At 69.4% G+C, this 353,968-nt stretch carries 324 protein-coding genes, 2 tRNA genes and 1 pseudogene (1 of these 327 cut by a window edge); 154 read left to right on the top strand and 173 right to left on the bottom strand.

Annotated features, from left to right (window positions below; genetic code table 11):
• Window positions 1–390 precede the first annotated feature (390 nt).
• The 8 genes from KBC94_RS02410 to KBC94_RS02375 all read right to left on the bottom strand — a co-directional run bounded on the left by KBC94_RS02410 (window position 391) and on the right by KBC94_RS02375 (window position 10,524).
• Window positions 391–2,463: an ATP-binding cassette domain-containing protein gene (locus KBC94_RS02410; RefSeq protein WP_294365919.1), complete on the bottom strand. Its 2,073-nt coding sequence runs from the start codon at window positions 2,461–2,463 to the stop codon at window positions 391–393.
• On the bottom strand, window positions 2,460–3,347 hold the full coding sequence (gene prmB / locus KBC94_RS02405) for a 50S ribosomal protein L3 N(5)-glutamine methyltransferase (protein WP_294365917.1): 888 nt from the start codon (window positions 3,345–3,347) through the stop codon (window positions 2,460–2,462). Before prmB ends, KBC94_RS02410 begins: the two co-directional genes overlap by 4 nt.
• Window positions 3,340–4,509: a succinyl-diaminopimelate desuccinylase gene (gene dapE / locus KBC94_RS02400; protein ID WP_294365915.1), complete on the bottom strand. Its 1,170-nt coding sequence runs from the start codon at window positions 4,507–4,509 to the stop codon at window positions 3,340–3,342. Before dapE ends, prmB begins: the two co-directional genes overlap by 8 nt.
• 337 nt (window positions 4,510–4,846) lie before the next feature.
• Entirely contained in the window at window positions 4,847–6,001 is a 1,155-nt protein-coding gene (locus tag KBC94_RS02395) for a PilT/PilU family type 4a pilus ATPase (RefSeq protein WP_294365913.1), read from the bottom strand.
• Window positions 6,002–6,081: 80 nt separating this feature from the next.
• Window positions 6,082–6,915: a 2,3,4,5-tetrahydropyridine-2,6-dicarboxylate N-succinyltransferase gene (gene dapD, locus KBC94_RS02390; protein ID WP_017760573.1), complete on the bottom strand. Its 834-nt coding sequence runs from the start codon at window positions 6,913–6,915 to the stop codon at window positions 6,082–6,084.
• 45 nt (window positions 6,916–6,960) lie between these two features.
• The gene (dapC, locus tag KBC94_RS02385; protein ID WP_294365910.1) at window positions 6,961–8,169 is read right to left on the bottom strand and encodes a succinyldiaminopimelate transaminase; all 1,209 of its coding nucleotides are present in this window, start codon (window positions 8,167–8,169) and stop codon (window positions 6,961–6,963) included.
• Window positions 8,170–8,216: 47 nt separating this feature from the next.
• Window positions 8,217–9,533 carry an FAD-dependent oxidoreductase gene (locus tag KBC94_RS02380; RefSeq protein WP_294365909.1) on the bottom strand — a complete coding sequence of 439 codons (1,317 nt, stop codon included), beginning with the start codon at window positions 9,531–9,533 and terminating at the stop codon, window positions 8,217–8,219.
• 4 nt (window positions 9,534–9,537) lie between these two features.
• Window positions 9,538–10,524, bottom strand: coding sequence for a tripartite tricarboxylate transporter substrate binding protein (locus tag KBC94_RS02375; RefSeq protein WP_294365907.1), 987 nt, complete (start codon window positions 10,522–10,524; stop codon window positions 9,538–9,540).
• A gap of 124 nt (window positions 10,525–10,648) precedes the next feature.
• Here KBC94_RS02375 and KBC94_RS02370 point away from each other — a divergent pair, with 124 nt between their 5' ends.
• Window positions 10,649–11,536: a LysR substrate-binding domain-containing protein gene (locus tag KBC94_RS02370; RefSeq protein WP_294365906.1), complete on the top strand. Its 888-nt coding sequence runs from the start codon at window positions 10,649–10,651 to the stop codon at window positions 11,534–11,536.
• 199 nt (window positions 11,537–11,735) lie between these two features.
• Window positions 11,736–12,365 carry a type B chloramphenicol O-acetyltransferase gene (gene catB, locus KBC94_RS02365; protein WP_294365905.1) on the top strand — a complete coding sequence of 210 codons (630 nt, stop codon included), beginning with the start codon at window positions 11,736–11,738 and terminating at the stop codon, window positions 12,363–12,365.
• Window positions 12,366–12,399: 34 nt separating this feature from the next.
• Here the strand turns inward: catB and KBC94_RS02360 are convergent, their stop codons facing one another.
• From KBC94_RS02360 to KBC94_RS02325, 8 genes are read right to left on the bottom strand one after another with little or no spacing between them, the layout of a single operon-like run.
• On the bottom strand, window positions 12,400–13,311 hold the full coding sequence (locus KBC94_RS02360; RefSeq protein ID WP_294365903.1) for a polysaccharide deacetylase family protein: 912 nt from the start codon (window positions 13,309–13,311) through the stop codon (window positions 12,400–12,402).
• Window positions 13,308–14,357, bottom strand: a complete 1,050-nt coding sequence (locus KBC94_RS02355) for a ring-opening amidohydrolase (RefSeq protein ID WP_294365902.1) — start codon at window positions 14,355–14,357, stop codon at window positions 13,308–13,310. Before KBC94_RS02355 ends, KBC94_RS02360 begins: the two co-directional genes overlap by 4 nt.
• A gap of 8 nt (window positions 14,358–14,365) precedes the next feature.
• Window positions 14,366–15,850, bottom strand: a complete 1,485-nt coding sequence (locus KBC94_RS02350) for an FAD/NAD(P)-binding protein (protein ID WP_294365897.1) — start codon at window positions 15,848–15,850, stop codon at window positions 14,366–14,368.
• On the bottom strand, window positions 15,840–16,742 hold the full coding sequence (locus tag KBC94_RS02345; RefSeq protein WP_294365894.1) for a LysR family transcriptional regulator: 903 nt from the start codon (window positions 16,740–16,742) through the stop codon (window positions 15,840–15,842). Before KBC94_RS02345 ends, KBC94_RS02350 begins: the two co-directional genes overlap by 11 nt.
• Window positions 16,714–17,634 (bottom strand): NAD(P)-binding domain-containing protein, encoded by a 921-nt coding sequence (locus KBC94_RS02340; RefSeq protein ID WP_294365891.1) that lies wholly within the window; start codon window positions 17,632–17,634, stop codon window positions 16,714–16,716. Before KBC94_RS02340 ends, KBC94_RS02345 begins: the two co-directional genes overlap by 29 nt.
• Window positions 17,631–18,644: a carbon-nitrogen hydrolase family protein gene (locus KBC94_RS02335; protein WP_294365889.1), complete on the bottom strand. Its 1,014-nt coding sequence runs from the start codon at window positions 18,642–18,644 to the stop codon at window positions 17,631–17,633. The genes KBC94_RS02340 and KBC94_RS02335 overlap by 4 nt, the downstream gene beginning before the upstream one ends.
• Entirely contained in the window at window positions 18,614–19,300 is a 687-nt protein-coding gene (locus tag KBC94_RS02330) for an isochorismatase family protein (protein WP_294365887.1), read from the bottom strand. The genes KBC94_RS02335 and KBC94_RS02330 overlap by 31 nt, the downstream gene beginning before the upstream one ends.
• Window positions 19,300–20,487: an aromatic ring-hydroxylating dioxygenase subunit alpha gene (locus KBC94_RS02325; protein WP_294365884.1), complete on the bottom strand. Its 1,188-nt coding sequence runs from the start codon at window positions 20,485–20,487 to the stop codon at window positions 19,300–19,302. Before KBC94_RS02325 ends, KBC94_RS02330 begins: the two co-directional genes overlap by 1 nt.
• A 231-nt stretch (window positions 20,488–20,718) precedes the next feature.
• On the opposite strand from KBC94_RS02325, the gene KBC94_RS02320 reads away from it, so the two are divergent.
• From KBC94_RS02320 to KBC94_RS02285, 8 genes are read left to right on the top strand one after another with little or no spacing between them, the layout of a single operon-like run.
• Window positions 20,719–21,651 carry an alpha/beta hydrolase gene (locus tag KBC94_RS02320; protein WP_294365882.1) on the top strand — a complete coding sequence of 311 codons (933 nt, stop codon included), beginning with the start codon at window positions 20,719–20,721 and terminating at the stop codon, window positions 21,649–21,651.
• Complete coding sequence (locus KBC94_RS02315) at window positions 21,648–23,144, top strand: amidohydrolase family protein (protein WP_294365879.1); 1,497 nt, start codon at window positions 21,648–21,650, stop codon at window positions 23,142–23,144. Before KBC94_RS02320 ends, KBC94_RS02315 begins: the two co-directional genes overlap by 4 nt.
• Window positions 23,145–23,158: 14 nt before the next feature.
• Entirely contained in the window at window positions 23,159–23,917 is a 759-nt protein-coding gene (locus tag KBC94_RS02310; protein WP_294365875.1) for an ABC transporter substrate-binding protein, read from the top strand.
• Complete coding sequence (locus tag KBC94_RS02305; protein WP_294365874.1) at window positions 23,914–25,155, top strand: amidase; 1,242 nt, start codon at window positions 23,914–23,916, stop codon at window positions 25,153–25,155. Before KBC94_RS02310 ends, KBC94_RS02305 begins: the two co-directional genes overlap by 4 nt.
• A 12-nt stretch (window positions 25,156–25,167) precedes the next feature.
• On the top strand, window positions 25,168–25,821 hold the full coding sequence (locus KBC94_RS02300) for an amino acid ABC transporter permease (RefSeq protein ID WP_294365872.1): 654 nt from the start codon (window positions 25,168–25,170) through the stop codon (window positions 25,819–25,821).
• A 9-nt stretch (window positions 25,822–25,830) separates the two neighbouring features.
• Window positions 25,831–26,613, top strand: a complete 783-nt coding sequence (locus tag KBC94_RS02295) for an amino acid ABC transporter ATP-binding protein (protein WP_294365870.1) — start codon at window positions 25,831–25,833, stop codon at window positions 26,611–26,613.
• 34 nt (window positions 26,614–26,647) lie between these two features.
• Window positions 26,648–28,120, top strand: a complete 1,473-nt coding sequence (locus KBC94_RS02290) for an NAD(P)-binding domain-containing protein (RefSeq protein WP_294365867.1) — start codon at window positions 26,648–26,650, stop codon at window positions 28,118–28,120.
• The gene (locus KBC94_RS02285; protein ID WP_294365865.1) at window positions 28,117–29,094 is read left to right on the top strand and encodes an NAD(P)-binding domain-containing protein; all 978 of its coding nucleotides are present in this window, start codon (window positions 28,117–28,119) and stop codon (window positions 29,092–29,094) included. Before KBC94_RS02290 ends, KBC94_RS02285 begins: the two co-directional genes overlap by 4 nt.
• Here KBC94_RS02285 and KBC94_RS02280 read toward each other — a convergent pair.
• The 4 genes from KBC94_RS02280 to KBC94_RS02265 all read right to left on the bottom strand — a co-directional run bounded on the left by KBC94_RS02280 (window position 29,073) and on the right by KBC94_RS02265 (window position 34,139).
• Window positions 29,073–29,600 (bottom strand): ureidoglycolate lyase, encoded by a 528-nt coding sequence (locus tag KBC94_RS02280; RefSeq protein WP_294365864.1) that lies wholly within the window; start codon window positions 29,598–29,600, stop codon window positions 29,073–29,075. The two genes, KBC94_RS02285 and KBC94_RS02280, sit on opposite strands and share 22 nt — an antisense overlap.
• Window positions 29,601–29,628: 28 nt before the next feature.
• Complete coding sequence (locus KBC94_RS02275; RefSeq protein WP_294365861.1) at window positions 29,629–30,669, bottom strand: ABC transporter substrate-binding protein; 1,041 nt, start codon at window positions 30,667–30,669, stop codon at window positions 29,629–29,631.
• 676 nt (window positions 30,670–31,345) lie between these two features.
• The gene (locus tag KBC94_RS02270) at window positions 31,346–31,927 is read right to left on the bottom strand and encodes a hypothetical protein (protein WP_294365859.1); all 582 of its coding nucleotides are present in this window, start codon (window positions 31,925–31,927) and stop codon (window positions 31,346–31,348) included.
• A gap of 793 nt (window positions 31,928–32,720) precedes the next feature.
• Window positions 32,721–34,139 carry a PLP-dependent aminotransferase family protein gene (locus KBC94_RS02265; protein ID WP_294365857.1) on the bottom strand — a complete coding sequence of 473 codons (1,419 nt, stop codon included), beginning with the start codon at window positions 34,137–34,139 and terminating at the stop codon, window positions 32,721–32,723.
• Window positions 34,140–34,341: 202 nt separating this feature from the next.
• Here KBC94_RS02265 and KBC94_RS02260 point away from each other — a divergent pair, with 202 nt between their 5' ends.
• The 8 genes from KBC94_RS02260 to KBC94_RS02225 all read left to right on the top strand — a co-directional run bounded on the left by KBC94_RS02260 (window position 34,342) and on the right by KBC94_RS02225 (window position 43,089).
• Window positions 34,342–35,961 (top strand): ABC transporter substrate-binding protein, encoded by a 1,620-nt coding sequence (locus tag KBC94_RS02260; protein WP_294365855.1) that lies wholly within the window; start codon window positions 34,342–34,344, stop codon window positions 35,959–35,961.
• A gap of 13 nt (window positions 35,962–35,974) precedes the next feature.
• A complete protein-coding gene (locus KBC94_RS02255; protein WP_234191973.1) occupies window positions 35,975–36,916 on the top strand; it encodes an ABC transporter permease in 942 nt (313 codons plus the stop codon).
• A 4-nt stretch (window positions 36,917–36,920) separates the two neighbouring features.
• Window positions 36,921–37,793, top strand: a complete 873-nt coding sequence (locus tag KBC94_RS02250; protein ID WP_294365852.1) for an ABC transporter permease — start codon at window positions 36,921–36,923, stop codon at window positions 37,791–37,793.
• A 13-nt stretch (window positions 37,794–37,806) separates the two neighbouring features.
• Window positions 37,807–39,477, top strand: a complete 1,671-nt coding sequence (locus KBC94_RS02245; protein WP_294365850.1) for an ABC transporter ATP-binding protein — start codon at window positions 37,807–37,809, stop codon at window positions 39,475–39,477.
• Window positions 39,478–39,544: 67 nt separating this feature from the next.
• Window positions 39,545–41,020, top strand: coding sequence for an amidase (locus KBC94_RS02240; RefSeq protein ID WP_294365848.1), 1,476 nt, complete (start codon window positions 39,545–39,547; stop codon window positions 41,018–41,020).
• A gap of 27 nt (window positions 41,021–41,047) precedes the next feature.
• Window positions 41,048–41,773, top strand: a complete 726-nt coding sequence (locus KBC94_RS02235) for an AzlC family ABC transporter permease (protein ID WP_294365846.1) — start codon at window positions 41,048–41,050, stop codon at window positions 41,771–41,773.
• Window positions 41,770–42,108, top strand: a complete 339-nt coding sequence (locus KBC94_RS02230) for an AzlD domain-containing protein (protein ID WP_294365844.1) — start codon at window positions 41,770–41,772, stop codon at window positions 42,106–42,108. The genes KBC94_RS02235 and KBC94_RS02230 overlap by 4 nt, the downstream gene beginning before the upstream one ends.
• Window positions 42,109–42,288: 180 nt before the next feature.
• Complete coding sequence (locus KBC94_RS02225) at window positions 42,289–43,089, top strand: SDR family NAD(P)-dependent oxidoreductase (protein ID WP_294365842.1); 801 nt, start codon at window positions 42,289–42,291, stop codon at window positions 43,087–43,089.
• 75 nt (window positions 43,090–43,164) lie between these two features.
• Here the strand turns inward: KBC94_RS02225 and argA are convergent, their stop codons facing one another.
• Genes argA through KBC94_RS02210 form a run of 3 tightly spaced genes read right to left on the bottom strand, consistent with a single transcriptional unit; the run spans window position 43,165 to window position 45,290 of the window.
• A complete protein-coding gene (gene argA, locus KBC94_RS02220; RefSeq protein WP_294365840.1) occupies window positions 43,165–44,514 on the bottom strand; it encodes an amino-acid N-acetyltransferase in 1,350 nt (449 codons plus the stop codon).
• A 55-nt stretch (window positions 44,515–44,569) separates the two neighbouring features.
• The gene (locus KBC94_RS02215; RefSeq protein WP_294365839.1) at window positions 44,570–44,989 is read right to left on the bottom strand and encodes a PIN domain-containing protein; all 420 of its coding nucleotides are present in this window, start codon (window positions 44,987–44,989) and stop codon (window positions 44,570–44,572) included.
• Between the two features lie 10 nt (window positions 44,990–44,999).
• Entirely contained in the window at window positions 45,000–45,290 is a 291-nt protein-coding gene (locus KBC94_RS02210) for a DUF6364 family protein (protein WP_294365836.1), read from the bottom strand.
• A gap of 80 nt (window positions 45,291–45,370) precedes the next feature.
• Between KBC94_RS02210 and hrpA the strand changes: the two genes are divergently transcribed.
• Window positions 45,371–49,480 carry an ATP-dependent RNA helicase HrpA gene (gene hrpA / locus KBC94_RS02205; RefSeq protein ID WP_294365834.1) on the top strand — a complete coding sequence of 1,370 codons (4,110 nt, stop codon included), beginning with the start codon at window positions 45,371–45,373 and terminating at the stop codon, window positions 49,478–49,480.
• Between the two features lie 285 nt (window positions 49,481–49,765).
• Here the strand turns inward: hrpA and KBC94_RS02200 are convergent, their stop codons facing one another.
• Window positions 49,766–50,380, bottom strand: a complete 615-nt coding sequence (locus tag KBC94_RS02200) for a TetR/AcrR family transcriptional regulator (protein ID WP_294365832.1) — start codon at window positions 50,378–50,380, stop codon at window positions 49,766–49,768.
• Window positions 50,381–50,559: 179 nt separating this feature from the next.
• Between KBC94_RS02200 and KBC94_RS02195 the strand changes: the two genes are divergently transcribed.
• Entirely contained in the window at window positions 50,560–51,132 is a 573-nt protein-coding gene (locus KBC94_RS02195) for an acyloxyacyl hydrolase (RefSeq protein WP_043117003.1), read from the top strand.
• 21 nt (window positions 51,133–51,153) lie between these two features.
• Here the strand turns inward: KBC94_RS02195 and KBC94_RS02190 are convergent, their stop codons facing one another.
• Together KBC94_RS02190 and KBC94_RS02185 are read right to left on the bottom strand one after the other, a co-directional pair.
• A complete protein-coding gene (locus KBC94_RS02190) occupies window positions 51,154–51,627 on the bottom strand; it encodes a hypothetical protein (protein WP_294365827.1) in 474 nt (157 codons plus the stop codon).
• A gap of 115 nt (window positions 51,628–51,742) precedes the next feature.
• A complete protein-coding gene (locus KBC94_RS02185) occupies window positions 51,743–52,339 on the bottom strand; it encodes a PAS and helix-turn-helix domain-containing protein (protein ID WP_294365826.1) in 597 nt (198 codons plus the stop codon).
• Window positions 52,340–52,426: 87 nt separating this feature from the next.
• Here KBC94_RS02185 and KBC94_RS02180 point away from each other — a divergent pair, with 87 nt between their 5' ends.
• The 6 genes from KBC94_RS02180 (at window position 52,427) to KBC94_RS02155 (ending at window position 60,164) form a co-directional block, all read left to right on the top strand.
• A complete protein-coding gene (locus KBC94_RS02180) occupies window positions 52,427–53,233 on the top strand; it encodes a CoA transferase subunit A (protein ID WP_234191958.1) in 807 nt (268 codons plus the stop codon).
• Between the two features lie 14 nt (window positions 53,234–53,247).
• A complete protein-coding gene (locus KBC94_RS02175; RefSeq protein ID WP_017758629.1) occupies window positions 53,248–53,886 on the top strand; it encodes a 3-oxoacid CoA-transferase subunit B in 639 nt (212 codons plus the stop codon).
• Window positions 53,887–53,896: 10 nt separating this feature from the next.
• Window positions 53,897–54,814 (top strand): NYN domain-containing protein, encoded by a 918-nt coding sequence (locus KBC94_RS02170; RefSeq protein ID WP_017758628.1) that lies wholly within the window; start codon window positions 53,897–53,899, stop codon window positions 54,812–54,814.
• A gap of 141 nt (window positions 54,815–54,955) precedes the next feature.
• The gene (locus KBC94_RS02165) at window positions 54,956–56,392 is read left to right on the top strand and encodes a diguanylate cyclase (RefSeq protein WP_294365822.1); all 1,437 of its coding nucleotides are present in this window, start codon (window positions 54,956–54,958) and stop codon (window positions 56,390–56,392) included.
• A 62-nt stretch (window positions 56,393–56,454) separates the two neighbouring features.
• The gene (locus KBC94_RS02160) at window positions 56,455–58,101 is read left to right on the top strand and encodes a bifunctional diguanylate cyclase/phosphodiesterase (protein ID WP_294365819.1); all 1,647 of its coding nucleotides are present in this window, start codon (window positions 56,455–56,457) and stop codon (window positions 58,099–58,101) included.
• Window positions 58,098–60,164, top strand: coding sequence for a diguanylate cyclase (locus KBC94_RS02155; RefSeq protein ID WP_294365817.1), 2,067 nt, complete (start codon window positions 58,098–58,100; stop codon window positions 60,162–60,164). The genes KBC94_RS02160 and KBC94_RS02155 overlap by 4 nt, the downstream gene beginning before the upstream one ends.
• Here the strand turns inward: KBC94_RS02155 and KBC94_RS02150 are convergent, their stop codons facing one another.
• Window positions 60,165–61,067 carry a LysR family transcriptional regulator gene (locus tag KBC94_RS02150; protein WP_294365815.1) on the bottom strand — a complete coding sequence of 301 codons (903 nt, stop codon included), beginning with the start codon at window positions 61,065–61,067 and terminating at the stop codon, window positions 60,165–60,167.
• A 118-nt stretch (window positions 61,068–61,185) separates the two neighbouring features.
• On the opposite strand from KBC94_RS02150, the gene KBC94_RS02145 reads away from it, so the two are divergent.
• From KBC94_RS02145 to KBC94_RS02110, 8 genes are all read left to right on the top strand, one after another.
• On the top strand, window positions 61,186–62,709 hold the full coding sequence (locus KBC94_RS02145; protein ID WP_294365813.1) for a CoA-acylating methylmalonate-semialdehyde dehydrogenase: 1,524 nt from the start codon (window positions 61,186–61,188) through the stop codon (window positions 62,707–62,709).
• 994 nt (window positions 62,710–63,703) lie between these two features.
• Window positions 63,704–64,858, top strand: a complete 1,155-nt coding sequence (locus tag KBC94_RS02140; protein WP_294365811.1) for an acyl-CoA dehydrogenase family protein — start codon at window positions 63,704–63,706, stop codon at window positions 64,856–64,858.
• Between the two features lie 94 nt (window positions 64,859–64,952).
• Window positions 64,953–66,068 carry an enoyl-CoA hydratase/isomerase family protein gene (locus KBC94_RS02135; protein WP_294365809.1) on the top strand — a complete coding sequence of 372 codons (1,116 nt, stop codon included), beginning with the start codon at window positions 64,953–64,955 and terminating at the stop codon, window positions 66,066–66,068.
• A 123-nt stretch (window positions 66,069–66,191) separates the two neighbouring features.
• The gene (gene mmsB / locus KBC94_RS02130) at window positions 66,192–67,076 is read left to right on the top strand and encodes a 3-hydroxyisobutyrate dehydrogenase (protein ID WP_294365808.1); all 885 of its coding nucleotides are present in this window, start codon (window positions 66,192–66,194) and stop codon (window positions 67,074–67,076) included.
• Between the two features lie 341 nt (window positions 67,077–67,417).
• On the top strand, window positions 67,418–68,167 hold the full coding sequence (locus KBC94_RS02125; protein ID WP_294365807.1) for a GntR family transcriptional regulator: 750 nt from the start codon (window positions 67,418–67,420) through the stop codon (window positions 68,165–68,167).
• Between the two features lie 28 nt (window positions 68,168–68,195).
• On the top strand, window positions 68,196–68,879 hold the full coding sequence (locus KBC94_RS02120; protein WP_294365804.1) for a dienelactone hydrolase family protein: 684 nt from the start codon (window positions 68,196–68,198) through the stop codon (window positions 68,877–68,879).
• A 14-nt stretch (window positions 68,880–68,893) separates the two neighbouring features.
• Window positions 68,894–69,658 carry an SDR family NAD(P)-dependent oxidoreductase gene (locus KBC94_RS02115; protein ID WP_294365801.1) on the top strand — a complete coding sequence of 255 codons (765 nt, stop codon included), beginning with the start codon at window positions 68,894–68,896 and terminating at the stop codon, window positions 69,656–69,658.
• A 45-nt stretch (window positions 69,659–69,703) separates the two neighbouring features.
• The gene (locus KBC94_RS02110; protein WP_294365799.1) at window positions 69,704–70,696 is read left to right on the top strand and encodes a Bug family tripartite tricarboxylate transporter substrate binding protein; all 993 of its coding nucleotides are present in this window, start codon (window positions 69,704–69,706) and stop codon (window positions 70,694–70,696) included.
• A 73-nt stretch (window positions 70,697–70,769) separates the two neighbouring features.
• Here the strand turns inward: KBC94_RS02110 and KBC94_RS02105 are convergent, their stop codons facing one another.
• Complete coding sequence (locus KBC94_RS02105) at window positions 70,770–71,816, bottom strand: aldo/keto reductase (protein WP_294365797.1); 1,047 nt, start codon at window positions 71,814–71,816, stop codon at window positions 70,770–70,772.
• Window positions 71,817–72,006: 190 nt separating this feature from the next.
• On the opposite strand from KBC94_RS02105, the gene KBC94_RS02100 reads away from it, so the two are divergent.
• On the top strand, window positions 72,007–72,939 hold the full coding sequence (locus tag KBC94_RS02100) for a LysR family transcriptional regulator (protein ID WP_294365795.1): 933 nt from the start codon (window positions 72,007–72,009) through the stop codon (window positions 72,937–72,939).
• A gap of 60 nt (window positions 72,940–72,999) precedes the next feature.
• Here the strand turns inward: KBC94_RS02100 and KBC94_RS02095 are convergent, their stop codons facing one another.
• The 3 genes from KBC94_RS02095 to KBC94_RS02085 form a co-directional block, all read right to left on the bottom strand.
• Window positions 73,000–74,013, bottom strand: coding sequence for a hypothetical protein (locus KBC94_RS02095; RefSeq protein WP_294365793.1), 1,014 nt, complete (start codon window positions 74,011–74,013; stop codon window positions 73,000–73,002).
• Window positions 74,014–74,366: 353 nt separating this feature from the next.
• Entirely contained in the window at window positions 74,367–76,730 is a 2,364-nt protein-coding gene (locus KBC94_RS02090) for a cytochrome P450/oxidoreductase (protein ID WP_294365791.1), read from the bottom strand.
• Between the two features lie 65 nt (window positions 76,731–76,795).
• Entirely contained in the window at window positions 76,796–77,773 is a 978-nt protein-coding gene (locus tag KBC94_RS02085) for a tripartite tricarboxylate transporter substrate binding protein (protein ID WP_294365788.1), read from the bottom strand.
• A gap of 138 nt (window positions 77,774–77,911) precedes the next feature.
• Here KBC94_RS02085 and KBC94_RS02080 point away from each other — a divergent pair, with 138 nt between their 5' ends.
• Entirely contained in the window at window positions 77,912–78,778 is an 867-nt protein-coding gene (locus KBC94_RS02080) for an IclR family transcriptional regulator (protein WP_294365787.1), read from the top strand.
• Between the two features lie 62 nt (window positions 78,779–78,840).
• On the opposite strand, the gene KBC94_RS02075 is transcribed toward KBC94_RS02080, so the two are convergent.
• The 9 genes from KBC94_RS02075 to KBC94_RS02035 form a co-directional block, all read right to left on the bottom strand.
• Window positions 78,841–79,227 (bottom strand): type II toxin-antitoxin system VapC family toxin, encoded by a 387-nt coding sequence (locus KBC94_RS02075; protein ID WP_294365786.1) that lies wholly within the window; start codon window positions 79,225–79,227, stop codon window positions 78,841–78,843.
• Window positions 79,227–79,439, bottom strand: coding sequence for an AbrB/MazE/SpoVT family DNA-binding domain-containing protein (locus KBC94_RS02070; RefSeq protein WP_294365784.1), 213 nt, complete (start codon window positions 79,437–79,439; stop codon window positions 79,227–79,229). The genes KBC94_RS02075 and KBC94_RS02070 overlap by 1 nt, the downstream gene beginning before the upstream one ends.
• A 239-nt stretch (window positions 79,440–79,678) precedes the next feature.
• Window positions 79,679–80,677 (bottom strand): DnaJ C-terminal domain-containing protein, encoded by a 999-nt coding sequence (locus KBC94_RS02065; RefSeq protein ID WP_294365782.1) that lies wholly within the window; start codon window positions 80,675–80,677, stop codon window positions 79,679–79,681.
• A 202-nt stretch (window positions 80,678–80,879) separates the two neighbouring features.
• On the bottom strand, window positions 80,880–82,451 hold the full coding sequence (locus KBC94_RS02060) for a diguanylate cyclase (RefSeq protein WP_294365781.1): 1,572 nt from the start codon (window positions 82,449–82,451) through the stop codon (window positions 80,880–80,882).
• A 103-nt stretch (window positions 82,452–82,554) separates the two neighbouring features.
• Entirely contained in the window at window positions 82,555–83,202 is a 648-nt protein-coding gene (locus tag KBC94_RS02055) for a histidine phosphatase family protein (protein ID WP_294365779.1), read from the bottom strand.
• Between the two features lie 50 nt (window positions 83,203–83,252).
• Complete coding sequence (locus tag KBC94_RS02050; protein ID WP_294365776.1) at window positions 83,253–83,903, bottom strand: CDP-alcohol phosphatidyltransferase family protein; 651 nt, start codon at window positions 83,901–83,903, stop codon at window positions 83,253–83,255.
• Between the two features lie 41 nt (window positions 83,904–83,944).
• Window positions 83,945–84,751: a glutamine amidotransferase gene (locus tag KBC94_RS02045; RefSeq protein ID WP_294365773.1), complete on the bottom strand. Its 807-nt coding sequence runs from the start codon at window positions 84,749–84,751 to the stop codon at window positions 83,945–83,947.
• 292 nt (window positions 84,752–85,043) lie between these two features.
• Window positions 85,044–86,528, bottom strand: coding sequence for a GTPase/DUF3482 domain-containing protein (locus tag KBC94_RS02040; protein WP_294365771.1), 1,485 nt, complete (start codon window positions 86,526–86,528; stop codon window positions 85,044–85,046).
• Window positions 86,525–87,955, bottom strand: a complete 1,431-nt coding sequence (locus KBC94_RS02035; RefSeq protein WP_294365769.1) for a DUF2868 domain-containing protein — start codon at window positions 87,953–87,955, stop codon at window positions 86,525–86,527. Before KBC94_RS02035 ends, KBC94_RS02040 begins: the two co-directional genes overlap by 4 nt.
• A 135-nt stretch (window positions 87,956–88,090) precedes the next feature.
• Between KBC94_RS02035 and KBC94_RS02030 the strand changes: the two genes are divergently transcribed.
• Complete coding sequence (locus KBC94_RS02030; protein ID WP_017760790.1) at window positions 88,091–88,786, top strand: response regulator transcription factor; 696 nt, start codon at window positions 88,091–88,093, stop codon at window positions 88,784–88,786.
• Between the two features lie 91 nt (window positions 88,787–88,877).
• Here the strand turns inward: KBC94_RS02030 and argG are convergent, their stop codons facing one another.
• The 5 genes from argG to KBC94_RS02005 form a co-directional block, all read right to left on the bottom strand.
• On the bottom strand, window positions 88,878–90,218 hold the full coding sequence (gene argG / locus KBC94_RS02025; RefSeq protein ID WP_294365763.1) for an argininosuccinate synthase: 1,341 nt from the start codon (window positions 90,216–90,218) through the stop codon (window positions 88,878–88,880).
• 83 nt (window positions 90,219–90,301) lie between these two features.
• Window positions 90,302–90,676, bottom strand: a complete 375-nt coding sequence (locus KBC94_RS02020; protein WP_294365761.1) for a 6-carboxytetrahydropterin synthase — start codon at window positions 90,674–90,676, stop codon at window positions 90,302–90,304.
• 8 nt (window positions 90,677–90,684) lie between these two features.
• Window positions 90,685–91,320 carry a 7-carboxy-7-deazaguanine synthase gene (gene queE, locus KBC94_RS02015; protein WP_294365759.1) on the bottom strand — a complete coding sequence of 212 codons (636 nt, stop codon included), beginning with the start codon at window positions 91,318–91,320 and terminating at the stop codon, window positions 90,685–90,687.
• A gap of 75 nt (window positions 91,321–91,395) precedes the next feature.
• Window positions 91,396–93,303 carry an ABC transporter ATP-binding protein gene (locus KBC94_RS02010; RefSeq protein ID WP_294365758.1) on the bottom strand — a complete coding sequence of 636 codons (1,908 nt, stop codon included), beginning with the start codon at window positions 93,301–93,303 and terminating at the stop codon, window positions 91,396–91,398.
• A 411-nt stretch (window positions 93,304–93,714) separates the two neighbouring features.
• Window positions 93,715–94,608: a LysR family transcriptional regulator gene (locus tag KBC94_RS02005; protein WP_294365757.1), complete on the bottom strand. Its 894-nt coding sequence runs from the start codon at window positions 94,606–94,608 to the stop codon at window positions 93,715–93,717.
• A gap of 104 nt (window positions 94,609–94,712) precedes the next feature.
• Between KBC94_RS02005 and KBC94_RS02000 the strand changes: the two genes are divergently transcribed.
• The 4 genes from KBC94_RS02000 to KBC94_RS01985 all read left to right on the top strand — a co-directional run bounded on the left by KBC94_RS02000 (window position 94,713) and on the right by KBC94_RS01985 (window position 99,480).
• The gene (locus tag KBC94_RS02000) at window positions 94,713–95,543 is read left to right on the top strand and encodes a class III extradiol ring-cleavage dioxygenase (protein WP_294365756.1); all 831 of its coding nucleotides are present in this window, start codon (window positions 94,713–94,715) and stop codon (window positions 95,541–95,543) included.
• Window positions 95,544–95,634: 91 nt separating this feature from the next.
• A complete protein-coding gene (locus tag KBC94_RS01995; RefSeq protein ID WP_294365755.1) occupies window positions 95,635–96,477 on the top strand; it encodes an NAD-dependent protein deacetylase in 843 nt (280 codons plus the stop codon).
• 191 nt (window positions 96,478–96,668) lie between these two features.
• Window positions 96,669–98,621, top strand: coding sequence for a sigma-54-dependent Fis family transcriptional regulator (locus tag KBC94_RS01990; RefSeq protein WP_294365754.1), 1,953 nt, complete (start codon window positions 96,669–96,671; stop codon window positions 98,619–98,621).
• A gap of 133 nt (window positions 98,622–98,754) precedes the next feature.
• Window positions 98,755–99,480 carry a DUF2076 family protein gene (locus tag KBC94_RS01985; RefSeq protein WP_294365752.1) on the top strand — a complete coding sequence of 242 codons (726 nt, stop codon included), beginning with the start codon at window positions 98,755–98,757 and terminating at the stop codon, window positions 99,478–99,480.
• 84 nt (window positions 99,481–99,564) lie between these two features.
• Here KBC94_RS01985 and KBC94_RS01980 read toward each other — a convergent pair whose 3' ends face one another.
• The 4 genes from KBC94_RS01980 to KBC94_RS01965 form a co-directional block, all read right to left on the bottom strand.
• A complete protein-coding gene (locus KBC94_RS01980; RefSeq protein WP_294365750.1) occupies window positions 99,565–100,482 on the bottom strand; it encodes a thiamine phosphate synthase in 918 nt (305 codons plus the stop codon).
• 57 nt (window positions 100,483–100,539) lie between these two features.
• A complete protein-coding gene (locus KBC94_RS01975) occupies window positions 100,540–101,361 on the bottom strand; it encodes a thiazole synthase (protein WP_294365747.1) in 822 nt (273 codons plus the stop codon).
• Between the two features lie 126 nt (window positions 101,362–101,487).
• Complete coding sequence (thiS, locus tag KBC94_RS01970; protein WP_294365973.1) at window positions 101,488–101,685, bottom strand: sulfur carrier protein ThiS; 198 nt, start codon at window positions 101,683–101,685, stop codon at window positions 101,488–101,490.
• Window positions 101,685–102,785 (bottom strand): FAD-dependent oxidoreductase, encoded by a 1,101-nt coding sequence (locus tag KBC94_RS01965; protein ID WP_294365744.1) that lies wholly within the window; start codon window positions 102,783–102,785, stop codon window positions 101,685–101,687. Before KBC94_RS01965 ends, thiS begins: the two co-directional genes overlap by 1 nt.
• A 41-nt stretch (window positions 102,786–102,826) precedes the next feature.
• Between KBC94_RS01965 and thiD the strand changes: the two genes are divergently transcribed.
• On the top strand, window positions 102,827–103,663 hold the full coding sequence (thiD, locus tag KBC94_RS01960) for a bifunctional hydroxymethylpyrimidine kinase/phosphomethylpyrimidine kinase (RefSeq protein ID WP_294365743.1): 837 nt from the start codon (window positions 102,827–102,829) through the stop codon (window positions 103,661–103,663).
• Here the strand turns inward: thiD and KBC94_RS01955 are convergent.
• From KBC94_RS01955 to KBC94_RS01920, 8 genes are all read right to left on the bottom strand, one after another.
• The gene (locus KBC94_RS01955; RefSeq protein WP_294365740.1) at window positions 103,617–104,948 is read right to left on the bottom strand and encodes a cytosine permease; all 1,332 of its coding nucleotides are present in this window, start codon (window positions 104,946–104,948) and stop codon (window positions 103,617–103,619) included. The two genes, thiD and KBC94_RS01955, sit on opposite strands and share 47 nt — an antisense overlap.
• A 295-nt stretch (window positions 104,949–105,243) precedes the next feature.
• On the bottom strand, window positions 105,244–106,293 hold the full coding sequence (locus tag KBC94_RS01950; protein WP_294365738.1) for an NAD(P)/FAD-dependent oxidoreductase: 1,050 nt from the start codon (window positions 106,291–106,293) through the stop codon (window positions 105,244–105,246).
• Window positions 106,294–106,311: 18 nt separating this feature from the next.
• Window positions 106,312–106,641, bottom strand: coding sequence for a ferredoxin FdxA (fdxA, locus tag KBC94_RS01945; RefSeq protein WP_043118085.1), 330 nt, complete (start codon window positions 106,639–106,641; stop codon window positions 106,312–106,314).
• Between the two features lie 147 nt (window positions 106,642–106,788).
• Complete coding sequence (locus tag KBC94_RS01940) at window positions 106,789–108,120, bottom strand: GTP-binding protein (RefSeq protein WP_294365729.1); 1,332 nt, start codon at window positions 108,118–108,120, stop codon at window positions 106,789–106,791.
• A 127-nt stretch (window positions 108,121–108,247) separates the two neighbouring features.
• The gene (gene cysD / locus KBC94_RS01935) at window positions 108,248–109,210 is read right to left on the bottom strand and encodes a sulfate adenylyltransferase subunit CysD (RefSeq protein ID WP_294365727.1); all 963 of its coding nucleotides are present in this window, start codon (window positions 109,208–109,210) and stop codon (window positions 108,248–108,250) included.
• Between the two features lie 43 nt (window positions 109,211–109,253).
• Window positions 109,254–109,907 (bottom strand): phosphoadenosine phosphosulfate reductase family protein, encoded by a 654-nt coding sequence (locus tag KBC94_RS01930; RefSeq protein WP_294365724.1) that lies wholly within the window; start codon window positions 109,905–109,907, stop codon window positions 109,254–109,256.
• Window positions 109,908–110,186: 279 nt separating this feature from the next.
• Entirely contained in the window at window positions 110,187–110,582 is a 396-nt protein-coding gene (locus KBC94_RS01925; protein ID WP_294365722.1) for a DUF934 domain-containing protein, read from the bottom strand.
• A gap of 20 nt (window positions 110,583–110,602) precedes the next feature.
• Window positions 110,603–112,381, bottom strand: coding sequence for a nitrite/sulfite reductase (locus tag KBC94_RS01920; RefSeq protein WP_294365721.1), 1,779 nt, complete (start codon window positions 112,379–112,381; stop codon window positions 110,603–110,605).
• Window positions 112,382–112,682: 301 nt separating this feature from the next.
• On the opposite strand from KBC94_RS01920, the gene KBC94_RS01915 reads away from it, so the two are divergent.
• From KBC94_RS01915 to KBC94_RS01905, 3 genes are all read left to right on the top strand, one after another.
• On the top strand, window positions 112,683–113,657 hold the full coding sequence (locus tag KBC94_RS01915; protein WP_294365719.1) for a hypothetical protein: 975 nt from the start codon (window positions 112,683–112,685) through the stop codon (window positions 113,655–113,657).
• The gene (locus KBC94_RS01910) at window positions 113,654–114,526 is read left to right on the top strand and encodes a DUF3365 domain-containing protein (protein WP_294365716.1); all 873 of its coding nucleotides are present in this window, start codon (window positions 113,654–113,656) and stop codon (window positions 114,524–114,526) included. Before KBC94_RS01915 ends, KBC94_RS01910 begins: the two co-directional genes overlap by 4 nt.
• Before the next feature lie 74 nt (window positions 114,527–114,600).
• Window positions 114,601–116,028 (top strand): serine/threonine-protein kinase, encoded by a 1,428-nt coding sequence (locus KBC94_RS01905; protein ID WP_294365713.1) that lies wholly within the window; start codon window positions 114,601–114,603, stop codon window positions 116,026–116,028.
• 18 nt (window positions 116,029–116,046) lie between these two features.
• Here KBC94_RS01905 and KBC94_RS01900 read toward each other — a convergent pair whose 3' ends face one another.
• The 7 genes from KBC94_RS01900 to cyoA are packed head-to-tail and all read right to left on the bottom strand — an operon-like array spanning window position 116,047 to window position 122,803.
• A complete protein-coding gene (locus tag KBC94_RS01900; protein WP_294365711.1) occupies window positions 116,047–116,610 on the bottom strand; it encodes a response regulator transcription factor in 564 nt (187 codons plus the stop codon).
• Window positions 116,607–117,959 (bottom strand): ATP-binding protein, encoded by a 1,353-nt coding sequence (locus KBC94_RS01895; RefSeq protein ID WP_234191909.1) that lies wholly within the window; start codon window positions 117,957–117,959, stop codon window positions 116,607–116,609. Before KBC94_RS01895 ends, KBC94_RS01900 begins: the two co-directional genes overlap by 4 nt.
• Window positions 117,956–118,705, bottom strand: coding sequence for an SURF1 family protein (locus KBC94_RS01890; protein WP_294365708.1), 750 nt, complete (start codon window positions 118,703–118,705; stop codon window positions 117,956–117,958). The genes KBC94_RS01895 and KBC94_RS01890 overlap by 4 nt, the downstream gene beginning before the upstream one ends.
• Window positions 118,702–119,121, bottom strand: coding sequence for a cytochrome o ubiquinol oxidase subunit IV (cyoD, locus tag KBC94_RS01885; RefSeq protein WP_017757638.1), 420 nt, complete (start codon window positions 119,119–119,121; stop codon window positions 118,702–118,704). The genes KBC94_RS01890 and cyoD overlap by 4 nt, the downstream gene beginning before the upstream one ends.
• Window positions 119,121–119,753 (bottom strand): cytochrome o ubiquinol oxidase subunit III, encoded by a 633-nt coding sequence (gene cyoC / locus KBC94_RS01880; RefSeq protein ID WP_017757637.1) that lies wholly within the window; start codon window positions 119,751–119,753, stop codon window positions 119,121–119,123. The genes cyoD and cyoC overlap by 1 nt, the downstream gene beginning before the upstream one ends.
• Window positions 119,746–121,749, bottom strand: coding sequence for a cytochrome o ubiquinol oxidase subunit I (gene cyoB / locus KBC94_RS01875; protein ID WP_294365699.1), 2,004 nt, complete (start codon window positions 121,747–121,749; stop codon window positions 119,746–119,748). The genes cyoC and cyoB overlap by 8 nt, the downstream gene beginning before the upstream one ends.
• A gap of 55 nt (window positions 121,750–121,804) precedes the next feature.
• Complete coding sequence (cyoA, locus tag KBC94_RS01870; RefSeq protein WP_294365696.1) at window positions 121,805–122,803, bottom strand: ubiquinol oxidase subunit II; 999 nt, start codon at window positions 122,801–122,803, stop codon at window positions 121,805–121,807.
• Window positions 122,804–122,982: 179 nt separating this feature from the next.
• On the opposite strand from cyoA, the gene KBC94_RS01865 reads away from it, so the two are divergent.
• The gene (locus KBC94_RS01865; protein ID WP_294365693.1) at window positions 122,983–124,320 is read left to right on the top strand and encodes an MFS transporter; all 1,338 of its coding nucleotides are present in this window, start codon (window positions 122,983–122,985) and stop codon (window positions 124,318–124,320) included.
• Between the two features lie 325 nt (window positions 124,321–124,645).
• Here KBC94_RS01865 and KBC94_RS01860 read toward each other — a convergent pair whose 3' ends face one another.
• A complete protein-coding gene (locus KBC94_RS01860) occupies window positions 124,646–128,347 on the bottom strand; it encodes a PAS domain S-box protein (protein WP_294365690.1) in 3,702 nt (1,233 codons plus the stop codon).
• 143 nt (window positions 128,348–128,490) lie between these two features.
• Here KBC94_RS01860 and KBC94_RS01855 point away from each other — a divergent pair, with 143 nt between their 5' ends.
• The 9 genes from KBC94_RS01855 (at window position 128,491) to KBC94_RS01815 (ending at window position 138,198) form a co-directional block, all read left to right on the top strand.
• The gene (locus KBC94_RS01855) at window positions 128,491–129,771 is read left to right on the top strand and encodes a GTP cyclohydrolase II (RefSeq protein ID WP_294365689.1); all 1,281 of its coding nucleotides are present in this window, start codon (window positions 128,491–128,493) and stop codon (window positions 129,769–129,771) included.
• Between the two features lie 14 nt (window positions 129,772–129,785).
• Window positions 129,786–131,090 carry a URC4/urg3 family protein gene (locus KBC94_RS01850; RefSeq protein WP_294365687.1) on the top strand — a complete coding sequence of 435 codons (1,305 nt, stop codon included), beginning with the start codon at window positions 129,786–129,788 and terminating at the stop codon, window positions 131,088–131,090.
• Between the two features lie 50 nt (window positions 131,091–131,140).
• Entirely contained in the window at window positions 131,141–131,776 is a 636-nt protein-coding gene (gene upp / locus KBC94_RS01845; protein ID WP_294365685.1) for a uracil phosphoribosyltransferase, read from the top strand.
• Window positions 131,777–132,058: 282 nt separating this feature from the next.
• Window positions 132,059–133,057, top strand: coding sequence for a BMP family protein (locus KBC94_RS01840; protein ID WP_234191901.1), 999 nt, complete (start codon window positions 132,059–132,061; stop codon window positions 133,055–133,057).
• Between the two features lie 13 nt (window positions 133,058–133,070).
• Window positions 133,071–133,988 (top strand): 5'-methylthioadenosine/S-adenosylhomocysteine nucleosidase, encoded by a 918-nt coding sequence (locus KBC94_RS01835; RefSeq protein ID WP_294365683.1) that lies wholly within the window; start codon window positions 133,071–133,073, stop codon window positions 133,986–133,988.
• On the top strand, window positions 133,976–135,559 hold the full coding sequence (locus KBC94_RS01830; protein ID WP_294365681.1) for an ABC transporter ATP-binding protein: 1,584 nt from the start codon (window positions 133,976–133,978) through the stop codon (window positions 135,557–135,559). The genes KBC94_RS01835 and KBC94_RS01830 overlap by 13 nt, the downstream gene beginning before the upstream one ends.
• 2 nt (window positions 135,560–135,561) lie before the next feature.
• Entirely contained in the window at window positions 135,562–136,626 is a 1,065-nt protein-coding gene (locus KBC94_RS01825) for an ABC transporter permease (RefSeq protein WP_294365972.1), read from the top strand.
• Window positions 136,623–137,546: an ABC transporter permease gene (locus KBC94_RS01820; protein WP_294365680.1), complete on the top strand. Its 924-nt coding sequence runs from the start codon at window positions 136,623–136,625 to the stop codon at window positions 137,544–137,546. The genes KBC94_RS01825 and KBC94_RS01820 overlap by 4 nt, the downstream gene beginning before the upstream one ends.
• Window positions 137,547–137,595: 49 nt before the next feature.
• Entirely contained in the window at window positions 137,596–138,198 is a 603-nt protein-coding gene (locus KBC94_RS01815) for a GNAT family N-acetyltransferase (RefSeq protein ID WP_294365679.1), read from the top strand.
• On the opposite strand, the gene KBC94_RS01810 is transcribed toward KBC94_RS01815, so the two are convergent.
• Window positions 138,156–138,599 carry a VOC family protein gene (locus KBC94_RS01810; protein WP_294365678.1) on the bottom strand — a complete coding sequence of 148 codons (444 nt, stop codon included), beginning with the start codon at window positions 138,597–138,599 and terminating at the stop codon, window positions 138,156–138,158. The two genes, KBC94_RS01815 and KBC94_RS01810, sit on opposite strands and share 43 nt — an antisense overlap.
• A gap of 145 nt (window positions 138,600–138,744) precedes the next feature.
• Between KBC94_RS01810 and KBC94_RS01805 the strand changes: the two genes are divergently transcribed.
• Window positions 138,745–140,025 (top strand): amidohydrolase family protein, encoded by a 1,281-nt coding sequence (locus KBC94_RS01805; protein WP_294365676.1) that lies wholly within the window; start codon window positions 138,745–138,747, stop codon window positions 140,023–140,025.
• Between the two features lie 42 nt (window positions 140,026–140,067).
• On the opposite strand, the gene KBC94_RS01800 is transcribed toward KBC94_RS01805, so the two are convergent.
• Entirely contained in the window at window positions 140,068–140,649 is a 582-nt protein-coding gene (locus KBC94_RS01800; RefSeq protein WP_294365674.1) for an amino acid synthesis family protein, read from the bottom strand.
• A gap of 284 nt (window positions 140,650–140,933) precedes the next feature.
• Here KBC94_RS01800 and adh point away from each other — a divergent pair, with 284 nt between their 5' ends.
• The 3 genes from adh to KBC94_RS01785 all read left to right on the top strand — a co-directional run bounded on the left by adh (window position 140,934) and on the right by KBC94_RS01785 (window position 144,349).
• Entirely contained in the window at window positions 140,934–142,454 is a 1,521-nt protein-coding gene (gene adh, locus KBC94_RS01795; protein ID WP_294365672.1) for an aldehyde dehydrogenase, read from the top strand.
• 145 nt (window positions 142,455–142,599) lie between these two features.
• A complete protein-coding gene (adhP, locus tag KBC94_RS01790) occupies window positions 142,600–143,631 on the top strand; it encodes an alcohol dehydrogenase AdhP (RefSeq protein ID WP_294365670.1) in 1,032 nt (343 codons plus the stop codon).
• 226 nt (window positions 143,632–143,857) lie between these two features.
• On the top strand, window positions 143,858–144,349 hold the full coding sequence (locus tag KBC94_RS01785) for a prepilin-type N-terminal cleavage/methylation domain-containing protein (RefSeq protein ID WP_294365669.1): 492 nt from the start codon (window positions 143,858–143,860) through the stop codon (window positions 144,347–144,349).
• 62 nt (window positions 144,350–144,411) lie between these two features.
• Here the strand turns inward: KBC94_RS01785 and KBC94_RS01780 are convergent, their stop codons facing one another.
• Entirely contained in the window at window positions 144,412–145,338 is a 927-nt protein-coding gene (locus tag KBC94_RS01780) for a helix-turn-helix domain-containing protein (protein WP_294365667.1), read from the bottom strand.
• A gap of 118 nt (window positions 145,339–145,456) precedes the next feature.
• Between KBC94_RS01780 and pobA the strand changes: the two genes are divergently transcribed.
• The 14 genes from pobA (at window position 145,457) to KBC94_RS01710 (ending at window position 159,289) form a co-directional block, all read left to right on the top strand.
• Entirely contained in the window at window positions 145,457–146,629 is a 1,173-nt protein-coding gene (gene pobA / locus KBC94_RS01775) for a 4-hydroxybenzoate 3-monooxygenase (protein ID WP_294365666.1), read from the top strand.
• Window positions 146,630–146,972: 343 nt separating this feature from the next.
• Window positions 146,973–149,537 carry a nitrite reductase large subunit NirB gene (gene nirB, locus KBC94_RS01770; RefSeq protein ID WP_294365664.1) on the top strand — a complete coding sequence of 855 codons (2,565 nt, stop codon included), beginning with the start codon at window positions 146,973–146,975 and terminating at the stop codon, window positions 149,535–149,537.
• Window positions 149,538–149,548: 11 nt separating this feature from the next.
• Window positions 149,549–149,890 carry a nitrite reductase small subunit NirD gene (nirD, locus tag KBC94_RS01765; RefSeq protein ID WP_294365661.1) on the top strand — a complete coding sequence of 114 codons (342 nt, stop codon included), beginning with the start codon at window positions 149,549–149,551 and terminating at the stop codon, window positions 149,888–149,890.
• A 35-nt stretch (window positions 149,891–149,925) separates the two neighbouring features.
• Window positions 149,926–150,738 (top strand): formate/nitrite transporter family protein, encoded by an 813-nt coding sequence (locus tag KBC94_RS01760; protein ID WP_294365659.1) that lies wholly within the window; start codon window positions 149,926–149,928, stop codon window positions 150,736–150,738.
• A gap of 34 nt (window positions 150,739–150,772) precedes the next feature.
• Window positions 150,773–152,527: a bifunctional protein-serine/threonine kinase/phosphatase gene (locus KBC94_RS01755; protein WP_294365657.1), complete on the top strand. Its 1,755-nt coding sequence runs from the start codon at window positions 150,773–150,775 to the stop codon at window positions 152,525–152,527.
• Window positions 152,528–152,648: 121 nt separating this feature from the next.
• Entirely contained in the window at window positions 152,649–154,121 is a 1,473-nt protein-coding gene (gene atpD / locus KBC94_RS01750) for a F0F1 ATP synthase subunit beta (protein ID WP_294365655.1), read from the top strand.
• Window positions 154,118–154,624: a F0F1 ATP synthase subunit epsilon gene (locus KBC94_RS01745; RefSeq protein WP_294365652.1), complete on the top strand. Its 507-nt coding sequence runs from the start codon at window positions 154,118–154,120 to the stop codon at window positions 154,622–154,624. Before atpD ends, KBC94_RS01745 begins: the two co-directional genes overlap by 4 nt.
• A complete protein-coding gene (locus tag KBC94_RS01740; RefSeq protein ID WP_294365651.1) occupies window positions 154,621–155,055 on the top strand; it encodes an AtpZ/AtpI family protein in 435 nt (144 codons plus the stop codon). The genes KBC94_RS01745 and KBC94_RS01740 overlap by 4 nt, the downstream gene beginning before the upstream one ends.
• The gene (locus KBC94_RS01735; RefSeq protein ID WP_294365650.1) at window positions 155,052–155,327 is read left to right on the top strand and encodes an ATP synthase subunit I; all 276 of its coding nucleotides are present in this window, start codon (window positions 155,052–155,054) and stop codon (window positions 155,325–155,327) included. Before KBC94_RS01740 ends, KBC94_RS01735 begins: the two co-directional genes overlap by 4 nt.
• On the top strand, window positions 155,324–156,037 hold the full coding sequence (locus KBC94_RS01730; RefSeq protein ID WP_294365648.1) for a F0F1 ATP synthase subunit A: 714 nt from the start codon (window positions 155,324–155,326) through the stop codon (window positions 156,035–156,037). The genes KBC94_RS01735 and KBC94_RS01730 overlap by 4 nt, the downstream gene beginning before the upstream one ends.
• Entirely contained in the window at window positions 156,030–156,278 is a 249-nt protein-coding gene (locus KBC94_RS01725; RefSeq protein WP_114804757.1) for a F0F1 ATP synthase subunit C, read from the top strand. Before KBC94_RS01730 ends, KBC94_RS01725 begins: the two co-directional genes overlap by 8 nt.
• Window positions 156,275–157,009: a F0F1 ATP synthase subunit B gene (locus KBC94_RS01720; RefSeq protein WP_294365646.1), complete on the top strand. Its 735-nt coding sequence runs from the start codon at window positions 156,275–156,277 to the stop codon at window positions 157,007–157,009. The genes KBC94_RS01725 and KBC94_RS01720 overlap by 4 nt, the downstream gene beginning before the upstream one ends.
• Window positions 156,957–158,486 (top strand): F0F1 ATP synthase subunit alpha, encoded by a 1,530-nt coding sequence (locus tag KBC94_RS01715; protein ID WP_366934625.1) that lies wholly within the window; start codon window positions 156,957–156,959, stop codon window positions 158,484–158,486. The genes KBC94_RS01720 and KBC94_RS01715 overlap by 53 nt, the downstream gene beginning before the upstream one ends.
• Window positions 158,483–159,289, top strand: coding sequence for a F0F1 ATP synthase subunit gamma (locus tag KBC94_RS01710; protein WP_294365642.1), 807 nt, complete (start codon window positions 158,483–158,485; stop codon window positions 159,287–159,289). Before KBC94_RS01715 ends, KBC94_RS01710 begins: the two co-directional genes overlap by 4 nt.
• 364 nt (window positions 159,290–159,653) lie before the next feature.
• On the opposite strand, the gene KBC94_RS01705 is transcribed toward KBC94_RS01710, so the two are convergent.
• The 7 genes from KBC94_RS01705 to tolB all read right to left on the bottom strand — a co-directional run bounded on the left by KBC94_RS01705 (window position 159,654) and on the right by tolB (window position 166,360).
• The gene (locus tag KBC94_RS01705; RefSeq protein ID WP_294365640.1) at window positions 159,654–160,100 is read right to left on the bottom strand and encodes a hypothetical protein; all 447 of its coding nucleotides are present in this window, start codon (window positions 160,098–160,100) and stop codon (window positions 159,654–159,656) included.
• Between the two features lie 1,674 nt (window positions 160,101–161,774).
• Window positions 161,775–162,617, bottom strand: coding sequence for a hypothetical protein (locus tag KBC94_RS01700; RefSeq protein WP_294365639.1), 843 nt, complete (start codon window positions 162,615–162,617; stop codon window positions 161,775–161,777).
• A gap of 165 nt (window positions 162,618–162,782) precedes the next feature.
• Window positions 162,783–162,858, bottom strand: a tRNA-Lys gene (locus KBC94_RS01695).
• A gap of 38 nt (window positions 162,859–162,896) precedes the next feature.
• Complete coding sequence (locus tag KBC94_RS01690; RefSeq protein WP_294365971.1) at window positions 162,897–163,655, bottom strand: tRNA threonylcarbamoyladenosine dehydratase; 759 nt, start codon at window positions 163,653–163,655, stop codon at window positions 162,897–162,899.
• Window positions 163,656–163,735: 80 nt separating this feature from the next.
• Window positions 163,736–164,500, bottom strand: a complete 765-nt coding sequence (gene ybgF, locus KBC94_RS01685; RefSeq protein WP_017759306.1) for a tol-pal system protein YbgF — start codon at window positions 164,498–164,500, stop codon at window positions 163,736–163,738.
• Window positions 164,500–165,018, bottom strand: a complete 519-nt coding sequence (gene pal / locus KBC94_RS01680; RefSeq protein ID WP_294365969.1) for a peptidoglycan-associated lipoprotein Pal — start codon at window positions 165,016–165,018, stop codon at window positions 164,500–164,502. The genes ybgF and pal overlap by 1 nt, the downstream gene beginning before the upstream one ends.
• Before the next feature lie 28 nt (window positions 165,019–165,046).
• Window positions 165,047–166,360, bottom strand: a complete 1,314-nt coding sequence (gene tolB, locus KBC94_RS01675; protein ID WP_294365632.1) for a Tol-Pal system beta propeller repeat protein TolB — start codon at window positions 166,358–166,360, stop codon at window positions 165,047–165,049.
• Window positions 166,361–166,534: 174 nt separating this feature from the next.
• Here tolB and msbA point away from each other — a divergent pair, with 174 nt between their 5' ends.
• Together msbA and KBC94_RS01665 are read left to right on the top strand one after the other, a co-directional pair.
• Entirely contained in the window at window positions 166,535–168,301 is a 1,767-nt protein-coding gene (gene msbA, locus KBC94_RS01670; protein ID WP_294365630.1) for a lipid A export permease/ATP-binding protein MsbA, read from the top strand.
• Between the two features lie 294 nt (window positions 168,302–168,595).
• Entirely contained in the window at window positions 168,596–169,837 is a 1,242-nt protein-coding gene (locus KBC94_RS01665) for an EAL domain-containing protein (RefSeq protein ID WP_294365628.1), read from the top strand.
• A 34-nt stretch (window positions 169,838–169,871) separates the two neighbouring features.
• Here the strand turns inward: KBC94_RS01665 and rng are convergent, their stop codons facing one another.
• The 8 genes from rng to KBC94_RS01625 are packed head-to-tail and all read right to left on the bottom strand — an operon-like array spanning window position 169,872 to window position 176,721.
• A complete protein-coding gene (gene rng / locus KBC94_RS01660) occupies window positions 169,872–171,419 on the bottom strand; it encodes a ribonuclease G (RefSeq protein ID WP_294365627.1) in 1,548 nt (515 codons plus the stop codon).
• Window positions 171,420–171,431: 12 nt separating this feature from the next.
• On the bottom strand, window positions 171,432–172,049 hold the full coding sequence (locus tag KBC94_RS01655; protein WP_294365626.1) for a nucleoside triphosphate pyrophosphatase: 618 nt from the start codon (window positions 172,047–172,049) through the stop codon (window positions 171,432–171,434).
• Window positions 172,042–172,509 (bottom strand): 23S rRNA (pseudouridine(1915)-N(3))-methyltransferase RlmH, encoded by a 468-nt coding sequence (rlmH, locus tag KBC94_RS01650; RefSeq protein WP_294365625.1) that lies wholly within the window; start codon window positions 172,507–172,509, stop codon window positions 172,042–172,044. Before rlmH ends, KBC94_RS01655 begins: the two co-directional genes overlap by 8 nt.
• The gene (rsfS, locus tag KBC94_RS01645) at window positions 172,506–173,174 is read right to left on the bottom strand and encodes a ribosome silencing factor (RefSeq protein ID WP_294365623.1); all 669 of its coding nucleotides are present in this window, start codon (window positions 173,172–173,174) and stop codon (window positions 172,506–172,508) included. The genes rlmH and rsfS overlap by 4 nt, the downstream gene beginning before the upstream one ends.
• The gene (nadD, locus tag KBC94_RS01640; protein WP_294365621.1) at window positions 173,164–173,790 is read right to left on the bottom strand and encodes a nicotinate (nicotinamide) nucleotide adenylyltransferase; all 627 of its coding nucleotides are present in this window, start codon (window positions 173,788–173,790) and stop codon (window positions 173,164–173,166) included. Before nadD ends, rsfS begins: the two co-directional genes overlap by 11 nt.
• On the bottom strand, window positions 173,781–174,695 hold the full coding sequence (hemF, locus tag KBC94_RS01635; protein ID WP_294365620.1) for an oxygen-dependent coproporphyrinogen oxidase: 915 nt from the start codon (window positions 174,693–174,695) through the stop codon (window positions 173,781–173,783). Before hemF ends, nadD begins: the two co-directional genes overlap by 10 nt.
• Window positions 174,695–175,990, bottom strand: a complete 1,296-nt coding sequence (gene purD / locus KBC94_RS01630) for a phosphoribosylamine--glycine ligase (RefSeq protein WP_294365618.1) — start codon at window positions 175,988–175,990, stop codon at window positions 174,695–174,697. The genes hemF and purD overlap by 1 nt, the downstream gene beginning before the upstream one ends.
• Window positions 175,990–176,721 (bottom strand): YebC/PmpR family DNA-binding transcriptional regulator, encoded by a 732-nt coding sequence (locus KBC94_RS01625; RefSeq protein WP_294365617.1) that lies wholly within the window; start codon window positions 176,719–176,721, stop codon window positions 175,990–175,992. Before KBC94_RS01625 ends, purD begins: the two co-directional genes overlap by 1 nt.
• A 118-nt stretch (window positions 176,722–176,839) precedes the next feature.
• On the opposite strand from KBC94_RS01625, the gene KBC94_RS01620 reads away from it, so the two are divergent.
• From KBC94_RS01620 to KBC94_RS01605, 4 genes are read left to right on the top strand one after another with little or no spacing between them, the layout of a single operon-like run.
• Window positions 176,840–178,198: a tryptophan 7-halogenase gene (locus tag KBC94_RS01620; RefSeq protein WP_294365616.1), complete on the top strand. Its 1,359-nt coding sequence runs from the start codon at window positions 176,840–176,842 to the stop codon at window positions 178,196–178,198.
• Window positions 178,195–179,334 carry a hypothetical protein gene (locus KBC94_RS01615; protein ID WP_294365614.1) on the top strand — a complete coding sequence of 380 codons (1,140 nt, stop codon included), beginning with the start codon at window positions 178,195–178,197 and terminating at the stop codon, window positions 179,332–179,334. Before KBC94_RS01620 ends, KBC94_RS01615 begins: the two co-directional genes overlap by 4 nt.
• 39 nt (window positions 179,335–179,373) lie before the next feature.
• Window positions 179,374–180,177, top strand: a complete 804-nt coding sequence (locus tag KBC94_RS01610) for a lysophospholipid acyltransferase family protein (protein WP_294365612.1) — start codon at window positions 179,374–179,376, stop codon at window positions 180,175–180,177.
• The gene (locus KBC94_RS01605; RefSeq protein ID WP_294365609.1) at window positions 180,144–180,920 is read left to right on the top strand and encodes a glycosyltransferase family 2 protein; all 777 of its coding nucleotides are present in this window, start codon (window positions 180,144–180,146) and stop codon (window positions 180,918–180,920) included. Before KBC94_RS01610 ends, KBC94_RS01605 begins: the two co-directional genes overlap by 34 nt.
• A 2-nt stretch (window positions 180,921–180,922) precedes the next feature.
• Here the strand turns inward: KBC94_RS01605 and KBC94_RS01600 are convergent, their stop codons facing one another.
• The 4 genes from KBC94_RS01600 to KBC94_RS01585 all read right to left on the bottom strand — a co-directional run bounded on the left by KBC94_RS01600 (window position 180,923) and on the right by KBC94_RS01585 (window position 183,240).
• Window positions 180,923–181,399, bottom strand: a complete 477-nt coding sequence (locus tag KBC94_RS01600) for a GAF domain-containing protein (RefSeq protein ID WP_294365607.1) — start codon at window positions 181,397–181,399, stop codon at window positions 180,923–180,925.
• Window positions 181,400–181,467: 68 nt separating this feature from the next.
• Window positions 181,468–181,959 carry a lipocalin family protein gene (locus KBC94_RS01595; RefSeq protein ID WP_294365606.1) on the bottom strand — a complete coding sequence of 164 codons (492 nt, stop codon included), beginning with the start codon at window positions 181,957–181,959 and terminating at the stop codon, window positions 181,468–181,470.
• Between the two features lie 338 nt (window positions 181,960–182,297).
• Window positions 182,298–182,831, bottom strand: coding sequence for a polyhydroxyalkanoate synthesis repressor PhaR (gene phaR, locus KBC94_RS01590; RefSeq protein WP_294365604.1), 534 nt, complete (start codon window positions 182,829–182,831; stop codon window positions 182,298–182,300).
• Window positions 182,832–182,934: 103 nt separating this feature from the next.
• A complete protein-coding gene (locus KBC94_RS01585; RefSeq protein WP_017759959.1) occupies window positions 182,935–183,240 on the bottom strand; it encodes a hypothetical protein in 306 nt (101 codons plus the stop codon).
• A 306-nt stretch (window positions 183,241–183,546) separates the two neighbouring features.
• Here KBC94_RS01585 and KBC94_RS01580 point away from each other — a divergent pair.
• Window positions 183,547–183,623, top strand: a tRNA-Val gene (locus KBC94_RS01580).
• A gap of 170 nt (window positions 183,624–183,793) precedes the next feature.
• On the opposite strand, the gene KBC94_RS01575 is transcribed toward KBC94_RS01580, so the two are convergent.
• Window positions 183,794–185,959 carry a bifunctional (p)ppGpp synthetase/guanosine-3',5'-bis(diphosphate) 3'-pyrophosphohydrolase gene (locus KBC94_RS01575; protein WP_294365964.1) on the bottom strand — a complete coding sequence of 722 codons (2,166 nt, stop codon included), beginning with the start codon at window positions 185,957–185,959 and terminating at the stop codon, window positions 183,794–183,796.
• A 64-nt stretch (window positions 185,960–186,023) separates the two neighbouring features.
• A complete protein-coding gene (locus KBC94_RS01570) occupies window positions 186,024–186,980 on the bottom strand; it encodes an alpha/beta fold hydrolase (protein WP_294365600.1) in 957 nt (318 codons plus the stop codon).
• A gap of 65 nt (window positions 186,981–187,045) precedes the next feature.
• Here KBC94_RS01570 and KBC94_RS01565 point away from each other — a divergent pair, with 65 nt between their 5' ends.
• Window positions 187,046–187,819 (top strand): 3-hydroxybutyrate dehydrogenase, encoded by a 774-nt coding sequence (locus tag KBC94_RS01565; protein ID WP_294365961.1) that lies wholly within the window; start codon window positions 187,046–187,048, stop codon window positions 187,817–187,819.
• A gap of 45 nt (window positions 187,820–187,864) precedes the next feature.
• Here KBC94_RS01565 and KBC94_RS01560 read toward each other — a convergent pair whose 3' ends face one another.
• Window positions 187,865–188,500: an SIMPL domain-containing protein gene (locus KBC94_RS01560; protein ID WP_294365959.1), complete on the bottom strand. Its 636-nt coding sequence runs from the start codon at window positions 188,498–188,500 to the stop codon at window positions 187,865–187,867.
• Window positions 188,501–188,632: 132 nt separating this feature from the next.
• A complete protein-coding gene (locus KBC94_RS01555) occupies window positions 188,633–188,986 on the bottom strand; it encodes a hypothetical protein (protein WP_294365598.1) in 354 nt (117 codons plus the stop codon).
• 164 nt (window positions 188,987–189,150) lie between these two features.
• Here KBC94_RS01555 and ompR point away from each other — a divergent pair, with 164 nt between their 5' ends.
• The 3 genes from ompR to KBC94_RS01540 all read left to right on the top strand — a co-directional run bounded on the left by ompR (window position 189,151) and on the right by KBC94_RS01540 (window position 192,343).
• Window positions 189,151–189,882, top strand: a complete 732-nt coding sequence (ompR, locus tag KBC94_RS01550) for a two-component system response regulator OmpR (RefSeq protein ID WP_017759953.1) — start codon at window positions 189,151–189,153, stop codon at window positions 189,880–189,882.
• A 92-nt stretch (window positions 189,883–189,974) separates the two neighbouring features.
• Window positions 189,975–191,387 (top strand): sensor histidine kinase, encoded by a 1,413-nt coding sequence (locus KBC94_RS01545; RefSeq protein WP_234191850.1) that lies wholly within the window; start codon window positions 189,975–189,977, stop codon window positions 191,385–191,387.
• Window positions 191,384–192,343, top strand: coding sequence for an aldo/keto reductase (locus KBC94_RS01540; RefSeq protein WP_294365595.1), 960 nt, complete (start codon window positions 191,384–191,386; stop codon window positions 192,341–192,343). The genes KBC94_RS01545 and KBC94_RS01540 overlap by 4 nt, the downstream gene beginning before the upstream one ends.
• A gap of 25 nt (window positions 192,344–192,368) precedes the next feature.
• Here the strand turns inward: KBC94_RS01540 and KBC94_RS01535 are convergent, their stop codons facing one another.
• A complete protein-coding gene (locus KBC94_RS01535; RefSeq protein ID WP_294365593.1) occupies window positions 192,369–193,169 on the bottom strand; it encodes a helix-turn-helix transcriptional regulator in 801 nt (266 codons plus the stop codon).
• Window positions 193,170–193,262: 93 nt separating this feature from the next.
• Here KBC94_RS01535 and KBC94_RS01530 point away from each other — a divergent pair, with 93 nt between their 5' ends.
• The 3 genes from KBC94_RS01530 (at window position 193,263) to KBC94_RS01520 (ending at window position 196,642) form a co-directional block, all read left to right on the top strand.
• Window positions 193,263–193,739, top strand: coding sequence for a DUF3237 domain-containing protein (locus KBC94_RS01530; protein ID WP_043116763.1), 477 nt, complete (start codon window positions 193,263–193,265; stop codon window positions 193,737–193,739).
• 191 nt (window positions 193,740–193,930) lie between these two features.
• Window positions 193,931–194,920: a tripartite tricarboxylate transporter substrate binding protein gene (locus tag KBC94_RS01525; protein ID WP_294365592.1), complete on the top strand. Its 990-nt coding sequence runs from the start codon at window positions 193,931–193,933 to the stop codon at window positions 194,918–194,920.
• A gap of 3 nt (window positions 194,921–194,923) precedes the next feature.
• A complete protein-coding gene (locus tag KBC94_RS01520) occupies window positions 194,924–196,642 on the top strand; it encodes a tannase/feruloyl esterase family alpha/beta hydrolase (protein ID WP_294365590.1) in 1,719 nt (572 codons plus the stop codon).
• On the opposite strand, the gene ispF is transcribed toward KBC94_RS01520, so the two are convergent.
• On the bottom strand, window positions 196,629–197,162 hold the full coding sequence (gene ispF / locus KBC94_RS01515; RefSeq protein ID WP_294365589.1) for a 2-C-methyl-D-erythritol 2,4-cyclodiphosphate synthase: 534 nt from the start codon (window positions 197,160–197,162) through the stop codon (window positions 196,629–196,631). The genes KBC94_RS01520 and ispF overlap by 14 nt on opposite strands.
• A gap of 14 nt (window positions 197,163–197,176) precedes the next feature.
• Window positions 197,177–197,902, bottom strand: coding sequence for a 2-C-methyl-D-erythritol 4-phosphate cytidylyltransferase (gene ispD, locus KBC94_RS01510; protein ID WP_294365588.1), 726 nt, complete (start codon window positions 197,900–197,902; stop codon window positions 197,177–197,179).
• Window positions 197,903–198,130: 228 nt separating this feature from the next.
• On the opposite strand from ispD, the gene mfd reads away from it, so the two are divergent.
• Window positions 198,131–201,658, top strand: coding sequence for a transcription-repair coupling factor (gene mfd, locus KBC94_RS01505; protein ID WP_294365586.1), 3,528 nt, complete (start codon window positions 198,131–198,133; stop codon window positions 201,656–201,658).
• A 63-nt stretch (window positions 201,659–201,721) separates the two neighbouring features.
• Here mfd and KBC94_RS01500 read toward each other — a convergent pair whose 3' ends face one another.
• Entirely contained in the window at window positions 201,722–202,120 is a 399-nt protein-coding gene (locus KBC94_RS01500; RefSeq protein WP_017762342.1) for a type II toxin-antitoxin system VapC family toxin, read from the bottom strand.
• Between the two features lie 5 nt (window positions 202,121–202,125).
• Complete coding sequence (locus tag KBC94_RS01495; protein WP_017762341.1) at window positions 202,126–202,368, bottom strand: type II toxin-antitoxin system PrlF family antitoxin; 243 nt, start codon at window positions 202,366–202,368, stop codon at window positions 202,126–202,128.
• A gap of 167 nt (window positions 202,369–202,535) precedes the next feature.
• Here KBC94_RS01495 and KBC94_RS01490 point away from each other — a divergent pair, with 167 nt between their 5' ends.
• From KBC94_RS01490 to KBC94_RS01480, 3 genes are all read left to right on the top strand, one after another.
• Window positions 202,536–203,513, top strand: coding sequence for a tripartite tricarboxylate transporter substrate binding protein (locus KBC94_RS01490; RefSeq protein WP_294365580.1), 978 nt, complete (start codon window positions 202,536–202,538; stop codon window positions 203,511–203,513).
• A gap of 93 nt (window positions 203,514–203,606) precedes the next feature.
• Complete coding sequence (serB, locus tag KBC94_RS01485; RefSeq protein WP_294365579.1) at window positions 203,607–204,335, top strand: phosphoserine phosphatase SerB; 729 nt, start codon at window positions 203,607–203,609, stop codon at window positions 204,333–204,335.
• 116 nt (window positions 204,336–204,451) lie between these two features.
• Window positions 204,452–204,847 carry a DoxX family protein gene (locus tag KBC94_RS01480; protein ID WP_294365577.1) on the top strand — a complete coding sequence of 132 codons (396 nt, stop codon included), beginning with the start codon at window positions 204,452–204,454 and terminating at the stop codon, window positions 204,845–204,847.
• 18 nt (window positions 204,848–204,865) lie between these two features.
• Here the strand turns inward: KBC94_RS01480 and def are convergent, their stop codons facing one another.
• The 5 genes from def to smc all read right to left on the bottom strand — a co-directional run bounded on the left by def (window position 204,866) and on the right by smc (window position 212,937).
• Complete coding sequence (gene def / locus KBC94_RS01475; protein WP_294365575.1) at window positions 204,866–205,405, bottom strand: peptide deformylase; 540 nt, start codon at window positions 205,403–205,405, stop codon at window positions 204,866–204,868.
• A gap of 50 nt (window positions 205,406–205,455) precedes the next feature.
• Window positions 205,456–205,944 carry a hypothetical protein gene (locus tag KBC94_RS01470; RefSeq protein WP_294365572.1) on the bottom strand — a complete coding sequence of 163 codons (489 nt, stop codon included), beginning with the start codon at window positions 205,942–205,944 and terminating at the stop codon, window positions 205,456–205,458.
• Window positions 205,945–206,071: 127 nt separating this feature from the next.
• Entirely contained in the window at window positions 206,072–208,231 is a 2,160-nt protein-coding gene (gene ligA, locus KBC94_RS01465; RefSeq protein WP_294365570.1) for an NAD-dependent DNA ligase LigA, read from the bottom strand.
• 28 nt (window positions 208,232–208,259) lie between these two features.
• The gene (locus KBC94_RS01460; RefSeq protein ID WP_294365568.1) at window positions 208,260–209,369 is read right to left on the bottom strand and encodes a cell division protein ZipA C-terminal FtsZ-binding domain-containing protein; all 1,110 of its coding nucleotides are present in this window, start codon (window positions 209,367–209,369) and stop codon (window positions 208,260–208,262) included.
• Between the two features lie 52 nt (window positions 209,370–209,421).
• Window positions 209,422–212,937, bottom strand: a complete 3,516-nt coding sequence (gene smc / locus KBC94_RS01455) for a chromosome segregation protein SMC (protein WP_294365566.1) — start codon at window positions 212,935–212,937, stop codon at window positions 209,422–209,424.
• A gap of 95 nt (window positions 212,938–213,032) precedes the next feature.
• Here smc and KBC94_RS01450 point away from each other — a divergent pair, with 95 nt between their 5' ends.
• Both KBC94_RS01450 and KBC94_RS01445 read left to right on the top strand, forming a co-directional pair.
• Complete coding sequence (locus KBC94_RS01450) at window positions 213,033–213,797, top strand: hypothetical protein (protein ID WP_294365564.1); 765 nt, start codon at window positions 213,033–213,035, stop codon at window positions 213,795–213,797.
• Between the two features lie 153 nt (window positions 213,798–213,950).
• A complete protein-coding gene (locus KBC94_RS01445) occupies window positions 213,951–214,643 on the top strand; it encodes a mobilization protein (RefSeq protein ID WP_294365562.1) in 693 nt (230 codons plus the stop codon).
• 30 nt (window positions 214,644–214,673) lie between these two features.
• Here KBC94_RS01445 and KBC94_RS01440 read toward each other — a convergent pair whose 3' ends face one another.
• The 6 genes from KBC94_RS01440 to KBC94_RS01415 all read right to left on the bottom strand — a co-directional run bounded on the left by KBC94_RS01440 (window position 214,674) and on the right by KBC94_RS01415 (window position 220,901).
• A complete protein-coding gene (locus tag KBC94_RS01440) occupies window positions 214,674–215,855 on the bottom strand; it encodes an alpha-hydroxy acid oxidase (protein ID WP_294365560.1) in 1,182 nt (393 codons plus the stop codon).
• A gap of 46 nt (window positions 215,856–215,901) precedes the next feature.
• Window positions 215,902–216,885: a tripartite tricarboxylate transporter substrate-binding protein gene (locus tag KBC94_RS01435; RefSeq protein WP_294365558.1), complete on the bottom strand. Its 984-nt coding sequence runs from the start codon at window positions 216,883–216,885 to the stop codon at window positions 215,902–215,904.
• 126 nt (window positions 216,886–217,011) lie between these two features.
• Window positions 217,012–218,166 (bottom strand): mandelate racemase/muconate lactonizing enzyme family protein, encoded by a 1,155-nt coding sequence (locus KBC94_RS01430; protein WP_294365557.1) that lies wholly within the window; start codon window positions 218,164–218,166, stop codon window positions 217,012–217,014.
• Window positions 218,167–218,284: 118 nt separating this feature from the next.
• Complete coding sequence (locus tag KBC94_RS01425) at window positions 218,285–219,196, bottom strand: LysR substrate-binding domain-containing protein (RefSeq protein ID WP_294365556.1); 912 nt, start codon at window positions 219,194–219,196, stop codon at window positions 218,285–218,287.
• Entirely contained in the window at window positions 219,189–219,905 is a 717-nt protein-coding gene (locus KBC94_RS01420; RefSeq protein WP_294365554.1) for an aspartate/glutamate racemase family protein, read from the bottom strand. Before KBC94_RS01420 ends, KBC94_RS01425 begins: the two co-directional genes overlap by 8 nt.
• Window positions 219,906–219,965: 60 nt before the next feature.
• Window positions 219,966–220,901, bottom strand: coding sequence for a tripartite tricarboxylate transporter substrate binding protein (locus tag KBC94_RS01415; RefSeq protein ID WP_294365953.1), 936 nt, complete (start codon window positions 220,899–220,901; stop codon window positions 219,966–219,968).
• Between the two features lie 224 nt (window positions 220,902–221,125).
• Here KBC94_RS01415 and KBC94_RS01410 point away from each other — a divergent pair, with 224 nt between their 5' ends.
• A complete protein-coding gene (locus KBC94_RS01410) occupies window positions 221,126–222,100 on the top strand; it encodes a LysR family transcriptional regulator (protein ID WP_294365552.1) in 975 nt (324 codons plus the stop codon).
• 132 nt (window positions 222,101–222,232) lie between these two features.
• Here KBC94_RS01410 and KBC94_RS01405 read toward each other — a convergent pair whose 3' ends face one another.
• The 3 genes from KBC94_RS01405 to KBC94_RS01395 form a co-directional block, all read right to left on the bottom strand.
• A complete protein-coding gene (locus tag KBC94_RS01405; protein ID WP_294365551.1) occupies window positions 222,233–223,756 on the bottom strand; it encodes an ATP-binding protein in 1,524 nt (507 codons plus the stop codon).
• 293 nt (window positions 223,757–224,049) lie between these two features.
• Window positions 224,050–225,162 (bottom strand): crosslink repair DNA glycosylase YcaQ family protein, encoded by a 1,113-nt coding sequence (locus KBC94_RS01400; RefSeq protein WP_294365549.1) that lies wholly within the window; start codon window positions 225,160–225,162, stop codon window positions 224,050–224,052.
• Between the two features lie 81 nt (window positions 225,163–225,243).
• Window positions 225,244–225,498, bottom strand: coding sequence for a hypothetical protein (locus KBC94_RS01395; protein ID WP_294365547.1), 255 nt, complete (start codon window positions 225,496–225,498; stop codon window positions 225,244–225,246).
• A gap of 70 nt (window positions 225,499–225,568) precedes the next feature.
• On the opposite strand from KBC94_RS01395, the gene KBC94_RS01390 reads away from it, so the two are divergent.
• Entirely contained in the window at window positions 225,569–226,456 is an 888-nt protein-coding gene (locus tag KBC94_RS01390) for a LysR family transcriptional regulator (protein ID WP_294365952.1), read from the top strand.
• 57 nt (window positions 226,457–226,513) lie between these two features.
• Here KBC94_RS01390 and KBC94_RS01385 read toward each other — a convergent pair whose 3' ends face one another.
• Window positions 226,514–227,404 carry a DMT family transporter gene (locus tag KBC94_RS01385; RefSeq protein WP_294365545.1) on the bottom strand — a complete coding sequence of 297 codons (891 nt, stop codon included), beginning with the start codon at window positions 227,402–227,404 and terminating at the stop codon, window positions 226,514–226,516.
• A gap of 241 nt (window positions 227,405–227,645) precedes the next feature.
• Window positions 227,646–230,177: a YgiQ family radical SAM protein gene (locus KBC94_RS01380; RefSeq protein ID WP_294365543.1), complete on the bottom strand. Its 2,532-nt coding sequence runs from the start codon at window positions 230,175–230,177 to the stop codon at window positions 227,646–227,648.
• 180 nt (window positions 230,178–230,357) lie between these two features.
• Between KBC94_RS01380 and KBC94_RS01375 the strand changes: the two genes are divergently transcribed.
• From KBC94_RS01375 to KBC94_RS01350, 6 genes are all read left to right on the top strand, one after another.
• A complete protein-coding gene (locus KBC94_RS01375) occupies window positions 230,358–230,705 on the top strand; it encodes a hypothetical protein (RefSeq protein WP_294365540.1) in 348 nt (115 codons plus the stop codon).
• 146 nt (window positions 230,706–230,851) lie between these two features.
• Complete coding sequence (locus tag KBC94_RS01370; RefSeq protein ID WP_294365539.1) at window positions 230,852–232,306, top strand: TolC family protein; 1,455 nt, start codon at window positions 230,852–230,854, stop codon at window positions 232,304–232,306.
• 22 nt (window positions 232,307–232,328) lie between these two features.
• Window positions 232,329–232,883: a hypothetical protein gene (locus KBC94_RS01365; protein WP_294365537.1), complete on the top strand. Its 555-nt coding sequence runs from the start codon at window positions 232,329–232,331 to the stop codon at window positions 232,881–232,883.
• Complete coding sequence (locus KBC94_RS01360) at window positions 232,880–234,010, top strand: HlyD family efflux transporter periplasmic adaptor subunit (protein WP_294365535.1); 1,131 nt, start codon at window positions 232,880–232,882, stop codon at window positions 234,008–234,010. The genes KBC94_RS01365 and KBC94_RS01360 overlap by 4 nt, the downstream gene beginning before the upstream one ends.
• A gap of 13 nt (window positions 234,011–234,023) precedes the next feature.
• Window positions 234,024–237,143: an efflux RND transporter permease subunit gene (locus KBC94_RS01355; RefSeq protein ID WP_294365534.1), complete on the top strand. Its 3,120-nt coding sequence runs from the start codon at window positions 234,024–234,026 to the stop codon at window positions 237,141–237,143.
• A gap of 69 nt (window positions 237,144–237,212) precedes the next feature.
• On the top strand, window positions 237,213–238,181 hold the full coding sequence (locus KBC94_RS01350) for a bifunctional helix-turn-helix transcriptional regulator/GNAT family N-acetyltransferase (protein ID WP_294365533.1): 969 nt from the start codon (window positions 237,213–237,215) through the stop codon (window positions 238,179–238,181).
• Here KBC94_RS01350 and KBC94_RS01345 read toward each other — a convergent pair.
• The 4 genes from KBC94_RS01345 to KBC94_RS01330 form a co-directional block, all read right to left on the bottom strand.
• Entirely contained in the window at window positions 238,171–238,953 is a 783-nt protein-coding gene (locus KBC94_RS01345; protein WP_294365532.1) for a 3-hydroxybutyrate dehydrogenase, read from the bottom strand. The genes KBC94_RS01350 and KBC94_RS01345 overlap by 11 nt on opposite strands.
• Window positions 238,954–239,018: 65 nt before the next feature.
• The gene (locus KBC94_RS01340) at window positions 239,019–239,768 is read right to left on the bottom strand and encodes an acetoacetate decarboxylase (RefSeq protein ID WP_294365531.1); all 750 of its coding nucleotides are present in this window, start codon (window positions 239,766–239,768) and stop codon (window positions 239,019–239,021) included.
• A gap of 271 nt (window positions 239,769–240,039) precedes the next feature.
• Window positions 240,040–241,551: a DegQ family serine endoprotease gene (locus KBC94_RS01335; RefSeq protein ID WP_294365530.1), complete on the bottom strand. Its 1,512-nt coding sequence runs from the start codon at window positions 241,549–241,551 to the stop codon at window positions 240,040–240,042.
• Window positions 241,552–241,653: 102 nt separating this feature from the next.
• Window positions 241,654–242,130: an Lrp/AsnC family transcriptional regulator gene (locus tag KBC94_RS01330; RefSeq protein ID WP_294365529.1), complete on the bottom strand. Its 477-nt coding sequence runs from the start codon at window positions 242,128–242,130 to the stop codon at window positions 241,654–241,656.
• 102 nt (window positions 242,131–242,232) lie between these two features.
• On the opposite strand from KBC94_RS01330, the gene mdeB reads away from it, so the two are divergent.
• Complete coding sequence (mdeB, locus tag KBC94_RS01325; protein ID WP_294365528.1) at window positions 242,233–244,899, top strand: alpha-ketoglutarate dehydrogenase; 2,667 nt, start codon at window positions 242,233–242,235, stop codon at window positions 244,897–244,899.
• A gap of 27 nt (window positions 244,900–244,926) precedes the next feature.
• On the opposite strand, the gene KBC94_RS01320 is transcribed toward mdeB, so the two are convergent.
• From KBC94_RS01320 to mltG, 7 genes are all read right to left on the bottom strand, one after another.
• Window positions 244,927–246,933, bottom strand: a complete 2,007-nt coding sequence (locus tag KBC94_RS01320; RefSeq protein WP_294365526.1) for an EAL domain-containing protein — start codon at window positions 246,931–246,933, stop codon at window positions 244,927–244,929.
• 206 nt (window positions 246,934–247,139) lie between these two features.
• Window positions 247,140–247,829, bottom strand: a complete 690-nt coding sequence (locus tag KBC94_RS01315; protein WP_294365525.1) for an ankyrin repeat domain-containing protein — start codon at window positions 247,827–247,829, stop codon at window positions 247,140–247,142.
• On the bottom strand, window positions 247,826–248,632 hold the full coding sequence (locus KBC94_RS01310; RefSeq protein WP_294365524.1) for a TatD family hydrolase: 807 nt from the start codon (window positions 248,630–248,632) through the stop codon (window positions 247,826–247,828). The genes KBC94_RS01315 and KBC94_RS01310 overlap by 4 nt, the downstream gene beginning before the upstream one ends.
• A gap of 54 nt (window positions 248,633–248,686) precedes the next feature.
• Entirely contained in the window at window positions 248,687–249,058 is a 372-nt protein-coding gene (locus tag KBC94_RS01305; RefSeq protein WP_234191809.1) for a PilZ domain-containing protein, read from the bottom strand.
• Entirely contained in the window at window positions 249,055–250,080 is a 1,026-nt protein-coding gene (locus KBC94_RS01300) for a DNA polymerase III subunit delta' (protein ID WP_294365521.1), read from the bottom strand. Before KBC94_RS01300 ends, KBC94_RS01305 begins: the two co-directional genes overlap by 4 nt.
• Window positions 250,068–250,718, bottom strand: a complete 651-nt coding sequence (tmk, locus tag KBC94_RS01295; protein ID WP_294365519.1) for a dTMP kinase — start codon at window positions 250,716–250,718, stop codon at window positions 250,068–250,070. Before tmk ends, KBC94_RS01300 begins: the two co-directional genes overlap by 13 nt.
• Window positions 250,719–250,720: 2 nt before the next feature.
• Window positions 250,721–251,719 (bottom strand): endolytic transglycosylase MltG, encoded by a 999-nt coding sequence (mltG, locus tag KBC94_RS01290; protein ID WP_294365517.1) that lies wholly within the window; start codon window positions 251,717–251,719, stop codon window positions 250,721–250,723.
• A 123-nt stretch (window positions 251,720–251,842) separates the two neighbouring features.
• Here mltG and KBC94_RS01285 point away from each other — a divergent pair, with 123 nt between their 5' ends.
• Entirely contained in the window at window positions 251,843–252,760 is a 918-nt protein-coding gene (locus tag KBC94_RS01285) for a folate-binding protein (protein ID WP_294365515.1), read from the top strand.
• A gap of 50 nt (window positions 252,761–252,810) precedes the next feature.
• Here the strand turns inward: KBC94_RS01285 and KBC94_RS01280 are convergent, their stop codons facing one another.
• Window positions 252,811–253,689 carry a YbgC/FadM family acyl-CoA thioesterase gene (locus KBC94_RS01280; RefSeq protein WP_294365512.1) on the bottom strand — a complete coding sequence of 293 codons (879 nt, stop codon included), beginning with the start codon at window positions 253,687–253,689 and terminating at the stop codon, window positions 252,811–252,813.
• Window positions 253,690–253,729: 40 nt separating this feature from the next.
• Window positions 253,730–254,686, bottom strand: coding sequence for an alpha/beta hydrolase fold domain-containing protein (locus tag KBC94_RS01275; RefSeq protein WP_294365510.1), 957 nt, complete (start codon window positions 254,684–254,686; stop codon window positions 253,730–253,732).
• 188 nt (window positions 254,687–254,874) lie between these two features.
• Here KBC94_RS01275 and KBC94_RS01270 point away from each other — a divergent pair, with 188 nt between their 5' ends.
• Window positions 254,875–256,011: an iron-containing alcohol dehydrogenase gene (locus KBC94_RS01270; RefSeq protein WP_294365508.1), complete on the top strand. Its 1,137-nt coding sequence runs from the start codon at window positions 254,875–254,877 to the stop codon at window positions 256,009–256,011.
• A 94-nt stretch (window positions 256,012–256,105) separates the two neighbouring features.
• Here KBC94_RS01270 and KBC94_RS01265 read toward each other — a convergent pair whose 3' ends face one another.
• The 4 genes from KBC94_RS01265 to KBC94_RS01250 all read right to left on the bottom strand — a co-directional run bounded on the left by KBC94_RS01265 (window position 256,106) and on the right by KBC94_RS01250 (window position 262,619).
• Window positions 256,106–257,350: an EAL and HDOD domain-containing protein gene (locus KBC94_RS01265; RefSeq protein ID WP_294365507.1), complete on the bottom strand. Its 1,245-nt coding sequence runs from the start codon at window positions 257,348–257,350 to the stop codon at window positions 256,106–256,108.
• Window positions 257,351–257,595: 245 nt separating this feature from the next.
• On the bottom strand, window positions 257,596–258,666 hold the full coding sequence (locus tag KBC94_RS01260; RefSeq protein ID WP_294365505.1) for a phospholipase: 1,071 nt from the start codon (window positions 258,664–258,666) through the stop codon (window positions 257,596–257,598).
• A 92-nt stretch (window positions 258,667–258,758) separates the two neighbouring features.
• Entirely contained in the window at window positions 258,759–260,141 is a 1,383-nt protein-coding gene (gene yjjJ, locus KBC94_RS01255; protein ID WP_294365503.1) for a type II toxin-antitoxin system HipA family toxin YjjJ, read from the bottom strand.
• Window positions 260,142–260,243: 102 nt separating this feature from the next.
• A complete protein-coding gene (locus KBC94_RS01250; RefSeq protein WP_294365501.1) occupies window positions 260,244–262,619 on the bottom strand; it encodes a Tex family protein in 2,376 nt (791 codons plus the stop codon).
• Window positions 262,620–262,771: 152 nt separating this feature from the next.
• Between KBC94_RS01250 and KBC94_RS01245 the strand changes: the two genes are divergently transcribed.
• The 6 genes from KBC94_RS01245 to KBC94_RS01220 all read left to right on the top strand — a co-directional run bounded on the left by KBC94_RS01245 (window position 262,772) and on the right by KBC94_RS01220 (window position 267,274).
• Entirely contained in the window at window positions 262,772–263,671 is a 900-nt protein-coding gene (locus KBC94_RS01245; protein ID WP_294365499.1) for a hypothetical protein, read from the top strand.
• A gap of 137 nt (window positions 263,672–263,808) precedes the next feature.
• A complete protein-coding gene (locus KBC94_RS01240; protein ID WP_294365498.1) occupies window positions 263,809–263,955 on the top strand; it encodes a hypothetical protein in 147 nt (48 codons plus the stop codon).
• Window positions 263,952–264,788, top strand: coding sequence for an ABC transporter ATP-binding protein (locus tag KBC94_RS01235; RefSeq protein WP_294365497.1), 837 nt, complete (start codon window positions 263,952–263,954; stop codon window positions 264,786–264,788). The genes KBC94_RS01240 and KBC94_RS01235 overlap by 4 nt, the downstream gene beginning before the upstream one ends.
• Entirely contained in the window at window positions 264,785–265,657 is an 873-nt protein-coding gene (locus KBC94_RS01230) for a metal ABC transporter permease (RefSeq protein ID WP_294365496.1), read from the top strand. The genes KBC94_RS01235 and KBC94_RS01230 overlap by 4 nt, the downstream gene beginning before the upstream one ends.
• A gap of 154 nt (window positions 265,658–265,811) precedes the next feature.
• Window positions 265,812–266,756 (top strand): zinc ABC transporter substrate-binding protein, encoded by a 945-nt coding sequence (locus KBC94_RS01225; RefSeq protein ID WP_294365495.1) that lies wholly within the window; start codon window positions 265,812–265,814, stop codon window positions 266,754–266,756.
• A 116-nt stretch (window positions 266,757–266,872) separates the two neighbouring features.
• Window positions 266,873–267,274, top strand: coding sequence for a Fur family transcriptional regulator (locus tag KBC94_RS01220; protein WP_294365950.1), 402 nt, complete (start codon window positions 266,873–266,875; stop codon window positions 267,272–267,274).
• 44 nt (window positions 267,275–267,318) lie between these two features.
• Here the strand turns inward: KBC94_RS01220 and KBC94_RS01215 are convergent, their stop codons facing one another.
• On the bottom strand, window positions 267,319–268,515 hold the full coding sequence (locus tag KBC94_RS01215) for a glycoside hydrolase 100 family protein (RefSeq protein ID WP_294365494.1): 1,197 nt from the start codon (window positions 268,513–268,515) through the stop codon (window positions 267,319–267,321).
• Between the two features lie 20 nt (window positions 268,516–268,535).
• Entirely contained in the window at window positions 268,536–269,870 is a 1,335-nt protein-coding gene (locus KBC94_RS01210) for a lytic murein transglycosylase (RefSeq protein WP_294365492.1), read from the bottom strand.
• Window positions 269,871–269,982: 112 nt separating this feature from the next.
• On the opposite strand from KBC94_RS01210, the gene KBC94_RS01205 reads away from it, so the two are divergent.
• From KBC94_RS01205 to KBC94_RS01190, 4 genes are read left to right on the top strand one after another with little or no spacing between them, the layout of a single operon-like run.
• On the top strand, window positions 269,983–271,029 hold the full coding sequence (locus tag KBC94_RS01205; protein WP_294365491.1) for a cyclopropane-fatty-acyl-phospholipid synthase family protein: 1,047 nt from the start codon (window positions 269,983–269,985) through the stop codon (window positions 271,027–271,029).
• Between the two features lie 10 nt (window positions 271,030–271,039).
• Window positions 271,040–271,828, top strand: coding sequence for a DUF1295 domain-containing protein (locus tag KBC94_RS01200; protein WP_294365489.1), 789 nt, complete (start codon window positions 271,040–271,042; stop codon window positions 271,826–271,828).
• 8 nt (window positions 271,829–271,836) lie between these two features.
• Window positions 271,837–272,496, top strand: coding sequence for a DUF6134 family protein (locus tag KBC94_RS01195; protein ID WP_294365488.1), 660 nt, complete (start codon window positions 271,837–271,839; stop codon window positions 272,494–272,496).
• Between the two features lie 39 nt (window positions 272,497–272,535).
• Complete coding sequence (locus tag KBC94_RS01190) at window positions 272,536–272,952, top strand: DUF2177 family protein (RefSeq protein WP_294365486.1); 417 nt, start codon at window positions 272,536–272,538, stop codon at window positions 272,950–272,952.
• On the opposite strand, the gene KBC94_RS01185 is transcribed toward KBC94_RS01190, so the two are convergent.
• The 6 genes from KBC94_RS01185 to KBC94_RS01160 all read right to left on the bottom strand — a co-directional run bounded on the left by KBC94_RS01185 (window position 272,930) and on the right by KBC94_RS01160 (window position 279,708).
• Entirely contained in the window at window positions 272,930–274,150 is a 1,221-nt protein-coding gene (locus KBC94_RS01185; protein ID WP_294365484.1) for a PepSY domain-containing protein, read from the bottom strand. The two genes, KBC94_RS01190 and KBC94_RS01185, sit on opposite strands and share 23 nt — an antisense overlap.
• On the bottom strand, window positions 274,147–276,582 hold the full coding sequence (locus KBC94_RS01180; RefSeq protein WP_294365483.1) for a TonB-dependent siderophore receptor: 2,436 nt from the start codon (window positions 276,580–276,582) through the stop codon (window positions 274,147–274,149). The genes KBC94_RS01185 and KBC94_RS01180 overlap by 4 nt, the downstream gene beginning before the upstream one ends.
• Before the next feature lie 168 nt (window positions 276,583–276,750).
• Complete coding sequence (locus tag KBC94_RS01175; protein WP_294365481.1) at window positions 276,751–277,704, bottom strand: FecR domain-containing protein; 954 nt, start codon at window positions 277,702–277,704, stop codon at window positions 276,751–276,753.
• Window positions 277,701–278,207, bottom strand: coding sequence for a sigma-70 family RNA polymerase sigma factor (locus tag KBC94_RS01170; protein WP_234191784.1), 507 nt, complete (start codon window positions 278,205–278,207; stop codon window positions 277,701–277,703). The genes KBC94_RS01175 and KBC94_RS01170 overlap by 4 nt, the downstream gene beginning before the upstream one ends.
• A 224-nt stretch (window positions 278,208–278,431) precedes the next feature.
• Window positions 278,432–279,112: a ChrR family anti-sigma-E factor gene (locus KBC94_RS01165; protein WP_294365478.1), complete on the bottom strand. Its 681-nt coding sequence runs from the start codon at window positions 279,110–279,112 to the stop codon at window positions 278,432–278,434.
• A complete protein-coding gene (locus tag KBC94_RS01160; RefSeq protein ID WP_052383735.1) occupies window positions 279,109–279,708 on the bottom strand; it encodes a sigma-70 family RNA polymerase sigma factor in 600 nt (199 codons plus the stop codon). Before KBC94_RS01160 ends, KBC94_RS01165 begins: the two co-directional genes overlap by 4 nt.
• A gap of 179 nt (window positions 279,709–279,887) precedes the next feature.
• On the opposite strand from KBC94_RS01160, the gene KBC94_RS01155 reads away from it, so the two are divergent.
• From KBC94_RS01155 to KBC94_RS01145, 3 genes are read left to right on the top strand one after another with little or no spacing between them, the layout of a single operon-like run.
• A complete protein-coding gene (locus tag KBC94_RS01155) occupies window positions 279,888–281,273 on the top strand; it encodes an NAD(P)/FAD-dependent oxidoreductase (protein WP_294365466.1) in 1,386 nt (461 codons plus the stop codon).
• The gene (locus tag KBC94_RS01150) at window positions 281,270–282,151 is read left to right on the top strand and encodes a DUF1365 family protein (RefSeq protein ID WP_294365463.1); all 882 of its coding nucleotides are present in this window, start codon (window positions 281,270–281,272) and stop codon (window positions 282,149–282,151) included. Before KBC94_RS01155 ends, KBC94_RS01150 begins: the two co-directional genes overlap by 4 nt.
• Window positions 282,148–283,392, top strand: coding sequence for a cyclopropane-fatty-acyl-phospholipid synthase family protein (locus KBC94_RS01145; protein ID WP_294365459.1), 1,245 nt, complete (start codon window positions 282,148–282,150; stop codon window positions 283,390–283,392). The genes KBC94_RS01150 and KBC94_RS01145 overlap by 4 nt, the downstream gene beginning before the upstream one ends.
• 100 nt (window positions 283,393–283,492) lie before the next feature.
• Here KBC94_RS01145 and KBC94_RS01140 read toward each other — a convergent pair whose 3' ends face one another.
• Window positions 283,493–284,101, bottom strand: coding sequence for a Crp/Fnr family transcriptional regulator (locus KBC94_RS01140; protein ID WP_294365456.1), 609 nt, complete (start codon window positions 284,099–284,101; stop codon window positions 283,493–283,495).
• A gap of 242 nt (window positions 284,102–284,343) precedes the next feature.
• Here KBC94_RS01140 and KBC94_RS01135 point away from each other — a divergent pair, with 242 nt between their 5' ends.
• The 7 genes from KBC94_RS01135 (at window position 284,344) to KBC94_RS01105 (ending at window position 293,717) form a co-directional block, all read left to right on the top strand.
• On the top strand, window positions 284,344–285,396 hold the full coding sequence (locus tag KBC94_RS01135; RefSeq protein WP_294365455.1) for a porin: 1,053 nt from the start codon (window positions 284,344–284,346) through the stop codon (window positions 285,394–285,396).
• A 13-nt stretch (window positions 285,397–285,409) separates the two neighbouring features.
• On the top strand, window positions 285,410–287,575 hold the full coding sequence (locus KBC94_RS01130) for an acetate--CoA ligase family protein (protein ID WP_294365453.1): 2,166 nt from the start codon (window positions 285,410–285,412) through the stop codon (window positions 287,573–287,575).
• Between the two features lie 41 nt (window positions 287,576–287,616).
• Complete coding sequence (locus KBC94_RS01125) at window positions 287,617–288,654, top strand: tripartite tricarboxylate transporter substrate binding protein (RefSeq protein ID WP_294365451.1); 1,038 nt, start codon at window positions 287,617–287,619, stop codon at window positions 288,652–288,654.
• Between the two features lie 29 nt (window positions 288,655–288,683).
• Window positions 288,684–290,054, top strand: coding sequence for a DUF1254 domain-containing protein (locus tag KBC94_RS01120; RefSeq protein WP_366934624.1), 1,371 nt, complete (start codon window positions 288,684–288,686; stop codon window positions 290,052–290,054).
• Entirely contained in the window at window positions 290,051–291,412 is a 1,362-nt protein-coding gene (locus KBC94_RS01115; protein WP_294365448.1) for a DUF1254 domain-containing protein, read from the top strand. Before KBC94_RS01120 ends, KBC94_RS01115 begins: the two co-directional genes overlap by 4 nt.
• Window positions 291,409–292,683 carry an alkyl sulfatase dimerization domain-containing protein gene (locus KBC94_RS01110; RefSeq protein WP_294365444.1) on the top strand — a complete coding sequence of 425 codons (1,275 nt, stop codon included), beginning with the start codon at window positions 291,409–291,411 and terminating at the stop codon, window positions 292,681–292,683. The genes KBC94_RS01115 and KBC94_RS01110 overlap by 4 nt, the downstream gene beginning before the upstream one ends.
• A gap of 65 nt (window positions 292,684–292,748) precedes the next feature.
• Window positions 292,749–293,717 (top strand): tripartite tricarboxylate transporter substrate binding protein, encoded by a 969-nt coding sequence (locus KBC94_RS01105; RefSeq protein ID WP_294365439.1) that lies wholly within the window; start codon window positions 292,749–292,751, stop codon window positions 293,715–293,717.
• Between the two features lie 64 nt (window positions 293,718–293,781).
• On the opposite strand, the gene KBC94_RS01100 is transcribed toward KBC94_RS01105, so the two are convergent.
• The 4 genes from KBC94_RS01100 to KBC94_RS01085 form a co-directional block, all read right to left on the bottom strand.
• The gene (locus KBC94_RS01100) at window positions 293,782–294,993 is read right to left on the bottom strand and encodes a branched-chain amino acid ABC transporter substrate-binding protein (RefSeq protein WP_294365436.1); all 1,212 of its coding nucleotides are present in this window, start codon (window positions 294,991–294,993) and stop codon (window positions 293,782–293,784) included.
• A 136-nt stretch (window positions 294,994–295,129) separates the two neighbouring features.
• Entirely contained in the window at window positions 295,130–295,609 is a 480-nt protein-coding gene (locus KBC94_RS01095; RefSeq protein ID WP_294365434.1) for a hypothetical protein, read from the bottom strand.
• Entirely contained in the window at window positions 295,606–296,043 is a 438-nt protein-coding gene (locus KBC94_RS01090) for a DNA polymerase III subunit chi (RefSeq protein ID WP_294365431.1), read from the bottom strand. Before KBC94_RS01090 ends, KBC94_RS01095 begins: the two co-directional genes overlap by 4 nt.
• Window positions 296,044–296,061: 18 nt before the next feature.
• Complete coding sequence (locus KBC94_RS01085; RefSeq protein WP_294365427.1) at window positions 296,062–297,561, bottom strand: leucyl aminopeptidase; 1,500 nt, start codon at window positions 297,559–297,561, stop codon at window positions 296,062–296,064.
• A gap of 22 nt (window positions 297,562–297,583) precedes the next feature.
• On the opposite strand from KBC94_RS01085, the gene lptF reads away from it, so the two are divergent.
• The 6 genes from lptF (at window position 297,584) to KBC94_RS01055 (ending at window position 302,599) form a co-directional block, all read left to right on the top strand.
• Window positions 297,584–298,672: an LPS export ABC transporter permease LptF gene (gene lptF, locus KBC94_RS01080; protein ID WP_294365422.1), complete on the top strand. Its 1,089-nt coding sequence runs from the start codon at window positions 297,584–297,586 to the stop codon at window positions 298,670–298,672.
• A 4-nt stretch (window positions 298,673–298,676) separates the two neighbouring features.
• Window positions 298,677–299,786, top strand: a complete 1,110-nt coding sequence (gene lptG / locus KBC94_RS01075) for an LPS export ABC transporter permease LptG (protein ID WP_294365419.1) — start codon at window positions 298,677–298,679, stop codon at window positions 299,784–299,786.
• The gene (locus KBC94_RS01070; RefSeq protein WP_294365417.1) at window positions 299,783–300,154 is read left to right on the top strand and encodes a CbiX/SirB N-terminal domain-containing protein; all 372 of its coding nucleotides are present in this window, start codon (window positions 299,783–299,785) and stop codon (window positions 300,152–300,154) included. Before lptG ends, KBC94_RS01070 begins: the two co-directional genes overlap by 4 nt.
• A 43-nt stretch (window positions 300,155–300,197) precedes the next feature.
• Complete coding sequence (locus KBC94_RS01065) at window positions 300,198–301,139, top strand: CysB family HTH-type transcriptional regulator (RefSeq protein WP_234191764.1); 942 nt, start codon at window positions 300,198–300,200, stop codon at window positions 301,137–301,139.
• 26 nt (window positions 301,140–301,165) lie between these two features.
• Complete coding sequence (locus tag KBC94_RS01060) at window positions 301,166–302,326, top strand: pyridoxal phosphate-dependent aminotransferase (RefSeq protein ID WP_294365407.1); 1,161 nt, start codon at window positions 301,166–301,168, stop codon at window positions 302,324–302,326.
• Window positions 302,327–302,440: 114 nt separating this feature from the next.
• On the top strand, window positions 302,441–302,599 hold the full coding sequence (locus KBC94_RS01055) for a DUF3309 family protein (RefSeq protein WP_017761920.1): 159 nt from the start codon (window positions 302,441–302,443) through the stop codon (window positions 302,597–302,599).
• A 147-nt stretch (window positions 302,600–302,746) separates the two neighbouring features.
• Here KBC94_RS01055 and KBC94_RS01050 read toward each other — a convergent pair whose 3' ends face one another.
• Window positions 302,747–303,652, bottom strand: a complete 906-nt coding sequence (locus tag KBC94_RS01050; protein WP_294365397.1) for a LysR family transcriptional regulator — start codon at window positions 303,650–303,652, stop codon at window positions 302,747–302,749.
• A gap of 92 nt (window positions 303,653–303,744) precedes the next feature.
• Here KBC94_RS01050 and KBC94_RS01045 point away from each other — a divergent pair, with 92 nt between their 5' ends.
• Genes KBC94_RS01045 through KBC94_RS01030 form a run of 4 tightly spaced genes read left to right on the top strand, consistent with a single transcriptional unit; the run spans window position 303,745 to window position 306,888 of the window.
• Window positions 303,745–305,073 (top strand): sulfatase-like hydrolase/transferase, encoded by a 1,329-nt coding sequence (locus KBC94_RS01045; RefSeq protein WP_294365394.1) that lies wholly within the window; start codon window positions 303,745–303,747, stop codon window positions 305,071–305,073.
• Between the two features lie 35 nt (window positions 305,074–305,108).
• Window positions 305,109–306,104, top strand: a complete 996-nt coding sequence (locus tag KBC94_RS01040; RefSeq protein ID WP_294365390.1) for a tripartite tricarboxylate transporter substrate binding protein — start codon at window positions 305,109–305,111, stop codon at window positions 306,102–306,104.
• A 34-nt stretch (window positions 306,105–306,138) separates the two neighbouring features.
• Window positions 306,139–306,558 (top strand): DUF202 domain-containing protein, encoded by a 420-nt coding sequence (locus tag KBC94_RS01035; protein ID WP_294365388.1) that lies wholly within the window; start codon window positions 306,139–306,141, stop codon window positions 306,556–306,558.
• Complete coding sequence (locus KBC94_RS01030) at window positions 306,559–306,888, top strand: DUF202 domain-containing protein (protein WP_294365386.1); 330 nt, start codon at window positions 306,559–306,561, stop codon at window positions 306,886–306,888.
• Window positions 306,889–307,037: 149 nt separating this feature from the next.
• On the opposite strand, the gene KBC94_RS01025 is transcribed toward KBC94_RS01030, so the two are convergent.
• Window positions 307,038–307,391: an alpha/beta hydrolase gene (locus KBC94_RS01025; protein ID WP_294365383.1), complete on the bottom strand. Its 354-nt coding sequence runs from the start codon at window positions 307,389–307,391 to the stop codon at window positions 307,038–307,040.
• Window positions 307,392–307,701: 310 nt separating this feature from the next.
• Here KBC94_RS01025 and KBC94_RS01020 point away from each other — a divergent pair, with 310 nt between their 5' ends.
• From KBC94_RS01020 to arsH, 4 genes are read left to right on the top strand one after another with little or no spacing between them, the layout of a single operon-like run.
• Entirely contained in the window at window positions 307,702–308,031 is a 330-nt protein-coding gene (locus KBC94_RS01020; protein WP_294365381.1) for a helix-turn-helix domain-containing protein, read from the top strand.
• Window positions 308,032–308,040: 9 nt separating this feature from the next.
• Window positions 308,041–309,120, top strand: a complete 1,080-nt coding sequence (gene arsB, locus KBC94_RS01015; protein WP_294365378.1) for an ACR3 family arsenite efflux transporter — start codon at window positions 308,041–308,043, stop codon at window positions 309,118–309,120.
• A gap of 17 nt (window positions 309,121–309,137) precedes the next feature.
• Complete coding sequence (gene arsC / locus KBC94_RS01010; RefSeq protein ID WP_294365375.1) at window positions 309,138–309,560, top strand: arsenate reductase (glutaredoxin); 423 nt, start codon at window positions 309,138–309,140, stop codon at window positions 309,558–309,560.
• Window positions 309,553–310,275 carry an arsenical resistance protein ArsH gene (gene arsH / locus KBC94_RS01005; protein WP_294365371.1) on the top strand — a complete coding sequence of 241 codons (723 nt, stop codon included), beginning with the start codon at window positions 309,553–309,555 and terminating at the stop codon, window positions 310,273–310,275. The genes arsC and arsH overlap by 8 nt, the downstream gene beginning before the upstream one ends.
• Before the next feature lie 46 nt (window positions 310,276–310,321).
• On the opposite strand, the gene KBC94_RS01000 is transcribed toward arsH, so the two are convergent.
• Window positions 310,322–311,509: an aspartyl protease family protein gene (locus tag KBC94_RS01000; protein ID WP_294365368.1), complete on the bottom strand. Its 1,188-nt coding sequence runs from the start codon at window positions 311,507–311,509 to the stop codon at window positions 310,322–310,324.
• A gap of 95 nt (window positions 311,510–311,604) precedes the next feature.
• On the opposite strand from KBC94_RS01000, the gene KBC94_RS00995 reads away from it, so the two are divergent.
• Together KBC94_RS00995 and KBC94_RS00990 are read left to right on the top strand one after the other, a co-directional pair.
• A complete protein-coding gene (locus tag KBC94_RS00995) occupies window positions 311,605–312,171 on the top strand; it encodes a hypothetical protein (protein WP_294365365.1) in 567 nt (188 codons plus the stop codon).
• Between the two features lie 9 nt (window positions 312,172–312,180).
• Window positions 312,181–312,417, top strand: a complete 237-nt coding sequence (locus KBC94_RS00990) for a helix-turn-helix transcriptional regulator (protein WP_294365362.1) — start codon at window positions 312,181–312,183, stop codon at window positions 312,415–312,417.
• Between the two features lie 194 nt (window positions 312,418–312,611).
• Here KBC94_RS00990 and KBC94_RS00985 read toward each other — a convergent pair whose 3' ends face one another.
• From KBC94_RS00985 to KBC94_RS00935, 11 genes are all read right to left on the bottom strand, one after another.
• The gene (locus KBC94_RS00985) at window positions 312,612–313,352 is read right to left on the bottom strand and encodes an IclR family transcriptional regulator C-terminal domain-containing protein (protein ID WP_043118971.1); all 741 of its coding nucleotides are present in this window, start codon (window positions 313,350–313,352) and stop codon (window positions 312,612–312,614) included.
• Window positions 313,353–313,547: 195 nt separating this feature from the next.
• Window positions 313,548–314,975: an NAD-dependent succinate-semialdehyde dehydrogenase gene (locus KBC94_RS00980; RefSeq protein WP_294365354.1), complete on the bottom strand. Its 1,428-nt coding sequence runs from the start codon at window positions 314,973–314,975 to the stop codon at window positions 313,548–313,550.
• Between the two features lie 124 nt (window positions 314,976–315,099).
• On the bottom strand, window positions 315,100–316,809 hold the full coding sequence (locus KBC94_RS00975) for a bifunctional 3-(3-hydroxy-phenyl)propionate/3-hydroxycinnamic acid hydroxylase (RefSeq protein ID WP_294365351.1): 1,710 nt from the start codon (window positions 316,807–316,809) through the stop codon (window positions 315,100–315,102).
• A gap of 31 nt (window positions 316,810–316,840) precedes the next feature.
• Entirely contained in the window at window positions 316,841–317,137 is a 297-nt protein-coding gene (locus tag KBC94_RS00970) for an NIPSNAP family protein (protein WP_294365349.1), read from the bottom strand.
• Window positions 317,134–318,006, bottom strand: coding sequence for an alpha/beta hydrolase (locus tag KBC94_RS00965; protein WP_294365348.1), 873 nt, complete (start codon window positions 318,004–318,006; stop codon window positions 317,134–317,136). The genes KBC94_RS00970 and KBC94_RS00965 overlap by 4 nt, the downstream gene beginning before the upstream one ends.
• Before the next feature lie 20 nt (window positions 318,007–318,026).
• The gene (locus KBC94_RS00960) at window positions 318,027–318,629 is read right to left on the bottom strand and encodes an amino acid synthesis family protein (RefSeq protein WP_294365346.1); all 603 of its coding nucleotides are present in this window, start codon (window positions 318,627–318,629) and stop codon (window positions 318,027–318,029) included.
• Window positions 318,630–318,670: 41 nt separating this feature from the next.
• Window positions 318,671–319,162 (bottom strand): VOC family protein, encoded by a 492-nt coding sequence (locus KBC94_RS00955; RefSeq protein ID WP_294365343.1) that lies wholly within the window; start codon window positions 319,160–319,162, stop codon window positions 318,671–318,673.
• A 16-nt stretch (window positions 319,163–319,178) separates the two neighbouring features.
• On the bottom strand, window positions 319,179–320,216 hold the full coding sequence (locus KBC94_RS00950) for a glycosyl hydrolase (protein ID WP_294365341.1): 1,038 nt from the start codon (window positions 320,214–320,216) through the stop codon (window positions 319,179–319,181).
• A 29-nt stretch (window positions 320,217–320,245) separates the two neighbouring features.
• Window positions 320,246–321,040, bottom strand: coding sequence for an SDR family oxidoreductase (locus KBC94_RS00945; RefSeq protein WP_017757015.1), 795 nt, complete (start codon window positions 321,038–321,040; stop codon window positions 320,246–320,248).
• Between the two features lie 42 nt (window positions 321,041–321,082).
• Window positions 321,083–322,645 (bottom strand): acetolactate synthase large subunit, encoded by a 1,563-nt coding sequence (locus KBC94_RS00940; RefSeq protein ID WP_294365334.1) that lies wholly within the window; start codon window positions 322,643–322,645, stop codon window positions 321,083–321,085.
• A 41-nt stretch (window positions 322,646–322,686) separates the two neighbouring features.
• A complete protein-coding gene (locus tag KBC94_RS00935; RefSeq protein ID WP_294365331.1) occupies window positions 322,687–323,673 on the bottom strand; it encodes a tripartite tricarboxylate transporter substrate binding protein in 987 nt (328 codons plus the stop codon).
• A 504-nt stretch (window positions 323,674–324,177) separates the two neighbouring features.
• Here KBC94_RS00935 and gstA (KBC94_RS00930) point away from each other — a divergent pair.
• The 5 genes from gstA (KBC94_RS00930) to KBC94_RS00910 are packed head-to-tail and all read left to right on the top strand — an operon-like array spanning window position 324,178 to window position 328,543.
• Window positions 324,178–324,804, top strand: coding sequence for a glutathione transferase GstA (gstA, locus tag KBC94_RS00930; protein WP_294365328.1), 627 nt, complete (start codon window positions 324,178–324,180; stop codon window positions 324,802–324,804).
• A 29-nt stretch (window positions 324,805–324,833) separates the two neighbouring features.
• Window positions 324,834–325,490, top strand: coding sequence for a glutathione transferase GstA (gstA, locus tag KBC94_RS00925; protein WP_294365326.1), 657 nt, complete (start codon window positions 324,834–324,836; stop codon window positions 325,488–325,490).
• A gap of 31 nt (window positions 325,491–325,521) precedes the next feature.
• Window positions 325,522–326,496, top strand: a complete 975-nt coding sequence (locus tag KBC94_RS00920; RefSeq protein WP_294365325.1) for a tripartite tricarboxylate transporter substrate binding protein — start codon at window positions 325,522–325,524, stop codon at window positions 326,494–326,496.
• 36 nt (window positions 326,497–326,532) lie between these two features.
• Window positions 326,533–327,519, top strand: a complete 987-nt coding sequence (locus tag KBC94_RS00915) for a tripartite tricarboxylate transporter substrate binding protein (RefSeq protein ID WP_294365323.1) — start codon at window positions 326,533–326,535, stop codon at window positions 327,517–327,519.
• Window positions 327,520–327,544: 25 nt separating this feature from the next.
• Window positions 327,545–328,543, top strand: a complete 999-nt coding sequence (locus KBC94_RS00910) for a tripartite tricarboxylate transporter substrate binding protein (RefSeq protein WP_294365319.1) — start codon at window positions 327,545–327,547, stop codon at window positions 328,541–328,543.
• Window positions 328,544–328,610: 67 nt separating this feature from the next.
• On the opposite strand, the gene KBC94_RS00905 is transcribed toward KBC94_RS00910, so the two are convergent.
• Window positions 328,611–329,504, bottom strand: a complete 894-nt coding sequence (locus tag KBC94_RS00905; protein ID WP_294365316.1) for an IclR family transcriptional regulator — start codon at window positions 329,502–329,504, stop codon at window positions 328,611–328,613.
• A 221-nt stretch (window positions 329,505–329,725) separates the two neighbouring features.
• Between KBC94_RS00905 and KBC94_RS28835 the strand changes: the two genes are divergently transcribed.
• Window positions 329,726–330,268 carry a DUF3320 domain-containing protein gene (locus KBC94_RS28835; RefSeq protein ID WP_366934630.1) on the top strand — a complete coding sequence of 181 codons (543 nt, stop codon included), beginning with the start codon at window positions 329,726–329,728 and terminating at the stop codon, window positions 330,266–330,268.
• A 600-nt stretch (window positions 330,269–330,868) separates the two neighbouring features.
• On the opposite strand, the pseudogene KBC94_RS00900 reads toward KBC94_RS28835, so the two are convergent.
• The 13 genes and pseudogenes from KBC94_RS00900 to KBC94_RS00840 form a co-directional block, all read right to left on the bottom strand.
• Window positions 330,869–331,075, bottom strand: a pseudogene (locus tag KBC94_RS00900) (DUF2274 domain-containing protein); the annotation flags it as partial.
• Complete coding sequence (locus tag KBC94_RS00895; RefSeq protein WP_294365313.1) at window positions 331,072–332,286, bottom strand: TrbI/VirB10 family protein; 1,215 nt, start codon at window positions 332,284–332,286, stop codon at window positions 331,072–331,074. The gene KBC94_RS00895 and the pseudogene KBC94_RS00900, both read right to left, overlap by 4 nt.
• 101 nt (window positions 332,287–332,387) lie before the next feature.
• Entirely contained in the window at window positions 332,388–333,386 is a 999-nt protein-coding gene (trbG, locus tag KBC94_RS00890; protein ID WP_294365310.1) for a P-type conjugative transfer protein TrbG, read from the bottom strand.
• Entirely contained in the window at window positions 333,383–334,087 is a 705-nt protein-coding gene (gene trbF, locus KBC94_RS00885; RefSeq protein WP_294365305.1) for a conjugal transfer protein TrbF, read from the bottom strand. The genes trbG and trbF overlap by 4 nt, the downstream gene beginning before the upstream one ends.
• Window positions 334,088–334,097: 10 nt before the next feature.
• Window positions 334,098–335,474 carry a P-type conjugative transfer protein TrbL gene (trbL, locus tag KBC94_RS00880; protein WP_294365302.1) on the bottom strand — a complete coding sequence of 459 codons (1,377 nt, stop codon included), beginning with the start codon at window positions 335,472–335,474 and terminating at the stop codon, window positions 334,098–334,100.
• 306 nt (window positions 335,475–335,780) lie between these two features.
• Window positions 335,781–336,548 carry a P-type conjugative transfer protein TrbJ gene (trbJ, locus tag KBC94_RS00875; RefSeq protein ID WP_294365299.1) on the bottom strand — a complete coding sequence of 256 codons (768 nt, stop codon included), beginning with the start codon at window positions 336,546–336,548 and terminating at the stop codon, window positions 335,781–335,783.
• A complete protein-coding gene (trbE, locus tag KBC94_RS00870; RefSeq protein ID WP_294365296.1) occupies window positions 336,545–338,992 on the bottom strand; it encodes a conjugal transfer protein TrbE in 2,448 nt (815 codons plus the stop codon). The genes trbJ and trbE overlap by 4 nt, the downstream gene beginning before the upstream one ends.
• A 12-nt stretch (window positions 338,993–339,004) precedes the next feature.
• A complete protein-coding gene (locus KBC94_RS00865) occupies window positions 339,005–339,271 on the bottom strand; it encodes a VirB3 family type IV secretion system protein (RefSeq protein ID WP_294365293.1) in 267 nt (88 codons plus the stop codon).
• On the bottom strand, window positions 339,268–339,600 hold the full coding sequence (locus tag KBC94_RS00860; protein ID WP_294365290.1) for a TrbC/VirB2 family protein: 333 nt from the start codon (window positions 339,598–339,600) through the stop codon (window positions 339,268–339,270). The genes KBC94_RS00865 and KBC94_RS00860 overlap by 4 nt, the downstream gene beginning before the upstream one ends.
• The gene (trbB, locus tag KBC94_RS00855) at window positions 339,597–340,631 is read right to left on the bottom strand and encodes a P-type conjugative transfer ATPase TrbB (protein ID WP_294365288.1); all 1,035 of its coding nucleotides are present in this window, start codon (window positions 340,629–340,631) and stop codon (window positions 339,597–339,599) included. The genes KBC94_RS00860 and trbB overlap by 4 nt, the downstream gene beginning before the upstream one ends.
• Window positions 340,628–341,107 carry a CopG family transcriptional regulator gene (locus KBC94_RS00850; protein WP_294365287.1) on the bottom strand — a complete coding sequence of 160 codons (480 nt, stop codon included), beginning with the start codon at window positions 341,105–341,107 and terminating at the stop codon, window positions 340,628–340,630. Before KBC94_RS00850 ends, trbB begins: the two co-directional genes overlap by 4 nt.
• Window positions 341,104–343,125 carry a conjugal transfer protein TraG gene (locus KBC94_RS00845; RefSeq protein WP_294365946.1) on the bottom strand — a complete coding sequence of 674 codons (2,022 nt, stop codon included), beginning with the start codon at window positions 343,123–343,125 and terminating at the stop codon, window positions 341,104–341,106. Before KBC94_RS00845 ends, KBC94_RS00850 begins: the two co-directional genes overlap by 4 nt.
• Before the next feature lie 140 nt (window positions 343,126–343,265).
• The gene (locus KBC94_RS00840; RefSeq protein ID WP_294365285.1) at window positions 343,266–343,580 is read right to left on the bottom strand and encodes a LysR family transcriptional regulator; all 315 of its coding nucleotides are present in this window, start codon (window positions 343,578–343,580) and stop codon (window positions 343,266–343,268) included.
• A 315-nt stretch (window positions 343,581–343,895) separates the two neighbouring features.
• On the opposite strand from KBC94_RS00840, the gene KBC94_RS00835 reads away from it, so the two are divergent.
• From KBC94_RS00835 to KBC94_RS00805, 7 genes are all read left to right on the top strand, one after another.
• Entirely contained in the window at window positions 343,896–344,681 is a 786-nt protein-coding gene (locus KBC94_RS00835) for an ABC transporter substrate-binding protein (RefSeq protein ID WP_294365284.1), read from the top strand.
• A gap of 13 nt (window positions 344,682–344,694) precedes the next feature.
• Complete coding sequence (locus tag KBC94_RS00830; RefSeq protein WP_294365281.1) at window positions 344,695–345,366, top strand: ABC transporter permease subunit; 672 nt, start codon at window positions 344,695–344,697, stop codon at window positions 345,364–345,366.
• 6 nt (window positions 345,367–345,372) lie between these two features.
• On the top strand, window positions 345,373–346,068 hold the full coding sequence (locus tag KBC94_RS00825; protein WP_294365279.1) for an ABC transporter permease subunit: 696 nt from the start codon (window positions 345,373–345,375) through the stop codon (window positions 346,066–346,068).
• The gene (locus tag KBC94_RS00820; protein WP_294365277.1) at window positions 346,065–346,652 is read left to right on the top strand and encodes a hypothetical protein; all 588 of its coding nucleotides are present in this window, start codon (window positions 346,065–346,067) and stop codon (window positions 346,650–346,652) included. The genes KBC94_RS00825 and KBC94_RS00820 overlap by 4 nt, the downstream gene beginning before the upstream one ends.
• Window positions 346,649–347,401, top strand: coding sequence for an amino acid ABC transporter ATP-binding protein (locus KBC94_RS00815; RefSeq protein WP_294365275.1), 753 nt, complete (start codon window positions 346,649–346,651; stop codon window positions 347,399–347,401). Before KBC94_RS00820 ends, KBC94_RS00815 begins: the two co-directional genes overlap by 4 nt.
• 385 nt (window positions 347,402–347,786) lie before the next feature.
• Entirely contained in the window at window positions 347,787–348,347 is a 561-nt protein-coding gene (locus KBC94_RS00810; RefSeq protein WP_294365274.1) for a hypothetical protein, read from the top strand.
• Between the two features lie 195 nt (window positions 348,348–348,542).
• Entirely contained in the window at window positions 348,543–348,746 is a 204-nt protein-coding gene (locus tag KBC94_RS00805) for a hypothetical protein (protein ID WP_294365272.1), read from the top strand.
• Window positions 348,747–349,193: 447 nt separating this feature from the next.
• Here the strand turns inward: KBC94_RS00805 and KBC94_RS00800 are convergent, their stop codons facing one another.
• Together KBC94_RS00800 and KBC94_RS00795 are read right to left on the bottom strand one after the other, a co-directional pair.
• The gene (locus KBC94_RS00800) at window positions 349,194–350,096 is read right to left on the bottom strand and encodes a transporter substrate-binding domain-containing protein (RefSeq protein ID WP_294365270.1); all 903 of its coding nucleotides are present in this window, start codon (window positions 350,094–350,096) and stop codon (window positions 349,194–349,196) included.
• A gap of 2 nt (window positions 350,097–350,098) precedes the next feature.
• Window positions 350,099–351,451, bottom strand: coding sequence for an aspartate aminotransferase family protein (locus KBC94_RS00795; RefSeq protein WP_294365944.1), 1,353 nt, complete (start codon window positions 351,449–351,451; stop codon window positions 350,099–350,101).
• 201 nt (window positions 351,452–351,652) lie between these two features.
• Here KBC94_RS00795 and KBC94_RS00790 point away from each other — a divergent pair, with 201 nt between their 5' ends.
• Entirely contained in the window at window positions 351,653–352,546 is an 894-nt protein-coding gene (locus tag KBC94_RS00790; RefSeq protein ID WP_294365269.1) for a LysR family transcriptional regulator, read from the top strand.
• Window positions 352,547–353,222: 676 nt separating this feature from the next.
• Here KBC94_RS00790 and KBC94_RS00785 read toward each other — a convergent pair.
• A protein-coding gene (locus KBC94_RS00785) for a hypothetical protein (RefSeq protein ID WP_294365267.1) crosses the window boundary here: on the bottom strand, window positions 353,223–353,968 show its 3' portion. It continues 412 nt past the right edge of the window; the window shows 746 of its 1,158 coding nt (coding positions 413–1,158); its start codon lies beyond the right edge, outside the window; its stop codon occupies window positions 353,223–353,225.

The following is a 353,968-nucleotide window of genomic DNA, read 5'->3' as shown; positions in this document are numbered from 1 at the left end:
CTGCACTCGGCGCTGGGCTACGTCCCACCCAACGAATTCGAAGATCAACTCGCCCGGCAAGCAGCTTAGTTCTGTGCCACCTCTGTGGTCCAGCCGCAGGGGTTCACTCCACGCAGCGCGAAGCGCGGAGCGAGTTACGCCGCGCGCTCATCCGGCGAGCACCGCAGGTTCCGCGAGCGTTCAGCGAGCGGCGCAGGCTGTGGGCGAGGCGGGCCGGGCGGGCCGGGGCCGGCGGAGCCTCCAGCGCCCACGAACCGACCTCCAAAGACACCCGCCGACGAATCAGCCGCGCCACGGGCCTCGGCGGGGAATTGACGACAGGCTCATGGCGCGACCACGGCACGCCCTCACCGCGAGCCTACTGGCGGACAAACCGCAACGCCCCGAGGCTCAGGACCCGATGCCTTCCAGCGCCTCGGACAGTTCCAGCCAGCGCTCCTCCATCGCCTCGATCTCGTCGCCGAGCTGCTTGAGGCGTTTGCCGGCTTCCGCGATCTCCGCTGGCGGCAGCGGGCTGGCGAGGCGCGCTTCCAGTGCGCTCTTCTCGGCGTTGGCCTGGGCCATGCGCTGGTCGAGACTTGCCAATTCCTTGCGCAGCGGACGACTTTGCTCGGCTAGGCGCTGGCGCTCGCGGGCGTCGTTCTGGCGCTGCGTGCGGCCGTCCACGGAGGGTGCCGCCGATGTCGACACGGTGGCAGGAGAAGCGGTCGCGACGGGTGCTGTGGCGGATGCCATCGGCACCGCAGCCTTGGCAGGAGCAGGCGCTGCGGCGGCCGCGGACGCGGCCACCTCCGCCGCATTCGCCTGCTTGGCTTCTTCGCGCAATCGCTTCGATTCGTCCAGCAGATAGCGCTGGTAGTCGTCCAGGTCGCCGTCGAAGTCGCGCACCTCGCCACGGCCCACCAGCCAGAACTCATCGCACACGGTGCGCAGCAGGGCGCGGTCGTGGCTCACCAGCATCAGCGTGCCTTCGAACTCGTTCAGCGCCATGGCCAGGGCCTCGCGTGTCGCCAGGTCCAGGTGGTTGGTCGGCTCGTCCAGCAGCAGCAGGTTGGGGCGCTGCCACACCATCATGGCCAGCACCAGGCGCGCCTTCTCGCCACCGCTCATGGTGCCGACCGGCTGCTTGACCATGTCGCCGCTGAAGTTGAAGCTGCCCAGAAAGCCGCGCAGGTCCTGCTCGGTGCGGGCGGCCGGCGCGGCGGAGCCCAGCTCGCGCGCCAGGCGCACCATGTGCTCCAGCGGGTTGCTGGTCTCATGCAGCACGTCCAGCTCCTGCTGGGCGAAGTAGCCGATCGCCAGGCCCTTGCCTTCGGTCACGGTGCCGGAGACCAGCGGCAGGTCGTGCGCCACCGTCTTCACGAAGGTGGACTTGCCCTGCCCGTTGGCGCCCAGGATGCCGATGCGCTGGCCGGCCAGCACGCCGCGGCTCACGCCCGACAGGATGGTGGTGGCGCTGCCGTCTTCCTGCATGTAGCCGAAGCTCGCATTCGTGATGCTGAGCATCGGATTGGGCAGGTTGGCCGGCTCCTTGAAGCTGAAGGTGAACTCGGCCTCGGCCAGCAGCGGCGCCACGCGTTCCATGCGGGCCAGGGCCTTGACCCGGCTCTGCGCCTGTTTGGCCTTGCTGGCCTTGGCCTTGAAGCGGTCGATGAACTTCTGCAGGTGGGCGATCTTTTCCTGCTGGCGTTCGTGGGCGATCTGCTGCTGCTCCATGCGCAGCGCGCGCATGTCCTCGAACTTGCTGTAGTTGCCGCCGTAGCGTGTGAGCTTGGCCTGCTCGATGTGCACGGTGACGTTGGTCACGGCGTCCAGGAACTCGCGGTCGTGGCTGATGACGAGCATCGTGCCGTCGTACTTCTGCAGCCAGGCTTCGAGCCAGACCAGGGCGTCCAGGTCCAGGTGGTTGGTGGGCTCGTCCAGCAGCAGCAGGTCGCTGGGGCACATCAGCGCGCGGGCCAGTTGCAGGCGCATGCGCCAGCCGCCGGAGAAGCTGTTGACCGGCCGGTCCAGCTCGTGCAGCTTGAAGCCCAGGCCCATGATGAGGGCCTGCGCCCGCGGCACGGCGTCGTGCTCGCCGGCATCGGCGATGTCGCTGTAGGCCTGGCCCAGGGCCATGCCGGCATCGGCATCGTCGGGGTTGGCGGCGTGCAGGGCCTCGGCGGTGGCCAGGGCCGCGCGGGCCTCGGCCAGGCGGGTGTCGCCGGCCACCACGAAGTCGGTGGCCGAGTCTTCCGTCTCGGGCATGTGCTGGGCCACCTGGGCCATGCGCCATTGCTTCGGGATGCTGAAGTCGCCGCCGTCCTCGTGCAGGGTGCCATTGAGGAGGGCGAACAGGGTGGACTTGCCGGCACCGTTGCGGCCGACCAGACCGACCTTCTCGCCGGGGTTGAGGGTGACGCTCGCGCTGTCGAGCAGCACCTTGGTGCCGCGGCGCAGGACGACGTTGTTCAGGATGATCATGAGTGGGCGACGAGGGCGTCGCGGGTCAGCAGCAGCACCTGGTCGTCGCCGGCGCTGGTCGAGAGCCAGACGGCCTCGAGGTGGGGAAAGGCGGCCTCGAAGAAAGGCCGCTCGTTGCCGATCTCCAGCACCAGCACGGCGTGTTCGCTCATGCGGGTGGGGGCATCGGCGAGCAGGCGGCGCACGAAGTCCATGCCGTCGGCGCCGCCGGCCAGCGCCAGTTCGGGCTCGGCGCGGTATTCCTGCGGCAGCGCGGCCATGCTGGCGGCGTTGACGTAGGGCGGGTTGCACAGGATCAGGTCGTACACGCCATCGACACCTGCCAGCCCGTCGGACTGCAGCAGACGCACGCGGGCATCGAGCTGATGACGCGCGACGTTGATGGCCGCCACTTCCAGCGCCTCGGGCGAGATGTCGGCGGCATCGACCTGCACCTCCGGCCAGGCCAGGGCGGCCAGCACGGCCAGGCTGCCGTTGCCGGTGCACAGGTCCAGCACGCGCTGCGTGTGCTCGCCCAGCCAGTTGTCGATGCTCGCGTCGGCCAGCAGTTCGGCGATGAAGCTGCGCGGCACGATGGCGCGCTCGTCCACGTAGAAGTCCACGCCCTGCAGCCAGGCCTCTTTGGTCAAGTAGGCGGCAGGCTTGCGGGTGGCGATGCGCTCGTCGACCAGCGCGCGCACCTGCGCCGCGGCGCCGGGCGCAACGGGGCGCTCGGCGTTCTCGTCCAACTGGTCCAGCGGCAGGCGCAGGCGCCACAGCACCAGCCAGGCGGCCTCGTCGAAGGCGTTGGTGGTGCCATGGCCGAAGGCGACGCCGGACTCGGCCAGTCGTTGCTCGGCCTCCTGCACCAGGGCCATCACCGTCAGGGCGGTGTCTTCAGACATGGGCGACGGCCTCCAGCCGCTCGATGGTGCGGCGGTACATGTTCTTGAGCGTCTCGATGGCCGCGACCTCGATGTGCTCGTCGATCTTGTGGATGCTGGCGTTGACCGGGCCCAGTTCCACCACCTGCGCGCAGACCTTGGCGATGAAGCGCGCATCGCTGGTGCCACCGCTGGTGGAGAGTTCGGTTTCGATGCCCGCCTCATCGCGGATGGCCGCCTGCACGGCCTCGACCAGCGCGCCCGGCGTGGTCAGGAAGGGCAGGCCGCCGATGGTCCACTTCAGGTCGTATCCGACGCCGTGCGCATCCAGCACCGACTGCACGCGCTGCTGCAGCGCCTCGGCCGTGACCTCGGTGGAGAAGCGGAAGTTGAAGTCGATGACCGCATGGCCCGGGATCACGTTGCTCGCACCCGTGCCCGCATGGATGTTGCTGATCTGCCAGCTGGTCGGCTGGAAGTAGGGGTTGGGCTTCGGGTCCCAGCCGCCGGCGGCATTGATGGCCACCAGCTCGGCCAGTGCAGGCGCGAAGGCATGCACCGGGTTCTTCGCCAGGTGCGGATAGGCGATGTGGCCCTGCACGCCATGCACCGTCAGCTTGCCGCTCATGGTGCCGCGGCGGCCGTTCTTGATCATGTCGCCGCAGCGGCTGACCGAGGTGGGCTCGCCGACGATGCAGTAGTCCAGCCGCTCGCCCCGCGCCGCCAGCTGATTGCAGACCACCACCGTGCCATCGACGCCGGGGCCTTCCTCGTCGCTGGTCAGCAGCAGGGCCAGGCGAAGCGTGGGGTCGGGATGGGCGGCCAGGAATTCCTCGATGGCGACGACGAAGGCCGCCAGCGAACTCTTCATGTCGCAGGCCCCGCGGCCGTAGAGCTTGCCGTCGCGATGCGTCGGGGTGAAGGGCGGGCTGGTCCACTGCTCCAGCGGCCCGGTGGGTACCACGTCGGTGTGGCCGGCGAAGACCAGCGTCGGCGCCGTCGGCGCGCCGCGCACCGCCCACAGGTTGGTCACGCGGAAGTCGTCGGGCCCGCTCGCGATGGTCTCGAGCGTGAAGCCCAATGGGGCCAGGCGTTCGCCCAGGATCTGCTGGCACTGCGCGTCCTCGGGCGTGACGGAAGGGCAGGCGATCAGTTCTTCGGCGAGTTGCAGGGTTCGGGTCATGGCAATGGCGGAAAGAAAGGGACGCCATGAGCTTTGGTGTCCCCGAAAAAATGGTTAGGGCACAGGCCCTTGGCGCGAGCGATCCGGCGCGCGGACGAAAGCGCCAGAAGCCGCAATTTATCGAGTCATCAGAAGGCCGCGGAGCAGGCCACCCCAGAGCACCCGAGGAACTGGCTTCGCCAGGCCTCTGGGTGCGCCCCCCTCCAAGCCGAAGGCGCAAGAGAGGGGCTGAGGGCCGCGGCTCCGAGCCTGCCTGTGCAGGCTTGGACGTGCCCGAAGAGCAGCCGCCTCTGGCGGCCGCCCGGAGCCGCGAAGCGGCATGGGGGGTGAACGCTCATCACCCCGGATGCACGTCCAGCGTGATGTCCGTGAACGTCGGCGCCTCGGTCTGCTGCATCAGCGGGGGCTCGGCCTTGCCGGGCTCGCGCGGACGGTTTTCGTTCTGCAGCCGCCACATCAGGTTCGCGGGCGAGTCGGCGTGCACCAGGGCCTCGTCGCGGCTGACCTTGCCCTCCAGCACCAGCCGGGCGATCGCTTCCTCGAAGGTCTGCGAGCCCTCGGCCATGGAGTGTTCCATGGCGTCCTTGATGCCGTCGAAGTCGCCGCGCTCGATCAGGTCGCGCACCAGCGCCGTGTTGAGCATCACCTCCACCGCCGGCACGCGCGCACCCTGCGGCGTGCGCAGCAGGCGCTGGGCGATCACGGCGCGCAGGCCGCTGGCCATGTCGTTGAGCAGCGTCGAGCGCACTTCCAGCGGGTAGAAGCTCTGGATGCGGTTGAGCGCGCGGTAAGCGTTGTTGGCATGCAGCGTGGCCAGCACCAGGTGGCCCGACTGCGCATAGGCCAGCGCGGCGCTCATGGTCTCGCGGTCGCGGATCTCGCCGATCAGGATCACGTCGGGCGCCTGGCGCAGCGCGTTCTTCAGGGCGGTCTCCAGCGTGGCCGTGTCGTGGCCCACTTCGCGCTGGTTGACCACCGACTTCTTGTTCTGGAAGGCGAACTCGATGGGCTCCTCGATGGTGAGAATGTGGCCGGGCGTGCTCTCGTTGCGCAGGTCCAGCATCGAGGCCAGCGTGGTCGACTTGCCCGAACCCGTGGCGCCGACCATCAGGATCAGCCCGCGGCGCTCCATGACCAGCGTCTTGAGCACCGGCGGCAACGCCAGCGTGTCGAAGGGCGGCACGGTCACGGGGATGAAGCGCACCACCACGGCGCAGCTGCCGCGCTGGCGCATCGCGCTCACCCGGAAGCTGCCCACGTCGCGCAGCGGCACGGCGGTGTTGAGCTCGCCGGTGCGCTCGAACTCGGCCATGCGTTTCTCGTCGATGATCTCCCGCAGCAGTTCCAGCGGCGCCGACACGGGCAGGATCTGGCCGTTGATCGGCATGCACTGGCCGTTGATGCGGATCAGCGCGGCAGCCTTCGGCGACAGGTAAACGTCGGAGGCCTGGCGTTCGGCCATCAGTCGAAGAATGCGCTCCATCGTTCCCATGGCGGCTCCAGAGTAATACGGCGTGTGGTGGTGGGGCTTGCAAGAAAAAGGCCGCCCGCAGGCGGCCGCTGCCCGGCAGGTCAGTCGCGCAACAGGTCGTTCAGGCTGGTCTTGGAGCGGGTCTGCGCATCCACCGTCTTGACGATGATGGCGGCGTAGGTGCTGTAGTCCTGGCCCGACTTGGTCTTCTTGGGCAGGTTGCCGCTGATGACCACGCTGCCCGAGGGCACGCGGCCATAGCTGATCTCGCCTGTGTCGCGGTTGAAGATCGGCGTGCTCTGGCCGATGTACACGCCCATGCCCAGCACCGAGTTTTCTTCGACGATCACGCCTTCGACCACTTCGGAGCGGGCGCCGATGAAGCAGTTGTCCTCGATGATGGTCGGGTTGGCCTGCAGGGGCTCCAGCACGCCGCCCAGGCCCACGCCGCCCGAAAGGTGCACGTTCTTGCCCACCTGGGCGCAACTGCCCACGGTGGCCCAGGTGTCGACCATGGTGCCTTCGTCCACGTAGGCGCCGATGTTGACGTAGCTGGGCATCAGGATCGCGCCCTTGGCGATGTAGCTGCCACGGCGGGCGACGGCGGGCGGCACGATGCGCACGCCGGCCTGCTTCAGCTCATCGGCCGACAGGTGCGAGAACTTGGTCTGCACCTTGTCGTAGAAGCCCAGGCTGCCGGCCTGGATCTGCTCGTTGTCCTTCAGGCGGAAGGACAGCAGCACGGCCTTCTTGACCCACTGATGCACCGTCCATTGGCCCACGCCTTCGCGGGTGGCCACGCGCAGGCTGCCGTTGTTGAGCTGGACGATCACATGCTCGACCGCGTCGGCCACTTCCTTGGGGGCCTGGCTGGGGGAGAGGGCGGCGCGGTCTTCCCACGCGGCGTCGATGATCTGTTGCAGTTGCTGGGTCATTGGATTCGGACTCGAAGGGAGAGGCGAGAAGAAGTGGGGCGCGGCTCAGGCCGAAGGTGCCTGGGTGGCGAATTCGGCGATGCGGCGCGCGGCTTCGGTGCATTCGGCGGTGTCGGCCACCAGGGCCATCCGCACGCGGCCGCGGCCGGGATTGCTGCCTTGCGCCTCGCGCGCCAGGTAGCTGCCGGGCAGCACCGTCACATTGTATTGAGCGTACAGGGCGCGGGCGAAGGCCGCGTCGTCGCCGTTCCAGGCTGCGGGCACGCCGGCCCACAGGTAGAAGCTGGCGTCGGGCAGGCGCACATCCAGCACCGACTCCAGGATCGGCGTGACGGTGGCGAACTTGCGGCGGTACTGCTCGCGGTTGTCCACCACATGGGTCTCGTCGCCCCAGGCCGCGATGCTGGCGGCGGCCACGAGGCCGCTCATGGCGCTGCCGTGGTAGGTGCGGTAGAGCAGGAAGCGCTTGATGATCTCGGCGTCGCCGGCGACGAAGCCGCTGCGCAGGCCGGGCACGTTGCTGCGCTTGGAAAGCGACGTGAGCGCGATCAGCCGGCGGAAATCGCGGCCCAGCTTGGCCGCGGCTTCCAGTCCGCCCAGGGGCGGTTCGTCGCGGAAGTAGATCTCGCTGTAGCACTCGTCCGAGGCGATGACGAAGCCGTGCTCGTCCGAGAGGGCGAAGAGCTTGCGCCATTCGTCGAGCGGCATGACGGCCCCGGTCGGGTTGCCCGGCGAGCAGACATACACCAGCTGGGTCCGCTGCCACACCTCGGCCGGCACGCTGTCCCAGTCCACCGCGAAGTTGCGGGCCGGGTCGCTGGGTGCGTACCAGACGTCGGCGCCGGCCAGCAGGGCCGAGCCCTCGTAGATCTGATAGAAGGGATTGGGCGAGACGACGATGGGCCGCGGGGTGCGGCTGCTGTCGACCACCGTCTGCGCCAGCGCGAACAGCGCCTCGCGCGAGCCGTTGACCGGCAGCACCTGCGTGGCCGGATCGAGCGCCAGGCCGTAGCGCGTTTGCAGCCAATTGGTGAAGGCGGTGCGCAGCTTCAGGTCGCCGGCCGTGGCCGGATAGCCGGAGAGGGAGTCGAGGCCCTCGATCAGGGCCTGCTTGATGAAGGGCGGGGTGGGATGCTTGGGTTCGCCGATGCCCAGGCTGATGGGCGAGTAGGCGGTGCTGGGCGTGACGCCAGCAAAGAGCTGCCGCAGCCGTTCGAAGGGATAGGGCTGCAGCCTGTCGAGCAGGGGATTCATGGGCGCGGATTATCGGGGGAGGCCGACATCCAGCGCGCCTGGCCGTGTCAGGCCAGGCAGGCGCCGTCGGCCAGCAGCTGGCGCCGCAGGGCCTGCACGTCGACCGTCCGCAGATCGGCGCGGCCATCCGAGCGCACGGCCATCGCCGCCGCCGTGCCCGCCGCCTGGCCCATCGCCATGCAGATCGTCATCACCCGCACCGCGGCCAGCGCCTCATGGGTGGCCGAGATGCCGCGGCCGGCCACCAGGGCGTTGTCCATCCCGCGCGGGATCAGGCTGCGCAGCGGGATGCGGTAGGCATGCTCCTCGCCCAGCGAGCGGTAGGTCAGCCCACCACCCGTGGCGGGGTGGATGTCGATGGGGTACGCACCCGCGGCAATCGCATCGGCGAAGGGTTCGGGCCGCAGCAGTTCCTCGGCGGTGAGCACATGGTCGCCGGCCACGCGGCGCGTCTCGCGGATGCCGACCTGCGTGCCGAAGTTGAGCAGGCGGCCATGCTCGCAGCCCGGCAGCGCGCGCTGGAGGAAGGCCGCGGCGCGCCAGGCCTGGCGGCGGCCCTCGATCTCGGCGCGGCCCAGGGCCATCGGGTCGGTGGCGTCGATGCCCAGGCGGCTGATGTTGAACCACCCGTCGTCGGAGAACGGGTCGCGCGCCAGATGCAGCGCTGCCCGGGCCAGCTCGCCCTGCTCGAAGCCGCGGCGGGCGATGGCCTCCTTTTCTTCGCTGCTCAAGGCGTCGAGCCGCGCGAAGTCGATGGGGCCGAAGCGGAACATCATGGTTGCGGGCTGCAGGGCCTCGCCATCGCCCAGTTCGAGGAAGGTGGCGCTGGCGTGCTTCATGGCGTCCATGTCGCCCGAGGTGTCGATCAGCACCTGGGGGCGCACGGTGCGGGCGCCGCCCTTGGTCAGCACGCGCACCGAGGTGATGCGCCGGCCTTCACGCTGCACATCCAGCAGCGTGGCATGCAGCAGCGGCTGCACGCCGGCCTCGCGCACCAGGTCGTCCAGCACCAGCTTGAGCAGCTCGGGCGCGTATTCGACCCGGTCCATCCGGTGGCCGGTGGACATGACGAAGCTGTGGTGCTCGCCCGCGCCGCCGTAGTCGCGCAGGCGCTCCACCACCTCCTGCGCCAGGCCGGCCACCACGCGGCGGCCGGCAGCCGTCTGCCAGCTGTTGAATTGGGCGACGGCCCCGGCCGTGGCGTTGCCGCCGAGGAAGCCGTAGCGCTCCATCAGCACGGTGCGGGCACCCTGGCGCGCGGCGGCCACCGCGGCCACCGTGCCCGCCACGCCCCCCCCGCAGACCAGCACGTCGGTCTCGATGGCGGGCAGGGCGTCGGCCGGCTTCGTCGTCGTCAGCGTCATCGACTCAGCCCGCCTTGATGCCGCGCGATTTCACGATGTCGGCATAGCGGCGCGTCTCGGCCTGCAGGAAGCGGGCGGTGGCCTGGCGGTCCATCACCACGGGCTCCACATTGAGCATGGCGAACTTGGACTTGACCGTCTCCGACGCCAGCACCTTGGCGAGCGCCGCTTCGAGCCGTGCGAGCCCGGCCGGCGCAATGCTGCCGTGCGGCGCCAGCAGGGCCGCCCAGCCGCGCACCTCCAGCGCCGGATAGCCCAGCGACTTGACCGTCGGCACACCCGGCAGGTCGGCCACCGGCTGCGACGAGGACACGGCGAGCGCCCGCAGCTTGCCCGCTTTGATGTGCGGCGCCACGCTCGGCAGGTTGAGGAAGCCGAAGCCCAGCAGGCCGCTGATCAGGTCCGGCATCAGCGCGCTTTCGCCCTTGTAGGCCACCGGCACGATCTCCGCGCCCACCTGGCCCGCGAAGATCTCCGAGGCGATGTGCGCCAGCGTGCCGTTGCCGCTGTTGCCGGCGCTCAACTGCCCCGGTTTGGCCTTGGCCTGCGCCACCAGCTCCTGCATCGAGCGGATGGGCGAGCTGGCCGGCACCACCAGCACCAGTGGCTGGTCGGAGACCATGCCCACGGCATCGAAGTCGGCGATGGGGTCGTAACCGATCTGCGGATTGAGCGCGGGGTTGATGACCATGCTGTTGCTGGCCATCAGCAGCGTGTGGCCGTCGCGCGCCTGGGCCGCGGCCATCACGCCGATGGCGCTGCCGGCGCCGGGCTTGTTCTCGACGATCACGGCCTGGCCGAGCAGCGGCGAGAGCAGGTCGCCCAGCACCCGCGCCGAACTGTCCGCGCCACCGCCGGGCGCGAAGGGCACGATGATCCGCACGGTCTTGGTGGGCCATTCGGCCTGGGCGTAGGAGGTAAAGGGCAGGGCGCCCGCGCCAGAGGCGGCGAGCCAGCCGAGCGCAGCCCGGCGGGTGAATCGAACTGTCATGGAATGCGGTGTCTCCGTCTTTCGCTACGGCCGGGATCATGGCCGTTCGCGCGCTTGTCGTGAAATACCAAGACGCGCGATCTGCATAACATGTCGTTATGCAAGAGCAGCCCATTCGCCGCCCATGAATCTGCGCCAGATCGAAGTCTTCCGCGCCGTGATGCTGGCCGGCTCCATCACCGATGCAGCGCGGCTGCTGCACGTGTCGCAGCCGGGCATCAGCCGCATGCTGTCGCACATCGAACTGCAGCTGGGCCTCAAGCTCTTCGAGCGTGGCCGCGGCCGGCTGAGGCCGACGCCCGAGGCGCAGGCGCTGTACGAGGAGGTCGAGTCTGTCTACCGCGGCGTGCGCGGCATCGAGACGCGCGCCCAGGCCCTGCGCGACGGCACCGGCCTGCGCCTGCGCGTGCTGTGCAGCCCCAGCGCCGGGCTGGAACTGGTGCCGCGGGCCTTGCATGCGCTGTCGCAGCGCTTTCCGTCGGCGCAGCTCTACATGGAGACACTGCGTGCTCGGGAAATGGTTGGCCAGCTGGTGCACCACGAGGCCGACATCGCCATCTGCACGCTGCCGGTCACGCATCCGCTGCTCACGGCGCAGACGCTGGGGCACTGGACGATGGGCTGCGTCTTTCCCGCCGATCACGCCTTCGCCCAGCGGCGGACCGTGCGCATGACCGATGTGCTGCGCGAGCCGCTGATCGCCTTCAGCGAGGACACGCCGCAAGGGCAGTTGATGCGCAAGGCGGCGGAGAAGGCGGGGCAGGTGCCGGCCTCACGAATCGAAGTGCGCTCGGGCCAGGCGGCCTGCGCGCTGGTGGCCAGCGGAGCGGGCGTGGCGCTGGTGGATGACCTGACGGCGCGGGCGTGGCAGAACGAGCGGCTGGCGTGGCGGCCGATTGCGGCGGCACCGACCCAGCCGGTGCTGGCGGTGCGTCATGGGGCGATGCCGCCTTCGAGTTTGGCGGATGCGTTGGTGGGGTTGGTGAGGGAGCAACTGAAAGAAAAGCGGTGAGCCCGTGCGGCGGGCCGGGCCGTGTTCTCGATTGGCCTTGGGCACCCATCCGGCTTGGATGGGCCGTGCGCGATCGGCGCCTCTCATTTCGCAAGAGCCTCCCTGCCTGAATGTCGCCCTACACGGTTGCACGCTGTTGACGGCGACAGGCCTACCACGGTCTTTCAGCCGCGCGTGGCGGTGATGCAAACTCGCGCGCATGAGCAACTTCTTCGAGAGTCCCTTCAAAGGCAGGCTGCTGAGCGAGCAGGTCACGAACCCCAACATTGCAGTCGGGCGCTTTAGCTACTACTCGGGCTATTACCACGGGCACAGCTTTGACGACTGCGCGCGCTATCTCCTGCCGGACCGGGACGATGTGGACAAGCTCATCATCGGCAGCTTCTGTTCCATCGGCTCAGGGGCCTCCTTCATCATGGCAGGGAACCAAGGGCACCGGGCGGACTGGGCGTCCTCATACCCGTTCTTCTACATGCAGTATGAGCCTGCCTTTGCGTCCGCACGAGATGCTTTCATTCCGGCCGGCAATACGGTGATCGGCAACGACGTGTGGATCGGTGCCGAAGCGATGATCCTTCCAGGGGTTTCCGTCGGGCATGGCGCTGTCATCGGCAGCAGGGCGGTTGTCACCCGGGACGTGGCGCCCTACGCCATCGTGGCGGGGAACCCCGCCAAGGAGATTCGCAGGCGCTTCCCAGCGGAACAGGTTGAGATGTTGCTTGAAATGCAGTGGTGGGATTGGCCTCTGCCCGCCATCGAAGCCGCCATGCCCCTGCTTTGCTCAGGAGACATCCAAGGACTTCATGAACATTGGCGGTCAGGGGTGTGACTCCCGAATCGGCATCTCATGGCTGCACTGCGAATCATCTGACACCCAACCCCTCCATTTCCGCTTTGGCAAACAGCGCAATATCCGCACACCGCGCCACCCACAGCTGATCGCGCACGGTCGCCAAGTATTCGAAGAATCGCCGCAGGTGCTTGAGCCGAAAGGCGTGCATCAAATAGGGATGCAACGACACATTGAAGATCAGCGGCTGCCGCCGTGACTGGCGCAGCATCTCGTCCACCTGGTCGATGAGCATGTCGGCCCATTCCTCGGGCGTCCATTTCGCGCCATGCAGGGCGGTGATGTCGTTGGTCGGCCGGGCATAGGGCAGCGCCACCAGCGGGCCGTGCGCGGTCCGCAGCATCACGGGCTGGTCGTCCATCATCCAGTCCATGACGTAGGCGTAGCCGTTGCGCGCCAGCAGGTCCGGCGTGCGCGGGGTTTCGTTGACCCACGGTCCCATCCATCCCTTCGGCGCCTTGCCTTCTTCGGCACGGAGCCGGGCGGTGACGTTCTCGATCATGCGCGCTTCGGCCTCCGCATCCATTTCGGCCTGGCGCTCCGCGTTGGTGTGGCCGTGACCCACGATCTCGTCGCCGCGCCGCCGCAACGCATGGGCGATCTGTGGGCAGCTGTCGTAGATCGCGGTGTTGAGCAAGGCACTGGCGGGCAGGTCGAACTCGTCGAGCAGTTCCAGCAGCCGCCAGATGCCCACGCGGTTGCCCCAGTCGCGCCAGGTGTGGTTCACCACATCGGGTTCGGGCTGGCGTGGGTTCAGCTCGGGACCCATGCCCTCGCCGAAGGGAAAGGCCTCGATGTTCAAGGCGACATAGAACGCGAGCCGCGTGCCGTTGGGCCATTCGTAGGTCGGCCGTTCGACGATGGGCGAATAGTCGTAGCGCCCGTGCGTGGGCAGGGTGCGCAGGGGCGAAGCAGGTTCGGTCATGTCCGGCCTTTGACGATCAGGGCGACCACGCCGCCGCCCGGTGGGGCCTGCTGGATGGGGTCGCCGGAGACGAAGAAGCGCGTGCTGCCGAACAGACTGCCCAGCAGGCCCGACTGCGCCGCCCGCATGTGGCTGTCCGGCGAGTACGCGGAGGTGAAGATGCCGGTGCGGGCGCCGCGCACCTGGCCGTCCGGGGTCGGCCCGGCCTTGCTGAAGACGGCCAGCAGGCGCTCGGGCTCGGTCAGTTCGCCGGCTTCGTCGAAGCGCAGGCCTAGCGCCACGGCCAGCCGGCGGATGCTGGCGGCGTCGAGCATGTCATGGGGATGACAGACGCCCAGGCGCAATGCACCGCCTTGCCCGGTCGCATCGTTCGTATGGCCCAGCACGACGGCCTCGACCCATTCCTGTTCCGGGCCAGCAAAGGTCATCGCCTTGGCGCTGCGCAGGGTCGGATCGTTCGCGATCGCATCGGGCCCGATGCGCGCACGCTCGATCTCGCCCAGCGCCACCGCCGCACCGAGCGCCGCGATGGCGCGCCCCCGGTGCTGGTCGCTGCGGTGCGGCGAGCCGGCACAGCGGCTGGCGAGCAGCGTCGGACATTTCAGGATGGCGAGGGCGACCTGGTCCGCAGCGAGGCCGGCGTCGGCACAGGCGGCGCTTACGCAGTCGGCGACCGCATCGATGGCTTCGGGCTCGCCGACGACAGCCGGTGGCAGCGCGGCCGAACGCGCGATGCCCAGGCGCAGCCCCGGGCCGTCATGCGCTTGCGTGGAGCGGCGCTCGATCAGCGCATAGCCGCCCGGGGTCGCCACGCCTTCGCAGCCATTGGCCAGCACGGCGACGGCGCGTCCGGCCACAGTCCAGGGCGTCAGCAGCGGATCCAGCGCGGTGCGCGACAGTTGCCGAGCGAAGTCGTTGGTGGCCGTGTGGCCCTCGGTCTTGACCAGCACCGCCAGCCGCGCCACCGAATCGGCATCGCCGATCAAGGCCTGCAGCCCGGCGTAGTCGGCCGGGTGGGCCATGTCGAACCAGTGGACTTCGGTCATCGCACGCTTCAGGCGGTTTGGCCCATCATGGCCTGCAGCTTGTCCGGTGCCAGCTCGTCGTGGTTGGCCGTCGCGAAGCGGCGGCCATGCTCGGGGGCATCGTCCAGGAACAGTGCGCGCGTCACGCCGGAGATCACGCGCGGGGCCGTGTACTTGATGTTGCTGTTCGATGCCGCGCTGGGGCCCAACGAGAGCGTCGCGCCCCGCGTGGTCGTGAACAGGTGGTCCAGCCAGGGTGCGCAGCCTGGCGTCTTTTCGGTGAACTCGCCGAAGCGGCCGAGGTAGGGGAAGCGGCCCAGCCGAGGTTCGGCCTTCGCCGCGGTCGGCACATGGCGGTCGGCCCACAGCGCCGCGTACGGCAGCAGCCCGGCGAACTCCGGCCGCTGCGCCAGGTCCACGAAGGCGCCGGTGGCCGCGAAGACGAAGTCGAAGCGCTCCTGGCCCTGCGGCGTGTCGACCAGCACCTGGCCCGCGTCTTCGCGCACGGCCAGCCAGGGCGTCGACGCCTTCATGACGAAGCCGGGCAGGCTGACCGCGCGGTCGAAGGTCGGCACCGGGGGTGGCTGGCCGATGCGGTAGAGCTCCTGCATGTAGGCCCAGCGCTGGTCGTCGGACAGCTCGGGGTAGTGCGCCAGAAAGCCGGCGAACTCCATCCAGCGCCGCGGGTTGGTGCGGGGCAGGGCGGGGCGGCGAAAGCACAGCACCGCCTCGCGCGCGCCGGCCTCCAGCGCGGCGATGGCGGCGTCGAAGGCCGCCGCGCCGGAGCCGAGCAGGCCGACCCGCTGGCCCTCGAATCGGCGGAAGTCGATCGGCCAGTCGCTGGTGTGGGCATAGAGGTTGTTGGGCAGGTGCTCGCTGATGAAGTCGGGCACGACATGGCCGCCCGACGCTTCCGCGCCGCCCGAAAAGACCACGGTGCGGGCCCACACCGTGTCGACCCGGTCCCTGCCTCGGACCGTGAGCCTGAACAGCTGACAGTCGGTTGCGCTGGGCCAGGGCTCCACGGCCGTGACCTCGACCTCGTTGACCATGTCGATGCCGGTCACCTCGCGGTACCAGCCCAGATAGGCCTGCCAGTCCGGGCGGCTGATGCGGAAGAGCTGCTCCCAGCCATCGGCGCCGTGCTGCGCCTCGTACCAGGCGCGGAAGGTGAGGCTGGCGTTGCCGAGGTCGTGGCCGGTCGGGTCCTTGGGCGTGCGCAGCATCTTCATGCGGCCGAAGGTCATCCATGGTCCTTCGAGGCCGCGCGGGTTTCTTTCGAACACGCGCACGCGGTCGACGCATTCGCGCCGCAGGCCATGCGCGATGGTCAGGCCGAACTGCCCGCCGCCGACGATGGCGCAGTGCAGCACCGCCTCGGGCGCGACGTCGACGCCCATCGCGCGCAGCCGGGCGGCGTCGAAGTCGAGCACCCAGGGCTTGGCGGGGTAGGCCAGGTAGCTCAGGTCGCGCTGCACGCGCGCGCTCAGGGCCTCGAGCGAGTCAGAGGGCATGGGGAATCTCCAGGGAAGAAGGGTTGCGACAGAGGCCGACGAACTGCGCCAGCGCCACGGAAGGGTTGTCCAGACGCCAGGACACGGCCAGTTCGAGGGCGTCGTGGCCTTCGAGCAGTGGCCGGTAGACGACGTCCCGCACTTCCAGGTCGCGCAGTTCGTCGCTGACGATGCCCAGGCCCAGGCCGGCCGCCACCAGGCCCAGCACCGTGGGCATGTGGGTGACTTCGTGCGCGATCTGCAGGTTGAGCTTGGCGCGCGTGAGCAGCGTCATCAGCTGCGCATGGAAGCCGGGGCCGAGCCGACGCTGCGGCGTGATGAGCGGCTCGTTGCGCAGGTCGTCGAGCGTGATGCTGCGTTGCCGCGCCAGCGGATGCCGCACGTGCACCGCGACCATGAAGGAGCGCTTGGCGATCACGCGCGAGGTGAGGCCCGGCTCGTTGCGCAGGGCACGGCCGATGGCGACGTCGACGCGCCGCGCGTACAGCGCCTCGATCTGCTTGTCCGTCAGCATCTCGACCAGCCGCAGCGAGACCTCCGGCATGTGCTCGGCGGCCTGGCGGATCAGCTCGGGCACCACGTCGAACACGCTGGAGCCCGTGACGGCCACCACCAGCTGGCCGGCGGCGCCATGCGCGGCGCGGCGGCTGGCATCGCGCGCGGCCGACACACGCTCCAGGATGTCGCTGGCATGCTTGATGAACTCCCGCCCGGCCTCGGTCAGCACGCTGCCGCGCGGCCCCCGCACCAGCAGCGGCATGCCCACCTCGGCTTCCAGCTCCTTGATGGCCTGGCTCAGCGAGGGCTGCGAGATGTGGAGCGTGGCGGCGGCGCGGGTAACGTTCCCGGTCGCAGCGATCGCCTCAAAGTAACGGAGGTGCCGCAGTTCCATCGAAAAGCATTCGGTTCAGGGCGTGGAGCCGGTCGTGCAGGGCTTGCGGGGCGCCGCGCGTCGCAGCAGCCTCGTCGACGGGAAGGTGTTCCAGCACCAGCGCCAGGTCGCGCCGAAGCCAGTCGAACAAGGTGCTGTCGGCCGGGGCGCGCGTCAGTGCCGCGCGGTGCTGGGCCATCTGCACGGAATGGGCGCTGCCGGCGGCTATCGCATCGAAGCAGCGTGCGAGGTCCAGGCCCTGCAGGGCCGCAAAGCCCGTGGCTGCCAGCAGGCCGGCGTTGATGCCGGCGATGGCGATCTGGTTGGTCAGCTTGCCCGCCTGGCCTGCACCGGCCGGGCCCAGGTGGGTGAGGGTGGCGCAGTAGGCCGAGAGCAGCGGGCGCACATGCGCGACCGCACCCGGCTCGCCGCCGAGCATGGCCGACAACGTGCCCGCGCGCGCCCCCGCGGCAGCGCCGGAAAGCGGCGCATCGACCCACATGGCGCCAGCCTGCCCGGCGTCGGCCGCGAACTGCCGCGCCGCGGGGACCGAGGTCGTCGTGTGGTCGACGACGCAGAGCCCAGGCACGAGCGCCTCGTGCAACCCGCCCGGTGCCTGCCACAGGCGCTGCAGCGCGGCTTCGTCACTGACGCAGGTGATGACGGCGGCGGCGCGGCACGCGCGCACCGCGTCGCACACCGATCCGGCCGTGAAGACCCGGCCGCCGGGCAGCGCATCGTGCAGTTCCGGCTGGCGGTCCATGCCCCAGACCGGGACGCCGGCTGCATGCAGCCGCAGCGCGATCGGCAGGCCCATCGTGCCCAGGCCGATGAGCAGCACGGGCGTGCGCTCGGCGGGCGGTGCGTCGCCCACCGGGCCGTCCGCGGCCTCGCCGGCGGTGGGCGAGGTCATGTGCGCTCCTCGGGGTGGTAGCGAAGCGAAAGCACGTCGGGCCGCCCGTAGTGCCCGTTGGTGTCGATGATGGCTTTCGACAGCTTGATCATGCGTGCCGGGCAATCGGCATAGACGATGGTGTCGCCATACACCGGGCCCACCAGCGGCACGCCGGCCGGCGCGATCACCATGCTGCCTCCGCGCGCGTACGAGATGTTGAGCGAATCGCGCATCGGAAAGTCGGCAGGAATCGACGCCTCGTCGATCAGCCCGACCGCGCAGACCACGAAAGCACCGGCCTCGTTGGCATGCGCGCGGCACGAGGCATAGCCGATGAAGTGGCTGCCGTCCGGGTCTTCCACCTGCATCTTCGGGCCGCTCCACACGTTGAACGCGCCGGGGTAGAGCGCGATGTGGAAGTCTTCGCCCTGCGAAATCATGCGGGCCCGGGCCAGGGTCATCACATGCTCGCCGCAGATCAGCCCGCCCACGCGGCCGACGGCCGTTTCGTGCACATACAGGTCGTCGCCCGCGCCCTGGCCCCAGAAGGCCGATTCGACGAAGGTCGGCCGCAGCTTTCGGTGCTTGCCGACGATGCGGCCGTCGTCGCCGATGGTGAGCATCGTGTTGTAGAGCGTGTGCACGCCCGGGCGGGCGTCGAGCTCGTTGCAGCCGATGACGACCGTCACGCCGCTCTGCGCCGCCGCCTCGCACAGGCGCTGGCTCTGCGCACTGGGGATCAGCAGGGCGTTGTCGAAGAAGCGGCTGCGCACGTCCATCCAGGCGTGCGAATCGCTGTTCCAGCCTTCGTCCCAGTAGGGATAGCCGGCCAGCCAGCTTTCGCTGAACACCACCAGCGAAGCGCCGCCCGCGGCCGCCTCGGCGATCTTGCGGCAGGCCTTGTCGATGGAGCGCTCGAGGTCGAGGAAGACGGGGGGTGTCTGGACGATGGCCACGCGCACGCTCTCGCGCCCCGCCATGATCTTGCCGGCGGCACTCATCGTGCGGCCCCGGTGGCGCGCTGCCATGCCGAAATCGGTGCCACCCAGCCGAAGAAGCGCTCGACGTTCCACAGCGTCGCCTGCCGCAGGAAGTCGGGCCCGGCATGGTGCGTCGCGTCTTCCAGCAGCAGCGCGAAGTACTCGTGGCCGTAGGCGTCGCGCAGGCTGGTCTCCACGCAGACGTTCGCGGCCACGCCGCAGAACACCAGGTTGCGCATGCGCCGCGCGCGCAGCAACTGGTCGAGGCTGGTTCCGGCGAAGGCGCTGTAGCGGGACTTGCGGATCACCGGCTCGTCGGCGGCCGGCGCCATCTCGTCCACCAGTTCGTAGTCCCAGGTGCCGTCGGTGATGAGCCGGCGTGCCAGCTCGGGCCGCTCGCGCATCAGCACCTGCGCTTCCGACTTGTGCCACACCGGCGCGGTGGCGCCGCCCACGCACAGGTGCATCGCGTCGAAGCCGCTCTGGATGAAGATCACCTGCACGCCGGCCCGCCGCGCCGCCGCGACGGCGGCCACCACCTGCGCCACGGTGCGCGGCGCATGCGCCAGGTCGTAGCCCACGTTGTCGAAGTACCCGCCCGGCTTGAGAAAGCCGTTCTGCATGTCGACGACGATCAGCGCGGTCTCGTCCGTGCGCCATTGCACCGCGCCGGGTCTCGCGTCGATGGCGAGGGTGCCGTCCATCAGGCGCTCCGCTTCAGCGGATGGATGGTGGCGGTCTGCGCGGGTGCAAGCACGCGGTCGAGGACCCAGTTGTCCAGTGCATGAACGATGCGCTCCTTGGCCGCGAAGCGCCCGGGATGCACGATGCCGGCGCGCAGGCCGCGCTGCTGCTGCACCGAGATGGCGTTGTCTTCGGCCACCACGCGGTCCTGCCGCTTGTAGTAGCGCTGTGCGACCTCTTCGAAGTCGGGCTGTGCGACGCGCGAGCGCGGGAACATCGAGGTGTGGACGATCCGCGTCTGCTCCGGCCCCATCGGCAGGCACTGAAAGGACCACATCGTGTCGATGGTCAGCGCGAGCATGGTGCCGGGGTAGACGAGCATGAAGCGGCTGCCGCGCACCGACTCGCCGTGCAGACTCTCGATGGGGGCGAATCCGGTGTCGCCGTCGAGCAGGGCGAGCGTGCCGTCGTGCTGCTCGAAGATGGCCGTGTACTGGCCGTTGCCGCTCGGCTCCTCGGGATGATTGACGGCCTTGTGGCTGCTGATGGTCGCGCGGTGCACCGTCGGGATGTGGTAGCCCTCCATGAAGTTCTCGACCCACACCTTCCAGTTGCAGGCCACATCGTGCGTGACGATGCGCGTGGCCACCATGTCGCCGAGCTGGTACATCGCCAGCCGGTCGGGCAACTCGCCCAACCATTCGAGCAGCGGCGGCGCGCCGTCGTCGAGGCAGACCCAGATGAAGCCGTCGCTGACGCCGACGCGCGCGGCGACCAGAGGGAAATCGGCCCGGTCGAAGTCCTGTGTCGCCTCCATGCCGGCACAGCCGCGCAACTCGCCCTCGAGGTTGTAGCTCCAGGCGTGGTAGGGGCAGACGATGGCGCGCTCGTTGCCGCAAGCCTGGCCTGCGGGCACGTCGAGAAGCCGGGCGCCACGGTGCCGGCATGCATTGACGAAGGCGCGGATGTCGCCTTCGCGGTCCCGCAGGATGACCAGCGACAGTCCCGCCTGGTCATGCGTGAAGAAGTCGCCGGTGTTCGGAATGCGATCGGCACGGCCCACCATCAGCCAACTGCGAGCGAACACGGTCCCCAGTTCGCGCTGGAAGAAGCGGGCATCGTGGTAGCAATCGGCCGGCAGGCCATGCGCCTGCAGCAGAGGCTTTCGAACGTTGTCGTAACGGGTCGAATCGAAGATCGCGTCCATGGGAATCCATCCTGCAGAACATTGAGAGGGCCTATGGCGGCCTCTTTGCGCCGCTTTGGCGCGCAGCAAAGCGCATGCCATCCGCTGGGCCCGATTGCGAGCCTTCGGCCGGGGCGCAGGTCAGCCATAGGCATCAGCTATGTCCAGACTTTTTCGCAGGGAAGCTTCAAAGGAAGATCGGATGGCTGCCGCGAAGCACGGTCCTGCGGCTTGGCCAAAGGACCTCGGGGCATGGAATTTGCGGCCGCAGCGCCCATGCATGCCTTCGCGCCCAACCCTTTCATCGAGCCGCCCTCCCTGAGCGATGCGGCCCTGGCGGCGCAGTACGACAACAACAGCGCGGCCCGCAATGCCGACGACCTGGCCGCCCTGCGCGCGCTGTCGGCCGACGCCTTCGCGCACCGCATCGGGCATGCCACGCATCGATTCAGTGCTGGCGACGATGGCTGGGTCGATGTCTTCCTGCCGCCCGGTGCGCCGGGGCCGGTGCCGGCGATGGTCTTCGTGCACGGCGGCCGCTGGCGCCTGAACACCAGCCGCGAGACGGCCTTCTGGGCCGATGCCTGCATGCGGCAAGGCATGGCCTGGGTGGGCATCAACTTCGCCGCGCTTGGCCAGAGCAGTCTGCCGGCCATCGTGGCGGAGGTGGAAGCGGCCATCGCCACGGTCGTCGCGCAGGCGCAGGCCCTGGGCATCGATCCGGCAGCGATCGCCCTGGCCGGCCATTCGTCGGGCGCGCACCTGGCCCTGTCGGCGGCCGTGACAGCGCGCCCGTGGGCGGGCCGCATGCGTGCGCTGCTGCTGCTCGGCGGCATGTACGACCTGCGGCCGCTGGCGCGCAGCATTCCCCAGGTCACCCTGGGCTTCACGCCGGAAGAGGCCGTCGCCTGCAGCCCATTGCTGACACTCGAAGCCTTGGCCCACGCAGCGCAACGGCCGACGCTGCCACCCGTGCTGGTTGCCGTCGGTGAACAAGAGTCGCCGGAGTTCGTTCGGCAGGCGCAGGCGCTGCATTGGCGGCTTAAGAGCCTGGGCGCCCACAGCCGCCTGCTGCCCATCGAGGGCCGCGCGCATTTCGACGCGGCGCTGGAGTTCAACGCTCCCGATTCGCAGATGCGTGCCTTTGTGGCGAGGGCCATCGCGCCCGCGCAAAGCGCCGCATGACGCTGGCGCTGCGCAGCCTTCGCAATGTTCGGCCCGGTGACGCGCCGGCCGATGCGCCGCGCGTGGACATCGGCATCGAGGGTGGCGTGATCCGCTCGATCGGCCTGGCTGGCAGCATTGCAGGGCCGCCCGGCCCAGCGGACCTGGACGGCAGCGGCCTCATTGCCTTCCCGGGCTTCGTCAATGCGCATGCGCATTCGAACGAGATGTTCGAACAGGGCAGTTGCGATGGCGAGCCGCTCGAAGTCTGGCTGGCACTGGCCTATCCGCCGCTGGGCGGCGACGCCATTCCCGTGCGCTGGCATTACCTGCGCGCCATGATGCTGGCGCTGCGTTCGCTGCGCTCGGGGGTGGCCGCGCTGCATGACGACTTCCTCAACCCCGGTGGCGATGAAGAGGCTCTGCAGGCCGTGCTCGATGCCTACGACGATGCAGGCCTTCGCGCTCGGGTGGCGGTGACGCTGTCCGACCGGGCTTACCTCGACGGGCTGCCGTTTGCGCGCTCGGTGTTCGACCATGGCCTGAGCGCGCGCCTGGACGCCAATCCACCGCGCGCGCTGGACGCGCAGTTCGATGTGTTCCATCGCGCCCGTCATGCGCTGTCGGCGCGCGGCCATTCGCGGCTCGGCCTGTCGCTGGGTCCGCGCGGCCCGCAGCGCTGCACGCCCGCGTTGTTGCGCCGCGTGGCCGACACCGCTGCGGCACACGCGGTGCCGGTGCACATGCACGTGCTCGAATCCCGCACCCAGGCCGTCACCGCACAGCAGCAGTACGGCTGCAGCTTCATCGAAGTGCTCGACGAGGCCGGGCTGCTCGGCCCGCAAATGGCGATGAACCACGCCGTGTGGCTGACCGATGCCGACATCGAACGCATCGCGCGGCGAGGCGCGCGCGTGGTGCACAACCCGCTGTCGAACTTCAAGCTGGCCAGCGGGCGGTGCCCGGTCGGGCGGCTGCTGGCCGCGGGCGTGGAGGTCGCCATCGGCACCGACGGTGCCGCGACTGGCGACAGCGTCGACTACCTCGACAGCCTGCGCATGGCCTCGCTGATCCACAAGCTCGACGCCAGTGCCTCGAACCCCCCGCCCGACGCCGCCCGGCTCGTGCGCATGGCCACGGCAGATGGCGCCGCCACCATGGGCAACGCCGCCATCGCCGGCGAGATCGCCGTGGGCCGGGTCGCCGATATCACGCTGCTTGACGCGCGCGACCTGGCCTTCGTGCCGCTGCACGACCCGCGCCGCCAACTGTGCTTTGCCGCGACCAGCAGCGCCGTCCACACCGTGGTGGTCGACGGTCGCGTGGCGTTCGCCGACGGCCGTGCCACCGGCGTCGACGAGGCCGCCCTGCGCGACGAGATCGCCGAGGCGGCCGAGCGCTTTCGTCACGAGGTCTTCGCCCGTCGCAGCGCGGGCGGGCCGGTGGTCGACGCGGTGCGCCGCGTGCTGGCCCTGGCCGCGGCCGAGCGTTCCCCATTTCCCCTCTCCCGATAACCGAAGGACGATCCATGCATCGCAGACAACTTCTCCGTTCCGCCTGCCTCGCCGCCGCGCTGATTGCCGGCGCGGCCACGGCCGTGCAGGCCGACACGCTGGACAAGATCAAGAAGGACGGCGTGCTCGTCATGGCGAACGGCGGGGCCTATCCGCCCTTCGGCTATGTCGAGAACGGCACCATGGTCGGCTTCGACATCGACCTGGGCAACGAGGTGGCGCGTCGCCTGGGCGTGAAGCCCAAGTGGGAGAAGATCGACTTCAGCGGCCTCATTCCGGCGCTGAACTCCAGGCGGGTCGACTTGCTCGTCACCGCCATGACCTGGACCGCCGAACGCGCGCAGCGCATCACCTTCTCCACGCCGTACTACAACTCCGGCATCGCGGGCGGGGCCAAGCCGGCCGCCAACATCGTCAAGGCGAACGACATCGCGGGCAAGGTGGTGGCGGTGCAGATCGGCAGCGCCGGCGAGCGCTTCGTGCGCGACCTCGGCATCGCCAAGGAGGTCAAGACCTACAACGATTTCCTGCTGGCCTTCGCGGATGTGGAGGCCGGCCGGGCCGACGTCGTGGTCAACACGCTGCCCACCGTGCGCTACAACGCCGCGCGCCGCCCCAGCAAGCTGGCCGTCTCCGAAACCTGGGACAAGCGCGACGTCGGCATCAACACCCGCATGGACGACACGCGCCTGCTGGAGGCCGTGAACGCCATCCTGGCCGACCTCAAGCGCGAGGGCTTCCTCGACAAGCTCGACGCGAAGTGGTTCCAATGAGCGGCGCTGCGCTCCAAACCCTTGCCGGGCGCCACGGCGCCTTCGTGTCCGACGGCGGCGACGAGGCCTTTGCGCTGCGGCTTCGGCAGGCCCATGGCCAGGCCGGCCCGCTCGCAGGGCTGCGGCTCGCGGTCAAGGACGTGTTCGAGGTTGAGGGCCTGCGCGTGGGCGCGGGGCAGCCGGCCTGGTTCGCCGAACAGGTCGAGGCGAAGACATCGGCTCCCGCGGTGCGCGTGCTGCTGGAGGCCGGTGCGCAGTGGGTGGGCAAGACCGTCACCGACGAGCTCACCTACAGCCTGGCCGGCAACAACGCCCACTACGGCAAGCCGACCAACCCGGCGGCGCCGGACCGGCTGTCGGGCGGCTCCTCGTCGGGCTCCGTGGTCGCCGTGGCGGGCGGCCATGCGGACATCGCGCTGGGCACCGACTGCGGCGGCTCCACGCGGCTGCCTGCCAGCTACTGCGGCGTGTGGGGCATGCGCCCCACGCACGGCCGCATCGCGGCCCAGGGCTGCTTCACGCTGGCCCACAGCTTCGACACCGTCGGCTGGTTCGCCACCAGCGCCGACGCGATGACGCGCGTGTTCGAGCAACTCGCGCGCACGCGTGTCGGCACCTCGCAGGAGTTCGGTTCCCTGGTGATTGCCGCCGACGTGATGCCGCTGCTCGACGCACCGGTGCGCGCGGCCTACGTGGCGCTCATCGCCCAGCTGCGCGAACTGGCGCCTGTCACTGTGCTGCCCGAAGGAACCTTGCCCCTGGCCGACTGGGCCAACGCCTTCCGTGTGCTGCAGGCCAGCGAAATCTGGCTGCAGTTGGGCCCCTGGGTGCGCACGCGCCGACCGCACATGGGCGAAGACGTGACGCAGCGCTTCGACGCCGCGGCGCGGGTGAGCTTCGAGGAAGTGGCCCAGATGCAGCGGCTGCGGATCGACGCCAACGCCACGATGGCGCGCGTGCTGGCCGGCGGCGCCGCGATCGTCTGGCCTACGGTGCCGACGCCGGCACCGAGCCTCGATGCGTCCTTCGACGCGGTCAACGACATCCGCGCACGCTCCTTCCGCATGCTGGCGCCGGCGGGCCTGGCCGGGCTGCCGCAGCTCAGCATGCCGTGGATGCGCAGCGAGGGCGCGCCGGTCGGCCTGTCGGTGATCGGTGCGCGTGGCGACGACGAAGGCGTGCTGCGCCGCGCTCGGGTGCTGTCGGAGCGGCTTGGCCTGGCCGGCGCCGCGCACTGACGGATCGGGCGGATGGATTTCTCCTTCGACATCTTCCTGGCAGCGATCCCGTCGCTGCTCAAGGGCATGGCGATCACCGCGAAGATCGCCGCGCTCTCAGCGCTGGTCGGGCTCGTGCTCGGCATGCTCGGCGGCTTGGCGCGCGTGTCGCCGCGCCGGGTGCTGCGGCTGCCGGCGCTGGCCTACGTCACGCTGATGCGCGCCACGCCGGTGCTGGTCACGCTGCTCTTCCTGTACTACGGCCTGCCTTCGGCCGGGCTGCTGCTCGACGCGACCACGGTGGGCGTTCTGGCCCTGGGCATCACCAATGGCGCCTACATGAGCGAGATCCTCCGCGGCGGCATCGAGTCGATCGACGGCGGCCAGATGCGGGCGGCGCGCGCACTCGGCATGTCCTACCCGCTGGCAATGCGCCGCATCGTGCTGCCGCAGGCCGCGCGCCGCGTGCTGCCGCCGGTCACCAACGAACTGATCAGCCTCATCAAGAACACCTCGCTGGTCTCGACCGTCGCCATCTCCGACCTGCTGCGCGCCGGCATGGACTTCATGAGCTGGAAGGCCAACACCTTCAGTCCCTTCGCCGGCGTGGCGCTGGGCTACCTGCTGCTGACGCTGCCGCTCATCGCCATCAACGCCTGGCTCGAAAAGCGCTACCGCGTGACGTGACCTGACGCCATGACATTGCCCCACGCGCCCATCCTGCGCATCACCAATCTCCACAAACGCTATGGCGACGTCGAGGTGCTGCACGGCATCGACCTCGCGGTCCAGGCTGGCGAAGTCGTCGTCGTCATCGGCCCTTCAGGCTCGGGCAAGAGCAGCCTGCTCGCCTGCGTGAACTTTCTCGAACCCTTCCACGCGGGCGAGGTGGTGTTCGACGGCCGCCCGGTCGGTTACGGACCGGCGGGCGGCCCCATACGCCAGCGCGTGCCGGAACAGGCGCTGAACCTGCTGCGGCGCGAGCTCGGCATGGTGTTCCAGCAGTTCAACCTGTTCCCGCATCTCACGGTGCTGCAGAACGTGACCGAGGCACCCATCCACGTCAAGGGCATTGCGCCCGCGGTGGCGCGCGCCGAGGCGATGGTGCTGCTGGACAAGGTCGGCCTGGCGAGCAAGGCCGACAGCTATCCGCGCGCGCTCTCGGGCGGGCAGCAGCAGCGCATCGCCATCGCGCGGGCCCTGGCCATGCGGCCCAAGCTGATGCTCTTCGACGAGGTGACGTCCTCGCTCGACCCGGAACTCAAGGGCGAAGTGCTGCGCGTGATGCGCGCGCTGGCCGAGGAGGGCATGACGATGCTCGTGGTGACGCACGAACTCGGCTTTGCGCGCGAGGTGGCCGACCGCGTCGTCTTCATGGAGCAGGGGCGCATCGTGGAGATCGGCACGCCGGAGGCGATGTTCACCGCGCCGCAGAGCGCGCGCACGCGCGAGTTCCTGCAGGCCTCGCAGCACGGCTGAGGCCCGGCAGTACTTCAACCTCAAGGAGCCGACCATGACGACCGACGCCGGGCCACAGGCCCAGACCCTGGCCCAGCTGGAGCGCCAAGTGCAGGCCGAACTCGACCTGCTGGCCTACCCGGGGCGCGACTGGGTGCGGCCCGTCGCGCATCCGTCTGGCGCGCATGTGCACGACGTGCTGATCGTCGGCGGCGGCCAGGCCGGCCTGGCTGCGGCCTTCGCACTCCGGCGGGAGGGCGTGGCCGATGTGCAGGTCATCGACGCCCGGCCCGCCGGGCAGGAGGGCGTGTGGGAAGACTTTGCCCGCATGTCGCACCTGCGCACGCCCAAGCGCACCATCGGCATCGAATCGGGCGTGCCCAGCCTGTCCGCGCCGGCCTTCTACCGCGCCTGCTACGGCGATGCCGCCTGGGCGGCCATCGACCGCATCGAGCGGCCGCGGTGGATGGCCTTTTTGCGCTGGTTCCGGCGCATGACCGGCGTGCCGGTGCGCAACGACACGGCCTGCGTCGGGCTCGAGCCCGAGGGCGATCTGCTGCGGGTGCGCATCCGTTCGACGGCCGCGGCGGATGCCCCGCAAGCGGCGCTGCTGGCCCGCCATGTGGTGCTGGCGACCGGCTACGACGGCGCGGGTGCCTGGCGCATTCCGCCGCACATCGCCGAGGCCGTGGCGCCCCACCAGGTGAGCCATTCGAACGGGCCGGTGGACTTTGCCGCGCTCGCCGGCCGGCGCGTCGGCGTGCTGGGCCATGGCGCCTCGGCCTTCGACAACGCCTGCGTGCTGCTGGCCCATGGCGCGGCCTCGGTCGACCTGTGCTTCCGGCGCGAGCGGCTGCCCACGGTCAACCCGCACCGCATCGTCGAGTTCGCGGGCCTTCTGCGGCACTTTGCGGAGCTCGACGATGCCACCCGCTGGCAGGTCAACCGCTTCTTCGAAGTGCACGACCAGCCGCCCACCCAGAACGGCTTCGACCTGGCGCATTCCTTCGCCAACTTCCGCATGCATGCCGGCTCGCCGTGGACGCGCGTGCGGCAGGTGGGCGACGAGATCCATGTGCGCACGCCGCACGCGGACTTCGTCTTCGACCATCTGCTGTGCGCCACGGGCTCGGTGGTCGACTACGACGCGCGCGACGAACTGCGCACGCTCGGCGCCAGCGTGCAGCGCTGGCGCCATCACTACATGCCGCCGGAGGCAGAGCGCAGCGACGCCATGGGCGAGTACCCGTACCTGGGCGCCGGCTTCGAATACCAGCCGCTCGACCCGGCCCGCGATGCGTGGGTGCGCCGCGTGCACGCCTTCAACTTCTCATCGACGGTGAGCATGGGGCCCCACACCACGTCCTCCAGCGGCCACAAATACGCGGTGCCGCGTCTGGTGGGCGGCATCACGCGGGCGCTGATGCGCGAGCAGCAGGACGCGCTGCTGCCCACGCTGCACGGCTACCGCGAGGCGGAGCTGGTGTCGCCGCGCCTGTCGGGCGTGGAAGTGCCGGAGGCCCTGTGAGCGGCCGGGTGGCGGTGGTCGGGCTCGGCCGCATGGGCCTGGCGGTGGCGGCCTGCCTGGCGCGCAACGGCTTTGCACCGCTGGCCTGGGACATCGATCCGGCGCGCACCGGCTTGGCCAGCGACGAGGGGGCTGAGCCCTGCGCGACGGCGCAGGCGCTGTGCGGGGCGCTGGGGCCAGCGGGGCCGGCCCTGTGGTTCAGCGCCGTGACCGATGGCGACGCACTGGGCGCCGTCTGCTTCGGCGATGCCGGTGAGGAGGAGGGCGACAGCCGGATGGCGACCGGCATCGTCCCGCACCTGCCGGCTGGCAGCGTCCATGTGTGCCTCGGCACCATCGGCAGCGCGTGCGCCGAGGCGCTGGCGGAGCGGCACCACGCCGCCGGCCAGTATTTCGTCGCCTGCCCGGTGTTCGGCCGTCCCGATGAGGCATGGGCCGGCGATCTGACGGCCGTCGTCGGCGTGCCACCCGCACTGCCGGCCCAACGCTTGGCGGCCGTGCGCCAGGCGCTGGCGGCGTTCGCGCCGCGTGTCTTCGAGGTGCCGGGCCCGGCCGCCGCCTGTGCAGTCAAGCTCGCGGGCAATGGCTTGATTGCCAGTGCCGTGGCCGCCCTGACCGAGGCGATGTCGCTGGTGCGCGCGCACGGCGTGCCTGCCGCGTTGGCGCACCAGGTCTTCACAGCCAAGCTCTTCCGCGGGCCGGTGTACGAGGGCGTGGGACGGGCGGTCGCGCAGTCGGTCGAGCGGGTGGCGGCCGGGGAAGATTCACCGGCCGATGCACCGGGTTTCACCATCGCCCTCGGCCTGAAGGACCTGCGCTTGGCCGACGAGGCAGCGCGTGCATCACAGGTTGCCATGCCCATCGCCGATGCGGCACGCGCACGCCTGGACGCAGCGCAAGCCGCAGGCCAGGGCGGCCGCGACTGGGGCACGCTCGCGGAGGCGCTGGCCGCTCAGCGCGTGACGAAGCGGTAGCGCACGCCGAAGCGCCGGTCGAGCGCGCAGTTGTGGTGATCGACCTGGTTGGTGTCGGCCAGTTCGAGGTTGAAGAAATCGACCGTCTCGTCCTCGAAGAAGGGGCCGGCATGCCAGGTGCCGCGCGCCAGCATGATGGCCTGGTGGCCTTCCACGCGAAAGGCGCGCAGCCGCGTGATGTCGGGCGGGGCGGTGGGGTCGTCCGGTGCATCGGGCGGCGCCACGGCGATCATCCATGGTCGCCCGCCGGCGGAGGCCAGGCACTGCGTGACCGCGAGGTGCCGCGTGATCTGGCGGAAGACCGGCTCGCGCCGCTCGAGCTTCATGATGTAGAAGCGCGGCGTGCCCCGGTCGAGCGTCAACTGGGCCTCGTCGTCACCGAAGGGCTTGCCGTCGTATGTGCTCTCGATCAACGTGCCATAGGGCGCGAAGGTGTCGGCGCGGATGGACTCGACGGGAAGGTCGACGAGCCGCGCGTCGGTGGAGGAGGGGAGTGTCTCGGTCATGAGAAAGAAGGGTGCGGCGGAGCGGCGCTCAGGCCAGCATCCGGTCGCGCCTGGACGGCAGGAAGGCCGGATTGAAGAGCGTAGCGGCGGTGGGCTTCGACTTCAGGTTGAAGGCGGCGGACACGTCGTCGATCTGCTTGTCCAGCCGCGCCATGTCGATGTCGCCCAGTCCCTGGGCCCGCGTGTTGGGCGAGACGATGCAGACATCGATCAGCCCCTTCAGCCGGCGCACTTCGACGGCGGCATTGACCAGCGGCTCGCGCTGACGAACGATGGCCACGCCTTCCTCGGGGTTCGCGATGACCTCTTTCAGGCCCTTGTTGTAGGCCCGCAGGAAGCCGGCCACCGCCTGCGGCTGTTCGGCGATGAACTTGGAGGTGGCGAGGATGGCGTTGCCGTAGACGTTCACGCCGAAGTCCTTGTAGAGGAAGACGCGCAGATCCTCTTCCTTGGCGCCGGCCGCGATCGCGGAGATGAGGCCGGAGGGCTGGAAGCCAGTGACGCCGTCGACGTCGCCGCGCACCAGCATCACCTCGCGCAGGCCGGGGTCCATGCTCTGCCACTTGACCGCATCGACCGGCAGGCCCTGCACCCTGGCGAACAGCGGCCACAGCTTGCGGCCGGCGTCGAACACGGGCGCGCCCAGCGTCTTGCCGGCCAGGCCGGCGGGCGCGGTCACGCCGCTCTTGGTCAGCACCATCACGCCGGCCGGCGTCTGGTCGAGCGTCTGGTAGACGGCCTGCGGACGTGCCACGGCGGGCGCGCCGGAGCCGAAGAACTCGATGAGCGCGTTCACGTCGCCGTAGCCCATGTCGTAGCTGCCGCTCGCCAGGCGGTTGACGGCCATGGCCGAGCCGGCGCCCACGTCGAAGGAGACGTCGAGGCCTTCCTTCTCGAAGTACCCCTTGGCCAGCGAGTAATAGAAGGGGGCGGATTGCCCATCCACCCGCCAGTCCATCTGGAACTTGATCTTCACGGGCGACTGCGCGCGCCCGAGCGTGGGCAAGGCCATGGAGGCGGCGGCAAGCGAGGTCTGGGCGAGCCAGCGGCGGCGGGAGAACAGCGTCATGGACAGCTCCGGGAGTGTGCGGGGGTTTTCGCAACTCCTATGCCATTGGGGTGGGCGTTGGGGGTAGCGAAAGGTGGGGCTGATGGGGCTGGATTGACGCGCCAGTAATTGGCTGGTTGCGTCGAAACATAGAGCGCAACCTTCACGCCAAATTTTTCATGAGTGGCGTTACCCCTCCATGCTTATCTCTCGATCGGCGGCTTTTGTAGGTCGGCAGACGGCCACGAGCAGTGGCCAACCCAACGCCGTACCTGCAGACTGAACTTGAAAACCCTTAGTCGTATTGCACTCGCCGCTGTGGTCGCCTGCTTGGTCTGCTCGACTCTAGGGATTATGTGGATCGCTCTGACCCACGGGGCGATCGGCGAAGGCGCGGCTGCCTTTTCGGTTGCCCTTACAGCTGCAATCGGTGGGGGGCGTCAGAAGCCACGCGCGGAATATTGAGAGAGCAGTTCACATGACAGACCGAAGTGCGATCAAAAAGTGAGATTCAGTAAGGGCAGTGGCCAGCCGGATTGACCGCCTCGCGTAGCAACGACGTTATCGACTTGAAGCGCCCTGCGCCGTTCAGAGGATGAATCGGGTCACCCTAGAACTGGCGTCCTGTTAAAGTGGGCCTCTGATATCGAGAATTTTTTTCCACAAAAACCGCACTTTAAATGCGCTCTAAGGTCTGTTACGCGACTGGTTTAGCGGCAACACAGGGTACCAACGCTTTGCGTAAATTTTCCATCGCAGATCTGTGAGCGGCAATCGCCCATTCAGGCCTGAATTCAATTGTTAGCGCCATCGCCTTGATGTGTTCTGGCATTGCGTGCGAATTTATAACCGCATCGCGGTACTCGGCAACAGCAGCCTCTTCGTCTATGGTTGCTTCAAAGACTCCTCCAGCGTTTAAACAGTCAAGCATCACTGAGCTGACCACAGACTCACATTTTTGGATTACATCCAGCAAATATTTGCCAAAGGCGAAGAATGTCTTTGTCCTTCGCTGGTTTTGAACTTTTGGTTCTGCAATGATCATCGGGAAGTCGCCATCGATGTGTGCGGCAGAAGTAATGTTTAGCCCGCGGTGAACAACCGCGTTGCGTAGTTCACGGATGTAAGAGTAATTGGCCTCTCCGTCCTGAAACCCATCAAACACAAAGCGCGAGTACAACTGTGCTTCAAAGTCGTTTGGCTGCAGCGCGGTCGTTTCGCGGAAGAGTTCGGTCGCTGCCAGAAGATTCAAGAAGTAGCTAGCGTAGTGAACTCTCATGTCCGTCTGGTCAGTGACGGATAGCTGAGTACGGAATGAGAGCGCCGCGCGCAGCGCAGTCTGTCTCGCGGACATGTACCACGATAGCGAATTCAGCATGTCGCGGTGGGCTACGCTCATTTTCGCCATTGACTCTTCCTATGTACGATTTAAATTGAGTGGGCTGAAGAGCGTAGCGGCGAGCCATCCCTAAAGGCGACATCACAGACAGGCCGCTCGTAGTCGGTTTCGGACGCCTTAGATTATTTAATGTTAAGCATAGGTCATCCCGTCACAAGCAGCCCTATCGCAATTCCTACGAAACAATAAAAAAGAAAGCCGATCCAGCATAAACCCGTGGTGGTGATGATCCGGGTTCCGTCCCGACGAAAAGAAAGTGCCCCTGCGGCGCCATAGATGCGCTCTTCATTGTTCCGCCGGAATGTCCCTCTCCATCGCCCAAGGCTGATGATTGCGACCACGAATCGCCCGGTCTCCACAAAGATGACCCAGACCACAAGCTCAATCACTGCGTCTGCCAATTTCCCTCCCAGTGGTGCGGGCCGGTCCCGGCGACTGCCGGGGCTTCGGGAGCATAGCGTCAAAGGCAGGGAAGGCCACGCGATCAGTGGTGATCGTCAGTCATGGGGCACTTGGTGTCCCGTATGCGATAGAGGTGAAAGAGAGAGCGGGGCGTGAGTGCGTCTAAAACGCGCTCCCGCACGAAGGCGATCACCCTCGTAGATTTTTTGATGCCTAATCAGCCGCGCCAAGTCAACCCGGTTGAAGCTCCATGCCCGGTTTGGGCCGCTACTCAGGCCGTGCCCGCATCAATAGCCTCCCGGGCCACGAATTCAAACACGCGCGGATCATCCGCATACGCCGCATTGAACCGCATCCACCCCGTCCGCTCCGCAATCGGCCGAAACAGATGCCCTGGCGCCAGCAACAACCCCGCCGCCACCGCCCGCTGCGCGACAGCTACGGCATCGACCCCCTCCGACGGCAACCGCGCCCACAAAAACGGCCCGCCCGCCGGCTGCCCGAACACCTCCAGCCCCGCCTTCGCGAGCCCCGCGCACACGGCCACCTGCGCCTCGGCCAAGCGCTGCGCCAACCGCGCCACGTGGGCGCGGTGCTTGCCCTCGGCCAGCACGGCGTGAATCAGCCGCTCGTTCATCTCCGAGCTGGTCAGGCTGTCGCCCATCTTGGCGTGGATGAGCTTGTCCACCATCTCCTCGTTCGCGGTGACGAAGCCCACGCGCAGGCTGGGTGAGACCACTTTGGAGAAGCCGCCCACGTAGATCACCCGCCGCAGCTGGTCCAGGCTGGCGAGGGTGGTGGCGCCGGGCGGCTCCAGGCCGGCCATGACGTCGTTCTCGACGATGGCAAAGCCCAGCTGCTCGGCCAGGCGCAGCAGCTGATAGGCCTTGGCCGGTGCGCATGAAGAGCCGGTGGGGTTGTGCAGCTGGGTCTGGATGAAGAAGGCCTTGGGCCGATGGCGCTGGGCCAGGGCCTGCAGGGCCATGAGGTCCGGGCCGTCCTGCAGGCGCGGCACACCGACCAGGCGCGCGCCCAACTGGCGCAGCGTCTCGAAGAGGTTGGTGGACCCGGGGTCGTCCACCAGCACCGCATCGCCGGGCTGCAGCAGGCAGCGGCCCGCCAGGGCCAGGGCCTGGGTGGCGCCGTGGGTCAGCACGATCTGGTGCGGCGGCGCCTGGATGGCACGGGCGGCCAGCTGCGCCTCGATCTGCTGGCGCAGCGGCAGGTAGCCGTGGGGTGAGCCGTAGCGGGCGAGGGCAGGGCCCTGCTTGCGGGCCAGGCCCGACAGGGCGCGGCGCACGGCGTCCGACTGCAGCCACTCGGGTGGGATCCAGCCGCAGCCGGCGTTGAGCAGCGAGGCGTCGTCCTCGTACACGCGGCGGATCAGCCACAGCGAATCGACGGAAGTGCGGCCGACAAAAGGCTTGCGCCGTGCGGCCTGGCCGGTCGCGTCGCCATGGGCCGCGACGTAGTAGCCGCTGGCAGGGCGGGCCTCGACGTAGCCGTCGGCCACCAGGCGCTGGTAGGCATTGGTGGCCGTCATGGTGCTCACGCCCGACTCGCGCGCCAGTTCCCGCACCGAGGGCAGGCGTGCACCGACGGCGAGCGTGCCGCGGTCGATCTCCAGGGCCAGCGCGTCGCGGATCTGGCGCACCAGTGGCACGTCGGAGTGGGGGTCGAGCGAAATCATGGGAGGTTGACGTGGGAGAGGGCGGGTGGTGGGGCACTGAATGGGTGCATGCGATGCACCTGTCTGTGATCGCGCAGTTGGACTGTTCTAGTGCAGCCTTGATCAACTGTACATACTCAATTGCGGCGATTTTTGTCCCAATCCATCCCCACCGGCAAGCCGGATCTTTTCCTGTCTTTCCACCGCCTACTTCGGAACCTTCATGCACACCCCCAACCCCTCCGCCGCCCGCCCCGTGAGCCGCCGTGCCCTGTCGAAGTGGGCGGCCTGCGCCGCCATGCTGGTCGTGACGGCCGGCACCGCGCTGCCCGCCGCCGCGCAGAGCACCACGCTCAAGATCATTCCCACCACCAACATGACGGTGCTGGACCCGATCTGGACCACGGCCTACATCTCGCGCAACTTCGGCTACATGATCTACGACACCCTGTTCGGCACCGACGCCCAGGGCAAGATCCAGCCGCAGATGGTGGGCAAGTGGAGCGTGTCCAAGGACAACAAGACCTGGACCTTCCAGCTGCGCGACGGCCTGGAGTTCCATGACGGCAAGCCGGTCACCAGCGAGGACGTGGTCGCCTCGCTCAAGCGCTGGGCCAGCCGCGACACCTTCGGCGGCCAACTGGCCAAGGCCATCGACAAGTACGAGACGCCGGACGCCAAGACCTTCGTCATCCAGCTGAAGGAGCCCTTCGGCCTGGTGACCGAGGCGCTGGGCAAGCCCTCGTCCAACGTGCCCTTCATCATGCCCAAGCGCGTGGCCGACACGCCCGGCGACGTGCAGATCAAGGAGACGATCGGCTCCGGTCCCTACATCTTCAAGGCCGACGAGTTCCGCCCGGGCGAGAAGGCCGTCTTCCTGAAGAACACCAAGTACAAGCCGCGCGCTGAGGCGCCCTCGGGCACGGCAGGTGGCAAGAACGTGTACGTGGACCGCGTGGAATGGCTCTTCATCCGCGACGCGCAGACGCAGCTCAATGCGCTGCTCAACGGCGAGGCCGACATCCTGGAGCAGCCGGCCTTCGAGCAGTACGCCACGCTGCGCAGCAACCCCAACATCGAGCTGGTCGATGCCCAGCCCGCGGGCAACCAGTTCATCCTGCGCTTCAACTTCCTGCACGCGCCCTTCGACAACGAGAAGATCCGCCGCGCCGCCATGCTGGCCCTGGGGCAGGAGGCCTTCCTGCGCACGCAGGTGGGTACGCCGGGCCTCACGCGCTACTGCAAGAGCATGTTCCCCTGCGGTACCTTGTACGAGTCGGACAAGACGGGCGAGTACACCGGCATCGCCAACCCGCAGAAGGCCAAGGCCCTGCTGGCCGAGGCCGGCTACAAGGGCGAGCCCGTGGTGCTGATGCGCCCCTCCGACAACGGCACCATCGGCAAGCTGCCGCTGGTGGCCAAGCAGCAGCTGGAGCAGGCCGGCTTCAAGGTCGACATGCAGAACATGGACTGGCAGACCCTGGTGGCCCGCCGCGCCAAGAAGGACGCGCCCTCGGCCGGCGGCTGGAGCATCTTCATGACCTCCTGGACGGCGTCGGACATCCTCAACCCGCTGACCATGGCCATGATGAACGCCACTGGCGACAAGGGCTGGTTCGGCTGGCAGGACGACCCCAAGCTCGAAGCCATCAAGAAGCAGTTCATCGCCGCCACCACCGACGCCGAGAAGAAGAAGCTGGCCGAGGCCGCGCAGTTGCAGGCTTTCCAGAGCGTCACCCATGTGCCCGTGGGCCAGTACAACCAGCCGGCCGCCGTGCGCAAGGGCGTGAGCGGCCTGGTGCCCGCCGGTGCCCAGGTGTACTGGAACATCCGCAAGCAGTAAGGGCAGGGCGGCCATGCTGAGCTTTCTGGGCAAACGCCTGCTCGCCACGCTGCCGGTGATCCTGGTGGTGGCCATCGCGGTCTTCATGATCGTGCGGCTTACCCCGGGCGATCCGGCGGCCATCATCGGCGGCAACAGTGCCACCAACGAAGACCTGGACCGCATCCGCGCCCAGCTGGGCCTGACCCAGCCGCTGTGGACGCAGTTCGCCACCTGGGCCGGCCACGTGCTGCAGGGTGACCTGGGCTTTTCGTTCTTTCTGAACAAGCCGGTGGTGGCCCTGATCGGCCAGCGCATCGAGCCCACGCTCTCGCTGGCCATCGGCACCCTGGTGCTGGCGGTGGCCATCGCGCTGCCGCTGGGCACGCTGGCGGCTTGGCGCATGGGCGGCTGGCTGGACAAGGCCGTGATGGCCTTCTCGGTGGCCGGCTTCTCGGTGCCGGTGTTCGTCATCGGCTATGTGCTGATCTACCTGCTGGCGATGAAGCTGCAGTGGTTCCCGGTGCAGGGCTACCGCCGCATCGGCGAGGGTGTGGGCCCCTGGGCCCGGCAGCTGGTGCTGCCCTGCCTGACGCTGGCCGTCACCTACGTGGCGCTGCTGGCCCGCGTGACCCGCGCCGCCGTGAGCGAGGCACTGACCGAGGACTACATCCGCACCGCCCGTGCCAAGGGCATCGGCGAGCGAACGGTGCTCAGCCACCATGCGCTGCGCAATGCCGCCGTGCCGGTGGTGACCGTCATCGGCGTGAGCGCGGCCCTGCTGCTGGGCGGCGTGGTGGTCACCGAGACGGTCTATGCCATTCCCGGCCTGGGCCAGCTGACGGTGGATGCGGTGCTCAACCGCGACTTCCCGGTGCTGCAGGGCGTGGTGCTGTTCTTTGCGCTGATCTACGTGGGCGTGAACCTGCTCGTCGACGTGAGCTACCTCTTCCTCGATCCCCGCATCAGGTACTGAAGCCATGGGCACTCTCCAAAAACTCTGGCGCCATGGCGCCGTGCGCGGCGGCACGCTGGTGCTGCTGGTGCTCACGCTGCTGGGCCTGATGGCGCCATGGCTGGGCACCTTCGACCCCTCGGCGATGGACGCGAACTTCATCACCGTCCCCGCGGGCACGGCCGGCCAGGTCACGCTGCCCGATGGCGCGATGGTGCAGCACACCTTCTGGATGGGCAGCGACAGCGTGGGCCGCGACGTGTGGAGCCGTGTGCTCTACGGCACCCGCATCTCGCTGCTGGTGGGCGTGCTCACCGCCTTCCTCGCCATCGCGCTGGGCTGCACGCTGGGCATGGTGGCCGGCTACTTCCGCGCGGCCGACGCCGTGCTGATGCGGGTGATGGACGGCCTGATGGCCATCCCGGCCGTGCTGCTGGCCATCACGCTGGTGGCGATGCTCGGCGCGAGCCTGCCGACGGTGATCCTGGCCATCGCCGTGCCCGAGGTGCCGCGGGTGACGCGCCTGGTGCGCGCCCTGGTGATCGGCCTGCGCGACGAACCCTTCGTCGAGGCGGCCCGCGCCCTGGCGACGCCCAATGCCGTCATCCTGTGGCGCGACATCCTGCCCAACGCGCTGGCGCCGCTGATCGTGCAGGGCACCTTCATTGCGGCATCTGCCGTGCTGACCGAAGCCATCCTGAGCTTCCTCGGCCTGGGCCTGCCGGCCGAGGTGCCGACCTGGGGAAACATCATGGCCGAGGGCCGCGTGCTGTTCTCGCAGGCGCCGGGCAACGTGCTGTGGCCTGCGCTCTTCCTGGTGCCCACCGTGCTGGCCATCAACCTGCTCGGCGACGGGCTGCGCGATGTGCTCGATCCCAAGTTCTCCAAGCGCAGCTGAGCGAGGTGTGACCATGAAACCCCTTCCCACCCGCATCGCCGCTGGCGAAGCGCCGCCCATGCCCGCAAGCCCCGTGCTGGAGGTGCGCGGCCTGCAGGTCGCACTGCCCGCCGACGCCGACCGGCCCCATGCCATCGAGCGGCTGGACGTGCGCATCGAGGCCGGCCGCACGCTGTGCATCGTGGGCGAGTCCGGCTCCGGCAAGTCGGTGCTGGCCACGACCGTGATGGCGCTGCTGGCCAAGGGCCTGACCATCACGGCCGGCGACATCGTGCTGGCCGGCGAGACGCTGCTGACGAATGGCAAGTACCTGCCCGAGAAGCGCCTGCGCGCCCTGCGCGGCCAGGTGATGGGCATGGTCTTCCAGGAGCCGATGACGGCGCTCAACCCAGTGCTCAGCTGCGGCGAGCAGGTCGACGAGTTGCTGCGCAACCACACGGCGCTGACGCCGGCCGAGCGCAAGGCGCGCATCCTGGAAGTGTTCGAGCGCGTGCGCCTGCCCGATCCGCAGCGCATCTTTTCGAGCTATCCGCATCAGCTCTCGGGCGGCCAGCGCCAGCGCATCGTCATCGCGATGGCGATCATCCTCAAGCCGCGCCTCCTGATCTGCGACGAGCCGACCACGGCGCTGGACGTGACCACGCAGGCCGAGATCCTCAAGCTCATCGCCGAGCTGCAGCAGGAGCAGGGCAGTGCGGTGCTGTTCATCACGCACGACATGGGCGTGGTGGCCGAGATCGCCGACGAGGTGATGGTGATGCACCGTGGCAAGGTGGTGGAGCAGGGCCCGCGCGAGCAGGTGCTGCGCACGCCGCGCGAGGACTACACCCGCATGCTGCTGGCCGCCGTGCCCGGCATGGTGCCGCCGCCGCCGCGCGCGTTGCCCGGCGGCCCGGCGCTGCTGGCCGGCCGCGCCGTCGGAAAGACCTACGTGCGCCGGGACTGGCTCGGCCGTGCCAAGCCCAACACCGCGCTGCAGGACGCGAGCGTGGCCGTGCACCGCGGCGAGACGGTGGGCGTGGTGGGCGAATCGGGCTCGGGCAAGTCCACCTTCGCGCGCTGCATGATCCGGCTGATCGACCCGAGCGAGGGCACCATCACCTGGGGCGACCGCGAGGTGCAGTCGCTGTCGGAGTCTCGGCTGCGGCCGCTGCGCTCGCGGGTGCAGGTGGTGTTCCAGGATCCGAACCGCTCGCTCAATCCGCGGCGCACCGTGGGCTCCTCGATGATCGAAGGCGCGGTCAACTTCGGGCTGGACGTGCCGGCGGCACGCAAGCTGGCCGAGGAACTGATGGACCGCATCCAGCTGCCGCGCGCTGCGCTGTCGCGCTACCCGCACCAGTTCTCGGGCGGCCAGCGTCAGCGCCTGGCGATCGCCCGCGCCGTCGCCTGCCAGCCGCAGGTGCTGGTGGCGGACGAGGCGGTGTCGGCGCTCGACGTGTCGGTGCAGGCGCAGATCCTCGACCTGCTGCGGGAGGTGCAACGCGACTTCGGGCTGGGCATCCTGTTCATCACGCACGACTTGCGGGTGGCGGCGCAGTTGTGCGACCGCGTGATCGTGATGAACCAGGGCCGCATCGTGGAAGAGGGCTTGACGGCCGAGGTGTTCGGCCAGCCGGCCCACGCCTACACCCGCAAGCTGCTGGCTGCGGCGCCGCGCACCGAGCTGGGACTGGCGGCCTGAGCAGGCCCAGGCACGAGCGGGCAGAATTTTCGGTTCGACCGACATCCAAACAATAGGAACACACGACATGACATTGGCAATGAGCTGGGACGAATGGGCCGCGCAGGACGCGACGGCCCTGGCCGAGAAGGTGCGCCAGGGCGAGCTCACGGCCGCCGAACTCGCGCAGCAGGCCGCGGCCGGCATCGCGAAGACCAACCCGGCGCTGTCGGCCGTGGTCGAGGTCTTCGAGGACGTGGTGGCCGACCCGCTCAAGGACGGGCTGAATCCGCAGGGCCCCTTCGCTGGTGTGCCCTTCCTCATGAAGGACCTGGGCCCCACGCTCAAGGGGCGCCTGCAGGAGCAGGGCTCGCTCTTCATGCGCGGCAATCGCCCGACCGAGGATGCTTGGCTCACGAAGCAGATGCGCAAGGCCGGCCTCAACCTGATGGGCCGCACCACCACGCCGGAGTTCGGCGTCTGCAGCTCCGCCGAGAACCCGGCCGTCTACGTCACGCGCAATCCCTGGAACACCGACTTCACCACCTGCGGCTCTTCCGCCGGCACCTCGGCCATGGTGGCGGCGGGCGTGGTACCCATGTCGCATGCCACGGACGGTGGCGGTTCGATCCGCATCCCCGCCGGCTTCAACGGCAACATCGGTCTCAAGCCCTCGCGCGGCGTGTTCAGCATCGGGCCGAATTCGTCGGACATCACCGGCTATGTGTCCATCCAGGGCTGTCATAGCCGCACGGTGCGCGACACGGCGGCCTTCGTCGATGCCTGCCGCGGCGGCGCACCCGGCGAATTCATGCCCTACTGGACAACGCCCGAGCCCTACACCCAGCTGATCCAGAAGGACCCGGGCCGGCTGCGCATCGCGCTCTCGCACGAATGGGGCGATTACCGCGCCACGCCCGAGATCGTGGCCGAGCTGGAGAAGGCTGCGCGCTTCCTCGAAGGCCTGGGCCACCATGTCGAATGGGCACTGCCCCAGGCCGACCTGCGCGAAGCCTTCCGCGCGCAGACCACCTGCTACATCAGCAACTTCGCGCAGGTGATCAACGGCCTGCTCGCGAAGAGCGGGCTGGAGCGTCCGCCCGCAGACCTGATCGAGCCGATCAACATCCGCATCTGGGAAGCGGGCAAGGACCTGTCGTACGCAGAGCGCTACAAGATGCAGGCCGTCTTCAACAGCACCGCGCGTGCCTTCGGCGCCTTCTTCGAGGACTGGGACATCATCCTCACGCCCATCACCGCGCTGGCGACGCCGCGCATCGGCACCACCGAGTACCTGACGACCAGCGACAACCCGGACGTGCTGGACTGGTTCGACAACCTCTGGAAGTTCTTCTCGTACACGCCGCTGTCGAACCTGTGCGGCATTCCGGCCATCTCGCTGCCGATGGCGCAACAGGCCAACGGGCTGCCCTTCGGCATCCATGCCCAGGCGCGCCAGGCCAACGACGGCCTGCTGCTGCAGCTGGCGGCGCAGATCGAGCGCGCCCTGGGCGGCCGCTGGAACGACGGCCGCCGCCCGGGCGTGCACGTCACGGCCGCCTGATCGGCCGGGACACGGAAACCTCACGACATGGCGCTGTTCGGCACGCGATCGCTGCGTTCGCTCTTCACGCACCCCGGCTTTGCCGAGGGCGTGCGGGCCATCGCCGGCCCGGCCCTGGGCACGGTGGCCCTGGGCCTGGTGACCGGAGTGGCCATGGCGCGCAGTGGCCTGCCGATGGGCGCCGTGCTGGCCATGTCGCTGCTGGTCTTCGCCAGTGCCTCGCAGCTGGCCTGCCTGCCGATGATCCTGGCGGGCGCGCCGCTGTGGGTGATCGTGCTGACGGCGCTGATGCTCAACGTGCGCTTCGTCGTGTTCAGCGCGCACTGGCGGCGCTACTTCGGCCTGCTGCCGCGGCCGCAGCGGCTGGGGCTGGCCTACCTGGCCGGTGACCCGGTGTATGTGCGCTTCATGCAGCGCTACCCGCGGCGCGCGCCCGACCAGCTGGCCTACTTCCTGGGCCTGGCGCTGTTCAACTGGGCGGCGTGGCAGGTGGCCTCGCTGGCGGGCATCTTCCTCGCCGACGCCATTCCACCGGATTGGGACCTGCGCTTCATCGGCGTGCTCGCGCTGCTGGGTCTTGCCATGCCCATGATCGCGGACCGGCCCAGCTGGCTGGTGGCCGCGGTGGCGGGCACCATCGGCTGGATGGGGCAGGGCTGGCCCTTCGGGCTGCAGGTGATCGCGGCCATTGCCGCCGCCATGGCGGCCGGCCACTGGGCGGAACGGCGCCGCCCGCGCATCGCCACGCCATGACCGACCTGCACCTGTGGATCGCCATCCTCGCGCTGGCGGGGGTGACCGTGCTCACGCGCGGCGTGTTCCTGCTGCCGCGCCGGGAGCCGCGCCTGCCGGGCTGGCTGGCTTCGGGCCTGCGGCATGCGCCGCTGGCGGCGCTGATGGCCGTGGTGGTGCCCGAGGTGCTGCGCGGCTCGGCCGGTGCCGCCGTCGCCTCGGGCTGGCACGACCCGCGCTGGCTGGCCGTGGCCGTCTCGGTCGCCTGGTTCTGGTGGCGGCGCGGCGTGACGGGCCCGGTGGTGGTGGGGACGGCGACCTTGCTGCTGTTGCGCAGCTTGGGGGTCGCGGGCTGATCCGAAGTTGCCGTGATCCACGGCCGTTTCGGTGGAGCTTGTCGAAGCCGGGTGCAACCGCTTCACAGCTGTCGCAGCGACGGCCACTGGTTTGCAGCATTCGGCGTGCGTCGCGCTGGACGGCTGCGATGCGCAGTTCTCCGACGTGAAGCGTTTCGCGCGCATGCGTTCATGCAGCCCATGACTGCTGCACTCCAACTCTCTTCCACCCAGGGCCGTGATCGCTTCCATGGCCGTGTCGTGATCGTCACCGGCGCCGGCTCGGGCATCGGCGAGGCCATCGCCCGCCGCTTTTCCGCCGAGGGCGCCCATGTCGTGCTGGCCGGGGACCATGCCGACAAGCTCGACAAAGTCGCGGCCGATCTCCCTTCCGAGCGCACGTTGGTGCATCAAGTCGACGTGTCCGACCTGGGCCAGGTCAGCGCCCTGGTCGAGGCCACCATCGAGCGCTTCGGCGAGTTGCATGTGCTGGTCAACAACGCGGGCATCGCACCCGAGGGCGACGCCACCGATGCCTCGGCCGAGGACTTCCACCGCACGCTGGCCGTGAACGCCGGCGGTGTCTTCAACGGCGCCAAGGCCGCGATGCTGCATCTGGAGCGCAGCCGTGGCTGCATCGTCAACACGGCCTCGGTGTCCGGCCTGGGCGGCGACTGGGGCCTGGTGGCCTACAACGCGTCCAAGGGGGCGGTCGTGAACCTGACCCGTGCCATGGCGCTGGACCATGGCGGACGGGGCGTGCGCGTGAATGCCGTCTGCCCCAGCCTGACCTTCACGCCCATGACCGCGGACATGCAGGACGACCCGGACACCATGGAACGCTTCAAGGACCGCATCCCGCTCGGCCGCGGCGCCGATCCTGCGGAGGTGGCGTCGGTGGTCGCCTTCCTGGCCAGTGACGACGCCAGCTTCGTCAATGGTGCGTTGGTGCCGGTGGATGGCGGCCTGACGGCGTCCAACGGGCAGCCGCGGATGTCGTAGCCGACGACGCGGCCTGACCATCCCCATGAAAAAGGCGCGCCCGATGGACGCGCCTTTCTTCTTGGCAAGGCTGCTTCAGCCCAGCTTCTTGACCAGCACCTGGCTCTTGCGGTCCCAGTTGTATTTCTTCTTGCGCGCCTCGGGCAACCAGTCCGGGCTCACGGGCTGGAAGCCGCGCTTGATGAACCAGTGCATGGTGCGGGTGGTGAGCACGAAGATGCTGTCCAGGCCGATGGCGCGCGCGCGGTGCTCGATGCGCTTGAGCAGCTTCTCGCCGTCGCCCTGTCCCTGCGACTGGGGCGAGACGGTGAGGGCCGCCATCTCGGCGGTGCGTGCCTCGGGGTAGGGGTAGAGCGCCGCGCAGCCGAAGATCACGCCGTCGTGCTCCACCACCGTGTACTGGTGGATGTCGCGCTCAATCTCGGTGCGGCTGCGCTTGACCAGCGTGCCGTCGCGCTCGAAGGGCTCGATCAGCTGCAGGATGCCGCCGATGTCGTCCACGCCGGCTTCGCGCACCGACTCGAGCTTTTCGTCGATGACCATCGTGCCGATGCCGTCGTGCACATAGATCTCCAGCAGCAGCGCACCGTCCACCGAGAAGGGCAGGATGTGGTTGCGCTCCACGCCGCCCTCGCAGGCCTTGACGCAATGCTGAAGGTAGAAGGCGGTGTCGGTCGGCTGCTGCGGTGGCGAGAGCTGGGCGAGCCATGTGCGCGCCACGTCCAGGGGCAGCTCGGTGTCGATGGGGTTGTCTTCGCTCACGGGCTGGCTCGGGTCCATGGCGACGCCGGGCACCTCGGTCAGGAAGATCAGCTTGTCCGCCTGGATCGACACGGCCACGCTGGTCGCCACTTCTTCCATCGCCAGGTTGAAGGCCTCGCCCGTGGGCGAGAAGCCGAAGGGCGAGAGCAGGACCATGCTGCCGCCGTCCAGCGCGCGGCGGATGCCGGTGGCGTCCACCTTGCGCACCAGGCCCGAATGCTGGAAGTCGACGCCGTCGACGACGCCGACCGGCCGCGCCGTGATGAAGTTGCCCGAGAGGATGCGCACCGTCGAACCCGCCATGGGTGTGTTGGGCAGGCCCTGGCTGAAGGCGGCCTCGATCTCGTAGCGCAACTGGCCGGCGGCCTCCTGCGCACAGTCCAGCGCCACCTCGTCGGTGATGCGCATGCCGTGCGAATAGCGGGCCTCGTGGCCCTTGGCGCGCAACTGCTCGTTGACCTGCGGACGGAAGCCGTGCACCAGCACGACCTTGACGCCCATGGACTGGATCAGTGCCAGATCCTGTGCAATGGACGGCAGCTTGCCCGCCGCGATGGCCTCGCCCGCGATGCCGACCACGAAGGTCTTGCCCCGGTGCGTGTGGATGTAGGGCGCCACCGACCGGAACCAGGGCACGAAGGTGAAGTTGAAGACGGCGGACATGCGCGGAGCAGGACTGTGGAAGGTGGAAGCGAAGGGGTGGACGCGAGCCGCCCGTTCAGGCGGCAGCGCGGAAGGGGTCGACCAGCGTCAGGTCGCCGAATCGTCGGCCATGCTGCAGATCTTCGGTGTAGAGCGTGACGGCGCCGCTGCGTTGCGCGGCCTCGATCACCATGGCGTCGAAGATCGAGAGGCCGTGCGCCTGGGCGGTATCGAGCGCCGACTGCACCAGGCGCAGGTCGGTGTCGACCACCTGCCAGGCGCTATAGCCGTCGAGCAGGGCGCGCACCGTGTCGGCTGCAATGCGGTGCTTGCGGGTGAGCACGCTGTAGAGCTCGATGAGCACCTGCGTGCTCAGCACGCCCTCGGCTGCGGTCGCGTGGCGGGCGACGAGCTCGCGCGCCGCGGCCTGCTTGGCCGGCGAGCGCGGATCGACGCAGTACACCAGCACGTTGGTGTCGAAGAAGGCGAGGGGCACGGGCGAAGCGTCAGTCGGCGGAGCGGGCCCGTGCCCGGAAGTCGCCGTCGTACAGCTCGTCCCGCAGGCTGCCGCTGCGTGGCTGCGCTGCCGGCTGCGCCTCGCTGGCAGCGGCGTCGATGGCCGCCATCAGCCGGGCTGTGGCGGCGTCGCGCAGCATCTGGCGGCTGGCCTCGGCCTCGTTGACGTACTGCTGCAGGAACTCCCGCACCTTGGCGCTCAGCGACGTGCCCTGCTGGATGGCGCGCACGCGGGCAGCCTTGATGAGCTGCTCGTCGACGTTGATGGTCAGGTTGGCCATGGGAGCTTCCTCGCAAACTGGGCGCGGCGTTTGGCGCGGCGGCGGGTGTCGGACGAGTCTACACGGAAACATGTGAACCCGTGGGCTGCGATACTCGCCCCGTGCCGCTCCAGATCGACTTTCCCGATTCCCTTCCCGTATCCGCCAAGCGCGACGAGATCGCCGCCGCCATCCAGGCCCATCAGGTGGTCATCGTCTGCGGCGAGACCGGCTCGGGCAAGACCACCCAGCTGCCCAAGATCGCCCTGGCGCTGGGCCGCGGCAAGCTCAACGCGCCCGAGGGCCGCGGCCGGCTGATCGGCCACACCCAGCCGCGGCGGATCGCTGCCAGTTCGGTGGCCAAGCGCATCGCCGAGGAACTGAAGACGCCGCTGGGCGAGGTGGTGGGCTACAAGGTCCGCTTCCAGGACCGGCTGAGCCGCGATGCCTCGGTCAAGCTGATGACCGACGGCATCCTGCTGGCCGAGACGCAGACCGACCCGCTGCTCAAGGCCTACGACACGCTGATCATCGACGAGGCCCACGAGCGCTCGCTGAACATCGACTTCCTGCTGGGCTACCTGCGCGAGATCCTGCCGCGGCGGCCGGACCTGAAGGTCATCGTCACCTCGGCCACCATCGATGCGGAGCGCTTTGCGAAGCACTTCGAGAGCAAGGCCGGACCGGCGCCCGTCATCTATGTATCGGGCCGCACCTTCCCGGTGGAGATGCGCTGGCGGCCCTTCGAGGAGTCGCGCGAGTACGACCTCAACGACGCCATCGCCGATGGCGTGGACGAGCTGTGGCAAGGCAATGCCGGTGGCGACATTCTGGTCTTCCTGCCCGGCGAGCGCGAGATCCGCGAGGCCGCCGACCACCTGCGCAAGCACCTGGCGCACCACCCTGTGATGCGCGCGGCCGAGGTGCTGCCGCTGTTCTCGCGCCTGTCGCAGGCCGAGCAGGACCGCATCTTCGAGGGCCACACCGGCCGGCGCATCGTGCTGGCGACCAACGTGGCCGAGACCTCGCTTACGGTGCCGGGCATCCGCTACGTGATCGACGCGGGCACGGCGAGGGTCAAGCGCTATTCCTTCCGCAGCAAGGTGGAGCAGTTGCAGGTGGAGCCGGTCAGCCAGGCCGCCGCCAATCAGCGTGCCGGCCGCTGCGGCCGGGTGGCCAACGGCATCTGCATCCGGCTCTACGACGAGAAGGACTTCGCCAGCCGGCCGCGCTTTACCGACCCGGAGATCCTGCGCTCGTCGCTCGCGGGCGTGATCCTGCGGATGAAGTCGCTGCACCTGGGCGACGTGACGCAGTTTCCTTTCCTGGAGGCCCCGAGCGGCCGGGCCGTGGCCGATGGCTACCAGCTGCTGGGCGAGCTGGGCGCGGTGGACGATGCCAATGAGCTGACCGAGATCGGCCGCGAGCTGGCCCGGCTGCCGCTGGACCCGCGCGTGGGCCGCATGATTTTGGAAGGCCGCACGCGCGGTGCGCTGCAGGAGGTGCTGGTCATCGCCTCTGCCATGAGCGTGCAGGACGTGCGCGACCGGCCGCTCGAAGCGCAGCAGCAGGCCGACCAGGCCCATGCCAAGTTCGACGACGAGAAGAGCGAGTTCAGCGGCTACCTGACGTTGTGGAAGTGGTTGCACGATGCCCGCGGCGGCGCGCCCGTGGCGCAGAATCGGCGCGAGCTGGTGGCGGCCACGCAGGGGCCGAAGAAGGCCAGCGCGGCGGTGCTGCCGGTGAGTCAGCGGTTAGCGGTCGCGGAGCGCGGCGGGTCCCCACCCCAACCCTCCCCCAGTGGGGGAGGGAGCAAGAACGCAGGCAGCGCTCGACCCCTTCCCCCTCTGGGGGAAGGCAGGGATGGGGGCTCTCCCGCCCCCCGTCATGGGAGCATCCCCGCCACCCACAAGCTCAGCAACCGCCAGTACGAACAGCTGCTGCGCCAGAACTTCGTCAGCGTGCGCCGCGTGCGCGAATGGCGCGACATCCATTCGCAGCTGCTGACCGTGGTCACCGAGCACAAGTGGAAGCTCAACCCCACGCCCGCCGGCTACGAACAGATCCACAAGTCCATGCTGGCCGGCCTGCTGGGCAACATCGGCTGGAAGATGGACGAGGAGGCCGGCTCCTCCTCGGGCGAATACCTGGGCGCGCGCGGCGTCAAGTTCCACCGCCATCCTGGCGCGCACCTGCGCAAGCGGCCGGGTCGCTGGATCGTCTGCGCCGAACTGGTGGAGACCACGCGCCTCTTCGGCCGCGGCATCGCCAACATCGAGCCGCAGTGGATCGAGGAAGTCGCCGGCCACCTGCTCAAGAAGCAACTGCTCGACCCGCACTGGGAGAAGAAGGACGCCCGCGTCACTGCCTTCGAGCGGGCAACGCTCTACGGCCTGGTGGTCTACAGCGGCCGGCGCGTGGACTTCGCCAAGGCCGACCCGGCCGGCGCACGCGAGATCTTCATCCGCGAGGCCCTGGCCGGCGGCGAATGGGAAAGCAAGCTGCCCTTCCTGGCTGCCAACCGCAAGCTGGTGCGCGAGGTGGAGGCGCTGGAGCACAAGTCGCGCCGGCAGGACGTGCTGGTCGACGACGCGCTGATCTACGCCTTCTACGAGGCCCAGGTGCCCGCCGATGTGGCGAACGGCCATGCCTTCGAGCAGTGGTACCGGCAAGCGAGCGCGACCAATCCCAGGCTGCTGTTCCTCACGCGCGAGGAACTGATGCGCCACCAGGCGGCGGGCATCACGACGCAGGCCTTTCCGCCCCTCGTCAAGCTCGGCGGCGTGGACTGCGCCGCCACCTACCTGCACCAGCCGGGCGATGCGCGCGATGGCGTCACCGTCAGCGTGCCGCTCTTCGTGCTGAACCAGGTGAGCGAAGAGCGCTGCGAATGGCTGGTGCCGGGCATGCTCAAGGACAAGATCCAGGCCCTGCTCAAGAGCCTGCCGCAGAAGCCGCGTTCGCGCTTCGTGCCCCTGCCCGAATCGGCGGCCAGGCTGGCCGAAGCGCTGGGCACCCCCGAGGCCTTCGGCGCCGGCTCGCTCACCGATGCGCTGCTCAAGCGGGTGCGCGACATCACCAGCCTCGACGTCAAACGCGCCGACTTCAAGCTCGACATGCTGCCGCCGCACCTGTTCATGAACCTTCAGGTGGTGGACGAGCACGGCCGGCAGCTGGGCATGGGCCGCAACCTGGGCGCGCTCAAGGGCGAGCTGGGCACCAAGGCGCGGGGCGCCTTCCAGGCGCTGGCGGGGCTCAAGGCCAGGGCGGGGCCTGCGCCCGCGCCGGCTGCGCCGTCGGCGGGCGGCGGCAAGACGGCCGCACCTGCGCCCAAGGCCGCGCCCGGCCCCGCCGCGCCGCCGGCCGGCCAGCGCTACACCGCCTGGACCTTCGGCGAACTGCCCGAGCTGATGGAGGTGCGCCGGGGCGCGCAGACGCTGATCGGCTTCCCGGCGCTGGTGGATGGCGGCGACGCCGTCACCATCGAGGTCTTCGATGAGCCCGAGGTCGCCGCCGCCAAGCACCGCGCCGGCTTGCGCCGGCTGGTGGCGCTGCAGATCCGCGACGCGCTCAAGTACCTGGAAAAGAACATTCCCGACCTGCAGAAGATGGCCGTGGCCTACATGCCGCTGGGCACGCTGGAGGAACTGCGCGCCCAGATCCTGGACGTGGCGCTGGACCGCGCCTTCCTGCAGGAGCCGCTGCCCACCGACGAAGCCAGCTTCAAGCGCCGCCTGGACGAGGGCCGTGGCCGGCTGACGCTGATCGCCAGCGAGGTGGCGCGCCTGGCATCGACCATCCTCACCGACTACGCCGCAGCCCAGCGCAAGATCAAGGACACCAAGATCCAGCCCGAGGCCGTGAAGGATGCGGCCGAGCAGCTGCAGCGCCTGGTCGGCAAGCGCTTCATCGCCGATGCACCGTGGACACAGCTGCAGCATTTCGCGCGCTACCTCAAGGCCATCGTGCTGCGCTTGGACAAGCTGCGGGCCGACCCGGCGCGTGACGCGCAGAAGCTGGCCGAACTCAAGCCGCAGGAACAGCGCTACTGGCGCCTGGTGGCCGAGCGCAAGGGCGCCACGGATGAGCGCATGCGCGAATTCCGCTGGCTGCTCGAGGAACTGCGGGTGAGCTTCTTCGCGCAGGAGCTGCGCACGCCGCAGCCGGTGAGCATCAAGCGGCTGGACAAGGCCTGGCAGCAGATCGTGTAGATCACGAACACCCCCAGGCTGCGCGCTTCGCGCTACGCCTCCCCCCTCGAGGGGGCACATCCAGCGGCCCGGCAAAGCCGGTTCCGCGGATGTTCCCGCTTGGCCTGCGCTGCGGCAATTCGAAGCGGGAGCGTGCGGCGGGCATCTGGCGACTTGCGCGGCTTGCGCGAGTGACGGGTTCAGCCCGCCGGCAGCCACTACACCTGACCGGCAGTCGTCGTGGCGTCGCACCTGCGCGGGCGGGCGTGAGGTCCCAGCCGTGCGATGGCCGATGCGCCGGCGCGCCTAGGTTTCTTCCGGCTGCTCCAGCAGCAGGCGCACCACCCGGCTGATCGCCCGGCCGGTGGCGGCGCGGTTGAGCGTGGGGTCCAGCAGCGTGCGCGCAGCCAGACCTTCGAAGAGGGTGCACATCACGGCCACGCGTGCCTTGAGCTCTGCCGCAGACAGCCCGCGCAGCGCTGGCAAGGGCCGCAGCAGCGCCAGCAGCTCGTCGCGCTTGAGGCGGTCCGCCTGCTGAAGCAGGGCCGCGATGTCCGGTGTGCGGTTGGCCTCGGCCAGGATCTCCAGCTGCAGCCGCGCCGGATCGCCCGCGCAGCGCGCCACGCCGGTATCCACCTCGCCCAGACAGGCCGCGAGCACGCCCTCTGCCTGGCCGCGCTCGCGCATGAGCTGGATGCGCGCCAGCGTGTCCTGCAGGTCCTGCGCCACGATGCCCGCCACGATGGCTTCCTTGTTGCGGAAGTAGTGGTAGACGTGGCCCGGGCTCATGCCAGCCACCTCGCAGATGCGCTGGATGCTCGCCCCACGGAAGCCGTGTTCGCTGAAGCAGCGGGCCGCCGCGTCCAGTACCTGCCGACGGCGCACCCCGCCTTTGTCCTGCGGAGGCGGCTCGGTGTTCATGGCAGAAATCCGTGCTTTCGAGGGCATGCGTCGCAACAAGCTGGAGAGGGAGATGGGGCCATTGTCCCTTCGCCCTCCGGACGCGTGCCTCGGATTCCTAGAATGAAAATTCTAGAAAATTCATTCCAACTCCTGGAGCCACCATGGACAACCGCTCTCGCCAGGGCGCCGGCCGTCACTTGAAACGGCGCATCGCGCCTCTGGCCTTTGCGGCAGCGGCTGTGCTTGCATCCGCACACGCAGCAGCGCAGGAACAGGTCGACGAAGGCCGCCGCTTCTATGTGGAGGGCGGGTCCAGCGTGCTGCACACGCAATCGACCGACTCGCTGACGGCGGGCGTGATGCTCCCGTCGCAGTTGTTCCCGTCGGTGCCGCGCCAGGCCGGCCCGTTGACCCTGTATTGGGACCTGTGGGCCAGCCATTGGCAGGCGCCGCGGCCGGACGGCTCGAGCGCCGGCTATTCGCAGATCGGCGCCACCGCCATGTGGCGCCACCTGCTGGGCGAGCCGGGCACGCCGTGGTTCGTGGAGCTTGGGCTGGGTGGGACGGTAATGGACCGGCTGTACGAGACGCCGAGAGACCGTTTCAGCACCGCTTTCCAGTTCACCGAGGTGCTGGGCGTCGGCTACCGTTTCGGTGAGCGCCAGGCCTATGAGTTGTCGCTACGCCTGCAGCATTTCTCCAACGCGGGCATCAAGGAACCGAACCCCGGCGCCAACTTCGTCAAGCTGCGTTTCAGCATGGCCTGGTGAAGCGGCGCCGGGGCGGGGCGATCACTGGGACTGGCCGGGCGCGCCCGGGGCGCCGGTGGCCGGCGTACCGCTCCCATTGGCCGGATCGTTGGTGCCTGTGCTGCCCGTAGCGCCCGTGCCGGCGGCACCTGTACCCGAGCCGCTGCTCCCGCCAGGCGTGTTGGTCGTGCCGGTGCCGGGGGTCGAAGGCAGGCCGTTGGCGGCGGCTGGGTTGGGGTCTGCGGCGTCGGGTGCAGCGCCGCTGGTGCCCGCGGCGTTGCCGCCGATGCCGGTCGAGCCACTGCCGCCGGTTCCGGGCGCCATGCCCGTGGCGCCATCGCTGGCGGGCGGGGGCGCGGACTGGCCCATGGGCGGGGCGGGCTGGCCCGGCGCTTCACCGCCGGTTCGGAAGAACGCGAAGATCGCGCCGATCACCAGCACGATGACGACAAGGATGCTCCATCGCATCGCCCGGTTGTTGTCGCGGTCGCCGGTCAGTTCGGGTCGGGTGGCCATCGGTGTTGCTCCTGGAAGGTTGTCGATGGCCCCCAGGCTGGCGCCGACTCCGCCCCCATGGCGTGGGACGTCTTCCGGGCATCGGTAGTCCAACGCACCCCGACGGTGCACCGCCTCAGCCGGCCAGCAGCTTCTGCACCAACTCTGCCGTGGTCCCGGCGGCGTACTTGCGCATCAACCGGGCGCGATGAATCTCCACCGTGCGATGACTGATGCCGAGCACGCGGCCGATTTCCTTGCTGGTCAGCCCCTGCATCAGGTGGGCGGCCACCTCCCGCTCGCGGGGCGTCAACTCGGCCTTGTCGGCACGGCGCGCGCCCAGGTCCTCGAAGGTCCAGATGCCGGCCTCATGCGGCACTTCCCGGTTGAGGGCACGGCCGGTGACATGGCACCAGAAGGTCTCCCCGGCGCGCATGCCGTGCAGGCCGTCCACGCGCCGCATCATGCGGTTGTCGGCATAGCGGCCGCTGGCGTTGAGCGCCGGCAGCATGCGGCGGCCGATGCGTTCGTACTCGGCCACGCTGGGATACAGCAGCCGGAAGGACTGGCCGACGAGGGCTTCGCGCGTGGCACCGAACATCTCGCACAGCCGCGCGTTGCAGTCCACCATCATGCGCTGGCGAGACAGCACCATGCCCACCGGGGCATGCTCGAAGGCCAGCCGGTAGTCGATGGCCGGGGCGGCCAGGGCAGGGGCCTCGGGTGCGTCCATTACGAAATCCTACGTATGTCCGTACGTAGTATCGTTGCGGGGTTTTCCCTCCTGCATCCCCTCATTTCTTCTTCAAAGCGAGGACCCATGGCGAACAAGATCTATGCCTCCGCCAAGGAGGCGCTGGCCGGCGTCGTTGCCGACGGCCAGACGCTGGCAGTCGGTGGCTTCGGCCTGTGCGGCATTCCCGAGGCGCTGATCGATGCGCTCAAGGAAAGCGGCGTCAAGGACCTGACCTGCATCTCCAACAACGCCGGCGTCGACGGCTTCGGCCTGGGCAAGCTGCTGGAGACGCGGCAGGTCAAGAAGATGGTCGCCAGCTACGTCGGCGAGAACAAGGAGTTCGAGCGCCAGTACCTGGCCGGCGAGCTGGAGCTGGAATTCACGCCCCAGGGCACGCTGGCCGAGAAGCTGCGTGCGGGCGGCGCCGGCATCCCCGCCTTCTTCACCAAGACCGGTGTCGGCACGCTGGTGGCCGAGGGCAAGGAGCTGCGCGAGTTCGATGGCGAGACCTACGTCATGGAGCGCTCGCTGGTGCCCGACGTGGCGCTGGTCAAGGCCGACGTGGCCGACAAGTCCGGCAACCTGCGTTTCCGACTGACGGCCCGCAACTTCAACCCGGCCGCCGCGATGGCCGGCAAGGTCTGCATCGTCGAGGTCGAGAAGATCGTCGAGGTGGGCGAACTGGCACCGGACGACATCCACCTGCCCGGCATCTACGTGCACCGCATCGTGCTCAATGCCACGCCCGAGAAGCGCATCGAGAAGCGCACCGTCAGCGCCGCCGCGCCCGTCGATGCCGCCGCCGCCAAGGTCGAGGCCCAGGCCGTGATCGCGCAGGCGGCCGCCGGCACGGAAGTGCCCGCCACCGTCAAGAACAACGCCAGCAAGTAAAAGAGGAGTTCCCCATGCCCTGGACCCAAGACCAGATGGCCGCTCGCGCGGCCAAGGAGCTGGAAGACGGCTTCTACGTCAATCTCGGCATCGGCATCCCGACGCTGGTGGCCAACTTCGTCGGCGACAAGGAAGTCTGGCTGCAGAGCGAGAACGGCATGCTCGGCATCGGGCCCTTCCCAACGGAAGACCAGGTGGACGCCGACCTCATCAACGCCGGCAAGCAGACCGTGACCACGCTGCCGGGCTCGTCCATCTTCGGCAGCCACGAGAGCTTCGCCATGATCCGCGGCGGCAAGATCAACCTGTCGATCCTGGGCGCCATGCAGGTCAGCGAGAAGGGCGATCTGGCCAACTGGATGATCCCCGGCAAGATGGTCAAGGGCATGGGCGGCGCCATGGACCTGGTGGCCGGTGTCAAGCGCGTGATCGTGTTGATGGAGCACGTGGCCCGCAAGAAGGACGGCACGGAAGATCTGAAGATCCTGCCGCAATGCACACTCCCGCTGACGGGCGTGGGGGTGGTGGACCGTATCATTACCGACCTGGCTGTGCTCGACGTCACCCCCGAAGGGTTGAAGGTGGTCGAGCTGGCCGATGGCGTCAGCTTCGACGCCGTGCAAGCCAAGACGGGAGTCAAGCTCCTGCAGTGAAAGTCAATCGATGAGTGAATGGACCGGCGCCGGTGTGCAGGCGCCCAAGGTGGCCCTGTACTGGGACTTCGAAAACCTGCACGCGGTCCTGACCGACCAGCAGAACGGCCAGGACTACTACCGCGAACACCGGCTCACGGTCCAGATGCCCGTGGCGGAAGTCGATGCCATCGTCGACTACGCCGCCTCGCTGGGCGACGTCATCATCAACCGCGCGTACGCCAACTGGCAGTTCTTCTCGCGCTACCGCGATGCCTTGAACGGCGCCGGCATCGACCTGATCCAGCTCTTCCCGCGCGGCGCCAACATGAAGAACAGCGCCGACATCCGCATGGCGCTGGACGCTTTGTCCGACCTGCACACGCACCCCCACATCACGCACGTCGTGGTGGTCTCGTGCGACAGCGACTTCATCAGCCTGGCCCAGAAGGTCAAGCAGGCCGGCCGCTTCATCGGCGGCGTGGGGGTCGAGGGCAACAGCAACCGCTACTGGGTGGCGAGCTGCAACGAGTTCAAGTTTTATGGCGCGCTGCTCAAGCTGCGTCAGGCCAGCGAGGCGGTGGCGGCCTCGGTACTGGCCATGGAAGGGCAGGGCGAGGGCGGCGAGCCGGGCGAGCCCGCCGATAGCGGCCCCACGGTGCTGACCGTGGAGCTCGCGCGGGAGGCGCTGGTCAAGGCCGTGACCCAGATCATCGCCCGCCAGGGCGAGAACCGCGTGCACTGTGGCGCGCTCAAGTCCTTGATGAAGCGCATGATGCCGGCCTTCGACGAAGGCATGCTGGGCTGCCGCAGCTTCAAGGCCTTTCTGCAACGCTTTCCGGACATCGTCGAGTTCCTGGACGACGAGGGGGGCGGGCACATCGCCCTGACGCCGCAGGCGCTGGCGCACGAATCGGCGGCCGAGGCCGACCGCGACGTCGACGCCTGAGCGAGTCCTTCCCGGGTTTTCCTGCGCCGTTCCCGGCCTGCTTTCGCAGTTGCCGAGGCCCTCGACCGGCCCGGCTGCTGATAGCATCCGGCGCTGTCTCACGCGTCCGCCGCCATGACGTCTTCCGACGATTTCCAAACCATGTTCGATCTTGCGCCAGTCTCGCTCTGGCTCGAGGATTACAGCGGACTCAAGCAGCTTTTCGATCAGTGGCGCAGCGAGGGCGTGATCGACCTCGTCGAATATCTCCAGGCCGACCCGTCGCGCCGGGCGGCCTGCATGGCCAGCATCCGCGTGCTGCAGGTCAACCAGAAGACGTTGAGCCTGTTCGCTGCCGCCAGCCAGGATGAACTGGTCTCGCGCCTGCCGGAAATCTTCCGGGACGACATGTCTGACCGGGTGATCCACGAACTCGCGCAGTTCTGGGACGGACGCACCGAGATCGAGAACCAGACGGTCAACTATGCCCTCGACGGTCGGCGGCTGGACGTCACGGTACGCATCCGCATCCTGCCTGGCCACGAGGCCGATTGGTCGCGAGCGCTCATTTCGCTCGACGACATCACCGCCCGCGTACGCGCCGAGAAGCTGCGCGAAGCCAGCGAGCGCTACGCGCGTGGCCTCTTCGAGCGCTCGCCCGTGTCGCTGTGGGTGGAGGACTTCAGCGGCGTCAAGCGCCTGCTCGACGGGGTGCGGGCGCAGGGCATCCGCGACTTCGGTACCTTCCTCAAGGTGCACCCCGAGTTCGTCGGCCGCTGCGTGCAGGAGATCCGCGTGCTCGACGTCAACGAGGAGACGCTACGCATGCTGGGCGCGCCCGACAAGGCCACGCTGCTGCGCAACCTGCCCAAGGTGTTCCGCGGAGAGATGCACGACTCCTTCGCCGAGCAGCTGCGCGACCTCTGGGACGGCAAGACGCTGCAGCAGCGCGAGGTGGTCAACTACACGCTGGGCGGCGAGCCGGTCTACATCTACATGCAGTTCTCCATCCTGCCCGACCGGCAGGACAACTGGGACCTGGTGCTGCTCTCGCTGGTCGACATCACCGCGCGCCGCCGCGCCGAGGCCTACCTTGAATACCTGGGCACGCACGATGTGCTCACGCAACTGCGCAACCGCACCTTCTACACCGAGGAACTGTTGCGCCTGACGCGCAAGGGCCCCTGGCCCGTGTCCATCCTTGCGCTCGACATGAACGGCCTCAAGCAGGTCAACGACCAGGTCGGCCATGCCGCCGGCGACGCCCTGCTGCGCCGCGCGGGCGAGGTGCTGGCCAAGCTGGTGGACGCGCCCGCGTGCGTGGCCCGGGTGGGCGGCGACGAATTCATCGTGCTGATGCCCGACACCGACGAGCGCGGCGTGCGCAGCGTGCGCGAGCACCTGACCACCCTGGTGGACCTCAACAACCAGTTCTACGGCGGCCCCTCCGGTCACCTGCTGAGCTTCGCCATGGGCGCCGCCACCTGCCAGGCGGGCGAGTCGCTCGAGAACGCGCTGCAGGCCGCCGACCGCGCCATGTACGAGGACAAGGCCCGCCATTACGAGTCGGAGGGCCCGGCGCAGCGCCGGCCCCTCTGAGGCGCCCGCCGGACGCCGTCGCCGCCCTCTGCGCTGAACACCGGCCCTTCTTCCCCCACACCATGCCCCACCGTCTTCCCCGGCCGGCGGTCTGCCACTTTCGCACCGTGGCGGGGGAGCTTCGCTGGGCGGATGCCGCGGCCCAGGCGCTGACCTGCGGCGCGGCCGAACCCGGCATCAAGGCCAAGACCCTGCTGGCCGCCGGCGAGCGCGGCTTCGAGGAGGCCGAGGTGCCTGCCAAGGGGCCCGGCCCGGCCTGCTGGGTGGGCCTTCGCACGCCCAAGGGCCGCGTGCAGGTCGAATTGCGCGGCGAACGCGCAGAGGACGGCAGCGTGCTGTGGACAGCCAGCCGCGGCCCGGGCACCGAGGTGCTGCACCGCCTGGATCCGCTGACCCGCCTGCCGGGCCGCCTGCCATCGCTGCCCGAGCTGTCGGCCGAGCGCAGCGTGCCGCTGGCCCGGCTGGCCGTCATCTACCTCGACCTGGACCGCTTCCGGGAGATCAACGGGCGCTTCGGCCCCTCTGGCGGCGACGCCGTCCTGCTGGAGGTCGTGCACAGGCTGGAACTGGGGTTGCCCGAAGACGCGGCGCTGGCCCGGGTGGGCGGCGACGAGTTCGCGGCCGTGCTGCCCAACGCGGGCTGGCCGGAATGCCAGGGCATCCTCGAGTACTGCCTCGGCCGGCTGGGCGACGACTTCCAGGTCCACGGCCAGCCGCTGACCGTGGGGGCCAGCGTCGGCGTGGCGCTGCGCGAGCAGGAAGGCCCGTCCATCGAGGTGCTGCTGCGCCAGGCCCGCCAGGCCGCCTTCGGTGCCAAGCGGGCCGGGGGCGGGCAGGTCAACTTCTTCGACGCGCAGGAGCATGCGCACGAGCAGCGTCTGGCCCAGCAGCGCCAGCGCATCGCCGAGGGGCTGGACGCGGGCGAGTTCTTCCTCGTCTTCCAGCCCAAGGTCGACATGCAGCGCGGCACCATCGTGGGCATGGAGGCGCTCAGCCGCTGGAACCACGCGCAGCGCGGCGTGCTGATGCCGGCCGAGTTCGTGCCCACCATCGAGGATCACGAACTGTCGGAGCAGCTGGGCGAATGGGCCATCGGCGCCGCCATCGAGGCGGTGCGGCAGTGGGCCGCGCAGGGTCGCCGGCTGTCGGTCAGCGTCAACATCAGCGCCGGGCTGCTGATGCGGGCGGATGTGGTGCGGCGGCTGTCCGCGCTGCTGGAGCGCTTTCCCGAGCGACATGCCGGCGCCCTGGTGCTGGAGATCCTGGAGACCAGCGCCATCCGCGACATCGACCTGGCCGCCAGCTTCATCGAGTCCTGCCGCCAGCTGGGCGTGGACGTGGTGATGGATGACTTCGGCACCGGCTATTCCTCGCTGACCTACCTGCGGCGGCTGCCGGTCAGCGGTCTCAAGCTGGACCAGTCCTTCGTGCGCAACGTGCTCACCGACCCGCAGGACCGCGCCATCCTGCAGGGCGTGATCTCGCTGGCCCGCGCCCTCGGTCTGGAGGTCACCGCCGAGGGTGTGGAAACCCGCGAGCACGGCGAGGCGCTGCTGGCCCTGGGCTGCCACCTGGCGCAGGGCTTCGGCATTGCTCGGCCCATGCCGGCAGCGGAGGTCTTCGGCTGGATCGACGCCTACGAAAGACAGCCGCTGTGGAAGCCGCCGTCGGACAATGCGCCCGCCATGAACAAAGCGCTCCCGCCGTGACGACCGTCCGCCGCCTGATGCCTCGCCTGGGCAGGAAGACGCCGGCCCGTGGGCAGGCCGCCATGCCGGCCTTCGACGACGTGGCATGGCGCCTGCGCGCCAGCCTGGTTGCCGTGGTAGCCCTGCTGGCCGTGGCGGCCAGCGTGGCCATCTGGCTGGCCGTCTCGCACCTGGCGCAGCGCATCGCGCGCGTGAGCGACGAAGACCATCAGCGCGCCAGCACGCGTGCCACGGCCGAGGCCATGTCCAGCCTGCAGCACCAGCGCGAAGCCGCGCTGGCCGGCACGGCGCGCATGCTCCAGCCCGCGGCCAGCGACGAGGAGCGCGCACAGCGCTTCACCGTGCTCGCGTCGAGCCTGGGCACCGTCTTCTCCGCCTCCTTCCTGATCGATGCGCTCGGCCAGCCGCTGGCACGTGCCGATGAGCATGGCGTCCAGGTCATGCCGGCCATCGGCCCCATGGACGACCGGTCCTACTTCCAGGAGGTGATGCGCACCCACAAGCCTGTGCTGTCGCAGCCCATCGCCGGGCGCAACACGGGCCGCGTGTCCATCGTGATGGCGCTGCCGGTGATGGATGGGCAGCGCGTGGTCGCGGTGGTGGCGGGTGTGCTGCGCCTGGACAGCGGCGACGTCGGCCGCATGGCCGTGGGACGGCTGCCCGGGGCCGTGCGCGTGGTCACGGACGACCAGGGCCAGATCCTGAGCCACGACGGTGGCCTGGCCCTGCAGCGCCTGCCGCTGTCGCGGGAGGCGCGCTTCGCGGAGGCCTTCGAGGCCTGGCGGGCGCAGGGCAGCCCGCGCCTCACCGAAGGCTTCGTCACCGTGGCCGGTGGACAGGTGGTGGCGGCCGTGCCCGTGTCGGAGACGCCGTGGCTCATCTGGCAGGCCCGGCCGGTCTCGGGCCTGCAGGGGGGGCTTGACGACGAACTCGAGCACACGCTGCAATGGACCCTCGGCGCCGTACTGCTGGCCGGCCTGTTGAGTTGCGCGTGGATCGTCTGGCGCCTGCGGCCGCTGGGCCGCCTGGTGCGGCGCGTGCAGCGGCTCACCGCGCCCATGGCCGATGCGCAGCCGGGCATGGGGTGGCCGGGCGGTGCGGGCGAACTGGGCCAGTTGTCCACCCTGCTTCGGCTGTGGGCCACCGAACAGGCCGGGCTGGCCCATGCCCACGCCGAGATCCAGACACGCCTGCGCGCCGTGCTCGCCGCCGCGCCCGTGGGCGTGGCCTTCGTGCGCGAGGGCGTGGTCGAGCTGGCCAGCGCCGAATGCTGCCGGTTGTTCGGCAATGACGCGCCGCAGATGCTGGGACGCGCCGCCCACGAGCTGTTCGAGGAAGCCGATGGCTTCCAGCGCTTCCTGCAGGCCGCGCGCGGCGCCGCCGCGCTGGGCGTGCCCTATGGCGGCGACTGGCGCCTGCGGCGCAGCGACGGCCTGGGCTTCTGGGCCAACCTGCGCAGCCGGCCGGTGGACTGGGACGACCTGTCGCTGGGCGAGATCTGGACGGTGGCCGACGTCACCGAGCAGAAGCTGGTGCGCCAGCGCCTGGAGTGGCAGAGCCGGCACGACCCGCTCACCGGTGCGGCCAACCGCATGTTCTTCGACCAGCGCATTGCGCGCGTGATGGGCAACCGGGAGCTGTTCAGCCCCGCGGTGCTGATCTTCATCGACCTCGACCACTTCAAGCCCATCAACGACACGGCCGGCCACCTGGCCGGCGACGAGGTGCTCAAGCAGGTGGTGCAGGCCATTGCGGCGCAGTCGCGTTCGGGCGACCTGGTGGTGCGGCTGGGCGGCGACGAGTTCGCGCTGCTGCTGGAGCAGTGCAGCGGCATGGCGGCTCTGGCGGTGGCCCAGCGCATCCGCGCGGCCGTCCAGGAGATCGTCGTGCCGTGGGAAGAGCAGGAGCTGCGCGTGGGCGCCAGCATCGGCGTGGCCGAGCTGACGCCCGACATCCGCACGGCCCAGGACTGGGTGGCCGCCGCCGACGCCGCCTGCTATGCCGCCAAGACCAGTGGCCGCAACCAGGTGCAGATGTCGCCGCCCCGCGTGGTGCTGCGCTGATCAGGCCGCGGGTGGCAGAAGCCGGGTCTGCTCCCGTTCTGCCACGGTCTTGAGCAGGTTCCACACGGCCAGGATGCGCGGCTGCTGCTTGCCTTCAGCGGGCATCGACATCCAGAAGGTGCGCGTGAAACGCGCCAACGCCGGCAGCACGGGCGCCAGCCGCGCGTCGCCTTCGGCGACGAAGGCCGGCAGCACGGCAATGCCGGCGCCGGCGGCCGCCGCCTCGTGCTGGGCCAGCACGCTGGTGCTGCGCAGCGAGAAGCCATCGGGCCGGTGCAACTCGCCCAGGAAGCGTAGCTCCTTGGAGAAGAGCAGGTCGTCCACGTAGCTGACGAAGGCGTGGCCGCGCAGGTCCTCGCGGCGCGAGATGGGCGCATGGCGCGCCAGGTAGTCGTGCGAGGCGTACAGGCGCAGGCTGTAGTCCGTGAGCCGCGTGGCCACCACCGAGCCCCGCGCCGGGCGCTCCAGCGCGATCACGATGTCGGCCTCGCGCCGCGACAGCTGCAGCAGGCGCGGCAAGGCGAGCAGGTCGATGGTCAGGCGCGGATGGCCTGCGGCGAATGCGGCCAGCGCGGGTGCCAGCACCCGCGTGCCGAAGCCTTCCGTGGCGCCCACGCGCACGGTGCCCGACAGGCCTTCCTGCGGTGCCAGGGCCGGGCTGGTGCGCTCGACCGCGTGAAAGGCGGCCTCCATGGCCTCGGCCTGGGGCTGCAGTTGCCGGCCGGCCTCGGTCAGCCGATGTCCGCCGGCCTCGCGCGTGAAGAGGGCGGCGCCCAGGGCTTTTTCCAGCGCCTGGATGCGGCGCGCGACGGTGGTGTGGTCCACCGCCAGCCGGCGCGCCGCGGCCATCAGCGTGCCGGCGCGGGCGAGTTCGAGGAAGTAGCGCAGGTTGTCCCAGTCCATGGTCTGCAATTTTGCAAAGGCGACGCGAATTTTTGTCTATTGCTGGGGCAAAAGTGCAAAGCTATCCTGCGGCGGATCACATCGGCGGCACAAGCGCCGCCCCATCTGGAGACAAGCCATGACTGCCACCCCCACGCCCGCATCGCGGGTGCCCACCGTCAAACTGCTGATCGGCGGCGAGTTCGTCGAATCCCGCAGCACCGAATGGCGCGACGTGGTCAACCCCGCCACCCAGGAGGTGCTGGCCCGCGTGCCCTTCGCCACGCCCGACGAGGTGGACGCCGCCGTCGCCGCGGCGCAGAAGGCCTTCAAGACCTGGCGCAAGACGGCCATCGGCCAGCGGGCGCGCATCTTCCTGAAGCTGCAGCAGTTGATCCGCGAGCACATGGGCGAGCTGGCCGCCATCCTCACGGCCGAGCAGGGCAAGACGCTGCCGGACGCCGAAGGCGATGTGTTCCGCGGCCTGGAGGTGGTGGAGCATGCGGCCGGCATCGGCAACCTGCAGCTGGGCGAACTGGCCAACAACGTGGCGGGGGGCGTGGACACGTACACGCTGCTGCAGCCGTTGGGCGTGTGCGCCGGCATCACGCCCTTCAACTTCCCGGCCATGATCCCGTTGTGGATGTTCCCGATGGCCATCGCCACGGGCAACACCTTCGTGCTCAAGCCGAGCGAGCAGGACCCGATGGTGACGATGCGCCTGGTCGAGCTGGCGCTGGAGGCGGGCGTGCCGCCCGGCGTGCTGAACGTGGTGCACGGCGGCGAGCAGGTGGTCAACGCCATCTGCGACCACCGCGACATCAAGGCGATCAGCTTCGTGGGCTCGACCAAGGTGGGCACGCATGTCTACAACCGCGCCACGCTGGCCGGCAAGCGGGTGCAATGCATGATGGGCGCGAAGAACCACGCCATCGTGATGCCTGACGCCAACAAGGAGCAGACGCTCAATGCGCTGGCCGGCGCGGCCTTCGGTGCCGCGGGCCAGCGCTGCATGGCGGTGTCGGTGGCGGTGCTGGTGGGCGAGGCGCAAAGCTGGATTCCCGAGCTGGTGGAGAAGGCCAAGACGCTGAAGGTGAGCGCCGGCACGGAGAAGGGCACGGACGTGGGGCCGCTGGTGTCGTGCGCGGCGCGCGACCGGGTGGTGGGGCTGATCGAGCGCGGTGTGGCCGATGGCGCCACGCTGGAGCTGGATGGCCGCAACCCGCAGGTGGCCGGCTACGAGAAGGGCAACTTCGTCGGGCCGACGGTCTTCTCGGGCGTGAAGCCGGGCATGTCGATCTACGACCAGGAGGTGTTCGGGCCGGTGCTGTGCCTGGCCGAAGCGTCGTCGCTGGACGAGGCGATCGAGTTCATCAACGCCAATCCGAACGGCAACGGCACGGCGATCTTCACGCAGTCGGGCGCGGCGGCGCGCAAGTTCCAGGAGGACATCGACGTGGGACAGGTGGGCATCAACGTGCCGATCCCGGTGCCGGTGCCGCTGTTCTCGTTCACGGGATCGCGGGCCTCGAAGCTGGGGGACCTGGGGCCTTACGGCAAGCAGGTGGTGTTGTTCTACACGCAGACCAAGACGGTGACGGCGCGGTGGTTCGACGACTCGACGGTGTCGCAGGGGGTCAATACGACGATTTCGTTGAAGTGAACTTGGTGCTGGGGCCCGGTGCTCGTTGTAAGTCCGACTGTGTGAGTACCGTTGCCATGTCTCCGGTCGTGGTGCGCTCGGTGTTCGAGGCGGGCGCGCCGGCCCGGGCGGCGGTGGGTAACGCGGCGTGCTTCAGTGAGGCGGTCGGCACTGCGTGCCGACTCCCCTGCGATGCTCGCGCACCCGGCCCGCGGCATAACTCGCTGCGCTGCCTGCGGCAGCTCCGCTCAAACAAACGCCGCGAGTCAGATCAAGAAGCAGGCCTGTCCTTCGGCAGGCCTGCGGCCGGATGCACTGCGCTTCTCGGCGCCTCACAGGCGCACACCGCGTTACCCACCGCCGCCCGGGCCGGAACCGAAGCTGCGCGCGAATCCCGGTGTCGACACGTCTGTGTCGGTGTGACCGTTCTGGGCATGGCGGGCGTCGCGGCGGCCCCAGGCGATGGCGTCGGCGCGTCACGTCCGTCGCGCGCCATGCCGAAGGTGTTCTGGACATCCAAGGTCGGGCGACGGCGTAGGCTGCAATCCGTGGCGGGCAGGGGTTGCGGCGTCGGTGGCACATGCGGCCAACCGGCAGGTGATGTCGGGCGCGGACGCCCGTGCCGGCACGATGATGCGCAGCGTCCCTGCGCGCGAGGACCGGCCCGCCGTGGGCGATGTGTGAGGCGGCGAGAAGCGCAGCGAACCCGGCCGCAGGCCTGCCGAAGGACAGGCCTGCTTCGTGAACTGACTCGCGGCAGTTGTTTGAGCGCAGCGTGCCAGCGCGTAGCGAGTTCTGCCGCGGGCCGGGTTCGGGAGCATCGCAGCGGAGTCGGCACGCAGTGCCGACCGCCTCACTCCGAGCCCGCGGCGGGCCGGTTCTCGCGCGCCGCCCCCACCGTACAAATTGCGCCGACCGAGAACGCACAGCCAGTCAATTGCGCACCTGAGCAGACCAAGCCGAGACAACGCGGCACAAACAAGCCGTCCAAGCGCCAAGAGAGACAAGAAGCACCATGGACTTTGAACTGACCGAAGAACAACGCGCCTTCGCCGACACTGCCCGCGACTTCGCCGCCAGCGAGTTCGCGCCCCATGCCGCGCAGTGGGACCGCGAAGCGATCTTCCCGCGCGAGGCCATTGCCAAGGCCGGCGAACTGGGCTTCTGCGGCCTCTATGCGCCCGAGCGCATCGGCGGGCTGGGCCTGCCGCGGCTGGATGCGGCGCTGGTGTTCGAAGAGATGGCTGCGGTCGACCCCTCGACCACGGCCTTCATCACCATCCACAACATGGCGACCTGGATGCTCGGCACCTGGGGCACCGACGCCGTTTGCGCGCACTGGGGCGAAGACCTGACCGCCGGCCGCAAGCTGGCCTCGTATTGCCTGACCGAACCGGGCGCTGGGTCGGACGCCGGCTCGCTCAAGACCCGTGCCGAGCGCGACGGCGACCACTACGCCATCCACGGCGGCAAGGCCTTCATCTCCGGCGCGGGCTCGACCGACGTGCTGGTGCTCATGGCCCGCACCGGCGGCGCCGGGCCGTCGGGCATCTCTGCCTTCGCCGTGCCGGCCGACGCGCCCGGCATCCGCTACGGCAAGAAGGAACACAAGATGGGCTGGAACAGCCAGCCCACCCGCACCATCGACTTCGACGGCGTGCGCATCCCGGCGGACCACCTGCTGGGCCAGGAGGGCGAGGGCTTCCGCATCGCCATGAAGGGGCTGGACGGCGGCCGCATCAACATCGCGACCTGCTCGGTGGGCGCCGCGCAGGGCGCATTGAATGCGGCGCGGCGCTACCTGCACGAGCGCCAGCAGTTCGGCAAGCCGCTGGCCAGCTTCCAGGCCCTGCAGTTCAAGCTGGCCGACATGGCCACAGAGCTGGTCGCCGCCCGGCAGATGGTGCGCCTGGCCGCCAGCAAGCTCGACGCCGGCCATGCCGATGCCAGCACCTATTGCGCGATGGCCAAGCGCTTTGCGACCGACGCCGGCTTCACCGTCTGCAACGAGGCCCTGCAACTGCACGGCGGCTATGGCTACCTGGGCGACTTTCCGCTGGAGCGCCTGCTGCGCGATGCGCGCGTGCACCAGATCCTGGAAGGCACCAACGAGATCATGCGGCTCATCGTCGCGCGCAAGCTGCTCGATGGCGATGCGGATCTGCGCTGACGTCCAGTCACGCCTCGCCGAGCCGCCAAACGAATCCCACTGCAGTCCCGTCCTTGATATCGCCGCGCGCCCTGCGTCGCTAAGCTCCCCGCCCATGACCGAACCTGTCGTCCTCTTCGATTCCCTGCCCACCGCCAATGGCAGACGCTTCGGCGTCGCCACGCTCAATGCGCCGGCGTCCCTCAACTCGCTGTCCGTCGACATGGTGCGGCTGCTCACGCCCCAACTTCGCGAATGGGCGGCCGACGACCAGGTCGTCGGCGTGCTGCTGCAGGCCGCGGGCGAAAAAGCCTTCTGCGCCGGCGGCGACCTGCGCCAGCTCTACCAGACGCTGCTGGATTGCGGCGAGCGCCGCAACGAATACGCCGAGCGCTTCTTCGCCGAGGAATACGAGCTCGACCACCTGATCCACACCTTCCCCAAGCCCTTCCTGTGCTGGGGCCACGGCATCGTCATGGGCGGCGGCGTCGGCCTGATGGTGGGTGCCTCGCACCGCGTGGTGACCGAAGGCAGCCGCATCGCCATGCCCGAGATCAACATCGGCCTGTACCCCGACGTGGGTGGCAGCTGGTTCCTGCGCCGCGCGCCGGGGCGCACGGGCCTCTTCCTGGCGTTGACGGCCGCGCAGATCAACGCCGCCGATGCCATCTTTGCAGGCCTGGCCGACGTGCTGGTGCCGCAGGCACGCAAACCCCAGGTGCTGGAGGCCATCGGCGCCACGGCCTGGCAAGGGCAGGGCGAGGCCGACCGCGCGCTGCTCTCCCGCATCCTCGCCACCGCGGTCGAGGATGCGCCGCGCCTGCCGTCGAAGCTGCGCGAGCACTACGACACCATCGAGTCGCTGATGGCCGGCGACGACCTGCTGGACATCGCCAAGCGGCTGCGTGCCGTGAAGGCCGACGACGCCTGGCTGCAGAACGCTGCCGCCGCCTTCACCAAGGGCGCGCCCAGTTCCATCGCGCTGTCGTGGGAACTCTGGCGCCGTGTGCCCCGCATGTCGCTGGCGGAGGTGTTCCGGCTGGAATATTGGGCTTCGCTGGGCTTCTGCGCGCACAAGGACTTCGCCGAAGGCATCCGCGCCGTGCTGGTCGACAAGGACCGCAACCCCAAGTGGCAGCCGGCCACGCTGGAAGAAATCACCCCTGAGTTCGTGCAGGACCACCTGCGCGAGCGCGGCGACATGGCGCCGGAGCTGGTGCCGCTGCGCTGAGCGGCGGTGGGCGGCTCCTCCGCAGCCGCCGCGCTTGCTCCCAAGGCACCAGCACCGACCACCGCACCCGCAGGCCGGCCTTCTCGTCCGCTGACATCACCCAAGACATCCAAGGAGACACACATGAAGATCGCATTCATCGGCCTCGGCAACATGGGCGGCCCCATGGCCCTGAATCTGCACAAGGCCGGCCATGCCGTCAGCGCCTTCGACCTGTCGGCCGCCGCGTGCGATGCGCTGCGGGCCCAGGGCGTGGCCATTGCCGCGTCGGCCGCCGCCGCAGTGAGCGGGGCCGAGGTGGTGGTCAGCATGCTGCCGGCCAGCGCCCATGTGGCATCGCTCTACCTTGGCGAGGGCGGCCTGCTGGCGCAGATCGCGCCCGGCACGCTGGTCATCGATTCGAGCACCATCGCCGCTGCCACCTCGCGCCAGGTGGCCGAGGCCGGCGCCGCGCGCGGCATCGCCGTCATCGACGCGCCGGTGTCCGGCGGCACGGGCGGCGCCATCGCCGGCACGCTGACCTTCATGGTGGGCGGCAGCGAGGCCGACCTGGCCCGGGCCCGGCCGGTGCTGGAGAAGATGGGCGCCAACATCTTCCACGCGGGCGGCCCCGGCGCCGGCCAGACGGCCAAGATCTGCAACAACATGCTCCTGGGCATCCTGATGATCGGCACCTCCGAGGCCATTGCCCTGGGCGTGGCCAACGGGCTGGATCCGAAGGTGCTCTCCGAGATCATGCGCCGCAGCTCCGGCGGCAACTGGGCGCTGGAGAAGTACAACCCGCTGCCCGGCGTGATGGAGACCGCCCCGGCCTCCAAGGGCTACGCCGGTGGCTTCGGCACCGACCTGATGCTCAAGGACCTGGGCCTGGCGCAGGAGAACGCCATGGCCGTCAAGGCCAGCACGCCGCTGGGCGGGCTGGCGCGCAGCCTCTATGCGGCGCACAGCCTGGCGGGGCATGGTGCGCTGGACTTCTCCAGCGTGATACGGATGGTGCAGAAGGGCTGACGCCCGGGTCAGCGCCACAGGCGGCGCGAGGCTGCCGAAGCCCATCCTGCAGCGGCCGCATCCGGGCATCGGTTCGAAGGCATTCCCGCCCGGCACGCCCGGCATTTCCCTGCGGCTCGCGTTGCGTGGCGGGAGCCGCTGCGCAGACTGCTCCCTCCCACGCCTCTTTGTGTCGCTGCCCTTTGCAGGCGCGGCGCGCACTGTTTTGCGCAGTTTCCGCACCGCTCGGTTCGAATCCTCGGCGTAGCGCCGCCCGGCGCTCCATCGCTGCTGCATGCGTGCGCCGCATCAAAGCGCTTGCGCGCGCAACCTCATCCCATCTATTATTAGGTTAGTACCTTATGAAAAAGACCAGATCAAGTTTCGCGAGTGAACCGCTGTACCGGCAGGTCAGCGTGACGCTGCTCGAGCAGATCAAGTCTGGCGTGCGCTCCGTCGGCACCGTTTTGCCCAAGGAAATCGATCTTGCACAGGAGCTTGGGGTGAGCCGCGTCACGCTTCGGCAGGCGCTCGACATCCTCGAAAAGGGTGGGGTGGTCCAGCGTGTACGTAAGGTAGGAACCAAAGTCATCGCCGCTGCGATGGCCGATGCCTACGTGCAGCAGATGGACGGCCTCGAACACGCCCTGAGGCTGGCTGGCCAGACTGCCATGCGTATCCATGGCCATGCCACGGTCAAGGGAGAGCCCGACACCGGCCTCGTCGGCGTGCCGAGCAGCACCGGCTACTGGCTCGCGATCGACGGTGTCCGCCACATGCAGGGAGCCAGCACGCCGTGCACCTGGACCCGTGTCTATGTCGACAACAAATACGCGGGCATCACGCCCTTCCTGGCCGAGGAGGTCGACGGCGTCTACACGCTCGTCGAGAAGGTGTACGGGCTTGCGGTGCACAGCATCCGGCACTGCGTCTCGGCCTGTGCGCTGAATGCAGACGCCGCCGCTGCGCTGGGCCTGCCCGAAGGTGCGCCTGGGCTCCAGGTGCAGGCATGGCTCTATGCACCGGGGGATGTGCTGATCGAGTACGTGCGCTCCATCCACAACCCGGCACTCATTTCCATCGAACTCAAAAGCCATCGGGCACCCGCCTGAGGCGCTCATCCATCCAAAGGAACACGACATGCAACTCATCCAGATCCCCGCCGGCGACGGCTTTTCATTGCCTGCCCTCCACGTGCCCACCGCCTCCGGCACCGGGCGTCCCCTGGTGCTGATCCAGGAGATCTTCGGCATCAACGATGCCATGGAGCAGGCCGCACAGGCCTGGGCCCTGGAGGGCTTCGAGGTCCTGTGCCCGGATCTGTTCGCCAGGCAGCAGCCGGGCGTGCGGCTGGATCCCCGCGTGCCCGCGCAGTTCCAGCAGGGCATTGCGCTCATGCAGGGCATGGACTTCGAACGCGCCGTCCACGACCTGGATGCCGCGCGCCAATGGTTCCAGGCCCAGGGCCGCGGCGACAAGGTCGGCGCGCTTGGCTACTGCCTGGGCGGACGGTTGGCCGTGATGATGGCGCTGTCCACGCCGATCGCTGCAGCCGTGAGCTACTACGGCGTCGGTCTGGAGGATCTGCTGCCGGCCCAGCGCGTCGATGCGGCCCCTTGCCTGCTTCACATCGCGGAGCTCGACGGGTTCGTGCCGCCCGCAGCACGCGAGACCATCCTGGCGCGGGCAGCGCTGCAGGACCGGATGCCGGCCCACGTCTACACGGGTTGCGACCACGCCTTCGCCCGCCCGGGCGGCGAGCATTTCGACGCCGAGGCCGCTGCACTCGCGCGCACGCGGACGCTGGCCTTCCTGGCAGCCTGAAGCGGATGTCGGACATGGCCGGGTCTCCCGGATCCCTCGAAGGTCGCGTCGTCGTCGTGACCGGCGCCGCGCAGGGCATTGGCCTGGCCGTGGCGCATCGCTTTGCGCGCGAGGGTGCGGCCATCGCCATGGTGGACGTGGATGGCGCTCGGCTGCGCGAGGCGGCGGCGCAGGTCCAGGCGACCGGTGTGCCGGTGCTGGAATGCGTGAGCGACGTCGCCCAGGCCGAGGCCCTGCAGGAGGCGGCCGAGGCGACCCGCGCGCGCCTGGGGCCCTGCGACGTGCTGGTCAGCAACGCTGGCATCCTCCTGCGCAGCGCGTTGGACGAGCCCGGCAGCCTTGCCAACTGGCGCCGCACGTTGGCCGTCAACCTCGACGGATGCTTCCACGCCGCCTGGGCCTTCGCGCCGCAACTGCGGCAGACGCGTGGCTGCATCGTCAATGTGGCGTCGATCCACGCATTCGTGGCCGTGCGCAATTCGGCGGCCTACACCGCGTCCAAGGGCGGCGTGAAGCAGCTGACCCAGGCCCTGGCGCTCGAACTCGGCGGCGACGGCGTCCGGGTGAATGCCGTGGCGCCGGGCATCACGGAAACCGACATGACGGAAGGCACCCGCCGCGATCCCAAGGCGCTCTCCGCCTTCCTGGAGCGCGTGCCGCTCCATCGCACGGTCCTGCCGGCCGATGTGGCCCATGCCGTTCATTTCCTCGCCTCGGACCAGGCTGCCTGCATCACGGGTGTGACGCTGCCGGTCGATGGCGGGTACTGCGCCATCTGAACGCGCGGCTGTCCGATTTCCGTCAACCCTGAACCTGGAGTTTCCATGCTCACTCGCCGCCGACTCGTCGCCACCGGATCCGCCGCCCTGGTGCTGCCGCCCCTGGCCATCACTTCAGCACGGGCGCAGCCCGCACCCCTGAAGTCCACCCGGATCGTCGTGGGTTACGCCCCCGGTGGCACCACCGACCTGGTGGCACGCCGGGTGGCCGAGAAATTGGGCGGCAGCTTTGCCGAGACCGCCATCGTGGACAACCGGTCGGGCGCCGGCGGACAGATCGCCTGCATGGCGGTCAAAGGCGCGGCGCCCGATGGCCAGACGCTGCTGTGCACGCCGTACTCGTGCATGGTGATCTTCCCCTTCGTCTACAAGAAGCTGGGCTACGACCCGGTGGCCGACTTCGTGCCCGTGGGCATCGCCGCCACCACCACACAGGCCATGGCCGTCGGCCCGATGGTTCCGGCGTCGGTCAAGACGCTGCCGGACTACGTGGCTTGGGTCCGGGCCAATCCGCAGTTCGCCAGCTACGGCTCGCCGGCCGCGGGCTCGACCTCGCACTTCCTGGGCGCGCTGCTGGGGCTCGAATCCAAGCTGCCGCTGGTCCAGGTTCCTTACCGGGGCGCCGTGCCCGGTATTGCCGATGTGGTGGCAGGCCAGATCCCGGTGATGTTCACCACGACGGGCGATCTGCTGCCGCATTACAAGGCCGGCAAGTTGCGCCTGCTGGGCACTTCGGGGCCGCGGCGGACGGTCTTCACGCCCGAGGTGCCGACCTTTGCGGAGCAGGGCTTCCCGATGCTCAGCAGCGAGGAATGGTTCGGCTTCTATGCACCGGCGGGAACGCCGGCCAGTGTGGTGAAGAACGCCAACGAGGCCCTGCGCCTTGCCATGGCGAACCGTGCCGTCGTCGACTCGCTGGCGGGCGTGGGTCTCGTGGCCTCCGTGTCGTCGCCGGAGGAGATGGCCGAATCGCAGCGGGCGCAGACCGAGCGCTGGGGTCCGCTGGTGCGCAAGATCGGCTTCACCGCGGAGTCGTGAGCCGCTGCCGTCGGCCGGGGGAGGACGCTGAGTCGCGGGCGGTCCAAGGCGCCGACTTCCGCCGCAACAGAGGCTACCGTGGCAAACCGTCGGCGCCCTCGATGCCGGCCCAGCCCGCATCCGGATACCGCGCGCCGGCGGCCGACCCGGGCGAGAAAAGCCGGTCCAGCGCCGCCATCTGCGCGCTGTCGAGCACCACGCCTGCGGCGCCGACGTTCTGCGTCAGATGCGTCTGCCGCCGCGCTCCCGGGATCGGCAGCACGTGGGGGCCGCGGTGCAGCGCCCAGGCCAAGGCCAGTTGCGTGGCGGGCAGATCCCATTGCGCCGCCAGCGCCTTCAGGGCCTCCACCTGCCGCCGGTTGGCCTCGGCCGCTTCGCCGTTGAAGCGGGGCAGGGCCCGGCGGAAGTCGCCTTCCTCCAGTTCCGACGCTGCCGGCAGGGCGCCCGTCAGCATGCCGCGGCCCAGCGGGCTGTAGGCGACGAGAGCGACGCCCAACTGCTGGGTGAGCGGCAGCAGCTCGGTCTCCAGCCCGCGTTCCCAGAGGGAGAACTCGCTCTGCAGCGCAGCCACCGGATGGACCGCATGGGCGCGGCGCAGGCTCTCCGGGCCGATCTCCGAGAAGCCGATGGCCCGCACCTTGCCCTCGGCCACCAGCTGCGCCATCGCGCCGGCCACGTCCTCGATGGGCACTGCGGTGTCGCGCCGGTGGCAGTAGTAGAGGTCGATGCGGTCCGTGCCCAGCCGCCGCAGCGAGGCCTCGCAGGCCGCACGGATGTAGGCCGGCGTGTTGTCGATGCGCCGCTCGTAACGGCCCGGCTCGCGCACGATGCCGAACTTGGTGGCCACGGTCAGCCGCTGGCGGTCGGCGGCGGCGAGGCCGGCGAGCAAGCGGCCCACCAGTTGCTCGTTGTGGCCGAAGCCGTAGGTGTCGGCGGTGTCGAAATGCTGGACGCCGAGGTCGACTGCGGCGCGCAGCGTGGCAAGCGATTCGGCGTCGTCGGTGGCGCCGTAGAACTCGCTCATGCCCATGCAGCCGAGGCCGACGGGGAAGACCGGGCGGCCGGCGAGCGGGCGCGGTGCGGCAGAAACGGGATCGGAAGGGGCGGGGCGGATGCTCATGAAAGCCTCATGGAAGAAAGACGGCGGGCCCCCTGGCTGGCGGGCCAGGCACCGGCCTGGATGGAACTGACGCCAGCGCGGCGCGCACACCAGCACGCTGGACAGGTCTGCATCGTCGTCCGCAGGCGCCAGCGTGGCAATCCAGCGCAGGCTGCATGGCCCATGCAGCGCCGCTTCACAATCCGGCCCCATGACGCCGTCGCCACCCGACCTTCGCCAGCTGCGCGCCTTCGCCGCGGTGGCCGAACTGCAGAGCTATCGCCGCGCCGCCGCCCGCCTGGGCGTCACGCCCTCGGCGGTGAGCCAGTCGGTGCGGGCGCTGGAAGAAGCGCTGGGACAGCCGCTGGTGCAGCGCACCACGCGCAGCGTCGCGCCCAGTGCCGTCGGCCTGCAACTGCTGGCACGTCTGCGACCCCATCTCGACGGGCTGGAGGCCGCCTGGCAGTCCGCGCACGAGGCCGCGGGCGAGCCCGCCGGGCTGCTGCGCCTGAACATGCCCCGCAGCGCCGCACAACTGATCATGGAGCCGGTCATGTCCGCCTTCCTCGCCGCTCACCCGCGCATCGCGCTGGAGTTGCAGACGCAGGATGGCTTCCTGGACATCGTGGGCGCCGGCTGCGACGCCGGCATCCGTTTCGAGGAGGCGGTGCCGCGCGACATGGTGGCCCTGCCGATGGGCGGTCCGCAGCGCTTCGTGGTGGTCGGCACGCTGGCGCTGGCGGCCGCGGACGGCGCGCCTGAGGACCCCTGGGCGCTGCTGGCCCGGCCCTGCATCCGCCAGCGCTTTCCGCACGGCGAGCTCTATCACTGGGAGTTCGCCCGCGGCACCGAGCGCGTGGCGCTGGACGTGCCGGGTCGGCTGACGGTCGACGACCAGCCGCTCGCGCTGCAGGCCGCGCTCGACGGCGCCGGCTGGGCCTATGTCTACGAGGCGATGGCCGCGCCGCACCTGCGCAGCGGCCGGCTGGTGGCCGTGCTGGACGACTGGTGCCCGCCGGGCACCGGCTTCCAGCTCTACTACCCGGGCCGGCGCCAGACCTCGCCGGCCCTGCGGGCCTTCATCGACTGGTGGCGCGCGGAGGGCGAGCGGCTGCTCCGCACGGACCGGGCGGCGCCGGCCTGAGCAGCCGCGACCGGCTCGGTCGCGTCGAAGAAGAGGCCTCCGGCGACCATCTGCGGCCCATCAGTCGAAGGAGACGCCGAAGCCCACCCGGGCGATGGCCTTGCTGCCGCCCGTGCCCCAGCCGACGCCGGCATGCAGCGTCGTGCGGCCGTCGTCCGAGCGACGCAGGAGGTTCATGCCCACCCCCGCCTGGCCGTTGTAGCTCGCCACCGACCCGGTCAGGTGATAGCGCCGCTGGTCCATCGGCGTGACGACGGCCATCGCCGCAGCCGCCGCGATGCCGCCCGACAGGGCGGAGCCCTGGCGGCTGAGCTGATCCTGCAGCCGGTCGACCCGGCTCTGCAGGACCCCGGTGGACGCATTCAAGGCCTCCACGGCACGGTTGGTGGCGTAGAGCTGGCTGCCATTGACGGCGTCCGTGCTGGCGGGGCTCAACTGGCCTGCCGCCACGTTCTGGACCTGGCGCTCGCTGCCGTTGCTCCCGACCGAGACCGCCCCGGCCGGGCTGCCGCCCGCGAAGGCGTAGTCGCTGCCGGCGATCCGCGTGCCCGGCGTGGCCACGGTCGGGCGGGTCTGGCTGCCGGCGCCCAGGGCCACACTGTTGGGGGTGTCGGCCGTGGCGGATTCGCCGAGGGCCACCGACCCGGCACCGGAGGCCGACGCGTTGTGCCCGACGGCGACGGCGCCCGCGCCGGCTGCGCTGGTGTTCTGGCCGACGGCCAGCGCCTGGCCCCCGGCGGCGCTGGCGTCGGGCCCCACCGCCATGCTGCCCGTGCCGGTGGCGCCCGATGTGGCGGCCGAGGCATTGCCGGCGGCGCCGGCGTTGACGTTGAGGTACGACGTGTCGTTCACATTCACCCATCGGCCGCTGGTCCACACCATGAGCCCGGGTGCCAGGCCATTGCCCGAGGTGGTGTTGTAGACCACCATGCCATCGACGGGCTGGCTGCCCGCCAGGCCCCAGGTGCTGCTGTCGGTCAGGGGAATACGGGTGAACAGAAGACCGCGGCTGTTGCTGTCCATTTCGAGCAATGCGCCGGGATTGGCCGGCGCCACGCCGCTGTCGCTGATCACGATCTGTGCGCCGGCGGCCCCGCAAATCAATGCGCCCCCCAGAAGAATTGCCAGCGGTTTGCGCGCTGCGCCGACCGCCAATAAGACGTCTATTTTCTTTTTGTCAAAAAGCCTAAAAGCACATGGCTTCATGAGTGCACTCCCGGAAAGCCGGGAATGGTAGTGCGCCGCATTGCTCACTCGGAGTGGGCTTTCCATGCCAAGGAAGCTTACGTGAACAATTCTTTAAGCTTCACTGTTGCATTGACAGTTGGTTATCAGTCGTTTGGGCTTGCCGTCTTTTTTGAGCGTCAGTCGATCCATGGATATTCAGGGCCCGGCGGCGGAATAGGGACGCTGAATCGGCGACCGGTTCAAAGCTGCAAGACCACCTTCTGCCCGCAGGCCCGCGAGCAGCAGCTCATCATCTTGCGGTTCTCCTCGCGCTCGGCGCGGGTCAGCACGCGGTCGCGGTGGTCGATGTCCCCCTCGATGACCGTCACCTCGCAGGAGCCGCACAGGCCTTCCTCGCAATCGCTCTGCACGTCGATGTTGGCGGCGCGCAGGGCCTGAAGCAGCGTCTGGTCGGCCCGCACGGCGATGGTCAGGCCCGAATCCTTCAGTTCGGCGTCGAAGCCATGCTCCTGGCTCGGGTCCAGCGTGCCGAGCGTGGAGGCGAAATGCTCCACGCGCAGGCTGTCCTCGGGCCAGTGGGCGGTGTGGGCAGCCAGCGCATCGAGCAGGCGCGTGGGGCCGCAGGCATAGACCTGCGTGCCGGGCATCGGCACGCGCAGCAGTTCGGCCAGGTCCAGCCGCCGGCCTTCGTCGCCCGCGTGCAGGTGCAGCCGCTCGCCGTGCAGTGCCTGCAACTCGTCCACCATCGCCATCGTGGCGCGCCGACGGCCGCAGTAGTGGAGGTCGTAGGGAATGCCCAGCGCCTGCGCCCGCCGCGCCATGGCGCTGATCGGCGTGATGCCGATGCCGCCAGCAATCAGCACCAGGCGCTTCGCCCCTTCGTCGAGCCGGAAGTGGTTGCGCGGGCCGCGGATGCGCAGGCGGACGCCTTCGTGGGCATGGGCATGCATCCAAGCCGAGCCGCCCCGGCTCTCTGCCTCCAGCAGCACGGCGATCTCGAAGGCAAGGGCATCGTCGGGGTCGCCGCACAGCGAATACTGGCGCGACAGCCCCGTTTCGCCGCACTCCACGTCGATGTGCGCGCCGGGCGACCAGCGGGGCAGGGTCCCGCCATCGGCCGCCACCAGGCGCAGGCGGACGATGCCCTCGGCCGCCGGCTCGGCACGCTCGACGACCACGGGCCGCGTCAGCGCATGGCCCGTGGGCTCGCCGATGCGCACCGGCGCGCGCTCGCCATCGCGGGCGACCGGATCGCGGCGCTCGGGGTTGGCCGTCGGATCCCATTCCACCCACAGGTGCTCGGGGCCGCGGAAAGAGGTGTTGGGCACGTAGCTGAACTGCTGCGCGGCCAGGCGCATGTGCGGCAGCCGGCGGGTGAACTCCTCCAGGAAGACCTGCATCTCCATGCGCGCCAGGTTCTTGCCCATGCACTGGTGGGAGCCGTAGCCGAAGGTCAGGTGGTCGCTGGCGTTGTCGCGGCGGATGTCGAACAGGTCGGCATCGGCGAAGTGGCGCTCGTCATGGTTGGCGGACGAGGTGACGATCAGCAGCTTGCTGCCCGCCGGGATGGCGATGCCGCCGACGGTGACGTCCTTGGTCGCCAGCCGGCGCCAGGCGGCGACCGAGCCGTTGTGGCGCAGGCATTCCTCGACGGCGTTGGGGATCAGGCCCGGGTCTTCGCAGATTTCGCGCCAGGCGGTGGGATGCTGCAGCAGCAGCTTCATCGCATTGGCCGTGGCGTTGGCCGTGGTCTCGTGGGCGGCGACGATGCCGGCCATCATCATGGAATGCAGGTAGGAGTCGGTCACGACCTCCGGCAGTTGCTTCTGCATGCGGATGCCGTACTGCATCCAGCCCGGTGCGTCGGGGTCGGCGCGCATCTTGTCGAGCACCTGGCCCGCGTACTGCCAGAAGTTGCCCACGGCATGGGCCACGGCCACCTGTTCCTCCGGCTTCGGCCGGCCCCAGGTGTTGACCGTGTGGGCGATGGAGTACTGGCGCAGCGTGTCCATGTCCTCCTCGGGCACGCCCAGGAAGTGCAGGGCGACGGTGAGCGGCACCTCCCAGAGCATCTGGTCCACCAGGTCGGCGCGGCCGTCGTCGATGAAGCGGTCGACGTACTCGCGCGCCAGCTGGCGCACCAGCGGCTCGTGGTGCTTCAGGTGCTCGGGCGTGAAGGGCTCCATCAGCGCACGGCGGCGCGGCATGTGGGCCGGCTCGTCCTCGTTGACCAGCGTGCGGTTGAGGGCGAAGCCGTAGCTGGCCAGCACCGCGTTGGCCTCGGGCCCGGTGGGCGTGATCTTCTCCAGCGCGATGGAGGGGCTGAAGGTGAGGTTGTCCCGGAAGATCGCCTTGATGTCCTCGTAGCGCGTCACCACCCAGTAGCCCAGCAGCGGGCTGTAGAAGACGGGCTCCTGCTCCCGGGCCCAGCGGACGTACTCGGGCGGGTCCTGCTGGTAGCCGTCGCTGAAGGGATCGAAGGCGGCGGCGCCATGGCTGACCGGGCAGCCATTGGGCGCGGCCGGTGCGGGCGCGGCGGCATGGGCGAAGGGGCAGCCGCCGGCAGGAGCGGAAGCAGGGGCGTCGGCGGTCGAGGCAGTCATTCGGCAACTCCGGAAAGCGAAACGCCCGCGCTATCCCGGAAGACAGCGCGGGCGCCGGTGAAGAATCAATCGAGCGTGATGTTCAGGTCACGGATCAGCTTGTGCCAGCGCGCGTTCTCGCCCTTGAGCAGTTCGGCGAACTGCGCGGGCGTGTTGCCGACCGGCTCGACACCGAAATCGATCAGCTTCTTGTGCACATCGGGCGCGTTGATGGCGGCCACCACCTGCTTGTTGAGGGCGTTCACCGTCTCGGCTGGCGTGGCGGCCGGCACGACCAGGCCCACCAGCGCGGCGGCCTCGACGTTCTTGAAGCCCAGCTCGGCGAAGGTCGGCACATCGGGCAGCTGCGGCAGGCGCGTGGCATTGGCCACGGCCAGGGGCCGCACCTTGCCGCCCTTGATGAAGCCCGCACCGGCCGCCAGGTCGACCATCATGGCCGGCACCTGGCCGCCCGCCACGTCGGCCAGGGCCGGGGCGGCGCCGCGGTAGGGCGCATGGGTCATCTTGAGGCCGGCCTCGGTCTTGAGCAGCTCCATCGCCAGGTGGTGCGGGCTGCCCGCGCCGGCCGAGGCGTAGTTGATGCCCTGCGGATTGGCCTTGACCTGGGCGATGAATTCCTTGGCGTCCTTGGCGGTGACGCTGGGGCTGACCACCAGGATCATCGGGAAGCGGCCCATCAGCGTGACGGGCGCCAGGTCCTTGCCGGGGTTGTAGCTCAGGCTCTTGTAGAGCACCGGGTTGAACACCAGCGTGCCGTTGTCGGCCGAAAGCAGGGTGTAGCCGTCCGGCTGCGAGCGCACCACGTCGGCGGCGGCGATGGCGGTGTTGCCACCCGGCTTGTTCTCGACCAGCACCGGCTGGCCCGTCTGCGCGGACAGCTGCTGGCCGATGGTGCGGGCCAGGAAGTCCGAGCCGCCACCCGCCGGGTAGGGCACCAGCCAGCGCATCTGCTTGGACGGGTAGGCGGCCTGTTGTGCCTGGGCCGAGGCGACGGGCGCCAGCAACGGCAGCGCCATCAGGCAGGAAGCCAGAAGCTTCTTCATTGGAAAAGTCTCCAGATCTTGACGCCCGACAAGGCGTCTTCGGGTTTTTGATAGGCGTAATTTTGATACGCATTGCGTAATCTCACGGATCGGGTTAACCCGATTCCCTTGCGCACCATGCCCCGCCGACCTCCACCCTTGCCCGATTCCCCTGTTTCCGAAGCCGATGGCGCCACCGCCGGATCGGCCGAGCCTGAAGCCCCCGCGCGTGCCCGCGAACGCCGTCAGCGCGTGCAGTCCGCCGAAACCGGCATGGCCGTGCTCAAGGGCCTCGCGCGCCTGGGCGGGCGGGCCAGCCTGACGGCCCTGGCCGCCCACGTGGGCGAAAGCCCCGCCAAGGTCCACCGCTACCTGGCCAGCCTGGTCGAAGAGGAACTGGTGACGCAGGACAGCGGCTCGCAGCACTACTTCCTGGGGGCGGCGGCCATCCAGATCGGCGTGGCCGCCATGCGCCAGGCCGACCCGCTCCGGCTGGCCGAGCCCGCACTGGTGCACCTGCGCGAGTCGCTCGAAGTGACCTGCTTCCTGGCGGTGATGGGCAACAAAGGGCCGACCATCGTCCGCTTCGAGGAGCCCGGCCTGCCGATCACGGTGAACGTGCGCGTCGGCTCGGTGCTGCCGATGCTGTGGTCGGCCACGGGCCGCGCCTTCCTGGGGTGGCTGGGCGACGAGGCGCGCGTGCGTGCGTTGGCCGAGGCGGAACTGGCGCAGGCCGATGGGCGGCATCGGGCCTCGCTCGCGGACGAACGGCCCATCGCGCAGCTGTGCGAGTCCGTGCGGGCCGCCGGCTGCGCCTGGGTGCGCGACACCAACCTGCCGGGCATCAGCGCCATCGCGGCGCCCCTGTTCGACCATGCCGGTCGGGTGCGGGCGGTGATCACGGCGCTGGGCGCCACGGGCGGGTTCGATCCCGACCCCGAGGGGCCGGTGGGCCTGGCCTTGCGCGAGGCCGCGTCTGCCGCCAGCCGGCATCTGGGCCATGGGGTCCATGGCGGCGGCGCCTGAGTGCCGCCCGGCATGCGGCCCTTGCGCCGCATGTCGATGTCACGCCTGTCCTTGGGTGACCCTTACGCGGACTTGGCGAAGAACACCACGTCCGGCAGGTTCTTGAAGTGGGCATCGCAGGTCAGCAACTCCGCGCCCACGCGCCGGGCTGTGGCGTACACGATCGCGTCGGCCGTGGCCAGCCGGTATTCGCGGTGCAGGTCCGCCGCAAGCAGGGCAATGGCGGTGTCCAGGGGGACGACCACGCATTTCTGGGTGTAGGCCATCACCTGGTTGACCTCTTCCTCGCCGACTTCCCGCATCATCCATTTCGACAGTTCGAGCTGGACGATGGTGGGGACGATGCACTGCGCCTTCTTCGGAAATTGCTGGCCGACTCTCTTGCCCAATGCGCTGCCATCGAGCCATTCGATCCAGGCCGACGTATCGACCACGCGCTGCGCCGCCATCAGTAGCGGTCCTCGCGGTCACGGTAATCGTCTTTGCGCGCGCCCTTGGCAATGCCGGCCAATTGCTCCAACTCCGGTACGGGCATCACGAGCACGCCCTTGCCCTTGGGGATGAACACGAACTCCTGCCCGGCCTTCCACTGCTGTTCGTCCCGCACGGCCTTGGGAATGGAAATCTGGAACTTGCTGGACAACGTGGCGGTGGCGGCCATTTTCCTACTCTCCTGGTATCGATAATGAAAAGGTAAGAATATAGCGCCCTGGCTCAATGGCGCCAGACCCGGCCGGCGGGGCCGCCCCATCGGCTCCGGTGACAAAAGGGATCGGCACAACCTGTTTGGATCGGACGCCAGGCGGCGGCGCGGCCGGCATGGCTGTCCAAGGCTCGGGCGGTGGCGCGACGGCGCCGCCGCCGCTGCGGCGATGCGGTCCGGAGCCCGCAGCGCCTACCTCATGCCGTGCTGGTCGTGCGGCTGCGCGCGCCGAGGTCGCGGCGAGGGTCGAATCCGGCCGTCGCCCTGGCGAGCTGCTCGTAGGCCGCGCGCGCCGCCGCGCTGTCGGCCGGCGCGACGGCGATCGAAAGCACCAGGTACAGGTCGCCACCCAGCCCGCGGCCCTTCAGCCGCAGCTTCATGCCCGCACGCGCCGCAGCCGGCACCTTCACCTGCCCGGTGCCGCCGCCCGGCAGCGGCACCTCCACCTCGGCACCCAGCGCGGCCTCGGCGGGCGTCACGGGCAGATCCATGACCAGGTCGCGCCCCTCGACGCGGTAGAGCGGGTGCGGCGCGATCCGCACCTCGAGGTACAGGTCACCGGCCGGCTCGCCGCCGATGCCCGGCATGCCCTGGCCCGCCAGGCGGATCTGCTGCCCGGGCCGCACACCGCGTGGCACGCGAACCTGCAGCGTCCGGGTCACCGGCCGGGGCCGCCCGCCGGCGTCGAGCTCCACCGCCTGCAACTGGATCTCGCGCTCGCCGCCGGCCAGGGCGAATTCCAGCGGGACCTCGATGGCGGCATGGCGGTCCTCGCCCGTTGCGGCGCGGGTGCGCCGCGCGGCACCGCCACCCGTGGGCCCGGTAGCGCCGGCGCCGAACAGGTCGGAAAAGAAGGCGCCGAGGTCCGGCGCCTCGGCACCGGCGCCCGGGCCGCCGCTGCGGAAGAAGCTGGAGCCGTCTTCCCAGCCCGGCGGCGGCGCAAAGCCGTCGCCGTGCCCCATGGTCGCGCCGCGGCGCAGGCGCTCGGCCATCGCGTCGTATTCGGCGCGCCTGGCGGGATCGCCGAGCACCTCGTGGGCCTCGTTGATCTCGCGCATGCGCGTCTGCGCGTCGGCTTCCTTGCTGACGTCGGGGTGGTACTTGCGCGCAAGGCGGCGGTAGGCCTTGCGGATCTCGTCGGCGGTGGCGTCGGGCGCCACGCCCAGTGTGTCGTAGTGGTTCTTCGAAGCGTCCATGGCGTTGCGTGTCCCAGGTTGGTGGATGCGCAAGGCCCTGGCCGTGCCGGGCCTTGCGTCGCCGGACGCCCAAGGCGTGCCGCCCGGACGGCGCGGCGCTGTGGGGGCGCGCCACGTCGCGGGTCCTGCACGCGTTGCGCGCCAGGCGATGCTGACCCACAGGTGCAGTCCTGGCCCGATATTTGCAAGGGGGCGGCGACGCTCAGTCGAAGACGACCCGGTTGCGCCCCCGCGCCTTGGCGGCATACAGGCGTTCGTCGGCCGTCCTCAGCACCGCCTCCAGGTCGTCGTCCGGACCCCGCCACTGGGCAACGCCGAGCGACAGGGTGGCGGCCTGCCCCCCGGGCGCAGCCGACTCGGCCGCGCGGCGCCGCAGCGACTCGGCGATGGCCACCGCCTCGGGCAGGGCGGTGTGGGGCAGCAGCAGGGCGAACTCCTCGCCTCCGATGCGGCAGGCCAGGTCCTCGGGCCGCAGGCCTTCCGCCATGAGAGCCGCCAGCTGGCGCAGATGGGCGTCGCCCACGTTGTGGCCGAAGCGGTCGTTGACCTGTTTGAAGAAATCGATGTCGAGCAGCACCACGCAGAACGGGGTCTCGCCCTCGGCCAGCACGGCCAGGCTGAAATCGAACTGCCGGCGGTTGCCCAGGCCGGTCAGCGGATCGGTGGCCGCGTCCTTCTGCAGCCGGCGCAGGTTGCCGTCGAACACGCCCAGGCCGCGCAGCATGGCCTTCTTGAGCTGTGCCGCCTCGAAGTACCACGACGAGATCGAGCGCAGCCGCGCGTCGGACTCGCCGGGCTGGTGACTGGCAGCGGTGGCCGCCAGGGCGTGGAGCGGGCTGGCGATCTTCAAGGCAAAGGCCCAGACCAGCAGGAGCGCCACCGCGGCCAGCGGCAGTGTCCACTCCATCACCTGCCGCATCAGCGCGCCGATGGGGGCGAGCGTAGCCGACAGGGGCCGTTGCACGACGATGCCCCAGCCCGTGGTGGGCACGATGGAATAGCCCGCCACCATCTCGATGCCCCGCGAGTTGACGAGCACCTCGCTGCCCGAGACGCCCTGGGCGATGCGGTCGGCCGCCACGTTCACGCCCATGAATGCGCCGACGCGCTGCGCCTCGGGGTGGTACAGGATGCGGCGCTGGCGGTCGACCACGTAGAGGTAGGAACCATCGTGGTAGTAGTGCGTGCCCAGCAGCTTGTTCAGCGCGCTCTCCTGCCGCAGGTAGATCGCGCCCAGGATCACGCCCTTGCGCGCGCCGTCGGTGGCCACGATGGGCTGCGAGACCAGCACGAGCATGTTGCCGCTGGGCGCGAGGTAGGGCGCGCTGACCCGCGGCCCCTCCGCCGCAAGGGCCTGGGTGGCCTGCGGCGTATGCAGCATCGAGCCACGCAGGTTGAGCTGTGAGGGCGAATCTGCCAGCACCCGGCCCGCGCTGTCGGCGATGGCGACCGAATTGAGGCTGTCCGTCTGCAGGTGCAGGCGCCGGGCTTCGGCATCCACGCGCTCGGCGTCATGCAACGCCGGGGCCACCTGGCTGGCGGCGTAGGCCATCTGCTGCAGCACGCCCTTGAAGTAGTCGTCGGTGCTGCTGGCAAGCTTGTTCGCATAGGCCAGGTTGGATTCGAGCGACTGCGCGATCAATTGCTGGCGCTGCACCTTGTAGCTGGCGTAGAAGGTGGCCAGCAGCGACACCACGGCGCTGGACGTGGTCAGCGCAATGATCAAGTGCCTCAGGTTGACCACCAGGGGCCAACGGCGGCGGACGGATTTCATGAAGGCTGGTATCAACCGCCTGTGGCGTCAGAAAAAGTCAACTCATCGTTAATGTAGGCGTAATGACCAGTGCGCCGCGCACAACAGGCGCCGCTGCCATGTGTCAGGCGACAGCGGCGATGCTGCCGTCGGCGGCCCGCAACGCGCGCACGCCCCAGCGGCCATCTGCGGCGCGCTCGAAACGCAGTGGCTGCGCGTTGCCCAGCACCGCCGCATCCACGGGCACGTTCAGCAGCGCCGCCAGCACGTACAGGGTGCCGCCGTGGGCCACGACGAGCACGGGCGCCGGCTCCTGCAGGGCGGCGTCCAGGGCGGCACGCTTGCGGTCGACGAACTGGGCCAGCGTCTCGCCGCCTTCGGGGGCGCATGCCCAGTCGATGTCCACCGACGAGGTGCCCACGAGGCAGCCGAAGTGACGCTCGCGCAGCACCTCGCGCGCCACCGGGGTGAGCTTGAGCGGCGCCGCCACGGTGTGGGCCGTATCGAAGGCCCGCCGCGCGTCGCTGCAGACGATGCTGCGGATGGGCTCGTTCGCCAGCACGGCGGCGGCCAGCGCGGCCTGCTGCAGGCCCAGATCCGACAGCGGCTCGTCGTAGGACTGGAAGATCCGCAGCGCATTGCGCGGCGTCTGGCCGTGGCGAAGGAAATAGAAGTGGTCGACGGCCGGGTCCAGGGGCACGGCCGAGGCCAGCTGGATCAATTGCGCCAGGCCCTTGGCATGCTGGGTGAGTTGGGGTGCGGGATGGGTCATGGAACAGATCGGAGGTAGCGGCGCGGGTGCAGACGCTCGGTCGGGCGCGTTCAGAACTTGGGGATGCGCAGCGTCTTGCTGATCATCAATGTGCCCGACAAGGCGTACAGCAATGTGAAGGCATGCAGCGTCCACGGCCCGATCTCCCAGCTGCCGCCCCACAGCGCGCCGCCCAGGCGGTCCTGCGCTGCGGCCCAGGCCAGCAGCCCCACCAGCACCACGCTGGTGGGAATGGGCGTGCCTTCGAAGTAGCGCACCTTGTCGCCGCCTTCGGACAGCGTTTCGGCCGTGACGTTGTAGCGGGCCAGTCGGCTCACGCCGCAGCACACGAAGTACAGCAGCACCACCGCGTCCCAGCCGCCGCGCAGGCCGGCCGCGAAGCCCAGGGCAGCGGGCGCCACGCCGAAGGAGATCACGTCTGCCAACGAATCCAGCTCGCGCCCCAGCGCGGAATGGGTCTGCCGCCAGCGCGCGATGCGGCCGTCGAAGATGTCGAGCACGAACGCCGCCGGGGCTAGCACGGCGGCCGCATAGAAATGCCGCACATCGCCGCTGGCGACATAGGCCATGGCCAGCAGCACCAGGCCCATGCCGCAGGCGGCGTTGCCCAGGGTGAAGAAGTCGGCCAGATGGAAGCCGCGGATCATCGAGAAATGCCGACGACGAGCGGAAGCGTCGACGGGAGAGGCGTGGGTGGACATGGCGCGTTCACTCCTGGAAAGGGCTGAAAGACCGCATCACCCTAGCCGGCGACGGCGGCGGCCGATGTAGTCTGCCGTCCGGTTCCGGCCGCGGCGAGCCGCGCAAAGCGGCCCAGCAGGCTGGCGGCCTCCGGCGTGGGCCGCACCTGTGACGCCACCGCAGCGGGGTCGTCAAGATGGGGCGCCTGCGCCTGGACGTAGCCCTGCATCGCCTCGGCATCGAACTCCGGGTGGAACTGCACGCCCCAGGCACAGCGGCCGATGCGGAAGGCCTGGTGCGGCTCGTGCGCGTTGGACGCCAGCGGCACGGCGCCGGGCGGAAGCTGCAAGGCACTCTGTCGATGGATGACCTGGACGGGGAACTGCTCCGGCAGGCCGTTGAACAGGGCATCGTCCTGCGCAGCGGACGCCAGCCGCAGCGGCACGGTGCCGATCTCCAGCCCGCCCGGGTGGAAGTCCACCTCGCCGCCCATCGCATGCGCCAGCAGTTGGTGGCCGTAGCAGATGCCCAGCACGGGCACCTCGGCCTTCACGCAACGCGCCAGCCAGGCGGCCGTGCGCTCGCTCCAAGGCGCGCGGTGCGAGACCATTTCATGAGAACCGGTAATGACGACGCCGCGCAGCGTGCCCGGCTCCGGCAGGAGGCCGCCATCACGCGGATCGCAGACCTGGATCTCGCCCTCATCGACGCCGAGGCCACGGGCGATCCAGTCGTCGAAATCGCCCCGCCTGGCGCGCAGCGCGTCGAGCGTGCTGCCGGTCTTGACGATGAGCAGCGGCCGGGAATCGGCCGAGAGCGGGGAGGGGGAGGATGCAGGGGAGGAGAGGGCGGCACCAGCGGGAGTCATCCGCCGATCATGCCGCAGTGCGGCGGCATCCGGTGCCGGATGGCCCGGCGTCGCGCCGAGCCATGGGTGGGCCACTCAGCGCAGGCCGAAGAAGGAGAGCACGGCAGCGATGACGACGACCAGACCGACGATGTAGATGATGGTGTTCACGGAGGAGCTCCTCGAATTGCGATGGAATGCAGTGTGGGCCGGTCGGACGGCCGTCCGCCGTCGGACGGCCCAGGGGCCCGGTGTAGGAAGCCCGTCCGCGTTGTGAGGGAATTCGGCCCATCGGCCGGCCGCAATCGAGGCGTCAAAAGGGGGCAGCACGGCTTTCGGCCACGGGGCCCGCAGCCTGCACCAGGTGCGCCGCCACGCGCTCGACGGCCTCGTCGCGCGCGGACGAGACCACGGCCCGGCGTGCATCGGTCGGCCGCCACTCCGGATGCGCCCGCGCCACGCGCGTGGCCTGGACGGCGGCGCGCAGGGCATCGGACCGCTCGGGTGACACGGCGGCGGTTGCGGTGTCGACGGCCGCCGTGCCCACCGCGCCATGCCCGCGCGCCTCGAGCGCCCGCACCAGGGCCAACTGGCGCTCTGCCAGCACGTACAGCACGGTGTCCTCCACGGTCAGTGCCTGCTGCCCGCGCAGGCGTCCGGCCAGGCGGCGGCCCAGCGGGCCGAGCCCCTGGGCCAGCGCACCGCCCAGGGTGCCGCCCAGCAGGGCGCCGGCCCCCAGCGACAGCCCGCCCACCGCCAGATCGGCCGCGGCGCCCAGCACCGCGCCGACCGCCGCGCCCTGGCCCAGGCGCAGCCCCGCCTGACGCAGCAGCTCGGGGTTGAACAGGTCCATCCCTTCGAGGCCTTCCAGCTGCGGCAGCGGCGGCTCCGCCGCGTCGCCGGACCGGAAGCCATACAGCCTGAGCAACGCCGCGGTGTTGCCGCGCACCTCGTCCTGCAAGGTGGCGCGCAGGGCCTCCACCTCGGCGGCGCGGCGCTGCGGATCGGCCAACTGCGCCGTCGGCACCACCCGCTGCAATGCGGCGCAGGACACCAAGGTGCCCGCGACGGAATGGCAGGCGCCGGCATGCCGGGCGGCGGCTTCGGCCAGGAGGTGCGCGGCCACGGCACGCAGCGCCTCGCGGCGTGCAGGCAGCAAGGTGCCCAGGTCGTGGTACAGGTCACGCTCGGCACCGGTGAAGGGCGCGGCGGCGTCGAATCGCACCACGGCATGCAGGCCGGCGTCGGACAGCATGGCGCGCCACTGCGGCTCCCGGCTGGCGCCATGGGCGATGAAGTTGAGGATCGGCAGCACGGGCCGGGCACAGGCGCCCAGCAGTTCGACCTCGTCGCGGTACTTGGGCAGCACCGGCTCGCGCGTGTCGATCACCAGGAAGGCGGCATCGGCATCGAGCAGCAGGCGCAGCACCTTGGCCTCCTGCTCGAAGGCGGCCTGCGCCTCGGGGCCCTGCAGGAAGGCCCGGATGCGGGCGGGCCGGCTATCGCCGGGCAACTGCGACACGTGGGCCAGCAGAGTGACGGCGTCCTCCAGGCCCGGCGTGTCGTGGAAGCGCACGACCGGCGTGCCGTCGATGCGCAGGTCCACCTGCTCCACGCGGCGGGTGGTGCCGGGCCGGTCGGAGACCTCGCCGAAGTCGACCCGCCGCGTCAGGGTGCGCAGCAGCGAGGTCTTGCCGACATTGGTGTGGCCCACCACGGCGATGCGCAGCGTCGGCGCGTCAGGGCCAGCGCCTGCGGCGCGGTCCAGGGTGGTCGACGGGGGTGTGGACGGGGTCATCGGGGCGCCTCCGGCGTCGCCGCTCCGGGGGCCAAGTCCGCCAGGGCGGACTGCCAGCGCGGATGGCAGGCGACGAGTGCATCCAGGCCGGTGTCATGCAGCCACCGCGGCCAACGGGCGCGCTGCGCCTCGTCGGCCTGGTCGGCATCGACCAGCCACAGGTGCAGCGAAGCGGCCAGGGGCAGCAGCTCGCGCAGCAGGCGCTCGGTGCCGCGGTCGGGGCTCGCCGTGGCCTGGCAGGCCACCACCAGCCGCCGCGGTCGCCAGGCCGCCACCTGTTGCACGGCGGCGGCGCGGGCCGCGGCGCTGCCATCGCAGGCCCATGCCCTTACGTCGTGCGGCAGGTCGGCCGGCGGCCAGGGCTGCTCGGGTGGGAGTTCGAAGGCCAGCAGCACCGGGGCGCCCGGCGCATCGTGGGCGCGCCGGGGAAGGGCCGCGCCATGTCCGGCCACCAGCTCGGCGTCGACCACCCGGGCGGGTGCCAGGGCATCCAGCCGCGCCTGCAACTGCCGGTAGTAGGGCAGGGTGAAGTCGGGCTGCAACCGACGGCGCCGTGCCTGCCACAGGGCGGTGCACCACAGGGCGCACAGCAGCCGCGGCACCAGACCATAGACGAGCACGCAGCCGACCAGCCACCAGGCCAGCACCGCCTGGCCCGCCGCATCGGGCGGGGCGGCGGGATCGCCCGCGGCACGAATCAGCGTGGCATCCGGCACCGGAAAACCCAGGAGGCCGGGCAGCCATGCCATTGCATCGATGGCCCGGGCAAAGCCGGCGGGATCGAGCAGCGTCGTCTCCCAGCCCAGCGTGTAGCGGCGGAAGGCCAGGGCGGACAGCAGCGCCGCGATGGCGACGCCGAAGCCGATGGCCCACAGCAGGTGGCTGGCCAGGCCCAGCAGCCAGGGCAGCAGCCGCGCCCGCTCCAGCAACTGGACGCCGGCCTGCAGCAGCGCAGCGCCCTCGCGTCCGCGGCCCAGGGCCGTGCGCGCGGTGAGGGCCAGCCACAGCCGGCCAGCCAGGGCGCCGCCCCGGCCCTGGCCCGGCACCAGCAGCGCCACGAGCCAGGCCAGCAGCGACAGGCCGTGCAGGCCCAGCAGGCCCGCCAGCGAGGCGATGACGTTGATGCGGCGCTCCTGCGCATCCACCACCGCGCCCGCCAGCCCCAGGCCGGCCGCCACCATGAGGGCGGCGACGCCTAGCAGCACCAGGGGTGCCAGGTCGCGGGCGCGGGCCAGCCGGCCGGGCAGGCCCAGGCGCTCGGCCAGCAGGCGAGCCCGCTGCACCAGTGGCCAGGGCGCGGGTTCGGGCGCATGGGCAAGCTGGCGCAGCACCGACTGGTCTTCCAGCGGACCATCGGACTCGATGCGCCGGATCGCCTCGGTCGTCAGCGCATCGGCGAAGGACAGGGGGACAGGCGGGAGGCTCAAGAGGGAAAGCGCGGCAGCAGCCGGCAGCTCGGCGAGGGGCGGGACATGGGCCGCATTGTCCCCGGCGACGGGCGTCTGACGGTCGGCTGACCGTTCATTTGCCTGCCCCCCGGCCCGCTGATAGCCTCGCCCGCCATGCGAATCCTGCTGGTCGAAGACGATGCCGTGCTCAGTGGCGTGATGTGCCGCAGCCTGGGCGACACGGGCCACGCGGTGGCCCTGGCCGCCACGGTCGAGGAGGCCGATGCGCAGTGGTCCAACGGCGGCTTCGACGCCGTGCTGCTCGACCTGAACCTGCCCGAGAACACCCGCCCCGACAGCGGCCTGGGCAGTGGCCTGCTGGCCCTGCGCCGCGCCCGGGCCCGCGGCGACCGCACGCCCGTCATGGTGCTCACGGCCCGCAACCGCACCGACGAGCGTGTCATCGGCCTGGATTCCGGGGCCGACGACTACCTGGGCAAGCCCTTCGATCCTGGCGAGCTCGAAGCGCGGCTGCGCGCGCTGGTGCGCCGTGCCGAAGGCGCGAAGGATGTGGTGGCCGTGGGGCGCCTGCAACTGGACCGCCGTGCCCGGCGCTTTCGCATCGACGGCGAGCCGCTGGACCTGCCGGCGCGCGAATTCGGCCTGCTCTGGGCCCTGATGAGCCCACCCGGCCAGGTGTTGGCCAAGCGCGAACTGGCCCGCAAGCTGGCCGAGGAGGCGGACGGCCCGCTCAGCGACAACGCGCTGGAGGCCTTCGTCTCCCGCCTGCGCAAGCGGCTGGTGGACAGTGGCGTCGGCGTGCGCACCCTGCGCGGCATCGGCTACCGGCTGGAAGCCGACACCGCCTGAGCGGCACCGGCGCCTGTGGCGCATCCATGAAAAAAGCGGCCCCACGAGGCCGCTTTCGTCTTGATGGGGCCGAGGAAGCCCCGTCCGCCGATCAGCGCTTGCTGTCGTCCTTGATCTGCGGCAGCTCCGTGCCCTCGGGCTTGGCCAGCAGGCCGGCCTGCACGTAGGTGGCCAGCTTGGCGCGCGTGTCGACGATGTCGAGGTTGCGCATGGTCAGCTGGCCGATGCGGTCTGCGGGGGAGAAGGGCGCGTCTTCCACCTTCTCCATCGACAGGCGCTCGGGCGCGTAGGTCAGGTTGGGCGACTCGGTGTTCAGGATCGAATAGTCGTTGCCGCGGCGCAGCTCCAGCGTCACCTCGCCGGTGATGGCGCGGGCCACCCAGCGCTGGGCGGTCTCGCGCAGCATGATGGCCTGGGGGTCGAACCAGCGGCCCTGGTAGAGCAGGCGGCCCAGCTTGAGGCCGTTGACGCGGTACTGCTCGATGGTGTCCTCGTTGTGGATGCCGGTCACCAGCCGCTCGTAGGCGATGTGCAGCAGCGCCATGCCGGGGGCCTCGTAGATGCCGCGGCTCTTGGCCTCGATGATGCGGTTCTCGATCTGGTCGCTCATGCCCAGGCCGTGGCGGCCGCCGATGCGGTTGGCCTCTTCCATCAGGGCGACCAGGTCGTCGTAGGTCTTGCCGTTGAGGGCGACCGGGCGGCCTTCCTCGAAGCGCACGCGCACCTCTTCGGCCTTGACCTCGACCTCCGGCTTCCAGAAGGCCACGCCCATGATCGGGTTGACGATGCGGATGCCGCTGGAGAGCAGTTCCAGGTCCTTGGCCTCATGCGTGGCGCCGAGCATGTTCGAGTCGGTGCTGTAGGCCTTCTCGACCGACATCTTGTAGTCGAAGCCGTTGGCGATGAGGAACTCGCTCATCTCCTTGCGGCCGCCCAGCTCGTCGATGAAGGTCTGGTCCAGCCAGGGCTTGTAGATCTTCAGGCCCGGGTTGGTCAGCAGGCCGTAGCGGTAGAAGCGCTCGATGTCGTTGCCCTTGAAGGTCGAGCCGTCGCCCCAGATGTTGACGTCGTCTTCCTTCATCGCGGCCACCAGCATGGTGCCGGTCACGGCGCGGCCCAGCGGCGTGGTGTTGAAGTAGGTGACGCCGCCGGTGGAGATGTGGAAGGCGTTGGCCTGCAGGGCGGCGATGCCCTCGGCCACCAGTTGCTGGCGGCAGTCCACCAGGCGGGCCTTCTCGGCGCCGTAGGCCAGCGCCTTGCGCGGAATCTCGTCGTAGTCGGGCTCGTCGGGCTGGCCCAGGTTGGCGGTGTACGCATAGGGCTGGGCGCCCTTCTTCTTCATCCACAGCAGGGCGGCGCTGGTGTCCAGGCCGCCGGAGAAGGCGATGCCGACCTTCTGGCCGGTGGGGAGGGATTGCAGGATGGTGCTCATGTGCGTCGGAAGGAAGCGTCGTCGTATCGGTTGCGGCGCGGGCCGCGAACCCGCGATTGGACCATAGGGCGGCGCCCGCAGCGTCAGCGCGGCAGCACGAGCCGGCAGCTGTCGCCGCCGGCCTCGCGCCACACGCGCACGGCCGACACGGGCAGCTGCCGCTCGCGCAGCGCGGTGGCGATGTAGGCGCAGAGGTTCTCCAGCGTGGGCGTGCCCAGGCCGGGGACTTCGTCGAGGAGATGGTGGTCCAGCGTCTGGCGCACCGTCTCGATCTCGGCACGCAGCACGGCCAGGTCGATCACCATGCCGGTGGCGGCCTCGCGCAGGCCCTGCACGCTCACCTCCGCGTGGTAGGTGTGGCCATGCACGCGCAGGCTGCTGGCGGTGTCGTGCACCCGCCGCAGCGTGTGGGCGGCGTCGAAGAAGAAGCGCTGCGACAGCTCGAATTCGAACTCCATGGCCGTGCTCACCGGATGCCGATCACTTTGTGCGTCTGCGTGCTCAGGCGCCATTGCGGGCGCTGCAGGCAGACGTCGATGCACTCGCGGGTGTGGGCGGCGCGCTGCGGATCGTCCAGCGGCTGCAGGTAGCGCCGGCCGAAGTCCAGCGCCTCCATATCGGCCAGGTCGATGCCGGCCTGCGGCCACACCAGCTTGAGTTCGTCCCCATGGCGCTGCACCAGCGGGTTGCCGGCCTTGGGGCTGACGCAGATCCAGTCGATGCCCTCAGGCGCGGGCAGGGTGCCGTTGGTTTCGATGGCGATGGCGAAGCCGCGCGCATGCAGGGCGGCGACGAGGGCGGCGTCCACCTGCAGCAGCGGCTCGCCGCCGGTCAGCACGACGAAGCGGTGGTCGTGGGCCGGCGCGGGCCAGCAGGCGGCGACCTGATCGGCCAGAAGCTCGGCTGTCGCGAACTTGCCGCCGAGCGTGCCGTCGGTGCCGACGAAGTCGGTGTCGCAGAAACGGCATTGGGCGCTGGCACGGTCCTCCTCGCGGCCGGACCACAGGTTGCAGCCCGCGAAGCGGCAGAAGACGGCCGGGCGCCCGGCCTGGGCGCCCTCGCCCTGGAGGGTGTAGAAGATTTCCTTGACGGCGTAGGCCATGGCGCGGCGCAGCGAAAAAACCCGCGATTGTCGCAGGCGAGCCGCGCTGGGCGGTCGGCCCCGGCCGGCCGCACCTCAGCGCGCCGCGGCTTCTGCCGTCGCTTCGGCCTCGTCGCCGAAGTCCTCGCCCAGGAAGCCGCCGCTCTGGTGCGCCCACAGGCGGGCATACAGCCCGCCGCGCGCCAGCAGCTCGCGGTGCGAGCCTTCTTCCACCACACGGCCGGCATCGAGCACGATCAGCCGGTCCATGGCCGCGATGGTCGACAGGCGGTGGGCGATGGCGATCACCGTCTTGCCTTCCATCAGCCGGTTCAGGCTCTGCTGGATGGCCGCCTCCACCTCGGAATCGAGGGCGCTGGTGGCCTCGTCCAGCAGCAGGATGGGCGCGTTCTTGAGCATCACCCGCGCGATGGCGATGCGCTGGCGCTGCCCGCCGCTGAGCTTGACGCCGCGCTCGCCCACATGCGCCGCCAGGCCGTGGCGGCCCTGTGGGTCGGTGAGCGTGTCGACGAAATTGGAGGCCTCGGCCCGCTCGGCGGCGGCGCGCACCTCGGCTTCGGTGGCGTCGGGCCGGCCGTAGGCGATGTTGTCGAACAGCGAGCGGTGCAGCAGGCTGGTGTCCTGCGTGACCATGCCGATGTGCGCACGCAGCGAATCCTGCGTCACGTGGGCGATGTCCTGACCGTCGATCAGCACGCGGCCGCCTTCCAGGTCATGGAAGCGCAGCAGCAGGTTCACCAGCGTGGACTTGCCCGCGCCGGAGCGGCCGACCAGGCCGATCTTCTCGCCCGGCCGCACGGTGAGGTTCAGCCCGTCGATCACCGTGCGGCCCTGCACGGCGGGCGCCGTGGCACCGGGCAGCAGGGGCGGGCGGTAGCTGAACTTCACGTCCTCGAAGCGCACCTCGCCGCGCTCGACCACGAGGGGCCTCGCATCGGCCGCATCCACCACGGTGCGCTGCCGGCTCAGGGTGTTGATGCCGTCCTGCACGGTGCCGACGGCCTCGAACAGGCTGGTGGTCTCCCACATGATCCAGTGCGACATGCCCTGCAGCCGCAGGGCCATGGCGGTGGCGGCGGCCACCGCGCCCACGCCCACCTCACCACGGCTCCACATCCACAGGCCCACGCCGGCCATGCCGCCCACCAGCAGCATCGACAGGGCGTGGTTGACGATCTCGAAGGCGCTCACCAGCCGCATCTGCGTGTAGCCGGTCTTGACAAAGTCCTGCATGGCGGCGCGGGCGAACTGCGCCTCACGCCGGGTGTGGGAGAAGAGCTTGACGGTCGCGATGTTGGTGTAGGCGTCGGTGATGCGCCCGACCATGGCCGAGCGCGCATCCGCCTGCGCCTTGCCGATGCGTCCCAGCCGCGGCACGAAGTACGCCATGGCCAGCAGGTACAGCACCAGCCAGACGACGAAGGGCCAGATCAGCCCGCCCGCGAACACCCCGGCCAGCACCACGATGGTGGCGACGTAGGTGGCCATGGTCACCAGCACGTCGGCCATCACGAACAGCGTGTCGCGCACGGCCAGCGCGGTCTGCATCACCTTGGTGGTGATGCGGCCGGCGAACTCGTCCTGGTAGAAGGACATGCTCTGGCCCAGCATCAGCCGGTGGAAGTTCCAGCGCAGCCGCATCGGCAGGTTGATGGCCAGCACCTGGTGCTTGACGATGGTCTGCAGCGCCACCACCAGCACGCTGGCTGCGAGGGCAACGGCCAGCCAGGTGAGGGCGCCGCCGCGCTCGGCCCACAGCTGTGCGGGTGAGATGCCCGACAGCCAGTCCACCAGCCGGCCGAGCATGCCGAAGAGCAGCGCCTCGAAGGCCGACATGATGGCCGTGAGGAAGGCTAGCGCCGCCACCTTGCCGCGCACGCCGTCGGTGGTGAACCAGAGGAAGGCGAAGAAGCCCTTGGGCGGCAGCGAAGGCTCGTTGGGCGGATAGGGCTGGAGCAGTTTTTCGAAGAAGCGGAAGAGCAAGCGCGGTGTCTCCTGAACGAGGCCCGGCACTGTACCGGCGGTGCAGCGACGGCACGACGAGCAGGGCTTTGCGGAAGAGGGCAGCGGCGTCGGCCGGCGATGGCCGGCCGCGGACAAAAAGAAGGGGCGCCCCTGCAGGGCGCCCCTTGTGTGCCGGCGATCGTCCGCGGGGAATGGCGTCAGGATCGGCAGGCCTGCTGGCTTCGCGGCGGGCATCCCCTTCGCAATGCACGGAAGACTGCGCCTGTGTCGCCGATCCCGTTTCCCGCGAGGTGCTCGACCTGGCACGACTGCAAGTTGCGCCGGGCGCCGGGGCAGGCCTGTAGGACGTGTGCGCTTCAGCGGCGGCGCTGTCGGCGGTCCGCGTGTCGGCCATGGCGGCGGCGCGGAACCCGCATCGCCCGAGATCGTTCAGCCAGCCGGCCCGAGCGCGACGGCCAGGAAGTCGATGAAGCTGCGCAGCGCCGGCGCCATGTACTGCCGGCTCGCATACACGGCGAACAGCGTCGTGGCCGGCGTGCGCCATTCGGGCAGCAGCTCCACCAGCCGTCCCTCGGCCAGGTCCTCATCCACCAACCACGCCGGCAGGTAGGCGACGCCCAGGCCGGCATGCACCGCATGGCGGGTGAGGTGGGTGTCGTCCGAGCGCATCACGGGCGTGAGCCGAAGCATGGCCTGACGCCCGTCCGCCGCACGCAGCACTCGGCCTTCGAGTTGCACGTAGCTGGGCACGATGGCGCCCAGGCCTGCCAGGTCCTCGGGCTTTGCAGGCGTGCCGCGGGCCGCCAGGTAGGCGGGTGCGGCCACGATGTGGAAGTCCACCGTGCACAAGGGCCGCGCGATTAGGGCGGCGGCCGGCTCCTGCGTGGCCCGCAGCGCCAGGTCGAATCCGTCCGCGACCAGGTCCACCCGCCGGTTGGCCAGGTGCAGGTCCACGAGCACCTCGGGGCACTGCACGTGGTAGTCCGCCAGCAGCCGGGCCATGCGCGGGGTGGCGAACCACACCGGCGCGCTCACCTTCAGGCGACCACGCGGCGTGGCGTCGGCATCGGCCACCAACGCGGCCTCGGCGCTGTCGAGCAGGTCGAGGGCGCGGCTGCTCTGCTCGTACCAGCTGCGGCCCGCGTCGGTCAGGCTCAGGTGCCGGCTGGAGCGGTGCAGCAGCCGCGCGCCCAGGCTGCGTTCCAGCTGGGCGATGTGCCGGCTGGCCATGGGCGCGGAGAGGCCCATGGCCTCGGCCGCGCGGGCGAAGCTGCCCGATTCCACGACCTCCCGGAACAGGCGCAGGCTGGTGAGGCGGTCCATGTCTTGATTGCGTGGATTGAAACTGAACCTTGATTGTGCGGCCATCGATTGCGGCCCGCGAAAGATCTAAAGTCCATCCCAACACGATTCAGGAGCCCTTCGCCATGAGCACGATCAACAGCCCGCGCCTGCCCACTTACTTCATCTCCCACGGGGGCGGCCCCTGGCCCTGGATGAAGGCGGAGATGGGCGACACCTATGCCCGCCTGGAGGCTGCACTGGCCGACATGCCGCGGCAGATCGGCCGCAAGCCGCGCGCGATCCTGATGGTCTCCGCCCACTGGGAGCGCCCGCGCTTCACGGTGCAGGCCAATCCGCATCCGTCCATGGTCTACGACTACGGCGGCTTTCCGGCCCACACCTACCAGGTGCGCTACGACGCCCCCGGCGACCCGGCGCTGGCCCAGCGCGTGCAGACGCTGATCGAGGCGGCCGGCCTGCCGTCGGGCATCGATGCCGAACGCGGCTACGACCACGGCATGTTCTCGCCGATGAAGGCCATCTACCCGGACGCGGACGTGCCGGTGATCCAGCTCTCGCTGCGCCAGGGCCTGGACCCGGCCGAGCACCTGGCGCTGGGCCGCGCGCTGGCGCCGCTGCGCGACGAGGACGTGGTCATCGTCGGCAGCGGGCTGAGCTACCACAATCTGCGCGCCTTCGGCCCCCAGGCGCAGGCCCCGTCGCGCGCCTTCGACGACTGGCTGGGCCAGACGCTGGCCCAGGACCCGGCCGCCCGCGCCCAGGGCTTGATCGGCTGGGAAACGGCGCCCGCCGCCCGCATCGCGCATCCGCGCGAGGAACACCTGATCCCGCTGATGGTGGCCGTCGGCGCCGCCGAGCAGGAGGCGGCGCACCGCGTGTACTACGAGAACGGCTTCATGGGCGGCCTGACCGTCTCCAGCTACCGCTTCGGCGACGCCCCCGGCGCGCATTGAGCAAGAGCTCCTCTCCCCGACCCTCTCCCACGAGGGGAGAGGGAGCAACGCGCCGGCGCGACATCGGCACCGCCGCTATGCTCCCGCGCCGATGACCACCGACACCGACCTCCTGGCCTTCGCCGAGCGCCATCCGCGCCTGTTCGTGCTGACCGGCGCAGGCGTCAGCACCGAGTCCGGCATCCCGGACTACCGGGATGCGCAGGGCAACTGGAAGCGGCCGCCGCCGGTCACCTTCCAGGCCTTCATGGGCGAGGAGGCCACGCGCAAGCGCTATTGGGCGCGCAGCATGATCGGCTGGCGAACCATGGGTCATGCGCAGCCGGGGCCGGCGCACCATGCCCTGGCCGCGCTGGAGTCGCAGGGCCGTGTCGCCAAGCTGTTGACCCAGAACGTCGACGGCTTGCATCAGGCGGCCGGCAGCCGCAACGTCATCGACCTGCATGGCCGCATCGACACCGTGCGCTGCATGGCCTGCGAGCACCGCCTGCCGCGCGCCGACTTCCAGGCCGAGTTGCTGCGCCTCAACCCCGGCTGGGCCGCGCTGGACGCCCGGGCCGCGCCGGACGGCGATGCCGACTTGGAGCTGCGCGACTTCTCGGGCTTCGACATCCCGACCTGTCCCGTCTGCGGCGGGCTGCTCAAGCCCGACGTGGTGTTCTTCGGCGAAAGCGTGCCGCGCCCCCGCGTCGATGCGGCGTACTCGGCGCTGGAGGCGGCCGACGGCGTGCTGGTCGTCGGCTCCTCGCTGATGGTGTATTCGGGCTTTCGCTTCGTGCAGCGTGCGGCGGAGCACGCCTTGCCGGTGGCGGCGCTCAACCTCGGCCTGACGCGGGCGGACGGCCTGCTGTCGCTGAAGGTCGAGGCGCCAATCGGGCCAACGCTGGAGCGCCTGGCCGGGCTGCTGGTGCCGCCGGACGTTCGCGCGGCCTGAGGGCGCGGATTCGCGGGCGCTCCGTACAGGGCGTGCGCCCGGGCGACGTCCGTCCAGACCTGCAGCGACGCATGGTCGGCAACGACCGGCGCGCTTCCATGCGCCGGCGCAAGCTTCGCAACAGCCAAGGGTGCTAAAAGACGCCCCAACCGCGCGGCCACGCCAGCCGCCCGGGCAGGAGACAACACGCCATGCCCAACGCCATGTTTCGCCCCAAGCCGGCGGCCGGTGCCGGATTGCCGCTGGCCGCGCCCGACGCCATCCTGGCCTCGCACGCCCGCAGCGCCGACTTCGGCCTGCGCAGCCACGAACGCGCCGACCTGCCGCCGCTGGCCGCCGCCGATCTGGCCGAGGCCATGGGCCGCAACGCGCTGCTCTTCGACCACGCCCGGCCGGTGATGGAGACGCTCTACGCCCAGATCGCCGGCACCCAGAGCCTGGTGCTGCTCACCGACGCCGACGGCGTGATCCTGCATGCGCTGGGCGACGACGACTTCCTGGGCCGGGCCGACCGCGTGGCGCTCAAACCGGGCGCGGCCTGGTCCGAGCGCTGCCGCGGCACCAATGCCATCGGCACGGCGCTGGCCCTGCAGCAGGCGGTGCAGATCAACGGCAGCCAGCATTACCTGCAGGCGAACCACTTCCTCACCTGCTCCTGCGCGCCCATCCTCGATCCCCGCGGGCAGGTGCTGGGCGCGCTGGACGTCAGCGGCGACGAGCGCACCCGCAGCGCCCACACGCTGGCGCTGGTGCGCATGTCCTCGCAAATGGTCGAGAACCACCTGTTCGACCAGGTCTACGAAGACGCGCTGCGCCTGCGCTTCCATGCCCGGCCGGAGTTCCTGGGCACGCTCATGGAAGGCCTGGCCGCGTTCACGCCGGATGGCCGCTTCCTGGCGGCCAACCGCAGCGCGCAGTTCCAGCTGGGTCTGTCGACGGCGGCGCTGGAGGCCCACACCTTCGGCTCGCTTTTCGGCCTGCCCGTGTCCCAGGCGCTGGCGCAGGCCCGGCAGGGCCCGGCCGCGCTGATGCGCCTGCACCTGCCCGGGGGCGTGGCGGTGTCGGCGCGGGTGGAATGGCAGCCCCGGACCGCCAGCCTGGTCATGCCGCGCGAAACGGCCCCGGCCACGCCGGAGGCCGAGCGGGCCCGCGAATCCGGCGGCCCGCGCTTCTCGGGCCTGCGCTACCTGGACACGGGCGATGCCCAGCTGGCGCAGGTGCTGGCCCGCGTGGGCAAGGTGCTCGGGCAGGACGTGCCGGTGCTCATCCTGGGCGAGACCGGCACCGGCAAGGAATGGCTGGCCCGCGCCATCCACCACGATTCGCCAAGGCGCAACGGGCCCTTCGTGGCCGTCAACTGCGCCGCCATCCCCGAGACGCTGATCGAGTCCGAGCTGTTCGGCTACGAAGAAGGCGCCTTCACCGGCGCGCGGCGCAAGGGCAATCCGGGCCGCATCCTCCAGGCGAACGGCGGAACGCTCTTCCTCGACGAGATCGGCGACATGCCGCTCGCGATGCAGGCCCGGCTGCTGCGCGTGCTGCAGGAGCGCAGCGTGGCGCCCCTGGGCAGCGGCCGGCAGGTGGCGGTGGACGTGGCCGTGGTCTGCGCCACCCACCGCAACCTGCGCACCATGATGGCCGAGGGGCGCTTTCGCGACGACCTCTACTGGCGGCTCAATGGCCTCGTCACCCGCCTGCCGCCGCTGCGCGAGCGCAGCGACCTGGCCGTGGTGGTGCAGCGGCTTCTGCAGACCCAGCAGTCCGAGGCCGGCCTGGCCGACGCGCCGCCGCTGGCGCCGCAGACCCTGGCGTTGCTGCGGCGCCATGCCTGGCCAGGCAACCTGCGCCAACTGGCGAGCGTGTTGCGCACGGCGTCGCTGATGGCACGCGGCGAGGCGCAGATCCTGCCGGAGCATCTGCCCGAGGACTTCATGGACGACCTGCAGGCCCATGCGGCCGATGCAGCGGGTGGTTCCGTTGCGTCGCCCAACCATCCCGCGCCGTCCACGGCCACGCTGGAGGCGCTCGAACGGGCGGCGCTGGAGCACGCCATGGCCACCCACGGTGGCAACGTGTCGGCCGTGGCCCGGGCGCTGGGCCTGTCGCGCAACGCCGTCTACCGGCGGCTGCGGCGGCAGGGCTGAGCGATCACCGGCGCGCCGGGAAGGGCTCGCTTAGGCCGGCCTTAAGCCAGCCCGTCGGCCGGGAACGCGCTGTGGCGCGTTGGAGTCCCATCCACGCAAGGCCCATGCTGGGCCGAGGAAGGACGACCGAACCATGACACCCCAAGAACTGTCCATGCTCGAAGACCTGCTGCAGCGGCTGGCCGCAGTGCACGGCGTGCAGAAGGACCCCCAGGCCGATGCGCTGATCCGCGAACGCCTGGCCGGCCAGCCCGATGCGCTGTACCTGCTGACCCAGCGCACGCTGCTGCTGGAACATGCGCTGCAGGACGCCCAGCGCCAACTGGCGCAACGCGCCGCCGCGCCGGCCGACCCGGGCGGCGCCGCCTTCCTGCAGCGCGGTCTGGAGCCCGGCTTCGGGCGCGAGACGGCCGATCCGGATGCCTACAACCCGGGCCGGCCTGCCTACCGCGGCGCGCCCTCGGGCTATGCCCCCGGTGCGCCGGCCGTTGCACCCGCTGCGGCACCCGGATGGCGCGAACGCCTCTTCGGCGCCGCGCCCGCGGCAGCGCCGGCCCCAAGCAGCGGCCCGAGCTTCCTGGGCCAGGCCGCCAGCGCCGCGGCCGGGGTGGCGGGCGGCATGTTCCTGTTCAATGGCATCGAGCACCTGCTCGGTGGCCGCAGCGGCGCAGGCGGCGGTGGCTTCCTGGGCCTGGGCGGCGGCAATGTCGGTACGCCCGAGGTGATCGAGAACGTCACCCAGAACTTCTACGAGGATGGCAGCGGCGGCGGTGGAGATACGCGGCAACTGGCCGATGACGCCGGCGGCGACTGGTCGGGCTTCGACGGCGGTTCCTTCGACGACGACCAGATCGTCTGAGCGATGCTGTCGACCGCGCGTTGATCGCGGCGGCACTATCGGTGCCCAGGCCGCGGCGAAGCGGACGCGAGAAGCGCTCCAGGTTCAGGCCTGGGGTGCTTCTCGCATCGCGGCCATCAGCAGGCGGGCTGCGCCCTCGGGGTCGTCCGCGCCCACGAAGGCCCGCACCACCGCGATGCTGCCCACGCCGCTGGCCAGCGCCTGCGGCAGCCGATCGGCGTCGATGCCGCCGATGGCGACCAGCGGATAGCCGCGCACCAGCCGCGCGTAGTCATGCAGGCGCGCCAGGCCCTGTGGTGCGGTCGCCATCTTCTTGAGCGTCGTCGGGAACACCGCGCCGAGAGCCAGGTAGCTGGGGCTGACGGCATCGGCCCGCACCATCTCGGCATAGCCGTGGGTGCTGACGCCCAGGCGCAGACCGGAGGCGCGCAGTTCCTGGACCTCGTCCGCCGTCAGCGCGTCCAGGTCTTCCTGGCCCAGGTGCACGCCGTAGGCGCCGGCCGCGATGGCCTGCCGCCAGTGGTCGTTGATGAAGAGCAGGGCGTCGGTGCCCTGGACGGCGGCGATGGCGGCGTCGATCTCGCGGGCGACGGCCGCTGCGTCGTCGGACTTGAAGCGCAGCTGCACCGTCGGGATGCCGGCCCGCGCCGCGCGGCCGACCCATTCGGCGTCGGGCAGCACGGCGTACAGGCCCAGCGCCACAGGGCAGGGCGCGAAGGCATCGCCGCGGGACTGGGGCGGAAAGTCGCGCAGCCCGAAGTCGGCAGGATTGTCCGGCCAGGCATTGGCGTCGAAGCGGCCCTGGCGCTTGGTCATCGCCTGCCAGGCGCGGCCCAGGCATTCGGCATCCACCTCGATGAAGCCCAGCGCCGCGCAGGCCGCCTTGGCACCGCGGTAGACCGGGTCTTCGTCATGGAAGGGACCGGCTTGCACCGGCGGATGCCCGTCGAAGCGTTTGCGGTGGGCGGCCAGGATGGCGGTCTCGATCTGGTGGGCGTTCATGGATGGCTCCGTGTTCTTGTGGGCGGCGGCGCCCAGCAGTGCACCGCCGAGCAAGGCTCAGCCACCGTTCTGGGCGTGGTGCCAGAAGGGCGTGCCCAGGACGGGCGTGCTGGGCTGGGCCGCGTCCTGCGCGCTCATGGCGCCAGCCCGGAAGGCGGCACGCCCCGCGGCCACCGCGTCGGCAAAGGCGCCGGCCATGGCCACCGGGTCCTGCGCCAGGGCGACGGCGGTGTTCAGCAGCACGCCGTCGTAGCCCCACTCCAGCACCTGGCAGGCATGCGAGGGCAGGCCCAGGCCGGCGTCGACCAGCATGGGCACCGTCAGCCGCTCGCGCAGCACCTGCATGGCGTAGGGGTTGACCGGCCCGCGGCCGGTGCCGATGGGCGCGGCCCAGGGCATCACGGCCTGGCAGCCGACATCGACCAGGCGCTGGCACAGCACCAGGTCCTCGGTGCAGTAGGGCAGCACCTGGAAGCCGTCCTTGATCAGCCGATCCGCCGCGCCCACCAGTTGCAGCGTGTCGGGCTGCAGGGTGTAGTCGTCGCCGATCAGCTCCAGCTTGATCCAGGGCGTGTCGAACAGCTCGCGCGCCATGTGGGCGGTGGCGATGGTCTCCTGCACGCTGTGGCAGCCGGCGGTGTTGGGCAGCACCGGCACGTCCAGGCGGCGCAGCAGTTCCCAGAAGCCGTTGTCGGCCTTGGCACCGCCGGGCGCCGCGCTCTGGCGGCGCAGCGAGGCGGTGAGCATGGCCGGCCGGGCGCGCTGCACGGCGGCCTCGAGCACGTCGGGCGAGGGATAGCGGGCGGTGCCCAGCAACAGCCGGCTCTGGAAGCGCTGGCCGTAGAGCACCAGCGCGTCGGCGGGTTCGGAGATGGTCATGAGCGTGTCCTTTCGTCGATGGCCGCAGCGCCGTCGAGCCAGTCGCTCAGCGAAGCGGCATTCCTCCCTCTCCCCTCGCGGGAGAGGGTTGGGGAGAGGGGGCAGGGCGCAGGCGTGGTCAGCATCTCAACCCCCGGTGACGGGGCGGATCACCTCGACCTCGTCGCCCGGCTGCAGGGCGCGGCCGGCATAGGCCGAGCGGGGCACGAAGTCGCGGTTGACGGCGGCGGCGAAGGGCGGGGCGGGGTCGAGCAGGGCGATGGCGTCGGCCAGCGTGGCGCCGTGAGGCAGCTCGCGTGGCTCGCCGTTGAGCAGGATGTTCATCATCGGGCGGGAAGGTGTTCGATGCCGATCTGCAGGCGCTCGGCCAGCGGCGATTCGCGGTGCTGCAGGCTCTGCATCGCGGCGTCGAGCATGGCGGGCGCGATCATGAAGCCGTGTCGGTAGAGGCCGTTGATCTGCAGCACCCGCTCGCCGAGCCAGCGCAGCGCGGGCAGGTTGTCGGGCAGGGTGGGGCGGCACTGGGCGGCGATCTCGACGATGCGCGCCTCGGCAAAGCCGCTGTGCACGGTGTAGGCGGCCGACAGCAGCTCCAGCACCGAGCGCACGCTGGGCGGAGACATGTCGTCCGATTCGATCTCGGTCGCGCCGATCACGAACAGGTGGTCCTGCTTGGGCGCGATGTAGATGGGGTAGCGCGGATGCACCAGGCGCGTGGGCCGCTGCAGCGTGACCTCGGGCGCATGGATGCGGGCCACTTCGCCGCGCACGCCGCGCACGGCCGGCCACTGGGCATGCGCGCCCAGGCCGCGGCAGTCGATGACGCGCTCGCGCGGGCCGGGGGACAGGTCCTGCGGGCTGCGGGCGCTGTGCCAGTGCAGGGTGACCCGGGGATGCGCCTCCAGCGCCTGCTGCAGCGCGGCAAGCAGCTGGCGGTTGTCGAGCTGGCCTTCGCCCGGCAGCAGCAGGCCCTGCATGAAGCGGCCGGCCAGGGCAGGTTCGGCCTCGGCAAGGGCTGTGGCGTCCAGCGACTGCGGCGCCGCCAGCGAGGGCTGCTGCGCCTGGTTGTGGACCAGGGTGCGGCCCAGGCGGCCGGCGTCGGCGGCGTCCTGCCGGTGCCAGACGACCAGTGTGCCGGCCTGCTGGAAGAACACCGGCGCCGGCAGCTCGGCCAGCAGCTGCGGCCACCGTCCGAGGGCATATTCGCCCATGCGCACCACCGACAGCGGCGCCACGGCCGATTCGGCGAGTGGCGCGAGCATGGCCGCCGCCACGCGGGCGGCGGCGCCCTGGGCATCAGGGCCCTGGGCCTCGTGCATTTCCACCGCGCAACCGGTGCGGGCGAGGCTGAGTGCCATCAGCCGGCCCATCAGGCCGCCGCCCAGTACCCAGGCCTTGTCGAAGTCCATCGTGGTGTCCGTCATCGAACGGCCCCCTTCACTGCTGCACGCATAATTTCCGCCCCATGACCCTTCCCACCCAGCGCTATGCGCGCGTGCTCACCATCGCCGGCTCCGACAGCGGCGGTGGCGCCGGCATCCAGGCCGATCTCAAGACCTTCGCCGCACTGGGCTGCTATGGCATGAGCGCCATCACGGCCCTCACTGCCCAGAACACCCGCGGCGTGAGCGGCATCCATGCCGTGCCGCCCGCCTTCCTCAAGGCCCAGCTGCAGGCCGTGATCGAGGACATCGGCGTCGATGCCGTCAAGCTGGGCATGCTGCATGCGCCCGAGGTGGTCGAGGTCGTCGCCTGGGCCATCGACCATTACCGCCTGCCCAACGTGGTGCTCGATCCGGTGATGGTCGCCACCAGCGGCGACCGGCTGATCGCCGCCGAGACGGTGGAGCGGCTGGTGGCCGAACTCTTCCCGCGTGCGGTGCTGATCACGCCCAACCTGGACGAGACGGCGCTGTTGGTGGGCCATGCGATTGCGGACGCCGATGCGCTGGATGGCGCCGCGGCCGAACTGCTGGCGCAGGGCGCCCAGGGCGTTCTGCTCAAGGGCGGACACCTGCCCGGCGACGAGGTCGTCGACCTGCTGGCCATGGCCGGCGGCGAGCGCCACCGCTACGCCGCACCGCGGATCCAGAGCCGCAACCTGCATGGCACGGGCTGCACGCTGTCCTCGGCCATCGCCTGCGGCCTGGCGCTGGGCAAGCCGCTGCCCGAGGCCGTGGCCCAGGCCCGCGACTATGTGCGTGGTGCCATGCAGGCCGGGGTGACCGTCAAGGTGGGCGAAGGCCACGGCCCGCTCAACCATGGGTTCGCACCGCAGCCGACGGTGCGCCTGCCGCTGTAGGCCGCGTCAGCCGGGCCAGCACGAAGGTCAGCAGCAGCGCCGGTAGGGCCGAGCCCCACTGCGGCGCCCAGGCCGCGCAGCCGTGGTAGACGGCGATGCCGGCGATCCACAGTGCGGCGGCGCTCAGGTCCACGTTGCGGCCGGCCGGCAAGGGCACGCCGCCACCGCCCAGCCGGCCCAGGATCACGCCGTACAGCGGCACGAACACAGAACTGAGCATGAGCAGGAAGGGCTCCAGCGCGTGCATGGGCAGCACCAGCGCCAGAGCCACGCAGACCAGCGCGATCAGCAGACCCCAGCGGCGCACGCTCCAGCGCGGGCGCAGACTGTGCATGGACACCGAGCCTGAGTACACGTCGCCATAGGCGTTGTCCAGCTCGTCGATGAGGATCAGGCCCAGCGCCACCAGGCCACCCTGGGCCAGCAGCAGTGCCATCACGAGCGTGGTACCGGGCGCCGCCGTGCTGGCCACCATCACGCCCAGCGCGTAGCACCAGAGGTTGGCCACCGCATAGCCGATCCAGGTGCCGGTGAAGGCGCCGCCCGGCTTGCCCGGCTGGGCGCGCTGGCCATGGCGCGCATAGTCGGCCACCAGCGGCAGCCAGGAGACGGGCATGGCGATCACCAGGTCCATGGCGCTGAACAGGCCCATGCTGCCGTCGCCCTGGCGCTGCCAGAAGGCCTCGAAGCCCTGCGCCTGCAGCCTGCCGGCGAACTGCCAGGTCAGCCAGATCAGCGACAGCACCACTAGCGGCAGGCCGAAGCGGCTGACGAAGCGCCGCACCAGCGACACCATCGAGCCCGACAGCAGCGCCAGCAGCACGGCGCCCCACAACAGCGTGGCAGCGAGCGCACCGCCCACGGAATCCAGCGACAGGCCGAAGGCCTGCTTGGCGATGGCCTGGGTGCCCTCGCGCATGATCACCAGCTCGAAGGTGGTCCAGCCGACCAGCTGCACGATGTTGAGCACCACGGGCAGCCGAGCGAACACGCTGCCGTAGGCCGAATGCATCAGGCCCGCGCTGGCCAGGCCGGTCTGGCAGCCCAGCCGCGCCGTCCACGCCAGCAGCCCGGCGCCGATCAGCGACCCGACCACGATGGCAACCACGGCATCGCGCGTGCCCACCGCCGGCACCAGGAAGGCGCCCACCTGCATCACCAGCAGGCCGACGCCCAAGCTGAACCACAGCGACAGGTGGTCGTGCCAGCGGAAGGCGCGGCGGGCGTCGGGCAGTGGGGTCAGCGCCTCGTTGGCGGGCGGGGTGGATGCGTCGTTCAAGGCCATGCGTCGTTGCTCCAGAGCGGTCGGGCACAAGAAGCACTGCCGACGGCACCGGCCCCTTCTGGCCCGGCGCAGGCCCATGCGGGCCACCGGAGCTGCTTCCCTGCGCGAGGATTACCTCAGGCCTGAAGCGCCTGAGGCGCTCCGCGGCTCCGGCTGGCCTTTGCACCTTGGACGATGCGTCGGGCCGGCCGAACAGGTTCAAAGGGTGTCTTCTCAGCCCGGCTTCCAGCGAAGCCCGGCACCCCTAGCGAAGGGCGGATTGTAAGAGTGGGAGGGCGGCGCGGCTTGCCACCCGTCAAGGCTGCGGCGCGGCGCGCAACAGTTCGCGAAGGCGGGTGCTGGTGGTGGTGTATTGCAGCGGCGGCACCTTGCCGTCGAACACCCGTTCGGCCACCGCCCAGGCGGCCAGGGTGGCCTCGTGGAAGGCGCTCACGATCAGCTTGCGCTTGCCGGGGTAGGTGTTGATGTCGCCGACGGCGTAGAGGCCGGCTTCGCGGGTCTGGAAGCGCTGGGTGTCGACGGGAATCTGCTTGCGTTCCAGTTCCAGCCCCCAGTCGGCGATGGGGCCGAGGCGGGGCGAGATGCCCTGGCAGACGACCAGCGCATCGAGCGTCAGGGCGCGGGATGTGCCTTCCGGCGTGTCGATGGTCAGCACGCTGCCGTCGAAGGCGCTGGGCTGACCGATGGCGATGTGGATGTCGGCCGCGTCGATGCGCTCGCGCAAGGCGGCGAGCAGCGCCTCATCGGCGCGGAAGACGTCGCGGCGGTGCAGCAGTGTCACCTCGCGTGCCACGCCAACGAGGCCCAGCGCCGCCTCCACGGCCGCTTCCTCACCGCCATGCACGACCACCGACTGGCCGGCGAAGCGTGACAGGTCCGACGGGTGGTAGAAGAGGCGGTGGCCCTCATGGGCTTCGGCGCCTTCGACGCCCAGCCTCTTGGGCACGAAGGCACCGACGCCCGCCGCGATCACGACGGCCTGCGCGCGGAAGACGGTGCCGGCCGAGGTGGTGGCCAGCCAATGGGAATCCGCATTGCCCGGTTGCTCGCGCTGTAGCGTCGCCACCTGCTCGCCGAGGTACATCGGCACGTCGAACGGCGCGATCTGCACCAGCAATGACTCGGCAAGCCCAGCCCCCGTAGTGACGGGCGTGCCGGGAATGTCGTAGATGGGTTTGTGGCCGTAGAGCTCGACACACTGGCCGCCCGCATGGGGCAGGGCGTCGACGATGCGGCAGGGAATTTCGAGCAGGCCCAGCTGGAAGGCCTGGAACAGGCCCGCCGGGCCGGCGCCGATGATGAGGGCGCCGGTGTCCAGGTGCGGGGAAGGGGCCTGGCCGGTCACGCGCTCAATCGGATCGGCTTACTTGACCAGTTCGGCCAGCTTGTTGGGCTTGTCTTTCCACTCGTCGGCATCGGGCAGCGCGGCCTTGCGCTTGGTGATGCTCTTCCAGCCGTCGGCCCGGGCCAGCTCGGCATTGAGCTTGATGAAGGCGAGCTGGTCAGCCGGCAGGTCTTCCTCGGCGTAGATGGCATTGGCCGGGCATTCGGGAATGCACACCGCGCAGTCGATGCACTCGTCCGGGTCGATCACCAGCATGTTCGGCCCCTCGCGGAAGCAGTCCACGGGACACACGTCGACGCAATCGGTGTACTTACAGCGGATGCAGTTCTCGGAAACGACGTGGGTCATGGCTGGATGGCTGGTGAAGGAGTCGGGAAAAACCCGAGATTGTAAAGGGCGGCCCATGCCTTCGCGGACATGGGCAGCACTGGCAACGGCGCCAGAAAGGATTTGAAGGTGCTCGGCGTGCCCGGTGCGAGGGCCGGGCATGGCCGCTCAGCGCACCAGAACGGCTGCGCAAGTGCGGTGCGAGGCCGTGTCGACCAGGACCAGCGATCCCAGCGTGCGCGAGGCGGTAAAGGGCTGCACGGCCAGTGGCTGCTGCAGGGCCAACACGACCTGGCCGATGGCATTGGCGTCCAGTTGCGTGGCGGCCTCGGCGCCCAGCGTGGCGATGTTGAGCCGGTCCACGATCTTCTGCACCTTGGCCTTGACCCAGCGGTGGCCCTGCAGCGCCCAGTAGACGCGGCCGGGCACCAGCGGCTCGTCGTCCAGCCAGGCAACCGTGGCAGTGATCTCGCGCGTCGGCTCGAAGGCGCCGGGTTCCAGCAGCCAGTCGCCGCGGGAGACGTCGACCTCGCGGTCCAGCACGATGCCGGCGCTGTGGCCGGCGGCCACGCCGTGCTCCCGGCGCACATGGTCGAGCACGCGGGCCACGGTGGCGGTCTGGCCGCTGGGCAGCACGGTCACGCGCTGGCCGGGCACCACCTGGCCGCCGCCGACGCGGCCCCAGAAGATGCGGCGGCCCTGGCTGGTGTCGGCCGACGACGAGAACTTCTCCACCCACTGCACCGGGAAGGTGAAGGGCTGCTGCGTCTCGGCGGCCGTCACGGGCAGCGCCTCCAGCAGTTCGAGCAGGCTCGGGCCTTCGTAGCCGGCCCAGCCGGCGGCGCCTTCACGGTGCGGCTCGGTCACGTTCCAGCCCTTGAGGGCGGAGATCGGCACGATGGCTTCCACGCGCACGCCGGCGGCGGCCGCGAAGTCGTTCAGCGCGCCCGAGATGCGCTCGAAGGCCAGCGCCGCATCGTCGATCGCGTCCAGCTTGTTGATGGCGACGACGATGGACTGCACGCGCAGCAGGTGGGCCAGCAGCATGTGGCGGCGGGTCTGCGGCAGGAGCTCGCGCACCACCACCTCGCCGTCGCCCACCTCGGCCGCCCAGGGCAGCTTGGTAGCGTCGACCAGCACCACCGCGGCATCGGCGCTGGAGGCCGCCGTCACCATGTTGCGGGTGTACTGCTCATGCCCCGGCGCGTCGCCGATGATGAACTTGCGCTTGGCGGTCGAGAAATAGCGGTAGGCGACGTCGATGGTGATGCCCTGCTCGCGCTCGGCCGAGAGGCCATCGGTCAGGAGCGCCAGGTCGGTCTCGCCGCCGCGCTGCACGCCGGCCAGCTGGTCGGCCAGCACGGCGCGGCTGTCCACCAGCAGGCGTCCGATGAGGGTGCTCTTGCCGTCGTCCACCGAGCCGCAGGTGATGAAGCGCAGGGCGGTGCCGGTGTCGGCGCTGTCGGTGTGAAGAGCGTCTGTGGAAGTCATGACAGTCATTAAGAGGTTCAAGCGGGCGGCGCGGTTCAGATCGGGAACACCCGCGGAACTGGCTTTGCCAGGCCGCAGGGTGTGCCCCCTTGAGGGGGGAGGCGGTTACACGAAGTGAGCAAGCAACGGGGGTGGGTTAGAAGTACCCGTCCTTCTTGCGCTTCTCCATGGAAGCGTCGGAGGTCTTGTCGTCCATGCGGGTGGCGCCGCGCTCGCTGACCTCGGCAGACAGCGTCTCGATCACCACATCAGCCGGACCGGCGGCCAGACTGGCCACCGGGCAGGTGCAGGTGATGTCGCCGACGGTGCGGAAGCGCACGTCGCGCAGCTCGACCGTCTCGCCGTCGCGTGCCGGCGTCAGCTCGGTGACGGGCACCAGCAGGCCGCGGCGCTCGACGATCTGGCGCTTGTGCGTGTAGTAGAGCGAGGGCAGCGCGATCTGCTCGCGCTCGATGTACTGCCACACGTCCAGCTCGGTCCAGTTGCTGATGGGGAAGACGCGGAAATGCTCGCCCGGCGCCAGGCGCGTGTTGAACAGCGTCCACAGTTCGGGGCGCTGGTCCTTGGGCTGCCATTGGCCGAAGGCGTCGCGGTGCGAAAAGATGCGTTCCTTCGCACGGGCCTTCTCTTCATCGCGGCGGGCGCCGCCGATCAGCGCGTCGAAGCGGAACTCCTCGATGGCCTCCAGCAGCGTGACCGACTGGTGCACGTTGCGCGACTCGCCGGGATGGGCCAGGCGCACCGTGCCGCGGGCCATCGAATCCTCGACGCTGCGCACGATCAGCTCGGCGCCCAGCTCCTTGGCGCGCTCGTCGCGGAAGTCCGTGACTTCGGGGAAGTTGTGCCCGGTGTCGATCATCAGTAGCGGATAGGGCAGGCGGCCGGCGCCGAAGGCCTTCTCGGCGCACTTGAGCAGCACCAGCGAATCCTTGCCGCCCGAGAACAGCAGCGCCGGCCGCTCGAAGGCCGCGGCCACCTCGCGCAGGATGAAGATGGCTTCTTCCTCCAGCGCGTCGAGGTGGGCGTTGGACAGGCGGGCCGTGGCGGAGGCAGCCAGGGCATCGGGCAGCAGCAGGTCGGCGTCGGTGCGGGCGTTCATGGGTCTGTGGGGCAAGAGGGATTCGGGAGGTGGACGGGGTGGATCAGTGCGCGATGTGAAGACCGCACTCGCGGTTGTCCTCGCCCTTCGTCGGGTCCACGTAGTCGAAGTTGTTGGGCAGGCCGTGCTGCACGCAGTAGTCGTGCAGGTCCTTGGACGACCAGTGCAGCAGCGGCGCCACCTTGATCAGGCCGTCGGGATTCACGCTGACGGGCTCCATCTGCGCGCGCACGGCCGTGTCGGTGGCGCGCAGCGCGGTGAACCAGACCTGGGGTGCCGTCTCGCGCAGGGCGCGGGCGAAGGGCTCCAGCTTGACCTCTTCGGTGAAGGCCGCGTGGCGCGGGTCGTCCAGCGCCGGCGTGGGGCCTTCGACGGCCTCGCGATGCGCGCGCGAGCGCAGCGGCAGGTAGATCTTCAGGTTCAGCTTGAGCTGCCGGGTCACCTCGTCGGCGAAGCGGTAGGTGGCCTCGGTGTTGTAGCCGTTGTCCATCCACACAACCGGCACGTCGGGCTGGGCGCGCGTCACCATGTGCAGGATCACGGCCTCGAAGGGTCGGAAGTTGGTGGTGACGATGGCCGGGCGGTGCAGGCCGATGGCCCAGTCCACCAGGCCCTGCGCATTGCGGCCCAGGCGGGCATTGACCTCGGCCAGGTCGAAGGCGGTGGAGTTCTGGACTTGGGAAGGAATGGCGTTCATGACTCGGGCTCTTTCGATCGGCACTGCGACGACGACAGCAATGCCCTGGGACCGAACTTTAGGGAGAGCCCTTATGAAACCAAACGATCTTTTTGTTCGCGCTTTATGCGGATAAGCATATTCACCGCTGTGGATGCGGGTTCTCGCGCGATGGGCGGCGAGACCTGGATAAGGCGCTGCCGGCTCGCTGGACGCCTGCATCGACCGACGCAGCCAAGAAAAAGCCGACCAGCGCCTGCAGGCGGTGGTTGGCTGTTCGGCGCGGTGAGGCTGAGGGGATCAGGCGTCGGCGCGCACGAAATGCGGCGCCGGCTGCACCGCATCGCCCTGGTAGAAGTCGGCGAAGCGCTCGAACTGGCGCTGGGCCTCGGCCACGTCCTTGCCTTCCTTGAGCACGGCGCTGGTGAAGCCCGTGCGCTGCATCTGCACCAGCTGGTCGATCAGCACGTCGCCGGTGGCGCGGATGTCGCCGGTGAAACCCAGGCGACGGCGCAGCAGGAAGGCCTGGCTGTAGGCCCGGCCGTCGGTGAACTTGGGAAAGTGCAGATCGATGCGCGTCACACCGCCCAGATCGGCTTCCCGGGGATCGGCGTCGTTGGGCAACTGCAGCACACGGCCGGTGGCGGCGTCGGCGTCGTGCTGGCCGGCCGAGAGGATGTTCAGGGTCTTGTTCATGCGTCTCTTCTCCCTCGGACTCAGGCGACTTCCTCGACCTTGAAGCGAGCGCCGTTGGCCGCCGCCTTGAAGGGCTCGTGGCCGACGCGGCGCAGCGTGTCGATGAAGGTTTCGCCCGCGTTGCGGGTGTCGCGGTAGGTGCCGAGCACGGCCTCGATCACGCCCGGCACTTCGGCCGCCGAGAAGGAGGGGCCGACCACCTTGCCGGCCTGGGCCGGGCCGCTCAGGTCCGAGCCGTCCGAGCCGGCCAGCGTCACCTGGTACCACTCCTTGCCGTCCTTGTCGACGCCGAGGATGCCGATGTGGCCGCTGTGGTGGTGGCCGCAGCTGTTGATGCAGCCGCTGATGTGCAGATCGATCTCGCCCAGGTCGTCGAGCTCATCCAGGTCCTGGTAGCGCTCGGTGATGGCCTCAGCGATGGGGATGGACCGCGCATTGGCCAGCGCGCAGAAGTCGCCGCCGGGGCAGGCGATCATGTCGGTCAGCAGATGCACGTTGGCACTGGCGAAGCCAGCGGCGCGAGCGGCCTGCCAGAGTTCGAACAGGTCTTCGGCATGCACCCAGGGCAGCAGCACGTTCTGGTCGTGCGTCACGCGCAGCTCGCCGGCCGAGAAGCGGTCGGCCAGTTCGGCCACGGTGTCGAGCTGGTCGGCCGAGGCATCACCGGGCGCCTGGCCGCGGCGCTTGAAGGAGAGGGTGACGGCGCGCAGCTGCGGGTTCTGGTGCGCGGCCACGTTGCGCTGCAGCCAGCGCGCGAACATCGGCTCGCGGTCCGCGGCCTGGCGCAGGGCGGCGTCGGCCTGCTCTGCCGGCAGGCCCGTGCGGCTGGCCAGCGCGGGCGGGACGAAGGAGGCGGCCACACGGTCGAACTCGGCCTGGCTGATCGTGTGCGGCGCCCCGTCGCGCTCGATCACGTCGCGGTACTCGGCCTCCACGTCGTCGATGTAGGCCTGGCCCTCGGACTTGACCAGGATCTTGATGCGCGCCTTGTACAGGTTGTCGCGGCGGCCGTAGCGGTTGTAGACCCGGATCACCGCTTCGAGGTAATTCATGATCTGGTTCCAGGGCAGGAACTCGCGCAGCACCGTGCCCACGATGGGCGTGCGGCCCATGCCGCCGCCCACGCGCACCTGGAAGCCGATTTCGCCGGCCTCGTTCTTCACCAGCTTGAGGCCCACGTCATGCCAGCCGGTGGCGGCGCGGTCTTCGGCAGCGCCGGTGATGGCGATCTTGAACTTGCGCGGCAGGAAGGCGAACTCGGGGTGCAGCGTGCTCCACTGCCGCATGATCTCGGCGTAGGGCCGCGGGTCGGCCACCTCGTCTACGGCCACGCCGGCGCGCTCGTCGGTCGTGATGTTGCGGATGCAGTTGCCGCTGGTCTGGATGCCGTGCATGTCCACGGTGGCCAGCAGCTCCATCACCTCGGCGCTCTTCGCCAGCGGAATCCAGTTGTACTGGACGTTCTGGCGCGTGGTGAAGTGGGCGTAGTGCGTGGGCAGCGACGTGGTGCCCAGGGCGCCCTGCGTTTCCAGGGCATGCCGATAGACCTCGGCCTCGGGCTCGTCGTATTCGCGGGCGATGCGGGCCAGGACGCGCACCTGGCGGCTGGAGAGTTCGCCATAGGGCACGGCGACGCGCAGCATGGGCGCATAACGCTGCACGTACCAGCCGTTCTGCAGGCGCAGCGGACGGAACTCGTCCTCGCTGAGGCTGCCCGCCTGCCAGCGCTCGAGCTGGTCGCGGTACTGTGCGGCGCGCTGGCGCACGAACTGGCGGTCGAAGTCTGTGTATTGGTACATCGTGTGTGGGAGGCAGTCGGCCACGCGGCACGGAGACACCGCGCGCGAAGGCGGCACTTTAGGGGCCGTCCTTATGAATGCAAACGATTTTCTGGTTCGCGCCTTATGCGCATAAGCTTATGCAGCCGCTCTGGTGCGGCCTGCAGCGTGGAAAACCGCCATGGCCGGATAAGGCGCCTCGGGCGAAACAGCCGCCGATTCTAGGAGGGCCTGCGCAGCCACGCGGGCCGCGTGGCCGGGCCGGCTTAGGCCATCCTGCATATGGTCGGTCCACGCAGCGGGCGGCATCATCCCGCCCCTCATGGGGCTGCGCCGAACGTCGATCACCGTGCCGAAGCTGATGCGGGCGTTTGCCGCGGCCGTTCTTCTGGTTTTTTCTGCGATCCCTGCGCTGGCGGCGGGGCCGGTGGCCATCGCGACGCTGGTCGAGGGCGAGGCCCATCTGCTGCGGGAGAGCGGTCGTTTCGTGCTGACGCCCGGCGTGGCGCTGCAACCCGGCGATCTGGTGGAAACGGCCGCCAATGCCCGCCTGCTGCGGCTCGAATACGCGGACGGCCCGGTGGTCGACCTGGGGCCGGCCAGCCAGGCGATGGTTGAAGCACGGCTCGGCCCCGGCAACCGCGGACCGGCGGCGCGGCTCTATCTCCGGAAAGGCTGGGCCAAACTGAGCAAGGCGCCCTCCGCCCGCGGCGTGGTCAGCCTGATGACGCCCGATGCGATCCTGACGGGGGAGGGCGGCAGTCAGGTCGTTCAGGCCGCGGACTCCCGCACCCAGGTCTTTGCCGAGTCGGGCAAGGCCAGGATCGAGGCCCGGGGCAAGCGCGATCAGGAGCCCATCGAGCTGGGGTCCGGACGGTTGTTCGACAGTGCGGACTGGACCGAGCGCCCGCGGCCGGACGCCGCCTTCGTCCGCGCGGTACCGCCCAGCTTCCTCGACCCGCTGCCGTTGCGCGCTGCGCGGTTCAAGGACCGCCCGGTCGACGCCGAGCGCGTGGGCGACCTGCGCTACGAGGACGTGGCCAGCTGGCTGCAGGCCGAGCCGGCGCTGCGAGCACGCCTGGCCGAGCGCTGGCGTGGCCTTGCGAAGAAGCCGGAATTCCGCGCCGCGCTGGCCGCCAACATCAGGCGCCATCCCGAGTGGGACCGGATCGTGTTTCCAGAGAAATATGTCAAGCCTCGTCCGCCGCCGGGGCCATCCCCGCCGCCGGCCGCGCCTGCCCGTTCCGCCTACTCACCGGGCCCCTCCGGCCGGTCGCCAACGATGCCATCCCCATGAAACTGCTGCTCAAGTTCAACCTGGTCTTCCTGCTCGTGTTCGCGGTCGGGCTGGGAGCGTCGGCCTACCTGGCGCGCGACCTGCTCCAGCGCGGCGCGCACGACGAGGTGGTGGAACAGGCGCGCCTCATCATGGAGAGCGCGGCGGCCGTCAGCACCTACACGGCCACGCAGGTTCAGCCGCTGCTGCAGAACCAGATGAAGTACACCTTCCTGCCGCAATCGGTGCCCGCCTATTCGGCCACCGAGATGGTCAATGCGCTGCGCGAGATGCACCCCGAGTACGCCTACAAGCCGGCCATGCTCAACCCCACCAATCCGCGCGACAGGGCGCAGGACTGGGAAGAGGACGTCATCGCCCGCTTCGCCAAGGACAAGGCGCTGACCGAGTTCATCGGCCAGCGCGATACCGCCTCGGGCCGGGCGCTGTTCGTCGCGCGCCCGATCCGCATCAGCAACCCGGCCTGCCTGAGCTGCCACAGCACGCCGGCGGCGGCGCCGGCCACGATGATCGAGAAGTACGGCCCAGCCAACGGCTTCGGCTGGACGCTGGGCGAGACGCTGGGCGCGCAGGTGGTCTCGGTGCCGATGTCGGTGCCCTTCGAGCGCGCATCGCAGGCCTTTGCGGTCGTGATGGGATCGCTGGCGGCGGTGTTCCTGCTGATCGGCGGCGCGCTCAACCTGATGCTGTGGAAGCTGGTCATCCAGCCCGTGACCCGTCTGTCGGCCCTGGCCGACCGCGTGAGCATGGGCGAGCTGGAAGCGCCCGAGTTCGCCGTGCGCAGCCGCGACGAGATCGGCACGCTGGCCGAATCCTTCGCCCGCATGCGGGCGAGCCTGGTGCAGGCCATGAAGATGCTGGACGTCTAGTGGCGGTGGGTTGGCTTTCGCCGTTGTGCGCGTCCGCTTGCCGCGGACCGCTGCGTCTGCATCGAGGCTGAGCCATGCAGCATCCACGCCGCCTCGGCAAGTACGACATCGTGGGCGTCCTGGGGGAGGGCGCCATGGGCGTCGTCTACAAGGCCCACGACCCGTTCATCGACCGGCAGGTCGCCATCAAGACGGTGCGCAAGGCACTGCTCGACTCCAGCGTCGCCGAGGACATGGCCGCGCGCTTCCGCAATGAAGCGCGCGCGGCGGGCCGGCTGTCGCACCCGGGCATCGTGCCCATCTACGAATACGGCGAGGACGACACCACCGCCTTCATCGCGATGGAGTTCGTCGAGGGCCGCGACCTGGCGCAGATCCTCGGCGCCACGCCGACGCTGCCCGAGGGCATGGCGATCCGCTTCATGCAGCAGCTGCTCGATGCACTCGGCAGCGCGCACCGCGCCGGCGTCTGGCACCGCGACATCAAGCCCGCCAACCTGATCGTGACCACCGACGGGCTACTGAAGGTGATGGACTTCGGCGTCGCCCGCATCGCCAGCGCCGCGCTCACCCAGGCGGCCTCGACCATCGGCACGCCCGGCTACATGGCGCCCGAGCAGTACATCGGCGAGACCATCGATCACCGGGTGGACCTGTTCGCTGCCGGCGTGCTGCTGTACCGCATGCTCAGCGGCCGCTCGCCCTTCGCCGCCGAGACGCCCGAGGCGGTCATGTACAAGGTGCTGCACCAGGACCCGGCGCCGCTGTCGACCCTGGAAGGCCTGAGCATCGCGTCCTCGCTGGACGCGGTGATCGCCCGCGCGCTGGCCAAGACGCCGCAGGCGCGCTTCGCCAGCGCGGCCGAGTTCCGTGACGCGCTGGCCGAGCGCAGCGCCGTCGCGGGGGGCACTACGGCCGACGACGCAACCGTCATCGCGGCCATGCCGTTGCGCGTGCGGCCGGCCAGCCCGGGTACCTCGCGGGGTCCCACTGGCTCGGCCATGCCTTCGCAGTGGGACGCGAGCAGCCTCGCGGCCGTGGAGGCAGCGCTGACCCGCTTCATGGGCCCCGTCGCCCGCGTGCTGGTGCGCGAGGCGGCCCGCACCAGCACCGACCTCCGGCAACTGCAGGACAGCGTCAGCCAGCACCTCCGCGATCCGCGGGAGCGTCAGCGCTTCGAGGCCTTGCTGAGCACAGGCATGGCGGGGGGCACCTCGGCAGGGACGCGCGCCGGGTCGTCCGCATCCGCCACGGGTGCGGTGTCATCGGCGGGCGCGTCCACCGCGGGTACCACCGCCGGCATCTCGGCCGGACTGAGCGACTACGCGAGCCGCGCGCTGGCCCGGCAGCTCGGCCCCATCGCCAAGGTGGTGGTCCGCAAGGCTGCCGCCTCGGCAAGCTCGCGCCAGGTCTTCTTCGACGTGCTGTGCCGGTCGGTCGAAGATCCTGCGCGGCGGGCGCAGCTGCAGGCCGAGCTGGGCCGGGCACCGGACGGACTCTGAGGCGCTTCGACGACGCGCCTACTTGACCTGCTGCTTGCCCAGCTTGCGCGCCAGGGTGCGGCGGTGCATGCCCAGGCGGCGCGCGGTCTCGGAGATGTTGAAGCCGGTCTCGGCCAGCGTTTCGTGGATGCGCTCCCATTCCAGCGTCTTGATCGAGCTGGCGCGCTGGGTGAGTTCGACATCGGTGCTGCCTTCAGCGCGGCCGAAGGCCTCCTCAATGTCGTCGGTGTTGGACGGTTTGGCCAGGTAGTGGCAGGCGCCCAGCTTGATCGCTTCCACCGCGGTGGCGATGCTGGCAAAGCCGGTGAGCACGACGATCAGCATTTCCGGATCATGCGCATGCAGGGCCTGCACACAGGCCAAGCCCGAGGCCTCGCCCTGCAGCTTGAGGTCGACCACCGCGTGCGTGGGCGACTCGGCCTCCAGCAGCGCATTCACCTCCTCGAGGCCGCCGGCGCGCAGCACCTCGTAGCCACGTCGCTCGAAGGACCGGGCGAGCGTGCGTGCAAAGGCATCGTCGTCTTCCACGATCAGCAGTTGCCGGGCGTCGGCATCAGCATCGGACAGCAGCAGGTCGGTCATTCGGTCGGATCTCTGGTGGCAAGCGTGACGGCGGCCAGCGGCAGCGTGATGCGCACCAGCGCACCGCCCTCGGCACGGTTGGCAGCCTCCACCTGACCGCCCAGGGTGCGCGCGACATTCACGACGAGGAAGAGGCCAAGGCCACTGCCTGGACGCCCCTTGGTCGACTGGTAGGGCGTGCCCAGGCGCGTGAGCATGTCGGCGCGAAAGCCCGGGCCTTCGTCGAAGACTTCGAGCACCAGCGTGTCGTCATCGCGGCCCACATGGAGATGGATACGCTGGGGCGAGGCCTCGCGGGCATTGTCCAGCACGTTGCAGATCATCTGCGCGATGGCGGAGTCCGAGACCATGGGCAGATCGTGCCCAAAGCGGTTGCTGTAGAGCAGCACCGTGCCCGAGCGTGTGGAGCGCCAGTCGGCCACCAGGTCGTCGAGGAAGCGGCAGACGGTGGTCATGGCCGAGGACTCGCCCCGCGTCTCGCCCGCCGACAGAAGGATGCCGCTCACGATGGACTTGCAGCGCAGCACCTGCGTCTGCATCTCCGTCACGTCCTGCAGCAGTTCGGGGTCGGAATTGAAGTGCGGCAGGTGCTGCCAGTCGCCCAGGATCACGGCCAGCGTGGCCAGGGGGGTACCCAATTCATGCGCCGCGCCCGAGGCCAGCAGGCCCATGCGAACGATGTGTTCCTCTTCGGCCGCTCGCTGGCGCAGGGCGGCCAGGCGGGCGTCGCGCTCGCGCAGGTTCTGGCCGATGCGGGTGATGAACACCACCAGCAGTACGGCGTTGAGGGCGAAGCAGATCAGCAAGCCCGCCAGGTAGGGACTGGCCAGGCCACGGTGCGCCTCCAGCGCCACCGGCAGCGGCCGGCTGAAGATCGCCAGGCCGGCGACGCAGCCGATGGCCACGGCCACCATGGTCCACACGGCCCAGGCCCGCAGCAGCACGGCGCCCAGGGTGACCTGCAACAGGTAGAGGTAGACGAAAGGGTTGCTGATGCCGCCGCTCAGGTGCAGCTGCGCCGTGAGCGTGCCCACGTCCACCATCAGGCCCAGGAACAGCTCGCCGTTGGTGACGCGGCGCCCGGTGCGCCAGCGCAGCAGGCTCAGCACGTTGAAGGCCAGCAGGCCCGCCAGCACGGCCAGCATGGGCTCCAGCGGAATGGGCAGCCGCAGGCCGTAGTGCGCGACCTCGATGGTCACGATCTGGCCAAAGGCGGCGATCCAGCGCAACTGGATCAGCTGGTGCAGGTTCTTGCGGCCGGTGGCCGAGTCGAGGCCGCGCGCGGCCTGGGCCCGCACCTGGGCGCGCGCGGCAAGCAGGGCAGGGGAGTCGGGAGGGCTGGCGCTCATCGCGCGGGATTGTCGTCGTCCGGCTCCAGGGCGCCTCGGCGCCAGGCATAGGCCATGCCCACCACCAGCAGCAGGGCCATGCCGTACCAGGTGATGGCGTACATCAGGTGGTTGTTGGGAAAGCGGATGACGGTCAGGCCGCCCACGGGCCAGGTGCCCTCGGCCTGGGCCGGGTCACGTGCGGCGTCCACGAAATAGGGGGCGGTGTCGCCGGCCGGCAAACCGCGCGCCGCCGTGAGGGCGGCGATGTCGCGCGAATACCAGCGATCGGCACCGGGATCGTTGTGCCGCAGGAAGGCGCCCTTGGGCTCGGTGATGCGCAGCAGGCCCACCACATTGACGGTGCCGGTCGGATCGGCCCGGCCGCGGGCCGAGGGCTCACGCGCCTGTGGGGGCAGGAAGCCGCAGTTGACCCACACGAAGCTGCCGTCCGGCCGCGCGAGGGGCGTCAGCAGCCAGAAGCCTGCGCCCAGATCGGTGGTGGCCTGCACCAGTGCCGCCTTGTCCGTCAGGAAGCGGCCCTGCAGCGTCACGTGCTGGTATTCCGCGCTGTCGGCCGTGACGGACGGCCAAGCGGCGCGCGCCGGTGCGTCGATCGGCGTTGCCGTCACTCGGGCATCGACCCGTGCGATCAGCTCGCGCTTCCACGCCAGGCGCTGGACCTGCCAGGTGCCCAGGGCCAACAGGAGCACAAAAAAAAGTGCCGCGGCAGGCACGAGGACCCGACCGCGGCGCCGCTGCGTCATTGCGCGCGCTGGATGTGCTGCTGCATCTCGTGCGCCGGCATCATGTTCGTGTTCATGTGGAACATGACCCACAGCGTGCCCGCGATGGCAATGGCCACGAACACGACGGTGAAGATGGTGGACAGCAGGGTCCAGCCGCCTTCGACCTTGCCGTTCATGTGCAGGAAGAAGACCATGTGCACGAGGATCTGGACGACCGCGAAGGCGCCCAGCACGATGACGGCCGTGTTGCGGCTGCTGATCACGTCGTTCATCACCAGCCAGAAGGGAATGGCGGTGAGCACGATGGACAGCACGAAACCGATCATGTAGCCCGAGAAGGTGCTGTGCGGCCCCACGTCGCCGTGGTGGTCGTCATGATGGTGATCGTCGTGGGCATGGCCGGCGTGCGCGGCGTGGGTTGCATGGGTACTCATCACAGCACTCCCATCAGGTAGACGAAGGTGAAGACGCCGATCCACACGACGTCCAGAAAGTGCCAGAACATCGACAGGCACATCAGGCGGCGCTTGTTCTCGTGGATCAGGCCGTGCTTGGAGATCTGGATCATCAGCACGACCATCCAGATCGAGCCGAAGGTCACGTGCAGGCCGTGGGTGCCGACCAGCGCAAAGAAGGCCGACAGGAAGGCGCTGCTCTGCGGCGTGGCGCCTTCATGGATCAGGTGGTGGAACTCGTAGAGCTCCACGCCCAGGAAGCACAGGCCGAAGATGCCGGTGATGGCCAGCCAGCCCAGCGTGCCGCCCACCTTGTTCTGCTGCTTCTGCAGCATGGCAAAGCCGAAGGTGATCGACGACAGCAGCAGGAAGGCCGTGTTGATGGCCACCAGCTTCAGGTCGAACAGTTCGGCGCCGCTGGGGCCGCCCGCATAGCTGCGGCCGAGCACGCCATAGGTCGCGAAGAGCGCCGCGAAGATCAGGCAGTCGCTCATCAGGTAGAGCCAGAAGCCCAGCGAGGTGCCGTTCTCCGGATGCGGCTCGTCCGCCAGGTGGTAGGCGCGGTCGGTGGTGTCGCCGGCGGTGCCGGTGGCGTAGGCGAGATCAGACATGACGGGCCAGCAGTTGGGTGCGCGCGTTCTCGGCGGCCGAGACTTCCTCGGCCGGGATGTGGTAGTCGCGCTTGTAGTTGAAGGTGTGGATGATCGACGCCAGGATCGTCGCCGCGAACGACGCGGCAGCCAGCGGCCACATGTGCCAGATGAGTGCGAAGCCGCAGATCACCGAGAACACCGAGATCACCACGCCGGCGCCGGTGTTGGCGGGCATGTGGATCGGCTTGAAGCCGCCGAGCGGGCGCTTGTAGCCGTTCTGCTTCATGTCCCACCAGGCATCGACCTCGTGCACCACGGGCGTGAAGGCGAAGTTGTACTGGGGCGGGGGCGAGGAAGTGGCCCACTCCAGCGTGCGGCCGTTCCACGGGTCGCCCGTGTGGTCACGCAGCTGCTCGCGGCGCAGGTAGCTCACTCCCAGCTGGATCAGGAAGCAGGCGATGCCGCAGGCGATCAGCACGGCGCCCAGAGCCGCGACCTGGAACCAGATCTGCAGCGACGGGTCCTCGAAATGGTTGACGCGACGCGTCACGCCCATCAGGCCGAGCACGTACAGCGGCATGAACGCCACGTAGAAGCCTACCAGCCAGAACCAGAACGAGCACTTGCCCCAGAAGGCGTCGAGCTTGTAGCCGAAGGCCTTGGGGAACCAGTAGTTGATGCCGGCGAACATGGCGAACACCACGCCGCCGATGATCACGTTGTGGAAGTGGGCGATCAGGAACAGGCTGTTGTGCAGCACGAAGTCGGCCGGGGGCACGGCCAGCAGGACGCCGGTCATGCCACCAATGGCGAAGGTGCACATGAAGCCGACGGTCCACAGCATGGGCGGCTCGAAGCGGATGCGGCCGCGGTACATGGTGAAGAGCCAGTTGAAGATCTTCGCGCCCGTCGGGATCGAGATGATCATCGTCGTGATGCCGAAGAAGGCATTCACGCTCGCGCCGGAGCCCATCGTGAAGAAGTGGTGCAGCCACACGATGTACGAGAGGATGGTGATACAGACCGTGGCGTAGACCATCGACGTGTAGCCGAACAGGCGCTTGCCCGAGAAGGTGGCCACCACCTCGGAGAACACGCCGAAGGCCGGCAGCACCAGGATGTAGACCTCGGGGTGGCCCCAGATCCAGATCAGGTTGACGTACAGCATCGGGTTGCCGCCCGACACGTTGGTGAAGAAGTTCGTGCCGACATAACGGTCGAGCGACATCAGCACCAGGGCGGCCGTCAGCACCGGGAAGGAGGCCACGATCAGCGCGTTGGTGCACAGCGAGGTCCAGGTGAAGACGGGCATCTTCATCAGGCCCATGCCGGGGGCGCGCATCTTGACGATGGTCACCAGCAGGTTGATGCCCGAGAGCGTGGTGCCCACCCCCGCGATCTGCAGCGCCCAGATGTAGTAGTCCAGGCCCACCCCCGGGTTCTGGTTGCCCAGCGTCGACAGGGCCAGCCAGCCGGCGGTGGAGAACTCGCCCAGGAACAGCGACAGCATCACCAGCACGGCGCCGCCGGTGGTCATCCAGAAGCTGAAGTTGTTCAGGAAGGGGAAGGCCACGTCGCGCGCGCCGATCTGCAGCGGCACGAGGTAGTTCATCAGGCCCGTGACCAGCGGCATCGCCACGAAGAAGATCATGATGACGCCGTGCGCCGTGAAGATCTGGTCGTAATGGTGTGGCGGCAGATAGCCCATGTTGTCGCCGAAGGCCACGGCCTGCTGCAGACGCATCATCAGCGCGTCGGCAAAGCCGCGCAGCAGCATCACGATGCCCAGGATCATGTACATGATCCCGATCTTCTTGTGGTCGATGCTGCAGAACCAGTCGCGCCACAGCGGACCCCACAGCCGGAACTTGGTGAGCAGCGCGAGCACGGCAAGGCCGCCGAGCGCGACGGCGATGAAGGTCCACAGCACGATCGGCTCGTGCGCCATGGGAACGGATTCCCAGGTCAGCCGCCCCAGCAGCCAGTGGGGCGCGGCGGTAGAAGGTTCAGTCATAGGGCTTCGTTTCTTCGAATGGGTGCCGGGATGCGGGCCGGGGAGGGCGGCGTCCTCAGTTGAGCAGGTCGACCGGTTGGTTGGGCGTGCAGATCTGCTGCGGCATCAGCGCAGCGACGGCGGCCTCGCCGGCCTTGGTGCGGCCGCGCAACGCGTCCTGGGCCATCACCTGGTGCATGCAGCGCTGACCGTCCACGGTGCACAGGTTGAGCACGCGCGAGTACAGGTCGGGGTCGACGGAAGCGAAGCGCTGCACGGGATTGCGCTCGCTGGGCTTGGCCAGGTCGTTGTAGACGGCGCGCGTCAGGCTCTGGCTGCCGGACTTGGCATCGGCCACCCACTTGGCGAAGTCCTCGTTGGAGACGCCGTGGAACTTGAAGGTCATGCCCGAGAAGCCGGCGCCGCTGTAATGCGAGGACAGGCCGTGGTAGACACCCGGCTTATTGATGACGGCATTGAGCTCGGTCTGCATGCCGGGCATGGTGTAGATCATGCCGGCCAGGTCGGGCACGTAGAAGGCATTCATCGTCGTGCTGGAGGTCAGCTTGAAGAGGATGGGCCGGTCCACCGGCGCCGCCACCTCATTGACCGTGGCGATGCCTTGCTCGGGATAGATGAAGAGCCATTTCCAGTCCAGCGAAACGACCTGGATCTCCAGCGGCTTGACGTCCGCCGGCATCGGCTTGCCCGCCGCGATGCGGTCGAGCGGGCGGTACGGATCCAGCGTATGGGTGCTGATCCACGTCAACGCGCCCAGGGCGATGATGATCAACAGTGGAGCCGACCAGATGACCAGCTCCAGGCGGGTGGAGTGGTGCCAGTCGGGCTGGTAGTCGGCCTCCTTGTTCGCGGCACGGTAGCGCCAGGCGAACAGCAGGGTGAGCACGATCACCGGGATGATGATCAGCAGCATCAGCCCGGTCGCGATCATCACGAGGCGGCCCTGCTGCGAGGCGATGTCCCCCGAGGGACTGAGCACCACCGTGTTGCAACCGGCCAGGAGCGCCGTGGCGGCCAGGAGGGCTGGCGCGCGGAAGGTCTTGAGTGAAGGCATACGCTGGAATCTGAAAGGAACGAGCAGGCCGGCACCTCGCGCACCGGCGGCAGGAGTCCGCACTTTAGAGGTGCACGCCCGCGTAGGCGATTGGACAATTTGTCCTATCGACACTGTCCGACGGCTCTGCGAATCTCGCGTGGTAATCTGGGCGCTCCTCGAATACAAGGGAGACTTCGATGAGCAGCCTGAGCCCGGCACACCCCGGAATCCACTCTGGAGATCTCGAGCGCGACGCTCGCCAGGTCAATGCGGACGATCACGATGTGGCCCCGGGCGACATCGCCGTCGGCGTGGTGATCGGGCGATCCTCCGAGTACTTCGACTTCTTCGTCTTCGGCATCGCCTGCGCGCTGGTGTTTCCCCAGCTGTTCTTTCCCTTCGTCGAGCGTCTCGAAGGCACGCTCTACGCGTTCGCCATTTTCTCGCTGGCCTTCATCGCGCGGCCCATTGGCACCGTCGTCTCGATGGGCATCCAGAAGCGCTACGGCCGCGCCACCAAGCTGACCATCGCGCTCTTCCTGCTCGGTACGTCCACGGCGGGCATTGCCTTCCTGCCGGGCTATGACGTCGTCGGCGGCTGGGCGATCCTGCTGCTGGCCTTGTTCCGGATCGGGCAGGGGCTGGGCACCGGCGGCTCCTGGGACGGCCTGCCGTCGCTGCTGTCGATGAACGCGCCGCCGCACCGCCGCGGCTGGTACGCCATGCTGGGACAGCTGGGCGCGCCGCTCGGCTTCGTGGTTGCCAGCGCGCTGTTCATGTACCTGTACGGCAGCCTGTCCCAGGAAGATTTCATGAACTGGGGCTGGCGCTATCCCTTCTATGTGGCCTTTGCCATCAACGTGGTGGCGCTGTTCGCCCGGCTGCGCCTGGTGGTCACGCATGAGTATGAGAGGGCGCTCGAACAGCGGGAACTCGAACCCACGCCCGCCGGCGAACTGCTTCGCACCCAGGGTTACAACATCTTCATCGGCGCCTTCGCCGCGCTGGCCAGCTATGCGCTGTTCCACCTGGTGACGGTGTTTCCGCTGTCGTGGATTCAGCTCTATTCGGACCAGTCCATTGCCGACTTCCTGGGCGTGCAGGTGATCGGCGGCCTGCTGTGTGCTGCGGCCGTGCTGGCTTCTGGCTGGATTGCCGACCGCTTTGGTCGTCGCAACACCCTGGGCACCCTGGCTGCCTTGATCGGCTTGTTCAGCCTCGTGGCACCGGTGCTGCTCAAGTCGAGCGAAGGACAGAACGTCTTCATCCTGATCGGCTTCGTGCTCCTGGGCCTGTCGTATGGCCAGGCCTCCGGGACGGTGACCTCGAACTTCAGCGCGCGCTACCGCTACACCGGCGCCGCGCTGACCTCCGATTTCGCCTGGCTGGTGGGGGCCGCATTTGCGCCGCTGGTCGCGCTCGGACTGTCGGCCCATTTTGGGCTGGCGTTCCTGGGCGTCTATTTGGCCTCCGGCGCGATCTGCACGTTGGTGGCGCTGTACATCAACAAGACGCTGGAGTCGTCCCGCGACTGAGGGATCATGGCTGGCGCTTCGGCGCCCGGCTTGGATCGTCAGAGACCCAAAGCGCCTCACAGAGGCGCTTTTTTCTTGCGCCGCTCGGCTGGGCCGAGGGCAGCCGAAGATGAGGGTGAAGGTTGGCTAGGAGGGGAGCGAGGGCCAGCGCGCTGGGGCACGCAATCGCTGCCCATCAGGCATCAACGTTATTTGACATAACGCACATTGCATATCTAACGGACGGATAGACCGCCGAGTTCCCAGCCCTCGACCTGGGCCGGGCCGTCGCTGCGACCGCCTCGGCAACCGCTGGCTCTCGCACACAGCTGCTGGGCCGCGCGCCTCATCCTTCCACCGGCGCGGCCCGCTGAAGCCGGTCCGCCAGCACCTCCAGGGCCCTGCGACCGCGCTCGAAATCGAAATTGGCAATGGCGCCGTTGGCATCCTCCAGCATTTCGGCAGGCAGCAAGGCAGAGAGCGCTCCAAATGGAACCTCCGGCCATTCCCCTGCACGCAGCAGCGTGATGGTGCGCGCGATCAGGTCCAGCACGCACGCCAGGTTCAGTTGCACATCGGTGCCGTTCGCGGCGTTGAGCCACACCGCGTCCGGCGATTGCAGGCGCTGGGCGCGCAGCGCCTGTTCCGCGTGCAGCAGTTCGCCCGGCAGCGCCACGATGCACTGGCTGCACCCCGTGGGATCCTGGGCCAGGGCCGCAGTCTCCAGTCGACCCGCCAATCCTTGCAGGGTATTGAGACCGAAATGCCCCGCCGCCCCGACCAGCCGGTGCGCCAGCGCGGCCAGGCCCTTCCAGTCCTGGTCGTCCGCCAGCTGCATCAGCCTGCCCGGCGTCGCGCGCTGCTCGGCCAGGAAGCGTTCGAGCGCGTCGTGCAGCAGTCCCGGCCGGTGCCACAGCGACAGTGCGCGATGCCAGTCGATGGCCAGCGACTCGGGATGGCCGGCCTCGGGCAGATCCGGGGCCAGGACGAGTCCCAGCACGCGGGCCATCTCGCGCATGAGCTGCGCCGGCGCCAGGGGCTTGCCTGCAAAGCCCTCCATGCCTGCGGACTCGGCCGCGAGGCGGTCGGCCTCGAGCACGCTCGCAGACATGGCGATGATCGGCGTGTGCCGGTCGGCCGCCGCCTGCTCGGCCCGGCGGATGGCACGCGCGGCCTCCAGGCCGTCCATGCCGGGCATCTGCAGGTCCATGAGGATGAGGTCGAAACGCTCGCGCGCGGCGATCTGCACCGCCTGTTCGCCGCCCCCGGCCAGTGCCACCTGGTGGCCCTCGCGGCCCAGCAGGATCTCCAGCAGCTCCAGGTTGCTCGGCGCGTCGTCCACGGCCAGCACGCGCAGCGCGGGCAGTTGCAGCGGCGTGTCTGCGCCTCCAGCCGCATCCGGCGATCCGGCGGGACTGCCCAGCGGCAATGGCAGCCGCACGGTGAACACACTGCCGCGCCCCGGCGTGCTGGCTACCCGGATGGTGCCGCCCATCAGGTGCGCCAGCTGTCGCGAGATGGTGGTGCCCAACCCCGTGCCACCGAAGCGCCGCGACGTCGAGGCGTCGGCCTGGGCAAAGGGTTCGAAGATGCGCTCCAGCATGTCCTGCTCGATGCCGATGCCGGTGTCCTCCACCTCGAGGCTGAGCTGGCCACCGTGATGGCGCACGCGCAGCACCACCCTGCCCTGTTCGGTGAACTTCACGGCATTGCCCAGCAGGTTGAGCAGCACCTGCTGCACCCGCAGCGCATCGCCGCGGAAGTGCAGCGGAACGCTCGGGTGGTAGTCGAGGACCAGGTCAAGGCCCTTGCGGATCGCGCTGATGCGCATCGATGCGACCACCTGGTCGCACAGCGCGCGCAGGGAGAAGTCCTCCTCCATCAGCGTCATCGCGCCCTTCTCCAGCTTGGCCGTGTCGAGCACCTCGTTGAGCAGCCGCAGCATCGAATGCGAGGCCTGGTGGATGGTGCTCAGGTGGCGGCGCTGGCTGGCGTCGAGCGGCGAATCGAGCAGCACCTCCGAGAAGCCGATGATGGCGTTCATCGGCGTGCGGATCTCGTGGCTCATGTTGGCCAGGAAGCTGCTGCGCGCCGCCGCGGCGGATTCGGCGCGTTCCTTGGCGTCGCGCAGGGCCTGCTCCATCAGGCGCCGCTCGCTCAGGTCCGCCGCCAGCTTGAGGATCTTGAAGGGCCGCCCCTCGGCATCAAGGATCGGGTTGTAGAAGCTGTGCAGCCACACCTCCCGTCCGTCCCGGGTGATGCGGGCATATTCGCCGCTTTGCTGCTCGCCGGCGCGCAGCCGCCGCCAACGCTCGGCATAGTCGGCGCTCTGGACCTCTTCGGGCCGGCACAGCACCGCATGGGGCTGGCCGCGCAGCTCTTCCATGGTGTAGCCGACCAGGCGCAGGAACAGGTCGTTGGCACGCAGGATGCGTCCATCCAGGTCCAGCTCGACCATGCCCTGGGCGCGCCCGATGGCGTTGACGATGCCCTCGTACTCGGCGTTGCGCGCGCGCAGCGCCGTGTTGTCGACCATCACCCCGTCGATCCACTGGATCTCACCATCATTGCCGCGCACGCCCCGGCCGGTTTCCGACACCCAGCGCAACCGGCCGCTGCGGTGCCGCAGGCGATATTCGACGTGGTAGGAGCGGTCCTGGGCGAGCGCCTGGCCGACCTGCTGCCAGATGCGCTTGACATCGTCCGGGTGCATCAGGTCCGCATAGCTGATGCGCCCGGCCAGGAAGTCCTCCGCCGGGAAGCCGCACAGGCCCTCCACGGCGTCGCTGATGAACAGCATGCGCCAGTCGCGGGCAAAGCGGCAGCGGAAGGTCACGCCGGGAATGTTGGCGATGAGCGAGCGGAACTGTTCTTCGCTGCGGCGAAGCGACAGCTCCATGTCCCGCCGCTCGCGGATGTCGGTGAGAAAGCCGACGAACAGCGCCTCGTCCTGGAGCTCTGCCCGGCCCACGGCCAGGCGGACCGGCAGCAGCCGCCCTTGCTTGTCGCGAGCTTCCACCTCGCGGCCCACGCCGATGATGTTGGCCAGGCCCGTCTTCATGTAGCGGTCCAGGTAGCCGTCATGGCCCCCGCGATGCGGTTCGGGCATCAGCATCGCGATGTTGCGGCCGACCACCTCGTCGGCCCGCCAGCCCAGCAGGCGCTCGGCGGCGCCATTGAACGATTGAATGGTGCCGCGCGCGTCGATCATCACGATGCCGTCCACCGCCGTGTCCACCAGGGCGCGCAGGCGCGACTCGCTGCGGCGCACCTGCTCCAGCAGATGACGCTGGCGCAGCCCCACCTGCAGCGCCACCGCCAGCAGGCCGATCAGGGCCACGAACCCGGCAATGGCCACCACCAGCAGCGTGTGCCGCCCCTCAGGGACGCCGTCGATGGCGACGCCGTCGAAGTGCAGCGCTGCCATCGCCGTGTAATGCATGGCGAGGATGGCCAGGCCCAGCACCGACCCCGCGACGGCCGCCACCCGCCAGGGCCGGTCCTGCGCCTGCATGCGCAGGCGGGCATAGACCCACAGCGCCAGCGTGGCCAGCAGCACAGCCAGCACCAGGGAGAAGGCGGTCAAGCCGGGATCGTGGCGCATGCCCACCATGGCCGCCGAGGCGGCCATGCCGGCATGGTGCATGGCGCCGATGCCCGCGCCCACCGCCACCCCGCCCCAGGCAATGGCCGCCCGGCCCAGATGCGCGCGCGTAAGCAGCAGCATGGCCACCCAGCAAGCGCCCAGCGCAGGCAGCAGCGACAGCGCCGTCATGCCCAGCCCGATCGGGGCCGCGGCGCACAAGGCAAAGGCCAGCATGCCGATGAAATGCATCGCCCAGATGCCGCAGGCCATGGCCAGCGCGCCACCGGCCGCGCTCAGATGGCGGATGCCGGCATGTCGCGCGCGCCAGCCCAGCGATGCCATGTGCACCGCCAGGATGGAAGACAGGATGGCCAGGACCACCGACAGGCCGACCAGCCGCGCATCGTGAAGGCGCCAGAGCAGAGGCTCGGCAGCAAAGCCGGCAGAGGAGAACCACGACATGGCTTTTTCACTATATTGCAGAAAGTAACCCAAGCCTGTCCGCCCTCCTGCGTCTCGGCTATTTGGGGGAGGACGCGGCGCATGCCCTCTTTTCTTGCCAGCGGTCCGACCCCTCGCTACATTGACATTTTTGAGGGCCTGCAATGTCTGTAGACAGCACCACGTCTCCCCCTGCCACCTCACCCTCCTCCCGCCAGCACATCCGCCTGACCTCGCATGCCGGCGGCCTGGGCTCGCTGCCCATCCACTGGGACGCGGCCACCCCGGCCGAACGCGGACCGGTCGTGGGCACTACGACCAAGCGCGCCCACCGCAACGTGATCGGCACCCACAGCGGCAGCTACAGCGTCTACCGCGCACTGGCCGTGGCCGCGGGGGCGCTCAAGCGCGAGCACCGTGCCGACCTCACCAACACGTCGCCGACCGACGCGATCGGGCCCTATCCGCAATGGAGCGAGCCGGGCAAGATCGTGTCGATGGACCCCTGGGGCGCCGTCGTCTCCGACGTCTTCGCGCAGGAACTGGGCGCGGGCTACGACATCCGGCCCACCATCGCCGTCACCAAGGCGCATGTGATCCTGCCCGAGGTGATCGACGCGCTGCAGAAGGGCCGCCTGAAGGCCGACGGCAAGTTCCTGACTGCCGGTGGCGCCGCGCTGGTCACCAAGGCGGCCATCGAGCCGGTCTGGTGGCTGCCGGGCGTGGCCCGACGATTCGGCTGTTCCGAGACCGACCTGCGGCGCGTGCTCTTCGAGGAGACGGGCGGCATGTATCCCGAGCTCGTCACGCGCTCCGACCTCGAAGTCTTCCTGCCACCCATCGGCGGGCAGACGATCTACATCTTCGGCAACCCGCGCGACCTGGCCAACCCCGAGGTCGAACTCACCGCCCGTGTGCACGATGAATGCAATGGCTCGGACGTGTTCGGCTCCGACATCTGCACCTGCCGCCCCTATCTCACGCACGCCATCGAGGAATGCATCCAGGGCGCGCAACGCGGCGGCGTGGGACTGATCTCCTATGCGCGCAAGGAAGGCCGGGCGCTGGGCGAGGTCACCAAGTTCCTGGTCTACAACGCCCGCAAGCGCCAGGTGGGCGGCGACACCGCCGACCAGTACTTCGCCCGCACCGAATGCGTGGCCGGCGTGCAGGACATGCGCTTCCAGGAGCTGATGCCCGACGTGCTGCACTGGCTGGGCATCCGCAAGATCCACCGGCTGGTCTCCATGAGCAACATGAAATACGACGCCATCACCGGCTCGGGCATCGAAGTGGGCGAGCGCGTCAACATCCCCGACGACCTCATCCCGGCGGATGCCCGGGTCGAGATCGACGCCAAGATGGCGGCCGGCTATTTCACACCCGGCAAGGTGCCCGGTGCCGATGAACTCAAGGCCACCCGCGGGCGGGGGCTGGGCGAATGACGGACAGCCAACACGTGCTTCCCGCCACCGACCTCAACCAACCCGAGGCCGCCGTCGCCTGGCTGCGCACGACGGTCGCCGTGCGCGAGCGCGCGGCCGAACTGCTGGCCCGCGCGCGCCGCGGCGAATCGGCCTTCTTCACCATCGGCGACGAGACGAGCCTGGACGATGCGGCGCGTGAAGTGGCCCAGGTCACCCAGGCGCGCTACGCGTGGCGGCCGATCCCGTACCACAGCCGCTGGCGGCATTTCGAGGCGGGCGGCGTCGACCGGGCGGCCGAACTCGATCATCTGCTGGGCGAACATGCGACGCCCCGCGAGAAGGCCAAGGCGCGCATCGATCTCGCCGTGGTGAGCGTGCTGCTGGATGCGGGCGCCGGTGCCGACTGGGCCTACCACGAGTCGGCGTCCGACCAGCGCTTCACCCGTTCCGAGGGCCTGGGCGTGGCCAGCTTCCATGCCTTCAAGGCCGGACTGTTTTCTTCTGACCCGGATCGCCCTTTGCAGGCCGATGCCGCCGGCCTGCGTGCCCTGGTGACCGACCGTCTGGCGCAAGCCTTCCAGGTGCGCAGCGACAACCCGCTGGTCGGCCTGGACGGCCGGGTCACGCTGCTGCGCCGCCTGGGTGAGGTGCTGGCCGAGCAGCCGGCCGTCTTCGGCACCGAGGTGCAGCGGCCCGGCGGGTTGTTCGACATGCTCATCGCGCCCGAAGGCGTGGCGGTCCCGCCCACCGCGACGGTGCAGGTGCACGCCATCCTCACGCTGCTGCTGGATTCGCTCTCGGCCATCTGGCCCTCGGCCAATTACCTGCATCGCCACCCCACCGCCCTGCCCGGCCCGGGCGAGCCGGCGCTGGCCCTGGGCGACTGCTGGGCGCACAGCGCGGTCGGCGGCGAGGGCCGCACCCACGGCTGGGTACCCTTCCACAAGCTGTCGCAGTGGCTCACCTATTCGCTGATCGAGCCCTTCGAGTGGGCGGGCGTGAAGGTCGAAGGACTGGACGCCCTCACCGCCCTGCCCGAGTACCGCAATGGCGGCCTGCTGCTGGACACCGGCGTGATCGTGCCGCGCGATGCGGCCCTGCTCGAACGCACTTGGCAGGTCGGCGACGAATTCATCGTCGAATGGCGCGCCCTGACCGTGGCACTGCTCGATGAGCTGGCACCCATCGTGCGTCGCCACGTCGGCCGCAGCGCCGAGGAGATGCCGCTGGCCTGCATCCTCGAAGGCGGCACCTGGGCGGCCGGCCGGGCCGTGGCCCAGCGCCTGCGCCATGGCCTGCCCCCGCTGCGCATCGAGAGCGACGGCACGGTGTTCTGAGCCCGCCTCCTCTACCATCGCACGCCTTCTGTTTTTGACAAGAACGATTCATGACGACGCCCAACGCTCACCTGGTCACCCATCCGCTCGTCCAGCACAAGCTCACGCTCATGCGCCGCAAGGACGCCTCGACCAACAGCTTCCGCCGCCTGCTCAACGAACTGGCCTCGCTGATGGCCTATGAGGTGACGCGGGACATCCCGACCTCGGAGATCGAGATCGAGACGCCGCTCGAAGTGACGCGCGGCCAGGTGATCGACGGCAAGAAGCTGGTGTTCGTGTCGATCCTGCGCGCCGGCACGGGCATCCTGGACGGCATGCTCAGCGTGGTGCCCGGGGCGCGCGTCGGCCACATCGGCCTGTACCGCGACCCCAAGACGCTCACGGCCGTCGAGTACTACTTCAAGATGCCCAGCGGCATGGACGAGCGCGACATCGTGGTGGTCGACCCGATGCTGGCCACCGGCAATTCGGCCGTGGCGGCGGTGGAGCGCCTGAAGGAGCTGTCGCCCAAGTCCATCAAGTTCGTCTGCCTGCTGACCTGCCCCGAAGGCCTGAAGACCATGTACGAGGCGCATCCGGATGTGCCGGTGTACACCGCGGCCATCGACCGGCAACTCAATGAGCATGGCTACATCCTGCCGGGTCTGGGCGACGCGGGCGACCGGATCTTCGGTACGAAGTAGAGCTCGCCCCCAGGCTGCGCGGGCTGGGGCCCGCTCCGCCAACCCCCTCCGGGGGCACACGCAGCGGCCCGGCAAAGCCGGTTCCGCGCGTGTTGCTGGCGTGGCCTGCTCCGCGGCCTTCTGTCTAAGTGCGGGGCGGCGTGTCGGGCGAAGCTGGTGTTCCTTGCCGCATGGGCGCCGGGTGGCCCGGTTGTCCTGGTCGTGCGAATCGCCCGCCGTGCCTGGCTGCAGCCCCGGCACCAATCCTGCTTGTCCAACACCCATCAACGAGGAGTGAGAAAGATGATCCAGCGCCGTCCCCTGATCCTGAGTGCCGCCGCCCTGGCGGGGCTTGTCGCGGTCGGGTTGCCGCAGTTCGCGTTCGCCCAGTCCAAGCTCAAGGTGGCCGCGGTCTACACCGTGCCCTTCGAGCAGCAATGGGTGGGCCGCATCCACAAGGCACTCAAGGCGGCCGAGGCCCGCGGCGAGATCGAGTACAAGGCCACCGAGAACGTGGCCAACGCCGACTACGAGCGCGTGCTGCGCGAATACGCCACCGCCGGCAACCAGCTGATCCTGGGCGAGGCCTTCGCCGTCGAGGCCGCGGCCCGCAAGGTGGCCAAGGACTTCCCCAAGACCATGTTCCTGATGGGCTCCTCCGGCAAGCCGCAGGCGCCCAACTTCAGCGTCTTCGACAACTACATCCAGGAGCCCGCCTACCTCACCGGCATGATCGCTGGCGGCATGACCAAGTCGAACAAGATCGGCATGGTCGGCGGCTTTCCCATTCCCGAGGTCAACCGGCTGATGAACGCCTTCATGGCCGGCGCCAAGGAAGTGAACCCCAAGGTGGAGTTCAGCGTGAGCTTCATCAACAGCTGGTTCGATCCGCCCAAGGCCAAGGAGGCCGCCTTCGCCATGATCGACAAGGGCGCGGACATCATGTACGCCGAGCGCTTCGGCGTGAGCGACGCGGCCAAGGAGCGCAAGGTGCTGGCCATCGGCAACGTGATCAACACGCAGCCCCAGTACCCCGACACGGTGGTGGTGTCGGCGCTGTGGAACATGGAGCCCTCCGTCGACCGCGCCATCAAGCTGGTCAAGGACGCCCAGTTCAAGGCCGAGGACTACGGCCCCTACTCGCAGATGCAATACAAGGGTTCCGAGCTCTCCCCGCTGGGCACCTTCGAAAAGAAGGTGCCGGCCGATCTGGTCGCCAAGGTCAAGGCGCGCGAGGCGGAGATCCTGTCGGGCAAGTACAGCGTCAAGATCGACGACCGCCAGCCCAAGTCGTCCAAGTGAGGCCCCTGGCCGCATGAACAGCTTCCGCCGATTCCTGCTGGCCCTGGCGGCCAGCGCCGCCCTCGCCGGCTGTGCCGGCATGGGGCCGCCCCCTGTTGCCGACACCCCGCGCATCGCGGTCATGTCGGCCTTCGAGCCTGAGCTGGTGCTGCTGCGCCAGAAGCTGCAGGACGCGCGCACCACGCGCATCAACGGTGTGGAGTTCCACACCGGCACGCTGCAGGGGCGGCCGGTGGTGCTGTTCCTGTCGGGCATCAGCATGACCAACGCCACCATGAACACGCAGCTGGCGCTGGACCGCTTCAAGGTCAGCCATGTGGTGTTCAGCGGCATCGCCGGGGGCGTCAATCCCAACCTGTCCATCGGGGACGTCACGGTGCCGGCCCAGTGGGGCCAGTACCTTGAAGTGCTGATGGCCAAGGAAGCCGCGCCCGGCCGCTACGAGAAGCCGCCCTTCATCCAGGACGCCACGCTGCCCAACTTCGGCATGATGTTTCCGCGGCCGGTGGAATTCCGCTCCGCGGCGCAGCCGCAGGTCACGCGGCGCTTCTGGTTCGAGGTGGACCCGGGCATGCTGGCCGCGGCGCGCACCATGAAGGTGGACCTGGCGGCCTGTGCGGCCGGCACCTGCCTCCGGCATGCGCCGCGCCTGGTGGTCGGCGGCAACGGCGTGTCGGGCCAGGCCTTCATGGACAACAAGGCCTTTCGCGAATACACCTTCGCCACTTTCCAGGCCAATGTGCTCGACATGGAGACGGCGGCGGTCGGCATGGTGGCCCATGCCAACGGCGTGCCCTACCTCGCCTTCCGCTCGCTCAGCGATCTGGCCGGCGGTGGCGAGGGCGCCAACGAAATGGGCACCTTCATGCGCCTAGCGGCCGACAACTCGGCGCAGGTGCTGCTGGCCTTCCTGGCGCAATGGAAGCCCTGAGCCCGGTGGGCGAAGCGGCCGGCGGCACGCCGGTGCTGCGGCTGGCGGGCATCACGAAGCGCTTCGGCCCGCTGGTGGCCAACGACGCGATCTCGCTCACCCTGCAGGCCGGCGAAGTGCTGGCGCTGCTGGGCGAGAACGGCGCCGGCAAGTCCACGCTGATGTCCATCCTGTTCGGCCATTACGTGGCCGACGAGGGGCGGATCGAGGCCTTCGGCCAGCCCCTGCCGCCCGGCCATCCGCAGGCGGCGCTGGCGGCGGGCATCGGCATGGTGCACCAGCACTTCACGCTGGCCGACAACCTCAGCGTGCTCGACAACATCGTGATGGGCAGCGAGCCGCTGTGGCAGCCTTTCACCCGCCGCGTGGCGGCGCGCGAGCGGCTGGAGGCGGTGGCACGGCGATTCGGCCTGCCGGTGTCGCCCGTTGCGCGCGTGGCCACGCTGTCGGTCGGCGAACGCCAGCGGGTGGAGATCCTCAAGGCGCTGTACCGCGGCGCCCGCATCCTGATCCTGGACGAGCCCACCGCCGTGCTCACGCCGCAGGAGAGCGAGGCGCTGTTCGACACGCTGGGCCAGATGGTGGCGCAGGGGCTGTCGATCATCTTCATCAGCCACAAGCTGGGCGAGGTGCTGCGCGTCTCGCACCGCGTCGCCGTGCTGCGCCAGGGCCGCCTGGTGGCCGAGGCCCGCGCCGCCGACACCACGCAGGCGCAGCTCGCGCAATGGATGGTGGGCCATGCGGTGGAGGCGCCGGTGCGGCAGCCCGCCTCCGGCGCTGGCGCCGAGGTGTGCGTGCTCGACGGCGTGAGCACCGAAGGTGGCGCCGGCGCGCTGCACGAGGTGTCTCTGACACTGCGCGCGGGGCAGATCACGGCGATTGCCGGCGTCTCCGGCAACGGACAGGTCGCGCTGGCCGAGCTGCTGTGCGGCACGCGCAAGGCGCGATCCGGTCGGGTCCATCTGCTCGGTGCGCCGCTCCTGGCACAGCCTGCTCGGCTGGTGGCGCAAGGTGTGGCACGCATCCCCGAAGACCGCCACGCCGTCGGCGTGGTCGGCGACCTGCCGGTGTGGGAGAACGCGGTGGCCGAGCGCCTGCGCACGGCCGCCTTCTCGCGCCGGCTGCTGCCCGGCCTTCGCTGGGTGCGCCGCGCGGCGGCACGCGCCCATGCGGCGCGCATCCAGCAGGCCTTCGACGTGCGCGGCGGCGGACTCGATGTGCCGGCCCGCTCGCTGTCGGGCGGCAACATGCAGAAGCTCATCCTCGGGCGCGCACTGACCGCGCCCGATGCGGGCTCCATGGCGGTGCCGCGGCTGATCGTTGCGCACCAGCCGACCTGGGGCCTGGACATCGGCGCCGTAGCCTATGTACAGCGGCAGTTGATCGCGGCGCGCGACGCGGGCGCGGCGGTGCTGCTGATCTCGGACGATCTCGACGAGGTGCTGGCCCTGGGTGATCAGGTCGCCGTGATGCACGGCGGCCACCTCACGCCCACGCGACCGGCCGAGGCCTGGACGCGCGAGGCCATCGGCCTGGCGATGGCCGGCGAAACGGAAAGGACGCCCGCATGACGATGCGGCTCGAACGACGCACCCAGCCCTCACGCACGGCGCTGGTGCTGGCGCCCGTGGGCGCAGTGGCCTTCACGTTGCTGGTCAGCGCCCTGCTGGTGCTGTGGGCCGGGGCACCGGTGGGCCGCACCTACGGGCTGCTGCTCTCCGGCGGCTTCGGCTCGGTCTTCGCCCTGAGCGAGACGCTGACGCGGGCCATTCCGCTGATCCTCACCGGCCTGTCGGCGGCGGTGGCCTTCCGGGCGCGGCTGTTCAACATCGGCGCCGAAGGCCAGCTCTATGCCGGCGCCTTGGCCGCCGTCGCCATCGGTGGGATGCATGACGGCACGGGCCTGGAATGGCCGGTGGCCGTGCTGCTGCCGCTGATGTTCCTGGTCGCCGCGCTGGCCGGCGCGCTGCTGCTCCTGGGCCCGGCGCTGATGAAGAGCCGACTGGGCGTGGACGAGGTGGTGACCACGCTGCTGCTCAACTTCATCGTGCTGCTGGCCGTCGGCGCCCTGCTCGACGGGCCGATGAAAGACCCGACGGCCATGGGCTGGCCGCAGAGCGTAGCGTTGCAGTCGGACCTGGAGCTGTCCAAGCTCATCCCGCAGACGCGGGTGCACAGCGGCCTGCTCTGCGCGCTGGTGCTGGCGGTGGGCGTGTGGCTGTTGTTCAAGCACACGGTGCTGGGTTTCGACATCCGCGCGCTGGGCGCCAATCCGCGTGCCGCCGCCTTCGCCGGCGTGCCGGTCACGCGCACCGTGGTGCTCACCGCCCTGCTCTCGGGTGCACTGGCCGGCTTGGCCGGTGCGGTCGAAGTGGCGGGCCGCACCAGCTATGTCACGCTCGACATGTCGCCCGGCTATGGCTACACCGGCATCGTGATCGCCATGCTCGCGGGCCTGCATCCGCTGGGCGTGGTGGCGGCTGCCGTGTTCGTGGCCGGCGTGCTGGTCGGCGCCGATTCGATGAGCCGCGCCGTGGGCGTGCCGACCTACATCGCCGATGTGATCGTGGCCGCCTCGCTGCTGTCGGTGCTGGTGGCGGCGCTGTTCACGCAGTTCCGGCTGAGGTGGTCGCGATGAGCGAGGTGTTCGACATCGTGGCGCAGGCTTCCTTCTGGGTGGCCCTGCTGCGCATCGCGACGCCACTCATCCTGGGCACGCTGGGCGTGCTGCTGTGCGAGCGGGCCGGCGTGCTCAACCTGGGGATCGAAGGGATCATGGTGGCCGGCGCCTTTGGGGGCTGGCTGGCGGTGTACGCCGGCGCGCCGCTGTGGATGGGCGTCGTGGTCGCCGCTCTGGTGGGCGCTGCCTTCGGCCTGCTGCATGCCTGGCTCACCGTGGGCCTGGCGCTGTCGCAGCATGTGTGCGGGCTGGGCATCACGCTGCTGGCGACCTCGCTGTCCTACTACGGCTACCGGGTGAGTTTTCCCAAGGTGAGCACGCCGCCGACCGTCACGCCCTTCGCGCCCATGGACTGGCTGCCGATCCCGGTGCTGAATGCGCAGACGCCGATGACGCTGCTGGCCCTGCTGCTCGTGCCGCTGGTCGGCTGGCTGCTCTACCGCACGCCGGCAGGCCTTGCGCTGCGCATGGTGGGCGAGAACCCGCAGGCTGCAGAAAGCCAGGGCGTGTCGGTGGCGGCCACGCGCACCGCCGCCATCGTGGCCGGTTCTGCCCTGATGGGTGTGGCGGGCAGCTTCCTCACGCTGTCGGCCTTCAACGCCTTCTTCTTCAACATGGTCAACGGCCGCGGCTGGATCTGCGTGGCGCTGGTGGTCTTCGCCTCGTGGCGGCCGGGCAAGGCGCTGCTGGGTGCGTTGCTCTTCGCCTTCTTCGATGCGCTGCAACTGCGGCTGCAGCAGGCCGGCGATGCCGCCCTGCCCTATCAGGTCTATCTGATGCTGCCTTATGCGCTGTCGATCCTGGCGCTGGTGCTCGTGGCGCGCAAGGCCAGCTATCCGCAGGCCCTGATGAAGCCCTATCGCAAGGGCGAGCGTTGATGAGTCCTTCGCCGCATGGGCGAGCGGCGGCGCGCCGTATGCTCGCTCCATGACCACGGCTGACGCACGGCGCACCGCCATCGACCCTGCCAGGCTCCAGGGCCCCCGCGTGCGCCTGCGGCCCTGGCGGCCCGAGGACCTGGCGCCTTTCGCCGCGATGAGCGCCGATGCGCAGACGATGGCCTGGTTCCTCTCGACCATGGACCGCGCCGCGAGCGATGCCATGGCGCAGCGCTGCCAGGCCCTGATCGATGCACAGGGCTGGGGCTTCTGGGCCGTGGAATTGGCGGCCGCCGGTGCCGACGGCCCCTTCATCGGCCTGTGCGGCCTGAACCAGCCGGCGTGGCCCCTGCCCTTCGCGCCTTGCGTCGAGATCGGCTGGCGGCTCGCACGGCCGTGGTGGGGCCGTGGCTTGGCCGCAGAGGCCGCAGCCCTGGCACTGCAGGTCGGCTTCGACGAACTCGGCCTGGACGAGATCGTCGCCTTCACGGCGGTCGCCAACCAGCGCAGCCGTACGCTGATGGCACGCCTGGGCATGACGCACGACGAGGAGGACGACTTCGACCATCCGGCCGTGCCGGCAGGCCATCCGCTGCAGCGGCACGTGCTCTACCGGCTCGCGCGGGGCGACAGGCCAGGGCAGTGGACGTGATACGGCTGATCCGGCGACGGCGGCGCCACGGGCGTGCACAACTCCACCAACACACCGTCGGCGTCGTGCACATAGGCGATGGTCTGGCCCCAGGGCATGGTCTGCGGCGCACGCACCAGCGACGCGCCAGCGGCCAAGGCGCGTTCGACGGCCGCCGGAACGTCCGTCGTCGTGAAGGCGATTTCGCCACTCGGTGCGGAAGGCTCGGCTGGCCGCGGCGACTTGCCCAGGCTGCGCATCAGCCCGAGCGAGGCGAAGGCCAGGGCCGTGCCGCCGGTGTCGAGCTCGCCGTAGTCGCCCTGGGGGCTGAGGAAGCGGCGGCGCTGAGCGAAAGCCCGCTCGTAGAAGTCGAGCGTGGCGGCCACGTCCTGGACGTAGAAGATGGCATAGGCAAACTGCATGGTCGAATGCTCCGGGTGAATGAGGGCAGGAAAGCCCGGCCAGAATAGGCAGCCCGCGCCGCGCTGTCTTGCATGAATCCGACAGCCGGGCCCACGCTGGCAAGCCGCTTGCGTCGCTTGTCCCGCCCCGTCTTCCGATCGTCCCATGCTCGACCTGCTCATCACCCACGCCACCCTGCCCGACGGCCGCACCGGCCAGTCCATCGCCGTCCAGGACGGCCGCATCGTCGAGGTGGCAACCGGCCTCGCTTCGCCGGCCCACGAGACGCTGGACGCCGGCGGCCTGCTGGTGGCGCCGCCCTTCTGCGATCCGCATTTCCACATGGACGCCACGCTCAGCTACGGCCTGCCGCGTGTCAACCAGAGCGGCACGCTGCTCGAAGGCATCGCGCTGTGGGGCGAGCTCAAGCCGCTGCTGACGGCCGAGGCGCTGATCGAACGCGCCCTCGCCTACTGCGACTGGGCGGCGGCCAAGGGCCTGCTGGCCATCCGCAGCCATGTGGACACCAGCGACCCCAGCCTGCTCGCCGTCGATGCGCTGCTGGAGGTCAGGCGCCGCGTGGCGCCCTACATCGACCTGCAGCTGGTGGCCTTTCCGCAGGACGGCGTGCTGCGCACCGCCGGCGGCGTCGACAGCCTGCGCCGCGCGCTGCGCAAGGGCGTGGACATCGTGGGCGGCATTCCGCATTTCGAGCGCACCATGGCCGACGGTGCGGAGAGCGTGCGCCTGCTGTGCGAGATCGCCGCCGAAGAAGGCAAGCTGGTCGACATGCACTGCGACGAGTCCGACGACCCGCTGTCGCGCCACATCGAGACGCTGGCCTTCCACGCGCAGCGCCTGGGGCTGCAGGGCCGCGTGACGGGCTCGCACTGCACCTCCATGCACAGCATGGACAACTACTACGTGAGCAAGTTGCTGCCACTGATCGCCGAGGCGGGCGTCAGCGTCATCGCCAACCCGCTGATCAACATCACGCTGCAGGGCCGGCACGACAGCTACCCCAAGCGCCGCGGCATGACCCGCGTGCCCGAGCTGATGGCGGCTGGCGTGAACGTCGCCTTCGGCCACGACTGCGTGATGGACCCGTGGTACGGCATGGGCTCGGGCGACATGCTGGAGGTGGCCCACATGGGCCTGCATGTGGCGCAGATGACCAGTCAAGCCGGCATCCAGCAGTGCTTCGAGGCCGTGACCGCGAATGCGGCGCGCCTCATGCACCTGCCGGGCTACGGCATCGCGGCAGGCTGCGATGCCAGCTTCGTGCTGCTGCAGGCGCGCGATCCGGTGGAGGCGATCCGGCTGCGCGCCACGCGGCTGGCGGTCTACCGCAAGGGCCGGCTGCTGGCGAAGTCGCCAGCGGCGACGTCCCAGCTGTTCGTCGAAGGACGCCCGGACACCACGGCCTTCATGCCCGCGCGAAGCTGAGCCGCGGCGCCGGGCCGGTACCGCGCGCGCGACGCCAGCGCCTCAGCGCTGGCCGTCGTTCACAGCCACGTTCTCCTTGAGCAACCCGCCCAGGCGCGAATGCACGCGCCCGCCGGTGCCCATCACCAGTGCGAACAGGATCTCTCGCGGGCGCGGGGCGTCCTGCATGCCGACCTCGATGCTGTTGAAGTGACTGCGGACGTAGGAGGCGTGGATGTAGTGCACCGGCACCATCAGGCGGTAGCCCGCCACGGCCACCGCCTTGTTGGCCGGCACCATGGCCTTGGGCTGGCCCAGCACCTCGCGCATCGCCCAGCCGCCGGCCTCGTGCCAGACGGCGCCATGCTCCATCTCGCCGTCGATGCCGACGATGGCGGCCTTGCTGTAGACCTCGACCTTGTCCTTGCCGCCCAGGGCATCCACAAGCTCCGTGGCCAGCTCGGTGCCCAGGGCGCGCAGCTCGGCCATGAAGGGCATCAGGTCGGCTTCGTAGCGGCCGGCATAGGGGTTCTGGATCACCGCGCAGGCGGCCGCCAGCTTCAGCGGCTGCGCGGGCGCCGGGCCGCCCTCGTGGTAGGTGGTCTCGATGGTGAGGCCGCGCTTGCGGATCTGGATGAGGGACATGGGAGTGCGCCCGAAGGCGAGGGAAAGACGTGACGCGGGCGCGGAGACGCCCCGCAGGAAGCCCGCCATGCTGCCACGGGGTGTGCCGCTACGCCACAGCTGTGCCATTGCGGCACACCGGGCGAACAAGGGCACGGCTGCGCGCCGGCGGGCGACTTGCAGCCAAGTGGCTGTCTTTGAAGGGTTTTTTTCCAGAAACACCCGCGCCGTCCGCGCTGGCACATGGCTTGCCCCACAAGCACACCGCCCACCCCGGCGCGGCAACCCAACCGGAGACAAGCACCATGGACATGGCAGACATCGCCCACCTCGGCGTGGCCAACCCCTTCAAGAAGCAGTACGGCAACTACATCGGCGGCCGCTGGGCGGCGCCGGTGGACGGGCAGTACTTCGAGAACGTCTCGCCCATCGACGGCCAGGTGTTCTGCGCCATCCCGCGCTCCAACGACAAGGACATCGAGGCCGCCCTGGACGCCGCCCATGCCGCCAAGAAGGCCTGGGGCCGCACCTCGGCCACCGATCGCGCCAACGTGCTGCTCAGGATCGCCGACCGCATGGAGGCCAACCTGCTGACCCTGGCCGTGGCCGAGACCATCGACAACGGCAAGCCGCTGCGCGAGACGTTGGCGGCCGACCTGCCGCTGGCCGTGGACCATTTCCGCTACTTCGCCAGCTGCGTGCGCGCCCAGGAAGGCAGCATCGCCGAGGTGGACCACGACACGATGGCCTACCACTTCCACGAGCCGCTGGGCGTCGTCGGCCAGATCATTCCGTGGAACTTCCCGCTGCTGATGGCCGCCTGGAAGCTGGCCCCGGCGCTGGCCGCCGGCAACTGCATCGTGCTCAAGCCCGCCGAGCAGACGCCCGCCTCGATCCTGGTGCTGATGGAACTCGTTGGCGACCTGCTGCCGCCGGGCGTGCTGAACGTGGTCAACGGCTTCGGCACCGAGGCCGGCAAGGCCCTGGCCACCAGCAAGCGCATCGCCAAGATCGCCTTCACCGGTTCGACGCCGGTGGGCAAGCTGATCATGCAGTACGCCAGCCAGAACCTGATCCCGGTCACGCTGGAGCTGGGCGGCAAGAGCCCCAACATCTTCTTCGAGGACGTGATGTCGGCCGACGACGGCTACTTCGACAAGGCGCTCGAAGGCTTTGCGATGTTCGCCCTCAACCAGGGCGAGGTCTGCACCTGCCCCAGCCGTGCGCTCATCCAGGAGTCGATCTACGACGCCTTCATGGAGCGAGCCCTCCAACGCGTCAAGGCCATCAAGCAGGGCAACCCGCTGGACAAGGCCACCATGATCGGCGCCCAGGCCTCGCAGGAGCAGCTGGACAAGATCCTGTCGTACATCGAGATCGGCCTGCAGGAAGGCGCGCAATGCCTGACCGGCGGCACGCGCAAGGCCTTCGATGGGGGCCTTGCCGGCGGGTACTACGTAGAGCCCACGGTCTTCAAGGGCCACAACAAGATGCGCATCTTCCAGGAGGAGATCTTCGGCCCGGTGCTGTCGGTCACCACCTTCAAGACCGAGGAAGAGGCGCTGGAGATCGCCAACGACACGCTCTTCGGCCTGGGCGCCGGTGTGTGGACGCGCGATGGCGCACGCGCCTTCCGCATGGGCCGCGGCATCGAGGCCGGCCGCGTGTGGACCAACTGCTACCACGCCTATCCCGCGCACGCGGCCTTCGGCGGCTACAAGCAGTCGGGCATCGGCCGCGAGACGCACAAGATGATGCTGGACCACTACCAGCAGACCAAGAACCTGCTGGTCAGCTACAGCCAGCAGCCCTTGGGCTTCTTTTGACATGGGTCATCCTGCCCCGCCCGGGGCAGGCCTAAGGTGACACCTGTCCACGCGGACGCCCCGTCCGCGTTCCCGGCCGCCCGTCGCCCGTCTACCGGGCCGATGCGGGCGGCTTCTTCTCTTCTTGTTGTGGAAGGAATCGAGCATGTCCCAGAAGACCATGAAAGCCGCGGTGGTCCGCGCCTTCGGCCAGCCGCTGACCATCGAGGAAGTCCCAATCCCCACGCCCGCCGACGATCAGATCCTGGTCAAGATCGAGGCTTCCGGCGTGTGCCACACCGACCTGCATGCCGCCGAGGGCGACTGGCCGGTCAAACCCAATCCGCCCTTCATCCCGGGGCATGAAGGCGTGGGCTTCGTGGCCGCCATCGGCCGCAACGTCAAGCATGTGAAGGAAGGCGACCGCGTGGGCGTGCCCTGGCTGCATTCGGCCTGCGGCTGCTGCACCCACTGCCTGGGTGGCTGGGAGACGCTGTGCGAATCGCAGAGCAACACCGGCTATTCGGTCAACGGCGGCTTTGCCGACTACGCGCTGGCCGATCCCAACTACGTCGGCCACCTGCCGAAGGAGGTCGGCTTCGTGGAGATCGCGCCCGTGCTCTGCGCGGGCGTGACCGTCTACAAGGGCCTGAAGGTGACCGACACGCGCCCGGGCGACTGGGTGGTCATCTCCGGCATCGGCGGCCTGGGCCACATGGCGGTGCAGTACGCCCGCGCGATGGGCCTGAACGTGGCGGCCGTGGACGTGGACGACGACAAGCTGGCCCTTGCCCGCACGCTGGGCGCCACGGTCACCGTCAATGCCTTGACCACCGACCCGGCCGCCTACCTGCAGAAGGAGATCGGCGGCGCACACGGGGCACTGGTGACGGCCGTCTCGCCCAAGGCCTTCGAGCAGGCCCTCGGCATGGTGCGGCGCGGCGGCACCGTTTCGCTCAACGGCCTGCCGCCGGGCGACTTTCCGCTACCCATCTTCGACATGGTGCTGCGCGGCGTGACGGTGCGCGGCTCCATCGTCGGCACGCGGCTGGACCTGCAGGAGGCGCTGGACTTTGCCGCGCGCGGCCAGGTGCATGCCACCGTGGCCACCGACAAGCTGGAGAACATCAATGACGTGTTCGCGCGCATGCACAAGGGCCAGATCCAGGGTCGCATCGTGCTCGACATGAACGCGTGATCCCCGCAGGCGCGCGGCGCCCCGACGCCGTGCGACTGCGGCCGATTCTTGATCAATCAATATTCGTAAATAAACACAAATTAATTGCTCGCGGAATTTGACCAAATTTCTGGCAGAAAATAAGCTCTTATCCATTCGCACCGATGGATGACGAATATCCCGCTGATATCCTGTTGAGCGCCGCTCCAAGAATCAGAAGCGGAATTTCAAAGGGAGTTGATCTGTCATGGATATTCGTCATTCGCGCCCACGCTCGCAGGGCTTCACCCTCATCGAGCTGATGATCGTCATTGCCGTCCTGGGCATCCTCGCGTCGATCGCCATTCCCCAATACACCGACTATTCCTCGCGCGCCCGCGCCGCGGCGGCATTGTCGGAATTGACGCCATTGAAAGGTTCGGTGGTCGCTTGTGCCACCGACCTGGGGACATTCACCGGCTGCAATGCCGGAACCAACGGAATTCCGTCGACTTTCACCGCCACCAAGAATGTCACCAGCAACTTCGGCATTACCAATGGCGTCATCACCGCCACGACCGGCGCCACCACCAAGGGGGGCGTGGCGCTCACGGTCACGCTGACGCCGAGCCAGGCCGACGGCGCTGCGAACCTGATCTGGACCACCTCGGGCACCATCTGCAATGACACGCGCGGGCTGCGCGCGGGCCAAGGCGGCTGTGCCGACGCGGCCGCGACGCCTCCGGCATCGGGCGGCTGACGCCGGCGGGACCTCGGACCTTCGGTGGGCGCCTCTGGCGCCCTTTTCTTTTTGACCCGTGCCTACGCCGCTGGCGTCTTGGGGGCAGCCGCCTCACCGACCGTGGCCGGCTGGCTCACGCGAGCCCGGAAATCCCGCGGCGAGCAGCCGCAGGTGCGCGCGAATACGCGGCTGAAATGCGCCGGATCGTCGAAGCCCAAGGCCTCTCCCACGGCGGTCACGCTGGCCGTGGTGTAGGCCAGGTGGCGCCGGGCTTCGCGCATGCGCCGGGCGTCGACCAGACGGGAGATGGGCAGGCCCGTGGCAGCGCGGGCCACGCGGCTCAGATGGGTCGGCGTGACGGCCAGCGCGGCCGCGTAGTCACTCACCCGCCAACCAAAGGCGAAATGCCGTTCGAGCAAGGATTCGAAGCGCCGCAGCAGGCGCGATCCAGCCAAGTCCACCGCCTCGGCCTGCGCCACGCCCAGCGCCTGGGCCGCCAGACCGAGCACGGCGGTACCCAGGCCCCGCAGCACCAGGGCGCGCGCGGGATGCATGGGCGCCACGAAGGCCTCGGTGAGCGCGGCCAGCAGCGTGCCGAGCGTGGCTGTGCTGGCCTCGTCCACGGTCTGGGCCGAGGCGCGCGAGAGCAACGAACGCGCCTCGGGAATCGCAGCCAGTTGGGCGTCCACCAGTTCGTCCGGCAGGCTCACAACCCAACCCTGCGTGCCTGGAGAGAAGGCAAAGGCGTGGACCTCGCCGGTCGGCACGTTCACCAGCGTGTGGCGGCCCAGCGGCGCCGGGCCGGCTTCCAGCCAGGCCGTGCCCTGCCCTTCCTGCAACCACAGCAGCTGGTGCAGCCGATGGTGGCGATGGCGGGCCAGTTCCCAGTCGTGCAGGACGGAGCGGGCGGCGATGGTCTCGCAGTGCAGCACGTCGGGCAGGTCGCCCGCCTCGCCGAAGAGCGCATAGGAACGGATGGCGGGAGCCTTGGCGCCTGGAGCATGCATGATGTTCGAATCGTACAAGTCCGGACGCGTTCGATCCATTCCGGCGGGGGCGATGCAGCGCCAAGATTCGGACCAGCCGGCGAGGGCTGGCGACCGTTCCAACCAGGAGACTGCATCCATGAAAACCCAGGTCTGCATCATTGGCGGTGGCCCTTCCGGCCTGCTGCTGTCCCAACTGCTCGATCTCAAGGGCATCCGCAACGTGGTGCTCGAAAAGCACAGCCGCGACTACGTGCTGGCGCGCATCCGCGCTGGCGTGCTGGAGCATGGCTTTGCCGAGTTGATGCGCGAAGCCCAGTGCGGCGAACGCATGGACCGCGAGGGCGAGATCCACCACGGCTTCTTCATCTCCCACGACGGCCAGCTGGATCGCATCGACCTGCACAAGTATTCGGGCGGTCAGTCGGTGGTGGTCTATGGCCAGACCGAACTGACACGCGACCTGTACGAAGCGCGCGACCGCGCGAAGGGCCAGGTGGTGCATGACGCGCAGGACGTCCAGCCGCACGATCTGGACACCGACGCGCCCTGGGTCAGCTACCGCAAGGGCGACGACGTGATCCGCATCGACTGCGACTTTGTCATCGGCGCGGACGGTTTCCACGGCGTCAGCCGCAAGTCGATCCCGGCGGATGTGCTGCGCGAGTACGAGAAGGTCTACCCCTTCGGCTGGCTGGGCGTGCTCTCGCGCACCAAGCCCGTTTCGCCGGAGCTGATCTATGCGCGGCACGAGCGCGGCTTCGCGCTGTGCTCCATGCGCTCGCAGGTGCTGAGCCGCTATTACATTCAGGTTCCCCTCACCGACACGGTGGAGGCCTGGAGCGACGAGCTGTTCTGGGCCGAGTTGCAGCGTCGCCTGCCGGCCGAGGTGGCGGGCCGCCTGCAGACGGGGCCGTCCATCGAGAAGTCCATCGCCCCGCTGCGTTCCTTCGTGGCCGAGCCGATGCGCTGGGGCCGGCTCTTCCTGGCCGGCGACGCCGCCCACATCGTGCCGCCCACGGGCGCACGCGGCCTGAACACCGCCGCGTCCGACATCCACTACCTCTATCACGCGATGGTGGACCACTACCTCAAGGGCGACTCCAGCGGCCTCGACCAGTATTCGGCCAAGGCCCTGGCGCGCGTGTGGAAGGCGCAGCGCTTCTCGTGGTGGATGACGACGATGCTTCACACCTTCCCGCAGAACAGCGGCTACGACATCGCGCTGCAGCGCACGGAGCTGGACTACCTGCTCTCCTCGGAGCGCGCCAAGGGCGTGCTGGCGGAGAACTACGTCGGCCTGCCTTTCTAGCGCGCAGCTTCGACGTCCGGCTTCACCCAGCTTGGTGCGCCGCGCGACCCACGGCGGGGCATCCAAGCCCGCCGCAAGCGCCAAGCCCCCGTCATCGGGGGCTTTTTCTTTGGCACGGAGCTTGCGTGACCTGAACCGGAGCCCCGGCAGTGTCGCCGTTGCGGCTCCAGCGCCCCCGCCAATGTCGGCGGAACCCCGCGCAAGCGGTGCCACTGTCGGCGCCTGCTGCGCGGTTGTTCCCACACGATCTGCACCTCGCTCTGGCGGCGGCGCCTCGTCCGGCACTTCGGTGGCTGGCCAAGGCGATCCTCCCGCCCCCGCAGGGTGCGCGCAGGACCCCCTCATGAAAATCATCGTTGTTGGCCACGGCATGGTCGGCCACAAGTTCCTCGAAGAGCTCGCCAGCTCCCCCCTCGCCGAGGCCGAAGTCACCGTGCTGTGCGAAGAGCCGCGGCCGGCCTACGACCGCGTGCACCTGTCCGAGTTCTTCAGCGGCAAGACGGCCGAGCAGCTGTCGCTGGTCGAAGCCGGCTTCTTCGAGCGCAGCGGCTTCTCGTTGCGCCTGGGCACCCGCGCGGTGGCCATCGAGCGGCGCAACAACACGGTCACCACCGCCGATGGCGAAGTGCTGCCCTACGACAAGCTGGTGCTGGCCACCGGCTCGGTGCCCTTCGTGCCGCCGGTGCCGGGCCGCGAACGGCCACACTGCCATGTCTACCGCACCATCGAGGACCTCGAAGGCATGAAGGCCTCCGGTGCCAAGTCGAAGAGCGGCGTGGTGGTCGGCGGGGGCCTGCTGGGCCTGGAATGCGCCAAGGCCTTGCGCGACCTGGGCCTGGAAACGCATGTCGTCGAGTTCGCTCCGCGCCTGATGGCGGTGCAGGTGGACGATGGCGGCGGCCGCGTGTTGCGCAGCAAGATCGAAGCGCTGGGCGTGCAGGTGCACACCGGCCGCAACACGGTGGAGATCACCGACGGGGCCACCGCCCGGCACCGCATGGTCTTTTCGGATGGCACCTGGCTGGAGACCGACATGATCGTGTTCTCTGCCGGCATCCGGCCACAGGACGCCCTCGCCCGCCAAAGCGCGCTGGCCGTCGGGCCGCGCGGCGGCGTCGCCGTGGACGCCCACTGCCGCAGCGCCGACCGAAACATCTACGCCATCGGCGAATGCGCCTCCTGGAACGAGCAGCTCTATGGCCTGGTCGCGCCCGGCTACGAGATGGCCCGCGTCGCCGCGCGCCATCTGGCCGGCGATGCCGAGGCCGCCTTCGCTGGTGCCGACATGAGCACCAAGCTCAAGCTGATGGGCGTGGACGTGGCCAGCATCGGCGATGCCCACGGTCGCACGCCGGGCGCGCGCAGCTTCCAGTACGTGGACGAGATCAAGCAGGTCTACAAGAAGATCGTGGTGAGCGCCGACGGCACCAAGCTGCTGGGCGCCGTGCTCGTGGGCAATGCCGACGAGTACGGCACGCTGCTGCAGATGGCGCTCAATGGCATCGCCCTGCCCGAATCGCCCGAGTTCCTGATCCTGCCCTCCAGCGACGGCCAGGCCAAGCCGGGGCTGGGCGTAGACGCACTGCCGGACACGGCGCAGATCTGCTCCTGCAACAACGTGAGCAAGGGCCAGATCTGCGCCGCGGTGGGCGACGGCGCCTGCACCATCGGCCAGCTCAAGGCCTGCACCAAGGCCGGCGCCACCTGCGGCGGCTGCGTGCCGCTGGTCACCCAGGTGATGAAGGCCGAGATGAGCCGCCGCGGCCTGGCCGTCAACAATCACCTGTGCGAGCACTTCCCGCATTCGCGGCAGGAGCTGTACCACCTGGTGCGCGTGGGCGGCATCAAGACCTTCGACGAACTGCTGGCCAGGCACGGCCACGGCCTGGGCTGCGACATCTGCAAGCCGACCGCGGCCAGCATCCTGGCCTCGTGCTGGAACGACTTCGTGCTCAAGCCCGAGCTGGCCAAGCTGCAGGACAGCAACGACTACTTCCTGGGCAACATCCAGAAGGACGGCACGTATTCGGTGGTGCCGCGCATGCCCGGCGGCGAGGTCACGCCCGACGGCCTGATCGCCGTCGGCCAGGTGGCCAAGAAGTACGGCCTCTACACCAAGGTCACGGGCGGCGCGCGGGTCGACATGTTCGGCGCCCGGCTGGAGCAACTGCCCCTGATCTGGGAAGAACTGATCGCCGCCGGCTTCGAGAGCGGCCATGCCTACGGCAAGTCTCTGCGCACCGTGAAGAGCTGCGTGGGCAGCACCTGGTGCCGCTACGGCGTGCAGGATTCGGTGGGCCTGGCCGTCGAGCTGGAGAACCGCTACAAGGGACTGCGCGCGCCGCACAAGATCAAGTTCGGCGTCTCCGGCTGCACCCGCGAATGCGCCGAGGCGCAGGGCAAGGACGTGGGTGTGATCGCCACCGACAAGGGCTGGAACCTCTACGTCTGCGGCAACGGCGGCATGAAGCCGCGCCATGCCGAACTGATCGCCAGCGACCTCTCCAAGCCGCAGCTCATCGCGCTCATCGACCGCTTCCTGATGTTCTACGTGCGCACGGCCGACCGGCTGCAGCGCACCAGCACCTGGCGCGACAACCTCGAAGGCGGGCTCGACTACCTGAAGAAGGTGCTGATCGAGGACAGCCTGGGCCTGGCCGCCGAGCTGGAGACGCAGATGCAGGCCATGGTCGACACCTACCAGTGCGAGTGGAAGACCGCAGTGACCGACCCCGCCGTGCGCAGCCGCTTCCGCAGCTTCGTCAACAGCGAGCTGCCGGACGAGCGCATCGTCTTCGTGAAGGAGCGCGGGCAGATCCGCCCGGCCCGCGCCGAGGAGCGCACGGCCGATGCTGCGCCCGCCGCCCGGGAAGCGGACGCCACCGCCACCGAGGCCACGCCCGCCTGAGGAGCCCCGCCATGACCACGACCCTCACGCCCGCATGGACGGCCGTCTGCGCCGTCTCCGACATCCTGCCCGACACGGGCGTCTGCGCCCGCATCGACGACCGGCATGTCGCCATCTTCCGCATCGGTGACGACCGCTTCCATGCCATCGACAACATCGACCCGCAGTCGGGCGCCAGCGTGCTGTCGCGCGGCCTCACCGGCAGCCTGGGCGGCCGCACCGTCGTCGCATCGCCGCTCTACAAGAACCACTTCGACCTGGCGACCGGCGAGTGCCTGGAAGCCCCCCAGCACTCGGTGCGCGCCCATGCGGTGCGCGTGGAGGGCGACCGCGTGCTCGTCGCCCTCGCCTGACTCCCTTTCCCCTTCAAGATCCTCAAAGGAATCCCATGGCCTACCTTGCCCCTGCCGAGTTCGTCACCAAGATGGTCGACGCTGGTGAATCCAAGTTGTTGATGTCCACGCGCGACACGCTGATCCGCTCCTACATGGCCGGCGCCATCCTGGCGCTGGCGGCCGCCTTCGCCGTCACCATCACCGTCAACACCGGCAACGCCCTCGTCGGCGCCATGCTCTTCCCGGTCGGCTTCATCATGCTGTACCTGATGGGCTTCGACCTGCTGACCGGCGTGTTCACGCTGGCACCGCTGGCCGTCTTCGACAAGCGCCCCGGCGCCACCTGGGGCGGCGTGATGCGCAACTGGTCGCTGGTCTTCGTGGGCAACTTCGCCGGGGCGCTCACGGTGGCCGTGTTCATGGCCATCATCTTCACCTTCGGCTGGTCCGAAGCGCCCAACGCCATCGGGCAGCGCATCGGCCACATCGGCGAGGGCCGCACGGTGGGCTACGCGGCCCATGGCGCCGCCGGCATGCTGACGCTGTTCATCCGCGGCGTGATGTGCAACTGGATGGTCTCGACCGGCGTGGTGGCGGCCATGATGTCCACCTCGGTGTCGGGCAAGGCCATCGGCATGTGGATGCCGATCACGGTGTTCTTCTACATGGGCTTCGAACACAGCGTGGTCAACATGTTCCTGTTCCCGTCGGGCCTGCTGCTGGGCGGCCACTTCACGCTGATGGACTACCTCATCTGGAACGAGATCCCCACCGTGCTGGGCAACCTGGTCGGCGGTCTGACCTTCGTCGGTGCCACGCTCTACTCCACGCACTACAAGACGGCGCCCAAGCGCGCCCAGGCTTGAGCGCGATGGCAGCCCGGAAGGACGCTCGGCCGTCGTGACGGGACCTTCGGAAGCGCTGCCGCGCATCACCCTCGGCCAGCATTCGCTGGCCGCGCCCGGCGGGCACAACCAGGACTTCCATGGCGCAATGCTGCCCACCGGCCACCTGCTGGCCGGAAAGGGCATCGCACTGGCCATTGCCGACGGCATCAGCAGCAGCCCGGTGAGCCGGGAGGCGGCGCAGACCGCCGTTGGTGCCTTCCTGTCCGATTACTACGCCACCAGCGAAGCCTGGTCGGTGCGGCGCGCGGGCCAGCGCGTCATCGCCGCCACCAATGCGTGGCTGCATGCCCAGACGATGCGCAGCGACGCCCGCTTCGACAAGGACCGCGGCCATGTCTGCACCTTCACGGCGCTGGTGCTCAAGGGCCGCGAACTGCATCTGCTGCATGTGGGCGACGCACGGCTGTACCGGCTGCATGCGACGACGCTGGAGCCGCTCTCCGAGGACCATCGCGTGCAGGTGTCCTCCGCCGAGTCCTACCTGGCGCGGGCCCTCGGGGCCGACGCCCAGGTCGAGATCGACTACTGCTGCTGGGAAGCCGAGCCCGGCGAGGTCTACCTGCTGGCCACCGATGGCGCATATGCCCATCTCACGGCGGCCGACGTGCACGAGGCGCTGAGCTTGCCTGCCGACGACTTCGACGCCGCTGCCGCCACGCTGACCCGGCGTGCCCGCGAGCGCGGCAGCGAGGACGACGCGACCGTGCTGCTGCTGCGCATCGACGCCCTGCCCGCGCCCGGCCAGCCCCTGCCCCAGCTCAGCCGCGAAGGACTGGCCCTGCCGCCGCCGCTTGCGCCGGGCATGGCCTTCGAAGGATTCACGCTCGTGCGCGAACTCAAGGTCGGCCCGCGCAGCCATGTCTGGCTGGCGACCGACGACGAAAGCGGCGCGCAGGTGGCGCTGAAGGTGCCCGCGCTGGACCTGCGCGAGAACGCCGAGGCGCTCGACCGCTTCGTGCTGGAGGAATGGGTGGCCCGGCGCATCGACCATCCGCACGTGCTCAAGGCCTGGCCGGGCCGGCGCGCGCGGCGCCACCTCTTCGTGGCGATGGCGTACGTGGAAGGCCAGACCCTGGCCCAGTGGATGATCGACCATCCGCGCCCCTCGCTCGACGAGGTGCGGGCCCTGCTCGACCAGATCGGCCGCGGCCTGCAGGCCCTGCACGGCCGCGAGATGCTGCACCAGGACCTGCGGCCCGAGAACGTGATGATCGACCGCGCCGGCACCGCGCGGCTGATCGACCTCGCCTCGGCCCATGTGGCCGGCCTGGCGGAGGGCCGGGGCCCGCTCGCGGCGGATGTGCAGGGCACGCTGCAGTACATCGCACCGGAATACCTGCTCGGCCAGGGCGGCAGCGCCCGCTCCGATCTCTTCTCGCTGGCGGCGCTGGGCTATCAGATGCTCACCGGCCAGTTGCCCTACGGGCTGGACGCGGCACGCGTGCGGCAGCCCCAGGACCTGCGGCGGCTGCGCTACGTGCCGCTGCGCCATCACCGCCCCGAGCTGCCGGCCTGGCTGGACGCCGTGCTCCAGAAGGCGCTGAGCCCCCAGCCGGCCCGGCGGCAGGAGGCGGTGTCGGAGCTGCTGCACGAACTGCGCGCGCCCACACCCGCTCAGCGACGCGCCCGCCCGCTGCCGCTGGCCGAGCGCGATCCGGTGCGCTTCTGGCAGGCGCTGTCGCTGGTGCTGGCCTTGCTGGTCCTGCTGCTGGCCGGCCTGCTGGTCCATCGCGGCCCTTTTTCTTGATCCATATCTAAGGATCGCGCTGCGGCGCAGCATGGTGCGGCCGATTCGCCGCATGATGCCTCCATCGGCGCCATGTTCCCCGGCTCCTTCGAGGGCATGGCCGAACTGAATCGCGCCGCCCATGAACGATCGCCTGCTTCACGACACCGAGCCTTCCGGGCGCTGGGCGCAGGTCCTGGCCGTGCGTGGCCCAGTGGTCGATCTGCACTGCGACGATGGCCTGCCCGGCATCCATGAGGCGCTGGTCGTCGATCCGGAGGGTGCCGGCGTGGTGTGCGAGGTGCAGTCGCACCTGGACGCCCGGCGCTTTCGCGCCATCGCCCTGCAACCGACCCAGGGCCTTTCGCGACTGATGCGGGCACGGCTCACGGGCGCGCCGCTGACGGTGCCGGTCGGGCCGGCCATCCTCGGCCGCCTGCTCGACGTGCTCGGCCAGCCGGGCGATGGCGGCCAAGCGTTGCCCGCCGATACCCCCCGACGAGCCATTCACCAACCAGCGCCGCCGCTGGCGGGCCAGCGGCCGGACGTTCAGCTCTTTGCCACCGGCATCAAGGTGCTGGACCTGCTGGCGCCGCTGGCCCAGGGCGGCAAGGCGGCCATGTTCGGCGGGGCGGGCGTTGGCAAGACGGTGCTGGTCACCGAACTCATCCATGCCATGGTGGCCGGCTATGACGGCGTCTCGGTCTTCGCCGGTGTGGGCGAGCGCTCGCGGGAGGGCCACGAGATGCTGCACGACATGCGCAACTACGGCGTGCTCGACCGCACGGTGCTGGTCTACGGCCAGATGAACGAGCCGCCGGGCGCACGCTGGCGGGTGCCGCTGGCGGCTCTGACCATGGCCGAGCATGTGCGCGATGAAGAGGGCCGCAACGTGCTGCTGCTCATGGACAACGTGTTCCGCTTCGTCCAGGCCGGGGCCGAGGTGTCGGGCCTGCTGGGCCGCATGCCCTCGCGCGTGGGCTACCAGCCCACCCTGGCCACCGAGATCGCGGCCCTGCAGGAGCGCATCGCCTCCGGTCCGCGGGGCGCCGTCACCGCCATCGAAGCCGTGTACGTGCCCGCCGACGACTTCACCGACCCCGCCGTGGCGGCCCTGAGCGCGCACATGGATTCGACCGTCGTGCTCTCGCGCGAGCTGGCCGCCCAGGGCATCTACCCGGCCATCGACCCGCTGCGCACCACGTCCGTGCTGCTGGACCCGGCCATCGTGGGTACCGCCCATGCACAGACCGCGGCCGCGGTGCGCGAACTCATCGAGCACTACGACGAAATGCGCGACGTGATCGCCCTGCTCGGCGTGGAAGAGCTGGGCCAGGAGGAGCAGCGCCTCGTCGGCCGCGCGCGGCGCCTGCAGCGCTTTCTGACGCAGCCCTTCTTCGTGGCCGCCGCCTTCACCGGCATGGCCGGCCGCAGCGTCACCGTGGCCGAGACCATTGCAGGCTGCCAGGCCATCCTGGCCGGCGACTGCGACGACTGGGACGAGCGCTCGCTCTACATGATCGGCACGCTGGACGAGGCCCGCGCCCGCGAGGACGAGCGCAGGCGCGGCACGGCGCCCACCGCCGCCTCGACCGGCGCGAAGGAAGCGGCATGAACAGACGCACCGCTTCGCCGCCGGATGCACCCGACGCAGGTGCCACCGGCACGCCCTCGACGACTGCGGCCCTGCACCTGACCATCACCACGCCGCTGGCCATCGTGCTGGACGAGCCCGAGGTCGCCTCGCTGCGCGCCGAGGACGCCAGCGGCGACTTCGGCATCCGGCCCGGCCATGCCGACTTCCTGACGGTGATCGAGGCCGGCGTGCTGCGCTGGCGCGCTGCCGAGGGCCCGTGGCGGTACTGCGCGCTGCGCGGCGGCGTGTTCAGCGTGGAAGGCGGACGCAGCGTGCGCGTGGCCTGCCGGGAGGCGACGGTGGGCGATGACCTGGGCGCCTTGCAGGCCCGCATCGCGCACGAACGCACCGAGGCGCGCGAGGCGCTGCTGCGTGCGCGCAGCCAGGACACGCGCCTGCATGCCCGCGCCATCCGGCAGCTCATGCGCGAGCTGCGCGCCGGCGGCGACACGCTGGGCCTGTCGACGGAGGCCGAAGGATGAGCGAAGGTCCTGTCCACGCGAATGACCGCGCCTCTCCCCTCACGGGAGAGGCCTCGGGAAGCGGAGCTGCGCGCGACACCTCACCATCGCGTGCTGCCTGGGGCGTTGCCCCCTCTCCCCGGCCCTCTCCCGCGAGGGGAGAGGGTGTTCATGCACAGCCGACGCCCGAGGACCCCCAGCAGGCCGCGGCCCGACGTGCCCAGGCCCGCGAGCAGGCGGGGCAGCGCGACCCGGAACCCTCGCTGGCCCGGCGCTTCGGCCAGATCGGCGTGCTGGGCTGGCTGATCGTGCTGCCCACCCTGGCCGGCCTGTGGCTGGGTCACCGGCTGGACCGCTGGCTGGGCTCCGGCATCACGCTGGCGGCCGCGCTGCTGATGGCGGGGGCCGGCCTCGGCCTGTGGCTGGCACTGCGTTGGATGCACGAGCAATGACCCTCTTCCCCTTCGATCCGTCCGCCGGCCTGGGCTGGCTCCTTGCCGCATCGGCTGGCGTGGCCCTGGGCTGGCTTCACTTCCGCAGTCTTGCGCAGGTGACGCGGCTGCTGGTTGCCGGCCGGGCCGTCGGCATCGCGCTGCACGTGGGGCGATGGCTGATCCTGGCCACCCTGCTGGTGCTGTGCGCGCGGGCCGGCGCGGCGGCGTTGCTCGCTGCCGCGGCCGGAGTGATGGGCGGACGCGCCATTGCGCTGAGGTGCACCGCATGAACATCGACAACCCGCTCACCGCCGCCGCGGCCCTTCGTGTCGGGCCGGTGGAGATCACCTGGCCGGTGATCGCCACCTGGGGCGTCATGGCCGTGCTGGGCGTGGGTGCCTTCCTCGCCACCCGGCGCCTGTCCCTGCGGCCCGGCCGCGTGCAGGCGGCATTGGAGATGCTGGTGGAGGTGCTCGATGGCGAGATCGCCGCCGCCATCCCGGGCGACCCGGGTCGCTTCCGCGGGCTCATCGGTACGCTGCTGCTGTTCATCGCCTGCGCGAACGCGTCCTCGCTGCTGCCGGGCGTGGAGCCGCCCACCGCCCACCTGGAAACCGACGCTGCCCTGGCGGCCGTGGTGCTGGTGGCCGGCCTGGTGTGGGGCATCCGCATCCTGGGCCTGCGCGGGTGGCTCGCCACCTTCACCCATCCCACATGGGTGATGCTGCCGCTGAACCTCGTCGAGCAGGTCACGCGGCACTTCTCGCTCATGGTCCGCCTGTTCGGCAATGTGATGAGCGGCGTCTTCGTGGTCGGCATCGTCAGCGCGCTGGCCGGGCTGCTGGTGCCCATTCCGCTGATCGCGCTCGACCTGCTGACCGGCGCCGTGCAGGCCTACATCTTCGCCACGCTGGCGCTGGTCTTCATCGGCTCGGCCGTCAACGAAGCCGGCGCGGGCGCCCCTCCTTCCACGGACACCCCGGAGCCTCCCCATGGATAACCTCGTCCAGATCGTCAGCATCGTCGCCGCCGCCTTCGCGGTCGGCCTGGGCGCCATCGGCCCTGCCCTCGCCGAAGGCCGGGCCGTGGCCGCCGCGCTCGACGCCATCGCCCGCCAGCCAGAGTCGGCCGGCGCCATCTCGCGCACGCTGTTCGTGGGTCTGGCCATGATCGAGACGATGGCGATCTACTGCCTGGTGGTGGCGCTGCTGCTGCTCTTCGCCAACCCCTTCGTGCGATGAACTTCCACTGGACCACCTTCGCGTTCCAGCTGGTGAACGTGGTGGTGCTGCTGGCGATCCTTCAGCGCTTCCTGTTCCGGCCGCTGGCCGACGTGATCGCGCGGCGGCAGGCACAGACCGCCGCCGCCGTGCAGGCCGCCGGCGAGGCAAAGGCGCAGGCCGAAACCGCGGCACTGCAGGCCCGGGCCGAGACGCAGGCCACGCTCGACGCGCGGCAGCAGCTGCTGGCCACGGCGCAGGCCGAGGCCCAGGCGCGGCGCACGGAACTGCTGACGCAGGCCCGTGCCGAGGCGGCCCGCATCGTGGCCGAAGGCCGTGCAGCCGCCGAACGGGACGCCGCTGCCCGCGAGCGGCGCAATTGGGAACATGCCCGCACGCTGGCCGCAGGCATCGCCACGCGTGCGCTGGGCGCGCAACCGGTGGCGGCCGAGGGCTACGCGCGGCGGCTGGCCGATGCGCTCCGGTCCATGCCCAACGCCGAGCGGCAGGCCCTGCTGGCCGGTGGTCGCCTGCGGCTGGTGGCGCCGCGGCCGCTGACCGACATCGAATGGCAAGCCGCCCGCCAGGCGCTCGCGCCCTGGCTCGGCGAGGCGCTGCCAGCCCCGGCGATGGACCCGACGCTCATCGCGGGCCTGGATCTGTACTCGGACACCGGCGCCGTGCGCAACTCGCTGGCCCATGACCTGGAACGGATCGCCGAGGCGATGCGCGATGACACCGTCACCGATTGACCCGCAACTGGCCGCGCTGCAGTCGCGCATCGACGCCGCCGTGCTCGGCCCCGGCGTGGAGGAGTACGGCACCGTCAGCGCCATCGCCGATGGCCTGGCCACGGTGACCGGCCTGCCCGGCGCGCAGCTCAACGAGGTGGTGCTGTTCGACAACGGCGCCCGCGGCTTCGTGCTCACGCTCGAAGAAGACCGGCTCCATGTCGCCTTCATCGATCCGATGGACGGCATCGCCGCCGAGGCGCGCGTGACCCGCAGCGGCGAACTCGCGTCGGTGCCGGTCGGCCCCGCGCTGCTGGGCCGGGTGCTCGACCCGCTGGGGCGCCCGCTCGATGGCCTTCCAGCCCCGCAGTGCGACGAGCACCTGCCCGCCGAGCGGCCGGCGCCGGCCATCATCGACCGCGACTTCGTCAGCGAGCCCGTCGCCACCGGCCTGCTGGTGGTCGATGCGCTCTTCGCCATCGGCCGGGGCCAGCGCGAGCTGATCATCGGCGAGCGGCAGACGGGCAAGACCTCCATCGCCGTCGACGCCCTGATCGCGCAGGCGGGCGGCGACGTCATCTCGGTCTACGTGGCCATCGGCCAGCGTATGTCCTCGGTGCGGCGCGTGATCGAGGCGGTGCGGGCGCGCGGCGCGCTTGCGCGCACGCTCTTCGTCGTCGCCGAAGCGACGGCCCAGCCCGGGCTGCAGTGGCTGGCGCCCTTCGCCGCGACGTCCATGGCCGAGTGGTTCCGCGACCGCGGCCAGCATGTGCTCATCGTCTACGACGACCTCACGCGCCATGCCGCCACCCACCGCGAGCTGGCCCTGCTCTCGCACCAGCCGCCAGGCCGCGAGGCCTACCCGGGCGACATCTTCTACCTGCATGCCCGCCTGCTGGAGCGCTCGGCCAAGCTGTCGGCCGCGCGCGGCGGGGGCTCGCTCACCGCGCTGCCGATTGCGGAGATCGAGTCGGGCAACCTCTCCGCCTATATCCCGACCAACCTGATCTCCATCGCCGACGGGCAGATCGTGACCTCGGAAGTGCTCTTCGCCGCCAACCAGCGGCCGGCCGTGGACATCGGGCTGTCGGTCAGCCGCGTCGGCGGCAAGGCGCAATGGGGCGCGCTCAAGGCCGTGGCGGGACGGCTGCGCCTGGACTATGCCCAGTACCTGGAGATGAAGATGTTCGCCCGCTTCGGTGGCTTCGGCGACGACGCGATGAAGGCCCGCATGGTGCGCGGCGAGCGCATCGCAGCGCTGCTTGCGCAGGACCGCTTCGCGCCTCTGCCGGTGGTCGCGCAGATCGCCCTGCTGGCGGCCCTGGACGCTGGCGTGCTGGACGCCGTGGAGCCGGGACGGTTGCAGACCCTCAAGGCCGCACTCCCGGCCTGCGTGGACGCGGAACCCCGGCTGCAGGCGCTGCGCGCCCAACCCGACGCGTTGGATACCACCACGCGTACGCTGCTCGTCGAACTGGTGCACCAGGCCTTGCGATGACCGCTCGCCCCGAGGAACTGCGGCGGCGACTGGCCGGCCTGGACCAGATCGACGACGTGGTGGGCGCCCTGCGCGCCATCGCCTCGGGACAGTCGGCCGCCGCTCGCAGTGCGCTGCCCGCCATCGAGGCCCATGCGCTCACGACACGCCGCGCCATGGCGCGCCTGGCGGCGCCACAAGTGGCGGCCACGACGCCGGCTGGGCCAGGCCTGCTGCTGGTGATCGGCGCGTCGCAGGGCTTTGCGGGCGCGTATCCGCAGCGTGTGGCCGCGGCGACGCTGCAGGCGCTGGCACCGGACACGGGTCTGCTGGTGGTGGGCCGCCGGACCGTGCAGGCACTCCTTGACCACGGACGACGGCCGCTGTGGTCCACGGACCTGCCCGCACATCCAGCGGCAATTCCCGCCCTGGCCAGCGAGGTGACCGCCGCCCTGATCTCGCAGGCCGTCGAGCACCCAGGGCCCATCCATGCCATCGCCGGCCTGCCCGCAGCCGGCCACGCGCCAGCGGCTGTGCGGCTCTTCCCGCCCGAGCCCGTGCCCCCGGCGCAAGGCATGGAGCGGCCCCTGATGACCCTGGCCCCGGCCGTGCTGATGGCCTCGCTGCTGCAGGAGGCGCTCTTCGCCGCCGTGGCGCGTGCCCTGATGCGCGGCCTGGAGGCCGAGGCCGCCGCGCGCATGCAGGCCATGGCCCAGGCCCGCAGCAACCTGCAGCGCCGCAGGAACGAGGTCGAGGCCGCCTATCGGCAGGCGCGACAAGAGCAGATGACGACGGAGATGATCGAGTTGGCGGCGGAGCGGTAGGGGCTGGGATTGCCGCGCGTTTGCAAGACTTACGTAGCAAAAAGCCTCACGGATTAGGCATTGGATTGCTGAGGCGCAAGAGAAAATTAATCTGTACACGTGCAGGATAGAACCTGCAACCACGGGGTAAAAGACGGCCCAATTTTTAGCCGGACCAACACTGGCCCAATGCGTGTTCCGTAACGTAACGTAACGTAACGTGCCGGCCGCTAGGGGTGCGATTTCTCCCCGCACTCTGGAAGATCGCGCAACGGGTCAGAGTGTTCTTGCCCCCAGGCAGGCCATTACCGTTACGGATGCTCTTCTGAAATGCTAATGACAGAGCACTAAAGTAGCTGCAGTACAAGAAACTTAGCTTCAATAGCTAAGCATTAAAGCCACGAAACGCATAAAGTCTGCTCAAGAAGACGGTAGAAGACACCAGAAGAAAGGCCGCGACAAACAACCCCAATCTCGCCCAGGAGTTATGGTTCGGGGCATCGACCGGGAAAAGTGCATTTTCCAGAAATCTATCTAATTTACTTAGAACATAACCTGATAAAAATGCAGATACTAATCCAGCAATAAATCGAAACTGCTTAAGCTCCGCGCCCGAAAATGGAGATAGGGCGAAACCTATTATTAATCCGCACAGCCCCCCGATAATAGCAATTAATCTATTAATATTAGTGGCAGCTTGGTTTCCCGCCGCTCCGGCGACCTTCGCGGTAAGATGCCAAAGCAGAGAAACGACGACGATGAAATTAAGTGTAGTAAGAATGACCGTGCCAGGAGCTGAAGTCTTTAAGAGATTCGAAAGAAATTCGTGCATTTTAATACCTTTAGGAAATTCGCTTGGACCTATTGCACAACGACAAGCCGACTATTGTCTTATACACAAAAATTATTTGTTTTTAGCAGCGGCAATTTTTTATGCATTCCAAGCGCCCGTCATCATCCATTTAAATGATGGCAGCTATTCAGTAGCGCAATAACCTGGGAGCTTTTAATTGAAGCAGCTTGCCTTCGCCGACCGATGATTTTTCGGAATGTCGCAAGCAACTCGCCGGCCGGACCGTGCAGACTGCGGTCCGCCTCGACCAAAGCGCGCACCGTCGGCGCAGGAGGGCGCGCAGCCCCAGGGCGACGCAAAGGTGGTCGCCCAAGCGCAGACAGCCGTGACGCATGCGCAGGCTCGGGAGGCGAGGAGTACCCGGCGCGAGGCCCAGCCATCCGGGAAGCCTCTGACGCAGCCGAGCGCGCGGCGCAGGAGGATGGCACGCTCACTGCAGAAAAGAAGGCATCCATTGAGGCGTCGCGAAAGGGCGCCGACCTCAAGGATCTGCAAGCCCAGAAGGCCGAGATCCTTGCCGGCAAGTTTTGCGCGCTCGCAAACTCCGATCGTGACCGCCTCGATGGGCTGGAGCGTTAAATCTCCCTGCAGGAGCAGCGCAACCAATTGGAGGCGCGTCGCCAGGCGCTGGAAGATGAGCGGCTCGGCCGGGATAAGTCAGGGTTGTCCACAGCCAAAACCGGCGCAACGATCAGCGCCGGCGGCAAGCTCACCACGCTCACAGGCATCTACAACTTCTTGAAAGCGCCGGTGTCAACGACGACACGGCCGCGAAGAAACTCGCGCTCGAGTTCGCGGACCCCACCGGCAAGGTGACCTTCTACGGCAGCCCCGGCCAACGGAAGTACAGCGGCACCATCAGCTAGGCGCTGCAGCGGGCGGCCGAGGGCTACTGTTCAACCCGGCCACCAGTACCACGCCCGCCGCACCATCAGCCAGCGGCGGCAGCACCACGCACATGGTCAATATCTCGCTGCCCGGTGGCACCACGGGCGCCATCAACGCGGCCACGGCGAACGATGCGGATAACCTCTCCAAGTTGCTTTCTCGGCTCAGCTCAGCTCGGCTCGGCTCGGCGCGTCGGCTAGGGATGCTCTTCACGAATCGAGCGGCAAGTGGGCGCTGCGGATCGGGATGAGCTGCGAGGCGCAAAGCGCAGCAATAGCCCGGCTATTGCGAGCATTTGCAACGACGCAGATCGCCCGACTCCGCAGATGCCCACGGCGCGCGCATTCGTGAAGAGCATCCCTAGCGTCTATTTGACGCCGCTGTCAAGTAGAGCATCTTTTAGGCCGCGGTTTGAGCAAATGCGAAAACTGGAATTCGGTCGATTCCGCCGCACTGCCATTCGGTGCGCATGGCTGATTTATCAATTGCGCAAGACAAGCACCGGCCTAATTCAGCATTTGCGCCAGGCCATTTCACACGAACCACACTCAGGATTGGCTTTCCAAGCGCCTGCCCGCCGCGCATAGTGGGGCCCATGAACTTTCAAACCTACTGCCTCAAACACCGCCCCGAAGCTCGCGAGATTGTGGAGGCGATCAACTTCCTGGCTTTGGATTTCTGCCGCAGCCAATATCCAGCTGCTGAATATCGACGAATTGGCCCACGACGAGGAGGGCCGGCCGCTCCTCCGCTTGCGGAGCAAGCCTAGCGACGCCGAAAATTCAGCAGCTTCGGCCTAGATGCCACCGCGGCGACTTCGTATGCATCCCGAGAATACATGATGGCATCGGAGCCGTGGGTGGGAGTCTCGGGCCACAACGGGTGGGGGATGGGCGTAAGCCGAACCGGGACTGTGCAGATATCTTCTGCCCCAAGATTGCGCCAAGGATCAAGAGAAAGTACGGGAGCGCGCCACCGTGGAACTGATCCGGAGCGAGTGATAAAAAAGGCAATTGGAAAAAACTTGAGCAGCCAAAAAATTACCGGCTCGGTACCGGCGATCATGCCGGCATCACGGATCAAGACATGATTTTTTTCAGTATAGAGCCAGTAAAAGAACTTAAACCCCTCTGGTAGGGGCTTGCTAATATCTAGCATGTACTCTTTAAAAGGCTCGGTATCGTCGCCTTTCAAATACCTGTCCACCCCCACAGCCGCAAGGTGACCAAGCACTGCGCGCATGAAATACTGAGGCCGTATTTCAATCCCGACTTCCTCCGGTAACGTTATTTCGGTTCTAAGAAATGCCGAAATGGCGTTTACGAATTTCACTAGCTCAGGATCGTAATTTAAGCCGAGCAGTTCGTTATTGCAGCGCCGGCATAGGGTCTTGAACTTTATTCCGTTCTGCGATTTTCTCGGGCCAGGGCTACCCGCGAATTTTTCCACCGAAACCCGCGCGTGAATTGTCCTTAGCTCCATTTGAGAAGGCCGATAGCAGGACTTAGGAGGCACGTGATCCTCCGTCATCTCTTCGTAAGCGCCGCATATGTTGCATGTGCCCAGCCGACCCGCCGCGCGGGTGGCGATCAAGTGGGGTCCGCCCATAGTCTCGCTCCTAGTCTTGGGCACATTGTTGCCGAGGATCGCGCCCGGCAAGGCACCGCCTCTAGTGCCTCATGCGCCTACATCAGAGAAGTAGGCAACAAAAAGGCCCGCACATGGCGGGCCTTTTGTTTGCTCTAGGTCGTTGACTCAAAAGCGAAAAATGACTGGTAGGACGTGCAGGATTCGAACCTGCGACCAACGGATTAAAAGTCCGCTGCTCTACCAACTGAGCTAACGTCCCGCTTCACGTTCGCAGTGCTGTGCGATGTGCAGCAAAGCCTATGAGTATAGCGTGGATTTCTGTGAAATCTTGTCGATCAGCCATCCTGCTGCACACAGACCGAAGGTGGCGGTGACGCTGACCATCGAACCATAGCCGTGGCAGTTGAGCGAGCCGTCGCCCTCTATAGCGCAGGACGCATCGGGCGGCGCCACCGGCTCGCGGCTGAAGACACAGGTTAGGCCGATCGGCTTGCCGTCGCGCCGCGCACCGTGATGCTTGCGCAGCCGCTGCCGCAACTGCGCCATCAGCGGATCGTGCGTGGCCAGGGCCAAGTCCTCGACCTCGACGCGCTGCGCGTGCCGCTTGCCGCCGGCCGCGCCCACGGTGATGAACGACACCTGCCGCCCCTGAGCCAGCGCCCAGGCCGCCATGGCCGTCTTGGCCGACATCTGGTCGCAGGCGTCCAGTACGGCAGTGACGGGGCCGAGCGCCTGCCCGGCCTGCTCGATCAGCGGCAACCAGTTGTCCACCGTCACGAACTCATCCACGGGCGCGACGCGGCAATGCGGATGGATGTGACGGATGCGCTCCTGCATGGCCAGCACCTTGGCCTGGCCGACGGTGTCGTCGAGCGCATGGATCTGGCGGTTGATGTTGGACTCGGCCACATGGTCCATGTCGATGAGCGTCAGCGCACCGACGCCACTTCGGGCGAGCGCCTCGGCCGCCCAGGAGCCGACGCCACCGATGCCGACCACCACCACATGGGCCTGGCGCACCGCCGCGGCGCCCTGGACGCCGTACAGCCGCTCCATGCCGCCAAAGCGCCGGGCGACGTCCGCCTCGGACGGCAGGGCGTCGTCCTGCAGGTACGGCGGCGGGGTCACGACCGCGTTCAACGCAGGCGCGACAGGCGTTCGCGTGCCGCCGTGGCCGCCTCGGACTGCGGATAGGCCTTGACCAGGTCTTCCAGCGTGCGGCGGGCAGCGCGCGTGTCCTTCAGTTCGATCTGGCAGTTGGCGATGGACAGCACGGCCTCGGGGGCCTTGGCATGGTCCGGCGCCAGCGAGAGCATGGAGCGGAAGTTGGCGACGGCCTCGGTGTAGTTGCGCGTGGCGTACTGTGCGTTGCCCAGCCAGAACAGCGCGGACGGGTTGTAGCCGCTGCGCGGGTAGCGCTTGACGAAGTCCGCGAAGGCCGACTGGGCCTGCGGGAACTGGCCGGAGCGGAAGACGCCCAGCGCGGCTTCGAAGTCGGCCTTCTCGCGCGGATCGGCCATGAACTCCTTGCCGTCGACCGACACCTGCTGCGGCTCGTTCTGCTTCAGGCGGTCGTCGATGGTGGTCTGGCGCTGTTGCAACTCGGTCAGCGTGCGAGTGAGCTGCTCGTTCTGGCCCGTCATGCGCGCCAGGTCGCCGCGCAGGTTGTCGATCTGCTGCTGCAGGTCGACGAGGCTGCGACGCAGCTGGCCGTTCTCGTCGGCCAGGCGCTGCGTGGTGTTCTCGGACTGCTGGCGCACGGTTTCGACACGCTGGCGCAGGTCGAGGATGGCGCGGCGCGCCTCGTCATCCTCGAACAGCGCCGCGTGGGACGCCGCAGACACGCACAGAAAAGCGGCCGCAAGGGCCGCCGGACGCACGAGGTGCTGCAGTCGCTGCATCAGCGGTACACGATTTCAGCGCGACGGTTCTGGGCGCGGGCGTCTTCGCTCGTGCCTTGGACCGCAGGCTTTTCCTTGCCGAAGCTGACGGCCTCGATCTGGCTGTCGTTCACGCCCAGCAGCGTGAGCGCACGGCGCACAGCCTCGGAACGCTTCTGACCCAGGGCCAGGTTGTACTCGCTTCCACCCAGGTCATCGGTGTGACCTTCGATGGAGATGCGGCGCGAGGGATTGGCCTTCAGGAAGCGCGCATGACCATCGATGAGTTGCTGGAACTCAGGCTTGATCGTGTAGCTGTCGAAGTCGAAGTAGATGACCCGGGCCACGCCCACCGGACCCTGGCGCGTCTGCGCGTTCGGGTCGATGGTGACAGGCGCCACGCCGCTGGCCGCGCCGGAACCTGCGCCACCGCCGGTTCCGCCAGCGGTGCTGACCGGCGTTTCATTCAGCTTGGTACCCGACGAGCAACCCGCCACCAGGGCGACGAAGGCAAGGGCAAAAATCGATTTCTTCAACATACGAACACTCCTCAGTGCGGACAAAAAATCATTGCTTCTGGAAGGGACCCCAATCCGGTTCCCGGATGTCCCCCGCCTTCCCCGCCAGTCGCGCCTTGATCTTTCCGTCAAGGGTCGTGGTCATCAGCGCTTCTCTTCCCTGAATCTGGGTGGAATAGACGATCAGCTTGCCGTTGGGAGCGAAGCTGGGGCTTTCGTCTGCCGCGGTGTCGGTGATGGCCGTGGCACTGCCAGTGGCGAGTTCCATCACGTGGAGCTTGAAGGCTCCGCCGACGCGCGAGATGTAGGCCAACCACCGCCCGTCGGGGCTGATGGCCGGAGAAATGTTGTAGGACCCCGAGAAGGTCACCCGCACCGGTGCGCCGCCGCTGGCGGGCATCTTGTAGATCTGCGGTGCGCCGCCGCGGTCGCTCACGAAGTAGATGGAACTGCCGTCGGCGGTGTAGGTCGGCTCGGTGTCGATGCTGCTGCTCTGCGTGAGCCGGCGGGGTTCGCCCCCGGCGGCCGGAATGGTGTAGAGCTGCGAGCCGCCATCGCGGCTGAGCGTCACGGCCAGGCTGCGGCCGTCGGGCGACCAGGCCGGCGCGCTGTTGGAGCCGCGGAAGTTGGCGACCAGGCGGCGCTGGCCGGTGGCGACGGTGTGCACGTAGACCACGGGCTTGCGCGACTCGAAGGACACGTAGGCCAGCTCGCCGCCGCTGGGCGACCACACGGGGGAGATGATCGGCTCGGGGCTGGCGAGTGCTGCCTGCGCGTTCTCACCGTCTGCGTCGGCCACCCACAGCGTGTAGCGGCCCGAGGCCCGCGTGACATAGGCGATGCGGGTCGAGAACACGCCCTTGTCGCCCGTCAGCTTCTCGTAGACGTAGTCGGCGATCCGGTGGGAGGCAAGGCGGAGGTCGGCCTCGGGCACGGTGTAGCTCTGGCCACCCAGGTCCTGGCCGCGCACCACGTCCCACAGACGGAAGCGCACATCCCAGCGGCCATCGGCCAGCCGGGTGACGCTGCCCGCCACGAGCGAGTCGGCCGTGCGCTGGCGCCACAGGGCCAGGTCGGGACGGCTGTTCTCGTCGAGGGATTGGCCGGATGCATCGACGCCGCGGAATTGCCCGCTACGCTCGAGATCGGCCTGGACGATGGCGGAAATCTTCTGGGGAGAGGCCTCTTCGCCGCGGAAGGGCACCAGTGCGATGGGCAACTGGGTGAGTCCCACACCGGAGACTTCGACGCGGAACTGGGCCAGGGCGGGAAGGACCGGGGCCGCGGCAAACGCGGTGATCAGCGTACGGCGGGCCAGGGTCGGGAACACGGAGGAAGACTGCGACGGCGACGAAGTATTCATGCAGCTCGGAGAAATTTACGCCTGGAAAGTTTCAGATCCGGGTCGCTCTTCCAGGCGCGGAGCCGGCGATGTTACACCTTGCCTCTACGCGCAAACCCGGGCTTGCGTTCCGATTTCGCCGCTGTCCTACAGCCGCCAGAGGCGCGCCAGGCGGCACCCGTAGAATCCGCCGCCATGTCGACCTCCCCTGCCGACGCGCCTGCGCGAGCGCCCTTGACTCGCCGGCTCGCCCGGCTCATGACGTGGTTCGGCGGTTCGCGTCGCTGGTGGGTGCTGGCCCTGGTGATGTCCGTCGTGGCCGCCGTCACCGAACCCCTGATGCCCGCCCTGCTCAAGCCCCTGCTGGACCGGGGCTTCGCGCGTGGCCAGCTCGCGCTGTGGATGGTGCCCACGGCCATCATCCTGCTCTTCGCGGTGCGCGGCGTGGCGCAGTTCGTGTCGCAATACGCGCTGGCGCGTATCGCCAACGAAGGCATGCAGCGCATGCGCAGCGTGCTGTTCGAGCGCATGCTGGCGGCGGACCTGGGGCTGTTCTCGCGCCAGTCGGCGAGCACGCTGTCCAACACCATCGTCTACGAGGTGCAGACCGGTGCCATGCTGCTCGTGCAGGCGTTGCTCAGCATCTCGCGCGACGGCTTCACCGTGGTGGCGCTGCTGTTCTACCTGCTCTACCTGAACTGGAAGCTCACCCTGGTCGTCGCCGTGCTGGTGCCCGGGGTCTCCTGGATCATGAAGGCGCTGTCGCGCCGCCTGTACAGCCTGACGCTGATGGGCCAGCAGGCCACCGACGAACTGGCCTATGTGGTGGAAGAGAACGTGCTCGCCCACCGCATGGTTCGGCTGCACGGTGCGCAGGCCGGCCAGTCGGCGCGCTTCGACCGGCTCAGCCACAGCCTGAACCGGCTGGCGGTCAAGTCCACCATCGCCTCGGCTGCGATGACGCCGCTGACGCAACTCTTCGCGGCGGTGGCCCTGTCGGTCGTGGTGATGATCGCCCTCTGGCAAAGCGGCGACCGCGGCCTGACGGTCGGCAGCTTCGTGGCGTACATCACGGCCATGCTGATGCTGATCGCGCCCATACGGCGCCTGGCCGACATGGCCAATCCCATCACCCGCGGGCTCGCGGCGCTCGAACGGGGATTGGGCCTGATGGACGGCACGCAGATCGAGGCCGAAGGCCGCTTCGAAATGGCCCGCGCCGAGGGCCGCGTGGAACTGCGCGGCGTGCAGGTGCGCTACCGCGAGGACGCGGGCATGGCGCTGGAGGACATCGATCTGCGCATCGCCCCCGGCGAGATCGTGGCGCTGGTGGGCCCTTCCGGCTCCGGCAAGACGACGCTGGTCAACCTGCTGCCCCGCTTCGTGCGGCCCACTGCCGGGCAGGTGATGCTGGACGGCCACGACGTGGCCGACTGGACGCTGGAGAGCCTTCGCCGGCAGTTCGCCCTGGTGAGCCAGGACGTGGTCATGCTCAACGACACGCTCGCGGCCAACGTCGCACTGGGCGCCGCGCAGATCGACCGGGCGCGCGTGCTGCGGTGCGTGGAGGCCGCCAACCTCGCGCCCCATGTGGAGCGCCTGCCCCAGGGCATCGACACCGTGCTGGGCCACAACGCGACCGAGCTCTCCGGTGGCCAGCGCCAGCGCCTGGCCATCGCGCGCGCGCTCTATCGCGACGCACCGGTGCTGCTGCTGGACGAAGCCACGTCCGCGCTGGACACGGAGTCGGAGCGACTGGTGCAGGATGCCCTGCAACGCCTGATGCAGGGGCGCACGACCCTGATCGTCGCGCACCGGCTGTCGACCATTCAACACGCCGATCGCATCGTGGTGATGGATCGGGGCTGCATCGTCGAGCAAGGCAGCCATGCGGAGTTGATGTCCCGGGACGGTCTCTACGCCCGTTTGCAGGCACCACGGGTAGCGCCGGCCGATGCATGAGGGATCCAGGGGCCACCCCTTCCTGGGTCCGTGCCTGGCCTGATCGCCTTTTGCTCAAGCCGCTGACGCGCGCCGGATTCACGCGCAGGCTGAAGAACTGAGCCGGCTGCAGGCCGCTTCCGGCCGTTGCGCCACTGCCGCATGTACTGCGGAGTTGTCCTACAGCTCCGCCAAACGGTTGAGCGCGAACGCTCAGGTGATCTACGAAGTGCCCGAAACTTAACAGAATGTTAATCTGAGATATCAGCAACAGCCGCTCAGCACGGGCGAACGAAGAGAGACGAAGGATTGGCAATGCAGCTCCCAGCAGCAGCACCTGCCGGTGACTCGACGGCCCTCGGCGGGGCAAGCGAACAGGACGAAGGTGCAGAGGGGATCCAGGGCGTTCTGACGGCGGTGCGTCGACACCTGGGCATGGACGTGGCGTTCATCTCGCACTTCGAGACGAGTGAGCGCGTCTTCGAGTACGTGGACTGCGCGCCGGGCGGGCCGCTGCGCCCCTTGCAGCGCCTGTCCATGAACGAAGGCTACTGCCTCAAGGTCGTGCGCGGCGAACTGCCGGAATGCATTCCCGACACCTCCAAGCTGGAGGCTGCGCGCCAGATCCCGCAGACCACGGCGGTGCCCATTGGCTCGCACCTGAGCGTTCCGGTGCGGCTCAGGGACGGCAGCCTCTACGGCACGCTGTGCTGCTTCAGCTATCTGCCGAATCCCGCGCTCGGGGAACGCGAGATGCGGCTCATGCACGCTTTTGCCGAAGTGGTCGGCCTGCGCATGGACGAGCGCTCCGCCGGCCAGCGGGCCCGGGAGAGCGCCGCCCGCGAGGTTCACGCTGCCATGGCGAAGGGGGCCCCGCGCATCGTCTTCCAGCCGGTCTACAGCATCACGCAACGTGCGGTGCGAAGCTTTGAATGCCTCTCGCGCTTCGACGTCGCGCCGCAGCGGCCACCGGACGAATGGTTCCGCATCGCCGACGAGGCCGGCGTGGGCCTGCCGCTGGAGCTGTGCGCCATCGAGAAGGCCTTGCAGAGCCTCGACGCCTTTCCCGCGACCTGCTCGCTCAGCGTCAACTGCTCGCCCAGCCTGATCCTTTCGGGCCGGCTGGAGCCGGTCCTCTCGGCGGTCCGCGCTCCTTCCCGCGTAACGCTGGAGATCACCGAGCACGCCATCGTGCAGGACTACGCGGCGCTCGCCGCCTCCTTGGCGCCGCTGCGGGCGCTGGGCGCGGGGCTGGCGGTGGACGACGCCGGCGCCGGCTATGCCAGCATGCGGCACATCCTCAATCTGGCGCCGGACATCATCAAGCTCGACATGAGCCTGACCCGCAACATCCACGAGGACGGCAAGCGCCGTGCACTGGCCAAGGGCCTGACCAGCTTCGCGCACGAGATCGACAGCCTGGTGATCGCCGAAGGCGTGGAGTCCGGCGACGAACTCGAGATGCTGCAGCGGCTCGACGTGGACTGCGCGCAGGGCTACTTCCTGGCCAGGCCGCTGGGCCTGAAGGAGGCCCTGGCCTTCAACGCGACCCACTAGGGTCGTGCGCTCGACGCCGGGGCACCCGCCGGCGTCACAGCAGCACGATGTCGTACTGCCCCTGCCCCATGGCCGACTCGGCCTGCAGCGAGATCGGCTTGCCGATGAAGTCCGACAGCCCCGCCAGGTGCTGGCTCTCCTCGTCGAGGAAGAGCTCGATCACCGCCGGCGAGGACACGATGCGGAACTCGCGCGGCGTGAACTGACGGGCCTCGCGCAGGATTTCGCGCAGCACCTCGTACGCCACCGTGCGCGCGGTCTTGACGATGCCCTGGCCGCCGCAGGCCACGCACGGCTCGCACAGCATGTGCGCCAGCGATTCGCGCGTGCGCTTGCGCGTCATCTCCACCAGGCCGAGCTGCGAGAAGCCGCTGGCCGTCGTCTTGACCCGGTCACGGCCCAGTTGCTTGCGCAGTTCGGCCAGCACCTGTTCCCGGTGGTCGGTGCGGCTCATGTCGATGAAGTCGACGATCACGATGCCGCCCATGTTGCGCAAGCGCAGCTGTCTTGCGATGGCCAGGGCCGCTTCCAGGTTGGTCTTGAAGACCGTGTCGTCGAAGTTGCGCGCCCCGACGAAGGCGCCGGTGTTGACATCGATGGTCGTCAGCGCCTCGGTCTGGTCGATCACCAGGTAGCCGCCGGACTTGAGGTCCACCCGCCGGCCGAGCGCGCGCACGATGTCCTCGTCGATGTTGAACAGGTCGAAGATCGGGCGCTCGCCCGTGTACAGGGCCAGCTTCTCGGCCGCCTTGGGCATGAATTCGCGGCCGAAGCGCAGCAGCTTGTCGAACTGCTCGCGCGAATCGATGCGGATGGTGGTCGTGTGGTCGTCCACCAGGTCGCGCAGCACGCGCTGCAGCAGGCTCAGGTCCTGGTGCAGCAGCGACACCGGCGGCATCTTGCCGGCGCGCTCGTGGATGCGGGTCCAGGTCTTGCGCAGGTAGGCGATGTCGTCGGCCAGTTCGGCGTCGCTGGCGTCCTCGCCGTTCGTGCGCAGGATGTAGCCCCCGTGATCGCGCGACGGGGCGCCCTGCCCTGCAGTCGCCTGGATGGCGGCCTCCGCCAGCGTCTGCACACGGCGGCGCAGCGTATCCCGCTGCTCGGGCGGGATCTTCTGCGAGACGCCGATGTGGTTGTCCTGCGGCAGGAAGACGAGCATGCGCCCCGCAATGCTGATCTGCGTGGACAGCCGCGCTCCCTTGGTGCCGATCGGGTCCTTGATGACCTGAACCAGCAGCGACTGGCCTTCGAACACCTGGCGCTCGATGGGCACCACGGGCTGCTGGGAGCGACCCCCCTCCCCGCCGGCCGCCGCGCGTGCCTCGGGCATCGGCGCGGCCCGCGAGCCAGGCGTGAATGGCGCCACCAGGTCGGCGACGTGCAGGAAGGCCGTGCGCTCCAGCCCGATGTCGATGAAGGCCGACTGCATGCCCGGCAGCACGCGCGACACCTTGCCCAGGTAGACGTTGCCGACGAGGCCGCGTTCCAGCGTGCGCTCCACGTGCAGTTCCTGCACGGCGCCGTGCTCGACCACCGCGACACGCGTCTCCTGGGGAGCCCAGTTGATGAGGATTTCTTGCATGGACTTGGCCGTTCAGGGGATATGCCAGCCCGCCTGGCGCAGCAGTTGCGCCGTCTCGAACACCGGCAGGCCCATGATGCCCGAATGGCTGCCCGCGATGTGCGCGACCAGGGCGCTGCCCAGTCCCTGGATGGCATAGGCGCCGGCTTTGCCCATGGGCTCGCCCGTGGCCACGTAGGCCTCGATCTGCCTGCGGGTGAGTTCGGCAAAGCGCACCCGCGAGACGCTGAGCGCCTGCAACCGGCGGCGTCCCGCCTGCACGGCCACGGCCGTCATCACGCGGTGCGTGCGCCCTGACAGCGCAGCCAGCATGGCGTGCGCATCGGCCGCGTCGGCCGGCTTGCCGAGGATGCGGCCGCCCAGCGCCACGGTGGTGTCCGCGCACAGCACCGGCGCTGCGGGCAATCCGCGCCGGCGCAGGCGGGCGACGGCCGCGTCGAGCTTGAGCCCGGTCACACGCTGCACATAGGTGGCGGCAGCCTCGCGCGGCAGCGTCACCTCCAGCGCCTCGGCATCCTCGTCGGCGTCGGCCAGCAACGGCTGGTGACGGACTTGGAGCAGGTCGAGCAACTGGGCCCGGCGCGGGCTCTGCGAGGCCAGATAGACGAAGTCCGGGCGAGGTTTATTCACGGTGGTAAGGATGGCCGGCGTTGACCGACCACGCCCTGTAGAGCTGTTCGACCAGCAGCACGCGCGCCATGGCATGCGGCAGCGTCAGGTCGGAGAGGCGGATGCGCTCGTGCGCGGCCGCCTTGAATGCCGGCTCCAGCCCGTCGGGGCCGCCGATGACCAGCGCCACGTCGTCGCCCTCCCCCTGCCAGTAGGACAGGCGGGCGGCCAGCGCCTTGGTGGTCAGCGCGGTGCCGCGCTCGTCGAGGGCGACGACGCGGGTACCGCGGGGAATGGCCGCCTCGATGCGCTCGCGCTCGGCCGCATACAGCGTCTCGAGCGACTTGGAGCCGCGGGGTTCGGTCTTGACGGCCTTGAGCTCGAGCTTGAGCTCCGGCGGGAAACGTTTGGCGTAGTCGTCCCAGGCGGTCTGCGCCCAGTCGGGCATGCGCTGCCCGACGGCGACCACCAGCAACTTCATGCCTTCTTGCGGGCCGGCGCCTTCTTGGCAGCCACCTTGCGGGCCGGCGTGCCGACCACGACCTTCTTGGGCGCAGCCTTTTTCGCAGCGGGCTTGCGGGCGGGCTTGGCCGCCGCGCGGCCGGCGGCCTTGCGTGCGGGCGCCTTGGGCGCAGCGGGCTTGGCGGCTGCCTTCTTGGCTGCAGGTTTGCGGGCCGGGAGCGCGGCCGATTCGGCAGGGGCGCCGGCACGCTTGCGCGGCGCCTTCTTGGCCGGTGCCGCGGGTTCGTCGGAAGAGACGCGGGCCGAAGGCTTGGGCGCACCGAACTTCACGCGCACCGGCTTGTCGCCCCAGATCTCTTCGAGGTGGTAGTAGGTGCGGATGTTGGGCTGCATGATGTGGGCCACGGCGGGGCCGCAGTCCACGATGATCCATTCGCCGTTGTCCTCGCCTTCGATGCGCGGCTTGTTGAAGCCGGCCTCCTTGACGGCCTCGCGCACGCTGGCGGCGAGTGCCTTGGTCTGGCGGTTGGAGGAGCCGGAGGCAACGATCACCCGCTCGAACAGCGGGGACAGGTGCTCCGTGTTGAAGACCTGGATGTCCTGGGCCTTGACGTCCTCCAGGCCATCGACGATGGCCCGCTGGAGTTTCTGGATGTCTTTCTTGGCGGAGGCGTCAGTGCTCATCAGGCGGGCTGTAGAGGTGGTGTTGTTCAATATAGCGTGCAACGGCAGGAGGAACCAGCGCCGCCACGTCCAGCCCCTGCGCGGCGCGCTGGCGGATCAGGGTGGCACTGGTGTCCTCCGGCGCAATGCGAAGGGATTCGAAACGGGCTTCGGCCGGCAGCCCAGGGAGGCTGCGCGGATCGAAGACGATGGGCTGGCCCGCATCGTCGATGCGTTCGGCCACCGCCACCGTGGCGATCTGCAGGATCTGCTGCCAGCCATGCCAGGTGGGCAGTGCCGCCGCCTGGTCGGTGCCGAGCATCAGCACCCACTCGACTTCGGGCTGTTCGAGCCGCAATTCTCGCAGGGTATCGAGCGTGTAGGTCGGACCACTGCGAAGTGTCTCCCGCGCATCGACCATCACGGCACCCAGCGGCTCGAAAGCGAGCCGTGCCATGGCCACCCGATCGGCAGCGTCGCTGAGCGTACGCGCCTTGTGCCAGGCATGGCCGGTGGGCAGCACGCGCAGCTCGCGCAGACGCAACTGCGAGAGGGCCGCGCGCGCCAACGCCACATGTGTGTTGTGCGGTGGATCGAAGGCACCGCCGAACACGCCCACGCGAGGTTTCAGAGCCATTCGCGGCGGGGCAGGAAGTCGGTGTAGAGCCGCGCCTCGGCCGAGCCGGGTGCTTCTTCGCGGCGATAGGCCCAGCTGGCCTGCGGCGGCATCGACAGCAGGATGGATTCGGTGCGACCGCCCGACTGCAGGCCGAAGTGCGTGCCGCGGTCCCACACCAGGTTGAACTCGACGTAGCGCCCCCGGCGGTACAACTGGAAGTCGCGCTCTCGTTCGCCCCAGGGCAGGCTGCGGCGACGCTCCACGATGGGCATGTAGGCCGACAGGAAGGCATCGCCGACCGACTGCAGCATGCAGAAGCTGCGCTCGAAGCCCAACTCTGAGAAGTCGTCGAAGAAGATGCCGCCGATGCCGCGCTGTTCGCCCCGGTGCTTCAGACAGAAATACTCGTCGCACCAGGCCTTGAAGCGGGGGTATTTGTCCTCACCGAACGGGGCAAGCGCATCGTGGCAACTGCGGTGGAAATGCACCGCGTCGTCCTCGAAGCCGTAGTAGGGCGTGAGGTCCATGCCGCCGCCGAACCAGCACACCGGTTCGGCATTGGCCGGCAGCGCCGCGATCATGCGCACGTTCATGTGCACGGTCGGCACGTACGGATTGCGCGGATGGAAGACCAGCGAGACCCCCATGGCCTCGAAGGGCGCGCCGGCCAGTTCGGGGCGGTGCTGCGTCGCGGACGGCGGCAGCCGAGGCCCCCTCACCTGCGAGAAGCCGCAGCCTGCGCGCTCGAACAGATCGCCGCCTTCCAGGATGCAGGTCAGTCCCTCGCCCTGCAGCGGCTCGCCAGGCGCCTTGTGCCAGGCATCGCGCACGGCGCGCCCGCCATCGGCGCCCTCGACCGCTTCGACGATGCGCGCCTGCAAGCCGCGTAGCCAGTCGCCGACCGCCTGCGGCTGAGCCTGCATCAGGCGCCCTGCCCGCGCGCAGGCATCGCGCGATGGCCGATGTCCTTGCGGTACTGCACGCCGTCGAAGCGCACCTGCGCGGCCACCTCGTAGGCGCGCTGCTGGGCCAGCTTGACGTTGTCGGCCAGCACCGTCACACACATCACGCGGCCGCCGCTGGTGAGCAGCTTGCCGTCCTGCAGCGTGGTGCCGGCATGGAAGACCACCGCATCGGCAGCCTCTGCCGGCACGCCGCTGATGGCGTCGCCCTTGCGCGGATCCAGCGGATAGCCGTGCGCAGCCAGGACCACGCCGAGCGCGGTACGCCGGTCCCATTCGAGTTCCACCTGGTCCAGGGTGCCATCCGTGGCGTGCCAGAGCAGATCGAACAGGTCGGACTTCAGGCGCATCATGATCGGCTGCGTCTCGGGGTCACCCATGCGGCAGTTGAATTCGAGCGTCTTGGGATGGCCGGCCGCGTCGATCATCAGTCCGGCGTAGAGGAAGCCGGTGTAGGGAATGCCGTCGCGCTCCATGCCGCGGATCGTCGGCAGGATGATCTCGCGCATCACGCGGGCATGCACCTCGGCCGTCACCACGGGCGCCGGCGAATAGGCGCCCATGCCGCCGGTGTTCGGGCCCTGGTCGCCATCGAGCAGACGCTTGTGGTCCTGGCTGGTGGCGAGGGCCGCGACGTTCTTGCCATCGCACAGCACGATGAAGCTCGCTTCCTCACCCGCCAGGAACTCCTCGATCACCACGCGGGCACCGCCCTCGTTGTGGCTGATGCCCAGCTTGTTGTCGAGCAGCATGAAGTCGATGGCCTCGTGCGCCTCGGCCAGCGACGTCGCCACGACCACGCCCTTGCCCGCCGCCAGACCATCGGCCTTGATGACGATGGGCGCGCCCTTGGCGTCCACATAGGCATGGGCGGCCGAGGCATCGGTGAAGGTCTCGTATTCCGCGGTGGGAATCTTGTGCCGCTTCATGAAGGCCTTGGAGAAGGCCTTGGAGCTTTCGAGCTGCGCGGCCGCCTTGGTGGGACCGAAGATGCGCAGGCCGTGGTCGCGGAATTCGTCGACCACGCCCGCCGCCAGCGGGCCTTCCGGGCCGACCACGGTCAGCGCGATCTTTTCCTGCTGCGCCCATTCGCGAAGCGCTGCGGGATCGGTGTGGGGGACTTGCACGAATCGCTTGTCCAGCGCCGTGCCGCCGTTGCCGGGCGCCACGTAGACCCGCGTGACGCGCTCGGACTGCGCCAGGCGCCACGCCAGCGCGTGCTCGCGGCCACCCCCGCCGATGACCAGGACCTTCATCAGGAGGCCTCCGCGATGGACGCGTTGTGGTAGACCTCCTGAACGTCGTCCAGGTCCTCGATCATGTCCAGCAGCTTCTGCATGCGGGCGCCGTCCTCCCCACCGAGTTCGATGGTGTTCTCCGCACGCATCGTGACCTCGGCCAGTTCGGCCTTCAGGCCGGCAGCCTCCAGCGCGTTCTTGACGGCTTCGAAATCGCCGGGCGCGGTGATCACCTCGATGGCCCCGTCGTCGTCCGTCACCACGTCCTCGGCGCCGGCTTCCAGTGCCACTTCCATGACCTTGTCCTCGTCCGTGCCCGGCGCGAACAGGATCTGGCCGCAATGCTTGAACTGGAAGGCCACCGAGCCCTCGGTGCCCATGTTGCCGCCGTACTTGGAGAACACATGCCGCACTTCGGCGACCGTGCGCACACGGTTGTCGGTCATGGTGTCCACGATGATGGCCGCGCCGCCGATGCCGTAGCCCTCGTAGCGGATTTCCTCGTACTGCACGCCTTCGAGGTTGCCGGTGGCCTTGTCGATGTTGCGCTTGATGGTGTCGGCCGGCATGTTGGCGGCCTTGGCCTTGTCGACCGCCAGGCGCAGGCGGGGGTTGGCCGTGAGGTCACCGCCACCCGTGCGCGCGGCCACCATGATTTCGCGGATGACGCGCGTCCAGATCTTGCCGCGCTTCTCGTCCTGCCGGCCTTTTCTGTGTTGAATGTTTGCCCACTTGCTGTGTCCGGCCATGACCTGATGCTCGCGTTTCTTGTCTGTCGTTACGGGTAGGCAATTTTACCGTCCGCAACGAGGCGACCCCTCGGCGGGACGGCATACTCCGCCTTTTTCACGACACACGCACCGCTCCATGACCATCGATTCCTCCAGCGCCGGCCTGTCGAACGAGGACATGGACAGCTGCGATGTCTTCGTGATCGGCGGCGGCCCGGCGGGCGCCACGGCCGCCGCCCTGCTCGCGCGCCAGGGCCGGCGGGTGGTGATGGCCGAGAAGGCGCATCACCCGCGTTTCCACATCGGCGAATCGCTGCTGCCTGCCAACGTCGAACTGTTCGACCGGCTGGGCGTTCGCGAACAGGTCGAGCGCGTCGGCATGGCCAAGTGGGGCGCCGAGTTCGTCTCGCAGGAGCACGGACGCAGTGTCCGCCTCGGCTTTGGCGAGGGATGGGACAAGAAGCTCACCCACGCTTGGCAGGTTCGCCGGTCCGACCTGGATGAGATCCTGTTCCGCCATGCGGCGAAGGAAGGCGCGACCGCACTCGAAGGCTGCCGGGTGCGCGAGGTCGCCTTCGACGATCAGGGCGCGACCATCCATGCCACGCTCGACGACGGCAGTTCGCGCCAGTGGCGCGCGCGCTTCGTGGTCGACGCCTCCGGCCGCGACACCTTCATGGCCAACCGCCTGAAGTCCAAGCTCAAGAACCCGCGCCACAACAGTTCGGCTCTGTTCGGCCACTTCCGCAACGCGTGGCGGGCAGAAGGCATGTACGAGGGCTACATCACCATCTTCTGGTTCAAGCACGGCTGGTTCTGGTACATCCCGCTGGCGGACGGCACGGTGAGCGTGGGCGCCGTGTGCTGGCCCTATTACCTGAAGTCGCGCGACAAGCCACTCAAGGAGTTCTTCGCCGACACCATCGCCATGAGCCCCGAGCTTGCCGAGCGGCTCAAGGGCGCGGAACTGGTCGACGACGCGGTATATGCCACCGGCAACTATTCCTACAGCGGCACACATTGCACCGGCCAGCGCTACCTGATGCTGGGCGATGCCTTCGCCTTCATCGATCCGGTGTTCTCGTCGGGTGTGTACCTGGCCATGCACAGTGCCTTCGAGGGAGCCGAACTCGTGGCCACCACGCTGGACCAGCCCAGCCGCGCCCCCGCCGCGCGGCGCGCCTTCGAGCGGTACATGCGCAAGGGCCCGAAGGAGTTCTCCTGGTTCATCTTCCGCGTCACCAACCCGACGATGCGCGAGTTCTTCATGTACCCGCAGAACCCCTTCCGCGTGAAGGAGGCGCTGATGTCGCTGCTCGCGGGGGACATCCACAACGGCACGCCGATCTGGCGCTCGCTGCGCATCCTCAAGACCATCTACTACGCGGTGTCCGCGGCCAATCCACGGCGAACCTGGCATGCCTGGCAGCGGCGCCGGCGCAACATCCGAGACCTGGGACCGCTGGCCGGCGAGAACGTGCTCGAGCGGCAATGAGTGCAGCCTCGCCCATCACCACCGGCGCCCGCGCCGCGGACGCTGCCGCCGTCGTGCCCGCTTCGACCTTTCAGCGCTGGCCCCTGAGCGATGCCGCCCGGGTCGAATCCGGACGCATCCTGGGTGGACTGGTCTATGGCTGGATGGAGGACGGCGCGGCGCTGCCTGACGGCCTGACTGCAGTGCCGGCCCCGATGCTTGTGCAGCAGCAGGTGCGCGCCGATGTGTGGCTTGCCAGCGGGCCGGTCGAGGCCGGCCAGACCGGCAATGTGCGCTGGCGCCACGACGGCCGGCACCTGTTCGGCGCCATCGACCTGCCGGAAGACGGCTCCGGCCTGGAGGCGCTTGCCCGGCGGGCCTATGGCGACCTCTTCGCCTGCCTCGCCCGGACGGGCTTTGCCCATTTGCACAGGCTCTGGAACTACCTGCCGCGCATCAACGAGGATGGCGGCGGGCTGGAACGGTACCGCCAGTTCAATGCCGGGCGGCAGCAGGCATTCCTCGATGCCGGCCAGGCCGCGTTCGAAGGCGCCCCCGCAGCCTGCGCGCTCGGCCTGCACAGGGGTGGCCTGATCCTGCGCTTCCTCGCCGCCAGGGTGCCGCCACAGCCCATCGAGAACCCGCGCCAGACGCCCGCCTGGCGCTACCCGGCCGACTACGGCCCACGCGCGCCGACCTTCTCGCGGGCGGCCGTGGTGTGCCAGCCTGACGGAACGAAGCATCTGTTCGTCTCGGGCACGGCCAGCATCGTCGGCCATGCGACCGTCCATGTGGACGACCTGCAGGCCCAACTCGAAGAGACACTGCGCAACCTCGACGCCGTGCTGGCCGAGGCGAACCACCACGGTGGCGGCGGATTCACCCTTGGCGGGAGCGACGCCGTGGTTTACGTCCGCCGTCCCGAGGACGCGCCGGTGCTGCGCGACCAGTTGGCCGCGGCATTGGGCGCGCAGAGTCCTTTCCTCCGTCGCGCACTGTTCCTGCACGCTGACATCTGCCGTCGCGATCTGCTGCTAGAAATCGAAACCCACATGAGCATTGCCGACCGTCCTGCAGCCGCTGTCGCGCCGCCTCCCGAGGCCGCCGAAACGCGCCGCACCACGTCGCTCCCGGATCTGGATGACCCCACGCGCTGACCGCCACCGCCCCCAACCTCGCCTGGATTGCGCGCAGCCATGAGGCCGATCCTGCGGTTCGCCAAGGCGGTTCTTCTTGCGCCGCCGCTCTACCTGCTGCTGTTGGGGCTGGGTCTCATGTCTCTGGCATGGAACATGGCCGCCATGGTGCTTTATCCCTTGCTGCCGGCCGGAAGAGGCCGTGACGTCGGTCGCGCAGCCATCGCGCATGGCTACCGCCTGTTCTGGACCGTGGCCTGCGCCTGCGGAATGATGCGCATCGATGCCCGTTGCCTGTCCGCCCTGCGCGATGAGCAAGGGCTCGTGATCATCGCCAACCATCCGACGATGCTCGATGCCCTGCTGCTGGTAGCGCACCTGCCGCACAGCGCCTGCATCATGAAGGCGTCGCTGATGAGGAACGTGTTCCTGGGCGCCGGCGCCCGGCTGGCACGCTACATCCGCAATGACTCGGCCCGCACCATGGTGCGGCTGGCTGTCGACGACCTGCGCGATGGCGGGCAACTCGTCGTCTTTCCTGAGGGCACCCGCACGACCGGCGGGCGGCTCAACGCCTTCCGCCCTGGCGTCACCCTGATCGCACGGCTCGCGCAGGCGCCGATCCAGACCGTGTTCATCGACACCGACTCGCCCTACCTCGGCAAGGGCTGGCCGATCTGGCGGGTTCCCCCGCTGCCCATCGTGTTCCACCTGCGGCTGGGCGAACGCTTTGCACCGATGGCGGACAGCAACGCCCTCACGGCACGCCTCGAACAATACTTCCAACAACATCTGACGCCCGGGCACGCGCCCGAGGCGGTCGCTGCCGAATGCCAGAGTCCTCGCGCACCCACCTTGTCCTGATCCCCAGCTACAACACCGGACCGAAAGTTTTCGAGACGGTGCGCGAAGCCCGGGCCCAGTGGAACCCCGTGTGGGTGGTGGTGGACGGCAGCACCGACGGCACGGCCGAGCAACTCCAGCAGATGGCGCGGGCGGACGCCGGCCTGCGCGTGTGGGTGCTGCCCCAGAACCGGGGCAAGGGCGCCGCCGTGATGCAGGGTCTGCGAACCGCCGCCGCCGAAGGGTTCACGCACGCGCTCACGATGGATTCCGACGGGCAGCATCCTTCGGCGCTCATCCCCGCGTTCATGGCAGCGTCGATCCAGCGGCCGGAGACGATGGTGCTCGGCCGGCCGGTGTTCGACGCCAGTGCCCCGCTGCTGCGTGTGCGCGGGCGCCGTGTCTCCAACGGATGGACACAGCTGGAGACCCTGTTCGCCGGGATCGGCGACTCGCTGTATGGCTTCCGGGTCTACCCCATCGACGACCTGCTCGCGATCATGGACCGGCAACGCTGGATGCGGCGCTTTGACTTCGACACCGAGGCGGTGGTCCGGCTGGCCTGGCGCGGCGTGAAGCCCGTCAACATCGACGCGCCGGTCAAGTACCTGAGCGCCGACGAGGGCGGCGTCTCCCACTTCCGGTATGGCCGCGACAACGTGCTGCTGACATGGATGCACACGCGGCTGATGATCGAGTTCTTCCTGCGCCTGCCTTCCCTGGCCTGGCGACGTCTGCGGGGAGCGCCACCCTTCCAGCGCTGAATTCAGGCCGCGGGCAGTGCGATGCCCGCCGAGCGGGACCGCAGGAAGGCGGGGATCACCCGTGCGACGCGCTGCATCATGGCGAATTCGCCGTCGCTCAGTTCTTTGCTGTCCTGATCGAAGTGGCACAGCGAGCCGAACAGCTGGCCGGCGTCGTCCAGCACCGGAACGCCGTGATAGCTCAGCAACACGCCTTGGTAGACATGGCCGTCGAGGCGACGGTCAGCGCCGGTGTCTCCACTTTGGAAGCCGCCGTCGCGCAGCACGTACTGGCAGAAGCTGTCCTTGAAGGGCACCGCGGCCAGATGCTCGGGCCGCGCTTCACCCGCCTTGTCCACCAGCGCAAGGTTGCGCATGAGGTCGCCCTCGAAGCGGTAGACGCCGGTATAGCGGTGGGGAACACGGGCGTTCAGCTCGCGCAGAGCCGCTTCGAGGCCCTCGATCTGGCAGACACGCACGAACCACTGGATCTCGTTCATCAGGACACTTTCGCAGAAGGTGCGATTGTCGTGGAGCCCGCCGCGGGCCCACCAGGGTGAGCGGACATTCAGGGCTCCGGCCACCGCTGCGGCACGCGCCGCAGCTTGGCGGTGTCGTAGCCCAGCGACCGCAGACGGGCGACGGCCGCGTCGTAGCGTTGTTCCGGGATGGCGGGTTGCCTCGCCATGATCCAGGCGTAGTCCCGGGCGCTGCGACCGATGATGGTCAGCGAATAGGCCGGGTCCACGTCGACGATCACGTACTCGGCCTTGATCGGCCAGATGAACTGCATCCCCCAGACGGCATTGCCCGTGCCTTCCACCACGGTACCCACCGGGTTCATCGTCCGCAGGGGCCCGTCGAAGGCACCCTCGCGGTACCGGAAGCGCGTGCGGATGCGGCCCTCGTCGTCCAGCCGGTAGGACTCGACGGCGTTGTAGGCATCGCGCTCGGGCGGGGTGGGGATGTTGCCGATGACATACCAATCGCCCATGAATCGGCGCAGGTCGACCGCTGCCTCGCGTTCGATGGTGGGGGTGGAGACCGCGCATCCGGACACTGCGGATCCAGCGAGCACGACGCCGCCCACGATCACGGATCGGCGCGAGAGGGAAACCGAGGACGATGCAGGTCTCACGATGGCATTCCAGACGTGGGTAGAGGTACGAGAAAGTACCTCAGCGGCTTTGAGGGCAACGTCGGACAAGAACGACAGCGCTGTGCATGGTCGACCAGCTACCCGAGCGGGTCACCGCGCTTGCGGACGAACAGCGGGAAGGCGCGCTGAAGCAGCGGGCAGCTGGCACTCGTGGGCGCCGCCGGCCTCTCGGCAGGCTTGAAGCGGGCCAAGGGTAGTTGGTAGGCGATGCGCGCACCCTGCCCGCGCAGCCCGAACCTTCAGGGACGCTTGAGGCCGAAGGCGCCAAGCACCTGGTCTGCGTTCTTCTGCATCTGCTCCTGCATCTGCTGGAAGGCGGATTTGGACTGTTCGACGTAGCTTCCCATCAACCCCTGAAGCACGGGCGACTGCATCGTCATGAAGCGGGACCACATCTCGGGCGTGAAGCTCTGGGCCTTGTCGGCCATCTGGGTCTGCACCTCGACCATGGCCTGGATGTTCTTCTCGAGGTAGGGCGCCATGAAGCCCTGCATGGCGTGGCCGTAGAAGCGGATGATGCTGGCCAGCACCTGCTCGGTGAACATTGGCGCGCCACCGGCCTCTTCTTCCAGGATGATCTGCAGAAGGATGCTGCGGGTGATGTCTTCGCCCGTCTTGGCATCGCGGACCACGAAGGTCGCCTGGTCCATCACCAGTTGCTTGACGTCCGCAAGTGTGATGTAGGCCGAAGAGTCGGTGTCGTAGAGCCTGCGGTTCGGGTACTTCTTGATCACCCGTTCAGACGACTTGGCCGCCGCCTTTTTGCCCTGCACTGGAGATTCCTTCAAACCACACACCTCGCATTCCACGAGCAACCCATTCTAGGGAGGCGACTGGAAGCGCATTCCAAGGTTTACCCTGCCCAGCCGCCAAGCCTCAGGGATTGGGGTACTCGGCACCGCAACTGCTGCAGCGTGCGAGTTCATGGCCCTCCTCCATGCGCTGGAACGAGAGAGGCGTGCGCGTGCTGGCGAAAACCCAGCATCGCGGGCAATGCTCGCGGCCTTCCATCGGCAGGTAGGAGCGGGCACGCTGCTGGACGCGCTCCCGGGTCACCAGCACACCCATGCCTTCGGCGCGCGCCACGTCCTGCGCCGCCATCGTGCCGACGCGCCCACTGGCCCGGTCATTGATGCCATAGACGGCACGAGCAAATTCCAGCGGGGCCTGATGCAGCAGCATGGCAATGCGGCGCCGCGAAGCAAGGTCATCAGGAAGGACGGAAGTCGAGTTCATCAGGATTCCCCGAAGGCGCAAAGTGATTGTTATGTGCGAGCCAAGTTATCACACGCCGCAACCAATTGCATCTGACGTTCAGCCAGGAAGGTCAGCCGGCGTGCTGCCTGAAGACAGGGCGAACCGACATCGAGGCGAAGGAATGATTCGACGGCTTGCGGCCCAGCGAGTCGGACTGTTTCCGCAAGATTCGGCAGGGGGCTTCCCAACTCCGAAAGTACCGTGCTATACTCTACCCTCTCGAACAAACACAGGCGCGTAGCTCAGCTGGTTAGAGCACCACCTTGACATGGTGGGGGTCGTTGGTTCGAGTCCAATCGCGCCTACCAAACGCCGTGTGTCAACCAGGCACACACCAAAAATAGCCCCGAAAGGGGCTATTTTTTTGCCTGTTCGTCGGCCACGCACGGCAAAGGATGCCGTTCGTCGAACGACTTTGCCTGGGAACGGAGCGGCACGGAGAGCCGGCGGCTCCGCGCGCCGCCCCTCGGGCGAAGCCTCAGCGGCGCCGGGCCGAGCGCACGCCAGACACCGAGGCCACGATGCCCAGCACGTGGGTCAGCCGCGCTGCATCGGCGATCTCGATGGTGAAGGTCATCCAGGCCGTCCCCCGCACCGACTGGGTCTGGACGCCGATCACGTTCATCTTCTCGCGCGCGAAGACGTCCGAGATGTCGCGGAGCAATCCCTGGCGGTCGGCCGCCTCCACCGCCACGTCCACGGCATAGACCATGTCGCTGCCGCTCCGTGGCGTTCCCCATTCCACGTCGATCACGCGGCCGGCGTCCTTCGCCGCCATCATCCTGAAGTTGCTGCAGTCCGCGCGGTGCACGCTCACGCCGTGGCCGCGTGTCACGAAACCCCGGATCGCATCTGGCGGCGCAGGTCGGCAGCACTTGGCCAGCTGAGTCATGAGCGAGGAGACGCCCACCACCAGCACGCCGCCCTTGCCGGAACCATCGGTGGCCCGGGGCTTGCGGATGAGCGGCGCTTCGTCGGCCGCGGGCTGAGCCTCATGCGGTCGCAACAGGTTCTCGATGTTGCGCAGGGAGAACTCGTCCTTGCCCACCACTTCGAACAGATGGTCGGCGCTGCGAAAGCCCAGCTGGGTGGCCAGGTCCTCAAGGCGCAATGCCGTCTTGCCCTCGCGCTGAAGCAGCTTCTCGACCGCCTCGCGACCCCGCGCCACGGTCTCGTGCGTGGCCTGGGCATTGAACCAGGCACGCACCTTCGCACGCGCCCGATGGCTGGCGAGATAACCGAGATCGGTGTTGAGCCAGTCACGCGAAGGCCCGCCTTCCTTCGTGGCGATCACCTCGACGGTCTGGCCGTTCTGCAGCGGCGTGTTGAGCGGCACCATGGCGCCGTCCACGCGCGCGCCCCGGCAACGGTGGCCCAGCTGCGTGTGCACCGTGTACGCGAAATCCACCGGTGTGGAGCCCTGGGGCAGCTCCACGATGGCGGCATCGGGCGTCAGCACGTAGATGCGGTCGTCGAAGAGGCCGCTGCCCTGGTCACCACCGGACAGGTCGCGCTCCCAGGCCAGCAGCTGCCGCAGCACCGCGATCTTCGCGTCGTACTCGCCGCCGGCCCACACACCGGCATAGCCCTTGGGGCCGGCTTCCTTGTAGGCCCAGTGCGCCGCCACGCCGTGCTCGGCATGCTCGTGCATCTGCGCGGTGCGGATCTGGATCTCGATGGGCTTGTCGGGCCGGCCGCCCGCCACGTCGCGCACCACCGTGTGCAGTGACTGGTAGCCATTGGGCTTGGGCCGGGCGATGTAGTCGTCGAACTCCTCCACGATCGGCTGGAAGTGCGAATGCACCCAGGCCAGCACCGCATAGCAGTCCTTCACGTCACCCACGATCACGCGCAGGGCCAGGATGTCGAACACCTGGCCGAAGTCGAGCGACTTGCCGCGCATCTTCTTGACGATGCTGTAGATGTTCTTGGGCCGACCCTGCACCTTCGCCTCGATGCCCTGGCTGGCAAGGTCCCGCTCGAGCCGCGCGCGCAGTTGCTCGACATAGACCTCGCGCTCCGCCCGCTTCTCATCGAGCAGCTGGGCAATCAGCTTGTAGGTGTCCGGCTCCAGGAAACGGAAAGAGAGGTCCTCGATCTCCCACTTGACCTGCCAGATGCCGAGCCGGTTGGCCAGCGGCGCGAACACCTGGAGCGACTCGCGCGCCATGCTCTCGGGCACCGGCTGCTTGACGGCCGCCGCATGCCGAAGCGTCTGCAGCCGCGAGGCCAGGCGCAGCATCACCACCCGCAGGTCCCGCGAGAAGGCGAGCAGCATCTTGCGCACCGTCTCGGTCTGCGCGCCGCTGCCGTCGGCCATCTGCACGACGCCGCGCGTCTGCTTCTGGACCTGGACCAGCTTGGTCGTCTCCAGCGCGAGGGAGGCGTAGTTGTCGCCGAAGACCTTGGAAATGACCTCGTGCGGCCGGTTGAGGTGCGGGCAGGCGTAGACGAGATAGCTGGCTGCCTGCATGGCCTCGGAGCCGCCCATCGAGGCCACGATGGCGGCTACCGCATCGGCGTGCGCCAGCGTGTTCTCGCCGGTGTCGAGCGTCTCGCCCTCGATCAGCGGTGCTGCGAAGGCGCGGGCGCGGGCCAGCATGTCCTCCATGCCCGGCGCCACCTGGGCAGTGGCGGCGGACAGGGCATGTTCAACGACGGCTGGCTCTGACACTGACAACTCTCAATCGCAAATTCTGGATGTGCACTCAACGCGCGAACAGGAAGGACGCCACGACGGACGACTGCGCCGGATCGACCAGCGTGGGCGCATGCCCGACGTTGGCGAACTCGACGAGCGAAGCCCTGGGCCCCCGCTGCGTCATCGCCTGCGCCGTGCTGCGCGACAGCAGATCGGAATCCGCGCCGCGCAGCAGCAAGGTCGGCGCCGTCACGGCATCGTAGGCCGCCCACACCACCGCTTCGCCCTGCGCCGCCTGCTCGCGCGTCAGCGCCCGCAGGCCCACGGACAAGGCCGGGTCGTAATGCAGCCGGTAAGGGCCGACATCGGTGCTGCCCTGCGTCGGCGCCTGCCGTTGCCGGCCGTCGGCGCTGCGTTCGCTGGCCGGGACCAGCATCGGCACCGTCAGCGCACGCCACTGCTCGGGGGTGTGCGGACCGAAGCCCGCGGAGATCCCGAGCAGCACCTGCGCCGCCTCTTCGACCGTGGCATAGACGCCGCCCTGCCCCACGTAGCCCGAAATGCGGGCGATCGCATCGAATTCAACCGCCGGACCGACATCGTTGAGCACGAGGCGCCGCACAGGCACGGGCGCCAAGGTTGGCTGGGCGGCCAGGAAGATGCCGATGAGGCCGCCCATGCTGGTGCCGACATGGTCAAACTGCACGATCGGCGCGCGCGCATGCAGGTGCGCGAGCAGCGCCATCATGTCGGCGACGTACTGCGGGAACTGGTAGTGCGCGGGCTCCGCCAGCCAGTCGCTTCGACCGCGGCCCACGACGTCCGGGCAAACGATGCGCACCGGCTGCGGCGCCTGGGCCATCAGCACTTTCGCCAGCGCGTCGAAGTCCCGCCCCTGGCGCGTGAGTCCATGCACGCACAGCACCACATGGCTGGCCTGCGGGTCACCCCACTGCCAATAGGCCATGCGATGACCGCCGCCCGCATCCGCGCAGTCCACGAAATCAAGGATGGGCTCTGTCATGCAAACGTCTCCGTGGCGCTGGCGATATGCTCGCGTCCATCCTAATTGATCGCGGAGAACAGCCCATCATGCTTCAAGGCAAAACAGCGCTTGTCACAGGCTCGACCAGCGGCATCGGACTCGGCATTGCCAGGGCGCTGGCACAGCAGGGCGCCAACCTCGTGCTCAACGGCTTCGGCGACGCGGATGGCGCGCTGGCCGAGATCCGCGCCCTCGGCGTGAAGGCCGAGTACCACGGCGCCGACATGAGCAAGGCCAGCCAGATCGAGGACATGATGGCCTTTGCGGCGAGCAAGTTCGGCCGCGTGGACGTGCTGGTCAACAACGCCGGGATCCAGCATGTGGCGAAGGTCGAGGACTTCCCGCCCGAGAAGTGGGACGCGATCATCGCCATCAACCTCAGCAGCGCCTTCCACACCACCCGGCTGGCCATCCCGGCCATGCGCGAAGCCAACTGGGGGCGCATCGTCAACATCGCCTCGGCGCATGGCCTGGTTGCCTCGGCGCAAAAGTCGGCCTACGTGGCGGCCAAGCACGGCATCGTGGGGCTGACCAAGGCCGTGGCGCTGGAGACCGCGACCACCGGCGTGACCTGCAATGCCATCTGCCCCGGCTGGGTGCTGACGCCCCTGGTGCAAAAGCAGATCGATGATCGTGCCGCACGCGAAGGCATCACGGTCGAGAAGGCGAACAACGACCTGCTGGGCGAGAAGCAGCCCTCGCTTCAGTTCACCACCGTCGAGCAGTTGGGCGGCCTGGCAGTCTTCCTGTGCTCGCCTGCGGCAGACCAGGTGCGGGGCGTGGCGTGGGCCATGGATGGGGGCTGGACGGCGCAATAGTCCTGCCCGCGCCTGCCCGCACCGCCGCCGGAAGCGCCGTGTTCCCTACTTCAGCTGCACCGACCCGGACACATTGACCGTCACGGTGGTCTTGCCCGCCTCCACGGGCACGGGTGCGGCATCCGCCTTGAAGGCCATCGCCTCGGCCGCCATCATGCGCGGCCGAGCCGTGAAGTCCTGCGGACCATTGACCGACACCTGCCGCAGCGTGTAGCCGGAGAAGCCGAAGTTCTGTGCCAGCGCGGCGGCCTTCTGGCGGAAGCTTTCGATGGCGCGGGCCTGCGCTTCGGCCTCGACCTTGCGTGTCTGCTCCCGGCTGAGGCTGAACCCAACGTTCGCCACGGTCAGGCTGTCGATGCGGCCAGCCACCTGTGTGATTCGGGGAAAGTCGCGACCCTCCAGCACCACCTCGGCGCTCCCCTGCCAACCGTTGATCTTGCCCTCACGGCTGTAGCGCGGCGATAGGCTGAAGTTGCCCGTGCGCACGTCCAGTTCACCGGGCTGCGCCTGCGTCCGCGCTGCGGCAAGCGCCGCATCCACGGCCGCCTTCAACTGGCCCTGGACTGCGGCGGCCGAGGTTCCGTCGCGCGTGGTCGACAGCGTCATCGTCAACATGTCCTGCTGGGCATCGACGGAGCCCGATGCCGACAGCTGGAGCACGTTCTGCGGGGGCGACCACATCGGGCCCTCTTGAGCCAGCACGGGCAGCGAAAGGACGGCGAAAGCCACGGGGGCGGCAACGCGGAGCAGGGGGCGAAGGATGGTCAAGCAGTTCCTCTTTGGGATGGGTTGAAGACGGACGCGCGGCACCGGTCAGTGCCGCGGGTCGCGCCAGGGAAAGGGAAGGTTCCAGCCGCGTCGCGGCGGAGAACCATCGGCGCGTGCCGCAGCGGGATCGGCGCCACCGCCGTCGGCCGGGTGCCGGGCATTCCATTCGCTGCGAAGCTGCTCGCGCAGCTCGGCGCGCTGCGCTGGCGACAGCTGCCGCATGGCAGCCTCGGTGGCGGCATCCTCCTGCGGCATCGCCCGCTGGTGCGCGGCCTGCGCCTGCCAGCGAGGGCCTTCGGCGGCCCACGCGGCGGGCACCAACGTGGCGCCGGCCGCGGCCATGACCACCGCCAGGCCGAAGCCGGGGGTAGATCGCAGGAAGCAGCACGCAGTCGTCATGGCCCGTACTCTGCCACCGCTTCAATGCGAGAACTTTGCTGTCACGCGAGCGGGCGCAAGTTGTGTAACGTCGTGTCATCCGGAGCGATGGGGTCGAAGAATCGGTGAACTCGACCTCCACAATCGGCTCTGTTACAAATCTGCTCCCGAGGAATGTCGTACCTATGACTCAAAACCAGACCCGTACCGACAAGATCGTGATCGTCGACGACGACGCCCGCATCCGCGACTTGCTGCGCCGCTACCTGACGCAGGAAGGTTTCGAGGTGATCGTGGCCGAGGACAGCAAGGCGCTCAACCGCATCCTGCTGCGCGACACGGTCGACCTCATCGTCCTCGATCTGATGATGCCGGGCGAGGACGGCCTGTCGGTATGCCGTCGGCTTCGTGCGGCCAACGACCGCACACCCATCATCATGCTCACCGCCAAGGGCGAGGACGTGGACCGCATCGTGGGCCTGGAGGTGGGTGCCGACGACTACCTCGGCAAGCCCTTCAACCCGCGCGAACTGCTGGCCCGTGTGCATGCCGTGCTGCGCCGCCGGCCGCCGCAGGAGGCGCCCGGCGCACCATCTTCCGAGAACGAGATGGTGTCCTTCGGCCCCTTCGAGTTCGACCTGGGCTCGCGCACGCTGCGCAAGGACGGCGAGGAACTGTCGCTGACGACCGGCGAGTTCGCCATGCTCAAGGCGCTGGTGCGCCACCCGCGGCAGCCGCTGTCGCGCGAGAAGCTGGCCCAGTTGGCCCGCGGCCGCGAGTTCGAGCCCTTCGACCGCAGCCTCGACGTGCAGATCTCGCGTCTGCGCAAGCTCATCGAGTCCGATGCCGCCGCACCGCGCTACATCCAGACGGTCTGGGGCGTGGGCTACGTCTTCGTGCCGGACGGCAACGCCTGACCGTGCCCCCTGCGGCCCCAGCCAGCCCCGCTTCGGGGCGGGCGCTTCCCCCGCCCGATTCCATCCAGGGCACCCTGCCCTCCCCGCTCGAGATGTCCGAGCGGGTGCGCGCGCAGACGCGCTTCCGCCTCGGCTTCAGCCTGTTCTGGCGCACTTTCTTCCTGCTGGTGCTGCTGCTGCTCGGCTGCATCTATGGCTGGCTGCAGACCTTCCGTGCCTTCGAGGACGAACCTCGGACGGTCCAGACCGCGCACCAGATCGCCTCGCTCGTCAACCTGACGCGCGCGGCGCTGGTCTATTCCGACGCCATCACCCGCGTCTCCCTGATCAAGACCCTGGCCGACCAGGAGGGCGTGCGCATCGTTCCGCGCGAGCCGCGCGACCGCTACGAGGGCTACACCGACCGCGCGCTCGACCGCCGCGTGCGCGACGAGCTGATCCGCCGCCTGGGCGAAGGCACCACCATCGCGAGCGAGGTCAACGGCGAGCCGGGGCTGTGGATCGGCTTCGGCATCGACGGCGACCAGTACTGGCTGCTGCTCGACCCGGCGCGCTTCTCGCGCGTCGGCGGCCGGACCTGGCTGGCCTGGTTCATCACCGCCGGCATGATGTCGCTGGCGGGCTCGGCGCTGATCACGCGGCTGATCAACCGGCCGCTCAAGCAGCTGTCGCGGGCGACGACCCAGGTGCGCGAAGGCGAGTACGAGGCCCATCGCCTCGACGAGCATGCCCGCACCAACGAGATCCGGGCCGTCAACATCGGCTTCAACCGTATGGCCGACCAGCTCGCCAAGATCGAGCAGGACCGCGCCGTGATGCTGGCCGGCATCTCCCACGACCTGCGCACGCCGCTCGCCCGCCTGCGGCTGGAGACCGAGATGAGCGTGGCCGACGAGGACGCCCGTGCCCACATGGCGGCCGACATCGCGCAGCTCGACGGCATCATCGACAAGTTCCTCGACTATGCGCGGCCCGACCATGTGCGGCTGCAGCCGCTGCGGCTGCGCGACGTGGTGGCCGACAGCGTGTTCCCGGTGCGCGACCAGGACGATGTCGAGATCCAGATCAACGTGCCCGACGACGCCATGGTCATGGCCGACGAGGTGGAGCTCAAGCGCGTGCTGTCGAACCTGCTGGAGAACGCGCGCCGCTATGGCCGCACGCCCGGCATGAACGTCACGCAGATCGACATCCAGGCGCAGACCCAGCCGACGGCGGTGCTCATCAAGGTGCGCGACCACGGGCCCGGCGTGGCGCCGGTGATGCTCGCGCAGCTGACCAAGCCCTTCTTCCGCGGAGACACGGCGCGCACCTCCGCGGCGGGTGCGGGCCTGGGCCTGTCGATCGTGGCCAAGAACATCGAGCGCATGGGGGGCACCTTCGCCCTCACCAGCACCCCGGGTCGCGGCTTCGCGGCCCATATCCGGCTGCTGCGTGCCCAGGGCACGCCGGCGGCCGCCAGCGACCGGCGCCCCGCGCCTCCTTCTTCCACTGTCCAGACATGAACTTGCGCCCACTCGGCCGTTCCGGCCTCCAGGTCTCCCCGCTCGCCTTCGGCGGCAACGTCTTCGGCTGGACCGTGGATGAGGCCACCTCCTTCCGCCTGCTCGACGCCTGGGTCGACGCCGGCTTCAACTTCATCGACACAGCGGACGTCTATTCGATCTGGGCGCCGGGCCACACCGGCGGCGAGTCGGAGACCATCATCGGCAAGTGGCTGCGCGCTACCGGCAAGCGCGACCGCATCGTGCTGGCCACCAAGGTCGGCAAGCCCATGGGCGAGGGCAAGAAGGGCCTGTCGCCGCGCTACATCCGCGAGGCGGTGGAGGCATCGCTGCGTCGGCTGCAGTGCGACTGCATCGACCTGTACCAGTCGCACGACGACGACGCCGAGACGCCCTTCGAGGACACGCTCGGCGCCTATGCCGAGCTGATCAAGGCAGGCAAGGTGCGTGCCATCGGTGCCTCCAACCATACGGCACCGCGGCTGGCCGAGGCGCTGGCCGTCTCCGAACGCCTGGGCCTGCCGCGCTACGAGAGCCTGCAGCCGCTCTACAACCTCTGCGACCGCGCCGTGTACGAGGCAGAACTGGAGCCGCTGTGCCAGTCGCAGCAACTCGGCGTCATCAACTTCTTCGCGCTGGCGATGGGCTTCCTGACGGGCAAGTACCGCAGCGCGGCCGATGCCTCACGCAGCACGCGCGGCGAGCGTGCCGTGGCGGCCTACCTCAACGACCGCGGCCGGCGCATCCTCGCGGCCCTGGACGAGGTGGCAGCCGAAACCGGCGCCAAGCCTGGCCAGGTCGCGCTTGCCTGGCAGATTGCCCGGCCGTCGATCACGGCGCCCATCGCCAGCGCGACCTCGCTGGACCAGCTGCAGGAGCTGGTGGCCGCGGCGCAGCTCAAGCTGGACCCGACCCAGATCGCCCGGCTCGACGCCGCCAGCGCCGAGCAGGCCTGAACGGACGAGGGCGTGGGCGCGGCGCTCAGCGCGCTGCGACGGCGCCCTCGCCCGCCTCCAGCATCAGGGCGAAGAGTTCGCTCCTGAAATGGATGCCCAGTCGCGCAAAGGCCCGGTTGCGATAGGTCTTGACGGTCGGCAGCGCCAGCCCGAGGTCGGCGGCGATGCCTTCCTGGGTCATGCCACGCAACAGGCGGAGGCAAACCTCCAGCTCCCGCGACGTCAGCTCGGGGCAATGGGCCAGCAGCCGCTGCGCCTGCCCGGCTGACTCCTGCGGCGGCGACGCCAGCACCACATGCTTGCGCGCCAGGGCCATCAACAGGGCCCCGGCCTCGCCGAAATCGGCCAGTTGCCCATCGGCCAGGGGCCGCTGCCCTTCGTGCCGATAGAAGTTGACGGCAAAGAGCGCACCGTCGGCCGACGGCTCGCGCTCCACCACCGACACCCGTTCGCGCACGCCATGCGCGTCGTACACCTTGGCCCGGTGCTCGGGGGGCACCTCGCCGGCCGTGATGTGGCACATGCGCAGCGGCGCGGTCTCGCCGTCGCGGAAGGTGCGGTCGTGTTGAACGGGGCCCGACAGGTAGGCCCGCCAGCAGTCGCGCGTGGTGTCGGGCACGCCCAGGCTGCCGCTGATGAAGATGGCGGGCCGGGCCCCGGTGCGGTAGATGGAGAAGGAGGCGACCGGCAGCGTCGCCGCCACCGCTTGCAGCAGCCGCGGGCCGAAGGCCGCGTCGCCCAGCGCTGGCACCACCTCGGGCATGCGCGCCGCCAGCAGCGCATGGGCGCTCTCGCCGGCAGGCAGGGCGGGGCTCCAGGTTCTCATGGCAGGAGGGACAGCGGCGGCATTGGGGGAAGTCCGTCATCTTCTGGGATGACGAGGCGCCGCCGCCACGGGACTTACGCTAGACAAATGATGATGTCCGACAACGATCCCCTGTCCCCGCCCTCCCTGGCGCACTTTGCCGACGTGGCGGTGGACGTGGGCCAGCCGCTGGTGCTCGGCCGTGGCGCGCAGGGCCTGCGCAGGGTGGTGCCGATCCTTGGCGGCACCGCCCGCGGTGATGGCTGGACGGCGCGGGTGCTGCCCGGCGGCGCCGACTTCCAGCTCTTCGCCAGCGAGGGCTGCTCGGTGCTCGATGCGCGCTACGGCATGGAGACCGACGCCGGCGACCTGATCTACGTGCAGAACCATGCCGTGCGCGCCGCCGCGCCCGAAGTGATGGCGCGCCTGATGCGCGGCGAGCCGGTGCAGCCGTCGGAGGTGTACTTCCGCTGCACGCCGAGCTTCGAGACCGATTCGCCCGCGCTGCGCTGGATCACCGAGCGGCTGTTCGTCGGCAGCGGCGTGCGGCATCCGGCCCAGGTCGCCATGCGCTTCTTCGTGCTGACGTGAACCACCCCCCATGCCGCTTCGCGGCGCCCCCCCTCTCTTGCGCCTTCGGCTTGGAGGGGGGCGCACCCCGCGGCCTGGCCGAGCCAGTTCCGCGGGTGCCCTGGACTGGCCTGCTCGACACGCTCGCGTCGCAGCATTGGCTTCGCCGCCGCCCTCCCGCCCTCACCCAGAACACTTCCAAGGAGACTCCCATGACCCGATTCCGCACGTCCTTCCGCCTGCTCGCTGCCACGGCCGCCCTGGCCGCCGCCTGGACCGGCGCCCAAGCCCAGACTGGCGCCTACCCCAGCCGGCCGGTGCGGCTGATCGTGGGGTTCCCGGCCGGCACCGGCCCGGACATCGTCGCGCGCCTGCTGGCCCAGAAGCTCTCCGAGGGCTGGAACGGCGTTGGCGTGGTGGTGGACAACAAGCCCGGTGCCGGTGGCACCATCGCCGCGAGCGAGGCCGCGCGCGCCCAGCCCGACGGCTACACCATCATGCTCGGCGAGACAGGCCAGCTCTCCATCGCGCCCAGCAGCTACACCAAGCTGCCCTACGACCCGAAGAAGGATTTCGCGCCCGTGAGCCAGGTGGTCACCAGCAACTTCATGCTGGTGGTCAACCCGCAGAAGGTGCCGGCGCGCGACGTCAAGCAGTTCGTCGAATGGAGCCGGCAGCAGAAGGGCCTGTTCATGGGCACCTTCGGCGCCGGCACGCCGGGCCACTTCGGCGCCTACATCTTCGGCGACGCCATCGGCGTGAAGCCTGAGGCGGTGCACTACCGCAACACCGGCGACGCGCTGGCCGGCCTGATGAGCGGCGACGTGTCCGGCGCCTTCGCCAGCGTCGGCCTGGCCGCGCCTAACGTCAAGGCGGGCAAGCTGGTGGCCCTGGCCGCCAGCGGCGAGACCCGCGCCGCGCTGCTGCCCGACGTGCCCACCTTCAAGGAACAGGGCTACGGCCAGTTGGTGTTCCAGTCCTGGTTCGGCATCGTGGCGCCCAGCCGCACGCCGCCCGAGGTGCTGGCCAAGCTGGAAGCCGACATCCGCCGCGCCATGCAGTCCGCCGACGGCAAGCAGCGCATGGAAGACGCCGGCTTCAGCGTGACCGGCACCACGGCCAAGGAGTTCGGCAACATCATCGCGGCCGACACCGTGACCTGGGGCAAGGCCGTGCAGGCGACCGGCTTCAAGGCGGACTGAGCCATGCGCCGCACTGTCGGATTTGGCGTGGCGGCTGCGGGCGCCGCGCTGTTGAGCGCCTGCACCAGCCCGGGCGACGCACCACCCGCGGCACAAGCAGCGACGACGCCGCTGGCCTGCGCCCAGCTTGCGCGGGCTACGCCACCCGGCGCCCGCCTCACCCTGACAGAGGAGGTCGCCGCCGGCACCATCAACCTCACCGGCATCCAGCCCGGCGCCCCCGGCTCCACCGCGCCGGTGCCCGCGCATTGCCATGTGCAGGGCAGGATCGCCGAGCGCACCGGCCTGGACGGCAAGCCCTACGCCATCGGCTTCGACCTGCGCCTGCCGGCCCAGTGGAACGGCCGCTTCTTCTTCCAGGGCGGCGGCGGCACCGACGGCGTGCTGCGCGATGCCATCGGCGTGCTCACCGGCGGCGGCAACACCAGCAATGCGCTGATGCAGGGATATGCGGTGGTCTTCACCGACACCGGTCACCTCAACGAACCCGGCCCCAACGGCCCCTACCAGTTCGGGCTGGACCCACAGGCCCGTGCCGACAACGGCTATAACTCGATGGCGCAGACGGCGCGCGTGGCCAAGACGCTGATCCGCGCGCACTATGGCCAGGCGCCGCAGCGCTCGTACTTCGTGGGCTGCTCCAACGGCGGGCGGCAGGCCATGATGATGACGCAGCGCTATCCGGAGATGTTCGACGGCGTCATCGCCTCGGCACCGGCGTACCGCGTACCGCTGGCCTCGGTGCAGGCGGTGTACGACACGCAGCTCTATGCCCGTGCCGCCGCCGAGCAGGCACCGCCCGGCCCCGACGGCCGGCCGGTGCTGTCCAAGGCCTTCTCGCCAGGCGACATGAAGTTGCTCACGCGCGAAGTGCTACGCCAATGCGATGCACTGGACGGCCTCGCCGACGGCATGGTCAACAACTGGCCGGCCTGCCAGTTCAAGCCCGAGGTGCTGCGTTGCACCGGCGTCAAGACGGACGCCTGCCTGGGCCCGGCGCAGGTCGAGGCGCTGCAGCGCTCCTTCGCCGGCGCGCGCGATGCGCAGGGCAAGCCCATCTATTCGGACTGGGTGTTCGACGCCGGCCTGCATTCGGCCGACTGGACGCGCTGGAAGTTCGGCGACGCCACCAGCGGCCCGGCCAATGCCCGCAACCTCACGCTGATGACCGGCGGGCTGGCCATGTTCTTCACCACACCGCCCACGGTCACGAGCGACTTCTGGGCCTACGCCATGGGCTTCGACCCGCAGCGCGACACGGCCAAGGTCCATGCCACCGACGGCGCCTTCCGCGAGTCCGCCATGCGCTTGGTGGCGGCCGACTCGCCCGACGTGGACGCCTATGCCCGCCATGGCGGCAAGATCCTGTTCTTCCATGGCGTGAGCGACCCGGTGTTCTCGGTGACCGACACCGTGCGCTACCTCGGCCAGCTGCGACAGCGCTACGGCACAGCCACCGACGGCATGGCCCGGCTGTTCACCGTGCCCAACATGGCCCACTGCAGCGGCGGTCCGGCCACCGACCAGTACGACGGCCTGACGGCGCTGGTGAACTGGGTCGAGAAGGGCCAGCCGCCCGAGCGCATCGTGGCCCGCGCCCGGCCCGAGAACCCGGACGTGACCTGGCCCGGCCGCACGCGCCCGCTGTGCGCCTACCCGAAGCAGGCGCGCTACAACGGCAGCGGCAGCATCGAAGACGCGGCGAACTTCAGCTGCCGCTGATCCCGGCAGTCGTGGCTGGCGCGCGGTAGAGCATCACCGCCGCGCGCGCCTCCATCGCCCGGCCCTCGCCCACCGGGCCCAGCTTCTCGGCCGTCTTGGCCTTCACGTTCACCTGGCCCAGGGCCAGCGCCAGCACCTCGGCGATGCGCGCGCACATGGCCGGGATGTGCGGCGCCAGCTTGGGCGCCTGGGCCACGATGGTGCTGTCCACGTTGCCGATGGCCCAGCCGCGCTCGCGCACGCGCCGCGCGGCCTCGGCCAGCAGTACGGTCGAATCGGCGCCGCGGAACTGCGGGTCCGTGTCCGGAAAGTGCCGGCCGATGTCGCCCAGCGCCGCCGCGCCCAGCAGCGCGTCGGTGATGGCATGCAGCAGCACGTCGGCGTCGGAATGGCCCAGCAGGCCGACGGTGTGGGGCACCTCCACGCCGCCCAGGATGAGCTTGCGGCCGGCGGCGAGCTGGTGCACGTCCCAGCCCTCGCCGATGCGGAAGGGAAAGTCGGAGTCGGCGGCGTGGGTCATCGGATGGGTGCTCGTCATGGCATGGCCGTGCCGCTGCGGGCCACCAGCACCGCTGCCGCCACGGCAAAGTCTTCGGGAAAGGTCACCTTGAAGTTCTGGGCGCTGCCCGGCACCAGCCGCGGCGTCAGGCCCAGGCCTTCGATGGCGCTGGATTCGTCGGTGACCGCGTCGCCCATGCGCGCCAGCGCTTCCTGCAGCAGGCCGATGCGGAACATCTGGGGCGTCTGGGCCAGCCACTTGTCGGCGCGGGTCACGGTGCCGGCCACGCGGCCGTCGGCCGTGGCGGCCTTGAGCGTGTCCGGCAGCGGCAGCGCCAGCAGGCCGCCGACGGCGTCGTGCTCGCAGGCGCCGATGAGCGCATCGACCTGCGTGGGCTGCAGCAGGCAGCGGGCGGCGTCGTGCACCAGCACCCAGTCGTGCGGCAGGGCGCCGGCCTGCTCGCGCAGGGCGCCCAGGCCCTGGGCCACGCTCTGCGCGCGCGTGGCGCCGCCGGCGCGCAGCAGCCATTCGCCGGGGCCCGGAAAGCCCGGCAGCACCTGCGCGATGCGCTCGTCCTGCGGCGCCACCACCAGCGCGATGGCCGCCAGCCGGTCGCCCAGGGCACGGAAGACGTTCAGCGTGTGCGCCACCAGCGGCCGTCCTGCCAGCGGCTCGTACTGCTTGGGGCCGGCGGCGCCGGAGCGGGAGCCCGTCCCGGCGCAGGGGATGAGCACGAACAGGCGCGGCGGCGGCAAGGGCATGGGCGAGGCGGGCGGGAACGGGACGGGCAACAGTGGGATGGGGCGCCGCAGGCACGGCACGTGGACAAGCTCAGCGCGAACCGGATGGGGGGAGTCGACCGGTTCTGCGCGGACGGAACGGCGACCGGGCCGGCCCCGTCCAGGGGAAAAGTCCCGCATTCTAAAATTGCGCGCTTCGCCCTCCCCGCCGTTGCGGCCGGGAGGGTCTGCCTTTGGTGCCGCCCCCGCATGGACCTGCCCGCCCTCTCCCCCGGCAAACGCTTCACCCTTCCCCGTCCGCCCTCCTCCAGCGATGCACTGCTGCTCGCTCGGCTGGCACTGCGCGAAAAGTCGGCCGGTCGCACGACCGCCATCTTCACGGCGGACGCCACCGACACCCAGCGCCTGACGGACGAACTGGCCTTCTTCGCGCCAGAGCTGCGCTGCGCCGTCTTCCCGGACTGGGAGACGCTGCCCTACGACAGCTTCTCGCCGCACCAGGACCTGATCAGCGAACGCCTGGCGACGCTGTGGCGCATCCTGCAGAAGGAGGTGGACGTGGTGCTGGTGCCGGCGACCACGGCGCTCTACCGCCTGGCGCCGCCGGGCTTCATGGCCGGCTACACCTTCCACTTCCGCACCAAGCAGAAGCTGGACGAGGCGCGCCTGAAGGCCCAGCTCACGCTGGCGGGCTACAGCCATGTGACGCAGGTGGTGAGCCCCGGCGAATATGCGGTGCGCGGCGGGCTGATCGACCTGTTCCCGATGGGCTCGCCGCAGCCCTTCCGCGTCGACCTGTTCGACGACGAGATCGACTCCATCCGCACCTTCGATCCCGACAGCCAGCGCAGCCTGTACCCCGTGCCCGAGGTGCGCCTGCTGCCCGGCCGCGAGTTCCCGATGGACGACGACGCCCGGGCGCATTTCCGCAGCCGCTGGCGCGAACTGCTCGAAGGCGACCCGACCAAGAGCCGCATCTACAAGGACATGGGCAACGGCGTGGCGACCGCCGGCATCGAGTACTACCTGCCCCTGTTCTTCGACCAGACGGCGACGGTGTTCGACTATCTGGCGGGCGCCGGCACGGAAGGCCGGGATGGCGAGGCGTCCTCCTCCGTCACGCTGGTGCTGCACGGCGACCTGGAGGCGGCCTTCCAGCATTTCTGGCAGGACACGCGCGAGCGCTACCGCCTGGCCCACGGCGACCCGGAGCGGCCGGTGCTGCCGCCCGAGGCGCTGTTCCTCAATGCCGAGCAGTTCTACGGCCAGACCAAGCCGCATCGCCAACTGTCGCTGCGGCCTGCATCCGCTCAGGCGGAGCCTGTCGAAGCCTTCCCCGAATTCGCGCTGCTGCCTCCGATGGCCGCCGTGCGCGGCGCCGACGACCCGCTCGCCCGGCTGAAAGAACACATCCAGGCCACGCGCCACCGCGTGCTGCTGCTGGCAGAGACCGCCGGCCGCCGCGAGAGCCTGCTGGACTTCCTGCGCGCCAGCGGCGTCAGCCCGCCGGCCTTCGACACCCTGGCCGAATTCGAGGCCGAGGCGAGCGAGAAGATCGGCATCGCCACCGCCGCGCTGGCGGCGGGCTTCGCCTGGAACGAGGCCGGCATCGACTTCGTCACCGAGACCGAGCTCTTCGCCACCGGCACCGGCAGCGGCCGCCGCCGCAACAAGCGGCAGGAAGCGACCAGCGACGTCGATGCGCTGATCAAGGACCTGTCCGAGCTCAACCTGGGCGACCCGGTGGTGCACAGCGCGCACGGCATCGGCCGCTACAAAGGCCTGGTCAACATGGACCTGGGCCAGGGCACGGGGCCCGACGGCAAGCCGCTGCTGCAGGAGTTCCTGCACCTGGAATACGCCGACAAGGCGACGCTCTACGTGCCGGTGAGCCAGCTGCATCTGATCAGCCGCTACACCGGCGTCAGCGCCGACGAGGCGCCGCTGCACAAGCTGGGCAGCGGCCAGTGGGACAAGGCCAAACGCAAGGCCGCCGAGCAGGTGCGCGACGCCGCGGCCGAGCTGCTCAACATCTATGCCCGCCGCGCCGCGCGTGAGGGCCATGCCTTCCGCTTCCAGGCGGCCGACTACGAGGTCTTCGCCAACGACTTCGGCTTCGAGGAGACGGCCGACCAGAAAGCGGCGATCCATGCCGTCATCCAGGACATGATCTCGCCGCAGCCGATGGACCGTCTGGTCTGCGGCGACGTGGGCTTCGGCAAGACCGAGGTGGCGCTGCGGGCCGCCTTCGTGGCCGTCACGGGCGGCAGGCAGGCGGCCTTTCTGGCGCCCACCACGCTGCTGGCCGAGCAGCACTACCAGACACTGGTGGACCGCTTCTCCAAATGGCCGGTCAAGGTCGCCGAGATGAGCCGCTTCCGCTCGGCCAAGGAGATCGCGGCCGCCGCCAAGGGCCTGGCCGATGGCAGCGTGGACATCGTCGTGGGCACGCACAAGCTGCTCAGCGAGAGCGTCAAGTTCAAGAACCTGGGCCTGCTCATCATCGACGAGGAGCACCGCTTCGGCGTGCGCCACAAAGAGGCGATGAAAGCCATGCGCGCCGAGGTGGACGTGCTCACGCTCACCGCCACGCCCATTCCGCGGACGCTGGGCATGGCGCTGGAAGGCCTGCGCGACCTGTCGGTCATCGCCACCGCGCCGCAGCGGCGCCTGGCCATCAAGACCTTCGTGCGCAACGAGGGCACCGGCGTGATCCGCGAGGCCGTGCTGCGCGAGCTCAAGCGCGGCGGGCAGGTGTACTTCCTGCACAACGAGGTGGAGACCATCGAGAACCGGCGCCAGAAGCTGCAGGAGATCCTGCCCGAGGCGCGCATCGCCGTCGCCCACGGCCAGATGCCCGAGCGCGAGCTGGAGCGCGTGATGCGCGACTTCGTGGCCCAGCGCTTCAACCTGCTGCTGTGCTCGACCATCATCGAGACCGGCATCGACGTGCCCAGCGCCAACACCATCGTCATCAGCCGGGCCGACAAGTTCGGCCTGGCGCAGTTGCACCAGCTGCGCGGGCGCGTGGGCCGCAGCCACCACCAGGCCTATGCCTACCTCATGGTGCCGGACATCGAGGGCCTGACCAAGCAGGCAGCCCAGCGGCTGGACGCCATCCAGGCCATGGAAGAGCTGGGCTCCGGCTTCTACCTGGCCATGCACGACCTGGAGATCCGTGGCGCCGGCGAAGTGCTGGGCGAGCACCAGAGCGGCAACATGATGGAGATCGGCTTCCAGCTCTACAACGAGATGCTGGCCGAGGCCGTGGCCTCGCTCAAGGCCGGCAAGGAACCCGACCTGCTGGCGCCGCTGTCGGCCACCACCGAGATCAACCTGCACGCCCCCGCCCTGCTGCCCGACGACTACTGCGGCGACGTGCACCTGCGCCTGTCCTTCTACAAGAAGCTGGCCACGGCCAAGACGACGGACCAGATCGACACCCTGCTCGAAGAGCTGGTCGACCGCTTCGGCAAGCTGCCGCCGCAGACGCAGACGCTGATCGACGTGCACCGCCTGCGCGTGCTGGCACGGCCCTACGGCGTCACCAAGGTGGACGCGGCGCCGGGCGTGATCAACATCAGCTTCAAGCCCAACCCGCCCATCGACCCGATGGCCATCATCGGGCTGATCCAGAAGAACAAGCACATCAAGCTGGCCGGCAACGACAAGCTGCGCATCGAGCGCGAGCTGAAGGACCCGAAGGACCGGGCACAGATGGTGCGCGACGTGCTGCGCTCGCTGGGGCAGCCGAAGACCGAGCCGGTGGCGGCCTGAGGGGCGCTTGGGCCGCTGCCCAGATCGTGCTCACGGGCACCCTGTGAGCACGGCAGCAGAACCTCAATCCGGCGTGACCAGGGCCACGGTGGGAAAGTAGCTCGCGTAGCGGCTGGCGTCACGTGTCAGCACGGGCCAGCGCGCCACGGCCGCATGCGCCCCGATGAAGAAGTCGGGCAGCACGTTGGCCTTGGTTCCGCCACGTCGACGGTATTGGGCGAAGGCCTTGCCGGCCAGGAACAGTGCCGGGCGGGGCAACTCGATCACCGGGAGCCGAAGCGAATCGAGCACCTCGTCCAGAGCCTCGAAGGTGCTGAAGGTCAGCGACAGTTCCGCGTAGATGACCGGGTTGATGCACAGCTTGTGCAACTGCGACTGGGCACGCAACTGGGCCACGGACCAGTCGGCCCACTCCGGGTCATCCTCCAGCAGATCCACCAGCACGTTGGTGTCGACCAGCATGTCGATCAGCCCCTCAGCAAGGCCATCAGGTCCTTGGTGCGCCACTTCACGTCGGCTTTGCCCCGGGCAGCCTCGAAACGGTCGGCCCGGCGCGCTGCCGTGCCCCGGCTGGCTTCCGCCTTCTGCAGCACCACCTGGCCATCGCGGTTGATGGCGAAATCCACCGCAGTGCCCGGCGTGAGACCCAGGGCGTCGCGCACTTGCTTGGGGATGGTGACCTGACCTTTGACGGTGAGCGTGGTGGGCATGGAGAGCTCCTTCAGGAAAGTGTTACCGATTCTATAGACGTAATACTTCGCCAGGCCGACCTGCTCTGACGGCCTTGCACCCCATGCGCCATGAGTTGGCCCGCAGCGGGCATCGGCACAGGGCTTGCTAAAACTCACCGTTCCAAAATACAACGGAGAGAGAAGCGATGCACACCCGACGACAAGCCCTGATGTTCACGGGCGCACTGGGGACGCTGGCCGCCAGCGGCCGGGCGTTTGCGCAGGCCAGGTACCCCGACCGCCCCGTGAAGGTCATCGTGGGCCTGCCCGCGGGTGGCAGCGCGGACATGATCGCGCGGGAGGTGAGCCAGAAGCTCGGCGCGGCGCTCGGCCAGCCCTTCGTCGTGGACAACCGCGCCGGCGCGTCGGGGCAGATCGGCATGCCCGCGGTGGCCCGCGCGGCGCCGGACGGCTACACGCTCACCGTCTCTCCCGCCTCTTTCCTCACGACCAACAAGAGCGTCTTCAAGACCCTGCCCTACGACCCCGAGGCCGACTTCGCGCCGATCTCGCGACTCGTGAACCAGCCCATGGTGCTGATCGTGAAGGACAAGGCCAAGTACCCTACCGTCGCGGCCTTCCTGGCCGCCGCCAGGGCGGAGCCGGGCAAGCTCACCTACGCGTCGTCGGGCGACGGCAGCCCCCAGCACCTGGGTGCGCTCATGTTCGAGACCCGCACCGGCACGAAGATGCTCCACGTGCCCTACAAGGGTGGCGCGCCTGCCATCAACGACACGCTGGCCGGCAGCGTGGACGGCATGTTCGCCGTCATGCCCGAAGCCCTGCCGCACGTGCAGGCGGGCAAGCTGTTCGCACTGGGTGTGCTGAGCCCGCAGCGCTCGCCCGTGCTGCCCAATGTGCCGACCATGGGCGAAAGCGGCATCCCGGACCTGAACCTCTCGGCCTGGGTGGGCATCCTGGCACCGGCCCGCACGCCCAAGCCCATCATCGACCAGCTCAACGCAGCCGTGCGTGCCGCACTGGATGCAGACCTCAAGGCCAAGCTGGCCACCAACGGCATCGAGGTCGCCCCCAGCTCGCCCGAGGAGCTGCAGCGCATCATCGCCGCGGACATCAAGCTGCACGCGCAGCTGGTGAAGGCAGCGGGATTGGTGCCGCAGTAAGCCGCCACGTCCTGCAGCATCGCGGCGAGGCCCGTCGCAGCCCGTTGTGACGCCGGCCCGGCGCCCACGGATCGCGATGAGAAAATCGGCGCCATGACTGTCGCCGTTTCCACGCCATCCATCTCGCCAGGCCTTGTCGTCCGGCACATCCCCGGCCCGCTGAAGCTGGCCGACTTCGGCCTGATCGCCTTCGACATGGACTCGACGCTGATCACCATCGAATGCATCGACGAGATCGCGGATGCGGTGGGCAAGAAGGCGGAGGTCGCGGCCATCACCGAGGCCACCATGCGCGGCGAGATCAAGGATTTCAAGGAAAGCCTGCGCCGCCGCGTCGCCCTGCTCGAAGGCGTGCCGGTGGGTGCGCTGCAGGAGGTCTACGACCAACGGCTGCACCTGTCGCCCGGTGCGCCCGAGTTGGTGGGCGCCTGCCGTGAGGCAGGACTGAAGGTGCTGCTGGTGTCCGGCGGCTTCACCTTCTTTGCCGACCGCGTGAAGGCGCGGCTGGGCATCGACTTTGCGCGCTCGAACCTGCTGGAGGAAGACGGCGGCCGGCTCACGGGCCGCGTGCGCGCGCAGGACTGGGGCGACATCTGCGACGGTGCCGAGAAGCGCCGTACGTTGCTGGAAGTGGCCTCGCTGCTGCGCCTTTCGCCCGCGCAGACCATCGCCGTGGGCGACGGCGCCAACGACCTGCCGATGATGGGCGAGGCCGGCCTGTCAGTGGCCTTCCACGCCAAGCCCAAGGTGCGCGAGCAGGCGATGGTAGCCATCGATGAAGGCGGGCTGGATCGGCTGCTGGACGTCGTTCGGCCCGGCTAACATGCCGCAGCGGCCGCCGGCCCGCGGCCTGCGCGCCAATGCTTGTCAGTTGAACGAAGACCGTTCGGGCCGAGCTTGTCGAAGCCTGGGCACAAGCCCTTTTCACCCCACCCTCCATGAACCGTACAGACGACATCGGCAAGTTCCTCCTGCGCGCCACGCTCGGCGTGCTGATCCTGCTGCACGGCATCGCCAAGCTGCCCAAGGGGGTGGACGGCATCGGCCACATGCTGGCCTCGCACGGCGTGCCCTCGGTGCTGGCCTACCTGGTCTTCGTGGGCGAGATCGTCGCGCCGGTGCTGCTGATCGTCGGCTTCTTCACCCGGCCCGCGGCACTCGTGGTGGCCATCAACATGGTGGTGGCGATCTGGCTGGTGCACATGGGCGACCTGGGCAAGTTCAACGGCACCGGGGGCTGGGCGCTGGAACTGCAGGGCATGTTCCTGGTGGCGGCGCTGGCCATCGCCATGATCGGCGGCGGCCGCATCGGCGCCGGAGGCCGCTTCAACTGAGCGGCCGGACCGCACGACTCAATCGTCGTCGGCCGCGTCAAGTCCGGGGAACAGCACCTCGGTGAAGCCGAAGCGGGTGAAGTCCCGTACGCGCATCGGGTAGAGCTTGCCGATCAGGTGGTCGCATTCATGCTGGACCACCCGGGCATGGAAGCCCTCGGCCACGCGGTCGATGGGATCGCCGTAGGGATCGAAGCCGCTGTAGCGGATGCGCTGCCAGCGCGGTACCACGCCGCGCAGGCCCGGCACGGACAGGCAGCCCTCCCAGCCCTCTTCCTCTTCGTCGCCGAGTGGCTCGATCACGGGATTGAGCAGCACGGTACGGGGGACGACTGGCGCCTCGGGATAGCGGGGATTGGGGCGGTCGGTGCCGAAGATCACCAGTTGCAGGTCCACCCCGATCTGCGGGGCCGCCAGGCCGGCGCCGTTGACGGCATGCATGGTCTCGAACATGTCGCGCACCAGCAGGTGCAGTTCGTCGGTGTCGAAGGCGCCAACGGGTTGCGCGACGCGCAACAGCCGGGGATCGCCCATCTTCAGGATTTCGCGGATCGTCATCCGCCCATTGTGGACGCGCCCCGCGGCCCAAAGCCCGCGGCGCGCGACGCTCAGGGCGTGTTGCCCGAATCCTGCTTCGGCGGGGGGATGATCGTGCCGGTGCCGACACGCGGGTCGCCGAAGGGGACGGCCTGGGGTCCGCCGGGCCGACCGGCACCGGGACCGCGTGGCGGCACCACCGGGACGACGCCGGGCAGCTGCGCCTGCGGCGGTGCACCCCGCCAACCGCGTCCTCGGTCATGGTCCCTGTCCCGGTCGTTCCACCCCGGGCGCCCGTAGGCTGGTGGGTAGGGATAAGGGGCCACCGGCCGACGATCCCAGTAGCGGGGACCGGGGTCGCGGTAGACGTCCACACCCACGTAACCCCCGGGAACCACCGCGGGTTGGCCGTAGTAGGGCTGGGCCGGGTAGGTGGAGTAGCCGGGGTAGGCCGGGTAGGTGGCATAGCCCGGCTCTTCGTAGGCGGCACAGCCGCCCAGCACCAGGGCCGCGCCCGCCACCAGCAGGGCCGCCCCTCCACGTCTGAATGTCGTCGTCATCGAGTTTTCCTCCTGGCCGAAGCCATGGGTACACAACGCGGTTGGAGCGCGGGTGCCGACGCCAGGGTCCCCGCCCGGGCGTAACACGCCGTAAGAGTCAGCGCGTCGTCAGTGCCACCCCAAGCCCTCAGCCAGCCGCCAGCAGCGCCAGCATGCCCGCCTCGTCCAGTACCTCGACGCCCAGCTCACGCGCCTTGTCAAGCTTGCTGCCGGCCGCCTCGCCGGCCACCACATAGTGCGTCTTCTTGCTGACCGAGCCGGCCACCTTGGCGCCAGCCGCCTCCAGTTTTTCCTTCGCGTCCTCGCGGGAGAGCGTAGGCAGCGTGCCTGTGATGACGAAGGTCTTGCCCGCCAGCGGCAGCGCCGCGCGCGGGGCGGGATCGCCCTCCGGCCACTGCACGCCACAGGCCCGCAGCTGCTCGATCACCTCGCGGTTGTGGGGCTGGGCGAAGAAGGTGTGGATGGCCTCGGCCACGATGGGGCCGACGTCATTGACCTCCAGCAGCTGCTCCACGCTCGCGTCCATGATGCCGTCCAGCCGGCCAAAGTGGCGGGCCAGGTCCTTCGCCGTGGTCTCGCCCACATGCCGGATGCCCAGCCCGTACAAAAAGCGCGGCAGCGTCGTCGTCTTGGACGCCTCCAGCCCTTCCAGCACGTTCTGGGCGGACTTCTCGGCCATGCGGTCCAGCGCCGCCAGCGCTGTCAGCCCGATGCGGTAGAGGTCGGGCAGCGTCTTGACGATGCCGGCATCCACCAGCTGGTCGACCAGCTTCTCGCCCAGGCCCTCGATGTCCACGGCGCGGCGCTGCGCGTAGTGCAGGATGGCCTGCTTGCGCTGCGCCCCGCAGAAGAGGCCGCCCGAGCAGCGGTGGTTGACCTCGCCCTTCTCCCGCACCACCGCGCTGCCGCAGATGGGGCACGCCCGCGGCATGCGGAAGTTGGGCACGTAAGGGTCGCGCGGCGGCAGGCGGTGGCTTTCGCCCTCGCCCACTGCCTGGTCGATGGCGGCCTCGCTGGCCGTGCCTTCGGCGCGCGCCACCGCAACACCGGCAGGCGGCACGCGCCCCACCACTTCAGGGATCACGTCGCCCGCGCGGCGGATGACGACCATGTCCCCCACGCGCAGTTCCTTGCGCCGCAGCTCGAACAGGTTGTGCAGCGTGGCGTTGGACACCGTGGTGCCGCCCACGAACACCGGGTCCAGCCGCGCCACCGGCGTCAGCTTGCCGGTGCGGCCGACCTGCACGTCGATGTCCAGCATGCGGGTCATCTGTTCCTGCGCCGGGTACTTGTGGGCCACGGCCCAGCGCGGCTCGCGCGAGACGAAGCCCAGTTGCCGCTGCAGCGCCAGGCTGTTGACCTTGTAGACCACGCCGTCGATGTCGAAGGGCAGCTGATCGCGCAGCGCACCGATCTGGCGGTGGAACTCGGCCAGCTCCTGCGGACCGTTGCAGACCTGTGTGCGGTCCGACACTGGAAAGCCCCAGGATCGCAGCGTCAGCAGCGCCTGGTACTGCGTGCCGAAATCCGGCCCGCCCTGCTCCACCGGCGTGACCTCGCCCCAGCCATAGGCGAAGAAGGACAGCGGCCGCTGCCGCGCAATAGCCGGATCGAGCTGGCGCACCGCGCCGGCCGCCGCATTGCGCGGATTGACATAGGTCTTCTCGTTCTTCTGGCCGGCCTCGATCTTCTGGCGCTGGCGCTCGTTGAGACGGTCGAAGTCGGCCCGCTTCATGTAGACCTCGCCGCGCACCTCCAGCACGGGCGGTGCGTCCTTCGGCAGCTTCAAAGGAATCTGGCCGATGGTGCGGATGTTCTGTGTCACGTCCTCGCCCACCTCGCCGTCGCCGCGGGTGGCGGCCTGCACCAGCGTGCCGTTCTCGTAGCGCAGGTTGATGGCCAGGCCGTCGAACTTGAGTTCGGCCACGTATTCGACGGCCGGCGCATCGGCGGCCAGGCCCAGTTCGCGGCGCACGCGGGCGTCGAAGGCTTCGGCGCCGGTGGCCTCGATGTCGGTCTCGGTGCGGATGGACAACATCGGCACCTGATGCCGCACCTTGGCGAAGAAAGGGAGCACCGCCCCGCCCACGCGCTGCGTCGGCGAATCGGGCGTGCGCAGCGCGGGATGCGCCTCTTCCAGCTCGGACAGGCGGCGGAACAGCCGGTCGTATTCGGCGTCCGGGATCTGCGGCGCGTCCAGCACGTAGTACTGATGCGCGTGATGGTTGAGGGCAATGCGCAGCTCGGCGGCCTCCTGGGCCACCGCTGCGGGAACGGTGTCGGTCATCGCGGTCGGTGTGCGGTAGCAGCGCGGATCAGGAGAACAGCCGGCGCGCCAGCGCCGAGCCGGCGGACAGCTCGCGGCCGTCCAGCGTGTCGTAGAGCTGTTCCAGGTCCTGGCCGATGGCGTCCAGCGTCTCGGTGCGCAGGGGCTGGCCGTCGCTGTCGGTGACCACGCCGTCCATTTCGCGGGCCAGGGCCTCGGCGATCTCACGCATGCGGGCGAAGGGCTCCAGCGCGCGGTCGACCTGCGGCACGTCCAGGCTCAGCATCAGCTCGCGGATGGCGGACTGGGCCGGGTCATCGGCCAGCGCGGCTTGCGTGTCGAAGACCAGGCCGAGCACCGGCGGCGCGCCCGCATCCGTGTTGGGCAACACCATGCGGCCGGGCAGCATGCCCGGCACGAAGCCCAGGCGCGCGGCGTTCTGTTGCACGTAGCCGGGGCTCCAGGCGGCGTGACGGGCGCGCAGCACGAAGGCCAGCTGCGCGTCGTGCGCGCTGGCGAACTGGTCCAGCTCGCGGGCGCGGGCGACCTCGTCCAGCATCTCGGGGAACTCGGGCGCGCCATTGAGCGCATCGGCGAAGGCCTGGGCCTTGACCACGAATTCCGAATACTCGATCTCATTGAGGGCGCCGGTGCGGTTGGCCAGCTGCACGCCGATCTGAAGCGCGCGGTAGCGGGCGCTGGCGACGGGCGGTTCCCATTCGGCGGCACCGTCGCGCAGGCCCTCGACGGCAATGGGCTTGCTGCCCGCGCGGCGCGTCGCCGGCGTGGCCGCCAGCACGGCAGCGCCCGAGACCAGGCCTTCCAGCGCCACGGGGGCGATCACGTCGATCAGCGGATCGAGCCCGCCACGGCGGCTGCCCAGCAGCGCGGCGGCACCGGGTTGGCCAGTGGGCGGCGGCAGGTCGGGGTCGAACAGCGGCTCGTGCCGATCGGCCGAATGCACGTCGTTCGGGTCCGCATGCAGCACCGGATCGTCCGGCCCGCCCTGCGCGCCATCGAGCGGCGCCAGGCCGGAGTGCAGGCCGTCGCCTTCGGGCTGGCGCGGGGCGTTGCGGCGCAGCGTCCAGGTGTTGTAGGCGATCAGCGCCGCCAGCACCAGGCCGCCGGCGATGGCCACGGCGATCGTGAGATTGCTCATTGGGATTGCTCTTCCGAGTTCTTGTTGTAAGGCGCGCGGACCTGCCCGCGCGTCAGCCGACTTCGGCCATGCCGGCGGCGGATTCCATGTCCACCGCCACGATGCGCGAGACGCCCTGCTCCTGCATGGTCACGCCGATCAGCTGCTGGGCCATCTCCATGGCGATCTTGTTGTGGCTGATGAAAAGGAACTGCGTCCCGCGGCTCATGGCCGACACCAGCCGCGCATAGCGCTCGGTGTTGGCGTCGTCCAGCGGCGCATCCACCTCGTCCAGCAGGCAGAAGGGCGCGGGGTTGAGCTGGAAGATGGCGAACACCAGCGCGATGGCCGTCAGCGCCTTCTCGCCGCCCGAGAGCAGGTGGATGGTCTGGTTCTTCTTGCCGGGCGGCTGGGCCATGACCTGCACGCCCGCGTCCAGGATCTCATCGCCGGTCATGATCAGCCGGGCGTTTCCGCCGCCGAAGAGCTCCGGGAACATGCGGCTGAAGTGCTCGTTGACGGTGTTGAAGGTGCCGCCCAGCAGTTCGCGCGTCTCGCCGTCGATCTTGCGGATGGCGTCTTCGAGCGTGGTGATGGCCTCGTTCAGGTCGGCCGACTGGGCGTCGAGGAAGGTCTTGCGCTCGCGGGCGCTGGTCAGTTCGTCAAGCGCCGCCAGGTTGACGGCGCCCAGGCCGGCCACCTCGCGGTGCAGGCGGTCGATCTCGCCCTGCAGGCCGGTCAGGCGCACCTTGTCGGCCTCGATGGAGGCGGCGATGGCCTCGCGGTCGGCCTGGGCGTCGGTCAGCAGCTGTTCGTACTGCTCCAGGCCCAGGCGGGCGGCCTGCTCCTTGAGCTGCATCTCGGTGATGCGCTGGCGCAGCGGGTCGAGCGCACGCTCGATCTGCAGCCGCCGCTCGTCGCTGGCGCGCAGCTTCTGGGTCAGGTCGTCGTACTGGCTGCGCATGGCGCCCAGCGCAGCCTCGCGCTCGGCCTTGAGGTTGAGCGCGTCCTGCAGGCCGGCCTGCGCGGCGGCGTCGGACAGGCGGGTCAGTTCGCCCTCGGCCCGCTCGCGCTCGTCGGCCAGGGCGACGGTCTGCTGGCAGGCGGTGTCGATGGCGCGGCCGAGTTCGGCGCGGCGGGCCTCCAGCGTGCGTTGCGAGAAGGTCGATTCCTGCACCTGCCGTTCCAGGCTGCGGTGCTGCTCGCGGGCGGCGTCCAGCTTGCGGCTGGCCTCGATCACCCGCTCTTCCAGCTCGGCATGGCGCTCCTGGCTGTCGGCCAGTTGCAGGTCCAGTTCTTCGAAGCGGGCCTCGGCGGCGACGCGGCGCTCCTGCAGTTCTTCGAGCTGGGCCTCGACCTCGCCGAGGTCGGCATTGAGTTGCTCGCTGCGGGCGCGGGCCTGCTCGGCCTGCTGGGACAGGCGCAGCGTCTCGACCTGCAGTTCGTGGGCACGGGCGCGGGTCTGGTCGGCCTCGCGCCGGGCGCCGACCAGTCGGCCAGCGGCTTCGGCATAGGCCGACTCGGCGCGCACAAGGGCCGTGCGGGCCTCTTCGGCGATCAGGGCCTGGGCGCGCAGCTCGCGCTCCAGGTTTTCCATTTCCTGCTGGCGGGCCAGCAGCCCGGACTGCTCGGAGTCCTGCGCATAGAGGCCGACGCTGTGGCGCGTGACGACATGGCCGGCGGCCACGTAGATGGCCTCGCCGGGCTGCAGGCGCTCGCGGGCGGCCAGGGCGTCGTCCAGGCTGGCAGCGGTGAAGCAGCCGTACAGCCAGTCGGCCATCAGCGACTGCAGGCCGGCGTCGTGCAGGCGCAGCAGGTCAGCCAGTCGGGGCATGGCGCCCGCACTGGCGGCAACCGGCGCGGCAGGTGGCGTGTAGAAGCTGAGCTTGGCCGGCGGCGCGTCGTTGGCGAAGGCGCGGGCCATTTCGAGGCGGGAGATCTCCAGCGCGCCCATGCGATCGCGCAACGCGGCTTCGAGCGCGGCCTCCCAGCCGGGCTCCACATGCAGGCGGCTCCAGAGGCCCTGCAGGCCGTCCAGCCCGTGCTTGGCGAGCCAGGGACGCAGCTTGCCGTCGGTCTTGACCTTCTCCTGCAAAGCGCGCAAAGCCTCCAGTCGGGCGGACAGTTCGGCCTGTCGCGCGCCTTCAGTGTTGACGGCCTGCTGGCGGGCGCGGCGGTCGTCGTCGAGTTGCGGCACACGCTCCTGCAGGTCCATCAGGCGCGCCTCGGATTCGCTGGCCGCCTCTTCGGCCATGGCGAATTCCTCGCGCAGCGCTTCCAGTTTGGCCTCGTCGGGCGCATTCAGCGCCTGGCGGTCGGCGCGCAGCCGGTCGCTGCGCTGGCTGAGCTGGCGCACCTGGTCGTCGATGTTGCGCTGGTCCGCAGCCAGCACCTGGATCTGCTGCTGCACCTGCACCACGGCGCCGCGCTGGCCGTTGGCCGTCTCCTGCGCGCGCTGGCGGGCGTCCTCCAGCTCGGGCAGACGGGCCTCCTGCTCTTCGAGCTGGGCGGCGAGTATGGCGGCCTGCTCCTCGGCGTCGATCCCCGCACCGGCCAGGTTCTCCAGCTCGACCTCGGCGTCGGCGCGGCGAGTGTCCCATTGCTGGATCTGCTCGGCCAGTTGCGCCAGGCGCTGCTGCACGCGCTGGCGACCTTCGACCACGTAGCGGATCTCGCCCTCCAGCCGGCCCACCTCGGCGCTGGCCTCGTAGAGCTTGCCCTGGGCCTGGTTGACCTGGTCGCCGGCACCGTAGTGGGCCTGGCGGATGGTCTCGAGCTCGGCCTCGATGTGGCGCAGGTCGGCCATGCGCGATTCGAGGTCGTTGACGGCCTGGCGGCCCTCGGCCTGCACGCGCAGCTGGTCGGCCTCGGCATCGGCACGCTTGAGGAACCACAGCTGGTGCTGCTTGCGCGTGGCCTCGGCCTGCAGCTGGTTGTAGCGCGCGGCCACCTCGGCCTGCTTCTCCAGCTTCTCGAGGTTGGCGTTGAGCTCGCGCAGGATGTCCTCGACCCGGGTCAGGTTCTCGCGCGTGTCCGACAGGCGGTTCTCGGTCTCGCGGCGGCGCTCCTTGTACTTGGAGACGCCGGCGGCCTCTTCGAGGAACAGGCGCAGCTCCTCGGGCTTGGACTCGATGATCCGGCTGATCGTGCCCTGGCCGATGATGGCGTAGGCCCGCGGGCCCAGGCCGGTGCCCAGGAACACGTCCTGCACGTCGCGGCGGCGCACCGGCTGGTTGTTGATGAAGTAGCTGCTGTTGCCGTCGCGCGTGAGCACGCGCTTGACCGCGATCTCGGTGAACTGGCTCCACTGGCCGCCCGCGCGGTGGTCGGCGTTGTCGAACACCAGCTCGACGCTCGCACGGCTGGCCTGCTTGCGGCTGGTGGTGCCGTTGAAGATCACGTCCTGCATGGACTCGCCGCGCAGCTCGGAGGCGCGCGACTCGCCCAGCACCCAGCGCACCGCGTCCATGATGTTGGACTTGCCACAGCCGTTGGGCCCCACCACACCCACCAGCTGGCCCGGGAGCATGAAGTTGGTCGGCTCAGCGAAGGACTTGAACCCGGAAAGCTTGATGGAGTTGAGACGCACCGCAGACGGGCAGCAAGGCCAAGATGTTGATATTCAAGGAGAAAGTGCGCAGGCCGTGCCTTGCCGCGCAAGGGCAGGATGATAACGTGCGCCCAATGCGCCTTCCCCTGCTCGCTTCCCTCGCGCCCGTGCGCGTGCAGCACCTGCTGCTGCCCGCCCTGATCGGCGCCTGTGCCCTGCTCGCCGGCTGCGGCATGTTCCATGACACCAAGCGGGCCGAGCCCTACACCCAGGGCGAATGGATGGAGTCCGGCGCCAATCGCGTGGCCAACCTGGCACTGCGCGACAACCTGGAATCGGTGCGCCGCGTGCAACTGTCGCTGTACCGCCGTAATCCGCGCGAATGGCACAAATGGGCCGCCAGCGCCGACGACGCCGTGGCCCGCACCTGGCAGGCCATCGAGCAGGGCCCGCCGCTGCCCTGGCTCCGCGGCGCCACCGGCATCGAGGCCGTGCGCCTGGCCTTCGCGCCGCCCGAGACCTACGCCGGCGACCGTGTGGCGGCGCTGGTCACCGGCTGGGCCGCCATGCTCAAGCAGGCCAACGGCGACACCTGGCGGCAGACCATGATCGACGGCGTCAGCGCCGAGAACGCCTTCCGCGCCGCACGCAACTTCGAGATCTCGCTGTGGCTGCTGAGTTCGCGCACCGGCGCCGACGGCCAGCCGCTGCTGCTGTCCACCGAGATCAGCGAGCGGGGCCGCAATCTGGTGGTGGACCGGGAACTGTCGAAGGTGGTGGCGCGGCTCGATCTGCTGGCCGCCCAGGCCGACGAGAAGTACCGCCGCGCCGCACTGGACTTCAGCCAGAACTGGCTGATGGGCAACCTGGGGCCACTGCTGGCGATGGTGCCGCGCTGAGCGCGGGTGCGGTGCCGACCCTTCGCGCCGGCCGTCTTTGCACACCATCGACACAGACCGCTTTCTAGAATGCGCCGCGCAACCCGTGCAAACCCGGCCTCCGCGCCGCGCGGCGCGCGGCGCGCAACTTCTCCACCACCTCCCCTCCTGCACATGAGCACCCTGAACTTCATCGGTGGCGAAAAAGGCGGCGTCGGCAAGTCCGTCACCTCGCGCCTGCTGGCCCAGTACTTCATCGACCGCAGCCGCCCCTTCATCGGCTTCGACACCGACCGTTCGCACAACTCCTTCACCCGCTTCTACGAAGGCTTCGCCTCGCCGGTGGCGGTGGACAGCTTCGAAGGCCTGGACACGGTGGTCAACGGCTTCGAGGAGCACCCCGAGCGCAGCGTGATCGTCGACCTGGCCGCGCAGACCCAGGCGCCGCTGGCGCGCTGGATCGACGAATCGCAGCTCTTCGACGTGTTCGACGAACTGGAGATCCCGGTCGTGTTCTGGCACGTGATGGACGACGGCCGGGACTCCACCGACATGCTGGGCCGCCTGGTCGACACCTACGGCACCCGCGCCCGCTATGTGGTGGTGCAGAACCAGGGCCGCGGCAGCGACTTCTCGACGCTGGACGGCTCCCCCGCCCAGATCAAGGCCCGCGAGCACGGCGCCCAGTTCATCACCCTGCCCCGCCTGCAGGAAGCGACGATGCGCAAGATCGACGCCAACAACACGAGCTTCTGGAAGGCCGTCAACGACAAGACCGGCCCCGAGGCCCTGGGCCTGCTGGAGCGTCAGCGCGTCAAGGGCTGGCTGGTGCAGGTCTACACGCAGTTCGACACGCTGGGGCTCTGACCCGGCCCCTGCTCGCCGGCGTGCCCGCCCTCAGTCCCAAGGGCCGGCACGCTGCGGTGCGAGCAGGATCGACGCATCCACGTCATCGATGTGCGTGCGGCCGCAGAAGGCCATGGTCAGGTCCAGTTCGCGCCGGATGATCTGCAGCACCCGCGTGACGCCCGCCTCGCCGAAGGCACCCAGCCCGTAGAGGAAGGCGCGGCCGATCATGGTGCCGCGCGCCCCCAGGGCCCGGGCCTTGAGCACGTCCTGGCCGCTGCGCACGCCGCTGTCGAGCCAGACCTCGGTCTCCCGCCCCACGGCATCGGCAATGGCCGGCAGCGCGCGGATGGCGGAGGGCGCGCCGTCCAGCTGCCGGCCGCCATGGTTGGAGACCACGATCGCATCCGCGCCGCAATCCACGGCCCGGCGCGCGTCCTGCGCATCGAGGATGCCCTTGAGCACCAGCGGCCCACCCCAGCGGCGCTTGATCCATTCCACGTCCGCCCACGACAGCGTGGGATCGAACTGGGCATTGGTCCAGGCGGCCAGCGAGGCCATGTCGTCCACGCCCTTCACATGGCCCACGATGTTGCCGAAGCTGCGCCGCCGCGTGCCCAGCATGCCCAGGCACCAGCGCGTGCGCAGCGCCAGGTCCAGCAGGTTGCGCAGCGTGGGCCGCGGCGGCACCGACAGGCCGTTGCGGATGTCGGCATGGCGCTGACCCATCACCGGCAGGTCGAGCGTGAGCTGGAGCGCGCTGCAGTTGGCCGCCCTCGCGCGCTCGATCAGCGACTCGATGAACGTACGGTCGCGCATCACGTAGAGCTGGAACCAGAAGGGATGCCGCCCCGTGTGCGCGGCCACGTCCTCCAGCGAGCAGATGCTCATGGTCGAGAGCGTGAAGGGCACGCCGAAGTCGCGTGCCGCCCGCGCAGCCAGGATCTCGCCATCGGCATGCTGCATGCCCGTGAGGCCCGTCGGCGCCAGCGCCACCGGCATGGCCACGTGATGGCCGAGCATCGTGGTGGCAACGGTGCGCTGCGAGATGTCCCGCGCCACGCGCTGGCGCAGCAGCAATTGCTGGAAATCGCGCTCATTGGCGCGGTAGGTCGATTCGCGCCAGGAGCCCGAATCGACGTACTCGTAGAACATGCGCGGCACCCGCGCGCGGGCCACCTGGCGCAGATCCTCCACGCAGGTCATGCGCGCCAGTGCGGCCGACGCACTCATGCGCACGCCCTGCGCGCCAACCCGCTCGGCGACGGTGCAAGGGGGCTCATTGGGCGACGATGTTCTGCTCGCGGATCAGCTGGCCCCAGCGCTGCGACTCCTGCACGAGGCTGCGGCCCAGTTCGGCCGGCGGCTCGAAGGCCGGCACGGCGCCCTGCTGCGCGGCGACCTGGGCCAGGTCGGGCGCAGCCATCACCGTGCGCACGGCGCTGCCCAGCCGCTCGACCACCGCATCGGGCGTACCCGCCGGTGCCAGCAGGAACACGCGCGGCGCGGCATCGAAGCCCGGCACGGCGGCAGCCAGCGGCGCCACGTCCTCGGCGCCCGCCAGCTTGACCGGGCTCATCACCGCCAGCGCCTTGAGCCGTCCGCCCTTGGCCTGCGCCAGGGCCGAGGTGGCGCTGACGACGCCCAGCGGCACCTGACCGCTGATCACGTCCGGCACGATCTGCGCCGCGCCGCGGTAGGGGATGTGCGTGACGAAGGTGCCGGTCTTGCCCTTGAACAGCTCGAAGCCCAGGTGCTGCACCGTGCCCACGCCCGAGGTGGCGAAGGAATAGTGGCCGGGCCTGGCCTTGAGGGCGGCCACCAGCTCCTGCGGCGTCTTCGCCGGGAAGTCGTTGCCCGCCACGACGATCAGCGGCAGCGTGAACAGACCGGCGACCGGCACGAAGCTCTTGATCGGGTCGAAGGACATCTTCGGCTGCATGTACTGCGCGATCAGCGTGGAACTGTCGCCCATCAGCAGTGTGTAGCCGTCGGCGGGCGCCTTGGCCGCCAGGTCGCCGGCGATCAGGCCGGCGGCGCCCGCGCGGTTCTCGACCACGACCTGCTGGCCCAGCAGCGTGGACAGGCGCGGCGTGAGCAGGCGGGCCATGGCGTCCACGCCGCCGCCAGCCGAATAGCCGACCAGCAGGCGGATCGGGCGCTCGGGATACGTGCCGGACTGCGCCTGCACGGCCGGCGCGGCGGCCAGCATCGCGGCGGCCAGGGCGAGCGCGTGGCGGCGGGTGAAGTGAGGGGGCGTCATCGTTGTCTCCTTTTCTTGTGGGGGCGCGGACTGGCGCTGCGCGCCGTTGTGTCGATGGGCGCCAGGGGCCGCCCGCCTCGGGGGATTTCTCCCTCTCTCCCCTCGCGGGAGAGGGAGTGAAGCCCGTCATGCCTTGCCGGCGCCGCGCGAGCCCGGGCGCTTGGCCAGCTCGCGCAGCCGCTCGCGGTTGGGCGCGAATCCCAGGCCCGGCGCCTGCGGCAGGTCGAGCACGCCGGCCTGCGGCTCGGGCAGGCCGTCGAACACCTGCTTGCAGCATTCGACCGCCACCGAGTGGTACTCGACCAGCGAGCCGTTGGCCAGGCCCGCATGCAGGTGCATGTTGTGGTGCGGCCAGGCGCCGCCGTTGGCAAAGCGCGTGTTGAAGGCCGCGGCCATGCCCGCGATGCGCGCGCACTGCGTGAAGCCACCCGTGATGCAGGCATTGGGCTGCACCACGTCCACCGCCTGCGCCACCAGCATGTCGCGGAAGCGGCTGGCATGGCCCTCGTTCTGGCCGGCCGCCAGCGGGATCGCCGTCTTGGCCCGCAGCTTGGCCAGGTTGGGAATGTCGTTCTGTGTCACCGGCTCCTCGAAGAAGGCGATGTCGTAGGCCTCCACCCGGCGCGCCAGCGACAGCGCGTGGAAGTAGTCCAGGCTGCAGTTGGCGTCGATGTAGATCTGCACGTCGGGCCCTACCGCCTCGCGCACGGCGCGGATGCGCTGCACGTCCTCGGCGATCAGCGTGTCGAGCGGGCGCGGCTCGTCGCGACGGGCCAGGCCGTGGTGACCCACCGTCATCTTCAGGCGGGTGAAGCCGCGACCCACCCAGTCGCGCGCAGCCTGGGCCAGCTCGTCGCGGTCGTAGAAGGCGAAGCCGAAGGTGGCATACACCGGCACCTGGGCACGCGCGCCGCCCAGCAGCTTCCAGCAGGGCTGGCCCAGGGCCTGGCCCTTGAGGTCCCACAGCGCGAGGTCGATGGCGGCGATGGCGTGGCTGGCATAGCCCGACTGGCCGCGCGGCGTGAGCAGCCAGTACAGCCGGTCCCACACCTGCTCGTGGTTCAGCGGGTCCAGCCCCTCCAGGTGATGGGCGGCCACCTCGTTGACGATGGCGGCGATGGCCTCCTCCTCGGTGATGGCGGTCATGCCGGTGCCGATGCGGCCGTCGTCGGTCTCGATGTCGACCAGGCACAGCGAGAGCGAAGTGGTCTTGGTGCGGCCGCCATGGCCGACGCTGACCGGCAGGTTCAGCGGCGTGGCGTGGACGCGGGCAATCTTCATGGGGCGGTGTCTCCTGGCTTCGGGTCTTCGGGGGAACGCGGCCAGTCTAGGAAGCCGCCCCCGCCCGCCACAACGCCGCGGCGCGAAGGCCGCTTTCGCGATCCGCGAAGACGAGGGTTTACGCGGGGCGCGGCACGCGGCCGGCCAGCACGTCGAACAGCGTGCGCGCGGGCGGCGCCAGCTCCACGCCCTCGCGCACGGCGATGCGGTGCGTGCGCACGGCCCAGGCGTCCGTCAGCGGCACGGCGCGGATGGGCAGGCTGGCCAGTTGCGGCGCCACGGCCTCGCGCGGCAGCACCGCCACGCCCAGGCCGCCGGCCACCATGCGGCAGACCACGTCGAAGCTGCGCATCTGCATGCGGATCTTGAGCAGGCGGCCCGCCACCGACGCGGCGGCGGCCAGCCGGCTGGAGAGCGCCGTGCCGTCGCCCAGAGAGATGAAGTCCTCATCCAGCGCATCGGCCAGCGCCGCGGCCTCGCGCATGGCCAGTGCGTGCCCCTGCGGCACCACCAGCACCAGCGTGTCGACGAAGCAATCGGTCAGCGCGATGCCGTGCGGCGCATGCGCCATGTGCACGATGCCCAGGTCGGCACGGCCTTCGAGCAGCAGCAGCGGAATGTCGAGGCTGCCGTGCTCTTCCACGTCGATGCGGATCAGCGGATGGGCGCGGGCCATGTGCTGCAGGTGGGCGGGCATCACCTCCACCAGCGCCGAGGTGTTGGCCGCCAGGCGCACATGGCCCTGCAGGCCGCGGGCATGGTCGTGCAGGTCGAGCGACAGGCGGTCGGCATCGGCCAGCAGCTCGCGCCCGCGGCGCACCAGCATCTGACCCGCCGGCGTGAGTCGCACGCCCCGCGACGAGCGCTCGAAGATGCGCAGGCCCAGCGATTCCTCCAGCGCGCTGATGCGGGCGCTGGCGGCGGCGATGGCCAGGTTCAGACGGTCGCTCGCGGCGCTGATCGAGCCCAGTTCGGCGGCCGTGACCACGACGCGCAGCGTGGCCAGGTCCAGTTGCAGGCCCTCAGGCATCGAAGAGGCGGCCGTGGCCGGGCGAGGCAGCATCCAGGCCGGCGGTGCGCATCAGGTCCCAGAAGCCGGCGGGCGAGCTGGACGTGACGGGCAGGCCCAGTTCGCGCTCCAGGCGCGGATGCAGGTCCAGCGTGCGCAGGCCGCCGCAGGAGATGAGCAGGCCGTCGGGCCGGCCATCGGCGCAGACCCTGCGGGCCAGCTCGACCAGCGTCCCGGCCTCGACCTGGCCGACGGCCTCCACGCCGGTCATGGCCAGGCCGCGGACGGCCGTGACCTCGAAGCCCTCGCCCTCCAGGTAGCGGGCCAGGCGCTCGTTGAGCGTGTCGATGTAGGCGGTGGCCACCGCCACGCGGCGCACGCCCAGCTGGCGCAGGCTGCGCACGATGGCGTGGCTCATGGTCGTGCACGGCAGGTCGGTCGCTGCCGCCATGCGGGCGCGCAGGTCCTCGGTGAAGGTTGCGCCGCGGTAGAAGCTGAGCGAGGTGCCCATCAGCGAGAGTGCCTGGGCGCCGGCCGCCTTCAGCGCGCGGGCCAGGTCGACGATGCGCCCTTCCACCGCGTCGAAGCCCTCGGGATGGATGGCCGCCAGCGCGAGGCCCCGGGCGATGAAGCGCACCCGGCCGTCGTAGAGCGCAGGCCCTTCGGGAGGCACCTGGCCATCGGCCGGCGGCACGATCAGCCCGAGCACGGGCAAGGCGGAATCGGTCATCGCAGCTCCTGGGGCAAAGCTGCGGATTGTGGGCCCGCCCACGGCGGCCCCGGCCCGGACTCAGAGCTTGATGCCCGCGCCCTTCACCGTCGGCCCCAGCACGGCCACCTGCTCGCGCACGAAGCCTTCGAAGCGCGCGGTGCTCTCGGGCTGGGCCACGATGCCCAGGTCGACCATCTTCTTCTGCACCTCGGGCATGGCCAGCACCGCATTGGTGGCGTCATGCAGCCGGGTCACGGTGTCGGCCGGCAGCTTGGCCGGGCCGGAGATGCCGAAGAAGTTCTCCAGCACCAGCTTGGGCTGGCCCAGCTCGACCATGGTCGGCACCTCGGGCATCAGCGGTGAGCGCGTAGTGCCCGTGACGGCCAGCGGCACCAGCTGGCCGGTCTTGAAGTACTGAACATAGGCCGTGATCACGTCGATGCCCACGGGCACGATGTTGGCCAGCAGATCGGTGGTCATGGGCGCGCCACCGCGGTAGGGCACGTGCACCATGTTGGCGCCCGTCACGCGCTTGATCAGCTCGCCATGGATGTGGCCGACCGAGCCCGGGCCGCCGGAGCCGAAGTCCAGCCGGCCTTCCTTCCTGGCGCGCGCCTCCAGATCGGCCCAGCTCTTGATGCCGGACTCCTTGCTGGCCATGACCACCAGCGGCGCCGAGCCCAGATAGGCCACATGGCTGAAGGCCGCCACCGGGTCGTAGGGCTGCTTGTCCAGCGTGAAGGGGCCCAGGGCGATGGGCGTGGTGTTGGAGAGCATCAGCGTGTAGCCGTCCGGCGCCGCCGTGGCCACCACTTGGCCACCGATGGTGCCGCCCGCGCCGGGGCGGTTGTCCACCACCACCGGCTGGCCCAGTTTGCGCCCCAACTGCTCGGCCACCACGCGCGCCAGGATGTCGCTGGCGCCGCCGGGCGCGAAGGTGACGACGATCTTGATCGGCCGCTCGGGCCACTGGGCGAAGGCCGGCAGGGCACCCGCCGCCGCCCCGGCCGCCATCAGGCGCAGGACGCCTCGCCGGTGAAGGCGCGGCAGGGAGGAGGACGAGGTAGGCAGAGAGGATTCGGACATGGTGGGCGCCGCAAGCAATGGGAATGCCCGCATTGTTCGAAGCGCCCTCCGGCACGCCAATTGCCAAGACCGAATGCACCGTATCAGCCGCAAGGCGCTGGCGGCCCGCCATTCCGACGGCGAGGCACCAAGGCGGTGCAGCCAACCACCGCATGTCCCGACCCGACGACCCTTTCGACACCTACCTGCTGCGCGTCTTCCACACCTTGATGGCGGAATGCAGCGTCTCGCGCACCGCCGCGCGCATGAACCAGTCGCAGCCCGCCATCAGCAGCGCCCTCAAGCGCCTGCGCGAGATCTTCGGCGACCCGCTGCTCATCAAGGACAAGCAGCGCATGGTGCCCACCGAACGGGCGATGCAGCTGCATGCCTCGGTGCGGCTGGTGCTGGGCGAGCTGGACGCGCTGCTCGCGCCCGAATCCAGCTTCGACCCCGCCACCACGCGGCAGGTCTTCCGCATCGGCACGCCGGACTACCTGGCCCCGCCCCTGATGGCCGCCGTGGCGCAGTACATGCGCGAGACCGCGCCCGCGGCCCGGCTGGTGCTGCAGCCGCTGGGCCCCGACTACGACTTCGAGGCCGCGCTGGCCGAAGGCGAGCTGGATGTGGTCATCGGCAACTGGCCCCAGCCGCCGGAACATCTGCGCACCACGCTGCTGCTGGAGGACGAGATCGTCTGCCTGGTCGACGAACGCCACCCCTGCGCCGCCCGCATGACGCTGGCCGACTACCTGCAGGGATCGCACGTGGTGCCGCTGCTGTACAGCGTGACCCAGCGCGGCGTGGTCGAGACCGCCCTCGCCTCCCAGCGCATGAGCCGCACCGGCACGGTCACCGTGCCCTACTTCGGCCTGGCGCCGCACCTGCTGCCCGGAACCGACCTGATCTTCACCACCAGCCGGCACTTTGCGCAGTACTACGCCGGCCTGCTGCCCCTCGCCATCGTGCCCGCGCCGGTGGACTTTCCGCCGATGCGCTTCTATCAGTTGTGGCATGGGCGCACACAATTGGCGCCGGGGCACGTGTGGTTTCGGTCGCTGCTGTCGGCGGTGGTAAGGACGGTGGGGGCGACGAGGTATTTACTGGACGGCGAGCGCGGGGACTCGTCTAAACAAAAACCGTTTTAGACCTAATAACTGGAAATACGGTTAGCCAGCTGGCATTGATCATATTACTCCCGATTTTTCTTAAAAATTAACCGGAGTTTTTACAGTCCCAAGCGAACCTTTTAACGCAATTATCTGCCGAGCCTAGGCCATCTAGCCTGTAATTTTAATGAATTCTCTCATCGAATTTATTGACTCTTTTAATTCTTGGAAGCTAAAAGTACGATTATTAATATTTTCAGGATGATGTATTTGATGCCGAATATACTCAGTAAGAACAATCTCTTTTGTCTCAATACTCCCGTCTCTACGAATTTTCTTATAAGGGAGCAACTCCCTTCCGTGCCTGTATTGAGCTAGTTTTCCTTCTGCTTCGATGTAGCCGTAAAGTTCGTTGTGGTATTCAAAACTCGCCTCGCCAAAAGCAGCAAAATTCACTTCATTAAGGCTTGGATAGGGTAACTCGTGTTTGAGAATAGCCGACACCTTTTCAGGAGTACGGTCGGAAACCAGAATAATATCTTCAAAACGAAGTTTCTTAACAATTTCTGGGCTATGTGTGGTCAGCAGTACCTGGGTACTTTTCGCCTTCGAAAGCGAAATTAATGCGTCTGTTAGAGCGCGCTGATGATCTGGGTGCTGCGACGTTTCTGGCTCTTCGATCGCATACACAATGTTCGGCAAGCTTGCCTCCGACTGGCGCCTCTCAGCCTCTGCGCGAAAGAAGCTGATCAGCACAAGGCGTTTCACGCCGCTACCTCGCTTATTGATCGGAATGTCGTTATCTCCCGATATCGACACGTTTTTAAAGACATCGATCCATTTGAGGCTGCTCGTGTCCGGAATCTTAGGCGACAACGATTCGGCGATAGAAGAATTTAGCTCTTTCAGCTTTTCGAGCGTTCGCCCCGCCACCAAATCAAGGCGCATCTTTACGGTGTCCGCCACGGAGGCGAGCGTTTTCTGAATTTCAGGATCGCCTAATATCTCTCTAACCGCGATCCTCATTGGATCTTGAACCTCATCATCAGTGTCCGTGTTTTTTCTGTCGGACTGAAATAACGTATAGAACGGCATGTGGAGTTTCAACTGTTCCCACACGTTCTTTGCATCGATCTTAGCTACTTCAATTTCACACTCTCTCAACTGAAGATCGACCTGCCCATCCCAAATTGATCTTCTGAGTGAAGCACTTTTTGTTTTGTCTGGACACTCCAGCTTTTGTTCTTCAAGAAGCGCTCGAAGGTCTTGAATTTTCTTTTGGAGTAAATCTTTGCAGCTCACGGCGGTCGGATGGAGCGCTCTAATAAATACCTTTTCTTTGCCTGCGGCCGGATACCTCTTAATTACATGCAATGTACCCTCTGGGGTTACCAGGAACTCATCTTGGAGGGATGTTTTGTTCGAAACGTCTAGCAGTATTTCTTCCGGCAGTTCTGAGAACTCGACCTCAATCTCTATACAGTCCTCGCCATTTTTCAAGCAGCTTTTATTTATATCGTCTTTGTCAAGTTTGACACACCCCTTCCCCTCGTTAAAAAAAATATCTAACGCTTCGAGTAAGGTCGATTTGCCGCGATCATTCTGACCAACCAAAACACATAAACTATTAATTTCGATCCTAACTGCGGTTTCATAACCCCGAAACCGATTGACGGTGACTGCCTTAATTTTCATTATTTCTACAAATTAGTTTAATTTGATCAGAAAACCCCAATTTTCAAAACTTTAAATGCGTTGATATTGCAGTGAGCTTTAATATCTCTCACGTCACGTTACTTGGCAAGTGCCATGTCCCTAAATTTTCCATCCGATTGGATGATTGACTGGTTAGCCAACCTTTAATAGGAACAGGCTCGGCCTTTCGTTACCTGGAACCTTCAATTGCCGAACGTATCCTTTAGATTGACTTTGGTCAACTCCAGCGACGCAGGTCCCTTTTCTTTTATCGGCGTAGATCGCGGCCCTATTCAAGCTTGACGGATGCGCTCCATCAGAAATTGCCTGATACGGATCAATTCCTCGCACGAAGCGCGTTGAAGAAACTGATCAGGGGGCCCCGAAGAGTCCAGCTGACATAGCCTCACGGCGCCTCCGCGTCCGCCCGCCTCAGCATTCGCCCACCCGATCACCCGATCCCCCCACAGCATCGGCAACGCGTAATACCCGAATTGCCGCTGCGCCGGCGGCGTGTACGCCTCGAACTTGTACGTCCAGCCCCAGAGCAGCGTGAAGCGGCGGCGGTCCCAGACGATGGGGTCGAAGGGGGCGAGCAGGCGCAGCTGGTCATCGACGACCCAGCGGCGCGAGCGCGGGTTCTCGTCGGCCGGCCAGTACCACGTCGTACCGTCGAGGGTGGCGCCGGCGAGGTGTTGACGCGCAAGGCGCAGCGCAGCCTGCGTCTGGGCGCTCAGGTGCGGCGCGCCGTAGCCAAGCAGGCGCACGAGGTAGGTCAGGCTGGCCGCCGGCAAGGGGGCATAGGTCCGCACCACCAGATCGATCAGCGCGGCGGCGCGGCGGGCACGGCCGGCCGGGGTTTCGTCGGCCGGCGGGTGCGCAGCGACTTCGTATACGCGCGTGCCGCTGTCGCGGCGTTTCACGCGCAGCAGGCCGCGGTAATGCAGGCCGTCGAGCAGGTGGGTGGCCAGGTTGCCGGCCCCGCCCCAGGGGTTCTGCCGCCGGCCATGCGCGAAGTGCAGTTCGACCTCCCGCGGATGCACGAGGCGGCGCTCACGAACGAAGGCCAGCACATCGTCGGCCTTGCGCTGCGTCTCGGCATCCCAGGGGCGCCTGGGCTCGCGCGGGTGCATCAGCGTGAGGTGCTCCCGCGGCAGGAAGCCGTAGTTGACGAGGCAGTCCTCGTCGATCTGCAGCCGCGGGTAGCGCGCTTCCAGGTCGCCGGCACGGTAGTCGGTGACGCGGTGGCGCAGGATCAGGTCCTGCGCACGGGCCGGCGCGCGGATCGGGTCGGCCTGCACGAAGCCCAGCCGGCGGATGGCCGCCGGCAGCGTGGTCGGCGTGAACAGCGTGCGCGCGACGGCATAGCGGCGAAGATGGTCGAGACTGAGGGCGGCGGCAGGCATCCGGCAGATTCCAGCACACCGCCTCGGGTATGCGCTGGAGCGCGACATGCCACCCGGGCGGGCCTGCCGCCGAGGGAGGAATCAGCCGCCACCCGGCGGCACGCGGAAGTTGGCGCTGATGCGGGCCTCGGCGCGCTCCAGCAGGTCCACCAGCGCGTCGAGCAAGCGGCGCCCTGTGCGCGGCGCGTCAGCGATCTCCTCGCCAACCTTTTCCGCCCCGCTCTTCCAGGCGACCTGCGAGTGCACGGCGCCTGTGCCGACCGTGGCCCTCGTCGGGGAATTGGGCTGTGCGTCGGTGGGGTATTCAGCGGGGTGGGCAGCATCAGGAATCGACATGCCCGGATGCTCCCGCTCCGCCAACCTTGCGTAAAGTTGAATTTACTGCGCATTCACTTCATCATTGCTGATGCGTCAGCTCAACCTCGACCAACTCCAGACCCTGATCGCCATCGCCGACCTGGGCACCTTCGCCGCCGCCGCGCAGGCGCTGCACCTCGCACCGCCCACGGTCAGCCTGCATGTGAAGGAGCTGGAGAGCTGGCTCGACACCGCGCTGGTCATCCGCGGCCGGCGCCAGGCCGAGCTGACGCCGGCCGGTGCGGTGCTGGTGCAGGAAGGCCGCAAGCTGCTGGCCGCCGGCGACGACCTGGTCGACCGCGTGCGGCGCCGGGCCGCCGGCCGTGCGGGCATGGTGCGGGTCGCCGTCTCGGCCGGCGTGAGCACGCAGCTGCTGCCGCTGATGCTGCAGCAGCTCAACGCGCAGAACCCCGACATCGAATTGCGGCTGGAGGCCGTCGGCTCCGCCGAGGCCATGCGGCGCCTGAAGGCTGGCACGCTGGACGTCGCCATCGTCGCCAGCCCGCAACCCGCCGCGCCCGAGGTCCGTCTGCAGCCCTGGCGGCAGGACGCGATGGTGGTGCTGCTGCCCGCCGCCTGGGCGCCGCCGGAGGCCATCACGCCCGGCTGGCTGGCCGGCCGGCGCTGGGCCAGCTTCACGCCCGCCACGCAGATGCACGGGCTGATCGCGGGCTGGTTCGGGCAGGCGGGCCTGAGCCCCCGGCCCTACCTGGCGTTGAGCTATCCGGGCGCCCTCAAGAGCCTGGCCGCCGCCGCGCAGGCCGCGGCCATCCTCCCTTTCGAGGAAGTGGCCGACCTGGCGGACGCGCCCGAGGTGTGCATTCGCCCGATGGCGCCGCCGCTGATGCGGCCGATGGCGGTGGCCAGCCGGCATGCTGGCATGGCCGATCCGGCGGTGACGGCGGTGCTGAACGTGATCGACCGGTTCAAGTCCTAGCCGCCGTCACGCGCGCCAAGAGGCGGGGCGTGCCCACGGCTCCAGTCCTCGCCACCTTCAGCGGCGCCGGACCAGCCAGACCATCGCCAGGCCGAGCAACGCACTGCCCAGCCACTGGCGCGGCGCCATGGCCTCGCCCGAAAGCCATGCGGCCAGCAGCGCAGCCACCAGCGGCTCGACCAGGGTGCCGACGACGGTGGCGGTCGGCGTCAGCCGCCGTGCCGCCCAGGCGAAGAGCAGGTAGCCGGCCGAGGTGGCCAGCACGCCGGTGTAGACCAGCCCCAGCCAGCGGCCCGCCGTGACGGGCCAGGCCAGTCCGGCCGCCACGGCCAGCACGGCGGCGCATGCCGTCGCCATCGTCATGCTCCAGGCCGACGCCGCCACAGCCGGCACCTCGGCTGGCATACGGGCGTTGCCCATCACCACCAGCGCATAGAGGAAAGCCGAAGCGAAGGACCAGGCCAGGCCCACAGCCCAGCCAGTCGGCATCTGCGTCTGCGCCGGCATCACCAGCAGGCCGACGCCCACGAGCGCCAGGGCCAGGCCGACCGTCAGGGCGACCGTCAGCCGCTCGTGGCCGCGCAGCACTGCCATCGCCGCGACCAGCACCGGTGCGCAGCAGATCGACACCACGGTCGGCACGGCCGCGCCCAGGTGGGCGATGCCTGCAAACCAGCAACCGACATTGAGCGCCATCGCCGCGCCGGTGGCCAGGATGCCGCCCCGCTGCGCCCACGGCAACCGTTGCCACAGGCCTGCGGGCGATCGCCGCCAATGCCACCACCACAGCAGCGGCAGCCCGAAGCCGAAGCGGGCCAGGGCCAGCGTCCAGGGCGACACGCCGCCCTCGATCAGCCACTGCGCCAGCCAGGCGCCCACGCCCCAGAGGGCGCCCGCCGCCCACACGCCGCCCCACGCCAGGGCGGCAGAACTCGTCGTCTTGTTCATCACGATGCATCCGATGCGCCGGCATCGGGCGGAGCGGGACCGCCTTCGGGTCCGTCCGCGTGCGTGCCGGCAGGAAAGATCCGGCCGCCCGCGCACGCGAAAGCCGCTGTCTCAGGACGAGGCAGCGGCTGCGGTGCGGGAAGGACGGCCCCCGTTCAGGCGCGGACGGCGGGAGGGGGCGAGCGGTGGATGCGGATCATGGCGGCCCGGATCATAGGCCGGCGCCGAGGCGCCGCGAGGCTCAGCGCGGCCGGCGCGCTGCGCGCGGTCCGGGCGCGGCAGCCGGGCTGCGCGGTGCGCCCGGCTTGCCGGCGCCCTTGCCGGCCATGGCGCGACTGCCCGTTTCCCGCGGCGGCAGGCCGGTGTGCTGGGTCAGCACGGTGCCCGGCCGCGGTGCTGCGCCGACGCGGCGGGCGCTGGAGGGCACGGACGCCGACGGCGCCGGCGTCGAGTTCTTGCGCCGCGCGCTCTGGTAGCCACCATCGGTCGCCGGCTGGAAGGTCGGGATCAGGTGGTGCTTGCCGTTGCCGATCAGGTCGGCGCGGCCCATGGCCTTGAGGGCCTCGCGCAGCAGCGGCCAGTTGTTCGGGTCGTGGTAGCGCAGGAAGGCCTTGTGCAGGCGGCGGCGCTTCTCGCCGCGCACGATGTCCACCGACTCCTCGGCCTCGTCGCGCATGGTGCGGCGCACCTTGGTGAGCGTGTTGCGGCCCGAGTGGTACATGGCCGTGGCGGTGGCCATGGGGCTGGGGTAGAAGGTCTGCACCTGGTCGGCGCGAAAGCCGTTCTTCTTCAGCCACAGCGCCAGGTTCATCATGTCCTCGTCGCGCGTGCCCGGGTGCGCGGCGATGAAATACGGGATGAGGTACTGCTTCTTGCCCGCCTCGGCGCTGTACTTCTCGAACATGCTCTTGAAGCGGTCGTAGCTGCCGATGCCCGGTTTCATCATCTTGGAGAGCGGGCCCTCCTCGGTGTGCTCGGGCGCGATCTTGAGGTAGCCGCCGACGTGGTGCTGCACCAGCTCCTTGACGTACTCGGGCGACTTCACGGCCAGGTCGTAGCGCAGGCCCGAGCCGATCAGGATCTTCTTGATGCCGCGCAGCGCCCGCGCCCGGCGGTAGATCTGGATCAGCGGGCCGTGGTCGGTGGTGAGGTTCGGGCAGATGCCGGGGTACACGCAGCTGGGCTTGCGGCAGGCGGCCTCGATCTCGGGGCTGCGGCAGCCCAGGCGGTACATGTTGGCGGTGGGCCCGCCCAGGTCGGAGATGACGCCGGTGAAGCCCTCGACCTTGTCGCGGATGTCCTCCACCTCGCGAATGATCGAGTCCTCGCTGCGGCTCTGGATGATGCGGCCCTCGTGCTCGGTGATGGAGCAGAAGGTGCAGCCGCCGAAGCAGCCGCGCATGATGTTCACGCTGAAGCGGATCATCTCCCAGGCCGGGATCTTGGTCGCGCCGTCGTGGCGACCGTGCTCGTCGGCATAGCGCGGATGCGGGCTGCGGGCGTAGGGCAGGTCGAACACGTAGTCCATCTCGGCCGTGGTCAGCGGGATGGGCGGCGGGTTGATCCACACGTCGCGGGCGGTGTTGCCTTCGCCATGGGCCTGCACCAGGGCGCGGGCGTTGCCGGGGTTGGTCTCCAGATGCAGCACGCGGTTGGCGTGGGCGTAGAGGATGGGGTCGGCCTTGACCTGCTCGTAGCTGGGCAGGCGGATCACGGTCTTCTCGCGCGGCGGGGCCTTGGCTTTCGCGCCCTCGCCCACTGGGGCAGGGTTGGGGCGGGGGCCCGCGGCCTTCGCGGCGAGCGCAGGGTTGGGCACGAAGACCAGCGGCTTCGCCGCCCCCCCACCCCTGCCCTCCCCCAGCGGGGGAGGGAGAACAGTCCCGCCGTCGCCGGCCACCGGGCCACGCGATGCGTTGGCTGCATCAGCCACCGCATTCGCCTCCTCCTCCCGCGCACACGTCTGCCCCTGGGCCTTGGCCTGCTCCGACACCATCAGGTAGGGATTCAGGTGCGCATCCACGCGCCCCGGCTGATCGACCTCGGTGGAGTCGAGCTCGAACCAGCCCTCGGGCGTCTCGCGGCGCACGAAGGCGGTGCCGCGCACGTCGGTGATCTGCTGCACCGGCTCGCGCGCGGCCAGGCGGTGGGCCACCTCGACGATGGCGCGCTCGGCGTTACCGTACAGCAGCAGGTCGCACTTGCTGTCCACCACGATCGAGCGGCGGACCTTGTCGCTCCAGTAGTCGTAGTGGGCGATGCGGCGCAGGCTGCCTTCGATGCCGCCGAGCACGATGGGCACGTCCGGAAAGGCCTCGCGGCAGCGCTGGCTGTAGACGATGGCGGCGCGGTCGGGGCGCTTGCCGCCGACGTCGCCGGGGGTGTAGGCATCGTCGCTGCGGATCTTCCGGTCGGCGGTGTACCGGTTGATCATCGAATCCATGTTGCCGCTGGTGACGCCCCAGAACAGGTTGGGCTTGCCCAGCGCGCGGAAGGGCTCGGCGCTCTGCCAGTCGGGCTGGGCGATGATGCCGACGCGAAAGCCCTGCGCCTCCAGCGTGCGGCCGATGACGGACATGCCGAAGCTCGGATGGTCCACGTACGCGTCGCCCGTCACCACGATGATGTCGCAGCTGTCCCAGCCCAGGGCGGCCATCTCCTCGCGCGAGGTCGGCAGGAACTTCGCCGTGCCGAAGCGCTGCGCCCAGTACTTGCGGTAGCTGGTGATCGGCTTGGCGGCGCGCGCAAAGAAGGAGACGTCGACGGGTGCGTTCATGCGTGGGATGGGTCGGGCGCCGCGGGAGGGCGGCGCTGCGCTGCGATGCTGCGTTCGGGAACCGCGCTGGCGCCCGGGCGGAAAGAAGGCGACGATTTTAAGGGCCGGGGCCTTCTCCCCTCATCCCGAAGGGAAGCCGCGCGAGCGGGACACGGGCCACCCCTAGAATCCGCGCCCGTCGTGCGCCGCCTTTTCTTCATCCTCCTGCTGGTCCTGATGCCGCTTCAGTTCAGCGTTGCTGCGCTGAAGGCCTACTGCCAGCACGAGGCCGGCGGCACGGCGCACCTGGGCCACCACGAGCACCAGCATTTCGACGTCGCCGACAACGACGACGAGCCGGGCACGCCACCCGCGCTGGGCCACCTGGACTGCGGCCACTGCCACGCACACTGCGTCGCGCTGGCCACCGCGATCGCGCCCGAGGCCCCGGCCATTCCCAAGGCCGAATTGCGCGAAGGCGCCGCCGCCCCGCTGGCGGTGCGCGCGCTGGCCCCACCCGAACGGCCCCAATGGCCTGGCCTTGCCTGACCGGCAAGGCCTGCAGCTTCACCCCCTTCCCTTCCGCCTGACGCGCCTGGCGCGCCAGTGACACGCTGCATGCGCGCGCCCCCCCGCCGGGGGCGCGTGCGGCCTGCCGGTCTCCCTCGCACATCGATTTGCCTTGGAGAACTGGAATGCCCTTCACACCCCCTTGGCCGTGGCGTTTGTCGCCCCGGCCCCACCCTGCCTGGCGGCCGTGGCTCGCGCTGACGCTTGGGCTTCTGCTGGCGCCCTCGGCGCTGGCCCAACCGCCGGCGCTGCCGGCCCCCGTCGCCCCCGCGGCACCCGGTCCGCTGCGGCAGGCCTTCGAACAGGCCTGGGCGCGTCAGCCCGAAGCCCGTGCGCTGGCGGCGCGCCAGCAGGCGGCCGAGGCCGGCCAGCGCGCCGCGTCGGCCTGGACGCCCGAGCCGATGGCGCTCGAATTCACCCACCGCACCGACCGCGCCAACGCCAACGACGGCCAGCGCGAGTGGGAGGCCGGCCTGGCGATTCCGCTCTGGCGGCCGGGCGAGCGCAGCCGCGGCCAGGCCGTGGCGCAGGCCGAGGCGGCTGCCGTGTCCGTGCGCGAGCAGGCTGCACGGCTGCGGCTGGCCGGCGCGCTGCGCGAGGCCTGGTGGCCCTGGGCCCGCGGCCGCATCGAGCAGCAGGTGGCCGATGCCCAACTGGCCCATGCCCGCACCCTGGCCGCCGACGTGGAACGCCGCTGGCGCGCGGGCGACCAGGCGCGCAGCGACTTGCTGCAGGCGCAGGGCACGGTGGCTGCCGCCCGCGCGGTGCAGGCCGAGGCCGCGCGCGCGACGGTCGAAGCCGCGCTCCGCTGGCAGGCCCTGACGGGTGCAGCCACAGGCGCTACCGGCGCGGCGCTGCTGCAGGCCGGCATCGGACAGACGGTCATCCCCGCCGAATCGGCACCGGCCAACCGGCAAGGCGAGGTGGCGTCCAGGTCCACGCCGACCGGCGGCACCGCCGGGTCCGAAGCCGGGCCCGCGCGCCTGGTCGACGACGTCGGCGCCGAAGCAGAACCCGAGCCGCGCGCCGAGCCCGGGGCGCCCGCCGTGGCCCACCCCGCCCTGGCCGAACTCGCCCAGCGCCTCGCCATCGCCCGTGCCCAGGCCGAGCTGGCGGCCCGCCAGGGCGCCGGCAACCTGGAGCTGACGCTGGGCACCACCCGCGAGCGCGGCAGCGCCGACGAGCCGGCGCGCAGCACGCTCAATGTGGGCCTGCGCATTCCCTTCGGCGCAAGCGCGCGGCAGGAGGCTCGCCAGGCCACGGCCCTGGCCGAGGCCATCGAGCTGGAGGCGCAGTGGCGGCTGGAGGAAAGCCGCCTCGCCGCCGAACAGCAGGCCGCCCGGGCCCGCGTGGACGCGGCCCGCATCCGCCTGGCCGCCGCCGAGGAGCGCGACGCCCTCGCCAGCCAGACCCTGGGCCTGATCGAGAAGTCCTTCCGCCTCGGCGAATCCGACCTGCCCACGCGCCTGCGCACCACGCAGGAAGCCGGCGACGCCGCCCGCCAGCTGGCCGCCAGCCGCATCGAGCTGGCGGCCGCCATCTCGCAATGGCGCCAGGCCCTGGGCCTGCTGCCCGAATGACAACCCGACACCCAACCCTCCCATGAACTTCCAATTCCTTGCAGGCACCGCGCTGGCCCTGGCCGCCGCCATCTTCCTGCCCGCCGCGCTGGCCGACGAAGGCCACAGCCACGACGCGGCCCCCGCCGCACCGGCCGCAGCGGCCCTGCCCCGCTTCGCCCTCGAATCCGAGGCCTTCGAGCTGGTCGGCGTGCGCCAGGGCCATGAACTCACGCTCTACCTGGACCGCCATGGCGACAACCAGCCTGTGAACGACGCCCGCATCGCGCTGCGCATCGGTGAGAAGGACTTCGTCGCCAAGCCGCACGGCGAAGGCACGTACGAAGCCGAACTGGACGAGGCCACGGCCGAGGCCACCGGTGAACTGCCGCTGCTCGCCCGCCTGAGCGTGGGCGACACGCGCGACGAGTTGCATGGCGAATGGCACATCGAGGCCGCCGATGGCCATGACCACGACGCCGACGCCACCCCCGCCTGGCGCCACCTGCTGCCCTGGGGCGCCGCAGCCCTCGTCATCCTCCTCGCCGCAGCCGCCTGGCTGCTGCGCCGCCGTCCCGCCCACGGAGCCGCTGCATGAACCGCTTTCCTTCTTCTACCCCGCGGCAGCTCACCGCCACGCTCGCCCTCCTTTTTTCCCTGGCCCTGCCCACGGGCGCCCTGGCCGACGCTGGCCACGACCACGGCGGCGCACCGCCGGCCGCAGCCGCCAATGGCCCACAGCGCCTGCCGGACGGCAGCGTCTTCCTGCCCAAGCCCAGCCAGCGCCAGCTGGCGGTGCGCACCGTCTTCACCACCCTCGCCGCCCTGCCGCGCAGCATCGAGCTTGACGGCCGCGTGGTCAGCGATCCGCAGAGCGGCGGCAAGGTACAGGCCCTGGTCGCCGGCCGCATCGTGCCCGGCCCGCGCGGCCTGCCCGAGCCCGGCCAGGCCGTGCGCAAGGGCGAGGTGCTGGCCTGGGTGCAACCGGCCGCCGCGCCACTGGAGCGGGCCGCGCAGGCCGCCCAGCTGGCCGAGCTGCGGGCCGCCGGTGCACTCGCCGAAAAGCGCCTGGCGCGCCTGCGCGAGCTGGCCGACACCGTGCCCCGCAAGGAGATCGAGGCGCTCGAAAGCGAAGTGGCGGCCGCCCGCGAGCGGGCCGGTGCCATCGGCACCGGACTGTCGGGCCGCGATGCGCTGGTCGCGCCGACCACGGGCGTCATCGCGTCCTCCTCCGTCGTAGCTGGCCAGGTGGTCGACGCGCGCGAGCTGGTGTTCGAGATCGTCGACCCGGCGCGCCTGCGCATCGAGGCCCTGGCCTACGACCCGGCGCTCACCAGCGACATCGGCGGCGCCTCGCTCGCCGTCGGCGGCACGCAGGTGCCGCTGCAGTTCGTGGGCGCCGCCCGCGCGCTGCGCGACCAGGCCCTGCCGCTGGCTTTCCGCGCCCAGGGCGCAGCGTTGTCGACGCTGGCCGTGGGCCAGCCAGTGCGCCTGCAGGTGCACAGCCGCAGCACGCACGAGGCGATTGCCGTGCCGCGCGCCGCGCTGATGCGCAATGCGGCCAACGAAACCATCGTCTGGGTCAAGACGGCGCCGGAGCGCTTCGCGCCGCGCACCGTCACCACCGCACCGCTGGACGGCCTGCGCGTGGCCCTGACTTCGGGCGTCGCGCCCGGCGAGCGCGTCGTCACCGACGGCGCCACGCTCATCAACCAGATCCGCTGAGGCCGCACCCACCATGTTCAAGTGGCTCCTCGAACGCAGCCTGGGCAACCGGCTGCTGGTGATCGTGCTCGCCCTCGCGGCGATGGCCTACGGCGCGTACACGCTGACGCGCACGCCGGTGGACGTGTTCCCCGACCTCAACAAGCCCACGGTGACGGTCATGACCGAAGCCGGCGGCATGGCGCCCGAAGAGGTGGAGCAGCTCATCACCTTCCCGCTGGAGACCGCCATGAGCGGCCTGCCCGGCGTGGAGACGGTGCGCTCGGTGTCCTCGGCCGGCCTGTCCTTCCTGTACGTGACCTTCGACTGGCGCACCGAGATCTTCCGCGCCCGGCAGCTGGTGTCCGAACGCCTGTCGGCCATGGAGGAAGGCCTGCCCGCCGGCACCGTGCCGCGCATGGGCCCGGTCAGCTCGGTGATGGGCGAGATCATGCAGATCGCCATTCCGGTCGATCCGCAGCGGATCTCGCCCATGCTGGTGCGCGAGTACGCGGACTGGGTGCTGCGCCCACGGCTGATGTCGGTGCCGGGCGTGGCGCAGGTGATCCCCATCGGCGGCGAGGTGCGGCAGTTCCAGGTGCAGCCCGACGCGGCGCGCATGGCGCAGCTGGGCATCTCGGCCGATGCGCTGGCCACCGCGCTGCGCGGCTTCGCGGCCAACACCTCGGGCGGCTTCCTGTCGCTCAACGGTCGCGAGTACCTGATCCGCCACCTGGGCCGCACCGCGCGGCTGGACGACCTGCGCCGCCTGGCGCTGGGCGCGCGCAACGGTCAGCCGATATTGCTGCAGCAGGTGGCGCAGGTGGACTTCGCGCCCGCCATCCGCCGCGGCGACGCCGGCTTCGAAGGCCGGCCCGCCGTCATCCTGGGCGTGCAGAAGCAGCCGGCGGCCGACACCATCGCGCTCACGCGGCAGATCGAGTCCGCGCTGGACGGCCTGGCCGCCGCACTGCCGCCCGGCATGGAAAAGCCGCGCGTCACGTTCCGCCAGGCCCGCTTCATCGAGGCCTCCATCGACACGCTGCAGGGCAAGCTGGTGGGCGCGGCGGTGTTCGTGGCGCTGATCCTGTTCTTCTTCCTGGGCACGCTGCGCCCCACGCTCATCGCGCTGGTGGCCATTCCGGTCTCCATCCTGGCGACGGCGCTGGTGTTCCGCGCCTTCGGGCTGTCGATCAACACCATGACGCTGGGCGGCCTGGCCATCGCCATCGGCGGGCTGGTGGACGACGCGGTGGTGGACGTGGAGAACATCATGCGGCGCCTGAAGGAGAACCGCGCCCGGCCCGAGGCCGAGCGGCTGGGTGTGCTGACGGTGGTCACACGCGCCTCGATGGAGGTGCGCTCGGCCATCCTCTATGCGACGGTGATCATCGTGCTGGTCTTCGTGCCGCTGTTCGCGCTGCCGGGGCTGGAGGGCCGGCTCTTCGTGCCGCTGGGCATCGCCTTCATCGTCTCCACGCTTGCCTCGCTGCTGGTGTCGGTGACGGTGACGCCGGTGCTGAGCTACTGGCTGCTGCCGCGCATGAAGCGGCTGGAGCACGGCGACACGCGGCTGCTGGCCTGGCTCAAGGCCCGCTATGCGCGCGGCCTGGAGGCGGTGCTGCGCCGGCCCCGCATCGCGGTGGCCGCGGCGGCCGTGGCGGTGACGGCCGCGGCCGTGGCCGTGCCCTTTTTCCCGACCACCTTCCTGCCGCCCTTCAACGAGGGCACGCTGCTCGTCGGCCTGCGGCTGAACCCGGGCGTGACGCTGGAGGAGAGCAGCGCCCTCGCCCGCCAGGCCGAACGCCTGGTGCGCCAGGTGCCGGAGGTGACGCACGTCGGCCGCCGCAGCGGCCGGGCCGAGCTGGACGAGCATGCCGAGGGCGTGCACGTGAGCGAGCTCGACGTGGGCCTCAAACCCGCCAGCGAACTCACGCGCCCCATGGCCGCCATCACCGCCGACATCCGCCAGCGGCTGGCCCCGCTGCCGGCCGCCATCGGCATCGGCCAGCCGATCTCGCACCGCATCGACCACATGCTCTCGGGCGTGCGGGCGCAGATCGCCATCAAGGTCTTCGGCGAAGACCTGGACGTGCTGCGCGGCCAGGCCGAGCTGCTGCGGGCGCGGCTGGCCGCCATCCCCGGCGTGGCCGACCTGGAGGTCGAGAAGCAGGTGCTGGCGCCGCAGATCAAGGTGCGCGTGGACTACGACCGCGCCGCCCAATACGGCGTGCCGGCGCCGCAGGTGCTGCAGACGCTCGAACGCATGGTCGAGGGCGAGAAGCTGTCGCAGATCGTGGAGGACGGCCGCCGCTTCGCGCTGGTGCTGCGCCTGCCCGAGCCGGCGCGCTCCGTCGACGGCCTGGGCCGGCTGCTGATCGACACGCCGCTGGGCCCCGTGCCGCTGTCGCGCCTGGCGACCATCGAGGAGGGCGACGGGCCCAACCAGGTCAGCCGCGACGACGGCCGGCGGCGCATCGTGCTCTCGGCCAACGCCTCGGGCCGGCCGCTGTCCGACGTGGTGGCCGACATGCGGGCGGCGGTGGCGCAGACGCCGCTGCCGGCCGGCTACTTCATCACCCTGGGGGGGCAGTTCCAGGCGCAGGAGGAGGCATCGCGGCTGGTCGGGCTGCTGTCGCTGGTCTCGCTGGCGCTGATGTTCGTGGTGCTGTACAGCCGCTACCGCTCGGCGGTGCTGTCGGTGCTCATCATGGCCAACATCCCGCTGGCGCTGGTGGGGGCGGTGGCGGGCCTGGCCCTGTCGGGGCAGCCGCTGTCGGTGGCGGCGCTGGTGGGCTTCATCACGCTGGCGGGCATCTCGGTGCGCAACGGCATCCTCAAGGTGAGCCACTACGTCAACCTGATGCGCTTCGAGGGCGAGGCCTTCGGGCCGCGCATGATCGCGCGCGGCTCGCTGGAGCGGCTGTCGCCGGTGCTGATGACGGCGCTGGTGACGGCCTTCGCGCTGGCACCGCTGCTGTTCGAGGCCGAGCGGCCCGGCACCGAGGTGCTGCATCCGGTGGCGGTGGTGATCTTCTCGGGACTGGTGAGCGCCACGCTGCTCGACACCTTCCTGACGCCGGCGCTGTTCTGGCTGTTCGGCCGCCGGAGCGCCGAGCGGCTGGCGGCGGATGGGGACACGCAAGCGCTTTGAGGACGCGCGAGGCAAGGCAAAGGCGGATTTTGTTGCTTTAGTCAACTTTATTGGTTGACAATGGCACGCATGCCTGAGTTGCCCGCTTCTGCCTCGTCGCCCGCCGCCTCTGCCGTCCCGGTGGATGCCGTCAAGGCCCTGCGCCGTTTCAACCGCTTCTTCACCCAGCGCATCGGCGTGCTGGAGCCCTACCTCGGCAGCGAGCTCTCGCTGACCGAGGTGCGGGTGCTCTACGAGCTGGCGCACCAGCCCGGCCTCACCGCCCGCGAGCTGGCCCAGGCGCTGAGCCTGGATGCGGGCTACCTCAGCCGCCTGCTCAAGCGTTTCGAATCGCTGGGCTGGCTGGCCCGCGCCACCGATGCGCGTGACGCGCGGCAGCAGCGGCTGTCGCTCACCGAGGCGGGCCATGTGGCCTTCTCACCGCTGCAGCAGCGCTCGCGCGATGCCGCGGCCGCCCTGCTGGCGCCGCTCGCGCCGGCCGCGCGCGACGAACTGGTCCAAGCACTTGCACGGGTGGAGACCCTGTTTGAAGCCAAGCCCGCGCCCCTTCGCACCGCCGTGCTGCGCGACCCTGCCCCGGGCGACTTGGGCTGGGTGGTGCAGCAGCACGGCGAGGTCTATGCCCGCGAGTACGGCTGGGACGGCCGCTTCGAGGCCGCCGTCGCCGACATCGCCGCCCAATGGCTGCGCACCCACGACCCGGCATGGGAGAAGGGCTGGATCGCCGAGCTGGACGGCCAGCGCGTGGGCGCCGTCTTCGTGATCCGCCACAGCCCCGGGGTGGCGCAGCTGCGCCTGCTGGTGCTGAAGCCCGAAGCGCGCGGCCTGGGCCTGGGCGGCAAGCTGGTCGACGAATGCATCGCCTTCGCGCGCGCCCGTGGCTACAAGCAGATGATCCTGTGGACCCACAGCTGCCTCGAAGCCGCCCGCGCCCTGTATGCCGCGCGCGGCTTTGCGCTCGACACCAGCGAGCCGCACGAGGGCTACGGCAGCGGCCCGCTGGTGGCCGAGCGCTGGTCGATGACGCTCACTGCATGAACCAGCCGTGGCTGACCACCAGCGACTGGCCGGTCAGCGCATTGCTCGGGAAGGCCGCGAACAGCAGCGCCACCCGCGCCACGTCGTCGGTCGTGGTGAACTCGCCGTCCACCGTCTCCTTGAGCATCACGTTCTTCACCACCTCCTCCTCGGAGATGCCGAGGGTCTTGGCCTGCTCGGGAATCTGCTTTTCCACCAGCGGCGTGCGCACGAAGCCGGGGCAGATCACGTTGGCCCGCACGCCGTGCTTGGCGCCTTCCTTGGCCACCGTCTTGGCCAGGCCGATCAGCCCGTGCTTGGCCGTGACGTAGGGCGCCTTGAGCATCGAGGCCTCCTTGGAGTGCACCGAGCCCATGTAGATCACGCTGCCGCCACGGCCCTGCGCATACATGTGCTTGAGGCAGGCGCGGGTGGTGAGGAAGGCGCCGTCCAGGTGGATGGCCAGCATCTTCTTCCAGTCGGCAAAGCCGAATTCCTCGACGGGGTGCACGATCTGGATGCCGGCATTGCTCACCAGGATGTCGATGCCGCCGAAGGCCTTGACGGCTTCTTCGACGGACGCATCGACCTGCTGCTCGTCGGTGACGTCCACCGCCACGCCGATGGCCTGGGCGCCCGTCGCCTTCAGTTCGGCGGCCGTCGCCTCCGCTGCCTGCTTGTTCAGGTCGGCGATGACGATCTTGGCGCCCTCCTGCGCGAAGAGCGTCGCGATCTCCTTGCCGATGCCGCTGGCCGAGCCGGTGATGTAGGCGACCTTGTCCTTGAGTTGCATGGGGGTTCCTTTCGATGCGAGGTTGAAGAAATGGGAAAGGGGCTCGAGGCCCGGCGCGTGGCCGACTACTTCAGATAGTCGAGTTCGACGGTACCCAGCGCCAGCGTCATATCGGCGATGTAGTGCACGGTGGACAGCACCTCCAGGACGGGCAGCTGGGCGACCGGCGCCAGCGCATGCGGATGCAGCTCCAGCGAGCCGGGGCCCGTCCAGGCGCCCTTGAGCTGCACATCGACCATGTGGTAGCGCACCAGCTCGCAGATGCGGGCCGTGCCGTCGACGTGCGGAATGATCTTGAGCAGGAAGTTGGGCTGAGCGATGGCGTCGAGGATCGGCCCGTGATCGAGCGTGCGGTGCTTGAAGCCCATCGTGGCGGTGGCCACGCGCACGGCGCCGTAGTCGAGCGTGCCGACGATCACATCGGTTTCGTAGCCGAATCGGGGCGTGGCCAGCTTCTTCGGAAAGCCCCACAACTCCCGCCCGCCGGCGATGGGCGGATGGTCGTTCAGGTACATGGCATGCACATACGCGCCCTTCTCCACGCCCTTGGCGGTGCGCAGCTGCACCGGGATCACCTGGCCCGACTCGGTGTAGTCGCCGAAGCCGGTGGAATCGGGCATGCGGATGAATTCGTACTTGACCACCGGCTCTGCAATTTCCAGCGGTTCCGGCACCACGGCGCGCAAGGCGTCGGGATCGGTGCGGTAGGTGACGACGATGAACTCCCGGTCGACGAAGCGGTAAGGGCCAGGCGGAAAGGCCGGGCTGGTGAAGGGCATCGCAAAGGCGCGTTCGCGCAGGTCCGAGGCTTTCATGGGGTACGGGGGCAAAGTGGATGGTGAGTCTTCATGCTGCGTCGCACAACTTAGCGCAAGCTGAAGTCGCCAGCGTGGCGACGCGAAAGCGGCGCCGTCCTACGCCGACGCCCCGGGCGCGCAGGTGACCACGTTGCGCGGGCCCGGCCACCGGCTGCGCTCTGCCGGCAGAAAAGAGCCGACCGGCGCGCACGGCACCGGTCGGCTCCTGTGGAACATGGCCGCGGAGGAAGCGCCGGTGCTCGGGCGCTTCCTCCGGGCCCGGTGCCCGTCAGCCGATGCGCACCGGCACGAAGATCTTCTCGTCGCCGCGCTGGATCAGCAGGGCCACCGACTTGTCGGACTTGGCGACGGCTTCGCGCACCTGGTCCACGCTCCGGGCGGGCGTGCCGTTGATGGCCAGCAGCACGTCGCCCTGCTGGATGCCGGCACTGGCGGCGGGGCCGCGTGCGTCCTCGATCAGCAGGCCGCCGTTGGTGCCGGCCTCCTTCTGCTCCTGGGGCTGCAGTGGGCGCAGCGCCAGACCCAGCTTGCCCTTGCCGACGGTCTCGTCGGCCTTGGCCACCTTGGTCTTTTCGCTGGCGTTGCCCAGCTGGGCCGTCAGTTCCTTGGCACCGCCATCGCGCCAGACCTCGATCCTGGCCTTCTGGCCCGGCGACATCTGGCCGATGATGGCCGGCAGGTCGCCCGAGGTGGTGATCGGCGCGCCGTCCACCTTCAGGATCACGTCGCCCGACTGGAGGCCGGCCTTGTCGGCAGGCCCGCCCTTCTCCACGTTCGACACCAGCGCGCCCTGCGGCTTGTCGAGCTTGAAGGAATCGGCAAAGGCCTGGTTCACCTCCTGCACGGCCACGCCCAGCTTGGCATGGTCGGCATGGCCGGTGGCGACGATCTGGTCCTTCACGCGCATGGCGATGTCGATCGGGATCGAGAACGAGACGCCCTGGTAGCCGCCGCTGCGGCTGTAGATCTGCGAGTTGATGCCCACCACCTCGCCGCGCGCATTGAACAGCGGGCCGCCCGAGTTGCCGGGGTTGATCGGCACGTCGGTCTGGATGAAGGGCGTGAAGCCGTCGTCGGGCAGCGAGCGGCCCTTGGCGCTGACCACGCCGGCCGTCACGCTGTTCTCGAAGCCGAAGGGCGAGCCGATGGCCAGCACCCATTCGCCCACCTTCAGGTCCTTGGGGCTGCCGAGCTTGACCGTGGGCAGGTCCTTGGCATTGATCTTGAGCACCGCCACGTCGGTCTTGGGATCGGCGCCCAGCACCTTGGCCTGGTATTCCCGGCGGTCGGTGAGCTTGACCGTCACTTCCTTGGCGCCATCGACCACGTGGGCATTGGTGAGGATGAGGCCGTCCGGGCTCAGGATGAAGCCCGAGCCTTCGGCCCGCGTCGGCACCGAGCGCTGGGGCCCCTGGCGATGGCCGGGCACGCCGCCGAACTGGCGGAAGAACTGATAGAACGGATCGTTGGGCGACATGCCGGGTGGCATGGCGGCGCTGCCGCTGTCGTCGTCGTCACCGCTGGTGTCCAGCGCCGTCTTGGTCATGCCCGAGACGCTGATGTTGACCACCGCCGGGCCCTGCTGGGCCGTGATGACCGAGAAGTCGGGCGCGGCGATGGGCGCCACCATCGGCGCTGCGGCCACAACGGGCGGCTGGGGCGCGGAGCCCAGGGCATGGGCGCTGGTGTAGGCCCCGCCGGCCGCGGCGCCGAGCACGCCTGCGGCAGCAAGGGCGATCACCAGCCGCTTGGGCGATTGCAGGATCGTGTGGGTGTTCATGGTGAGCCTCCTGGCTGCGTGTCGAGTTGCGATGGCGTGACTGTGGAAGCCATCGCTTAGGCACGACTTAAACCCCCAGGCCGGCCTTGCAGGCCGCCCCGGTCAATGCCGCGGCAGGGGCAGTGCGGTCTTGTAGCGAACCTGCTTCAACGCAAAGCTGGAGCGGATCTTCTCGACACCGGGGATCGGCGTGAGCTGCTCCAGGATGAAGCGCTCCAGTGCCGCCATGTCGGCCACGGCGACGCGGATCAGGTAGTCGCTGTCGCCCGTCATGAGGTAGCACTCCATCACCTCCTCATGCTCGGCGATGCGGCGTTCGAAGGACGCCAGCGCCTCCTTGCTCTGCGTGCGCAGGCTGATGGAGATGAACACGTTCAGGCCCAGGCCGAGGGCCGGCGCGCTGCACAGCGCCACATAGCGGGCGATGACGCCCGCGGCCTCCAGCGCCTTCACGCGCGCCAGACACGGCGAGGGCGACAGATGCACGCGCCGGGCCAGCTCCACGTTCGACAGGCTGCCGTCGCGCTGCAACTCGTCGAGGATGCGCAGGTCCGTGGTGTCGAGTGGAAAGTTATTCATGCGGCATCCAAGCTGTTCGGCGGCAGTTTATGCCGCAGCCTCCGGGTCGACGCGCCCGATTCCGACAGCACATTTGCCGCCTGCCTGCCTAAAGTGCCGAGCATGAATGCCTCCATCCCCGCCGCGCAATTGCTGACCCTCGCCGCCGCCGACTCCAGTGCCGCCGACGCCGACCCCGTCGAGACCGCCGAATGGCGCGAGGCCTTCGTCGCGCTGGTGCATGCCCATGGCCCCGAGCGCGCCCGCTGGATGCTGGATGAGCTGGCCCGCCTGGCGCGCGCCCAGCGCATCGGCTGGCAACCGGAGCTGGCCACGCCCTATGCCAACACCGTGCCGGTGGATCGCCAGCCGCCCTTCCCCGGCGACCTGGCCATCGAGGAGCGCATCGGCTCACTGATGCGCTGGAACGCGCTGGCGATGGTGGTGCGCGCCAACCAGGCCTATGGGGAGCTGGGCGGCCACATCGCCAGCTATGCCAGCGCGGCCGATCTTTTCGAGACGGGCTTCCACCACTTCTTCCACGGCCGGACCGACGTGCACGGGGGCGACTTGGTGTTCTTCCAGCCGCACAGCGCGCCCGGCGTGTATGCCCGCGCCTTCCTCGAAGGCCGCCTGAGCGAAAACGACCTGGCCCACTACCGCCAGGAGATCACCGCGCCGATCAATGGCGCCCGGGGCCTGTCGAGCTATCCGCACCCGTGGCTGATGCCGGACTTCTGGCAGTTCCCGACCGGCTCCATGGGCATCGGGCCGATCAGCGCCATCTACCACGCGCGCTTCATGCGCTACCTGACGCACCGCGGGTTGCTGGACTGCGGGGGCCGCAAGGTCTGGGGCTTCTTCGGCGACGGCGAGATGGACGAGCCCGAGTCCATGAGCGCCCTGACGCTGGCCGCACGCGAGAAGCTGGACAACCTGGTGTGGGTGGTCAACTGCAACCTGCAGCGCCTGGACGGCCCGGTGCGCGGCAACGGCCGCATCATCGACGAGCTGGAAAAGCTCTTTGCCGGCGCCGGCTGGAACGTGGTCAAGCTGGTCTGGGGCAGCGACTGGGACGGCCTGTTCGCCCGCGACACTGACGGCGCCCTGCTGCGCGCCTTCGCCGAGACGGTGGACGGCCAGATGCAGACCTTCGCCGCCAAGGACGGCCGCTTCAACCGCGACCATTTCTTCGGCCAGAACGAGGCCTTGCAGCGCCTGGCCCAGGGCATGACGGACGAGCAGATCGATCGTCTGAAGCGCGGCGGCCACGACCTGGTAAAGATCCACGCCGCCTATGCCGCTGCCGCCGCGCATCGCGGCCAGCCAACGGTAATCCTGGCCCACACCAAGAAGGGCTACGGCATGGGCACGGCGGGTCAGGGCAGGATGACCACGCACTCGCAGAAGAAGCTGGACGAGGCCGACCTGATCGGCTTCCGCAACCGCTTCAACCTGCCCTTGAGCGATGAACAGGCCACCTCGCTGGCCTTCTACAAGCCGGCCGAAGACAGCCCCGAGATGCGCTACCTGCGCGAGCGCCGTGCCGCATTGGGCGGCGCCCTGCCCCAGCGCCGCACCGACTGCGCCACGCTGCCGGTGCCGCCGCTCGAAAGCTACGCCCGCTTCGCCACCGAGGCCGCCGGCAAGGAGATGAGCACCACCATGGCCTTCGTGCGCCTGCTGGGCAACCTGCTCAAGGACGGCGAACTGGGCCCGCGCATCGTGCCCATCGTGGCCGACGAGGCGCGCACCTTCGGCATGGCCAACCTGTTCAAGCAGGTGGGCATCTACAGCAGCGTGGGCCAACGCTATGCGCCGGAGGACATCGGCTCGGTGCTGAGCTACCGCGAGGCCATCGACGGCCAGATCCTGGAGGAAGGCATCAGCGAGGCCGGCGCCATCGCCAGCTGGACGGCCGCGGCCACCAGCTACAGCGTGCACGGCCTGGCCATGCTGCCCTTCTACATCTACTACTCGATGTTCGGCTTCCAGCGCGTGGGCGACGCCATCTGGGCCGCGGCCGACCAGCGGGCGCGCGGCTTCCTGCTGGGCGCGACGTCCGGCCGCACCACGCTGGGCGGCGAGGGCCTGCAGCACCAGGACGGCAGCAGCCATCTGGTGGCGGCCACCATTCCCAACTGCCGCGCGTGGGACCCGGCCTTCGCCGGCGAGATGGCCGTGATCGTCGATGCCGGCATGCGGGAGATGCTGGTGGAGCAGCGGGACGTCTTCCACTACATCACGCTGATGAACGAGAACTACGCCCAGCCCGACGTGCCCGAGAGTGCGCACGAGGACCTGCTGCGCGGCGGCTGGCGGTACGACGGCTGGCAGCGGCCGGAAGGCGCACCGGCGCCCACGCGGCGCGTGACGCTGCTGGGCTCGGGCGCCATCCTCCCCGAGGTGGTCAAGGCCGCGCAGGCGCTGTCCATGGAGGGCATCGAGGCCACGGTGTTCAGCATCACCAGTTGGAGCGAGCTGTCGCGCGAGGGCCTGGCCTGCGAGGCGCGGCTGCTGACCAGCGAGGCTGCGGCCGTGCGCATCGAGCCCTTCATCACCCGCCTGCTGGCGGCCAGCGAAGGCCCGGTGATCGCCGCCACCGACTATGTGCGCGCCGTGCCGGAGTCCATCCGCGCCTACGTGCCCGAGGGCCGGCGCTACCTCACGCTGGGCACCGATGGCTTCGGCCGCAGCGACACGCGGGCCGCGCTGCGCGACTTCTTCGGCGTGGACGCCGCCGCCATCGCGACGGCGGCGCGGCGGCTGCTGGCCGCGGCCGGCACCTGAGACAGGCGCTGCTGCGGGCGCCGCGGCTCAGCGCGTGTGGACGATCTCGTCCAGCGGCGCCGGGCGGCAGAGGTGGTAGCCCTGCATCAGCGGGCATTGCAGCGCGCGCAGGGCCATCAGCTCCTCCACCCGCTCCACGCCCTCCGCCACGACGTCGATGCCCAGCGAGCGGCCCATCTGCAGGATGGTGCCCACCAGCAGGCGGTTGTCACGCGAGGCATCCAGGCCCGAGATGAAGCTGCGGTCGATCTTCACCTGCCGCACATGGTCGCCGCGCAGCGAGGCCAGCGAGGAATAGCCCACGCCGAAGTCGTCGATGGAAATCGCCACGCCCGCGGCGGCCAGCCGCGCGAGCTTGCCCTGCGTGCTCTCGGCGTTGAGGGCCACCTCCTCGGTGATCTCCAGCTGCAGGCGCCGCGGCGGCACGCCATGGCGCTGCAGCGTGTCGAGCACCAGGTCGTCCACGTCCAGGTGCGCCATCTCGCGCGGCGAGACGTTCACCGCCAGCGGCAGATGGCCCATGCCGGCGGCATCGAGCTGGCGCGCGGCCAGGCACACTTGGGTTAGCACATGGTTCAGCAGCCGCCGCGCCAGGCCCGTGGCCGCCGCGGCATGCACGATCTGCTCGGGCGAGACCCAGCCGTGGCGCGGATGCAGCCAGCGCAGCAGGGCCTCGAAGCTGTGCAGCTCGCCGCCCGCAGTGAAGATGGGCTGGTACCACAGCACGACGCCGCCCGTCTCCAGCCCCATGCCAAGGTCGCGCTCCACATCGCGGCGCACCATCAACGCCTGCTGCAGTCCATGGTCGAAGAAGCGGAAGCTGTCGCCTCCCGCCCGCTTGGCGCTGTAGAGCGCCTCGTCCGCGAAGGTGAGCATGTCCATCACGCCCAGGCCGCGCCCGACGCACAGGCCCACGCTTACCCCCAGTTGGCCGCCTTCCATCACGCTGGCCTGCGGAATGCGCTGCGTCAGCAGCCGCGCCAGTTGCTCGGGCGATTGCGCGGAGCCGGGCACGTCGTAGAGCACCACGAACTCGTCGCCGCCCCATCGGCCCACCACGGCGTCGAGCCGCTCCAGCTCCTTACTGAGCCAGCGGCCCACGTCCTGCAGCACGCGGTCGCCCACCCCATGGCCGAACACGTCGTTGATGGCCTTGAAGCCATCCAGGTCCAGCATCAGCAGGCACTGCTCGCGCTCGCCGGCCGCTGCGAGGCGCCGGCCCGCCGCATCGGCAAAGCCGTCGCGATTGAACAGCCGCGTGAGCGGGTCGTGCATCGCGCGGAACTCCAGCTCCCGCGCCGCCGCCTGCGACGACTCGTGGGCCTGGCGCAGGCGGTCCGCCATGGCGGTGGCCTCGTTCTTGAGCCGGCTGCCGCGCTTGAAGGCGGCTTCGCTCTGCACGCCGCTGCGGATCAGCGCGGCCAGGTAGACGAACACCATCAGCGCGAGCATCTGCCGCTCGAAGCCGCCGGCCACCAACAGGCAGGCCGCCACCGACAGCAACGCCGGCGTGATGAAGAAGATGGGCACCCACGCATACGCAATGCCATAGGTGACCGAGCCTGCGGTGATGCCGCACACCACCGTGAGGTAGAAGAGGGTCTGCGGCGAGGTGTAGCCGTCGCACAGCAGCGGGACCATGGCCCAAACCAGGCCCGAGCACAGCCCCAGCAGCGTCGCGGCGCGCAGGTGCCATTCGACGCTGCGCGTGCGCCACCAGCGCCCGCTCAGCGCGGGCGCCGCTGGTTCGCCCGATGGTGCGTCCTGGGGCCCGCGGTAGGGCAGGCGACACACGATGGCGCGCGTGATGTTGACAAGGGCAGACAGCATCGCCCACACCACGCCCATGGCCAGCTCGCCACCGCTGTAGGCCATGAGCAACGCTGCCACGGTCAGCACGGCATTGATGGGAATGGCGGCCAGCACGCTGTGGCGCACGGCGACCATCTGGTCGTGCCGCACCATCCGACGCAACTCGGCCGCGTCGAGGTGCTCGGCATGCATGGCCGGAGCAGAGACGGAAAGGGAACTCATAGACACTGGACGGCGGCCCCACGCCCGGGCCGCAGGACAGGGCGACATCGTGGCGGCACGGCCGTCAAGCCGCACGCCCGATGTCACCTTGAAACGGGACGTTACGCGGGCATTGGGCCATCGCTTGCCGCACGCTTGCAAGCACTTTCGAACGGGGCTTGTCAGCCCGGCGAAGCGTTGAATCCGAAAGTTCTAGGAGCGGCCTTTCACCACTTGCCGGCGCCCGCCGGACGGGGCTTGAGTTGCTGCGCGCGAGTAAGCATTTCGACCGCGTCGGGACGGTTGCCCCGCTTGGCGAAGTCCAGCGCGGTCATGCCCAGCTGGTTCTTCATGGCGATGTCGGCACCCTCGTCCAGCAGCAGCTTCACGGCCTCGGCAGAGCCGTACATGGCGGCCATCATGAGCGGCGTGGTGCCGTTGGGCGACTGCGCGTCGATGAAGGCATGCTGCTCCAGCAGTTGCTTCATGATCGAGATGTGTCCGTTGGTGGCCGCGTAGTGCAGCGGCGCCCAGCCTGGCTTGTTGACGGCCGCGTCGCGGGCCAGCAGCAGGTCGACGTACTCCCGCTGGCCCTTGAGCGCCGCCATCATCAGCGGCGTCTCGTCACTGGCGTTGGTGGCGTCGACGTTGACGCGCGGCGAAGCGATGAGCACCTTGGCCACGCGCGGCGAAGGCTCGCGCAGCGCCAGGAGCAGACCGGTCTGGCCCTTGGGATCGCGGCCGTTCGGGTCGAAGCCCTGCTTGAGCAGCCGCTCCACTGCGCCGGGGTTGTCGCTGATGACGGCACGGAAGAAGTCGTCGCTGGGGCTGGCCGTGGCGCAGGAGGCCGCGGCCAGTGCCGCCGCGAAGGCGAACAGGGTGCGGCGAGCGATGGAGGCGCGGGCAGGAAGGCTCATTGGGCGTGGACCTTGAAAAGCTGTTCGAAGTTGCGGCTGGTGACCTCGGCGACCGCCTCGACCGTCATGCCACGCAGCTCGGCGATCTGCTTGGCCACGTAGGGCACGTACGACGGGTTGTTGGTCTTGCCGCGATAGGGCACGGGCGCCAGGTAGGGGCTGTCGGTCTCGATCAGCACGCGGTCCATGGGCACGAAGGCGGCCACATCGCGCAGGTGCTGGGCGTTCTTGAAGGTCAGGATGCCCGAGAAGGAGATGTAGAAGCCCAGGTCGAGCGCGGCGCGGGCCACCTCGGCCGTCTCGGTGAAGCAATGGAAGACGCCGCCGGCGGCGCCCTCGCGGCCGTCCTCGCCTTCCTCGCGCAGGATGGCCAGCGTGTCCGCCGAGGCTTCGCGCGTGTGGATCACCAGCGGCTTGGCCACCCGCTGCGCGGCGCGGATGTGCACACGGAAGCGCTCGCGCTGCCAGTCCAGGTCGGCCACGGTGCGGCCGCCCTTGCGGGCGTCCATCTGGTAGTAGTCCAGGCCGGTCTCGCCGATGGCCACCACCTTGGGCTGCGCCGACAGCGCGACCAGCAGGTCCACGTCGGGCTCGCGCACGTCCTCGTTGTCCGGATGCACGCCCACGCTGGCCCAGAAGTTGTCGAAGCGCGCGGCCAGGCCCTGCACGGCCTCGAACTCCTCCAGCGTGGTGCAGATGCACAGCGCGCGGTCGACCTGCGCCTGCGCCATGTCGGCGCGGATGCGGTCGATGTCGGGCAGCAGCGAGGGCTCGGTGAGGTGGCAGTGGGAGTCGACGAACATGGGCGAAGCGAAGAAGAAGGCAAGGGACGCGGCGCCTCGTGCGAGGCCGGCACGTCAGAGGGTCTGGGTGGGCCGGTCGGAGGCCAGGCTGGCGCCGAGGATCTCCTCGATGCGGGCCTTGAGCTGGCGCGACTTCTCGTCGCCCGGAAAGCGGATGCCGATGCCCGGCGAGCGGTTGCCCGCAGCCTGTGGCGGCGTGATCCACGCCACCTTGCCGGCCACCGGGTAGCGCTGCGGATCCTCCGGCAGGGTCAGCAGCACGTAGACGTCGTCGCCGAGGCGGTATTCGCGCGCGGTGGGAATGAAGATGCCGCCATCGGCGAACAGCGGGATGTAGGCCGCGTACAGCGCGCCCTTCTCCTTGATGGCCAGCTGGATGACGCTGGGCCGCGGGATCGGGGCGGACGGGGCGGCGGTCGCGTTCATGGGCGTTCGGGGCTGCGGGAGTTTAGGGCGGCCTGCGCCTCGCTCACCAGGGCCTCGATCATCAGCCCCGCGTTGAACGGATGCTCGGCGGTGCGGGCCGCCTTGAGCAGCGACGCCGACCAGCGCGCCAGCACCGGCGCCGACGGCGGTGCCGGCAGCGAGGCGGCCTCGAAGAAACGGGGCTGCCCGCCGCCGGCCACCGCCATCAGGTCGTGGCAGAGCTTCTGCAGCGTGTCGATGGCGGCGGGCGGTGGCTGGTCCGCCAGCGCCGTGACGTCACCGCGGCGCATGGCCTGCGGCAGCAGCGACCAGGCCTTGGCCGAGGTGCCGCCACGCGCCAGGCGCAGCGCGTCGGAGGGCCGGCCGCCTGCCGCCCGCAGGAGCGCATGGGCCTCGGCCGCCGGCACGCCCTGCATCGCCAGCCAGGCTTCCGATTCGCCTTCGGCCGGCCAGGGCAGCGTGAAGGCCTGGCAGCGGCTGCGGATGGTGGGCAGCAGTTGCCAGGCGGCCTCGGTGGCGAGCACGAAGCGCACGTCGCCGACGGGTTCCTCCAGCGTCTTGAGCAGCGCATTGGCCGAGATGGCATTCATGCGCTCGGCCGGATAGACCAGTACCACCTTGCCGCGCCCGCGCCCGCTGGTGCGCTGGGCAAAGCCCACGGCGTCGCGCATGGCCTCGACGCGGATCTCGCGGCTGGGCTTGCGCTTCTTGTCGTCGATCTCGGCCTGGGCCTTTTCGTCGATGGGCCAGCCCAGCTCCATCATGGCGACCTCGGGCATCAGCACCGCGAGGTCGGCATGGGTGCGCACGGCGATGGCATGGCAGCTCGGGCAGTGGCCGCAGGCGCCCTCCACCGTGGGCTGCTCACACAGCCACGCGGCGGCCAGGGCCAGCGCCAAGTCGTACTGGCCGAGGCCTGACGGCCCCTGCAGCAGCAGCGCATGGCCGCGCTGGCGCAGCAGCTGGTCGCGGGCGCGGGCCAGCCAGGGCGAGAGCGCGGGCGCCTCGTTCAGTTCAGCCATCCGCGCTCCTGCAGGGCGGCTTCGACCTGCACCCATACAGCCTCGCGATCCCTGTCGGCGTCGATGCGGGCGAAGCGGCCGGGCTCTTCCGCGGCGCGCCTTGCGTAGCCCTCGCGCACGCGGCGGAAGAACTCGGCCGGCTGGGCCTCGAAGCGGTCGGGCATGCGGGCGCCGGCCAGGCGCTCCGCGGCGACCTCGGGCGCCAGGTCGAACCACAGCGTGAGCCCGGGCTGCAGCAGTGCCGACCCGGCCTCCTGCTGCTGCACCCAGCGCTCCAGCGTCTGCAGCACCGCGAGGTCGAAGCCGCGGCCCGCGCCCTGGTAGGCGAAGGTGGCATCGGTGAAGCGGTCGCACAGCACCACGGCACCGCGCGCCAGGGCCGGCTGGATCACCTGCACGACATGGTCGCGCCGGGCCGCAAAGACCAGCAGCGACTCGGTGAGCGGGTCCATGGCTTCGTTCAGCACCAGCGCGCGCAGCGACTCGGCCAGCGGCGTGCCGCCGGGCTCGCGCGTGCGCACGACCTCGCGGCCGGCCGCAGCGAACAGCCGCTCGATCGCATCGAGGTGGCTGGACTTGCCGGCGCCGTCGATGCCCTCCAGGCTGATGAACTGCCCCCGGCCCGCCTGCTGATCCATGCTCACCGCCCTCCCCGCTGGTATTGGTTGACCGCGCGGTTGTGCGCGTCGAGCGTCTCGCTGAACTGGCTGGTGCCGTCGCCGCGCGACACGAAGTACAGCGACTTGGTGCGTGCCGGCTGCACGGCCGCCAGCAGCGAGGCCTTGCCCGGCATCGCGATGGGCGTGGGCGGCAGGCCCTGGCGCGTGTAGGTGTTCCAGGGCGTGTCGGTCTGCAGGTCGCGCTTGCGCAGGTTGCCGTCGAAGGCGTCGCCCAGGCCGTAGATGACGGTGGGATCGGTCTGCAGCGGCATGCCGACGCGCAGCCGGTTGATGAAGACGCCGGCCACCTCGGCGCGGTCGCTGGCCTTGCCGGTTTCCTTCTCGACGATGCTGGCGAGGATCAGCGCGTCCTCGGGCGACTTGAGCGGCAGGTCGGGCGCGCGGGCGGCCCAGGCAGCCTCGAGCTTGCGGTCCATGGCACGCAGGGCGCGCTGCAGCAGCGCCACGTCCGTCGAGTTCTTGGAATAGGTGTAGGTGTCGGGGAAGAAACGGCCTTCCGGATGCTGGCCCGGCCGGCCCAGGCGCGCCATCAGGTCGGCGTCGGAGAGCGCGGCGGTCTCGGGCTTGAGCATCTCGGCCTTGGCCAACGCGGCGCGCACCTGGCGGATGTTCCAGCCCTCCACCAGCACCACGCTGCGGGTGGCCTCGCGGCCGCGCACCAGGATCTCGAGCAGCAGGCGCGGCGTGACGCCGGCATCCATCTCGTAGCTGCCGGCGCGGATCTGCCGGTCCTTGCCCGAGACACGGAACCAGGCATAGAGCAGCCGCGGATCGACCGCCACACCGGCATCGGCCACGGCCTGTGCCACGCCGCGCGGGGTGGTGCCGGGCTCGACCGAGAGGTCGACGCTGGCCGCTGGCAGACGCAGGGGCTGGTGCAGCCACCAGAGCGCCCAGCCGCCCACGGCCAGCACCGACAGCAAGACCAGCAGGAACAGGGAGGCGAAAAAACGACGCACGGCGGATGGGTGGATCGGGAACGGCCGAAGGGCGGGATCGGCGGGCCGCCGGGGCCGGCGGCGCGGGCTGGAGCGAGTGTCCCGCGCAAGGCGCCGCCAAAAGCCGGCCATGATAATTCAGGCATGACCTCTCCCCTTTTTCAAGGTGTGACGCCCCCGCTTGCGGCGCTGGGCGTGATCCGCGCGGAGGGCGCCGATGCGGCGGCCTTCCTGCATGGCCAGCTCACGCAGGACTTCCTGCTCCTCAAGGACGACACGGCCCGCCTGGCGGCGCTGTGCTCGCCCAAGGGCCGCATGCTGGCCAGTTTCGTCGCCTGGCGGCAGGCGCCGGAGCAGTTCCTGCTGGTCTGCGCGCGCGACCTGCTGGCACCCACGCTCAAGCGGCTGTCGATGTTCGTGCTGCGCGCCAAGGTCAAACTGAGCGACGCCACGGCCGACTTCGATGTGCGCGGCCTGGCCGGCGCGGCCATCGCGGCGGCCGGCGCCGACCCTGCCGCGGCGCCCGGCCAGCGCCTGGCGCCCGCCGAGGGCCTGAGCGTCGTGGCCCTGCACGGCTGCGAAGGCGTGCCGCGTGCCCTGTGGCTGGCCCCGGCGGGCACGCCCGCCCCGGCCGGCAGCACGTTGAGCCCCGAGACCTGGGCCTGGAGCGAGGTGATGAGCGGCGTGGTGACCATCAGCGCGCCCGTCGCCGACGCCTTCGTGCCGCAGATGCTCAATTACGAGTCCGTGGGCGGCGTCAACTTCAAGAAGGGCTGCTACCCCGGCCAGGAGGTGGTCGCCCGCAGCCAGTTTCGCGGCACGCTCAAGCGGCGCGGCTATGTGATGACGGCCGAGGCGCCCCTGGCCGCCGGCCAGGAGGTCTTCGGCGCCGACCCCGAGCAGCCCGTCGGCACCGTGGCGGCGGCGGCCCCGGCACCGGGCGGCGGCTGGGCGGCGTTCGTGTCGATGCAGACCGCGGCCCTGGAAGCCGGCGGCCTGCGCGCGGGCGAGGTGCCGCTGACCGTCCAGCCCCTGCCCTATCCGCTGCTGGAAGACATCTGAAGAGGTGAACGGGCCGGATGCGGGCCCGTGCGCCGCCGCGCGTGAATGGACTACAGGGCCCGCTGCATCGTGATGTGCGCGATCCCCGCCTCCTCGAAGGGCTCGCCCACGGGCTCGTAGCCCAAGCGCGCATAGAAACGCTCGGCGCTGCGCTGGGCATGCAGCGCCACCGCCTTGTCGCCGCGGGCGCGGGCGGCGGCCTCGAGCGCGCGCAGCACCCGTTCGCCATGGCCCTGGCCGCGCAGCACGCGCTCGACGGCCATGCGGCCGATGCGCGCGACGCCCTGCGCATCCGCCGGCAGCAGCCGGCCGGTCGCGATCGCGTGGCCCAGGCGATTGCGCGCCACGCCGTGGAGGCTGGTGGCGTCGTCGTCGTCCCATTCGAGCGCCTCGGGAATGCCCTGCTCCTGCACGAAGACCGCGCGGCGCAGCGCGCCGGCCGCCTCGCCGAGCGTGGCCCAGTCGCCGGTGAGCACCTCGGACATGGACTCGCCGGCCTCGTAGCCCATCAGCACCGCCCGCAGCGCAGCCGGCACCGGCCTGGAGGTCTGCGTCGCCGGGTCGGCATACACATAGACCAGCTCGCAGCCGACCAGGTACTGGTCCTGGCGGAACAGCGCGCCCTCGAACACGAGGGACGAATTGCCGATGCGTACGCACTTCATGGCCACGTCGACCACGTCGTCCACCCGCGCCGAGGCGCGGTAGTCGACCGTGGCCTTGCGCACGTACAGGTCGCCGCCGAGCGCATGCATCGACGACTCGTAGGCCATGGCCAGCGCCCGCCAGTAGTCGGCGATGGCCGTGTCGAAGTACATCAGGTAATGGGCGTTGAAGACGATCTTCTGCATGTCCACCTCGGCCCAGCGCACGCGCAGGCGGTGGAAGAAGCGGAAGTCGGCGCGGCGGGGCAATGTCTCGGTGCTCATGGTCTTGGAATGGGAAGGTCCGGCCGGGCCGGCATGGGGATCAGGGCTGCAGCGCGGCCGCCAGGGCATGCGCGGCATCGGCATGGGCCTGCTGCGCCTCGGGGATGGCGCGGCCCATCTTGATGAACTCGTGGATGACGCCGCGGTAGATCTCGAGCGAGACCGGCACGCCCGCCAGCCGCAGCCGGTCGGCATAGGCCACGCCCTCGTCGACCACGGGGTCGTGCTCGGCCAGCCCGATCCAGGCCGGCGCGACGCCGTCCAGGTCTTCGGCCAGCAGCGGCGCGAAACGCCAGTCGTGGCGGTCCGCGGCGTCGATGTACTGAGCGAAGAACCAGTCCACCAGCGCCTTGGTGAGCACCGGCCCGTCGGCGAAGCGGCGGTACGAATCGGTGTCGGCCGACGGCCCGGCGCCCGGGTAGAAGAGCAGTTGCAGGGCCAGCGGCAGCCCCGCGTCACGGGCCAGGATGGCGCACACCGCGGCCAGTGTGCCGCCGGCGCTGTCGCCGCCCACGGCCAGGCGCGCGCCGTCCAGGCCCAGGGCCTCGGCGCCATGGCCGGCGATGTACTGGAAGGCGTCCCAGGCATCGTTCGCGGCGGTGGGAAAGCGGTGTTCCGGCGCCAGGCGGTAGTCGACCGACAGCACCGCGCAGCCCGAGCGCTGCGCCAGCACGCGGCACAGCGTGTCGTGGGTTGCGACGCTGCCGACCACGAAGCCGCCCCCATGGAAGTACAGCAGCACCGGCAGGCGCCCCGCGGAGGGCGCATACAGCCGTGCGGGCAGCAGCGTGCCGTCGCGTGCGGGGATGTGCAGGTCTTCGATGCGGGCCAGCTCGGGCCGGGGCACTTCGAGCACGGCCGCGCCCTTTTCGTAGGCCTGCTTGGCCTGGGCGGGTGTGAGGGCGTTGAGGGGCGGATGGCCGGCGCGGGCCATGCGCTCGACCACGCCCGCCATGCGGGGCGTGAGTCCGGCCATGGCCGAGGATTCAGGAGGCATGCGAAGCGGGGGAAAGGGTCAGCGGAACGGTGCGCCATCGTAGTGGACGGTCGCGCGCAGCCCCGGTCGCGGGGGCAACAGCGCGCAGCGATGGGGCCGAGGGCATGCAGGCTGTCTCCGGGTTGAATGGCCGCGGCGGGGCTTCGCCTTAGGATGCGGGCGAATCCTCAACGCGGAGACACCCGACGATGGCGCTCATCAACTACCTCACCCAGATCCAGTTCGAGTTCGGCGCGCTGCGCCTGCTGGCCGACGAATGCCGGCGCATCGGCATCGAAAGGCCGCTGGTCGTGACCGACGCCGGCGTGCGTGCCGCCGGCCTGCTGGACAGGACACTCGCCGCCCTGGGCGATCTGCAGGCCTCGGTCTTCGACCAGACGCCCTCCAACCCCACCGAGGCTGCCGTGCGTGCCGCCGTCGAGGTGTACCGCCAGGGCCGCTGCGACGGCCTGATCGCCGTGGGTGGCGGCTCGGCCATCGACTGTGCCAAAGGCGTGGCCATCGCCGCCACGCACGAGGGACCGCTCAAGACCTACGCCACCATCGAAGGCGGCTCGCCGAAGATCACTGAGCAGGTGGCGCCCCTGATCGCCGTGCCCACCACGGCGGGCACCGGCAGCGAGGTGGCGCGGGGCGCCATCATCATCGTGGACGACCACCGCAAGCTGGGCTTCCACAGCTGGCACCTGATGCCCAAGGCCGCCATCTGCGACCCCGAACTCACCCTCGGCCTGCCCGCGAGGCTGACGGCCGCCACCGGCATGGACGCCATCGCCCACTGCATGGAGACCTTCATGGCCGGCGCCTTCAATCCGCCGGCCGACGGCATCGCACTCGACGGCCTGGAGCGGGCCTGGAACCACATCGAGCGCGCCACCAAGGATGGCAGCGACCGCGAGGCACGCCTGAACCTCATGAGCGCCTCGATGCAGGGCGCGATGGCCTTCCAGAAGGGCCTGGGCTGCGTGCACAGCCTGAGCCACAGCCTGGGCGGCGTGGACCCGCGCCTGCACCACGGCACCCTCAACGCCCTCTTCCTGCCCGCCGTGGTGCGCTTCAACGCGGGCGCCGAGTCGGTCCAGAAGGAACTGCGCCTGCAGCGCATGGCCCGCGCCATGCACCTCGACCAGCCGGGCGACATCGGCGAGGCCATCCGCGACATGAATGCCCGCCTCGGCCTGCCCAAGGGCCTGGCCGAGGTCGGCGTCACCGAGGCGATGTTCGACAAGGTCATCGACGGCGCCATGGCCGACCACTGCCACAAGACCAATCCGCGGCTGGCGACGCGCGAGGATTACCGGGAGATGCTGGCCATGTCGATGTGAGGCGCGGCACCGGCCGGGCAGGTCTCGCGCCCGGGCGATCGGCCGCGCGGCGCCCGGCTCCTTCTCGCAGGCGCAGGCGCCGGACGGGGCAGGCTCAGACGCCCAGTTGCTCGGCCCAGCCCAGGGCCTCGACATGCATGGCCAGCAGCCGGTCCACCGGCACGCGGTAGCGCTGCGAGACGATCTCCAGCAGCCCGGCGTCCGCGCTCTCGCAGGCCTTGGCCAGCTCCAGCAGGCCGGCGAACGGCCCGCTGCCCTGCACGATGGCCTCGCGCACCGCGTCGGGCAGCGGCATGAGCGCCAGGGCCTCGCGCAGCGGCGTGGACATCAGCACGTCGAGCATCGAGAACAGGCCGGTCATGAAGGCCTGGTCGGCATCGCCCGGCGACATCTCCTGCAACGCCAGCAACTCCATCAGGCGCCCGCGCACGACCGCCGTGGTGCCGGCCGCGGGTGCCACGCTGCCGGGCGCGCTGCCCGCCAGCAGCAGGGCCGACCAGCGCAGCAGCGGCTTCATGCCAACGGCCATCACGGCATGGCGGAAGGACTCGATCTTGTGGCCGAAGCCGATGCCGGCCGTGTTGAGGTGGCTCAGCAGCTTGTAGGCCAGCGTGGGCTCGTGCTTGAGCAGGGCCTCGATTTCGAAGACCTCGGCCTCGCGCGCCACCAGGTTCAGCAGCTTGATGAGCGAGGCATAGGACAGCTGCACGCTGCGGTCGGCGACGGTGGGCGGCTGCAGGTACCAGCGCCCCTCGAACAGGCGCACGCCGGCGGCGGCCAGTTGCTTGAACTGCACCGGCGTGCGCACATGCACCGCCAGCGGAATGGCCTGCGTGGTCTTCTGGATGGCCCGCGCCATCATCGAGGCCAGGTCCAGCGGCAGCACGCCCATCTCCAGGATGACGTAGGAGGCCAGCGGCACCGAGGCCTCGTATTCCTTGAGCAGCCGCACGTCGAAGGCGAGCTTGAAGCCGCGCGCACGGGCGGCCTGCAGCAGATCGGTGTCGAGGCCACGCTGCGTCCCACCGCCGGCGATCTGCAGCACGACATGCTCGGTGTCCAGGCCGTCGAGCGCACCCGCGGCGATGTCGTCGCAGCTGCAGGCGAGGAAGGTGGGGCTCTTGAGCGCCGGCATCGAGCCGTCATGCGGCTCCCGCAGGCTCGGGTCCATCAGCCGTTCGGAAGGCCGGCCGCGCAGCGGCACCGCCTGGTAGCCGCCCAGACGCCGGTGCGCATCGACGATCACGCGCCGGCCCAGCGAAGGCCTTGCACCGTCCTGCGCCAGGGCGCCGGTTTCGTCGCCGGGCACGGGCAGCGAGGGCGATTGGGTGTTGAGCATGGCAAGCCTTCCATGGGACTGATCCCTTAGCGCGATATCGGCAGCGTCACCCCCGTCTTTAGCTTTTTCAAGAAAAATCTTCTTGATTTAACACAGTGCCGGACAAATTTCGGCATTTATTAAATCCAAAGGATTCAATTTCGCAGTAGTCCTCCACGACGCGGCGCGCCGCCCGCGCGGCATGAACTTACGCGGTGGGAAGGATCGAGTGGCCGCGGAGCAGGCCAGGCGCCGCCGGCCAGGAGCTACAGCGGCAGGAGCCGGGCCGGATCGGGCCGGCGCAGCCATTGCGCCCATTCATCGGCCAGCCGGCGCGCCTCGGCCACGGCGGTGCCCCAGGCCCGCATGCGCGCGGCCGGGTCCAGCTGGAGGTCGGTGAAATCGGTGCGGTCGGGCAGCTTGCCGCGCGGCAGGCTGCGCACCCAGTCCGGATCGGGCGCGATCAGCACCATGCGGTCGAGCGCGGGCGTGGACCGATGCCGCCACTTGAGGCCCTTGTCCAGCCAGCCCGGCACCACCGCCTGCTGGAAATGCGGATAGAGCACGAGGCCGTCGTCGGCCCGGTAGCGCAGGTGCAGGTGATAGTCGGTGATGCCGCCATCCCAGTAGGCACCCGGCGGCGCGCCCGGGATGTCGTGCACAGCCTTGAGCACGAAGGGGATGGAGCAGGAGGCCTGCAGCGCGGGATGGAAGTTGGCCGCGTCCAGCGGCACCCGCCGGGTGCGGAAGTCCTGGGCGTCGAAGGGCAGTTCGGCACCGCCGGCCGAGAACACGCAGCGCTCCAGCCAGGCGCCCAGTCCGCGCCGGTGCACGCCGTTGGCGACGAAGGCGCCCAGGTAGCCGGCCACCGTGCGCGCGCCGCCCTCGCGGCCCAGCAGATGGCGGCCGCGCGCGGTGACGACATGCAGCCGGTAGCGGGGATGGGCCAGCACCTCGGCGGCCCGCGGGCCGAAGAAGCCGCACAGGTCGGCATTGAAGCGCTCGCTGACCTGCTGCGCCGTCATGCGGCGCGCGCCCGCTGGCGGATCGAAACGCTGGGCGATGTAGTCGCGCTCGAAGCGGGCGAAGGCCTCGGCCGGGTCGTGGAGGCAGGCGGTGGCGAGGCGCCAGGCGCCAATGGAGGCGCCGACCAGGTCCACCGGCTGGCCGGACTGCGGCAGCCATTCGCCGAAGATGAAGCGGTCGAGCGGCCCGAGGATCAGCCCCTTGGGCCCGCCGGCCGCGCCGGGGATCACGCGGATGTGCTCGGGCGCGAGGCCGTGCTTCTCGATGTGGGCGCGGGCCGCGGGGCCGGCGTGGATGCGCAGGGCTTTCATGGAATCGGGAAAGGCGGCGGATGGTGCGGAAGGCCGGGGTTTGCGCCGCGGGGCAGGCGTGGACTGGCGGCGCAGCGAGCAATGGCGGGCATTCAGGCCCGTTCCGCCAGCGACCGCAGCGCCTGCGCGTGCTGGCCGCACAGCGCCCGGAAGCCGTCGCTGATGCGCACGTCGACCGCTGCAGCCTCCCAGAAGCCGAGGGCCGCGGTGCAGGCTTCGTGCCAGCCGGGCCGCTCCTCGGGCAGCGGCAGGGCGAATTCGGGGGTGCGCACCGGCAACTCGCCGCCAGCCAGCGGCGCCAGCCGCATGGGCAGCATGTCGTAGGCCGGCGCGAGCGTCAGGCGACCCTCGTGCGGCGCGAAGGCCAGGTTGCCGGTGTGCATGTCGCTGTTGGCGATGAGACGGCCGAACCACCAGAGCCGCTGCACCGCGGGCGCGACGCCCTCGGCGAGCAGGCCCAGGCCGTCCAGCGCGGCCGTCAACGCCGGCCATTGGCTGCCGCCGCGGCCCAGGAAGGCGGCGTCCAGTACGTCGAGCGCGCACAAGGCGCTGCGGCCGGCGTCGCCGTGCCGGTCGAAGCGCTCGACTTCCAGGAAGGTGCGCCCGCCGCCGGCCAGAATGCGGCTGCGTGCGGCCCGCAGGCCCGGCAGCGTGGCCGCCGCTTCGAGCGCCAGGTGCTCGCAGACCAGCAGGTCTGCCCAGCGGCGCACGGTGGTGGAATCGTCCGCGCCCGAGAACTTGACGATGACATGCGGCGTGGCCGCGCCCGCCAGCGCCCGCGCCGCCGTGAACTTGGGGAACTCGCCCGCCGCGCTGGAGCCCGCCACGCCCGCCGCCACGGCCTCGTCGGCACGCTGCAGGTAGTGCGCCACGTGCTCCGCCTCGGCCATGGGTGCCTGGGGCTGCGCCCGCTCGGCCAGCCATTGCTGGCAGGCGGCCTCGCCCACGATCAGGTTGCCGCTCAGGTCGCTGCCGGCCACGCTCATGACGAAGAGCGCGTCGTCGTCGCTCCAGCGGGTCACATCCTCGGGCACCTGCAGCCGGCGGTGGGACAGGCGCGCGAACTGCCGGCCCATGTAGCCTTGCGGCCGCATCTGGTGAAGGGGGTACGGCAGGCCGGGCCACCAGCCGTCGCGTGCCTCTTCAGGCACGGGCCAGCCGGCATCCGCCAGCAGAAGGTGGCTGCCCTCGGGCTGGGTGAGCGTGAGCGGGCCGACGGCCTGCAGCCGGCCCTCCCGGTCGACGGCAAACACGGGCAACTGCGAGGGGCCACCCCGCAGCCGGCGCGCGAGGGCATGCCGCGTGCGCCGGGCCCGCCCCGCGCTGATGACCTCGCCCGCCGGCAGACGGGCCATCTGCCGATGCAGGGTCGGGACGCTGACGCCGAGCGCCGCCGCCAGCTCGGGTGCCGCCTGCGCCGGCTGGAGCGCCAGCTGTTGCCGCAAGGCTTCCGGGCTGAGTTGAACGGGTCGCATGGTTATGAAACGATTTCTGAAATGATTTTATTCAGAAATTCCCTTTTCAATCAGCCACTTGGAAACCTTCAGGCCCGTTTTTCGAGAAGATTCCCAAAATGGTCAACGCTTGAGGCTTTGCAGCTTGGCAAACGCCGCGGCCATCTGCCCGCCGGCCTGCGGCGCGGAGTCGCGCCGAGGCCCCTGCCCCCGGCCAGCAGGCTCGAAGCGGTTGCCGTCCCGCGCGCCATCGCGACGGCCGCCCGTGGGCGCATCCAGCTTCATGGTCAGGCCGATGCGCTTGCGCACCACGTCCACTTCCATCACCTTCACGCGCACGATGTCGCCGGTCTTGACGACCTCGCGCGCGTCGTTGACGAACTTGTGCGAGAGCTGGCTGACGTGCACCAGGCCGTCCTGGTGGACGCCCAGGTCCACGAAGGCGCCGAACTGGGCCACATTGCTGACCGTGCCTTCGAGCACCATGCCTTCCTTGAGGTCGGCGATGTCCTCGACGCCCTCGTTGAAGCGGGCCACCTTGAAATCAGGGCGTGGGTCGCGGCCGGGCTTCTCCAGCTCGGACAGGATGTCCTTGACCGTGATGACGCCGAACTTCTCGTTGGCGAAGAGCTCCGGCCGCAGCGTCTTGAGCATGTCGGCCCGGCCCATCAGTTCGGCCACCGGCTTGCCGGTCTTCTCCATGATCTTCTGCACCAGCGGATAGGTTTCCGGGTGCACGCCGGTCATGTCCAGCGGATCGGCGCCGCCACGGATCCGCAGAAAGCCCGCGCTCTGCTCGAAGGCCTTGGGCCCGAAGCCGCTGACTTCCAGCAGTTGCCGGCGCGTGGAGAAGGCGCCGTTGGCCTCGCGCCAGCGCACCACCGCCTTGGCGACGCTGGGCGTCAGGCCCGACACGCGGCTGAGCAGCGGCACGCTGGCCGTGTTCAGGTCCACGCCCACGCCGTTCACGCAGTCCTCGACCACGGCGCTCAGCGTGCGGGCCAGCTCGCTCTGATTGACGTCATGCTGGTACTGGCCCACGCCGATGCTCTTGGGGTCGATCTTCACCAGCTCGGCCAGCGGGTCCTGCAGCCGGCGGGCGATGCTGGCGGCGCCGCGCAGGCTCACGTCCACGTCGGGCATCTCCTGGCTGGCGTATTCGCTGGCGCTGTAGACCGAGGCGCCGGCCTCGCTGACCACCACCTTCTCCACATGCGGCGCGGGCGCGCCGGCCTGCTCGCTCATCTTGCCCAGAAGCTTGATCAGGTCGGCCGCCAGCTTGTCCGTCTCGCGGCTGGCGGTGCCGTTGCCGATGGCGATCAGGTTGACGCCATGCTTGGCGCACAGCTTGCCCAGGGTGTGCAGCGAACCTTCCCAGTCCTTGCGCGGCTCGTGCGGGAAGACGGTGGCGGTGTCCACCAGCTTGCCGGTGGCGTCGACCACCGCCACCTTCACGCCGGTGCGGATGCCGGGGTCCAGACCCATCACCACGCGCGGGCCGGCCGGCGCGGCCAGCAGCAGGTCGCGCAGGTTGTCGGCGAAGACCTTGATGGCGACCTTCTCGGCCTCCTCCCGCAGGCGCGAGAACAGGTCGCGCTCGCTCGACAGGCTCAGCTTGACGCGCCAGGTCCAGGCCACGCACTTGCGGATCAGGTCGTCGGCCTTGCGGCCCTGGTGGCTCCAGCCCAGATGCAGGGCGATGCGGCCTTCGGCGATGCTGGGCTTGCCCGGCTCGGGCTCGACGGGCAGCACCAGCTTGGCGTCCAGCACCTCCAACTGCCGGCCGCGAAACACGGCCAGCGCCCGGTGCGAGGGCACGCGGCCGATGGGCTCGTCGTACTCGAAGTAGTCGCGAAACTTGGCGACCTCGGGGTCATTCTCGTTCTTGCCCCCCACCAGTGAGGACTTGAGCAGGCCCTCGGCCCACAGCCATTCGCGCAGCGACTGCACCAGCGCCGGGTCTTCGGCCCAGCGCTCGGAGAGGATGTCGCGCACGCCGTCGAGCACCGCCATGGTGGTCGAGAAATCGGGGCCCGGCTTGCCGTCGTCCAGCGTGGTCGGCGGCTTCAGGAAGGCCTGGGCCTCGGCCACCGGGTCCAGCGTGGGGTCGGCCAGCAGCTTGTCGGCCAGCGGCTCGATGCCGAATTCCCGGGCGATCTGCCCCTTGGTGCGGCGCTTCTGCTTGAAGGGCAGGTAGATGTCTTCCAGCTCCTGCTTGGTCGGCGCACTGGCGATGGCCAGGCGCAGGGCGTCGGTCAGCTTGCCCTGCTCGTCGATGGCCTTGAGCACCGCGCCGCGGCGGTCCTCCAGCTCGCGCAGGTAGGTCAGGCGCACTTCCAGTTCGCGCAGTTGCGCATCGTCCAGGCCGCCGGTGGCCTCCTTGCGGTAGCGGGCGATGAACGGCACCGTGGCGCCGCCGTCCAGCAGGTCGGTCGCAGCCTGGACCTGGTGCTCGCCCACCTTCAGCTCGGCGGCGATCTGGCGAATGATCTTCTGCATGCTTGCTTGGTTCTACCCAGGGAAAAAGGGCGGCAGTTTGCCATAGAGGGCCGGTATTTCTGGCAAGGCCGGGCTGCGCGGCCAACGGACCTGCCTACCATCGGCCGCGGCTGCAGCCCACGGCGCAGCCGATTTGTCATAAGGGAGGAATCATGTTCGACAAGAAGCACCACGGCGTGCGCGCAAGCACGCTCGTCCTGGCCGCCATCGCGGCCACCCTAGCCGCCTGCGGAGGGGGAAACGATTCCCCGACCTTCGCGCCACTGGCCAACGCACCCGCGCCCGCACCAGCACCCGCAGACCCGCCTGCAGCGGATCAGGGCTCCGGGCCCTGCACCAACGAAGCGGACTACCGGGAAGGCACGACCGTCTCGTTCAAGGCCACGATCGCCGACACGCCGGGCAGCGCAGCTGGATTTCAGCGACGCAGCGTGACGGGGCCGCGCGAAAGTTTCGCCAATGCCAATCCGGTGGGCTTCGTATTGGCCGCCGATGTCCGCCAGAGCACCATGACCGGCGCCGATCCCAACGCGAGCATCACGCTCACGACGACGGATGTGCGCAAGGAGTACCGCGAACTGGCCGGCGGCAAGGTTCTCATCTACGGGGACAAGTCCGTCGCGGAAACCGTGTTCTCCAATGCGACGTCCGGGGCTGTTGGCGGCACGACGACCGCAACGACCCAACGCACCTTCGACCCACCCCTGGCCTACCCAGCCAACATGCAACCGGGCGAGGTGGCCAGCCAGCGCACGATCCGGACGACCACCCGGCTCACCACAGGCTTGCTGTCCGCTCCGGCCTCCACTTCCACGGACGAGGGAAGGTTCGACCTGACCTACCAGGGCCGCGAGCGCATCAGCACACCCCTGGGCACGTTCGACAGCTGCAAGTTCACGTACCAGTTGACAGCGGCCCAGTCCGGCGCATCCCTGCAGACGAGCCAGGACACTTGGGTCGCTGCCGAAGGGCCTTACCGCGGCCAACTGCTCCGCCAAAAGAAGAGCGGTGCCATCTGGGATGTGGTGACGCTGGACTATTCGCCAAGCTAAGCCCCTGCAGCGGCAGTCCTTGTCGCTGCTGATCGTTGAACCGGCCCGCGCACTGCGCGGGCCTTTTTACTGGAATCCAAAAAGCGCCGTTCGATCAGCCGAGCGCCGCCCACTATTGATAACGTACAATCGTTATCGTGTTCTCCCCGCTTCGTGACGCCATCTCAACCCGGGCCCCTTCGCCCACCAGCCTGCTGAGCCTCGGCGCAGGCGTGCGTCTGGCGCTGGCCGCGCTCCTCATGGCGGCGCTGGCACTGGCCGCCTGGTGGGCGATGCTGGAATGAGCGCGCTCCGCCCTTCCGCCGCGTCGAGCACGCAAACCGCGGCGTCGCCCGTGCAGGCGGTCCAGACCTGTCCCATCCGCCTTCAGGACCTGACGGTGGCGTACCGGGGCCATCCGGCGGTGCACCATGTGTCGGGCGATTTCACGGCCGGTGCGCTGACCGCCATCGTCGGCCCCAACGGCGCCGGCAAGACCACCTTGCTGAACGCCATCATGGGCCGGTTGCGGCCGAGCACCGGCCGGGTCGAGCTGGCCGCGCACTGCGCCGGCCGCATCGCGTGGCTGCCGCAGCAGGCCGAGATCGACCGCGCCTTTCCGCTGCAGGTCTTCGACCTGGTAGCCATGGGACTGTGGCGGCAGATCGGCAGCTTCGGCCGGCTGCGCGCCACGCACCGCGCGGCCATCGTCGCAGCGCTCCAGACCGTCGGCCTGGGCGGCTTCGAGCGGCGCAACATCGGCGAGCTTTCGGCAGGCCAGTTCCAGCGCGTGCTCTTCGCCCGCACGCTGCTGCAGGACGCGCCGGTCATCCTGCTCGACGAACCCTTCAACGCCGTGGACGCCCGCACCACCGACGACCTGCTCGCCGTGGTCCAGGGCTGGCGGGCCGAGGGCCGCACGGTCATCGCCGTGCTGCACGACATGGCCCAGGTCCGGGCGCATTTCGACGAGGCGCTGCTGCTGGCCCGGCGCTGCGTGGCCTGGGGGCCCGTGGGCGAGGTGCTGCAGCCCGCGCACCTGGCCTCGGCGCGGCACATGGCCCAGGCCTGGGACGAACAGGCGCCGGTGTGCGAAGGCGCGCCAGCGCTGCATCGGGTCAGGAGCGCCGCGCCATGACGCTGCATGAACTGCTGATACAGCCCTTCGTCGATTTCGGCTTCATGCGCCGGGCGCTGGTCGGCGCCTTGGCCCTGGCCCTGGGCAGCGCGCCCATGGGCACGCTGCTGGTGCTGCGGCGCATGAGCCTGATGGGCGATGCCACCGGCCATGCGCTGTTGCCCGGCGCGGCACTGGGCTTCCTGATCGCCGGTCCGTCGCTGGCGGCCATGAGCATCGGCAGCTTCCTGGCCGCCATCGGCGTGGCGCTGGGCGCGGGGGTGGTGGCGCGGGCCACCGCCCAGCGCGAGGACGCCAGCTTCGCCGCCTTCTACCTCATCGCCCTGGCGCTCGGCGTGATGCTGGTGTCGCTGCGGGGCACCAGCGTCGACCTGATGCACCTGCTCTTCGGCACCATCCTCGCGGTGGACGATCGCGCGCTGCTGCTGATCTGCGGCACGACCTGCGTCACGCTGGCGGTGCTGGCCCTGCTCTGGCGCCCGCTGATCGCCGAATGCGTGGACCCCGGCTTCCTGCGCAGCGTGGGCGGGCCGGGCCGCTGGGTCCACCTGGCCTTCCTGGTGCTCACCGTGGCCAACCTGGTGGCCGGCTTCCAGGCCATGGGCACGCTGATGGCCGTGGGACTCATGATGCTGCCGGCCACGGCCGCCCGCTTCTGGGTGGGCCAGGTCGGCGGCCTGATCGCGGTGGCGGCGCTGATCGCCGCCTTCTCCGGCTTCGCCGGCCTGCTTCTGTCGTACCACGCGCAGTGGCCGTCCGGCCCGGCCATCGTGCTGGTGGCCGGCGCCATCTACCTGCTGTCGCTGTTCGTGGGCAGCCGCGAGGGCCTGCTGTGGCAGCGGCTGCGGCGGCCGCACCGGCTGGCATGAGCATGCGCCCTGGCGCCGCAGCCATGCGATCCAGCACGACGGCCCCAACCGTCCGCCCTCAGCCCGTCGAAAGGCAGAACAACGCGTCGGCCTCACCGATGCGCGAACCGGGCGCCTCGTTCGCATTCCATTCACCCTCGCTTCGTCCCGAAACATGCCGTCCCTGCTGATCTCCCGCCGTCCCTTTCTGATCGGCCTGCTCGCCGTCGCTGCCGGCGCCAGCAGCGCTGTCCACGCCCAAGAAAAGCCCCTCCAGGTCGTGGCCAGCTTCTCGATCCTGGCCGACATGGTGCGTCAAGTCGGCGGCCCGGACGTGCAGGTCCAGGCGCTGGTCGGGCCGAATGCCGACGCGCATGTGTTCCAGCCCACGCCGGCCGACGCCCGCGCCCTGGCCGCCGCTGATCTGGTGGTGGTCAACGGCCTGGGCTTCGAAGGCTGGATCGACCGGCTGGTGAAGACCTCCGGCTACCGGGGCAGCGTGGTGGTCGCCAGCGCCGGCGTCACGCCGCGCAAGGCCGACGACGACGAGGCCGAACACGGCCACGACCATGGCCACGGCGAGGGCACCGATCCGCATGCCTGGCAGGACCTGCGCAATGCCGTTCGCTACGTCGCCAACATCCGCGACGCCCTGGCCCAGTTGCGGCCGGCCCATGCCGCCGCCATTGGCGAACGGGCGGCCGCCTACACCGCCAAGCTGCAGGCGCTGGACCGCGAGGTCCGTGCGCGCTTCGCCGCCATACCGGCCCAGCGCCGCCGCATCCTCACCTCGCACGACGCCTTCGGCTACTTCGGCGCGGCCTATGGCGTGACGCTGCTGTCGCCGCAGGGCATCAACACCGATGCCGAGCCCTCGGCCGCCGGCGTCGCCCAGCTGATCCGCCAGATCCGCAAGGGCCAGGTGAGCGCGGTGTTCATGGAGAACATCTCCAGCCCGCGCCTGGTGGAGCGCATCGCCCGCGAATCGGGCGTGGCCGTGGGCGGCAAGCTGTATTCGGACGCGCTGTCTGCGCCGGGCACCGAGGCCGCGAGCTATCTGCAGCTGTTCCGCTTCAATGCCGACGCCATCGCGACGGCGCTGACCGCCAGGGCACGGTGAAGGCGGTGCCGTCCTGCGCCGGGCCGGCCGACCGACTCGATAGACTGCCCGCCATGAGTGCCGCCCACCGCCATTCCCACGACCACGAGGACGACGCTCCCGCGTCCGACGAAGGCATGGCGCCGGAGGGCGCGATCGGCACGCGCGGCACCCGCCAGCGGGCCGCCATCCGGCGGGTGATCGACGAATCGCCCCGGCCGCTGCTGCCAGCCGAGATCCTGGCCGTGGCCCAGCAGGAGGTACCGGCGCTGGGCATGGCCACCATCTACCGCAACCTCAAGCTGCTGCTGGAAAGCGGCGCCATCCGCACCGTCGAACTGCCCGGCGCAGTGGCGCGCTACGAATCGGCACGGCATGCGCACCACCACCACTTCCAGTGCCGACGCTGCGACCGGGTCTTCGACATCCATGCCTGCCCCGGGGACCTGTCGGGCCTGGCACCGACGGGCTTTGCGGTCGAGGCGCATGAGCTGACGCTGTACGGCGTGTGCGCCGACTGCGGCGCCGCAACCCGCTGAGCCACCGTCGCCCGTGTGCGGCGTGATGGCGTCGCGCGGCGCGGTCAGCCCGCCCGGCCTGGAGACAGCGCCGATTCCCTCAACGCCTTCGACGCCATCAGGAAGGCGGCCGCATTCCAGCTCTGCCCGGCCATGCCCATGGGCGCCAGCGTCTTGCCGTGGAACCACTCGGTGAAGCGCCAGTCGTCGTGCGCGTTCGCCCGGGCCAGCTTCACCAGCTCGGCGTTCGCCTGGTCGTGCAGTCCGAGCTGCGCCAGCACCATCACCCAGAAGCCGCCGACGAAGGGCCAGATGCCGCCGTTGTGGTACTGGTGAAGGTAGTTCTGCTGGTGACGCCCCATGTAGGGCCGCCACAGCGGATGCTGCTGCGACAGCGGATGCAGCACCACCCGCACCGGCCAAGGCTCACTGGCCCGCGCCTCGCCGATGCGCTGAACGATGCTGGCCGCCATGTCCGCATCGGCCAGCCCACTCTGCACGGCGAGCACGTTGCCGAACACATCGCCCTCGTCGCCCACGAAGGACAGGTTGACGAAGCTGAGGTACATGCCCGGATCGCGCCGGCCCCGCCGCGCATAGTGGCGCAGCAGGCGGGCGCGGTGGTACTCGGGCAGGTCCTGCTGGAAGGGGTTGAAGAGGTGGTTGAAGTGGTGCTTCGTCTCGTCCGCATGGGCCAGGCCGAAGCGGCGCTTGACCTCGTACCACAGCGCATTGGTGTAGAGCACAAAGCCCGAGCGCGGCATGATGTCCGCCCAGTCGCTGGCCTCGTTCTGCTGCAGCAGACGGAAGTGCTGGTGCTCCTGCGCCAGCAGCCACTGGATGGCCAGCGCCTCGCCCGCGGCCCACCGGCCGCCCGGTACGCGGCCCAGGCCGCGCAGATGGTCGATGGCGATCAGCCACCACAGCGTCGCGTCGATGCAGCCCAGGTACCAGAAATCGGCGTCCTGGCCTTCGGGGTCAACGTACTTCGGGATCTGCCCGTTGGCCGCCTGCTGGTCGGCCAGGGCCTGGACGCTGGCGACGGCGCCTTCCTCCAGCGCCGGCACGCCGCTGCCGGCCATGGCCATGATGCAGATGGCCGCGTCGCGGCCGAAGATGCGGGTGTAGCGCCGCGCCACGGCCGCCTCGGTGCGGCTGGCCGCCAGGATGCCGTGCGGCGAAAGGTTGCGCACCAGCAGGTCGAGCGAGGCCTGCTCGCACTGGGCAATGAGGGCGCGGTCGTCGGGGCTCAGGTCCTTCATCGGCAAGGGGGCATGCAGGTTCAGTGCCCGCGCAGTTGCTGGAGCATCTGCTGGGTGGGATAGCCGTCGGCCGGCTGGCCGCTGCTGCGCTGCCAGGCGCGGATGGCGCCGCGGGTGGCAGGGCCGAGCAGGCCGTCCGGCGTGCCGGGGTCGAAGCCGCGTGCGGCCAGGGCCTGCTGCAGCGCCAGCATGTCGCTGCGGCCCAGCGGCGGCAGGTCGCGCGGCCATTCGGCGATGACGCCGGGCCCGCCTGCGATGCGCTGGGCCAGCAGGCCGACGCCGAGTGCGTAGCTGGTGGCGTTGTTGTAGCGCAGCAGCGCACGGAAGTTGGGGCCGACCAGGAAGGCGGGGCCGCGCGCGCCGGCTGGCAGCAGCAGGTACGCGTCACTTAGCTCGGGCAGCGAGCCGCCCGTCGCCGCACTGACGCCCTCGGCCGCCCATTGCGCCGAGGACTGCCGAACCGACGGGTCGGCCCGCGCCAGGTCGAAGCCGGCCGGCAGCCGCACCTCCGCGCCCCAGGTCTGGCCGCGCTGCCAGCCTTCGCGCATCAGGAAATTGCCGGTGGAGGCCATCACGTCGGCCATGCTGCCCCAGATGTCGCGCCGGCCATCGCCGTCGGCATCGACCGCGTAGGCCAGGAAGTTGGTCGGCAGGAACTGCGTCTGCCCCATGGCACCGGCCCAGGAGCCGATCATGTGGGCGGCGTCGATGTCGCCGTTCTGCACGATGCGCAGCGCGGCGATCAGCTGCTGGCGCGCCCAGTCGGCGCGCCGGCCGTCGAAGCCCAGCGTGGCCAGCGCGTCGATGGTGGCGATGTCGCCGTAGTTGCTGCCGAAGTTGCTTTCCATGCCCCAGACGGCCACCAGCACCTCCGCCGGCACGCCATAGCGGACTGCGGCGGCATCGGCGGCGGCTGCCGCTTCCTGCCGCTTGGCCTGGCCGCGCGTCACGCGCTGGGGCGAGACGGCACTGTCCAGGTAGTCCCACACGCTGCGGGTGAATTCGGGCTGGCTGCGGTCGCGCTCGACCACGGCCGGCAGGTAGTGCGCGCCGTCGAGCGCGGCACGGAGCGTCGATTCCTGGATGCCGGCTGCCAGCGCCTGCTGGCGGAACTGCGACAACCACGTAGCAAATGCCGGGCTTCGGTCATCGGCCTGGGCCGACGCAGTACGGCCCGGCGCGGGCGGGGCCACGGTGGCTTGCGACGTCGCCGCGCTCGCCCCGGGCGCCCGGGGCAGGCCGGGCGTCGTAGGCGCTGGCACGGTCGAGGGCGCCGACGCACAGCCGGCCAGGAGAAGGGCACCCACCAGCGCGCAGGTGCGGGGGGCATGGCGGTTCGAGAGGCGCAGGAGCATCCGGACCATTGTGCACAGCCGCCCGTTGCCCACCCCCTGCAAATCCAAAAGCCCGCAGTCTGCGTACAGACGGACACACCCGCTTTCGTCCCACCGCGACACGAACACCGCCATGCCCCGAGACAACACCGCCACCGCCATCCGCTGGGTCGAACAGGGCTATGTGCCCGACAGCGTGATCCGCCTCGGCATCCGCCGTCTGCTGCGCGAGCGCATCGAGGAGCTGCAATGCGGCAACGCCGAGGCCGTGGCCCGACAGACCCGCGACTTCCTCGCCAGCATGCGCACCGCCCCGCTCGCGCCCCTGCCCGAGAAGGCCAACGAGCAGCACTACGAAGTGCCGGCGGATTTCTTCGGCGGCGTGCTGGGCCCTCACCGCAAGTACAGCTGTTGCGAATGGGGCCCGGGCATCGAGGACCTGGACGCCGCCGAGGCAGCCGCCCTGGCCACCACCTGCGAGCGCGCCGGGCTGGTCAACGGCCAGCGCATCCTGGAACTGGGCTGTGGCTGGGGCTCGCTGTCGCTGTGGATGGCGGCGCGCTATCCGGCCAGCCCGATCACCGTGGTCTCCAACTCGCACTCGCAGCGCGCCTACATCGAGGCACAGGCCGAGCGGCGCCATCTGTGCAACCTGAAGGTCATCACCTGCGACGTCAACGCCTTCGACACCGACGAGCGCTTCGATCGCATCGTGTCGGTGGAGATGTTCGAGCATTTGCGCAACTGGCCGGCCGCCTTTGCCCGCGTGGCCAACTGGCTGTCGCCGGAAGGCCGCTTCTTCATGCATGTGTTCGTACACAAGGAGGCGCCCTACCCCTTCGTCGAACGCGACGCCAGCGACTGGATGACGCGCTACTTCTTTGCCGGCGGCATGATGCCCAGCGACGACCTCGCCATGCAGTGCCAGGACGACCTTCGGCTGGTCGATCGCTGGCGCTGGGACGGCCGGCACTACGCCCGCACTGCCCGCGCCTGGCTGGACAACATGGACGCCCACCGGCCCGAGTTGCTGCCCGTTATCGCATCCGCCTATGGCGCCAACGAGGCCGACCGCTGGTGGATGCGCTGGCGCCTGTTCTTCCTCTCGGTCGAGGAGCTGTTCGGCTGGGACGAAGGCCAGCGCTGGTGGGTAGGCCACTACCTGTTCCAGAAGCGCTGAGGATCGGACCATGCTCCACGCCGCGCTCCTGGGCCTTCTGGTTTCGCTGCCGATCGCGCTGGCCGGCTGGCTGGCCAGCCTGTGGAAGCGCGACGCCAGCCTGGCCGACCGCATCTGGCCCTGGCTGATCACGGTGCCGGCCCTGGCTTATTCGGCCGCCATGCCGGCCGCCGACCCCACCCGCCGCCTCGTGATGCTGGGCCTGGCACTGGCCTGGGCGCTGCGGCTGTGCGTCTACATCAGCTGGCGCAACTGGGGCCATGGCGAGGATCGCCGCTATGCCGAGATGCGCGAGCGCCATGGCCCGGCCTTCGCATGGAAGAGCCTGGTCATCGTGTTCGGCCTGCAGTGGGCGCTGGGCTGGATCATCTCGGCCCCCCTGCTGGCCGGCATGGCAGGCAGCCGCCCCTTTGGCGCGCTCGACCTGCTGGGCGCGGCGCTGGCGCTGTTCGGCATCGTGTTCGAGGCGGTGGCGGATGCGCAGATGGCCGGCTTCCGCGCGAAGCGTCGCGGCGGCCATGCCGTCATGGACCAGGGCCTGTGGCACTACACCCGCCATCCCAACTACTTCGGCGAGAGCTGCGTGTGGTGGGGCCTGGCGCTGATGACGCTGGAGGCCGGCGGCGCAGGCGCGCTCTGGTGCTTCGTCTCGCCGGTGCTGATCACCTTCCTGCTGCTGCGCGTATCGGGCGTGACGCTGCTCGAAAAGGACCTGAGCGCTCGGCGTCCGGCCTACCGCGACTACGTGGCGCGCACCAGCGCCTTCATTCCCTGGCCGCCCCGGCGGCGTGCGGCATGAACCCGGCGATGGCCGCAGCGGATCGCACCCGTCCCGCACGCAGCGGCGGCGGCGGCGGCGGCGCATCCTTGCCCAATCGCGCGGCGCTGGCAGGGCTGCTGGCCCTCGTCCTGCCCCTGGGCGCCTGGGCGCAGCAGGTCTGGTCCTTCGAAGCCTCCCTCGACGGCAAGCCCATCGGCCAGCATGTCTTCACGCTGGAGACGCAGGACGGCGGCGCCCGCAGCCTGCGCAGCGACGCCCGCTTCGACGTCAAGCTGCTGGGCATCACCGTCTACCGCTACCGCCATCAGGCGCAGGAGCGCTGGCAGGGCGACTGCCTGAAGTCCCTCACCGCCGACACCGACGACAACGGCGACAAGCTCGCCGTGCGGCTGGAGCCCGGCGACCCGCTGCTGGCCGGCTGCGCCATGAGCTTCGCCTACTGGAACCGCGCGATCCTGAAACAGCGCGAGCTGCTCAACGCCCAGACCGGCAAGCTGGAGGCAGTGCGCATCGAGCCGCTGCCAGCCGCCAGCATCGACGTGCGCGGCCAGCCGGTCGAAGCCCAGCGCTGGCGCATCGTGGCGCTCAAGCAGCGCATCGACCTCTGGTACGACGGCGGCGGCCGCTGGGTGGGCCTGGACGGCACACTCGAAGGCGGCAAGCTGCTCAGCTATCGCCTGCGCTGAGCGCGGCCCCCATTCATCCACCCTCCCCGCCGAACGACCATGGCCCTGCCCTTCTCGCACTACCTCACCGCCTACGGCATCGCCGCCGTCGTCTTCCTCGGCCTGGACGCGATCTGGCTGGGCACGATGGCGTCGCGCCTGTACCGGCCCTCCATCGGCCACCTGATGGCGGACGGCTTTTCGGTGGCGCCCGCCGTCATCTTCTACCTGCTCTACCTGGTGGGAATGATGATCTTCGCCATCGGCCCGGCACTGGAGGCACGCAAGCCCATGCAGGCGCTGGTGATGGGCGCGCTGCTGGGCCTCTTCTGCTATGCCACCTATGACCTCACCAACCAGGCCACGCTCAAGGATTGGCCATGGCAGGTCACGGTCGCCGATCTGATCTGGGGCACCTTCGTGACCGGCGTGGCCTCGGCGCTGGCCACGCGGCTCACGCTCGCCTGGCGCGGCTGAGGATTCGCGCCCTGCGCTTCTTCTGCCACACCATCACGCCCGTGACGGTGATGACGACCACGGCGATGCCCAAAACGAAGACGAAGACCTGGTAGGGCCGCCCGAACACCTGCGCCATGTGCAGCGCGCCCATCCAGTTGCTGACCGTGTTGCCCGCGGGGCCGCCGGTGGGCAGCCAGCGGCCCATCGGCACGCCCGTGTCGGCGTCGATCAGGATCGCGGTGTTGCCGGCGTCGCTGCGCAGGTCCACCGTCGAATGCACGAGGTAGGCATAGACGCCGCGGCGCCGGTCGAGCTGGAGGCGGTCCTCCCGGTCGACGGTGAAGCCGACCTCGGCCGCCATGTCCTGCATGGCACGCCGTGCGGCGGCATGGGCTGCCGGCCAGTCCAGCCGCGGTGCCAGGACGGGCTTCGGCCGCACGGGGACGGTGCGCCACGAGTCGTCGAATGGAAACACGACGCCCATCACCGGCCGGAACACCGGCTCACGCAGGTTGAACATCACGCTCGACCAGGCGAACAGCAGCAGCACGGCCCACAGCCACAGCCCGCCGGCGCGGTGCAGGTCCAGCGTGGCGCGGTGAACACCTGCCCGCCACTTGACCAGCCATGCTGGCTTCCACTTTGGCAGGAAGGGCCTGCCCTTGGGAAAGGTCAGCCAGGCGCCGACGAAGCAGTCCAGCGTCCACAGCAGCGAGATCACGCCCAGCAGCAGCGTGCCCCAGATGCCCGGCAGCGCCAGGCTGTGATGCACCTTGTAGAGCAGCGGCACGGCCTGCTGCGCGGTGAAGGCGATGGCCTCGCGGGCGCGGCGGCCCTGGATGTCGCCGGTGTGCGGGTCCACGAACACCTCGTCATAGCCCAGCCGGTGGAAGCCACCGGCACCGTCGGGATTCGGCGCGACGGGAAAGCGCGCGGTCCGGCCTGGACGCAGGTCGAGCACCACGGCATCCACCCGGCCCTGGGGCGCCACCTGCTGCGCAACGCGGGCGCGCAGCGCAAAGGGGTCCAGCAGTGGCGCCGCGGCGGGCGAGCGGGCCACGAACAGCTCGGGCGCCAGCCATTCGTCCAGCTCGTCCCGGAAGGCCAGCACGCTGCCCGTGGCGGCGGCCACGACCAGGAAAGCCGCCATCAGCAGGCCGACATACCGGTGCAGCGCCACGACATGCGCACGCTCCAGGCGACGCACGCCGGTCACCAGCGGTAGGTGGCCCGCACGATGGCGTTGCGGCCGTCGCCGTAGAAGCAGGTGGTGGTCGCGTAGTAGCAGGACTGCACGTAGGTCTTGTCGAACAGGTTGCCCACGTTGAGCGTGATGCTCCAGGGCCCGCGGTCGTAGCCGATCAGCGCGTCGATCACCGTGTAGGCCGGCAACTCGGCCGGCGTGGGCGTGCTGCCCAGCACATAGCCGCTGGTGCCGATGACGCGGCGCACGCCCAGGCCCACCTTCACGCCGGGCAGGATGTCCTGCGGCAGGCGGTAGCTGGCCCACACCGACAGGTTGTGCCTGGGCACGCCGGGCGGCGCGGTGCCCTGGTCGCCGTTGTTGCTGCGGGTGATCTCGGCGTCGGTGTAGCTGTAGGCGCCCATCAGCTCGAAGGCGCGGCCGATGCGGGCCTTGGCCTCGAGCTCCAGGCCGCGGGACTTGATCTCGCCCGCCTGCACCGAATAGCCGGGATGGTCTGGGTCGGTGGTGAGCACGTTGGTGCGGCGCAGGTCGAAGACCGCCGCTGTCATCGACACCGGGCTGTCCGGCGACTCGTACTTGATGCCCGCCTCGTACTGTCGGCCGCGGGTGGGCTTGAAGGTGTTGTTGTTGTAGTCGAGCGCACCGGACTCTGGCTCGAAGGAGGTGGCGGCGCTCAGGTACGGCGCCCAGCCACTGTCCATGAGGTAGACCGCGCCGAGACGGCCCGTGGTGGCCGATACGTTGTCGCGGAGGTTGACCGGCGTGATCGGGCTGGTGGCCGAGCCGTTGGTCACCCGGCCGGTGATGTCGCTGCGCGCGCTGTCGTGCCGCACGCCGGCCATCAGCACCCACTGGCGGTCGATCTTGACCTGCTCCTGCAGGTAGACGCCGAGTTGGCTCGAATCGGTCTTGAGCACACGGCTCGGCTGGAAGTTCGGGACGATGGCCGAGCCGTACACCGGCGCATAGAGGTCGAGCGCCCCGACCGTGCCGCGGCGCTCGTTGCGCACCCAGGGCACGTCGGCATAGTCGATGCCCGCCAGCGTGGTGTGCTCGAACACGCCATGGCGCCATTTGGCCTCCACCTGCGTGTCGATGTTGAAGGACTTGTAGTCGTCGGCGCGGATGAAGGCGAAGCGGTTGAGGCGGCGCTGGTTGGCCGCCTGCAGGCCCGAGCCATAGGCCGAGTCCCAGGTCATGTCCGACTGGTACCAGCGGGCGTTCTGCCGCAGCGTCCAGGTGTCGTCGAACTGGTGCTCGAACAGGTAGCCCAGCGTCCAGGTGCGGGTGTTGTAGCGGTCGAAGCCGGGCTCGCCCGTGAAGGTGCTGCGCGACAACTGGCCGTTGCGGTTGGGCAGCAACGTGCCGGCGACCGGCAGGCCCCAGTTGTAGGCCGTGTCGGTGTTCTGGTAGCTGGCCAGCAGCGTGAGCGAGGTGCGGGCCGACGGACGCCAGGTGATGGCCGGCGCGACGTATTGCCGGTCGTTGGGGATGTAGCGGGTCTGCGTGTCGGCGTCGCGCGCCATGGCCGTCAGGCGGTAGGTCCATTCGCCCGCGTCGTCGAGCTTGCCGCCCAGGTCCAGGCCAAGCTGGCGGTGGTTGTGGCTGCCGGCCTGCAGGTCGACCTCGCGCAGCGTGTCGGCGGTCGGTCGCTTGGAGACCACGTTGACCAAGCCGCCAGGCGTGACCTGCCCGAAGAGCACCGAGCCCGGCCCGCGCAGCACGTCGATGCGCTCCAGGCCATAGGGCTCGACGGTCGAGGCATACATGGCCGGCGCCTGGCGCAACCCGTCGCGGAACACCGGCGTGTTGGACGACGTGGCCAGCCCCGCCGCGAAGCCGCGCACGTTGAACGAGTCGTCGGTGAGGTTGACGCCGCGCGTGCCGATCAGGCCGGGCGTGTAGCGCAGGGCGTCCTGCAGCGCGGGCGCAGCGCCCTGCTCGTCCATCTGGTCGCGCGTGACCACGCTGATGGCCTGGGCGACCTCGATGTTGGGGGTGTCGGTCTTGGTGGCGGTCGCGTTGCGCCGGGCCTGAGGACCGAAGGTCGAGCTGCCGCTCTGCGCCTGCGCGCTGACGGTCAGCGCAGGCAGCGAGGCAGAAGCCGCAGGCTGAAAGGTGCCGGCGCGCACGGCCGCGGGCGCCCTGCGCAGCGCGTAGCTGCCGTCGGCGGCGCGCAGCGCTTCCAGCCCGGTACCGGCCAACAGCGCATCGAAGCCCTGCTGCACGGTGTAGCGACCGGAGAGGCCACGGGTGCTCAGCCCGTCGGTGAGCGCGGCGTCGAAGGACAGCACGACGCCAGCCTGCGCTGCATGGAGCGACAGCGCACGGCCCAGCGGGCCGGCGGGAATGTCCCGCTGCATGACCACCGACGCGCCGGCGGGGCTCGCCTGCGCCCAGGCGACGGCGGTGCCCGCCAGCTGCAGGGCCAGGGCGGCCATGACGGCCTGGGCCGTCGGACGAAGCAGGGATCGAGAGGGCGCGCAAGAGCGCGGTCGGCGGTGGCGCTGGGCCATGGGCTTCTCCTGGAGATGATGTCGTTCATCTCCTTGCCAATCGAAACGCCGAAAGTGACAGGCCCCGCTCGAAAAAATCTTTCACAGGCCCGATCAGGCGGGACCGATGCGCACCCACCAGCGCGTCAGGCGATGGACCCGCACCGGCAGCGCGCGCGTGGCAGCCGCCAGGGCGCGGTCGGTGTCGTCCAGCGGAAAGGCGCCCGACAACCGCAGCGCGCCGACGGCCGGGTCACAGGACAGCACCCCGGGGCGGTAACGCGAGAGTTCGGCGGTGAAGTCCGCCAGCCGCATGCCATCGGCCATCAGCAGGCCCTGGGTCCAGGCATCGGCGCTCTCCGGCGCGGGCTGCACGGGGCCGACGCCGTGGCGGTCCAGCCGGACGCTGCGGCTGGCGTCCACCCTTACCGGCGGCGTGGCTGCGGCCGTGGTGTGCTGCGCCTGAACCGCGCCTTCCAGCACGGTCAGTTGCACGACCTCGTCCTCCTGCCGCACAACGAAGCGCGTGCCGATGGGGCGCAGCTCGCCGAAGCGCGTCGCCACCACGAAGGGCCGCTGCTGCGGGTCGTGCGCGGTGCGGACCTGGATTTCGCCCCGGCGCAGCGTCACGCGGCGCAGTTGCCCGTCGATGTGGACGGCTACCTCCGTGGCGGTGTTCAGCATCAGCGCGGTGCCGTCGTCGAGCGTGAGCGAGCGCCGCTCGCCGGTGGCCGTCTGGTAGCGGCCGGGCTCGCCGCGCCAGGGCGTCTGCTCCCAGGCGAGCCAGCCGGCACCGCCCGTCACGCCCAATGCGGCGATGGCACGCAGGGCCCGGCGGCGCGCCTCGGGGCGCGGGCGTGCGAGCGCCGCCATGCCGGCTGCCGGCAGCAGCAGGCCGAAGCGCTGGCTGATCGCCTCCACCTGCGCCCAGGCCTGTTCATGGGCCGGATCGCTGCGCCGCCAGGCCAGCCAGGCCGCGCGGTCGGATTCCGCGAACTCGCCCGAGGTGGCCCGGGAGAACCACAGCGCCGCCGCACGCGCGACCTCGGGGTCGAGCGAGGGCGTCATCGCAGCAGCAGGCAGTTCTGCATGGCCCGCGCGATGTACTGCCGCACCGAGCTGACCGAGACGCCGAGTTGCGCGGCGATCTCGGCATGCGTCAGGCCTTCGAGCTGCAGCAGCAGAAAGGCGCGGCGCACCTTGGCCGGCAGCCCGTCGAGCAGCGCATCGATCTGGACCAGGGCGTCGACGACCAGCGCGCGCTCCTCCGGCGACGGCGAGGCTGCCTCGCCATGGCAGGCCAGCGCCTCCAAATAGGCGGCTTCGAGGCTGCGCCGGCGCAGCAGGTTGACCATCAGGCCATGGGCGATGGTGCCCAGGAAGGCGCGGGGCTCGCGGATGTGGGGGGCGTCGTCGCGGCTGAGCACCCGCACGAAGGTGTCGTGCGTCAGGTCGGCGGCGTCGAAGGCATTGCCCAGCTTGCGGCGCAGCCAGCCCTGGAGCCAGCCCTGGTGTTCGACATACATCGCGCCCACGAGGTGGCGCTGCACGGAGTCGGAGACGGCAGGCATGAGGAACGAGGCGAGAACGGTCGGCGGGCATGGCGCGGCCGGCCACGGACGCCATGGCACGACGGCCACCGCGCCCCGCCCTGCCACGCAGTGTCGGAGAGTCGCCATCTTAAACGATAGTGGTTCTCATCTTCATCCAGCTGACCGCTGGATGTGGCGAACCTGCCGAAAGCGCCGAGCCCCGGCGACCGGCACGTCCCCAACGGACGGCCGGTGCCGCCCGGTCACATGCCGACGAGCGATCCCAGCGTGCGCGCGAGGAAGCTGTCGAACACCACGCGGCCGTCTACCGAGGCGAGGCAGATGCATTCGCTGCCCGCCTGCACCACCGGCTGGTGGTGGATGTCGCCATCCGCCGCATCGAAATCGCCCGGACCGAAGAGGGCCCGGCCGTCATGGAAGCTGCCCCACAGCACCTGGGTCAGTTCCAGTTCGCTGTGCGTGTGCGGCGGCAGGAACTTGCCGGCGCCGATGCGCAGCAGGAAGACGTTGGCCGCCGGATCCTGCGGCAGGTGCAGGCGGCTCCACCGCATGCCAGGGCCGATCCAGCGCCAGGGCGTGGCGCTGCAGCCGTCCAGGGCACGCGGCCAGTGCGCGCCGGCCGGAAGCTCAGGACGGGAGAGCCGGTGACCGCGCGCCCGCCGCGCAGGGGACGGCGTGACACGCGTCGCCGCCGGCGCGTCGATGGCGGCCAGCGTGAGGGCCAGCGCCTCAGGCGCCAGGCCGGCATCCGGCAGTTCCTCCAGCAGGGCGCCGCCCAGGGCTTCGAGGTCCATCAGGCGCCCGGCACAGGCCGGGCAGGTTTCCACATGGCAGGCCAGCACGGCCGCCGGGCCGGCGGGCAGCGTGCCCGCGGCAAGTGCGACCAACATGTCGTCGGTCGGGTGATGTCGGATCGTCGTCATGCCAGGCCGTCCAGCAGCTTGCGCAGATGCGCCACGGCCAGCCGCACGCGCGACTTGACCGTGCCCAGGGGGATGCCGAGTTCGTCGGCGATCCGCGCATGCGGCTGGTCCTCGAAATAAGACAGGTGGAGCACCCGCACCTGGTCGGGCGGCAGGCGCCGCAGCGCCTCGCGCAACCGGTGCTCGCAGCGGCGGGCGTGCAGGCGCTCGTCCGGTGCGGGGGCATCCTCGGGCATGGAATCCAGGTCGGCCTGCTCGGCCGAAAGCACCTCCACCGCCCCACCCTGCCGGCGGTAGCGGTCCACGCGCAGATTGCGCGCGATGGTGAAGACCCAGGTCGACACGCCGGCCTGCCGCGCATCGAAGAGCGCGGCCTTGCGCCAGAGCGCCACCATGGTTTCCTGCGCCAGGTCCTCCGCGGCATCCGGGTCGGCCCCGGCGCGCATGAGGTAGGTCTTGACGCGTGGCGCGAAGTGCTTGAACAGCACCGCGAAGGCCGTACGGTCCTGACGCTCGGCCACGGCGCGAACCAGGTCGCACAGTTCGGCAGAGGTGGGGAGTACGGCTTGGGCGTCGGCGAGGTTCACGATGGACACGGGCAGCGGACGCTTCCGTGGCGGGGGGACGTTCGACGGCTGGTACCGGGCTTCCATGATGAAGGCCTTTACGTTGCCGCCGGCGGATTGGATCACGGCATCCGCTGCATCGCCTGTAGGACAGGACGAATCCAAAATCCACGGCCGGCCGTATAGGCGGCATGCACCCTGGAGTTCCGATGAGTCTGACCACCCCTGTCGCCCCCGGCCTGCCGCCCGCGCCCGTCGCCTCCGTGGATGCGCCGCTGAACATCGCGGTGGTCGGCGGCGGCATCGCCGGCCTGTCGGCCGCCTGGCTGCTCAACCAGCGCCACCGCGTGACGGTCTTCGAAAGCGAGCCTCGCCCGGGCGGCCACAGCCACACGGTCGATGCGCCGGCCACCGGCGGCGGCCATGTGCCCGTCGACACGGGCTTCATCGTCTACAACGAGCCGTCGTACCCCAATCTCACCGCCCTGTTCGCGCACCTCGAGGTGCCGACGGTGGCCTCGGACATGTCCTTCGCCGTCAGCCAGGACGGCGGCGCGCTCGAATACGCCGGCACCGACTTGCAGGGCCTGTTCGCGCAGCCGCGCAACCTGCTGCGCCCGCGCTTCTGGGCCATGCTGCGCGACCTGATGCGCTTCTACCGCGAGGCACCGCCGCTCGCGGCCCAGGCCGGCCTGCAGCCGCTGGAAGAATTCCTGGACGCCCATGGTTACGGCCGCGCCTTCCGGGAGGACCACCTCTATCCGATGGCGGCGGCGATCTGGTCCACGCCCGCCGGCCAGGTGGGCCGCTACCCGACCGAAGCCTTCATCCGCTTCTGCGAGAACCATCATCTGCTGCAGGTCAACGGCCGTCCCGTCTGGCGTACCGTGAAGGGCGGCAGCCGGGCCTATGTGCAGCGGCTGACGGCCGGCTTTCGCGAACGCATGCACCTCGACCAGCCGGTCGTGGCACTGCGCCGCGATGACGAAGGCGCCTGGGTGCGCACGGCGGCCGGCTGGTGGCCCGAGCGCTTCGATGCCGTGGTCGTCGGTGCGCATGCGGACCAGGCGCTGGGCATGCTGCAGGATCCGAGCGAAGAAGAGAGCCGCCTGCTGGGCGCCTTCCGCTATTCGCGCAATCACACCGTGCTGCACAGCGATCCGGCGCTGATGCCGCGGCGCCGCGCCGTCTGGTCGAGCTGGAACTACCTGTCCGACCGCCGCCAGCCCGACGGCGCGCCCTGTGTCACCTACTGGATGAACCGGCTGCAGGGCATCGACGAGAAGACGCCGCTGTTCGTCACGCTCAATCCCATCGTCGAACCGCATGGCGATCACCTGATCCGCACGCAGGTCTACGAGCATCCGCTGTTCGACGCGCGGGCCATCGAGGCGCAACGGGCACTCTGGTCGATCCAGGGTCAGCGGCGCGTGTGGTACTGCGGCGCCTACTTCGGCTCGGGCTTCCACGAGGACGGCCTGCAGTCGGGACTGGCCGTGGCCGAGGCCCTGGGCGGCGTACGCCGGCCGTGGCAGGTCGCGAACGAATCGGGCCGCATCCACATCGGCTCCCAGCCGGCCGAGGTGGCCGCGTGAGCGGGCGTCCGGTGGCTGCTGGCGCGCACGACGCCGCACAGGGCGACGGGCAGGCGCTGTACCTCGGCCGCGTGATGCACCAGCGCCTGCGGCCCCGGCGGCATCGGCTGGGCTATCGCGTGTATTCGCTGCTGCTGGACATCGACCGCGTGCCGGCCCTTGCGGCGCGCAGCCGGCTCTTTTCGCTCGGGCGCTTCAACCTGTTCAGCCTGCACTGGCGGGACTACGGCGCCGGCGATGCGCAGGGGCCTCGCGCGCACGTGGAGCAGCAGTTGCAGGCCGCCGGCCTGCCGACGGGCGGGCGCATCCGCCTGCTGACCATGCCGCGCATCCTCGGCTATGCCTTCAATCCGCTGAGCGTGTACTTCTGCGATGCGCCGACGGGCGGCCTGCAGGCCATCCTCTACGAGGTCAACAACACCTTCGGCCAGCGCCACAGCTACCTGCTGCCCGTCGCGGCGGACCACGCCGGTGTCATCGAGCAGCGCTGCGACAAGCAGCTGTACGTCTCGCCCTTCCTGGGGCTGGACATGCACTACCGCTTCCGCATCCGTCCGCCCGAGACCGCTGCCGGCGCCGACAGCCGGCTGGCGGTGGGCGTGGACGCGGTCGACGCCCAGGGCCCGCTGCTGGTGGCGCGGCTGGACGCGCGGGCCCGTCCGCTGGGCGATGCGGCGCTGCTGCGGGCCTTCTTCAGCCATCCGCTGCTCACGCTCAAGGTGATCGGCGCCATCCACTGGGAGGCGCTGCGGCTGTGGCTCAAGGGCGTCGGCCTGGTGGCCAGGCCGGCGCCTCCCCAGAATCCGGTTACCGTGTCGCCGGCAGAGTCCCCGGCCCTGCCCTCCGGCCCGTCCGCCACCTTGCGTCCCACGCCATGACCGCTCCCCTCGACCCCTCCTGCGACCTGACACCGCCGCCCGACTCGCGACGGCCCGGCCTGCTGGCGGCGCTGCTGGCACGGCGCTGCATCCGGCCCCTGCTGCGACAGCTGAAGGCCGGGCACCTGATCGTGCAACTGCCGCACGGCGAGCGTCTTGAGGCGCGGGGCACGCTGCCCGGTCCGCAGGCGCTGATCCGGCTGCACCGCTGGCGTCCGCTGCTGCGGCTGCTGGCGCAGGGCGACCTGGGGCTGGCCATTGCCTATCGTGAAGGCGAATGGTCCACGCCCGACCTGCTGGCCGTGCTGGAACTCGGCGCCGCCAACGAGGCCGCATGGCAAGGCGCCATCGACGGCATGCGGCCGGCCCGGTGGCTGGCCCGGCTGGCCCATCTGCGCCGCGACAACAGTCGCGCGGGCAGCCGCGACAACATCGCTTTCCACTACGACCTGGGCAACGCCTTCTACGAACGCTGGCTCGACCCGGGCCTGCAGTACTCCAGCGCCATCTACGCCGACGACCACGAGACGCTCGAAGCCGCGCAGGCCCGCAAGCTCAGCCGGATCGTCGAGCTGCTCGACGTGGCGCCCGAGCAGTCGGTGCTGGAGATCGGCTGCGGCTGGGGCGGCCTGGCGCGCCAGATCGCCCAGGCCGGTGCCCGCGTCACCGGCCTCACGCTGTCCACCGAGCAGCTGCGCTGCGCCCAGGACCGCGCGGCGCAGGCCGGCCTGCACGAGCGCGTCGACCTTCGGCTGCAGGACTACCGGGACGTGCAGGGCCAGTTCGACCGCATCGTCTCCATCGAGATGATCGAGGCCGTGGGCGAGGCCTGGTGGCCGACCTACTTCCAGGTGCTGAAGGACCGGCTGGCGGCCGGCGGCCGCGTCGTCGTCCAGGCGATCACCATCGACGAATCGGCCTTCGCGCGCTACCGCGCCGGTGCCGACTTCATCCAGCGCTTCATTTTCCCGGGCGGCATGCTGCCCACGCCCACCCTCATGCGCGAGCAGGGTGAGCGGGTGGGTCTGAAGCTGGCCGAGGTGCAGCGCTTCGGCCACAGCTATGCGCTGACCCTGGCCGAGTGGCGCCGCCGCTTCATGGCGCAATGGGCATCGATCCAGCCGCTGGGCTTCGACGAACGCTTCCACCGCCTGTGGGAGTACTACCTGGCCTATTGCGAGGCGGGCTTCCGCGAGGGACGGATCGACGTCGGGCTGTACGTCTTCGAGCACGGCCGCTGAGCAGCGGCGCGGGGGCATGCGCCGCGCCAGGCTGCGCCCTCGGAGGGTGTGAATGAAACCGGCGCGGCCGAGCGGCCATGGCGGCTTCGGTCAGACCTTCTCAGGTCTCGACAAGCCGCTGCAGGGCCGCCAGATCGACGATGCGCAGGCGCTTGTAGCCTCCCCCGTAGTCGACCAGGCCCAGGCCGCGCAGGTGGGCGAGTTCCTTGTTGATCGTCTGGCGCGACAGGCCGAGCATCGCGGCCAGGTCGGCCTGCGACACCTGCAGGAGGCCCTCGCGGGCGGGTTGCCCCGACAGGTGGTAGCCCATCTCCATGTTCAGCAGGGTGGCCGCCAGCCGTCGCTGGATCGAGCCCACCATCTGCGCGCGCAGCGAGCCCACGCTCAGCCGCTGCCGGTACAGCGCCAGCCGCGCCACCTCGCGCCACAGGCCCGGGTCGGCGTCCAGCACCTCGATCACGGCGTCGGCCGGGATGTGCAGCACCACCGAATCCTCGTGCGCGTCGTAGCCATAGCTCAGCGGCACGTCGTCGAGCAAGCGCACCAGCGGGACCACATGGCGCGGTCCCAGCAGTGAGTTGACATAGCGCCGGCCGGACTCGTTGACCGCGGCCACCTCCAGGCTGCCCGACACCACGACCAGCAGTTCGCGCCGCGCGCTGTCATGCCCCAGCACCTGCGCACCACGACGGTAGCGCCGCAGCCGCACGGCCGGGATCAGCCGCTGGAGGCAGTGCGCCGGCCAGGTGGAAAACAGCTCGCACCAGCGCAGACCGCGCTCGATGAGCGCCGCCTGCGAGGCCGGCCGGATGGAGCCCGTCTTCGGGTTCGCCAGGGGGTGCTCTCCGTATTTGTGTCGGTGGATTGACAGATTTTGGGCTTTCGCCTGCCTATCGTGGAACCCGTTCAAACCACGACAAGGGCCGGACGGCCCCACGGAGACAAGCAAGCATGAAGACTTTCCTGGCAGCCGGCCTCGGGCTGGCGGCGGGCGCCGGCGCGTGGGCGCAAGGCGTCACGATGTACGGCACGGTGGACCTGTACGTGGCCCACGCCCGCAGCGGCAGCAGCTCGTGGACGCGGATGCAGGACGGCGGCCACACCGCCTCGCGCCTGGGTTTTCGCGGCACCGAGGACCTGGGCGGCGGGCTGCGCGCCGGCTTCGTGCTCGAAAGCGGCATCTCGCCCGACACCGGCCTGGGCAACCTGCCCGGCCCGGAGCTGAGCTTCACGCGCCAGTCCTTCGTGAGCCTGGCCGGCGCCTGGGGCCAGGTGGACCTGGGGCGCATGTACACGCCGATGTTCTACACGCTGTTCCGGGCCGATCCCTACGGCCTCAACGCCGTGTTCTCCCCGCTCAACCTGGTGGCGGCGACCGACGCGCAGCCGGGCGCGCAGGCCTTCGCCGGGCGGGCCAGCAACATGGTGCGCTACCGGACGCCGCAGGGCGACGGCTTCTGGCTCGATGCGGCCTTCGGCTTCGGCGAAGCCGCGCAGGCCAGCCGGCGCAGCGGCCAGTTCGAGGGCGCCGCGGCGGGCTGGACGGGCGAGCGGCTGACGCTGGCCTATGCCTTCCAGCGCGCGCATGGAGGCAGCGCCACCGCGCCCCTGGCCGATCCGCCCCGCACCACCTACCAGGCGCTGAGCGCCACCTACAAGCTCGGCGACCTCGACCTGTACGCCAACCACGTGCGTGTGCGCTCCAGCCTGGCGGGCGTGCCGCAGGCCCGGTTGACCAGCCTGGGCGCGCGCTACAGCTTCACCGCGATGTCGCAGCTGATGGTCGAGGCGGTGGACCGCCGGGTGGACGACAGCGCGCGCCGCCAGCTGGGCTGGACGCTGGGCTACGACCACCACCTCAGCCGGCGGACCACGCTCTACGCCCGCTGGCTGGGCCTGGGCAACCATGCCGACGCCTCGGCCACGCTGGCCGGTGTCACGGTGGCCGCCAACAGCGGCGACGCAGTGCGCGTGCTGGCCGCCGGCATCCGGCACAACTTCTGAGCCTGCTTTCCCCATGGACACCCTGCACTCCCTCCAGAGCCGGCTCGACAGCCTCTCCGCCCTCTTCAACCCGCGCGCGATCGCCGTGGTCGGCGCCTCGGCCAACCCGCAGAAGATCGGCGGCATCCCGGTGGACTACCTGCGGCGCTTCGGCTACGAAGGCCGCCTCTATGCGGTCAATCCGACCACCGACCAGGTCCAGGGCCTGCACGCCCATGCCAGCCTGCAGTCCATCGGCGCGCCGGTGGACCTGGCCATCCTGTCGGTGCCCGCCGCCCGCGTCGAGGACGCGGTGGAAGACGCCATCGCGGCCGGCGTGCGCGGGCTGGTGCTGTTCTCGTCGGGCTATGCCGAGATCGGCGGCGACGGCGTTGCCGCGCAGGCGCGGCTCGGCCGGCGCGTGCGCGAGGCCGGCATCCGGCTCGTGGGCCCCAACTGCCTGGGCTTCATGAACCTGCGAAACCAGGTCTACGCCACCTTCTCGCCCGCGCCCGGCGTGGGACGGGTCGCGCCGGGCCGCATCGGGCTGGTGAGCCAGTCCGGCGCCTTCGGTGCCTATGCCTATGCCATGGCGCGTGAGCGGGGCGTGGGCCTGTCGCTGTGGGCCACCACCGGCAACGAGGCCGACGTGCAGTTCGCCGACTGCCTGGCCTGGCTGGCCCGCGACCCCGGCACCGACGTGATCATGGGCTACATGGAAGGCTGCCGCGACGGCGAGCGGCTGCGCGAGGCCCTGGCCCTGGCGCAGGCGGCGGGCAAGCCGGTGGTCATGGTCAAGGTCGGCCAGACCGCGCTGGGCGCCGAGGCCGCGGTCTCGCACACCGCCGCGCTGGCCGGCGACGACGCGGTGTACGAGGCCGTGATGCGCCGCCATGGCGTGATGCGCGCCCACACGCTCACCGAGTTCTTCGACCTGGCCCACAGCGCGGCCGTGGCCGGCCGGCCGCGCAACCGCAGCCTGGGCCTGTTCACCCTGTCGGGCGGCGTGGGCGCGCTGATGGCCGACGCCGCGCACGCCCAGGGCCTGGACGTACGCCCCCTCAGCCCCCAGGCCCAGGCCACGCTGCGCGAATGGGTGCCCTTCGCGGCACCGCGCAATCCCGTGGACATCACGGGCCAGGTGACCAACGACTTCACCCTGATGGAGCGCAGCGCGCGCCTCATGCTGGAGGACCAGGGCTTCGCGTCGTGGATGGGCTTCCTCGCAGCGGCCGGCGCGTCCGAGGCGTTCTGGCCGGTGCTGCGCTCGTTGGTCGCCTCGCTGCGCGAGGCCTTCCCCGACACCCTGCTGGCCATCAGCACGCTGATGCCGGCTGCGCGCCGGGCCGAGCTCGAGGCCATGCGCTGCCTGGTCTTCGCCGATCCGTCCGACGGCATCCGCACCATCGCCCGCCTCGCCGGGCAGGCACCGCGTGTGGTGACCGAGCCCGCCTCGCGCGGGGCGCCGATCCGCCTGGCGCCGGGCGCCCTGAGCGAGCCGGCCGCCCTGGGGCTGCTGGCCGAATGCGGCGTGCCGGTGGTCGCGCACCGCTGGGTGCACGGCGCGGCGGAGGCGGCCGATGCCGCGCAGTCGGTGGGCGGCACCGTGGCCCTGAAGGTGGTCAGCGCCGACCTGCCGCACAAGACCGAGGCCGGCGGCGTGATGCTGGGGCTGGAGGGCGCCGCCGCCGTCCAGGCCGCCTACCGCGAACTGCAGGCCCGCGTGGCGCAGCGCCGCCCCGATGCGACGCGGGACGGCGCCCTGGTGGCGCGCATGGTGCAAGGCGGCACCGAATGCATCGCCGGCGTGCGACAGGATCCGGTCTTCGGGCCGGTGCTGCTCGTCGGCCTGGGCGGCATCCATGCCGAGCTGCTGCGCGACGTGGCCGTTCGGGTGCTGCCGGTGGACCGTGAGGAGGCACTGGCGATGGTGCGCGAGCTGCGCGCCTTCGCCGTGCTCGACGGCGCGCGCGGCCGGCCGCCGGCCGACCTGGACGGCCTGGCCGACACCCTGTGCGCCCTGGCCGATCTGGCCCGCCGGGCCGGCGACACGCTGGAGAGCGCCGAGATCAATCCGCTGATCGTCCGCCCGAGAAGCGAAGGCGGCTGCGTGGCGGTGGATGCCCTCGTGGTCGGCCGGTCGCCGTCACCGCCCGCGGCCGGCGCCGCGCATGCCATCGGCACGAAAGGCCAGGCATGAACGGCCCGACGCGCCCTTCGCCATCTGCTGGCGCCGCAGGCATGCGCAACCGGTCGGCGGATGGCGCGCAGACCGCCGATGCCGGACGGCGACGCCTTCTGGCGGGCCTGTCCGCCCTGGCCGCGGGCGCACTGCCGCTGCGCACGACGCAGGCCTCCACCCCGGCCACCGACGGCTGGCCCAGCCGTGCGCTGCGCATCGTGGTGCAGTACGCGCCCGGCGGCTCCACGGACACGTTGGCCCGGCTCCTGGCCGAGGCACTGTCGCCCCGCCTGGGCCAGCCCGTGATCGTGGAGAACCGCGCCGGCGCGGGCGGCATCATCGGCACCGATGCGGTAGCCAAGAGTGCGCCCGACGGCCTCACGCTGCTGCTGACCGTGCCAGGACCGATCGCCGCCAACCTGGTGCTCTACAAGCGTCTGCCCTACGACCCGCGCACGGATCTGCGCATGGTCTCGGACGTGGCGACGCCCCGCACGGTGCTGGCGGTGCATCCGTCGGTGCAGGCGCGCGACTTCGCCGGGCTGATCGAGCGCATCCGTGCCCAGCCGGGACGCTTCGCCATGGGCTCCTGGGGCGCCGGCACGCAGCCGCACCAGATCCAGGTCTTCATGGACCGGCACTACGGCCTGCACACGCTGCACGTGGCCTACAAGGGCGAGGCGCCGATGGCCATGGACCTCGTGGCCGGCACGGTCCAGATGACCGTGGGCTCGACCACCACGCTGGCGCCCTACATCCAGGCGGGCCGGCTGCGTGCGGTTGCCACCGCCGGCACCACGCGCGCGCAGGTGCTGCCCGAGGTGCCCACCTTCGCCGAGCAGGGCTTCACGGACGAGGTCTATGCGCTGACCGGCCCCATCTCGCTGATGGCGCCCGCCCGGGTGCCCGACGCGGTGGTCGAGCGGCTGGGCCGGGAGGTCCAGGCCGCGCTCCAGAACCCCGCACTGCGCGCCCGCATCGCCGCCCTCGGCGCCGAGCCCATCGGCAACCTGCCGGCGCAGGCGGCCGACAGCTACCGCCGCTTCCTGCCCGTGTCGATGCGCCTGGTCGAAGCCACCGGCGCGCGGCTGGACTGAGCCACCCATCAACCCCTTTGCATCCGCCCATGATCATGACCTCCCCTGACACCCTCACCGGCCTGGACGCCGGCCGCCGCGACCTGGCCCGCGCCGTGGGCCTGACCGCCTTCGTGCACGGCTATCCCCTGGTCGAATCGGTGCGCACCTGCCGCCTGCAGACCGGCCATCCGGGCCTGGCGCCGCGGGCCCCCATCAACGCGCTCCATGCCATCACCCGACCTTCCACCGACCAGGACCGCGACATCGTCACGCCGGCCAACGACCTGCTCTACACCACGGCATGGATCCACCTGGGCGACGGCCCCTGCGTGCTGACGGTTCCGGCGGCGGCCGAGCATCCCGGCCGCTACTTCGTGCTGGCGCTCTACGACGCCTACACCGAGAACTTCGAGAACCTCGGCCCGCGCAACTGCAGCGCCCAGGGCGAGCAGGTGCTGCTGCTCGGACCCGGCCAGCGCGCCCCGGCGGCGCTTGCGCACCTGCGGCACGTGCCCTGCCCCACCACGCTGGTGTGGCTGATCGGCCGCATCCTGGTCGGCGACGAGGCCGACTGGCCCGCGGCCCGTGCCCTGCAGGCCGGCATCCGGCTCGCGCCGGCCGAGGGCACCGGCCCGAGTCGTGTGCCGGCCTGCGTGGCGGCCTGGGAGGGCGAGCCCGTGGACGCCATGGCCGACATGCAGGCCGGCGTGCCCACGCACGACGTGGCCAGGCGCTTCTTCGGCAACCTCTGCCGCGCGCTGGCCGATGCCCCCGGCCGGCCCGAGGACGTGGGGCTGGTCGCATGGCTGGGCCAGGCCGGGTTGCGGCCGGGCTCCGGCTTCGACTGGGCGGCCCTGGACGCGCCCACGCGCGAGGGTCTGCAGCAAGGGCTGGCCGAGGCGACCCGGCTGGTCGGCGAAGCGGCACGCAGCCGACGCCGCAAGCCCTGGGTGCTGGCCGGCCGGGCCGGGCGCTATGGCAACGACCACCTGACCCGTGCGCTGACGGCCTACATCGGCCTGGGTGCGCTGGCCACCACCGAAGCGCTCTACGCGGCGGGCCATTTCGATGCCGCCGGCGACGCCCTGGACGGCAGCCGCCGCTACACGATGCGCTTCGAGGCCGATGCACTGCCGCCGGCCGACGCCTTCTGGTCGGTCACGCTGTACGACGCGGACCGCTTCCTCCATGCCAATGCGCTCGGCCGCCATGCCATCGGCGACCGCACGCCCGGCCTGCGGCGCGATGCGGACGGCGGCCTGCGGCTGGTCTTCAGCCACGACCGCCCGGCCGACGACGCCAACTGGCTGCCGACGCCGGCGGGCCGCTTCTACCTGATCCTGCGCCTCTACCATCCGCGCGAAGAGGCCCGCACCTGGCGCATACCCGCCCTGCAGGCCTGGGGAGCAACGGCATGAGCCCCGCGACCAGCACCGCCGACCGCGAGGCCATCGTCTATGCCTATCCGCTCTACGAAATGCGCCGCATGCGGGCCGCGACCTCCCCCAGGCGGGTGGCGGCCCACGGCGAGGCGCCCGAAGGCCAACGATGGTGCAACGTCTTCACCCACAGCCGCAGCCTGCTCGCGCCCGGGCGCAGCCGCGTGGTCACGCCCAACAACGACACGCTCTACTCGACGGCCTGGCTCCATGTCGACGACGAGCCGCTGGTCGTCGAAGTGCCCGACACACAGGGCCGCTACTACGTGCTGGGCCTGCTCGACTTCTTCACCAATCCCTTCGCACATCTGGGCACGCGACTGACCGGCAATGCGGCGCGGCGCTTCGTGCTCACGCCGCCGGGCTGGCAGGGCGAGCTACCGGAGGCACTGCAGTCGGCCGGCACCCGCGTGCCCTGCCCCACGCCCTGGGTCTGGGTCATCGGCCGCATCCTGGTGGATGGCGAGCACGACCTGCCGGGCGCCCATGCCGTGCAGGACGGACTGCGGCTGCACCGCCTTGGCGACTGGGTCGCCGGCCGCCCGCCCAGGCCGCGGGCCTTCGACCCCGACTGCGATCCGTCGGCGCCCGCCGGGCCGGCGCACTTTGCCCACCAGGTGCGGGCGGCACTCGGCGAAAACCCGCCGCCCGCCTCCGACCTGCCGCAGATCGCCGCGCTCGCGGCGCTGGGGCTCGATCCCGCCGGGCCACCGCCGGCGGACGAGGCCTTGCGCCGCCTGGGCCAGGCCCTGGACGAGGCGCTGGCCCTGTTGCGCAACACCGAGACGGGACGACAGACGGCCGAAGGCTGGACGCTGCCGCCCCTCGTGGAAGGCAGCTTCGGCGACGACCACCGGGCGCGGGCCCTTGTGGCGCTCAAGTACATCGGCATGCTCGAAAGCGCCGAGGCCTACTACCCCCTGGCCTGGAAGGATGAGGACGGCGAGCCGCTCACCGGCCGCCGCGTGTACGCCCTGCACTTCGCGCCCGGTGCCACCCCGCCCGTCGACGCCTTCTGGTCGATCACGCTCTACGACGCCCGCGACTACATGCTGGTCGCCAACCCCATCGACCGCTACGCCATCGGCGACCGCAGCGCCGGGCTGGCCTGGGCAGCCGACGGCAGCCTCACGATCCACATCGCGCACGAGGCACCGCAAGAGCCGGACGTGCGCGCCAACTGGCTGCCCGCGCCAGCCGGCGAGTTCTACCTCTGCCTGCGGGCCTACATCCCGCGGCCGGCCCTGCTGGAGGACCGCTGGCGTCCGCCCGCGCTGCGCGTGACCGGCCGGCCCGCGGGAACGGCGGACGCCCCGGGTCCGGAGTCACGCGCATGACCCTGCCGCAACCCACGCCGGGCGGCGCCAGCGCCGAAAAGCCCTTCCTCATCGTCGGCGAAGGCAGCGAAACCGTCGGACCCGGGCTGCATCTGCTGCGCGGCCAGGGCCATTCCTTCGCGGCCGAAACCGATGTGGGCCTGGTGGTGATGGACGCCGGGCCCGGCGGCCGGGTCACCGCGGGCATGATCGATGCGCTGCGCGCGCTGAGCGATGCCCCGCTGCACGCCCTGTGCTTCAGCCATGGGCACCTGGGCTACAACGCCGGCGTGGACCAGTGGCTGGCCCATGCCGCGCAGCGCGGCGATCCGCGGCCCCGGGTGATCGCCCATGCAGGCGTGCTGCGCCGTCACGCGCGCTACCGCGAGACAGCCGGCCTGCAGCACCGGCTGGCGGAGATGCAGTTCCGCCGGCCCGCCGCCTTCTTCGAACGCCACCTGGCGCTGCACGACCCCGACGAGACCTTCGAGGACCGGCTGACGATCGGGCACGACGAGCGGCGCGTCGAGCTGAGGTGGGCCCCATCGGAGACGGACGATGCCATCGTGCTGTGGTCGCCTGCCCAGCGGGTGCTCTATGGTGGCGCGGCCCTGATCGACTCCATGCCCAATGTCGGCACGCCGCTGCGCACGCTGCGCGACCCGGTCCGCTGGGCGCGCACGCTGGAGCAACTCGCCGCGCTGCGCCCGGAGGTCGCCGTCCGCGAGTTCGGCCCGACGCTGCGTGGCGCCCAGCGCGTGCAGGACGTGCTGCTGCACACGGCGCGCGCCCTGCGCTGGTTGCGGGAGCGGACCGTCGCGCTGATGAATGAGGGACTGGACGAGCGCCAGATCCTCGCGCGGCTGGACTATCCCAAGGAGATCTTCGGCGTCGACTGGCTCAAGCCCACCTATGGCGAGCCGAGCTATGTGGTGCGGGACGTCTACCGCGCCGAGAACGGCTGGTGGGACCGCAACCCGACCAGCCTGCATCCCGCCCCGCCCGACCGGGTCGCGCGGGAGGTCGGCGCCGCCATCACGGACAAGGCCGGCGTGCTGGCCCGCGCCGCCGCACTTGCGTCGCGTGGCGAATGGCAACTGGCCCTGCACGTGGTAGACCTGCTGGCCACCGCCGAGGGCGAGGCGGCCGAATTCGCCGAGGCCCGCCGGCTCAAGGCTGCGTGGCTGCGCGAGCGCGCCGGCCAGGTGCGCAGCTATGTGTCGCGCAATCTCTTTCTCAGCAGTGCCGAGCGCCTGGACGCCACCCTGCCCCCGCGGCCGGGCGCTGGCTGACGGCGCCCCCTCCCGCGCCCTTGCCCACCTGCCGGCCCTGCAACATCCCGATCACGGAGACACCCATGCCCACCATCCTGCGCCACGGCGCACTTTTCCTTGCCGCCATCTGCGCGTCCAGTCACGCCGCCGAACCGTACCCACAACGTCCGGTGACGCTGATCGTGCCCACTGCACCGGCCGGTGGCACGGACACCATCGCGCGCATCATGGCCGAATTCCTCGGAAAGCAACTCGGCCAGCCCTTCGTGGTCGAGAACAAGCCGGGTGCCAACGGCGTGCTGGGCGTGGAGGCCGGCGCCCGGGCGGCACCGGATGGCTACCGGCTGCTGTTCACCTATGCGGCGTCGGTGGTGGTCAATCCCGGCCTCTACCGGAAGCTGCCCTACGACCCGGTCAAGGACCTGGCACCCATCGCCCAGATCGGCCGCGGCGGCAACCTGCTGCTGGTGCGTCCGGACTTTCCAGCCCGCACGCTCGACGAGTTCGTGCGCGAGGTGAAGGCGCATCCCGGCAAGTACAGCTACTGCTCCTGGGGCGCCGGCTCAGGCGGACACCTGGCCATGGAAAGCCTGAAGAAGCAGGCCGGCATCGACATGCTGCATGTGCCCTACAAGGGCACCAGCCCCTGCGTGCAGGACCTGGCGGGCCGGCAGGTGGACGCCGCCTTCGGCGACACCTCGTCGACCATCGAACTGGTCAAGGCGGGGCGCGTGCGCGCCCTGGCCAACAGCGGCCCCAAGCGGCTGCCGATGCTGCCCGACGTGCCCACGATGACGGAAGCCGGCTATCCCTTCACCACCTACAGCTGGTACGGCCTGCTGGCACCCGCGCACACGCCGCCGGACATCATCGGACGCCTCAATGCGGCCGTGCAGAAGGCCCTGGTCGACCCCGAGGTGGTGCGGCGCATGCGGGAACTCAACTTCGACGATCTTCCGCAGACCACGCCTGCGCAGTTCGGCGCGGTGATCCGCCAGGATCTCCAGGACTGGCGCGGGCTCATCCGCTCGATCAACCTCAGCCTGGATTGAAAGCCGCCGCGCCCAAAGAAAAGGGGCCCGAAGGCCCCTTGGTCTGGCGATGCGCCGGAGGTGCTCAGCGCACCACGGCGATCTGCGTGCGCGCGCCACCCTTGTAGGTGTAGAGCGTCAGCGCGCCGTTCTTGATGTCGCCCTTCTCGTCGAAGGCGATGGGGCCGGTCAGGCCCTTGTATTCGATCTTGCCGACTTCAGGCAGGTACTTGGCGGGGTCGGCCGAGCCGGCCTTGGCCATGGCGGCAACCAGCACCTGCACGGCGTCGTAGACGTACGGCGCGTAGATCTGCACGTCCACGCCGTTCTTTTCCTTGAACTTGGCCTTCCAGGCGTCCAGCGGCGCCTTGAAGTCGCCGTCCACGCCGCCGGCTTCGGCGCAGTAGACCATCTCTTCGCCGATGGCATCGCCGGCCAGCTTGGCCAGCTCGCCCGTGCACAGGCCGTCGCCGCCCATGAACTTGACGTTCAGGCCCAGCTGCTTGACCTGCTTGAGCATCGGGCCGCCGACGGCGTCCATGCCGCCAAAGAACAGGATGTCGGGCTTGGCGCCCTTGAGCTTGGTCAGGATGGCGTTGAAGTCGGTGGACTTGTCGGTGGTGAACTCGCGGCCCACGATCGTGCCGCCGGCGGCCTTGGCGGCCTTCTCGAACTCGTCGGCGACGCCCTGGCCGTAGGCCGTGCGGTCGTCGATCACGGCGATGTTCTTGCCCTTGAGGGTTTCGACGGCGTACTTGCCCAGGGTGCCACCCAGCTGGGTGTCGTCAGCCACCACGCGGAAGGTGGTCTTGAAGCCCTGACGGGTGTACTTGGGGTTGGTCGCGGAGGGGGAGATCTGCGGGATGCCGGCGTCGCTGTAGATCTTGGAGGCGGGGATGGTGGTGCCCGAGTTCAGGTGGCCGACCACGCCGTTGACCTGGCTGTCCACCAGCTTCTGGGCCACGGCCGTGCCCTGCTTCGGATCGCCGGCATCGTCCTCGGCGATCAGCTCGAACTTGGCCGTCTTGTCGCCGATCTTCATGCCCTGGGCATTCAGGTCCTCGATGGCCATCTTGGCGCCCAGTTCGTTGTCCTTGCCCAGGTGGGCGATGGCACCGCTGGTGGGCGCCACGTGGCCGATCTTGACCGTGAGGGTTTCACCCGCCGGAGGCGCAGCAGGTGCGGGCGCCGCCGCCGTGGCTGCCGGGCTCGCTGCGGGTGCTGCGGCTTCTTCCTTCTTGCCACAGGCCACCACCGAGAGTGCAGCCAGGGCGACCGCGGTCCATTTCAATTGCATGAGAAACCTCCAGAACGATGAAGACAGGATTGATGTTGGTCTACCGGTCGATGCAACCGGCGCGCCATGCTGGAGCAAGTTCCAAGCCGACGCACCGGCTGGCGGCACCCGCGCGCCCTCCGACCTGCGAGTCAGTTTAGCCCAACGATGGTGCACGAACCCCGGCGGAAACACGGGGTTGGGCGGCCGAAAGCTCCTCGGCCAGGGCGTTCGAAATGAGCTGCCGCAGCTGGTCTTCGAGACGGTTCCGAAGCACCGGGATCATGGCATCGAGCTGCTGCTGGACGGCCTGCGAGACGACATCGGTCAGCGCCTCCTCCAGCCGCAGGTCGACGCGCTGGAGCACACGGTGCAGCAGTTCTTCCTCGATCTCGAAGACGTCCTCCGGGCGGATGGCCACCATGGAGGCGGTGGGCGCCGGCTCGGCAGAGGCCTGCGCCACGGACATGGCTTCGGCGGCCGGCGGGACCGTGGCGGCGGGTGCATCGGCCTGGAGCACCGGAGCGGGCGTCTCGGGCCAGACCAGCTCGGGGCCCACCACCGACGGCGCGTCGAGGTCGACCACCGCGGTGAGGGTCGGCACGAAGCGCGGCGGGGTGCGGGGCGGCACGCTCATGCGCTGCGCGATCCCACGTCGTGTCGCGTGATGGCGTAGCCGCGATCCGAATAGTGGCGCCAGCGCGTGCGGCCGGCCAGCCGCTCGTCGTCATCGAGGCCCACCACGTCGATCAGGCGATCGAAGCGCTCGAAGCCCTGCGGCAGGGGCCGACCCAGGTTGAGCATCACCTGGCGGTGGGACGGTGGTTCGCCTTCGGCCAGGCCCAGCAGCACGGCGGAGCGCCCGCGCACATGCACTGGCGCATCGGCCTTGCAGTGCGGGATGAAGTCCGCCGGCGCGAAGCGCCACAGGGCTTCGTCCAGCGCGTCGAGCAGTTCTCCGGGCCCTTGCACCACGACCTGCGCATCGGCGCCGAGCACGGCCTTGCGCAGGAGCCGGCAGGCATGCTGCAGCTTGTCGGCCGTGTTGTAGTGGACGTCGATCTCGGTCACGGGGCGTTGCGCTCGGCCTCAGGCCGAGGCTGGCGTCTTGCGGGCGCGCTTGCGCGGCGCCGTCGGCACGGCGCCTGCGGCAGCCTGCGACAGCAGGTAGTCCAGCAGCAGGCCCACGGGACGGCCCGTGGCGCCCTTGGCCGCACCGCTTTTCCAGGCGGTGCCGGCGATGTCCAGGTGCGCCCAGGCGAAGTCGGCGGTGAAGCGCTGCAGGAACTTGGCGGCCGTGATGGCGCCGCCCGCGCGGCCGGCCACGTTGGCGACGTCGGCAAAGCGCGTCTTCAGCCCTTCGGCGTACTCGTCATCCAGCGGCATGCGCCAGCAACGGTCCTGCGCGTTCTCGCCCGCACGCTGCAGGGCTTCGGCCAGGGCATCGTCGCTGGAGAACAGGCCGCTGCGCACGCCGCCCAAGGCCACCACGCAGGCGCCCGTCAGGGTCGCGATGTCGATGACCGCCTTGGGCGAAAAGCGCTTGGCGTAGGTCAGCGCATCGCACAGGATGAGCCGGCCTTCAGCGTCGGTGTTGAGGATCTCGATGGTCTGGCCGTCCATGCTGGTGACCACGTCACCGGGCTTCACGGCTCGGCCGTCGTTCATGTTCTCGCAGCTGGGAATGAGGCCGACCACGTTGATGGCAGGCTGGATCTCGCCCAGCGCACGGAAGACGCCGAGCACGCTGGCCGCGCCGCCCATGTCGAACTTCATCTCGTCCATCTCGGCCGCGGGCTTGAGCGACACGCCGCCCGTGTCGAAGGTGATGCCCTTGCCAACCAGCACCTGCGGCGCCACGTCCTTGGCCGCGCCCTGGTAGCGCAGCACGATGAAGCGCAGCGGCTGCTCGGAACCCTGGGCCACGGCCATGAAGGCGCCCATGCCGAGCTTGGCCACCTCGCGCGGACCGAGCACCTCGACCTTGAGCTTGGGGCCGCGGGCCAGCGACTGCGCGGCCTCGGCCAGCATCGTGGGCGTGGAGTGGTTGCCCGGACGGTTGGCCCATTCCTTGGCGAACTCGATGCCTCGCACCGTGGCGCGAGCGACGTCGAAGCCGGCCTGAAGGCCGGAGGCATCGGCCACGCCCAGCACGAGCTGGCGGATGGTGCGCGGCTCGGGCTTGGACTTTGTGGTGGTGTAGACGTAGCTCGCGTCGGCGGCGGCGAGCATCGCCGCATGCAGGGCCCGGGCATCGACGGCGCCCGCGAAGACCATCGCCAGCTTCTTGGGCGCGGCGGACTTGACCGCCTGCAGGGCCGCACCGACGGCACTGCGAACAGCCGTGGACGAAAGATCACCGGCAGAGCACAGCACGAGCCGCATCGCCGAGACGTCGGCCGCCCCATAGGCCTCGACCAGCTTGCCCGGCTTGCCCTTCAGGTCGCCGGCCTTGCGGGCCTGGGCCAGCAGCCGCGACACGCCGTCGCTGCCCTCGCCCTTGAAGTCGTCATGCACGAGGACGACGAGTGCGTCGCCCTTTTCCGAGGCAGCCTGCGCGAGGCCGAGGGTCTTGAGTTGGAAGTCCATAATCCGTCTTTTCGCTCGGACGATGTTATTCCATTCCACTTTGCGCAAGGAGCTGTCGCGCAGCTTCGGGGCCACGCTGGTGGTGCTGATCGCGATCGTGATGACGATCATCCTGATCCGCACGCTGGGCCTGGCCTCGCGTGGCAGCGTCAATCCCTCCGAGGTCTTCCTGGTGATGGCCTATACGGTGATCGGCTACATGCCGACCATCCTCAGCCTGAGCCTGTTCATCTCGATCGTCGGCACGCTGTCGCGCATGTACCGCGACAGCGAGATGGTCATCTGGTTCTCGGCGGGTCGCGGCCTGGCGGACTTCATCTCGCCCTTGCTGCGCTTCGCCTGGCCGGTGCTGCTGCTGATCGCCGTGCTGTCGCTCGTTGGCTGGCCCTGGGCCAACTCGCAGACGCAGGGCATGCGTGACCAGTACGAGCGCCGCGGCGATCTCGACCGCGTGGCGCCCGGACAGTTCCAGGAATCGGCGGCCCGCAACCGCGTCTTCTACATCGACAAGGACTCGCCGGATGCCACCTCGGCGTCCAACGTCTTCATCTCCTCGCTGGAGCGCAACCAGCAGATCATCACCTCGGCGCAAAGCGGCAAGGTGGAGACCCTGCTGGGAGGCCGCTATCTGGTGCTGTCCAACGGCCAGCGGCTGGAACGGACCTTCGACAACAGCGACCTGAAGATCAGCGAATTCGGCACCTACGGCGCGCGCATGGGCAACGACAGCCCCCTGCCGGGCGAGACCGTTGCGCCGAAGGCGCTGTCCACGCTTGCTCTGCTCGCATCGCCTTCGCTGCCCAACCAGGGCGAGCTCGGCTGGCGCGTGGGCATGGTGTTGGCCGCCGTGAACTTCGTGCTGCTGGCGCTGGTGGTGTCCAACGTCAACCCGCGCGTGGGGCGCAGCGGCAACCTGCTGTTCGCCCTGTTCTGCTTCGTCATCTACTTCAACCTGCTCAACCTGGGCCAAAGCTGGGTGGGCAACGGCCGCTTCTCGCTGCCGGGCTTCCTGATGGTGCTGCATGGCGGCATGCTCGTGGGCATGCTGCTGTGGATCGCCCTTCGCCACAACAGCTGGCGGCGTCCGCGCCCGCGCGCCGCCACATCCTGAACGCATGAGAACGCTGCGCCGCCTGATCTACGCCGAGGCGATCAAGTCGATCGCCTTCGTCACGCTGGGCTTCCTGAGCCTGTTCTTCTTCTTCGACTTCGTGGACGAGCTGTCCTCGGTGGGCAAAGGCACCGTGGCACCTTACGGCCTGCCCCAGGCCCTGCTCTACGTCACGCTGCTGGTGCCCAGCCACCTCTACGAACTGCTTCCGATCGCGGTGCTGATCGGCAGCATCTTCGTGATGGCCAATCTGGCGCGCAGTTCGGAATACACGATCCTGCGCACCAGCGGCCTCGGTCCATGGCGAGCCTTGCGCATGCTGCTGACGCTGGGCCTCGGCTTCGTGGTGCTGACCTTTGCGGTGGGCGACTACGTGGCGCCGCTGTCCGACCGTGCGGCGCAGTTGCTCAAGTCCCGCTATCAGGGCTACCTGGCGACGGCCGGCCTCACGGGCGGCTGGCTGAAGGAGCGGCAGGGCGACCATTCCTTCGCGGTCAACGTGGTGTCCATCGACCGCGACGGCACGCTGAAGCTGCCGCGCGTGTTCGAGTTCGACGACCGCGGCTTCCTGCGCTCGCTGACCACGGCCGACACGGCGCGCATCGTCGCAGGCGGCTGGGTGCTGCAGAACGCCCAGCGCCAGGAGTTCCAGACCGCGCCCGGCACGACGTCGCCCAAGGTGATCAATGTTCACCAGCCGCTGCTGGCTTGGCAGACCGGCCTGACCACGGACATGGTGGCGGTCGCACTGCTCAAGCCGGAGCGCATGCGCACGGTCGACCTGTTCGAGTACACGCGCCACCTGGATGCCAACGGCCAGGCCACCCAGCGCTACAAGATCGAGTTCTGGCGCAAGGTGTTCTATCCGCTGTCCTGCCTGGTGATGGTGGTGCTGGCCCTGCCCTTCGCCTACCTGCACTTCCGCCAGAGCGGCATCGCCGGCTATGTGTTCGGCGGCGTGATGATCGGCATCAGCTTCTTCCTGCTGAACAACGTATTCGGTTACATCGGCAATCTGCGCGACTGGTGGCCGTGGGCCACGGCGGCGGCGCCGGGCCTTCTGTATTCGCTGATGTCGCTGGGCGCCTTCGGCTGGCTGGTGCTGCGGCGATGACGATGCACGGCATCGTCCTCTTCGCCCATGGCTCGCGCGACGCGCAGTGGCGCGAGCCGGTGGAGGCCGTGGCGCGTCGCGTCGCCGAGCAGGCGCCGGACGCGCGCGTGCGCTGCGCCTATCTGGAACTGGTCGCGCCCGACCTGCCGGCGGCGGTGGCGGAACTCGTGGCCGAGGGCGTGGCCAGCATCCACGTCGTGCCGCTCTTCCTGGGCATGGGCCGCCATGCGCGGGAAGACCTGCCGCTGCTCATGGCCGAACTGCGCCAGAAGCACCCCGCCGTGCAGTTCACCCAGGCCCCAGCCGTGGGCCAGGATCCGGCCGTCATCGACCTGCTGGCCCGGCTGGCGCTCCAACCACTTCAATAGATTCATAAGGCATAATGAATCTCGATAAACATCGGGATTTGTTATGAACCTTCACCAGTTCAAGTTCGTTCAGGAGGCGGTGCGCCGCAACCTGAACCTGACCGAAGCCGCCAAGGCGCTGCACACCTCGCAGCCCGGCGTCTCCAAGGCCATCATCGAACTGGAAGAAGAGCTGGGCGTGGAGATCTTCGCGCGCCATGGCAAGCGCCTGAAGCGCGTCACCGAGCCCGGGCAGCACGTGATCGCCAGCATCGAGCTGATCATGCGCGAGGTGGGCAATCTGCGCCGCATCGGCGAGCAGTTCAGCGCGCAGGACAGCGGCACGTTGTCCATCGCCACCACGCACACCCAGGCCCGCTACGTGCTGCCCGTCCCCGTGGTCAAGCTGCGCGAGGCCTATCCCAAGGTCAACGTCAGCCTGCACCAGGGCTCGCCGGCACAGGTGGCCCAGATGGTGCTCGACGAAGTGGCGGAGGTCGGCGTCGCCACCGAATCGCTGGACGATTACGACGGCCTCGTCACCCTGCCCTGCTACGAATGGCAGCACGTGCTGGTGCTGCCCAAGGACCATCCCCTGGCCGCCAAGGAGCGCGTGAACCTGGAGGACCTGGCGGCCGAGCCGATCATCACCTACCACCCTTCCTTCACGGGCCGTACGCGCATCGACCATGCCTTCGCGCAGAAGAAGCTGTCGCCGCGCATCGCGCTGGAGGCCATCGACTCCGATGTCATCAAGACCTATGTGCGTCTGGGCCTGGGCGTGGGCATCGTGGCCGAGATGGCCGTCCGCGAGGACAACAACGAGGACCTCGTGGTGCGGCCCATGGGCCAGGTGATCGGCCAGAACGTCGCCCGCATCGCCTTCAAGCGCGGCGCCTACCTGCGCAACTTCGTCTTCAAGTTCGCCGAGCTGCTGTCGGACCGGCTGGACCGCAACCTCATCGCCAAGGCCCTGAGCGGCCATTACGACGACTACGAACTCTGATTCCGCCGCATCGCGCCTTCACTGCCATGACCGCTCCCCGAACGCCCGAGCCGGGCACCAAGCTGCCCGCCGTGGGCACCACCATCTTCACCGTGATGTCCGCCCTGGCGACCGAGCACGGCGCCGTCAACCTGGGCCAGGGCTTTCCGGACTTCGGCTGCGACCCGAAGCTGCTGGACGCCGTGACCGCCGCGATGGCCGCCGGCCACAACCAGTACCCGCCGATGACCGGCGTGCCGCTGCTGCGCGAGCGCATCGCCGCCAAGATCGAGGCGCTCTACGGCCGGCGCTACGACGCCGGCACCGAGATCACCGTCACGGCCGGGGCTACGCAGGCCATCATCACCGCCATCCTGGCGCTGGTGCGGCCGGGCGACGAGGTGATCGTGCTGGAGCCCTGCTACGACAGCTACGTGCCCAACATCGAACTGGCCGGCGGCACGGTGGTGCGCGTGCCACTGGTGCCCGGCAGCTTCCGGCCCGACTTCGACCGCATCGCCGCCGCGCTGACGCCGCGCACGCGCGCGATCCTGATCAACACGCCGCACAACCCGAGCGGCACCGTGTGGACCGCCGACGAGATGCGCCAGCTCGAAGCCCTGCTCGCGCCCACCGACGTGTTCGTGATCAGCGACGAGGTCTACGAACACATGGTCTACGACGGTGCCCTGCACCAGAGCGTGGCCCGCTTCCCGGCACTGGCGGCGCGCAGCCTGATCGTCAGCAGCTTCGGCAAGACCTACCACGTCACCGGCTGGAAGGTCGGCTACGTGGCCGCGCCGGCCGTGCTCACGGCCGAGTTCCGCAAGGTGCACCAGTTCAACGTGTTCACGGTCAACACGCCCATGCAGCATGCGCTGGCGCATTACATGGCCGATGCGGCGCCCTATGTGGACCTGCCGGCCTTCTACCAGCGCAAGCGCGATCTGTTCGCCGAAGGCCTGGCACGCACCCGCCTGCGGCTGCTGCCCAGCGAGGGCAGCTACTTCCAGTGCGTGGACATCTCGGCGGTCAGCGACTTGTCGGAGTCCGACTTCTGCCAGTGGCTCACGCGCGAGATCGGCGTGGCGGCGATCCCGCTGTCGGCCTTCTATGGCGATGGCTTCGACCAGCGCGTGGTGCGCTTCTGCTATGCCAAGCGCGATGAGACGCTGCGCGATGCGCTGACGAGGCTGGCAAAACTCTGACACCCGACCGCGGCGAGGGCCTGACAGCGCAAGGGGCCCGCCGCCGTCCGCCCGGCTCCTTCGACATGCGCAGCATCCGCTTTGTCAACAACTCACAGAGCTCGGAGCTACGCCATGTCCCTTTCCTTCATCCTGCTCATCGTCCTGATCCTGCTGCTGATCGGCGCCCTGCCCAGTTGGGGTTACAGCCGCAGCTGGGGCTACGGCCCGAGCGGCGGCCTGGGTCTGGTGCTCGTGATCGTGATCGTGCTGCTGCTCATGGGACGAATCTAGCCCTCCGCGCGCACCACCAAGAAGCCGCCCGCGCGGGCTGGGTCGAAGACCCGGCCGACGCGGGCGGTTTTTCTCGTCGGTCTTTGGCGCAGCTCCGGCGCAAGTCGCTCTCTGCCCGAACCTTGAAGTCCGCTTCGCCCGCGCCGCTCAGGCCAGCGCCCGCACCTGCGACAGGATCAGTTCTCCCACTTGCGCCATGAGTCCGCTCTCGGTGGTCGTAGTCCGGTTCCAGAGGTAGATGGGCCGCGCCGCGGGCGGTCCCGGCCACGGCAACGACACCAGCCCGAAGCGCTGGCTCAGCCGCCGCAAGGGAAAGTCGGGCAGCACCGACAAGTGCCGCCCGCGCGCCAGCATCTCCAGTAGCACGAAGGCCTCGCCCAGCACCGTCACCTGTGCCCGCATCTGCTGCACGCCGCCGCCCACCAGCATGCTCTGCACGTCCTGGTCGAAGGGCGATGCGGTCCCCAGGCTGATCCAGTCGGCGGCGTCGGCCTCGCCGTGCGCCAGCGATGTCCGCCCGGCGAAAGGATGGCCCGTCCCGCAGTACACGCCCAGGGTGTCGGCCACCAGCAGTCGCCGCTCGATGCCCTGCGGCGGTCGCTCCAGCCACGAGGGGCCGATGACGAAGTCGTGCTGGCCGTCGATCAACTGCTCAACGAGCACATGGGGCCGGTCGCTGCGCACCGACAGGGCCAGGTCGTCGAAACGGGCCAGCAGGGCGCGCGTCACCTCGTCGAGCACCGCGGCGCCCACCATGGGCCCCGAGCCGATGCGCAACTGGCGCCGGATGCCGCCGCGGTGCCGCGCGCTGACCTCCGCGGCGTCCTTGAGCCGGCGCGCAATGGCCCGCCCCTCGCGCGCCAGCATCTCGCCCAGCGGCGTGCTGCGCACGCCGTAGCGGCTGCGCTCGAAGAGCTGGCCGCCGGCCTGCATCTCCAACGTCTGCATGTTGTGGGTGAGCGTAGGCTGCGTGAGATGCAGATGCCGGCTCGCCTGGGTGATCGAGCCTTTTTCCAGGATGGTCGCGAGCTGGACCAGGTGCCGAGGATCCATCGGAATTTTTATGGTTGGCGCGTGATTTTCAATTTTACGGATGGGTACATCCTGCCTAAGCTCGGTGGTTGCTCCTCGCAGTGCACGCTGTCATGACCTCCAGACCCAACATCATCTACATCGTCGCCGACGACCTGGGCTATGCCGACCTCGGCTGCTACGGTGGCCGCAGCGCCGACTTCGGCCTCGTGTCCCCAAACATCGACGCCCTGGCCCAAGGCGGCCTGCGCTTCACCGAGGGCTATGCCAACTCGCCCGTCTGCTCGCCCACGCGCTTCGCGCTGATGACCATGCGCTACCAGTACCGCCTGCGCGGCGGCATGGAAGAGCCGATCAACAGCCGCAGCAAGGGCAGCACCACGCTGGGCCTGCCGCCCGAGATGCCCACCCTGCCCTCGCTGCTGCGCGATGCCGGCTACGCCACGGCGTTGATCGGCAAGTGGCACCTGGGCTATCCGCCCAGCTTCGGTCCGCTGCGCTCGGGCTACGACGAGTTCTACGGAATCATGGCCGGCGGTGTGGACTACTTCACCCACTGTTCGGGCCGCGGCGACCACGACCTCTACGTCGGCGATAGCGAGCACCATGAGACGGGCTACCTCACCGACCTGCTTTCCGCCCGCGCCGTCGGCCATGTGCAGGCCCGCGCGGCCGAGGCCCGCGCCGGCAGGCCCTTCTTTCTGAGTCTTCACTACACGGCGCCGCACTGGCCGTGGGAGACCCGCGACGACGCGCATGTGGCCGCCGAGACCGCCGCCAACCTGTTCCACCTGGACGGCGGCAACATCCACACCTACCGCCGCATGATCCATCACATGGACGAAGGCATCGGCCAGCTGGTCGCCGCCCTGCGCGCAGAAGGCCTGCTGGAGAACACGCTGATCGTCTTCACCAGCGACAACGGCGGCGAGCGCTTCTCGGACAACTGGCCGCTGGTGGGCGGCAAGATGGACCTGACCGAGGGCGGCATCCGCGTGCCCTGGATCGCACACTGGCCGGCCGCCATTCCCGCTGGCACCACCAGCGCCCAGCACTGCATGACCATGGACTGGTCGGCCACGATGCTGGAGCTGGGCGGCGGTGCGCCGCCTGAGGGCCACACGCTGGATGGCGTCTCGCTGGCGGCCGTGCTGCGCGATCCGTCGCAGGGCTTCGAGCGCCCGCTGTACTGGCGCATGAACCACCGCGGCCAGCGTGCCCTGCGCCGTGGGCCCTGGAAGTACCTCAAGGTCGACGAGCACGAGTACCTCTTCGACCTGCGCGCCGACGAGCGCGAGCGCGCCAACCTGGCGACGCGCGAACCCGCACGCTTCCAGGCGCTGCGCGAGGACTGGCTCGCCTGGAACGAATCCGTGCCCGCCATCCCCGACGACGCGGCCGTGAGCCTGGGCTATTCGTACCGCGACATGCCGCAGCGCTGAGCGTTGCGCCCCCTCGACATCCAAGGAGACAGACCATGACCCCTTCAACCCGCTCGGCCGTCGCCCGCCGTACGGCGATCGCCGCCTGCCTGGCATTCGGCGCCTTCGCCGGCGTCGGTGCCCATGCCCAGGCCTGGCCCACCAAGACGATCAAGATGATCGCGCCCTCCACCCCAGGCGGCCCACCCGACGTCTATGCCCGGGCACTGGCCGACCTCATGTCGCGCGACCTGGGCCAGCCCATCGTGGTCGAGAATTCGCCGGCCGTGGGCGGCATGGTGGCCGCACAGCAGATGCTGCGCGCGCCCGCCGATGGCTACACGCTGATGGTCAGCACGGCCGGCATGCTGACCATCACGCCCAACGCCAACCCCAGGGCCAAGTACACGCCTGCCGACTTCACGCCCATCTGCCAGGGCGTGGACGCCGGCCTCGTGCTCGCCAGCCATCCGTCGCTAGGGCCGAAGGACTTCAAGAGCCTGCAGCAGTGGCTCAAGGCCGAGAAGACGCCGCCCACCTATTCGTCGTATTCGCCGGGCTCGCCGGCGCACTTCCTGGGCTTTCAACTGAGCGAAGCGCTGAACGTGCCCATGACGCATGTGCCCTACCGCAGCAGCCCGCAGCAGATCACCGACATGGTGGGCGGCATCGCGCCGCTGGGTTTCGTGCAGATCGCCACCGCCACGCCGCAGATCAAGGCAGGCAAGCTGCTCGCCTTCGCCACCACCGCGCCGACGCGGGCCCCCGAGCTGCCCGACGTGCCCACGGTGCGCGAACTCGGCCTGCCGCAGCTGGAGACCACCGTGTGGTTCGGCCTGAACGGCCCACCCGGCCTGCCCGCGTTCATTGTCAAACGGCTTACCGAGGCGCACCGCAAGGTGCTGGCCTCGCCGGAGTTCCGCAGCCGCATGGCGCTTTCGGGCCTTGCGCCCTCGCCCGACATCTGCGGCGACGCCTTCCTCAAGAAGATGAACGACGAGTCCGCGCGATGGGCGCGCATCGTCAAGGCCACCGGCTTCGTGGCCGACTGAGGCGGCAGTCAGCCGGCACACGGATACTCGGGCGATGGCCGAACACGACTCAAGACACAAGGCGGGCGCCGCCCCCCGCACCCAGCCCCGGCCGGCATGGCGCTCCAGCGGCGAAGAGCCGGACTACCGGTTCACGCTCGCCAACGAGCGCACCTTCCTGGCCTGGGTCCGCACGGCGCTGGCGGTGCTGGCGGCGGGCGTGTTGCTCGACCAGTTCTCCACCAAGCTGCAGCCCCATCTGCTGGTGGTCGGCACCGCCATCCTGCTGTGCGTGGTGGCCGGCACGCTGGCCTCGCTGGCCTACACGCGCTGGCGTGACAACGAAGTCTCGATGCGGCACCGCCATGCGCTGCCCCATTCGCGCATGCTGGCCATCCTGACAGTGGCCGTGGTGCTCATCTGCGCGGTGCTCGCCGTGCTGATGGCCTGGGCCATCGCCATCCATCGCGCCTGAATGTCCACCGCCGCCGGCCGCGACCCGGGCCTGCAGCCCGAGCGCACCACGCTGTCCTGGACGCGGACCGCCGCTGGCTTGCTGCTGAATGCCGTGCTCAACCTGCGCAGCGGCTATGTGCACGACTCGGTGCCGCTGCTGGTGCTCTCCGGCGCGCTGGTCGTGGCTGCCGCGGCCGTCTTCAGCTTCGGCCGGCTGCGGCGGCGCCAATTGTCGGAGCATGGGCCCGAAGCCCTGGCCGATCCGCTGGCCATGCGAGCCGTGACGGCGGCCACGCTGCTGGCCTCGGCGACCGGCCTGGCTTCGATCCTGCTCGGCCACTGGCACTGACGCGCCCTGGATCAGGAGCCGCGCAATCGCGGGCGTCGGCCCTAAAAACAGAAAGCCGGCATGCTTTCGCATACCGGCTTCCGGGTTACCCGAAGGCATCCGCCCCGCCCTCGCCCGCTGACAACGGGCGTCGTGCTGGGCGGCGTCTATTACAGAGCCGCCTTGCGGTAGACCGACAGGCTGCCTTGCGTGTATTGCGTCGGGATCGTGCTGTTCACGAAGGCCTTGGCGTCCAGGTTGGACGTGGGATTGTGGGCAGCGGCCACGGCTTCGGTCTGGACGGCGGTGCGGCTGCGGGGAGCGGCGGGGGCCACGGCGACTTGCTGGCCGACATATTCCAGGTTCTGCTCGGCGCGAGCAGCTTGCACGCCCTGGGCGTTCACTTCGGCGCGGCTGAAGGCCGACACGGGGGCGACGACGCCTTGGTATTCCTCGGCGCTGGCGCCGGCAACGGCGGCGAACGACAGGGCGGCGAGGGCGATGATCTTCGAGGTCTTGGTCATGATTTTTCTCCTAAGCAGAGCGTTGAACAGAGCGGGCGGGGCACCTGCCTCACCGGCTTCGGGTCTGCGTTCAATCGCTGGCCCGTGGGATGAATTGTGGACCGCCGATCTAGGGAAAACCCGAGGCATTGCCGAACGTGGTGTTCCGCCACAAGAAACAATCCCTGTCTACCGCGGGCCGCTGGCGCGCGCTGACGCGAGGCAACCCTGCCCGGTCGCGGCCCGCTGCGCACGCGGGTGCCTTTCGTAGGCCCAGTGCAAGCCCCACGAACACGCGCGACTGATTCAATAACTCTTGTATCATCGAACAATGACCGAAAGCGAAGCCGTATCCGCCCTCGCCGCCCTGGCCCATCCGCAAAGGCTGCGGGCGTTCCGCGCGCTGGTCGTGGCCGGGCCTCAGGGATCGACGCCCAGCACGCTGGCCGATCAGCTCGATGTGGCACGCAATACCTTGTCCTTCCATCTGAAGGAACTGGCCCATGCCGCCCTGGTGACGATCGAGCCCCAGGGCCGCAACCTGGTCTATCGCGCCGATTTCGCCCGCATGAACGATCTGCTGGGCTACATGACCGAGCACTGCTGTCAGGGCGAAGCCTGCGACGTCGTCGCCGCAGCGCCCAGGTGCACCGCCTGCTGAGTAACGACGATGACCCCTCCCTCTCTTTCGAGCCACCGCCAGCCAGACGCGGACATGAGTGCCTTCGAGCGCTACCTGACCCTCTGGGTCCTGGCTTGCATCCTTGCGGGCATTGCCTTGGGCCAGTCCGCGCCGCGCGTGTTCGAAGCCATCGGCCGCATGGAAATCGCCCAGGTCAACCTGCCGGTGGGCATGCTGATCTGGGTCATGGTGATCCCGATGCTGCTCAAGGTGGACTTCAGTGCGCTCGGACAGGTGCGACAGCACTGGCGCGGCATCGGCGTGACGCTGTTCATCAACTGGGCGGTCAAGCCCTTCTCGATGGCCTTGTTGGCCTGGCTCTTCATCCGCCATGTCTTTGCCGGCTGGCTGCCGGCCGACCAGCTCGACAGCTACGTGGCAGGCCTGATCCTTCTGGCGGCCGCGCCGTGCACGGCGATGGTCTTCGTCTGGAGCCGGCTCACGGGAGGCGATCCAGTGTTCACGCTGTCGCAGGTGGCCTTGAACGACACCATCATGGTGTTCGCCTTCGCGCCCATCGTCGGACTGCTGCTGGGCCTGTCGGCGATCACCGTGCCGTGGGCCACGCTGCTGACCTCCGTGGTGCTGTACATCGTCATCCCCGTCGTCGTGGCGCAGTTCTGGCGACGCGCATTGCTGCGCAAAGGCCAGGCACGCTTCGATGCCGCTTTGGCGCGCATCGGCCCGCTCTCCATCGCAGCGCTGCTGCTCACGCTCGTGCTGCTGTTCGCCTTCCAGGGTCGCGCCATCCTGCAGCAGCCGCTGGTCATCGCCATGCTGGCGGTGCCGATCCTGATCCAGGTGTTCTTCAATTCCGGACTGGCCTACTGGCTCAACCGGCGAGTGGGCGAGAAACACGCCATCGCCTGCCCCTCGGCGCTGATCGGTGCGAGCAACTTCTTCGAGCTGGCCGTGGCGGCCGCCATCAGCCTCTTCGGCTTCCATTCCGGCGCGGCCCTGGCGACCGTGGTCGGCGTGCTGATCGAGGTGCCCGTGATGCTGCTGGTCGTGCGCCTGGTCAACCGCTCGCGCGGCTGGTACGAGCGTGGCGCGGCGTCCGCTTCCTGACCCCTGTCCCCTGCCCCATGAGCGACATCACGATTTATCACAACCCCGACTGCGGCACCTCGCGCAACGTGCTGGCCCTGATCCGCAACAGCGGCGAGGAGCCGCTGGTCATCGAGTACCTGAAGACGCCACCCGACCGGCAGACCCTGGTCGGCCTGATCGCGGCCATGGGCATGCCGGTGCGCGCGCTGCTGCGCGAGAAAGGCACGCCCTACGTCGAGCTCGGCCTCGACGCGCCGACATGGAGCGACGAGCAGCTGATCGACTTCATGGGCCAGTACCCCATCCTCATCAACCGCCCCATCGTGGTCACGCCGCTCGGCACCCGCCTTTGCCGCCCGTCGGAGACGGTGCTGGACCTGCTGCCCCAGCCGCAGCGCGGCGCCTTCGACAAGGAGGACGGCCAGCCGGTCGTCGACGCGGAGGGCCGCCGTGTCTGAGGCCATCCACGATCTGCCGCAGGTCGACGGCGCGCTTTTCGAACTGCCCGACATCCGGCGCCTCATGCCGACCGAGCGCAGCACCCATGCGCCACGCTTCCTGCTGCTGTATGGCTCGCTGCGTGCGCGCTCCTACAGCCGCTTGGCCGCCGAAGAGGCCGCCCGCATCCTGCGCGCGCTCGGCGGCGAGACACGGATGTTCAATCCGTCCGGCCTGCCGCTGGTGGACGACGCGCCGGCGGACCATCCGAAAGTGCAGGAGCTGCACGCGCTCACCCAGTGGGCCGAGGGCATGGTGTGGTGTTCGCCCGAGCGCCACGGCGCCATGACCGGTCTGATGAAGACACAGATCGACTGGATCCCGCTCTCGGTCGGCGCCGTGCGCCCGACGCAGGGCAAGACGCTGGCCGTGATGCAGATCTCGGGCGGCTCGCAGTCCTTCAATGCGGTGAACCAGATGCGCGTGCTGGGCCGGTGGATGCGCATGCTGACCATCCCCAACCAGTCCTCGGTCGCCAAGGCCTACCAGGAGTTCGACGAAGCCGGGCGCATGACGCCATCGGCCTACCACGACCGCATCGTCGACGTGATGGAAGAGCTGATGAAGTTCACGCTGCTCACGCGCGACGTGGCGCCCTACCTGGTGGATCGCTACAGCGAGCGCAAGGAGAGCGCGCAGGCCCTGAGCCAGCGTGTCGGTCAGGCGAGGCTCTGAGCGCTGTCGAGAGAGAAGCAGGCCGGCCGGAGCACGAGCCGACGTCTCAGACCAGTTCCCTGAGCACGAGCGCCCGCGGTCCCGCGGCGGTCATCAGGTGGACGGCCGTCCCAGGACGCGCGCGCAGGGCCTTGCGCAGAGTCCATCCTTGCCCTGGACCCAGAGGCAGGCCGTCCACCGCGCGCAGGAGGTCGCCCTCCTGCAGGCCCGCCAGCGCAGCTGGCCCGTCGGCCAGCACCTCGGCGACCTCGAGACCCCGATCCGTGTCGCGCCAGATGAAACCGGCGCGCGGACCCGGGAAGGCTTCGTCCAAGGCCGCATTGGGCTGCAGCGCGAGATGTCCACCGGAGGCGTCCAGCGCCAGGTTGAAGCGGCGCAGCAACTCGCCGCCGATGTTGCCCAGCCAGGCGTCGCTGCCAAACAGGCCGCCGCGCGCCAGCGACAGCTCGACCACGGGGCGCTGCAGCCGGTAGGCGCCCAAGTGCAGCGCTTGCGCGCGCACGCAATCGGCATGGTCGACGCCGCCCGTCGTCACGCCGGTTGCGAGGCGCACGCCACGGCCCCAGCGTGTGCGCAGCCCGAGGCGCTCCACGGCAGGCGCGAACAGGGTGACCGCCTGGCCTGCTCCCGTGTCGATCGAGAACCAGCCGATGACCCCGTCCAAGTCCGCCTCGACCAGCAGCTTTCCCGAGGCATGGCGCCGCAGCGGCAACCAGGGCTCAGGGCCGAGCAGTTGCCGCACGCCGTCCCGCGATGTCGCCGGGACCAGACCGAGGCGGCCGCGCGGGTAGTCGACGCGAATGGCATAGGTCCGCAGGAAGTCGGCACCCAGCACGCCGTCCCAAGGAAACTCGCGCGGGAATGCCGTGACATACACCGGCTGGTCGCGCCGCAGTGCATCCCCGACGGCAAAGCGCGGCACCACGGTGCGGCGGATCTCGCCGGAGGGGCCGCTACCGCCCGAACCTGACACCACTTCCCGAGACAACGGCAGTCCCAACGCGCGCGCGAACCGAAGGTCCAGCACGGTGGCATCGGCCCCGGTGTCCAGCACCAGCGAGGCCTCACGCGCCTGCAGCCGTGCGGTGACGATGGGATAGGGATCCTCGATCGCAAGCGGCATCTCCTGGATGGCCTGTGCAGGCGTACGGCCGAGTTCACGGCTCGCTTCGCAGGCGCCAAGGCACGAAACGGCGGACAGGCTGAATACTCGGCCAAGAAAGGCTCGGCGCATGGGTGATACTTGCTGCACAGCAGATATAACTTTCTGTTTTACAGAAATTATCCGAGTCACTTTCGGCGTGTCAAGCGCCAAGGCAAGGAGCACGCATGCCCGCCACCCCGCCTTTTCCAGTTGCTGCCAGTCTGCGAGCGGCCCGCCACGCCCCCCTGGTAGGGTGGGCCGTGTTGCTGGCGGGCCTGCTGCTGCCGCTGCTGACCGCGTGTGCACTTTGGCAACTACCAGCCGCGCAGTGGCTCACCCGCGCGGTGCCCACAGCGCCGGACCTTGCATCGGCCGTGCCCGCGCTGCCCTGGCCTGTCTGGGCCGGTGTGGCCCTCCTGGCGATGGCGCCCGCGCTGATGATGGGGGCCGCCCTGCTCTGGGCCGGACTCGGCCTGCTGCGCATGGCGGCCGACCCGCCGCTTTCCCGGACGCTCGTGGTCCGGCTGCGGTGCTTTGCGGCATGCACGCTGGTCGCCGCGGTGTTGGGCCTGCTCTGCCCCACAGTGATCGGCCTGGTGTTGTCGGGGGCGCTCGGCGGACCGCTCCGGCTGGGCCTGGGGCTGGATTCGCGCGAGGTCATCCTTCTGCTTTTCGCGGCCGTGACCTGGCAACTCGCGGCACTGCTCGACGAGGCCACACGCATCGCCGACGACCACGCCCAGATCATCTGACCCACCGCCATGCCGATCCATGTGACCCTGGGCGTCATCCTGGCGCAGCGCAACGTGCGCGCCAAGGACCTCGCCGCATTCGTCGGCATCACGGAGGCCAACCTGTCGTTGCTGCGGCGCGGCCATGTCAAAGGCATCCGCTTCGACACCCTGGAGCGGATCTGTGCCTACCTGCAATGCCAGCCCGGCGACGTCTTGACCTACACCGGGGACGCGGCGGCACCGGCAGACGAGGATGAGGCATAGCGGGCTTCGCCACGCGTGGCAGCGACGCGCGGGAGGCTGCGGTTGAATTCACGCGGCGTATGACGGGCAGCCATCCGATTGGCGCAGTCCCCTTCGACGCCACGAACAAGCCATCCGAACAGATCTCGGACGAGTCTGTGGGCTGACGTTCGTGGTCCTCGCCGGGCACTGCAATGCCCCGGCCGGCACCCGCCCTACTGCTGCGCAATGCGCGCCGTGAGTTCGGCGGCGGCCGTGGTCACCAGGTTGCAGAGGTAGCTTTCCTGGAAGGCCCGGAAGCGCTCGTTGCGGCCCACCAGCGTCATGCTGCCCAGCACGCGCTGCTTCTCATCGAAGATGGGCGCCGCCACGCCGGTGCGACCCGCATGCAGTTCGCTCTCGCTGATGCAGTAGCCCTGCTTGCGGATGGCGAGCAGGCCCTTGGAGAACGCCTTCCATTCCAGGCCCTGGGCCTGCGCCTCGGGCGTGCTGGCATGGGCATCGAAGATGCGGCGGATCTGCCGCGGCAGCAGGTAGGCCAGCACCACGCGCGAGGTCGCACTATGGAACAGGTCGATGGGCCGTCCGCGGCCACCGCCCGCCGGGCCCGGGTCGGGGCCACGCCGGATCAGCACGTTGACCACCGCATCGCCGTACCACTCGCTGATCATGGCGTCCAGGCCGGTCTCGGCCACCAGCTTCTCGACCAGATCACGGCTACGCACCAGCACCGGGTCGTAGTCGGTCATCTGGTGCTCCAGCGCGATGATGCGCGGCCCCAGCGCATAGCCGCGCGGCAGCCGTACCAGCAGGCCGGCATCGCCCAATTCGCGCAGGTAGCGGTAGGCGCTGGCCGGGGTGTAGCCGAGCTGCTGGCAGATGATCTCGACGTCGATGACCGGCTGGTCGGGCCGGAAGAGGTCGAGGACATCGAGCATGCGTCGGAGGCTGTTCATCGTCAGGAAGCGCGGTCGGCGTGGCAAAGCGGGAGGAAGCCGCGGGGGCGCGGCAGGCCCGCATTCTCCGCCACGCACCTCGCCGCTCCGGGCCGCACCCGGCCCTGCGCGGCGGGACGGCCCGCACCCCGACGCGAGGAATGCGGCCTGCGTGCCGGGCCTCTCGCAGGCGGCTGTGGGCGGCCTGGGGTCGCTTCACGCCTGCGTAATCAGCTTGGTGCTCAGGAAGGGGTCGAAGGACTCGGTGCCGCCTTCGCTGCCGAAGCCGCTGCCCTTGATGCCGCCGAAGGGCAGCTCGGGATGGGCCATGCCCGAATGGTTGATGTTGACCATGCCGGCCTCCAGACCGTCGCCCACGCAGGTGGCGGTCTGCAGCGACCGGGTGAACACATAGCTGGCCAGGCCAAAGGGCAAGGCATTGGCCTGCTGCAGGGCCTCTTCCACGGTGTCGAAGCGCGCCATCGCGGCGACGGGGCCGAAGGGCTCCTCGTGCATCACGCGCGCGCCGGGCGGCACCTGCACCAGCAGCGTGGGCGCGTGAAAGTGGCCCTGCGCGCCCAGGCCGCCGCCGCCGGTCAGCAGCTCGGCGCCGGCCGCGCGGGCGTCTTCGACCAGCGCCTGCACCGCCTGGAAGCGCCGTCCATGGATCAACGGCCCCATCTGCACGCCGGACTCCAGGCCATGTCCCACCTTCACGGCAGCCAGCGCCTCGGCGAAGGCGGCGGCGAAGCGGTCGTGGATGCCCGACTGCACGTAGAAGCGGCTCGGCGAGACGCAGACCTGGCCGGCATTGCGCGTCTTCAGCCGCGCCAGCAGCGCGACGGCGGCGTCCACGTCGGCATCGTCGAAGACCAGCACCGGCGCGTGGCCGCCCAGCTCCATGGTCATGCGCTTCATGTGCTGCCCGGCCAGCGCCGCCAGTTGCCGACCCACGGGCACCGAGCCGGTGAAGGAGACGACGCGCACCGATGGCGCTTCGATCAGCTGGCGCGAGATGTCCGCCGGCACGCCCCACAGCAGGTTGAAGACCCCTGCCGGCAGGCCTGCGTCGTGGAAGAGCTGCGCCATGGCCACCAGGGCGCTGGGCGATTCCTCCGGCCCCTTGAGCACGATGGGGCAGCCGGCGGCGATGGCGGCAGCGGCCTTCTTCATGGCCTGGCCGAAGGGGAAGTTCCAGGGACTGAAGGCGGCACACACGCCGACGGGCTCGCGCACCACCAGCTGGCGCACGCCCGGTTGGCGCGCCGGCACCACGCGGCCGTAGATGCGCCGGCCCTCCTCCGCATGCCACTCCACATGCTCGGCGGCATTGAGCACCTCGGCCACCGCGTCGGCCAGCGGCTTGCCGTTGTCCAGCGTCATGGCGTGGCCGATGACCGCGGCGCGCTCGCGCGCCAGCGCGGCGACGCGTCGCAGCAGGTCCGACCGCTCGACGGGCGACACGCGGCGCCACTGGCCGAAGGCGGCGTGGGCGGCATCGACCGCGGACGCCACATCTTCGGCCTCGGCCCAGGGCAGCTGCCCCAGCGTCTGAAGCGTGGCGGGGTCCTGCACGGCCTGCGTGCGGCGGCCTTCGGCCCCGATGAAGCGGCCGGCGATGTAGAGGGAGAGTTCGGGGTACATGGACTTAGGTCGAGCGGGCGGAAGGCGGCGGCAGGGTCCGCGGCGCAGGCCGACGCCTGGCGGCGGGGCCGCGCGGGGTCGGGGGATGACGGCCTCTGCCCTCGCGGGAGAGGGGAGCACGTCGTCAGGCGGCGATCGCGTCGGTCTGGGCAGGGGCAGGCTCGGCCGCCCTCCCTGCGGGCGCCATCACCTGCGCGGCACGCGCCGCGTCGATCGGCGCAAGCACCGTGTCGCAGAAGGCGCCCAGTTCCGCCGCCGCGTCGTCGCGGCGACCGACGGCCGCGATGAACCGGTCGGGCCGGATCAGCACCCAGTCCACGTCCTTGCCCTGGAACCACAGGTGCAGGCCGTTCTCCAGGTCCTCGATCACGGTGCCCGAGGGCTGCAGCGGCATGGGGGAGCCCGCTTCGTTGCCGGCGCTGCGCGAGCGCACCGCCAGGTAGTGGTCGCAACCCAGGCGCGCCAGCTGCTCACGCAGCGAAGGCGGCGCATCGGCCAGCGCATCGCAGCGCCAGCTGATGAGCGCGAAGCGCGCGCCGACCACGTCGTCCAGCTTCTCGGCGCCACCGCGGCGGCGCTCCACGTTGGGCTGGATGAACATGCGCCCCACCAGCGCATCGCGCGCCGCAACGCCGCTGTTGCGCACCACGCCGCGCACGAAGCGCGGCATGGGCTTGAACTTCATCTGCAGCACGTAGTCGCGCACCGCGGGAATGCCACGGATGGCCATGAAGAAGCGGTCGCGCACCCAGGCCAGCAAGGCATTGCGCTGCGAGAGCACGGCACCGAAGGTGTCGGCCAGGTCGATCATGGCCTTGGCATGGGCATGGCGCTCGTCGTGGTAGCTGGCCAGAAGTTCGGGCCGCAGCCGGCCCTGGAGGATCCAGGCCAGCTTCCAGCCCAGGTTGAAGGCATCGCGCAGGCCCGCGTTGAGGCCCTGGCCGATCCACGGCGGCGTGATGTGCGCAGCGTCGCCGGCCAGGCAGATGCGCCCGCTCACGAAACGGGCCGCCACGCGCGAGTTGTGGGTGTAGACCCGGGCGCGGATCACGTTGAGCGCGGCCGGATCGGCCACATGGCGGCCCAGCAGTTCGCGCACCTTGTCTGGCGCGAGCATCTGTTCGCCGTCCTCGCCGGGGAAGAGCATGAACTCCCAGCGGCGCAGGCCGTAGGGCAGGCGCAGGCAGACATAGGGACGTTCGGGCTCGCAGTGCAGCGCGGTGTAGGGCGCGTCCAGCGGGTCCTGGTCGCATTCGATCACCACCCACTTGGCCGGATGGGTGCGGCCCTCGTAGGGCAGTTTGAGCATCTCTCGCACGGTGCTGCGGCCGCCGTCGCAGGCCACCACGTAGGCGGCGCGCACCTGCTGCTCGGCCCCGGCTTCGTCGCGCAGGGTGGCGGTGACGCCGTCCTCGTCCTGCGCCAGCGCGACCAGCTCCAGGCCCAGCCGCAGCTGCACGTCGGCAAAGCGCGCCAGCCCGCGCCGCAGCGTCTTCTCGCCCAGCGGCTGCGAGAACAGGTTGCGCCGGAACCAGCCGAATTCGCGCGTGCTGGGCAGGATCTCGGCGAAGCACTGCTTGCGCGCCGTGTACATGCGCATCGGCACGTTCTGGATCATGTCCCGCAGCATCTCGTCGGCCAGGCCGGTGGCCTGGAAAGTGCGCAGGGCTTCGTCGTCCAGGCCCACGGCACGCGGGAAGTCCAGCACCGCGGGGCTGCGTTCGGCCACCAGCGTCCGCACCCCGTAGGTACCCAGCAGGTTGGCCAGCGTCACGCCGACCGGGCCGGCACCGATGATGAGGACGGGGACTTCTTCTTCCACGGGCGAGCTCATGGGGGGACTCCTGGATCGGGAACGGTTGGCCTCAGGCCGCAGACAGCAGCCGGCTTTCCTGCCGCACGAGCAGGTGGCGCACCTGCTTGCGGAATTCGGCAAAGGCCGGGTCGGCCATCAGCGTTGCACGGCGGCGGCTGCGCTCGTCCAGGCTGTCGAAGGCCCAGTGGAAGACCAGCTGGTTCACATCGCCGCTCTCGGGCGTCATCAGTGCGACCAGGCGGCCGAGGGTGCGGGTCTGCAGCTCGCGGCCGGTCTCGTTGTAGATGCGCAGGTAGTCGCGCACGCCGCCGGGCACCAGGGTGTAGGTTCGCAGTTCGTGGATCATGGTCGGATCGGATCGCTGGCGGCGCCGTCGGGCCGCTTCAGGAAGGCAGTGACGGCCTCGGCGAACAGCGCCGGCTGGTCGTCGTGGATGTAGTGGCCGGCGTCGGGAATCTCGACGGCGGCGATGCGCGGATTGAGCGCCTGCATGTGCGCGACCATGGCCGGCTGCAGATAGTCGGATCGGCCGCCGCGCACCACCAGCGTCTCGCAGCGCAGCTGCTCCACATGCATGGCCAGATCCACCTTGCGGGCCGGGTCGGGGTTCAGCCGCGTGGCGACGATGCCGGCGTGGTCGTAGCGCCAGGTGAAGCCGCCGCCCGCCAGCGGCTTGAGCATGTTCCGCAGCCGCTGCTGGCGCGCCTCTTCGGTCACGGTGGGGCGCAGTGCGCGCATGAAGCCCGCGGCCTCGTCCCAGTTTGCGAAGGTGGTGGGCGTGGTCGCCAGTTCCTTGCGGATGCGGGTGGCGCCATCGCTGGCCTCGAAGGCGCCGGGGCCGGCGTCCTCGATGACCAGGCGGCGCAGCCGCTGCGGGTGCCGCGCTGCATAGACGATCGCATTGATGCCGCCCATGGAATGGCCCAGCAGGTCGAAGCGCTGCAGGCCCAGTTGCGCCACCAGCGCCTCGACATCGGCCACGTAGGCATCGGTGTAGTAGTCGTGCTTCGGGTCCCAGTCGGTCTCGCCGCGGCCGCGCTGGTCGAAGGCGATGACGCGAACGCCCGGCTGCAGCGCGGCGGCCACGCCGGCGAAGGTCTCGGCATAGCCACGGATGCCGTGCAGCATCAGCACCGGCCAGGCATCGGGCTCGCCCCATTCGGTGACATGGAAGCCCAGGCCGTTCAGGCTCAGGCGGTGGTCGCGGCGTTGCATCGATGGCTCTCCCGCCGCGCTCAGACCAGGCCGTCCTCGCCCTTGACCTCCGAGGCCTTCAGGCCGCCCAGGCGGGCATTGAGCCGGCCGCGGGTGGCAAAGGCCCAGATCAGCACCACCTCGTCGCGGTTGGGGCCGTCGCCGAACATGGTGGAGACGGTGTCGTAGTGCGAGCGCACGTACAGCGCGTCCTTGTGCGCGAGCGGGATGTCGATGATCGTCCCCGGACCGCCGCGCTTGCCGGTGGACGGCACCCAGGACTTGCCGCCGCCCACGCCTTCGCGCACCGGGTTGGCCGCGGGGTTGGTCAGCAGCGCATTGCCGTGCTCGTACTCGCCATCGATGCCGACGAGGCAGGCCTTGCCGTAGCTCTCGATGCGCTGGCCGGCGGCGGCCTCGCGGATGCGTCGCCCGAACTCCTTGCCGAGTTCGGGCGATGGGCCGATCCATTCGGACAGGTCCTGCACATAGCGGCCCGCGAAGGGGTTGCGCAGGCAGGCGGCGATGACGATCTTGCGCAGCGGCTCGCCGTCGGCGGGGGCGCCGGTCTCGCCGGCCAGGGTGTCCTCGATCTGGAGGTACCACTTGCGAATGTGGAAGGCGCTGAGGTCGGGGTTGCTCATGGTGCGTGTCGATGGATCAGTGAAGGTTCGCGGCCTGCGGCTCACAGCGGCTGCAGGTCGAAGGAATCGCTGGGCGCGTTGTACTCGCCCAGCAGCCGGCGGCCTTCCTCGTCGTCGTGGACCGTCTCCAGGAAGAACTCGAAGCGATGGCCGTCCGGGTCGTGGAAGTAGAGGCCGTAGCCCACCTTGTGGTCGGTGGTCTTGACCACCTCCACGTTCTTGCGCAGCAGCATGCCGTAGAGGCGGCGCAGGTCGTCCAGGCCGCCCTCGATCTCCAGGCCGTAGTGCTGCATGTTCACGCTGCCCCGGCTGGCCGCCTCGGGTTCGTCGACCTGGATCAGCGCGATGTCGTGGTGCTTCTGGCCGAAGGAGAGGAACACCCAGCGCGCGCCGCGCGCCGTGACCTGCATGCCCAGCACCTCCTCGTACCAGGGCGCCGAAGCGAAGGGGTCCTTCACGAACAACGCCAGATGGGTGCGGCGGATGCGGGGGCGAACGGGCTCGGCGGCAGCTGCGGGAGCGAGGGTGTTCATGGCAAACCTTTGCGGATCAGTTGATGGACTGCGGATGGGCGTGCACGGGTGCCACGAAGGGCGTCCAGGCCACCGAGGTGATCTCGCTGAAGTCGCGCCATTCCTTGAACCAGGTGCGCCCACCGTTGGTGGAGCGCAGCAAATGACCGTACTTGGTGCCGGCGAAGAGCAGGCCGCGGTCGCTGGCATGCGTGCCGAAGGCCCAGACGGTGGAGTTGGGCGCCGTGTTCAGCAGGGTCTGCGCCCAGGTCTGGCCGCGGTCCTCCGAGCGGTAGATGCGCGTGCGCGAGCCCGGCGTGCCGTCTCCGATCGCCAGCAGCAGTTGCCTGCCTTCGGCGTCCAGCGGCTGTACCGTGCGCGTGTAGTAGAGGCCGTCGAAACGGTCCTTCGACGGGTGGCAGCGGAAGCTCTCGGCATCGTCCGTGCTCTCGCACACCGAATTGACGGTGACGACGATGTGCTTGGCCGGTGCGTCGGCCGTGGCCGGCAGCACCGCGATGGCATGGATATCGGAGTTGTTGATGCCGCGGCCGGGCGTGTCGATGCGCTCCCAGCTGTCGCCGGCGTCGCGGGTGCGCCAGGCTCCGCCCTCCTCCACGCCGAACCAGGCCTCGCCGGCCTTCTGTGGATGGAAGGCGATGGTCAGGATGCGCGGGCGGTGCACGCCGGCGCAGAACTCGGGCAGCTCCACGTTCAGCTGCTCCCAGCTCAGGCCGCCGTCGCGCGAGCGGAACATGCAGGCCCGCGAGGGCGCGCCGGTGCCGGCCAGCACCAAGCGGGGGTCCGTGGGGCTGAATGCCAGCGCCCAGACCGTCTGGCCGTCCGCGGGCGAGGTCATGCGCTGGAAGTGGGCGCCGCCGTCCGTGGACAGGCAGATGCCCACGTCCGCACCTGCCAGCACCCGGCTGGGGTCGGCGGGGTCCACCGCCAGTGCCCGCACCGTGCCGTCGAACTCGATGGCCTCCTTCAGGCCCAGGCGGTGCCAGGTCGCGCCGTCGTCCACACTGCGCAGGATGCCCTGCCCCGCCGTGCCCACCAGAATGGTTCCGTTCATGTCGCTCGCTCCTTGGATGGTTGCGTGTCTCAGAGGAAGATGCCGCGGGTGATGCCGCCATCGACCGCGATGGATTCGCCGGTGATGGCCGCCGCCCGGTCGGACGAGAGGAAGAGCACCACGTCGGCGATCTCGTCCACCTGAAGCACGCGGCGGATCGGCGTGGCCTTGGCGTAGTTGGCCTCCACCTGCGCGGGCGTCAGGCCTTGCAGCTTGGCCTCCTTGGCATAAAGCTCGTGGATGTGCGGCGTCTCCACCACGCCGGGATGGATCACGTTGACGGTGATGCCCGAGGGGCCGAGCTGGTCGGACAGCGTCTTGGTCATGTGCGCCACGGCCACATTGCGCATGCCCGACAGCTGCTTGCTGCCGCGACCGGTGAGCCCGCCGATGTTGACGATGCGGCCCCAGCCGCCCTTGCGCATGTGCGCCGCACAGGCCTTGGCAAAGCGCATGTAGCCCACCACCTTGATGTCGATGTCCTGCAGCAGGCCTTCGGGGTCGGCGTTCTCGATCTCGCTGCGCACCAGGCCGCCCGGATGGGCCGCGCCGTTGACGAGGATGTCGATGCGGCCGAAGTGCGCCGCCACCTTGTCGACGGCCGCCTGCACCTGCGCCGTGTCGCTCACGTCGGCGGGGGCGGCCAGCACTTCGGTGCCGGTCTTTTCGGTGATCTCGCGCGCGGCCTGTTCCAGCGCGCCCTGGCTGCGGGCCACGATGGCCACGCGCACGCCTTCGGCCGCGAAGGCCTCGGCCACCGCGCGGCCGATGCCCAGGCTGCCGCCGGTCACGACGGCCACCTTGCCCTTGAGTCTGAGGTCCATGTTCGATTGCTCCTTGGATGCGTTGCGGCCCGTCGCAGGACGTCAGAGGGCCATTTCGATGAGCGCCGGGCCGCGGCGCCCGAAGGCGTCCTGCAGCTGGGCCGCGAGTTCTTCGGCGGTGGCGGCGCGTGTGGCGGGCACGCCGTAGGACTGGGCCAGCCCCACCCAGTCGATGCGCGGCGAGTCGAGCGCCGTCAGCGCCTCGGCCCGCTTGCCCAGGGCCGCGCCGCCGCGGCGCAGTTCATTGCGCAGGATGGCGTACTGGTGGTTGGCGGCGATGAGCACCACCACATCGAGCTGCTCGTGCGCCATGGTCCACAGCGCCTGGATCGTGTACTGCGTGCTGCCGTCCGACAGCAGGCCCACCACCTGGCGGCCCGGACAGGCGATGGCCGCGCCCACGGCCACGGGCAGGCCCTGGCCGATGGCGCCACCGGTGTTGGTCAGCGCCGTGTGCAGCGGCGCCGCGGCCGAGGCGGCATAGAAGGGATAGCCGCAGGTGCCGCCTTCGACCGACACGATGGCCCCCTCGGGCAGGGCGCGCGTGAGCACGGCACCGATGGCGGCGGGCGTGAGCGGGCCGGCGGGTGCGGCGGGCAGCGGATGCACGGGCGCTTCGAAGGCCGGCGCATCGAGCGCGTCGGCCAGCTGCTCCAGCGCCTCGGCCACCGGATGCCCCGGCTCGCCCAGGGCGAGCAGCCGCTCGGCCTCCACCATCAGGCTGGGATGGCCGGTGTAGCCGAAGTAGGTGACCGGCGGCAGCGCGCCGGCCAGCAGCACGAGGTCGGCGGGATCGAGCACCGCGCGCGCCGGCTCGGGAAAGTAGGGCAGCCGGTCGAAGGCCGGCAGGCCCTGGCCGCGCTCCGCACGGGCCGGGAAGGTCTCGGCATACGCGGTGGCGCCCAGCGCCGCACACAGGCGCGCGGCCGCCCGCTGGGCGCGCACGCCCAGGCCGCCGCGTTCGCCGCCACCGCCCAGCAGGATGACGACGCGGCGCGCCGAACGCAGGCGCTGTGCGCAGGCCGCCAGATCGAGCGCAGGCGCGTCGGCCGCGGCAGGCAGCGCGACTGCCGCGGGCGCCACAGGCGCACCCGGTAGCGCCTCGGCCTGGTAGTCCGCCGGAAAGATCAGCGTGGCGCCCTGCCCGCCCCCGGCCAGCGACTGGTGCACCGCCTGCGCCGCCGCCCGCGGCGCATCGGCCGTGCTGCCAATGCGATGCACCCAGCCCGACACCGGCCGCGCCAGCGATTCGATGTCCGAGGTGAGCGGCGCATCGAAGGGCAGGTGCCAGCTGGTGTGGTCGCCGATGAGGTTGACGATGGGCGTGCGGGCGCGCCGCGCGTTGTGCAGATTGGCGATGCCGTTGGCGAAGCCGGGCCCCAGGTGCAGCAGCGTGGCGGCCGGCCGCCCCGTCATGCGCCCATAGCCGTCGGCCGCGCCGGTGCAGACGTTCTCCTGCAGACCGATCACGCAGCGGATCGCGTCCTGGCCCTCCAGGGCGCGCACCAGGTCCAGCTCCGTCGTGCCGGGGTTGGCGAAGCAGGTGTCCACCCCTTCGCCGGAGAGCGCCGCCCACAGGGCCTGGGCGCCAGTCTGCTCAGTCATCGCCGATGTCCTCTTTTGCTCGTGTCTGGAAAAGCGGTGCGTCACTGCACCTTGATGCCGCGCTCGCGCACCAGGCGGCCGATGCGGTCGTTGTCCACGGCGATGCGCGCATCCAGCTCCGCGGGCGTCGACGCACCCGCACCCAGGCCGCGCTCACCGGCCCAGCGCTTGAGCTCGGGCTGCGACAGCACCTTGGTCAGCGCTTCGTTCATGCGCGCCAGGATCTCGGGCGGCACGCCGCTCTTCGCGTGGAAGGAATACGAGGTGGACAGCAGCATGTCCGAGCCCCCCGCCTCCATGATGGTCGGCACGTTGGGCACGATGGTCTGGCGCGTGGGCGCGCCCACCGCCAGCAGCTTGAAGCTGCCCTTCTGCACATAGGGCAGCATGGCCTCGACGCCGCCGGAGGTGGCCTCGACCTGCCCGCCCAGCATGGCCGGGATGACCTCGGCCAGCGCCTTGTAGGGCACATGCAGGAACTGCACGCCGGTGCCGGACTGCAGCAGCTCCATGTTCAGGTGCATGACGCTGCCCACGCCGCCGGTCCCGAAGCTGACCTTGCCCGGGTTTGCCTTGGCGTAGGCGATGAAGGACTTGAAGTCGTTGGCCGGCAGCTGCGCGCTGGTGACCAGGTAGAGGTTCACGTCGGCGATGTTGCTGACGGAGACCAGGTCCTTCTTCGGGTCGTAGGGCGGCTGATAGAGCAGCGGATTGACCGTGAGGGTCAGCCGGTCGACCAGCAGGTAGGTGTAGCCGTCGGCCGGCGCCTTGACCACCTCCGACGTGCCGATGATGCCGTTGGCCCCGGCCTTGTTCTCCACCACGATGGACGCCTTGAGCTCCTTGCCCAGGCCGTCGGCCACCAGCCGGGCCATGACGTCGGGCCCGGTGCCTGGTGGGTAGGGCACCACGATGCGGATGGGCCGCGAAGGCCAGTTGCCCTGGGCCGAAGCCTGCAGCGGCATCCACCACGAAGCGACCGCCAGTGCGATGGCACCGCAGGCCTGAAGAACGAATTTCCTTCTCATTGCACGATTCCTTGGCACCCCTGCGAAGACGGGGCCGGCACCAGGCGCCGGGGGAGACGCGCCTGGGCGGCAATGGACGGCGGCGGCATCGGACACCTCGTCGGCAACCAAATAGTATGCTGTTTTCTCGTTTAGACAAAACACAGCACTATTATTTGACGCTGGTGTTTTCACCTAATGCACCATTTCATCCATACGCGATCCCAGCAAGCAACTAATGTTCCATGCGCGCGCCTGCCCTGTCTTTTCGATATTCCCGCCATGCGATAACAGCCACGGTGGGCAGCCTGGGCCAGCGAGACGTCGATCTCCCGAAGCAGGTGCACGGCCGGCATCCACCGGATGGTTGGCATTGAGTAGTTACACCAGCACGACGCGCCTGGCGCGGATGGCACATTTATCGCATAGCAGTAATCCAATGACCATGCATTCGACCCTATGCAACAAGCTGGTGCATGCGTGCACCACCCCGCCTCACGGCGACCGCGACCGGAGTGCGGCGCGATGAGGCTCTATCTCACCCCCCACACCTGCGCACTGGCCGTGGACGTGGTGGCGCGCGAAATCGGCGTCGAACTCGATCTGGCCTGGGTGGACGTGCGCGCCAAGCGGCTGGCCGACGGCAGCGACCTGCACCGGGTCAACCCCAAGGGCCAGGTGCCCGCCCTGGCGACGGACGACGGCCAGGTGCTGACCGAGGCCGCGGTTATCGTGCAGTACCTGTGCGACCTGCACGGCGCCGACGCGTTGCTGCCCCGCGCCCTCGACATGGATCGCTACCGGGTGCTGGAGTGGATGAACTTCCTCGGCTCAGAGCTGCACAAGAGCTTCACGCCCCTGTTCCGCGCGAACACGCCGCCCGAATACCGACGCATCGCCACCGAGAACGTGCAGCGCCGTCTGACCTGGCTGAACGACGTGCTCGCCACGCGCGAGTACCTGCACGGCGGCCGCTTCACCGCCGCGGACGCCCATGCCTACGCCATCGTCACGTGGGCCGAGCTGCAGGCCATTGCCCTGTCGGCCTGGCCGCACCTGCATGCCTATGTCCAGCGCATCGATGCGCGGCCCAGCGTGCAGGCGGCGCGCGCTGCCGAACGCGTCGAGATCGCCCGCCGCGCCGGTGCCTGAACCCCATCCGCCCTTTCCGGAGAACCCGCATGAAGCTTTACCACGAAGTCCGCGGCTGCTCGCTCGCGGTCGACATCGTCGCGCGCGAACTGCAGCTGCCCCTCACCCTCGAATGGGTGGACATGAAGACCAAGCGGCTGGAGGACGGCCGCGACTACTTCAGCGTCAACTCCAAGGGCACCGTGCCGACGCTGGAGATGCCCGACGGCCAACACCTGAGCGAGGGCTGCATCGTGATGCAGTACCTGGCCGACCAGTGCCCGGGCAACACGCTGCTGCCCGCCTCGGGCCTGCCGCGCTACCGCGTGCTGGAGTGGATGAGCTTCATCGCGGCCGACCTGCACAAGGGCGGCTTCATGCCGCTGTTCAAGGCCGTCACGCCGCCCGACTACAAGGCCATTGCACGGCGCATCGTGCAGGCCAAGCTGCAGTGGGTGGACGAGCAACTGGCCGGCCGCTCCTTCCTGACCGGGGAGCACTTCACCATCGCCGACGCCCACTGCTACACGATCGCGATGTGGACCCGCGCCCACGACATCGACACGCGCGGGTGGCCCCACCTGGAGGCCTACCTCGCGCGTTGCGGTGCCCGCCCCAGCGTGCGCGCCGCCGAGGCGGCGGCCGCTGCGCAAGGCGTGCGCGAGCGCGAACGAGCCGCCGCAACCGCCGCCGCGCCGGCGCACTGACCGCCTTTCCCACTCCCCGCAAGGAACGACCATGCCGTTGTCGCGACGTCTTCTGCTCACCGGCCTCGCAGCCCTGGCGCCGGCAATGGCCTGCGCCCAGCCGGCCGCCTACCCTTCCGCACCCGTGCACCTGGTGGTGGCCTTTCCGCCCGGCGGCGGCACCGATGGCGCGGCCCGGCTCATTGCCGAGAAGCTGGCGCCCGAGCTGGGCCAGTCCATCGTCATCGACAACCGCGCAGGCGCGGGCGGCACCATCGGCGCGCAGTCGGTAGCCCGCGCCAAGCCCGATGGCCAGACGCTGTTCTTCGGTACCGGCGCCGAGCTGCTGATCAACCCGGTCACGCGCAAGACCGCGCCCTACGACCTGCTCAAGGACTTCGTGCCGGTCACCGAGGTGGGCATCGTGACCTTCGTGCTGGCCGTGCCCGCGGGCTCGCCGGTGCAGAACGTGCAGGAATTGATTGCCAGGGCCAAGGCGCAGCCCGGCAAGCTCAATTACTCGTCCTTCGGCATGGGCTCGACCAACCACCTCATCGGCGAGCTGTTCCTGAACGCCACCGGCACGCGCGCCACGCATGTGCCCTTCCAGGGCAGCCAGCAGGCAATGTCCTCGCTGCTGGCCGGGGACGTGGACTTCACCTTCGACACCACCGCTGTCGTGCTGCCGCAGATCAAGGCCGGCAAGCTGCGTGCCCTGGCCACGCCCTCGCCCAAGCGCCTGCCCAGCCTGCCCGAGGTGCCCACGCTGCAGGAGCTGGGCTATGACGGCCTGGTCGCCGAGGGCTGGATGGGCGTGTTCGCCCCCGCGGGCACACCGCCCGCCATCGTCAAGACGCTGGCCACGGCGCTGGACAAGGTCATCCGCACGCCCGACATGGAGGCAAGGCTCGGTGCCCGTGGCGTGGTCGTCACGGCGGCCGAAGGCGCGCAATTCCGCACCAAGCTGCAGGCGGAGCTGGAGAAATGGCGCCGCGTGGCCCGCCAGGCCAACGTGTCGCTGGACTGAGACCTGCACCGATTGCGATGCCGACCGGAACCCGCCATGCCCCTTCTCGATGCCACCCGCCGCCGCGCCGGCTTGCTCCTCGCACTGGCAGCCGCCAGCCTCTTCGCGAGCACGGCTGCAGGGGCCGATACCTGGCCCTCGCGCCCCATCACGCTCATCGTCTCCTTCGAGCCGGGCGGCTCCACCGACATCTCGGCCCGCGCCGTAGCGCAAGCACTGGCGGGGGAGCTCAAGCAGCCGGTCGTGGTCGAGAACCGCACGGGTGCGGGCGGGCGCATCGGCACCAAGGCCGCGGCGCTCGCGCGGCCCGACGGCTACACCCTGCTGTGGGGCAGCGGCAGCAGCCTGACGGCCGCGCCCGTGCTGTATCCCGACCAGGGCCATGTGGCAACGCTGGTGCCCGTGAGCCTGGGCGCGACCCAGTCCTTCGTCTTCGTCATCAGCCCCACGCTGGGCGTGCGCACGGTGCAGGAATTCGTCGCGCTGGCCAAGCGCCAGCCGGGCCAGCTCAACTTCGCGTCCGCGGGCATGGGCTCCAGCAACCACCTGCTGGGCGAGATCTTCCTGGCCGCCACGGGCGCGCCCGTGGTGCACGTGCCCTACAAGGGCGCCGTGATGGCCAAGGATGCCGTGATCCGTGGTGAGGCCCAGTTGATGGACGAAGTGACCTCACCGCTGATCGGCGCGCTCCGCGCCGGCCAGCTGGTTCCGCTGTTCATGACCGGCGAACGGCGCGACCCGGCCTTCCCCGACATTCCCACCGCCGCCGAGGCCGGCCTGCCCGAGATGACCATCCAGGGCTTCTTCGGCCTGCTGGCGCCCGCCGGCACGCCGCCGGAGATCGTGGCCCGCCTCAACGAGGCCATGCGCACCGCCCTGGCCTCGGAGCCCGTGGCCAAGGCCTTCGGCAACCTGGGCTTCACCACCGTCTACAGCACGCCCGAGGAGATGGCAGCCCGCATCGCCGACGGCCGCGCCACCTATGCACGCATCGTCAAGGCGCGGCAAATCCGCGTCGACTGACGCCCAACCCTTACCGCCCCCTCCCATGCCTTCATCTCCCACGCCCTTCGTCCCGCAGCGCCGCCAGGCCCTTGCGCTCCTTGCCACGCTCGCCGCGACGTGCACCGGCCTGGCACACGCCACCACCCTGGCCGATCGGCCGATCAACCTGGTGGTGCCCTTCGCCGCGGGCGGCGGCACCGACACCGTGGCCCGGCTCATCGGCCAGAAGCTGCAGGCCGCACTGGGCGGAACGGTCGTCATCGACAACCGGCCGGGCGCCAACGGCCTGATCGCGGCGCGCGCCGTGGCCCAGGCACCGGCGGATGGCCACACGCTGATGTTCGGCAGCAACTCCACCCACGTGATCGCGGCCCTAGCGTCCAAGCAGGCCGTGGTGCCCGGCAAGACCATGCAGGAGGCCTTCACCATCGTCAGCGTGATGGCCAACGCCCCGCTGGTGCTCGCAGTGCGAGCCGACAGTCCCGCCAAGGACCTGCGCACCTTCCTGCAGCGGGCCAAGGCCAACAAGCTCAGCTACGGCAGCTTCGGCGCGGGTTCCTCCGCGCATGTGATGGGTGAGGTGCTGGCCGAGTCGGCCGGCATCGAGCTGCTGCACGTGCCCTACAAGGGCTCGGCCCCTGCCCTCACCGATCTGATGGGCGGCCAGGTGGACGCCGTGTTTCTGACCGTCGCGGCGGTCGAGGCGATGGTGACCGCCGGGTCGGTCCGGCCTCTGGCCGTGACCGGTTTGCAGCGCGTGCGTTCGCTGCCCGCAGTACCGATCTTCGAGGAGCTGGGCGTGCGCGACATGGGCAATGCCGGCTGGTTCGCAGTCTTCGCGCCTGCAGGCACGCCAGCGCCGGTGGTGAACACGCTGGCGACGGCGGTGCAGGCCATCGCCGCCGACACCGAGGTGCAGACCCGCATGGTGGCCCTGGGCCTGGAGCCGGTGGTGAGCACACCGGCTCAGGCGCTGGAAACCTGGCGCCGCTCGCTGGCGGCTGCAGCGCCCATCGTCAGGAAGGCGAACATCGTCTTCTAAGCGTCGCCCGCCGGTCCTGAACTGCGCCCGCTTCCCGGCAAGACGAACCGCAATGTCGAGCGGTCGGCTACAAGTGACCGTCCGCCGACAACCGCACGCTGATCATGTGGGCCGTGCGCTGCACGAGTTCGGCGATGGCCTCGGAATCGAAGAGCGCCAGCCGCGCATCGCTGCCCAGCGCCGTGACGCTGGCCACCACCAGCCGCCCGCGCCCGAAGATGGGCGCCGACACGCCGGTCTTACCCGCATTGAGTTCGCCCGAGGTGCGGCAGTAGCCCTCACGGCGGATGCGCTGCGCCTCTTCGTAGAAGGCCTCCCACGGCGGCGTGTCTGGCGACTCGCTCGCCAGCTCCTGGTGCAGCCGGCGCAGCCGCGCCGCGGGCAGGAAGGCCACCAGCGCCTTGGCGCTGGCGCCGCGCGGCACGGGCACCGGCCGGCCACGGCCGTAGCGCAGATGCGGCAGCGGGTCGTTGAATTCGGTGTGCACCGTGATGATGGAGTGACCGTAGAGCTTGGACAGGAAGACGTCCAGCCCCGTCTGCTCGGCCAGCTCGCGCATGGGCGGCGCAGCGGCGCGGATCACCGGATCGGACTCGCGGATGCAGCGGTCCAGCTCGATGATGCGCGGCCCCAGCGTGATGCTGCGGTCAAGCCGCACCAGCAGCCCCACCTTCGACAGCTCCTGGATGTAGCGGTAGGCAGTGCTCTTGGGCACGCCCAGGCGGGTGGCGATCTCCTCGACGGTGAGCGAGGGGGTGTCGGTGGAGAACAGGCCCAGGGTGCCGAGCAGGCGGGACAGGCTGGATGCGGTGGAAGCGCGCGATGCGGGTTCGGCCCCAGCCTCGTCCAAAGTATCGGTCTGCACGAGCCGTTTAGGCCCGTCAACGTCACCCATCTGGACCCGGCGCGCCGCCGGCTCGACTTGTTCCTGCAGCGCCTTGCGCCGGCCTTTCTGCGCCATCGAATCGACTTTCCTTGAACATCAACTGCTGCACACGATGGTAGCGAAGCCGCAGGCGCTCACGACCTTCGCGCCGTGCTGCACAGAGATGGGGACGTCGTGGTCACGCATGATGCCGGTGGCGTGTGTTCAGCCCCTGCGCCTAGTGCGATGAACCGCGCCCCAATGGCCCGTGCGAGGTCACCTACCATCGCAGCGCCACCGCACGCGATCGTGACAAGCTGCGTGAGCAGGTCCTGCGTGGCCTGGGATGGGACATTGCGCGGGCCAGGTCCACTCATCGGTGGATCGATCACACAGGCACGCTCGACAGGCTGGATGTCCGGCTACATGCCACCCTCAAAGCTCAGCGAGAGCTGCGTGCAGAAGAGGCTGAGCGCGAAGCCGAGGCCGAACGCCTGGCGCAAGCAGCCTTCGCGCAAGCCCTGGCATCAACGACGAAGCCCAGCGAAGAAGTAGCGTACCCAATCGAGGGTACAGACCCTATCCCACGAGAGGCCTCGTCCACAGCGCCATACCATCAAGTCGAAGAAGTCTTTGCACGCCAGATCTCCGTAACGCCAGTCCATGCCGATACTGGCGAACCACCGCCATCGGAGGTCTCGCGATATCGGGTCACCAACCCCGCTGCTGCCAATCCCGGCTGTCTTTTCGACGGCGACTACGGCGACATCCTGTCCGCCATGATCGCCCATATCATCAACTTTGAAGGCCCAGTGCTCGACGCCCAGCTGGTCCGCCACACTGCCCGTGCCCACGGCTGACTGCGTGCCGGCGCACGCATCGGGGAGTGCGTGTTCCAAATTGCGAGCGCCCGCTACCGGACGACCGATGAAGAGGTCTGCACGTTCTACTGGCCCGAGCGTCTCGATCCTGCAACAAGCCTCCCATCCGCGAGCCCGTCCACGAGGTCAGAGTGCGAACGGCTGACGAGATCAGCTTCGCCGAACTGGCTTCGCTGGCTCACACCGTGATGGCACCGGGCGCTCGCGGAGAAGGGACCTACCAAGCAATGGCGCGCAGGCCTAGGCTTCAACAACTACGAGCGGCTAGCCGTGCACGTTTTGAAATTGCCGCGAAGTCTGCGTGTGCAGAGCCATGAATTTAGAGAGTTTGCCGACGGAACACGGAGGACGTATGCCCCGAAAGCGCAAGTCGGTACAAGAGGATTGTTTACAGCACCGACAGAAAAAGCGTGTCCCATGTCCTGCGGACCATCCTTAGCACTTTGAACTAACAGAAAGAACCGCCTCAGTGGTGGTGACCGCAACGGCTGCCCCAGCCAGGCCCGCGCCTTGGACGTCTTTCGCGCCGTGGCCCCGAACAGAATCTATCGACGCCGGCGCTGCACAACGGCCACGTGTCCGCTTGAACACGCGATCTCTGTTGATGAAGGCCTGCAGCATGTGAGGTATCAATGCCGTGGCGTCGACCTTCTCACCGTAGGTCTGCGAATGCAGCGCCGCGTATCGCTCCAGGTCATCCTTCAATTCGGTTGGACACAGGAACATCACCTTTACGCTATCGGCTTTGGGAAGAGGCCCAAGCCTCAGCTTGCGAGCAGATGTCATGGACGGCTCCTTCGTTCACCAGAACGCGGCAGATAAGGCTGCAGCACCAGATCCCGATTCACGATGACGCGCACGGACAGCCCAGGTCTCAGCGTCAGCGTCGGCTGGATGTCGAGGTTGCGCCGCGTGAGTTCCTGGCCTGCCCGACTGACACTATCCTGCAAGCTCTCACGCCCCGCGATCACTACGCGGTCGCCATCGTTTCGGTTCTCGGGCGCCGCCAGTTCGGCACCGATGCCGAGCAACGTCGTCAACGCCGCGCCAGCCATGACGCGGTCCCAGTGCCAGTCCACGCCATCCTCCAGCCCCGCTTTGCCTGAAGGGTCTGTGCCGACGAGGTTGTCCAACGCAAGCGATGTGGCGTCGGGCAGGATGATGCGCTGCCAGACGACCTGCACTCTGCTCTGTCCGAAGCTCACCTGGCTGTTGTATCGCCCCAAAATGCGCGAGCCCTGCGGAATCAGCAGATGGCGGCCGGTGGCTGTGTCGTAGACGGGTTCGGTCACGCTCGCGATCACATCGCCGGGCAGGTCGGACTGGATGCCAGTGACCAATGCACCGGCAATCACCGTCCCAGCCATGACTTGATAGGGCGAAGCTGGCGGCGTTAGGGACCCAGCATTGCGTGCATGTCCGCCCGAAGTGCTCTGGAAGGTCACCTTCTGGTCGTTCTGTTGGGGACGACCCTGCAGCGAATCGAGGACAGGCGCAACCCCACCCATTGCCGAGCCTTCATCACGAACGGGTGTCTGCCCCGCCAAAGCGAACGAGGCTTCAGGTCCCCCCTCGCCTTCCTCCGATGCTGTCCTGCCACGCAACGAAGAACCGTGTTGCCCGCCTGACCGAAAGAACACCCCCGAAGTCAGCGCCTGTGCCTCCTCTTTGCGCAGCGCCTCCCGCTCGGCCTGATGCGGGTCTTGACCAGGCGGCGCGTACGGGACGCCGGTGGGCCGTTGTGCCTTGAGAACGGCAGGCCCCAGATCTCCAGGAAGGGGCGGCCCAAGCTGCGGGAATGCAGGGCCAGTTGGAACCGCAGTTGGCACCTGCGAATAGTCCGAAGGCAATTTGCCCAGTCCCTCAGACCGTGACACGCGATCTACGTTGTACAGCTCCGTCGGCTCTCCTCCTGGCTTTCGCGGCAGAGGCTCCAACGACCAGAGCATGGCGCCCAGCACACCCGCCGACAGGCTTCCAACGAGCAGGATCATCATTCGCCGGTCCAGGCGCACCACGGCCCGCGGCTGAGCGCGCAGCGCCATTGCCTCGACCGGAGCCTTCGGCGGAGGTGCCCCGTCCTCCTCGACCGCGGCCGTCACGACCCCGCTCCAGGTGCGCGTCCATCGGACCGCTCGATCCGCACGACGTCGGCCTTGTCGGCACCGAGCCGCAGTTCGGCCGCACCGAACAATCGATCCACGATGTAGTACGGCGGCCGGAACCGATAGTTCACCAGCTGCGCATCCCCTTGAGTACCAACAACAAAGAGCGGCGGCAGCTCCCCCTGGGCGATGCCCGCGGGGAACTGGATATACACCTTCGCCCCGTCGTCAAAGGCCCGCAGCGGCTTCCAGGGCGGGTTGTCCCCGCGGATCAGGTAGCGAAAGCGCAGCCGCTCCAGCGCCAACCCGGCGTCAATCGCTTCAGCAGCCCGCGCCTTTGCCGCTTCGCGCCTGAGCGCAATAAGGCGGTCCTTCGGATAGTCCCAAGACACCGACGCCATCCATGCCTTCTCGGTCGAGGTCAGTTCGACCAGATAGGTCCGCCGGTTCGTCGTGATCACCAGATTGGTCTTCAGTTCGGGGCGGGTCGGCTTGACCAGCACGCTCACCCGCGCCGCCTCGTCAACGCCGCTCACCGTGTCGCCCACGATCCAGCGGACGGTGTCCCCCGCTGCGACCGTCACGAGTTCCTCCCCGGCCTGCAGCAGGATTGCCGTCACGCGGCCGGGCGACGCATAGACCTGGTAGAGCGCGCCCTCGCTGTAAGGCCAGACCTGGATGGCGTTTAAGTACCCCTCGCGCGTCGGGGCGACGCGCGCCGCCTCGTTCGCTCGGGAAACACGTTGCGTCTCGTCTGCTGGCTCTGGTGCCGCGGGCTCCGGCAAGACAGCGTCCAACGGCTTCAACTGTCCAGGCATGGGCAGCACCTGCGGCACCTCAACCACGATGGCAGGCCCGGCAGGCTCTTGAATCCGCGTCGCCTCGACCGGATCGTCCAAGTCAATCACCCGCGGCGGCACGGCGCGACTTGCACAACCGGCGACCCCAACAGCGACAGCCGCACAGGCGCACAACCTCGAAATCACAGTCATGGCTTCACTCCTTCATTGGCGTCCAGTTCGCGGCTCCACGACAGGCCATTGACGTAGATGCCGAGGGGGTTCTTGCGCAGGCGCTGCTCGGTGCGCGGCGTCTGCAGCACGACCGTGATCGAGGCAGTCCAGCGCTCCATGCCGGCCGGCGCGCCGTTGACGAAACGCTGCTCCGTCCAACGCACGTTGAAGGACTGCTCGGTGGCACGGACGACGCTGTTGATCTGCACCGTGACGGACTCCTTGCCCACCCGCGAGAACGGATCATTCACGCGCGCGTACCCGTTCAGGGAGGCTGCGCCGCGGTCCGTGGTGTAGTCATAGGCGTCCAGCCAGTTCTGCCGAACGACCACCGGATCAATGGACAGGGAACGCACCAGCGTGATGAAGCGTGCGAGGTGGTGCGCAATCTGGGCATCCGTCGGCCGGTAGGGCGTCGCGGCTTCGCCGACGGCGCGGATCTGGCCCGCTGCGTCCACTTCCACGACGTAGGGCGTCACGGTGGCGCGCGACGCGCGCCACAGCAAGCCTGCCCCCAGCAGCAGGGCCAGTCCCAGGCAGCCAAAGGCCATCCACCGCCAGTTGCGGGCCTGCACCCGCGCAGACCCGATCCGCTCGTCCCAGGCTTGGCCGGCCGCCTGGTACGGCGTCACGGGTTGAGGCGATTGCGCATAGCGCACGGCTGGTCGCTTGAAACGCATGATGTGCTCCTCAGGAATCCGAATCGCGCAGGCTCGGGCCGGTGCCGGCGCCACCTGCATCGCCGCTGCGCAAGGTGTGGGCGGCCGTCGTGGCCGCATGCCCCATCTGCTGGCGCCGCCGCATGCGCCGCGCCCATGCCGGCTCCGTCGCCTGGCCCGCGGGAGCTTTTGAGTCTCCCGCCTCTGCGGCGCCCGATGCGGCCGCCGCGGGTGCAGCCGCCTCAGCCACGAAGTCCGCCACGCGTTCACCGAGCGCTTTGGAGCCAGTCAACAGGCGTGCCCCCAGTGCGCTCGCGCCGGCACGCGCCACGTTGGCCATGCCCGCTGCGGCAGCCCGGGCTGGATCACCACCGCCGCCGGCTGCGCCGGAGGCATAGGCTGTCCTGGCCTCTTGCGCCAGTGAAGTGGCAGTTCGGCCGGCTGAGATGCCGCCTCGGATGACAGCGCCTGCCGCGCCGGGCGCGAGCCGGGCTCCAGCTGCTGCAGCCGACCTCATGCTCGCGGCGGCAGCACCGCTGGCGACGGCCAAACCCGCCGCGCCCAACGCAGTACCGGCTGCAGCACCTGCACCCAGCTGCGGCGCGCCGGACACCAACCCGATCGCAATGCCCGGGCCAAAGATGCCGAGCCCCAGCAAGGTCAGTGCCGCGAGCATCGTGACCAGCGCATGGTCGATGCTAGGGTCCTCCCCAGGCGCCGCAGTGAACTCGCCGAACAGGCCTGAGCCAATGCCCACGATGACGGCCAGCACCAGCACCTTGATGCCCGAAGCCACCACGTTCCCGAGAACCTTCTCGGCCAGGAAGGCCGTCTTGTTCCACAGCGCGAACGGCACCAGCACGAAGCCCGCCAGCGTAGTGAGCTTGAACTCGATCAGCGTGACGAAGAGCTGAACGGCGAGCACGAAGAACGCCACGATCAACACCAGCCAGGCCAGGAAGAGGACCGCGATCATGTCCAGGTTGGCGAAGACCTCCGGAAAGCCCGTCAGATCACCGATCTGCTTCATGATCGGACGCCCCGCCTCGATGCCGACCTGCGCCAGACGGCCCGGCTGCAATAGGTGCCCCTTCGAAAGACCGGAGCCTGAGGCATGGAGGCCCAGCCCCGCGAAAGAGTCGAACACGATGTCGGCCAGGCGATTGAAATTGCCGAGGATGTAGGCGAAGGCACCCACGTAAAGCACCTTCTTGATGAGCCGCGCCACCACGTCGTCGCCCTGCCCGCTCGCATGGCCCAGCGCCCACATCAGTCCCGCGAGCGTCATGTCGATGGCTACAAGCGTGGCGGTCAGGAAGCGCACCTCGCCCTGGAGCAGCCCGAAGCCGGAATCGATGTAGCGGGAGAAGACGTCCAGGAAGCGGTCGATGGTCCCGACGTCGGTCATGGCGCTGCAACCCGGCCCGGCTGCGCCGCCGGCGAGACGGATGTCGCATAAGGCGAAGGCTCTGCCCGAAGAAAGCGCAGGCGCGCTGCCTCCGAAACGGCCGCACACTGCGCCTCCGACACGGAGGCGTCGCGTTGCCGACATGCTGCGCGCAAGGCGGCCAACCTCTGCGGATCCTCTGCAAGCGCCGCGGCTGTCATGGGACCTGCGGCGTTCTCCTGCCCACGGCATCCGCCCTGCCCCAGCACCGCCCCCACCAGCATGCCCATCGTCAGCCAGTAGATGGCACCCGGGGCACCCACCGCTTCACGGAGTGCCATGGAAGCCCACCGGATACGGGGTGTAGGCCGTGCCACTGCCCTGGAAGCGGCGGCGCGTCTCTCGCGCGCGCTCATGCGCAGCAGCCTGCCGCGCCTGCTCCAGCGCAGCGGCGCGGTCCTGGGTCAGCTGAAGCTGCTGCGCCTGGATCGCCTGTCGGGCCTGGAGCGCCAGCAGTTGATTGGTCGCCTGCGCAGCCTGCAACGCGCCACTCGCCGACTGGCTGCGTTCAACGAGATCGGACAGGACCTGTTCGTCTGCCGAGAAGGTCTGCACGGCCTGCGCTTGCATCTTCGCTGCGGTGCGCAGTGCCTCCAGCGACAGAGACCAGCGCTGACGCGCGTCCTCGACCATCTGGCCCTGCGACACGGAAACACCCACGGCCTCCGGATAAAGCGCCCGGAACTGTGCGTCCATCGCCTGCACGCCCTGGGCCAGGCTCTGGGCCTCCTGGATCAGCCGATTCGACGTGGCCAGCGTGCTGCGCAGCTGTGCCAGTGCGTTGAAGTCGAGGCGTGCCAGGTTCTTGGCCTGGTTGGAGAGCATCTGCGCTTCGTTCTGAAGCTGCTTCACCTGGTTGTTGATCTGCTCCAGCGTGTTGGCCGCCGTGAGGATGTTCTGGGCCAGGTTCGAGGGATCGAGCACGATGTCACCGATCCCGAAGAGGGCGTGGGCCGGTGCGGCGGCGCCGAAGACCAGCGCTGCCGTCAACGCCACACGGCACAGCGGACGGGAGGCAATGCGAGATGGCTTCATGCAGAGTTCTCCTCGAAGTTGGACGGTTGAGAGTCAGCACCAGGGAAGGCCGCCAGAAGCTCAGCCGCCCAGCCCAGGCGTTGATGCAGCAGCCACTGCCGAGCGAACGCAGCGCGGCCGTGCTCGCGCAGCAGCTCATCGATTTCTCGCTGCTGTTCGGGGCGCGACGCACCGGCGAAGGCCAGCGCCACGGGACCCAGCCCAAGGTCGAAGACGCGGCTGCCCAGACGGGACTGGTAGTAGTACTCGCGCTTGGGGATGGCAGTCGCTACGATGGCAATCTGCCGCGCATTCAGGCCGAAGCCCTCGTAGATCTGCCGGATCTGTGGCTCGGTCGCCTGGGGATTGGGCAGGAAGATGCGGCTTGCGCAGCTCTCGACGATGGCTGGGGCAATGCTGGAGTTCTGGATGTCGGCCAGGCTCTGTGTCGCGAAGACCACCGACACATTCTTCTTGCGCAGCGTCTTGAGCCATTGGCGAATCCGTGCCGCGAACACCGGGTCGTCCAGGAATAGCCAGGCTTCGTCCATGATGAGCAGCGTGGGCGCCCCGTCGAAGCGGGCCTCGAAGCGCGCGAAGAGATAACCCAGCACGGCCAGCACCGCCGCCTTGCTGGGCATCAGGGCTTCCATCTCGAAGCACTGCACGGCGGCATCGCCCAGCCTGTCCGCCTCCGCATCCAGCAGCCGCCCATGGGCGCCGCCGAGCACGTAGGGCGCCAGCGCTTGCCGCAAGGCCTTGGATTGCAGCAGAACCGAGAGCCCCGTCAGCGTTCGCTGCTCGATCGGCGCGCTGGCCAGACTGCCCAGGGCCAGCCAGACCGCCTCGCGCTCGGCAGGGCCCACGTCGACGCCCTCCTGCCGCAGCCGCCCCTCAATCCATTCGGCCGCCCACGCCCGGTGGCCTTCTTCATCGATGCGAGCCAGCGGCTGGAAAGCGATACCGTGCTCGGCGCCGAGGTCGTAGTGCTCGCCCCCGAGCCCCAGGATCGTCGCGCGCAAGGACCGCCCAACGTCAAAGGCCAGAACGCAGGAGCCGGCATAGCGCCGGAACTGCAGCGCCAGCGTGGCCAGCAACACAGATTTGCCCATCCCGGTCGGGCCCACCACCAGCGTATGGCCCACGTCGCCCACGTGCGTCACCAGCCGGAACGGCGTCGCTCCGTCTGTGCGTGTGATCACAAGCGGCGGCCCGTCCAGATGGGCGCTGCGCTCCGGCCCGGCCCAGACCGCCGACACGGGCATCAGGTGAGCCAGGTTCAGCGTGGACACGATGGGCTGTCGGACGTTGGCATACACATGCCCGGGCAGAGACGACAGCCAGGCTTCCACCGCATTGAGCGTCTCCGGCATCGTGACGAAGCCGTGCCCCTGGATCACCCGCTCAACCTGCCGCAGCTTTTCTTCAGCCGCGTCCGCGTTGGCATCCATGACCACCACCGTCGCGGTGACATAGCCGAAAGCGACCTGGTCACCGCCCAAGGACTGCAGTGCCGCGTCGGCATCGGCCGCCTTGTTGCTCGCATCGCTGTCGACCAGTGGGCTCTCCTGTTGGAACACGCTCTCGCGCAGCAGGGCGATGACGCTCTTGCGCTTGGCGAACCACTGCCGCCGCAGCCGCACGAGCGCCTGCTCCGCTTCGGCCTTGTCCATGCAGAGGAAGCGGGTCGACCAGCGGTAGGCGAAGCCCAGTCGGTTGAGGTCATCCAGGATGCCGGGCCAGGTGGATGTAGGAAAACCGCGGACGGTCAGTACCCGCAGGTGTTCACTGCCCAACATGGGCGCCAGACCGCCGGCCAGGGGTCGGTCGGCAAGCAGCACGTCCAGATACATGGGCACCTCGGGCACCGCGACCGCGTGCCGGTGCTCTGAGATGCAGCCATGCAGGAAGGACAGGGTCTGCGCGTCGTCCAACCAGCCGACCTCGGGCATCACGCCTTCGATCAGGTCCAGCAGCCGGCCAGACTCCGCCACGAAGGTCGTGAGGCGCTCACGCCAGTCCACACCGTCCGCGGCCCGGTTCTCATAGAGAAGATGTGCCGCCCGTGCGCGGTTCTCCTCCGGGGGAAGCCAGACCAGCGTGAGGTGGTAGTGGCTCTCGAAGTGGCTGTCGGACGCCTCGAAGGCCGCGCGGCGCTCTTCGTCCACGAGCCACGACAGAGACTCAGGAAATGCCGAGTGGGGATAGCCGGCCGCCTCGCGCCGCTCGGCCTGCACGAAGATCGCCCAGCCGGAACCCAGGCGACGCAGCGCGTTGTTGAGACGTGCCGTGGTCGCCACCAGTTCTGTGGGCGTGGCACTGTCCAGATCGGGGCCGCGAAATCGGGCCGTGCGCTGGAAGCTTCCGTCCTTGTTCAGGACGACACCCGGCGCCACAAGCGCCGCCCACGGCAGATAGTCGGCCAGTTGGTCGGCACGCCGGCGATATTCGGACAGATTGAACATGAAGCCCAGTCCTCACACGTCCAGCAAGGCGCGGTGCTTGAGGTGCCGCATGAACACCGGCATGAACTGCGCGTCCTGCCGCGCCCCCCAGACCGCCAGTGCGTGGCCGACAGCCCAGAGCACGGCACCCGGGATCCACAACTGCAGCCCCAGCCCCACAGCGGCCGCCAGGGTGCCGTTGGCGATGGCCACTGTCCGTGGCGCACCGCCCAGCAGAATCGGCTCCGTCAGCGCCCGATGCAGCGGCACCTCGAAGCCAGGGACGTCCGATCCGCTCATGCCAGTGCCGCTCCACCGGAGAAGCTGAAGAAGCTCAGGAAGAAGGAAGAGGCCGCGAACGCGATCGACAGGCCGAACACGATCTGGATCAGCTTGCGAAAGCCTCCTGACGTGTCGCCGAAGGCAAGCGCCAGGCCCGTCGAGATGATGATGATCACCGCCACGATGCGCGCCACCGGTCCTTGGATGGACTCGAGGATGGACTGCAGCGGCGCCTCCCACGGCATGCTGGAGCCAGCGGCATACGCAGGTGCAGCCACCGCAAGCAGCGTGACCAGCGGGAAGGCGGCACGCAGCAGCGGCCGCCTGGAACAGCGACGAAGGATCATGAAGAATCTCCTGGAAGGGATGACGGGGGTTGAGGAGGCATGGATTCGGCAGACACAGGCAGCGCAGACTCGAGCGAGTCGTCCAGCAGATAGCCGTTGGTGTCGTGGCCCACGACTCGCGCAATGCATCGAACACGACGGGCGTGACCGCGCCCTGCGAGATGCACCACCACGTTCACCGTCTCGGCAATGAGCGCCCGCGGAACGATGAGGCTGACTTCCTGGATAAGCTGCTCCAGCCGCGTGAGGGCGCCCGCGGCGGAATTGGCATGCACCGTGGCAATGCCGCCCGGGTGCCCGGTGCCCCAGGCCTTGATCAGGTCCAGCGCCTCAGCACCACGCACTTCGCCGACCACGATGCGGTCCGGCCGCAGGCGCAAGGTGGCGCGCACCAAGTCGGCCATGGTGGCCGCACCCGGTTCCGCGCGCAGACTCACGTGGTCCTCGCTGCGGCACTGAAGCTCCACGGTGTCCTCCAGCACGAGCACACGGTCGCAGGTCCGGGCCACCTCGTCGAGCAGCGCGTTCGCCAGCGTCGTCTTGCCGGTGCTGGTGCCACCGGCCACCACGATGTTGAGCCGTGCTCGAACGGCGCAGCGCAGAAACGCGGCCTGCGCCTCGCTCATGATCCCAGCGGCCACATAGTCCGCAAGGGTCATGATGGCCAGAGCGCGCTTGCGGATCGCAAAGGACGGCGCCCGCACGATGGGCGGCAGCGCCCCCATAAAGCGCTCCCCCGTTTCCGGCAACTCGGCCGACAGCAGCGGCGCCCCCGAATGCACCTCCGCGCGAACATGCGCGGCCACCAGCCGGATGATCCGCTCGGCATCGGCGGCGGCCATCCGATGGCCCGTCGGCGCTCTGCCCGTCCCCAGCCGGTCCAGCCAGAGCGAGCCGTCGGGATTGAGCAGGACCTCGATCACGTCGCGGTCTTCGAGAGCAGCGGTGATCTCCGGCCCCATGGCCGTGCGCAGCATTCGAATGCGTCGCTCAGCCGGTTCGCGATCGGTCCATGCATCGGAGGCAGTCATGCGCCCTCCTCCCGAACTTCTGACATCGACCCGGCGGAGTCCTCCGGGACAGGGCCGGCAACCACGGACTCTTCCTCGACTTCCCGGACCAGGCTGCGCCCGCGCTGGACGTGCCGCGCCAGCTGTTCAATGAACTGCGCATAGCGCGCACGACCTTGGGCGCGGACGGCCTCCTGCTGATGCTCTGGGACGGGCAGAGCCAAGGTCAGGTAGTGGCGCACAAACAGGGCCACTGTCTCGATCAGGATGCCCTGGTCACGCTCCAGCCGCTCGAACTGGCGCGAGAGCCGGTCCAGGCGCTTCGTCAAGGCAACGTCGCGTTGCTGCGCGGCGTCTGGCGCGAGGTAGGCAGACAGCGCCGCGGCGATCACGGACGACTTCGACACGCCGCGATGGGCCGCGATGTCATCCAACCGACCGGCATGGTCCCGCTCGATGAAGATGTTCAGGCGCATGCGCCGCGTGCCGAGGCTCATAGCACGATCCCGTCGTCCGGATCCAGTGCCGCCAGGCGGGCGAGCCGAGACCGATCACGCACGGCATGGCCACCGCGGGCGTCAGCGACGCCGCGAGGCAATGGCATGCTCCCGTCGTCAACCTCTTCGTCGAGCAGCAGCAGATCCACCGCCTCCGGCTCGGGCGTCGGCGGGGGCGAGAGATCCAGCTCCGGCTTCAGCTGGTGGCCGCCTTCATCCAAGGACGAATTGCAGAGCTGCGCCGCCTGTACCCCTGCGCCGCCACCCGCAGACAGCGCATGCCAATCGTCCGGCCGGGCGGGCGGCCGGTCGCCATAGCGCCCCACGGTCAACGCCGGCGGCGGCAGTACACGCGCAGTGAAATTGCGGTCCAGGAAGTAGCGCAGCTTGCGCGCCCGGATGGGCGCATGACCCGACACCATCACGACTGCGTCCTCGGGCGGCAGCTGCATGACCTCCCCGGGCGTCAGCAGTGGCCGCGACGTTTCCTGCCGCGACACCATCAGGTGTCCCAGCCAGGGTGCGAGCCGGTGGCCGGCATAGTTGCGCTGGGCGCGTAGCTCCGTGGCCGTCCCCAAGGCGTCCGAGATGCGCTTCGCCGTGCGCTCGTCGTTGGTGGCGAATGCAATGCGCACATGGCAGTTGTCCAGGATCGCGTGGTTCGCGCCGTAGGCCTTGTCGATCTGGTTCAGGCTCTGCGCAATGAGGAAGGCGCGCAGGCCATAGCCAGCCATGAACGCCAGCGCTGATTCGAAGAAGTCCAGTCGGCCCAGCGCAGGAAACTCATCGAGCATCAACAACAGCTTGTGCCGCCGCGCCAAGCCGTCCGAGCCATCCAGCGACTCCGTGAGCCGACGGCCGATCTGGTTGAGGATCAGGCGGATCAGCGGCTTGGTGCGGCTGATGTCCGAAGGCGGGACCACCAGGTACAACGACACCGGGTGCTGCGCCGAGATCAGGTCCGCGATGCGCCAGTCGCACCGGGCCGTCACCTCGGCCACCGTAGGATCCCGGTACAGGCCCAGGAAGGACATGGCGGTGGAGAGCACACCCGAGCGCTCGTTGTCGCTCTTGTTGAGCACCTCACGCGCCGCAGACGCCACCACCGGGTGCGGCGCGGCCCCCAGATGCAGCGTCGTCATCATGCGGTGCAGGGTCTGCTCGAAGGTGCTGGCCGGGTCCGACAGGAAGTTCGCGACGCCGCGCAGCGTCCGGTCTTCGCCCGCATAGAGCACGTGCAGGATCGCCCCCACCAGCAGGGCATGGGAGGTCTTTTCCCAATGGTTGCGCCGCTCGAGCGCGCCCTCGGGGTCCACCAGGATGTCGGCAATGTTCTGCACGTCGCGCACCTCGTGCTCGCCGCGCCGCACTTCCAACAGCGGGTTGTAGGCGGCAGACCGTGCGTCCGTGGGGTTGAAGAGCAGGCAGTGAGAGAAGCGAGACCGCCAGCCCGACGTGAGCTGCCAGTTTTCGCCCTTGATGTCATGCACTACCGCCGAACCCGGCCAGCTGAGCAGCGTCGGCACCACCAGACCCACGCCCTTGCCCGAGCGCGTCGGCGCGAAGGCCATCACGTGCTCTGGCCCCTCATGGCGCAGGTAGGCGCCATCGCGCGCGGGATGACGGCCAAGGAATACGCCGGCGGCGCCCGTCAGGCCGGCCTTGTCGATCTCGGTGCGCTCCGCCCACCGCGCCGAGCCGTAGGTCGTCACACGGCGCGACACCCGCGAATGCCACACCGCCATGCCGATGGCCACGCCCGTGGCAAGGAGGCCGCTGCTCGCCGCGATGGTGCCGCCCCGGCTGAAGACCTCGGGCGCATAGGCGTCGTACCAGTACCACCATTCGAAGAGCTTCCAGGGTTCATAGACCGGCTGCCCGAGCAGTTCGAACCACGGTGCGCCAAGCCGGGGCTGATGCCCAAGAGCCCTGGCCGTCCACTGCGTGGCCGTCCAGACGCCGCCCAGGGAAGTGGCGGCGACCGCGGCGATTCGCCCGACCAGCACACCGCTTTGCACCTCATGGGACATCCAAGCTCCTTGACACGACCACTGAACGGCGGCCCCCGCCGCGCAACTGCGGTGCAGTGTCCGAAGAGCAGCGAAAGCCGACCACCCACGCCGGCGTACCCAGGCGTACTGCAGCCCATTGGCCCTGCTCATTGCCCACGTCCCTGTGCAGCGTTCTGTCCAGCATCGGACCGTGAACGAGACATCTGCTGCACCACGCGAACGAAATGCTCTTCGAGCTCCCGGCCTCGGTCGGCCAGTGCACTGCCTGCAGGCGTCAAGCGGATCGGACGCCGGCGCCGGTCGAACAGCGCCACGTCGCCGAGTCGGTACTCCAGCTCACGGATGGCACGCGAGAGATTCGACGCATCCGTCGGCAGCTGCTCGGCGGCGCGCCGAATGCTGGCCGCTCGCGCAACGGCCATGAAGAAGCGAAGGTGGCGCAGGCTGATGCCCTGGATCATGGGTGGACTCCACTCGACGGTCGGCGTTGGGGCACCACCGGCGATGGCGCCCGATGCCATGGCTGCCGAGTTTGGAGAGACGGGCGCCACAGAACACTCCCCGGATCTGGCAGGCCACTGCATTCAGCAGCTTGCGAAATTGGCGAAAGCCACTCAGTAGCTTTGACTGCGATGCAACGCGGGCGTCGACACCTCTACGGCGCGAGCCGTCAGACCCCGTCGCGGGAACCGCACGATTGCCTGCCATGCAAGCGTTGCCGATAGATCGCACGCATCGGAGCATCGCGGCTTCTCACCGACTTCCGAGGACGCCCCATGACACCCTCCATGCGCCGCTTTCACCTCCTTCGCTGGTTCACCTGTGCAACGCTCTCTGCAGCCGTGTGGATCGGTGCGGCCCATGCTCAGGACAGCTATCGGATTGCCACCGAAGGCACCTATCCACCCTGGAGCTACAAGGATGCCCAGGGCGCGTTGCAGGGCTGGGACGTCGACATCGCGCGGGCCCTGTGCGAGAAGATGAAAGCGAAGTGCGAGATCGTGGCGCAGGACTGGGATGGCATGCTTCCAGGACTGCTCTCGCGCAAGTTCGACCTGATCGTCGCGAGCATGGCGATCACCGAGCAGCGCCGACAGCGCGTCGCCTTCTCGACCAAGTACAAGGACACCGTGTCGCGTTTTGTCGCCCGCAAAGGGACACCCGACGAGGTAAGCCCACAAGCGCTGAAGGGAAAAACGATCGGCGTGCAGCGCGGGTCGATCCAGGCCGGCTTCCTGATCCACAACTACGGAAGTGCGGATCTGCGCTTCTATGACACGCCTCAGGCTGCTGAGCTCGACCTGGTCGCAGGTCGGGTCGACTACATCTTCGGCAACATGGTGACCTACTTCGTGGGCTTCATGAAGACGCCCCAGGCCAAGGACTTCGCGTTCGTCGGGCCCGAGTTCAAGGGTGGCCTGCTGGGGGAAGGGAACGGGATTGCAGTCCGCAAGGACGATCCTCAGACCTTGGCCAAGGTCAACGCCGCGCTCGACGCAATCCGGGCCGACGGGACGTATGACCGCATCACGGCCAAGTACTTCCCCTTCAAGCTGATGTAGGCCGGTCGATCCCATGAACCTGCTTCAAGGCTATGAGGGGCAACTGCTGATCGGAGCGCTCACCACGCTGCAGTTGGCCGCCGCATCGCTCCTGCTGGGCTCCCTATTGGGCGCAGCCTGCTGCTGGCTGCAGCTCGCGCCGTTGTGCCCACTGCGGGTGATCGGCGCCGGCTACGCCGCCGTCGCACGCGGCGTGCCGGACCTGCTGATCGTCTTCGCCGTCTTCTTCGGGGGCTCACTGACGCTCGCCAGTCTCACAGGACGCCATGTCGAGATCGATACCTTCCTGGCCGGCGTCGTCGCGTTGGCGCTGTCCTTCGGTGCTTATGCCGGCGAGATCGCGCGTGGCGCTCTGCAGGCCGTGCCTACCGCGCAGCGGGAAGCAGCTCGTGTGCTCGGACTCTCACACGCGCAGATCTTGTGGATGGTGGTTCTGCCTCAGGCCGCACGAACGGCGCTGGCACCCTTCGGCAATCAGACCATCGTCCTGCTCAAGCAGACCTCCATTGTCTCCATCGTGGGATGCGACGAACTCATGAGGAAGGCCGCTGAGGCGGCGGGCGCGACACGGCAGCCCTTCACGATGTACTTGGCCACCGCCTGCATCTATCTGGCCTTGACCGGTGCGCTGACGCTCTGCCTCGACTGGGCCGAACGCAAGGTCGCACCACAGGCGGTGAGGTGAATGGGCATGTTCGACATCTCGTTGATCTGGTCGGTCATGCCGACGCTGCTGACAGGCGCTCGGCTCACGCTCGTACTCACGGCGCTTGTCGTCCTGCTCGGCGTCGCTTTGGCTTTACCCATCGCACTCGCGCGCAACGCCAGGTGGTCCGTTCTGCGGACAGCCGCCAATGGCTATGTGCTCTTCTTCCGGGGCACACCCGCGCTCGTGCAGCTGTTTCTTCTGTACTACGGCGCGGGTCAGTTCGACCTCATTCGCGGCTCGTTCCTTTGGCCCCTACTCCGCGACCCCTTCTGGTGTGTCGTCATCGCCCTCGGCCTGAACTCCGCCGCCTACGCGGGGAAGACGCTGGCCGCCTCTCTCGCTGCCGTGCCCAGTGGCATCCGGGAAGCGGCCTTCGTCCTTGGCCTTAGCCGTGCGCGCACCTTCTGCCACCTGGATCTGCCCCTCGCCCTCAGGACCGCATTACCGGCCTTGGGCAACGATGTCATCCTGACCTGCAAGGCGACCTCATTGGCGAGCACCGTCACCCTGCTGGACCTCACCGGCACCGCCCGGCTGCTGACCTCCGAAACCTATGCACCCTACGAGGTGTTCATCGGGGCAGGCCTGGTCTATCTTTCCATCAACTACATCCTGATGGCCGGCCTGAGGCAACTCGAACGCCGCCTCGATCTCCACTCCACCCCTCGCACAGCATGAAATTCATCACCTTGGGCCCTGCGGGCAACAACCACGAGCTGGTGACGCGGCGCTACCTCGACTTCCACGGGCTGAGCGTCGCCACCTTGACGCTCACCAGCGACTTTGCCGAAGCGGTCGCCGCCGTCCTCGTCGGTGAAGCCGACTTCCTGGTCCAGTGCGCCGTTCACCCCGACTGCACGGCCACAATGGCCAAGTCCTTCCAGGGGCTCCACGCTGTGGATACCTTCCTCTCGCCCAGCCGAGACCTGGCGATCATCCGTCGCAAGGATGCCGCGCCCACCGGCGCGCTCGCGGTGATGAGTCCGACCCTGGACTACATCGATTCCAGCGGCTGGGATCGCATCGACCTCGTCCCCACGGTATCGGACGTGGCCCAGGGTCTCATCGACGGCACCTATGTCGAGGGCCTGGCCTATGCCTCATTGGCCGAGGCACACCCGGACATCCTGAAGATCGAACACTTCATTGGCACTGTGGACGACGCCTGGATCGTGTACGGCCGCACCCGCGTGACCGAAGGACGGTTGTTGGCCTGGCCAGACAGCCCCGCGAGTCGTCTGTACCGAGCCCAGTCCGCATGAAGACGCAACGCCAAGCCGCTGCGCCGGTGGTGCATGTCAGCGGGGTCAACAAGCACTTTGGCAGTCACCAGGTCCTGCACGACGTTCACCTCAACGTCGCCGCAGGAGAGCGGGTCGTCATCTGCGGCCCGTCCGGGTCCGGCAAGTCAACCCTTGCGCGCTGCATCAGCGGCCTTGAACCCTACGGAAGTGGCGAGGTGCGGGTCAATGGGCAGTCGGTCTCACCCCGGATGCGGCACAGCGCTCTCGTGGCGGCGAACATCGGGATGGTGTTTCAGCAGTTCAATCTCTTCCCCCACCTGACCGTGCTGCAGAACTGCACCCTGGCGCAGCGGTGGGTGCGCCGTCGAGGCAAACAAGATGCGCGGGACATTGCGATGGCGCAGCTCGCGAAGGTCCGGCTGGCGGAGAAGTCGACCGCCTATCCCGGGCAGCTGTCAGGCGGTCAGCAGCAACGCGTCGCCATCGCGCGAGCCCTGTGCCTTGACCCGTCGGTGCTGATCTTCGACGAAGCCACGTCCGCACTGGACCCCGAAATGGTCAAGGAGGTGCTCGACACCATGATTCTGCTGGCCAAGGACGGGATGACGATGATCTGCATCACGCACGAGATGGGCTTCGCCCGCGCCGTGGCCGACAAGGTCGTGTTCATGGAGGCGGGCCACATCGTGCAGCAGGAGACACCAGACAATTTCTTCGATGCGAACGCTGATCCAAGGATTCAGCATTTCCTCAAAGGCGTTCACTGAACACCGGTGGCCGAGAGCTTCGTCGGCACGTTCCGGCGCGACGACATCAAGATCAGGCTGGCAGCGAGCCTGGCCCTCAGACACTGGCCGGACCTCATGACCGCCGTACAGCAGCCTGTCGGCGCACCGGAACGTCTCACCCTGGCACGGTGGCGGGCGACGCGTGCTCTTTTGCGGCCGCGATTTCCGCAACGGCCGGAGAGGCGTATCGTCCCACCCGGGCCCGCTGCCGCCGCTTGTCGTGGCGGCCCGGTCCGCCTTCCAAAGGCTTCCGATGCTTTTCCGTTCCCTTGGCCTCGCCCGCTGGACCCTGGCCGTTGTAATTTGCTGTGGCGGGACCGCCGCGCTCCATGCACAGCCAACGCCACCAATCCCGACCCCGACGGTGGCCGACAAGCCGGTGCGGCTGCGTGGCACCCTCGTAGCGGTCGACGCCACAACGATCACCGTGAAGGAGCGAGGCGGCGAAACCGTCGCGCTTGCCCGGCCCGCCGGCATGCCGATCTCCGAGATCTATCCGATCCGGCTGGCCGACATCCGGCCCGGCAGCTATATCGGCACGGCGGCCATGCCGCAGGCCGACGGCACGCAGCGTGCGCTTGAGGTGGTGGTATTTCCCGAGGCCGCGCGCGGCATTGCCGAAGGCCACTTCCCATGGGACCTCGTGCCTGAAAGCACGATGACCAACGCCACCGTGGCCGGCCTCACTGCAGCGCCTACCTCCGTGCCGGGCGGACAGCAACTCGTGCTGCAGTACCCGGGCGGCGAGAAGACGATCATCGTGCCGGCCGATGTGCCGGTAGTCAGCTTCAGGCCTGGCAACAACGACGAACGGGCCCTGCTGGTGCCTGGTGCCAGGGTTCTGGTGAACGCACAGATGAAGGACGGCAGGCCTACCGCCTTGCGAGTCAACGTTGGCCGCAATGGCTTCGCGCCGCCGATGTAAGCGAAGACTTGCAGGAAGAGCCCGACGGCATCCAGGCCCGGAACGGCAATAGGAATCCGGATCAGGCACCACTCACCCAAATGGAACGGAGGCTCCTCGCCTGAGGTCGGAGGTCTGCCGGATGGCCAAGAGACGGCAGCACGGCACCCGCTTGATCGGCCCGTCCATACCTGCCCTTCCGACCTCGCCGCCTCCATGAACAGAAACGTTTACCTCGGCACCCGCCTCAACCCCGGCTGCGGCACCGTCCGCGTGCTGCTGCTGGCGCTTCTTGGATTCATAAGCTGGCAGCAGGTGCGGCTGCAGTCGATGGTGGAGGACGGCAACCGCAACATGGCGCTGCCGGAACTCGATGCCGACATGGCTCAAATCCGGAATGCGCCGGCAGCCTACCGTTGATCCCAGTGGACGCTTTCTGGCTGGCGGTCAAGCAGCTGAGCATGCGGGCTGGCACCGAGGCCCAAAGCAGGACCTTGCCTCGCCTTTGCTCGTGCAGCATGAGCAAGTAATGCTTCTGGCACCCTGCATGTGCTGCTGGACAACATGCCGTCATCGTTGCTGATCGCCAAGGTCCAGCGCCTTTCGCGTCGGCACGCGGCCTGCCGGTGGCAGGTATGGACTTCCAAACAGACGACGCGGCGAGCCTCGGCGATGCCGCGTCTCGCGCGGGAGCAGCACTACTACACGACCCTGTTCCCACAGGCGGGAGTGCGCTCGGCCAACAGCGCGCGGCCTGGATTTCAGGCTGGCTACCCGCGCAGAGGCGCTGACTCAATGTCGGCCGAGCTTTTTGGAGCGGCAGAGCGCCCAGGATGAGTTTCCATAGCCTTCCAGTGCCATCTACCGCTACTCGTAAGCTTCGGTGGGCCTGTCGTTGGGCGCCAAAAAGGCGGCCTTGAGCGAGGCGCTGAGTGGAATGTTGATGACCGAACCGCGCGGAGGAATCGGCGACATGAACCACTTCGTGTATAGCTTCTCCAGCGCGCCTGAGGACATGGCGGTGCCCAGATAACCGTCGACCGCGCGTTTGAAGGCTGGGTCGTCCTTACGCACCATGATCGCGATCGGCTCAATGCCCAGAGGCTTGCCAACGATCTTGAAGTCGGCCGGATTGCGGGCGCTGGCAATGTTGCCTGCGAGCGTGTTGTCGTCCATGGCGAACGCATCTGCACGGCCGCTCTCCAGCATCAGGAAGCTCTCGGCATGGTCCTTGGCCAGCACGACGATCATGCCCAGGCCGCGCTCCTGCTCCAGCTTGCGCAATCGCTGCACAAGGGTGGTGCCGGTGGTGGTGACCACCGTCTTGCCCTTGAGCTGCTCGGCCGAAGTGATGCCGCTGGCGGCGCGCACCGCGAAGCGTGCCTCGGTGATGTAGGTGGTGTTGCCGAAGGCCACCTGCTGCTGGCGCGCGGCGTTGTTAGTGGTCGAACCGCACTCGATGTCGATAGTACCGTTCTGCAGCAGCGCCACGCGGTTTTGCGAGGTGACGACCATCCGCCGGATGTTCACGCCCGGTAGCAGGTTCGACAGCATCTGTTCGCACAGCTCGACGTGGTAGCCAACGTAGGTGCTGCCGATCGAGTAGGACAGTGGCGGCGACGACTCGCGCACGCCCATCGTGATGGTGCCAGCGGCCCTTGCCTTGGCAAACGTGCCGCCCTCAGGGACCGCTTCTTGCGCGCCGACTGCCACGAGGGTCAGGGCCAGCGCGTTGCCGATGATGAATGTTCTGGTGTTCATGGCGGACATGCTCAATTGCTGGCAGCCACGGGCTGCCTCACAGACACCGGCCTGGGCTGCGCCAGCTCGTCCAGGCTCTCGCGCAGTGCCTGGTCGAGGATGGCAATCGCGCGGTCGATCTGCTCATGGCTCACGTTGAGCGGCGGCGCAATGCGCCACACGGAGCCGCGCTCTGGCCGGCGGCGGATGTTCATGCTCAGTCCCAGCTCAAAACACTTCTTGGTGGTGCGCGCGCCGAGCTCGTGGTACGGCAGGCGAGATTCGCGGTCTTGCACCAGCTCCACCCCCAGCAGCAGGCCTTCGCCACGCACGTCGCCGATAGCCTCGTAGCGGTCCTGCATGGCCAGCAATTGGTCGCGCAGGTAGGCGCCGGTGGTGCGGGCACGCTCAATCAGGCCCTCGCTGCGAATCGTCTCCAGCACGGCCAGGCCTACGGTGGCGGGCAGCGGATCGGAGACGTGGCTCGTGTAGAAGGTGAAGCCCTTCTCGTGCACGTCCTGTTCGATCTGCGGGCTGGTCACAGTGGCCGCCAGCGGCAGGCCGCCGCCCATGGTCTTGCTGACGGACATGATGTCCGGCACCACGCCGTAGAAGTCCGCCGCCGTGCGGTGACCGATGCGCCCGAAGGCCGTTTGCGCTTCGTCGAATACGAGCAGCATGCCGCGTTCGTCGGCCGCCCTGCGAAGCGCCTGCATGTACGACTTGGGCGGCACCAGCACGCCGCCAGCGCTGATGATGGGCTCGATGATGATGGCTGCGCGACGGCCGGTTGAGGCCATGTCGTACATCTTCAGGCCGAGTTCCAGGCAGGCCAGCGCCGACTCCTCGCCGGACATGCCCTTGATATAGGGCCGGTAGGCGTTGGGCTCGGGCATGACGTATACGCCTGGCACGTGCACGCCGTAGCCCTTGCGATCGCTTGCGAACGACACGGCGCTGGTGCCGCCCGTAACGCCGTGCCACGAGCCCCCGACGGCCAGTATTTCGAAGCCGCCGGTGTACATCTTTGCCATGCGCAGCGCGACTTCGTTGCTCTCGGATCCGGTGTTCACGAAGATCGACTTGGTAAGCGGCGCGGGCATCCAGTCGGTGGCCATCTTCTGCGCCAGCTCAGCCACCACCTCGGGAATCATGCCGCTGAACATGTGGAAGGCCTTCTCGCCTGCCTCGTGCACCGCTCGCACGATGGCCGGATGGTTGTGGCCGATGGTGGCGCACATCTGGCCAGAGGTGAAGTCCAGAATCTCGCGGCCCGTGTCGTCGATGACGATCGCGCCCTTGGCGCTGCGAAACAGGTTGGGAAAGGTGTCGCCGCCGTAGCGGACTAGGTACTCCTTGGCTGCCGCGCGAAGTTGCTCGCTCATGATCAGATCCTTTGCGTTGTGGTGAGATGACGGGAGTGGATTCATCAATGGTGGCGAGCAGGCGGCCTGGGGTCCAATGTTCACTTTGCATCCGCAGGCAATGCACGCCACGCATCGCCGATGCAAAGACTGGATTGCCAACAACGTGGACAACGCGGCACGGCGCTTGCAACCGGTGCACGCAAAGGAGCAAACCGCACTATGGATACCCGGTGGTTTCAGGACTTCGTCACACTGGCGGAGGTACGAAACTTCACGCGCGCGGCAGAGATGCGCAACGTGTCGCAGGCGGCGTTCAGCCGCCGCATCCAAGCCCTCGAGCAATGGGTGGGCGCGAAGCTGATCGACCGTGCAGCCTTCCCTACTCGGCTCACGCCTGCGGGCGAGCGTTTTCGCACGGTGGCAACGGGGTTGCTCGACCAGATCGCCGACGCGCGCGCGGAGGTCGGCGACGCGCCCTCGCGCAACCACGTGCGCATCGCGCTCACCTACGCGCTTGCCGGCACGCGGCTGCCAGACTGGTGGCGCGAATGGTCGGGCGACGGCGGCATCACCTGCAGCCTGGAAGTAGGGAATGTGCACGACACCGCGTCGGCATTCAATGCCGGATCGGCGGACCTGCTGATCGGCTTTCACCAGGCGGCGCATCCGATACAGCTGGACATGGCGCGCTTCGAGCGGCACGAGCTGGGTGTGGAGAAGGTACGGCCCTATGCGTCCCGTGCTTTGATGGACTCCGGCCGACTCGTGCTGCCGGGCACGACCGCGCAGCAAGTGCCGCTGCTTATGTATGCGCCCAGTGGCTACTTTGCGCGCGTGGTCGATTCGGCCATCGAGCAGTCGTCGCAGCGCCTAGTGGGCTATCGCGCTTTCGAGGCCGAGATGACAGACGTGCTCGGCGATCTCGCGCTGCACGGCATGGGCATCGCGTGGCTGCCCGACAGCTCCTTCGTCTCCGGCCGGCTCGCCGGGCTGGTGCCAGTCGGCGACGGAGCGTGGGATATCGATGTGAGCATCGTGGCTTTTCGCGCCAGGGCAAATATGCGCGCGGTGGTCGGTCAACTGTGGGAGCGCATATGCGCGAAGCGCCCGTGAACTTGCGTGGCCTCAGTTTTTGAGACGTCGGCACCGGCGCGCCTCGGAGGGTCATCGATCTGCAGTGAAGAACTAGCAATGCACAGTGGGTGAGCCCGGGATTCCCCTACGACGAACCACGGCCTGTCCACACCATTGATTCTTGCCGTCGCTCTTGCCCGCGGTCAAACCGTAGGTCTGCTTCAACTTAAGGCGCAAGTACCGCTTTGGGCCCCTGCAGTTACGCGACGAGCGTGCGCGAACGTCTACTTTGCAGCGGTTGCTGGCACTGAGCGGTTGCAATCAAGCGGCCGCTGACGACCCACACCGGACATCCGACTTGCGATATTGGCCGCAGTGAAGCAGTCGTTCGGGTGGGCTACTGGCGACCGACTCACCGTAGGTTTCTGCGGCTCGGCAAACTCATCCAATGTGAGACGTAAAGGCTGATATTGTGTCCGCCGCCAGCCACCTCGGCAGGCCAAGCATGGGATGGTCAACCCGCAACACGATAGGACGCTCGCCGCCACCGAAGAAATCGGTGAGTCGGAAAGCTGCGACCAACTCAATGGACAGAGGGGAAGCAGCGCGCCGACCGCGGCCGGCGCATCCGAGCTCACGCCGTAGGGCCCCGATACTGCCGCCAAACCACCTCTGGAACCAACCCCACAATCGCTCCCGGCATCCAATTTCCGCTTCAATCGGCCAGGATCTCGTCAAACGTGCGCACCATCCCCTCGATGTCTTCAACCGTTGGTGATCGCAAGTGCGCCAGCGCGTCCCGGACTCGCTTGGCAAATTTGCACGCTGTAACCAAGCGCTGCGCCTCAGCGTCAACGGGCGCCAAGGGGTCAGCCGGATAGTGAGACATCGCCACGACGTCGTTGAACTCAAGGTCGTCGATCCTGATGTCAACCGACTTGTGCTGTTGCCAGGGGTTGGGTTTTTTCCACACCCCGCCGGTCGGGTAGAGGTAGTCCTCTAGCGTCAGCCGTAGCCGTTCGATGATCGGCCGTCGGCGCTCTTCCAGCCACGGCAGGAGCGATCGGACGCACGCTCGCCAGTACATGCTGTCAATTCGATTGCGGGCCGCCTTTGCTTCGGGCCCCGGAGAACGAGACACCTCCCAGTCCCGCAGAGTAGCGGTGCCTGCATCAGGGCCCACCAGGGAGCTGACTAGCGAAAGGCTGTTGGGAAGCCGAAGCAGCTCTTCGTGCCGCAGCCTCATCAGCTCCTCTGCGAGCAATGCATCAGGGCCGGCAAACTCCGTCACCAGGTGGCGCGACAGCGACGTGGTGCCTGGCCCGCGTTGCCCGAGCATGCGCAGAGAGACGTAGGCATGCATTTCGTCGGGTGACAGCGCCCCGTCGAAGCTCACCCTTTGTCCGACCTTTGGCGTCAATGCGTCGTCGCTGGAGTGCCAAACAAGCACAAGCCGAGTGG

The sequence above is a fragment of the Pseudacidovorax sp. genome (assembly GCF_017991995.1).
Lineage (GTDB): Bacteria > Pseudomonadota > Gammaproteobacteria > Burkholderiales > Burkholderiaceae_C > Xenophilus.
The sequence above is the reverse complement of the archived record's forward strand: the minus strand, read 5'-3'. Positions and strand labels throughout refer to the sequence as shown.

Excerpts from the sequence above, each read along its gene's own strand:
- KBC94_RS02410 (WP_294365919.1), bottom strand. The coding sequence starts at position 2,463 with ATGATCATCCTGAACAACGTCGTCCTGCGCCGCGGCACCAAGGTGCTG.
- prmB (WP_294365917.1), bottom strand. The coding sequence starts at position 3,347 with ATGTCTGAAGACACCGCCCTGACGGTGATGGCCCTGGTGCAGGAGGCC.
- dapE (WP_294365915.1), bottom strand. The coding sequence starts at position 4,509 with ATGACCCGAACCCTGCAACTCGCCGAAGAACTGATCGCCTGCCCTTCC.
- KBC94_RS02395 (WP_294365913.1), bottom strand. The coding sequence starts at position 6,001 with ATGGGAACGATGGAGCGCATTCTTCGACTGATGGCCGAACGCCAGGCC.
- dapD (WP_017760573.1), bottom strand. The coding sequence starts at position 6,915 with ATGACCCAGCAACTGCAACAGATCATCGACGCCGCGTGGGAAGACCGC.
- dapC (WP_294365910.1), bottom strand. The coding sequence starts at position 8,169 with ATGAATCCCCTGCTCGACAGGCTGCAGCCCTATCCCTTCGAACGGCTG.
- KBC94_RS02380 (WP_294365909.1), bottom strand. The coding sequence starts at position 9,533 with ATGACGCTGACGACGACGAAGCCGGCCGACGCCCTGCCCGCCATCGAG.
- KBC94_RS02375 (WP_294365907.1), bottom strand. The coding sequence starts at position 10,524 with ATGACAGTTCGATTCACCCGCCGGGCTGCGCTCGGCTGGCTCGCCGCC.
- KBC94_RS02370 (WP_294365906.1), top strand. The coding sequence starts at position 10,649 with ATGAATCTGCGCCAGATCGAAGTCTTCCGCGCCGTGATGCTGGCCGGC.
- catB (WP_294365905.1), top strand. The coding sequence starts at position 11,736 with ATGAGCAACTTCTTCGAGAGTCCCTTCAAAGGCAGGCTGCTGAGCGAG.
- KBC94_RS02360 (WP_294365903.1), bottom strand. The coding sequence starts at position 13,311 with ATGACCGAACCTGCTTCGCCCCTGCGCACCCTGCCCACGCACGGGCGC.
- KBC94_RS02355 (WP_294365902.1), bottom strand. The coding sequence starts at position 14,357 with ATGACCGAAGTCCACTGGTTCGACATGGCCCACCCGGCCGACTACGCC.
- KBC94_RS02350 (WP_294365897.1), bottom strand. The coding sequence starts at position 15,850 with ATGCCCTCTGACTCGCTCGAGGCCCTGAGCGCGCGCGTGCAGCGCGAC.
- KBC94_RS02345 (WP_294365894.1), bottom strand. The coding sequence starts at position 16,742 with ATGGAACTGCGGCACCTCCGTTACTTTGAGGCGATCGCTGCGACCGGG.
- KBC94_RS02340 (WP_294365891.1), bottom strand. The coding sequence starts at position 17,634 with ATGACCTCGCCCACCGCCGGCGAGGCCGCGGACGGCCCGGTGGGCGAC.
- KBC94_RS02335 (WP_294365889.1), bottom strand. The coding sequence starts at position 18,644 with ATGGCAGCGCGCCACCGGGGCCGCACGATGAGTGCCGCCGGCAAGATC.
- KBC94_RS02330 (WP_294365887.1), bottom strand. The coding sequence starts at position 19,300 with ATGGACGGCACCCTCGCCATCGACGCGAGACCCGGCGCGGTGCAATGG.
- KBC94_RS02325 (WP_294365884.1), bottom strand. The coding sequence starts at position 20,487 with ATGGACGCGATCTTCGATTCGACCCGTTACGACAACGTTCGAAAGCCT.
- KBC94_RS02320 (WP_294365882.1), top strand. The coding sequence starts at position 20,719 with ATGGAATTTGCGGCCGCAGCGCCCATGCATGCCTTCGCGCCCAACCCT.
- KBC94_RS02315 (WP_294365879.1), top strand. The coding sequence starts at position 21,648 with ATGACGCTGGCGCTGCGCAGCCTTCGCAATGTTCGGCCCGGTGACGCG.
- KBC94_RS02310 (WP_294365875.1), top strand. The coding sequence starts at position 23,159 with ATGCATCGCAGACAACTTCTCCGTTCCGCCTGCCTCGCCGCCGCGCTG.
- KBC94_RS02305 (WP_294365874.1), top strand. The coding sequence starts at position 23,914 with ATGAGCGGCGCTGCGCTCCAAACCCTTGCCGGGCGCCACGGCGCCTTC.
- KBC94_RS02300 (WP_294365872.1), top strand. The coding sequence starts at position 25,168 with ATGGATTTCTCCTTCGACATCTTCCTGGCAGCGATCCCGTCGCTGCTC.
- KBC94_RS02295 (WP_294365870.1), top strand. The coding sequence starts at position 25,831 with ATGACATTGCCCCACGCGCCCATCCTGCGCATCACCAATCTCCACAAA.
- KBC94_RS02290 (WP_294365867.1), top strand. The coding sequence starts at position 26,648 with ATGACGACCGACGCCGGGCCACAGGCCCAGACCCTGGCCCAGCTGGAG.
- KBC94_RS02280 (WP_294365864.1), bottom strand. The coding sequence starts at position 29,600 with ATGACCGAGACACTCCCCTCCTCCACCGACGCGCGGCTCGTCGACCTT.
- KBC94_RS02275 (WP_294365861.1), bottom strand. The coding sequence starts at position 30,669 with ATGACGCTGTTCTCCCGCCGCCGCTGGCTCGCCCAGACCTCGCTTGCC.
- KBC94_RS02270 (WP_294365859.1), bottom strand. The coding sequence starts at position 31,927 with ATGAGAGTTCACTACGCTAGCTACTTCTTGAATCTTCTGGCAGCGACC.
- KBC94_RS02265 (WP_294365857.1), bottom strand. The coding sequence starts at position 34,139 with ATGATTTCGCTCGACCCCCACTCCGACGTGCCACTGGTGCGCCAGATC.
- KBC94_RS02260 (WP_294365855.1), top strand. The coding sequence starts at position 34,342 with ATGCACACCCCCAACCCCTCCGCCGCCCGCCCCGTGAGCCGCCGTGCC.
- KBC94_RS02255 (WP_234191973.1), top strand. The coding sequence starts at position 35,975 with ATGCTGAGCTTTCTGGGCAAACGCCTGCTCGCCACGCTGCCGGTGATC.
- KBC94_RS02250 (WP_294365852.1), top strand. The coding sequence starts at position 36,921 with ATGGGCACTCTCCAAAAACTCTGGCGCCATGGCGCCGTGCGCGGCGGC.
- KBC94_RS02245 (WP_294365850.1), top strand. The coding sequence starts at position 37,807 with ATGAAACCCCTTCCCACCCGCATCGCCGCTGGCGAAGCGCCGCCCATG.
- KBC94_RS02240 (WP_294365848.1), top strand. The coding sequence starts at position 39,545 with ATGACATTGGCAATGAGCTGGGACGAATGGGCCGCGCAGGACGCGACG.
- KBC94_RS02235 (WP_294365846.1), top strand. The coding sequence starts at position 41,048 with ATGGCGCTGTTCGGCACGCGATCGCTGCGTTCGCTCTTCACGCACCCC.
- KBC94_RS02230 (WP_294365844.1), top strand. The coding sequence starts at position 41,770 with ATGACCGACCTGCACCTGTGGATCGCCATCCTCGCGCTGGCGGGGGTG.
- KBC94_RS02225 (WP_294365842.1), top strand. The coding sequence starts at position 42,289 with ATGACTGCTGCACTCCAACTCTCTTCCACCCAGGGCCGTGATCGCTTC.
- argA (WP_294365840.1), bottom strand. The coding sequence starts at position 44,514 with ATGTCCGCCGTCTTCAACTTCACCTTCGTGCCCTGGTTCCGGTCGGTG.
- KBC94_RS02210 (WP_294365836.1), bottom strand. The coding sequence starts at position 45,290 with ATGGCCAACCTGACCATCAACGTCGACGAGCAGCTCATCAAGGCTGCC.
- KBC94_RS02200 (WP_294365832.1), bottom strand. The coding sequence starts at position 50,380 with ATGAACACCGAGCCGCCTCCGCAGGACAAAGGCGGGGTGCGCCGTCGG.
- KBC94_RS02190 (WP_294365827.1), bottom strand. The coding sequence starts at position 51,627 with ATGGCCACCCGACCCGAACTGACCGGCGACCGCGACAACAACCGGGCG.
- KBC94_RS02185 (WP_294365826.1), bottom strand. The coding sequence starts at position 52,339 with ATGGACGCACCCGAGGCCCCTGCCCTGGCCGCCCCGGCCATCGACTAC.
- KBC94_RS02180 (WP_234191958.1), top strand. The coding sequence starts at position 52,427 with ATGGCGAACAAGATCTATGCCTCCGCCAAGGAGGCGCTGGCCGGCGTC.
- KBC94_RS02175 (WP_017758629.1), top strand. The coding sequence starts at position 53,248 with ATGCCCTGGACCCAAGACCAGATGGCCGCTCGCGCGGCCAAGGAGCTG.
- KBC94_RS02170 (WP_017758628.1), top strand. The coding sequence starts at position 53,897 with ATGAGTGAATGGACCGGCGCCGGTGTGCAGGCGCCCAAGGTGGCCCTG.
- KBC94_RS02165 (WP_294365822.1), top strand. The coding sequence starts at position 54,956 with ATGTTCGATCTTGCGCCAGTCTCGCTCTGGCTCGAGGATTACAGCGGA.
- KBC94_RS02160 (WP_294365819.1), top strand. The coding sequence starts at position 56,455 with ATGCCCCACCGTCTTCCCCGGCCGGCGGTCTGCCACTTTCGCACCGTG.
- KBC94_RS02150 (WP_294365815.1), bottom strand. The coding sequence starts at position 61,067 with ATGGACTGGGACAACCTGCGCTACTTCCTCGAACTCGCCCGCGCCGGC.
- KBC94_RS02145 (WP_294365813.1), top strand. The coding sequence starts at position 61,186 with ATGACTGCCACCCCCACGCCCGCATCGCGGGTGCCCACCGTCAAACTG.
- KBC94_RS02140 (WP_294365811.1), top strand. The coding sequence starts at position 63,704 with ATGGACTTTGAACTGACCGAAGAACAACGCGCCTTCGCCGACACTGCC.
- KBC94_RS02135 (WP_294365809.1), top strand. The coding sequence starts at position 64,953 with ATGACCGAACCTGTCGTCCTCTTCGATTCCCTGCCCACCGCCAATGGC.
- mmsB (WP_294365808.1), top strand. The coding sequence starts at position 66,192 with ATGAAGATCGCATTCATCGGCCTCGGCAACATGGGCGGCCCCATGGCC.
- KBC94_RS02125 (WP_294365807.1), top strand. The coding sequence starts at position 67,418 with ATGAAAAAGACCAGATCAAGTTTCGCGAGTGAACCGCTGTACCGGCAG.
- KBC94_RS02120 (WP_294365804.1), top strand. The coding sequence starts at position 68,196 with ATGCAACTCATCCAGATCCCCGCCGGCGACGGCTTTTCATTGCCTGCC.
- KBC94_RS02115 (WP_294365801.1), top strand. The coding sequence starts at position 68,894 with ATGGCCGGGTCTCCCGGATCCCTCGAAGGTCGCGTCGTCGTCGTGACC.
- KBC94_RS02110 (WP_294365799.1), top strand. The coding sequence starts at position 69,704 with ATGCTCACTCGCCGCCGACTCGTCGCCACCGGATCCGCCGCCCTGGTG.
- KBC94_RS02105 (WP_294365797.1), bottom strand. The coding sequence starts at position 71,816 with ATGAGCATCCGCCCCGCCCCTTCCGATCCCGTTTCTGCCGCACCGCGC.
- KBC94_RS02100 (WP_294365795.1), top strand. The coding sequence starts at position 72,007 with ATGACGCCGTCGCCACCCGACCTTCGCCAGCTGCGCGCCTTCGCCGCG.
- KBC94_RS02090 (WP_294365791.1), bottom strand. The coding sequence starts at position 76,730 with ATGACTGCCTCGACCGCCGACGCCCCTGCTTCCGCTCCTGCCGGCGGC.
- KBC94_RS02085 (WP_294365788.1), bottom strand. The coding sequence starts at position 77,773 with ATGAAGAAGCTTCTGGCTTCCTGCCTGATGGCGCTGCCGTTGCTGGCG.
- KBC94_RS02075 (WP_294365786.1), bottom strand. The coding sequence starts at position 79,227 with ATGGCGGCGCAGCGCGTGGTCGATACGTCGGCCTGGATCGAATGGCTC.
- KBC94_RS02070 (WP_294365784.1), bottom strand. The coding sequence starts at position 79,439 with ATGGCCGCCACCGCCACGTTGTCCAGCAAGTTCCAGATTTCCATTCCC.
- KBC94_RS02065 (WP_294365782.1), bottom strand. The coding sequence starts at position 80,677 with ATGGACGCTTCGAAGAACCACTACGACACACTGGGCGTGGCGCCCGAC.
- KBC94_RS02060 (WP_294365781.1), bottom strand. The coding sequence starts at position 82,451 with ATGAAATCCGTCCGCCGCCGTTGGCCCCTGGTGGTCAACCTGAGGCAC.
- KBC94_RS02055 (WP_294365779.1), bottom strand. The coding sequence starts at position 83,202 with ATGACCCATCCCGCACCCCAACTCACCCAGCATGCCAAGGGCCTGGCG.
- KBC94_RS02050 (WP_294365776.1), bottom strand. The coding sequence starts at position 83,903 with ATGTCCACCCACGCCTCTCCCGTCGACGCTTCCGCTCGTCGTCGGCAT.
- KBC94_RS02045 (WP_294365773.1), bottom strand. The coding sequence starts at position 84,751 with ATGACTCCCGCTGGTGCCGCCCTCTCCTCCCCTGCATCCTCCCCCTCC.
- KBC94_RS02040 (WP_294365771.1), bottom strand. The coding sequence starts at position 86,528 with ATGACCCCGTCCACACCCCCGTCGACCACCCTGGACCGCGCCGCAGGC.
- KBC94_RS02030 (WP_017760790.1), top strand. The coding sequence starts at position 88,091 with ATGCGAATCCTGCTGGTCGAAGACGATGCCGTGCTCAGTGGCGTGATG.
- argG (WP_294365763.1), bottom strand. The coding sequence starts at position 90,218 with ATGAGCACCATCCTGCAATCCCTCCCCACCGGCCAGAAGGTCGGCATC.
- KBC94_RS02020 (WP_294365761.1), bottom strand. The coding sequence starts at position 90,676 with ATGGAGTTCGAATTCGAGCTGTCGCAGCGCTTCTTCTTCGACGCCGCC.
- queE (WP_294365759.1), bottom strand. The coding sequence starts at position 91,320 with ATGGCCTACGCCGTCAAGGAAATCTTCTACACCCTCCAGGGCGAGGGC.
- KBC94_RS02005 (WP_294365757.1), bottom strand. The coding sequence starts at position 94,608 with ATGGACCGCCTCACCAGCCTGCGCCTGTTCCGGGAGGTCGTGGAATCG.
- KBC94_RS02000 (WP_294365756.1), top strand. The coding sequence starts at position 94,713 with ATGAGCACGATCAACAGCCCGCGCCTGCCCACTTACTTCATCTCCCAC.
- KBC94_RS01995 (WP_294365755.1), top strand. The coding sequence starts at position 95,635 with ATGACCACCGACACCGACCTCCTGGCCTTCGCCGAGCGCCATCCGCGC.
- KBC94_RS01990 (WP_294365754.1), top strand. The coding sequence starts at position 96,669 with ATGCCCAACGCCATGTTTCGCCCCAAGCCGGCGGCCGGTGCCGGATTG.
- KBC94_RS01985 (WP_294365752.1), top strand. The coding sequence starts at position 98,755 with ATGACACCCCAAGAACTGTCCATGCTCGAAGACCTGCTGCAGCGGCTG.
- KBC94_RS01980 (WP_294365750.1), bottom strand. The coding sequence starts at position 100,482 with ATGAACGCCCACCAGATCGAGACCGCCATCCTGGCCGCCCACCGCAAA.
- KBC94_RS01975 (WP_294365747.1), bottom strand. The coding sequence starts at position 101,361 with ATGACCATCTCCGAACCCGCCGACGCGCTGGTGCTCTACGGCCAGCGC.
- thiS (WP_294365973.1), bottom strand. The coding sequence starts at position 101,685 with ATGAACATCCTGCTCAACGGCGAGCCACGCGAGCTGCCTCACGGCGCC.
- KBC94_RS01965 (WP_294365744.1), bottom strand. The coding sequence starts at position 102,785 with ATGACGGACACCACGATGGACTTCGACAAGGCCTGGGTACTGGGCGGC.
- thiD (WP_294365743.1), top strand. The coding sequence starts at position 102,827 with ATGACCCTTCCCACCCAGCGCTATGCGCGCGTGCTCACCATCGCCGGC.
- KBC94_RS01955 (WP_294365740.1), bottom strand. The coding sequence starts at position 104,948 with ATGGCCTTGAACGACGCATCCACCCCGCCCGCCAACGAGGCGCTGACC.
- fdxA (WP_043118085.1), bottom strand. The coding sequence starts at position 106,641 with ATGACCCACGTCGTTTCCGAGAACTGCATCCGCTGTAAGTACACCGAT.
- KBC94_RS01940 (WP_294365729.1), bottom strand. The coding sequence starts at position 108,120 with ATGACTGTCATGACTTCCACAGACGCTCTTCACACCGACAGCGCCGAC.
- cysD (WP_294365727.1), bottom strand. The coding sequence starts at position 109,210 with ATGAACGCCCGCACCGACGCCGACCTGCTGCTGCCCGATGCCCTGGCT.
- KBC94_RS01930 (WP_294365724.1), bottom strand. The coding sequence starts at position 109,907 with ATGAACGCCATTCCTTCCCAAGTCCAGAACTCCACCGCCTTCGACCTG.
- KBC94_RS01925 (WP_294365722.1), bottom strand. The coding sequence starts at position 110,582 with ATGAACAAGACCCTGAACATCCTCTCGGCCGGCCAGCACGACGCCGAC.
- KBC94_RS01920 (WP_294365721.1), bottom strand. The coding sequence starts at position 112,381 with ATGTACCAATACACAGACTTCGACCGCCAGTTCGTGCGCCAGCGCGCC.
- KBC94_RS01915 (WP_294365719.1), top strand. The coding sequence starts at position 112,683 with ATGGGGCTGCGCCGAACGTCGATCACCGTGCCGAAGCTGATGCGGGCG.
- KBC94_RS01910 (WP_294365716.1), top strand. The coding sequence starts at position 113,654 with ATGAAACTGCTGCTCAAGTTCAACCTGGTCTTCCTGCTCGTGTTCGCG.
- KBC94_RS01905 (WP_294365713.1), top strand. The coding sequence starts at position 114,601 with ATGCAGCATCCACGCCGCCTCGGCAAGTACGACATCGTGGGCGTCCTG.
- KBC94_RS01900 (WP_294365711.1), bottom strand. The coding sequence starts at position 116,610 with ATGACCGACCTGCTGCTGTCCGATGCTGATGCCGACGCCCGGCAACTG.
- KBC94_RS01895 (WP_234191909.1), bottom strand. The coding sequence starts at position 117,959 with ATGAGCGCCAGCCCTCCCGACTCCCCTGCCCTGCTTGCCGCGCGCGCC.
- KBC94_RS01890 (WP_294365708.1), bottom strand. The coding sequence starts at position 118,705 with ATGACGCAGCGGCGCCGCGGTCGGGTCCTCGTGCCTGCCGCGGCACTT.
- cyoD (WP_017757638.1), bottom strand. The coding sequence starts at position 119,121 with ATGAGTACCCATGCAACCCACGCCGCGCACGCCGGCCATGCCCACGAC.
- cyoC (WP_017757637.1), bottom strand. The coding sequence starts at position 119,753 with ATGTCTGATCTCGCCTACGCCACCGGCACCGCCGGCGACACCACCGAC.
- cyoB (WP_294365699.1), bottom strand. The coding sequence starts at position 121,749 with ATGACTGAACCTTCTACCGCCGCGCCCCACTGGCTGCTGGGGCGGCTG.
- cyoA (WP_294365696.1), bottom strand. The coding sequence starts at position 122,803 with ATGCCTTCACTCAAGACCTTCCGCGCGCCAGCCCTCCTGGCCGCCACG.
- KBC94_RS01865 (WP_294365693.1), top strand. The coding sequence starts at position 122,983 with ATGAGCAGCCTGAGCCCGGCACACCCCGGAATCCACTCTGGAGATCTC.
- KBC94_RS01860 (WP_294365690.1), bottom strand. The coding sequence starts at position 128,347 with ATGTCGTGGTTCTCCTCTGCCGGCTTTGCTGCCGAGCCTCTGCTCTGG.
- KBC94_RS01855 (WP_294365689.1), top strand. The coding sequence starts at position 128,491 with ATGTCTGTAGACAGCACCACGTCTCCCCCTGCCACCTCACCCTCCTCC.
- upp (WP_294365685.1), top strand. The coding sequence starts at position 131,141 with ATGACGACGCCCAACGCTCACCTGGTCACCCATCCGCTCGTCCAGCAC.
- KBC94_RS01840 (WP_234191901.1), top strand. The coding sequence starts at position 132,059 with ATGATCCAGCGCCGTCCCCTGATCCTGAGTGCCGCCGCCCTGGCGGGG.
- KBC94_RS01835 (WP_294365683.1), top strand. The coding sequence starts at position 133,071 with ATGAACAGCTTCCGCCGATTCCTGCTGGCCCTGGCGGCCAGCGCCGCC.
- KBC94_RS01830 (WP_294365681.1), top strand. The coding sequence starts at position 133,976 with ATGGAAGCCCTGAGCCCGGTGGGCGAAGCGGCCGGCGGCACGCCGGTG.
- KBC94_RS01825 (WP_294365972.1), top strand. The coding sequence starts at position 135,562 with ATGCGGCTCGAACGACGCACCCAGCCCTCACGCACGGCGCTGGTGCTG.
- KBC94_RS01820 (WP_294365680.1), top strand. The coding sequence starts at position 136,623 with ATGAGCGAGGTGTTCGACATCGTGGCGCAGGCTTCCTTCTGGGTGGCC.
- KBC94_RS01815 (WP_294365679.1), top strand. The coding sequence starts at position 137,596 with ATGACCACGGCTGACGCACGGCGCACCGCCATCGACCCTGCCAGGCTC.
- KBC94_RS01810 (WP_294365678.1), bottom strand. The coding sequence starts at position 138,599 with ATGCAGTTTGCCTATGCCATCTTCTACGTCCAGGACGTGGCCGCCACG.
- KBC94_RS01805 (WP_294365676.1), top strand. The coding sequence starts at position 138,745 with ATGCTCGACCTGCTCATCACCCACGCCACCCTGCCCGACGGCCGCACC.
- KBC94_RS01800 (WP_294365674.1), bottom strand. The coding sequence starts at position 140,649 with ATGTCCCTCATCCAGATCCGCAAGCGCGGCCTCACCATCGAGACCACC.
- adh (WP_294365672.1), top strand. The coding sequence starts at position 140,934 with ATGGACATGGCAGACATCGCCCACCTCGGCGTGGCCAACCCCTTCAAG.
- adhP (WP_294365670.1), top strand. The coding sequence starts at position 142,600 with ATGTCCCAGAAGACCATGAAAGCCGCGGTGGTCCGCGCCTTCGGCCAG.
- KBC94_RS01785 (WP_294365669.1), top strand. The coding sequence starts at position 143,858 with ATGGATATTCGTCATTCGCGCCCACGCTCGCAGGGCTTCACCCTCATC.
- KBC94_RS01780 (WP_294365667.1), bottom strand. The coding sequence starts at position 145,338 with ATGCATGCTCCAGGCGCCAAGGCTCCCGCCATCCGTTCCTATGCGCTC.
- pobA (WP_294365666.1), top strand. The coding sequence starts at position 145,457 with ATGAAAACCCAGGTCTGCATCATTGGCGGTGGCCCTTCCGGCCTGCTG.
- nirB (WP_294365664.1), top strand. The coding sequence starts at position 146,973 with ATGAAAATCATCGTTGTTGGCCACGGCATGGTCGGCCACAAGTTCCTC.
- nirD (WP_294365661.1), top strand. The coding sequence starts at position 149,549 with ATGACCACGACCCTCACGCCCGCATGGACGGCCGTCTGCGCCGTCTCC.
- KBC94_RS01760 (WP_294365659.1), top strand. The coding sequence starts at position 149,926 with ATGGCCTACCTTGCCCCTGCCGAGTTCGTCACCAAGATGGTCGACGCT.
- atpD (WP_294365655.1), top strand. The coding sequence starts at position 152,649 with ATGAACGATCGCCTGCTTCACGACACCGAGCCTTCCGGGCGCTGGGCG.
- KBC94_RS01745 (WP_294365652.1), top strand. The coding sequence starts at position 154,118 with ATGAACAGACGCACCGCTTCGCCGCCGGATGCACCCGACGCAGGTGCC.
- KBC94_RS01740 (WP_294365651.1), top strand. The coding sequence starts at position 154,621 with ATGAGCGAAGGTCCTGTCCACGCGAATGACCGCGCCTCTCCCCTCACG.
- KBC94_RS01735 (WP_294365650.1), top strand. The coding sequence starts at position 155,052 with ATGACCCTCTTCCCCTTCGATCCGTCCGCCGGCCTGGGCTGGCTCCTT.
- KBC94_RS01730 (WP_294365648.1), top strand. The coding sequence starts at position 155,324 with ATGAACATCGACAACCCGCTCACCGCCGCCGCGGCCCTTCGTGTCGGG.
- KBC94_RS01725 (WP_114804757.1), top strand. The coding sequence starts at position 156,030 with ATGGATAACCTCGTCCAGATCGTCAGCATCGTCGCCGCCGCCTTCGCG.
- KBC94_RS01720 (WP_294365646.1), top strand. The coding sequence starts at position 156,275 with ATGAACTTCCACTGGACCACCTTCGCGTTCCAGCTGGTGAACGTGGTG.
- KBC94_RS01715 (WP_366934625.1), top strand. The coding sequence starts at position 156,957 with ATGACCTGGAACGGATCGCCGAGGCGATGCGCGATGACACCGTCACCG.
- KBC94_RS01710 (WP_294365642.1), top strand. The coding sequence starts at position 158,483 with ATGACCGCTCGCCCCGAGGAACTGCGGCGGCGACTGGCCGGCCTGGAC.
- KBC94_RS01705 (WP_294365640.1), bottom strand. The coding sequence starts at position 160,100 with ATGCACGAATTTCTTTCGAATCTCTTAAAGACTTCAGCTCCTGGCACG.
- KBC94_RS01700 (WP_294365639.1), bottom strand. The coding sequence starts at position 162,617 with ATGGGCGGACCCCACTTGATCGCCACCCGCGCGGCGGGTCGGCTGGGC.
- KBC94_RS01690 (WP_294365971.1), bottom strand. The coding sequence starts at position 163,655 with ATGGAGCGGCTGTACGGCGTCCAGGGCGCCGCGGCGGTGCGCCAGGCC.
- ybgF (WP_017759306.1), bottom strand. The coding sequence starts at position 164,500 with ATGCAGCGACTGCAGCACCTCGTGCGTCCGGCGGCCCTTGCGGCCGCT.
- pal (WP_294365969.1), bottom strand. The coding sequence starts at position 165,018 with ATGTTGAAGAAATCGATTTTTGCCCTTGCCTTCGTCGCCCTGGTGGCG.
- tolB (WP_294365632.1), bottom strand. The coding sequence starts at position 166,360 with ATGAATACTTCGTCGCCGTCGCAGTCTTCCTCCGTGTTCCCGACCCTG.
- msbA (WP_294365630.1), top strand. The coding sequence starts at position 166,535 with ATGTCGACCTCCCCTGCCGACGCGCCTGCGCGAGCGCCCTTGACTCGC.
- KBC94_RS01665 (WP_294365628.1), top strand. The coding sequence starts at position 168,596 with ATGCAGCTCCCAGCAGCAGCACCTGCCGGTGACTCGACGGCCCTCGGC.
- rng (WP_294365627.1), bottom strand. The coding sequence starts at position 171,419 with ATGCAAGAAATCCTCATCAACTGGGCTCCCCAGGAGACGCGTGTCGCG.
- rlmH (WP_294365625.1), bottom strand. The coding sequence starts at position 172,509 with ATGAAGTTGCTGGTGGTCGCCGTCGGGCAGCGCATGCCCGACTGGGCG.
- rsfS (WP_294365623.1), bottom strand. The coding sequence starts at position 173,174 with ATGAGCACTGACGCCTCCGCCAAGAAAGACATCCAGAAACTCCAGCGG.
- nadD (WP_294365621.1), bottom strand. The coding sequence starts at position 173,790 with ATGGCTCTGAAACCTCGCGTGGGCGTGTTCGGCGGTGCCTTCGATCCA.
- hemF (WP_294365620.1), bottom strand. The coding sequence starts at position 174,695 with ATGCAGGCTCAGCCGCAGGCGGTCGGCGACTGGCTACGCGGCTTGCAG.
- purD (WP_294365618.1), bottom strand. The coding sequence starts at position 175,990 with ATGAAGGTCCTGGTCATCGGCGGGGGTGGCCGCGAGCACGCGCTGGCG.
- KBC94_RS01625 (WP_294365617.1), bottom strand. The coding sequence starts at position 176,721 with ATGGCCGGACACAGCAAGTGGGCAAACATTCAACACAGAAAAGGCCGG.
- KBC94_RS01620 (WP_294365616.1), top strand. The coding sequence starts at position 176,840 with ATGACCATCGATTCCTCCAGCGCCGGCCTGTCGAACGAGGACATGGAC.
- KBC94_RS01615 (WP_294365614.1), top strand. The coding sequence starts at position 178,195 with ATGAGTGCAGCCTCGCCCATCACCACCGGCGCCCGCGCCGCGGACGCT.
- KBC94_RS01610 (WP_294365612.1), top strand. The coding sequence starts at position 179,374 with ATGAGGCCGATCCTGCGGTTCGCCAAGGCGGTTCTTCTTGCGCCGCCG.
- KBC94_RS01605 (WP_294365609.1), top strand. The coding sequence starts at position 180,144 with ATGCCAGAGTCCTCGCGCACCCACCTTGTCCTGATCCCCAGCTACAAC.
- KBC94_RS01600 (WP_294365607.1), bottom strand. The coding sequence starts at position 181,399 with ATGAACGAGATCCAGTGGTTCGTGCGTGTCTGCCAGATCGAGGGCCTC.
- KBC94_RS01585 (WP_017759959.1), bottom strand. The coding sequence starts at position 183,240 with ATGCTGCTGCATCAGGCCCCGCTGGAATTTGCTCGTGCCGTCTATGGC.
- KBC94_RS01570 (WP_294365600.1), bottom strand. The coding sequence starts at position 186,980 with ATGACAGAGCCCATCCTTGATTTCGTGGACTGCGCGGATGCGGGCGGC.
- KBC94_RS01560 (WP_294365959.1), bottom strand. The coding sequence starts at position 188,500 with ATGTGGTCGCCCCCGCAGAACGTGCTCCAGCTGTCGGCATCGGGCTCC.
- KBC94_RS01555 (WP_294365598.1), bottom strand. The coding sequence starts at position 188,986 with ATGACGACTGCGTGCTGCTTCCTGCGATCTACCCCCGGCTTCGGCCTG.
- ompR (WP_017759953.1), top strand. The coding sequence starts at position 189,151 with ATGACTCAAAACCAGACCCGTACCGACAAGATCGTGATCGTCGACGAC.
- KBC94_RS01545 (WP_234191850.1), top strand. The coding sequence starts at position 189,975 with ATGTCCGAGCGGGTGCGCGCGCAGACGCGCTTCCGCCTCGGCTTCAGC.
- KBC94_RS01540 (WP_294365595.1), top strand. The coding sequence starts at position 191,384 with ATGAACTTGCGCCCACTCGGCCGTTCCGGCCTCCAGGTCTCCCCGCTC.
- KBC94_RS01535 (WP_294365593.1), bottom strand. The coding sequence starts at position 193,169 with ATGAGAACCTGGAGCCCCGCCCTGCCTGCCGGCGAGAGCGCCCATGCG.
- KBC94_RS01530 (WP_043116763.1), top strand. The coding sequence starts at position 193,263 with ATGTCCGACAACGATCCCCTGTCCCCGCCCTCCCTGGCGCACTTTGCC.
- KBC94_RS01525 (WP_294365592.1), top strand. The coding sequence starts at position 193,931 with ATGACCCGATTCCGCACGTCCTTCCGCCTGCTCGCTGCCACGGCCGCC.
- KBC94_RS01520 (WP_294365590.1), top strand. The coding sequence starts at position 194,924 with ATGCGCCGCACTGTCGGATTTGGCGTGGCGGCTGCGGGCGCCGCGCTG.
- ispF (WP_294365589.1), bottom strand. The coding sequence starts at position 197,162 with ATGACCCACGCCGCCGACTCCGACTTTCCCTTCCGCATCGGCGAGGGC.
- ispD (WP_294365588.1), bottom strand. The coding sequence starts at position 197,902 with ATGCCCTTGCCGCCGCCGCGCCTGTTCGTGCTCATCCCCTGCGCCGGG.
- mfd (WP_294365586.1), top strand. The coding sequence starts at position 198,131 with ATGGACCTGCCCGCCCTCTCCCCCGGCAAACGCTTCACCCTTCCCCGT.
- KBC94_RS01500 (WP_017762342.1), bottom strand. The coding sequence starts at position 202,120 with ATGCTGGTCGACACCAACGTGCTGGTGGATCTGCTGGAGGATGACCCG.
- KBC94_RS01495 (WP_017762341.1), bottom strand. The coding sequence starts at position 202,368 with ATGCCCACCACGCTCACCGTCAAAGGTCAGGTCACCATCCCCAAGCAA.
- KBC94_RS01490 (WP_294365580.1), top strand. The coding sequence starts at position 202,536 with ATGCACACCCGACGACAAGCCCTGATGTTCACGGGCGCACTGGGGACG.
- serB (WP_294365579.1), top strand. The coding sequence starts at position 203,607 with ATGACTGTCGCCGTTTCCACGCCATCCATCTCGCCAGGCCTTGTCGTC.
- KBC94_RS01480 (WP_294365577.1), top strand. The coding sequence starts at position 204,452 with ATGAACCGTACAGACGACATCGGCAAGTTCCTCCTGCGCGCCACGCTC.
- def (WP_294365575.1), bottom strand. The coding sequence starts at position 205,405 with ATGACGATCCGCGAAATCCTGAAGATGGGCGATCCCCGGCTGTTGCGC.
- KBC94_RS01470 (WP_294365572.1), bottom strand. The coding sequence starts at position 205,944 with ATGACGACGACATTCAGACGTGGAGGGGCGGCCCTGCTGGTGGCGGGC.
- ligA (WP_294365570.1), bottom strand. The coding sequence starts at position 208,231 with ATGACCGACACCGTTCCCGCAGCGGTGGCCCAGGAGGCCGCCGAGCTG.
- KBC94_RS01460 (WP_294365568.1), bottom strand. The coding sequence starts at position 209,369 with ATGAGCAATCTCACGATCGCCGTGGCCATCGCCGGCGGCCTGGTGCTG.
- KBC94_RS01450 (WP_294365564.1), top strand. The coding sequence starts at position 213,033 with ATGCGCCTTCCCCTGCTCGCTTCCCTCGCGCCCGTGCGCGTGCAGCAC.
- KBC94_RS01445 (WP_294365562.1), top strand. The coding sequence starts at position 213,951 with ATGAGCACCCTGAACTTCATCGGTGGCGAAAAAGGCGGCGTCGGCAAG.
- KBC94_RS01440 (WP_294365560.1), bottom strand. The coding sequence starts at position 215,855 with ATGAGTGCGTCGGCCGCACTGGCGCGCATGACCTGCGTGGAGGATCTG.
- KBC94_RS01435 (WP_294365558.1), bottom strand. The coding sequence starts at position 216,885 with ATGACGCCCCCTCACTTCACCCGCCGCCACGCGCTCGCCCTGGCCGCC.
- KBC94_RS01430 (WP_294365557.1), bottom strand. The coding sequence starts at position 218,166 with ATGAAGATTGCCCGCGTCCACGCCACGCCGCTGAACCTGCCGGTCAGC.
- KBC94_RS01425 (WP_294365556.1), bottom strand. The coding sequence starts at position 219,196 with ATGCCTGAGGGCCTGCAACTGGACCTGGCCACGCTGCGCGTCGTGGTC.
- KBC94_RS01420 (WP_294365554.1), bottom strand. The coding sequence starts at position 219,905 with ATGACCGATTCCGCCTTGCCCGTGCTCGGGCTGATCGTGCCGCCGGCC.
- KBC94_RS01415 (WP_294365953.1), bottom strand. The coding sequence starts at position 220,901 with ATGGCGGCCGGGGCGGCGGCGGGTGCCCTGCCGGCCTTCGCCCAGTGG.
- KBC94_RS01410 (WP_294365552.1), top strand. The coding sequence starts at position 221,126 with ATGTCCCGACCCGACGACCCTTTCGACACCTACCTGCTGCGCGTCTTC.
- KBC94_RS01405 (WP_294365551.1), bottom strand. The coding sequence starts at position 223,756 with ATGAAAATTAAGGCAGTCACCGTCAATCGGTTTCGGGGTTATGAAACC.
- KBC94_RS01400 (WP_294365549.1), bottom strand. The coding sequence starts at position 225,162 with ATGCCTGCCGCCGCCCTCAGTCTCGACCATCTTCGCCGCTATGCCGTC.
- KBC94_RS01395 (WP_294365547.1), bottom strand. The coding sequence starts at position 225,498 with ATGTCGATTCCTGATGCTGCCCACCCCGCTGAATACCCCACCGACGCA.
- KBC94_RS01390 (WP_294365952.1), top strand. The coding sequence starts at position 225,569 with ATGCGTCAGCTCAACCTCGACCAACTCCAGACCCTGATCGCCATCGCC.
- KBC94_RS01385 (WP_294365545.1), bottom strand. The coding sequence starts at position 227,404 with ATGAACAAGACGACGAGTTCTGCCGCCCTGGCGTGGGGCGGCGTGTGG.
- KBC94_RS01380 (WP_294365543.1), bottom strand. The coding sequence starts at position 230,177 with ATGAACGCACCCGTCGACGTCTCCTTCTTTGCGCGCGCCGCCAAGCCG.
- KBC94_RS01370 (WP_294365539.1), top strand. The coding sequence starts at position 230,852 with ATGCCCTTCACACCCCCTTGGCCGTGGCGTTTGTCGCCCCGGCCCCAC.
- KBC94_RS01365 (WP_294365537.1), top strand. The coding sequence starts at position 232,329 with ATGAACTTCCAATTCCTTGCAGGCACCGCGCTGGCCCTGGCCGCCGCC.
- KBC94_RS01360 (WP_294365535.1), top strand. The coding sequence starts at position 232,880 with ATGAACCGCTTTCCTTCTTCTACCCCGCGGCAGCTCACCGCCACGCTC.
- KBC94_RS01355 (WP_294365534.1), top strand. The coding sequence starts at position 234,024 with ATGTTCAAGTGGCTCCTCGAACGCAGCCTGGGCAACCGGCTGCTGGTG.
- KBC94_RS01350 (WP_294365533.1), top strand. The coding sequence starts at position 237,213 with ATGCCTGAGTTGCCCGCTTCTGCCTCGTCGCCCGCCGCCTCTGCCGTC.
- KBC94_RS01345 (WP_294365532.1), bottom strand. The coding sequence starts at position 238,953 with ATGCAACTCAAGGACAAGGTCGCCTACATCACCGGCTCGGCCAGCGGC.
- KBC94_RS01340 (WP_294365531.1), bottom strand. The coding sequence starts at position 239,768 with ATGAAAGCCTCGGACCTGCGCGAACGCGCCTTTGCGATGCCCTTCACC.
- KBC94_RS01335 (WP_294365530.1), bottom strand. The coding sequence starts at position 241,551 with ATGAACACCCACACGATCCTGCAATCGCCCAAGCGGCTGGTGATCGCC.
- KBC94_RS01330 (WP_294365529.1), bottom strand. The coding sequence starts at position 242,130 with ATGAATAACTTTCCACTCGACACCACGGACCTGCGCATCCTCGACGAG.
- mdeB (WP_294365528.1), top strand. The coding sequence starts at position 242,233 with ATGAATGCCTCCATCCCCGCCGCGCAATTGCTGACCCTCGCCGCCGCC.
- KBC94_RS01320 (WP_294365526.1), bottom strand. The coding sequence starts at position 246,933 with ATGAGTTCCCTTTCCGTCTCTGCTCCGGCCATGCATGCCGAGCACCTC.
- KBC94_RS01315 (WP_294365525.1), bottom strand. The coding sequence starts at position 247,829 with ATGAGCCTTCCTGCCCGCGCCTCCATCGCTCGCCGCACCCTGTTCGCC.
- KBC94_RS01310 (WP_294365524.1), bottom strand. The coding sequence starts at position 248,632 with ATGTTCGTCGACTCCCACTGCCACCTCACCGAGCCCTCGCTGCTGCCC.
- KBC94_RS01305 (WP_234191809.1), bottom strand. The coding sequence starts at position 249,058 with ATGAACGCGACCGCCGCCCCGTCCGCCCCGATCCCGCGGCCCAGCGTC.
- KBC94_RS01300 (WP_294365521.1), bottom strand. The coding sequence starts at position 250,080 with ATGGCTGAACTGAACGAGGCGCCCGCGCTCTCGCCCTGGCTGGCCCGC.
- tmk (WP_294365519.1), bottom strand. The coding sequence starts at position 250,718 with ATGGATCAGCAGGCGGGCCGGGGGCAGTTCATCAGCCTGGAGGGCATC.
- KBC94_RS01285 (WP_294365515.1), top strand. The coding sequence starts at position 251,843 with ATGACCTCTCCCCTTTTTCAAGGTGTGACGCCCCCGCTTGCGGCGCTG.
- KBC94_RS01280 (WP_294365512.1), bottom strand. The coding sequence starts at position 253,689 with ATGAGCACCGAGACATTGCCCCGCCGCGCCGACTTCCGCTTCTTCCAC.
- KBC94_RS01275 (WP_294365510.1), bottom strand. The coding sequence starts at position 254,686 with ATGCCTCCTGAATCCTCGGCCATGGCCGGACTCACGCCCCGCATGGCG.
- KBC94_RS01270 (WP_294365508.1), top strand. The coding sequence starts at position 254,875 with ATGGCGCTCATCAACTACCTCACCCAGATCCAGTTCGAGTTCGGCGCG.
- KBC94_RS01265 (WP_294365507.1), bottom strand. The coding sequence starts at position 257,350 with ATGCTCAACACCCAATCGCCCTCGCTGCCCGTGCCCGGCGACGAAACC.
- KBC94_RS01260 (WP_294365505.1), bottom strand. The coding sequence starts at position 258,666 with ATGAAAGCCCTGCGCATCCACGCCGGCCCCGCGGCCCGCGCCCACATC.
- yjjJ (WP_294365503.1), bottom strand. The coding sequence starts at position 260,141 with ATGCGACCCGTTCAACTCAGCCCGGAAGCCTTGCGGCAACAGCTGGCG.
- KBC94_RS01250 (WP_294365501.1), bottom strand. The coding sequence starts at position 262,619 with ATGCAGAAGATCATTCGCCAGATCGCCGCCGAGCTGAAGGTGGGCGAG.
- KBC94_RS01245 (WP_294365499.1), top strand. The coding sequence starts at position 262,772 with ATGTTCGACAAGAAGCACCACGGCGTGCGCGCAAGCACGCTCGTCCTG.
- KBC94_RS01235 (WP_294365497.1), top strand. The coding sequence starts at position 263,952 with ATGAGCGCGCTCCGCCCTTCCGCCGCGTCGAGCACGCAAACCGCGGCG.
- KBC94_RS01230 (WP_294365496.1), top strand. The coding sequence starts at position 264,785 with ATGACGCTGCATGAACTGCTGATACAGCCCTTCGTCGATTTCGGCTTC.
- KBC94_RS01225 (WP_294365495.1), top strand. The coding sequence starts at position 265,812 with ATGCCGTCCCTGCTGATCTCCCGCCGTCCCTTTCTGATCGGCCTGCTC.
- KBC94_RS01220 (WP_294365950.1), top strand. The coding sequence starts at position 266,873 with ATGGCGCCGGAGGGCGCGATCGGCACGCGCGGCACCCGCCAGCGGGCC.
- KBC94_RS01215 (WP_294365494.1), bottom strand. The coding sequence starts at position 268,515 with ATGAAGGACCTGAGCCCCGACGACCGCGCCCTCATTGCCCAGTGCGAG.
- KBC94_RS01210 (WP_294365492.1), bottom strand. The coding sequence starts at position 269,870 with ATGCTCCTGCGCCTCTCGAACCGCCATGCCCCCCGCACCTGCGCGCTG.
- KBC94_RS01205 (WP_294365491.1), top strand. The coding sequence starts at position 269,983 with ATGCCCCGAGACAACACCGCCACCGCCATCCGCTGGGTCGAACAGGGC.
- KBC94_RS01200 (WP_294365489.1), top strand. The coding sequence starts at position 271,040 with ATGCTCCACGCCGCGCTCCTGGGCCTTCTGGTTTCGCTGCCGATCGCG.
- KBC94_RS01195 (WP_294365488.1), top strand. The coding sequence starts at position 271,837 with ATGGCCGCAGCGGATCGCACCCGTCCCGCACGCAGCGGCGGCGGCGGC.
- KBC94_RS01190 (WP_294365486.1), top strand. The coding sequence starts at position 272,536 with ATGGCCCTGCCCTTCTCGCACTACCTCACCGCCTACGGCATCGCCGCC.
- KBC94_RS01180 (WP_294365483.1), bottom strand. The coding sequence starts at position 276,582 with ATGGCCGCCCTGGCCCTGCAGCTGGCGGGCACCGCCGTCGCCTGGGCG.
- KBC94_RS01175 (WP_294365481.1), bottom strand. The coding sequence starts at position 277,704 with ATGACGCCCTCGCTCGACCCCGAGGTCGCGCGTGCGGCGGCGCTGTGG.
- KBC94_RS01170 (WP_234191784.1), bottom strand. The coding sequence starts at position 278,207 with ATGCCTGCCGTCTCCGACTCCGTGCAGCGCCACCTCGTGGGCGCGATG.
- KBC94_RS01165 (WP_294365478.1), bottom strand. The coding sequence starts at position 279,112 with ATGACGACGATCCGACATCACCCGACCGACGACATGTTGGTCGCACTT.
- KBC94_RS01155 (WP_294365466.1), top strand. The coding sequence starts at position 279,888 with ATGAGTCTGACCACCCCTGTCGCCCCCGGCCTGCCGCCCGCGCCCGTC.
- KBC94_RS01145 (WP_294365459.1), top strand. The coding sequence starts at position 282,148 with ATGACCGCTCCCCTCGACCCCTCCTGCGACCTGACACCGCCGCCCGAC.
- KBC94_RS01135 (WP_294365455.1), top strand. The coding sequence starts at position 284,344 with ATGAAGACTTTCCTGGCAGCCGGCCTCGGGCTGGCGGCGGGCGCCGGC.
- KBC94_RS01130 (WP_294365453.1), top strand. The coding sequence starts at position 285,410 with ATGGACACCCTGCACTCCCTCCAGAGCCGGCTCGACAGCCTCTCCGCC.
- KBC94_RS01125 (WP_294365451.1), top strand. The coding sequence starts at position 287,617 with ATGCGCAACCGGTCGGCGGATGGCGCGCAGACCGCCGATGCCGGACGG.
- KBC94_RS01120 (WP_366934624.1), top strand. The coding sequence starts at position 288,684 with ATGATCATGACCTCCCCTGACACCCTCACCGGCCTGGACGCCGGCCGC.
- KBC94_RS01115 (WP_294365448.1), top strand. The coding sequence starts at position 290,051 with ATGAGCCCCGCGACCAGCACCGCCGACCGCGAGGCCATCGTCTATGCC.
- KBC94_RS01110 (WP_294365444.1), top strand. The coding sequence starts at position 291,409 with ATGACCCTGCCGCAACCCACGCCGGGCGGCGCCAGCGCCGAAAAGCCC.
- KBC94_RS01105 (WP_294365439.1), top strand. The coding sequence starts at position 292,749 with ATGCCCACCATCCTGCGCCACGGCGCACTTTTCCTTGCCGCCATCTGC.
- KBC94_RS01100 (WP_294365436.1), bottom strand. The coding sequence starts at position 294,993 with ATGCAATTGAAATGGACCGCGGTCGCCCTGGCTGCACTCTCGGTGGTG.
- KBC94_RS01095 (WP_294365434.1), bottom strand. The coding sequence starts at position 295,609 with ATGAGCGTGCCGCCCCGCACCCCGCCGCGCTTCGTGCCGACCCTCACC.
- KBC94_RS01085 (WP_294365427.1), bottom strand. The coding sequence starts at position 297,561 with ATGGACTTCCAACTCAAGACCCTCGGCCTCGCGCAGGCTGCCTCGGAA.
- lptF (WP_294365422.1), top strand. The coding sequence starts at position 297,584 with ATGTTATTCCATTCCACTTTGCGCAAGGAGCTGTCGCGCAGCTTCGGG.
- lptG (WP_294365419.1), top strand. The coding sequence starts at position 298,677 with ATGAGAACGCTGCGCCGCCTGATCTACGCCGAGGCGATCAAGTCGATC.
- KBC94_RS01070 (WP_294365417.1), top strand. The coding sequence starts at position 299,783 with ATGACGATGCACGGCATCGTCCTCTTCGCCCATGGCTCGCGCGACGCG.
- KBC94_RS01065 (WP_234191764.1), top strand. The coding sequence starts at position 300,198 with ATGAACCTTCACCAGTTCAAGTTCGTTCAGGAGGCGGTGCGCCGCAAC.
- KBC94_RS01060 (WP_294365407.1), top strand. The coding sequence starts at position 301,166 with ATGACCGCTCCCCGAACGCCCGAGCCGGGCACCAAGCTGCCCGCCGTG.
- KBC94_RS01055 (WP_017761920.1), top strand. The coding sequence starts at position 302,441 with ATGTCCCTTTCCTTCATCCTGCTCATCGTCCTGATCCTGCTGCTGATC.
- KBC94_RS01050 (WP_294365397.1), bottom strand. The coding sequence starts at position 303,652 with ATGGATCCTCGGCACCTGGTCCAGCTCGCGACCATCCTGGAAAAAGGC.
- KBC94_RS01045 (WP_294365394.1), top strand. The coding sequence starts at position 303,745 with ATGACCTCCAGACCCAACATCATCTACATCGTCGCCGACGACCTGGGC.
- KBC94_RS01040 (WP_294365390.1), top strand. The coding sequence starts at position 305,109 with ATGACCCCTTCAACCCGCTCGGCCGTCGCCCGCCGTACGGCGATCGCC.
- KBC94_RS01035 (WP_294365388.1), top strand. The coding sequence starts at position 306,139 with ATGGCCGAACACGACTCAAGACACAAGGCGGGCGCCGCCCCCCGCACC.
- KBC94_RS01030 (WP_294365386.1), top strand. The coding sequence starts at position 306,559 with ATGTCCACCGCCGCCGGCCGCGACCCGGGCCTGCAGCCCGAGCGCACC.
- KBC94_RS01025 (WP_294365383.1), bottom strand. The coding sequence starts at position 307,391 with ATGACCAAGACCTCGAAGATCATCGCCCTCGCCGCCCTGTCGTTCGCC.
- KBC94_RS01020 (WP_294365381.1), top strand. The coding sequence starts at position 307,702 with ATGACCGAAAGCGAAGCCGTATCCGCCCTCGCCGCCCTGGCCCATCCG.
- arsB (WP_294365378.1), top strand. The coding sequence starts at position 308,041 with ATGACCCCTCCCTCTCTTTCGAGCCACCGCCAGCCAGACGCGGACATG.
- arsC (WP_294365375.1), top strand. The coding sequence starts at position 309,138 with ATGAGCGACATCACGATTTATCACAACCCCGACTGCGGCACCTCGCGC.
- KBC94_RS01000 (WP_294365368.1), bottom strand. The coding sequence starts at position 311,509 with ATGCGCCGAGCCTTTCTTGGCCGAGTATTCAGCCTGTCCGCCGTTTCG.
- KBC94_RS00995 (WP_294365365.1), top strand. The coding sequence starts at position 311,605 with ATGCCCGCCACCCCGCCTTTTCCAGTTGCTGCCAGTCTGCGAGCGGCC.
- KBC94_RS00990 (WP_294365362.1), top strand. The coding sequence starts at position 312,181 with ATGCCGATCCATGTGACCCTGGGCGTCATCCTGGCGCAGCGCAACGTG.
- KBC94_RS00985 (WP_043118971.1), bottom strand. The coding sequence starts at position 313,352 with ATGAACAGCCTCCGACGCATGCTCGATGTCCTCGACCTCTTCCGGCCC.
- KBC94_RS00980 (WP_294365354.1), bottom strand. The coding sequence starts at position 314,975 with ATGTACCCCGAACTCTCCCTCTACATCGCCGGCCGCTTCATCGGGGCC.
- KBC94_RS00975 (WP_294365351.1), bottom strand. The coding sequence starts at position 316,809 with ATGAGCTCGCCCGTGGAAGAAGAAGTCCCCGTCCTCATCATCGGTGCC.
- KBC94_RS00970 (WP_294365349.1), bottom strand. The coding sequence starts at position 317,137 with ATGATCCACGAACTGCGAACCTACACCCTGGTGCCCGGCGGCGTGCGC.
- KBC94_RS00965 (WP_294365348.1), bottom strand. The coding sequence starts at position 318,006 with ATGCAACGCCGCGACCACCGCCTGAGCCTGAACGGCCTGGGCTTCCAT.
- KBC94_RS00960 (WP_294365346.1), bottom strand. The coding sequence starts at position 318,629 with ATGAGCAACCCCGACCTCAGCGCCTTCCACATTCGCAAGTGGTACCTC.
- KBC94_RS00955 (WP_294365343.1), bottom strand. The coding sequence starts at position 319,162 with ATGAACACCCTCGCTCCCGCAGCTGCCGCCGAGCCCGTTCGCCCCCGC.
- KBC94_RS00950 (WP_294365341.1), bottom strand. The coding sequence starts at position 320,216 with ATGAACGGAACCATTCTGGTGGGCACGGCGGGGCAGGGCATCCTGCGC.
- KBC94_RS00945 (WP_017757015.1), bottom strand. The coding sequence starts at position 321,040 with ATGGACCTCAGACTCAAGGGCAAGGTGGCCGTCGTGACCGGCGGCAGC.
- KBC94_RS00940 (WP_294365334.1), bottom strand. The coding sequence starts at position 322,645 with ATGACTGAGCAGACTGGCGCCCAGGCCCTGTGGGCGGCGCTCTCCGGC.
- KBC94_RS00935 (WP_294365331.1), bottom strand. The coding sequence starts at position 323,673 with ATGAGAAGGAAATTCGTTCTTCAGGCCTGCGGTGCCATCGCACTGGCG.
- gstA (WP_294365328.1), top strand. The coding sequence starts at position 324,178 with ATGAGGCTCTATCTCACCCCCCACACCTGCGCACTGGCCGTGGACGTG.
- gstA (WP_294365326.1), top strand. The coding sequence starts at position 324,834 with ATGAAGCTTTACCACGAAGTCCGCGGCTGCTCGCTCGCGGTCGACATC.
- KBC94_RS00920 (WP_294365325.1), top strand. The coding sequence starts at position 325,522 with ATGCCGTTGTCGCGACGTCTTCTGCTCACCGGCCTCGCAGCCCTGGCG.
- KBC94_RS00915 (WP_294365323.1), top strand. The coding sequence starts at position 326,533 with ATGCCCCTTCTCGATGCCACCCGCCGCCGCGCCGGCTTGCTCCTCGCA.
- KBC94_RS00910 (WP_294365319.1), top strand. The coding sequence starts at position 327,545 with ATGCCTTCATCTCCCACGCCCTTCGTCCCGCAGCGCCGCCAGGCCCTT.
- KBC94_RS00905 (WP_294365316.1), bottom strand. The coding sequence starts at position 329,504 with ATGGCGCAGAAAGGCCGGCGCAAGGCGCTGCAGGAACAAGTCGAGCCG.
- KBC94_RS00895 (WP_294365313.1), bottom strand. The coding sequence starts at position 332,286 with ATGATGATCCTGCTCGTTGGAAGCCTGTCGGCGGGTGTGCTGGGCGCC.
- trbG (WP_294365310.1), bottom strand. The coding sequence starts at position 333,386 with ATGACTGTGATTTCGAGGTTGTGCGCCTGTGCGGCTGTCGCTGTTGGG.
- trbF (WP_294365305.1), bottom strand. The coding sequence starts at position 334,087 with ATGCGTTTCAAGCGACCAGCCGTGCGCTATGCGCAATCGCCTCAACCC.
- trbL (WP_294365302.1), bottom strand. The coding sequence starts at position 335,474 with ATGACCGACGTCGGGACCATCGACCGCTTCCTGGACGTCTTCTCCCGC.
- trbJ (WP_294365299.1), bottom strand. The coding sequence starts at position 336,548 with ATGAAGCCATCTCGCATTGCCTCCCGTCCGCTGTGCCGTGTGGCGTTG.
- trbE (WP_294365296.1), bottom strand. The coding sequence starts at position 338,992 with ATGTTCAATCTGTCCGAATATCGCCGGCGTGCCGACCAACTGGCCGAC.
- KBC94_RS00865 (WP_294365293.1), bottom strand. The coding sequence starts at position 339,271 with ATGAGCGGATCGGACGTCCCTGGCTTCGAGGTGCCGCTGCATCGGGCG.
- KBC94_RS00860 (WP_294365290.1), bottom strand. The coding sequence starts at position 339,600 with ATGATCCTTCGTCGCTGTTCCAGGCGGCCGCTGCTGCGTGCCGCCTTC.
- trbB (WP_294365288.1), bottom strand. The coding sequence starts at position 340,631 with ATGACTGCCTCCGATGCATGGACCGATCGCGAACCGGCTGAGCGACGC.
- KBC94_RS00850 (WP_294365287.1), bottom strand. The coding sequence starts at position 341,107 with ATGAGCCTCGGCACGCGGCGCATGCGCCTGAACATCTTCATCGAGCGG.
- KBC94_RS00840 (WP_294365285.1), bottom strand. The coding sequence starts at position 343,580 with ATGATCCAGGGCATCAGCCTGCGCCACCTTCGCTTCTTCATGGCCGTT.
- KBC94_RS00835 (WP_294365284.1), top strand. The coding sequence starts at position 343,896 with ATGACACCCTCCATGCGCCGCTTTCACCTCCTTCGCTGGTTCACCTGT.
- KBC94_RS00830 (WP_294365281.1), top strand. The coding sequence starts at position 344,695 with ATGAACCTGCTTCAAGGCTATGAGGGGCAACTGCTGATCGGAGCGCTC.
- KBC94_RS00825 (WP_294365279.1), top strand. The coding sequence starts at position 345,373 with ATGTTCGACATCTCGTTGATCTGGTCGGTCATGCCGACGCTGCTGACA.
- KBC94_RS00820 (WP_294365277.1), top strand. The coding sequence starts at position 346,065 with ATGAAATTCATCACCTTGGGCCCTGCGGGCAACAACCACGAGCTGGTG.
- KBC94_RS00815 (WP_294365275.1), top strand. The coding sequence starts at position 346,649 with ATGAAGACGCAACGCCAAGCCGCTGCGCCGGTGGTGCATGTCAGCGGG.
- KBC94_RS00805 (WP_294365272.1), top strand. The coding sequence starts at position 348,543 with ATGAACAGAAACGTTTACCTCGGCACCCGCCTCAACCCCGGCTGCGGC.
- KBC94_RS00800 (WP_294365270.1), bottom strand. The coding sequence starts at position 350,096 with ATGTCCGCCATGAACACCAGAACATTCATCATCGGCAACGCGCTGGCC.
- KBC94_RS00795 (WP_294365944.1), bottom strand. The coding sequence starts at position 351,451 with ATGAGCGAGCAACTTCGCGCGGCAGCCAAGGAGTACCTAGTCCGCTAC.
- KBC94_RS00790 (WP_294365269.1), top strand. The coding sequence starts at position 351,653 with ATGGATACCCGGTGGTTTCAGGACTTCGTCACACTGGCGGAGGTACGA.